Here is a 363212-nt window from a genome sequence, read left to right on the forward strand (position 1 = left end):
TACCCTCGCCCGACATGTCGGCGCCCTCGCCGATGGCGAGCAGGACGATATCGGCGGCACGCGCAGCGGCGACCGCCCGCTCGATGCCGCCGGGCAAGGGTTCGGTGATACCGCTGCCGGCCTCGACGATCAGCGATGCCGGATCGCCCATCGCCCCGCGCAGACCGGTCGCCAAGTCGATACCCCGCGCGGAATCTCCCGCAAAGCACCATGGTCCGTTCAGGTTCGCGCGATCCGCGCCGAACGGGCCGATCAGCGCCAGCTTCTTGCCCCGCCGCGCGATCGGCAACAGGTCGCCATCGTTGCGCAACAGGACGATGGATCGGGTCGCCACCGTGCGGGCCATGTCCCGGACCGCCTTGCTGCCCGTCTCCCGCCGCTCCGCCCGCGGGTCGAGCGACCGATAAGGATCGTCGAACAGGCCGAGCCGCTCCTTCAGGATCAGCACCCGTCGCACCGCCTGGTCGACGGCGGCGATCGGTACCTGCCCCGCCTCCACCAACGCCGACAAGTGGCGCTGATACAGACCGCTCTGCATCGACATGTCGATCCCGGCAAGGATGGCGAGCCGCGCCGCATCGGCTTCGTCGGCGGCGATGCCATGGGCGATCAACTCGCGGTCGGCATCGTAATCCGACACGCATACCCCGTCGAACCGCAGATCGCCGCGAAGCAGATTGGTCAGCAATGGCCGGTTCGCGCTGACGGGAACGCCGTTGAAATCGGTGAACGACGCCATCGTCGCGCCGGCCCCGGCGGCAAAGGCCGCGGCGAACGGCGGCACGAACGTCTCGCGCAGTGCGGCCATGCTCATGTCGACCGCCGCATATTCCATGCCGCCCCGCACCGCGCCATAGCCGACGAAATGCTTGGGGGTGGCCAGCAGCGCGTCGGGCTTCGTCAGGTCCGGCCCCTGAAATCCCTCGACCCGCGCGGACGCTAGCAGGCAGTTGAGCAGCACATCCTCGCCCGCCCCCTCCGCAACCCTGCCCCAGCGCTGATCGCGCGCCACATCGACCATCGGCGCGAAGGTCCAATGGATGCCATTCGCCGTCGTCTCCCGTGCGACCGCCCGTGCCGCGCGCCGCGACAGGTCCGGGTCGAACGCTGCAGCCTCCGCCAGCGGGATGGGAAAGATCGTCCGGCAGCCGTGCAGGACGTCAGCAGCAAAGACCAGCGGGATGCCCAACCGGCTCTCCAGCGCCGCTGCCTGCGCCCGCCGCGCCCCGGCCACGCCATAGCCGTTGAAGAGCATCCCGACCCGTCCGGCACGGATATCGGCGAGCATCGCCTCCGCCCCGCGCGGCGAAACGACCGGATTGAACACGGCCCCCACCGGGCGAATCTCGTCGTTGAAGCAGCTGAGCTGTCCGGCCTTCTCCGCCAGCGTCATCCGTGCGATCAGCGCCTCGATCCGCGGCGATGCCACACGACCCGCGCCACCGACCATTATCCCGGCAGTCGCCAACAACGACGTCTGCAACATTTTCCGTCGGTTAAAGCCGGCGGTCCGACACCATTGTTGCGCAATCGCCACAGCAGAACTTTCTCATCCGGTCGAAGGTATACCATGATTGCCGCCATGGACGCCGCCGTCTAGATGTAACCGGTCCCAGAAACGATGGGACCAACGAAGTTCGAGGGTGGGAGAGGATCATGTCGAGTTTCAACCGCAATGTCGCGCGTGCAGCGTTGCTGGCCGGTGCAGCATTGCTGCCGACGGTCGCATGGGCGCAGACCCCTCCGGCCGATTCCGCCACGACGACGACCGCCGACGCCGCCATGACCGATGACGAACAGGACGTGATCGTCGTCACCGGCACCACCTCGCGCGATCGCCCGCTCATCACCGCATCGGCCGACATCACGCTCGCCGACCGGGCCGATATCGACCGGCGCGCACCGCGCTCGACCGCCGACATGCTCGAACTGGTCCCTGGCATCTTCGTCGAGGCAACGGCGGGCCAGGTATCGAACAACTATTCGGTCCGCGGCCTTCAGGGCGGCGGGCAGCGCTTCGTGCAGTTGCAGGAGGACGGCATGCCGATCCTGTACGGCGGCGGCGGGGCCGACTTCTTCTTCGATCAGGACCTGACCATCGATCGTCTCGAAGCGGTCAAGGGCGGTTCATCGGGCGTGCTGACCGTCAACGGTGCCGGTGCGACGATCAACTTCATCTCGAAGCGCCCGAATTTCAACGAAGCCGAGGGCGCGGCACGCGTCAGCGCCTACAACTACGGCATGAAGCGCGGCGAATTCTATTATTCGCAGCCGCTGAGCGACAAGCTCGCTTTCAATGTCGGCGGCTATATCCAGTCCAGCCCCGGCGTGCGCGAAAATCCGTTCGACTATGCCGGCTGGCGGTTGAAGGGGATGCTCGAATATCGCTTCGACGATGGCGGCTATGCCCGTCTGTCGGCCAAGGGCGGCGATGTCGAAAATGCCTATTACGCGACGATGCCGTACCGCCTCGACGGTGGAAAGGTGCGCGGCATTCCGGGTCTCGACACGCAGGACGGCAATGTCGGCGGCGATTCCTTCGCCAATATCGCGGTGCCGGTGTCGACCTTCGCCCATCCCAGCGGCTTCCGCGAGTTCCGCTATCGCGACGGGATCAAGGCGAAGACCGCGCAGGTCCGCTTCGACATCGAAAAGCCGGTGGGCGAGACGGTCGACCTGTTCGCCCATGTCCGCTATCTGAAATACTCCTACGACTTCAACGGCCTATTCCCCGGTTCGGGTACCGGCAATGCCGGCCTGACCAGCGCGCAGAATTACCTGACGCCCGGTGCCACCTCGCCGATCAACGACCTGCTGACGCTTGGCCGTGCGGCCTATCCGGCGGCGACGCGCTTCGGGATCAAGAACCTGCGGACCGGGGTGGTGCTGGGGTCGAACCAGACCGCGCAGCTCGCCGCCCTTGCCGGCAACGGCTTCCTTCAGCGCACCACGCTGAATCACGACTATATCGACGGTCGCGACTTCGGCGCGAATGTCGGCGGTCGCTGGGAATATGAGAACGACCGGTTCAAGAACTCGCTGACCGCTGGCGTCATGTATTACAACGTGATCCGCAAGCAGGATCAGTCGGCCACCGCCAGCATGGTCAACGACGTGCGGACCAACAGCGACGTGTACGACATCGTCGCGCTGGACGGTAACAATCAGGTCATCGGCACGCTGTCGGACAACGGCCTCGTTTCCTATGGCGACTGGGGCGCCGGTATCCGCGAGCGTCGGGATTCGGCGGTATCGCTGTACGTGAACGACGAAGTCGCGTTCGGCGACCTCCGCGTCGACGGCGGCGTACGCTGGGAAAGCGACGACGCGACCGCGCTCGACGGCAACCAGCTGGCCGTGAACCAGCCGGTTCAGCCCGGTGTCGGCGGCGTCATCCGCAATGTCGGCTCCAGCTTCGACGGCACCTTCACCACGCGGCAGCGCACGCAGCGCAAGGCGTCGTGGACGGTCGGTGCGAACTATCTCATCACGCCGAACTTCTCGGTCTATGCCCGCTATGCCAACGGGTTCCAGACCAACAATGTCGACCCGATCACCACGATCGAACTGTATGAAGCCGGCGTCCGCTACCAATATGGCCGTCTCTTCTCCGGTTCGGCGACCGTGTTCCGCACCAATTTCGACAATCAGAACTACAACTTCGCCAACCCCACCAACCCCTCGCAGCAGCAGAACCTGAACGCCGACCTGCGGACCAAGGGCGTCGAGATCGACTTCGTCGTGCGCCCGACCAACTGGTTCTCGGTCGACTTCCAGGGCGTGTTCCAGGACCCGCAGCTGCTCAACCTGCAGCTCGACGGTGTCGATCAGGGGGCGGCGTTCGAGGGCAACCGGCCGGAACGGACCCCGGCCCAGCTGTTCACCATCCTGCCAACGCTCACGCTGCCCAACGGGGTCGGCGACATCTATGCCCGGTACAAGTTCGTTGGGAAGATTTTCGCCGACAACGGCAACGGCATCGCCCTGCCCAGCTATGGCGTGACCGGGATCGGCGTGAACCTGAACCTCAGCAAGCGGGTGCAGTTGAACCTGAACGCGGACAACGTGTTCGACGTGGTGGGCCTGACCGAAGGCAATCCTCGCCAGGGACAGACGCAGGCGATCACCGACGGCTATTTCTACGCTCGCGGTATCGTCGGCCCGACCTATGGCGGGACGCTGACGTTCCGGTTCTGAACGAAGGGGGTGTCGCGGCGTAGTGCGGCACCCCGCCCTTGCGGAAGAGGTGGTGGATGAAGACCGTGGCGCGGTGGATGCTGGCAGGGGCGATGCTGGCCGGGACGGGACTGGCAGTCGCGCAACGGCCCGTAACGGCACCCGAACTCGCCTATCAACTCACCGAAGGGCAGAATCTCAACGCTTTCGTTCGCGAGGGGCCGGTGGCGGCGCATCTGCTGCTGCGCAACGGCAGCGATCCGCGCATTCTCATTGCCTTTCCGGCCGGGAACAGCGGCGTCGGTCTGTGGTTCGACACGGTACCGCGCGGTGCGACGTGGCGGATGGAGCAGGCGCCCCGTCCGACCAGCGCACCGGGCATCGCCGGACCGCAGCCGGCGGTCGTCACGATCGCCACTATCGATGCGCCGCTGCTGCGGATCAAGCAGGCGGTGTTGTCTTCGATCCGCTTCCTGCGCGACTATCAATCGGTCGGCCGCTTCCCGAAGGAGGTAGCGGTCGATCCCGTCATCGCGGGCAATACGATCCGTTGGAGCCGCCCGCGCCTCGACGGAAAGCCGGGCTATCTGCTGCAAGTGCGGCTGTTGTCGGGCAGCATCCGGGGCGGCGCGCTGGTAGCCGATGCCGGCCGGCCGCTGCGCATGGAAATCACTGCGTCGAGCGGCGAAACCCCGCTGACCGGTCTTGCCGAAAACGAACTGCTGAACGCGCGCGCCGCCAAGGATCCGGCGGCACGCAACGCGCTGCGCTTCCTGAGCTATCGCGAGAAATTCCTCGCCGGCTCCTGGCGGTTCCAGACCTATTTCGGGCGGGACACGCTGATGTCGCTCCGGCTGCTGATGCCGGTCCTGCAACCCCAGGCGATCGAAGCCGGGCTCGGATCGGTCCTCGCCCGACTGGATGCGCGCGGCGATGTCGCGCATGAAGAGGGCATTGGCGAGTTCGCGGTGGTCGACCGTCGCCAGCATGGCGGCAGCGGCGATGCGGCGGTGCTCGACTATGCGATGGTCGACGACGACTATATGCTGGCACCGGTCGCTGCGACCTATCTGCTCGACCATGGCATGCCGACCCGCGCCCGCGCCTTTCTCGAGAAGAAGTTGGCGAGCGAAGGCGTACCCGGCACCACCGAACCCGCCGGCAAGGCGCTGGTCCGCAACCTGCGCTTCGTCATCGACACCGCGCGTCCCTTTGCCGACAATCCTCGTTATGCGCAGCTGGTGGCGATCGGCAAGGGCCGGCTGACCGGACAGTGGCGCGACAGCGAGGAAGGGCTGGGTCGCGGGCGCTATGCCTATGACGTCAACGCCGTGTTCGTACCGGCGGCGCTGGAGGCAACGGCGCGGTTGCTGCGCGCCGGGTTGCTCGACCGGTACCTGACGGCCGGGGACCGTGCGGCGCTGGGTCGAGCGGAGGCGATGGCGACCGTCTGGCGCACCCGTGCGCCGGCGCTGTTCCGTGTGTCGACACCGGCCGCGCAGGCACGGCCCCGGATCGAAGCCTATGCGCGCAGCCTTGGCATTCCCGCCGCACCGGCACTGGCGTCGCTCGGCGCCGCGCCGCTGACCTTCCACGCCATCGCCCTGGACGATGGCGGTCGGCCGATCCCCATCGCCAATTCCGACGAAGGCTTCGCTCTGATGTTCGCCGATCCGTCGCCGGCGGACCTGGAAACCTATGTCACCGCCGCGATGCGGCCGTTCCCGGCGGGGTTGATGACCGATATCGGTATGCTGGTCGCCAACGCGGCGCAGACCGATGCGACGGTGCAGGCGCGCTTCACGCCCGCGGCCTATCACGGCGCGGTCGTGTGGTCGTGGCAGCAGGCGCTGTTCGCCGCCGGCCTTGAACGCCAGCTCGCCCGTCGCGACCTGCCGTCCTCAACTCGTGCGGTATTGACGCGCGCACAGGCAACGTTGTGGCAAGCGATCAACGCCGCCCGCGCGACGCAGAGTTCGGAACTCTGGTCCTGGGACTATAGCGGCGGCCGCTATCGGGTCGTCGCCTTCGGTGCCGGCAAGCAGGACGTCGACGAATCCAACGCCGCACAGCTGTGGAGCACGGTCTATCTGGCGGTACAGCCGCCCCGCACGCTCAGCCCAGCGAGAGGAAAGCGGTAACCGTCAACCGGCCGCGCAGCGGATCGGCGCTGAGCGTCGCCGTGGCCGGTATCTTCCCGCTGTGGAGAAGCGCGCTGCGATAGATCACTGCCCGGTTCGGTCGTGCCTCCGCAGTCGATATCTGTTCGAAGAACGGCGTCGATCCGTCGATATAGGCGGACGGCGGCGGGGCCGAAGCGACCTCGGCACGGACGGCATCCAGATAGGCCGACGCGCGCGTCGCATCGATCGTTTCGAAGCCGGTCGCGCGGTGGCGATAAAAGGCCGTGCCGCCGGCCCCCTCCCCGCCCATATAATGGACCAGCGCGATCCGGTCCGGCTCGACCGCGTCATAATGCGGCACGCGTTGCTGGACCGAGAGGGCGTCGGGCGGCGTGGTGACGATCGAAAAGCTCGCATCGAGCAACGCGACCCCGGCACGATGGCCGAACACGCCCGCCAGCACCTGCGACAAGGCGGGCCGAACCGCTTGGAAATAATCGTCGGGCAAGGCTGCACGCACGCCCGGATAGTGCCGTCGCGCGGGTTCGAACCGCGCCGTCGCGGCGAACGCGCGCAGGCTCGACGGATCGGGGTGGAAGTGATCGACGATCGCGATCGGCTCCCGCTCCAGTCCGATCCGCCGGCCGACGATATCGGGTGCCGTCATGATGTGCCGAGCATCGCCGCCAGTGCCGCATCATGCAGGGGCAGTGTCGGTGCCGCCCGCGCCACCACCTCCGCGATCTGCCGGACCTGCGCCCGGTTGGTGGTGCTGTCGATCGCGTCGGCCAGCGGGTTATAGCCCTGCGCGACGATCCCCTGCCCGTTCAGCACCGCCAGCCAGCTCGCCTCGCGGAACAGTTCGTCGGGATCGAGGATGATCCGCCCGGACCGACGATACTGCTCCTCCCGCGCACGCAGGCTGTCGGGCAGCGGCATCGTCCGGCAATGCCGCCAGAGCGGGTCGTCGCGCCCGCTGGTGGCGTGATAGTGCAGGATCAGGAAATCCTTGATTCCGTCCATGTCGCGGGCGAACACCTCGTTGAACCGGTCGGCCAGCGCCGGATCGAAGTCGCGGTTGGGGAACAGCGTCAGCAGCTTGGTGATGCCGCTCTGGATCAGGTGGATGCTGGTCGATTCGAGCGGTTCGAGGAAGCCGGACGACAGTCCGATCGCGACGACGTTGCCCCGCCACGGTCGCCGCCGCGTGCCCGCCGTGAAGCGCAGGAACCGCGGTTCGGCCAGCGCTTCGCCATCCAGACTGCCGAGCAACGTCGCCGCAGCCTCGTCATCGGACAGATAGCGTCCGGCATAGACATAGCCGTTGCCGGTGCGATGCTGGAGCGGGATGCGCCACTGCCACCCCGCCGCCCGCGCGGTGGACCGAGTGAAGGGCGTGGTCGCCGCAACGCGGGCGCAGGGAACCGCGACCGCGCGGTCGCATGGCAGCCAGTGCGACCAATCCTCATACCCCTCCCCCATCGCACCCGCGATCAGCAAGGCGCGAAACCCGGAGCAGTCGATGAACAGGTCGCCTTCGATCCGCTCCCCCCGTTCGGTGGTCAGTGCGGTGACGAAGCCGGTTTCACCGTCACGCTCGACATGATGCAGCTTGCCCTCGATGCGCGTCACACCGGCGCTTTCGCTCAACCGTCGCAGATAGGCGGCGTACAGCCCGGCATCGAAATGATAGGCATAGCCGAGCGTCGACAGGATCGAACGGGCATCACCTGTCGGCTTGGCGAACCGCCCTTGTGCCGCCAGCTGCGCCGCCAGCGATAATGCAGACAGCGGCACGTCCAGCCCTTCGGCCTGCGCCTTCAGCCAGCGATGGTGGAACGCGACCCCGGGCAACGGGGCGCCGAACTGTCCGAAGGGATGGAAATAACGATGTCCCGGCGCGGTCCAGTCGACGAATTCGATGCCCAGCTTGAAGGTCGCCTGCGTCGCGCGCACGAACGCCGCCTCGTCGATCCCGACCAGTTCGTTGAACCAGTGGATGGTCGGGATCGTCGCCTCACCGACCCCGACCGTGCCGATCGCGTCGGATTCCAGCAGGGTGATGGCGACCGCATCGCCAAGGCTGCGCGACAATGCCGCCGCCGTCATCCATCCGGCGGTACCGCCCCCCAGGATGACGACGCGGCGAACTCGATCGGGTGCTTGCATGGCCTTTGGTAACCGGGCGCGGTCGCGTTGAGAACCGGATTACGACGCCTGCCGGCGAAAGACGCACGGCGTTCCGCACCGCCTGCCGCCACGCGTCAAACACTGCTCCCATCGAAACTCCGGGCAGCAGCGCCAAGCGACTCCCGGACCCGCGCCAGCGCCATTTCCACCGGTTCCGTCTCGCCCATCAACGCGAACGCCCCGGCAAGGTCGAACGCGCAATGGCCATGCACCGTCGCCACCAGCGACCGCGCCAGCGACGGCACCAGCGGTGCGGCGGCCGGGGGCAGAACCGCAGCTACTTCCTCGACCACGATCCGCGTCAATTCCCCACGCAACCGGTCCTGTTCCTCCGGCAGCGTAAGGTCCGCAGGCAAATGGTGGTCGTAGATCGCCAGCCACAGGTTTCGATGACTCCGGGCAAAGGCGAAATAGCTTTCGACGAGGCAACGGATACGATCCGCGCCGCCGACGTCGAGCGCGCTGCGCAACTGAGCGGTCCATAGTTGAAACGTGCGGGTGTTGATCGCGAGGAGAAAGCGGTCGTAGCTGCCGAACACATTGTACAGAGTGCCGATCGAATAGCCGATCCGCTTGGCCACTTCCCGGGCGGAGAAGCGCGCAAAGCCCACCTCCGCCATATGCTTGTGGCCCTCGACCACCAGCATCTGTTCGATCTGGGGTCTGGTGTGATCTGATCGGCGTCCCATCACCGCTTCTTAACGACCGTCGCGGCGTCGTCGAAGCGGTTAATGCAGCACGGTCGTGATTTCAGACGTGCAGCGCAACGACGAAAAAGGGGCCGTCCTCGCGGACAGCCCCCTCTCCCAACCCTCTCCCCTTCCAGGAGAGTGCCGTTCGGTAAATTACTTCACCGCCGCGTCATAACGCTGGCCGACCTTGTCCCAGTCGACCACGTCCCACCATGCCTTCAGATAGGCGGGGCGCGCATTGCGATAGGTGATGTAATAGGCGTGTTCCCACACATCGTTGCCCAGGATCGGCGTGCCCTTGACCGGGGCGACGTCCATCAGCGGATTGTCCTGGTTCGGCGTGGAGGTGATGGCGAGCTTGCCGTCCTGCCCGACGATCAGCCATGCCCAGCCCGATCCGAACTGGTTGGCGCCCGCCGTGTTGAACTGCTCCTTCAGCTGGTCGAGACCGCCGAACTGCTGATCGATCGCATCCTTCAGCGCACCCGACGGCTGCGACCCGCCACCCTTCATCGTTTCCCAGAAGAATGTGTGGTTCCAATAACCGCCGCCATTGTTGCGCAGCTTCGCCGGCGCGCTCGACATGTTGGACAGCAGTTCCTCGATCGACTTGCCTTCGAGGCTCGCATCCTCCGACACGGCTTCGTTCAGCTTGTCGGTATAGGCCTGATGATGCCTGTCGTGGTGCAGCGTCATCGTTTCCTTGTCGATGGTCGGCTCCAGCGCGTCATAGGCATAGGGCAGCGGCGGAAGTTCGAAAGCCATGGGGGTTCCTCCTTGGGCAGTAAGCTCTGGTCGACCGAACGAAGGTCGGCGCGCTTGGCTCCGGTCGTTACGTTCGGGCAACATCTAGGGTGCGGTAAACCGGGCGCAAGGGTCGGTCAGCCGCCCTGCCCCAATAATCCGTGACGTTTCAGCGCGTGGCGCAGCTGGTCATAGGTCAGGCCCAGCGCATCGGCACAGGTCCGCTGGTTATAGCGGGCGTCGGCCATCGCGCGGGTGAGCAGCTGGCGTTCGAACCGGTTTACCCGCGTCTTGAAATCGTCGCCGCTATCGTCGGGCGCATTCGGCTCCGGCACCTCGCCCGCCGACACTGCGGCGACCGCCGGCGCGGTGCCGGCGGTACGGGGGCGGAAGGGGGAGGCGAACGGATCGATCTCCACCAGGTCGATCGGTCCCGGCCGTTCCCAGCGATAGACCGATCGCTCGACCGCGTTGCGCAGTTCGCGGACATTGCCCGGCCAGCGATAGTCCATCAGCTGATCGACCGCATTGGGACCGAAACCCGGCCATTCGTCGCGCCCGATCTCCGCCGCCATGCGCCGCCCGAAGAAATCGGCCAGCACCATGATATCGCCCGGTCGTGCGCGCAGCGGCGGCAGCGTCACCACTTCGAAGCTCAGCCGGTCGAGCAGGTCGGCGCGAAACGTCCCGCGCTCCACTCGGTCGGGCAGATGTTCGTTGGTCGCCGCGACGATGCGGACGTCGACCCGGATCGGCCGCGACGATCCGATGCGCGTCACCTCGCCATATTCGACCGCGCGCAGCAGCCGTTCCTGCGCCCCCATCGACAGCGTACCCAGCTCGTCGAGGAACAGCGTGCCGCCATCGGCCTCTTCGAACCGCCCGGCCCGCGCCTTGGTCGCGCCGGTGAACGCGCCCGATTCATGGCCGAACAGCTCGGCCTCGATCAATGTCTCGGGCAAGGCGGCGCAGTTCATCACCACCAGCGGCTGGTCCCAGCGTCCCGACAGGCGGTGAAGGCGTTCGGCGACCAGCTCCTTGCCCGTACCCCGCTCGCCTATCACCAGCACGGGACGATCGAGCTGAGCGGCGCGGCTGGCGCGCTCCAAAGCATCGAGAAACGGGCCGGACTGGCCGACGACCTGGGTTGCACGTTCCATCGCCGATGTGTGGCGTATTTTCCCAAACATTCGCAAGGGCCAAAATCGCCACCTACGCCAACTCGGGAAAAGTGACGCAAAACCGTCATTTTCGGAATTGGCACGCCTCCTGCAAAGTATCGGACAAGCCCGACACAGGGCGCACGACACAGCTTCAGGGAGTTTTCCTCATGCGCAACTACTCGAACCTCACGCAATCGGTCGCCAGCATGGCCGCCGCGCTGCTGGTGAGCCTGTTCGTCCTTGGCGCGACGACCGCACCCGGTCCGTCCGCCGTCACCCTTGCCGCCGCGCAGATTGCGTAAGGCGGCGGGCCGGGGTGGTTCCGCCCCGTTCCATCCCGGCCACCCGAGTATCTGTCAGGAGTAACCGATGGGCATTTTCTCCCGCACCCGCGACATCATCGCCGCCAACGTCACCGACCTGCTCGACAAGGCCGAGGACCCCGCCAAGATGATCCGCATGATCATCCTCGAAATGGAGGAAACCCTGGTCGAGGTCCGCGCATCCGCTGCACGCACCATCGCCGACCAGAAGGAAATGCGCCGGCACATCACCAAGCTGGACAAGCTGCAGGACAGCTGGACCGAAAAGGCCGAGCTGGCGCTGAGCAAGGACCGCGAGGACCTGGCGAAGGCCGCACTGGTCGAACGGCAGAAGGCGATCGACATGATCGAGCAGCTGAACGCCGAGATCGTCGTGCTGGACGATGCGCTTCATGCATCGGAAGCGGACATCGCCAAGCTGCAGAACAAGCTGCGCGAGGCACGGACGCGGCAGAACGCCATCCAGACCCGGATGGAAACCGCCAACAACCGCACCAAGCTGCGCGAAATGTATGCCGGTTCCAAGACCGCCGATGCGTTCAGCCGCTTCGACGTGCTGGAACGCCGCGCCGACCTGGCGGAAGGCCGCGCCGAAGCCGCCGGCATGGGCCAGCAGGGCAAGAGCCTGGAAGACGAGATCGCCGAGCTGCGTTCGTCCGACAAGATCGATGCCGAGCTGGCCGCGCTGAAGGCCCGCCTCAACCGGGAGGGCTGATCGCATGGGCGATTTCCTGACGGCGGCGGTCGCGATCAGCGTCCTCTTCATCGGTCTGCCGTGGCTGATCCTCCACTATATCACCAAGTGGAAACAGTCGCCGACGCTGACCAACGAGGACGAGCGACTGCTCGACGACATGCATGTCACTGCCCGCCGGCTCGAAGAGCGGCTCCAGACGATCGAGCGGATCATCGCCGCCGACAATCCGGATTTCCGCCCTTCGATGCCGCGCCGGGAATTCCCGGAAAGCGATTTCCGCAACAACGATTACGCACGGAGGGACTAATGTCCGGCGCACGCACCAAATTCTATGTCGACAAGGCGAATGGCAAGATGTCGGGCGTGTGCGCCGGCATCGCCGACTATACCGGTGTCGAGGTCATGTGGATCCGCATCGGCACGGTGTTGCTGACGCTGGCCGGCGGCTTCCCCTGGACGGTGATCGCCTATTTCATGATCGCCTGGATGGCGCAGAAGAAGCCGTACGGCCTCTATGAAAGCCGCGAGGACGAGAAATTCTGGCAGGGCGTCCGGTCGAACCCGACCCGCTCGGCATCGGAAATGCGCTCGACCTTCCGCGACATCGATCGTCGCCTCGCCGACATCGAGATGTACTATACCAGCCGCAACACCCGCCTGGCGGACGAGATCGACAGCCTGCGCTGATCCGATCCCTGCCACGGGACGATACTAACGGGGAGAGAAACGATGAATTGGGGTGGACCGGGTTTCGTATTGGCCATCATCGCGATCGTTATGGTGGCGAGCATCGTCAAGACCGCGATCAAGGCCAAGCATGGCTATCCGCTGGATGACCATTATCACGACGACGACGACGACGATTTCGAGAGCGACAGCAAGCGCCGCCGCCAGCGCGACCGGATCGCGGTCGAACGGCAGGCGCAGTTGATGGCCGACCAGAACGAGCAGTTGCAGGCGAAGGTGCTGCGCCTCGAGGAACGCATTGCCGTCCTCGAACGGATCGCCACCGACCCCGCCACCCGCACCGCCCGCGAAATCGACGCGCTGCGCTGAGCCGGAGGACCATGACCATGCTGACCAACAATCCCGACCTGGCACCGATGCTCGTCATCCTCGGCCTGACCGCGATGGCCGCCTGGGTCATCACCACCTGGCTGCGCGTCAAGAACGGCTATCCGCTGCAGGGCGGCTGGGGACAGAGCGTCTATCCCCGCGCCAATGACGAGACGGTCGAGCGCGTGAAGCTGCTGAGCCAGGAAAATGCCCAGCTCAAGGCGGAACTCGGGTCGATCAAGGACCGGCTCGCCAATGTCGAGCGGATCGTCACCGACGGCGCGCACAGCCTTACCCATGAGATCGAGCAGCTGCGCGGCCGCGCGAACTGAAAGGAACGACGATGAGCCCCTTCATCATTCCCGCCCTTGCCCTGATGATCCCGATCGTCGCGATCCTCAGCAAGCTGGTGTTCCAGCCCTGGCTGGAACTGAAGGAACGCGAGCTTGCGGTTCGCGGCACCGAAACCGCCGAGAAGGCCGCCCAATATGCCGCCCAGACCGAACGGCTGGAACAGCGGGTCCGCGTCCTCGAACGCATCATCACCGACCGCGGCGTCGATCTCTCCGACGAGATCGAGCGCCTGCGCGACAAACCCCTCAACTAACCCCCAAGCAAGGGATAGTCCGATGAACCTCACGCTCACCCTCGCCCTTGCCATCACCACCCTGGCCGCCGTCACCATCGTATCGGTCACGACGCTGGCGGGCTGGCGCGGCTGGCTGACGCTCCAGCAACAGCGCCTGGGCGACCGTGCCGTTACGCAGCCCACGCCGAACGCCGGCACCCGGATCGAGATCGCCGACCTCAAGGAACGCATCCGCAAGCTCGAAGCGATCGCCGCCGGGGTGGAACTGTAAGGCCAAATGCCTATAGCGGCGTCATGCAGAGCATCGACGACATCCGCGAAGAATATGATTTCCTCGACGGCGACGACCGTTACCGGCTCCTGATCGACCTGGGTCGCCAGCTGGAGCCGATGCCCGATCCCCTCAAGACCGATGCGACGCTGGTCCGCGGCTGTTCGGCATCGGTCTGGGTCTATCCCCAGCCCGGGGATGACGGCACGCTCCACTTCCTTGCCGACAGCAATGCCGCCATCACCAAGGGGATCATCGCGCTGGTGCTGGCGACCGTGCAGGATCGCAGCGCGCAGGCGATCCTCGACACCGATATCGAAGGGGCACTGGCCCCGTTCGACCTGCGCAACCAGCTCAGTTCGAACCGGACGCAGGGTATTCCCAACATGATCGCACTGATCCGCGAAACGGCGGCGCGGCTGGCGGGTGGCCGCCCGGCCGCATAGGCGCGGTTCGTCTTCGGGCATCCGGCAGGGTGCCACGCAACGCCATCCCGCTAGCGTTTCCGCAACGTTAACCCTGTTTGGTATACGACCCTTGGCGGCAATCGAAGCCGGGGATCGACATGCAGCTGGACATCGGCCTTCTGGAACAGCAGCACGCAGCCATCGTCGCGGCAGTGGGCGAACTACGCTCGCTGACCGACCGGCCGCTCGATCAGGGCTTGCCGCACATCGCCAAAGCCCGGATCACGCTGGCCAAGGTGATCGCCGACAACGTCGCCACCGAAATCGCCGCGATCCATGCGCCGCTGAAGGCGCACGGCATGGCGTGTCGCATTCCCGACTATGCCGATATCGAAACCCGGTCGTGCACGTTGCGGATGAGCTTCTCCGCCCATATCGCGGAATGGTCGACGGCTACGATCCGGCAGGACTGGAGCGGCTATGGCCGGTCACTGCGGAAGATCACCGCGACGTTGCTCGACCTCCTCGATCGCGAGGAGCGCATCCTCTTTCCCGCCGCCCGAACGCTGCTGGCCGGGGTAAGACCGATCCGCTAGGTCCGATCGACATTCAGCGCCCGTCGCGAATTCTTGTCATTCCCGCGCGGGCGGGAATCCATAGCCGGTGACGTTCCAACTCGATCTGTAATGCTGGCGCTTATGGACTGCCGCCTGCGCGGGGGCGACGATGGGGAGGGAGCGGTTATCCGAGGGACTATATGTCGGTCGGCCTTGGGACCGGCACGCCGGCTGGCCCGCCCCTACCCGTCCAGCCCCAATCGTCCCGCTACCGCGTCCAGGTCATCGCCCGGCCGCACCAGCAGCCAGTCGTTCGGCCGGGCACTGTCGACCACCACCACCGCGCCCTTGGGACATATGTCGAGGCACTTCACCTCGACCACGCCCGCCCGCGACTTCGGCCCGTTCTTCAGCTTCAGATGCTTGCGCAGCGCCTTCGCCAGCGGCTTGCCGCTATCGCCGAACCCGCCGTCCAGCTTCCTCGAACATTTGGCGCAGACCAGCACCGCCTTGTCCCACCGCGACCGGACGCCGGTCCTCACGCCGGTTTCCAGCTCCGGCGTTCCTCCGCAACCCGCAGCACGTCATAGGCCGCCTGGATCGCATGGAATTTCTTGGCGGCATCGGCATCGCCGGGACGGACGTCGGGGTGATACACCTTGGCCAGTTTCCGCCACGCCAGCCGGATCGTGTCGAAATCGGCGTCGGGATCGCATTCCAGCACTTCCAGCGCACGCATCTCGTCGCGCGACCGGGTGCCGTCGCCCGACCCGGCCCACGCGTTCGACGCCGACGCGGCATAGCCATTGGCCGTGCGCCGTTCCTCGGCCTCGCGGGCCTTGGCCTCTTCCTCGTTCAACCCTTCGAAGTAGTTCCAGCCCTTGTTATACTCCGCGGCGTGCGCTTCGCAGAAATACCAGCGATCGGGATTGTTGGGCGATTTCGGCGCAGGGCATTTGCCGGGTTCGGTGCAGCCGTGGCGATCGCACAGTTTCACCGTCTGGGCCTCGCGGCCCTCGCTATAGCCGCGCCACCGCGGAAAGCCCCAGTCGTTCGATCGCGTATGTCGTGCCATTGTGTCCGAGATAAGCCGCCGTGCCGCACGCGCAACCCATTGTCGCGCCTGAATGTCAGAGGGTCTGTAAGCCGGGTTCTGTCCACCCGCCGAAACGGGATAGGCGACCATTCCTCTCGGACGACGCTTGCGCGCCGTCTCCAGCAACCAACCCGGGCGGCGGGCCGGAACATGCCCCGGAATGCTTGCGCATTCCATGCCGCCCCTATTCGGTCTTGCTCCCGGTGGGGTTTGCCATGCCGCCGCTGTTACCAGCCGCGCGGTGCGCTCTTACCGCACCCTTTCACCGTAACCCGGCCGAAGCCAAAGGCCGTCTGCTCTCTGTGGCACTGTCCCTGAACCCCGGAGCCGAAACCCCGAAGCCCGCCGGGCGTTACCCGGCACCGTCGTTTCCGTGGAGCCCGGACTTTCCTCGGCACGCATGACGCGTGACGCGGCCGCCCGACCCTCTGACCCCGCCGCCCCTAGCGGACCGCGCGCGCCGGTTCAATCGTCGCCTTGCGGCTTGGGCAACAGCAGCGCGAGCAGGAGCATCCGGCATTCGCCGTCGATCACCCCGTCGACCATCTCCGGGCGAAAGCGCCGCTGGAACGCGGCAGTGGCGGCGGTCGCGTCGGACACATCATAGCCGAAACGTTCGAGCGCCAGCAGGAACCCCGCGTCGCTCCAGCCCGGGTCCATCAGGTTGCGGGTCGGTCTAGGGAGCGCGAGCCGGAGGCGTGACAGGCGGTTCCATGGGAACAGCTCGCCCGGGTCCTGCTTGCGCACCGGCGCGATATCCGAATGGCCGACGACATTGCCCCGCGTGATCGCGTGCCGGTCCTTGATCGCATGGACCAGCGGGATCAGCGCATCGATCTGCGCCGCCGGAAACTCCCGATAACCCCATTCATGGCCCGGATTGACCAGTTCGATGCCGATCGACGCGCTGTTCACGTCGGTGATCCCGCGCCAGTGCGAACGGCCCGCATGCCATGCGCGCTTGTCCTCGGCGACCAAGCGATGGATCGTGCCGTCCTCGTCGATCAGGTAATGCGCCGACACCTGCGACGCCGGATCGGTCAGCCGCGCGATGGCCGACGCCGCATCGGCCATCCCGGTATAGTGCAGCACGATCATCGTCACGGGCAGCCCGCGTTCGCCGAAATTGGGCGACGGCGTATCGATCATCTCCATCCCGGCCCTCCCCTCACCCGCATCGCCACCCGATTGCGGCGGGACGCAGGGAAAGGCAAGCCCGCGCCCGAGATCCTAATGCGCCGCCGGCCGGTACATGCCGCGATAGCGTTCGGAGGGGACCAGCGCCTCGGTATGGCCGCTCACCGTCTCACCCGCCCCCAGCACCAGCAGTCCGCCCGGCCGCAACACTCCGGCGATCCGGTCCAGCACCACCCGTCGTGCCGCGGGCGACAGGTACAACAGCACGTTGCGGCACAATATGATGTCGAACTTACCCGCCGGCATCGGATCGGACAGCAAATTCTGCTGGCTGTACAACAGGCGGAAACGCAGTTCGGGCTTCGCCTCCCACCACTCCTCCTGCACGTCGAACCAGCGCATCATCCTGCGTATCGACAGCCCGCGCTGAATCTCGAACTGGGTATAGCGCCCGGTGCGGGCCCGCAGCAGCGCGCGGGTCGAAATGTCGGTCGCGCGCAGTTCGGGCAGGACCAGCCCGTCACGCTCCTGCGCCTCGGCGAACAACATCGCGAGCGACAGCGGTTCCTGCCCGGTCGAACAGGCCGCCGACCAGATGCGCAGCCGGCGCTGCGAACCCGCCGCCATGTCGGCCGCCGCCGCGACCACCTGGTCGAGGACCGACGAGTCGCGAAAGAACGACGTTTCCTGGTTCAGCAGGGCATCGACGACCAGCTCGGCCAGACCCTTTTCGCACCGCCCCCCCTCGGCGATGCGCGCGACCAGTTCGTCGAGCGACGCGAGGCCACGTTCGCGCAGCATCGGTTGCAGCGCACTGTCGATCCGCCATGCGCGCCCGGCATCGAGTTGTTGCCCGGTACGCTGTTCGAGCAGGGTGACGATCTTGCTCGCCGCGTGGCTCAACGGCGGTGCGCCCTGCGGCATGGTCATGCGGAGCGCTTTCTCTGGGCAATGAAGGCGCCCAGCTGGTCGGGAGTACCGATGGTGGAGGCAAGGCCGCTCTCGGCGATCGCGCCGGGCATACCCCACACGACCGAACTGTCACGGTCCTGCACCGCGACGACGCCGCCTGCCGCGCGAATACGCTCGGCACCACGGCATCCGTCCCGGCCCATGCCCGACAGGACGACCGCCAAGGCCCGTTCGCCGAACACCTCCGCCACCGATTCGAACATCGGATCGACCGAGGGCATGCAACCGCTGATTGCCGGTCGACGATCCAGCCGGGTGGCAGCGCCGTCCGTCGTCGGCACGATGCGGACATGCGCGTCGCCGGGCGCCAGGATCATCCGCCCCCGCTGTACCCGCAGGCTGTCGCGGGCGACATCGACCGGTCGGCGCGCCAGCGTTGTCAGCTGCTGCGCGAAATATTCGGTGAACGATCCGGGCAGGTGCTGCGTGACGAGGATCGGTACGTCCATATCGTCGGGCAACGTCCGCAGCAGCCGCGACAGCGCATGGATACCGCCCGTCGACGCACCGATGGCGATGACGTCGAACGGATCGCTCCGCACCCCCGCCATGCCCGGCGAACGCGGCTTGGCCATCACATCGCCGACCAGCGCGGTCAGCCGTTCGGCGAACCCCCCGGCCAATGGACTCGATTCGGGCTTGGCCAGCGTCGCGGCCGCGCCCAGCGACATCGCGTGCAGCGCGGTCGGCGAACCGGCGGCGCAGCTGCCCGACAGGATGATGACCCGCGCATCGGGTGCGAGCGCGAACAGCGCCGGCAGCCCGGACAGGCCGTCGATGCCCGGCAGGTTGATGTCCAGCAGGATCAGGTCGACGACGTGGTCGCGCAATACCGCCTGCGCCTGCGCGATGCCACCCACGGCGGCAAGGACTTCACAGTCCGGAATGGCGTCGACGATCCGGGTGATGACGCAGCGCGTGACCGCCGAATCATCGACGATCATCACCCGCAACGCACCGGGGTCGGGCACCGCTGGTCGTAGGCAGGCGGCGACCACCCCGATCGCCGTTATGCGACGCCGACGATCTGGAGCTTGCTTTCCAGCGTCTCGCGATCGAACGGTTTCATCACATATTCGTCGGCACCCGCCTCGATCGCGGCGCGGATATAGGCCATGCCGTTCTCGGTCGTGCAGAATACGACCTTGGGATGCAGGCCGCCGTCGCTCTGGCGCAGCGCCCGCAGGAAATCCATGCCGCTCATCACCGGCATGTTCCAGTCGAGCAGGATGACGTCGGGCTGCCGTTCGGCACAGCGGTCCAGCGCCTCGCGCCCGTCGCCGGCCTCGCGAACCTCGAACTGCAGGGTTTCCAGGATGTGCCGCGCGACCTTGCGGATCACCTTCGAATCATCGACGACCAGGCAACTCTTCATGACGACATCCTACTCTGCACCGGGCCAGCCTAACGCGACTTCGTAAGCAGGCCGTTAAATCCGTCAGGCGACGCTGCGCACGCTTCCCGCCGCCCGCGCGACCACCGCCGCGACGTCGAGGATCAGCACCGCGCGCCCGTCATGGTCGATCATCCCCGACACGACCGGCCCCCATGCCGGGCCGGGCATCAACCCCGAGGACAGGGCGCGAACCTCGGCGCGAAATGCGTCGTCGAGCATGTCGACCAGCAACGCATAATGATGTCCGTCGACCTGCGTCACCGCTGCGCGCCGGTGGCTGCACGGCGTGTTGGCCGGATCGATCGCCAGTGCGGTATCGATCACCGTGACCACGCGGCTGCGCAGCGCGGCAAGGCCGCGGACGGCGGGCGAGGTCCGGGGAACGGGGGAGATATCGGCGATATCGACCACCGATCCGACATGGTCGGACAGGATGGCGACATCCTGTCCGGCGACACGGGCGAGGAGGAACAGCTTCGGCATCCTTACTTCCCCATTGCCCGTCGCACGGCCTGCAGCACGCCCTCGCGGTCGTAGCGATAGATGCTGCCGTCCCCGGTATCGGCCGGCGACGCGCGCAGCCGGACGACCGGCGTGCCCGCACCGGGCACGACCGGCGCGACGGCATCATCCTGCGTCAGGACCAGCGCCGGTCGTTCGTCGTCCCGCAGCCGTTCGACCGCGCGATATCCAGCCTGTTCCAGCATCGGCCGCAGGAAGGTGCGCATCCACCCGCTGCCACCATCGGCCAGCAGGCATGTCGGGCGCGCAATGGCCTTCGGCCCGTCCGATGGCGCGGCCACCATCCGCGCGTGATGTTCGAACAGCCACAGCGGATCGACCTGCTCGACCTGTTCCCCGTCCAGCAGCACGATGCCGCAGCTCGGCCCGACCTCCATCGCCGGCGCCGCCAGTTCGGGCAGCGTCACGATATCGACCGCATCGTCGATGGTATAGGCCAGCTCGACCGATCCGTCGGTCAGGCGCAGGACGCTGGTGACCTGTTCCAACCCGTCGGCGATCCGGGCCACCACCGGCAACACCCGCCCGTCGATCGCCAGCCACACGCGCCCCGAACTGCGTTGCAGGCTGCCGGCCGCGATCCGTTCGATCCGGTCGATCACCGCCAGGGGAATGACGCGCCGATGGCCGTCGAGGTCGTCGAACAGCAGCGCCCTGACCCCCGGTTCCTCCGCCGCTTCCGCCTCGGCCGCCAGCTCGCGGTCCATCGCGTCGGAAAAGCTCAGCCCGGCGACATGCGCGACCCCCGCGCAGTCGAGCATCAGCATCGGCTCACCGGTATCGGGCAGCGTCTGCCCGGCGAACAGCCCGGTCGCCATCACCGCGGGCGCGGCGGGCTTGACGACCAGCTCCTCGGTATCCAGCACGTCGTCGACCAGCAGCGCATAGTCGCCGCCGCCGATCCCGACGACAACCAGCATCCGGCCGCACGTTCCCGGCGTCGATCCGCCCCCGATAACCTTGCACAGATCGACCATCGGGATGCGGCGGTCGCGGATCTGGACGATGTCGATATCGCCCAGCTGGTCGATGCGGATATTCGCGCCGCGCAGGCGCACGATCTCGCCGATCGTCTGGCGCGATATGGCGAAGCGATGCTCCCCTGCGCGCACGACGATGGTCGATACGATCGACAGCGTCAGCGGAACCTGCACCGCGATGCGCAGGCCCCGACCGGGCTTGTTGTCCAGCGTGACCCGCCCGCCGATCTGGTCGATCGCCGCACGGACCACGTCCATGCCGACACCCCGTCCCGAAATCTCGGTCGCGACATCGCGCGACGACAGCCCCGGCGCGAACACCAGCTCGCATTGCTGACGCGGCGTCAACTGACGCAGTTCCGCCTCGCTGCGCTGCCCCGTGCGGGACAATTTGGCGATCAGCCGTTCGGTATCGATGCCGCGTCCGTCGTCGATGATCTCGATGACGATCTGGTTGCCGGACTGTCGCGCCGATACGTGCAGCCGGCCACTCTCGCGCTTGCCGGCCATGCGGCGCTCGACCGGCGCTTCGATGCCATGGTCGATGGCGTTGCGGACCAGATGGACCAGCGGGTCGCGCATGACCTCAATCATCTCGCGGTCCAGCTCGACATCGCTGCCATCGACGGTCAGCGTCACCGCCTTGCCCACCGCCGCCGCCGTATCGCGCACGATTCGCGGCAGCGGCGAGAACAGCGTCTCGATCTTCTGCATCCGCGTGCGCGTCACCGCGTCGCGCATGTCGGCGACCGATGCCGACAGCCGCTCCAGCGCCCCCTCGACCGCCGGGTCGAGATCGAGGTCGCGCAGCCGCCGGAACAGTTCGTTGCGGACCAGCACCATGTCCGACATGCCGCTCATCATCCGATCGAGCAGGTCGACATTCAGCCGGACACTGCGCAGCGGCGCGCGGCCTTGCGCGATGGCGGCGGCCGCCACCGGCGAGTTGGCCTGCGCGTTGCCCGCCCCCGGCGCCAGCGCCGCGATCAGGTCGTCTTCGCCCTCGTCGGTCAGCGGCAGGCCGGCATCGATCGCCTCGACCAGTTCGCCGATGCGGTCGACGATCGCCAGCACTGCATCGACCAGCGCCCGGTCGGGCCGCCGTCGCCCGTCGCGGACCTCGCACAGCGTATCCTCGGCCGCATGGCTGAGCCGCAACAGACGCGGCAGGTCGAGGAAGCCGCAGCTGCCCTTTACCGTGTGGACGAAGCGGAAGATGGCATCCAGCCGGGCGCGATCGTCGGGCGCGGCTTCCCACGCGACGACCTCCGTCGACAACGCCTCCAGCGTCTCGCGGGTCTCGGCAATGAATTCCTGTAACAGATCGTCCATGCGGCCCCGCCCGGTTGTGGCGCGACCATGGGCGGGATCAGGTTAAGGCCGGGTTAGTGCGGATGAACCGGTGACGTCCCCGGCCACACCGTCACCCCAGCGAAGGCTGGGGTCTCAAGCGGCTCCTGCCCCGCGCTACGACCGGGAGATCCCAGCCTTCGCTGGGATGACGCATAAACGACGCAGCGTCGAACCCTCACCTCGTAATCAGCGACGCCCCGAACAGCAGTACGGGCGAATCGACCGGCGACACCTGCAACGTGCCCCCGCTCTGCTCGACCAGCTCGCGCGCGAGACAGGCTGCGGCGGCGCGCGGCGTCATCATCGCCGCATCGCCCAGCAGCGCACCGCGCAATTCGGCGTCCAGCACGATGCGCAGGCCATCGGCCCGCACCGCAATGTCGATCCCGTTGGCGGTAGGCTCCGCGCCGATATCCAGCTGCCCACCCCGCACCAGCGCGTCGCCGGCGATCAGCGCGAGGTTCAGCAGCACCTTGACCGCCGGCTTGGGCAGCGACGGTGCATCGACCATCCAGCCCAGCTGCACCCGGTGATTGTCGCCGAACAGCCCTTCGAGCGCGGCCCGCGCCTCCCGCGTATCGATCGAATCGCCCAGGCCACCCGACGCGCCGAAGGCGAGGCGGAAGAATTTCAGTTTGTTCGCCGACGCCCGCGCGCTGTCGGCCAGCAGTTCGAGGCACCGTGCCCGCATATCCGGGTCATGCTCGTCGGCCAGCAGTTCCAGCCCGTTGTTGAGCGCACCGACGGGGCTGAGCAGGTCATGGCACAATCGCGAACACAGCAGGCTGGCGAAATCGGCTGGGCTGATGTTCAATGCGACGACCCTTGTGCTTTGGCGAACGTCATCGTCCGCCCGGCCCCGTCCATGTGCACCGCTTCACAGTTTTTTTCAACGTGGCCGGCTTGCTTTACGGCGAAGGTCACGGGATCGAACCGGCCGTGCCGTGCCCCGCCCGCGACCGCCCGCCACAGCCGGACGGTGCCGCCGCCGACGATCAGCCACAGCTTGCCATCCGCCGCCGCCTGCGCCGCATCGGTCGCGGACGGATCGGCACTGCCCGAGGGGTGCGAATGATACCATCCCAGCACCGCCGGCCCGCCCCGACGTGCATCGCGCAGCGCGGCGAACAGCATTGCCGGGTCGATCTCGAAATGCCGTGCCGGGTCGGCGGCCACGTTCGGCGCTGGTTCCGCAACGGCAATGGCGTCACCCGTCCCGCGCAGGATGCCGCAAATCTCGGTCGCACTTTCGTTGGCCGCCCGTAACAGTTTACCCAGCAACTCGCTTGAAATTTCCGGTTCCATCGCCATCTCCTATCCAATGGACCGGGGGGTTTCCACGATCGAGGCGCGCATCACCGACGCGACGCACGGGCAGCGGATCGACAAGGCATTGGCCGAGGTCGTCGCCGACCTCTCGCGCGAACGGATCAAGGCGCTGCTCGCCGCCGGCCATATCCAGGGTAGCGACGGCCCGGTATCGGACGGCAAGCGCAAGGTGACCGCCGGGCAGGTCTTCACGATCACCGTCCCCGCCGCCGTCCCGCTGGACAATGTGGCGCAGGATATTCCGCTGGTCGTCGCCTATGAGGACGACCATCTGATCGTGGTGGACAAGCCCGCCGGGCTGGTCGTTCATCCCGCCGCCGGCAATCTCGACGGGACGCTGGTCAATGCCCTCCTGCACCACTGCGCGGGCAAGCTGTCGGGCATCGGCGGCGTCGCCCGGCCGGGCATCGTCCACCGTATCGACAAGGATACGTCGGGGCTGCTGGTCGTCGCCAAGGACGATGTTTCGCACGAAGGACTGGCGAAACAGTTCAAGGACCACAGCATCGATCGCCGCTATCTCGCGATCGCGGCGGGCCGGGTGTCAACTTCGGCGGGAACGGTGGATGCGCCACTGGCGCGTTCCCCCAATGATCGCAAGAAGATGGCCATCGTCCACAGCCCCACCGCAAAACATGCGGTGACCCACTTTCGCAAACTTCGGCAACTTGCTGGGGCATCGCTGATCGAATGCCGGCTGGAAACCGGGCGCACGCACCAGGTGCGCGTCCACATGGCGTCCATCGGCCATCCGCTGCTGGGCGATCCGGTCTATGCCGGGCGTCGACCGGCGCTGAAGGCCCAGCTGGAAACGCTCGATTTCCGCCGGCAGGCATTGCACGCCGCACATCTGGGGTTCATCCATCCGGTCACAAAAAACGCTTTGTCGTTCGATAGTGACCTTCCGGCAGACATGCAGGAACTGTTGGACCATCTTCACGTATAGGTTTCGGCGATTCCGCGATGCGGTACAGCCACCAAGGACAAAGGGAGTTTCACGCGATGGCAACTGGCAGCAACGTCCCGGCGACGATCCCGGCGCTTGGCGGCGAGGCGAGCCTCAACCGCTATCTCTCCGAAATCCGCAAGTTCCCGATCCTCGCGCCCGAGCAGGAATATATGCTCGCCAAGCGGTTTCAGGAACATGGCGATCCGGAGGCGGCGGCACAGCTGGTCACCTCGCACCTGCGCCTCGTCGCCAAGATCGCGATGGGCTATCGCGGCTATGGCCTGCCGGTCAGCGAACTAATTTCCGAAGGGAATATCGGTCTGATGCAGGGCGTGAAGAAGTTCGAGCCGGACCGGGGCTTCCGCCTCGCCACCTATGCCATGTGGTGGATTCGCGCCTCGATCCAAGAATTCATCCTGCGTTCGTGGAGCCTCGTGAAGATGGGCACGACCGCCGCGCAGAAGAAGCTGTTCTTCAACCTGCGCCGGATGAAGTCGAAGCTCGACGCGTTCGAGGACGGCGACCTGTCGCCCGAGCATCTTCAGAAGATCGCAACCGACCTCGGCGTGACCGAAGAGGAAGTGACCTCGATGAACCGCCGCATGGCGATGGGCGGCGACACGTCGCTGAACGTCCCCATGCGCGAGGATGGCGAGAGCCAGTGGCAGGACTGGCTGGCCGACGACGGTCCGCTGCAGGATTCGGTCGTTGCCGAAGCGCAGGAGGCCGACGTCCGCCACGGGATGTTGGTAGAGGCGATGGACGACCTCAACGACCGTGAAAAGCACATCCTGACCGAACGCCGCCTGACCGACGACCCGAAGACCTTGGAGGAACTCTCCCAGGTCTATGGCGTCAGCCGCGAACGCGTCCGCCAGATCGAGGTCCGTGCCTTCGAGAAGCTGCAGAAAGCCATGATGCGCCTCGCCGGCGACCGCCGGATGCTCGCAGCGGTGTAACAATCAGGGGGGGCGTCCCACACCCGCCCCCCCCAATCGTCATCCCGGCGAAGACCGGGATCCATAACCCATGTGGCCTGCGGCTCTAGGCCGGATCGACATTCATCGTAGCCAGATTACGGCAGCGGCGAGATGGACGAAGCCGGTGAAGTGGATGATGCGGCGGTCGTAGCGAGTAGCGAAGCGTCGGAAATGTTTGAGGCGACCGAAGCATCTCTCGATTTGGTTGCGATGCTTGTAGATGAGGGCATCGTGCGGGATGGCGACCTTGCGGTTGCGCTTGGACGGGATCACCGCCTCGGCGTCCATCGCAGCGATCTGACTACGCAAGTCATTGCCGTCATACGCCTTGTCGGCGAGCACAGCTTTGCCGCGCTGGCCTTCGAGCAGGGCGGGTGCCGAGGCGATGTCGCTGGCTTGGCCGGGCGTGATGCGAAACCGCAAAGGTCGGCCGAACGTGTCGGCGAGCATGTGAACCTTGGTCGTCAGTCCGCCTCGGGAACGCCCCAGCGCCTGATCCTTGCCCCCCTTTTCCGGTCGCCGCCTGCTGGTGAGCGCGAACGATGGTGCTGTCGATCATCAGATACTGATTGTCGCGATCCACCGTCAGCGCCTCGAACACCCGCTCCCAGACGCCAGCGTGGCACCAGCGGCTGAAACGCCGATGCACCGTCTTCCACTTGCCGTAGCGCTCCGGCAGATCGCACCAATGGGCGCCAGAGCGCAGCACCCACAAACATCCATTCACAAACAGCCGGTTATCCGAACCCGTTCGGCCAGGATCAGCCGTCTTGCCCGGAACCAGCGAGGCAATCCGGGACCATTGCGCCTCGCTCAACTCGTACCGCCCGATCCCCATTATCCGCTCCGCGCCACAACACAGATGCTTATGAATCACCGTTCAGCGCGTTTGGGAATCCTGAATGTCGATCCGACCTAGGACAAACGCCAGCTGCCGACCTGCCCCCCCTCCATACGTCGACGGGGGGTATGACCCACTCCGGAGACTGCGCCCGCCCTCCCGTGATCTCGGCGACGTCCGCGATCCATAACCCATGCCGCCAGCGGCTCCTGCGACAACGCCAGTTGCCACCTTGCCCTCGCCCGCTTGCTCCGGCTAGCGAGCCTTCATGGCCGCCCGCTCCGCATCCCGCCCAAAGACCACCGCCACGCGAGGCTGGGGTCGCCGCCTCACCGGCTGGGCGCTCAAGGCCATACTCGGCTTCGTGATACTCTCGGTCCTATGGGTCCTGATCCTGCGCTTCGTGCCGCCGCCGATCACCCTTACGATGCTGGGCGACGTGCCGACCGGCCACGGCGTCACCAAATCATGGCGTCCGCTGTCGAAAATCGACCCCGACATGCCCCGCGCGGTGATTGCAGCAGAGGACAGCCGCTTCTGCGCGCATAACGGCTTCGATTATATCGCCATCGCCAACGCTGCTCGCCGCAATGCCGAGGGCGGGCGCATTCGTGGCGGATCGACCATCAGCCAGCAGACCGCGAAGAACGTCTTCCTGTGGCAGGGCGGCGGTTATTTCCGCAAAGCGATGGAAGCCTATTTCACCGTCCTGATCGAGGCGATGTGGGGCAAGCGCCGGATCATGGAAGTCTATCTCAACGTCGCCGAAACCGGCATCGGCACCTATGGCGTGGAGGCCGGCGCACGCCGCTATTTCAAGCATGGCGCCGACAGGCTGGGCGCACGCGAGGCGGCACAGATCGCCGCCGTCCTGCCGCTGCCCAAGAAGCGCGCCGGCATCGCCCCGACCGGCTTCACCCGCCGCTACGCCCGCACGATCGAACGCCGCATCGGCATCGTGCAACGCGAGCGGCTGGACAGCTGCCTCAAATAAGCACCGTCATCCCGGCGAAGGCCGGGAGCCATGGTAACGGAACGTCGGCCGCATTAACGGAACAGCCCGTATCCATAGATTCCGGCCTACGCCGGAATGACGAAGACTGACTGAAACGAAAAGACCCCGGCTCGCACCGGGGTCTTCGCGATCGTCGTCCTCTCCGGACGGGACCGTTACTTCGTCGCCCGCTCCACCGCATCGCCCGCCTTGTCCGCCGCAGCGCCGACACTCTTCGCCGCCGACGTGACCGCGCCGGTCCGGGCATTGTCGTTGTTCGCGTTGTTCAGCAGGAAATACGCCCCGACGATCACCGCCAGCAGGATCGCGAGGCCGATCAGCAGCCCGCCGCCCGAACCGCGCCGTTCGATGATCGTGGTATGCGGCGCGCCGCTGGTGGTCGTTTCGATACGGTCGGGTTCCATGGCCTCTCTCCCTCAAGATTGATGCAGCCATGAACCGCCACGTCCGCCGCTTGTTCCAGCAGCGTTCCGAACCGGTTAGAACGGCAGCTTGAACCCGGGCGGCAAGGGCAGGCCGTTGGTCAGCTTCGACATTTCGGTCGAACTCGCGGCATCCGCCTTCGCCCGCGCATCGTTGAACGCGGCGACGATCAGGTCCTCCAGCATCTGCTTCTCCGACGGCTGCAACAGCGAATCATCGATATCGACGCCCAGGATGCGCCCCTTGGCCGAGGCGCGGACCTTCACCAGCCCGCCGCCCGATTGTCCGTCGACCTCAATCGTGTCGAGGTTTGCCTGCGCCTTGGTCAGTTCGTTCTGCACGTTCTGCGCCATGGCCATGATGTCGTCGAGATTCTTCATCGCGCGATACTCCCGTCGCTGCGTTGCCAATGATCGAGGGTGGCGTCCGGAAACGCCGCCAGTGCCGCCTGTACCAGCGGCGAATTGAGGACCTGTTCGCGCTCCGATTCCGCCTTCGCCGTTTCCTGTTCGCGCAAGGTCGGTTCGCCCGCCCCCTCGCCGATCAGAACGCGCCAATGGCTGCCAGTGATCCCCTTCAGCGCATTTTCCAGATCACGGGTGAAGTCGGCGGGCAAGGGCCGCGCCCCGCTCAGTTCGACCAGCTGCGGCTCCAGCCGGATCAGCCGCGCGCAATTGCGAAACTGCGCCTCCAGCGAATGCCGACCATGCTTCGACAATAGTTGCGCGACCTGCTCGGCCGTCTCGGGCACCGGGTCGGCGACCGCGACCGGTTCGGCGGCGGGAACGGGCGCGGATGCCGAAGGCGCACCGATCGCCGGCACCTGCCCGGCGGCAAGCTGCTTCGCCAGCGTCCCCGGATCGGGCAGCGACGACGCATGGACGATGCGCAGCAACGCCATCTCGCACGCCTCGATCGGCAACGCCGCGCGCGACACTTCCTCATGCCCCTTCAGCAACAGCTGCCACAGCCGGTGCAGCATCGGAAACGACAGCGCGCTCCACCCGTCGAACGCCGCGCGTTCCTCGGCCGACTGACCCGGCCCGCGATCCCCGCCGACCTTGACGATCGTCACCGCATGGACGGTTTCCAGCAAGGTCCGCAGCACCGACGCCGGATCGACGCCCAGATCATATTGCGCACGCAGCGCCCTGAGCGCCCCCGGCCCATCGGCCTTCAGCAACAGGTCGAACAACGTCCGGATCGCGCCGCGATCCGACAGGCCCAGCATCTGCCGCACCGCATCGGCCCGCACGCCTTCGCCGTCCAGCCCGCCATGGGCAATCGCCTGGTCGAGGATCGACAGCCCGTCCCGCGCAGACCCTTCGGCCGCGCGAGCGATCAGTTGCAGCGCCTCCGGCTCGGCCTCGACCCCCTCGGCCTCGACCACATGGGCGAAGTGCCCGGCCAACAGGTCGGCGGGGATACGCCGCAGGTCGAACCGCTGGCAACGCGACAGGACCGTGACCGGCACCTTGTGCACCTCGGTCGTCGCCAGCAGGAATTTGACGTGCGCGGGCGGCTCTTCCAGCGTCTTCAGCAGCGCGTTGAACGCCGGCGTCGACATCATGTGCACTTCGTCGATGATGTAGATCTTGAAGCGCGCCGACACCGCGGCATAGCGCACCGCCTCGGTCATCTCTCGCACGCTGTCGACGCCGTTGTTCGACGCGGCGTCGATCTCGACCACGTCGATGTGCCGCCCCTCGGCGATCGCGCGGCACGGCTCGCACATCCCGCACGGATCGATGGTCGGCCCGCCCTGCCCGTCCGGCCCGATACAGTTCAGCGCCTTTGCGATCAGCCGCGCGGTCGACGTCTTGCCGACCCCGCGCACGCCGGTCAGCAGGAACGCATGGGCCAGGCGCCCGCGTTTGATCGCGTTGCCCAGCGTCGTGACCATCGCGTCCTGCCCGATCAACTGGCTGAACGTCTGCGGCCGATATTTGCGCGCCAGCACGCGGTATGGCTGCGCGGCGGCAGGCTGTTCGGGGATGTCGAGGGCGAGGAAGGAGTCGGACATTGGGAGTGTCTTAGCGAGTCACAGCGGCGGTGTCGCCTGTCGTGCGCGATCGGGAACGCGGGGTCGTCAGGGGTTGGGCATTACCGGAACGCCCCGGTCACCCCGCTTCATGGCGTCGGGGTTGGATCGACTGGCGTTGAAACCGCGCGGGTAGCTGCGCCGCACGCAGTCGACGATCACCTCGTCCTTCGGTGAAGACTCGGTACTGACTTCTTCTCCTGCCAAGCCGAACGTCTCGATTTCGAAGCGAGCGGCTCCACAGCTACGCAGAGCAGACGCAAGGCCACTGGCCGATCCACCGGCCTTATCAGAATTGAGCTGATGGGGGACGAGGTCGTCCGGCCCGTGCACCCAAAGATACAGTCTGCGGCCGACTGCCTCGGTTGCCCTCCCGCCGTCTGCGCACGCGGTCGCCAGTATCGCAGCCATCAGGGTCGGGACAATTCCGGGATTCATCACCACAGCGTATCACGCTGCCAGTCCGTCGCAACCGCCGCGGTGCATCCCCTATGCCGCCAAAGCCTCCAACGCCTCGTTCGCCTCCATCCACTTCGTCTCCGCCACCTCGATCTCGGTATCAAGACTCGCGCGGCGCTTCATCAGCTGCGCCATGGTCAGCTTCGCCAGCGCCGGGATCGCCTGCCCCGCCATCGCCGCATCCAGCGCGTCACGCTGCTCGGTCAACCGCGCCAGATCGCGCTCGATCGCCTGCGCGCCCTTCTTGAGCACCTGCGCCTTTTCGCGCGCTTCGGCGGCAGCCTTGCGGTCGTTCTTCTTGTTGGCCTTGGCCGCCTTTTCCTTCGCCGAATTGCCCAGCACCAGCGCGATGTAATCGTCGATCGTCCCGTCGAATTCCTTCGCGGTGCCCTCGTCGACCAGCACCAGTCGGTCGGCGGTCGCCTCCAGCATATGCCGGTCGTGGCTGACCAGCAGCACGCAGCCGGTATAGGCATTCAGCGCCTGCACCAGCGCCTCACGCGCGTCGACGTCGAGGTGGTTGGTCGGTTCGTCGAGGATCAGCATGTGCGGCGCGTCGCGCGTAATCAGCGCCAGCGCCAGCCGCGCCCGCTCGCCACCCGAAAGCTTGCCGACCAGCGTCGTCGCCTTGTCCCCCGAAAAACCGAACCGCCCGAGCTGCGCCCGCACGGCGGCGGGCGACGCGCCCTTCATCTGCCGCGTCATATGTTCGAGCGGCGTGTCGTCGGTGCTGAGTTCCTCCACCTGATACTGGGTAAAGTACCCGACCTTCATCTTGCCGGCAGCGTTCATGTCGCCGTCCATCGGCGCCAGCTGCGCCGCCAGCAGCCGCGCCAGCGTCGTCTTGCCGTTGCCGTTGCGGCCCAGCAGCGCGATGCGATCCTCGGGATCGATGCGCAGGTTCAGCCGCTTGAGGATCGGCGTCTCACCATAGCCCACGCTTGCCATGTCGAGCGTGATGAGCGGCGGACGCAGTTCATCGGGATCAGGGAAGTCGAACGACAGGCTGGGGTCCTCGGCCATCGCCGCGATCGGCTTCATCTTGGCGAGGATCTTCAATCGCGACTGCGCCTGCTTCGCGGTCGAGGCGCGCGCCGAGTTCTTCGCGACATATTCCTGCAGCTTGGCCCGCTGCGCCGCCTGGTTGGCGCGCGCCGCCTCCAGCTGCGCCAGCCGCTCGGCGCGCTGCTTCTCGAACGCATCGTATCCGCCGGGATACAGCGTGATCTTACCCTGATGCAGGTGCAGGATATGGTCGACCACGTTGTTCAGGAAATCGCGTTCGTGGCTGACGACGACGATCGTCGCCTTATAGCCTTTCAGGAAGTCCTCGAGCCACATCACCGCTTCGAGGTCGAGGTGGTTCGACGGTTCGTCGAGCAGCAGCACGTCGGGCTGGCTGAACAGCAACGCCGCCAGTGCGACGCGCATCCGCCAGCCGCCCGAATAGCTCTCCAGCGGCCGGTTCTGCATCTCCTCGTCAAAGCCGAGGCCAACCAGAATCCGCGCCGCCCGCGCCGGTGCGCCATAGGCATCGATCGCCAGCAGCCGCTCGTGAATATCGCCGAGGCGGTCGGGATCGGTCACCGTCTCGGCATCGTGCATCAGCCGCGCACGCTCGACATCGGCTTCCAGCACGGTTTCGAACGGCGTCGCCTGCCCGGCGGGCGCTTCCTGCGCGACATAGCCGAGGCGCGACCCACGCGGCATTTCCGCCACGCCATTGTCCGGCTCCAGCTGCCCGGCGATCACCCGCACCAGTGTCGACTTGCCCGCACCGTTGCGGCCGATCAGCCCGACCCGGCTTCCGGGCGGTAGCGCCGCGCTGGCATTGTCGAGGATCGTCCGCCCGCCCAGGCGCACCGTGATACCGTTCAGATTGAGCATGGGGCGCGCGTAGCAGTTTTTGCGGCACTTGCGAAGAGTGGCGCGGAAGGCCTTTCCTACACGATACGTTCCCGGCAGGATCGCTGTCGATCCGCCCCCTCCGTAGGCGCCACCCGTCAGCCCGGGCTTGACCCGGGGTCCCGCTCCTTCTTCCGTCGTTGGCGAGAAGCGGGACCCCGGATCAAGTCCGGGGTGACGAACGGGGATGGACGACTGGCAGAGTCGTGACGCCCCGCTCTTTGACCTTGTGGATCGCCTTCCGCACGAACCACGCGGCGAGTGTGAACTTAGTGAACTTTGCCCCTCGCCACGGCATTTCCAGAGGCCCGCCGTTGGCAAAGCCCGCGTCGTCGGCCAGCGCTTCAGGCGCCGCCGGCCGGCCGTGCCTTGAGGCTCGGCCTAGCTTCGCTAGCCCTGGCCCGGCGCGGCAAACATCTGGCGTAGCTCGCTTTTCAAAATCTTCCCATTGGCGTTGCGGGGCAATACCGTGTCGGAGAAGCGGACCGCCACCGGCACCTTGAACGCTGCCAGCCGCGCGCGGACGAAGTCCTGCAATTCCACCTCGGTCGCTTCGCAACCGGGGCAGAGATGGACGACGGCGGCGGGCACCTCGCCCAGCACCCGGTCGGGCACACCGACCAGCGCTGCGTCAGTGACCGAGGGATGGGCGTATAGCACGTCCTCCACCTCGATCGAATAGATGTTCTCGCCGCCACGAATAATGATGTCCTTGGCCCGGTCGACGATGTAGCAGAAGCCATCCTCGTCCAGCCGCGCGACGTCGCCGGTCCGCACCCATCCGTCGACGAAGGTCCGGGCCGTATCCTCGGGCGCATTCCAATAGCCGCGCACGATCATCGGCCCGCGCGCCCATAGCTCGCCGACCTCACCGATGGGCGGTTCGGTCACGCCATCGGCGGCCATGATCTTCAGGTCGGCGACCGGCACCGGTGCGCCGCAGCTGGTCGGGCGGGCCAGATAATCCTCGCCCAGATGCTGGGTGACGGTCGCCATCGTCTCGGTCATGCCCCAGCCATTGCCGGGCAGCGCCCGGAACACCTCGAAGATGCGCTTGACCAGATCGGGCGCGGACGGTGCGCCGCCATATTGCACGACCTCCAGCGACGACAGGTCGTGGTTCGCCCGGTCGGGATGCTCCAGCAGCTGCCACGCGATGGTGGGTACGCCGCCAGTCACCTGCACCCGCTCCCGCTCGATCAGCGCCAGCGCCTCGCCCGCATCCCATTTGCGCATCAGCACCAGCGTCGTACCCCCGGCCAGCGCCCCCATCAGCGACGCGCTGCACGCCGTCACGTGGAAGAACGGGATGACCAGCAACCCGACCTTCGGCTCCGGCTCGGGCGGCATCTCGCCCCGCCGCAGATAGGAACGCGCCGCGACATAGGCCGCCGACAGGATATTGGTCGACAGGTTGCGATGCGTGCCCAGCGCCCCCTTGGGCCGCCCGGTCGTGCCGCTGGTATAGAAAATCGTCGCAGCATCGTCGGGCGCGATCGCGACCGCGGGCAGGGCAACCTCCGGCAGGGTTGCATAGTCGGCGCAGCTGCCGATCGCATCCTCCAGCCGCCGTTCGATGCCCGTCAGTGGCACCCGCGCCCGCGCGACCAGCACCGCCTCCAACGCCGGCATAGCGCCATAGTCGCCGCCCAGCCGATCATGCCGCTGCCGATCAACGATCAGCACGCGCGCGCCCGAATCGTTGACGCCATAGGCCAGTTCCTGCGGGCTCCACCACGCGTTGAGCGGCACGCAGATCGCCCCCGTCGCGACGACGGCGAAGAACGCGACCGGCCATTCGGGCATGTTGCGCATGGCCAGCGCGACCCGGTCGCCCTTGCCCACACCCATCGCCGTCAGTTCGGCCGCCAGCGTGGCGATGGCGCGATATTGCGCTTCATAAGTGACGCGCTGATCCTCATGGATCGTCGCCAGCCGATCGCCATGGGTCCGCGACAGCGCGACAAGCTGCGTCAGATTGGCTGGGGCATTCTTCCAGACCCGCGTGTCGATCCCGTCGATCGTCACGCTGTCCATCTCGAACGGCTGGCCGGGCGCGGTCAGCGCCGCCTGCACCTGTGCCATCGACATCCGCGGCCAGTCGGACGGTACCGCCATCGTCGCTTCGTTCCCTGCCACGCAACCGCTCCTGCACTATTGTCGAAGGTCGGGTTTGCCCCGATCCGTCGCTTTTCCTTCGCTGCCACTATTGATTGTCATTCCGTGAAAGGCAATAGAATGCGGCAACCCCGCCGGCGTTTAGAAGGACCGGTATGGCAGCTTATGGAGAAGATGCGACATGTCCGTGACAACCGAACGCCATGGCGACGTGCTGGTCGTCACCGCCGACAATCCGCCCGTCAACGCGCTGTCGGCGGCGGTCCGCACCGGGCTGAAGGCCGCGATCGAGGAAGCTGCGGCCGACGATGCGGTCCGCGCGGTGGTCATCGCCTGTGCCAGCCGCACCTTCTTCGCCGGGGCCGACATCACCGAATTCGGCAAGCCCCCGGTCGAACCGATGCTGCCTACACTGGTCGATCAGATCGAAGCATCGGACAAGCCCGTCGTGGCCGCGATCCACGGCACGGCGCTGGGTGGTGGGTGTGAGGTCGCGATCGCCAGCCATTATCGCATCGCCGTCCCCAGCGCGAAGCTCGGCACGCCCGAGGTAAAGCTCGGCCTGCTGCCCGGCGCCGGGGGCACGCAACGCCTGCCCCGCCTGGCGGGCGTCGCGGTCGCGCTGGAAATGGTGGCGAAGGGCGATCCGATCTCGGCGACCAAGGCGAAGGACGCCGGCATCGTCGACCGGCTGGCGGGCGAGGACAGCCTCCTGACCGACGCCATCGCCTTTGCCCGTGAAGTCGCCGACGTCCGCCCCATCCCCCGCGCATCGCAGCGCCCCGTATCGCCCGACCCGGAAGCGGTCGCCGCGTTCGAACAGGCCAACGCCCGCCGTTTCCGCGGCTTCGAAGCACCCGCCGCCAACATCTCCTGCGTCGTGAAGGCGACCGAAACCGACTATGCCACCGGCTCCGCGTTCGAACGCGAACAGTTCATGAAGCTGATGTTCGGCGTCCAGTCGGCCGCGCAGCGCCACATCTTCTTCGCCGAACGCAAGGCTTCGAAGATCGACGGCATCGCCAGCGACGTCGCCCTGCGCCCGATCGAACGGGTCGGCATCATCGGGGCGGGCACGATGGGCGGCGGCATCGCGATGAATTTCCTGTCGGCCGGCATCCCCGTCACCATCGTCGAGATGCAGCAGGACGCACTCGACCGTGGCACCGCCACCATCCGCAAGAATTACGACGCGACCGCCGCCAAGGGGCGGATGAAGCCCGAAGCGGTCGACCAGGCGATGGGCCTCCTCACCCCCACCCTCGACCTGAACGCGCTCGCCGATGTCGATCTGGTGATCGAGGCGGTGTATGAGGAAATGTCGGTCAAACAGGACATTTTCGGAAAGCTCGACGAGATCTGCAAACCCGGCGCGATCCTGGCGTCTAACACCAGCTATCTCGACGTCAACGTCATCGCACAGGCGACGAAGCGGCCGCAGGACGTGCTGGGCCTGCACTTCTTCTCCCCCGCCAACGTCATGAAGCTGCTGGAGATCGTGCGCGGCGATGCGACCGCCGACGATGTGCTGGCAACCGCGATGGCGCTGGCCAAGAAGATCCGCAAGGTCGCGGTGATCGCCGGTGTCTGCCACGGCTTCATCGGCAACCGGATGCTGGAGCCGCGTCAGGTCGAGGCAATGAAGCTGCTGCTGGAAGGGGCGACGCCGGAACAGGTCGACCGGGTCCATGTCGAATTCGGAATGCCGATGGGCCCGTTCCAGATGGCCGACTTGGCCGGCGTGGATATCGGCTGGCACCGCGATCCCAACCGGATCGAGAACCTGCGCGACGCGCTGGCCGCCGAGGGGCGCTGGGGCCAGAAGAAACAGGCCGGATTCTACGACTACGATGCCAAGCGCACCCCGTCGAACAGCCTGCGGGTCGCCGAGATCATCGAGGATTTCCGCAAGCGGACCGGCACGCCCCAGCACGACGTGACCGATCAGGAAATCGTCGAGCGCACGCTCTACACCATGGTCAACGAAGGCGCGAAGATTCTGGCCGAAGGCAAGGCACAGCGCGCGTCGGACATCGATGTCGTCTGGATCTATGGCTATGGCTGGCCGGTCTATCGCGGCGGGCCGATGTTCTGGGCCGATACCGAAGGGTTGAAGAAGATCGTCGAGGGCCTCGACCGGCACGGCTTCGAAGTATCGCCGCTGCTACGCGAGAAAGCCGAACAGGGCGGGAGGTTCTCGGCATGAGCGACCTCGCCCAATTCCGCGCCGATACCCGCGCCTGGCTGGAGAAAAACTGTCCGCCGTCGATGCGCCACCCGGTGCATTCGGACAAGGACGTCACCTGGGGCGGGCGCAACCCGACCTATGCCAACCCCGACCAGAAGCTCTGGCTCGACCGAATGGCCGCGCGGGGCTGGACCGTGCCGGACTGGCCGACGGCCTATGGCGGCGGGGGCCTGTCGCCGGCCGAGGCCAAAATATTGCGTGAGGAAATGGCGGCAATAAACGCCCGCAACCCCCTCTATTCCTTCGGCATTTCGATGCTTGGCCCCGCCCTGCTGAAATACGGCACCGAGGCGCAGAAGCAGGAACATCTGCCCAGGATCGCCCGCGGCGAAATCCGCTGGTGTCAGGGCTATAGCGAACCCGGTGCCGGCTCCGACCTCGCCGGCCTTCAGACCAGCGCGGTCGAGGACGGCGACGACTTCATCGTCAATGGCCAGAAGGTGTGGACCAGCTATGCGGACAAGGCCGACTGGATCTTTTGCCTCGTCCGCACCGACCGCACGACCAAGCAGGCCGGCATCAGCTTCCTGCTGTTCGACATGGCCTCACCCGGCGTCACCACCCGCCCGATCAAGCTGATCTCCGGCAACTCGCCCTTTTGCGAAACCTTCTTCGACGACGTGCGCGTGCCCAAGGCCAATCTGGTCGGTGAACTGAACAAGGGATGGGACGTCGCCAAATATCTGCTCGGCCATGAGCGGGAGATGATCTCCGGCATGGGGCTGACCGACGACCGTCCGCTGATCGAGCGCGCAGTGGAGGCGGTCGGCCTGGACGAACAGGGTCGCCTCGCCGATCCGATGCTTCGTGCCGCGATCGCGACCTTCGACGTCCGCGCCCGCGCCTTCGCCGCCATGTCCGAGCGCTTCCGCGACGAACTGAAGGCGCATCGCGCCCATCCCGCGCAGCCCAGCATGATGAAATATGTCGGAACCGAGCTGAACAAGACCCGCCACGAACTGATGATGGCAGCGGGCGGCAGCGATCTGCTCGAATGGGAAGGTGCCGACAGCCGCGACGGGGCGGAGGCACGGGCGTGGCTGCGCACCAAGGCCAATTCGATCGAGGGCGGCACGTCCGAAATCCAGCTCAACATCGTCGCACGTCGGATTCTCGACCTGCCGACCCAGTGACCTTCTGTCAGAAAGTCCGACCATGCCATTGTTTCTGAACGAAGATCAGACGATGCTCGCCGATACCGCGCGCGAATTTCTGGGCGAGGCCGCGCCGGTCGCGCACCTCCGCGCGCTGCGCGATGCCGACGATCCGACCGGTTTCGACCGCGACCTCTGGGCGAAGTTCGCCGAGATGGGCTTTACCGGCATGATGGTCCCCGAAAGCGCCGGCGGCCTGGGGCTGGGCCATGTCGAGGCCGGCATCGTGCTGGAGGAGATCGGCCGCAACTTGTCGCCGTCGCCTTTTCTCGTGACCTCGGTCGCCGCCGTCGCCGCGCTGACAGGCACCACCGCCGGCGAACGCTGGCTGCCGCAAATCGCCGCCGGCAAGGCAGTCGCCGCGCTCGCCATCGACGAACGGGCGAAGCATGGCGACGGCATCGCAATGACGGCGGAGCGTGCCGGCAACGGCTTCCGCCTGTCGGGAATCAAGCAGTTCGTGACCCATGGTCATGTCGCCGACCTGATCCTCGTCGTGGCACGCACCACCGGCAGCGCGGACGACAAGGACGGCCTGACCCTGTTCGCCCTTCCCGCCGACACCCCCGGCCTGACCGCCGATCCGCGTCGGCTGGTCGACAGCAGCATCGCCGCACGGCTGACCTTCGATAATGTGCAGGTCGATGGCGACGCGGTGGTCGGCGACGTCGATGACGGCGGCACCCCGCTCGCCCGCCTGCTCTCCGCCGCTCGCACCGGTGCCGCAGCGGAGGCGCTCGGCGTAGGCGACGGCGCGGCGACCCGTACGCTCGACTATTTGCGCCAGCGCACGCAGTTCGGCCAGACCATCGGCAGTTTCCAGGCGCTGCAGCACCGTGCCGCGCATCTCTATGCCGAACTGGAGGTCGCCCGCGCCGCCGTCCTGAAGGCGCAGCAACTGCTCGACGACGCCTCTCCCGACGCCGACCTTGCCGTGTCCGTCGCAAAGGCGATGGCCGGCATGGCCGCCACGCTGTCGGTACAGGAAGCGGTGCAGATGCATGGCGGCATTGGCATGACCGACGCGGCTGATATAGGCTTCTTCATGAAGCGCGCCCGCGTCCTGACCGAAATGTTCGGCGATATCGGCTATCACACCGACCGTGTGGCGCGCGCCGGGGGATATTGATGGAGCCAACACCCGACGATCTGATCGCCGGCCTCGTCCGCCTGCTCGATATCGAGGAGATCGACACCGACCTGTATCGCGGCGCGCGCAACCCCGGCGGGGTCGGTCGCGTGTTCGGCGGGCAGGTGATCGCGCAAGCGTTGCAGGCGGCCCAGCGATCGATCGGCGGAGAGAAGATCGCCCATTCGCTCCACGCCTATTTCATGCGGCCGGGCGACGAACAGCACCCGATCGTCTATCGTGTCGTGCGCGATTTCGCGGGGCGCAGCTTCGCCAATGCGCGGGTGATCGCGATGCAGCGCGGACAGGCGATCCTGAACATGGCAGCCTCGTTCCAGCTGCCCGAAGACGGACTGACCCATCAGGACGCGATGCCCGACGTTCCGCCCCCGGAAGCATTGCCGACCGACCGGGAAATGCGGGAGACGATGCAGGATCGCATCCCGGAGAAATATCGCCGCCTGTTCCTGCGCGCCCGCCCGATCGAAATCCGCCCGGTCGAACCCGCGCACTGGACCGATCCGACCAAACGCGCGCCGTTGCAGCATGGCTGGTTCCGCGCGGTTGCACCGATCGGCGACGACATGACGCTGCACCGTGCGATCCTGGCCTATGCCAGCGACATGATGCTGCTCGGCACCTGCATGTTGCCGCACGGCGTCCATTGGCTGACCGACACCATGCAAACGGCCAGCCTCGACCACGCGCTCTGGCTGCACGAACCGTTCCGCGCCGACGACTGGTTGCTGTACCAGACCGACAGCCCGTGGGCCGGCCACGCCCGCGGCATGAACCGCGGTCGCTTCTTCAGCCGCGACGGACGATTGGTGGCCAGCGTCGCACAGGAAGGGCTGGTGCGGGTGCGGGGATGATCGCGCGGATGGCCACGTGCCCCTTCCCGCCCCGAACGTCATCCCAGCGAAGGCTGGGATCTCATGGTTGCAGTCCGGGACAGGAGCCGCAAGAGGCCCCAGCCTGCGCTGGGGCGACGTGATGGGGCATATGGGTCACCGGGAAACCGCGGCCCCGCGCAAGCGGCACGGAACCACTAAGGCATAGCCTCACCCCGGCTCATGCAACGGACAGCCGTTGAACCGCCGCCGATACTGAACCGAATGGTCATAGATCGGCTTGCGCACCCGATTGACGCCGCCCAACGGCTGATGCGCGGCAAGGCCGGTCCAGACGCTGAAGCGCAGATTGTCATCGACCTCGGCCACCTTGTCCGCCGACCAGCTGTCCTGCGGCTCGGTGCGGATCGTCGCGACGGTGACGAACGGGCTGACATCCTCCGGCCACGGCGTTGCCGCATCTTCGATCGGCTGAGCATCGGTATCGCGGAGCAACTGCACGCGCACTTCCCATTCGCCCCGTACCCGGCGCGCGTCCGCCTGCACGTCCTCGCGAATGGCATCGGGGCGACCGCTGGTATCGACCACGGTATCGGTCAGGGCAGTCAGGTCCGGCGACACCGGCACCAGCTGATATTTCGCGACGAACGCACCATGGCGGAAGGGCGTGGCGGAGAAATAGGTTTCGCCCAGCGGATGGACATTCTTCGACCCGCCCATCGTCTTCAGCAGCGTGCTTTCGGTACCGACCGCTTCCAACGCCGCCTCGGCCCCGCGCAGGACATAGGACAGCGCCTTCTTGGCCCATTCCGCCTTGTCGGTGGTTTTGGCCAGCAGCTTCAGGTTGCCGGCGAACTTCTCCGGCGTCGGTGCGGCAAAGCCGGGGGCGTTGACCATCACGAAATCCTGCGTCCGCCCCGCCGCACCCGGCAGGCGTTCGCCCTCGACGTCCAGCACCTTCCACGCCAGCCCGCGCGGCAGACCGATCGCGTCGTCGAGAATATCACCCGGATTGGTCGAGAACCGCAGGATGACGGGGTGCGTACCCGGCGTCGCGAACAGCCCCTGCGCCAGTTCGGGCGGCAGGTCGTCATGAATCGTCAGTTCACCCTTCAGGATGCCATGCCCCTTGGCGTGAACCGCACGCACCGCCCTGCCGTAATCCTTGGACGTCGTTTCGAGGATCGTGTCGAACGACTCCTCCATCTGCTTGACCGTCTCGGCCTCGTCCGGCTGCGGCTGTTCGAGCCCGGCCGAATAACGGATCGGCGGTTTCAGCATGGCGGTCATCGGCAAACTCCTTTGTCTCAGAGCGAGAAAGGACGGCCGCTGCAATCGTTCCGCGCCGTCAGACGGCGGTACGCCCATAGTCCTGCCGGGTCACCGGATGGCTCGACGACAGCCCGCCATCGACCGCCCATGCCTGTCCGTTGACATAGCTCGCCTCCGCCGACGCGAGGAACAGCACGACCGCCGCCACCTCCTCGGGCTCGCCACCGCGACGCAAGGGGTTCAAGCGCCCGATCCGCGACTCTTTCCCATGCTGCCGGGCATGATCGTAGACCATCGCGGTCATGCCGGTTTCGATGAGGCCCGGGCACACCGCATTCACCCGCACGCCCGACCCCGACAGCTGCTGCGCGGCGGTCTGGACCAGGTTGATGACCCCCGCCTTCGACGCGGAATAGGGTGCGCCGCCCGCCCCGGATCGCAGACCCGCCACGCTGGCGGTACACACGATCGCCCCGCCACCCGCCGCCGCCATGACCGGCGCGGCGTGACGGATCGCCAGGAACGGACCGATCAGGTTGACGCGCAGGATCTCCGCCCAATCCTCCGCCGTCGTATCGAACAACCCGGCGATGCCGCCGGATATACCGGCATTGGCATGGACGACATCGATCCCGCCGAACGTCTCGACGCCGAGGGCAATCGCGCGCGCCACGTCCGCATCGTCGCCGGCATCCATGGCGCAGCCGACCGCGCGGCCGCCCATGTCCTCGATCATCGCCGCTGTCACGTCAGCCTGCACCACATCACCGCACACCACCCCCGCCCCTTCGCGGGCAAAGGCCAACGCAGTCGCCCGCCCGATGCCCGATCCCGCCCCGGTGACCAGCACCGACTTCCCCGCAAAGCGCATCACGCCCCCGCCTTCTTCGCAAAATCCCATGCCATCGCCGCCAGCATCGGCACCCGCTCCGCCATCGCCGCCGCCTGCGCGCTGGCCGCATTCCCGTCGCGCACACGCTGCTTGATGCCCTGCACGATGCCGGTCAGGCGAAAGAGGTTATAGGCGAAATACCAGTCGAGCCGCGGCACGTCGCTTCGCCCCGTCGCCGCGCAATAGCGCGCCACCACCTCGTCCACCGTCGGGATACCGCTATCGGCACCCGCCAACCCCTTGATCCCCGACCGGCCGTCCGGTTCGGTACCCCAGTTCATCAGCAGATAGGTGAAGTCGGCCAGCGGATCGCCCAGCGTCGACAATTCCCAGTCGAGCACCGCGACGACGCGGGGCGCGCCGTCCGCAAAGATCAGATTGTCGATCCGGTAATCGCCATGGACGATCGACACGCGCTCCTGCTCGGGCACGGTACGCGGCAGCCATTCGATCAGCCGTTCGACATCGGGCAGATCATCGGTCTGGCTCGCCCGGTACTGCCGGGTCCAGCGCGCCACTTGCCGCTCGAAATAATTGCCGGGCTTGCCGTAATCGCCCAGCCCCACCGCAACCGGATCGATCGCGTGCAGCGCCGCCAGCGCATCGATCATCGCGTCATAATGCGCGCGCCGCTCGGCGGGTGTCATCGCCGGCATCGATCCGTCCCAGATCGTCCGTCCCGCGACCCGTTCCATCAAATAGAAGGGCGCGCCGATCACCCCTGCATCCTCGCACAGGGCAACCGGCCGAGGCACCGGATAGCCGGTCGGATGCAGTGCCGAGATCAGGGCAAATTCGCGCTCGACCGCATGGGCGCTGGGCAGCAACGGCCCGAACGGCTTGCGCCGCAACACGAACGATCCGGCGGGCAGGTCGATGCGATAGGTCGGATTGCTCTGCCCGCCCGGATAGCGGGTGACCGCGACCGGCCCCTCGCCCACGGTCGCCGTCAGCCACGGCGTCAGCCGCGTCAGGTCGAGGTCATTATCCATCGGCCACCTTCGCGAATTCGGCGCGGGCGATGGCGCGGTTATGCACCTCGTCCGGCCCGTCGGCAAAGCGCAGCGTGCGTACCCCGGCCCATGCGGCGGCCAGCGGAAAATCCTCCGACACGCCGCCCCCGCCATGCGCCTGGATCGCATCGTCGAGGATCTGTAGCGCCATGGTCGGCGCCTGTACCTTGATCATGGCGATCTCGCCCTGCGCCGCCTTGTTGCCGGCACGGTCCATCATGTCGGCGGCCTTGAGACAGAGCAGCCGCGTCATCTCGATATCGATCCGCGCCCGCGCCACGCGCTGTTCCCAGATCGAATGCTCGGCGATGGTCTTGCCGAACGCCACCCGCGACTGCAGCCGCTTCGCCATCGCCGCCAGCGCCATTTCGGCCACACCGATGGTGCGCATACAATGGTGGATGCGCCCCGGCCCCAGCCGTCCCTGCGCGATCTCGAACCCGCGTCCTTCCCCCAGCAACAGGTTGGCGGCGGGTACGCGCACCTTCTCCAACACCACCTCGCCATGGCCGTGCGGCGCATGGTCATAGCCATAGACCGGCAGCATCCGCTCGATCCGGACGCCGGGCGTATCCATCGGCACCAGGATCATGCTCTGCTGCTGGTGCCGCCGGGCTTGCGTGTCGGTCTTGCCCATCACGATCGCCACCTCGCAGCGCGGATCGCCCGTCCCCGACGACCACCATTTGCGCCCGTCGATCACATAATCGTCATCGTCGCCGTCGCGCACGATCCGCGTCTCGATATTGGTCGCATCCGACGACGCCACCGCCGGTTCGGTCATCAGGAAGGCGGAGCGGATGCGCCCCTCCATCAGCGGCCGCAGCCACCGCTCCTTCTGCTCGCGCGTGCCATAGCGGTGCAGCACCTCCATATTGCCGGTGTCGGGCGCGGAACAGTTGAACACCTCGCTCGCCCAATGCCACTTGCCCATTTCCTCGGCGCACAGCGCATATTCGACGTTCGACAGCTGCGTCCCCTCGAACGCAAAACTCTCATCGACCAGCGGCGCTCCCGAATGCGGCGGCATGAACAGGTTCCACAGGCCGGCAGCCTTGGCCTTTTCCTTCAGCGGCTCCAGCATGGCGACCGGTGCCCAGCGATCGCCGCTCGCGACCTCGCGATGGTAGTCATGGTCGGCGGGGGCGACATGCTCGGCGATGAACGCCGCCACGCGGTCGCGATATTCGGTTTCGCGCGCACTGAACCGAAAGTCCAACATCCGTCTCCCGTTGCAACTGTTTTGCCCGGTCTATGCCATACCGCATATTCGGTAAAGCACGGATGACGTCGCGGCGCGGTGCGAAATTTTGGCTTGGGGTCCACACCCGATCTGCTAGGGTCACAGGATGACGACGACCGACGGGGCCACCAAGCGCTATCGCGCCAAACGCGACGCCATCCTTGCCGCAGCGGCGGAGGCGATCAACGAAGCGAGTGCCAAGGGCATGACCTTCGCCGATGTCGCGCGCCGCGTCGGCCTCAATACCACCAGCGTCACCTATTATTTCAAGCGCAAGGAAGACCTTGCCGCCGCCGCCTTCGACCACACGCTCGACTGGCTGCAGGCGACGTTGGACGAATCACTGGCCGAGCCGACACCGCAGGCCCGTGTCGCGAAGTTTCTCGCCATCCATTTCGACCGACAGCGCCGGATCGAGGCAGGCGAGGAACGCCCCGTCGCCATGCTGTCCGACCTGCGCGCGATGGAGGACCCGTTCAAGGCGCGCCTCCTGGCCGGCTGGCGCGAGGTGTTCCGCAAGACCCGCACGCTATGGGGCGAACCGCGCGACCGGATCGCGAAGGATGTGCAGGGCGCCCGCGCGCACATGTTGCTGGAGAACAGCTTCTGGCTGACTGTGTGGCTCGATCGCTACGAACCCGACCAGTATGACCGGGTACAGGCGCGGCTGATGGACGTGTTCACCCATGGCCTTGCCGGCCCCGGCCAGCGCTGGGACCCCCAGCCGCTGCTGCTCGAACAGGCGGATGCGGAGCCGGCGCGCGACGCCTTTCTGCGCGCCGCCACGCGCCTGATCAACGAACTGGGCTATCGCGGTGCCTCGGTCCAGCGGATCGCGTCCGAACTGAACGTGACAAAGGGTTCGTTCTACCATCATCTCGACGCCAAGGACGATCTGGTCGCCGCCTGCTATCAATGCAGCTTCGACACGATCTCCGCCGCACAGCGCGCCGCCGACCGCGACGGCGGCAGCCATTGGCAGCGCCTGTCCAGCACGCTCGCCACGCTGGTCGACGCCCAGTTCACCGAACAGGGACCGTTGCTCCGCACGACCGCGCTCGCCGGCCTGCCCGGCGGCGTGCGGCAGGCGATGGTCGATCGCTCGAACCGCATCGCGCGCCGCTTTGCCGGCACGATCAGCGACGGCATCGCCGAAGGATCGGTCCGCGCCGTCGACCCGCTGATCGCCGCCCAGGCGCTGATGGCGCTGCAGAACGCCGCCTTCGACATGCGCAGCTGGGCCTCGACCATGCCGCGCGATCGCGCGGTCGGCTTCTACGCCTCGACCGTGATGACCGGTCTGTTCACCGATCCGGCGCTATAGCGCAGCCGTTTGCGGCGCTCGGCGTCGCCTCCGATCCGGCAATGCGACGACGCACGGAAGCGATGGCCATTCGTAACCGGAGTGACCGTCTCGCGCAGGTGCCCCGTCATCGCGCGCCAAGGCCGATGCAACATTGAACGACCATTTCGCATTTTCGTCATTCCCGCGCAGGCGGGAATCCATAGCCGCTGACGTTTCAGCCGGATGCGCGACGCCGGCGTTTATGGACTCCCGCCTGCGCGGGAGTAACGATGGGCATGGAGCGGTCGTTAAGGGAGCTTGAGATCAGCCGGCCCTAACCGGCCAGCACGCCCCGATATTCCTCACGCAGCGCGGCCTTCTTCAACTTCCCCGTCGCGCTGTGCGGCAGGGCTTCGACGACGATCACCCGGTCCGGCAGCCACCATTTTGCGACCTTCCTCGCCAGATGCGCCAGGACCGCATCCGCATCGACTTCCATGCCGGGCCGCTGCACGACCAGCAGCACCGGCCGCTCGTCCCAGCGCGGATGCGGCACGCCGATCGCCGCCGCCTCGGCAACGCCCGGACAGCCCACCGCCGCATTTTCCAGATCGACCGAACTGATCCACTCGCCGCCCGACTTGATGACGTCCTTGGCCCGGTCGGTAATCTGCATCGTGCCATCGGGGTGCAGCATCGCCACGTCGCCGGTGTCGAACCACCCGTCCGCCGTCAGCGCATCACCGGCTTCGTCGCGGAAATAGCGTTTGATCACCCACGGCCCCCGCACCTGCAAGCTGCCCGAGGTCGCACCATCGCGCGGCAGCACCGCGCCCTCCTCATCGACCGTGCGCAGTTCGACGCCGAACGGCACCTTGCCCTGTCGACAGACCTGATCGACCCGCTGGTCGAAGGACAGTTCGTCCCAGTCCGCCCCCGGCGCCCCCATCGTGCCGATCGGCGAGGTTTCGGTCATGCCCCAGGCGTGGTTGACCCGCGCCCCCATCCGCATCAGCCGCTCGATCATCGCGCGTGGCGCGGCCGATCCGCCGATCGTTACGACCTTCAGATGCTCCGGCGCCTGTCCGGTCGCGTCCATATATTGGAACATGGCGAACCATACGGTCGGCACACCGGCCGAATGCGTCACCCGCTCGCGGTTCATCAGGTCGCATAGCACCGCCGGATCGTTGACCGCCGAGAACACGATCTTCGCCCCCACCGCCGGCGCGGCAAAGGGCAGGCCCCATCCGACCGCATGGAACATCGGCACCACCGGCAGGCAGACGGCACGCTGCGACAGGTCGAACTCGTCGGGCTGTAGTTCGGCGATGGCGTGCAGCACGTTCGATCGATGGGTATAGACGACGCCCTTCGGATCGCCGGTCGTCCCGCTGGTGTAGCAGATCATGCACCGGTCGCGCTCGTCGCCCTCGACCCAGGCATGATCGCCGCTTTCGGGCGCGATCAGCGCCGCGAAGCTGTCCGGCCCCTCTCCGTCCATGACGATGAAATGCTCGATGCCGGGCAGGCGCGGCTTCATCCGCTCGACGATGGGCGCGAACACCGCATCGTACAGCAGCACCCGGTCGCCGGCATGGTCGGCGATATAGGCAAGCTGGTCGTCGAACAGGCGCGGGTTGATCGTATGGATGATGCCCCCCATCCCGATCACACCGTACCACGCGATCAGGTGGTGGGCATGGTTCATCGCCATCGTCGCCACCCGGTCGCCGCGCTCAATGCCCAGCCGTTCGAGCGCCTGCGCCAGTCGGCGGGCGTCGCGCGCGATCCCCGCCCAGTCGGTCCGCGTCTCGCTGCCATCGGCCCAGCGGGTAACGATCTCGCGCCGCCCATGCTCGCGCTCGGCATGATCGAGCAGCCGCGGTACTCGAAGTTCGAAATCCTGCATTCCGCCCAGCACGCGCGCTCTCCTTCGCGAACGGGGCATAGTGCCCCTATCCTACGGCGGCGAGCGGTGCCTTCACCGTATCGAACGCCGAACTGGCAACACCTTGCAGCCTGGCGACGCGTTCGGCAAGCTCGCCATCGATCCGAAAATCACGGCCCAGGCATACCCGTGCTTCGATTCCGTTGGCGGCGGGCACCGAAACCCAGATTTCGCCCCGCGCGCCGCGCTCATGCTGGACCAGTCCGGCCAGTGCCGGATAGGCGGCGGGATCGTCGATGGTCAGGTCCAGCCGCAACCGCACGTCGCGCGCGATCACGTCGAACGGCTTCAACGCCTTGACCGTCGCCCGCGCGCTCTCGTCGCCCGCCCGCCGGTCCAGTTCCAGCGTGAACAGCCCGCATCCGCCGACCTTGCCCGCCGCTTCCAGGTCGTTAGCCGGCCCTTCGTCGAAACAGGTCACCGGCACCTGTCCGGTCGCGTCCGACAGCGTCGCCATCATGTACCTTTTGCCCCGCGCCGAGGTCCGCCACCGCGCATCCTCGACCAGTGCCGCCACCGTAGCGCCGACCCGGCCGCCTTCCGGCACCGGCGTATCGGCCAGATCGGCGATCTTGCGCGCGCCATGCGCACTGGCGAGATGGGCGTAGCGGTCGAGCGGATGGGCCGAGAAATAGAAGCCGAAGGCATCCTTCTCCGCCGCGATCGCCTCGGTCAGCGTCCAATGGACGTCGGGCAGGCGGATCGCCGTCTCGACCGCGCCGCTCGCCTCGCCGAACAGCCCGCCCTGTCCGCTCGACCGGTTCGCCTCGGTCCGCTGCGCCGTCGCCATCAGCGTATCGGCCAGCGCATGGACGCCAGCGCGGTCGCCGACGATATTGTCGAACGCACCTGCCGCCGCCAGCGTCTCGATCTGGCGCTTGTTCAGCAGCTTGGGGTCGACCCGCCCGGCGAAATCGTCGAGCGACTTGTACGGCCCCTTCGCCGCGCGCTCCTCGACCATCAACTCCATCGCGCGTTCGCCCACGCCCTTCAGCGCCGACAGCGCATAGCGTACCGCCAACCCACCCTCCGGCGTCTCCTCGACCCCGAACGTCGCGTCGCTGGCGTTGATGCACGGCGGCAGGCAGTCGATCCGGAGCCGCTTCATATCGTCGACGAAGATCGCCAGCTTGTCGGTCTGCGCATAATCGAACGCCATAGATGCCGCGAAGAACTCCTGCGGATGATGCGCCTTCAACCACGCCGTCTGGTAGGCCAGCAGCGCATAGGCCGCCGCGTGGCTCTTGTTGAACCCGTATCCGGCGAACTTGTCGATCAAGTCGAACAGTTCGTTGGCCTTCGCCTCCTTGATGCCGTTCACCTCGGCACAGCCCTTGACGAAGATCGAACGCTGCGCGTCCATCTCCGCCTTGACCTTCTTGCCCATCGCACGCCGCAGCATGTCCGCGCCGCCCAGCGAATAGCCGGCCAGGATCTGCGCGGCCTGCATCACCTGTTCCTGATAGACGAAAATCCCGTAGGTCTCGTTCAGGATCGGTTCGAGCAGGTCGTGCGGATAGATGATCTCCTCCCGCCCGGCCTTGCGCGCGCCGAAGGACGGAATGTTGTCCATCGGCCCCGGCCGGTACAACGACACCAGCGCGATGATGTCGCCGAAATTGGTCGGCCGCACGGCGGTCAGCGTCCGCCGCATCCCTTCCGATTCCAGCTGGAACACGCCGACCGTGTCGCCGCGCTTCAGCAGTTCATAGGTCTCGGCATCGTCCCAGAGCAGGCTGTCGAGATCGACCACGACACCCCGCCGCGCCAGCAGCTCGACCGCGAATTTCAGCACCGACAGGGTCTTGAGACCCAGAAAGTCGAACTTCACCAGCCCCGCGCCTTCGACATATTTCATGTCGAACTGCGTCACCGGCATGTCGGAACGCGGATCGCGGTACAGCGGCACCAGCTGCGCCAATGGCCGGTCGCCGATCACCACACCAGCCGCGTGGGTCGACGAGTGGCGAGGCAGGCCTTCCAGCTTCATGGCGAGATCGAGCAGCCGGCGCACGTCCTCCTCCCGCTCATATTGCTGGTTCAGCTCCGACACGCCGTTGATCGCCCGGTCCAGCGTCCATGGATCGGTCGGATGGTTCGGCACCAGCTTGGCGAGGCGGTCGACCTGGCCATAGCTCATCTGCAGCACGCGGCCGGTGTCCTTCAGCACCGCGCGCGCCTTCAGCTTCCCGAAGGTGATGATCTGCGCCACCTGATCGCGGCCATATTTCTGCTGGACGTAGCGGATGACCTCGCCACGCCGCGTTTCGCAGAAGTCGATGTCGAAGTCGGGCATCGACACGCGTTCCGGGTTCAGGAATCGTTCGAACAGCAGCCCCAGCTTGATCGGGTCGAGATCGGTGATGGTCAACGCCCATGCGACCGCCGAGCCTGCACCCGAACCACGCCCCGGCCCGACCGGAATGTCGTGGTCCTTCGCCCATTTGATGAAGTCGGCGACGATCAGGAAATATCCCGGGAACCCCATCTGGCAGATGACGTCCAGTTCGAAGTCCAGCCGACTGAAATAGTCAGGGAACCGCGCGACCAGTTCGTCCTCGGACAATTCCGGGGTGGTGCCGGTGGCCGCCGGGGCCGGCGCATCCTCCCACGGCGCGGGGGCTTCCACCGCCACTTCGGCCTGCACCATGCCCGCTTCCAGCGCGACGATCTTGCGCAGGCGATCGACCAGCCCGGCACGCGAATCGGCACGCAGCTTCAGCGCCTCGCCCTCACGATCGCCGGCAAGGCTGGGCAGGATCGGCTTGCGCTTGGGGGCCGCCACCGCACAACGCTGCGCGACGACCAGCGTGTTCGCCAACGCCTCCGGCAGGTCGGCGAACATCTCCTGCATGACGGTTGCCGGCTTCAGCCACGCCTCGGGCGACGAGCGCTGGCGATCCTCGCTCGCGACATAGCTCGACGATGCGATGCACAGCATCGCGTCATGCGCGTCGTGGAAATCCGCCTCGGCGAAACAGCACGGATTGGTCGCGACCAGCGGCAGGTCCCGGGCATATGCCAGGTCTAGCAGATGCGGCTCCGCGCGCTGCTCCACCGCCTCGCCCCGCCGCGCCAGCTCGATATAGAGCCGGTCGCCGAACAATGCCTGCAACCGGTCGGCATAGGCGAGCGCTTCGTCCTCACGACCGGCGGCGAACAATCGCGCCAGCGCGCCGTCGCCGGCACCGGTCAGCGCGACCAGCCCGTCGCTGCGCCCGATCAGCGCATCGATCGGCACATGCGCCGGAATTTCGACCGGCCGGTCGAGATGCGCCATCGACACCAGCGCACATAGATTGTCGTAGCCCCGTGCATCCTGCGCGAACAGCGGCAGCCAGTCGATCTCCGGCTCGTGCCCCTCGACCCCGCCCGGCCGTGCGACGGCCAGCAGCGTGCCGACCACCGGCTGCACGCCCTGATCCTTGCACGCGTCCGAAAACGCCATCGCGGCATAGAGGCCGTTGCGATCCGACAGACCGGCGGCGGGAAAGCCCAGCTTGCGTGCGACCTTGGCGATCGCCTTGGGGTCGATCGCGCCTTCCAGCATCGTGAAGGACGAGAAGATACGAAGCGGTACGAACCCGGAATGCGCCATGGAAGGAACGTAACCATCCGGGGATGATTCGACCAGTGCGCCCGTCCGGAACCGCGACGAACCACACCCGTTCCGAACGTATACAGGAGGTTCCCGATGACCGATTTCGCCCGCGATACCCGCAAAGCGGCCCCCGGATGGGGCTGGACGCTCGCCTATGGCATCGTGTCCGTGCTGATCGGCATCCTCGCCTTCGCCGCGCCGTTCCCGGCGACGCTGGCGGCGACGATCGTGGTCGGCTTCCTGTTCCTGACAGGCGGCATCGCCTCGTTGATCGCGGCCTTCCGCAATCGCAGCGGGCGGGGCTATGCGCTGTTCTTCGGACTGCTGTCGGTTCTCGCCGGCGGCTATATGATCGTCCTGCCGGTCGGCGGCGCGCTGTCGCTGACGCTGATGATGATTATCTGGCTCGGCGCGCGCGGCGTCATGGAACTGGTGATCGGCATCCGCTTCCAACGGCTACGCGTCCCGATGCTGCTGCTCGGTGCGCTCAACATCGTGCTGGCGATCCTGCTCTACACGACCGTGCCATGGTCGGCGCTGACCCTGCCCGGCTATATCCTCGGCGCCAGCTTCCTGTTCGGCGGCATCGTCGCGATCATGGGTGCGCTGCAAGACCGGCGGGAGGCATAGCGACGACCCCTCACCCACTCGTCACCCCGGGCCTCACCCGGGGTCCCGCTTCTTTCCCTGCAACTGTCGGGACAGGCGGCACCGGAATTCGAGGCGAAACCCCTGACGAAGCCCCAAGTCCGTACCCCGGCGAAGGCCGGGGCCCAGTTGGAACACGTTGGTAAAGTACGGCAAAGCCTTCCCAACTGTACCCCGGCCTCCGCCGGGGTACGCTGACTGTTTGGGGGATTCGGTACCGCAAGTCCTCTTCGAGCGCGGCGATTACAGCCTACCCCAACGCCGCGACGACCGCCCCTTCCAGCTCCTCCGGCTTCGTCGTCGGCGCGAACCGTGTCACGCCGGACCAGAAACTTGGTAAAGTTCCACTTCACCGCTTCGCTACCCAGCACCCCCGGCGCGGCCTTCTTCAGCGCCCGAAACAGCGGCGCAGCCTCCGCCCCGTTCACATCGACCTTCGCGAACACCGGAAAGCTGACATCATAGGTCAGCGAACAGAATTGCGCGATCTCCGCCGCATCGCCCGGCTCCTGCCCACCGAACTGGTTGCAGGGAAAGCCCAGCACGGCAAAGCCCTGCGCACCGAACTTCCGGTGCAGGGCTTCCAGCCCGGCATATTGCGGCGTGAAGCCGCATTTTGACGCGACGTTGACGATCAACAACACCTTGCCACGATAGTCCGCCAGCGTCGTCTCCGCCCCATCGGCGGTCCGCACCGGCAGGTCGTACAGGTCGCTCATTGCAGCACGCCGTCGTGCAGCCGAACCACGCGGTCCATCCGCGCGGCCAGCCGTTCGTTATGCGTCGCGACCAGCGCCGCCGACCCCTGCCCCCGCACCAGCCGCAGGAATTCGGCGAACACCACGTCCGCCGTCGCCTCGTCCAGATTGCCGGTCGGCTCGTCCGCCAGCACCAGCGCGGGCCGGTTCGACAGCGCACGCGCCACTGCGACCCGCTGCTGCTCACCGCCCGACAACTGGCTAGGCCGGTGATGCAGCCGCTTGGACAGGCCGAGCGCGCTCAACAATTCGGTCGCGCGCGCATCCGCCTCGCCCCGCTCGCTCCCCCGCACCAGCTGCGGCAGCACGACATTCTCGACCGCGTTGAAGTCGGGCAGCAGGTGGTGGAACTGATAGATGAACCCCATCCGGTCGCGCCGCACCTCGGTCCGGCGGTTCGCGCCGGCCTTGGCGACCTGTTCGCCGCATACCAGGATTTCGCCCTCGAACCCGCCTTCCAGCAGCCCGACCGCCTGCAACAGCGTCGACTTGCCCGACCCCGACGGTCCCAGCAGCGCGACGATCTCGCCCGGCGCGACGGTCAGTTCCACGCCGCGCAGCACGTCGATCGTCGCCTCGCCCTGCGTGAAGCTGCGCCGCAGGTTGCGGGTTTCCAGAACCGGCTCAGTCATAACGCAGCACCTGCACGGGGTCGGTATTGGCCGCCTTGAACGCCGGGTACAGCGTGGCGAGGAACGAAAAGAGCAGCGCGACCAGCGCGATAGTGACGATCTCGACCGGATCGACCTTCGACGGGAGTTCGGTCAGGTAGCGCATCGTCGGGTCCCAGATGTCGATGCCGGTCAGCGCGCCGATCCCGCCGACGATCTGCTGGCGAAAGGCGAGGAACACGAACCCCAGGATCAGCCCCGCCCCGACGCCCAGCGCACCGATGGTCGTGCCGACCGTCATGAAGATGCGCAGCAACCCGCCGCGCGTCGCGCCCATCGTGCGCAGGATTGCGATATCGCGCGTCTTGGCGCGGACCAGCATGATGAGCGACGACAGGATATTGAACACCGCGATCAGGATTAGGATCGACAGTACGGTAAAGGTCACGATCCGGTCGACCGCCAGTGCCTGAAACAGCTCGCCGTTCAGCTGTCGCCAGTCGACGATCTGCGCGCTGGCGACATATTTGCGCGCCAGCGGGGCGACGATCTGCTCCACCTTGTCGGGATCGGTCGTCTCCAGTTCGATCGACCCGACCGTATCCCCGCTCAGCAGCAGCGTCTGCGCATCCTCGATCGGCATGATGACATAGGCCTTGTCGAGGTCGTACACGCCGACCTCGATGATCGCGGCGATGCGATACGGCACCTGCCGGATCATCGTGCCGAACGGCGTCGTCGGCCCCTGCGGGCTGATGATCGTCAATTCGCTGCCGACCGTGACGCCCAGCGCCTGTGCCAGGCGACTGCCGATCACGACATTGCCGCTGCCCGGCGTGATGCTGCGCAGCGACCCCAGCTTCACATTGTCGCGGATCGTCGGGTTGTCGCGGATATCCTCGATCCGCATCCCGCGCATCAGGATGAACTCGGACCGACCGTTATAGGTCGCGAACAGCGGCTGTTCGATCAACGGCGTCGCGCTGGTGACCCCCGGCGTCCGCCTGGCCTCGGCAGCGATGTTGCGCCAGTCGGGCAGCTGGTTGTTATAGCCCTGGATAAGCGCGTGACCGTTCAGCCCGACGATCTTGTCGAACAGCTCGGCGCGGAACCCGTTCATCACGCTCATCACGATGACGAGCGCGGCGACGCCCAGCATGACGGCGACCAGGCTGATCGAGGCGACCAGCGCGATGAACGCCTCCCCCCGACCGGGGAGCAGATAGCGGCGGGCGATCATCCGCTCGTAACGCGATAACAGCATGGGGGCGGTCGATATCCTGACAGGCGAGCCGAAGTTGGCGCTGTAGGTAGGCGAAGCCGCGTCTGCAATCCATGCTGTTGCGGATTCGACACATGGTTAGCAAAACCGTAGCAAACGTGCCGCTACCCCGGTGACAGATCGGCACGGGCATCCTACGACGACCACACGAAGCGCAGGCAATACAGGCCACGGTTCGGGGAGGCCAACCGGCTCCGCCCTGGAAGGGGGGAAGGGGCGTAGAAGCGGTGGCAACCAAGGGGGCTGACGAGCGATCGTCACGCAGGCGGCCGGGCTGGAAACAGTCCGGCCGTTTGCCGTTTGGGGCTTCCACGCGCACATTGCGACATCCGCAACCTTCCGCCCCCCGCTCCTCCTCCGCGACTAATCGCCGATCGGCCCGTCAGTGCCAACTTCGGCATCTGGCGCCACCTTCCGCGACCCGCTTTCCCCTCCCCGACCGGTCGTCACCAAGCGCTGTATCGCGCAACCTTCGCCAACCTCTTGAACCCGTCGAGACACGAACCATATCGGTTCGCGAACGGTGCCTTCGGGGCCGTTCACGAACCGGCATCGCGACCATGGATGCTGCTCGATCAATTCGCTTCGAACTGGAGGATTTGACATGCGTGCTTTCGACTTCACCCCCTATCGCCGCTCGACCATCGGCTTCGACCGGCTGTTCGACCTGCTGGAAAACAACGCCCGCACCAATACGGGTGAGAATTATCCGCCCTTCAACCTCGAACGCGTCGCCGAGGATCGCTACCGCATCACGCTGGCGGTCGCAGGCTTCAAGCAGGACGAGGTGGAGATTACCGCCCAGCAGAACCTGCTCGTGGTTTCGGGCCGCAAGGCCGATCAGACCGATGCGCAGAAGAGCGCGGTGCTGCATCTCGGTATCGCCAATCGCAGCTTCGAACGCCGCTTCGAGCTGGCCGACTTCATCGTCGTGGAAAGCGCCGACCTTGCCGACGGCCTGCTGACCATCGAACTGCGTCGCGAAGTACCTGACGCGATGAAGCCGCGCCGCGTCGCGATCGGCGGATCGAGCGCACAGCCGGTCATCGCCAACGATGCAGCGAAGGGAGATGAAGCGGCCGACGCCGCCTGATGAAGACGGGCGCCCGGACCTATTTGGTTCGGGCGCCCGTTCTGCTTTGGGGTTGATCTTCGCCCTAATCGTCATTCCCGCGCAGGCGGGAATCCATATACGCTGACGTTCGCTTATCAATCGCAGCCGTTGCGGCTATGGATTCCCGCCTGCGCGGGAATGACCACTCAAGTGTTTCAAACCAGCCGCGACTGCTTCAACGCCGCGCCGATGAAGCTCGCGAACAGCGGATGCGGGTCGAACGGCTTGGACTTCAGTTCCGGGTGGAACTGCACGCCGACGAACCACGGATGGTCGGGCCGCTCGACGATTTCCGGCAGCATCCCGTCGGGCGACATGCCCGAAAAAACCAGCCCGCCCGATTCGAGCATGTCGCGATAGGCGGTGTTCACCTCATAGCGATGGCGATGCCGCTCGCTGATCGTCGTTCCGCCATAGACGGATGCGACGACCGAATTGCCCGCTAGCGTCGCTTCATAGGCGCCCAGCCGCATCGTGCCGCCAAGGTCGCCGTCCGATTCGCGCTTCTGAATGCCTTCCGGCGACATCCATTCGGTGATCATGCCGACCACCGGCTGCTCGGTCGGGCCGAACTCGGTCGACGAGGCATCGGCGATGCCGCCGGTCGAGCGGACCCCCTCGATACACGCCATCTGCATCCCGAAGCAGATGCCGAAATAGGGCACCTTGCGCTCGCGCGCGAAGCGGACGCTGGCGATCTTGCCCTCGGCACCGCGTTCACCGAACGCACCGGGGACGAGGATGGCGTGGCACGGCTCCAGCTCGGCCGCGACCATGTCGTGATCGCCCTCGAACAGCTCGGCGTCGATCCAGCGAATGTTGACCTTGACCCGGTTGGCGATGCCGCCATGGACCAGCGCCTCGTTCAGCGACTTGTACGCATCCTGCAGGCCGACATATTTGCCGACCACGCCGATCGTGACTTCGCCTTCCGGGTTCTGCAGCCGATCCATGATGTCGCTCCATCGCGACAGGTCGGGCGCATCGCCCGGTTCGATGCCGAACGCGCGGAGCACTTCTGCGTCGAGTCCCTCGGCATGATATTGCTCGGGCACCGCATAGATGCTCGGCGCGTCGAGCGCGGGAATGACCGCACCCGCCGGCACGTTGCAGAACAGCGCGATCTTCGCCCGCTCGCTCGCCGGCAGCGGCTTTTCGCAGCGACATACCAGCACGTCGGGCTGCACGCCCAGTGCCGCCAGTTCGCGCACCGAATGCTGGGTCGGCTTGGTCTTCAGCTCGCCCGCCGCCGCGATATACGGCACCAGCGTCACGTGGATGCTGATCGAGCGGCCGCGACCGAGTTCGTTCTTCAGCTGGCGAATCGCCTCGATGAACGGCAGCGATTCGATATCGCCGACCGTGCCGCCGATCTCGCACAGCACGAAGTCGAGGTCCTGCCCGTCGTCGTCGACGGTATCGGCCTGGGCGAACGCCTTGATCGCATCGGTGACGTGCGGGACGACCTGCACCGTCGCGCCCAGATAATCGCCGCGCCGTTCGCGCTGGATGATCGTCTGGTAGATACGGCCGGAGGTGACGTTATCCGACTGATGCGCCGCGACGCCGGTGAAGCGTTCATAGTGGCCGAGGTCGAGGTCGGTTTCGGCCCCGTCGTCGGTCACATAGACTTCGCCATGCTGATAGGGCGACATCGTGCCCGGATCGACGTTCAGATAGGGATCGAACTTGCGGATGCGGACCTTGTAGCCGCGCGCCTGCAAGAGTGCTGCGAGAGAGGCCGCCATGAGGCCCTTGCCGAGCGACGAGACCACGCCACCGGTGATGAAGATATACCGCGCCATGGGAGATATCGCCTAGCGTCGAACGCCATCGCCGCCAAGCGCAGGATTGCTCCTGCGCCCGCGAAATACGACGGACCGGTTGATGGAAAGGGTTTTTTTAGCGCGCCAGCGGGACGGCGCCGTTGTCGGCAACGGGCGCACCGGTCAGGTTGCCGACCGGATCGGCCGCCGGATTGGCCGGGCCGCTAACCGCCGGCGGCGGAGTCGTCGGCCGGGCGAGCGACGTATCGATCGACGACCCGCCCCGATTCGCGGCGATCACCGCCAGCGCGATGCTCATCGCGATGAACAGCCCGGCCAGAATCGCCGTCGCCCGCGTCAGGAAATCGGCCGCGCCACGCGCCGACATCAGGCCCGACGGGCTGCCGCCGGTGGTCAGTCCGCCGCCTTCCGACTTCTGCATGAGGATCACCGTCACGAGCAGCGCGGCGATGATCGCATGGACGACGAGCAGGAAGGTGAACATGGCCGGGGAACATTTCCGAAAGAAAGGAGTGCGGGTGTCGAAGGGCGCCACATAGGCGAGCCCGCGCCCGCGATCAATGGAGCGCCAACGGTCCGTCCGTAACATTATCGTATCGACCGGGAAACCAAGCGCGCGATTGCGACGTTCATCTTTCGATCCCGCCCTACGGCCTGTTCTGACGTTAGGTTCCAGCGATGTTCCACACGATCCCACTCAAGAAATGGATGGACGGTCTGGTCGATTATGTCCGCTCGGGCGAACCCGACCTGACCAATCGCCAGATGGCGCTGATGATGATCGTCTACCTGCAACCCGGCCCCCACACCGTCCGCGGCCTGGCCCGTGCGCTCAACGTATCGAAGCCGGTCGTAACGCGCGCCTTGAACAGACTGGGTACGCTCGGCTATCTCCGCCGCCAACGCGACGATGCCGACAAGCGGAACATCTTCGTTGCGCAGACCAGCGAAGGGGCAAATTTTCTTGCAGAGTTCGGGCAGTTCATGGGCGGCGACGACGTCGGCGACTATCACCGGCGACACGCCAGCGCGTAACCGCTTCGCGCTGCGGACACGGTCGGTCGCAATCGATTCCCGAACCGATGCGGTCCGTCGTGATCTGGCGGACATCCGGCTGGCCGATCGGGTGTTCGCGCCCCATTATGCCGTTCCGACCCGCCGCATGGTCGGCACGCCTACCGCCATTACAGACGCACCGGACGGTGTACCGCTGTCGCAGATTCTGCCTGGCGAACCGTTCGACGTGCTGGAGTTCACTTCGACCCATGGATGGGGCCGGTCGCCGATCGACGGCACTGTGGGCTTCGTCACGCGCGACCGGCTGATCGAACATTTCGACACGTCGCACGTCGTCGTTGCTCGGCAAGGTATCGTCCACGCCGATCCGTCGACCGCCCGCCCCCTGCCCCTGACGCTGCCGATGGGCAGTCGGGTCGCTGCGACGTCCGCCAATGACGACTGGTATGAGGTCGATGGCGGCTATGTCGCTGCCAGCGCACTGCAAGCATTGTCCGACGGTACCGGCGATGCCGTCGACCACGCGCTGCTGCTGCGCGGCGTGCCGTTTGCAGCAGGCGGGCGCTCGGGCGATGGCGTGGACCCCGCGGGGCTTGTTTTCCTGACCAGCGCACTGGCCGGGTCGGTGCCGCCGCGCTTTCTGGACCTGCAGGCCGAACAGTTCGGCACGCCCTTGGCGGACGGCGACACGCTGCGTCGTGGCGACCTCCTGTTCTTTTCCGATCACGTCGCCATGCTGGTCGATGGCGACACCGTAATTCATGTCGACGACGTCGTACGGTGCGAGCCCCTGGCCGCGCTCGACCGGTTCGGCCCCATCTGCGCACGGAGGCGCCCCGCATGACCGTCCGCGTCTTTATCGACGGTGCCGCCGGCACCACCGGCCTCGAAATCGCCGACCGGCTCGGCAACCGCTCCGAGGTCGAGTTCATCACCCTCGACGATGCTCGCCGCAAGGAGGCATCGGCACGGCGCGAAGCGCTGAACGACGCCGATTTCGTGATCCTGTGCCTGCCGGACGATGCGGCGCGCGAAGCGGTCGCGATGATCGACAACGACCGCACGCGCGTGATCGACGCCTCGACCGCGCACCGCGTCGCCGATGGCTGGACCTATGGGATGGCCGAGCTGGAGCCGTCGCAGCCGGGCGCGATCGCGACGGCGATGCGCGTGTCCAATCCGGGCTGCTACCCGACCGGCTTCCTCGCGCTCATCCGTCCGCTGGTGCGCGCCGGGCTGGTCCCGCATGAATGGCCGGTCAGCGTGAACGCCGTGTCGGGCTATTCGGGCGGCGGCAAATCGATGATCGCCGCGTTCGAGAATGGCGAAACCGACACCGCATGGCTCGGCTACGGACTGTCGCTTGCGCACAAGCATGTGCCGGAGATGCAGCGCCATGCCCGGCTGGCGCATCCGCCGCTGTTCCAGCCGTCGGTTGCGCGCGTATATCGGGGCATGGTCGTCGAAGTACCGCTGCCGCTCTTCGCGTTCCACCGTCGTCCCAGCCTGTCGGCGATCGAATCCGCGCTTCAGGAAGCGTATCGCGAATCGCCGGTGGTCCGCGTCCTGCCGGGCGACGACAGCGCCATCCCGATCGAAGCCGATGCCGGCACCGACCGGCTGACGCTGCGGGTGTTCGGCAACCAGGATACCGGGCAGGCGCGGCTCGTTGCGACGCTCGACAATCTGGGTAAGGGGGCATCGGGTGCTGCGGTGCAGAATTTCAACCTGATGGCCGGGTTCGACCAGACGGCCGGGTTGACCTTGTAACCCCAACGCAATTTCGTAACGATTCGAGCGTTTCACGCGCATCGCATAGCCATGCCGCCTTCGCGTTTGCGAAATTGGCTGCTAGGAGCGCGCACGACCACGGTTAAAGAGCAGGAGTTGGCATGACGAGGGACCCGGTAGCGAAGCTGCTGCTGTTCGGCGCGACGGGAGACCTGTCGCAGCGGATGCTACTCCCCTCGCTTTACGGCCTTCATGCGGATTGCCTGCTGCCCGATGGCCTGACCATCACCGGTACCGCCCGGCACGAACATGACGATGCCGGCTTCCGCGACTTTGCACGCCACGCGCTCGACCAGTTCCTGCCCGACGACCGCAAGGACGAAGCGGCGATCGATGGCTTCCTCGCGCGCCTGCACTATCAGCCGCTCGATGCATCCAACGTCGACGGCTTTGCCGCGCTGGCCGAGAAGCTGGGCGATATTTCCGGCGGCCTCGCCATCTTCCTGTCGACCGCACCGTGGCTGTTCGGCCCGACCATCACCGGCCTGAAGAGCGCGGGCCTTGCCGGCCCGAACGTCCGCATCAGCCTCGAAAAGCCGCTGGGCAAGGACCTGAAGTCCAGCCAGGAGATCAACGATCTCGTCGCTGCCGCCTTCCCGGAGGAGCGGACCTACCGGATCGATCATTATCTGGGCAAGGAAACCGTCCAGAACATCCTCGCGCTGCGGTTCGGCAATGCGATGTTCGAGCCGGTGTGGAACGCGCGCGGCATCGACAATGTCCAGATCACGATTTCGGAGACGGTCGGCCTCGAAGGGCGCGCGGGCTATTATGATGAGGTCGGCGCGCTCCGCGACATGGTGCAGAACCACGTACTGCAACTGGTCGCGCTGATCGCGATGGAGCCGCCCGCCCGGTTCGACGGCACCTCGATCCGCGACGAAAAGGTCAAGGTCCTGCGCTCGCTGCGCCTGATCGGCCCCGACGAGGTCAACAGCCACACCGTCACCGGCCAATATGACGCCGGTGCGGTGAAGGGCGAGATCGTCCGTGGCTATGATGAGGAGCTGGGCAAGGAATCGGACACCGAAACCTTCGTCGCGGTGAAGGCGCATGTCGACAACTGGCGCTGGCAGGGGGTCCCCTTCTACCTGCGCACCGGCAAGCGGATGACCGACCGCCACTCGGAAATCTCGATCCAGTTCAAGCCGGTGCCGCACTCGATCTTCGCCGATCGCGGCGGGCAGTTGCAGCCCAACACCCTCGTCATCCGCCTGCAGCCGGAGGAATATGTCCGCTTGCTGGTGATGGCCAAGGAACCCGGGCTCGATCGCGACGGCGTGCGCCTGCGCGAAGTGCCGCTCGACCTGTCGCTGACCACCGCCTTTGCCGGTACCCGCCGCCGCATCGCCTACGAACGGCTGCTGCTCGACCTGATCGAGGGGGACCCGACGCTGTTCGTCCGCCGCGACGAGGTGGAGGCGCAATGGACCTGGATCGACGCCATCCGCGATGGCTGGAAGGCGAACGGCACGAAGCCGAAGGGCTATTCTTCGGGCAGCTGGGGCCCCAATGCCAGCGTCGCTCTGACCGAACGCGACGGGGTGACGTGGAACGAGTGAGCGACTGACGCGCTCCTTTGCCAGTACCCCGTTTGCTTCGAGCAGCCTCGAGCCTGTCGAGATGCGCCCGTCGAGAAGCCGTTCTCGACAAGCTCGAACTAAACGGTTTTTTGCAGGATAAGAGATACATGACCGAGATCGAATGGTGGGAATATGACGAACCCGCCGAATTTGCCGAAGCGCTTGCCGGCGATATCCAGTTCATCATCGAATCGGCGATCGACGCGCGCGGCGCGGCGGTGATCGCGCTGGCGGGCGGCCGCACCCCCGCCCCGATCTATGACAAGCTGGTCAAGGCCAAGCTCGACTGGAAGCGGGTGACGATCGTCCCGACCGACGACCGCATCGTGCCGATGGGCGACGCGCTGTCGAACGTCACCGGCCTCGCCAAGATCTTCCTGCCCAAGGGCGCGCGGGTGATCCCGCTGACCGCGGAGAAGGCCGTCGATTACAAGGCCGCCGGCCGCGCCGCCGATGCCCGGTTGCAGGACCTGCACTGGCCGCTCGACCTCTGCCTGCTCGGCATGGGTGCCGACGGCCATACCGCATCGATCTTCCCCGGCCCCGACCTGACCGAGGCGCTGACGGGCCCCAAGGAACGCCGCGCATTGGGCGTGATGCCCGATCCGTTGCCGCCCGAGGCCCCCGTCGCCCGCGTGACGCTCAGCCACGCCGCGATCGCCTCGGCCCGCGCGCTGATGATCGCCATCACCGGTGACGAAAAGAAATCGGTGCTTGAACGCGCGATCGATCAGGGCGCATCCTCGTCCTATCCGATCGGCCGCGTGCTGGCCGAGGTCGAACTTCCCGTCGATATCCATTGGAGCCGCTAATGGCCCTCAACGCCACGATCGCCGCCGTCACCGACCGCATCATTGAAGCGTCGCGCGAAAAGCGTGCTGCCTATCTCGCGCTGATCGATCGCGAGCGCGAGAGCGGCGTCGACCGGCCGATGCTCGGCTGCGCCAACCTCGCACACGCCTATGCCGGGACCGACGAGGATCGCGACGCGATGCGTCCGGCCAACCGGATGAACATCGGCATTGTCACGGCGTACAACGACATGCTGTCGGCGCACGCGCCCTATTACCGCTATCCCGAACAGATGAAGGTCTGGGCGCGTGAAGCGGGCGTGACCGCGCAGGTCGCGGGCGGCGTACCCGCGATGTGCGACGGCGTGACGCAAGGCTTTCCGGGCATGGAACTGTCGCTGTTCAGCCGCGATACCATCGCCCTGTCGACGGCGGTAGCGCTCAGCCACGGCACGTTCGAAGGTGCGGCGCTGCTCGGCATCTGCGACAAGATCGTGCCGGGCCTGCTGATGGGTGCGCTGCGCTTCGGCCATCTGCCGATGGTGCTGATCCCCGGCGGCCCGATGCGCTCGGGCATCCCCAACAAGCAGAAGGCGGCGGTTCGCGAAGCCTATGCCGAGGGCAAGGTCGGCCGCGAGGAACTGCTCGACGCCGAAATCGCGGCCTATCACGGCAAGGGCACCTGCACCTTCTACGGCACCGCCAATTCGAACCAGATGATGGTCGAGGCGATGGGCCTGCACGTGCCCGACGCCGCCTTCGCCAATCCGGGGACGAAGCGTCGGCAGGAACTGACCCGCTACGCCGTACACCGCCTCGCCGAGATCGGTTGGGACGGCGACGATTATCGCCCGATCGGCCGGGTGGTCGATGAAAAGGCGATCGTGAACGCCGCCATCGTATTGCTCGCGACCGGCGGGTCTACCAACCACCTGATCCACCTGCCCGCCATTGCGCGCTCGGCCGGGATCATCATCGACTGGGACGATTTCAACCGCCTCTCGGAAGTCGTGCCGTTGCTCACCCGCGTCTATCCCAACGGATCGGCGGACGTGAACGGGTTCGAGGATGCCGGCGGTCCGTCGTTCGTCATCCGCGAGCTGCTGCGCGGCGGGCTGCTGCACGGCGACGTGCTGACCATCGCGAAGGACGGCATGGCCGCTTATGGCCGCCAGTCGACCATCGAGGACGATCAGCTGGTCTGGAAGGACCATGCGCCGGTTAGCGGCGACGACACCATCGTCCGCACCATCGACGCACCGTTCGCAGCCGAAGGCGGCTTCCGCATCCTCGAAGGCAATATCGGTCGCGCCTGCATCAAGGTGTCGGCGGTCGATCCCGATCGCTGGGTCATCGAAGCACCCTGCCGCGTGTTCAGCGATCAGGCGTCGGTGCAGACTGCGTTCAAAAATGGTGAACTCGACCGCGACGTCGTGGTCGTCGTCCGCCATCAGGGGCCGCGTGCCAACGGGATGCCGGAGTTGCACAAGCTGACCCCACCGCTGGGCGTGTTGCAAAATCGCGGGTTCCGCGTGGCGCTCGTCACCGATGGCCGCATGTCGGGCGCTTCGGGCAAGGTCCCCGCCGCCATCCACCTTTCGCCCGAAGCATTGGGCGGCGGTCCGATCGGCAAGCTGCGCGACGGTGACGTCATCCGGCTCGACGCCAACGCCAACACGCTGGAGGCTTTGGTCCCGGCCGACGAATGGGCCGCGCGCGAACATGCGCCCGTCCCGCCGGCGGCGGACGGCACCGGTCGCGAAATCTTCGCGATGATGCGCCAGGGCGCGAGCGAGGCGGAAGCCGGCGGGTCGGCAATGCTCGCGGCGGCAGGGCTGTAAACCAGAACCACCATCCTCGTACCCCCGCGCAGGCGGGGGTCCAGAGCAACGAGCGTCGACCCATGCGACTCTGGATCCCCGCCTTCGCGGGGATACGTAATCGGGCTATGAGAGGAATGTCATGGAAGTCGTTGCGGTAGATATCGGCGGAACGCACGCCCGTTTCGCGATCGCCGAGGTCGAAAACGGCCAGGTCGTTCATCTGGGCGAACCGATCACGCAGAAGGTCGCCGAACATGGCAGCCTCCAGCTGGCATGGCGCGCCTTCGAACGCGACCTGGGCCGCCCCCTGCCCACCGCCGCCAGCCTTGCCGTCGCCTCGCCGGTCAACGACACGCTCATCAAGTTCACCAATAATCCGTGGATCATCCGCCCGCCGCTGATGAAGGAGCGACTGGGCGTCGATACCTGGACGATCATCAACGATTTCGGTGCGGTCGGCCACGCCGTGGCGCAGGTCGCGGACGAAGATTTCATCCATCTGTGCGGCCCCGAAGGCCCGTTGCCCGAAAAGGGCGTGGTCACGATCTGTGGCCCCGGCACCGGCCTTGGCGTCGCCCAGCTGCTGCGGACGGCGGATCGCTATCACGTCCTCGAAACCGAAGGCGGACATCAGGATTTCGCTCCGCTCGACGGGATCGAGGATGCGCTGCTCAAGCGGCTGCGCAAGGCGCATGGCCGCGGGTCGAACGAGCGTGCCTGTGCCGGCCCGTCGATCGTCGCATGGTATGAAACGCTCGCGGAGATCGAGGGCGCGCCGATGCCGCACAGCGATGACAAGACGATCTGGGCCGCCGCGCTCGACGGTACCGACAGCATCGCCGTCGCCGCGCTCGACCGCTTCTGCCTCACGCTGGGTGCGGTCGCGGGCGATCTGGCGCTGGCGCAGGGTGCGAAGGCGGTGGTGATTGCCGGCGGCCTCGGCCTGCGCCTGAAGGATCATCTTCTCGAATCCGGCTTCGGCACGCGCTTTACGGCCAAGGGCCGCTTCCAGCAGCTGATGGCCGGCATTTCGGTCAAACTCATCACCCATCCCCAGCCCGGCCTGTTCGGGGCCGCCGCCGCATTCGCGCAGGAGCACGCTCGATGACCGTCACCATTTCCGACATCATGCAGACCAGCCCGGTCATCCCGGTCCTGGTCGTACATGACGCAGCGCAAGCCCGCCCGATGGCCGAGGCACTGGTCAAGGGCGGCCTGCGCGTCCTCGAAGTCACGCTGCGCACCCCCGCCGCACTCGAAGCCATCGCCGAGATGAAGAAGGTCGACGGCGCGATCGTCGGTGCCGGCACCGTGGTCAGCCCCGACCAGTTCCGTCAGGCGATGGACGCCGGTTCGGAGTTCATCGTCTCCCCCGGCCTCACGGAAACGATTGCGCGCCCGATCATCGACAGCAAGGTGCCCTTCCTGCCCGGTATCGCCAATGCCGGCGACATCATGCGCGGCCTTGATTTGGGTCTCACCCACTTCAAGTTCTTCCCGGCGGAGGCATCGGGCGGTCTGAAGGCACTGAAGGCACTGGCCGCGCCCTTCTACCAGGCGAAGTTCTGCCCGACCGGCGGCATCACCGAAGCGAGCGCGCCGGAATGGCTGGCGTTCGATCCGGTGCTGTGCGTCGGTGGCAGCTGGATAGTCGGTTCGACCCATGCGGAAACCGAAACCCGCGCCCATGCGGCGGCGGGCCTGCGAGGATAATCATTTCCTCCCCGGCACGGGGAGGGGGACCGTCGCCGGAGGCGATGGTGGAGGGGGCTAGCCTCAAACGCTACTGCAGCGGCTGAGGCTAGCCCCCTCCACCATGCTGCGCCTGGTCCTCCTCCCCGTGCCGGGGAGGATGTCAGAACGCCTTTGCTTCTGCCGGGGTAGCCCAACCGAGCGCCTCCGCGCCCCGCAGATATACCATCAGCCGCTCGCCCCTTGCCGGGTCGCGGCGTCCACCGCAGATCGCGCGCCAGTAAGAGATCGTACGGACCTTGCCGTCGGCAACGTTCCGCAGCCGCGCGATCGCCGGATAGCGGCTCAGGTCGAGCGCAAGCACATCCATCAACAGCATTTGTTCGGTTCCCGCCGGTCGCGCCGTCAGCGGGCGATAGGGATTGGAAATCGTACATCCCGCCGCGGGCTGCGCAACGACGCACAACGCCGCCAGCAGCACCGCCCCACGCATCACATCTCGCCCCGCGCCCGGCGGATCTCGTACCATTTCTTCACATTGGCATTATGTTCGGCCAGTGTCTCGGCGAACACATGGCCGCCGGTGCCGTCCGCCACGAAATACAGCGCCTTCGTGTCCGCCGGGTCGAGGACCGCGTCGATCGACGCCTTGCCCGGGTTGGCGATCGGCCCGACCGGCAACCCGGCCGAGGCATAGGTGTTGTAGCCATTCTTCGCCTGCAGCTCCGACTTGCGGATGCGCCGGCCAAGCGGCTTGCCCTTGGTGATCGGATAGATGACGGTCGGATCGGCCTGCAGCCGCATTCCGGTCCGCAGGCGGTTCGAATAGACGGCGGCGACCATGCGCCGTTCCGCCGCCTTGCCGGTTTCCTTCTCGACGATCGAGGCGAGAATGATCGCCTCGCGCGGCGTCTTTACGACGCTCGTCGGCTTGCGCGTCTTCCACGCGGCGGCGAGGTAGCGGTCCATCGCCGCCTGCATCCGCTTCACCAGCGCCGCACGGTCGCCATCGCGTTCATAGCTGTAGCTGTCGGGCAGGATGCTGCCCTCCGCTGGCAACGGCGCCGGACCTTCCATCTGCGGCGCCTTCGCAACCGCTTCCTGCACCAGCACCGAAGGCCAGCCTTCGGGCACCATGACGAAGCGTTGCAGCGTGCGACCGCCCTGCAACAGCTTCAGCACATCCGCCTGGCTCAGCCCCTTCGGGATGCGATACTCCCCGGCACGGATCGGATCGTCACTGCCCAGGAACCGCGCAAACAGGCGGAATCGACCGGCCGACCGGATCGCGCCCGCTTCTTCCAACTGTTCGGCGGCCGAGGCGAGGCTGGCCCCCTGCGGCACCGTCACCGTCAGCGTGCGCTGCGCCGGACCGGCTCCGCCCCAGCTTTGCATCACCATGAACAGCCCGCCGATGACGAGCAGCCCGAGGATGAGGCCGAGGCATCCGATCCGGCGCATCGCTTCAGATCGCCTTCATCACCAGCGACGCATTGGTGCCGCCGAACCCGAACGAATTGTTCAGCACCGCGCGCACCTGCCGCTTCTTGGCGACGAGCGGGACCAAGTCGACACCCTCGGTTCCCTCGTCGGGATTGTGCAGGTTCAGCGTCGGCGGCACGATCTGGTCGCGCAGCGCGAGGATGCAGAAAATGCTCTCCACCGCACCGGCCCCGCCCAGCAGGTGGCCGATCGCCGATTTGGTGCTGGACATCGACGCCCCCGACAGGTCGTCGCCGAACACGCGCTTGGCGGCGGCCAGTTCGATCGTGTCCGCCATGGTCGAGGTGCCGTGCGCATTGATATAGTCAATGTCGCTCGGCTCCATGCCCGCCTTGCGCAGCGCCATGCGCATCGCATTCTCGGCACCCTTGCCCTCGGGATGGGGCGCGGTGACGTGATAGGCGTCGCCCGACAAACCATAGCCCACGACCTCGGCATAGATCTTCGCGCCACGCGCCTTGGCGTGCTCATATTCCTCAAGCACGATGACGCCTGCGCCCTCGCCCATCACGAAGCCGTCGCGATCCTTGTCATAAGGGCGGCTCGCTTCGGTCGGGCGGTCGTTCATGCTCGTGTTGAGCGCCCGCGCCTGCGCGAAGCCGGCGACGCCCAGCGGGTTGACGGTGCTTTCCGCGCCGCCGGCCAGCATGATGTCGGCATCGTCGTCGCGGATCATCCGCGCCGCGTCGCCGATCGAGTGCGCGCCGGTCGAGCACGCCGTCACGACGGCATGGTTCGGCCCCATCAGCCCGTACTTGATCGACACCTGACCGCTGATGAGGTTGATGAGGCGACCATGGACGAAGTGCGGGCTGACCCGGCCGGGGCCGCGTTCGTGCAGGTTGACCGATTCGATCTCGATACCCGGCAGGCCGCCGATACCCGAACCGATCGACACGCCGGCACGCAGCTTCGTCGCCTCGTCCATCTCGGTCAGACCGGCGTCTTCCAGCGCCTGTCCGGCGGCGTCGATGCCATAGATGATGAACGGATCGACCTGCCGCTGAATCTTGTGGTCGACCCGCTTGTTCGGATCGAAGCCATATTCATGGTCCGCCGGCTTCACCTCGCACGCGATCTGGCACTTCTGGTTCGACGCATCGAAATGCGTGATCGGACCCGCGCCCGACTTGCCGGCGATAAGGTTCTTCCAGGCGGTTTCCACCTCGGCACCCAGCGGGGTCACGAGGCCGAGGCCGGTCACGACTACGCGGCGCATGGCATTACTCTCCGTTCCGATACTTAACGAACGACCCCCCGCCCATGGCTGTTCGCCGGGACGGGGGGCCGTGAAACCTGTAGCCTGAGCGGCGGGACGGCGGGGCCGTCCCCGCCGGATCAGCCCTTATGCTCGTCGATATAGGTGATCGCGTCCTTGACGGTCGTGATCTTCTCGGCGGCATCGTCGGGAATTTCGACGCCGAATTCTTCCTCGAACGCCATGACCAGCTCGACGATGTCGAGGCTGTCCGCGCCCAGATCGTCGATGAAGCTCGCGTCCTCGGTCACCTTTTCCGCTTCGACGCCGAGATGCTCGACGACGATCTTCTTCACGCGTTCGGCGGTCTCGCTCATATTCATTCCCTCTTCACATTCGGGGTGTTTATTACCTGAATGCCCCTAAAGCGCGTCCGGCCCGTGCGCAAGAGCGCCGGTGCGGACGCATCAGCCCTTGGCGGCGAACAATCGTGCCAGCGTCGCCGCGTTGAAGGCATATCCGCCCATCAGCCGCTGCAACCGCGTATCGGTCTTCTTGCCGCCAGCCAAGCTCATCATGCCGGTCATGAAGGCATCCACCTCGGCCGTCTGCTTGCGCGCCAGAAAGGCGTTCAGCACGGCAGGCGGCGTCTGGCTGAGCCGGCGATTGACGGCAACGGGGTCGACGCCCTTGGCCGACAGCCCGGACGCCAGCGCCTCGACCGCGACGCTGGTGACGACGATATCGCCCGCGCGCGCATCCACCTTGCCGGTGCCCGGCTGACACGTCGCGGCGTGACGACGCGCCGTCTTGACCAGCGCCTCGGTCGCCGGCGTCGGCTTCTTGCCCTCCAGCACGCCGACGATCATGCCCTGCTGCATCTTCGCCAGATCGCCCTTGGGCAGCTTCGCCACGGTGCATTTGACGACATTGGCATCGCCCGCGGCCAGCATCGCCGCCATCAGCATCACGCTCATACCATCGCCATCCCGCCGTTCACATGGATCGTCTGGCCGGTCACGTAACCGGCTTCGCGACTGGCGAGATAGGCGACCGCAGCCGCCACGTCACCGCCGGTGCCCAACGCCCCGGCCGGAATCTTGCCCAGCAGAGCGGTTTTCTGCGCCTCGGGCAGGACGTCGGTCATCGCCGAGGCCATGAAGCCCGGCGCGACGCAGTTGACGGTGATGCCACGGCTCGCCAGTTCCTGCGCCAACGCCTTAGACATGCCGACCAGCCCGGCCTTCGACGCGGCATAGTTTGCTTGCCCCGGATTGCCGGTCTGCCCGACGACCGAGGTGATCGACACGATCCGGCCGAAACGTGCCTTCATCATCGGCTTGGCGGCGGCACGGCACAGGCGGAACGCCGCCTCGAGGTTGACGCGGATCACCTGATCCCATTCGTCATCCTTCATCCGCATGGCGAGGTTGTCGCGCGTGACGCCGGCATTGTTGACGAGGATATCGATCTTGCCGAGCGCGCTCACCGCCTGCGGCACCAGTCCGTCGACCGCAGCACCGTCCGACAGATCGCAGACCAGCGGCACATGATCGCCACCCAGTTCGGCGGCGAACGCCTCCAGTTTGGCGGCATTGGAACCGGACAGCGCAAGGCGCGCCCCCTGCGCCGCCAGGCCCTTCGCAATGGCGGAACCAAGGCCACCGCTGGCACCGGTCACGAGGGCGGTCATTCCCATTAAGTCGAACATAGGTTAGTCTTCCTGAATTTGGTTCACGCGAAGGCGCGAAGACGCGGAGGGGCGGTAGTCGTTGACGATCCGGCGCAGCCCCTCCTTGAGCGTTTCGCCGCCGAAATTGAGAAGCAGCCCGATAGGCTGCTTGGTGAGACGAAGATAAGTCAGCAGTTGCTTGGCGTGAACGGCGTTCAGCCGTTCGACCGATTTAACCTCGACCAGTATCATTCCGTCGACGATCAAGTCGATGCGGAAGGCAGCTTCGAACCTGATACCATTGAACAGGATGTCAACCGGGTGCTGGCGAACAACGTCGTACCCCATCGCAGCCAGCCGCCCGGCCAACAGCATCTCGTACACACTCTCGAGCAGCCCCGGACCCAGTTCACGATGCAGGCGCAGCGCAACGTCGACAATGTCGCGGCAGATGTCCTCGCGATCCTTGATCTTCGTGCCTCCGCGCCTTCGCGTGAAACCGAATCCTTCTTACAACCGACCCACCAGCGCTTCGATGTCGGCCATCGTCACCACGCTGGTCGCCGTCGCATCCGGTGCGATGCGCTTGACCATCGCGCCCAGCACCTTGCCGCCCAGTTCGACGAAATCGCCGACGCCCGCTTCCTGCATCGCCAGCACCGATTCCCGCCAACGGACCATGCCGGTCACCTGCTCGACCAGCAGCGAGCGGATCGTTTCCGGGTCGGCCACGGGCGCGGCGGTGACATTGGCATAGACCGGGACGACCGGTGCCGACAGCGCGACATCGGCGAGCGCCGCGGCCATCGCGTCGGCGGCAGGCTGCATCATCGGACAGTGGAACGGGGCCGATACCGGCAGCACGACCGCGCGCTTGATCCCCATTTCCTTCGCCAGCGGCACCGCACGCTCGATCGCCGCCTTCGCGCCGGAAATGACGACCTGCGACGGGTCGTTATCGTTGGCGACGGTGCAGACCTCGCCCCCCGCCGCCGCCTCGGCCAGCGCCTGCGCCTTGGCGAGGTCCGCACCCAGCAGCGCGGCCATCGCCCCCTCGCCCACCGGCACCGCCGCCTGCATCGCCTGCCCGCGCAGCTTCAGCAGCCGCGCGGTGGTCGACAGGTCAAGTGCACCCGCGGCGCACAAAGCGGTATATTCGCCGAGCGAATGTCCCGCCACGAAATCGGCCTTGTCGGCCAGGCGAATGCCGCCCTCGCGCTCCAGCACGCGCAGCGTCGCAATGGCGTTCGCCATGATGGCGGGCTGGGCATTCTCCGTCAGCAGCAGGTCGGCATCGGGACCCTCGGTCATCAGGCGAAAGAGATGCTGGCCCAGCGCCTCGTCGACCTCCTGGAACACCTCACGGGCATGGGGGCTGGCGGCGGCGAGTGCGGCGCCCATGCCGACCGACTGGCTCCCCTGCCCCGGAAAGATGAATGCGCGCATCGCCGACGTCTCCTGCAAATCCAAGCCGCGCGGCGTAGTCGCTCGGCCAAGCTGAACGCAAGAGGGACCGTTGCGACAGGCTGCGACCATTTCGCACGATCGGTGACAAACCCCCGTTACAGCCCGTCCCCATCTTGGCCTCAACAGCAAATCGAAGGAGACCGAAGATGAAGAAGCTGATCCTCGCCGCAATGACCGCCTCGCTGCTCGCGACGCCGATGGCCGCATCCGCGCAGAGCCGCACCGTCATCAAGGAACGCCCCGGCCGGACCGTCGTGGTCGAAAAGAACCGCCATGGCCAGAATGTCCGCCGGACCGTGGTTCGCCAACAGCCGGTGCGCTTTACCAACTGGCAGCGCGGCCAGCGGTTCGACCGGAACCGTGCGCCGAACTATCGCCAGATCGACTATCGCACCTATCGCCAGCGTGGCGTCTACGCCCCGCCGCGTGGCTATCAGTGGGTGCAGTCGGGCAATGACGCGGTGCTGATCGCGATCGCCAGCGGGCTGATCGGCGCGGTGATCGGTGGCGCCATCGGCAACTGACCTTGCCTTTCCGCGTGATTCGGGTAAGGGAATACGCATCCGGGGTGACGGGACCAGTGCCTGTCGCCCCGGATTGCATTTGAAGACGACAGCCGGAGGGGCTCCGCGACAGGCGCGGCGTCAGCGATCGGCCAACAGACGAGAAAGAATATGGCTCTCTACGAGCACGTGTTCCTTGCGCGCCAGGATTTGGCACAGGCGCAGGTGGACGCGCTGGCGGAAACCGCCACCAAGATCGTTCAGGACATGAACGGCAAGGTCGTCAAGACCGAAACCTGGGGCCTGCGCAGCCTCGCCTATCGCATCGCGAAGAACCGCAAGGCGCATTACGTCATGCTCGAAATCGACGCGCCGGGCGACGTCGTTGCCGAACTGGAGCGCCAGACGCAGATCAACGAAGACGTGATCCGCTTCATGACCGTCAAGGTTGACGCGCATGAGGAAGGTCCGACCGTCATGATGCGCAAGAGCGAGCGTTCGGAGCGTGGCGACCGTCGTGGTGGCCGTGACCGTGACGACCGTGGTCCGCGCCGTGAGCGCGAGCCGTCGGCCGAAGTCGAAGCGTAAGGAGCAGCACCCATGGCACGTCCGTTTTTCCGCCGCCGCAAGAGCTGCCCCTTCTCCGCGAAGGACGCTCCCCGGATCGACTACAAGGATGTTCGTCTGCTGCAGGGCTTCGTGTCCGAACGCGGCAAGATCGTCCCGTCGCGCATCACTTCGGTGAGCGCCAAGAAGCAGCGCGAACTGGCCCAGGCCATCAAGCGCGCCCGCCATCTGGGCCTGCTGCCCTACATCGTTAAGTAAGGAGCGCCCGACATGGACGTCATTCTGCTGGAACGCGTCGAGAAGCTCGGCGCCATCGGCGACGTGGTGAAGGTAAAGGACGGCTTCGCCCGTAACTTCCTGCTGCCGCGCAAGAAGGCGCTGCGCGCCAACGAAGCAAACAAGAAGGTGTTCGAGGCGAACCGCGAGCGGATCGTCGCCGAAAACGCCGCCCGTCGCACCGACGCCGAAGCCGAAGCCAAGACGCTGGAAGGCGTTTCGGTCACGCTGATCCGTCAGTCGTCGAACACCGGTCAGCTCTACGGTTCGGTCGCGGTCCGCGATCTGGTCGACGCGCTGGTCGCCGATGGCCACAAGGTCGACAAGTCGCAGGTCGCCCTCGATCGTCCGATCAAGGCGATCGGCCTGCACGACGTGAAGATCGCGCTCCACCCGGAAGTGTCGGTCACCGTCAAGGTGAACGTCGCCCGTTCGCCGGAAGAAGCCGAAATGCAGGCGCAGGGCGTCGACGTCATGGCGTCGATGTTCGAGCGTGACGATGCCGGCTTCACCGAGGATTACGATCCCAACGCCGAGCCGGGCGAAATCGCCCGCGACGACGCGAACACGGAAGAAGCGCAGGGCTAAGCCCGACGGTTTCGACCAACGGAAAAGGCCGCCGGAGCGATCCGGCGGCCTTTTTTCTTGTAGCTATGCGGCACGATGCCCGTGGGTCAGGGACACGCCACGCAGGCACCGATCACGGCCGCGAGGGGGATGAGCGAGAGGATGACGGGAACGGCCTTGGCCATGATAGCTGCCCTGCAATGAATGGTTCACCGGGTTCAAAGCACGGGAAATGGAAAGGTTTCGTTTTCCTGAACAATATACGTATCAAATCGAAACTTTTCCCTGCCGTCGATTGCGTGTTTCGCGGCACCTTTGCCAACTTGACGGCATCCCGAATGCAGCGTAGGAGCGCTCCTCCCGCAAACGGCCCCTTCGTCTAGCGGTTAGGACGTCGCCCTCTCACGGCGAAAACACGAGTTCGATTCTCGTAGGGGTCACCATTCCGGCGCTGCGTCGCGGAATGATGCGCCCCCCCGACAGCACCGACCATCATCGCGTGAGAACCAGTGTCGCGACCGCGCGTGCTGGAACGACGGTCCCTCCCACCGGAACCGCGTCATGCGTCGCGTCGGTCAGGATCATCCGCGCACGCCAGCCCTGCAGGATCGTCAGCCGCCGCAGGACCGGTCCCGGATTGACATGGACCAGTACCAGCGTCCGCCCGTCCGGTGCCAGCGCACCGACCGTGTCGAGGTCATCGACCGGCACCAGCCTGTAGCCGGGACGAATGTAGCGGCTGAACTGCGCCATCGCCCAATATTTGCGCGTGACCGTAATACGGTGCGGCGCAGTCGCGGCGGCGGCAAGGTCTGCCTTCACCAGACCCCAGTTCGACCCCGGCTTGCCATCACGCGCGCTCCAGTCCTCGACCGCCTGCCAGAACACCCAGGCGGCGGGTTCCAGCCGCTTGAGGTCGAGCACGACATGTTCCGCAAAGGCCAGCGGGCTGGTCATCGCATCGACCGCCTCGGGATCACCGGCAAGCGGTGCGTCATTCTCGCTCATCCATAGCCGGATGCCGCTGGCCCGCGCGACGTCGCGCACGCCGGTCTGGTGGACCGTGCCATAGCTGTGGACGTTGAGCTGCCCGATCCGCGCTCGGGTCGCAGCCGGATAACCGGCCCAATCTTCGAGGAAGACGTGCGAGTTGGTTTCGTCCGGCGCGGCGATCACCGTCGACAGCCCCCGCGCCTTGAGCGCCGCATCGGTCGCATTGATGATCGCCGCCTGTCGCGCCGGACTCCAATGCGCGCCCTCCTGCTTGTTCGCCGCGAACCAGTAATCGGTGTTCGGTTCGTTGACCGGCGACAGCGTGCGGAAGGTGATGCGGTGGCGGCGCTGCAATTCGTCGACGCTGCGCGCCAGATAGGCGGCGAACGGCGCCTCGTATCCGGGCCGCAAATTGTCGTCGGTGCCCTTTTCCGCGCCCGACACCCGGCCCGACACCGTCATGAACCATGGTGGCGAATTGGAGAAGGCTTCGAAGATCGGTGCTTTCACCCGGTCACGAATGGCGTCCAGCCACCAACGCTGCCGCAGATCCTGCGACCAGTCCCACATCGCCGGATCGTCGGATCGCCACCAGTCGCGCCCGGTCGTACCCGGCGGCTGTCGCCAGAAACCGGGCACCGCGCCGCCGGGCCGCAGATAGGGAGGCGTACCGGCGGCATTACCCCCGCCGATATTGTAGCGCGCGATCGTCCAGCCGAGGCCATCCGGGCCATAGAACAAGTCTGCGAGCCTCGTCCGCTCCGCCTCGGGCCAGCCGCCGGTCACATCCGCGAACCAGGCAAGCGCGGTACCCCAGCCTTCGAACACCGTCGAAGGGCGATCGACCGCCGGGCGTAGCGTGATCGCGACCTCGCTCCGCTCGGGCGGCAGGGCGGCGGCAGGGGCCGATGCGACAATCGCCATCGCCGCCAGTGCGCGGGCGAGCCGGCTCACTTGTTCACCTGCACGGTCACCATCAGCGTCCGTCCGGTCGGCGGCAGGATCAGGCCGAACGCCGTCTCGTCGCCGTTCAGCAACCGGTCGCGGACGAACCGTCCGGCCTCGACATGCCCTTCCTCGACGCGCACCAACTGCACCGAACCGTCCTGTCCCAGTGGCAGGGCGAATTTCAGATTGGCGGCGGCGCCGGTCAACAGATAGCGGTCCGCCGCCACCTGTGCCGCGATCACCCGGCCGGACAGATCGGCATTCCCCTGCCCGCGCGGCCCGCCATAGCCGTCGCGGACAGCCCCGAACCGTGCGACCAGATCCATGCCGGAAAAGCCCATCGGCACGTTTGCCATGCCGTCCTGCTCGATCGCGACCCGTGCCCGACCGGCATCGCGGATCGGCAGCAGGATCGGCGCGACATCGCGCAGCAACCGGTAATCCAGTGCGATCGGCTCTTCGACGTCCTTGCCGTCCTTCATCCCGAAATCGGGACCGATGCCGAACTTGCCGATGCCGATCGCATGGGGTTGCGCGACGGTCCAGAAGGCGTGGCGGGCATGGGCCATGCTGCCGCCGGTTTCGGGCACGAACAACGGATTGCCCAACACGTCATAGGCGCGTGCAATCTCGGTATAGGGCGCGACGTTGGTGTCGTAATTGTCGACGCCCACCACGTCGATCGCCGGTGCCAGGGCGCGCCATTGCGGCAACAGCCACGACACGGCCCCGCCGGACGGCGAACTGTCGCCCGGCCGCAACAATCCCGGCTGCTCGCGCGGCCAGACATTGACGTAGAGCGGCAGGGCATAGGCCGCTTTCCCCGCCGCAGCGACCGCACCGACGTAGCGGGCGGTATGATAGGCCATGAACGCCTCAGGCGCGCGTTCGGCGTAGTTGGCGGTCCAGTCGCCGGGCCTGGCCCCGATCATGTCGGCGGGCACCTGTGCGCGGAACAATGCCTCGGCAGCCGGCGAATGGTCGCGATCGGCGCCCAGCGTCCCTGCCTCGTTCTGCACCTGCACCATGATGACGGTGCCCCGTGCGGCATCGACCGCCTTTAGATGCCCCATCAGCGCAGCGAAGGCGCGGGCATCGGCGTCGCGACTGGCCGCCGCGATCGGCGACAGGACTTCGATCGGCCTGCCCTCGGCGGTCATCACCCGCGGAAAGCGCTGCACGTCGCGTTTCACCCACGACGGCACATAGCTCATATTGCCGTTCTTCCAGGTGCCGAACCACAACAGCACCAGCCGGACATTCTGCGCCCGGGCCTCTGCGATCAGGCCGTCAACCACCGCCCAGTCGAACCGGCCCTCTTCCGGCTCGACCGTTTCCCAACCGATCGGGGCCATGACCGTATTGGCATGGCTGCGCGCGATGGCGGGACCGAGGCGGCGGAACTCGGCGGGGAATCCGCTCGAATTGTTCAGTTGCATCCCCAGCAGCAGATAGGGCGCGCCGTCGACGTGCAATACCGGCTTGGCCGCGGTCGGTGATGCGACCATCCGGCTCTGTTGCGCCATGGCAGGGATCGCCAGTGTCATCGCGACACCCGCAATGGCGACTGGCCAGCGCGGCCGATACGTGTATTGCTCGGCGCACGCGGCGGCGATCCGGCGCGTCACGGCACCGGTGTCGATGGCGAACATCAACCTCTCCTGTTATTCTTGTACGACAATTACCCCGGTTTAGCGCATCGTCAATTGCCTCAAATCGGCGATCGTTCGCGGGCTACTCTATTTGACAGACATGTTTTCGATGCCGGCCGACAGCGCCATGGCGCGTTCGGTATCCTGCCGCGCAAGCTCCACGAGCGTCTCGGTCGCGGCACGGGCACCCGGTCCGTCGCTCCGGGCGATCGCCTCGAACAGCGCCTGATGTTCCGCAACCGGATCGCGGGGCGCACCAGCGCGATATTTGAAGAAGGTGGTCCACCGCACGGCTGCGGCGATACTGGCGGACAGGCTGACCAGCAGTTCGTTGCCGGTCGCTTCGAGGATGGTGGCGTGGAAGCTCTGGTCCGCCGCCCGCCCCGCCTCGCTGTCCAGTCCGAGGCGCGCCATCTCCTCAAGCGCATGGCCCATCCGGGTCAATTGCCGGGGGGAACGCGATGCCGCCGCCAGTTCCGCCGCCGCCGGCTCCACGATCATGCGCAGCTGAAACAGGCTGCGGACGAAGGCGAGCGGCGGCGACTCGCCTTCGAACATCCAGCCGAGCAGTTCGGGGTCGAGCAGGTTCCACGCCTGCCGTTCGCGGACGCGGGTACCCGCCTTTGGCCGGCTTTCGACCAACCCCTTGGCCGCCAGCATACGTAGCGACTCGCGGATCACGCTGCGGGATACGCTGAAGCTTTCTGCCAGGTCGATCTCACCGGGCAGGCCGCTGCCCGGCTCATGCTGCCCGGTGACGATCGCCACGCCGATCCTGCGCGCCAATGCGACATTCGCTGGCTGCCCACCCTTACGCGCTGCCATGCCGGCCCTCCCCTATCGGTCGCCAGCATAGGCCCAAAAATCCTGCCGCGTCGACCCGAAGATTTCATATTGTCAGGCAAATAATATACGGTAATATGTCAGACAAGGCTCGGGTTCAGAGCCAGTGATGGGGAGAGGGGATTATGAAGACGATGAAACGCGTCCTGTTGGCCGGCGCCTCGGTGATGACGGTCGCCGGGTTTGCCGGTACCGCCGCGGCGCAGGCGACGGCGCAAGCCAGCACCGATGTCGCGACGGAGAATGGCGACGACATCGTCGTCACCGGCGTGCGCGCATCGCTGCGCACCGCACAGGCGATCAAGCAGAATTCCGACCAGATCGTCGATTCGGTCAGCGCACAGGACATCGGCAAGCTGCCCGACGTCAACACGACCGAAGCGCTGCAGCGCATCACCGGCGTCCAGATTCAGCGCCGCTATGGCGAAGGCGCGACCGATTTCGACCACCGCACCCAGCCCGCGATCACGGTCCGCGGCCTGACCCAGGTCCAGAACTTCCTCGACGGGCGCGCCGTCTATTCGGCATCGGGCGGCCGCGCCTTCGACCTCGAAGGGATTCCGCCCGAACTGCTCTCTGGCATCGACGTGTACAAGAACGCCCCGGCGAACATCATCGAAGGCGGCGTCGGCGGCGCGGTCAACCTGCGCACCCGCCGGCCGTTCGATTCACCGGGACAGGTCATCAGCATGACCGCACGCGGCAACTATTACGACCGTGTCGACAAGCCGGGCTATGCGTTTTCGGGCCTGTACAGCAACCGCTACGACACCGGCATCGGCGAGATCGGCATCCTGCTGAACGCGGTCTATTCGAAGAGCCAGTATCGTCAGGACGGCCTGCTCGCTGGGCCGTTCGGCGAAGCGCGCCCCGGGTCGATCGCCAATGCGCCGAACAATGCGCAGATCCCCTATGGCTTCGAAGTGTATGACGATACCGGCGACCGCAAGCGGCTGGGCATCGCCGCGGCGGTGCAGTGGCAGGCCAGCGACGCGGTGCTCGTGACCGCACAGTATCAGGGCACGAAATACTGGTTCAACCGCACCGGTGCCTATTATTACGATTTCAACAACCTGCCGGGCAACCAGTATGACTCGCAGGGGCGTGTGACGCAGTACAACACGCTGCCGACGCCCGGCAGCGCCTTCACGTTCAACAAGGACGGCTATGCGACCAGCGGCTCGTTGTCGCCGCAGACCTTCGAAACCGGCCGGTTCGACCAGGAGCTGTGGAGCGCCAGCCAGAACTTCACGTTCAATGTCGGCTGGCAGGCGACCGACCGCGCAAAGGTCAACTTCGACGTCCAGTATCTGACGTCCTATTACAACGCCGACCGCAACGGCCACGTCCTGTCGCTGTACAACCGCACCGGCCAGAACGCGACCGGGCAATATGGCGGCACCGTCGCGCCGCATCCGTCGACGGTCGTGTTCGACCTGCGCGGCAAGTATCCGCGCTGGGACGTCACCAATCCGGCGGTGCTGAACAATCCGGCAAACTATTCGCTGCCGTTCATCGCCGACGCGCTCCAGCGCAACGATGCCGACACGCTCGCGCTCGCCTATGACATCGAATATGATTTCGAAGGCGGCTTCCTGAAGAAGCTGCGGGGCGGTGCGCGCTATTCCGACAACAGCATCGACCTGCGCGGCACCTGGAACGGCGTCTGCCTGTATCAGGGGATCGCGCCGGGCTGCCGCGACGTGCCGGCCGGCACGCCGCTGATCCCGCTCAGCCGTTTCCCGCAGCTGTCGATGAAGGGACCGTCGAAGAACTGGTTCGACGGCAATACCGTCACCGGCGGCATCCTCTATCCGGCATTCCCGGCGGGCAAGGGCGTGTGGGAACAGACCAAGGCGCTCTATGCCCTGTTCGGTGCCCAGACCAAGGACGCCTTCACGCCGGGTGACCTCAACCGCCAGACGGAAAAGACCTACACCGCCTGGGGTATCGCCGATTACGCCTTCGAACTGGGCAGCATCCGGTTCGACGGCGGCGCGGGCGTGCGGATCGTCAAGACGCGCACGACCTCGGTCGGGACGCAGTTCAATGTGGACGGCAGCTTCACCGGCATCTCGCTAGGCAACGACTATACCAACGTCCTGCCCAGCATGAACATCCGCGCCCGGCTGACCGACCAGTTCCAGATGCGCTTCGCCTATTCGAAGGGCGTGGCGCGGCCGAACTTCGACGTGCTGTCGACCAACGTGACGCTGCAGAACCCGAACCAGGTCGATCCGAACAACGGCCTGCCCTTCGCCAGCTCGGGCAACCCGTTCCTGCGGCCGATCAAATCGGACAATTTCGACCTGACCGCCGAATGGTATTTCGCACCGACCGGATCGCTGACCGCCGGCCTGTTCTACAAGAAGGTCAACGGCTTCCTGTCGAGCGGTCGGTTCATCGGCACCTATGGCGGGCGTCGGTACAACGTGAACTCGACGCTCAATTCGGGCGACGGAACGGTCAAGGGGCTGGAAGCGGGCTATCAGCAGTTCTTCGACTTCCTGCCCGGCCTGCTCAGCGGCTTCGGCATCCAGGCGAACTACACCTATGTCGACTCGAACGTGGAGAACCCGTTCTCCTCGTCGAGCAACAACCTGCCCTCCACCCTGCCACTGGAAAAGCTGTCGAAGCACAGCTACAACCTGATCGGGCTGTACGAAAAGGGTCCGGTCACCGCCCGCCTCGCCTATAACGGCCGGTCGAGCTACCTCGAACAGACCACCGGCAGCGGTGCCAACGGGCAGGGCCAGTTCGCCAAGCCCTTCGCCTCGCTCGACGCCTCGATCAGCGTCAATCTGAACGAGCATGTCGCGGTGTCGGCGGACGTCGTGAACCTGAACAACCGGATGAACGTGCTGTACATCGGCACGCCGTCCGCTCCGCTGCAGTACCAGCTCAACGATCGCCGCTTCGGCCTGTCGCTCCGCGCGACCTATTGAGCAAGCGGCGGCGGGAGGCTGGTTGCGCCCCCGCCGCCGAAGAGGTCCCTCCCTGCCGGTGTGGTTCGCCACACCGGCCCTTTTTGGGCTATCGGAACTGTCATGTCGTCTGCCCCGATCGCCGTCGCCCCGCCCGTCGTCTCGCTCCGCCATGTCGGTCGTGAACGTGAACCGCTGGTCATCATCGACCGCGCGACCGGTCAGCGCGATGCGTTGGTCGAATTCGCCGCGACGCGGTCGCGCTTCGAACCCGCTACGAAGGTTGGCAGCTTCTATCCCGGCCTGCTCGGCCCCGCGCCGACCGCCTATGTCGAGGCGATGGTTCGCATGGTCCTGCCGCTGATCGCCACGCATTTCACCGGTGTACCGGTCCAGCCGGCCCGCGCCCGCGGCAATTTCTCGCTCGTGACGCTGCCGCCGGAGGCGCTGACCCCGGACCAGCGGGTGCCCCATGTCGATTCCGCCGACCGGCTGCAATTCGCGACCGTTCATTTCCTGTCGTCGGCCAATGGCGACGGCACCCGCTTCTTCCGCCACCGCGCCACGGGGTTCGAGACGATCGACGCCGATCGGTTACCGGCGTTTCGCGCCGCACTCGATGCCGAGATCGGCGACATACCCGCCGCCTATGCCGATGGGGCCGATGGCCCGTTCGAGGCGATCGGCGCGGTCGATGCAGCGCCCGACCGGCTGATCCTGTACCGCGCCGCCCTGCTCCATTCGGGGGCGATCGCCACGCTGCCCGCCGATGCCGCCGACCCGCGTCGCGGCCGGCTGACCGGCAACCTGTTCCTCCAGTGCCGGGTGGCGGCATGAGCGTTCGCACCGACGGCCCGCTGCGCCGGATCGCGATCGTCGGCGGCGGCACCGCCGGCTGGATGGCTGCCGCTGCGCTATCGCGTCTGCTGGGGCCGCACGGGCCGGAGATCACCCTGATCGAATCCGAGGAGATCGGCACGATCGGCGTCGGCGAGGCGACGATCCCGCCGCTGCAGACCTTCAACGCCATGCTCGGCATCGACGAGGACGAGTTCGTCCGCGCGACGCAGGGGACGTTCAAGCTCGGCATCGATTTCCACGACTGGGGCCGGCTCGGCCACCGTTATTTCCACCCCTTCGGCGTCTATGGCATCGATGCCGGCGTCGTCCCGTTCGAGGCGATGTGGCGACGGCTGCGTGCCGCCGGGCAGGCCGGGCCGCTGTCCGACTATTCGATTTGCACCGCGGCAGCGGGCATGGGGCGTTTCCAGCGGCCACAGCCGGGCAACACCCCGCTCGCGCAGATCGGCTATGCCTTTCATTTCGACGCCGGGCTCTATGCCCGCTTCCTGCGTGCCCGGGCCGAAGCCGCCGGTGTCGTGCGACGGGAGGGGCGGATCGTCGATGTCGCGCGCGATGGCGACGACGGCTTCATCGATGCGGTCGTTCTGGCCGATGGCGGGCGGATCGAGGCCGATTTCTTCATCGATTGCTCGGGCTTTCGCGCGCTCCTGATCGACGGCGCGATGGGCGCGGGCTTCGAGGACTGGAGCCACTGGCTGCCCAACGACCGCGCCGTCGCGGTTCCGTCCGCCAACGCCGGGCCACCCAGCCCGTTCACCCGTTCCACCGCGCGCGCCGCCGGATGGCAATGGCGCATCCCGCTCCAGCACCGCACCGGCAATGGGTACGTCTATTCCAGCGCGCATGTGTCGGATGATGAGGCGGCGGCCACGCTGCTCGCCCATCTCGACGGCGAAGCGTTGGCCGACCCCCGGCCCCTGCGCTTCCGTACCGGGCGACGCGATCGTTTCTGGATCGGCAATTGCGTGGCGCTCGGCCTGTCGGGCGGGTTCCTCGAACCCTTGGAATCCACCTCGATCCATCTGGTGCAGGCAGGCATCGCACGGCTGCTGGAAATGCTGCCGACCCGCGCCTGCGATCCCGCGGACTCCGCGCGCTACAACCGGTTGATGGCCGCCGAGTTCGATCAGGTCCGCGACTTCGTCATCCTGCATTTCCACGCCAGCGAGCGCCGCGACACCGCCTATTGGCGCGATCAGGCCGAACGGCCGATCCCGGACACACTGGCCGAACGTCTCGCCATCTATGCCCGCACCGGCCGCGTCTATCGCGAGGGCGACGAACTGTTCACCAAGACCAGCTGGCTGGCGGTGATGGACGGCCAGGGCCTGCGCGCCGCGACGCATGATCCGCTGGCCGATGCCATGCCGCTGGAGGTCGCTGCCCAGCGGTTGCAGCGGATCGGCGCGGTCGTTGCCGCCGCCGCCGCGCAGATGCCGGCGCACGACGCCTTCATCGCCCGCCATTGCGCCGCCGGCGGGCGGCGTGCGTGACGGCCATGTTCGACAAAAGAAGCGTAAAGGGGAGAAGCTGATGCGTACCATGTTGAGGATGGGTGCCGCCGTGCTGGCGATGGCCGTTGCCGGGTCCGCATCGGCGCAGAGCGACGCCCCCCGTGTCGATCCGGTGCAGGTCGATCCCAGCCGTCCCGACTGGGAAAATCCGGCGGTCAATTATGTCGGCCGGCTGCCGGCCCGTGCGACCGGTTTTCCCTTCGAAAGCCGGGCAAAGGCGCTGGAGGGAGATCTGGCCATGTCCGACCGTTTCCTGTCGCTGAACGGCGAATGGAAGTTTGCCTTCTCGCCCAACACGACCGACGTACCGGTCGGGTTCGAGCGCCCCGACTATGACGTATCGGCATGGAAGAGCATCAAGGTGCCGGCCGATTGGCAGACCGAGGGGTACGACCAGGCGCGCTACAACAACATCGCCTACCCCTTCCCTGCCAACCGCCCGCTCATCCCGCAAGCGACCAACCCGGTCGGCTCCTATCGCCGCGACGTGACGCTGCCGGCCGGCTGGAACGGTAACGACGTCGTGCTGCATATCGGCGCGGCGGGTGCGGCCTATTATGTCTGGGTCAACGGGCAGAAGGTCGGATACGCCGAGGATTCGAAATTGCCGAGCGAGTTCGACGTGACCCGCTTCGTAAAGCCGGGGCGCAACACGGTCGCGATCCAGGTCATTCGCTGGTCCGACGGCAGCTATCTGGAGGACCAGGATTTCTGGCGCGTGTCGGGGATCGAGCGCGACGTCTATCTCATGGCCGCCCCGAAGACGCGTGTGCGCGACGTCTTCGTCCATGCCGGGCTGGACGACACGTATCGCAACGGCAGGCTGGCGGTCGATCTGACGGTGACGCCGGGCGCGGCGACGACCGCGCGCTATGCCCTGCGCGATGGCGGACGGACCGTCGCCGAAGGCCGCGTCGCGGTACCGGCCGGATCGGCGGAGCGGACAGTGACGCTGACCGGAACGGTCCCCGCCGTCCGCCCGTGGACCGCCGAGACGCCCGACCTCTACACGCTGATCGTCGAGCTGACCGACGCGCGCGGGACCGTGCTGCAATCGACCGCCAGCCGTATCGGATTTCGCACCGTCGAGATGAAGAACGGTTTGGTCTCAATCAACGGAAAGCCGATCACCATCCGCGGCGTCAACCGCCACGAACACGATCCCGAAACCTTCCACGTCGTCAGCCGCGCGTCGATGGAACGCGACATCCAGCTGATGAAGCGTAACAACATCAACGCGATCCGCACCTCGCATTATCCCAACGATCCGTATCTCTACGAACTGGCCGACCGGTACGGGCTGTACGTGATGGACGAGGCGAACATCGAGAGCCACGCGTATATGGATTACGCGAACAAGCATCCCGACGACCGCGGGCGCTTACAGATCGGCTTCGACCCGGCATGGCGCGCCGCCCATGTCGATCGCGTGACCAACATGGTGGAGCGGGACAAGAACCATCCGTCGATCATCTTCTGGTCGCTGGGCAACGAGGCCGGCATCGGTCCCAATTTCGAAGCCGCCGCCGCCGCCGCGAAGGCGCGCGATCCCGGCCGGCTGGTCAGCTATCTCGGCTGGGGCACATGGGACGGCATCCACGATCACCGGCCCAATGCCTATGCCGATATCTATGCGCCGATGTACGACCCGGCGGTGAAGCTGGCGGACTATGCGAAGAACTGGAACTATCCGCAGCCGGTGATCCAGTGCGAATATGCGCATATGATGGGTCAGTCGGGCGGCAACCTGCAGGAATATTGGGATACCATCTACGCCTATCCGGGCAAGTTGCAGGGCGGCTTCGCATGGGACTGGGTCGACCAGTCGATGTACCGATACACCAAGGACGGTCGCCGCTATTGGGGCGATGGCGGCGAATATGGACCCAATCCGGGGGGCGAGATCGAATTCGGCGACGGGTTGCTGCAATCCGACCGGACGCCCAATCCGCAGCTGTACGAACTGCGCAAGGTCTATTCCCCCATCCAGTTCGATGGCTTCGACCCTGCGACGGGACGGGTCACGGTGCGTAACCGCCACGACTTCCGCGACCTGTCGGGCTTCGCGTTCGACTGGGAAGTGCTGGAGAATGGCGTACCGATCGCAGCGGGCGCCCTGCCGCCGCTGACGACCGGCGCGCGTCGCGCCGAAACCGTCACCCTGCCGCTCGGGACGATCCGGCGCCGGGCGGACGCCGAATATTTCGTGACGATCAACGTGCGCGCCAAGACCGATGCGGTGCCGCTGGTGCCCGGCGGTACGCTGATCGGGTTCGAACAGTTCGCGCTGGCCGGCACACCCGCCGCCACCGCCGCCACCGCCCCGCGCGGAGCCGCGACGTTGCGGGAGAGCCGCGATGCCTTCGTCCTCACCGCCGGCGCGACCACGCTGGAGATCGATCGCAACACCGGCCTGATCCGTCGCTATGCCAGCGCCGGCCGCGACCTCGCGACCGGCGGCGTGCCGCATTTCTGGCGGGCGGTGACCGACAACGACCTCGGCATCGGCACCGACAGGCAATTGGCGGTGTGGAAGGCGATGAGCGACGCGCGGACCGTCACCGCGATCCGTCCCGATCGCGCGGCCGGCACCGTCACGGTCAGCTATGCGCTGGGCGACGGCGCGGCACGGTTCGACACGCGCTATGCGATGGCTGGCGACGGATCGGTCGCAGTCGACGGTACGCTGACCCCGATCAAGGCCGATCTGCCACCGCCGTTCCGCGTCGGGTTGGCCTTTGCGCTGCCAACCGACCTGACCGATGTCGAATGGTATGGCCGCGGGCCGCACGAGAGCTATGTCGACCGTAAGGGATCGGCCCCGATCGGTTTGTGGCGCGGACGGATCGCCGAACAAAATCACGACTTCATCCGCCCGCAGGAAACCGGCAACAAGGTCGATGTGCGCTGGATGGAGCTGTCCGGTGGAGCGCGCGGGCTGCGGGTGCAGGGCGATCGACCGCTGATGATGAACGCGCTGGCCTTCCCCTATGCCGATCTCGACCGCCATGCGCCGGGGACGTGGAAGTCGACCGACATCGTGCCGCACGGACAGGTGACGCTGCTGGTCGACGCGGCGCAATGGGGTGTCGGCGGGGATACGCAGTGGAGCGAGTTCGGCAAGCCGCTGCCCCAATATCGCACCGGCACCGGACCGACCCAGGTCTCCTTCCGTCTGACGCCCTTCACCGGTAGCGGCACGACGCCCGACAAGGCTCGGCCGGCCAGCGCAACGGGAGCGGAGTGATGCGACGCCGCCTTATTGCGCTCGCTGCCGCCCTGCTGGGCGGGGCCGCGCCCGTCGCCGACGCGCCACGCTGGGACGCCCCCGGCGCGGGCAATCCGCTGTTGCCCGGCTATTTCGCCGATCCGTCGATCGTCCGTGAAGGAAGCCGCTGGTATATCTTTGCCACGATCGATCCATGGGGTGACGACCGGCTGGGGCTGTGGACGTCGGACAATGGCCGCGACTGGCGCTTCTCGATGCCCGAGTGGCCGACCAAGCAGGCCGCGACCAGCCCGACCTCGGGCGATGCCAAGGTCTGGGCACCATCGGTGGTGAAGGCAGCCAATAGCCGCTGGTACATGTATGTCTCGGTCGGGAGCGAGGTGTGGGTCGGCACCGCCCCGTCCCCCGCCGGCCCATGGCGCGACGCCAACGGGGGCAAGCCGCTGGTCAAGCGCGATTTCGCCCCCGCCTATCACATGATCGATGCCGAGGCGTTCGTCGACGACGACGGGCAGGCCTATCTCTATTGGGGATCGGGGCTGAACTGGGTCAACGGCCATTGCTTCGTTGTGCGGCTGAAACCCGACATGGTGACCTTCGACGGCACGCCGCGCGACGTGACGCCGCAGGGCTATTTCGAAGCGCCGTTCATGGTGAAGGCGGGTGGCCGCTATCTGCTAACCTATAGCGACGGCAACACGACCAAGGATACCTACAAGGTCCGATACGCGGTCGGCACCACGCCGTTCGGCCCGTTCACCGAAGGCGCGAACAGCCCGATCCTCGAAACGCAGCGCGATCGCGACATCGTCAGCCCCGGCCATCATGCGATCTTCCGATCCGGCGACCAAAGCTACATCCTCTATCACCGACAGGCGCTGCCGTGGCCGCAGACGGGCGAAGCCGTGCTGCGACAGGTCGCGGTGGACCCGATCGACCTGCGCGGCGACGGGACCATCGCGAGGGTTACACCGGGCCATGGTGGTCCGGTCGCCGGATTTGCGGCCCATCGGACGAGGGGCCTGACGTGGCGGGCGGGCCGCAATACGGCCGGCACGCCCAATTCGCCGGCAAAGGCGGCCGACGACAATTACGCGACGCTTTGGCGCGCCCCATCCACGGGCGGGGGTATGCTGGTCGCCGATCTCGGCCGTCGCCAGCGCGTCGCCCGCTCGCTGGTCCGACCGGAGTTCGCGACGCGGCCCTATCGCTTCGCGGTCGATGCGTCCGACGACGGGCGGCGCTGGAAGCCGGTTGCGACCGCCGCAACGCGCAGCGGATCACCGATCGCAATCGATCACGCCGTCACCGCCCGCTATCTGCGCCTGCGGACTGCGGAACCGGGCGCCGGTGTGTGGGAATGGACGATCCTGCCGTGACGACGCTCACCACCCTGATGCTGCTCGCCGCGCCAGTGGCGTAGGCGGCCGAGGATCGCTCGGTCGTCCCTTCGGTCGTGGCATCCGACACCCGCCTTGCCGCACCGACCGGCGCGCAGGTCCGCTGGACGGCCAAAGGCCTGACGATTGCCGGCTGTTACTGGGCACCCGAACTGCAAGAGATTGGGGGGCGCCGGTCGATCATGATCGGCTCCTGGTGAAATCGGGACGACGCCGGGTCGGCGGACAAAGGCGCTTAGGACACGGTGCGGGCGCTTGTCATGCAGCTTCGCGCCGACGGCGATCCTGCCCATTCCGGCGTCTGGTCGCGCCCGGCGAACATCAGCCTTGCGATGCCCTGTTTCACTGTCGCAGCGCAGTCCTACGACATCTGGTCGCAGCGCTATCTGCCGGCCGATGCCGCCGGGACCGGTCGCCTATCGCAACGTCGGACAAGGCCCCTCCAAGGCGCTTTCCCTACCGGAGAGCACGCCACGCCGCGCTATGTCTATCACAGCCGGGGCGACAGCCATCGGCGGACAGGCGCAGTCCTGGCAGCGACCGTCGCCGTCCTCAAAAGCGCAACACCGTTGGCTGCCCCGTATAGGTCACCGTCCGCGTGGTCGGCATATCTGCAATTCCCCCGCCCGATCGCGGCCGAACCATGACGATGTTCAGCTGTCGCTTCGCCACCATGCCGGGGAAACTGCCCTGCCGGGCACCGATCGCCAGCGTCCGCCGCGCTTCGTCCCAGGTCAGCGTGTAAGTCGCCCGCTGACCGCGTTCATAGGCATAGGTTTCGTTGTCGTCCTCATAGACCGTGAACTGTCCGTTCGCACCCGGATAGACGCGGATTTCATAGGGCGCGGCGAGCTTTTCCGTCGCATATTGCTGGAGCGAACCCAGCGGCAGGATCGCACCTGCGCGGACATAGAGCGGCACGATGTCGAGCGGGACGTCGCGCGTCACATCCCGCCCACCAGCCAGCCGTTCATTGGTCCAGAAGTCATACCAGCCACCAGCGGGCAGATAGGTGCGGACAGACAGGTCCGGCCCCGCCCCAACCTTGGCCGCGAGGGCGCGCATCTCGGACGGCCTGCGCCACGCGAAGCGCAGGTCACGTTCGGCACCGCCCTGAAAATACTCGATGCGAACGGCTACGCGCTGCCCCTTGCGCAGGGTCACCTTCGCATTGTTGTAGCGGGACCGACCGCCTGCCCAGTCGTCGATCAGCTTCGCCCCGTCGACGAACAGCCGGACCCCGTCATCCGCCTGCAGGCCCAGTTCATATTCGCCATCCTCGGGCGCTTCCAGCCTGCCTTCCCAGCGCGCGGAAAAGTCGTTCAGTTTGGTTAGCCCCGGTGGCATCGCCTCCAGCGGCGGTTCGGGCCACCGCTTGTCGATCGTCGCATCGACGACCTTGCCGACCGGTTTCTCGAAATTGGTGCCCGCGAAATAGGTGCCGGCCAGTCCCGGCTGGCCGTCGGGCGTGGTCAGTGCGCTGGCAGGCACGGTCGCGGCAGGCTCCGGCTCGGGCCGGTACATTGCGCGCGTGACGGGATGGACCAGCAGCGACGAGCCGAACATGAAAGCGTCGTCGATGCCGTGGACCCGCACATCGTCGGGAAAGTCCATCGCCAGCGGTCGCATCAGCGTATAGCCGCCCGACGTCACCTGCCACGCCGAGGCATAGATATAGGGCAGCATACGGTAGCGCAGGTTCACCGCCGTCAGCAGCGAGCCATAGACCTGCGGGTCCAGCGACTTGAAGATATAGGGTTCGCGTTCGATGTCGGTCCCATGGACGCGCATCAGCGGGTTGAACGCAGCATATTGAAACCAGCGCGCGAACAACTCGCGGTAGAAGGGGTTGCGATGGCCCCCGCCATAGCCGCCGACGAAGAAGCCGCCGGTATCCTGCGTCCAGTATGGATTGCCGGTCACGGTAACGTTGACCCCGCCCGCGACCTGATGACGCAGCGTCTCCCAACTCGCCAGCGTATCGCCCGACCAGGATGCGGCGGCGGTCCGCTGCGCCCCGGCCCAAGCCGAGCGGGTCAAGGTCAGCACCCGCTTGTCGCCGGTCGCGCGCTGTCCGTCATAGGTGCCCTGCGTCGTCATCAGCGAATAGGCGTTGAGATAGCGGGAGAAGTCGCCCAGCGCGTTGCGGCCCAGTGACTTTATGTCGTCGACCGCCGCCTTAGCATCGTGCATCGCGGTGCTGACCTCTACCTCGGTCCCGTCCATCCACAACGCGTCGACGCCCTTGTCGAGCAGGCCCGCCTTGGCATGGTCGAAATAGATCTTGCGGCCGAGCGGACTGAACGCGTCATAGATGCGCGCCTGCTTCGATATCCAGTGCAGCGGGGGGAAGCGCAGTCCGTACCGGTCGAGGTCGGCGGCCAAAGCGGTATCGTTGCCGACCGATGGCCAGATCGATACCATCAGCTTCAGGTGCAGGTCGTGAATATGTCGGATCGTACCGACCGGATCGGGAAAGCGGGTCTTGTCCCACGTCATCCCGCTCCAGCTGCCGTCATTGCCGCCCCAATATTGCCAGTCCTGCACGATGTAATCGAGCGGAAAGCGTTCGCGGCGAAACGTCTCCGCCACCTCTAGCAACCGGTCTTGGGTCGGATAGCGTTCCTTGCTCATGAACAGCCCGAACGCCTGCTTCGGCAGCATCGGCGCGGCCCCGGTCAAGGAGCGATAGGACCGGATCACGCCGTCCATCGTGTCCGCACCCATGAAATAGTAATCGACACCGCCCGGCGCACTTTCCGCCCATAGCCGCGCACCGCCTGCGTCGTCGGCAAAGCGCATATGCGAATAGGTGTCCCACAGCACGCCGTACCGGCGGTTCGATACCATCACCGGTATGATGATGCCGATATTGGTCTGGACCAGATCGAGCTTCGCCCCCCGGCGATTGATCGTCGCATCGTCGGTGAAGCCGAAGCCATAGATCGCCTCGTCGGGACGCAGGGTGAAGCGGTTCTCGACTTCATAGGTAGGTGCATCGGAGATCGCGACCGGCTTCACGCTTTGCGGACGCGTGGCGTCCTCGCTGGTGTACAGCTTGCCGGTTCCATCGAAGAAGCTGATCGCGCCGCTGCGCTTGTCGATCGACAATTTCAGCTTCGCCGTGGTCAGGATCAGCGCCCCGGCCGCATCGCTCAGGGTAAAGGGAGTTTCGGCGGGCGATCCGGTGACGACGATGCTCCTGGCGGTCCAGTAGTTGCGTCCGTCGTTACTGTTCACCCGCACCGTCGCTGGACCGTAGAACAGGATGGTCTTCACGACGCCGTTCACGCGCAGCTGAACGCCGTTGCGCAGCCGCACGAATCCAAACGGCGCGACAGGAAGACCGGCTACCGCCTGCGGATGGCCATGGTCGTTCAATCCAACCGGCAACGTCGCCGGTGCAACCGCCACCATGCTGCCAGATGCCGCGAGCGCGAGCGCCAACATTCCCATCACCAACCTCCCCGTTCGTTCGTCGTCGGCATGCGGAGCGAATGCACCGTCACCAAGGATCGTTCGCCGTAGGATATGTCAGACAAATTAATTGGACAAGCGGCGTTCTACATGCCGGGGAGATCGGCCGGGCGGCGTCGCCGCCAGTTCAGGTGGAAATCCGTACGTCCGACACATGCAGGCTCCCGCCCGCAATATCCAGATGCAGTGATTTAGCGGACATCGGCGCGTTGATAAGCTCGGACAAGACCGCTTCGCCGTCATTGACGAAGACCTCGATCGAGCCAGCATCGACGAACACGCTGACCTTTGCGACGCCCTTACCGAAATCGCATCCCGCGCTCCGGTTCTGCCGCCAGGCAGCGCTGTCGGGCGGGTTGGGACCGCTCGCGTCGCGCTTGACGAACAGGCGGTTGTCCCGAAGCTCCAGCCCGACCTGCGTGAAGAATCCGTCGCCTCCGCGCACCGACAGCCACGCCCCAGCGGGCCATCCGCCAGCAGTCCGGTTGAGGGTCAGGTCGATGCGCCCCGCGACGACGTCGGCACCGGTCGGCCAAGCATAATCGCTTCCCTCGGTAATCGTCTGATCGGAGCCGGTTACGACCTGCTGGAACACCCCGTTCTGCGCCGCGATCGGCGTCATTCGCAACCGGGGGACTCCGCCGATGCGTTGCAGGCGGAGTTGGCGCACGATGCTCAACTGTCCGCGATAGCCGTAAGGTGCCGGCAATTGGTTGGCATAGGCCCAATTGCTCATCCAGCCGATCGTATAGGCGGCGGCCAGCGGGTCGGGAGCAGCCGGATCGCGCCACACCACCGCCGCATAATAATCCGCCCCCTGATCGAGCCACCGACCGGTCGCGCCGTCGGCGGTGAAGCTCGTCCCGTCAAAGTCGCCGACCCAATAATAGGTCCCGCCGATAAAGCCGCTTGCCGACCCGTCGCCACCCACCAGCAACACCCATTTGTCGCCGGCGGTCGTTCCGTCCGCCTCGTAAAGATGCAGCGGAAACAGGTGCGAACACTCCATCACCCCGCCCACCAGGTTCGACAGGAAACCGCTGGCATAGCTCCACTGCTTCAGGTCCGGTGAGGTGTAGAAGCCGATCTTCCCCTCTTCCGACAGGGTCATTACCCAGCGGGCGGTGGGCGCGTGCCAGAACACGGTCGGGTCGCGAAACGGCTTGTTGCCCGGAAAATTGGGGTGGACGATCGCGTGGAAGGCAAAGCTCGCTCCACCGTCGCGTGAATACCACAAGGCAGTCGACTGGTTCTGCCCGGCGGCATTGTCCGCCGGCATCGTGGCGAGCGCGATCAGCGTGCCGGCACCGAAACCGGCAGTGTTATTCGTGTCGACGACCGCGCTGCCGCTCCATACATCGCCGAACGACGTGGTCCGCCGGGGGATCGCCACGCCACGATCGGTCCAATTGACCAGATCGGGCGAGGTCCAGCGCCGCCATTCGGTCCCGCCATTGGGCCAAGTCGGATTGTAGAGCGCCCACATCGTCCAGCTGTCGCCGATCCGCACCGGACGCTGTGGGTCGTTGATCCACCCGCCATCGGGTGCGGCGATGTGGTAGCGCGGCCGGCCGCTGACGGTCGTGGCGGTCGGGGTCGGGGTGGCGCTAGGTACCGGTGTCGGTGTCGGGCCGGGCGTCGACACCAACCCGCCACCTCCGTCGCCCGACGCGCCGCACGCCGGCAGGATGGGCAGGGTCGCGATCAGGCCGAGCGTGTGACGCCGGGAAATCATGGATATCATGGACGAATTCCTCTCCGCGCACGGCTGACTGCCGCGCGTCATGGTTCGCGGCGACGAAGCCGCGTCAGTTCGTGCGAGGGGCCCGGCGGCGCAGGCGAGCGCACCGCCGCTGGACGCTACATCTTGAAGCGGACGCCGAGGCTGAAATACCGCCCCTCGATCCGCAGGTCGCGACCGAACGACTGGGTTTCGTTGTAGAAGCGATAGTTGCGGAACGGCTGCGCGAGAATGTTGCTCACATTGGCCACGACCGAGACGTTCCTGAATGCATCGTAGCTGGCGGAGAAGTCGAGCCGCGAGACTGGCTGGACCAGTTCGCCCGCATATTGTTCTTCGTTGATGTTGCGGTTGTAGCTGCTGGTCGACCGCGACCGCCAGTTGTACGAAAGCCGGGCCGAGATGCCGGCTTTTTCATAGAAGCCGGTCAGGTTGTACGCCCATTTCGACAGGCCGGTGATCTCGACCTGCCGGTCGCCTTCGCCCAGCACCTGCGGCAGCTGGTTGGTGCCGTCGAGATAGGTGACGTTGCCCTGTACGCCGAAGCCGGACAGCGCGCCGGGCAGGAAGTCGAAGAAGGTCTGCAGCGACGCTTCGACCCCCTTGATCCGGCCATCGCCCGCATTTTCAGGCCGGTTGAGCTGCACCCGGCCATAGATGGGGTCGTTCACGACCTGCGTATAATAGCCGATGAAGCCGTTAAGATCGCGATAGAAGGCGGCAACCGACGCAGATCCGTTTTTCGAGAAATACCATTCGAGGCTGGCGTCGTAATTCTTGGAGGTCAGCGGGCGCAGATCGGGATTGCCGCCGGAACCGCTGGCGTCGAACACCGGCGGCGTGCCGTCCGGCCCCACGCTGTTTCGGGTGATGTTGATCGACGGGTTGAGCTGTCCGAAGCCCGGCCGGGTCCGCGTCTGGGTATAACCCAGCCGCATCTGCCATTCGTTCGAGAAGCGGACGCGGGCGATGGCGGAGGGTAGCACGTCGACATAATTCTGCCGCGTGGTGCTGGGGACGATGCCGACCGTGCCGTCGGCGGCCTGTACCCGGCTGAACCCGCGATAGGTGCCGTCGGTATTGACGATACGCGCGCCGACCGTGCCGTCGACCCGCACCCCACCCAGATCGACATCGAACTTGCCCTGGCCATAGGTAGCGTAGCTCGCCTCGCTCGCGGTAAAGCCGCCCAGCGGATCATAGGGGATGTCGGCGGTCGCAAACTTCGTCACCGCCTCGCGGATGCCATTGTCCCATGGGAACAGCACGGTCGCGCGCTGGACCGATTGCAGCGCGAGCAGGCGCAGCGCCTCGCCATTGTCGCGAATGCCCTCACGGCTCGGGGCGAGCCAGTTCTGGAACCGTTGCGGATCGCCACGAAAACCATCGGTGATGAGGCCGAGTGCGCCGCTCGGCAGGCTGTCGAGCGCGATGTTCAGGCCGGCGGTATAGGCATAGCGGTTGTTGTTCTGCGACGACGCATTGCGGTCACTGGCGCGGAAGCCGAATTGCAGGCGCGGCAGCCAGCTCCAGTCGGTTTCGAGGTCGAGGTCGATCCGCCCCTGCACGCCGTCCCCCTTCGTCACGAAATCGCGCTGGTAATAGCCGCGCCAGCGGGTGTTGGCGGGATTGTCGATGGCATAGCCGCCCAGGTCGAACACCGCCGATCCGCGCACATCCCAGTCGACATTGATCGTCGGCGCACTGGCAAGCTGCGCATCGAGACTGAATTCGGACGCCTGATATTTGCTGTTGGTATAGGCGAAGTCACCTGACAGGATCGCGCGGCCGGTCGTCCATTTGAAGCCGGTCGCCGCCTGCCACGTATCGGTGCGGTCGTTCTGCGTCGACCGGTAGAATTCCGGGACATAGCCGCCGGTCTTGGTGAAGCTTGCCGCCTTGTTCGGCTCACCCGGCACCAGCACGACGTTGCTGAGCGTCGGGGCGACGCCGTCCGCGTCGCGGCGTTCGAAATTGACGTTGAACGCGTCGCGCAGCACTTCCCCGCGATAGGCCTGCCAAAGCCCTTCGGCGAAGAGTTCGAGGTCCGGCGTCGGCCGCCACTGGATCGTGCCGTTCACCGCCGGACGATGCCGGACGCCCTTTTCGTAGAAATTGCCGGCATTGGCGGGAAAGCGAAAGTCGTTGCCGACGCCGGGGGTCGTCACCGTCAGGTCGTCGGCAGGATCGTTCGCACCGAACCCGCGCGGCGAGATGACGGCGGAGTCGGCATAGCGATCGGCATTGCGATAGGTGGTGCGGACATAGCTGACGTTAACGAGCGCGCCGATCTCGCCTACGGTCGTGTCCCAGCGCTTGGTCAGCAGCAGATTGCCCGCCGGGTCGAACGCCTTCGCCTGGTCGTTATAGGATGCGCGCAATTCGCCCGCGATCTCGGTATCCTTCACATCGAACGGCCGGCGCGAGCGCAGGTTGACGAGGCCGGCAAGGCCCGGTTCGATCAGGTCGGACGTACCCGACTTATAGACCTCGATCCCCGCCGCGACGCCAGCCGGGAAATCCTGCAGGTGCAGCACCCGGTCCTCGGCCGAAAAGAACTCACGGCCGTTGAAGGTGGTGGCAACGTCGGGCAGGCCGCGGACCAGGATGACGCCGGCCTCGTCATTATAGCGCTGCACGGTGACGCCGGTGACGCGCGCGATCGCTTCGGCGGCATTGTTGTCGGGCAGCTTGCCGATGTCGTTCGACACGATCGCGTCGACGATCGACGACGAATTGCGCTTGATCTCCTGCGCCGATCCCAGCGCCGCGCGGTATCCGGTCACGATGATGTCGGCCCCGCCGTCATTCTCCGGCGCGGCTTCCGCCTCCGCCTGCGCCGGCATATCCTGCGCGGCGGCGGGCATGGCGGCGAGCGGGATCAGCGCGGTGGATGTCAAAAGGGCGAGCAAGGTCTTCGGCATAGATCCTCCCAGATTTCCGTTATTTTTTGTCGGTAATGTTATGTTCGGTCGCGGCCGGTTCAGCCCGGCGGGGCAGCCCCAGTCATCGGCCACGCCTGCATCGTCAGCTTCGCCGATCCGCCGCGTGCGCTGGCGCTCCAACGGAGTTGCCCGCCGCCGCGAAAGAAGCGGTCGGTGATGGTGCGCGTGCCGTCGCCGATGAACAGTTCGAGGATCGACTGGTCGGCCAGCAATCGCAGCCGCACGCGCTTCCCCTTCAGGTCGACCGGCGCGACATGGCGGTTGGCGAACCCGTCATGGAAATGCGGGCCCGACCGGGTGCGGTCGACGAACACCTCGTCGACGGCCGGATTGACGCCGATCAGCGTCTTATACCCCTGCTCGTCGGTCAGGGCGATCGTCACCTGTTCGGCGGTCCCGGTGTCGAGGTCCAGGGTCAGGTCGGCCGAACCGCCCGCCACCGGCAGGTCGACCGGCGTTGCGCCGATCGTGCCGCTGAAGCTCTGCGATGTACCGCGCAGCGTCGCCACCTCGCGCACCGGCGCCTGGGCAATGCGATAGCCCGCCGGTGTCTTCTTCAGCGTCACTTCGCGGGGTACCGTCATCAGCCCGCGTGCCGGCCAGGTCGGAATCGCTTCGGCATAGCGCCAGTCGTTGGCCCAGCCGATCCAGATGCGGCGCGGATCGCTCTTCGGCAGGTCGTTCCACGATACGGCGGCATAGAAGTCCGCGCCATAGTCCATCCACTGCGCCTCGCCCGGCCAGCCGGGGACGGTGGTGAACCGCTTGCCGTCGAAATCACCGACGAAATACTGTCCGCCGGAGCCTCCGCCGACCGCATTGTCGCCTAGGTTGATGCCCAGCACCCAGCGCGTCTCACCCGGCACACCGCCTTCAACCGGCAATTCGAACAGGTCGGGGCATTCCCAGTTCTTGCCCCGCCCGCCCGCCGGACCGAAGCTGCTGGCGAACGTCCATTGCTTCAGGTCTGGCGAGGTGAACAGGACCGCGCGGTTCTCCAGCGCCATCACCGCGACCATGACCCAGCGCTTCGTGGCTGCGTGCCAGAACACTTTCGGATCGCGGAACTCGGGCGATCCGACGCTCAGCACCTCGCCGTGCACCGTCCACGTCCGGCCACGATCGTTGCTATAGGCGACATATTGCGATTGCAGCTTCGCCTTCGGGTTGTGGCCGGTATAGATCGCCACCAGCGGGGGCTTGCCGCCCTTGCCGAACCCGGTGGTGTTGTTCCAGTCGACCACCGCGCTGCCCGAAAACGCCATGACGTCGGCCGTTTCGGGAATGGCGATCGGCAGTTCTTGCCAATGGACCAGATCGCGGCTGACGGCATGGCCCCAGTTCATATGGCCCCAGCGGTCGCCATGCGGATTGTACTGATAGAACAGGTGATACTCGCCGTCATAATAGACGAGGCCGTTGGGGTCGTTCATCCAGTTGCGCGCGGGCGCGAAGTGATAGGCCGGGCGCGCATCGGGCCGTTGCGCCGACGCGGCGGTGGCAAGCGCGAGGCCGGTCATGGCGACGATCGCAAGCCGCTTCATGCCGCCTTCCCCTGCAGGTTCATGTCCTCCAGCGCGACGCCGTTCGTCTCCGGCATGACCCGCACCGTCCATACCAGCTGCAGCAGCATCATCGCACCAAAGAAGGCGAAGACCCAGCCACCCACCGCGCTCGCCACGATCGGGAACAGCCAGGTGATCGCCGCCGCCGCGACCCAGTGGGTCGTGGAGCCGAGCGCCTGCCCCTTGCCGCGCACCGCGCTTGGGAACACTTCGGAGATGAAGACCCAGATTACCGCGCCTTGGCTGATCGCGAAGGCGGCGATGAAGGCAAGCAGGCCGCCTAGGATCAGCGTCCCGTTCGGGACCGCGCGCTCCAGCTGCCAACCGACCAGCAGCAGCGCGGCGGCGCAGACGATCGATCCCACGAACAGCAGCGGGCGGCGACCGAACCGGTCGATGAAGAACAGGGCGGCGACCGTGAACAGCAGGTTGGTGCCGCCGACCGCGATCGACTGGAGCAATGCACTATCCGCTCCCGCCCCGGCCAGTTCGAAGATGCGCGGCGCGTAATAGAGCAGCGCGTTGATCCCCGACAGCTGGTTGAACAGCGCGATCGCGATAGCGCAGGCCACGGGAAAGCTGTGCGCGCTCTGGAACAGGCGGGTATCGGCCTGCCCCGCGTCCCGGCGCTCGGCCGCCTCGATCTTCACCAGTTCGCTCTCGGGATCGAGGAAGCCAAGGCGGCTCATCACGGCCGCTGCCTTTGCCCGGTCGTTATGGATCGCCAGCCAACGCGGGCTTTCGGGCAGGACGAACGTCACGGCAAGGAACAGCGCCGACGGCACCGCGACGATGCCGAACATCCACCGCCACGCCGTCTCGGACGGCAGCGCCTGCGCGATCAGGTAGTTGCTGAGGAACGCGATCAAGATGCCCAGCACGATGTTCAGCTGGTTCATCGCGACCAGCCGCCCCCGAAACTTTGCCGGCGACACCTCGGCGATATAGATCGGCGTCACCACCGACGCCGCACCGATGGCGAGGCCGCCCAGGAACCGGAACGCGATCAGCATCGGCCAGCTTTGCGCGAGGCCGGTGCCGAGCGAGGAGATGACATAGGCGATGGCGACCGACAGCATGATCGCCTTGCGCCCATAGCGGTCGGCCGGCGCGCCGGTGACCAGCGATCCGATTACCGTCCCGATCAGCGCCGAGGCGACGGTGAAGCCTAGCGACGCATCGGTCAGCGCGAAGCGCTCCTGCAACGCCTGCGTCGCGCCGGAAATGACGGCGGTGTCGAACCCGAACAACAGCCCGCCCAGCGCCGCGCCGGCCGCGCTCAGGACGATCGCGGTCGTCGCGCGTGCATCGTCCACTTCCTGCCGGCCACCCGGCGCAGCGATGCTATGCATCGACCGTCTCCTTGTTCGTATGAAGGGGTTCGGCCGTGCGCCAGTGCATCGGCCATTGTCGGGTCGCAGTACGATAGGCCAGCGCCAGCGCGCCGGTCAGTCCGGCCGAGGCGCCCGCAGTCGGCGCGGCGACGTAATCGTCCATGTCGATCGACCGCATGCTCGCGTCGTAACCGGCCAGCTTCGCCACCAGCGCGGCACGTACCCGGCGGTACATCTGCGGCTGCATCACTCCGCCGCCGACGATGATCCGATCCGGGCGGATGACATAGGTGAGCGTGGCGCACAGCGCCGCGATATAGTCCGCCTCGATATCCCATGCCGGGTGATCGGCGGGCAGTTGCTCGGCCGGCACGCCCCAGCGCGCGCGCATCGCCGGACCACAGGCCAGCCCCTCCAGGCAATCGCCATGGAACGGGCAGATGCCGGCGAACGCATCGTCGCCGACCGCGCGCGGCACGGCGATATGCCCGGCCTCGGGATGGTTCGCTCCGCCATGCGGTGCACCGCCGATCAGCAGGCCGACGCCGATCCCAGTCCCGATAGTGACGTAGCAGAAGCTGTCCAGCCCCTGCCCGCTGCCGAACAACCGTTCGCCCACCGCCGCGCAGTTGACGTCGGTGTCGAGCGTCATCGGTGCGTCGATCGACTGGCGCAGCGCGCCCAGTAGGTCGACATTCTCCCAACCCGGCTTGGGCGTCGAGGTGATGTAGCCGTAATCGGCGGCCAACGGATTGAGCGATAACGGGCCGAAGCTGCCAACCGAGAAGGCAGACAGGCTGCCATGGCCCCGTTGCGCGTCGCGGAAAAAGGCGCTGGTCGCCTCAAGTGTCTCAGCCGGGGTCGTGGTGGCGATCCGGGTTTCCGTCAGGACATTCCCATCGCGATCCGAGACGGCACAGAGGAACTTGGTGCCCCCAGCCTCGATCCCGCCGAGCAGCAGCGGTTCGCTCACGACCCCCGCTCCGTTCGATCTGTCCGTTGCGAAACCAACGCCATCGCCACTCTCCCGTACCACGCCGCTTAACACGGTCGATATGACTAAATCTACAAATGTGATTTAGTTGGTCAAGGAAGATTTTCGCCGTTTTTTCAGCGACTTGTTAGGCAATCGTTTGCCGTTATCGATAACAGGCGATCAGATATTGCGGCTCCTAGCGGTTCCCGAGCGACCTGTGGCGATCAGCTACGCTTGAACAAACTACTGAGATCGGGCGAGTATTGCGCGTGCAGCGGCAACAGCCCGGCCCCGATCGCTGCCGCCTCTCTGCCCAGGTTTCCAACCCGCAATTCGGGAGCGAAAAAATCAGGCGGGGCGTGGTCGGCGAGCTGGCGCCCCACCTCCGACACGATCCCGGTGAGTTCATCGACATCGAGCGATCCGTCGAGGATGACAGCCTCCAGATCCAAAAGGCTGTTGGCACCGGAAATGGCGAAGGCGAGCGCGTCGACGCATCGCTGCCGCCAGCGATCCAGTGCCATAGGCGTCGTCGCCCGATCGCGATCGTAGAGCGAGGCATGATGGATCAGGGAATCGCGTCTGCCCTCGACCATGACCGGCATCGACGCCAGCGCACCGGCGTTGCCATGGCGCCCCTGCACGACCTGCCCGCCAATCACCAGACCGCCGCCGACAAAGGTGCCGAGATTGATGCAAAGATAATTCTGCAGATCGACACCGGCCCCGCACAACAGATGCGCCAGCGTTGCGGCATTGCCGTCATTGTCGAAGAAGGTCGGCCCGTTCAGCCCGGCACACAGCCGGTCGGCAACGTCGCCCCGCCGCCATTCCTCTGCCTGATCCTCGGAAATGCCCAGTTCATCGCGCCATTCGCCGAGAAACCACGGCATCGCGATTCCGAACCCCATGAACAGGCCCGGATCGCCATCGGACGCGGCCAGCTGCTCGCGCACGAACCGGTCGATCCGCTCCAATGCCAGCGCGATCGTCGGAAACGCACCGGCGTCGCATTGCACCGCCTGCTGCTGCCCGTCGAAATCGAGCAGGACCAATGTCATCGCGTTGCGGCCGATCTCGACTCCGACCGTGTACCCCCGCGCGCCGTTGATGCGATAGATGGTTGCGGGCTGGCCCATGCCGCCGGTGCGTTTCTCGGCTTGGAACAACAGGCCGTCGTTTTCGAGTTCGTCGATGATCCGTACCACCGCCTGCGGCGACAGTCCGGTCACGCGCGCCAGTTCGGCCTTGGACGCACCGTTCAACCGGCGGATCGCCGACAGGATGAGCCGTTCGTTATACCGCCGCATCCCGCTCGCATTGGTGCCTTTGCGCGCCATGTGCATAGGGCTTTCCGCTCCCGCTCGATCATTGTCTTTCCGTCCGCCTTACACCGGATCGGACGGAAATCACCCTCGCTTCGACGGTTGCGCCTCGCCATGCAGCCTTACTGCGTCTGCACCTCCGCATCGGTCATCAGGTCGTGGCCGTCGAGCCACCGCACCACCTCTCGCGCGGCGGGATGGTCGATCGGCGCATAGCGGACGCGAAGCGTCGCGATACGGTCGCCCAGTCGATCGTGGCCGACGTCCTGCAACGCGATCAGATCCCCCTGCAGCATCCCGGCCAATTCCCGACCCAGCAACGCGGTGGCGACTTCGGCAAAGGCCGCGCCATAGGCATAGCCCTCGCCAAGCCTGTACAATAGCGGCAGCGTGAGCGCCGGAACGCAGCCCAGATGCGCCTGGATCGTCGGGTTGATCGCATGGCCGCTCAGCCATGGTGCGATCGCCGCCGACCGGCCGGTGAAGGCGCGCAGATGCAGATATCGCGACATGCGCGCCCCGTCGTTGACGGGGTAATTGTCCCAAAGGCACACCCGCCGGCCCAGCGCCTCGGCAACGCTCTGCAGATGCCCCACGCCAATCTCGCGCGCGCAAACCTCTTCGCCGGTCCAATAGACCTGCACCGCCGGATCGAGCATCCGTCCGAGATCGCCCAGATAGTCCGCCGGTCGCGCGCCGAACACGCGGTCGAGGACGGGATCGTCGGAGTAATAGGTGGGGCACATATAGACGCGCGTTGCGCGGGTGATCCCCGCACAGAAGTTGACGACCGCCGCCTGCCGCGCCGCCAGTTCGGGCAGGTCGCCGCGGAGGTCGTCGAACAGGATGGCGAGGTCGTCGATCCCAATCGCGTCGAGGTCGGCGATACGCCGCGTCAGGTCGGCGCGCACGGTGTCGTCGAAGGGATGGGTCGAGCCGACCGGGGTTAGCGCCATGCCGAACCGCATCCCCGCCGCGCGGACCTGTGCCGAGAGTTGTGCGAGCGCTTCGGTTTGCGCGGGGTCGTGGGCGATGCGCCAGCTACGGCGGAGCGCGGCGTCGGCCTTGGGGCCGTAATGATAGAAGCGGTAGCCGGCTGCGGCGAACGTTGCGACGACATGACCGCGTTCGTCCGGAGTCCAAAGGCGGCCGAAGCGGCCCTCGATCATGCCGATGTCGGGGAGAGGCAATGCTGGTTCGGTCATTCGACAACTAGATACCACTAGAGATAATGTGGCAAGTGGCCTTTCACTGGTTTTAACGGTAGGCTGATCGATGCAGCCTGTCTGCGCGCCCTATGGGACGCAACGAAATATCGACGTTCGACCGGCCATTCCGTTGGTTCAATTGCAGTGCCAGCACCGAATGATACGCTTGGCGAGCGTCTGCAATTGGTGAATCGTGGACTGTATCGTTGTGGATCGTGCTCGGTACGTTGCATTCGGGCAAACAAGCGAGACCCCGGATCAAGTCCGGGGTGACGATGAATCCTGATAATGGCCATCCGACTTTAGCCGCTAACAGTTCATCCAACAGATACCATATTGATACCACCCCTTTACAGAAACGCGACAGGTATACATACTCCCGTTTGGCCGCGACGCGCGGAGGGACATCGCCCGGAAGAGTCGGCGGTGCGAAACTGGGAGCAGAACATGGCATCATCGTTCCGGCATTCGACCGCGCTGGCGGCGCTGGCCATGGCACTGGTGCCGTTGCCCGGGGTGGCGATGGCGCAGACGGCCCCTGCCCCGACCGACAGCGCGACCGCCGCCGACGACGCGCAGGGTGACGGCGAGATCGTCGTGACCGGCACGCGCATCTCGACGCCGGGGCTGGTGTCGAGCAGCCCGGTCGCTTCGACCAGTGAACAGCAGATTCGCTTGCAGTCGGCGCTGACGATCGAGGATTTCTCGACCAAGCTGCCGCAGCTGTCGGGCGGTGTGCGACAGGGGTCGCAAGGCAGTGATGCGTTCGGCGCGCAGGTGCTGGAACTGCGCAATTTCGGGCAGAGCCGGTCGCTGGTACTGATCGATGGGACACGCGCCGCGCCGTTCAGCTTTCGCAACTCGGTCGACGTCAACGCCATCCCGGCCTCACTCATCAAGCGGGTCGACGTGCTGACCGGCGGTGCCGCCGCCGTGTACGGCGCGGATGCGGTCGCGGGCGTCGTGAACTTCATCCTGAACGACGAATTCGAAGGGGTGCGCGGGACCGCCGCCAGCCGCCTGTCGGTGCGGAGTGGCGCGCAATATGGTGGGTCGGTGATGCTGGGCCTCGGCGTCGGTGACCGTGGCAATCTGGTCTTTGCGGCCGACTACACCCAGCGTGACGGCATCCTCGCCCGCCAGCGCGACTGGGCGGCGACGCCGAACCAGACCATTCCCAGCGTCGGCGGCGTGTTCACAGATGTCGCGAGCGGCCGGCGGTTCGGCTTCACCGATGCCGGCGCGTTCACCACCGCACCATCGGCAACGTCGAACATTTCGGGCAGCTATCCGCTGGTATCGCCGCTGAAGCGCATCAACCTGGCCGCGCTGTACAAATATGAAATTACCCCGGCGGTCGAGATTTACGGCCGCGCGATGTTCACCAATGCCCGCACCGAAGAGACCGGCACCCCCGGTGCGCAGCCGGCCAGCGTCAGCCGCACGGTCGGCATCAACGCGGCCAACCCGTTCCTGACCGATGCGATCCGCAGCCAGCTGACCTTCGTGAACGGCGTGGCGCAGGTGAATGTCAGCCGCTCGCTGGCCGAGCTGGGGCTTATCACCTATCGCACCGAACGCGATACGTTGCAGCTGCAGTCGGGGCTGCGCGGGCCGCTGACGGGCGCGCTCCAGTGGAATATCTATGCCCAGTATGGCCGGTCGGTCGAAAATTCGCTGATCGGCGGCGACGGGCTGGTCGCGAATGCCAGCGGCGCCAACAACTTCGCGTCGATCGTCAACACGGTCGACATCTTCGGTCCCAACCGGCCGGGCATTGCCGCCGCATTGGGCAGCCCGATCAACGGGTTCAACCGCAAGCGCGACCAGTTCGTGACCGCCGCGACGGTCAGCGGGACGCTGGACGATATGTTCACCCTGCCCGCCGGCGCGATCGGCTTTGCGGCTGGTGTCGAATATCGGCGCGAGACGGCGAGCATCCAGCAGGATAGCGCGCTGCTGTCAGGCAACACCTATCGGCAGGGCGTGCAGGCGGCCTATACCGGCGCGTTCGACGTGAAGGAGCTGTACGGCGAGCTGCGCGTACCGCTGATCCACAACACGCCGTTCATCCGCCAGTTCGACATAGGCGGCGCCTATCGCCTGTCCGATTACGACCTGTTCGGCACGCACGGGACGTGGAAGGTCGAGGCGAACTGGGCAGTCGACCGCAATCTGCGGCTGCGTGGCACCTATCAGCGCGTACTGCGTACCCCAAATTTCGGGGAGTTCGCCGCCAGCACCTCGTCGCTGCCGTTCAGCAGCCTCGTGACGGTCGATCGATTGAAGCCGCGCTATGGCGGCGATCCGTGCGTCATCGGCACCGGCAACCGGGCGCAATGCGACCGGCTGGGCGCACCGGCGCAAGGATCGGCCAATTCGACCGCCGCCAATTACCTGACCGGCAACTATTTCTATGGCGGCAACCCGGATATCCAGCCCGAAACCGGCTTTACCAAGACGATCGGCGGCGTGCTGACCCCGACCTTCCTGCCGGGCCTCAACGCGACGGTCGACTGGTATGAACTGGACCTGCGCGGCGCGGTGGGCGTGATCCAGCCGATTGCGGCGATCACCAGCTGCTACATCACCAATCCGACGGCGGGCAATCCGCTGTGCAATCTGGTGACGCGCAACGCCAACGGAACGTTCAAGGATGCATTCGTCAACAACCAGAATCTCGGCCGGTTGCTCCAGCGCGGTCTGGACGTCGCGGCCAGCTATACGCTGCGCCCGGAATGGATGAACGGCGTCGGACTGCGGGCCAGCTATCAGGGCAATATCGTCACCTCCTACCTGATCCAGGCCAACCCGACGGTGACCGCGGTCCAGTGCAAGGGCACGTTCGGTGCAACCTGTTCGAGCGACGGCACGACATTGGTCCAGCCCGATTATCGTCACACTGCCGGCATGGGCATCCTGTTCGACCATGGCGTGATCCAGTTCGACTGGCAGCGGATCGGCGCGGTGAAGTCGAGCGCGGCCGGATCGACCGAGACGATCGGTGCGCAGGACACGTTCGACCTGTCGGCGTCGCGCGACTTCACGCCGGCGATCACGATGAGCGCGGGCGTCTACAACCTGCTCGACCGGCGTCCGCCGCGCGTGTCGGCGGGCGGGGTCTTCAACACCTTCCCCGACACCTATGACATTCTCGGCCGCACCATCGGGTTCACGCTGACGGCCAAGATGTAAGCGCGATGCATCTGCCCTTTTCGCTGGCCGACTGGCTGGTCATCGCCGCCTATCTGTTGCTGCTGATTGCCGGGGGGTGGATCTTCACCCCCCGCAACACCGCGTCGGCGCATGACTATTTCCTCGCCGGTGGCAATGTGCCGGCATGGCTGGCGGCGGTGTCGGTGCTGTCGGCGACGCAGTCCGCGGCGACGTTCCTCGGCGGGCCGGATTATGGCTATGGGGCGGACCTGACCTATCTGACCGGCAACCTTGGCGGGTTGCTGGGCGCGATGTTCGTCGCACATGTGATGATCCCGCGTTTCTACGCCATCCGCGCGACGACGGCGTATGAGCTGCTGACGATGCGCTTCGGCATCCGCGCGACCCGCTGGGCGGGCGGCATGTTCCTTGTCGGGCGTGTCTTTGCCGGAGGGGCGCGGGTGTATCTGGCGGCGATCGCGCTCGCCATGGTCATCACCGGATCGGTCGATGCGACAGGCATATTGATCGCCGCCGCGCTGCTGGTGGTGGCGAGCGTCTTGTTCACCTTTGTCGGTGGGCTGAAGTCGGTCCTGTGGAACGACCTGATCCAGTTCATCGTGTATCTGGGATCGGCAATCGCGGTGCTGGTGTTCCTGCGTCTGTCGATCCCGGCATCAAACGATGCGATCATCGACGCGCTGCGCAACGCACCGGGCGGAGTCGACAAGCTGAGGTTGTTCGACTTCTCGATCGACCTGTCGCGGCCTTTCTCGCTACTGGCGATCGTGACCGGTCTCACGCTCCTCTACATCGCCAATGCCGGGATGGACCAGGATACGACCCAGCGGCTGCTGGCGTGCAAGGATGCGAGGACCGGCGCCAAAGGTCTGTACCTCTCGGTATTCGCGACGATCCCGACGGTGGGGCTATTCATCGTCATCGGATTGTTACTCCATATCTTCTATAACCGGCCCGACCTGATGGGCGGTGCCGCTGCAACCGCCGGGCAGGCATTCGGGGGCGAGAAGATCAGCATCTTCATGCACTATATCCTGACCCAGCTACCGGGCGGTTTGCGCGGACTAGTGACGATCGGCATCTGCGCCGCCGCCGTCGCGACGACCAATTCGGCATTGAACGCCATGTCGTCGGTGCTGGTGCAGGATTTCTACCGCCCGTGGCGCGAGCGGCGGGGCGCGGTGGCGGAGCATCATTATGTAACCGCCGGCCGCGCGGGCATGGGGGTAATCGGCTTCGCCATGCTCGTGATGGCGATCGCCTCCTATTACTGGCAGCGGCATAGCAGCATGGGCCTGTTGGAGTTCGCGTTGCAGGTGATGGTGTTCACCTATGCCGGACTACTCGGCGTGTACTTCACCGCATTGTTCACTAAGCGCGGCACCACGAACTCGGTGGTCGCAGCGCTGCTGGTCGGCTTTGCGGTGATCGTGGTGCTGCAACCCGGCATCGCCCACGCGCTAAACCTGCCGGACGCGCTCACCGGCCTCGCCTTTCCCTTTCAGCTGTGCATCGGCACTTTCGTCGCGTTCCTCGTCTGCGCCGCTCCGGCGGGGGTGGCGGGGCGCGGCCAACCGGACGGACGTCACGCATGAACACCGAAACGCTGGACCCCCGCTATCAGGGCGTCGAACATTGGCCGACGCATTACGCGGTCGAAGCGATGCTAGAGGGACAGATGGCTGCCATCGCCGCGCTCCAGACGCAGACCGCCGCCCTTGCCGCCGCTGCCGACGCCGCCGCCAGGCGGCTGGAAACCGGCGGACGACTGGTCTTCGTCGGCGCGGGCACGTCGGGCCGGCTGGCGGTGCAGGACGGGACCGAACTACACCCGACCTTCGGCTGGCCGGCGGAGCGGATGCTGTTCCTGATGGCCGGCGGAGCCGATGCCCTCACCCGTGCACGGGAAGGCGCGGAGGACGATGCCGATGCCGCCCGTGCCGAGGTCGCCGCCGCCGCGATCGGTTCGCAGGACGTGATGATCGGCGTGGCGGCAAGCGGGCGTACCCCCTTCACCGTCGCCGCGATCAAGGCGGCACGGGCGGCAGGCGCGCTGACCATCGGCATTGCCAACAACCCCGCGACCCCGCTGACGCAAACTGCCGAGCATGTCGTCGTGGCCGCGACCGGCAGCGAGATCATCGCAGGATCGACTCGAATGAAGGCCGGCACCGCGCAAAAGGCGGCGCTGAACCTGCTGTCGACCTCGATCATGATCCGCCTCGGCCTGATCTATGACGGACGCATGGTCGCGATGCGGGTGTCGAACGCCAAGCTGCTGCGCCGAGCACGCGCGATGGTGCAGGACCTGACAGGGGTCGAACCGGATGCCGCCGCCGATGCGCTGGAACGCGGCGGCAACGACATTCGTCGGGCGGTGCTGATCGCGCGCGGACTGGAACCCGCTGCTGCGGCGGCGTTGCTCGACACGCATCACGGCCGGCTGGATGCCGCCATCGCGGCGGCCGAGTGATGCGCCAGATCGCGTGGCCCAGCGGCGACGAGGACACGCCGCTCTACCTCCAGCTCGCCCGGAGCCTGCGCGACCATATCAGCGACGGCGGCATCGGCCCGGGCGGTGCCCTCCCGTCCGAACGCGACCTGAGCGAGATGGCCGGCCTGTCGCGCGTGACGGTGCGCAAGGGCATTCAGCAGCTGATCGACGAAGGCATCGTCGTCCGCAAACAGGGGTCGGGCACCTTCGTCGCCCCCCGGATCGAAGCGCGGGGCAGCCGGCTGACCAGCTTCAGCGACGACGCCCGCCTGCGTGGCGAAGCGCCGGGCGTGGTGTGGATCTACAAGAGCTATGCCCTTCCGACCGAGGAGGAGGCCGCCGCGCTGGAGGTCGCGCCCGATACCCGCGTCGCGCGACTGGGGCGGGTGCGGCTGTCCGGAGGCGATCCGCTGGCGATCGAACATGCCGTCGTGCCGGCCGAGTTCATGCCCGACCTCGCCCGGCTGGAGGACTCCCTCTACGAAGCGCTGGAGGCACACGGCTTTCGCCCGGTGGGCGGGACGCAGCGGGTGCGCGCCTCGCTCGCCACTGCGACGGAAGCCGGCATATTGTCGATCGAGCAACAGTCGGAGGTACTGCGCATCGAACGTTGCACCCGCCTGTCCGACGGGCGGGTCGTCGAGTTCACCCGCTCGGTCTATCGCGGCGATCGCTATGAGTTCGTGACCGAGCTGAACGAGGTCTAGAGCCGACCTGCATTTCGCTCTCCGGACAACCGCTCCACGCCCACCGTCGCTCCCGCGTAGGCAGAGATGACGATGGGTGCTGAATGTCGATCGTTGCCAGGCTCCAGGCTCCCCAATCGGTCGATGGCGCGCTAGGCTGACGCGATGCAGCGTCTGACCATCGCGATTGCCGGATGCGGTCCGGCCGGCCTTGCCACCGCGCTGCTGCTCCATCGTGACGGCCACCATGTCACCCTGTTCGACCGGTTCGATGCGCCGCGCCCGGTGGGATCGGGGCTGATGATCCAGCCCACCGGCTTTGCGGTCCTGCGCGAGCTGGGGCTGGGCGATCCGCTGCTCGCCCATGGCGCGCGGATCGATCGGCTGCATGGCGAGGCCGGCAGTACCGGGCGGGTGGTGCTGGACGTGCGCTACTCTGCGCTCGGCAAGCGTGCCGGGTTCGGGGTCGGGGTCCATCGCGCCGCGCTGTTCGCGCTGTTGCACGATGCGGTCGCGGCCGAAGCCATTGCCGTCGAAACCGGCTGTGCCGTGATCGGCAGCGAGCCGTCCACTGCCGACCGTCGCACGCTGTTGCTCGACGGCGGACGCCGCATCGGGCCGTTCGACCTGATCATCGACGCACTCGGTACCCGCGCCCCGCTCGCGCCGCCCTGCGGCCGTGCGCTTGCCTATGGCGCGCTTTGGGGCACGCTCGACTGGCCCGACGAGTCCGGATTCGACCCCGCCGCGCTGGAGCAACGCTATCGCCGGGCGAGCGTGATGGTTGGCGTGCTGCCGGTGGGGCGCTTCCCCGGCGGGCAGCGGCGACAGGCGGCCCTGTTCTGGTCGTTGCGCGCCGACCGGCTGGACGCGTGGAAAGCGGCCGGCGTCGACGCATAGAAGGCGGAGGTGGCTGCGCTATGGCCAGCGACGCAGCCGCTGCTCGACCAGATCCACTCGGCTGAGCAACTGACCTTCGCCCGCTATGCCCATCGCACGCTGCGCACCCCGGCAGAGACAGGCATGATCCATATCGGCGACGCTTGGCATTCGGCCAGCCCGCAATTGGGCCAGGGGGCCAATATGGCGCTGCTTGACGCGTGGGCACTGGCGCAGGCGCTGCGGCAGGCACCGGACGTTGCGACCGCGCTGGCTCGCGCGGTCGCGATGCGGCGGCGACATGTCCGTCTCTATCAAAGCCTGACCGCGCTGTTCACGCCGGTCTATCAATCCGACAGCCGTCTCCTGCCGTTCTTCCGCGACCGGATCGTCGGACCGCTGTCGATGCTGTGGCCGGCGACCCGCATCCAAGCGGCGATGGTCAGCGGCCTGATCGGCAATCCGTTGCGGCCGCTGTCCCTTGCCGGGACCTAGCGCCCGCGCCCGTCCCCGCCTATCGTCGCGGGCATGACGACACCAAAGATGCGTTTCGAGGGAACCGAGGAATATGTCGCGACCGACGACCTGAAGGTCGCGGTCAACGCGGCGGTCACCCTGCGCCGGCCGCTGCTGGTGAAGGGCGAACCCGGCACCGGCAAGACGGTTCTAGCGCAGGAGATCGCGCGCGCGGTCGGCGCGCCGCTGATCGAATGGAATGTGAAATCGACGACCCGCGCCCAGCAGGGACTGTACGAATATGACGCAGTGGCGCGGCTGCGCGACGGGCAGCTCGGCGACCCGCGCGTCCACGACATCGCCAACTATATCCGCCGGGGCAAATTATGGGAGGCGTTCGTCAGCCCGACCCTGCCGGTCCTGCTGATCGACGAGATCGACAAGGCGGATATCGAATTCCCCAACGACCTGCTCCACGAACTCGATCGCATGGCGTTCGACGTGTACGAAACCGGCGAACGGGTGACCGCGCGCGAACGGCCGATCGTGGTCATCACGTCGAACAACGAAAAGGAACTGCCCGACGCGTTCCTGCGCCGCTGCTTCTTCCACTATATCCGCTTCCCCGACCGCGAGACGATGCAGGCGATCCTCGACGTGCATTTTCCGGGGATACAGCGACTGCTGGTCAACCGCGCACTCGACCTGTTCTTTGCCGTCCGCGACACGCCGGGCCTCAAGAAGAAGCCGTCGACCAGCGAACTGATCGACTGGCTGAAACTGCTGCTGCACGATGACATGCCGCTGGACGTGCTGGCTTCGCACGATCCGAGCAAGGCGATCCCCCCGCTTCATGGCGCGCTGCTGAAGAACGAGGCCGATGTGATGCTGTTCGAACGTCTCGCCTTTCTCCACCGGCGCACGGGCGGCTGATCGCGACAGGACGTTGCGAAGAGTCGACGGATCGTGGCGCCAACCCTTTGTTAACCATGACCGCCAACCGAACGGTGACCAAATCGACCGCACTATCGCGGCCATGTTCGGTTCGCTTGTCCGGGGCCTGTTGCTCCTCGTCTTCGCCGGTGCCGCCAGCTTCCCGCTCGGGGCGCGTTCGTTGCTCGATTATGTCGGGCAATGCGTACCCTTCGCGCGCGAGGCGTCGGGGGTCGAGATATACGGCGATGCCTGGACCTGGTGGGACCAGGCCGAGGGCCGCTACCCGCGCGGCCATACCCCGCGCGTCGGTGCGGTGCTGACCTTCGCCAAGACGTCCCGCCTGCCCTTCGGCCACGTCCTCGTCATCAGCCGGGTGGTCGAACCGCGTGTGGCGATGGTGACCCATGCCAACTGGTCGCGGATCAACGGCGTGCGCGGCGGGGTCGAACAGGACGTGACCGTGTTCGACGTGTCGGCCAAGGGCGACTGGACGCAGGTGAAGGTCTGGTACCGTGATTCGCAGGGACTGGGCAGCTCGGTCTATCCGACTCATGGCTTCATCTACGGCCCTCGCCCCGCAACCGAACTCAGCAGCGCGACTCCCGACTATGTCGGATCGCTGATCGACGCCTACGCCCGTTGAGGGGCGTGACGGTCGCCCGTTTTCCGGGCTAGACCCGCGGCCCATGGGGTGGGCATGACGCGGGGACATTGGGGCTGGATCGCCGGCATGACGCTGGCCGGGCTGCTGCTGCGCTGCCTCGCGGCACGTGGCGGGCTATGGCTGGACGAGGCATGGTCTGCGGTCTTCGCGCAGGAGGTCGCAACGCCGGCGGGCGTGTTGTTCGCGATCAACCACGACAATAACCACCATCTCAATACGCTCTGGCTGCAACTGGTGGGGCCGGACGCACCGCCCATGATCCAGCGCGCGCTGTCGATCGTCAGCGGGACGGCGACCATCCCGGTCGCCGCAGTTGTCGCCGCGCGACGCGGACCGGCCCCGGCGATCCTCGCCGCTATCGCCTTCTCCCTTGCCCCGTTCCTGCTGACCTATGGTGCGGAGGCGCGGGGCTATGCCCCGATGCTGTTCGCCCTGGTGTGCGCCATCGCCATCGCCGACCACTGGCTGGGCGATCCCGCAACGCGCAAGCCGGCGACCGCGCTGGCGATTGCCGCCTTGGTCGGTTGCCTTGCGCAGGCGACGATGCTGTTCGGCCTGTCGATCCTCGCCCTCTGGGTTGCGGCCGAACGGGTTCGCCGATCGGGATGGCGACGCGGCCTGACCGATACCGTCGCGCTGTTGGCGCCGGCTGCAATGGTGGCCGTACTGCTGGTCGCGCTCGGATGGTGGGCAGCGACCGCCGGCGGGGGATTCCACATCGGCAATCGGGAGCCGCACGACTGGGCCAAATGGCTGACCGCGATGGCGCAGCTGGTCGACGGCATGGCCGGCCCGGTAATCGTCCTGTTCCTGCTCGTCCCGGCCCTTTGGAACATACGCGAACGATTGACGCTGCTGGCGGCGATCGCCTGCGCACTGCCCCTCCTGTTTGCAGCGCTGGCGATGCCGAACAGCGGCGCGGCGCGCTACTATGCCGTCGTCGTACCCCCGGTGCTACTGTTCGTGGCGACAACCCTGCCGCTGGCCTGGCAACGGCCGCGCGCCCGTTTCGTGGCGAGCGCTGTTGCGGTCGTCTTCGTGGTAAACGCCGCAATCCATGACAGCGCCCTGATCCGCAACCGGCGCGGCGATCCCGGCCGGGCAGTCGCGACGCTCGCCCGCATCAGCCCCCGCGGGGCGGTCGTATCGCTCGACTATGCCCGGTCCAGCGCGATCCTGACCGCCGCCGCCCAGTCGCAGCATTATCCGCTCACCCTTGCCGAAACCCCCTGCCTGCCTGCACGCTTCCATTTCGTCGAACGCGACGGCGACGCCGCCTTTCCGGCAGAACCCCGCTGGTGCGGCAGGGCGTATCGGGAAGTCGCACGCGGCGACCCTGCCGGGCTGTCGGGAACGCACTGGCGCCTGTACGCAGCCCTGCGCTAACCTCCCGCTCATGTTTCATTCGTTCGTCGAAGCGCTGCGTCGCACCGGCCTGTCGGTCGGCATCCGCGAACATCTCGTCCTGATCGACGCGATCGACCGGGGCGTCATCGACCCGACGCTCGACGCCTTCTACCACCTCGCTCGCGCGACCTTCGTCAAGGACGAGGCGATGGTCGACCGGTTCGACCGCGCTTTTGGCGAGGTGTTCGGCGGCATCACGGCCCCGGCCGGCGTCGATCCGGTCGCAATTCCCACCGACTGGCTGCGCGCCGTTGCCGAACGCTATCTGACGCCCGAACAAATGGCGGCGATCGACCCGACCGGCGACTGGGACGCGTTGATGGAGAAACTGCGTCAGCGGCTGGCCGAGCAGGACTCGGCACATCATGGCGGATCGAAATGGATCGGGACCGGTGGGACCAGCCCGTTCGGCCACGGCGGCTACAACCCCGAAGGCATCCGCATCGGCGGCGAAAGCCGCCATCGCCGCGCGGTAAAGGTCTGGGAGAAGCGCGAGTTTCGCAATCTCGACCAGGACCGCGAACTCGGTACTCGCAATCTCAAGGTCGCGTTGCGCCGCCTGCGCCGCTTCGCCCGCGAAGGGCTGGCCGACGAACTAGACCTCGACGCGACCATCGCCGACACCGCGCGACGCGGCTGGCTCGACGTCGCGATGCGGCCGGCGCGGCGCAATGCGGTGAAGCTGTTGCTGTTCCTCGATGTCGGCGGTTCGATGGACCCGTTCGTCGAACAGGTGGAGGAACTGTTCTCGGCCGCTACCGCCGAATTCCGTCACCTCGAATTCTTCTATTTCCACAACTGCATCTACGAAGGGGTTTGGCGCGACAATCGCCGCCGCTTCGCCGAGCAGATCCAGACGACCGATCTGCTGCGGACCTATGGCCCCGACTATCGCGTGGTGGTCGTCGGCGATGCGGCGATGAGCCCCTATGAGATCGTCCAGCCCGGCGGATCGGTCGAGCATCATAACGAAGAGGCGGGCGCGGTCTGGCTGCAACGGCTGACTGCGCAATGGCGGTCGGCCGTCTGGATCAATCCGGCACCGCAGGCGCGTTGGGAATGGACCCATTCGACCCGCCTCATCCGCGACCTGCTGGCCGACCGCATGTATCCGCTGACGCTCGAAGGACTCGAATCGGCGATCCGCGAGTTATCGCGCCGCCGTTGATCAGAGGCGATCGATCGCCCGGTGCAGGCGCCTGAGCGTCGCCGGGTCGCCGACCGGGGCCAGCGCCGCCTCCGACGCCAGCGTCATCAACCGGACTGCCCCGAAACTGGCGGCAAGTCCTTTCAGGCGGAATGCCGCCCCGGCCCATTGCTCGCCGGTCGCGCTTTCCATCACGGTCAGCACGCGGCGCGCGCTGTCGATGAACGCCCCGCGCAGCTCGGCGATCAGCTGCGGCTCGTCGCCAACTGCCGCCGCCAATGCCGCATCGATCGCACCGGGATCATAAGCCATGCCACCCGAATAGCGTGAACGGGGTTAACCGTTCGTTACGCGACTGTCGCTCCCGTTCCGATCGTGTTAGACCCCGGCCATGAACGGGGGTTCGATCACCGGGCTGCATCAGCATCGCCACGACGCCGACGACGGGTTCACGGCGCGCGACGCCGTATTCGACGACACGCAACACTGGTTGGCGGAGGCCTTCCCCGAAGCCGAACCCATACGCCGCAACTGGATCGGCCCTACCCTTGCCGGCATGGCCGTCCTCGTGTGGATCGGCGGGATGATCGCATGGAGCGCCCCCTCCCTGCCGGCACTCGGCCCGGTCGGCATCACGTCGTTCATCGCCGCGCTGTGCGTGCCGCCGATACTGCTAGGCATCGGATGGCTGTTGCTGCGCCGGACGAGCCGCGGCGAGGCGCGCCGCTTCGCCGCCACCGCGCAATCGATGCGGGCGGAGGCGTTCGCGCTGGAACAGGTACTGGAATCGGTCCGGCGGACACTCGCCGAATCGCGCGCCGAAGTAGTGGAACAGAGCGCGTCGTTGATGCTGCTGGGCGATGCCGCGACCGACCGGCTGCGCGGGATCAGCGCCGACATGCGACAACAGATCGCCGCGATCGGCGAAACCACCGCCGCGCTCGACCGGATGAGCCAGACCACCGAACAGCGTCTGTCGACGGTCCTCGCCACCCTGCCCCGGGCCCATGCCGAAACGGCTGAGCTGGCGGCGCTGCTCGACGCGACCGGCCTGACCGCCAGCGAACGGGTCGCAGCACTCGACGCGCAATTGGCCGGCGTCGCGCAGCGCTCGCACGAGGCCGACGACCTGGCCGGTGGCGCCGCCCAGCGGCTGGCGGCGCACATGAACCGCATGGAAGCGACCAGCGAAAGTGCGGGCGCCCGGCTGGAAAGCGTCATCGCCAGCATGTCCGGTGCGATCGACGCCGTGCTGGAGCGCGCCGCCGCCGCGATCGACGAATCGCGCAAGGCGATCACCGCGCAGGGTGACGCAACCATCGCCATGATCGAAGCGAACGGTTCTGCAATCGAGCGTGCCGGCCGCGAGGGCGCGGAGTTGCTCGCCACCCGCGTCGCCGAGATCGACGGATCGATCCGCAGCCTCGCCGCGCAGCTCGACGAACGCCGCCGCGATAGCGAAGCGCTGCTTGCCCTGCTCAACGACGGATTGTCCGGGGTCGACGACCGTTTCGACCGGTTGCGGGTTACAGGCGTCGAACGCGCGCAGGCGGTGGCCGGGTCGGTCGGCGCACTGACGCAGGTCGCCGACGCGCTGGCCGAGGCGCTCGCCAATGGCGATGATACCGCGCGCCGGGTGATCGCGACCGCCGAAGAGGTGCTGACCGCGCTGGATTCCGCCGCACGCGAAATGGATGAGACACTGCCAGGCGCGCTCGACCGGCTCGACGCCCGGATCGCCGACAGCCGCGCCGTGGTTGCGGGATCGAAGCCCGAATTGCTGGCGCTGGTCACCGCCGCAGAAAGCACCCATGACGCGATCGAGGCGATTGCCGGGGTGGTCGCGATGCAGCGCGATACGCTGTCGACGGTGCAGCAGTCGCTGCTCGATACGCTCGACCGAGGGGCCGAACGGATCGAGGGCGTGCGCACCATCGTCGACGATACCATCGCCACCACCGTCCGCTTCGCCGAAGATGCCGCACCGCGCCTGTCGGAGGCGATGCTGCGTATCCGCGACACGGCGGAAGCCGCCAGTCAGCAGGCGCGCGACACGCTGGCCAAGGTTCTTCCCGACGCCGCCCGCGACCTCGAGACGCAGGGCGCCCGCGCGCTGGCCAACGCGGTAGACAATGCCGTGACGTCGCAGGTCGCCGAACTGTCGGCCATCGCCAATCATGCGGTCGCCTCCGCGATCGAGGCATCGGAACGGCTGTCGCGCCAGATGCTCGACATCGCCGACACCAGCAAGCAACTGGACGACCGCATCGCCGCAGCGCGGGCGGAACGTGAGGCAGCGGACAGCGATCAGTTCTCACGCCGCGTTTCGCTACTGATAGAGGCAATGAACTCCGCCGCGATCGACATCGCCCGGTCGCTGTCGACCGACGTATCGGACACGGCCTGGGCAGCCTATCTCAAGGGCGATCGGGGCGTTTTCACCCGCCGTGCCGTCCGGCTGATCGACGGCGCGCAGGCCCGCGACATCGCGCTGCTATACGATCAGGATGACGGCTTCCGCGACCAGGTCAACCGCTACATCCATGATTTCGAAGCGATGCTGCGCCACATCCTGACGCTCCGCGACGGATCGCCGATGGGCGTGACGTTGCTGTCGTCGGATATGGGCAAGCTGTACGTGGTGCTCGCGCAGGCGATCGAGCGGTTGCGCAGCTAAGCCAATCCCAAAGCCCTAGCGTTCGGTTCAAGCAGCTTCGAGCCTGTCGAGAAGCGTCCTTCGAGAAGCTTATCGCGGGGACAATGCCTTCTCGACTACGATTCTCGACAAGCTCGAAGCAAACGGACCGAGAGATGAAAGCGCACGGCGCAAGACAAGCAATGCCCCGCAACCAACGTTACCGATAGAAATCCAGCATGTCGGCCGTCACCCACCCGAACACGAAGTTCAGGTAGAACAGTGCGAACAGAGCGGTCGCGACGATCGTCGTCCGCCACGCCATCCGGCCGAAGCTGAATCCGGCCGGTGCGCTGTCGGCCTGTCCTGGCACCGGGGGTTCGCCCGCTTCATGCGTCGTGCGAACCCCGAACGGCAGGACCAGGAACATGGCGAACACCCAGAAGAGCAGGTAGATCGCCAGCGCCGACTGCCACGCCATGCGCGTCAGGCCGGAATGATGAGGACGTCGACGACCGGCTTCTTGCCGGTCCAGCGCGTGGCGACGCGACGCACCGCGAGGCGGATCGCCTCGGGCAGCTTGGAACGCTCACGCCCCTTCAACGCCACCGCTTCCGCCGCCGCATCGACCGCTTCGTCGAGGAAGGGTTCGCGGTCTTCCTCGACCGGAACGCCCTGCACCCGGATCTGGGGATCGCCGATCAGTTGCCCACGCCGATCGATCGCCACCGCAACCGACATATGACCATAGGCGGCCAGCTTGCGCCGTTCGTTGATCGTCGTTCCATCGGCCGGCAGGATCACGTCACCGTCGAGAGCGAGACGTCCCACGGCGGCGTTGCCGACCTTTACCGGATTGCCCGGTGCCAGGCGGACGATGTCGCCATTGGTCTGCACCAGCGTCTGCTTGATCCCCTGCGACAGGCCGAAACGGGCATGTTCCATCAGGTGGCGCATCTCGCCATGCACCGGCATCAGCACCTTCGGCCGCAGCCAGCCATAGAGCTTGGCCAATTCCGGTCGACCCGGATGGCCCGACACATGGACGTGCGCCTGCCGGTCGGTGATCATCTCGATGCCGGCTGCCGCCAGCTGGTTCTGGATGCGGCCGATCGCGACTTCGTTGCCCGGGATCTGCTTCGACGAGAAGATGACCCGATCGCCAGCCTCGAGGCTCAGCTGATGTTCGCGGTTGGCGATACGGGCCAGTGCCGCACGCTGCTCGCCCTGTCCGCCGGTTGCGATGATGAGCACCTGCTCGCGCGGCAGGCGCATTGCGGTGTCGAAATCGACGGTCTGCGGGAAATCCTTCAGATACCCCGTCGCCTTGGCGACCTTCAGGATGCGGTCGAGCGAGCGGCCCGCAACGCACACCTTGCGGTTGGTGTCGCGCGCGACTTCGCCCAGCGTGTGGAGCCGCGCCGCGTTGGACGCAAAGCTGGTGACCATCACCCGCCGCCCCTTGGCGGACGCGATCTGTTCGAACAGCCCCTTGCGCACATCCGCCTCGGATCCGGACGCTTCGGTGTTGAAGACGTTGGTCGAATCGCACACCAGCGCGAGGATGCCGTCGTCGCCGATCGCGGTAAGCTCCGCCGGCGTAGCCGGGGTCGCCACCATCGGCTGCGGATCGAGCTTCCAGTCGCCCGAGTGGAACACATTGCCGTGCGGCGTCGAAATCACGAGCGAGGTGGATTCGGGGATCGAATGCGCCATCGGCACGAACTTGACCCCGAACGGGCCGACATTCACGTCGCCACCGAGCTGCACGATTTTCAGCTTCACGCGGTCGGCAATGCCTTCCTCGTCCAGCTTGCCGCGGATCAGGCCTGCCGTGAACGGCGTGGCATAGATCGGCACGCCCAGGTCGGCCGCCAGATAGGGCAGCGCCCCGATATGATCTTCATGGCCGTGCGTGATGACGATGCCGAGCAGCTGGTCGCCGCGTTCCTCGATGAACTGGAGGTCGGGCAGCATCACGTCGATGCCCGGATAGGCCGGATCGGCGAAGGTCACGCCGCAATCGATCATCAACCACTTGCCGGCGGTGCCGTACAGGTTGACGTTCATTCCGATTTCGCCCGATCCGCCGAGCGCGACAAAGAGCAGTTCTTTCTTAGGTGTCACTCAATTTCTTTCAATGCCCGCGCCCATTCGCGGGTTCGGTTTGCTTCGTTACGTTGCTGTAGTGATATGGGTGCGGCGCCACAGCATCGCCAGTCCCGTGATGGTCAGGTCCTGTTCGACATGGTCGAACACCTGCGTATGTTTCTCGAAGAGAATCGCCAGACCGCCAGTGGCGATCACGCGGACGGGGCGGCCGATCTCCGCCTTCATCCGCGCGACCAGCCCCTCGATCATCGCGATATAGCCCCAATAGATGCCGATATGCATCTGGTCGGCGGTATTGCGCCCGATAACGCTGGTCGACAGCGGAGCCTCGATCGCGATGCGCGGAAGCTTCGCCGCCGCCGTCACCAGCGCGTCGAGCGACAGGTTGATGCCCGGCGCGATGATCCCGCCCTTATAGGCCCCGGAATAGTCCACGACATCGAACGTCGCAGCCGTGCCGAAGTCGACGACGATCAGGTCGCCGGGATGCGCCGCATGCGCGGCAATCGCGTTCAGTGCGCGGTCGGCACCGACGGCGTGCGGCTCCTCTACGTCCAGCGCGATGCCGAACGCGGCGGCCCCGCGCCCCGCGACCAGCGCCTCGACCGCGAAATACTTGATCGCCAGCACTTCGAGATTGTGGAGCGCGCGCGGCACCACCGTCCCGATGATGACGCCGGTAACGATGGAACGATCCCGTCCGTCGAGCGCCAGCAATTGGCTGAGCCATACCGCATATTCGTCGGCAGTGCGGCGCGGATCGGTCGCAATGCGCCAACGCGCAACGATGGCGTCACCATCGACCAGCGCGAACACGATATTGGTATTGCCGGCGTCGATCGCTAGCAGCATCGAATTTCCTCGCCATGCCGCCACGGCACGCTTTGTCCTGCGGTAGAGCCTGTGCAGCCGAACCACAAGCGCCGGCCGCGACCGACGGCACGACGACTGCGATCAAGCAAAGACGTCACCGGCATGGATCAGCGTCACTCGGCCATCCCGGTCGAGCAGCCGGAGCGCCCCTCCGGCGTCCAATCCGTCGAACGCGCCTTCCATCTCGCCGCCATCCGGCAACCGAACCCGGAGCATCGTCCCGCGCGGGTGGGCTGATGCCTCCCACGCGTCCCGGATCCCGGGCAGATCGCCGTCGCGCCAACGCGACAACCAGAGTGCAAACTTTTCCCGCAGCACATCGAGCAAGGCGGCCGGGGTCACTACCACACCGTGCTCGGCAAGACTGGTCGTCGGACGATCCGCCAGGTCGGGGTGCGTGGCGAGGTTGACGCCAAAGCCGATGACCAGCGCGTCCGCACTACCCCGCTCGAGCAGAATACCCGACAATTTCGCCCGCCCGATCAACAGGTCGTTAGGCCATTTTATCGTTGCCAGTCCCGGCGCGAAGGTCTCGACTGCCTCCGACAGTGCAACGGCGGCGACGAGGGTCAAGGTCGGCGCGGCGGGATCGGCGGGCCGGAGACGGACGACGGTGCTGGCAAAGAGATTGCCAGCGCCATCGGCCCAGGGTCGCCCTACCCGCCCGCGTCCCGCGCTTTGGCGTTCCGCACGTAGCCAGACGCCTTCCTTCGCACCCGCATCAGCGGCGGCGAGCAGGTCGGCATTGGTCGACCCGGTCTCGCCGACGACCCGGATCGTCAGAACAGCGCCCGCGCGGCCGTCAGCGACCAGGCCGACAACGGCGCGATCAGGAAAAGGCTGACCGGCGAGATCACGATGGCGGCCGCAAGCGTCAACCCGCCCTCGACCAGCGCCGGTTCACGACCGAAGGCCGGGGCCGGTTCGTCGAAGTACATCGTCTTGACGACGCGCAGATAATAAAACGCACCGATCGTCGAAGCTGCGATACCGATCACCGCCAGCGACAACAGGCCCGCCTGCACCGCTGCTTCGAACACGGCGTACTTGGCCCAGAAACCGAACAGCGGCGGGATGCCGGCGAGCGAGAACATGAAGATCATGAGCGCGAAGGCCAGTGCCGGACGCGTCCGCGACAGCCCCGCAAGGCTTGCGACGGTCTCGACCGGTTGGCCATTCTCGTCGCGCATCTGCAGGACGATCAGGAACGACCCCAGCGTCATCACGATGTAGACGGCGAGGTAGAACAGCACGCCCGCCACCCCCTGCGCCGAACCGGCGACAAGACCGATCAGCGCGAAGCCGACATTGTTGATCGACGAATAGGCCAGCAGGCGCTTGATGTTCTTCTGCCCGATCGCGCCGACCGCCCCGAGGATGATCGAAGCGAGCGCGGCGAAGATCACGATCTGACGCCATTCGAGGACGGCAGGCCCCATCGCCTCTACCGCCACGCGCAGCGCCATGGCCATCGCCGCGACCTTCGGTGCCGAAGCGAAGAAGGCAGTGACCGGGGTCGGCGCGCCTTCATAGACGTCGGGGGTCCACATGTGGAACGGCACTGCCGCCAGCTTGAAGGCGAATCCTGCGAACACGAACACCAGCCCGAACAGCAGGCCCATATTGCGCGGGCCGGCATAAGCGACTGCGATGTCGCTGAACAACGTGGTACCGGCAAAGCCGTACACCAGGCTGACACCGTAGAGCAGGATGCCCGACGCCAGCGCGCCCAGCACGAAATACTTCAGACCGGCCTCTGCCGAACGCGTATCGCGACGCATGAAGCTGGCGAGAACGTAAGCGGCAAGGCTCTGCAGTTCGAGACCGACATACAGCAGCAGCAGGTCGGAGGCCGACACCATCATGCCCATGCCGCATGCCGACAGCAGGATCAGCACCGGATATTCGGGCTTCAGATCGTCGCCGCTGGTGCGCTCGAAGAAGCGCGGCGCAATGATGATCGCGACTGCCGATGCGATATAGATCAACACCTTGGCGAACGCCGCAAAGGCATCGGCACGGTACATGCCATCGAACGCGGTACCGCCCGACGATCCGTTACCGATCAGCGCCACACCCGCCCCGGCTAGCACGAAGACTGCTGCGATGCTGACGCCGCGCGCAGCCGCCTGCTTCCCCCAGGCCGATACCAGCATCAGGACGATCGCCCCGACCGCCAGCACCAGCTCGGGCAGCGTCATCGAAAGTTGTTCGGCGTAGCTCATCAGTGCGATTCCCCGTGCGCCGCAGCCGCACCCGTTTCATGTTCCGCGGCCTTTGCCGCTGCCGCCGCCGGATTGCCCGGGGTCGGCCGTGAATCCGATACCGGCGTAGCCCGCTCGATCCGCGCGACCAGCAAGCCGACGTCCTTGCGCATCGGCGCCATGAAGCTCTCAGGGTAGACACCCATCCACAACACGACCGCGGCAATCGGAGCCAGCAGCGCCAGTTCGCGCATCGACACGTCAGGCATCGCCTTCACATCGTCATGCACCAGATCGCCCAGCGCAATGCGGCGATAGAGATACAGCGAATAGGCCGCACCCAGAATGATGCCCGTGGTGCAGATCAGCGCCGCCCAGGTCGACACACGATAGGTGCCGGCAAGGCTGAGGAATTCGCCGACGAACCCCGAGGTACCCGGCAGGCCGATCGACGCCATGGTGAACAGCAGGAAGAATACGGCATAGCGGGGCATGTTGATCGCGAGACCACCATAGCGCGCGATCTCACGCGTATGCAGCCGGTCGTAGATGATGCCAACGCACAGGAACAATGCGCCCGACACCAGCCCGTGGCTAAGCATCACGATCATCGCGCCTTCGATGCCCTGCTGGTTGAAAGCAAACAGGCCGATGGTCACGATCGCCATGTGCGCGACCGACGAATAGGCGATCAGCTTCTTCATGTCCGACTGCACCAGCGCGACCAGCGAGGTGTAGACGACCGCGATCGCCGATAGGGTAAGGATCAGCCAGGTAAGCTGCCCCGACGCCTCCGGGAACATCGGGATCGAGAAGCGCAGGAAGCCGTATCCGCCGAGCTTCAGCAACACGCCGGCCAGGATGACAGAACCCGCCGTCGGTGCCTGCACGTGGGCGTCGGGCAGCCAGGTGTGGACCGGCCACATCGGCATCTTCACCGCAAACGACGCGAAGAATGCGAGCCACAGCCACGTCTGGACATGTGCCGGGAAGTCATAGGCCATCAGCGTCGGGATGTCGGACGTACCCGCCGTCTGGATCATGTAGATCATCGCGATCAGCATGAGCAGCGAGCCGAGCAGCGTGTACAGGAAGAACTTGTACGACGCGTAGATACGGTTCGCCCCGCCCCAGATGCCGATGATGAGGTACATCGGAATCAGGCCGGCTTCGAAGAACACATAGAACAGCAGCAGGTCCTGCGCGGCGAAGGTGCCGATCATCAGCACTTCGACGGTCAGGAACAGCGCCATATATTCGGGAACGCGATTGGTAACCGACTTCCACGACGCACCGATGCAGATCGGCATCAGAAATACGCTGAGCATGATCAGCATCAGGGCAAAGCCGTCGATGCCGAGCGCGTAGCGGAACACGCCGAAGTTGCCCAGCGCCGGCGCCTCGACGAACTGCCACTGCGCGCCGCCGATATCGTAGTTCGCCCAGAGCAATACGCCCAGCGCGAGATTGACCAGCGTAGCGATCAGCGCCGTCCAGCGCGCTCCATTCGCCGATACGAACAGGCACAGCATCGCTGCGACTGCCGGCACCAGCAGCATCACCGACAGGATCGGGAAGCCGTTCACGAGTTATTCCCCCGAACCAATTGCTTGAAACCGCGCATCACGACGCGATCGCCCAGGTAACCGCCGCCGTCAGGCCGATCAGCATGACGAAGGCATAGGTGTAGAGATAGCCGGTCTGCATCCGTACCGCGACGCGGCTCGACAGGCCGACCACCGCCGCCGACCCGTCGGGGCCGAAGCGGTTGATGGTCTGTTCGTCGCCACGCTTCCAGAAGAAGCGGCCGAACGCGAACGCAGGGCGGACGAACAGCAGGTGATACAGCTCGTCGAAATACCATTTGTTGAGCAGGAAGCGGTGCAGCACGCGGAACGTGTCCGCGATCGCCGCCGCCGTGCCCGGACGGATGATATAGACGTAGAGCGCACTTACGAGACCGATCAGCATGACGATCGTCGCGGCCAGCTTCACCAGCATGGGCACTTCGTGCATCGCGTGCATCAGATGCTCGTTGTAGAACAGGCTACCCTTCCAGAAGGCTTCGCCCGCATCGCCGCCGATGAACCAGTGGTTGAACACATAGCCGGCGGCCACTGCGCCGACCGTCAGCACAATCAGCGGGATCAGCATGACGACCGGGCTTTCATGCGGGTGATAGCCTGCGGTCCCCTCGACGACATCGCTCGCGTGCGGGTCATGGGTCGACGGGGCATGGCCCGCATCTTCCGCTGCCGGATGCGCGTCAGGATGGGCATGATCGTCATGGCCATGGTGGCCGTGCACATCATGCACCGCGTGCTGGATATGCTCCGACCCCGCCCAGCGCGGTGCGCCGAAGAAGGTGAGGAACATCAGCCGCCACGAATAGAAGCTGGTCAACAGCGCGGCGAAGGTACCGACATAGAAGGCACCATAGCCATGCGGACCCGCCGCCCATGCCGCTTCGAGGATCGCATCCTTCGAGTGATAGCCTGCAAAACCGCCGACTTCGTAGATGCCGACACCGGTGATCGCGAGCGTGCCCGCCATCATCGCCCAGAAGGTCAACGGGATGTGCTTCCGCAGGCCACCATAGAAGCGCATGTCCTGTTCGTGGTGCATCGCATGGATGACCGAACCGGCACCGAGGAACAGCAGCGCCTTGAAGAAGGCGTGGGTGAACAGGTGGAACATCGCCGCGCCATAGGCGCCGACCCCTGCCGCAAAGAACATGTAGCCTAGCTGCGAACAAGTCGAATAGGCGATGACACGCTTGATGTCGGTCTGAACGAGGCCGATCGTCGCCGCGAACAGGCAGGTGGCGGCACCGACCGCCGTCACCACCGCCAGCGCGGTCGGCGAGGTTTCGAACATCGGCGACAGACGGCACACCATGAACACACCGGCCGTGACCATCGTCGCGGCGTGGATCAGCGCCGACACCGGCGTAGGGCCTTCCATCGCGTCCGGCAACCAGGTGTGGAGACCCAACTGCGCCGACTTGCCCATCGCCCCTACGAACAGCAGTAGGCACAGCACGGTCATCGTATCGGCACGGAACCACAGGAAGCCGATGGTCGAACCCGCCATCGACGGCGCGGCCTCCAGGATCGCTGGGATCGAGATCGTCCCGAACACCAGATAGGTGCCGAAAATACCGAGCATGAAGCCGAGATCACCGACGCGGTTGACGACGAACGCCTTGATCGCCGCAGCATTGGCCGACGGCTTGCGGAACCAGAAACCGATCAGCAGGTACGACGCCAGACCGACGCCTTCCCAGCCGAAGAACATCTGCACCAGGTTGTTGGCGGTCACGAGCATCAGCATCGCGAAGGTAAACAGCGAGAGATAGGCGAAGAACCGCGGTTGATCGGGGTCCTCGCTCATATAGCCCCAGCTATACAGATGGACGAGCGCCGACACGCTGGTGATAACGACGAGCATGACCGCCGTCAGCGCATCGACCCGCAATTCCCACGCGATGTCCATGCCGCCCGACAGGATCCAGGTCGACACTGGGGCGACATTCGCCTGGGCCGCGCCGGTGAGGAACGGAACGAAGATCGACCACGAGAGCGCCGCCGCGACGAACAGGCCGGCGGTCGTGATGATCTTCGGCACCGCGATGCCGAAGGCGCGGTTCGACAGCCCCGCGACGATCGACGCCAGCAGCGGCAGGAACACGACGATATGGATGGCGCTCACGAAAGCACCCCCGAAACCCGAAAAGCCACCGGCATCACCCCTTCATCCGGTTGACGTCGTCGACCGCGATGGAACCGCGACCACGGAAATAGATGACCATGATGGCCAGACCGATCGCGCTCTCGCCCGCGGCAACCGCCAGCACGAACATCGCGAAAATCTGACCGACCAGATCGCCCAGCTGCGCCGAGAAGGCTACGAAATTGATGTTCACCGCCAGCAGGATCAGTTCGATCGACATCAGGATGACGATCAGGTTCTTCCGGTTGAGGAAGATTCCCAGCACGCCAAGCGTGAACAGGATCGCCGCAACGACCAGATAATGGGTAAGACCGATCACAGCTCGACCCCCTGCCCGATGGGCTGATTGACGTTACGGATCGCATCCTTGGCGCGACGGTTGATCTGGCGGTTGATGTTCTGCGCCTTCGCATCCGCGCGCTTGCGCTGCGTCAGCACGATCGCACCGATCATCGCGACCAAAAGGACCAGCCCGACGCCTTCGAAGACGTAGAGGTAGCGCGTGTAGAGCAGCCGCCCGATCGCCTCGATGTTCGGCACCGCCGCATCGGTTGGCGCGATGCGCTTGGCGAGATCGATGCGGGCCGCCGTCCAAGCATAGGCACCAACGACCAGTTCGACCGCCAGCAGCACAGCCAGCGCAAGACCGGCCGGCAGATAGCGGACGAACCCGGCGCGCAGTTCGGTGAAGTCGATGTCGAGCATCATCACGACGAACAGGAATAGCACCGCGACTGCACCGACATAGACAATGACCAGCAGCATCGCGATGAATTCGGCGCCGCACAGCACCATCAGGCCGGCGGCGTTGAAGAAGGCGAGGATCAGCCACAGCACCGAATGGACCGGGTTGCGCGACGTGATCGTCAACGCAGCCGATGCCACCACGATCGTGGCGAACAGATAGAAGGCGAGTGTCTGGATCACGAGCGCTGCTCTTCCCCCTGCCCGCCCCGCGCGGATGTGCGGGACGAAACGCTAATCGAATTGCCGGCGATACGGACCATTCGGCCCGCGCCGGTACGGAACATGCGCGCCATTACCGGTAGGGCGCGTCGCTCGCAAGGTTCGCGGCAATCGCGCGTTCCCAGCGGTCACCGTTCGCGAGCAGCTTGTCCTTATGATAGATCAGCTCTTCGCGGGTTTCGGTGGCGAATTCGAAATTCGGCCCCTCGACGATCGCATCGACCGGACATGCTTCCTGGCACAGCCCGCAATAGATGCACTTGGTCATGTCGATGTCGTAGCGCGTGGTGCGGCGGCTGCCGTCCTCGCGCGGTTCGGCCTCGATCGTGATCGCCAGTGCCGGGCACACCGCCTCGCACAGCTTGCACGCGATGCAGCGCTCTTCCCCATTGGGATAGCGGCGCAGCGCATGTTCGCCGCGGAAGCGCGGGCTCAGCGGGTTCTTCTCATACGGGTAGTTGATCGTCGCCTTGGGCTTGAAGAAGTACCGCAGCGTCAGCGCATGGGCCTTCACGAACTCCCACAGGGTGAACGATCGGATGGTCTGGGCGATACTCATGACGGCAATCCTACGCGGTCGATCATCAGATAACCGGAGATGAGGAAGACGAAGATCAGCGACAGCGGCAGGAAGATCTTCCAGCCCAGCCGCATCAGCTGATCATAACGATACCGCGGCACCGTCGCCTTGATCCAGCTGAACACGAAGAAGAAGAAGAAGGTCTTCAGCAGGAACCAGATGATCCCCGGCACGAAGTAGAGCGGTGCCCAATCGACCGGCGGCAGCCAGCCGCCCCAGAACAGCAGCGCATTGAGCGCACACATCAGGATGACGTTGGCATATTCACCGAGCCAGAACAGCGCGAACGCCATCGACGAATATTCGGTCTGGTAGCCCGCAACCAGTTCCGACTCCGCCTCGGTCAGGTCGAACGGCGCGCGCGCGGTTTCGGCAAGCGACGAGATCAGGAACACGACCGCCATCGGAAACAGCAGCGGATTGAAACCGAAGCCGTTGACGAAGCCGAAGATGTGCGCGCGCTGTTCCAGCACGATCGTCGTCAGGTTGAACGATCCCGCCCACAGCACAACCGAGATCAGCACGAACCCGATCGCAACTTCGTAGGAGACCATCTGCGCGGCGGCACGCAGCGCCGAATAGAAGGGATATTTCGAGTTCGACGCCCAGCCCGAGATGATGACGCCGTACACGCCCAGTGACGATGCCGCGAGAATGTAGAGCAGGCCGACATTGATGTCCGCGACCACCACGCCGACATCGAACGGGATCACCGCCCAGACGATCAGCGCGACGGTAAAGGTGATGATCGGCGCGAGCAGGAACAGGCCACGATTGGCCGACGACGGCACGATCGTTTCCTGCAGGAACACCTTCAGGCCGTCGGCGAACGACTGCAGCAGGCCCAGCGGACCGACGACGTTCGGCCCCCGGCGCAGCGCCATCGCTGCCCAAATCTTGCGATCGGCGTAGATGATCATCGCGACCGCCAGCATCAGCGGCAGCGCGATGACCAGGATGCCGATCAGCGTCGCGACGGTCCACGCCCAGCCATAGGGCAGACCGACGGTAGTTTCGAAGAACGAGGTCACTCGGCGGCCTCCGCGAAATCCTGGCCATGGACAAGTTCGGCCGAACAACGCTGCATCGTCGGGCTGGCCCGGCAGATGGCGTTGGTCAGGTAGAAGTCGGCGACCGGATAGGTCACCTTGCCCTCGCCCTTAGCGTCGAGCGCCGGCGGGTTCCAGTCGTAACGTACCAGCCCTTCCTGGCCGAGCGCCGGCACCGCCGCCGTCATCGCACGGCGCACGCCGGCGAAATCGTCGAACGGCAGCGTCACGCCCAGCACTTCGCCCAGCGCGCGGAAGATCGTCCAATCCTCACGCGCGTCGCCCGGCGGGAACACCGCGCGGTCGCCGCGCTGCACGCGCCCTTCGAGGTTCACGTACGTCCCGGCCTTTTCGGCATAGCTCGCAGCCGGCAGGACGATGTCCGCCGCCGCCGCGCCCTTGTCGCCATGATGGCCGACATAGACCTTGGTCGCACCGGCAAACTGGCCGAAATCGACCTCGTCCGCACCCAGGAAGAACACCAGCTTCGGGTTCGCTGCGACGATGTCGGCGATGCCGCCCGCCTGCGCATAGCCCAGCATCAGGGCGCCCATGCGCGCAGCGGCGGTGTGAACCACGTTGAAGCCGTTCCAGCTCGAACCGTCTTCCAGCGTCCGCACCAGATTACCGTCACGCGCCAGCTTGAGTGCGGCACCATGGCCAGCCTTGAGCGCGCCCGGCCCGACGATCACTGCCGGACGCTTCGCCGCGTCCAGTGCTTCCGCCGCACGATCGCTGAGTCCGTTAAGCAGGCCCAGATCGTCGCCCAGCCACTCGACCTTGTAGGTCAGGTCAATTTCCGGCCCGATGGCGAAGACGCGTGCGCCCTTCTTGATCGCCTTGCGGACGCGGGTGTTGATGAGCGGCGCTTCGTGGCGCAGGTCGGTGCCGACAAGCAGGATCGCATCGGCGTCCTCGATCCCCGCAATCGTCGTGTTGAACGCGACCGCGCCGAGATTGGTGACGTCATAGGCCATGCCCGTCTGCCGCCCTTCGAGCAGCGACGATCCAAGCGCGTTCACCAGCGCCTTGGCCGCGAACATCGTCTCGCAATCGAGCAGATCGCCGGCGATGGCCGCGACCGACGAACCGGCATTGACCGCCGCGATCGCCGCGAACGCTTCGTCCCACTCCGCCGCGACCAGCTTGCCATCTTTGCGGACGAACGGCTTGTCGAGGCGACGGCGGACCAACCCATCGACGGCGTGGCGCGTCTTGTCGTGCGCCCATTCCTCGTTCACGTCTTCGTTGATGCGCGGCACGCAGCGCAGCACCTGCCGACCCCGGCTGTCGAGACGTATGTTGGTGCCGACCGCATCCATCACGTCGATGGCGAGCGTCTTCTTCAGCTCCCACGGACGCGCTTCGAACGCATAGGGCTTGGACGTCAGCGCACCGACCGGGCACAGGTCGACGACGTTGCCCGACAGTTCGCTCGTCACCGCCTGTTCGAGATACGACGTGATCTGCATGTTCTCGCCGCGATAGATCGCGCCGATTTCCTCCACGCCCGCGACCTCTTCCGCAAAACGGATGCAGCGCGTGCATTGGATGCAGCGGGTCATGACCGTCTTGACGATCGGACCCATATATTTCTCGGTGACCGCGCGCTTGTTCTCGTCATAGCGCGACTGGCCGCGACCATAGGCGACCGACTGGTCCTGCAGGTCGCACTCGCCGCCCTGATCGCAGATCGGGCAGTCGAGCGGGTGGTTGATGAGCAGGAATTCCATCACGCCTTCGCGCGCGGCCTTCACCATCGCGCTGTCGGTGCGGATTTCCTGATTGTCGGCGGCGGGCAGCGCGCACGAAGCCTGCGGCTTGGGCGGTCCCGGCTTCACCTCGACCAGACACATTCGGCAATTGCCGGCGATCGACAGCCGCTCGTGATAGCAGAAGCGCGGGATTTCCTTGCCCGCCGCTTCGCATGCCTGGAGGACGGTGGCACCCTGCGGCACCTCGACCTCGATCCCATCGACTTTGACCTTGGGCATTATTCGGCCGCTTCCATCATGGGCGACGTGCCACCGCCGCGCTTTTCATTGATCCGCCGCTCGAGTTCGGGGCGGAAGTTCTTGATGAGGCCCTGGATCGGCCAAGCCGCCGCGTCGCCCAGCGCGCAGATGGTGTGGCCTTCGACCTGCTTGGTCACCTGCTGCAACGTGTCGATTTCCGACAGGTCGGCATCGCCGGTGCGCAGCCGCTCCATCACTCGCCACATCCAACCGGTGCCCTCGCGGCACGGCGTGCATTGGCCGCAGCTCTCATGCTTGTAGAAGTACGACAACCGGCTGATCGCGCGGACGACGTCGGTCGACTTGTCCATGACGATCACGGCGGCGGTACCGAGGCCCGACCCGACCGCCTTGAGGCCATCGAAGTCCATCGGAGCGTCGATAATATGCTCGGCCTTCACCAGAGGCACCGACGAACCGCCGGGGATGACGCACAGCAGGTTGTCCCAGCCACCGCGAATGCCGCCGCAATGCTTTTCGATCAGCTCGCGGAACGGGATGCTCATCGCTTCCTCGACCACGCAGGGACGGTTTACGTGCCCGCTGATCTGGAAGAGCTTGGTGCCCTTGTTGTTCTCGTTGCCGAAGCTCGCGAACCATTCGGGGCTCCGGCGCAGGATCGTCGGCACGACCGCGATCGATTCGACGTTGTTGACCGTAGTCGGGCAGCCATAGAGGCCGGCCCCGGCCGGGAAGGGCGGCTTCAGGCGCGGCTGCCCCTTTTTGCCCTCGAGGCTTTCGAGCATCGCGGTTTCTTCGCCGCAGATGTACGCGCCCGCGCCGCGATGGGCGAAGACGTCGAAGTCATAGCCCGACCCGCAGGCATTCTTGCCCAGCAGCCCTTTGGCATAAGCCTCCGCGATCGCCGCGAACAGCGTCTCTGCCTCGCGGATATATTCGCCGCGAATGTAGATGTACGCGGCACGCGCGCGCATCGCGAAGCCGGCGACCAGCGCGCCTTCGATCAGCTTGTGCGGATCGTGGCGGATGATCTCGCGGTCCTTGCACGAACCCGGTTCGGATTCGTCGGCGTTGATGACCAGGAAGTTCGGCCGGTCGGGCTTCGGCGCCTTGGGCATGAACGACCATTTGGTGCCGGTCGGGAACCCTGCCCCGCCGCGCCCGCGCAGGCCCGACGCCTTGATCCGATCGATGATCGTATCCGGGCCAAGCTGCAACAGCGCCTTGGTATTGTCCCAGTCGCCGCGCATCACAGCGGCGTCGAGGTTCCATGGCTGGAACCCGTACACGTTGGTGAAGATGCGATCCTTGTCGGCCAGCATCCTTATCGTCCCTTCCCGATCGCCTTTTCGGCGATGAAATAAACGGCAACCATGGCCGCGATCCCGATGGCGATGCCGAGCAGCTTCAACGCGCCGACGAACAGTTGCAGCGCGATCCACAACACGACGATCCCGACGAGGATCGCGATCAACAGGCTGCCCAGCGCCCTCACGCGACCGAACCTTGGGCGTTGCCCCATTCGGGCCGGTAATCGTGATTTTCGGTCATCATCGCGACGAGGTTCGTCGGTTCGCCGACCGGCTCGACGGTGTGGCGACCGGGTTCCTGCGTACCGGGCTTCGGCGTCTCGCCCTTGCCCAACGCTTCGAGGATCGCGGTCATGCGATCATAGTCCAAATCTTCGTAATTATCGTCGTTGATCTGGACCATCGGTGCCGAGGCACAATTGCCCATGCACTCGACCTCGGTCAGCGTGAACAGCCCGTCGGGCGTGGTCTTGCCCTTCATCAGGCCACGATTCTTGCACGCGGCGAACACATCGTCCGATCCGCGCAACATGCACGGCGTCGTGCCGCACACCTGCACATGATAGCGACCGACCGGCGCCAGGTTGAACATCGTGTAGAAGGTCGCGACCTCGTACACCCGCATATAGGCCATGCCCAGTTCGCGAGCGATGAACTCGATCACCGGCACCGGCAACCAGCCCTGGGTGTGCGTTTCCGCGCCGACCTGACGCTGCGCGAGGTCGAGGAACGGGATGGTGCACGACTGCTGCCGACCTTCGGGATAGCGCGCGACGATCTCACGCGCCTTTTCGGCATTGGCCGGCGTCCAGGCAAAATTGCCCCAGCGCGCGCGGACCTCGGCTTCGTCGGGGATGTTGGGGGCGTCGGCCATCAGCGAATGAACTCCACGCGGCTGACCTTGTCGCCGCTGAACGAATAGACGGTCATCACGTCGAACGGTGCGGCATCGGGCGAGCGACGCACGCGCTCGTGCAGTACTACGCGCTCGCCCAGTTCGAACGATTGCAGCACTTCGGCCTGGTTCTGCGGAAACTCGGCGAAGACCGCCGCCATGCCGCTTTCAACACCCGCACGCCCGTCGCGCACCACGTCGCCGCGATACTGCGCCTCGCAGCCATCGTCGGCGAAGAAGGCCGCATAGCCGCCCGCGTCACGCGCATTGTAGCGTTCCATCATCGCCATCACGGTTTCGAGACGGCTCAACGGTCGCACTCCCCGAACACGATATCCATCGCGCCCAGGATCGCGGTGATGTCGGCGAGCATGTGGCCCTTCGACATGAAGTCCATTGCCTGCAAATGGCTGAACGCCGTCGGCCGGATCTTCACGCGGTACGGCTTGTTGCTGCCGTCGGACACCATGTAGATGCCGAATTCGCCTTTGGGACTTTCGGTCGCGACATAGACTTCGCCGGCGGGCACGTGAAAGCCCTCGGTGTACAGCTTGAAGTGATGGATCAGCGCTTCCATCGACTGCTTCATTTCGCCGCGCTTGGGCGGCACGACCTTGCGGTCCGACGACGCGATCGGCCCTTCCGGCATCTGCGCCAGACACTGCTTCATGATGCGCGCCGACTGCCATACCTCCTCGACCCGGACCATGAACCGGTCGTAGCAGTCGCCACGGGTGCCGACCGGCACGTCGAACTCGACCCGGTCATAGGCGTCGTAGGGCTGTGCCTTGCGGATGTCCCACGGAATGCCCGCGCCACGGATCATCGGGCCGGAGAAGCCCCAGCGCACCGCGTCTTCACGGCTGACGATCGCGATGTCGACGTTGCGCTGCTTGAAGATGCGGTTTTCCGCGACCAGGCTGATCGCGTCGCCGAACAGGCGCGGCAGGCGCGTATCGAGCCATTCCGCGATGTCGGTCAGCAGCTTGAGCGGCACGTCCTGATGGACGCCGCCGGGACGCAGATAGTTGTGATGCATCCGCGCGCCCGACATACGCTCGAAAAAGCCCATGCAGTCTTCGCGGATTTCGAACATCCACAGGTTCGGCGTCATCGCGCCGACGTCCATCACGTGCGAGCCGAGGTTCAGCATGTGATTGCAGATGCGGGTCAGCTCCGCAAAGAACACGCGCAGATACTGCGCCCGCAGCGGGACCTCGATGTCGAGCAGCTTTTCGACCGCCAGAACATAGCTATGCTCCATACACAGCGGCGAGCAATAGTCGAGGCGATCCATGTACGGGAGCGCCTGCTGGTATGTCTTGTACTCGATCAGCTTTTCGGTGCCGCGGTGGAGCAGACCGACATGGGGGTCGATCCGCTCGATGATCTCGCCGTCCAGTTCGGTGACGAGACGCAACACGCCGTGCGCCGCAGGATGCTGCGGACCGAAGTTGATCGTGTAGTTCTGGATCTCGACGTCACCCGGGGTCGGGTTGGCGGCGTCGATCTGATGGTCGTAATCGGCCATTACTTATCCTCCACCGGCGGCTTGCCCGCGTCGGGCGACGGCACGTCCGGATCGACCGGCTTCGATTCAGGCTGGATGCCCGGATGCGGCTTGCCGGCACCGGTATCCGCCGTGCTGTCGGTCGTCTTCGGCTTATCGACCTGCGGTTCGGCCGCCTTGACGTTGTCGACGGCGCGCTTGACCTGATCGGCGGTCGCGGGCGTCGGCGCACCGGGCGCCTGCCCGACCGCCGGCTTCGGCTCGGCAGCCTTCTCGTCGCCTGGGAGAACGTATTCGGCACCTTCCCACGGGCTCATGAAATCGAAGGTGCGGAAATCCTGCGCCAGCTTCACCGGCTCATAGATTACGCGCTTGGCTTCTTCCGAATAGCGCATCTCGACATAGCCGGTCAGCGGGAAGTCCTTGCGCAGCGGATGACCGCGGAAGCCATAGTCGGTCAGGATGCGACGCAGATCGGCATTGCCGGTGAACAGCACGCCGTACATGTCGTACACTTCGCGCTCGAGCCAACCGGCATTGTACCAGATGCCCGTCACCGACGGCACCGGCTTGTCTTCATCGGTGGTCACACGCACACGAATGCGGTGGTTCCGGGTCATCGACAGCAGGTGATAGACGACGTCGAAGCGCTCGGGCCGCTCCGGGTAGTCGACGCCGGCGATCTCGGCCAGCATCTCATACTTCAGGCCGGGCGTGTCGCGCAGCGTCTCCATCGCGATCACCAGACGGTCGCGATCGACGGTCAGCGAGACTTCGCCGACCTTGTCCTGCGCATCGAGCAGCATGTCACCGAGCGCGGCGGTCGCCGCGTCGATGATGCCGTCGTTCGTAGCGTAGCGGGGTGCGGGTGCCTTCACCGTTCGATGCTCCCCGAACGGCGGATCTTCCGCTGCAACTGCATCACGCCATACAGCAATGCCTCAGCGGTCGGCGGGCAGCCGGGGACATAGATGTCGACCGGCACCACGCGGTCACAACCGCGCACGACGCTGTAGCTGTAATGATAATAGCCGCCGCCATTGGCGCAGCTGCCCATCGAGATGACGTATTTCGGTTCCGACATCTGGTCGTACACGCGACGCAGCGCCGGCGCCATCTTGTTGCACAGCGTGCCGGCGACGATCATCACGTCCGACTGGCGCGGGGAAGCGCGCGGCGCGGCACCGAAACGCTCCATGTCGTAGCGCGGCATGTTGACGTGAATCATCTCCACCGCGCAGCAGGCGAGGCCGAACGTCATCCACCACAGCGAACCGGTGCGCGCCCACTGGAACAGGTCCTCGGTCGACGTGACCAGAAAGCCCTTGTCGTTCAGTTCGCCGTTCAGGTCGTTGAAGAAACCCTGATCGGGCGCCTGCACCGGCACGCCGGCGGCGTTACCCGCGCCGAAGCCGTGCGGAGGCGTCGTGAGTTCTACTCCCATTCGAGAGCTCCCATCTTCCAAGCATATACGAGGCCGAGCGCCAGTTCGCCGATGAACACCATCATCGAGATCCACGCCGTCCAGCCGAGGTCGAACACCGTGACTGCCCAGGGATATAGGAACGCGGCTTCGAGATCGAAGAGGATGAAGAGGATGGCGACCAGATAGAAGCGGACGTCATACTGGCTGCGCGAGTCCTCGAACGCGGGGAAGCCGCATTCATATTCGGTCAGCTTTTCCGGCGTGGGCTTGTGCGCGCCGGTGAAACGCGATGCCACCATGGGCAACACGACGAAGGCCGTCGACAGCACCAGGGCAACGCCCAGGAACATCAGGATCGGCAGATATTGCGACAGGTCGACCAAGGTGGGGTCTCTCGCGGTTGCGGTATGAATGGAGCCGGCTTTAGGACGATGGCGTCGGCCCATCAAGGGCGGAACAGGGTGAGAATCACTCGCAATTCATGGTCGCCCTACGGTATGCCGAGCCATTGTGGGGACTCCGCCTGATCGGCGGGTATGAAAGAGGAGGAAACCGGGATGAACGCATGGGGGAAACTCGCCATCGGAGTGGCGGCTATGGTCGCGAGCGTACCGGCTGCGGCACAGACGGTGCAGGGCACGGAGCCCGAGACGATCATGACGGCGCTGCGCGAGGCGGGCTACCGCGCAGCCCTGTCGAAGGACAATGTCGGCGATCCGGTTATCAAGAGCGGCGCGGCCGGCGTCGACTTCTCCGTGCTGTTCTACAACTGCACCGAGCACAAGGACTGCAAGACGATCCAATTCTATGCGGGGTTCGTCAAGAAGGGCCGGAGCCTCGACACGATGAACAAGTGGAACGCCGAACACCGGTTCGGCCGCGCCTATCTCGACGACGAGAAGGACCCGCGAATCGAAATGGACCTCGATCTCGACAAGGGCGGAATGTCGAGCGCGCTGTTCAAGGCGAACATCGCGACGTGGGAATCGCTGCTCGGCGATTTCCAGAAGGCGATCGATTTCTGACTTGTGCGGGTGGCGGCACCGCGCCGCCACCCGACCCGATCAGCGCAGCGCGCCGGCAACCAACTTGTGCAGGCGGGTCTGAATCTGTTCGTTGCTGGCCAGCACTTCGCCCTTCTCATAGGCGCGGTCGGCACCGCGATAATCGGTGACGAAGCCACCGGCTTCCTTCACGAGCAGCAGACCGGCGGCGATGTCCCACTTCTTCAGGCCCGATTCCCAGAAGCCGTCGAAGCGACCGGCAGCGACATAGGCCAGATCGAGCGCTGCCGAACCGAAGCGGCGGATACCGGCCACTTCGGGTGCGACCGCGCCGAAGATGCGGGTCCATTCGGCGAAGTTGCCGTGCCCGAGGAACGGGATACCGGTCGCGATCAGCGCCTCCGACAGGTCGCGGCGCGACGATACGCGCAGCCGTTGTCCCTGCAGCCACGCCCCCCGGCCCTTTTCCGCCCAGAAGCCCTCGTCGGTAATCGGGTTATAGACCATCGCCGTGGTGATCTCGGGACGGCCACCGGCGCCGTTCGGCTCCTCGACCGCGACCGAGATCGAGAAATGCGGGATGCCGTGCAGGAAGTTGGTGGTGCCATCCAGCGGATCGACGATCCAGCGCGGCTTAGTCGGATCGCCGGCAATCTCGCCGCCTTCCTCCAGCAACATGCCCCAGTCGGGACGCGCCTTGCGCAGTTCCTCGACCAGCGTTTCCTCGGCGCGCTTGTCGGCCATCGACACGAAGTCCGCCGGCCCCTTGCGGCTGACCTGGAGGTGCTGGACCTCGCCGAAGTCGCGGCGCAGGCGCGGGCCGGTCTTGCGCACGGCGCGTTCGAGGACGGTGATGAGGCCGGACTGGGCGGACATTTCTTCTATTCCTATGACTTCGTTGCAGCGACACGGGCAAAGCCCGCGTCGTCGGTCGCAGCTACGCGCGCCGGCCGGGCTTGCGGCTGAGCGGAATAGCTTCCGCTATTCCGTCCTGCCGCTACGCCTCAATCCGCCCGCCGCACATATGTCTGCTCGTACACGTCCACGACGATGCGCGTCCCGGCAGCGATATGCGGCGGGACCATCACGCGGACGCCGTTGTCGAGCACGGCGGGCTTGTACGACGACGATGCCGTCTGGCCCTTCACCACCGCGTCGGCCTCGACGATCGTCGCTTCGATCGTGTCCGGCAGCTGGACGCTGATCGCTTCCTCGTCATACATTTCCATGACGACGTCCATGCCGTCCTGCAGGAACGCGGCGGCGTCGCCGAGCAGGTCCCGGGCGAGCGTCACCTGGTCGTAGGTGATCTTGTCCATGAAGACGAGCGTGTCGCCCTCGGGATACAGGAACTGGAAGTCCTTGGTATCGAGGCGGATGCGCTCGACCGTTTCGGCCGAACGGAAGCGGACGTTGTTCTTGCGGCCGTCGCGCAGGTTCTTCATTTCGACCTGCATATAGGCGCCGCCCTTGCCCGGCTGCGTATGCTGGATCTTCACCGCGCGCCAGATGCCGCCTTCATATTCGATGATGTTGCCGGGGCGAATGTCGACGCCGCTGATCTTCATGACGAACCATACCTGTTGGAAAGAGCGAAGCTGCGCCCTTACCGCTCCGCCCGTCCGCGGGCAAGCAGCGGATAGGGATTGATCGCGCGGCCCCGATACCATGGCTCGTCGGGATCGACGCGCTCGATGCCGAAATGGAGGTGGAAGTTCCCTGCACCGGCATTGCCGCTGTCGCCGACCGCGCCGATCGGGTCGCCCGCACGGACCTTCTCGCCTTCGCGCAGGGTCGGGGCATAGGCCGCGAGATGGGCGTAGTAATAGCTCAACCGCCGGTCGGGCGACCGGACATAGGCGGTGATCCCGCCGCCGCCATTGGAGTAATAGAGCTTCTCGACCGTTCCGGCCGCCGCGGCGACCACCGGGGCACCGGCCGGGGCCATGATGTCCACGCCGGTATGCCGACGCTCGCCCCCGGCACGTTCCTGACCGAAACTGTCGTGAATCGATGACCAGCCGACGCCGTGCACCGGCAGTACGAGTTGGCCGGAGCGCGGCGGCGCGGCGAGGCGGGTCGGAGCATCGGCCAGCGCGCGCAGCGGCGGTACGGACGCTCCCCCAAAATCGACCAGCAGCGCAACGAGGCCGCCGGCCAGCACGAAGATCGCAAGGAACGTCCAGCCGATCCGGTTCACCGCCCTGCCCCTATGGCTGGAAGATCGCAGGGGTGCCGGGCTTCACCATCAACGACAGCCGGGCGGCATCCCAGTTGGTCAGACGGATACAGCCATTGCTCTCTGTCTTGCCGATATTCTCCGGCTCGGGAGTGCCGTGTATGCCGTAATGTTCCTTGGACAGATCGATCCAGACGACGCCGACCGGATTGTTGGGACCGGGCGGCACGATCTCCTTGCTGTCCGACTTGTCGGCGTGGCGCAGGATCGCAGGATTATACTGCCAGTCGGGATTGGGGGCGACGCCCTGGATCTTCCATTCGCCGATGGGGAGCGGGTCGTGCGACGATCCCATCGTCGCCGGAAACTGGGCGAGGATTTTGTCGCCCTTGTACGCCCGCAGCCACCCCTCCGACTTGTCGACGACCACCCGGTCGGCCTGCGGCTGGTTGGCGTCGACGTTCAGATTGGCGAGCGTCTGGCGATAGTCGCCGGCCCAGGTATCGGCGAAGCTGCGCGACGAGGGCAGGACATTGGGGAACACGACCCGGGTGCCGGGGCGCAGCATCGTCTCACGGCTGTTGAGCGCGACCAGCGTGGCGGGCGTGGTGTGGAACATCTCCGCCAGTTTTTCGAGCGGGGAGCGATAGCCGATCGTGGTCAGCTTCGCCTGCTCGGCATAGTCCTTGGGGATCGGATTGGTATAGGGTCCGGCCAGCGCGCGTTCGGACAGGGTCAGCGTGACCGTCGCCGGACGCATGTTGGGATTCAGCGCGCGGGTGGTGGCGGCATCGAGCTTGCCCGTTACGGGCAGGCCGCGCGCGGTCTGGAACCCACGCAGCGCCTTTTTGAACAGCGCGCTGTCCTTGCCGTCGATGACCCCGGTCGTGAAGCCGTGACGGTCGAGCAGCACCTGCGCATGGAGGATCGTCCGATCGATCGCAGGCGCCTGGGGCGTCGGCGCGGGTGCCTGTGCCACTGCCACGCCGCTCACCATGAGTGCTGCCCAAGCCAACCGCTTCATACACCGTCCCCAACATCGTTGAGGGAGGATAACGACCGGAATTGGCAGACGATCCTTACTCGGCGAGGATGTCCGCGAAGGCGCGGACCGCCGCCGCTTCGTCGCCGTTCCACACCGCACCCGACACGGCGAGGAAATCGGCCCCGGCCGCGACCAGCGGCGCGGCATTGCCGGGTGTGATCCCGCCGATGGCGACGCAGGGCAGTTCGAAGACGGTCGACCACCACGACAGCAGCACCGGGTCGGCGACATGCGCGACCTGCTTGGTCGTCGTCGGGTAGAAAGCACCGAAGGCGACATAGTCCGCCCCCGCCTCTCCCGCTTCCATCGCAAGGTGGCGGCTGTCGTGGACGGTCACGCCGATCTGGACATTGGGGCCAAGCACGTCGCGGGCTTCGCGCGCGTCGCCGTCGTCCTGCCCGAGATGGACGCCATCGGCACCCAGCCGCTTGGTCAGGCTGATGCTGTCATTGACGATGAACGCGACGTCATGGTCGGCGCAGATCGTCTGGAGCGGTTCGGCGAGCCGTGCGGCGGCGTGCTGGTCCATGTCCTTTACCCGGAACTGGAATGCCGCGACCGGTCCGGCGTCGAGCGCGCGGGCGAGGCGGTCGGGGAAGGTGCCGGTCACGTCGAGCGGCGAGATCAGGTAGAGCTGGCACGGCGGGCGGCGCACATCACGGACGAACTGCGTCGCGAAATCGGGGGACAGCGGGCCGAGCGGGTCTTCGATGAGGGTCATGCGCCCTTCCCTGCCCCAGTGTGGCGGCGGGTGGAAGGGTTTCGCGCGGGCAAAGTTCACTAAGTTCACACTCGCCGCGTTTTTGCACGCGCAGTTGCGAGTGCCTATTAATATTAGGATCGATCGACATTCAGCGCATTGGCCGATGACGCACTCACCGTCGTCACTCCCGCGCAGGCGGGAGGCGATATGCGCCGACGTCGCGAATCCAGCCGAAGCGGCAGCGTCTATGGATTCCCGCCTGCGCGGGAATGACGGAAATCCACGATTGGCGCTGAATGTCGATCAGGCCTAGGTCAGCCACTCGGCCTTGGCGAACAGAAGAAGCGGGACCCCGGATCAAGTCCGGGGTGACGCAGGATGGTCGGTTCGAGGAACAATGACAAAGAGCGCCGGGCGCCGGAGCGCCCGATGCCCTTTTGCCATGGCTGGGAACCTGTAGGAAAGCGTTACGCCGCGAGCAGCGCCTTCTGTGTCGAGGCGCAGTGGATTTCGTCGATCGCTTGCGCCAGCGTCGCATCGAATTCGGCGTCGGTCATCTGCTGGCGCAGGTCGGAGAGTAGCGCGCGGCTGAAGCTGGCGATGATGCTCGGGTTCTTCGCCAGTTCGGCGCAGGCCTCGGTTCGGCTGAAGCCACCCGACAGCGCAACGACGCGCAGGACGCGCGGATGGTCGACCAGCGGCTGGAACAGGCCGGGCTTGGCCGGCAGCGACAGCTTCAGCATCACGCGGTCGTCGTCGGTCATGGCGTCGAGCGCCTTGAGGCTTTCGTCGAGCAGAATCTGGTCGGCCTCGGCGCGTTCGGCGCTCTTGATGTTCACTTCGGGTTCGATGATCGGCATCAGCCCGGCGGCGATCACCTGCTGCGCTACCTCGAACTGCTGCTGTACGACGGCGGCGATACCTTCGCGGTTGGCGAGGTTGATGACCGAGCGTTCCTTGGTGCCGAAGATGCCGAGCTTCGCCGCGCGGGCGAGCAGATCGTTCAGGCCTGGCATCGGCTTCATCAGCTGCACACCGTTGGCTTCGTCTTCGAGGCCCTTGTCGATTTTCAGGAAGGGCACGACGCCCTTGTCGGCCAGCGCCTGCGGCACGGGCTTGCCGCCCGCCTTTCCGTCCATCGTGCGTTCGAACAGGATCGCGCCGATCACCTTGTAACCGGTGAAGGCAGGCGAGAGGATGATGCGCGCGCGCATGTCGTGGATCAGGCCGAACATCTCCTCGTCCGAACCCCATGCATCGTCGGCGACGCCATAGCCCTTCAGCGCCTTCGGCGTCGAACCGCCGCTCTGGTCGAGCGCGGCGATGAACCCTTGTCCGTCGGCAATCTTCGCAGTCATGTCAGCGGTGTTCATGATCGACCCCTTGGGTGTTGGAATAGCGTCAGAGCGCGAGCCAGCGCCGGAGCGCCTGGTCCACCTGCTCCATCGAGGTGGCATCTGCCTGCCCCAGCACGCGCACCACGCGGCTGCGGCGCAGCGTCTTGATCTTGTCGACCTGCGCCTCGCTCTCGACCGAGATGCCGGTGGTGTCGGACGCGGGGAACGGCACGCGGAACAGCGTTTCGCCGCCGGTCAGACTCGTCATCGGCACGAGCGTGACCGAGGCGTGCGCTTCGTTGAACAGGTCGGATTGCACGACCAGGAAGGGGCGGCGCTTCACCGCCAGGTCGCCCGGCCCCTCGACCAGGACGATCATGCCGCGCCTTATCTCCACCGGCCGTCCTCCGCTTCGACCCGGTCGAAAAAGGCCCAGTCGGCCCCGTCGTCGCGCGCGGCGGCGCGCTCGGATTGGCGGCGGGCTTCGGCGCGAAAGGCTTCGTCGTGCAGCTCGACATAGCGGCGCACGGCATCGCGGGCGATGTCGCTCTTCGATCGCCCCTGCGACCGGGCGACATTGGCGAGCCGCTCCTCCAGTTCGGTGTCGAGTCGTACCCCTAGCAACGCCCTACCCTTCGTTTAACGTGTTGAACGGGTAGCGGGGGTTGGGGGTGGGATCAAGCGGGTTGTTGGGGTTGTCAGCAGTATTCCGCCTCAAAACGCCGTACCCCGGCGAAGGCCGGGGTCCAGTTGGGCAACCTTCGTTTCACAAACGCGGTCGTTCCGTAACTGGACCCCGGCCTTCGCCGGGGTACGAGTTTGAGGAGAAGCTTGGGGCCTACCGGATCAACGCGGCGACGCCGGGCAGTTCCTTGCCCTCCATCCATTCGAGGAAGGCACCGCCGGCGGTCGAGATGAAGCTGAACTGGTCGCTCACCCCGGCCTGGTTGAGCGCGGCGACGGTGTCGCCACCGCCGGCGACCGAGACCAGCGAACCGTCGGCGGTCAGCGCCGCCGCCGTCTTTGCGAGCGACACCGTCGCCACGTCGAACGGCGGGGTTTCGAACGCGCCCATCGGCCCGTTCCACACCAGGGTCCGGCAGTTCTTCAGCACGTCGCCCAGCGCCTCGGTCGCGGCGGGGCCGACGTCGAGGATCATTTCGTCGGCGGCGACTTCATGGACGTTGACGGTGCGCGTCGCGGGGTTCGGCTTGAACTCCCTTGCCACCACCACGTCGTACGGCAGGTGGATGGTGCAGCCGGCCTTGTCCGCCGCGTCGAAGATTTCGTCGGCGGTGCCGGTCAGGTCGTGTTCGCACAGCGACTTGCCGACATCGACCCCGCGCGCGGCGAGGAAGGTGTTGGCCATGCCGCCACCGATGATGAGATGGTCGACCCGGGTGACGAGGTGCTTCAGCACGTCGAGCTTCGACGACACCTTCGCTCCTCCGACGACCGCCGCGACCGGGTGCTGCGGATTGCCCAGCGCCTTGTCCAGCGCGTCGAGTTCGGCCTCCATCTGCCGCCCGGCAAAGGCGGGAAGCCTGTGCGCCAGCCCTTCGGTCGAGGCGTGGGCACGGTGGGCGGCGGAGAAGGCGTCGTTGACGTACATGTCGCCAAGCGATGCGAACCGGTCGATGACTGCGGGATCGTTCTTTTCCTCGCCGCCGAAGAAGCGGGTGTTTTCGAGGACGGCGATGTCGCCGGGATTGAGCGTCGCGACATTCGCCTCGGCCCCTTCCCAGTCGACATAGCGGACTTCGCGGCCCAGCACGGCACCCAGCGGGCGGACGACTTGCGACAGCGAGAATTCAGGGCTCGGGTTACCCTTCGGCCGGCCGAAATGGGCGAGGATCAGGACGATCGCGCCGCGATCGGCCAGTTCGGTGACGGTACCGATGGTCGCCCGCAGGCGGGTGTCGTCGGTAACGGCGCCATCGGCCATCGGCACGTTCAGATCCTCGCGGACCAGCACGCGCTTGCCGGTGAGGTCGCCCATATCGTCGAGCGTCTTGAAATTACGGCTCATGTCTTCGCTCCCAAATGCCGTCCGGTTCGAGCAGCATCGAGAACGCCTCCCGAAGCCGCGACCCTAACGGGCTTGTTCAATATCGATCGTGTCGCCGACGCGGATCATGCCGCCTTCGATCACCTGCGCCAGCGCGCCGCCGCGCCAGTCGGGGGTGAGTGCGGCGCGCAGGCCCTCGGCGATCGTCTCCATGCGGCTGCACGGATCGCATTCCTTGGTGATCTGCAGCAATACCTCGCCTACGCGAATGTGCACGCCAGTCGTCTGCGGCAGGTCGAAATCCTCGACCAGCAGGTTCGCGCGGCGTTCCCACCACGGCAGTTCGTGGCCGATCAGTGTCATCGCCTGCGCCCAGTCGCCGACTTCCATCAGCGACACCTGCCGCTTGTTGCGACCCGGCTTCAGCGCGCCGCGAAAGTCGCCGTCGATGCCGGTTTCGACGGTGACGCGCACCGTCTGCACCAGTTCGATCGGCCCGCGCGAAAAGGCGTGGCGGGCGATACCCCGGAGAACACCGCCCGCCACCGGGTCAGCCCAGCTTCGCCATCGCGGTCGCGGTGTCGACCATGCGGTTCGAGAAGCCCCATTCATTGTCGTACCACGACACGACGCGGACCAGCTTGCCGTCGAGCACGGCCGTTTCCAGGCTGTCGACGGTCGACGAAGCGGGCGTATGGACGATGTCGATCGAGACGAGCGGTTCGTCCGAGAAGACCAGCACGCCCTTCAGCGGACCCGATTCCGACGCCGCCTTGAGGATCGCGTTCACTTCGTCCTTGGTCGTGTCGCGCTTCGGCGTGAAGGTCAGGTCGACGAGGCTGCCGTCCGGCACCGGCACGCGAACCGCCGAACCGTCGAGACGCCCCTTCAGTTCGGGCAGCACTTCACCGACGGCGCGGGCGGCACCGGTGGTGGTCGGGATCATCGACATCGCGGCAGCACGGGCGCGGCGCAGATCCGGGTGGATCTGGTCGAGGATCTTCTGATCGTTGGTATAGGCGTGGATCGTGGTCATTAGGCCGCGTTCAATGCCGATCGAATCGTTCAGCACCTTGGCGACCGGCGCGAGGCAGTTGGTGGTGCACGACGCGTTCGACACGATGGTGTGGCCGGCTTCGAGCTTGTCGTGGTTGACGCCGTAGACGACGGTCAGGTCGACATTCTTGCCCGGTGCCGAGATCAGCACGCGCTTGGCACCGGCGTCGATATGCTTCTGGCACGACGTGCGGTCGGTGAAGAAGCCGGTGCATTCGAGGACCAGCTCGACGCCCAGTTCCTTGTGCGGCAGGTTGGCGGGATCACGCTCGGCGGTCACGCGGATGCGCTTGCCGTCGATGACCAGATCGTCGCCTTCGGCAGCGACGTCGCCCGGATACTTGCCGTGGACCGAATCGCGGCTGAACAGCCACGCGTTCGACTTGGCATCCGCCAGGTCGTTGATCGTCACCAGTTCCAGCCCGCTGTCGGGCCGTTCGAGGATCGCGCGCGCCACCAGACGGCCGATGCGTCCGAACCCGTTGATCGCTACTTTCGTCATATCCGCGTCTCCTCAGTTACCAAGCCGCGCCAGCACCTTTGCGGTGATGGCATCGGCGGTCAGTCCGAAATAGTCATAGAGCTTGTCGGCCGGGGCCGATGCGCCGAACCGGTCGATGCCGAAGCGCAGACCATCGACCATGGTATAGCGTTCCCAGCCGATGGTCGTGCCCGCCTCGATCGAGACGCGCAGAATGTCGTCCGGGCGAGCGTGCGGCAGGACGTCCTCGCGATAGGCGGCGTCCTGCGCATCGAAGCGCGACCAGCACGGCATCGACACGACATCGGCGCCGATGCCCTTCGCCTCCAGCTGCTGCGCGACGCCGATGGCGATCTCGACCTCCGAACCGGTCGCGATCAGGATGACGCGGCGGTCGGCCTCGGCGGCCTTCAGGCGGTACGCACCCTTGGCGCTGCGATTCTCGCCCGACTCCGTACGCAGCTGCGGCAGGTTCTGGCGCGACAAAGCTAGCAGCGACGGGCCGTCGCGGCGCTGTACCGCCAGTTCCCAGCATTCCGCCGTCTCGACCGCATCGGCGGGACGATAGACGTCGAGGCCGGGGATGATGCGCAGGCTCATCACATGTTCGATCGGCTGGTGGGTCGGGCCGTCCTCACCCAGACCGATCGAATCATGGGTCATGACATAGACGACGCCGGCATTCTGCAATGCCGACAGGCGGATCGCCGGACGGGCATAGTCGGCGAACACCAGGAAGGTGCCGCCATAGGCCAGCACGCCGCCGTGCAGCGCCATGCCGTTCATCGCCGCCGACATACCAAATTCGCGGATGCCGTAATGGATGTAGCGACCCGAATAATCCTCCGCCGTCAGCGCGACCTGCGCCTTGGTCTGGGTATTGTTCGAGGGCGTCAGATCGGCCGAGCCGCCGATGGTTTCGGGCAGCGAGGCGTTGATCGCTTCCAGTGCCAGCGAGGATGCGACGCGGGTCGCGATCTTCTTCGGCTCGGCGATCAGGCCGTCGATATGGCCTTTCAGAGACCAGCCTTCGGGCAGCTTGTTGGCCATGCGGCGTTCGAATTCCGCACGGTCGGCATGAGCCGACAGGCGGCTGTTCCAGTCGGCATGGACAGACGCCCCGCGCGAACCGATTTCCTTCCACGCGTCGGTGAGTGCCTCGGGCAGGTGGAAGGCTTCGTGCTCCCACAACAGGGCGGCGCGGGTGGCGAGGATTTCCTCGGCGCCCAGCGGCGCGCCATGGACCTTGTGGCTGCCGCCCTTGTTCGGCGCGCCCTTGCCGATGATCGTGCGGCAGCGGACGAGCGATGGGCGCGGATCGGCGGCGGCTTCGGCGAGCGCGCGCTCGATGTCGGCGAAGTCGTGGCCGTCGCAGGCAACGACATGCCAGCCGGTCGCGGCGTAGCGGGCCGATACGTCTTCGCTGGTCGACAGGTCGGTCGAGCCGTCGATGGTGATGCGGTTATCGTCCCACAGGACGTTGAGGCGACCGAGCTTCAGGTGGCCGGCAAGGCCGATCGCTTCGTGGTTGATCCCTTCCATCAGGCAGCCGTCGCCGGCGATCACCCAGGTGCGGTGATCGACCAGATCGTCGCCGAACACGGTGTTCAGGTGACGCTCGGCGGTCGCCATGCCGACCGCCATCGCCAGCCCCTGCCCCAACGGGCCGGTGGTGCATTCGATGCCGGGCAGTTCGAAATTCTCCGGGTGGCCGGCGCAGGGGCTGCCGAGCTTGCGGAAGTTCGCAATGTCCTGAATGGTCGGCTTGGCATAGCCGGTCAGGTGGAGGAGCGAATAGATCAGCATCGATCCATGGCCCGCCGACAGGACGAAGCGGTCGCGGTCGGCCCAGTGCGGATCGGCCGGATCGAATTTCAGGAATTTGGACCAGAGGACGGTGGCGACATCGGCCATGCCCATCGGCATACCGGGATGCCCCGAATTGGCGGCCTCCACCGCGTCCATCGACAAAACGCGGATGGCGTTGGCGAGTTCGAGCTGGGATATGGTCACGCGCACTCCTGTTGGGCGCTACTGGGGTTGCGCGAGCCTTTGGAACCGTCACGCCGATCAGTCAACCGCCAAACCCAAGGCTTGTTTAACATGTATAGCAAGGATAGTTTCATCCGATGACCGACGACCCCCATGGAGCAGCCGTCGCACGGATCGAACAGGCCCTGTCGCGGATCGAGCGGGCGACCGAGGGCAGGATGCAGGCGACTCGCGCGCTGGCATCGCGCCACGCGGCATTGCGCACGCGCATCGGCGATGCCATCGGCGCGCTGGACGCGGTGATTGCGCGCGAAGCGGACGCCGACTGATGGGACAGATCACGCTGACCATCGCCGGCCGCAACCATCAGGTCGGTTGCCGCGACGGCGAGGAACCGAAGCTGCGCGCGCTGGGCGCGATGCTGGATCGCCATGCGCCGGCCGTGCAGCACGCCGCCGGCGGGTCGTCGGAGCGTACCTTGCTGTATATCGCGTTGATTCTCGCCGATCAGCTGACCGATCGGCACCCACCCGAATCGGCCGGCGGCAACGCCGAACTGCTGGAACACGTCGCCGAGCGGCTGGAAGCCGTCGCATCCGCCCTTGAGGAGCCGGTGCCGGACGCCTAAATAGGGGTCGGCGGGACTGCCCGGTGCGAGCCATGCATAATCCCTGAGGCTATTTCTTCATCCATGGGGGTTGTCCCTGCGCAGATCCTGGTCTGACGTACATGATCCCCACCTGACGTACCGTGCGTCAGTGGATAACGCGGCAAACGGCCCATGGTGGTTCCGCCACACCCCCATTCCATGACCGACAAGCGCGCCCTTCGCGCCGATTTGCGCGCGCGGCGCAAGGCGTTCGTCGCTGGCGGGCCGACGCCCCCCGCCCCGCCGCCGCTGTTCCTGCACGCGCTCAGACCCGGTGCGATCGTCGCCAGCTATGTCCCGATCGGAAGCGAAGCCGATCCAGCGCGGTTCGACGCGGCCGTCCGAGCCGCGGGCGCGTCGCTGGCGTGGCCGGTGGTCCTCGACCGCGAATCACCGATCAGCTTTCATGTCGACGATGCGATGCGCGACGGCCCGTTCGGCCTGCGCCAGCCCAGCGACGCATCGCCGGCGGTCGCGCCCGACATCATCCTGACCCCGCTGGTCGGGTTCGATGCGGCCGGCAACCGGCTGGGCCAGGGGGCGGGTCATTACGACCGGGCGTTCGCGTGCTGGCCGGACGCGCTGCGAATCGGTATTGCCTGGTCGGTGCAGCGGGTCGATGCCCTGCCCTGCGATCCGTGGGACGTACCGCTGCACGTGATCGTCACCGAAACCGACCTGTTCCTGACCGGAGTACACCCATGAACGAGCCGACTTGGCGCAAACCCGCAGGCGTGCTCGCGATCCTCGCCATGCTGTCCTTGTGGGCGATCGCCGTCGCCATGCTGTCGCCGGTGGTGGGCGGCTGGCACTGGATCGTGCAGCTCGTCTTCTACGTCGCGGCGGGCATCGCCTGGCTATGGGTGCTGCCGATGCGACGAATGCTGTTATGGATGGAAACCGGCCGCTGGCGGTAGCGCCAATCCGTAAAGGATGGCGCGAGTGACGGGGCTCGAACCCGCGACCTCCGGCGTGACAGGCCGGCGCTCTAACCAACTGAGCTACACCCGCTCTCTAGCGAGGAGGCGGCGTTTAGGGTAGCGAATCGCGGCTGTAAAGTGGGTTATTCACCGAAATCGCGAAAAGCCATTGCCGACCCCTCATTCGCCGATGGTGGCGGTGAGGCGGAGGCCGAGGACCAGCGCGTTGCGAACCGTCGGGTTCAGCCCCGGCGCCACGACATATTGAACATGCGGCTGCACCCCCAACCAGTCGCGCAGCTGGATGCGGTGGTTCAGTTCGATGACCGCCTCCCCGCGAGCAGGCGTTACGCCTTCGTTGCGGACGATGGCGCGGCCGGCGCTGCTGCCCCCGGCATAGGCGACGGCGATGCCGCTATCGTCCTGCGGCCGGCCGGGGATTAGGCCACGCCAGACGAAGCCGAGCGACGAGAAGCCGCCATAGATATTGGCGCGGTCGCTGGCGACGCCCAGCCGGAAAAAGCCGCGAAGCCCGCGTTCGCGGTCACCGGCCAGCTGTGCCTCACCGCGCAGATAGACGCCTTCGCTGCGAACCCGCCGAATGACGGCGGCCCCGGTCGCCGCATCGAACCGGTCGTCGCTGCGCGCGGTATAGGTCCAGCCGCCGGCGAGCAGTCGGACGACGCCCAGTTCGGCATCCGCCTCTCCGATCAGCAGCGCGCCGTCGCCGCCGCCGATCCCGATCCAGGTGCGGCGCGGGCGGGACGGGTCGTTGGGAACGCCATCGGCGGCGGCGGCGCGGAGCGTCAGCCGCTCGCCCAGCTTCACCTGCCCCCGCACCGACAGGCTGGTACTGGGAAAGGTCGACGGACCGGCCCGGCCCGATGCGCCCAGATCGGTGCCCATGCCGAACGCGCTGTTGACGAACAGCAGCGACGTCTGCAGCGCGTCGAATTCGCTGTTGACGTCGTACAGCCCGGCCTTGACCGACCAGCGTTCGTCCGTGCCGTGATGCTCGACCCATGCCTCCAGCACGCGCAGCAGCGGCGTGTCGGTCTCGATGCTCGACACGACCTGTCCATCACCGACCAGATCGCCGCTGAAGCGTGCGCCGTTATTGTAGAAGGCGTGGACCAGCGCGGTCGTACGGGGCACGCCGGCCAGCGTGTCGAGATCGGCGGTGGCGATGGCGCTGACATTGTTGATCCAGCGGGTGCCGCGTCGCTGACCGCCCGACACCGACGACAGGAGGTCGCCGGTATAGGCGAGTTGCAGGACCAGCGGATCGCGCGCCTCGACCTCTGGCAGTTCGACATTGCCGGGCGTTCGTTCGGCGCTGGGCGCGGCGACCTGTGCCAGCGCGGGTTCGGCACCGCCCGCCGCCGTCATGACCGCGAGGGCCGCCCCGTACCATGCCACTCGCATCCTGCCGCCCACCCCGTGCCTTCACCGATCCGATAATGCCGGTCGCCTTACGACGATGTTACCGTTTGCCGGTGGCGGCGCGGCAAATACTGTCGCGTCGAGCGGCATCTACGGTGCAAGCGGCCGTTTCCCGCCCGCCGGGCAGGGTTGACCGCCCGGCGGGGCGCGGGACATGCTGTCCCTCTGCCAAGAGGACAAGCCATGTATCAGCGTTTCGCCGACATTATCGACGCCGTGACCGCGATCCGGCACGACATTCACGCCCATCCCGAACTGGCATATGCCGAGCATCGCACCGCTGCTTTGGTCGCGGCACAGTTGGCCGCAGCCGGGTTGCAGGTCACGACCGGCATCGGCGGGACCGGCGTGGTCGGGACGCTCAGCCATGGGCGGCCCGGTCCGGCGCTCGGACTGCGCGCGGACATGGACGCATTGCCGTTCCACGAAGAGGGATCGCCGGCCTATGCCAGCACCGCACCGGGCGTGTTCCACGGATGCGGGCATGATGGGCATACCGCGATCCTGATCGGCGCGGCGCGGCACCTGGCGTCGCTGCCGCCGTTCGACGGCACGATCCATTTCATCTTCCAGCCCGCCGAAGAGGGACAGGCCGGTGCGCGGGCGATGATCGAGGACGGGCTGTTCGACCGTTTCCCGTGCGATTACGTCTTTGCACTGCATAACTGGCCCGACCTGCCGGCGGGCGAATTGCAGACGCGACCCGGCCCGATCATGGCGGCGGCCGACAAGTTCGAGATCGTGATCCACGGCAAGGGCGGCCATGCCGCGCAGCCGCACACCACGCCCGATGCGGTGCTGGCCGCAGCACAGCTGGTCACGCAGCTCAATACCATCGTCGCGCGGCGCGTGCCCCCTACCCGCTCCGCCGTGCTGTCGGTGACGCAGATCGCGGGCGGGCTGACCCACAATGTCATCCCGGCCGAGGTGCGGCTGGTCGGCACGGTCCGCACCTTCGATCCGCAGGCGCAGGATATCGTCGAAGCGGCGATCCGGGCGATGGCGCAGGGGATCGGCATCGCCACCGATACGCGGGTCGAGGTGACCTATACCCGCTATTATCCCGCGACGATCAACGATCCGCAGGCGGCCGCGATCGCGCTGGCGGCGGCGGCCGATGCCGGGCTGGCCCATGCCGAGGCCCCCGAACCGGCGTTCACCTCCGAAGACTTCTCGTTCATGTTGCAGGCGTGTCCGGGGGCCTATGCCTGGCTGGGACAGGCGCGGACAGAGGGGGAGAACCCCGCGCTCCATCATCCGCGCTACGACTTCAACGATGCAATCATCGGGCCCGGCATCGCGTGGATCACCGCGCTGGCGGCACGCGTCGTCGGCGCGACGGTCGCCTGAACCGTCCTGCTCGTTAGCGAAAGGCCGACCTGATGCCGAGATCCCGTTCGTGCGCCTGCCGGGGCGCGTGCTGATGGCGCTTTACTATACTGCCGCGCCCGAGCGCGGGCGCATCTGGAAATCGATGATCGCCGACGCGCTGCCCGACCTGGAGGTTCGGCTGGCACCGGAGATCGGTGATACCGCAGATATCCGGTTCCTTGCCGCGTGGACCCTGCCGCCCGGGCTGATCGAGACATTGCCGAACCTCGAGATACTGTTCTCGCTGGGGGCCGGTGTCGATCAACTCGACCTGTCGCAGGTGCCGGAGCATGTCACGATCGTGCGGCTGATCGAACCGAACCTTGCCGATGGCATGGCGGAATATGTCGCGATGATGGTGCTGGCGCTCCACCGCGACCTCTATGCCTATGCCGATCGGCAGGCGGAGCGGCTGTGGCAGCCGCTGCCGCAGATGCCGGCCCGCGACCGTCGCGTCGGCGTTGCGGGTCTGGGGGAAATGGGCAGGGCGGCGTTGGCGGCGCTGAAACCGTTCGGCTTTCCGCTATCGGGGTGGAGCCGTTCGCCGCGCGACCTGCCCGGCGTCACCTGTTTCCATGGACCGGACGAATTGCGGGATTTCGCGGCGCAGACCGATATCCTCGTGAACCTGCTGCCGTTGACGCCCGAGACGCGAGGCATCCTGGGCGCGGAATTGTTCGGGCGGATGCCGCAAGGCGCGGCGATCGTCTGTGCGGGACGTGGCGGGCATCTGGATGCGCCGGCGCTGATCGCGGCACTGGACAGCAGACAGCTGTCGCGGGCGATCCTCGACGTGACGCCGGTCGAGCCGTTGCCGACGGACAATCCGCTCTGGACGCATCCCCGAATCGTGGTGACGCCGCATGTCGCGGCGGCGACGGATATCGACGGATCCGGCAAGGCGGTGATCGCCAATCTGCGCCGGCATCTGGCAGGCGAACCGATGGTCGGCATCGTCGAGCGCGATCGGGGATATTGATCGGGAACCACGCTGTGGCGGCATCGAATGATGCGCCATGGCGCGAGTGACGGGGCTCGAACCCGCGACCTCCGGCGTGACAGGCCGGCGCTCTAACCAACTGAGCTACACCCGCTCTCTAGCGAGGAGGCGGGCTTTACGGAGCCGCGCCGGGGCTGTCAACGCCACTATTGCCATTTCCTGCATTTCGTTGCGGCGGCGGCACGTCCTGCACCAGCGTGCCGTGTTCGAACAGGAAGCCGGCGATGTCGGGCTTGCCCGCACCCTTCAGCACGGTCTGGATGATGATGAGCAGCGGCACGGCGAGCAGCGCCCCCGGCGTGCCCCATACCCAGCCCCAGAAGCTGAGCGTAATCAGGATCATCAGCGGATTGATGGTCAGGCGGTGACCGACGACCAGCGGCGTGATGACGTTCGCTTCCACCAGATGCGCACCGACCATGATCGCGGCCGGGAGCAGCGCCCACCAGATATCGGTGAAGGTCATCAACCCGCCCACCGCCAGCAGCAGCGCGGCAAAGATCGGCCCGAGATAGGGCACATAATTCAGCAGCGCGACGATCCCGCCCCACATCAAAGGCGTCGGCATCCCGATATACCATAGCGCCGCCGCGACGATCAGGCCGAGCATCAGGTTGATGAGCGTGATCGTGCCGAGATAGGCCGAGGTGTCGTCGACGACGTTCTGAATCACGCGCGCCGTCGCCATCGCCCCGCCGAAGCTGCTGCGCCCGGTGATCGCCGCGCGCCGCAAATTGGTCCAGCCGGCGAGGAAGAAATAGATGACCAGGATCGCGAAGAACATCTCCAGCAAGGCCGAAGGCGCGGAGGTCGTCACGAGATCGAGCAGCGATTGCGGCGGGGCGACGCTGCTCGCGGTCTGCTTGGCCGGCGCGGTCGCGACATTGGCGATCAGGCCGTTCACGAACTTTTCGAGGCTGGCGTAGAAGTCGATCAGCGGCGCGACATTCTGCTGCACGCGGTCGATCCGGTCGGGCAATATCTGCGCCCAGCCCCAGGCCGGCACGACGATCGATGCCAGCGCGCCATTGGCGACGATCAGGAACAGCATGACGCAGAAGAATGCCGCCAGCGGTGCGGGCACACGGTTGCGCTCCTGCCATTCGAGCAGTGGGACCAGCGCGATGGCGATGACGATCGCGGCGGTCAGCGGCAGGAAGAAACGCGCCCCCGCCTGCAATGCGAAGGGCAGCGCCAGCACCAGCCCGACCCCGGCGATCAGCGTCAGCGCGGCCAGCAACCGGTCGCGGCGCAGTTCCTCGGTCGGGGCATCGACCACCGCATCGACCGGATCGGACGGTGGCGTGGCCGCCGTGCCGGTTGCGCCTGCACGGTCGACCGGCGGCGGCGGTGCAGTCGCTTCGGATGCGGAATCTACCATGAATTCAGTCTAGCCCCCCTTGGCGAACCACGCCATCGGCGGTGTAACGCACGGCGGCCAGATTAGCGCCAAGCCCTAGCGGCCAAGGTCGATCGATACTCCAAGCGGCTCTACGTCGCGACTGAAGCGGTCGCCTGACCGATGGCAGCCTGCATCATTGCCAGTGCCTGACCCAAGGCGGCGATACGCACCGCACCACGACCGATATCGCCGTAATGGCATTCGCTGGTCGCAAGCGGACCATCCCGCCGCGCGCAGGCGAAATGGACCAGTCCGGGTTCGTCGCCCGGCGCCCCCTCCCCCGCGAAGCCGGTGACGGCGAGCACGACATCGGCGTCGGAACCGCGCAGGGTACCCCTTGCCATTGCCTCCGCAACGTCGCGGCTGACGGCCCCGCAATTATCGAGCATCGCGCGATCGACGCCGAGCAGTTCGCATTTGGCGGCTTCGCTATATACGACGAAGCCGCGGTCGAAGGCGTGCGACGCACCTTCCACATCGGTAAGCAATGCCGCGAGCATTCCGCCGGTGCAGCTCTCGGCGGTGGCGAGGGTCAGGTCGGCAGCACATGCGGCCTCCAGCAGGTCGGCAGCGGCCTGTTCCACCGCGTCGGGCAAGGCGGGAGCCAGTGTTTCCGTCACGCGCTGCCGTTCCTGCGCCGCGTCTCCCACCCCTTGCGCGCGGCGGCCGAGCGATCGGCGGCGGGACGGTTCGCCGCCGCCTTGCCGCCGCGCCGGGCAGAAGCGTGACTGTCGGGCTTGCCGCGACCGGACCCGGACTCGTTGCCGCCGCCCGAATCCTTGTTGACGGTCGCCCAGGCGCGGGCCTCTGCCTCCTTGTCCGGCACGCCGCGCGCTTCATAGCTTTCGGCGATATGATCGGCCTTGCGCTTCTGCTTGTCGGTATAGCTGCTCTTGTCGCCGCGCGGCATCGGAACCTCCTAGGAAGGGACAGAGGCTCGAACGAGCAGGTGCTTAGCACGGTTTCATGCCGACAGGATCGAAGTATATAACGCATGATAACGCTCGGCCATCGCCTCGACCGAAAAGCGTTCGGCGACGATCCGGCGGCAATCCGCGCGATCGATCTCTGCCACGAGGTCGATCGCGGCGATCGCTTCGTCGAGCGTATCGACGAGGAAGCCGTTGACGCCATGGTCGATCAGTTCGGGCATCGATCCGCGGTTATAGGCGATGACCGGGGTGCCGCACGCCATCGCCTCGACCACCGACAGACCGAAGGGTTCGTCGAAGCCGATCAGGTGGAGCAATGCCCGCGATCCGCCCAGCAGGTCGGTGCGTGCCTTGCCACCAACCGCGCCGTGATAGACGACCCGTTCGCCATCGATATGCGGCTCCACCTGCTCGCGCCAATAGCGGTCGTCCTGGACGATGCCGGCCATGTGCAGGCGGCGGCCGCTGGCCTTCGCCGCAGCGATGGCGTCCGCCGCGCCCTTGTCGGGGTGCATCCGGCCGAAGAACAACAGATCGTCGCTGCCGGTCGCGTCGAACGGGAAATCATCCAGCGGGATGCCGTGATGGATCGTCGCAGCATAGTTGAGCGCGGGATGCCGGTCGGCATCGCTGATGGCGACATAGTTCACCCGGTCCTGATAGGGCGCATACATCGGCAGGATGCGGTCGGACGAAAAACCGTGGATCGTCGTCACCATCGGCGTGTCGACCAGCCCGGAAAAGGCATGAGCCGGGAAATCGGCCTGATTGTGGATCAGGTCGAATTCGCCCGCGCGCTCGAACACATGCGCCAGATGTGCGAACTCCCACACCTTCGCATCGATCGAGGGGTCCTCGCTATAGGGCGCGGGCACGACGCCGGCGAGGGTCGCGGCAGTGATACTGTCCTGCGTCGCGAACAGCGTCACGTCGACGCCGCGTGCGACCAAAGCCTCGGTCAGCAGGCTGGTGACCAGTTCCCACGGGCCATAGTGGCGCGGCGGCGTGCGCCACGCGATCGGGGCAATCATCGCAATGCGCATCAATCGACTTTCAGGATCAGCCCCTCGGCGGGGCGCAGATGGTGGGGGTCGCCGGCGTCCTCATGGGTCGACAGGACGACCTGCCCCGGCTCGACGGTGATGCCGGCGGGGCGATCGCTCAGATTCAGGACGATGCGATAGTCGCCCCGGCGATAGGTCAGGATGTCTCCCTCGTCACGAACTTCGCCGATGGGGCCGGTGGCCAGTGCGGGCGTCGCACGGCGGAGCGCCAGCAGGCGGCGGTAGAAGTTCAGCATCGACGCCGGGTCGCGCGCCTGCGCCGCGACGTTCAGCGGCAGGTGCGCCGAATCGATCGGCAGCCACGGATCGCCGGTGGTGAACCCGCCGGTCGCATCCCATGGCAGCGGCGTGCGCACCGGATCGCGGCCCAGCCCCAGCCCCGGTTCGCGCAGTTCGCGCGGGTCCTGCACCTTGTCCTGCGGGACTTGCGCATCGGTCAGGCCCAGTTCGTCGCCCTGGTACAGCGTTGGCGTGCCGCGCAGCGTCAGCAGCAGCATCGCCGCCACCCGAGCCTGCGCGCTGCCGACACGGGTGGCGATGCGCGGGCGGTCGTGATTGCCTAGCACCCAGTTGGGCCAACCCTCGTCGGGCAAGGCCGCCTCATACTCCACGATCCGAGCGGCCAGTTCGGCGGCGTCCCACTTCGCCTCGATCAGCTGGAAATTGAACGGCAGGTGGACGCCGGGTGCTTGCGGAGTGCCGTAATAGGTCATCAGCTTCGGGATCGGCAGATAGATTTCGCCGACCAGAACCGCGCCATATTCGTCGGCCTGTCTCCGCATCGCCGTGCTGATCGCATGGACCTCGGGCTGGTCGGTCGAATGGAGCTGCAGCACCCGGTGCATGTCGCCCATGCCCTCGCGGAAATCCGGGTTGGGCGGATTGTCGGGAAAGTCGGCATGCTTGACCATGTGCCACTGCACGTCGATGCGGAACCCGTCGACGCCCCGGTCGAACCAGAAGCGCATCGCATCCAGCATCGCGGCCTGCACGTCGGGGTTGCGCCAGTTCAGGTCCGGCTGTTCGGGCAGGAAGGCGCGCGAATAATATTGGCCGGTGGCGGGATCAAGGGTCCAGGCCGGCCCGCCGAAATCGCTGATCCAGTTGTTGGGCGGCCCGCCATCGGGTGCCGGATCGCGCCAGATATACCAGTCGCGCTTCGGGTTGTCGCGCGACGACCGGCTCTCCACGAACCACGGATGCTGGTCGGAGCTGTGGTTCGGCACGAAATCGAGCAGCACGCGGATGCCCGCCGCATGCGCCTTGGCCAGCAGCGCGTCGAAATCGGCCAGCGTTCCGAAGCGCGGGTCGATGCCGGTATAATCCGCCACGTCATAGCCGAAATCGGCCATGGGCGACGGGTAGATCGGCGAAATCCAGATGGCGTCGATGCCGAGATCGACCAGATAGTCGAGCCGGTCGGCAATCCCGTTCAGGTCGCCGACCCCGTCCCCGTCGCTGTCGGCGAAGGAACGCGGATAGATTTGATAGATGGTGGCGGCCCGCCACCATGGTTGCGCGGATGAAACGATCGTCACGCACCGACAAGCCGCCAGAGGGCAAAGGGTTCCGCCTATTCGAACTCCATGATGACTGCATCAACCGCCAGGCTGTCGCCTGCCGCGTGTGCGATGCGGGCGACGGTGCCGGAGCGTTCGGCGCGCAGGATGTTCTCCATCTTCATCGCCTCCACCACCGCCAATGGCTGGCCGGCCTCGACCTTCTGCCCTTCCGTCACCTCGACGCGGGTCAGCAGGCCAGGCATCGGGCAGAGCAGGAAGCGCGAGAGGTCGGGCGGGACCTTTTCGATCATGTGCCGGGTCAGCGCCGCGACATGCGGCGGCAGGACGCGAACGGTGTGCGTGGCACCACGCACGGTCAATTTCCAACCGCCGATAGCCCGTGCGACGCGGACGGCGAGTTCGCTGTCGTCGATCCGCGCCACCACGACCCGTTGCGACGGCCGCCAGTGCATAACCACGTCCAGCGGCACCTCGCCATCGATTTTGACCAGCAACCCGCCGTCATAGCCATCGACGCAAATTTCGAAGCGATGCTCGCCAATGGTGACGATGCGTTCGGTCGAGGGGGCGGGACGCGTGCCCAGTTGTCCGTCGATAGCGCGGACGCGCAGCGACTGTTCGAGGTCGATCAGCACCGCGACCGCCGCCAGCTGCTTCAAGAGCACGGTGTCGGCCGGTGCGCCGTGGAAGCCGTCGGGATATTCTTCTGCAATGAAGCCGGTGGTCAGCGCGCCCTCGCGGAAGCGCGGATGCTGCATGATCGCGGAGAGGAAATCGATGTTGTTGCCGACGCCCGCCAGTTCGAAGCGGTCGAGTGCCGCGACCTGCGCATCGATCGCGGCCTCGCGCGTCGGTGCCCAGGTGATGAGCTTGGCGATCATCGGATCGTAGAACATGCTGACCTCGCCGCCTTCGACGACGCCGTCGTCGACGCGGGTGCGTGCCTCGGCCGTCACCCCAGCGAAGGCTGGGGTATCTCCGTTGGAGAGCGCACCAGTCTCACCAGGAGACCCCAGCCTGCGCTGGGGTGACGGATCGGGCTGCCGGGGAGGATTGTAGCGGGTCAGGCGGCCGGTGCTGGGCAGGAAGCCGCGATAGGGGTCTTCGGCATAGACGCGATTTTCGATCGCCCAGCCCGTCAGCTTCACCTCGTCCTGCGTAAAGGCCAGCTTCTCGCCGGCGGCTACGCGCAGCATCTGTTCGACCAGGTCGAGGCCGGTGATTTCCTCCGTCACCGGATGTTCGACCTGCAGCCGGGTGTTCATTTCGAGGAAGTAGAAGCTTTCCCCGGTAACATCCGCGCCCGACACGATAAGTTCGACGGTGCCCGCGCTGTAATAGCCGACCGCACGGGCCAGCGCGACCGCTTGCTCCCCCATCGCCTTGCGCATCGCAGGGGTGACGAAGGGCGACGGCGCTTCCTCGACCACCTTCTGGTGGCGGCGCTGGATCAAGCATTCGCGCTCGCCGAGATAGACGATGTTGCCATGCTGGTCGCCCAGCACCTGGATCTCGATGTGGCGCGGGCTTTCGATGAACTTCTCGATGAAGACGCGGTCGTCGCCGAAGCTGGCCAGCCCCTCGCGCTTGGTCGCCTCGAAGCCTTCGCGGACGTCCTGTTCGGACCAGGCGAGACGCATCCCCTTGCCGCCGCCACCGGCGGACGCCTTCATCATCACCGGATAGCCAATGTCGGTCGCGATCCGCACCGCTTCCTCGGTATCGGCGATCTCGCCCAGATAGCCGGGCACAACGTTGACCCCGGCGGCCTGCGCCAGTTTCTTCGATTCGATCTTGTCGCCCATCGCGGCGATGGCGTTCGGCGGCGGTCCGACGAACGCGATGCCGGCATCGGCACAGGCGCGGGCGAAGCTTTCGCGTTCCGACAGGAAGCCATAGCCGGGATGGATGCAGTCCGCCCCGGTCGCCTTCGCGGCGGCGAGGATCAGTTCGGGAACCAGATAGCTCTGCGCGGCGGGTGCCGGCCCCAGCCGGACGCTCTCGTCCGCCATCATCACATGCGGTGCGCGCGCGTCGGCGTCGGAATAGACCGCGACCGTCGCGATCCCCATCCGCTTGGCGGTGCGCATCACCCGGCAGGCAATCTCACCGCGATTGGCGACCAGAATCTTTTTGAACACGTCACTCTCCCGTCCGCCCTGCTGTGGCAGGGTCAGCATCAATTCCGGCGCAGTTCGCGTAAAGCCTGCGCCCGTTCGTTCGTCATCCGCTCCATGCAGGAAAATCGGGCCAATGGCTGTGCGACACCGCCGCCATAGACCCCGCCTTCCCAACTGCATTGGTCGTCGCGCAGTTTCAGCCATGCGCGCTGGCTCTGCAACGCCGCGATGGCGAAACCGAAGCCTCCGCCGCGCGACTTGTCGTTCGTGTCGCGCAGCTTCATCGCCGCATAGGTCGCGCGCCATTCGCGCGCCATCGCCGCGTCCGCCTCCTGCCAGCTGCGTTCGGCGCAAGCGTTGGCGAGCGCCTGGGTCGGCGCTTTCCCGCAATTGCCGCTGACGGCGTCGGCGAGGAGCAGGAGGCTCAGCAGCATCCGCCCTTCCGCATCGGTTCCTCGGCAACCATCGGCGTCATCCCCAGCTTCGCCAGCAGCGCGGCATCGGCATCGTCGCCGGCATTGCCAGCGGTCAGCAGCCGGTCGCCGGTGAAGATCGAGTTCGCCCCGGCCATGAAGCACAAGGCCTGCGTGGCGTCCGACATGCTTTCGCGACCGGCCGACAGGCGGACCATGCTCATCGGCATCGTGATGCGGGCGACGGCGACGGTGCGGACGAATTCGATATCGTCGATCTTGGCGAGCGGCGTGTCGGCCAGCATGTTGCCGAGCACCGTGCCCTTGACCGGGACCAGCGCGTTGACCGGCACGCTTTCGGGATGGCGCGGCAGCGTGGCGAGCGCATGGACGAAGCCGACCCGGTCGGCGCGCGTCTCACCCAGCCCGACAATGCCGCCGCTGCACACGTTGATACCCGCAGCGCGGACATGCGCCAGCGTGTCGATCCGGTCCTCGAACGAGCGGGTCGAAATGACGTTGGCGTAGTTTTCGGGCGAGGTGTCGATGTTGTGGTTGTAGTAGTCCAGCCCTGCCGCCGCCAGCCGCTGTGCCTGATCGGGGGTCAGCATCCCCAGCGTCATGCAGGTTTCCATGCCCATCGCCCGGACACCCTCGACCATGGCGATGACAGCGTCCATGTCGCGGTCCTTGGGGTTGCGCCATGCCGCGCCCATGCAGAAACGCTGCGACCCGGCCGCCTTTGCCTCGGCGGCAGACGCGAGCACCGCCTGCACCTCCATCAGCTTTTCAGCCTTCAGCTGCGTGTCCGCGCTGGCCGACTGCGAGCAATAGCCGCAGTCCTCCGGGCAGCCGCCGGTCTTGATCGACAGCAAGGTGCAGAGCTGAACCTGCCCGACCGCGTGGTGTGCGCGGTGGACGGTCTGGGCACGGTACATCAGTTCGTCGAAGGGCAGGTCGAAAAGGTCGGCGATCTCGGCGCGAGTCCAGTCCGTCCTCACTACACCCCTGTCATACCCCGGCGCAGGCCGGGGTCCGGTTGTGACTGGATTCGAAGGTGCCGCAACGTCCCCCAACTGGACCCCGGCCTGTGCCGGGGTACGGGTAGTTTCCGGGTGGGCGGCAGTCATCACATTCATTCGACAGTCTCTCCAACCGGCGGGAGGTTGTGGCCGAGCAGTTTCAGCACCTCCGCCGCCGCATGGACCAGGTTGGTACCCGGTCCGAAAATCGCCGCCACCCCGGCATCGCGGAGCAGCGCATAATCCTGTGGCGGAATCACGCCACCGGCAATGACGCGGATATCGCTGCGCCCGGCATCGGCCAAGCGGGCGATCAGTTCGGGGATCAGCGTATTGTGCCCGGCGGCAAGGCTGGAGGCGCCGACGACATCGACCCCTTCGGCGATGGCGAGGTCGGCGGTCTCCTGCGGAGTCTGGAACAGCGGTCCGGACACGATGTCGAAGCCGAGATCGGCAAAGGCGCTGGCGACGACGTTCGCGCCGCGATCGTGACCGTCCTGCCCCATCTTGGCGACCAGCATCCGCGGCTTGCGCCCCATGCGCCGCTCGACCGCCGCGACGCCTTCGCCGGCGCGCCGCCAGCCGTCGTCATCGGCATGGGCGGGGCCATAGATTCCCTTCACCGGCGTGACCGACACCGCATGGCGACCGAAGGCGACCTCCATCGCCGCCGACATTTCGCCCAGCGTCGCGCGGGCACGGGCGGCATCGACGCAAAGCGCCAGCAGGTTGCCGTCGCCCCGCGCGCCATCCTGCAACGCGGTCAATGCCGCCTGGGTGGCAGCTTCGTCACGCTCGGCCTTGACCCGCTCGATGCGGCGAATCTGGTCGGCGCGGACCTTGGCATTGTCGATCGAGAGGATGTCGATCGGGTCTTCTTCCGCCAGCCGGTATTTGTTGACGCCGACGATCACGTCCTCGGCGCGGTCGACGCGCGCCTGCCGGGCGGCGGCGGCGCGTTCGATATGCTCCTTGGGGAGGCCGGAGTTGACGGCGTCGATCATGCCGCCCGCCGCCTCGACTTCCTCGATCAAGGCCCAGGCCTTGTCGGCCAGTTCCTTCGTCAGCGCCTCGACATAATAGCTGCCGCCCAGCGGATCCACGACATGGGTCATGCCGGTTTCTTCCTGCAGGATCAGCTGCGTGTTGCGCGCGATCCGGGCAGAGAAGTCGGTCGGCAGTGCGACCGCTTCGTCGAGCGAGTTGGTGTGGAGCGACTGGGTCCCGCCGAAGGTCGCCGCCATCGCCTCGACGGTGGTGCGGATGACGTTGTTGTACGGGTCCTGTTCGGTCAGCGACACGCCGCTGGTCTGGCAGTGCGTCCGCAGCGTCTGGCTGCGCGGCGAACCGCCGAAATCGGCGATGATCCGGCTCCACAAGGTGCGCGCGGCGCGTAGCTTCGCGATCTCCATGAAGAAGTTCATGCCGATGCCGAAGAAGAAGGACAGCCGCCCGGCAAAGGCGTCGATGTCCAGCCCGCGCGCCATGGCTGCGCGGACATAGGCCATGCCATCGGCCAGCGTGAAGGCCAGCTCCTGCACCGCCGTCGCCCCGGCCTCGTGCATGTGATAGCCGCTGATCGAGATGCTGTTGAAGCGCGGCATATGCTGGGCCGTATAGGCGATGATGTCCGACACGATCCGCATCGATGGCTCGGGCGGATAGATGTAGGTGTTGCGGACCATGAACTCCTTGAGGATGTCGTTCTGGATCGTGCCCGACAGCTTGTCCGGGCCGACGCCCTGTTCCTCCGCCGCGACGATGTAGAAGGCGAGGCATGGCAGCACCGCGCCGTTCATCGTCATGCTGACCGACATGGTGTCCAATGGGATGCCGTCGAACAGGATCTTCATGTCGTCGATCGTGTCGATCGCGACCCCGGCCTTGCCCACATCGCCCGCCACGCGCGGATGGTCGCTGTCATAGCCCCGGTGCGTCGCCAGGTCGAAGGCGACCGACAGCCCCTTCTGCCCCGCCGCAAGGTTGCGGCGGTAGAAGGCGTTCGATTCCTCGGCGGTCGAAAAGCCGGCATATTGGCGGATCGTCCATGGCCGGCCCGCATACATCGACGCCTTCACCCCACGCGTGAACGGCGCGAAGCCCGGCAGGCCGGGATCGGGCGCGTCGGCGGCGGTGTAGAGCGGCTTGACCACGATCCCTTCCGGGGTGGTCCATTTCAGATCAGCGTCCTTCACCTCGCGTGCGGCGAGCTTCTGCCAGTCTTCGAGCGTCGGGCCGGTCATGCCATGGTCCCTATCGCCGGACGGGGGGTGAAGTCGAGGCAGGTCATGTCAGGCTCCGGTAAAACGGGGAGTACGCTTGGTGAGGAAGGCGGTGCCGCCCTCCACCGCATCGCTGGTCGCGCGGGCGTTACGCTGAGCGTCCGCTTCGCGCGCCATTGCCGCAGGATAGTCATGGTCGAGGGCATAGGCGAGGTTGCGGCGCATCAGGCCGAGCGCGATGGTCGGTCCTGCCGCTAGCCGGCGGGCAAGCGCCAGTGCTTCATCGTCGAGCGTGGGACCGTCGACGACGGCGTGGATCATGCCCCAGTCGAGCGCGGTGGCGGCGGGCACCCGTTCGCCCAGCAGCATCATCCGCGCGGCACGGGCGCGGCCGATCAGGCGGGGGAGCATCCAGCTGGCTCCGCCATCGGGCACGAGGCCGATATTGACGAACGCCTGCAGGAAATAGGCATCGTCGGCGGCGACGCAGAAATCGGCGGCAAGCGCGAGGCTGCACCCGATTCCCGCCGCCGCCCCGCGCACCGCGCTGACGACCGGCACGGGCAGATCGGCAATCGCCTGTAGCGTCGGGTTATAGTGATTGGTCAGCGCGGCGTGGGTCATGGCCGGGGCGTCGTCGCCGCACAGCGCCGCCATCACGTCCGCGCCCGAACAGAAGGCACGCCCTGCCCCGGTCAGCAAGACCGCGCGAGCACCGTCGAGGTCGGCCAGCGCCGCGCGGATCGCATCGAACATCGCGGGCGGCGCGGCATTCAGCCGGTCGGGCCGGTCGAGCGTGATGCGCAGCACGTCGCCGTCGCGCGTCACCTGAATTTCTCCTGCCATCGAATCGCTCTCCCGTATCTTTTGATACGGTTTGCGGAAAGGACGCCGCGATTGCCAGCCCAAACGCCAACCGACAAAAGGCGAGGCGGAGTTGCCCCCGCCGCGCGCGCCCTTGCCGTAGCGACAGGCCTACCAGAAAATATCGTACTCGACGTCGACCACCTGGCCAGAACGGACGTCCACCAGCAGCGCGTCATTATAATAGCGCACCCAGCGATACGGCCCCCACACTTCGGGCAGGCGATAATAGAAGGGGTCGTTGATCCAGTAGTTCGACCCGAACAGGAACGAGTTCAGCCGCACCCCGACGCCGAACCGGCGATAGCCATAGCTCCAGCCCGATGGGGCATAATAGCGCGGCAGGCGGTAGAGGCCCCGATTCTGCTGGCGATAGCGGCCCCAGTCATAGCGGTCGTCCCGCCGCCAGCCGCGATCCCATTGGCCGCCGCGTTCCCAGCGATTGCCACGATCCCAGTCGCGGTCGCCGCGGTTCCAGTCGTCCCGGCCCCAGCCGCGGTCGCGGGTGTCGCGATCCCAGCCGCCATTCTGCTGTTCGCGGCGCCATTGTTCGCGGCGCCACTGGTCCCGCCGTTCGCGCTCCAGCTGACCCCGGCCGTCGGTACGCGGCCAGTCGCGGCGCAGCGCTTCGCGGTCGATCTGCCCCTGCGCATCGCGCGGCGGGGTGCGGAAATCGCGGTCCGGGCGTGGTGCCGGCGAAGGTTCAGGCCGCCAGTCGCGTCCGCCACGATCACCCCGCTGCCAATCGCGGCGCAACGCTTCGCGATCGACCTGCCCGTCGCCATCGCGCGGCGGGCGGGGCCGGTCGAAGCCGCCACGATCGCCCCGTTCGCCACGATCCTGCCAACGGGGGCCGTCGCCGCCACGTTGCGGTTCGTTGCGCCGTTCTTCCATGCGCGGACGTTCCGGGCGCGGCTGTGGTGCTTCGACGCGGATGTCGTTGCGGAATTCGGCACGCGCACCGGGGGTTTCGCCACCGGGTCCGCGTTCGATGCGCTCGCCACGGGGTCCGCGAAATTCCGGTTCGGCCTGGGCCATGGCCGCCGTCGGGACCAGCGCCGACACGCTCAACAAGGCCAGCAGGAAACGGCTCTTCATTGTCTGCCTCCACCGCCGGAAGTCGCCGGCTACGATGGATGCGGTTTATTACGCCTGCGATCAACCGTTGCTGAATGGCGGTGACAGCCAATTGAAAGAATAGGCGCTACTTGGTTGGCGGGGTCAGCGCCGGCGTTTCGCGGGCTGCCTCCGCCCGGTCGATGCCGGGGCGCGGCGGGGGTGCCAGCGTCGCATCGCCGCGCGCGGCGGCGGCGGCCTGTCGCACCGCGTCGATCAGGCGCGGATAGATGCCGCAACGGCACAGATGGTTGAGCGCGGCGGCAATATCCGCGTCGCTCGGGTCGCGGTTCTGGCGCAGCAACGCGACCGTCGCCATGACGAAGCCCGGGATGCAGAAACCGCATTGCACGACCTGCGCCGCAAGGAACGCGGCCTGCACCGGATGGCTGCGGTCGCGGGCCAGCCCCTCAATCGTGGTGACGAAGGTTCCCTCCAGGCTGCCGATGGTGACCTGGCAGGACTTTACCGCGCGCCCGTCGACATCGACGGTACACGCCCCGCAATGTCCGGTGCCACAGCCATATTTGGTGCCGGTCAGGTTCGACACGTCGCGCAACGCCCAGAGCAAAGGCGTGTCCGGGTCGAGCCGATATTCCTGCGGCAGGTTGTTGACGGTGAAACGGCTCATGCGGGCGACCTTGTAGGGGCTTGGCCCCCGCGACGCCAAGTCGAAACGCGTCGTTTCCCGGCGTGGTCTTGAGTCCGGGGGGTCGGCGCGCGAGGTTTGGCCGATGACCCTCCCTACCCTGTTCGTGCCGCATGGCGGCGGCCCCTGCTTCTTCCTGAACCCCGGTCAGGCACCCGACCCGATGTGGCGGCCGATGCAGGCCTATCTGGCCGGGCTGATCGATTCGCTGCCCGAGCGGCCACGTGCGATCGTGATGATCTCCGGCCATTGGGAGGCGGATCGCCCGACCGTCCATGTCGGCGAACGCCCGGATCTGCTGTTCGACTATTACGGCTTTCCCGAACATACCTATCAACTCCGCTGGGATGCGTCGGGCGCACCGGACGTGGCGCGACGGGCAGCGGCGCTGCTGGAAGATGCGGGCTTCGCCACCGCCGAGGAAGCGACGCGTGGCTGGGACCATGGCGTGTTCATCCCGATGATGGTCGCGGTGCCGGATGCCGACATACCGCTGGTGCAGCTGTCGCTCGACCGCGCGCTCGATCCCGCAACGCATATCGCGATGGGTCGGGCGCTGGCCCCGCTGCGCGACGAGGGGGTGCTGATTATCGGATCGGGCATGAGCTTCCACAATCTGCGGGCACGCGGGCCGGCCGTCACACCGATCGCGGACGAATGGGATGCCGCGCTGACCGCCGCCGTGACCGACCCCGATCCCGTCCGCCGTGCCGACCGGGTCGCAGCGTGGGAAAGCCTGCACCACGCCCGTTTCGCGCATCCCGAGGCGGAGCATCTGCTGCCGCTCATGGTCGCGCTCGGGGCCGGCGGCAACGGCCCGGCGGTTCGCGACTATCGCGATGTCGTGATGGGCTGGATCGTGTCGGGCTATCGCTTCGGGTGACGCAAGAATGTTGCGCTAGTGCCCTTCCTGCTGGCACAAGGGCGGAAACGCCCGACCAACGGGCCAAGGAGAGACGATGCTCGAAGCACTCGAAGCGCTGGAAAAACGCCGCGCGGCGGCGCGGGCCGGCGGCGGGGAAAAGCGGGTCGCGGCGCAACATGCCAAGGGCAAGCTGACCGCGCGCGAACGGCTGGACGTGTTCCTCGACGAAGGGTCGTTCGAGGAACTCGACATGTATGTCGAACATAACTGCGTCGATTTCGGAATGCCCGATCAGGTGATCCCGGGCGATGGCGTGGTCACCGGATCGGGCACGGTCAACGGCCGGCTCGTCTATGTCTTCAGCCAGGATTTCACGGTTTTCGGCGGGTCGCTTTCGGAACGGCACGCGCAGAAAATCTGCAAGATCATGGACATGGCGATGAAGGTCGGCGCACCGGTCATCGGCCTGAACGACTCGGGCGGCGCCCGCATCCAGGAGGGCGTCGCGTCGCTGGGCGGCTATGCCGAGGTGTTCCAGCGCAACGTGCTTGCCAGCGGCGTGGTGCCGCAGCTCAGCCTCATCATGGGACCGTGCGCGGGCGGCGCGGTTTACTCGCCCGCCATGACCGACTTCATCTTCATGGTGAAGGATTCGAGCTACATGTTCGTGACCGGCCCGGACGTGGTGAAGACGGTGACGAACGAAGTCGTGACCCAGGAGGAACTGGGCGGCGCGATCACCCATACGACCAAGTCGTCGGTCGCCGACTGCGCGTTCGAGAATGACATCGAGGCGTTGCTGGCGGCGCGGGACTTTGTCGATTTCCTGCCGGCCAACAATCGTACCGGCGTGCCAGAACGGCCGAGCGACGATCCGTGGGACCGCACGGAACCCAGCCTCGACACGCTGATTCCGCCCAGCGCCAACCAGCCATATGACATGCACGAACTGATCGTGCGAACGCTGGACGATGGCGATTTCTTCGAGCTGCAGCCGGCGCATGCGGGCAACATCATTATCGGCTTCGGCCGGATCGAGGGGCGGACGGTCGGCGTGGTCGCCAACCAGCCGATGGTGCTGGCCGGATGCCTGGACATCAATTCGTCGAAGAAGGCGGCGCGGTTCGTGCGCTTCTGCGACGCGTTCGAGATCCCGATCGTGACCTTCGTCGACGTGCCGGGCTTCCTACCGGGCGTGGGCCAAGAGCATTCGGGCATCATCAAGCATGGCGCGAAGCTGCTGTTCGCCTATGCCGAGGCGACGGTGCCGAAGATCACGGTCATCACCCGCAAGGCCTATGGCGGTGCATATGACGTGATGGCGTCGAAGCATCTGCGCGGCGACCTGAACTATGCCTGGCCCACCGCCGAGATCGCGGTGATGGGGGCCAAGGGCGCGGTCGAGATCATCTTCCGGTCGAAGGACCCCGCCGAGGTCGCGGCGCGGACGGCGGAATATGAGGCGCGCTTCGCCAACCCGTTCGTCGCGGCGAGCAAGGGGTTCATCGACGAGGTGATCCTGCCGCATTCCACCCGCCGCCGGGTGGCGCTGGGCTTGCGCAAGCTTCGGAACAAGAAGCTGGAGAACCCGTGGAAGAAGCATGACAACATCCCCCTATGACGACGACCGGCTGACGCGATTGACCGCGTTGCGCAACGTCGCCGCCAAGAGTGCGGGTTGGATGATCGAGGTCGGCGTCGATACGCCCGAGCGGCTGGCGGAACTTGGCGCGGTCGAGACCTATTGCCGGATGAAGGCCGCGCATCCGCGCGAGGTGAGCCTGTGCGCGGTCTGGGCATTGCAGGGCGCGATCGACGATGTGCCGACCTCCCGCCTGTCCGCTAAGACGAAGCAGGCGCTGAAGGATACGGTCGCCGAGCGCCGGTGCGAGGCGCATGATGCGTAAGCTGCTGGTCGCGCTGGCCTTCGCCGTACTGGCGGTCGTTGCCGTGCTGGGCTGGATGCGACCCCGCGAGGCAGTCTCTCCTGCGCCGCCTACTGCGACGCCGACCCCTGCCCCGACGGCCACTCTATCGGGAAAGGACCGGTTGGCGGCTGCGGTGGCGGTGGCGTTCAAGGACGGCCGCGCGCGGACCGACGAGGGCGGGCAACGCTATACGTTCGACGACGACAAGCTGGTCGATACGCCGTTCGGCCCGGTGCTCATCAGCGAGGGATCGGTGGTCGATCCCGGCCATGCCAGCGCCGGGCGGATCGATATCGCCTATCTGCGGCCCGAGGGGAACGGATTCACGCTGGTCCGTAACTATCCGGCGGCGGCGATCGCCGGCAGCTTCGGGCGGTTGAGCGGCTGGCAGGTCGATGACCGTTTCGCCGACATGCCGACGCTCAGGACCGAGGGCGGCTTTACCGGACAGGGCATCACCTGTTCGGCGGTGGTGTTGACCGAACTGCGCCCGACCGGCCCGGTCGAGATGGCGCAGGTGCCGATCGGCGTCGACAATACCGGGTCGGCCCTGCCGGGGGCCGACGATTCGGTCGAAGGCAGCTTCACCGACATTCGCCGCAACCAGGGCTTTGCCGTCCGCTATTCGGGCAGCAAGGCGTTCACCGATCGCTGGGAACGCAAGGGCGACCGCTACGTCCCGATCGGCCCCAGCCAAGTACCGGAGTGTTGATCCGATGGCCCTCGGCCGATTGAACCATGTCGGCGTCGCGACGCCCTCCATCGAAGCATCGATCGCGATGTATCGGGACCTGTTGGGGGCCGATGCCATCGGCGAACCGTTCGACTTGCCCGCGCAGGGGGTGAAGGTCTGCTTCATCGATGCACCCAATACGCAGATCGAACTGATCGAACCCTATGATGCCGCCTCTCCCATCGCCGGGTTCCTGGCAAAGAACCCGGCGGGCGGGCAGCATCATCTGTGTTTCGAGGTGGCGGACATCGATGCCGCCGTGGCGCACCTGACCGCCAAGGGCGCGCGGGTGCTGGGGAAGCCGCGGATCGGGGCGCATGGCACGCCGATCGTGTTCGTCCATCCGCGCGACATGGGCGGGGTGCTGATCGAGCTTATGGAGACGCCGGAGCATTGATCCTGCAATCCGTCATCCCGGCGGAGGCCGGGATCCATGGACGCGAGCGGGTTCGATATAGCCGATAGCCCCCGACACAATGGATTCCGGCCTTCGCCGGAATGACGACGGGAGTATCCATCCCCCTCGACACTCCCGCCCCTATCTGGTTGAACGCGGGCCATGAATACGCCTGTCCGTAAAGCGCCCGGTGGCCCCTCCCACGTCCGGGCGGAATGGGGTCGCTCGGTCGAGGCGACGCTGAGCGCCGTTCCCGGCATCCGCCGCGCCAAGACCGATGGGGCAGTCATCTTCGCGCTGACCGACTTCCTGTCGGAGGAAGAATGCGACATGCTGATGGCGACGATCGACGCCGGTCGCCGCAAATCGACGTTGCTCACATCCACCAACGACCCCAATTTCCGTACCAGCGACAGTTGCGACCTCGATCGTTGGCACCCGTTGCTCCAGCCGATCGATGAGAAGATCGCGCACCTTCTGGGCATTCCGCCCGAGCATGGCGAGACGATACAGGGGCAGCGTTATGCTCCGGGGCAGCAGTTCCGGGCGCATAACGACTATTTCAACGAGAATGAGGGCTATTGGGCGTCGATGGCGGTGCAGGGCGGGCAGCGGACCTGGACGGCGATGATCTATCTGAACGAGGTCGAACAGGGTGGTGCGACCTGGTTCCCGCAGGCCGGGGTCCGCTTCAATCCGCGACCGGGGATGCTGGTCGCGTGGAACAACATGAACGCCGATGGCAGCCCCAACCAGACGACGCTGCACGAGGGCATGGCCGTGGTCGAAGGGACCAAATATATCATCACGAAATGGTTTCGCGAACGGCCCTGGACCCCGACGATCGAGCCGTAAAATCGGTCAAAGTTCACTAAGTTCACACTCGCCACACTTTGGTGGCGGTTCGTCATCTCCCCCTTTTACCACGTCGCTCTGGACTTGAGCCGGGGTCCCGCTTGCTCGCGATCGGTGGAGAAGAAGCGGGACCCCGGGTCGAGCCCGGGGTGACGATGGTGGCTGATGACGCGGCTGTAGGAAAGCCGAAAGCAGGCGGCGGGCTGCGCCCCGCCCCAGCCCCTTACGCCTTTTTGCGTGCCCGCTTGGGGGCGGCGGCGGCTTCAGCGTCTTCTTCCTCGTCGGGCGCTTCCTCGCCGGCTTCGGTCAGCGCCTCGCCCAGTGCGCGCAGCTTTTCCTGCTGCTTGTCCGACTTCTCGGCGATTTTGGTCGTAGCTGCCCCCAGGCGGTGGAGCAGATCGTGGACGCGGTCGCTGTCCGGCGCGTCCTTTTCCAGTTGCTTGCGCAGCGAGGCGAGGTCGCGCAGAATGCCCTTGGCGCCCGGCACATCGGTATCGGCGAGCGCGGCTTCCCAATCCTCGATCATCGTCGCGCCCTTGGCGGGCTTGGTCTCGTCCAGTCCGCGATTGATCGCGTTCATCGTTCCGGCGAATTTAACGGCCATGGTCAGGCTCCTCGAACGGCAGCTGCACGCGCAGCCGCCGGACAACGAGCGAGCGCAGACCGGGGGCCGGCGGAATCCAACTATTTGTTTTTGCTGAGGTTCGGAACCTTGGCCGAACGGTGCCGTACTGTGCGTTCGATGGGGAGGCACCCGCGCCCACGACGTTCCCAAAGCCCTTAAGGTCGTACCCCGGCGGAGGCCGGGGTCCAGTTGGGAAGGCCTTTCCACTAGCTAGGAGCGTCCCCCAACTAGACCCCGGCCTCCGCCGGGGTACGGGAAAATGACCCGACCACGGTCGCGCCATCACCCGGCGACCGGTTCAAGGCACCATCAATCGACGCGGATGCGGGTGCCGCTATCGAAGCCATCGGTCATCAGCTTCACGATCGCGTCGGCAACGCGTTCGGGCGGCTTCACCGATTGCGGGTCCTCGCCGGGATAGGCGCGCTCGCGCATCTTCGTCCGGGTCGCACCGGGATCGACGATCGCGGTGCGGACCGGAGAGATATTCGCCATTTCGAGGCCGTAGCTGGCGATGATATTGTCGAACGCGGCTTTCGACGCGCCGTACATGCCCCAATAGGCACGCGGGGCGGCACCGACCGACGAGGTGACGCCGACCACCTTGCCCGCCCGTGCAAGGCGCAGCATCGGCGAGAAGGCGGCGATCAGCGCGGCATTGGCGGTGACGTTCAACGCCATCACCTTGTCGAATTCCTTCAGGTCGAACGACGGCACCGGCCCCAGCGTGCCGAGTGCACCGGCGTTCAGGACCAACATGTCGAGCGCGCGCCAGCGGTCGGCGATGGCCGACACGAGCTGTGGAATGGCGGTCAGGTCGTACAGATCGATCGGCGCGATGGTGGCGGAACCGCCCGCCGCATAGATCGCGTCCTCGACCTCCTCCAGCCCGCCGGTCGTGCGCGCGGTGAGGATGATATGCGCGCCCTCCGCCGCCAGTGCGATGGCGGTGGCGGCACCGATCCCCCGGCTGGCACCCGTGACGAGCGCCAGCTGCCCCTTCAACCGATCGCTCATCCGACGCGTTCGGCCAGCACCGCGAGCTGATCGACCGAGGTCGTCTCGTCCTGATCGGTCAGCGGCGTGGGATAGTCGCCGGTGAAGCACGCGTCGCAATATTTCGGACGCACCGAGGTCCGGTTCACTTCGCCAAGCGCCCGATACAGGCCGTCGATCGAGATGAAGGCGAGGCTGTCGGCCTGGATATAATCGGTCATGCCGTCCAGATCATATTTCGCCGCCAGCAGCTTCGCGCGTTCGGGCGTGTCGACGCCGTAGAAGCAGGAATGGCGCGTCGGCGGCGACGCGATGCGCATATGGACCTCCGCCGCGCCGGCATCGCGCATCATCTGCACGATCTTCAGCGAGGTGGTACCGCGCACGATCGAATCGTCGACCAGCACGATGCGCTTGCCCTCGATCAGCTTGCGGTTGGCATTGTGCTTCAGCTTCACGCCCAGATGGCGGACCTTGTCGCCCGGCTGGATGAAGGTGCGGCCGACATAGTGCGAGCGGATGATGCCCAGTTCGAACGGAATGCCCGAGGCCTGCGCATAGCCGATCGCGGCCGGTACGCCCGAATCGGGCACCGGGATGACCAGATCGGCCTCGACCGGGTCCTCCTGCGCCAGTTCGGCACCGATCGCCTTGCGCACCGAATAGATCGAGCGGTCTTCGCTGATCGAATCGGGACGCGAGAAATAGACCCATTCGAAGATGCAGGGACGTGGGGACAGCGGCGCGAACGGCCGGATCGAGCGGAGTTCGCCGTTCGATACGATCACCAGCTCGCCCGGTTCGACCTCGCGGACGAATTCCGCGCCGACCACGTCGAGCGCGACGGTTTCCGACGCGAAGATATAGGCGTCGTCGCCGAGCTTGCCCATCACCAGCGGACGGATGCCGAGCGGATCGCGGCAGGCGATCATCCCCTCCGGCGTCATGCAGATCAGCGAATAGGCTCCCTCGACCTGCTTCAGCGCATCGATGAACCGGTCGAGCAGCGTCCGGTAGTTGGACGTCGCCACCAGATGGATGATGACTTCGGTGTCACTGGTCGACTGAAAGATCGAGCCGGTACGGACCAGATCCTTGCGCAGCCGCATGGCGTTGGAAAGATTGCCGTTATGCGCCACCGCAAAGCCGCCCGACGCCAGTTCGGCATAGAGCGGCTGGATGTTGCGGTTCGACGTCTCGCCGGTGGTCGAATAGCGGACATGGCCGCAGGCGGTGGCGCCGGGCAGCGATTCGATCACGTCGGGACGGTCGAAATTGCCCGCGACATGGCCCTGCGCGCGCTGGGTATGGAACATCGCCCCGTCCCAGCTGCAGATGCCGGCCGCTTCCTGGCCACGGTGCTGGAGTGCGTGGAGGCCGAGCGCCACGAGCGCCGCAGCGCCGTCCGCGCCGGAAACACCGAAGATGCCGCATTCTTCACGCAGCTTGTCGTCGTCGAATGGATGGGTGGTGAACATAGGCCCTTCCGGGGATAAGCGTGTCACGCGGCTGCCATATAGGTAGGCTGAATCGATTTGTCGCCCTTTGATCGTCGATTGCGGCGGAACCATGTTCGGCGATAGGGGTTGCGCATGGCTTCGCGCGATACCGGACTGACCCTGAACCCCAAATATGATGCCGACGGTCTGCTGACCGCAGTGTGCGTCGATGCCGACAGCGGCGCGCCGTTGATGGTGGCGCACATGAACGCCGATGCGCTGCGGCTGACGATCGATACCGGCGAGGCGACCTTCTGGTCACGGAGTCGCGCGGCGATCTGGAAGAAGGGCGAGACGTCGGGCAACGTGCTGCGCGTCGTGGAGCTGCGGATCGATTGCGATCAGGATGCTTTGTGGGTCCGCTGTGTCCCCGCCGGACCCGCGTGCCATACCGGGGCGGACAGCTGCTTCTTTCGCCGGATCGAGGGCGATCGGCTGGTGCCGGTGGCATGAGGAGGTGGGCGGCGGCCCTGCTGTTGCTGGCAGGCTGTTCGCAAGGGGCCGCCCCCGTACCCGAGCCGGAAGGGGCCGCACTGGAGGAAGCAGCGGTCGCGCGCGGCGTGGTGCGCGATGCCGCGACCGCCGAACCGGAGGGACTGTATGCGCGCGAAGGCGACCGGCTGTGCGTCACGGGACAGCGGATCGGCGCGTTCGTCGATTATGGCGAGGCGAACGGATGCAGCGCGCGCGGGCGGTTCGTCCGCGATGGCGAACGGCTGCGGGTCGATTTCGGCAAGGGCTGTACGTTCGAGGCCGGGTTCGACGGCGATGCGGTGCGCTTTCCGGGGGCGTTGCCCGATGGGTGCGAGTCGGCGTGTCGCGGGCGGGCGTCGCTGTCGGGGCTGCGGTTCGACCGGTTGAGCGAGAGCGGGTCGGAGGCGGCGGCGCTGCGCGATCCGGCGGGCCGGGGGTTGTGCGGGTAGGTACCGGCTCCCCTCCCCGCGCACGTCATCCCAGCGAAGGCTGGGATCTCCCGGTTGGTTGGCGTGACGTGCTGCCACGGGGAGGTCCCAGCCTGCGCTGGGGCGACGTTTTGCGGCGGGCGGGGTTAGGATAGCGGCTGGTCAAATCCCCCGTGCTGCCGCCAGCGCGCGCTCCCGCGCCTCGCGATGCTCGATGATCTTTTCGGGATAGTCTTTCGGCCGGCACCCCGCCGCCTCCGGGTCGTGGATCGCCGCGTCCGACAGCTTTGCCAGTTCGGGCACCCAGCGCCGGATATAGTCGGCGGCGTCGAATTTCTCGGACTGGGTCAGCGGCGCCATGATCCGCCCGAACATGTTCGAATCGACACCGGTGCCGGCGACCCATTGCCAGTTGACCGCATTGTTTCCGAAATCGGCATCGACCAGACAGTCCCAATACCAGCGCTCGCCCTCACGCCAGTCGATCAACAGATGCTTGATGAGGAAGGAGGCGGCGATCATCCGCACGCGATTGTGCATCCAGCCGACCTGCCATAGCTGGCGCATTCCGGCATCGACGATCGGATAGCCGGTGCGGCCCTGCTGCCATGCCTTCAGATCGCGCTTCGCCGCTGCGTCGCTGCGCCATTTGAGCTTGTCGTACCGCGGACGACCATTGGCATCGGCATAGTCGGGCATCGAGAGGATGACGCCGCTGGCGAAATCGCGCCACGCCAGTTCCTTGCGATAGGTCGTCAGGCTGTCTCCCTGCCCGTCCAGCGCCGCCCAGACCTGTCGCGGCGAAATCTCGCCATGGTGGAGATGGGGCGACAGGTTGGAGCTACCGTCGACCGAAGGCAGGTTGCGAGCGGTGTCATAGTCGTCGAGCCGATCCGCGAAGGATTTCAGCGCCTCGTGCGCGCCGTTCTCGCCCGGCTGCCATGCCTTGCCGAACGCGGCCGACCAGTCGGGCTTGGTCGGCAGCAGGTCCCAGTCGGCGAGCTTGTCGGACTTGGGCCATTTGGACGGTGCCGGTATCGCGCGCGGCATGGCCACGGGGTCCTCGGGCGGCAGCATCTGGTTCAGCGCCTTCCAGAAGGACGAATAGATTTTGAACATCCCGCCCGAACCGGTGCGGACGCTTTCTGGCGGGCGGAGGTGGTTACCGTCGTGGAGGACCAGCGTATCCTCCAGTGCCTCTTGCGCCTTTACCCACCAGGGTTCGTAATGACGCATCGCGTGGATGCGGGTCGCCCCGGTTTCTTTCATCAGCCTGCGCAATTCGGCCACGGCCTCGCCCCGCCGCAGGATCAGGCGCGAGTCCTTGGCCCGCAGCGATTCGTCGAACGACGCAAGGCTGTAATGCAGCCACCAGCGCTGCGCCCCGCCGATCGCCCAGTCGCCCGGACTCTTCTCGTCGAGGATATAGACCGGGATCACGACCCCCTCCTCGATCGCGGCACGGAGCGCGGGTTGATCGCGCAGACGGAGGTCCTGGCGGAGCCAGAGCAGGACGGGATCGGTCATCGAATGACGTTACGCGCGCGCGACGATCCCGGTTCCCTCCGCCACCGCGACGATCGATGCGACGTGCCGGCGCGATACCTCCAGCAGGTCGCCATAGCCGCCGCCCAGCGCACTCGCGATCGGCAGGCCGCGAGTCCGAGCAAGCCGCCCGATCCAGCGGTCGCGTTCGTTCAGGCCCTGCTGCGTCAGCGACAGGCGGCCCAGACGATCGTCTGCGAAGGGATCGACCCCGGCCTGATACAAGAGCAACGTCGGCGCGAAGCTGTCGATCAGCGGGACCAATGTTGCTTCCAGGGTCGTCAGATATTGATCATCGCCCACGCCGTCCGGCAGGGGCACGTCGAGCGTCGACACTGCCTTTCGCGCCGGAAAGTTCTTTTCGGCATGGATCGAATAGGTGGCGAGATTGGTCCGGCCGGCGAGCAGCGAGGCGGTGCCGTCACCCTGATGCACATCGACATCGACCACCAGCACCCGCTCGCACACCCCCTCCTCGACCAGCCGGTTGGCGGCGATGGCGAGGTCGTTGAACACGCAATAGCCCGCCCCGGTATCGGCCAGCGCATGGTGGCTGCCCCCGGCGGTATTGGCGGCATAGCCGCGCTGCATCGCGACCAGCGCGGCGGCATAGGTGCCGCCTGGCACCGCTTGCGCGCGGAGTGCCATCGGCGGCGTGACGGCGAAGCCGATGCGGCGTTCCTTGTGCGGCGGCACGCGCGCCTCGATCACCTCGGCGACATAGAGGTCGTCATGCACCGCCTCGATCCACGCGCGCGGCATCGGATCGCAGCCGTGCCAGTCGACCGCCTCGCCCATGTCGAGCAGCAGGTCGCGGACAAGGCCGTTCTTGCCCCAGCGATAGCGGCTGCCGGGCGGGCTTTCGGCGACATAGTGGGGATGGTGGACGACGGGGATCACTTGCAGACAGATAAGAAGCCGTTGCGCCTCGCAAAAGCCATGGGCTCGCGATAGGAAGCGGCGATGGACAAGACCGCCCTCCCCTATCGCCCCTGTGCAGGTGTCATGCTGCTGAACCGTGACGGACAGGTGTTCGTCGGCCAACGGCTCGATTCGATGTTGGAGGCATGGCAGATGCCGCAGGGCGGGATCGACGAGGGCGAAGCGCCGCTCGATGCCGCAATCCGCGAGTTGCGCGAGGAGACGGGCGTGGCCGCCGACAAGGTGCGGCTGATCGCCGAAAGCCCGGACGAACTTTTCTACGACCTGCCCGACGACATGATCGGCAAGATCTGGAAAGGGAAATGGCGGGGACAGCGGCAGCGCTGGTTCCTGTTCGCGTTCGACGGTACCGACGCCGATATCGACATCCAGACGCCCGAGCCGGAGTTCCGCGCATGGCGCTGGGCGCAGCCCGCCGACCTGCCGTCGATGATCGTGCCGTTCAAGAAGGCGCTGTACGAACAGGTGCTGGCCGGGTTCGCCCAGCATCTGCGTCGGTGAACCGCCTTGATGCCGCGATGAACCGTTCAGCCTCCATCCACGCCATCGGCTATAGCGGGCGGTGATGCCGAACCCCGCGATCCTCCTGCCGCTTGGCCTGTATTTCGCGGAGCCGCCGCCCGAGCCGGACCTGCCGATCGAAATCCGCACGATGCTGGAAGAGGCGATGGCGTCGGGCAACGACAACGACGTGGCGACGATCGTCCGCTATGCCCGCAAGGCCGCGCCGAAACATTCGCAGAAGATCGCCGAACTGGCGTCGCACTACACGTCCGAACGGACCGAAAAGACCGAAAAGCGCCTGCGGACCGCATCGTTCGGCGCGCTCATCAAGGGCCGGGCCGAGATCGGCGGCTGGGTCAATGGCGGCAATTCGGACAGTTTGGGTGTCACCGCCATCCTCGATCTGTCGCGCGAGGGATATCGCTGGCGCCACAAGCTGAAGCTGCAGGCGGATTATCAGGAAAACAACAATATCCCGACGCGCGAACATTATCTCGCCGCGTTCGAACCGAACTACAAGGTCGATGACCGGCTCTATGTCTACGGGGCCGCGCAGTATGAATCGGACAAGTTCTTCGGTTATTACGACCGTTATTCGGCGTCGAGCGGTGCGGGCTATACCGTCGTCGCCAAGGGGCCAGTGACGCTCGACCTCGAACTGGGTCCGGCGTTTCGCTATACCTCGTTTACGACCGGCAGCGTGGAGCGCAACCTTGCCGCGCGCGGATCGGTTGATTTCGACTGGCGGATGACGCCCGCGCTGACGCTGCGACAGGATACCTCGGCCTATCTGCAGGATGCGAACAGCACGGTCACCAGCCTGACGGCGGTCGACGCCAAGCTGCTGGGGCCATTGTCGGCGCGGCTGTCGTACAATGTGCAGTTCGAAAGCCGCCCGCCGGTCGGGCGGGTCAATGCCGATACGACCGGGCGGGCGTCGCTGGTCTACGCTTTCTGAGGCGCATTTCCGAAGAGTCCCCCCTGTCGACCACAAGAGGTTCCGTTTGATACCGCATCGCTCTACAACCGCGCGATGGACAGGATGACGATGGACGAGCGCCGTTCGATCGATGCGATCGATCAGGCGGCAATGCTGGCGGAGGTGGAACAATGGGTCGCGGTGAACAGCGGCACGCGCAATGTCGCGGGGCTGAACACGGTGGCAGACATGCTGGCGGACAGTTTCGCCGCGTTGCCGGGGGAGGTGTCACTGATAGATCCCGATCCGGTCGAGACGGTCGAGCCTGATGGCACTATCCGCGCGATCGAGCATGGGCGGCACCTGCTGGTTCAGGTCCGACGGCAAGCTCCGGTGCGGATGCTGTTCACTGGTCATATGGACACGGTGTACGGCGAAACCCACGCGTTTCAGGCGATGCGCTATACCGATCCGAATACGCTGAACGGCCCCGGCGCGGCGGATATGAAGGGGGGCCTGTCGGTCATGCTGGCGGCGTTGCAGGCGGTCGAGGCGGGCGGGATCGGCGATCGCTTCGGCTATGACGTAATGATCAATTCGGACGAGGAAACCGGCAGCTTTTCCTCCGCACGACTGATCGACCGCGTGGCGCGGGGCAAGGTCGCGGCCTTTACCTATGAGCCTGCCCTGCCCGACGGCACGCTGGCGGGGGCACGCGGCGGCACGGGCAATTTCTCGATCATCGTGACCGGGCGCAGTGCCCATGCCGGCCGCAACCCGGAAGAGGGACGCAACGCCATCGTCGCCGCCGCCGACATCGCGCTTCGGCTGAACGCGGTGCGCGGGCCGCGACTGGCGGTGAATCCGGCGCGGATCGATGGCGGCGGGCCGAACAATGTCGTGCCCGACCATGCCGTGCTGCGCGTCAACTTCCGGCCGCACGGGCTGGACGAAATCGAGCGTGCCCGGTCGCAGATCGACGCGACGGTGGCGATGGTCGCCGCGCAGCATGACGTGACGGTCGCGGTCCATGGCAGCTTCAACCGCCCGCCCAAGCCGATCGATGCGGGCGCGGCGAAGCTGTTCGCGCTGGTGCAGCAGGCCGGGGCCGACCTGTCGATCCCGATCGCGTGGCGCGACACCGGCGGGGTGTGCGACGGCAACAACATCGCCGCAGCCGGCGTGCCGGTGATCGACACGATGGGCGTGCGCGGCGGCGCGATCCATTCGCCGCAAGAATATATGATCGTCGACAGCCTGGCCGAACGTGCCCGGCTGTCGGCGCTGAGCATTGCCCGCATCGTGGCACAGGGGGGATTGTGACGTTTCGAATCCGTGCGGCGCGCGAAAGCGACCTTAAATATCTCTATGAAATGGCGAAGCTGACCGGCGGCGGCTTCACCAACCTGCCCCCCGACCGCAACGCGCTGATGTCCCGGCTGGAGCGCAGCGCCGTCGCCTTCAGCCATGAAGAGGACGCGCCCCGCGACGAAGTGTTCGTGCTGGTGCTGGAGAATATCGACACCGGCGAGGTGCGTGGCACCTGCCAGATCTTCACCAAGGTCGGGCAGCGCTGGCCCTTCTATTCGTACCGCGTGGCGACGCTGACCAAGCATAGCGAGGCGCTGGGCCGTACCTTCCGCGCCGACATCCTCAATCTGGTCAACGATCTGGAGGGGTCGAGCGAGGTCGGCGGGCTGTTCCTGCATCCGGGCGAACGCGCCGGGGGACTGGGACTATTGCTCGCCCGGTCGCGCTATCTGTTCATCGCGCGGCATCGTGGGCGCTTTGCCGACCGGGTGCTGGCGGAACTGCGCGGGATCATCGACGAAGCGGGCGGATCGCCCTTCTGGGACGGGGTCGCCGGGCGCTTCTTCGGCATGACGTTCCAGGATGCCGACCAGTTCAATGCGATCCATGGCAACCAGTTCATCGCCGACCTGATGCCGCGCCATCCGGTCTATATCGCGATGCTGCCCGAGGCGGCGCGCGGCGTCATCGGCCTGCCGCACCCGACCGGACGCGCGGCGATGCGGATGCTGGAGAATGAAGGCTTTGCCTATGAGAATTACGTCGACATCTTCGACGGCGGCCCAACCATGACCGCGCGCACCGACCAGATCGCGACGATCCGCGACCGGCGCGAACGGCAGGTGGTGGCGATCGGCGAAGGCGGCACCCCGTCGTTGCTGGCGACCGGACGGTTGGGCGATTTCCGCGCGTGCCTGGGCGATGCGACGGTGCGGGACGACGGGATCGTAATCGATGCCGAAGCCGCCCGGGCGCTGGACGTCGCCGTCGGCGACACGGTGTCGCAGGTGGCGCGATGAGCGTGCGCGAGATCAATTTCGACGGGATCATCGGTCCCAGCCATAATTATGCCGGGCTGAGCCACGGCAACCTTGCGGCGACCCGCAATGCGGGTGAGACGTCGCGTCCGCGCGCGGCGGCGTTGCAGGGGATCGCCAAGATGCGGGCGAACCTTGCGCTGGGGTTGACCCAGGGCATCCTGCTGCCGCATCCGCGCCCGGACCGGGAATGGCTGGCCAAGCTTGCCACCGACTATGCCGCTGCCGCGCCCCATTTGAAGGCACAGGCGCTGTCGGCATCGGCGATGTGGGCGGCGAACGCCGCTACCGTCTCCCCGGCCAGCGATTGCAGCGACGGCCGGTGCCACCTGACCGTCGCGAACCTGGTGACGATGCCGCATCGCAGCCATGAATGGCCCGCGACGCTGGCCCAGTTGCGCACCGCCTTTGCCGGCGACGCTTTCGTCGTCCATGGTCCGGTACCGGCACCGTTCGGTGACGAGGGCGCGGCGAACCATATGCGCCTCTGCGAGACGCATGACGTGTCGGGGATCGAAGTGTTCGTCTATGGGGTCGGCGGCGGCCCCTTCCCGGCGCGACAGCATGTCGAGGCGAGCGCAGCGATCGCGCGAGCGCATCGGTTGGACCCGGCACGGACATTGATGGTGCGGCAATCGGACGCGGCGATCGCGGCGGGTGCATTCCATAACGACGTGGTGGCGGTCGCCAACGAGCGTGTGCTGTTCGCGCATGAACAGGCGTTCGAGGATCGCGACGGCTTCTTCGCAGATTTGCGTCGGGCGATGCCCTCGGTGGAGATCGTCGAGGTGCCGGCCGAGCGGGTGAGCCTGGCCGATGCGATCACATCCTATCTGTTCAACGCGCAACTGGTGACGCTGCCCGATGGCGGCGGCATGGCGTTGATCCTGCCGGGCGAGGCGCGCGAGAATGATCGCGTCTGGGGCTGGTTACAGGAGATGGTGGCCGGCAACGGCCCGATCCGCCGGCTGGAGGTGGTCGATGTGCGCGAATCGATGGCCAATGGCGGCGGCCCCGCCTGCCTGCGCCTGCGCGTCGTCGCCGATCCGGCCACGATCGATCCGCGGTTCCTGGTCGGTGCTGCGAAGCTCGACCGGATCGCGGCGGTGGTCGAGGCACATTGGCCCGAACGGATCGCGCCTGCCGATATCGGCGATCCGGCGCTGATCGAACGGATCGAAGCGGCGCGACGCGCGCTGCTGGAATCGCTCGACCTTGTCGGGTTAATTGACAGTTAACCATGTGCCGGGCAGCAGAATCGGCAGAAAACCGCCAATGGTACGCATTTTGCGTATTTTGCGTACATGCTGACCCGGCTGAAAAACCTGTTCACGATCAAGTCGAAGTTCGAGGCGTTCCTCGTCATCTATGGCCTGGGCGTCGGCGCGGTCGAGCGCGGCTTTCATTACATGGCGCAATATCCGGGGATCGGCGGCAAGCTGCTGTTCGCGGTGTGCCCGATCGCGGTGTTCATGGCCGGCACCCGCATCCTCGACTCCATCGACGCGGAGCGCGAGGAGCGCTAGGCGGGCGTCATGCCACGCGAAATTACCGCCTATTCGAACCCGATGGTAAAGTCCGCCCGCAACCTGCGGGAGAAGCGCCATCGCCGTGACCAGCGCCGCTTCCTCGCCGAAGGGTTGCGCATCCTGACCGAGGCGCGCGAGGCAGGGTGGCTGCCCGCCGAACTATATTTCGCGAGCGGCGAGCAGCATCCTTTGCTGGAAACCTTGATCGAGGAAACCGAGGCATCGGGCGGCATCGCCATTTCGACTACGGTCGACATCCTGTCGAAGCTGTCGGGCAAGGACAATCCGGGGTCGGTCGTCGGCGTCTATGACGAATTCTCGACCGAACTGTCGGGTATCGACCGGCGCAATGCGTCGCTGTGGCTGGTGGCCGAACGGCTGCGCGATCCGGGCAATCTCGGCACCATCCTGCGCACGGCGGATGCGACCGGTGCCGGCGGGCTGATCCTGATCGACGAGTGCGTCGACCCGTTTTCCGTGGAAGCGGTGCGGGCGAGCATGGGGGCGATCTTTACCGTCGCCGTCGCGCGAGCGGATTGGGCGACGTTTAAGGACTGGCTGCGCAGCGGGCCCGGGGCGCTGGTGGGGCTCAGCCTCGATACCGAGCAGGATTATCGTGCGGCGAGCTATCCCGACCCGACATTCCTGCTCACCGGGAACGAGGCGCAGGGGATGCCCGACCATATGGCCGCCGAATGCGACCTGCTGGTCAAGATTCCGATGCTGGGCAAGGCCGACAGCCTGAACGCGGCGGTGGCGACGGCGGTGATGGCGTACACGGTACTGGGACAACACCGCCCCTGAACCTTTGGCGCAGCGAAGGATTGAGCGGGGATGACCCGACCGACCTTCGCCGCCCTCCCCGCCGCCGACCTCGGTGCGCTGAAACGTCCCAATATCGTCCTGTTCGGCGCGAGCGAGGCGACGCCCTATGACGATGGCGAACCGAGCCATTCGGCAGATGCGCCCGCGGCAATCCGCGCCGCGTCGCGAGGGTTCGCGCGGCAATTGTCGCAGATCGATTTCGACCTGGGCTTCACCCCCTTTCCCGATCCGCAGGACGCGCGCGGGGTGGTCGATATTGGCGATGTCGATACGCGGCCGGAGGATGCAGCAGGCAATCGCGAACGGATCGAGGCGACGACGCGGGCGGTGCTGGCGGCGGGTGCGGTGCCGATATTGCTGGGCGGCGACGATTCGGTGCCGATCCCGTTCGCGTCCGGCTTTGCCGGTCGCGGGCCGCTGACCGTCGTACAGATCGACGCCCATGTCGATTGGGGTGACGATATCCGAGGCGAGAAGCTGGGCTATGGGTCGCCGATGCGGCGGCTGGCGGAGATGCCGCACGTGACGGCGATGGTACAGGTCGGTGTCCGGGGCCTTGGCAGCGGGGGCGCGTGGCAGATCGACGACGCGCGCGACTGGGGCAGTCGGATCGTCACCGCCTACGACCTGATCCGGGGCGGGATCGATGCCGCGATCGATCAGGTGCCGGCGGGCGGGCGCTATCTGGTGTCGATCGATTGCGACGGGATCGACCCGGCGGTGTTCCCGGCAGTCGCCATGCCGACGCCCGGCGGCCTGCGGTACGAGGAGGTCGTGCTGCTGCTGACCGCGCTGGCGGAGAAGGGGAAGATCGCCGGGCTGGTGCTGGCGGAATATGTCCCGGAACGTGACGATCCGCATCGGCTATGCGCGACGATCGCGGCGCGAATCGTCGCGATGACGATGGGGCTGGTTTTGGGGGATAACGGCAAGACGCCGCCACGGCCAGCCTGAGCCGTAGTATCGCCACTCCGTACCCCGGCAAAGGCCGGGGTCCAGTTGCGGCGTCCGCTGCAATTACGGCGCGAGCGTTTCCCAACTGGGCCCCGGCCTTCGCCGGGGTACGTCCAGCGTTCGTGGCAATGGTTGGCAGTCGATCGATGAGCTGAGCCGGCAAGCGCCGCTACTCCGCCGCCGCGCCTTCCGTGTCTGCCCGCTCCTCCACCGCGTCCTCCGCCTGCGCGATAGCGACGGCCAGCTTGGTCAGCGGGCGCGGGGATTGTTCAACGACCGGTAGCGGATCGATACTCTTGCCGGCGGTATCGATGTTGAGCGTTTCGAAGCGCTTGGCCGACGTCATCACCTGCGATTCGAGGCTGCCGACGAACGCGTTGTAGGCGGTGTTGGCGCCCTCGAGGTTCTTGCCGAGCTTCGCGACATGGTCACCCATCTTGGCAAGGCGGGCATGGAGTTCGCGACCCAGCTGGCCGATCTGGCGCGCTTCGCCGGCCAGCTTTTCCTGCCGCCATACCGCCGCGACGGTGCGGGCAATGGCAATCAGGTTGGTCGGCGTCGCGATAAGCACGCGGCGGTCGAACGCATAGTCCCACAGCGCCGGGTCATGCTCCAGTGCGGCGGCGAGGAAATGTTCGCCCGGCACGAACATCACGACATAGTCGGGCGTGTCCTCGAACTGCGACTGGTAGCTCTTGGCACCGAGCGCGTTCACATGGTTCTTCATCGACGCGACGTGCGCGGTCATGAAGCCGGCGCGCTCCACTTCATCCACCGCGCCATGTGCGTCCTGATAGGCGTTGAGCGACACCTTGGCATCGATGACCAGGCTCTTTCCGCCGGGTACCTTCACGATGGCATCGGGACGTAGACGCCCGTCGCCATGGTCGACCGACACCTCCATCTGGAAATCGGTATGTTCGGCAAGGCCGCAGGTTTCCAGCACGTTGCGCAGCTGCTGTTCGCCCCAGCGGCCCCGCGCCTTGGGCGCGGAACGCAGCGCGTTGACAAGCTTCGCCGCCTCGCTCTTCACCGATTCCTGGCCGATGCGCATCGCGTCCATCAGGCCCTTTAGCGTGCCATAGCCTTCCTGCCGTTCGCCCTCGACCTTGGTAATGCTGGCTTCGTAGCGCTTCAGCGTCGCCTCGACCGGGGCCAGCAGCGCCTTGAGCTTCATCTCGTTGGTGTCGCCGGCCTGGGCGAAACGTTCCTGCGCGCGTTGCAGGAACTGCTTCTGCGCCCCTTCCAGCATGACATGCGCGGTTTCGCGGAACTGCGCAGCCATCGCTTCGCGCGCGTCCTTGAACTCTGCCAGCCGCTCCTCGAACGCCGCCGCATTGGCCTTGAGTGCCGCATGATCGAGCAGCAGCGCATCGCGGTCGCCGCGTATTTCGGCGAGTTCCTCGCGCAGCGCCGGGACTTCCCTGGCACGTTCGGTCGCGAGTGCGAGGTCGGCGATCGCCTGCTTGAAATCATCCTCGCGCTTGTCGCGTTCCTCGCGCAGCGACTGGACCTGCCGGGTGCCCATCAGCCAGCCGATCGCAAGCCCCGCGAGCAGGACGGCGGCGACGATAACGATGACAAGCGGGTCCATGCGATACTCCGGGAGGAACGGAGAGGGAACCTACCCCCGCCCCGCCCACCGGACAAGGCGAACGCGGTTCGGTTCGTCGCGTTGGAGTGGCACATATCCTTCTTCGCCACCCCAGTCTGCGCTGGCGTGGCGGTTGTGGTGAAGGATGGCCTGTACGACCGACCTTACGCCGCCTTGCGCGCCTTGTTCAGCTTCTTGATGACCATGTCGCGCTTCAACCGGGAGAGATGGTCGATGAACAGCACGCCGTTCAGATGGTCCATCTCGTGCTGGAGGCAGGTCGCCATCAGCCCGTCGAGCCATTCGTCATGGCTGTCGCCATTTTCATCGAGCCACGTCACGCGGCAGCGCGCCGGGCGGACGACATCGGCATATTGTTCGGGGATCGACAGGCAGCCTTCCTGATAGGTCGACAGCTCTTCCGACACTTCCTCGATCACCGGATTGACGAAGGCGTGCGGTGCCTTGACCGGCTTGCCTTCCTCATCCTCCTCGTCCTGCAGATCGATGACCAGCACGCGCTTCGGCACGGCGACCTGGATCGCCGCCAGGCCGATGCCCGGTGCGTCGTACATCGTCTCGAACATGTCGGCGATGAGGGTCTTTACCTCGTCCGTCACGCCCTCGACGGGTTCGGACACGAGGCGGAGGCGGGGATCGGGGATCTCGATGATCGGAAGAATGGCCATAGCGGCTAGCTAGGTAGCATATTTTCGCCGGTCAAGCGACGGGGCGTCGCGCGCGCAGTGCCTGTGCCAGCGTGCCTTCGTCGAGATAGTCGAGTTCACCGCCGACCGGCAGGCCGTGGGCCAACTGGGTCAGGCGGACGGGATATTTCTCGATCCGCTCGGCGATGTAGTGCGCGGTCGTCTGCCCCTCCAGCGTGGCGTTCATCGCGAGGACCACTTCGTCGATCCCGCCCGCCGCGACGCGGCCGATCAACGAATCGATGGCGAGGTCGTCCGGGCGGACACCTTCCAGCGCCGACAGCCGCCCGCCCAGCACATGAAAGCGGCCGGGGAACAGCCGGGCGCGGTCGAGCGCCCACAAATCCGCCACCTCCTCCACCACGCAGAGCGAGCGGTCGTCGCGACGCGGATCGGTGCAGATGCCGCACGGATCGGTCGTGTCGACATTGCCGCAGGTCGAGCAGGTCGCCAGATTCCGCGCCACCCGGTCGAGCGCGATCAGCAACGGGTCGAGCGCCGTCTCCCGCTTCTTGACGAGATGCAGCACCGCCCTCCGCGCCGAACGGGGGCCGAGACCGGGAAGGCGGGAAAGCGCCTGGGTCAGCGCGTCGATTTCGGGAGATGCCATCACTGCCCAAGATAGGGGGTTGCGCGGGTCGACGCCACGGTGTCGAGAGGGATCATGCGGATCATCTTCATGGGCACGCCCGAATTTGCGGTGCCAATCCTTCAGGCGCTGGTCGATGCGGGGCATCAGGTCATCGCGTGCTACAGCCAGCCGCCGCGTCGCGCCGGGCGTGGCAAGGCGCTGACCCCCTCCCCGGTCCACAAGCTGGCCGAATCGCTGGGGATCGAGGTGCGCGTTCCTGAAACGTTGCGCGATCCTTCGGTGCAGGCGGACTTTGCCGCGCTGAACGCGGATGTAGCCGTCGTTGCCGCCTATGGCCTCTTGCTGCCGCGTGCGGTGCTCGATGCCCCGCGACTGGGGTGCCTGAACGTCCATGGATCACTGCTGCCGCGCTGGCGGGGGGCCGCGCCGATCCAGCGGGCGATCCTCGCCGGGGACACGGAAACCGGCGTCGGCATCATGCAGATGGCGGCGGGAATGGATACCGGACCGGTGCGGCTCGAGGCGCGAACGCCGATCGCGGAGAAGACCGCGGGCGAGTTGGCGACCGAACTGAGCGCGATGGGCGCGCGGCTGATGCTGGAGGTGCTGGCCGATTCCGACGCCTATCCCCCTGTCGAACAGGTGAGCGCGGGCGTGACCCATGCCGCCAAGATCGACAAGGCGGAGGCACGGTTGCGCTTCGACGGGAGCGCGGTCGATGCCGAGCGGCAGGTGCGCGCGTTCAACCCGGCTCCGGGGGCTTTTTTCGAGGTGAATGGCGAGCGGATCAAGGTGCTGGCAGCGCAAGTGGACGTCGGTCCGGCCGGTGCGGAACCGGGAACGGTAGTCGGCGACGCGCTGGAGATCGCCTGTGCGGACGGGGTGATCGTGCCGGTTCAGGTCCAGCGGGCGGGGCGTGGAGCGACCTCCGCCGCGGAGATGCTGCGCGGCTTCCCGATCCCGAAGGGCACGCACATCGCATGACCCGCTTCGCCCTGACCGTCGAATATGACGGTCGCCCGTTCGTCGGCTGGCAACGCCAGTCGGAGGGCACCAGCGTCCAGGGAGCGATCGAACGCGCGCTGTTCGAGGTGACGGGGGAGCAGGCCGCGGTCCATGCCGCCGGACGCACCGACGCCGGTGTCCATGCGACGGGAATGCGGGCGCATGTCGATGTGGCGAAGGCGATCGCGCCGTTCCGGCTGATGGAGGCGCTCAATGCGCGGCTCCGGCCCGATCCGGTCGCGATCCTCGATTGCGACGTCGTGCCGGACGACTGGCACGCGCGCTTTTCGTGTCTCGGCCGCGCCTATGTCTATCGCATCGTATGCCGACGCGCGCCGCTGACCCACGAACTGGGGCTGGCATGGCGCGTGCCGCAGCCGCTCGACGTCGACGCCATGGCGGATGCGGCGGAACGGCTGGTCGGGCGGCATGACTTCACTACCTTTCGCTCGGCGCATTGTCAGGCCGACAGCCCGATGCGGACGCTCGACCGGCTGGCGGTCGAGCGCGACGGCGACCGGATCAACATTCACGCCGCCGCGCGGTCGTTCCTGCATCATCAGGTTCGCTCGATGGTCGGCTGCCTCGCAATCGTCGGACAGGGGAAACGCACGCCCGACGATCTGGCCGCTATCTTGGCGGAGCGCGACCGGGCGGCGCTGTGGCTGAATGCGCCGCCGGACGGGCTGTATTTCGTCGAGGCGACCTATCCGTCGGGATGACGTCGCGCAGCGCTAATCCCGTACCAGCCGGGCAACCAGTTCGACATGCGTCGACCAGCGGAATTGTCCGACCGGCTGGACCCAGTCGATACGGTATCCTGCCTGTACCAGCGTCTTGGCATCGCGCGCGAAGCTACTGGGATTACACGAGACATAGGCGATTACCGGCGCCTGGCTCTCGGCCAGTGCCGCCGCCTGTTCGCGGGCTCCTGCACGGGGCGGGTCGAGGATCACCGCATCGAACCGGTCGAGTTCGGTCGCCGTCAACGGGCGACGGAACAGGTCGCGATGGTCGGCGACGACGGAGCGGCCAGCGCGCGCGGCGGCAAGCTTCAGCGCCATGATCGCTTCACGGCCCGCTTCCCCGGCATAGGTCCGCGTCGTGGCGTCGCGCGACAGGGTGAAGGTGCCGAGACCCGCGAACAGGTCGGCGACGATCGCCGCCCCTGCGACCGCTTCGTCGACCGCCGCGATCAATGCCGCCTCGCCATCGCCGGTCGCCTGCAGGAAGCTGCCCGGCGGGAACGGGACCGGCACGCCGCCCAGCGTTACCGTCACCGGCTCCGGTTCCCAGCGTGCCTCCGCCCCCATGCCGTCGTCGATCGACAGCCGGGCGAGGCGCTGGTCCTGCGCGAAGGTCGTGAGCGCTTCGGCCGCGGCCAGTCCGTCCGCGATCTTGCCGATGATGAGGACGTCGACGCCCTGATCGACCCGCGCCAGATGCACGTCGGCGCGCGAACGGTCCTTGAGCGCGGTCGCCAGCAGCCAGCGCAACGGTGCGACGGCGGCGAAGAGTTCGGGCAACAGGACGTGGCATTCGCGCACATCAACGATGCGGTGGGTACCGCTTTCGGTGAAGCCCAGCGTCACCTGCTTGCCGCGCCGGTCAGCGTGGAGCGTCGCACGACGGCGGGTGTAGGGCGCCGACAGGATCGCCGGGCGGACAACCGCGTCGAGCGACTGCGACGCGAGTGCGCCACGCACCCGGTCGGCGACGAAATCGGACTCACTGGTCAGGTCGAGATGCTGGAGCTGGCACCCCCCACAGGTCGGAAAATGTCGACACGGCGGCTCGGCGTGATGGGGGCCATGCGCCAGCGTGCCGTCGGGCAACAGCCGGTCGCCGGGCGCGGCGAACGGAACGTGGCAGCCATCGACCGTCACGCCTTCCCCCCGCGCCGCGACGCGCACGATCAGGTCGTCGTCGGTCAGCGACATTCGGCGACCGCCTGACCAAGGTGACCGATCAGCGCGTCGGCGACAAAGGCCGGGCCAGCGAGCCGCGCGGCGCGGCCGTGCAGCCACACCGCCTGCGCTGCCGCCGCTTCCCCCGCAGGTCGCAGCCGCGCGGCAAGGATACCGGCCAGCACGTCCCCCGTGCCGGCGGTCGACAGCCACGAAGGCGCATCGGGGGAGACGGCGACGGTGCCGTCGGGAGTAGCAATCACGGTATCGGGGCCTTTATGGACGATGGTGGCGCGCACCTGTAGCGCAGCTTGGGCGGTCCGGTCGATCTTGTTCCCGGTGCCCTGCCCGAACATGCGGTCGAACTCGCCGCTATGCGGCGTGAGGAAGGTAGGCGCATCACGGGCGACGATGCGATCGACGCCGGCAGGCCCCAACAGCGAAATCGCATCGCCATCGATTACCAGCGGCGCGTCGGAGGCAAGCGCGGCGTCGATCCATTGCGCAGCCCTGTCGTCGCGACCCAGCCCCGGCCCGACCAGGACCGCCGCCAAACGTTCATCGGCCAGCAGCGTGTCGAGATCGCCGGCCGGACGGCGCACCAGCGCATCGGGAGCACCGCAATCGGTATCGTCGCCGGCCAGCACGACATAGCCTGCGCCGGCCGATAGCGCGGCACGGGCCGCCAGCCGAGCGGCACCGGGCATCGCGCCGGACAGGACGGCAACTAGGCCCCGACGATATTTATGCGCGTCGCGATCCGGAGCAGTAATCACCGGTCGGGCGATGGTCCGTGGCGCAACGGGCAGCGCGATACCGAGATTGGCGAGCAGGACATGCCCCATGCGCGTCACCTGCGGCCCGGTGACGTGCGCCGGCTTCAACGCGCCTAGTGCGACCGTCACGTCCGCCCGTCCGGCACCGGCAAACGCCTGCCCGGCATCGGCGTCGACCCCGCTGGGCACATCGATGGCGATGACATAGGCGTCGCGTGTCAGCCGCTCCAGTTCTGTCGCAAGGTCGGTCGCGAGTGGCCGGGACAGGCCGATGCCGAACAGGCCGTCGACGACGACTGGGCGTACCGCCGCATCAGCCAGCGACGAGACCTCCCCGGACCACGTGGCCCGTACCCGCTCGGCCGCGCCGGAAGTACGTCCGGGCATCGCAGCGACGCCGACATCGACGCCCCGGCTTCGAAGAAGTCTAGCGCAAACAAAGGCATCGCCACCATTATTGCCAGGTCCCGCGAGCAGCAGCACCGGTCGGCCGAGCGCCAATCGACGTACCTCGCGTGCCACCGCCAGGCCCGCATGTTCCATCAGTGCGTCCTGCGTCACGCCGGACGCAAAGGCGGCTTCCTCTGCCGCTCGCATCTGTGCGGTATTCAGGATCGGCGCGTTCGCCGGGAACAGGGTCATCGAGCAACGGGTCCGACGGTCGCGGGCAGGCGATAGCGGGCGCCACCGATCGCGACCTCGATACGATTGTCGCTGACCACCGTGACCTTCGCCACCTCCGCGCCATCGGCCGCGATCACGCCGCGACCGTCGTTGGCGATGCGCAACCGGTGGAAACCGCCATCGGGCTGACGGACCGTCAGCAGCGCGCCTTCTGTGTCGGCGGTCCGCTCTATCGTGCAGTTCGCGGCAAGCGGTGCAATCGCGTCGGCGGCACATTCGATCCGACCGGCGTCATCGGCAGCGGCGCGTTGCTCCGCTTCGATATTCGCCAGAACGGCTGGGTCGGGTCGCCGCTCGCAGGCCGCCAGCAACAGGATGGCAGCAAGGGCGAGGCGGGAACCGGATATCGTCATGGCGACGGGATAACACACCGCGCTACAAACCGTATCCCTGCACGGGCGGGGGTCCAGAGCTGCACGCCTTACGCGGCGCAACTCTGGCCCCCCGTTTGCACACGAGTATGCCTACCCTAACGGTCGACAGGATCAGATATCGGCGTAGACGTGCCGTTCCGCCTTCGCACCCGGATGTGTTACCGCCCCCTGATAGGCCGGGCCGACCGTCGTCGAATAGCGCCACAGCGCACCCGACTGATAATCGTTGACGCGGGGCTGCCACTTCGAACGGCGTTCGGCCAGCACGTCGGGCGCCACGTCGAGGTCGATCGTACCCGCTTCGGCGTCAATGGTGATGATGTCGCCATCCTCGACCAGCGCGATCGGGCCACCTTCGGCTGCTTCCGGGCCGACATGGCCGATGCAGAAACCGCGCGTCCCGCCCGAGAAGCGGCCATCGGTAATGAGCGCAACGGTCTCACCCATGCCAAGACCATAGAGCGCAGCGGTGGTCGACAGCATTTCGCGCATCCCCGGACCGCCCTTCGGCCCTTCGTAGCGGATCACGATGACGGTGCCGTCGGTGATGCTGCGCTGCTCGACGGCAGCGAAGGCATCTTCCTCGCAATCGAACACGCGCGCGGTGCCGGTGAACTGCAACCGCTTCATGCCGGCCACCTTCACGATCGCCCCATCTGGGGCCAGCGTGCCGCGCAGACCGACGACGCCACCGGTCGGGGTAATCGGCGTCTTGACGTCGTAGATGACCTTCTGGTCCGGGTTCCACGTCACTTCGTCGATATTCTCACCGAGCGTCTTGCCGGTGACCGTCATGCAGCTGCCGTCGAGCAGGTCGTTGGCGAGCATCGTCTTCATCAGCATGTAGACGCCGCCGGCCTCGTACATGTCCTTCGCGACATATTTGCCACCAGGCTTGAGGTCTGCGACGTAAGGCGTTGATTTGAAAGCCTCCGCCACGTCGAACAGATCGAATTCGATCCCCGCTTCGTTGGCCATGGACGGCAGGTGCAGGGCGGCATTGGTCGAGCCGCCAGTCGCCGCGACGACGCGCGCGGCGTTGATGAAGGCAGCACGGGTGGCGATGTCGCGCGGGCGCAGGTTCAGGCGAACCAGCTCCATCACCTGCTTGCCGGCGGCGATCGCAATTTCCTCGCGGCTGCGATAGGGTGCCGGCACCATGTTCGAATTGGGCAGCGACAGGCCGATCGCCTCGCCGACGCACGCCATGGTGTTCGCGGTGAACTGTCCGCCGCACGCGCCGTGCCCCGGGCAGGCGACCTTTTCCAGCGCGGTGAGGTCGTGCAGCGGGCAGTTGCCGGCGGCATATCGACCGACCGCTTCGAACACGTCGACCACGGTGACGTCGCGATCCTCGAACCGGCCGGGCAGGATCGATCCGCCATAGACGAAGATCGACGGCACGTTGAGGCGCAACATCGCCATCATCATGCCGGGCAGCGACTTGTCGCACCCGGCAAAGCCGACCAGCGCATCATAGCAATGGCCGCGCACCGACAGCTCGACCGAATCGGCGATGACTTCGCGGCTGACCAGCGAGGATTTCATCCCTTGATGGCCCATGGCGATGCCGTCGGTGACGGTGATGGTGTTGAACCGGCGCGGCATCCCGCCGCCGGCCACCACGCCCTCGCGCGCGGCATCGGCCTGGAAATCGAGCGTCGTGTTGCACGGCGCACTGTCGTTGCCGGCTGAGGCGAGTGCCACGAACGGCTTGGCGATATCCTCTTCGGCGATCCCCATCGCGTAATAATAGCTGCGATGCGGCGCGCGTTCGGGGCCGACGGAAACGTGGCGGCTGGGCAGCCGCGATTTGTCGAAATTCTGGGTCATGGCGACAGCCTATTGCGCAGCAGCGCCCTCCAGCGCAAGTCCGTTGCGCACTGCGGCGATCATATCGGCAAGAATCCCGCACCAGACCGTCACGCCTTCGACGTCGGCGATCAGGTCGTTGCGAACCTCGACTGACAGCGACGGGACACCTTGCCCGTCGGCGTGACGGTCCAGCGTCGCGTTGAGGACGCGGCCCGAGTAGGGTTGCTGGTCGCCGGTTGGGATGCCTTGTGCGCGGAGGTGATCGATCGCGATGCGCGCGGCGCGGTCGTCGCGACCATAGAGAATGCCGGCATCCCACGGACGCGGTTCACCGCCGGTTTCAAGCCGGGGCGTAAAGCTGTGGATCGCGACGATTAGCTTCGGGCGGTCGCGCCGGACCTGATCGCGGATCGCGCGATGATAGGGCGCGTGGAAGCGGGCGATGCGGTCGGCGCGATCGGCACCGGCATTGGCGGCGATGGCGTGGCCATCGGACAGTTCAGGGATCAGGCCGGGATGATCGCTCTGCCGGTGCAAGTCGATGACGAGGCGCGACACCGTGCCCAGGATTGCGGGGGCATCGAGCCGGACGGACAATGCTCGGGTCAGCGGCCCTGCCCCGATATCGACCCCCACATGCAGCGCCAGCAGATGGGGCGGAATGGCAATGTCGTCCGGCACCCGGGCGGACGCATGATCGCACAGCAGAAGCAGGCCAGTGTCGGTTCCGGGCAGGTGGTCGGCAGCAGACATTCAGAACTCCGGCGGTCGACGGTCGTGAAACGCGGCCAGGCCTTCGATCAGTTCGGGACCGCCAAAGGCGGCGTCGAACCGTTCCTCCCCACCCGGTACAGCGTCGATGGCGAGCTTCAGGGCGCGCACGACGTCGGGGGCGTTGGCGGCGATGCGGTTGGCGATCGCCAGCGCATCGTCGCAACGGTGATGGGCGAGGCCGATGGCGTACGCTTCGTCGGCGTCGATGGTGTCACCGGTAAACAGCAACCGCGCCGCTCGCCCCCGCCCGACCGCCGCGACCAGACGCGCGATGTCGGCGGGCGGGTACAATATGCCCAGCCGTGCCGGCGGCACCGCGTAACGTGCTCCATCGCCGGCGACGATCAGGTCGCACGCCAGTGCCAGCGCGACCGCCGCACCGAAGCAGCCGCCATCGACCGCCGCAATGACGGGCATCGGCAGGCGGGCCACGCCCTCGATCGCAGCGGAGAGGCTTTCCCGAAAGATCGCGCGACGAACGGGATCGCGCTGCAGGTCGGCGAATTCGGCGATGTCTGCCCCGGCGGAAAAGATACCCGGCTCACGCGAGGCGATCAGCACGACGCGCGCGTCGGACACCGCCAGATCCGCCGTCCACTTTGCCAGCGCCTGCCAACCCGCGATCGGCAACGCATTGCGCGCCCTGCGCCGGGCCAGCCACAGCGTCACGACCGCCCCATCGCGGGTACAGTCGATCATGGAGGAGAAGTGGGCGGCGTCCGAAGAGACCGCCCACGGACGACCCGCTCCTGGCGTTTGATCCGCTGAGGGGCTGTCGCAAGCTTCGCGCCAATGCGCTCCCCCTCCGTCAGCGGCCCGCGGCTGTTCTGTTTCGGGACGGTCGACTGTCACGCGAGTGCCGTTTCGAGACACCACCACTCGGGTCGCGCCGCGCGGATCGCTGTCGCAGCGGCGGCGCAATCCTCTGCACGATCGAACAGTGCGAAACACGTCGCCCCCGATCCGGACATGCGCGCCAGCCGGACCCCTGTTGCCTGCACCAGCAGCGCAAGGACCGCATCGATGGCAGGCGCAAGTGCCCGCGCCGGGGGTTCGAGGTCGTTGCGGCCGTTCATGGCGATGGCGAGCGCGTCACCGTCGGGAAGCGCGCCGCGATCGATCCGGTCCCACCCGGCAAAGACCGCGGCCGTCGACACACCGACGCCCGGATTGACCAGCAGCACCGGCAGCGGCGGCACGTCGATCGGGCTCAGTCGCTCGCCCCGGCCGCGGCCGATCATCGTCCGCCCCGCCAGACAGGCGGGAACGTCGGAGCCGAGCGCGGCGGCGATCTTCATGAGCCTGGCATCGTCAAGCGCAACATCGGCAAGCCTGGCCATAGCGCGCAAGGTCGCGGCGGCATCGGCCGATCCGCCGCCGATGCCTGATGCGACCGGCAGATGCTTGTCGAGGACGATCGACAGCGGATCGCCGATACCGAATTCGGCGCGGAACGCATCGCGGGCACGGGTAACCAGATTGTCGCCCTCCCCGCCCAATCCGCCGGCGAAGGGGCCGATGATCGCGAAGCCGTCGCGTGTCCCCGCGGTCAGGCGCACCGTGTCGCCATCGCGGACGAACACGAATAGCGTTTCGAGTTCATGATAGCCATCGTCGCGCCGGGCGCGGACGTGGAGGGCGAGGTTCAACTTGGCGGGCGCGGGTTCGACGATCATCGCGGTCAGCGATGCGACGAAGCCGGCCCGTTCGCAAGCTTCGTCGCCAGTCGCGCCGCGTCCGGACCGGCAGCGGACACGGCAGCGGCGCTCCACGCATAGCGCGCCTCGACCCGCCGACCGGCGGCCCAGTAGAGGTCGCCGAGATGCTCGTTAATCTCGACATCGTCGGGCGCCTGCCGCACCGCGCCCTCGATCAGCGGTAGCGCGGCAGCGAGGTTACCGGCGCGAAACCGGGCCCAGCCGAGCGAATCGGCGATTGCCGGATCCTTCGGCGCAAGGGCGTGCGCCCGCTCCAGCATTCGCGTCGCGTCCGCGACATTCTCTCCGCGATCGACCTGCGCATAGCCGAGATAGTTGAGCGCCGCCGGCTCCTGCGGCGCAAGTTCCACTGCGCGACGCAGCATCGGCAGCGCCTCCGCCCAGTCGCCCGCGCGGTCGAGCGCGGCACCGCGTTGCAGGTAGAGCGTCCAGTCCGCCGCGCCGCCGGCCTGCGCCAGCGCACGTGCATAGATCGGCGCAGCCTCGGCCGGCCGGTTCGCTTCAAGCAGGAGATCGGCATAGCGGCGCAGGCTGGCGGTCGTGGCATCGCGGTTACCCGCCTCGTCGCGCGCCAGCGCGAGCGCGCCGGACAGGTCGCCTGCCCGTTGCAGGATGACGATGCCGAGCGCATCGGCATTGCTTGCGAACGGATCGCCGGCCGGGATCGACGCCAGCGTTGCCTGCGCCTCCGCCACCGCATCGTCGCGTGCGAGAGCATCGGCCAGCGCGATGCGAGCACGGGAATAATCGGGATCGAGCAGCAGGGCGCAGCGGCTGAGCATGATCGCCAGCGCTTCGGTCCCCTCCGCCGACAGGTCGCCGGCCATGCGCGCGAACAGGCGCGACACGCCGAACCGCGCATCGCCCTTGCTGCCACGCCCCAGCGTCCGGGCGGCGCGGACCATGACCGGATCGTCACCGGCCAGCAGCGCACGGGCGCTATCGCGTTCCCCCGCTCGGGCAAGGAGTTGCGCGGCATTGAGGCGGAAATCTCCGTCGCCACCGGTCGTGGACAGCAGCGCCCGCGTCGCAGCGACGCCCTCGGTTATCTTGCCGGTGGCGAGCAGGCGCAGCGCGGCATTCTCGGCGGCATAGCGGCGTGGAATCGCCCCGCCATCGGCCAAGCCGTCGGGCGCGGGCAGATCGACCCAGCCGGCCAGCAGCGGCGTCAGGAAACCGAGCGGTGATCCCGCCAGCCGGTCGAGTGCGGCACGCTGTCCCGGCACGTCGCGGGCAAGGACCGCGTCGCTGAACATAAGCAGGTCGAGGTCGGGCGGCGCCACATCGGCGGCACGCAACACCGCCCCGGCGCGGCGGGCCAGCGGCAGGTCGCCTGCCGCCAGCGCCTGTCGCAGCGCCCGGACGGCGATGACCGGGTCCGAGGGCTGCGCGGCGAGCGCCAGCGCATAGCCCCGGGCGGCAATGGTAACCTGTCCTTCCGCATCGGCGGCACGGGCATGGACATAGGCGGTCAGTGGGGCGGCCGGCACGGTGGAGGCCGCCGACGCCGGTGCCGCCACCAGCGTCGCCAAGACTAATCCCAGGCTACATGTTCGGATAATTCGGTCCTCCGCCGCCTTCCGGCACGACCCAGTTGATGTTCTGGGTCGGGTCCTTGATGTCGCATGTCTTGCAGTGGACGCAGTTCTGCGCGTTGATCACAAATTTCGGATTGTCGGTTTCTGCCCCCACAATCTCATATACGCCCGCCGGACAGTATCGTTGCGCGGGTTCGTCATAGAGCGGCAGGTCGTAGGTGACCGGCACGTCGGGATCCTTCAGCGTCAGGTGGACCGGCTGGTCCTCCTCGTGGTTGGTGTTCGACAGGAACACCGACGACAGCCGGTCGAAGCTCAACACGCCATCGGGCTTTGGATAGGCGATCGGCTTCACCTGATCCTTGCGCCACAGGCTTTCGTGATCGGGATGGTGGGCCATGGTGAAGGGCATACGGATGCCCCAATGTTCCGCCCACATCGTCGCATTGGCGATGCCCGATCCGACGAAATCGCCATATTTCTTGACCAGCGGCACGACGTTGCGGACCGTGCGCAGTTCTTCGTAGACCCAGCTCGCCTCGTACGCGGCGGTGTAGGCCGTCAGTTCATCGCCCGAGCGGCCATCGCGCACTGCGGCGAAGGCGGCTTCGGCGGCCATCATGCCCGACTTCATCGCGGTATGGATGCCCTTGATCCGCGGCACATTGAGGAAGCCCGCCGAACAGCCGACCAGCACCCCGCCGGGGAAGGTCAGCTTCGGCACCGACTGCCACCCGCCATCGTTGATTGCGCGCGCGCCATAGGAGACGCGCTTGCCCCCCTTCAGGATCGCGGCGATCGCCGGATGGGTCTTCCAGCGCTGCATTTCCTGGAACGGGGAGAGATAGGGGTTGGAATAGTTGAGCCAGGTGACGAAGCCCAGCGCCACCTGCCCGTTCGCCTGATGGTACAGGAACCCGCCGCCATTCGAACCGCGCGTCTCGCTGAGCGGCCAGCCTTGCGTGTGGATCACGCGGCCGGGCACATGGTTTTCGGCCGGAATGTCCCACAATTCCTTGATGCCGAGGCCATAGACCTGCGGCTGGCTGTCGCGTGCTAGGTCGAAGGTGCGGATAATCTGCTTCGACAGATGTCCGCGCACGCCCTCTGCGAAGAAGGTATATTTCGCGTGGAGTTCGAGGCCCGGCTGCCAGTCGGGCTTGCGCGTGCCGTCGCGGGCGATGCCCATGTCGCCGGTCGCGACGCCCTTCACCGACCCGTCGTCATGGTAGAGAATTTCGGCGGCAGCAAAGCCGGGGAAGATTTCGACGCCCAGCCCCTCGGCCTGCTCGGCCAGCCAGCGGCACATATTGCCGAGCGACCCGGTATAGGTGCCCTTGTTCTGCATGAACGGCGGCAGGATGCGGTGCGACACCTCGCTGCTGCCGGTTTCCGACAACAGCCAGTGATGGTTTTCCGTCACCGGCACTTCGGCCATCGGGCAGCCCATGGTGCGCCATTCGGGTAGCAGTTCGTCCATCGCGCGCGGATCGAACACCGCGCCGGACAGGATATGGGCGCCGACCTCCGACCCCTTTTCCAGCACGCAGACGCCCAGCTCCTCGCCCGCATCCGCCGCCATCTGCTTCAGCCGGATCGCGGCGCACAGGCCGGCAGGCCCCGCGCCGACGATCACGACGTCATAGGGCATCGATTCCCGTTCGCTCATTGCATCATCCTCTTGGGGCCATTCGCCCCCCATGTCGTCGCGTGAGGGCAACGCCCTGTCCTTGCCAACGATTTGGGCAGATTGACGGGGAGGTCAACCCAGTGCCTTAAGGGCGGCATGGGGGCGGACCAACATATTTCGTGGCACGAAGCGGCAGCCAGCGCACTGGAATGGTGGAGCGACGCAGGGGTCGACACGCTGGTCGAGGACGAACTGCGCGACTGGTTCGCGGTCCCCGCCGCCCCGGTCCGGCCGCTTGCCGTAACGTCTGCGCCCGCCGCCGACCTGCCGCCCGACACGCTCGATGCGTTCCTGACATGGCGGATGGGCGATGCGGTGCCGGAGGCATCGTGGAATGCCGGACGGGTGCCGGTCGTCGCACAAAAAAATCCGTCGCTGATGATCCTGACCGACCTGCCCGAGCCGGATGATTCGGCCGAGGCAGGGTGGATGACCGGCCCGGTCGGCGTGCTGCTCGACCGGATGCTGGCGGCGATCGGCGAGGTTCGCGATACCGTCGTGGTCGCCGGCATCGCCCATGCCCGGCCGCTGACCGGCAGGATGCCCGCCGATGCGCAGGGCGCACTGGAGGAACTGGCCCGCCGCCTCGTCACCCTGGTCGCGCCGCGGAAACTGCTGCTGTTCGGCGCGGAACCGTGCCGCGCGCTACTCGGCCCCGACGGGTCGCGTGGTGGTTTACGCACCCTTAACCATGACGGCATAGCCTGTCCCACGATCGCCACGTTCCACCCGCGCTTCCTGTTGGAGCGGCCCCTGGCCAAGGCGGAAACATGGCGGCACCTGCAGTTGCTTATCAGGGAACCGACCGCGTGAAGCTCAACCCACTCGTGTTCGCGGCGCTGCTCTTGCCCGCACTTCCCACCGCTGCCCAGGCCGATGATTCGCCGACGCGTGGCGCGGCCATTTCCGTCGCCGAGGCGCGCATCCCCCCGCAATTGTCGCCCGAGGATCGCGACGCCTATACGCAAGTCTTCGCCGCTATCCGTGGCGGGCGCTGGGCCGATGCGCAACTGCGGCTGGACGCGATGAAGCCCGGCCCGCTCCACGCCATTGCCCGCGCCGAACTCTATACCGCAAAGGGGTCGCCCAAGGTCGAACTGCCGCAATTGCTGGCGCTGCTGAACGAAGCCCCCGACCTGCCCCATGCCCCCGATCTCGCCCGCCTCGCAAAGCTGCGCGGGGCGAGTGCGCTCCCCGAACTGCCGACGCCGCAGCGGCTGGTGTGGTTCGATGCCGCGCCGGTCCGCGTCCGCGCCAAGGCGGCGCGCAGCGATGCCGCCGCCGCGCAACTGCTCGACGCGATGAAGCCCTATGTGAAGGCCGATGACGGTGCCGCCGCCGAGGCGCTGATTGCGACGCGCGCCGCCGAGCTGACTCCGGAAGCGCTGACCGAGATGCGCGGGCGGGTCGCATGGATCTATTTCGTGGCCGGCGACGACGCCAATGCCCGCCGCCTCGCCGCCGTGGCGCAGCAGGGCGAAGGCGAATGGACCGCGCAGGCGGACTGGACGCAGGGGCTGGCGGCATGGCGGCAACAGGATTGCGCCGCAGCGCAGGCCGCCTTCGCCAGCGTCGCGCAGCGCGCGGGTGACACCGAACTCCGCTCGGCCGGCCTCTATTGGGCGACGCGCGCCGACATCGCCTGTGGCCGCCCTGACCTGGTGCAGGCCCGCCTGCAGACCGCCGCGCAATATGGCGAAACCTATTACGGCCTGCTTGCTCGACAGGCGCTGGGCCTGATCGACGGGGCCGACGCCGCCGCCCGTGCTCCGGCAACCGAAGACTGGCGCGCGCTGGAGCGGCGGTCGAATGTGAAGGTCGCCGCTGCCCTCACCGAAATCGGCGAAGGCGCGCTGGCCGACAAGCTGCTGCGCCATCAGGCGCGGATCGGCGGCGCGGGCGACTATGCCGCGCTGACCCGGCTGTGTGGTTCGCTGAACCTGCCCGCGACCCAGCTATGGCTGTCGCACAATGGACCGCAAGGTGCGCGTCCGCTCGTGGAGGCACGCTACCCCGCGCCGGACTGGACGCCGGAGGGCGGCTGGCGCGTCGACAAGGCGCTGGTTTTCGCGCACACGTTGCAGGAATCGCGCTTCGATGCCGGCGTCGTCAGCCCGGCGGGCGCGACCGGTTTGATGCAGATCCGGCCCGGCGCGCTGACCGATTATGCGCGAGCCCACGGGCTGAACCTCGAAAAGTCCGCCTTGTCCAACCCCAAGGTCAACATGGCGGTCGGGCAAAGCTATCTGGAGCAGTTGCGCGACCGGCCGTTCACCGGCGGCCTGCTGCCCAAGGTCATCGCCGCGTACAATGCCGGGCCGACCCCGGTTGAGGCGTGGAACGTGCAGCTGAAGGATGGCGGCGATCCGCTGCTCTACATCGAATCGATCCCGTACTGGGAAACGCGCGGCTATGTCATGACCGTGCTGCGCAACTACTGGATGTATGAAAAGCAGGCCGGCAAGCCGTCGGCCAGCCGCGCCGCGCTGGCGCAGGGCATGTGGCCGAAATTTCCCGGCTTGCCCGGTGCCGCTGCCGTCCGCGTGAAGACGGACCGCCAGACGCGGGTGGCCGATGCCAATTGACGAAAGCCGGGCATTCGTCCCGGTGCGGATCGCGGTACTGACCGTATCGGACACGCGCGGGCTGGCGGAGGATCGCTCCGGGGACACGCTGGTCGCCCGGATCGAGGGTGCCGGCCACATCGTCGCCGACCGGGCGATCATACGCGACGATATCGACACGATCGTCGCCCGACTGCATGGCTGGATCGACGACGATACGATCGATTGCGTCATCACGACGGGCGGCACCGGCGTTACCGGCCGCGACGTGACCCCCGAAGCGGTCGAGCGGGTCGCGACCAAGCTGATCCCGGGCTTCGGCGAACTGTTCCGCTGGCAGAGCTATGCCAAGATCGGCACCTCCACCATCCAGTCGCGCGCCACCGCCTGTGTTACGCGCGGCACCTATATCTTTGCGCTGCCCGGATCGACCGGCGCGGTGAAGGACGGGTGGGACGGTATCCTCAGGGAACAGCTCGATATCCGCCATCGCCCCTGCAACTTCGTCGAACTGATGCCGCGTCTGCTGGAGCGGTAGCGGCAGGGCGAGGCGCGGGACGGGCGCGGCCGTCGCCCACGCATTTCTGCACGGACAAAAAAAGGCGGCGGCCCGACCGGGGCCACCGCCTTTTTCGTTCCACCGGATCGGCCGGCGCGCCTGAACGCGCCGGCCGGGTCGGATCAGAAGCGCACCTTCACCGTGCCGCGATACGACTGGTTGCGGATGTCGCGCTCGATCGTGGTGTCGGCCGCGACCGAGAATTCGACCTTGTCGCTGCCGAACGCGAAGCCGCCGCCGATTTCGCCCCATTCGTCGTCGCGCGTCGGCAGCGCGAAGGCAACGCTCGGCCCGATGCCGTTGGCGAAATTAGCGGTGAAGAACGCCGCGCGATCCTCGAACTCCCGGACATAATAGGCCGAGGCGAATGGACGGAAGCCGCCGAACGCGCCGTCCAGCACCGCACCGGCACGGCCCTGCAGGCTGGTATATTTGTCGGCGTCATAGCGCAGCGCCGGACCGCCCCCGGTTTCGACCGTCGGCGTGAAGCCCAGCTGGCTGGCACGTACAGCGATGCGCGGGCCGATATGCAGCTGGTCGGTACCGAACAGATAGCCCGCGCCGACCTCTGCCTGGAGCGCCAGTGCATTGTCGCGGGCGCGCAGGGTGAACGGCGTGGCACCGAGCGACACGTTGCGGCTGGTCCGCGCCTGATACACGCCCGCACCGAACTGCGCGTCGACGGTGACGCCCATCGGGGCCTGCACCTTGCCGTACAGCGTCCCCTGGATCAGCTCGCCGCGCGCCTGCTGGCCGAAGCGCTGCTGCCCGTCGACATCGCTGTACGACAGGCCGAAACCCAGCACGGCGGTATCCGACAGCGCCTTTTCGACGCCGCCCGCGATGTAGAAGCCGTCGAACTCGTCACGCCCGCTCGCAGGATTGACGCCCGGCATCCCCGGCGAACTGCCACGGATATAGCCGCCGGCGAGGAACGCGCTGGCATCGTCGGGCAGCACGCCTTCGCGGATCGACGTGACCGCCGAGTCGGTCTGTGCCGCGACGCCCATGGTCGGGGCCATCACCGCGCCGACGACCACGTCGTTCGGCCGCCCCATCACCGCCAGCGTACCGCCCAGCGGCTGCGCCGGATCGATCACCGCCAGCCGTTCGCGATAGAAACGGGCGACATTGTCCATCGCCGCCGTGCCGATCGCGCGCTTGGTCGTTTCCGACCGCGGGGCCAGCCCTTCCAGCGATGCCTGGATCCCGGCCTGCGACTGGAGATCGAGGATGCCATAGGCTTCGGACAAGGCCGAATAATTGCCGCGATCCTGGTCGAGCAGCTGCGCATAAGCGGTCTGGATCGGCGTCTGCGCGACGACATTGGCATAGCTGCCCGCATCGATCCGTGCGGTGACGCTGTTCGCCGTATAGCTCAGCACCGGCCGCAGGATGGCGCTCAGCGCACCCGGCTGGGCGAAGCGGCCGCGGATTTCGCCGGCGGCGGTCAGGATCGTGTAGCTGTCGTTGTAGCGGATGGTGCTGCCCGCGACCGGATTGAACAGGACGGAGCCGCCGATGCTGGCCAGGCCGTCCGTCGTGCCGTTGCGCACCAGCGCAATCTTGTCCGACACGCCGCCGGTACCGATGTCGATCGCCAGCTGCGTGCCCGAGGCGAGGATCAGGTTACCGCCGATGGTCAGCGTGCCGATCGTCCCGATCGTGCCCGGCGCGATCGTGCCGCTGACGCTGGTCAGGAAGCGCGAATCGACCCGGCCCGAGCCGCTGAGCAAGCCGCCGAGCAGGAAATAATCGCCGCCGGTGCGCACGCGCCCGTCGACGATCGTCTGGCCGTTCAGCTGGTTGATCTCAATCAGGCTGGTCAGCGATCCGGTGCTGGTGACGTTGAGCCGCGCCGCGCTGTTGGCGATCGACAGGCGGTCGATGGTGACCGACGTGTCGAGCGTCGTGGTGCCGGCGGCTCCCAGCGTCACGTCGAAATAGCGCGCGACGATGCCCGATGCCTTCACGGGATCGCTGTTGTTCGGCACGAAGTTCGTCGCGCCGGGCAGCCCGTTGGCCAGCGTCGCGGCACCGACGGCCTTTGCCGCCGGACCGGCGTCGACCGGATCGCGCGCCACCGCCACGCCGTTCTGGTAATAGATGCCGGTTGCCAGGTCCTTGCAGATCGAACTGGACCCGCTTTCGAAGCACAGCTGCCCGAAATCGCCACCCGATCCGGCCTCGCCCTGTCCGGCGGTGGTCGGCACGCCGTTTACCAGCTTGCCGTTCTGGATCACCTGATAGCTGGGATCGAGTTCGGTCTGCCAATGGGTCGCGTCGGTCCACTTCGCGTCGCCCGCCTTCGCGCTAACATAGCGATAGGGGTTCGATGCGACGATATAGTCCCAGTAGAGATAGAGCGGCTGATAGAAGGACGACGTGCCGTAGGACGAGGACGGCTGCGCCGCATAATAGCGCGTACCGCCCGACAACACGCCCAGCACGACCGGCTTGCTGAACGTCTTGTCGAGGATCAGCGGACCGCCCGAATCGCCGCCGGCGGTGATGCCTTCGTTCGGGAGCGCATCGTCCTTGAACAGGTTGAAGTCGAACCGGCTGGCCGACGACGTGCCGCGACGCGGATCGTCGAGGTCGGTCATGTACAGGTTCTGGTTCAGCGTGCGGCCGCTGCTGCCATAGAGGAACAGGTCGACGTCACTGAGCGAGGCGAGCGCACCCAGGTAATTCTCCGCCACGCGGCGCCGGTAATCGATGCCGCCGGTATCGCCGTTCAGCCCGGTGCCGTTACGGCCATAGCCGGTGATGACGACGTGATAGCCGGTGCCGGTCGCATTGTTGATCGACGACGGCGCAGGCAGCGCGGAAAACAGCAGCGCCCAGGCCGGAATGCCGACCGCCGGCGTATCCAGCGTCGCGATGGCGACGTCGGATTGCAGGAAGCCGCGATTTTCGGTCTTCAGCGAATCGGTCAGGTAGGACACCTGATTGACGTTGAACATGGCATTGGACGGCGTGGAGCGGAACGCGGTCACGCCGGTCGTCGCATTGCCGAACAGCCAGTCGCGCACGCCCTGGAGATTATCCGCCTTGAACCCGAACGCCATCTGCTTGTTGCCGGCTTCGGTGCCATAGGCGCTGGCCGGGCTGGTGTTCATGCAGTGCGCGGCCAGGATCACCATGCGCGGATTGACCAGCGTGCCGGTGCAAAGGCTCAGGCTGCCGCCGCCCTGATTGATGAACATCTGGCCGACGCCGGTGATGTCGTTCGGATCGCGCGCAGTCGTCGGCGTACCCGGCGGGTTGATGACGACCTGAGGCTCATCGACCGACGATCCGCCCGGCATCACGCCGCCGGGAACCCCGCCGAACGGCGCGACGCTGACCGGAGCGGACCCAATCGGGCCGGCAGAGATCGTTCCGACATGCGGCGCGTCGAACGATTCGACCGGGCGATCCTGCGCCTGCGCCTGCGCCTGCATGGCGAACGGCATCACCGACGTGAGCAGCGCGCACCGAGCCACACGGCGGAAAGCCGCCGATCGACGTTGTACCATTTGACATCCCCTGTACTTCGGACGGCCTGAATTTCGCCGTGAAGCCCGCATCCTATGCTTTGTCCGAAAGCTGTCAATTCATGCGGCGGCGTATCGATCATCAATAATTCGTATTGGCCACGCTGTTGCAAACCGGCACCACCGCGCCATCGCGCCATCGCGCCGCGTGACCAAAAGTTCATGTCGCGCTCACCCCGCCGCCCGGAACGATCGCCTAACGCGGCACTACCGGGGGCGCATCGTGCGACCACCGCAGACGTTCGAGGTCGCCGCAGAGTGAGCAAGCCCATTTTCTTCGATCCCACCGGCCGACGCGGTGTCTGGGCACGGCGCGGGGTCGCGCTGCTGATCCTCGCGGTCGTGCTGGCGGCGATCGCCTTTGCGTCGACGCTGGTGCTGACGCCGCGCACGCTGGGAATGCCGCTGCCGTTCGCAAGGCGCCATGGCGAGGCGTTCGCCCCGCGCGGCGACGGTCTGGCGAAGCACGGCCGCTGGCTGCCGCGGGCGAGTGCACCGACACAGGGATCGCCGCTGACCATCGGCTTCTACGTGCCCGATACGGCGGGCGGGCTGTCGTCGTTGCAGCGGCATATGGCGGGGCTGGACTGGATCGTACCGGCCTATATCACCGTGGTCGGACAGCAGGTTCATGCGATCGACGATCCCCGTCTCGCCCAACTGCTGGCCGGCACGCGCCACGCGCCGAAGATGCTGCCGATGGTGCAGAACCTGACCGACGACAACTGGGATGGTGCCGGAGCCGCCCGAATGCTTGCCGATCCGCAGGCCCGCGCGACGCTGGTGGCGCAGCTCGCCGGCTATGTGCAGGCGCATCACGCCGCCGGGCTGGTGATGGATTATGAAAGCCTGCCCGCTGCCGCCGTCGCGCGCTATCCCGCCTTCCTCGCGCAGTTGCACGCGGCGCTGCCCAAGGGCGCGACGCTGGCGGTCACCGCGCCGGCGGGCGATCCCGACTGGCGGTTGGCCGATGTGGCGCGGGCGACCGACCACGTCATCCTGATGGCCTATGACGAGCATTGGGAAAGCGGCACGCCCGGCCCGATCGCGTCGCAGCCCTGGTTCGTCGCGCAGGTCGAACAGGCGATCCGGCAGGTCGGTCGCGACAAGCTGGTCGTGGCGCTGGGCAGCTATGCCTATGACTGGCACGATGGCGGTGCGGATGCGCTGTCGATCGAGGAAGCGTGGCTGGCCGCGCATGATTCCTCGGCCCAGATCGGTTTCGACCGGTCGAGCGGGAATGCCGGCTTCACCTATGCCGACGAACGCGGCAGCCGGCACCAGGTGTGGATGCTGGACGCGGCGACCAGCTGGAACGAACTGGCCGCGCTGCGGCGCATGGGGCTGGACGATGTGGCGCTGTGGCGACTGGGCAGCGAGGATGCCGGGATCTGGAACGATCTCGCCGCCTTCCGCACCACCGACCGCGTCCATCGCATCGGCCGCCTGCAAAGCGCGCTGAACGTCGATGTCGAGGGGTCGGGCGAGGTGCTGCGCATCACCAACCGGCCGACCGACGGGCAGCGGGCGTTGCAGTTCGACCGCGACGGCATGATCGCCGACGAACAATATGCCGCGCTCCCCACCCCCTATGTCGTGCAGCGCACCGGCGCGGCCGATCCGAAGGCGATCGCGCTGACGTTCGACGACGGCCCCGACGCGACCTGGACGCCGCCGATCCTCGATGCGCTGGAAAAGGCCGGCGTGCCCGCCACCTTCTTCGTCGTCGGCGAAAATGCGCTGGAGCATCCGGGCCTGTTGCAGCGGATCGTGCGCGACGGGGACGAGATCGGCAACCACAGCTACACCCACCCGAACCTCGCCACCACCGGCGAACGCACGACCAAGCTGGAGCTGAACGCCACGCAGCGCCTGATCCAGGCCTATACCGGGCGGTCGACGACGCTGTTCCGCGCACCCTATTTCGGGGATGCCGAACCGACGACGATGGACGAAATCGCCCCGGCGCTGCTGGCGCAGGATCTGGGCTATACCGTCGTCGGGCTGCACGTCGATCCGAACGACTGGCAGCGGCCGGGCACCGATTCCATCGTCCGGCAGGTCGTCGAGCAGGTCGAGGACGCCAGCGCCGACAGTTCGCGCAACGTCGTCCTGCTGCATGACGGTGGCGGCGACCGGCAGCAGACGGTCGATGCCCTGCCGCGCATCATCGCCATCCTGAAGGCGAAGGGGTACCACTTCGTCACCGCATCGCAGCTGGTCGGCGTCCCCCGCGCGGTCGCGATGCCGGCGGTGACCGGGCGCGACCTGATGGCGGTGCGTACCGACGTCGCGATCTTCATCGTGCTGGCGGCGATCTCGGTCACCCTCGCCTGGCTGTTCTACCTCGCCATCGGCCTCGGCATGGCGCGCGCAGTGCTGATGGCGGCGCTCGCCTGGTTCCAGTCGCGGCGGCAGCGTCCGACCCCGCCCGACTATCACCCCAGCGTTTCGGTCATCATTCCGGCGTATAACGAAGAGCGTGTGATCGCCGATTCGGTCGCCCGGGTGCTGGCGAGCGACTATCCGGGATTGCAGGTTATCGTCGCCGACGACGGGTCGAAGGACGCGACCAGCCAGGTCGTCCGCGACCGCTTCGCCGCCGATCCGCGCGTCACGCTCCTTACGCTCGCCAATGGCGGCAAGGCGGCGGCGCTCAACCGCGCGCTGTTGCAGGCGGAGTGCGAGGTCATCATCGCGCTCGACGCCGATACCCAGTTCGAACCGACGACCATCGCCCGGTTGGCGCGCTGGTTCGCCGATCCGAAGCTAGGCGCGGTCGCGGGCGATGCGCGCGTCGGCAACCGGGTGAACCTCGTCACCCGCTGGCAGGCGGTCGAATATATCACCGCGCAGAACCTCGAACGTCGCGCGCTTGCCGGGTTCGATGCGATGACCGTGGTGCCGGGCGCCGTTGGCGCATGGCGGCGGGCCGCGCTGGACGCGGTCGGCGGCTATCCCGAAGACACGCTGGCCGAGGACCAGGACCTGACCATCGCCATCCAGCGGGCCGGCTGGCGCGTGACCTACGACCCGCGCGCCGTTGCGTGGACCGAAGCGCCCGAAAGCTTCAAGGCACTTGCCAAACAGCGCTATCGCTGGGCGTTCGGCACGCTGCAATGCCTGTGGAAGCATCGCCGCGTCCTGATGACCGGCAAGCCCGCCGGCCTCGCCCGGATCGGCCTGCCACAGGCGTGGCTGTTCCAGATCTTCTTCGCCGCCATCTCTCCGCTGATCGACCTCGCCCTGATCCTGTCGATCGTCGGCACCGCCGTCCGCGTGGCCCAGCACGGCTGGGCGCAGACGAGCGGCGATGTCGGGCAGATGGGGCTGTACTGGCTCTGCTTCACCGCGATCGACGTGGCGTGTGGCTGGGTCGCGTATCGGCTGGACGGGAACAAGGCGCGCTACCCCGCGCACCTGCTCGTCGCCCAACGGCTGGTCTATCGCCAGATCATGTACTGGGTCGTGCTGCGCGCCATCGCATCGGCGATCGGCGGATTCGTGGTCGGCTGGGGCAAGCTGGAGCGCAGCGGCCGGGTCGAGGCGGCGGCTTGACGACGGGCGGGGCGGCCTATCCCGCCGCCCCGTCCTCCGCCGCCAGCCGGTCGAGCCACGCCTGCGCCTGTCGCGGCTCGCCCATCGCCTGCGGTCCGACCGGCCCGCGCGATTTCAGGAATTCCTGCCGCAGCGCGAACGGCGGCAGGCCAAGCTGGTCCCGCGCGGCATCGATCGCGTCGGCCAGTTCCTCCAGATGATCGATCACCGGCGCGATGGCGGCACGGGTCCGGCGATCCGGCCGGTGGTCGAACAGCCCCGACTTGCCCGCAGCGGTACGGCGCAGTGCCTCGATCAACGCGGTACGATACTCGGTTTCCTGTTCCAGCCGGAGGTCGTCCAGCCGGGCGAGACGATCTGCCTTTGCCATGACCGGTCTTTAGGACACCGGGTTTCCCCGCGCCACCATCAGAAGCCGATGCGCAACCGCGCCATCAACCGAGGGACGGTAACGCCGCCGGCGAGGCCGGCACTCTCTCCCTCGGCCGAAAGCGTCGCCTTGTCCGACAGACGGAGCTGCGCCCGGCCCGATCCTTCGAAGCGCCGCTCGGGCAGCGCGGTCAGGCGATAGCGGCCATCGTCGCGGTCGCCGCAGACGACGATCTCCCCCTCGCCCGTGTTTCGGTCGCAGGACGGTTCCGGCAATAGCGGTTTGAGGTCGATCCGCAGCGGCGGTTCCGCGGCCGTCTGCACCAGCATCAGCAACGGCCACATCGCGCGCCTCCCGTATCGGTCACACTGTTCCGCGCAATTATGGCAGTGTCGGGGCGGCCGTCAGCGCGTCACCGTCATACGCACCGCAAGTCCCGGCGCATTGTCGCTCAAGGTCAGCGTACCGCCATGAAGATGTGCGACGGCCGCCACCAGCGACAGCCCGAGCCCCGCCCCGCTCTCGGTCCGCGCCGCGTCCAACCGACCGAAACGACGCAGCGCATCGCCGCGTCTTTCGGGGGCTATGCCGGGTCCGTCATCGGCAACCGTGATCGCCGCGCCGCCATCGGCCTCTGCAACCGTCAGGCGAATGACGCCGGCACCATATTTCAATGCGTTATCGATCAGATTTGCCACGGCCTGTCCGATCATTTCGCGATTGGCAGGCACCGTGACCGCTTCGCTATCGGCGACGTGGATGGTCAGCCCGCGATCCTCGGCCAGCGGTTCGAACATGTCGGCGACATCGGCGACCAGTGCCGACAGGTCGACCGGCTGGAACGCCTCGCGCCCGATCCCCGCTTCCGCACGGGTGATGCGCAGTGCGGTGTCGAGCATCCCGAGCAGCCGGTCGCCTTCCTCCATCGCTCGCAGCACCGCGACCCGGCCCTCTTCGCTCTCCGCCGCCGCCAGCGCGCGTTCCAGCGTGGCGCGCAACCGGGTGAGTGGCGAGCGCAGGTCGTGCGCCAGCCCATCGGTCGCCAGCTTCAGTTCGCCGACCAGCGTCGCGATCCGGTCGAGCATCGCATTGACCGACCGGCCCAGCGCCTCGAACGCATCGGCACCGCCGTCCAGCGCCACTCGCTGGTCGAGGTCGCCCGCCGTCACCGCCGCCACCGTCTGCGCCGTCCGGCCAAGCCGTGCCGCGATCAGTCGGGCTGCGACCCAGCCGGCCAGCCCGGCCAGCAACAGCGCGACGATCATCGCCGCGACCATCGCCGCCTCCATCGCGCCGACGAACGCCAGCTCGCCCTCGATCACATGGCCGGTCAGCAGCCGCGTACCATCGGGCAGGATGGTGCCGATCACCCGCATCGCTTCGGGCTTTTCGCGCGCCACGCGAAAAATCTCGATGGTGGCAGGCGGGCCGATCACGACATTGGGCGGCCAGGCAGCGACATTGCCGGCCAATACCCGGCCGTCGCGCTGCATCACCAGCACGACCGATTGCGGACGGTCGCTGCGATCGAGCCGGTCTTCGGCCAACCGGACCATCCGCGCGACGCCACCCGACGCCCAACCTTCCAACAACGTCGCGCGCAGCCGCGCCGCCTGATCGGTCGCACTCGCGGTCAGACGGTTCTCGGTGATCGTCCGGACGCTCAGCAGTACGACTGCCGCACCGGCGATCTGCAGCGCGAACACCAGCAGGGCGAAGCGCACCGTCGCCGACCGGCTGAACCGCTTCAGGAGTCGGCCCCCAGCTTGTAGCCCGAGCCGCGCACCGTGTGCAGCAGGCGGCGTTCCTCGCCCTCGTCGATCTTGCGCCGCAGCCGGCTGATATGCACATCGGTCACGTTGCTGCCGGGATCGAAATGATAATCCCATACGCCCTCGAGCAGCATGGTGCGCGTCACGACCTGTCCGGCATGGCGCAACAGATATTCGAGCAGGCGGAATTCGCGCGGTTGCAGGTCTATCACCCGCTGGCCGCGCCGCACCCGCCGCGCGAGCAGGTCCATTTCCAGATCGTCGCAACTGAGCTTCGTCTCGACCGCCGGGCCGCCCGCCTGTTGTCGCCGCGTGAGCAGCCGGACGCGGGCGAGCAGTTCGGCGAACACGAACGGCTTGGTCAGATAGTCGTCCGCGCCCTGGGTCAGGCCCGCCACGCGGTCGTCGGGCGATCCCATGGCCGACAGGATCAGCACCGGCGTCGCTATACCGGCGGCGCGCATCGCGGCTACCGCCGCCATGCCGTCCATCTGCGGCAGCATCCGGTCCATGACGATACAGTCATAGCCACCGTCGATCGCGTGGAACAGGCCGTCACGGCCATTGGCGGCGCGATCGACGTTGAACCCGGCCTCGGTCAGCCCCTTGGCGATGTAGCTCGCGGTTTGTTCATCGTCCTCGACGATCAGGATCTTCACCTTGGCCCTCCTCCGCGCGTCGCAATAACAGCGTCCGGGGGCCGGCGTCACCCCTTGCCGCGACGTGCAGCACCGCGACGTCCTGCGCCTCGGCATCGGCCAGCATGGCGGGCGTCGGCGCGTCCAGCCCGTCGACGCGGTCGATCACGTCGCCGACGCGCAGCCCGGCCGCGGCGGACGGGCCACCGGTCTCCAGGCTGGTAACGACCAGTCCGTCGGCGGTATCGGTCGCGGCAAGGGTCGCGCCACCGGCGGTGATCGCGTCCGTGCCGGTGTCGAGCGCGCTCCACCCGGCGGCGACAAGCGCGCACGCGGCCAGCACGCCCAGAACGAACGTCCGCTGTGGCATCCATGACAGGCGTCCGGACTCGTCCATCGCTGCTCCTTCGTCCGCGACCATGGCCGATCGGGCACGACGCCGGCATGGGCGGCAGATGACAATCGCGTCATCTTCGCCATCTGGCCCAGTTGACATGCGCGCGGCGGCGTGGAGGAGATGCCGGGATGAAGTCCCCCCGATCGCGGCCGTCCCGGCGCATCACCATCGTCGATGTCGCGCGCCATGCGGCCGTGTCCACGAAAACCGTCTCGCGCGTACTGAACGGCGAACCGCATGTGACCGAGCCGGTGCGCGAACGGGTGCGCGAGGCGGTGCGCGTCCTCGATTATCACCCCAATATCATGGCGCAGGGGCTGGCGCGGCAACGATCCTACCTGATCGGCCTCGTCTATGAAAATCCGTCGCCTAGTTACGGCGTCGATCTGCAGATGGGCGTTCTCGACCGGTTGCGGGGCGAGCGATACCGGCTGGTCGTGCTGCCGGTACGATCGGTCAACGACCATGCCGACGAGGTAGTCGGGCTGTTGCGGTCGGCGGCGATCGACGGCGTGGTGCTGGCCCCGCCGGCATCCGACAGCCGCCGCATCCTCGACGAACTGGTCGGGATCGGCATGCCCTTCGCGCGCATTTCGCCCACCCGGTTCGACGATATCGTGCCGGGCGTGGTGGTCGACGACGTCTCCGCCGCCGCAGAGGTCGCCGCCGCCGTGCTGGCGCAGGGCCATTGCCGGATCGGCATCATCAAGGGCGACCCGACCCATGCCGCCAGCAGCGCGCGAATGACCGGCTATACGCAGGCCTTCGCCGCCGCCGGTGTGGAGATCGATCACGGCCGGGTGATCGACGGCCTGTTCACCTTCGATTCGGGCTTTGCCGCCGCGCGGACTTTGCTCGATCGGCCCGACCGGCCGACCGCGATCCTGGCGCAGAATGACGACATGGCGGTCGGCGCGCTGATGGCCGCGCGGGAAGCCGGGATCGACGTGCCGCGCGAGCTGTCGATCGTCGGCTTCGACGATTCGGAGATTGCGCGCATCACCTGGCCGCGCATCACGACCATGCGCCAGCCGGTGTTCGACATGGCGGTCAGCGCGACCTCGCTGCTGCTCGACCAGTTGGCGGGCGTGCCCGTTCCGGCGACCATCGCGCACGAACATCGCCTGATCCTGCGCGAATCGATCGCACCCGCACCGGGTGCTGGGGGGTAGCTTCCCGCCGCGACAGACAATACAGCACGCATAATCGATATGTCGGCCGGCAACGGCGGCATGTCACGGAGAGGTCCGGGTCGTTCCGTCATTCGCGGGGCGGGGCCGCCAGGGTTTAAGGGAACCGGTAGATGACCGACGAGACACAGATGGTTGCAGCCCTCGACGCGCGGGCGCGCCGACGCGAGGAACGCCGGGACTTTTTTCGCGCCTTCGGGGCGGTGGCGGCGGTCGGGACCGGCCTTGCGCTGACGTCGTGCGGCGGGAACAGCAACAATTCGCCGACCCCGACGCCCAGTGGTTCGGCGACCGCGACGCCGACCCCGACCCCCAGCGCAACCGGCTCCAGCGGGTTCACCGATAACGACGTGCTGAACTTCGCGCTGAACCTCGAATATCTCGAAGCGCAATTCTACGCCTTCGCCGCCAACGGCACCGGCCTCGCCAGCACGCTGCTGACCGGATCCGGTACGGCGGGCACCGTGACCGGCGGGCGCAAGGCCACGCTGAACGACCCTATCGTCGCCAACTATGCCCGCGAAATCGCGCAGGACGAACTGGCCCATGTGGAATTCCTGCGCAACGCGCTGGGATCGTCGGCCATCGCCATGCCGACGCTGGACATCAGCGCGACGCCGACCAGCGCCTTTTCGAACGCCGCGCGTGCCGCCGGCCTGATCGGCCAGGGCGCGACGTTCGATCCGTATGAGAATGACGACAATTTCCTGCTCGCCGCCTATCTGTTCGAGGATGTCGGCGTTACCGCCTATCGCGGTGCGATCGGCGGGTTGGCGAACGCGCTGATCCGGCAGGTCGCCTCCGGCATCCTCGCCGCCGAAGCCTATCATGCGGCGATGATCCGCTCGGCGGTGTTCAGGCGCGGGCTGACCACGCCCACGCTGATCGATGCGTCGGAGGGGATCTCCAACGCGCGCGACGGCCTCGACGGGCGGAGCGACATCGATCAGGGCGTGCGCCCGATCGACGACCGGTCGAACATCATGCCGTTCGACGCCACCACCGGCCTTCCCTATGGCCGCACCACCGGACAGGTGCTCAACATCGCCTATCTGAACCGCAACGCCGTCACCACGGGCGGGTTCTTCCCCGCCGGCGTCAACGGCGCCATCAAGTCCAGCGCGGCGAACTGAGCCTTTCGGGAGCGACCCAGATGACCAACGAATCGATCCTGTCGGTGCTCGACACCAACGATAGCCGTCGCGCCGATCGCCGCGACTTCCTGCGCAGTGCCGGCAGCGTGTCGGCCGTGGTGGCCGGCGCGTCGCTGCTCGCCGCATGTGGCGGCAACAACGGCAACCCTGCGCCGACGCCGACGCCCACCCCGACCGCTTCGGGATCGGCCACGCCGACGCCGACCGCCAGTCCGCTGACCGATGCCGATATTCTGAACTTCGCGTTGAACCTTGCCTATATCGAGGCCCAATATTTCAGCGTCGTCACGACCGGTGCTGGCCTGTCGGCGGACCTTTTGACCGGAACCGGTACTGCCGGAACCGCCAGCGGCGGGCGTCAGCGGACTTTCGCCGATCCGGTGTTCGGGCAGTTCGCCCGCGAACTCGCCGCCGACACCCGTGCTCATGTGTCGCTGCTGCGCGGCGTCATCGGCGCGACGGTCGTCGCCCAGCCGGCGATCGACCTCGGCGTCACCGCGACCAGCGCCTTCTCGAACCTCGCCCGCGCGGCGCAGCTCATCACCGGCACGTCGGCCAGCTACGACGTCTATGCCAGCGACGAACAGGTGATGCTCGGCGCGTTCGTCTTCGCCGATGTCGCGGTCACCGCCTATCGCGGGATCGCCGGCGCGGTGACCGGCGCGGCGTTCGTCGACGCCGTCGCCGGGATGGTCGCGGCGAAATCCTATCATGCCGGCCTGATCCGTGCCGCGCTGTACCGCAAGGGCATTGCCACCGCCTCGATCATCGACGCGACCGAGGCATTGTCGAACGCGCGCGACAGCCTCGACGGGGTCACCGACATCGATCAGGGCGTGAAGCCGGTCAACAACGCGTCGAACATCGTGCCCACCGACGGCAGCGGCCTGCCCTTCGCCCGGTCGCCGGCACAGGTTCTCAACATCCATTATCTGAACCGTGCGTCGGTCAGCGCCGGCGGGTTCTTCCCGGCGGGCGTCAACGGCGCACTGAAGACCAGCAACCCCGGCTAAATCCGGCATCGGGAGCGTATCGCATGGCCCCTCCGACCGGCGCCGACGCTCCCGACCGGCGTCCCAGCCTGCCGGGATCGTTCCGTACGATCCCGGTACCCGCGGGTGCGGGGCAGTTCTGGCGCAAGCTCGGGGCCTTTGCCGGGCCGGGCTATCTGGTCGCGGTCGGCTATATGGACCCGGGCAACTGGGCCACCGACATCGCCGGCGGGTCGGCATTCGGCTATACGCTGTTGTCGGTCATCCTGCTGTCCAACATCATGGCGATGGTGTTGCAGTCGCTGTCGGCCAAGCTCGGCATCGTCACCGGCCTCGACCTCGCCCAGGCGTGCCGCGAATATTACCCCGCTCCGATCCGCTGGGTGCTGTGGCTGTTGTGCGAACTGGCGATCATCGCCTGTGACCTGGCGGAGGTGATCGGTACGGCCATCGCCCTGCAACTTCTGTTCGGCATTCCGCTGGTATGGGGCGTGTGCATCACCGCGGTCGACGTGATGCTGATCCTGCTGCTCCAGCAATATGGGTTCAGGAAGCTGGAGGCGTTCATCGTCGCGCTGCTGCTGGTCATCGCCGGCTGTTTCGCCGTCGAGCTGTTCCTCGCGCAGCCCTCGTTGGCCGCCATTGCCGGCGGCCTGATACCGACGACCGAAATCGTCACCAATCCCGCGATGCTGTACCTCGCCATCGGCATCCTCGGCGCGACGGTGATGCCGCACAACCTCTATCTCCATTCCTCCATCGTCCAGACCCGCAGCTTCGAGCGCACGCCGGAGGGCCGTCGCGAGGCGGTGAAGCTGGCGACGATCGACAGTTCGGTCGCGCTGATGCTGGCGCTGTTCATCAACGGGTCGATCCTGATCCTCGCCGCCGCGACCTTCCACACTGCCGGGCGGACCGATGTCGCGGAGATCCAGGATGCCTATCAGCTGCTGACCCCGATGCTGGGCGCGGGCGCGGCAAGCATCCTGTTCGCCGTCGCGCTGCTCGCCTCGGGACAGAATTCGACGATCACCGGAACGCTCGCCGGGCAGATCGTGATGGAGGGGTTCCTGAACATCCGCCTGCCCGCATGGTTGCGACGGATCGTCACCCGCCTGCTCGCCATCATCCCCGCCGTCGTCGTCGCCAGCCTGTATGGCGAGAGCGGTACCGCGCAGCTGCTGATCGGCAGTCAGGTGGTGTTGAGCCTGCAATTGCCCTTCGCCGTCTATCCGCTGGTCCGCTTCACCGGGGACCGGAGCAAGATGGGCGACTTCGCGAACCGTCCGGTCCTCGCCATCGCGGCATGGGCGATCTGCGCCGCGGTGAGCGTCTTGAACGCGGTTCTGCTATATCAGGTGGTAACCGGATAAAGCCGCTCGATCAATCGGACCGAATTGATCGTATTTTCCGGCTTGCCACCCATCGGACCACAACATATTGCGGCCCCGTTCTTGGGGAGTAGCTACCCGCTGTGATGCGGGGTCATCGTCAACAGGATCGCACCGTCCGGTGCGTGGCGATGACAGCAGGATCTTTCCTGCCAGGCGAGACCAACGACCTGCATGTCACGCTTCGTGGCCACGGACATGCGCGTCGTTCGGTATCTGGCCCAAAGGTTCCTATCATGCCCGGCATCCTGACCCTTGGCGCGCTCGGCGCCAGCCTGTCCGTCGACGCCTTTGCCGCCGCGCTCGGCAAGGGCGCGACCGAGCGGCGCAGCGGACTGTCCGACGCGCTGAAGGTCGGCATCGTCTTCGGCTTCTTCGAAGCAGTGACGCCCGCGATCGGCTGGCTGCTCGGCTTCCTGCTCAACGACTGGATCGCCAGCTACGATCACTGGGTCGCCTTCGGCCTGTTGCTGGCGGTCGGCGGCTATATGCTGCGTGAGGCGATCCGGGGCGACGCCGCCGAAGGCTCTCCAGAGGAAGCCGATGCGAAGCCCAGCTATCTCCGCCTCGCCGCGACCGCGATCGCCACCAGCATCGATGCGGCGGCGGTCGGCATCTCGCTGGCGCTGATGGACGTCAACATCTGGGTCGCGTGCCTCGTCATCGGCGGCACCACCACCTTGATGGCCACGATCGGGGTGATGGTCGGCAAGCATATCGGCCCGTATCTCGGCCGCTATGCCGGCATTCTCGGCGGGCTGGTGCTGATCGCGATCGGCGGATCGATCCTGGCGCAGCACCTGTCGGCCTGACCACTGGACAGCGAACATGGTTGCGCTATGAAACTCATATGGCGCTACCATCCTTGTTCGACAGGCTGACGATCCCGGTCATCGGGTCGCCGCTGTTCATCATCTCCGGTCCCGATCTGGTGATCGCGCAGTGCAAGGCGGGTATCGTCGGCTCCTTCCCCGCACTGAACGCGCGGCCGCAGGCGCAGCTCGACGAATGGCTCCACCGCATCACCGAGGAGCTGGCCGCGCACGACCGCGCCCATCCCGACCGACCGTCGGCCCCGTTCGCGGTCAACCAGATCGTGCATCGCTCGAACGACCGGCTGGAGGCTGACCTCGCGACCTGCGCCAAGTGGAAGGTGCCGATCGTCATCACTTCGCTCGGCGCGCGCGAGGATTTGAACACCGCCGTCCATGGCTGGGGCGGGATCACGCTGCACGACGTGATCGACGACCGGTTCGCGCACAAGGCGGTCGAGAAGGGCGCGGACGGCCTGATCCTCGTCTGCACCGGTGCCGGCGGCCATGCCGGGCGCCTCAATCCCTTCGCCTTCACCCAGGAAGTGCGCCAGTGGTTCGACGGCCCGCTCGCCCTGTCGGGCGCGATCGCCAATGGCGGCGCGGTGCTGGCAGCGCAGGCGGCGGGCGCGGACCTTGCCTATGTCGGCTCGCCGTTCATCGCCACGACGGAGGCCAATGCCGTCGCCGCCTACAAACAGGCGGTGGTCGACGGTCGCGCAGGCGACATCGTCTACAGCAACCTGTTCACCGGGGTGCATGGCAATTACCTGCGCGCGTCGATCGTCGCCGCCGGGCTAGACCCCGATGCACTGCCAGATAGCGACGCCTCGGCGATGAACTTCGGATCGGGCGCGAAGGCGTGGAAGGACATTTGGGGCGCGGGACAGGGGATCGGCGCGGTCGAGGCCGTCGTTCCCGCGGCCGACCGGATCGCGCGGATGGCCGCGGAATATCACGCCACCCGCGATCGGCTGTTAAAGTAACGGCCGGCCGGACGGCCGATGGCGGCGTCCGGTTACAGCTGCATCGTCAGGCGTTCGAACATCGCCCGGGCGGGGCTGGCCGGCGGCGGGCTGGTCTTTGCCCGTTCGATCCGCTCGGCACGGCGGTACAGGTCGATGCTGGAGCGGACCAGCGCCTGCGTGCCCGCCGGCATCGTATCCAACACCTCATCCTCCGTCACCGGTGCCGGGGCCAGCGCCCGCAACGGATCGTCGTCGAGCGCGGCTGGCATCTCGCCCGCATCGATCGCACGCTGGGTCAGCAACCACGCGATGACATGCATCAGTCGGGTCGTGATCTTGAGCGATTCGCACGACAGCACCACGCGCGCCATCGGGTCGAGCAGTGCGCGCTCCGCCTGCCCCGAATCGTTGAAATAGGCGCGCGCCTCGTCGGCCAGCACCATCGCCTCGACATGAAGCGAGTCGATCAGTCGGCGACGAACATCCGCCCGATGCCCGGAAGATTCCATGGCTTAAGGATGCCATGCCGGCCGGGAGACCGACAAGAGGCCGAATATGCGGGCAGCGTCCCTGTTCGCGACGCTTTGCCCGACCGCAGGCGGTTTCAGGCGATGATGTCGGGGATCAACTGGTCCTCGATCACGGCGATTTCATCGCGCAGACGCAGTTTGCGGCGCTTCAGTCGCGCCAGCTGCAACTGATCGACCTGCGTTGCCGTCGCCAGAGCGGTGATCGCATCGTCGAGGTCGCGATGCTCGATCCGCAGCAGCCCCAGACGCTGTTCAAGGTCCGATTCGTCCATCGCCGGCCATTCTCGCTAGGTCGCTTGCCGCTGGCAACGGCCCGTCGCCTATTTTCGCACGTCGTGTCGAAAATGACCGAACGGGCATGGCGACAATCGGCGACGCGTGTGTTCTATTCACTCCCCCAACAGCCAAGCAGGAGGATGCAACGATGCAGTCTGCCCACCTCAACGCACTCGAAGCGAAACATGCGACGCTCGATCGTCAGATCGCCGCAGAGACCCAGCGCCCCTCCCCCGACCAGGCGCTGCTGTCCTCGCTCAAGAAGCGCAAGCTGATGGTGAAACAGGAAATTACCGCGCTGTGACGTGACCTTCCGCGCGGGGCCGGTCCGGCTCCGCGCTTCGTCGCGCGATCAATCTTCGCGCGACACCTTTTCCTGCCGTTCGTGGCGGCTTTGCGCCTCGACCGTCATCGTGGCGATCGGCCGCGCTTCCAGCCGACCGAGCGCGATCGGCTCGCCGGTGACTTCGCAATAGCCATATTCGCCATCGTCGATCCGGCGCAGCGCCGCCTCGATCTTGGCGATCAGCTTGCGCTGGCGGTCGCGGGTACGAAGTTCGATCGAAAAGTCGGTTTCGCTCGACGCGCGGTCGGTAAGATCCGCTTCCCGCAGCGATTCGTTCTGCAGGTGCGCCAGCGTATCCTGCGCCTCGCGGTGGATCGCATCCTTCCATGCCAGCAGCTTCGCCCGGAAATAGGCCTGCTGGCGGGGGTTCATGAACGGCTCGTCCGCATGGGGACGATATCCGGTGCCGTCGTCCATCGCCGGCGGCGGTGGCATGTCGAGAGATTGTTTCGTGTCGCTCAAAACCGTGGCCATCCCCATGTCTCCGGCTGGGGGCGTCCCGCTACGAATACCCGCAGGGTCGCCCTCTCTAGTCCCGCGCGCCTATATCGACCGGGGGACCGCTCCACAAGCGCCGCGGCACGCCGCCCGGCACGCCCGACCGGCAGAAGAGTTCCAAGGCGATGCCTTATGGACACACGTCCCTTTACGGCACGTTAACCGTACGCGAAGTGCTGGCGTAAATTGCGTTTCACAAATATGACCCCCGCTATTGGGATCATCACGGCGTGAGATTTACGCTTTCTTTCGCGTTGGTGATGCAAGACGATCCGGCAGGGCATCCGAGGATGCATCGGCCGGATCTTTTGGGAAGAGTGGTGCGGAATGTCGGTGAAGATGGCATTGGCAAAGCTGTGCGCATGTGCCTGCGGCGGTGCCGTAATCGGCGGTGGCGCGGTCCATGTCGCTGAATCGTCGCAGAACCGCGTCATTACCAAGCGCGCGATCACCAAGCGCACCATCACCAAGCGGGTGGCCGCCCGCCCGGCCCCGAAACGCATCGTCAAGCGGGTCGTGACCCGGAGCAAGACGGTCTGCGCGCCGACGGTCGTGACCGTCGCCAGCCAGGCCGATCCCGTACCCCTGCCCCCCGCCTTCGCCAGCGCGGACATGCCGCAGATGGCCGGCGGCGGATTCGGCCCCGGTCCGGTGATCGTCGGCGGGACCGGCGGTGGCGGCATCGGCGGCGGGTTCTTTGCTGGCGGCTTCTTCGGTGGTGGCGGGTCGGGCGGCGGGTCTAGCGGGATCGTCGTCTCTTCGACCTCCAGCACCAGCGGCTCGACCTCGACATCGGCGGGCGGCTCGTCGACCAGCACCGGCGGCGTGTCGAGCACCAGCAGCACGTCGTCCGCATCGGGCGGCAGCAGCGGCAACGTCTCCAGCTCGTCCAGCGGCAACGTGTCGACGTCCACCTCGTCCAGCGGCAACGTCTCCACCTCGACCTCGTCGAGCGGCAACGTGTCTACGTCGACATCGACCTCTTCGAGCGGCAACGTATCGACCAGCACGTCGTCGGCGTCTTCGGCCTCGACCAGTGCTTCGACGTCCTCGGCGAGCAGCTCGTCCACCTCGTCGTCGTCCAATGGCGACAACCCTCCGGGTCCTCCGGGACCGCCGACGCCGGTTCCCGCGCCGCCGATGCTGCTGTTGTTCGGCGGTGCTGCGGCAGCACTGGTCCTCCGCAAGCGATTTGCGCGCAAGGCGAGCAGCGAAACCGCCTGATCGTATTTCCCGGACAGCAAAACGGGCCGCGTGGAAACCTCCACGCGGCCCGTTTTTCGTTCAGGCGTTGGCGAGCAGCTTCTCGATCTGATCAACCGGATGACCGGTCAGGTCCTTGTCGAGTTCACCGGCCAGCTTGTCGCTGACCGCCTTGTGATAATGCTTGCGCATCTCGCCCAGCGTCTTGGGCGGCGCGACGATGATGAGCGATTCGAACTCGTTGGCCAGCGCGCGCTTGCGCAGCAGGTCGGCCGCTTCGGCCGCGAAACGGTCCTCCGCCTGCTGGTGGAAATCCACCTCACCCATCGTGCCGCCGGTGGTCGACGATGCCTGCCCGGCCGCATCGGTCTTCTGGTGGCGATCCGCCGGGTTGGCCTGCAGCTTCTGATCCTCGACGATCAGGTTCGGGTTTTCCGCATCGCCTTCGTTGCGGAAGAACAGCATCTTGCGGCCATCCGCGACCAAAATGCAGGCGTCATGAGGAATCCGCATCGTCCATCTCCTTGGCTGTGTGGGTCGATGAACGCGCCATCGGGCGCGCCGGTTGCGGCTTGCATGGCTTCGCGTGCCTCGCCATAGCCCGGCCATGCACGATATCCGCCTGATCCGCGACGATCCCGCCGCCTTCGACGCCGCCCTCGCCCGCCGTAGCCTCGACCCGCGCTCGGCGGAGATCGTAGCACTCGACGAACGCCGGCGCGCGCTGCTGACCGAGGTGCAGGTGGCACAGGCCCGTCGCAACGAAGCATCGAAAGCGATCGGCGCGGCCAAGGCCAAGCGGGACGAGGAAACCGCCACCGCGCTGATGGCCGAAGTCGCCGCGATCAAGGAGCGGATGCCCGCGATCGAGGTCGAGGAAGCGCAGCTGGGCGAGGAACTGAACGGCGTTCTGGCATCGATCCCCAACCTGCCCCTGGCCGATGTGCCACAGGGCGCGGGCGAGGACGAGAATGTCGTCGAAAAGACGGTAGGCGACCCGACCGCCTTCGGCTTCGACGCGCAAGAACATGACGCGATCGGTCCGGCGATCGGCCTCGATTTCGAAACCGGGGTCAAATTGTCGGGCGCGCGCTTCACACTGGTGCGCGGGGCGGCAGCGAAGCTGCACCGGGCGCTCGGCCAGTTCATGCTCGACACGCTGACCGGCATCCATGGCTATGAAGAGGTCGTGCCGCCGTTGCTGGTGCGCGGCGATGCGCTCTATGGCACGGGGCAGTTGCCCAAGTTCGCCGAGGACCTGTTCAAAACGACCGGCGATCACTGGCTGATCCCGACTGCCGAGGTTTCGCTGACCAACATCGTCGCGGGCGAGATTCTCGCCGAACGCGAACTGCCGCTGCGATTCACCGCACTCACCATGTGCTTCCGGTCCGAAGCCGGTGCCGCCGGACGCGACACGCGCGGCTTCATCCGGCAGCACCAGTTCGAAAAGGCGGAGATGGTGTCCATCACCACCCCGGACCAGTCGGACGCGGAGCATGAACGCATGACTCAGGCGGCAGAGGATATCCTGAACCGCCTCGTCCTGCCGTTCCGCCGGATGAAGCTGTGCACCGGCGACATGGGCTTTTCAGCGGCACGCACCTACGACCTCGAAGTATGGCTGCCGGGGCAGCAGCGCTATCGCGAGATTTCTAGCTGCTCGACCTGCACCGATTTCCAGGCTCGCCGGATGAACGCGCGCTACCGGCCGGAGGGGGAGAAGGCGACGCGCTTCGTCCATACCCTGAACGGATCGGGGCTGGCGGTCGGGCGTACACTGGTCGCGGTGCTGGAAAATTACCAGCAGGCCGATGGATCGGTCGTCGTGCCCGATGTGCTGCGCCGCTATGTCGGGCAGGACGTGCTGACGCCCGCCGGCTGACGGCTTTGCCATCACGCGCGCGATGGTTAAGATCGCGGTCGGGATGGGACGCAAGGGGGCGGCAATGGGGTTGAGACTGCGGGGCGCGCTGGCGATGTTCGTCCTGGGCGGGGCCGGCGGGTGCATCCCCGCCTCGCCCGGCTATGATCCGCTTCCCCCCGCGCCGCCGGTCGCCGCGCCGGATACGCCAGCTGCGACCAAGCCGCAGGGCGATGGCGTCACCGCACTCCCCTCCCCGCCGCCGGCATGGGAGGCACGGCGCGTCGTCGCCAACGCCCGCACCATCCCGGAGGGCAGCTACGTCGTCCGCCCCGGCGACACGTTGCGTGGCATCGCCAATACGACCGGCGCGGGATCGGAAGCGATCGCGCGCGCCAATTTGCTGCCCGCACCCTTCACCATCCGCACCGGACAGCGGCTGACCATTCCCGGCGGGCGCTATCATACGGTGCATGAAGGCGAGACCGGGATCGCCATCGCCCGTGCCTATGGCGTCGACTGGTCGCGGATCGTGACCGCCAACGGCTTGAACGAACCCTATATTCTGCGCACCGGACAGCGAATCCTGATCCCCGGCGACGCGATGCCGCGTTCGGCGGCCGAGCGAGCCGCCGCCTTCCGCCTCGATATCGACGACATTCTGACCGGCGGTGAACCCGCCATCAAGCCCAACGAAAAGCCGGCCGTCGCGGTCACGTCACCGCGCCGCGTGCTGCCCTCCACCGCCGCCGTCACGGCCCCCACGACGACGCCCGGCACCTTCGCATGGCCGGTCGACGGCCGTCTCTACAAACGCTTCGGCGCGGGCGCGAGCGGAGAGCGCAACGACGGCATCAAGATCGCGGTGCCGATGGACACCCCGATCGGCGCAGCGGCGGACGGCACCGTGGCCTATGTCGGCAGCGGCGTGCCGGGCCTGGGCGGCGTGGTCATCGTCCGCCATGGTGGCGGCCTCACCACCGTCTACGGCCATGCCAGCCAGCTGCTGGTCCAGCGGGGGCAGGCGGTGAAGAAGGGGCAGAAGATCGCGCTATCGGGCGATTCGGGCTTCGCCGACCGGCCGATGGTGCATTTTGAAATGCGTTCGGGCCGCACGCCGGTCGATCCGCTGACCCGGTTGCCGCGCCGGTGACGGCGCCCGGCCGGCGCGCGATCCTGCGCCAGTCCTCGGCGCTGCCGGTCTGGGCCTCGATCCTGTGGCGGGTCGTCGCGGTGCTGGGGCTGGTCGGAATCGCCATCGGCGTCCACTGGTTCGATCGCGAAGGGCTGCGCGACAATTATGACGGGTCGGTCAGCTTCATCGACGTCATCTATTTCACGATGATCTCGATCACGACCACCGGCTATGGCGATATCGCGCCGGTGACCGAACGCGCGCGACTTTTCGACGCGTTGATCGTTTCGCCGATCCGGGTGTTCGTCGTGTTGCTGTTCATCGGCACGACCTATCAATTTGTGCTGCGACGCAGCTGGGAGCGTTGGCGCATGGCGCTGTTGCAGGAAAAGCTGACCGGCCATATCGTCGTCGCCGGCTTCGGCAAGACGGGGTCGGAGGCGGTCGACGAACTGATCGCGCGGGGCGAGGATGCCCGCCGCATCGTCGTGATCGATCCGGTCGCCGCCAATATCGACGCCGCGCAGAAGCTCGGCTGCATCGTGCTGCAGGCCGATGCGACCCGCGACGCGACGCTGAACGACGTCTGCGTGCCACGCGCCCGGGCGCTGATCGTCGCCACGGGACGCGACGATACCTCGATCCTGGTGACGCTGACCGCCCGCCACCTCGCGCCGAACCTGACGATCAGCGTGATCGTGAAGGCGGAGGACAATGAATTCCCCGCCCGCGCCGCCGGGGCGACGACGGTCATCAATCCGGTCAGCTTTGCCGGACTGCTGCTCGCCGGGTCGTGCAAGGGACCGCATATCGCCGATTACCTGCTCGATCTCGCCTCGATCGGCGGCCCGGTGGCGCTGGCCGAACGCCCCGTCGCCCCCGAAGAGGTCGGCCGCCCGCTGTCGTCGATCACGACCGGCCTCGGCCTGCGGGTCTATCGCGGCGACGGCAAGCTGCGGTTCGACAGTCCCGAAGTCCAAGCCCTCCAGAGCGGCGACATGATCGTCGAAGTGGTGACCCGATAATGCCCGATGCAGCACGCCTGTGGCCGATCCTGATGTTGGTCGCGTCCAACATCTTCATGACCTTCGCCTGGTACGGCCATCTGAAGCACAAGGGCGCGCCCCTGTTTTTCGTGATCGTCATCAGCTGGGGCATCGCCTTCTTCGAATATTGCCTTGCCGTTCCCGCCAACCGGATCGGGTCGCAGGTCTATTCGGCGGCGCAGTTGAAGGGGATGCAGGAGGTCATCACCCTGACCGTCTTCGCCATCTTCTCGGTCGCGTATCTGGGGCAGAAGATCACGGTCAACCACATGATCGGCTTCACGCTGATCGCCGGGGGGGCGTTCTTCCTGTTCCGGCAATAGGTTCCGCTGCCCCTATCATTTTTCGCCCAAATCGCTATGTGGCGGGCGATCATGGCAACTCGTCTTCCCTCGCCCCCCCGTGTCGGGATGGTTTCGCTCGGCTGTCCCAAGAACCTGGTCGACAGCGAACGCATCCTGACCAAGCTGCGCAGCGACGGCTATCAGATGTCGCCCGACTACGCCGGAGCGGACGTCGTGCTGGTCAACACCTGCGGCTTCCTCGATTCGGCCAAGGAAGAGTCGCTGGAGGCGATCGGCGAGGCGATTGCCGAGAATGGCCGCGTCATCGTCACCGGCTGCATGGGGCAGGAGGCGGAGACGATCCGCGCCCGCTTCCCGCAGGTCCTCGCCGTCACCGGCGCGCATCAATATGAGCAGGTCGTGGAAGCGGTGCACGAGGCCGCGCCGCCGATCCCCTCGCCCTTTGTCGACCTGGTGCCCGAAAGCGGGCTGAAGTTGACGCCGCGCCATTACAGCTATCTCAAGATTTCGGAGGGCTGCAACCACCGCTGTTCCTTCTGCATCATCCCGTCGATCCGCGGCGACCTGGTCAGCCGCCGGCCCGACGCGATCCTACGCGAGGCGGAAAAGCTGGTCGCGGCGGGTACGAAGGAACTGCTGGTCATCAGCCAGGACACCTCCGCCTACGGCATCGACATCCGCCGCGAGCCGCGCGCGTGGAAGGGGCGCGAGGTCGTGCCGCACATGACCGACCTAGCGCGTGAACTCGGGACAATCGCGCCCTGGGTCCGGCTGCACTATGTCTATCCCTACCCCCATGTCGACAGCGTCATCCCGCTGATGGCCGAGGGGCTGGTACTGCCCTATCTCGACATTCCGTTCCAGCACGCCTCCCCCAATGTCCTGAAGGCGATGAAGCGCCCGGCCAACGATGCGAAGGTGCTCGAGCGCCTGCGCGGCTGGCGCGAAATCTGCCCGGACATCGCGATCCGCTCGTCCTTCGTCGTCGGTTTTCCCGGGGAAACCGAGGCGGACTTCCAGTATCTGCTCGACTGGCTGGACGAGGCGCAGCTCGACCGTGTCGGCGCCTTCCGCTTCGAACCCGTCGAGGGTGCCGCCGCCAATGCCCTGCCCGATCCGGTGCCGGAAGCGGTCAAGGAAGAACGCTACGCGCGGATCATGGAAAAGACCGCCGCGATTTCCGCCGCGAAGCTTGCCGCGAAGATCGGCCGTACCATCGACGTCATCATCGACGAAGTCGGCGACGAGGGCGGCGCGACCGGCCGCAGCACCGCCGACGCGCCCGGCATCGATGGCGAGGTGTTCCTGCGCGACGCGGGCCATCTGGCACAGGGCGATATCGTCAAGGTCGAGGTCGAGGACGCTGACGAACACGACCTGTACGGTGTTCCGGTAGCGTAAAAGCTCCTCCCCGCTCGCGGGGAGGGGGACCGCCGCGAAGCGGTGGTGGAGGGGGGTGTCCTCCTCCACCACGGTTACGTTGCGCGGAAAACCCCCACCACCAGCCTGCGGCTGGTCCCCCTCCCCATAAATGGGGAGGATCGGCTTGCGCTTTTCAAACACGCAGCCCTACATCACGCGGATGACACCGACGATCACCGCCGACCGGGGGCAGGACGCCCGCACCCTCCACCTGATCGATCCCGCCGGCTTCGACGCCTGGCTGAGCGCGCAGCCGCCGCGCATCCGCGCCGCCGTCACCGCCCAGCGCCTGACCGCCAAGCCCGGCAAGAACGCCACTTTGCCCGGCGAGCAGCCCGACGACTGGTCGGTCGTCACCATCGTCGCCAATTCCGCGAACCTCTCGCCCTGGTGCCTCGCCCACCTGCCCACCCAGCTTCCGCCCGGCAACTACCGGCTAGCGGAGGGCACGCCCGGGGCAGCGAAGCTCGGCTGGGCCACCGCGCAATATCGCTTCACCCGCTACAAGACGGGCGAGGACGACGCCCCCCGCATGCTGCTGTCACGCGACCCGGCGCAGATCGACGAAGCATTGCGGCAGGCCGCCGCCACCGCCCGCGTCCGTGACCTCGTCAACACCGCCGCCGCCGATCTCGGCCCCGCCGAACTGGCCGTCGAAGCAAAGGCGCTGGGCGAAACGCATGGCGCGACGGTCACTGTCACCACCGGCCGCGACCTCGAAACCGGCTATCCGATGATCCATGCGGTCGGAAAGGCCGCTGCGAAGGGCCGCGAACCGCGCCTGATAGAACTCACTTGGGGCAATCCCGCGCATCCGAAGGTCGCGCTGGTCGGCAAGGGCGTGTGCTTCGACAGCGGCGGCCTTGACATCAAGCCGTCGGCAGGAATGCGGCTGATGAAGAAGGACATGGGCGGGGCGGCCCATGCGCTGGCGCTCGCCGGACTGGTGATGGAAACCCACCTGCCCGTTCGGCTCCACCTCCTGATCCCGGCGGTCGAGAACAGCGTGTCGGGCGACGCCTTCCGCCCCGGCGACGTGCTGAACAGCCGCAAAGGACTGACGGTCGAGAATACCAATACCGATGCCGAAGGTCGCCTGATCTTCGGTGACGCGCTCACCCGCGCGTGCGAAGAAGCACCCGAACTGCTGATCGACTTCGCCACATTGACCGGGGCGGCGCGGGTCGCGCTGGGGCCCGACCTGCCCGCGACCTTCGTGAACGACGAAGCGCTGGCCGCCGACCTGCTCGCCGCCGGCACCGCGGAGGGCGACCCGTTGTGGCGGATGCCGCTATGGGACGGCTATGACGATATGCTGAAATCGGACATCGCCGACATGGTCAACGCGCCGGAGGGCGGCATGGCCGGCGCGGTCACCGCCGCGCTGTTCCTGCGCCGGTTCGTGACGCCCGGCACGGTCTGGGCGCATCTCGACACCTTCGCGTGGCGCGCGGTGGCCAAGCCCGGCCGGGCGAAGGGCGGCGAAGCATACGGCCTGCGCGCGGCGTGGCGATTGCTGAAGGACCGGTACGCTCGCGTCTGAGCCGCGAACGTCACCCCAGCGCAGGCTGGGGTTTCAAGCGGCTTTTGTCCCGCGCTACCACCGAGAAACCCCAGCCTTCGCTGGGGTGACGTTCGCATTTAGCTGCTCGGACTACGCCGCCTCCGCCGCCTCGGTCGTCCACCCCAGATGCGGCAAGGCGATCGACCGCTTGCCCGCCAAATCGGTACGGCACACCAACAGGTCGCGCCCCTCGATATAGGCGAGCATCCGCTTCACCCGCCCCAGCGAACTGGTGCCATAGGTCCGCGCGATTGCCGCATCGCTAGGGCATGGCCGCCCCTCGCGCGCCGCCCGTGCGATCAGCATGAACGCGCCCAGCATGTCGTCGGGCAGCACGTCGGCGATCGCCAGCGCCTGCGCCCATTCGGCGTCCGGCGCGTCGTAGATTCCGGCCCGCGCACAGGCCAGCCGCCGGGTAAAGGCCGGCAGGTCGAGCGGCGGGCGCGCCAGACCGACCATGCGACACCGCACGTCGAAATCCTGATACAGCACCGCCGCCGCGCGTTGCTGCTCGCCTTCATCCTCGACCAGCGCGCGCAGCACGTCGGCAACGATGGTATCGGTCTCGTCCGCCGACCGTTCGGGCAGGTCGGGCGCGACGCTCGGCCTGGGCGGCGCGGCAATCGCCGCCTCCACCGCCTCGGGCGGGGCGACGTGGCGGATCGGCGGGCCGAGCGGCAGCATCGCCTCGACCGGGGCCAGCAGCAAATCCTTGATATCGGCGACCGGCGCGGTGGGCAGCGGGGTCAGCTTGGGGCTGCCGCTGCGGGCCGAGGTCTGCACCGGCCCGATCTTGATTGACAGCGGCCGCCGCGACACCGCCGGCCCCAGCGCGAGGAAATGCCCGCGCTGCAGATCGCGGATCGCCTCCGCCTGTCGCCGTTCCATGCCCAGCAGGTCGGCGGCACGCGCCATGTCGATATCGAGGAAGGTGCGCCCCATCAGGAAGTTGGATGCTTCCGCCGCGACGTTCTTGGCCAGCTTCGCCAGACGCTGCGTCGCGATCACCCCGGCAAGCCCGCGCTTGCGCCCGCGACACATCAAATTGGTCATCGCCGACAGCGACGCGCGGCGAACCTCCTCGACGACCTCGCCGCCGCCCGCCGGCGCGAACAGCTGCGCTTCGTCGACGACGACCAGCGCCGGATACCAATGCTCGCGCGGCGCATCGAACAGCGCGTTCAGGAACGCCGCGGCGCACTTCATCTGCCCCTCAGCCTCCAGCCCTTCGAGGCTCAGCACCACCGATGCGCGATGTTCACGGGCGCGCGTCGCGAACTTGGCGACCTCGCGCTCGCTATGGTCGGCCGCCTCGATCACGACATGGCCGTACGCCCCGGCCAGCGTCACGAAATCGCCTTCGGGATCGATCACCACCTGCTGCACATGGCCGGCGCTGCGCTCCAGCAACCGCCGCAGCAGATGCGACTTTCCCGACCCCGAATTGCCCTGCACCAGCAGGCGGGTGGCCAATAATTCTTCGAGATCAAGGGGAACGGTCTTGCCCACCGGGTCCGTCCCCATATCGACGTTCACGGTCATCGCGGGTCTTTAGGCGTTGGGGCCATGCCGGGGCAAGCGGTTGCATCGCGACCCGTCGCACGGCATGGCGCGGACGGGTACGGGAGGGATGCGATGCGGTTCGACAAGGGCTATGCCGCGCTGACAGGCGCGCTGCTGGTGACCGAAATCCTGATCGCGCTGTTCGTACGCGATGCCATCGTCCGGCCCTATGTCGGCGACGCGCTGGCGGTGGTGCTGGTCTATGCCGGGTTGCGCACCGTCACCCGGCTGGGCGTGCTTCCTGCCGTCGCCCTGGCATTGCTCACTGCCATCGTCATCGAATTCGGCCAGTATTTCCACCTGCTCGACCATATCGGCCTGTCGGACAATCGCTGGGCGCGGATCATCCTCGGCAGCGGGTTCGATCCTCAGGACTTCGTCGCCTATGCCGCCGGTGCACTGAGTGTCGTCCTCGCCGAACGCTATCGCCGCGCGTCCCGTGCCGCCGCCGGCACGCGCACCGTCAGGTCGCCGAGCGACTCGTCCAGCACGATCTGACACGCCAGCCGACTGGTCGCGACCGCACCCTCGGCAAAGTCCAGCATGTCCTCCTCTTCCTCACTTGCCGGCGGCAGGCGGGGAAAGTCGGCGGCATCGACGATGACATGGCAGGTCGAACAGGCCATCTGTCCGCCGCACGTGCCCTCCAGCGGCAGGTCATAGGCCTGCGCCAGATCGAGCAGCCGGTCGCCCGTCGCCCCCCGCGCCTCCTCCACCCGGCCATCGGCACGCGCGAACCGGACGATCATCGCTGCCCCCGCGCCGCGCGGTCGATCGCCTGCAATGCCGTCACCAGTTCCTCCTCCTGCGTATAGCGCCCGAACCCGATCCGCACCGAAGACCGCGCCTCGCGCTCGCTCAACCCCAGCGCGCGCAACACATGGCTGCTACGGCCCGACCCGCTCGAACAGGCGGAGCCGGCGGAGAAGGCGATGGTACGGCACTCGCTCATCAACCGCGCGACATCCAGGCCGTCCATCCGCACGTTCAGATTGCCGTGCCAGCGCGCGTCCTCGGCCCCGTTCAGCACCCAGCCCGGCGCGCCCATGATCGCACGCGCGACTTCCCACAACCGCTCGGCCTGCCCCCGGTCTTCGGGAGACAGCAAAGTCGCCGCCACCCCGAACCCGACGCACAGCGCGGGGCTGAGCGTGCCCGATCGCAAGCCGCCCTCCTGCCCGCCGCCATGCAGGATCGCCGCCGGCTCCACGCCGTCACGCACCCACAGCGCGCCGATCCCCTTCGGGCCATAGACCTTGTGCGCCGACACGGCGATCAGGTCGCAGGCGTCATGGGGCACATCGACCCGTCCAAACCCCTGCACCGCATCGCAGAACATCACCGCGCCCGCCGCCCGGGCCAGCTCGCCCAGCCACGCGACCGGCTGCACCACGCCGATCTCATTATTGACGAGCATCGCCGCGACGATCGCCGTGCGGTCGTCGATAGCCGCCGCCGCCGCTTCGCGATCCACCAGCCCGTCCGCCCCGACCGGCAGCACGATCACCTCCGCCCCCCGCGCCGCCAGCGCCTGCACCGTGTCGAGGACACAGGCATGTTCGGTAGCGATCGTCACAACCTTCGGCCGCCCTGCGCGCAACCGGTCGAACGTCCCGGCGATCGCCCAGTTCGCTGCCTCCGTCGCGCCACTGGTGAAGAACAGCCGCCCGCCGGTCGTACCCATTGCCGCCTCGACTTGCCCACGCGCGACCTCGACCGCAGCCTTGGCCCGGCGGCCCTCACGGTGCGGCGAATGCGGATTGGCATGGCTGTCGCGCAGCCATGGAAGCATCGCCTCGAACGCTTCCGGGGCGAGCGGCGTGGTCGCCTGATAGTCGAGATAGGTCACGCCATCGCGCTCCACGCGGCGGCGAAGGCGTCGACTTCCGCGGCCGTCGTATTCCAACCGAAACTGACGCGGATCACCTCGCTTGCCGCCTTCGCGTCCATCCCCATCGCCGACAACACATGGCTGGTCTTGAGCGTACCCGACGAACAGGCGCTTCCCGCCGATACCGCGAAGCCAGCGCTGTCGAGCCGCATCAACTGTGCCGCTGCCGACCGTCCGGGCAGGCGATAGGCGCCAACGGTCGCGATCCGGGGGGAAGCATCGCCGACGACCTCTCCACCGCCCGCCCGAATCTTCGTATCCAAGTCAGCCCGCAGCACCGCCGCGCGGGCAACCCAGTCGCGCGGAGCCTCCAGCGCAGCGGCAAAGCCCAACGCCCCCGGCAAATTCTCCGTCCCGCCGCGATACCCCTGTTCCTGCCCCCCGGTCGGCGTCAGCAGCGCGAAATCGCGCACCAGCAACGCCCCGATCCCCGGCGGTCCCCCCAGCTTGTGCGCCGATACGACAATCAGGTCGGCGCTCGGCAGGTCCAGCTTGCCTGCGCTCTGCGAACAATCGGCGACCAGCACGCCGGCGCGCGCCGCAATCTCGGCCAGCGGCTGCAACACCCCGGTCTCGCTATTGGCCGACTGCACCGCCACCCGCCGCCCCGCCGGCACCTGCGCAACATCGACCAACCCATCCGAACCGACCGGCAACCGTCCATCCCCGGCAATACGCAGCACCGCGTCATGCTCGACGCCCGACGCGACCGCATCATAGCCACGCAGCGCAATCGCCAACGCCTCGCTCGCCCCGCTGGTCAGGATCACCTCGCCGTTCCAGCCCAGCGCCCTGGCGATCCGCGCCCGCGCATCCTCCAGCGCCCGCCGGGCCGCGCGCCCTTCGGCATGGGGGCTTGACGGGTTGGCCCAGCGCGCCATGCCCTCGGCCACGGCGGCGATCGCTTCGCGCCGCATCGGGGTGGTCGCGGCATGGTCGAGATAGATGCGGGTCGTCAAAACACTTCCGTTCCGATTGCGTGCGCCTATATAGCCGCGAAAGCCATTTGCGCCATCGGCGCGCCCAGATCATTACAGGACGTCCCATGCCCGAAGTCATCTTCCCCGGTCCCGAAGGTCGACTGGAGGGCCGTTTCGCCCCCGCCCCGCGCCCGCGCGCGCCCGTCGCGATGATCCTGCACCCGCACCCGTCGTCGGGCGGCACGATGAACAACCGCATCGTGCAGGAACTCTACAAGACGTTCCAGCGCCGCGGCTTCGCGACCCTGCGCTTCAACTTTCGTGGCGTCGGCAAGAGCCAGGGCACGTTCGACAACGGCGTGGGCGAACTGTCGGATGCGGCCTCCGCGCTCGACTGGGTGCAGAGCTTCCACCCCGAAGCGCAGACGACGTGGATCGCCGGCGTCAGCTTCGGCGCGTGGATCGGGATGCAACTGCTGATGCGCCGCCCGGAAATCCGCGGCTTCATCTCGATCGCGCCGCCGGCGAACATGTACGACTTCACCTTCCTCGCCCCCTGCCCGTCGTCGGGCATCATCATCCAGGGCGACGCGGACGAGGTCGTAACGCCGGCCGCCACGCAGAAGCTAGTCGACAAGCTGCGCACCCAGCGCCACATCACGATCCACCACGACGTGATCCCCGGCGCCAACCATTTCTTCCAGAACGAGATGCCCGAACTGATGGGCAGCGTGGACAAGTATCTGGACATGCGCCTCGACCCGAACTCCCCGATCAAGTGAGGCTGGCGCGAGCGGATTAGCGCCGCTAATCCGCGCCTCACGCGCCAGCCCGGCCGGCGCCACCCCCGTGCCGACCGACGACGCGGCTTCGCCGCGTCGCAACCGGATACCATAACGCGCTTGCCCAATTCCCAACCGGGCATAGACTGTCAGCATCTTCTTCATATGGATGCCGCCCATGCTGACCCTGTTCATCCTCGCCACCGCGCTTCAGGTACCGGCCGCGCCCCAGCCTGCCGCCGAAAAGCCCAAGCCCGAAAAGAAGATCTGCCGCCGCGATGCCGCGACCGGTTCGATCATGACGATGCGCACCTGCCGGACGGCAGCCGAATGGGCGCAAGTCGATGCGGCGGCAGCGGATGTCACCGCCGAAGCGCTGCGCCAGCGCGCGAATGCCGGCACCTCGATGACGTCCAGTCGCGACGGTTCCTGACCGGCGCGTCCCGGCTGCTCGACAGATCATCACCCGGCGCAGACCGGTGCCTTGGGCGGGTCCTATGGCGTACTGTCGCCGGGATCGCGTCTGATTGGACCAGCCCAGATCAGTCGTCAGGGGCGTGGCATGAAGGGCGGGCCATCCCCGATCACGATCCCGACCTTGCTGCTCAAATGCACCGGCATCGCCATGACGAGCGCCGCCATCTGCGCATCGGGAAGCGACGGAAATATCAGCACTGCCTCGCCATCGTGATGCTCTATCCGGCACGGTGCAAAGCCACGCTCGGCCACCCACGCCATCGCTGCTTCCATATCCACCGCTGCCACGCTGAACCGCATCACACGCTCCCTACACCGTCCAGATCGCGACGTTCCCGACCATCACCACGGCACAAACCAGCATCAGCCATCCATTGCGCCGTTCGCCGCGGGCGATCATCCTGATCCCGAACACCACGAGCAGCACGGCTACCAGCATCAGGATCGCGAGCAGCGTACCCGCCGGCCCCTGCCTCATTCCGCCAACACCTTCGCATAGGCCGCCGCATCGACATTGCCACCGGACACCATCACCAGCGTGCCCGGCACCACGTCGACCCGTTTCGACAGGATCGCCGCCAGCGCGACCGCCCCGCCCGGCTCCGCCACCGTGCGCAGATGCCGCATCGCCCAGCGCTGCGCCTCGGCGATCTCCGCCTCGCTGACCGCCACCCCGGTCGCCCCGCGCCGCGACAGGACATCGAAGGTCCGCTCCGCCACCCGCATAGTCTGCAGCGCGTCGCAGGCGGTCGGCGGCGGCGCGTCGCCTACGGCCTCGATCCATCCCGCCTCCAGGCTGCGGCGCATATCGTCCCAGCCCTCCGGCTCGACGGTCACGACCTCCGCCTCCGGCAGGGCCAGCGCGAGACCCGCAGCCAGTCCGCCACCGCCGCACGGCACCACCACACGCGCCGGCGCGGGCAGGCCGGCCGCGGCCATCTGCGCCGCCGCCTCGATCCCCGCCGATCCCTGCCCCTCGATCACCCACGCATCGTCGAAACTCGGCACCAGGGCCGCCCCGCGCGCATGGGCCAGATGCGCCGCGATCTTTTCCCGGCTCTCGGTCGCGCGGTCATAGCGGACGACCTCCGCGCCCAGCGCCATCGTCGCCGCCAGCTTGGCGTGCGGCGCGTCGGCGGGCATCACGATCGTCGCCGCGATTCCCAGCCGTTTCGCCGCCCAGGCGACGCCTTGCGCATGATTGCCGGACGAGAAGGCGACGACGCCCCGCGCACGCGATTCGTCGTCCAATGCGGTCAGCCGATGCCATGCCCCGCGCAATTTGAACGCGCCGATCGGCTGCAACGCCTCCATCTTAAAGGAGACCGGCAATCCATTGATTTCCCTGACCATTAATGGTGAAGGCGCCAGGATTTCCGCGATCTTCGCGGCAGCATCGCGGACGCCGGCACGGGTAGGTTGTCGCATAATCGTCATAAATTGCACTTTCTGCCGCACAGACACTTTACATCAAGGTTTGTGGGTCATAGATCGCGCCTCCGCTGCCCCATGGGACTTCCAACCGCAAGGCAGCTTTTGTCACCGTATGCCGAAAGGCAATTGGAGGTCCCTTGAATTGGCCAAGCACCATAGCGCGCTGGGGCTAGCTGCCCCCTTTATCGCCCGTGACTCCTCGTTCGAGCGCGGGATCGACATTGCAGAGCGCCGACCCGTCGAACCGGTCACGCTCGTTCGCCCGCACGCCGCCGCGCGCGCAGCCCGATTCTTCGTAGAGAAGTTTCCGGGCCGCTCGATGTATGCGGTAAAGGCGAATCCGTCGCCCGATCTGCTCCGTGTCCTGTGGGACAACGGCATCGCCCATTATGACACCGCGTCGATCGGCGAAGTGCGTCTGGTGAAGGCGACGCTGCCGGAAGCGACCTGCCACTTCATGCACCCGATCAAGGCGCCGGAAGCGATTGCCGAAGCCTATTTCGAGCATGGCGTGCGCACCTTCTCGCTCGACAGCATGGACGAACTGCACAAGATCGTCGCCGCCACCGATGGTGCGACCGACCTTACGCTGTGCGTGCGGATGCGCGTGTCGTCCGAATATGCGAAGCTGTCGCTTGGCTCGAAGTTCGGCGTTGCGCAAGGCGAGGCCAAGGAACTGCTGATGGCGACCCGCCAGGTCGCCGATGCACTGGGCATCTGCTTCCATGTCGGCAGCCAGACCATGTCGCCCGACGCCTATGCCAATGCGATGGAGCGCGTCCGCGCCGCCATCGTCGAAGCAGGCGTCACCGTCGACGTGATCGATGTCGGCGGCGGCTTCCCGTCGCGCTATCCCGGCATGACCCCGCCGCCGCTGGAGCGTTTCTTCGAAACCATCCACCGCGCGTTCGAAAGCCTGCCGATCAGCTATTCGGCGGAGCTGTGGGCCGAACCGGGCCGTGCGCTGTGCGCCGAATATGCCTCGGTCGTCGTCCGCGTCGAACATCGCCGCGGGGCGGAGCTGTTCATCAACGACGGTGCCTATGGCTCGCTGTTCGATGCAGCGCATATCGGCTGGAAATACCCGGTACAGCTGCTGCGGCAGCCGGAATCGGACGCACGCGACATGGACTTCAGCTTCTGGGGTCCGACCTGCGACGATATCGACCAGATGCAGGGCCCGTTCCCGCTTCCGGCCGATACCCGCAGCGGCGATTATTTCGAAATCGGGATGCTCGGCGCCTATGGCTCGGCCATGCGCACCGCGTTCAACGGCTTCGGCAATGGCGAAACCGTGCTGACCGACGACGAACCGATGGAGTCGATGTATATCGAACTCGATCCCGTTCCGGCATTCGTGTCGAACAACGTCGTCAAGCTGTAACCAGCCGCTACTAACCAACCACCTCCCCCCTACCCGCACCTTGCGGGAGGGGCCGGGGGTGGGCTTTGCATGGCTTTGCCGCTATGCGACCGCCATCGGCTCCTCCCGCATCTTGTGGGCAGGAGGCCAAACCGGGTTTCCGCGTCCCCATAACGACGACGGCTTATCGATGATGATGGGACCATCATGACCGACACGACGATCAACGACACCCGCAAGGCCGAACTGCTTTCGACCACCGTCGAGCATGTCGACATCACCAAGTTCGACGCCCGCCCGATCATCGACGCCATGGGCAAGATGAGCTTCACCAGCCGCGACCTCGCGCGCGCCACCCGCATCTACAACCAGATGCTGGAGGACAAGGACTGCTCGATCTTCCTCGTGATCGCTGGCTCGACCTCGGCCGGCGGCTGCATGGACCTGTACGCCGAACTGCTGCGCTCGAACATGATCGATGGCGTCGTCGCCACCGGCGCGTCGATCGTCGACATGGATTTCTTCGAAGGGCTGGGCCACAAGCACTATCAGGCGCTGGAAATCCCCGACGACAATACGCTGCGTTCGCTCTACATCGACCGCATCTACGACACGTACATCGACGAAGAGCAGCTGCAGGACTGCGACCACACGATCGGCAAGATCGCCGACTCGCTGGAGCCGAAGGCCTATTCGTCGCGCGCCTTCATCCGCGAGATGGGCAAGTATCTGTCGGAGCATGGCAAGAAGGAAAACAGCCTCGTCAAGCTCGCCTATGAGCATGACGTGCCGATCTTCTGCCCGGCCTTCGTTGACAGCTCGGCCGGCTTCGGTCTGGTCAAGCATCAGGTCGACCGCGCCAAGGAAGGCAAGCCGTACATGGTGCTCGACGCCATCGCCGACTTCCGCGAACTGACCGACATCAAGATCAAGGCGGGCACCACCGGCCTGCTGATGATCGGCGGCGGCGTGCCGAAGAACTTCATCCAGGACACTGTCGTCTGCGCCGAAATCCTCGGCCATGACGATGTCGAAATGCACAAATACGCGGTGCAGATCACCGTCGCCGACGTGCGCGACGGCGCCTGCTCGTCCTCGACGCTGAAGGAAGCGGCCAGCTGGGGCAAGGTCGACACCGCGCTCGAACAGATGGTGTTCGCCGAAGCCGGATCGGTCATGCCGCTCCTCGCCTCGGACGCGTACCATCGCGGCGCGTGGAAGGACCGCGCCAAGCGCGCGTTCGGCAAGATGTTCGACTGATCGTCCTGCGGTTGCTGGAATCAGAAACGGCGGGGGAGCGATCCCCCGCCGTTTTTGCGTTGCCATCAGAAGGGCACCGGCACTCGCAACAGCGCCCCCGAACCAAGCGTCGTCCCAGCGAAGGCTGGGATCTCCCGCTGATAGCACATGGCAGGAGCCGCTAGAGGCCCCAGCCTTCGCTGGGGCGACCTCTTCGGGCAAGGCGCGACTCAGCCCCCTACATCTTGAACCCGTAGCGCGCATATTGCCGGTCGATCACGGGGTTCATCCGCCGCGCCAGCGCCAGTTCGCCGGCCGCTTCGCCATCGCGTCCCATCGCCTTCAACACGGCGGCGCGGACATAGCGGCTGGCCGCCATGTCGGGATTGGCCGCCAGCACGGTGTCCAGATCGGCCAGCGCCTCCGGGTAGCGGCCCATCCGGTACCAGACCAGCGCCCGGCTATCGAGCGCGGCGAGCGTGTCGTCGCTCAACTCGATCGCCTTGGTGCAATCCTTCAGCGCGGTATCGAGCATGACGTTGCGCGTCCCCTTGGTCCAGCACCGCCCGTTCAGCAGCGTCGGCGACCCCGGCTTCTCCGCGATCAGCGTGTCGTACAGCGCAACCGCCTCCTTCGGGTCGCCGAAGTCGCCCATCACGCTCGCCTTCATCTGGCGCAGGAACGGCCGCGATTCACCGCCCAGCGCGATGCGTTCGTCGAGCAGCGCCACCGCCCCTTTCAGGTCGCCGGTCTCGGCACGGGTCTGCGCTACCTGCGCGATCGCGCCATTGGCCGCCGGGTCCAGCGCCCGTGCCCGTTCGGCATCGGCCAGCGCCTTGGCCGGGTCGCCCAGGTTGAACTGGGCATAGGAACGCTGGAGATACAGGTCGACCGACGGCTCCTTCGCGACCACCTTGTCCAGATCGGCCAGCGCGGCCCGGTAGTTGCCGATACCGGATTCGAACGCCGCCCGGCTCTGATAGCCGCTCATCTCGTCGGGATCGGCGGCGATCGCCTTGCCAAAGGTCGCGCGGATCGCCTGCACCTGGCTGGATTTCGCCAGGGTCGCGGCGTCGAGCGTCCAGCGGCGCGGCGTATCGACCGGCGCCACTACCCGCGGGACATTGGCCTTGGCGGTCGTGACCGCGTCGCGTTCAACCGCGATGCGTGCCGCCGGCACCTCGACACCGGTCCCGTCGAACCGCTCGTCCATGCTGATCGTCCCGCCCGACAGCCGCGTCGTCCGCTTGACGACGAAGCCCGCCAGCCGCTGGTCGGCATCCGCCGTTCCCTCCAGCGTGAAGCCGCGCCCGCCATCGGGCAGCTTCACCCGGACATGCCGCTCCACGCCGAACGGCGGCGGGCCGGCCACCGGGATGTTGGTCCAGTCCGGGCGGCTGCGGTCGGGCGCGAAGTTCAGCTCGCCCAGCGCCCCGCCCAGCGCGCGCTTGCGCCGCCGGTCCTCGACGCTCCAGCTGGTGTTGACCACCCCCTTCGCCCGCACGACGACATCGCCGGTCGCGGCGTCCGGGGTGATCGTGCCGTCTGCGAACTGCCCCTCGCCGACCGCCTGTTGCAGGATCGTCGAGATCAGCTCGCGCTGTTCCTTGGGCCCGATCTGGCTCTTGGCCGCGCGCAGCTGCGCCGCCATCTGCCCGTGCGCGACCATCGTCACCTCGACCGGGCTGGGCAGGTCGACCGCACCGCTTTCATCCGCGTCGATCGTCACGCTGGCGATCGGCCGCGCATTGGGATGCGTCTCGATCAGGATCGGCGTCGCACCCGCCGCACGGATTGGCAGGACATAGCCGACGCCGGGCGTGTCATGAATGTCGGGCAGCCGCGCATTGCTGCCGGTCCCGTCCAGCCACAGCACGTCGCCGCCGACCGTCGCGCGCACGAACACATGGTTGAACGCCGCCGCGCTCGGCAACCGGTCCGGCACCGCATCGCCCAGCCCGATGCTGGCGACGACCGGTTCCGCCTCGATCCCCATCGCGTGAAGCATGGCGAGCAGCATCAGCGTCTTCGCCTTGCAATCGCCATAGCGAACTTCCCACGTCTTCGCAGGGGTTTGCGGGACATAGTTGCCACCGTCCATCCCGACCGCCAGATACCGAATCTTGTCCTGCACCAGCTCCAGCGCCCGCTGCGCCCGGCCGATGGGCGTGGCGTCTGCCTTCTGGATCGCCGCGACCTCGGCGGCCAGCGGACTGCCCGGCGCGATCAGTCCGTCGGTCTTGTACAGCGGCACGAAGGTCCGCGACACATCGGCCCAATCGGCAAAGCTCGCCACCTCGATCAGCGGCGGGCGGCGGTAGCGCGCCGGCGCGTCCTCCGGCATGTCCTTCGGCTTGGCGAGCGGCAGCGCGACGCTGAGTTCGGTCATGTCGCCCTTGCGCGCCGGTGTCGCCGCGACGCCATCGGCCAGCAGCTTGTACTTGGGCGCGCTGTCGTTCGACCACAGATAGCGCACCCGCCCTGCCCCGATGCGCAGCGGCAGTGCGGGCAGCGCCACCACGTCCTGCACCCGCCCGCCCAGCGCCGGATCGCGCCCGGTGACCGAGAAGCGCAGGTCGAGCTGGTCGCCCACCTCCAGCCCCTCGACCGCCAGCGTCGCGGTCAGGATGCCGGTCAGCTCGCGTTGCTCCAGCGACTGTTCGCGGCGCAGGACCGTGAATTTCTGCCCCTTGGCCAGCAGATCGATCCGCTGATCCCCACGCAATATGGTCAGGCCGTGGACGATCAGGTCACCCTTGTCCGGCGCCCACGGCAGGGTCAGCGTCGCCGCCTGCGACAGCATCTCCGCACTCGCGATCCGGGTGCGCTGATGGACGTAGGAGGTCAGCCGGTCGCCCTCGATCCGCTTCTGGAAATCGAGCAGCACCAGCGGCGGCAGTTCGTCGACCGGCGTCGCGGGAACGGCAGGCGGCGCGGCGACCCAGGCGGGCGCAGGCTGATAGAGCGGCGTTTCGCTCGCCCAGGCAAGCGCCGGCAACCCCGCCGCCGCCAATGCGACAGCCTTCACCACGACGAAACGCTTCACTCGAAATCCCCCTGTTCGCGGTCGGCCCCCGCCGACCCGTCCCCAAGGTCTATCGACCCGCCGGACATTGTCGAGCGCTTTAGGCAGTGCGCCGCTTTTCGCCCGCACGTCGAGCGGTTAGGCTGGTGAAAACGAACAGGGAGTGGAGCGAATGATCGACCGGCGAACCATCTTGGGGGCGGGCATTGCGCTGCCGGTGGCGGCGAAGGCGGCAGCGGTCCAGCCGGTTTCGACCGGCGAACGCCTCACCCCCTGGCCGCCGCGCGAACATTTCCGCCTGTGGCCCGGCAAGGCACCCGGCGCGCGGGCGACCTTGCCGACCTATGCCCCGTCGATGAACGGGCGGCCCGAGATGCGCGAGCTGTGGTTGCGCGGCGTGTCCGATCCGGTCGTCGGGGTGTTCCGGCCGGCCCGGCCCAACGGCACCGCCGTCCTGTCGATCCCCGGTGGCGGATACGGCTTCGTCTCGATCGAGAATGAGGGGATCGACGTTGCGAAGGCGCTGAACCCCGCCGGCATCACCGTCTTCGCGCTCGCCTATCGCCTGCCCGGCGAAGGGTGGGACAATCAGCAGGACGTCCCGCTACAGGATGCCCAGCGCGCGATGCGCCTGATCCGCGCCAATGCCGCGCGCTACGGCATCGACCCGGCAAAGCTCGGCATCTGCGGCTTTTCGGCAGGCGGGCACCTCGCGGGATCGCTGACGGTTGCGCATGACGATCCGGTCTACGCCCCCATCGACGCCGCCGACCGCCAATCCGCACGACCGGCGTTCAGCGGCCTCGTCTATCCCGTCACCAACATCGCCGCGATGGACCGTGGTGGCCCCGGCCGGCCCGATGGCCCGATGACCGTCTATCGCCGCTACAATATCCCCGCACGCGTAACCGCACAGACCCCGCCGGTCTTCCTCGCCCATTCGGTCGACGACCCCGTCGTTCCCCTCGACCAGTCGCTGGAAATGCTAGCCGCCTGCCGCCGGGCAAAGGTGCCGGTGGAAGCGCATCTGTTCGAACGCGGCGGCCATGGCTGGGGCGCACAGCACTCGCCGATCGACAGCCCGCAGCGGCTGTGGACCGACCTGTTCCGCCGCTGGATCGGGGAGCGGGGATAGGACGTTCCCAAATCCCTACCCGCTGACGTCACCCCAGCAAGCGGCCCGACCGTAACCCCAGCGAAGGCTGGGGTCTCCCCGTGATAGCGCGGTACAGGAGCCGCGAGAGACCCCAGCCTGTGCTGGGGCGACGTTCGTTGAGAGGGTCGATAACGCCACCCGAAAATAGCGCCCAAGCGTGAACCTCAGACCTAAGCAAACAGCCGCCGGGCACTGCGCTCCAGCATCACCAGCTGCCACAGCGTCCGGCCATGCTCGGCCCGGCCCGAGCGATGCTCCGCCGCCAGCCGCTCGACGGCATGGGGATCGAACCAGGTCGCCAGTACCGGCGACCGCGCCAGCCCCGCCGCTTCATCCGCCAGCGCGCCCCGGAACCACGCACTGACCGGCGTGACGAACCCCATTTTCGGCCGGTACAATATCTCACGCGGCAACCACGGCTCCAGCGCCTTCTTCATCAGCCACTTGCCCTCGCCCCCGCGCAGCCGCAGCTTCGCCGGCAAGGTCGCGCAAAACTCGATCAGCCGGTGGTCGAGCAACGGCTCGCGCGCCTCCAGCGCCACCGCCATGCTGGTCCGGTCGACCTTGGTCAGGATATCGCCCGGCAGCCAATGCCGGAAATCGGCATATTGCGCCCGGTCCAGCGCATCGCGCGCCGGCGCCTGCCGCATCGCCGCGACATAGCGTTCCTCACCGCGATAGCCGCCCAGCTGCCGCGCCATCGCCGCCCCGTACAGCCCCTGCCGCACCGCCGGCGTCGTCACGCCGACCGCCTGCGCATAAGCCTCGTCACCATCCTGTGCGAGCGCCAGCAACGTCGTCTTGGCGCGGAACGGGCGGGGTGCCCAGTCGGCCTTGGGATAGACATCGCCCAGCGCGCCGAACACCGGCTCGCGCAACCCCGCCGGCAACAGCGCGCGGACCCGCTCCTCCGCTGCATGGAATTTGTAGCGGCGATATCCCGCCAGCGCCTCGTCCGCGCCATCGCCCGACAGTGCGACGGTCACCCGCTCGCGCGCCAGTGCGCAGACCTGATAGGTCGCCAGCGCCGACGCATCGGCAAAGGGTTCGTCGAACGCCCCGACCAGCGTATCGATCAGGCCGAAATCGTCCGACCGGACCGTCCGCACCGCATGGTCGGTCGCAAAGCGCCCCGCCACCAGCCCCGCCGGCCCGCGCTCGTCATGGCCCGCTTCCTCGAACCCGATGGTGCAGGTCTGCACCGGCGACTTGCTCGTCTCCGCCATCAGCGCGACGACCGCCGACGAATCGACCCCGCCCGACAGGAACGCCCCCAGCGGCACGTCGGCGACCATCCGCGACCGCACGCCCTCGCGCATCCGCTCGACCAGTTCGGCCTGCAGGTCGCGCGTGCTGCCCTTGGCCCGCTTCGAAAAGTCGACGTCCCACCACCGGACCGGCTGCGGCACGCCGCGTCCGCGTTCGATCAACAGGAAATGACCGGCCGGCAGCTTCTGCACCCCCGCGACGATACAGGCGTCATCGGGCACATAGCCGAGCGCCATATAATCCTCGATCGCCGCCACGTCGGGCGTGCGCCGCACCAGCGGATGGGCGAGCAGCCCTTTCAGCTCCGACGCGAATGCCACCGCCCCGTCGCCCAGCTCGACATAATGGAGCGGCTTCACCCCCATCCGGTCGCGGGCGAGGAACAGCGCCTGCCGCCCCGCATCATGGATGGCGAACGCGAACATGCCGTTCAGCCGCGCCAGCATGTCCGGCCCCCATGCGACCCAGGCATGGAGCAGCACCTCGGTATCGCCCTGCGTGCGGAACACCGCGCCCTCGTCCTGCAACTCACGACGCAGTTCGGCGAAGTTGTAGATTTCGCCGTTGAAGCTGATGACGACCTGCTCGCCCGGCAGCGCCATCGGCTGCGGGCTACCCGCGACATCGATGATCGACAGCCGCCGATGGCCCAGCCCCACGCCGGGCGCCATCCACACGCCGGAGCCATCGGGGCCGCGATGCGCCTGCACATCGGTCATCGCCGCGATCCGCGCCGGATCGACCGGCTTGGGTTGGGCACTGTGATAGAGGCCGGCGATCCCGCACATTCTACTACATCCCCGCCGCGCGGTCGGCGATCACATCGACCGGCCCCGCCGCCTTCAGGAAATCGGCAATCGCCGCCCGTGGATCATTCCCGTCCTTGCGTGCCGACAGCAGCACCGCGACGCCCCGCTGCGGTCCGCCGAGCAGCTTCGTCTTCAGCGTCTCCCACTTCACCCGGTCCGCGCTGCCGGTCGTGACCGATCCGATGCGATACCAGGTTGCGACCTCGCGCTCGACCGGGCCGGGTGCCGCCATGCGCAGCGACGCGCCGCCCGCGATCGGCGCGGTATCGGCGATCCGTACCCAGCGGTCGTTCTCACGGATCGCGCCTGTTCCGAACCCTACCAATTCATGTCCCTCGCCCTGCGAACCATAGACCGCGACGATCATGTCGACGCTGCGGCCCCGCCCATCCCCATAGCGTCCGATCAGGAAATGGTCAGCGCCCGGAAAATTGGGAACCCATGGCTCGCCATCGACGGCCACCCGGTGCCATCCCGGCACGACCGGCAATTCGATCCGTGCCGGCAGTGCCTGTGCCCGCCGGTCGACGATCCAGCCCCATCCGGCAAAGCCGACCGCCACCGCCAGCACCGCCGCCGCCGCCAGCGACCGGTCGGCGACGCGCATCGGCATAGCCTGTACGCTTGCTACATCGAACCACGCCGCATCGGGATCGCGGTCGAACCAGCGCCACCCGATCGCCAGCACGCCCGCCATGGTCAGAGCGAAGAAGACCCAGCCATAGACGATATGGTCGAACCCCGTCGCCGCCTCGACCGAGGTCAGGTGCGCGGCATAGATGGTGCCCGCCGCCCGGATGCCGTTGGCGATGACCGGCACGACCAGCGCCACGGCCATGAACGCCACCCGCCGCCCCCACGCGACGTAGCAGACATTGGCGACCAGCGTGCCGTACGCGACCATCGCGATCACGAACTTCGACCCCGAACACGCCTCCGCCACTTCGAAATAGCCGTTGGGAATGGTGATCAGGACCCCGTCCACCGCCGCCGGCACGCCGAGCAGATGGAGCAAAGGCATCGTCAGCGACACCGTCGCCGATTGCAGCCACGGCTCTAGGAAATCGCCGAACGGCACCAGAAAGACCATATAGGCCAGCGGAAACGCGATGCCGCGCGCCACCCGCGCGCCGAGCAGCGTGACCAACGCCCCCTGCAACATCGCGACCAGCCCGACATGGCGGAACAGCGCGACCGCCGCCGCCTCCCCGATCAGCCATGTCGCTCCCCCACCCGCGACGATGGCGAGGCCGGGCCACCACGCCTGCGGCGTCAGCTGCGCCAGCTCCCGCCGCCGTTGCCACACCAGCCAGCCGATGATCGGCGGCACGAACAGGCAATGGCCGTAGGTGGTCGAATTCCACCAGATATCGACCATGTCGGCCGCGTCACGGTGAAAGATCGCCAGCAACGCCGCCCAGATACCACCGAGCGCCGACAGCGCCCGCCGCCATGCAGGATCCGTCGTCAAGCCAGGCTGTTCGAGCGCCACGCTGGTCATGCCAGCCCAAGCAATCCGGCGAGCGGCGCGAGCCGGGCGTCCCAGCCATAGCGCTCCACCGTCCGCGCCCGCGCCGCCTGCCCCAGCGTGTTCGCCGCGACCGGATCGTCCAGCAGCGCCTGCACCTCATGCGCGAACCCCGCCGCATCACCCGCCACGCGGATCGTGCCGCGATGGTCGATCCCCTCCGCCGCCGCGACCGATGCGACCACCGGCCGCGCCATCGCCATCGCCTCCAGCACCTTGTTCTGGATACCGCGCGCCAGCAGCAGCGGCGCGACCACCACCGAAGCCGCCGCGATCCAGCCGCGCACATCGGCGACTTCCCCGGTCACGACCACCCGCTCGCCCGCCAGTGCCCGGACGGCGGCGGTCGGACTCCGCCCTACGATCGCGAAGCGCGCCGCCGGGATCGATGGCAGCACCTCGGCGGCGAACCAGCGCACCGCCTCGACATTCGGTCGGTAATCCATCTGCCCGGTAAAGACGATCAGCGGTCCGTCGGCTGCGACCGGCACCGCCTGCGCCGGGTCGAAAAAGGCGGTGTCGATCCCGTTCTCGATCGCGACCACCCGGTCCGCCCCGGACGTCCGCCGGAACAACGCCGCCTCGGCCTCGCTCACCAGCAACGACGCCCGCGCCCGCCCCGCCACCGCCGCCTCGAACGCCGCGAGCCTGCGCGCCTCGCGCCGCATCATCCAGCGCATCGGCCCCGTCGCATCCTCGGCATAGGCCGCGAACTTCGCCGAATCCATATCGACGAAATCCATCACGAACGGCAGGTCGGCCGGCAGATACTGTGCCATCTGCCCCGAATAGACATAGACCGCGTCATACCGCCACGCCGCCAGCAGTTCGGCGACCTTCACGCGCATCGGCGCAGCATCGAACGCCGCCTCCGACACCGTGCGTCCGCCCGCCAGCGCCTCGAGCGCCGCCCGCGCATTGCCCTTGGTCCGGGGCAGCACCGCGACGCTCGCGCACCATTGCGACAGCGCATCCTCATGCCCCATGTCGCGCGGATCGTCGGCGAACGTCGCCAGATGCACCCGCCCCAATCGGCTCAGATGGCGCATCACATGATGGCTGCGGACCTTGTCGCCACGGTCGGGGGGATAGGGGACGCGGTGGGCGAGGAACAGGATGTCGCTCACCCCAGCCCCTTTGCGATGAACGGCCCGATACGATTGGCGACGGCGACCGGCAGCTTCTGCCACGCCGCGATCTTCATCCGGTATTTGGGGTTGAGCGGGCTGGCGTCGCGCGGTGCGGCGCCATCGGCGGTCCAGGTCGGATAGCCGAGCGGCTCGCCGACGAACCCCCAATTCTTCTTGTACGCCGCAGGTCCCGTGCCGACCTTGGACCGCCCGAAATCGAACGCGGTACAGCCTTTGCCACGGGCATGGCGCATCAGTTCGAAATACATCCGCTCGTTCGCGCGCAAGCCCCGCGCCGCCGTCGTACCGCCACCCCAATAGGGATAGACCGTGCCCCGCCAATAGACCGACAGCACGCTCGCCACCGCCTGCCCGCCGTGGCGCACGGTCAGCACATCGGCATCCTCGCCGAAGCGCGCGATCACCTGTTCGAACAACGCTTTCGGAAAGACCGGCGTGCCGAGATTGCGCACTGATGTGCCATAGACCCGGAAATGCTCGGCCAGCGCCGCGCGGTCGCGGCCGATCGCGATCTCGAACGGCTCGGCCAGCGCCTTGCGCACATCCGCCCGCTGCTTGCGCGGGATCGCCAGTAATTCGGCGTCATCATCCGCCGCCAGCGGCCGCACGAACCCGACATAGCGCGTATCGTCCCACGTCCAGCCGGCCCCCTCGATCGGCACGCCGCCGCGCATCTCGATCGTGGGGCATTGCAGCGCGCGCGCCACCTCGACCGCCTCCGCCGCCAGCGCTTCGCCTGCAGCCAGATCGGACGCCAGCACTCCACCGCCGACCCCGAACCCGGTCGACACCAGCGCCGCACCGAACAGCGGCGAGCGGACATGGGTCAACGGCACGATGCCCAGCAATTCCCCGCCGGCCTCCGCCACCAGCATCCGAAATGCCTGTCCGCATCCGGCGGCCGTCGCCTCACCCCACACCGGCAAGTGAAACGGCGTGCCCTGGGGATGCGCCGCGACGAACGCCTCGATCGCCGCCCGCTCCGCCGGATCGGCCAGATCGGCCCGCCGGACCCCGGTCACAACGAGCCCGCGCGCTCGGCGACGATGCGGTCGGCCCGGTCCCAGTCATGGTTCGCCATCAGCCGTTCGAGCTTCCCCGCCATCGCGCCCAGCCGCGAATAATGCCGGACCTTCGACTTCAGCGGCGCATTCCTTACCCGCGGCTGACCGGGATCGATCTCCCACGGATGGAAATAGAACATCGCCGGATGCGCTTCCGCGCCGTTGCTGCGCACCACCGCATCCTCGACCACGCGGTTCGGCAGGAGACGGAAAAAGCCCCCGCCCGCCGACACTTCGCGCCCCAGCACCTTCGCCAGCGTGATCGGCCATTCGATCAGGTCGCTGCCGACAACCGGCCGATGCAGCACCCGTGGCGCATCCACCCAGCCATAATGGTCGTGGGCGATCGGCGCTACGGACGAAGAATAGGCATAGCCCTCCTCCGCCAGCACCGCGTGCGCCCACGGCGTTCGCCGGTCGATCGAAAAGCTCGGCGCGCGATAGCCGGTCACCGCCTGCCCCCCGGCATCCTCCAGCGCGGCCCGCGCCTGCTTCAGGTCGGCGCGAAACTGCTCGGCGGTAAAGGTGAAGACCCGCTTATGGTCCCAGCCATGGCTCGCCAGTTCATGCCCGCCGGCAACGATCCGCCGCATCAGCGCGGGAAAGCGATGCGCGACCCAGCCGAGCGTGAAGAAGGTCGCCTTGACCCCGCTTTTCGCGAACAGGTCCAGCACCGCGTCGGTATTCGCCTCAACCCTGCATTCGAGCGCGTCCCACTCGCCCCGGTCGATCACCGTCTCGAACGCACCGACCTGGAACCAGTCCTCGACATCGACCGACATCGCGTTGCGCATGGGGGCAGGCACCGTCCTTTCAGCCGGCGGCGCGGATCGATGACAGGTCGGGGCGGCGCTGTTCGCCCTCCACCCAATCGACCAGCAGCGTCAGCACCCGGCGCAACGCCGCATCCTGTTCCTCCAGCCGATCCTCCAGCGCCGCGATCCGCGCGACCAGCGCGTCGCGATCGGCCGTATCGACCGGTGCATCGGCGGCAGGGGCGCCCCGGCGCGCCGCATCGACCACCGACAGGTGGATCGGGCGCGGCGGCATCGGCGGCGGGGGCGGAGTCATCGGCAACGGATCAGCATCGACCACCGGCGTCGCCTCGGCGACCGGCGCGGCTTCGACCCGGTCGGCGGCCGGGGCCGTCGCGCCCATGCCGTCCCCGTCGAGGTCCTCGATCACCTGTTCGACGTCCAGCGACCCGAACCGTTCGATCTGCTCGATCGCCCCATAGAGCAGCACGCGGCTGGCCAGCTGGTTCAACCGGCGCGGCACGCCGCCCGACCAGCGGTGCAGCGCGGCCAGCGCATCCATGCTGAAGCTGGGGCTACCGGTCCATCCGACCACGCCCAGGCGATGTTCGAGATACGGCCCGACCTCCTCGACGCCCATCGGGTCGAGGTGGTGCATCGCGATCACCCGCTGGCGCAGCTGTTCCAGCCGGTCCGACCCGTGCAGCCGCTGGCGGAACTCCGGCTGGCCCAGCAGGAAAATCTGCAGCAGCGCATAGCCCCCTGCCTGGAAATTCGACAGCATCCGCAATTCTTCGATCGACCCGACCGGCAGCGACTGCGCCTCGTCGATCACCAGCAGCGTGCGCCGCCCCGAGCGCGCGACATTGTGCAGGCCCCGCTCGATCCCTTCGAGCAGCTGCGCCTTGGTCAGCCCGTGATGGTCGACGTCGAGGCCCGCCGCGACCAGTCGCAACAGGTCGTCCGCGTCGATCTGCGTCGTCACGATGCGGATGACGTTCAGCCGTTCGGGATCGATCGTCTGCATCAGATGGCCGAGCAGCGTCGTCTTGCCCGTGCCGGGATCGCCGGTGATGACGATGAAGCCTTCGCCCTGGCTCAACCCATAGCCCAGATACGCCATCGCCTTGCGATGGGTGGCGGTGTCGAACCAGAAGGCCGGATCGGGCGTCAGCTGGAACGGGCGACCGGTCAGGCCATAATGATTGTCGTACATCATCGTCTCCAATGGAGGGCTTGTACCCGCCAATCGGTTGAATGTTCGTTTATTTCAGGGCGAATTTACCCTGATCCGCCCCCGGCCGGTAGGGGTGCGTGATGGAACGGCTGGCCCTTCCTTCTCGTCACCCCGGGCTTGACCCGGGGTCCCGCTTCTCCGGTGCGTCCCGAGCGTGACGGACGCCCTAAAGCCGATCGAAACTGAACGCCCATCGTAAATCCTCGTCATTCCCGCGCAGGCGGGAATCCATAGCCGCTGACGTTTCAGCTGGATTCGTGAAGCCGGCGTTTATGGACTCCCGCCTGCGCGGGAGTGACGATGGGGAGGGAGCGGTTAATCAAGAAGCTGAACGTCGATAGTCCCTAGAACCGGAACCCCACCGCCAGCAACGCCTGCGCGATCAAATCCGACTGGCTGCGCTCGACATCGAAGCCGTACACCCCGGCCGTCAGACTGCCATAGGCGCGGCCGAAGCTGCGATAATAGCCGCCCTGCGCGCCGCCGCCCCATGCGTCCAGCCCGCCTTCGATCCCGCTGGCGAAGTAATTCGCATACAGGTCGGCGCTGACCGACGACCGGCTGTCGAGCGCCCATTGGCCGAAGCCCTGGACGTAATAGCTTTCGTCCTGCGAGCGATAGATGACCGCCCCCGGCACCGGCGGGATATAGAATCGCCGGCTGGCATAGCCCGCGCCCAGCCCCAGGCGGGTAGGACCACGCGTGATCGAATAGACCGCATCGATCCCGCGCGCGCGGAACGTCGCGGCGCTGACCGACTGGAACACCGGCGTCAGGCAGCCGCCGGCATTCGACGCGCCTTCAGGCGTCACGCCGCCACCGAACACGCACCCGCCATAGCGCGCGCCGAACGGGTCCTCGCCACCGATATAGTTGATCGGCAGCTGCGCCAGCGATCCGGTCAACTGCCGGCCAAAGGTCGTCACGCTGTCATACACGCCGACCTGCACCGCCGATGCCGGGCTGACCTGCCATTGCAGCGACCCGGTATAGCTCATCGATCCGTAGCGCCGCCCCAGCCGCGCCTCCAGCGCGGTGCGGGGGCTGGGCCGCCACAATACGCCCGCGTCCCAGATGATGCCGTCGATGTCATAGGCGATGCGCGGTGCCGACGCCGGATCGGTCACGAACCGCCCCGCCCCGTCCAGTACCGGATTGTTCTGCGCATCGAGCAGCGGATCGCGCTGCGTCACCTCGATCTTTTCATAACCGACGCCGCCGACCGCGGCGATGGTCGGCGTGATCGGCAATACCGCGTCGACCCGGCCATAGGCACCTTCGAACTTCTGGTCGAGCTGCCCCGCATCCTCGCGCAGCCACGCGCCCGATACGGTAAAGCCGATCGGCAACAGCGTGCCCGCGCGCGTACCCGCGCTGCCCATCACCAGATGGCTGGTCGCCTCGTCATAATAATCCAGCCGCCGCTGTCCCGGTGCCAGGTCGATGACGCCGGGCGTCTCCGCGTTCACATAGCCGAATTGATAGGTGCCGTTGACCGCGAACGGCCCGACGCGGGTGTTGATGCTCGGCCCCGCATACAGGCCATAGACCTGCGCGGTATTGATGTTGCTGGCATTCACCAGCGGCCCGAACCCGCCGCCGCGCGTATCGCCCTGCGCCCGCGTCGCGATCGCGCCGCCTTCCAGGTTCAGCCAGCGGGTGATCTGCACATTGGCGCGCGCCAGCCCCGAATGGACCTCGCCGCTGCCGAAATTATCGCCCCAGTCGATCAGCCGCTGATATTGGTAATTCGCCTGGACCTGCACCCGCTGCGTCGTGACCGTCGCATCGACCCCGGCGGTCAGCTGGGTATAGGTCACGACATCGCCATCGTTCAGGTCGGCGAGCAGCACCTGCCCCGCCTCGACATATGGCGAGATTTCGATGCGCTGCGCCAGCGCCGGACTTGCCGTCGCCACGACGACGACCGGGACAGCCAGCCAGCGCATCAGTCCTGTTCCTGCCCATAATAGCCGAAGCGCGCACCGTCCGCGCGATAGGTCGTCGCGTTCAGCAGCAGCTGGATATCGTCGCATCCATCCAGCAACGCGACCGCCTCGCGCAGGTCCGATTCGCTGCTGCGGTCGGCGCGGACGACCAGCACCGTCTGCCCGACCAGCGACGCCAGCACGGCGGCGGGCGATGCGGCGAGCGCGGGCGGCGAATCGAAGATGACGATCCGGTCGGGATCGGCGGTCAGCAACCGTTGCAGCACGTCCTGCGCATGGTCGCTGCGCAACAATTCGGTGTCGGCATGGGTCCGCTTGCCGGCCGGCAGCACCGACAGTTGCGGCACGTCGGTCGGGATCACCAGCGACTCGACATCGATCGCCGGATCGCCCAGCGCGTCGAGCAGCCCCTTGCCCGCCGGCAGGCCCAGCCGGTCGAGAATATCGGGCTTGGGGAAATCGGCATCGACCAGCAAAATCTGCAGGTCGCGTTCGGCCGCCAGTGACAAAGCGAGGTTGATCGCGCAGAACGTCTTGCCGTCGCCCGGCTGCGCCGAACATACCAGGATCATGCGGGCGGCCTGCGGGTCGCGCTTCTCGACATCGGCGGCGGTGGTCAGCAGCTGGCGCTTCACCAGCCGGAACTCCTCGGCCAGCGCGGTCACCGGACCACCGGGCACCAGCATCCCCGCCTCGGCCAGCATATCGCGATCGATCCGTGCCGGCTCGACCGGGCGGATGCGGGCGGGAGGCATCTTGCGCGGCTGTGCCTTCGCGGCCGGGGCGGCGACGGCCGGCGGCGGTGGCGCGGGCGGCAGGTCGGGCATGGCGACCGGCGGCAGTTCGGGCTTCGGCCCCAGCTGCCAGCGATCCGCCGCGCGCTCCAGCAACGAAGCGCGCATGGCCCGGTGCGATTGGTCGTTCACCTTGTCATCCCCGTTCACGCCACCAGCCCGCGCTGGGCGAATTCCAGCCCCAGCAGCAGCACGAATGCCGCCACCAGCGCGCCTGCGCCACCCGCGAACAACTTCAACCGCCGCTTGCGTTCGTCGCGAACCGCCTCGGTCACCACCTCGCCGATCGATCCCAGCACCGGCATGCCGCTGATCTTCTCCAGCTTCTGTGCGGTTGCGAAGCTCGTCTTCAACTTGCTCAGCGCGAACGCCAGCGCGACACCCGCGCCGATGCCGACGACCAGCACGCCCAGCAACAGCAACGGCCGGTTCGGCGCGGTGGGCTTGCTGGGTTGGGTGGGGGGATCGATCACGTTGAACTGTACCGCATCGGTATCGGTCTGCACACTGCTGCGCAGCCGCACCTGTTCGCGGTCCTGGAACAGCGCATCATATTGCTGCTTGAGCGACGCGATGTCGCGGTCGAGCTGCGACTGCTGCGCCGCTGCCTGCGGGTCGGCCGAAATCTTCGCCTGCAACCCGTTCAGCTGGCCTTCGATCTGGTTCTTGCGCTGCTGCAATTCCGCGACCCGCGCCTGCCGGTCGGCCTGCGTGGCGCGCAGTTGCAGGTAGAAGGGGTTGGGCGATGCCGCCGTGCCGCCGCTCACGCCACCGCCCTCGCCGCGTGCCGCCGCCCGCGCGGACGCCAGCTGGCGATTGAGCGCGACCATATCGGGATGCTGGTCGGTCCAGCCGCGGCTGCGCCCCTCGGCGATCTGCCCCTCGATCGCGTTCAGCCGCGCCCGTGCCGGCCCGACCAACGCCGTCCCCGCCGTCCCCGGCAGCGTCGCGGCGGTCCCCGCCATCTGCGCATTGGCCGCATTCAGGCTGGTCTGCGCCGCCGCCAGATCGCCATCGATCTGCGCCAGTTCGCTGCGCGCGTTCGACATGCGATCGTCGAGCGATCCCGTCCCCGGCAGCATCGCCATATATTGCGCCTGGAACGCCTGCCGCCGTGCCTCGGCATCTGCCAGCTGCTTCTGCCGCTGCAACAGCTGCTGGTCGAGGAAACGCAGCGACTGCACCGTCGCATCGCGGTCGCTGGCAAGGTTGTCCTGCACGAAGATGTCGATCATCTTCTGCACGACCTCGCGCGCCACCTTCGGATTGCCCGACGTCGCCGAAATCTCGAACAGATTGTCCTGCTGCTGCGTCAGCTTGATCGCATTCTGCAACGATGCGATCCGGTCCGCGACGTCGCGGTCGTTGGCGACCGTATCGTTGAGCGAGGTACCGCGCACGACCTTTTCGAGGTTCACCGCCGACGTCAGCGTCTGGCGGATACGGTCGATATTCTTCGCCTGGTCGTTCTGGGCGACCGCCGCCTCGGCGCCGGGCAGCACCTGCCGCATCTGCACCATGACCCGTGCGGTCGACTGATAGCTGTTGGGAATCTGGCTCACCGCCAGCCAACCGGCGAGGCACACGACCCATGCGACCGCCAGCGCGATCCAGCGCCGCTGCCAGATCGCGTGGAGGATCAGCTTCAGCTCGTCATACAGCCCGTCCATCTTAGAACATGCTCTCTGGAATGATGATGACGTCGCCCGGCTGCAGCTTCACGTTCGCGCTGGCATCGCCGTTCTTGAGCAGGCTGGAGATGCGCAGCCCGAATTCCGACTGCTTGCCCGTTGCCCGGTCGTACCGCACCAGCCGCGCGCGGTTGCCCGACGCGTACTGGTTCAGCCCCCCGACCGCGATCATCGCGTCGAGCAGCGTCATGTTGGCGCGGTACGGCAGCGACGCAGGCTTCTCCGTCGCCCCCACCACGCGGACCTGCTGGCTGAACGTGCCGGAGAAATTCTCGACGATGACCGATACCAGCGGGTCCTTCACATATTCGCCCAGCGCCAGCTTCAGGTCGTCGGCCAGCATCGCCGGCGTCTTGCCGGTGGCGGGCATGTCGTTGATGAGCGGCGTGGTGATCCGCCCGTCGGGGCGCACCTGCACCTTGGTCGACAGTTCGGGATTGCGCCATACGAAGATGCTCAGCTGGTCGAGCGGCCCGATGACATAGGCCTCGCCCGGTGCCTCCTTCGCCTGCACGAACGGCGCGGGCGGCAATTCGGGGCGCGTCGCCCCTCCGGCGCACCCGCCGAGCAGGGCCGTCAGCGCAACACCCGTTCCCAAACCATGCCAGCGACGCATTACCATACCTCGTTCCGAACGAGCGCAGCCGTGAGCGGACTACGCAGGACTTCCCCTGCTATGCGGACAAAGGGGTAAAGATAGGGTTGAGTATAGCGGCAATTCCCCCGCCCCGCACCCCGCAAGCCGTACGGATCATTCAGTCCCGCGATGGGACAAACAGCTCGCGCGCTGGCGGATGGCCGAGGAACGCCGCCGGGCTGGCCGTCGCGCCATAGGCGCCCGCCTGGAACAGCACGATCACATCCCCGACCGCGACGGGGGGCAGCGCCACCCGGTCCGCCAGCCGGTCGAGCGGGGTGCAGAGGCACCCGACGACCGAAGCGGTCATCACCGGCGCGGCGTCCATCCGCCCGGCCACCGCCACCGGATAGTTGCGGCGGACCACCGTCCCGAAATTGCCGCTGGCCGCCAGTTGATGGTGCAACCCGCCATCGACCACGACGAAGGTCTCGCCGCCGCTCTCCTTCACATCGACGACGCGGGTGCAATAGACGCCCGCCTCGCCGACCAGCCAGCGGCCCAGTTCGACCGCGAAACCGGTCTGGGCCAGCACCGCCGCCCGCCGGTCGAGCGCCTCGCCCAGCGCCCGTCCGACGCCCTCGACATCCACGGCCAAGTCCCCCGCGAAATAGGGGATACCGAACCCGCCGCCCAGGTTGACGAACGCCGGCACCGCGCCCGCCTTCTCCGCCAATCGCTCGGCCAGCGCCAGCGTCGCCGCCTGCGCCTCGATAATCGCCGCGCTGTCGAGCGTCTGCGATCCGGCAAAGATATGGAAGCCATGCCAGTCCGCGCCGCTCGCGACCAGCCGCCGCACCAGCGCCGGCACCCGCACCGCATCCACGCCGAACGGCGACGCGCGCCCGCCCATCCGCATCCCCGACCCGCGCAGTTCGAAATCCGGGTTCACCCGCACGGCGATGCGCGGGGTCAGTCCCAACCGGTCGCCGATCGCCACCGCCCGGTCGGCCTCGCCCTCCGATTCGACATGCAGTGTCGCGCCCGCGGTAATTGCCGCCGCCAGTTCGTCGTCGCGCTTGCCCGGCCCGGCAAAGCTGATCGCCGCCGCCGGCTTGACCGTCAGCGCCTTGGCCAGCTCGCCGCCAGATGCCACGTCCAGCCCGTCGACCAGGCCGGCCATCGCGGTCAGGACGTCGGGATGCGGATTGGCCTTGATTGCATAATGCACGCGGACCTGCGCCGGCAGCGCCGCCCGCAGCCGCGCGACCCGCGCCGCCATCGCCGCGCCGTCATACAGGAATGCCGGCGTATCGCCTGCCCGTTCCAGCGACTCGGCGAAATCGACGCCGCCGACCGTCAGCCGCGACTGTCCGGCAAAATCCGCCGGGATCGGCCCGACCGGCTTCATGCCTGCACCGCCCGTTGCGCCAGCGCCCGCACCGCGACCCGGTCGAGCTTGCCGTTCGCATTGCGCGGCAGGGCATCGATCCAGACATAGTGCGACGGCTGCTGGAAACTGGGCAGGTCGCGCCGCAACCGCGCCCGTACGGCTGCCTCGGCATCCTCGACCAGCGCGCGTGCGACCACGGTGATCGCCTGCCCCTGCCGTTCGTCGGGCAGGCCGACTGCGATCGCCTCCGCCACTTCGCCGCCCGCCAGCACCGCTTCCTCCACTTCGGTCGGGCTGATCCGGTTGCCCGCCACCTTCATCATCTCGTCATCGCGCCCGACGAAGCGCAGCAGCCCGTCGCTGCCCAGCGCCACCGTATCGCCGGACCACACCGCCATGCCGCCGCTCTCCATCCAGCCGGGCGCGGGCCGGAACCGCACGGCGGTCCGTTCGGCATCCCGCCAATATCCCTGCGCCACCAGCGGCCCGGCATGGACCAGTTCGCCCGGCTCGTCCTTCTCCGCGCGGCTGCCATCGGCGCGCACCACCGCCACCTCGGCAAAGGGGATCGCCGCCCCGATCGCATCGGGGTTCGCGTCGATCCGTTCGGGCAGGAGATAGGTCGACCGGAACGCCTCGGTCAGGCCGTACATCGCATAGAGGTCCGCGCCCGCGAACCGTTCGCGCAACGCCCGCACCATGCGCGGGGTCAGCGCCCCGCCCGAATTGGTCAGCCGCTGCAACCGCGCCGCCGTTTCCGCCGGCCATGCCGCCTCCAGCAACTGCGTCCAGAGCGGCGGCACGCCGGCCAGCGTCGTCACCTCGAACCGCTCGACCGCCTTCACCACGTCTCGCGCGGTGAGGTAATCGAGCGGCACCACCGCCCCGCCCGCAACCCAGGTCGAAAACAGCTGGTTCTGTCCGTAATCGAAGCTGAGCGGCAGCACCGCCAGCACCCGGTCGTCGCGGGTCAGTTTCAGATATTGCGTGACCGACACCGCCCCCAGCCACAGATTGGCATGGGACAGCATCACCCCCTTGGGCCGCCCGGTCGACCCGGAGGTATAGAGGATCGCGGCCAATGCGGTCGGATTGCGTTCCGCCGCCGCCACGGGATCGCCCTGCGGCGCTTCGGTCAGCACGCGGCATCCCTCCGGCACATCCCCCGGCTCCAGCGCCGCGACCCGCGCCGCCTGCGTCACCAGCACCACTGCCCCGCTGTCCGACAGGATATGCGCCACCTGCGCCCGTTTCAGCGACGGGTTGACCGGCACATGCACCAGCCCCGCCCGCGCCGCCGCCAGCGGCATCAGGCACGCGGTCCGCGTCTTCGGCAACCACGTCGCCACTCGCGCGCCCGGTTCGAGGCCCAGCGCCCGCAACCCGCCCGCCATCAGCGCGACAGCGGACTCCAATTCGGCAAAGGTCAGCGCCCCGTCCCGGTCGATCAGCGCCGCATCCTGCGCCCTGCCCAGCGAAGGAAGATGATCGATCGTCCGGGCGGGCGGAATGTCCATCGTCACCCCCTAGCGCCGATCCCTCGGCAGATACAGGGGGCGACGCGATCCCCCCACCGCCCACGCCATCCCTCGTTCAACTTACTGTCCCAGGTCGGCCGAGAGGGTGCAGACCTCACCCCCACGTCACTCCAGGCTTGACGCGTAACGGGTACGCTTCAGCACCATGTCGGCGCTGTCCTTCCCGTCACCCCGGGCTTGACCCGGGGTCCCGCTTTTTCCGCCGCCAGAGCCAGAGCCGACCGACATTCACCGACAATCGTGCATCTCCGTCATTCCCGCGCAGGCGGGAATCCATAAACGCTGACGCCTCGACTGGATTCGCAGGCGCTGGCGCATATGGACTCCCGCCTCCGCGGGAGTGACGATGGGAATGAAGCAATCGTCCGGTGACCGCAAAGACGACCAGCCGCGTGTGAAAGCACCGCAAGCACACCTCACGACAGCTCCGCATCTGCGCGCAAAAAAGAGACCGTACCCCCGCGCAGGCGGGGGTCCAGAACGGCCGCACCGCAGCGCAAATCGCACTTTACACGTACCCCCGCGCAGGCGGGGGTCCAGGGCCAAACGAACCAACGCCCGCGATTACCAACCCTGGATCCCCGCCTGCGCGGGGATACCCCGTGGTGCCCCGCGAGCGACGGCGATCAGGTGCCTAGATTCCGGCCTGCGCGGGAATACGGCAATAACGGCCCCCGCCCACCACCCGGCGACCGAAACACCCCGCTTGGCAGCACCCCCGACAACCCCTAAACCCCCACCCAAACAGGGGAGTAGCTGCGTGATCCAGACAGGTTCGGGTTCGATCGAGGAAACGGTGCGCGCGGTGCTGCGCGACGTACTCGGCCTGTCCGACGAACGGGCGGCGGCGTTCGACGACGATACGCCGTTGTTCGGCGCCTTGCCCGAACTCGATTCGATGGCGGTGGCCGGCGTCCTGACCGAGATCGAGGACCGGCTCGGCATCCTGATCGAGGATGACGATATCGACGGCGACACGCTCGAAAGCTTCGGCTCGTTGGTCGCCTTCGCCCGCGCCAAGGTTCCCGCTTGATCGATCGCTACGACTGGCCCGGCGGGCATGAGGCGTTGTGGCGCTTCGGTCCCGATGCCGGTCCGGTCGTATTGCTGCTGCTGCCTCCCTTCGAGGAAGCGAACCGCACGCGGACCTTCGCGGTGGGCCTGTTGCGGGCGCTGGCGGTGCGCAACATCGCCTCGATGCTGCCCGACCTGCCCGGTCAGTGCGAAAGCCTGCTCGCCACCGAAGCCGCGACGCTGGCCGACTGGCGCGCTGCCGTCACTGCGCTGGTGGCCGCGACCGACCGCCCGGTGATCGGCGCATCGATCCGCGCCGGGGCCTTGCTCGATTGCGACGCCGACCTCGCGGGTCGCTGGCACCTGTCGCCGCAACCCGGCACCGCGCTCGTCCGCGAACTCGGCCGCATCGCCGGCCGGATCGACCGCAGCACCGCAACCGTCGATGTTGCCGGCAACCGCATCGCCACGACGCTACTGGACGAACTCGACGCGGCGACCCCGTGCGACATCCATCCCCGCCGCATCGTCCGCCTCGGCACCGATCCCGCCGACGCGGACCTTCGCATCGACGCCGCGCCGCTGTGGCGACGGGCCGAGCCGGGCGACGACCCGGTTCTGGCCGACCGGCTGGCCGACGACCTCGCCGCATGGAGCCGCGCGTGCGTCGGCTGGTAACCTTTCCCTGCGCGGGCGAAACGCTGGCGGGCACGCTCGATGTAGCCAGCGGGACGACCGGCTTGCTGATCGTGTCGGGCGGCAACGAACTGCGCATCGGCGCGCATCGCGGGCAGGCGCTGCTTGCCGCCGCGATCGCCGCCGCGGGCTATCCGGTGCTGCGCTTCGACCGACGTGGGATCGGCGATTCGACCGGCCGCAACGACGGCTTCCGCTCCAGCGCACCCGATATCGCCGCCGCCGCCGCCGCCTTGCGCGAACAAACCGGTATCACGCGGATGGTTGCGTTCGGCAATTGCGACGCCGCGACCGCACTGGCGCTGTTCCATGCACAGGCACGCATCGACCGCCTCGTCCTCGCAAACCCTTGGATCGTCGAGCCTTCGGGCGATCTGCCGCCCCCCGCAGCGATCCGCGCAACCTATGCCGCGCACCTGTCCTCGCCGGCGGAATGGAAGCGCCTGCTGACCGGCGGCGTCAACTTCCGCCGCCTCGCGCGAGGTTTGGCTACTTTGGCACGCCGCCGCCCCCGCCAAACCGACCTGACCCGCGCCTTCACCGCCGGCCTGTCCTCAGGCACCCCCACCGACATCCTGCTCGCCACCCGCGATCACACCGCCGTGGCATTCCTCGATGCGTGGCACCTTCGCCACCTTACCGCCCTGCACCACCGCGACAGCGACAGCCACAGCTTCGCCCGTCCCGGCGATGCCGACTGGCTCCGCGACCGCCTGCTGGATGCCCTTAGTCGAGATTGGGCCGCAGCCACCGCTCCGCCTGCTCTACGCTGACACCCCGGCGGGTGGCATAGTCCTCCAGCTGGTCCCGCCCGACCCGCGCCACCCCGAAATAGGCGCTGTCGGGGTGCCCGAAATAGAAGCCCGACACGGCGGCGGTCGGCAGCATGGCGAAGCTGTCGGTCAGCGTGATTCCAGTGGCTTGGCCGGCGCCCAGCATGTCGAACAGGATCGGCTTCTGGCTATGGTCGGGACATGCCGGATAGCCGGGCGCGGGCCGGATTCCGCGATATTGCTCGCGGATAATCGCCTCGTTGGTCAGTTGCTCACCCGCCGCATAGCCCCATAGTTCGGTCCGCACATGATGGTGCAGTCGCTCGGCGAACGCCTCGGCAAGGCGGTCGGCCAGCGCCTTCAGCAGGATGTCCTGATAGTCATCGTTCTCGGCCTTGAACCGGGCGATATGCGGGTCGATCCCATGGATGCCGACCGCGAAGCCACCCATCCAGTCCCCCGCCGGATCGATGAAGTCGGCGAGGCACATATTCGCCCGCCCCTCGCGCTTCTTCACCTGCTGGCGCAGGAACGGCATCCGGATCGCATGGGTGGCATGGGTCGTCTGCATCGGCGTGGCAAAGTCGTGCGGTACGCCCGACAGCGGCGACACCCGGCCCGCTTCCATCGCCGGTTCCAACTGTTCGGCAGGCACGTCGACGATCACGTCGTCGCCATCACGCCGGCAATGCCACAATGCCGCGACACCGCGCGCGGTCAGCCAGTTCTCGCCGATGATCCGGTCGAGCATCACCTGCGCATCGGCATAGAGCGACGTCGCGCTCTCGCCGACCACCTCATCCGTCAGAATGGCGGGGAAATTCCCGGCCAGCTCCCACGCACGGAAGAACGGCGTCCAGTCGATATAGTCGCGCAGGTCGGCCAGGTCCCAATCGTCGAACACATGCCGCCCCGGCCGGTTCGGCGCGGCCGGCTTCTGCGCGAAATCGACGACCGCCGCATTGGCCCGCGCCTCGGCAATCGGGGCGAGATCGCTCTGCCCCTTGCCCGCGCGCGCCACGCGCACCGCCTCATATTCCGCCGCAACCTGATCGACATAGGCATCGCGTCCGGTATCGCTGACCAATGTCGTCGCAACACCCACCGCGCGCGACGCGTCGAGGACATGGACGATCGGCCCGTCATAGGCCGGCGAAATGCGCAGCGCGGTATGGACCTTCGAGGTGGTGGCGCCGCCGATCAGCAGCGGCATGGTCATGCCAGCCCGCTTCATCTCCTCGGCGACCGTCACCATCTCGTCCAGCGACGGCGTGATAAGACCCGACAGGCCGATCATGTCGGCGTCATTCTCGTTCGCGGCTTCCAGGATCTTCGTCCACGGCACCATCACGCCCAGGTCGACCACGTCGAAGCCGTTGCACTGCAGGACGACACCGACGATGTTCTTGCCGATATCATGCACGTCGCCCTTGACGGTCGCCATGATGATCTTGCCCTTCCCCTTGGCCCCCGGCTCCTTCGCCGCCTCGATGAAAGGCAGCAGGTGCGCCACCGCCTTCTTCATCACCCGCGCGGACTTCACGACCTGCGGCAGGAACATCTTGCCCGACCCGAACAGGTCGCCGACGACGTTCATCCCGTCCATCAGCGGCCCCTCGATCACCTCGATCGGTCGGGCGAACTGCTGGCGGCATTCCTCGGTATCGTCGACGACGTGCGCATCGATGCCCTTGACCAGCGCATATTCCAGCCGCTTGACGACCGGCAGCGAGCGCCACTCGGCCGCCGCCTTCTCCGCGACCGCGTCGGTGCCCTTGTACTTCTCCGCCAGCGCGATCAGCCGCTCGGTCGCATCCGGGTCACGGTTGAGGATGACGTCCTCGCACGCGGTGCGCAGGTCCGGGTCGATCGTGTCGTACACGTCGAGCTGCCCCGCATTGACGATCCCCATGTCCATCCCCGCCGGAATGGCGTGATAGAGGAAGATCGAGTGCATCGCCCGGCGCACCGGCTCGTTGCCGCGAAAACTGAACGACAGGTTCGATAGCCCGCCCGAAATATGGCAGTGCGGGCAGCGCGCCTTGATCTCGCGGCACGCCTCAATGAAGTCGACGCCGTAATTGTTATGCTCCTCGATCCCGGTCGCCACCGCGAAAATGTTGGGATCGAAGATGATGTCCTCGGGCGGAAAGCCGATGCCGGTCAGCAGCTTGTAGGCGCGCTCGCAAATCTCGACCTTGCGTTCCTTCGTATCGGCCTGCCCGACCTCGTCGAACGCCATCACGACCACCGCCGCGCCATAGTTCATGCAGATGCGGGCGTGGTGCAGGAACTGCTCCTCGCCTTCCTTCATGCTGATCGAGTTCACGATCGGCTTGCCGGACACGCATTTCAGGCCCGCCTCGATCACGTCCCATTTCGAACTGTCGACCATCACCGGAATGCGGGCGATATCCGGTTCGGCCTGGATCAGCTTCAGGAACGTCGTCATCGCGTGATGCGCGTCGAGCAACCCTTCGTCCATGTTGACGTCGAGGACCTGTGCCCCGCTCTCGACCTGCTGCACCGCGACCTCGACCGCGGCGGCATAGTCGCCCGCCATCACCAGCTTCTTGAAGCGGGCCGATCCGGTCACGTTGGTGCGTTCGCCGATATTGACGAAATTGGTCGAGGCGTTGGTCATGTCAGCTTTCTCTCCCTCTCCCCTTGAGGGGAGAGGGTCGGGGAGAGGGGAAGTTGCGGAGAGGGCGGTGGACTTCCCCTCTCCCAACCCTCTCCCCTCGAGGGGAGAGGGCTTTTAGCGGTCAAGCCGCCATCGTGAACGGCTCCAGCCCGGCGAGACGTGTCTGCACCGGCACGCCCGGCACCTTGCGCGGGGCGACGCCCTTCACCCGCTCGGCCATCGCCTTGATATGGGCCGGCGTCGATCCGCAGCAGCCGCCCAGCACATTCACCTGCCCATGATCGGCCCAGTCGCCGACGAGCGCGGCCGTCGTCGCGGGTGCCTCGTCATAGGCGCCCAGTTCGTTGGGCAGGCCGGCATTGGGGTAAACCATGATGAGCGTATCGCAAATTTCGCTCAGCGTCTTCACATGCGGGCGCAGCTGTTCCGCGCCGAACGAACAGTTCAGCCCGATCGTCACCGGTTTCGCATGGCGGATCGCGTGCCAGAACGCCTCGACCGTGTGACCCGACAGGTTACGGCCCGACAGGTCGGTCAACGTCATCGACAACATGATCGGCAGATCGCGGCCCAGTGCCTGCCCCGCCTCAATCGCAGCCAGTACGCCGGCCTTGGCGTTCAGCGTATCGAATACCGTCTCGATCAGCACGAAATCGATGCCGCCGGTGACCAGCGCGTCGATCTGTTCGCGATACACACCCTTCAGATAGTCGAAATCAATCTCGCGATAGCCCGGATCGTTGACGTCGGGGCTAAGCGACAGCGTCTTGTTGGTCGGCCCGATCGCCCCCGCCACAAAGCGCGGGCGGCCATCGCGGGAGGCATAGTCGTCGGCCAGCCGGCGGGCGATGCGTGCGCTTTCGATATTGATGTCGGCGACCAGCGCCTCGGCACCATAATCCGCCTGGCTGATGAGGTTCGCGCTGAAGGTATTGGTCGACACGATGTCCGACCCGGCGTCCAGATAGGCGCGGGTAATCGTCTCCGGCACCTCCGGCTTGGTGATCGCCAATATGTCGTTATTGCCCTTCTGGTCGTGGCCGAGCGTCAGCGTGCCGGCATAATCGGCCTCGGACAGTTTCCAGTTCTGGATTTCGGTACCGAACGCGCCATCGGTGATGAGGACGCGCTGGGCGGCTTCGGCATTCAGCCGTTGACGGGCATCGGACATATTCGTTCCCCTCAGGCCGCAACCGCGACCGGCTTCGCCTTCGGCCGCAACCCCAGCAGGTGGCAGATGGCATAGGACAATTCGGCGCGGTTGAGCGTGTAGAAATGGAAGTCGCGCACACCGCCGGCGTACAGCTTGCGGCACATCTCCGCCGCGACGGTCGCGGCGACCAGTGCGCGCGCACCGGGATGATCGTCCAGCCCTTCGAACAGGCGGTCCATCCATGCCGGGATCGACGCGCCGCACATGCCGGCGAATTTGCGGACCTGCGCGACGTTCGACACCGGCAGGATGCCGGGCACCAGATCGGCGTTGATGCCGGCCGCCGCGGCCGCGTCGCGGAAGCGGAAGAACGCCTCGGGTGTGAAGAAGAACTGCGTGATCGCGCGGGTCGCACCCGCATCGATCTTGCGCTTCAGATTATCGAGGTCGGCGGCCTGATGCTCCGAATCCGGGTGGCATTCGGGATAGGCCGCGACCGAAATCTCGAACGGGTGCAGCTTCTGCAGGCCCGCGACAAGCGCGGCGGCGTTCTCATAACCATCGGGATGGGCGACGAACTTCTGCCCCATGGTCGGCGGATCGCCGCGCAGCGCGACGATGTGGCGCACGCCGGCCGCCCAATATTCCTGCGCGACCTGATCGATTTCCGCCCGGCTCGCTTCGACACAGGTCAGGTGCGCAGCGGCAGGCATCGACGTTTCGCGCGCGATCCGGGCCACCGTCGCATGGGTCCGCTCCCGCGTCGAACCGCCCGCGCCATAGGTGACGCTGACGAACTTCGGCGCCAGCGGCTCCAGCGCGCGCACGGTTTCCCATAGTGCCGCTTCCATCTTCTCGGTCTTGGGCGGGAAGAATTCAAAGCTGACCGCACAATCGCCGGCCAGATCGGCGAACAACGGCGCATCAAGCGCGCGGCGCGCCTCTTCGAGATCGGAAATCGTAGGAGTCATGCCGCCTTCACCTCTTGTACGTCACCGGCGCGCCGCGCCATCCACAGCTTCACGGTCAATTCGCCGCCGCCCAGCGTCTCGATCGACACCGGCGACAATCCGGTCCTCGCGAACCAGCCCAGCATCTGTTCGTCGGAAAAGCCCAGTCGCGCATGGGCATCGCGGACGCGCAACTCTTCGCGCTCATGCGGTGCGAAATCGCAGATCAACAGCCGACCACCGGGCCGCAAGATCCGCGCCGCCTCGGCGATCGCAGCGCCCGGATGCTGCACGAAATGCAGGACATGGTGCAGCACCGCCGCATCCGCCGCGCCGGTGTCGAGCGGCAGCGCCTGAATATCCGCCTGCCGCAGTTCGGCATGCTCCAGCCCGCGCTCGGTCAGCTTCGCCCGCGCCAGCCGCAGCATTTCCGACGATCGGTCAATACCGATCGCCTGTTCCGCCTGCGGCGCGAACAGCTCCAGCATCCGCCCGGTGCCGGTCCCGATATCGACCAGCAGGCCGATGCGCGTGTCTCCCAGCGCCCCCAGCATCGCTCGTTCGACCTGTTCCTCGGCGACGTGCAGCGACCGGATCGCGTCCCATTCGCCGGCATGCGCCTCGAACCACGCAGCCGCAGCAGCGGCACGGTCCGCGCGGACCTCTGCCAGTCGCACGCTGTCAGCCTCGACCGACGGATCGGGCGCGGCTGCCCATGCATCGAGTGCGGCGAGCAGAGGACGGACCACCGCTCCCTCGCCGAGTGCGACAAAGACCCAGCTTCCTTCCTTGCGGCGGACGGTCAGCCCGGCATCGCACAGGATCTTGATATGGCGGCTGACGCGTGGCTGGCTCTGTTCCAGCACCTGCGCCAGTTCGCCGACCGACAATTCCATCGACCGCAACAGGCCCAGCACCCGCAAGCGGGTCGCGTCGCTCGCCGCGCGCAATATGTCGAGGGCCGTTGCCATGGCACGTGATATAAAGAAATCTTTATATCAGGTCAATCGATGATAAGCTGCGCTCGATCCGCCGCGCACGATGCAACCGCCCTCGCAGTCGCGCGTTGTGCGCCCGATCATAACGGAAGGGAAACCGCCATGAAGAAGTTCATTCTGCTGCCGCTCGCCGCCGCCGCATTCTCGGTCGGCGCGTGCAGCCAGAAGGCACAGAACGAAACCGGCGAGGCGGCCGACGCCGTTGCCGCCGACGTGAACGCAACGATGGGTGAAGCCGTAGACGACGTGAAGACTGCCGGCGACCGCGCCTTCGGTGCGGCGGAAAATGCCGCCGACCGTGCCGGCGACCATATCGAAAACGCCACCGATCGCGCTGGCGCAGCGATCGAGCGTGGTGCGGCCAAGGCCGATGCCGCTGCCGACAACGCCCAGCGTGAAGCCGGCCAGGAACTGGAAAAGGCCGGTCGCGACATGCAGCGCTAATCGCGTTCGGTTAGGAAACAAGGCCGCGTCCCGAAGCAACGGGACGCGGCCTTTTTCGTTTGGAGACTATCGATGCGTCCAGTTCTCGCCCTTGCCGCTCTACTCCTTGCCGGATGCGGCGCATCCGACGACCGGTCCGCGCCGGGCGGCGTCACGCAGGACGAGGCGGCGGCGCTGAACGACGCCGCCGCCATGCTCGACAATGCGGCGCTCGATGCCAACGCCATCGCCCCCGATCCGAAGGAACAGCCATGACCGACCTCCCCCGCCGCACGCTGGGCGCGACCGACTTGACCACGCCGCCGATGATCCTCGGCGGCAACGTGTTCGGCTGGACCGTCGACCGCGCTGCCAGTTTCCGCATTCTCGACGCGTTCGTCGACATAGGCGGAACGATGATCGACACCGCCGACATTTATTCCGCTTGGGTCGACGGGCACCGGGGCGGCGAATCGGAAACGATCATCGGCGAATGGCTGCGCCAGTCCGGAAAGCGCGACCGGGTGCTGATCGCGACCAAGGTCGGCATGCTTCCCGGCGACGGTGGCGAAAAGCTCGCCCCGTCCCGGATCGCGGCGGCGGCCGAAGCCTCGCTCGGGCGGCTGGGCACCGATCATATCGATCTCTATTATGCGCATCAGGACGATGAGGACACGCCGCAGGCGGACTATCTGGCGGCGTTCGGGCGACTGATCGACGCGGGGAAAGTCCGGGTGCTGGGCGCGTCGAACATCCGGGCCATGCGGCTGAAATCGGCGCTGGATCTGGCCACGTCAGAGGGCCTGCCCCGCTTCCACGCGCTACAGCCGGAATACAACCTCGTCAGCCGCCGCAAATATGAGGGTGAGCTGCAGAATCTGTGCGTTGAGCATAATATCGGCGTCGCCCCCTATTACGGCTTGGCCTCGGGCTTCCTGACCGGAAAATATCGTTCCGAAGCCGACCTGTCGAAAAGCGTGCGCGGCGGCGGCATGGCCAAGCTGCTGGCCGGCAAGGGAGCGGCGGTTCTGGCCGCGATGGACGCGGTCGCCGCCGAAACCGGCGCGACCCTGCCCCAGATCGCGCTGGCATGGCTGGCGGCGCAAGAGGGCGTTACCGCTCCGATCGCCAGCGCCACAAGCGTCGAGCAATTACAGGAACTGGTCGGCGCGTGGCAGCTTGAACTGACGACCGAACAGCTTGCGCGCCTGACCGACGCCGGCGTGTAAACCGGATGGCCGGGCCGAACGCCCGGCCGCCCTTTACTCCGCGGCCTGTGCCACTTCTTCGAATTCCGCCGCCTGCAGGAAACGCTCGGCATCCAGCGCTGCCATGCAGCCCGTGCCGGCGGCGGTCACCGCCTGGCGATAGACCTTGTCCATCACGTCGCCGCACGCGAACACGCCGGGCACGCTGGTGCGGGTCGATCCAGTTTCCACCGCGATATAGCCATCGTCGTCGAGCGCGAGATGCCCCCGGAACAGCTCGGTCGCCGGGTGATGGCCGATCGCCACGAAGCCGCCATCGACCTCCAGCATCGACAATTCGCCGGTAACCGTGTCCTTCAGTTCGATCCCAACCAGCCCGTGTGGATCGCCACCGCCCACAAAGCGCTCGACCTGCTTGTTCCACAGCACGCTGATCTTGTCGCTGGCGAACAGCCGCTGCTGCAGGATGCGTTCGGCGCGGAAGCTGTCGCGGCGATGGATGATCGTCACGTCGTCGCTATGGTTGGTCAGGTACAGCGCTTCCTCGACCGCCGTATTGCCACCGCCGATCACCGCAACCTTCTTCCCGCGATAGAAGAAGCCGTCGCAGGTCGCACAGGCCGAAACGCCCTTGCCCTTCAGCAGTTCCTCACTCTCGAGGCCGAGCCAGCGCGCCTGCGCCCCGGTGGCGATGACCAGCACCTCACCCTCATACACGTCGCCACTGTCGCCCGTCAGGCGGAACGGGCGTCTCGACACGTCGACATCGACGATCGTGTCCCACATCATCCTCGTGCCGACATGCTCGGCCTGCGCCTGCATCTCCCCCATCAGCCACGGGCCCTGCACCACGTCGCGAAAGCCGGGATAGTTCTCCACATCGGTGGTCGTCATCAACTGGCCGCCGGGCTGGATTCCCTGCACCACGATCGGCTCCATGCCCGCCCGCGCGCCATAGATCGCGGCGGACAGGCCCGCCGGTCCCGAACCGAGGACGAGCATACGGGTGTGGTGCGTAACAGCCATGAGATCAAATTCCGTTCGAAGCGAGCCGCCCGTCTATGCCGGGGGCGGGGTCGAACGCAACATGGGGAACACTATCGCCCGCGCAAGCCGTACGCGGCGTCCGGCATTGCTAGACGACGAAGGCGAGGATGACCGCCCAGAGCGGAATGGCAATCAGGCTGCCGAAAAGCAGTCCGGCAAGATTAGGCGGGCGGTCCCGTTCTCCGCGAATGGGCATGGGCCGGACGGGGGCAACGATCGGCATGGCGGCTATCCTCTCTCGCTGATGTCGTTAACCATCAACGAACGAACGCCCTGCCAGTTCGACGAAGCTGAACCGCAGATGAAGTATATGTGGAGACGGCATCGTCGGCAACCGACGCTCAGGCCATGGCGGGTGGTAGCGAAGGAGGGATTTGAACCCCCGACCCCAGGATTATGATACCGCCATAACTCATTGAGAAAGTTAGCACGTTTCCCGATCCGGGATGAATTAAGCGTGCCAAAATCAAAGACTTACGGGTCGTTTGCAAACCAAAACCGAACGGCTTTCGGCGGCCTGGCGGCGGACATTTTGCACCGCACTTCTGGTTTCCGGAAGGAGCGCGGGGCGACGGACCCTGTACGCCGCGATAGCTATCACGAGGCTTCGCCGAAGGCGCAGCCGTGGCGTCAGCATCGTCATGGTGGCGGTAGCCGCAAGCACTGGGCGGCCATCAAGGGCGCAGCACTCGGCGCATTCGATCGGCTGTACCGCGCGCATAGCATCGACTTGCGCCAAGCGCGCGCCGACCGCCGCGCTGGCACGCGCGAGGACGTCACACCGACCGGCGAGCGGCTGCATGGCGATGACCGCGCGATCCTTTGGTATCTGCTCGATCGGTACAATCACGTGACGGGCCAGCTCTTCCCCAGCTACGCCACGATCGCGGCCGAAACAGGCAAGAGCCTCGGCTTCGTAAAAGCGTCTCTCGGCCGGCTGAAGTTGTTCGGGTTCGTCTGCTGGGTCCGTCGGACGAAGACTAAGGAAGGGGCTGAGGGCAATGCAGGCCCCCAGCTGGAGCAGACCTCCAACGCCTACTTCTTCGATTGGGCGGCGCAGCTCGTCACCGAGGCGAAGTCGACGTTTCAGAACCTGCTGACGATCGCGATGAAGAAGCTACGCGGCGGTGCCAAACCGACACGGCCGACGACACCGTCAGATCCAGAGCTGGCCGCGATCCTTTCGCGGATGAGCGCCTCGATCGATCAGCGCGACGGCCTTGTGCCTAGTGCGAGTTCATAGTTTGCCGACTACCCGCTGGTAGAATGAAGATTGAAGAGGAATCGCTACGCGATAGGCCGATTTGATTGTCCCCTCCCCTTCGCACGGCACACCCGCCCCTATCCGACACGCCCTCGGCGACCGTCGGCCGGAGCGGCTTGCGCCGCCCCGATGGCTTAGCGACGGGGACGAGCACGACCCGTGCCATTCGAATTTCAGCCGTCGCGCGCGCGGGCACGCTGGCTGCGTCGATCTGCGTCGCACGCGCGCGCCCAAATCGCGGCGATCAGCCGCTGTTTTACCCTAGGGGATCGGCTGCGCGTGGCATGCGTCAAAAACGCCACGAAAAGATCGCGGGCGAGGCGGGGGGAATAGCGCGCAATTCGGGTCGGCAATCGCTGAGGTTACCGCAGTTCACGCAATTTGTGCGGCGACCGACCAACCGATCGGTCCAGCTGCGGGACGTTGGTTTGGTCCGATATGGCGGTATGAACGCCTGTGCCCGAATCAAATGCCTTATCCCGTCTTACACCGCGCGAGCGCCGGTGCCTTGAACTCGTCGCCCTGCATTTCGATACGGGTCAAATCGCTGCTGAGCTTGGCATCTCTACCGCAACCGTGAACGGCTACCTCGCGGATGCCCGTCAGAAACTGGGCGCACGGAATAGAAAGGAAGCCGCTCGGATGCTCCGCTCGGCCGATGCCGATAGTAGGGAATCTACCCCCACCGAACATACCAGTGAAATTGATCGGGTTGAGGGCGAAGTCACTGCCGGGGCAACCGTGGTTTCGCAGCTAGAGCCGGCAGCGTCAGGGGGATGGGTCTCCAGGATGCTGTATCTAGAGCGGATGATCGCGCCTCACGAGTTAGGGCTCGGACGTCGCCTGCTCATGATTGTTGGTATGGTCGTGGCGCTTTGCGTCGCGCTCGCCATGTCGGTTGTTGCTGCCGTAGGCCTCGTGGCCATCTTCACGAACCTGCGCCCATAATCTGAACAGGGGGTTTCGCGATGGTTAAGCCGCTCCATCCGGTAATTGCAGATATCACGCATGGCCTGCTCACCGCCGAGCAGTCCGCAGATGACGCCATCGTTTCCGCCGCGACCATGGTACAGTCCCTGGTAGCCGATCGTCGGCAACTGCAACTGAAATTCGGGATCATACAAGCGCCGCTGACTGACGCCGTGAAGGCAATGATGCTGACGGTTGAGGCCCGCGCTCATTTGGGGCGGTGCCACAAGCGGATGCACGAGATCGGCGTCGAACATGAATTCTTCGAGCCCACATCTCACGGCGATATCTTTCCGACGACTGGCGACCCCGAACCGATCAAGCAATCGCTGTCGCTGGTTGCCTGACGTCGATCGCCCAGCGTGAATGCCTACCTCTATCTAGCGACCCTGCTGGCGGTTTCCGCGTGGAGCTTTAGTCGGGGCGGCGCGCCAGAGCGGGCGGCGATGGCGGCAATCGTGGTTGCTGTTTTCGCCACCGCTGCGGTTGCGTCGCACCGCATCTTCGGCGGCCGAGAGGTAGGCGTTTTCGCCGTCGATACAATTCTCACTTTCGTTATTGTGACGCTGGCATTGCTGGCGGAGAGGTTTTGGCTCCTATGGCTGGCTGCGATCCTGATCGTCAGCTTACTGCTGCAATTGGCAATCTGGTACGCGCCGCTCTACTATCGGGACGTCTATCTGATCCTGCATGCGATGAGCGCGTATCCTACGCTTATTCTCATTTTGGTCGGAACGCTAAGACATCGCCATCGGATGAAGACGAACGGGTTCGACCCGTCCTGGTCCAGAGGCAACCGAGCGTGATGGCGTACCGGGCGCGTGCGATCATTTCGTTTCGGGCAAAGGTCGCAACCATTGCGCCTGTTCCGATGACCGACCCGATACAGGACGCGCTTCTTCAACTATATGTGGCTGAAGAAGAAAAAACGGAAATAGCGGTATCCGCCATCGGCCCGTTAATTCGCGTAGCTCAAACGACTTGGCTTCGGTATATGCTGACGATGGAGCAGGCAGGCCTGATTGTTCGGACGAACGATCCGAACGACAAACGCCGTTGCTGGTTGACGCTATCGCGCGACTGCAAGGCAAAGCTCGACGAATTCATATCCGATTTTTGGTGAGCCTTTCTGCCTTCGTAAGGTCGCCCAACTGCTTTCAATACGCATAATAGTCGATCTCGGCATGATCGAGCGCGGCCAGTGCCTCGCCGTCGGCCTGCGCCTTCTCAAAATGGGCGCGGACATCGTCGGCGGTACCGCACCGGGGAAAGGCGCGGTCGCGACGCGCCTGGTCGGCAATCGCGTCGACCCAATCGCCGCGATCCCGCTGCATCAACAGCCACCCGGCGAAGTCGGGGCGGCGTTCGCCGTATCGATCAATCTCCATGCCACTGCTCCATTGCGAGTCGGTGAAATAGATATAGTTGTTCCCCTATTGTTCCACAATCGGCGACGCGGCGGCAGAATGTCCCGCCGCCGCACACACCGCTCAGCGATCGTTCGCCGGTGCTGCCCCGCCGATGCCGCCGGTGTCGAAATTGGCGATCACCAGCTCACTCACCTTCTTCGGCGCGCTGCCCCCGATCGAATAGGTCACTGGCAGCACGACCTGGGCGAAAGCGCCGAAGACTTCCCGCGCGCCAGACGTGTCGTTGATCGACAGCACGAAGCGGCCCTTGATGCGGGCGAGCTGATCGGCCAGCGCCGTGAAGTCGTCGCGGCCGAACACGTCGCTGCCATAGTCGGTCTCGCACCCCCAATATGGCGGGTCGAGATAGAACAGCATCCCCGGCCGATCGTAGCGCCGGATAAAGTCGGCATAGCTCAGCTGCTCGATCACGACGCCGGCAAGGCGCTCATGGATATCGGCGAGCATGGGCTCCAGCTTCGTGACATTGAACCGTGCGCCCTGCGTGCGGTCGACCCCGAAGTTGCGGCTCTCGACCTTCCCGCCGAACGCCAGACGCTGAAGGTAGAGGAATCGCACCGCCCGCTCCAGATCGGTCAGCGTCTCGGGCGGCTGCGCGCGCAGCCGCTCGAACTCGGCGCGGCTCGCCACCCGGAATCGCAGCATGTCGAGGAAATAGGCATAGTGCCGCTGCAGCACGCGGAAGAACGTGGCGACGTCGCCCGACACGTCATTGATGAATTCGGCCTTCGGCCGCGACCGCCGGCGCAGGAAGATGCCACCCATCCCGACGAAGGGCTCGGCATAGCCATCATGCTCGACGCGATCGAGCAGCGGCACAAGCCGCGACGCCAGATTGCGCTTGCCGCCGATATAGCCGGCCGCAGGCGCGACCGGACGAACGATTGTTGGATACATGGGAAATCAGATCGCCTCTTAGGAACCCGCCCGGCGCTGCCGGGTGCGGGGCGGCCAGATGGCCTGTGGTCGTGGCGAGCTGGGTCTCGTCGGTTGGCCGGACTGCCATCCGGTCACCCCCGCCGGCCGATCGGCCACGCGGGAATTTCAATATTTCGTCTCAAACTGAAGCATTGCCTCGAATAGGCGTTGCTTAACATTAAATTAATGGCATGTTGCTTTTGCGGTTGTTCTACGCCGTGGCCGGCGGGCGTTTGGCACTCCCTTGCTCACTACCGCCGGCCTACTTTGGCTGCTCCTCCTCGAACACGACCGCCGGCATGCCGAGGCGATCGTTGATGTCGAGAAATACCTTCATAAGCGGCCGAATTTCGTTGCGTTCGAACATCGCGACAGCGTCGACCGGATTACCGAACGCGGATCCTTGCGCCGGCACGATGCCGAGCAGCTGCGGCGGCACGCGATGTGCTGCCATGACGTCGGCGGCCGAGGCGGACTTGATGCCGAGGAATTCGTCCTTAGCCGCGGCTTCCGCGATCGGGATGATCCGGATCGACTGTTCCTTGCCGTTGGGCGCGTGGACGAACATCGACCGGAAGTTGCCCGGTCCCTTGGCGGCCTTCATCGCCGCTTTCAGCTTGTCGGTGTCGGCGACATCGATGTCGCCGGTGGCGTACATGATGTAGCCGGCGTGCGCGCCGTTGAGATAGTAGCGCCGGCGGAACAGGGTCGCTGCCTCATTCAGCAGCGCGGCCTGCAGCGCCGACATATATTCGGGCACGCCGTACAGCTCCTGATTGACGTCCGGCTGCATCAACTGGATCACCGATCCGCGCTCGAATTCCTGTTCCTGCGTCGATCCGGGGACATAGAACCACCGCCCCGCCTCGACCCCGCGCCGGGTGTATTTCGCCGGCGTATAGTCGAGCCGCATCGTGGCACCGGCGATGTTGCGGACCTTCACCGCGAAACAGTCGCCGAACACCAGATAGTCCTGCACCAGCTTGGTGAAGGTATCGCGCGACAGCCACTGGCTCGGCCGGAACGCGCCGAGCAGCTGGTTGCGCTTGAAGATAATCGCCGACGAATGATGCGGCGACACCCGGAACGCCCGAGCGAGGCCCTGCCGCGACACCGGCGGTTCGTACCAGCGGTTGTTGTGCGGACATTCCAGCATGTCGAGCAGCAACGACCGGTCGAGGACCGGCTCGGGATCGCCGAAGCTGAACGCCTCGATGGCCGTCCCGCGATCGTTCGCCGGCACGATCGCGCCGGCCGGCGCGGCCCGCGCCTGACGCGCGCTCATCCGCTGGGTACGCCTGCTCATTCGATGATCTCCATGGAGCCCTTCGGCCTTTCCTTGCCGTCGAGCGGCTCGTTGATGAGGATGTGCATCGCCGCCCAGGCGATATCGGCATGGCCGTCCTGCCCACCGCGCCCGGCCTTGAAGGTAACGTTGCGACCGCTGGTGGTGATCGTCTTCTTGATCGAAATGAACGAAGAGACGACGTCCATGTACAGGCTGTCGAACGCCAAGCGCCCACGGCGCACGATGTTCTGCGCCTTCATGACCATCGCCGCCTTCACTTCGAGCGAATATTCGATCTTTGTGACGCCGCCGATACCGCTGTCTGGTTTGGCCAGAAGCTGATGGACGCCAGCACCGACACCGGTCGCGTCGATGCCGAGGTACGTCACGGTGTAGCGCGACAGCACCGCCTTGATGAACTCGGCCTGCTGCTCGAAATCCAGCCCGCGCAGTTGATGGCGTTCGAGAATGCGGAACTTGCCGCCCGGCGTGACCGGCGGTGCCATGATGACCAGCGCGGCATTGTCGCCGTCCTCGCTGTTCTGCGGGTCATAGCCCGCCCACACCGCACGGTTGCCATAGGGCCGCGCCGCCTCGGGATCGAAGTCGGTCCATTCGACCAGGCTGTCGCAGCCGAGCGCTACCAGGTCGTTGAACCGGAAGGCGCTCAGGCTGTCGTCGACGAACACGCACCCGAACAGGTTGGCGAACTCGTCCTCGGCATATTCGTCCTGCAGCTCGTCGAGGTCGACCAGGTCGAACCCCTTCTCGATCGCGTCGTGGACGGTGACGATCTGGCGCCAGACCGCATCCTCGCACAGCCGACCTTCCTTCAGCGCGGCATGGCTGACATCGATCTCGATCCGGTCGGCCTTCGCCTTGCGCCGGTTGCGCCGCTCGCCGGTCCAGTAGGGATAGGCAAGATGCGCGACGGTCGACGGTGTTGAGAAATAGGTCTTTCGCCAGTGCTTGTGCGTCGCCATGCCCGAGGCGACTTTGTTCAGCTCCTCGAACCCGTGGACCCAGAAGAACTCGTCGAAATAGAAGTTGCCCGACCGGCCCTGTGCCGTGCGAAAATTGGTGCCGAGGAAGTGCAGCTCCGCCGCCGCCTCGCCCTCTGGGCGTAACGCGCTGGTAATCAGCATCGGGTCGCCCTTCAGGTCGACCCCGACCAGCTTGGCAAAACCTACGATGTAGTTGCGGAATTGATGCGCCTGCGCCTTAGAAGCGGACAGGAAAATTTGGTTGCGACCGCTCTCGATCGCATCAATCAGCGCTTCGAACGCAAAATAATAGGTCGCCCCGATCTGGCGCGACTTCAGGATCATGCGGGTGCGGCGCGACAGGTTCGCCCACCACGTTTCCTGATAGCCGAACAGCTGATCGAGGAAGATCGCCTTGAGCTCGGCCGCCTGTTCGGCGGTGAAGTGGTTCGACTTCGCCTTTTCCTTGCGCGGACCGGAATTGCGGTTCGCCACCCGCTCGTTCAGGTCGCCTCCGTGTCCGCCCGGCTCCTCGTAGCGCCGGACCTTCGCCAGCGCCGCGACCTGTCGACCCAGCAGATCGATTTCCTTGAAATCGACCGGCGTCTTCTTGTCCTTGGCGATGAGCATCATCCACCGCGCTTCGAGGCAGTCCTCCAGGCGCCGGATGCTGGGCACATCGTCCCACTTGCCGCGATCCTTCCACGACTGGACGGTGGTGCGTGCCACCTCCAGTTCCTCGGCGATCTGGCTGACCTCCCACCCGCGCCAATACAGGCTGCGCGCGGCGCGCCGCCGGTCCTCGATCGGCAGCGTCAGCGGATTGCGCAGAAAGGGGGCGGTGGCGGGTTCCATCGGCGGCGACCCTAGCCACGTCCGCCCCCCGCCCCGGAGCCACCGGCAATGGTAGAGACGCACTCTACCATTGCGCTCGCTTGAGATGCGGCCCGCCTTCCGCCCCTGTGGCGGTCATCGCCCGCCCGGCATTTGACCCCCGAGGACCGCACCCCATGGCCAAGACCCGCTTTTTCCGCATCGCCGTCGAGGGCGGCACCACCGACGGCCGCGTGATCGAGCGCGCATGGATCGAACAGATGGCGGCCGGCTATAACCGCGCCAGCTACACCGCCTCGATCAACTGCGAGCATATCCGCGGCTACAGCCCCGAGCCGCCGTTCAATTCGTACGGCGTGGTCGACGCGCTGAAGACCGAAGAGATCGAGATCGACGTCGCCGGCAAGAAGGAAAAGCGGCTCGCCCTGCTCGCATCGCTGGAGCCGAACGACCAGCTGCTCGCCGTTAACCGCGCCAAGCAGAAGCTGTTCACCTCCTGCGAAATTACGCCGAACATGGGCGGCAGCGGCAAGGCCGGTCTGGTCGGCTTGGCCGTCACCGACAATCCCGCGTCGCTCGGTACCGAGATGCTGGAATTCGCCGCCGGCAAGGGCGACGCGAACCCGTTTCATTCGCGCAAGCAGGACAAGGCGAACGTCTTTTCCGCCGCGCTCGAAGCCGACATCGCGCTCGATGACGTAAGCGACCCGACCGGGGTTTTCAGTTCGATGAAGGCGATGTTCGACGGGTTCGCCGCCAAGTTCGCCAAGGGTGAAGACAAGCCGGCCGAAACGCCTTCCACGCCGCCCGCACCGACCGGCGGCGCCGGTGGGAAGGAACCGGCGAATGACAACTTCGCCCAGTTCGCGAGCCAGTTCGGCGAGACGATGACGCAGGCGATCGCCGTCGCGTTCACGCCGCTGAACAACACGGTCGCCTCGATCCAGACCGACCTGTCGGCGCTCAAGCAGCAGGTCGAAACCACCGAAGCCCCGAACAGCTTCCAGCGCAAGGCCGCCACGGGTCACAACGGCGCGGTGCTGACCGACTGCTGATCGACCCCCGCCCCGCCCCCGACACGCCGCACAGGAAAACCCCATGCACAACGACACCCGCCCCCTCTTCAACGCGCTGACCGCCCAGGTAGCGTTGCTCAACGGCGTTGCCGACGCCACCGTCTCGTTCTCGGTCGCGCCCGTGGTCGAACAGAAGCTGGAAGAAAACGTCCAGCAGTCGAGCGAATTTCTGCAGCGGATCAACTTCATCACTGTCGATGCCCAGGAAGGGCAGAAGGTCGGCGTGGGCGTTACCCGCCCGATCGCGAGCCGCACCCAGACCGACAGCAAGACCGGCAAGCGCCGCACGCCGACGGACCCGACGGACACCGGCGACAAGGGCAAATATCGCTGCGAGATCACGCATAGCGACGTCGCCATCAAATACGCCCGCCTCGACCAGTGGCGCCATCGTCCCGAATTCCAGACGCTGGTGCGCGACGTCATCACGAAGCAGCAGGGCCGCGACATCATCATGATCGGGTGGAACGGCGTCGCCTGCGCCGCGAACACCGACGTCGTCACGTACTCGCTCCTGCAGGACGTCAATTACGGTTGGCTCTACAAAATCCGCACGTTCGCGCCGACCCAGCATATGGCCGGTGGCGATCTGGCACCCGAAACCCGCAACGGGACCGGCCTCGTCACGGCGCCGGGCAAGGTGTACGTTGCCGCCGGTACGCCCGGTGTCGACGTCGACTATGTCAACCTCGACGCACTGGTGTTCGATGCTACCGAGCTGCTCGCCGAATGGCATCGTGACGATACCGACCTCGTCGTGATCTGCGGTCGCAACCTGGTGCACGCGCACTTCGCGAATTTCATCAATTCGGCGGGCAACACCCCGACCGAGGTGGAGGCGCGCAACCGCATCCTGACCCTGCCCAAGCAGGTCGGCGGCAAGACGGCGGTGATGGTGCCGTTCTTTCCGGCGAACGCCCTGCTCATCACCCGGCTCGATAACCTGTCGCGCTACGCGCAGGCGGGCACGCGCCGCCGGCAGATCGTCGATGAGCCGGAATACGAGCAGATCGCCGACTATCAGTCGCTGAACGAAAGCTACGTGGTCGAGGATTACGACCAGGTCGCGTTCGTCGAGAACATCGTGCTGGGCAAGAAGCCCTAACCGGCTCCGCCCCGCACGTCCTCCCCTTCGTCGTCATCGGAACATCGCAATGAGCCTCGCTCTTCGCATTCAGGCACGCGTCCTGGCCGCACAATCCGCGATTGTTGCGCATGACGGCGACGTCGCCACCGCCGGTTCGCCGGCGGTGGCCCCCCAATCGTCTGACCGCGCAGCCGCGACCGCCGCCGCGCAGATCGGCGCGCGCCTCACCCACGACCTGCGCCGGCTGAAGGAGATCAAATCGATCGCGCACAAGATCGCGGCGAAGCGCGAGATGCTGCCCGAATATGCCGACTGGGTCGCCGGGCTGCTGTCGGGCGCGCAGGCCGCTGGCGCGGGCGTGTCTGGCGACGTGCTGCCGACCGTCATGGTCTGGTCGATCGACGTCGGCGACTTCGCCGGCGCGATGCCGCTGATCGAGCATGTGCTAGCGCACAAGGTCGCGATGCCGCAGCGCTACGCCCGCGACGCCGCGACATTGATCGTCGAGGAAATCGCCGAGGCCGCGATCAAGGCGCAGGCCGCCGACGGGCCCTTCGACCTCGCCATTCTCGAACAGGTGGAGGCGCTGACCGCCGACGACGACATGCACGATGAGGTCCGCGCCAAGCTGCTGAAGGCGATTGGCTTCGAGCTGGACCGCACCGCCCAGACCGCATCGGGTGCCGGCGCCGACGCCACTCCGCTCTTCGTCCGCTCGCTGACCGCGATGAAGGCCGCCCAAGCCCTGCACGACCGCGTCGGCGTGAAGACCACCATCAAGGCCGTCGAGAAGCGTCTCGCCGCCGCCAAGCCCGATCTCGCCGGTTCCAGCGGCTGACACCAGCTCGCCCCCCGGCGTCTCGGGGGCAGGTCGCAAGACGTGGGAGGGCCTTCGGGCTGTGGGCCACGCTCCTCCGGTCTCCACCCCCGAATTTTTCGAAAGCCCGCCCCGTGACCCACGCCGCCCTTCTCTTCGCCCTGTCCGCCGCGCTGCTGGTCGGCGCACTGCTGACCTTGGGCGGCGCGATCGTCGCGGCGGACCATCCCCGCTGGTCGACCGACCTCGGCATCGCACCCGCCGACCTCGAGCCCCTCGCGATCGGCACCGCCGCCTTCGGTCTGCTGACCTTCATCGCCGCCGCCAGCGCGATCGGCGGCGCATGAGCGGCTTCGGAACCATCGGCGGCGGCGCTTGCCTCGGCTCGGTCATTCCCGAACCGTCGACATCGGTTGACGGTGAGATCGCGGCCGACTGGTATCCCGCCGTCAATCTCGACCGCCTTCGGCTCGATCAACGCATCGGCACGCGACAGGTCGTCACACCCGAACGGCTGCGCGATGCGGTGCGCGCAGCGCTGCTCTCGATCGACAACCAGCTCGGCGCGCAGGCGGCGGCATGGGAAGCGGCCGGGCATGCCAGCCTTGCCGACGTACCGGCCAAGAAGATCGACGGCGTCAGCCGCCTGGTCATCGCCTTTCACCGCGCCGTTGGCGCGCTGACCAAGGTCGAGCTGATCGAGCGGCACCGCGACCTCGACACCACCGCCGGCGGTGACCGCGACGCCGGCGCGCTCGATCCGACGATCGGCGAGCTGCACCGCGACGCGGTCCACGCCATCCGCGACATCCTCGGTCGCACGCGCACCGATGTCGAGCTGCTGTGATGGCTGACACCGTCACCGCGCGCCAGGGCGATACCATCGATCTGATCCTGCACCGCGACCGGGGCTTGGGACCGGAGGCGATCGGCACCGTCCTCGCCGCCAATCCTGGCCTCGCCGCGCTCGGCGCGGTCCTGCCCGTCGGCACCGCCATCATCATCCCCGATGCCGCCGCGGCGGCACCGGCCACCCGCCCGCTCCTCCAGATTTGGGACTGACATGAGCAAGCTGCTCGACATCCTCGACATTCTGCTCGCCTTGCTGGCAGGCCTCGCCCCCGGCGCGATGGGCGCGGCGGTCAGCCTCGCCTATGAAAAGGGACTGACCTGGACCGAGAAATTCACCCAGTTCACGGTCGGCACGGTCGTCTCTTATTTCGCGCGCGGCGCGATCGTCGGCCTGTTCGACCTGCATACCTTCGTGGTCGACGGCATCGTCTTCACCGCCGGCATGATCGCCTTCCGCGCTACCCCGCGCTTCGCCAGTGCCGTCATTGACGCGCTGGTGTCGGTACCCGGCCTGATCCGCGACCGCATCGTCGGAGGCGGCAAGTGACCTATTCGATGCACAAGCTCGTAGCCGAGCTGACCCGCGACGAAGGGCTGCGGCTGACGACGTATCGCTGCGCGGCGGCCAAGCTCACCATCGGCATCGGCCGCAATCTGGACGATGTCGGTATCAGTGGCAGCGAGGCGCGGCTCTTCGGCTGCGACACTCCCACCCAGGCGCTGGCCCATGTGAAGCGCCATGGCGTCACGAAGCGGCAGGCGGAATCGCTCTTCGCCAATGACATCGTCGGGTGCGAGCGCGATCTCGACCGCCGCCTGCCCTGGTGGCGGTCGCTCGATGACGTCCGGCAGCGCGTCCTGCTCAATATGTGCTTCAATCTGGGCATCAATGGCCTGGTCGGCTTCCGCAATACGCTGCGCATGGTCGAGCGTCGGGAATATGAGGACGCCGCCGCAAATATGCTGAAGTCGCTATGGGCGCGACAGGTCGGAGCGCGCGCGCAGCGCCTGTCGGCGATGATGCGCACCGGAAAGGACGCGCGATGATCCGCCGCATCCTCGACGCCCTCGGCCTGGACCGCCAATGGCTGACCCTGATCGCAGTCGGTGCCGCCGCCGCCTTCCTCTACGTCCAGTGGTCACGGGTGACCGGCGAGCGCGACCGCGCGCTGCATTGGGCGGAGGTCGCCTGCGCTGCGGCCGGCAGCACCTATGCCGCCTCGATCGAAACGGTCGATGGCAAGCGGGTGAAATTCGCCACCGGCCAGCGCTGCAAGGCGACGATCGCCGATCTCGCCGCCTTCCGTACCGACACCGACCGCATGACCGCCGACAAGCTGGCGGCGGCGATGCGCGACCGCGACGCCCGTACCCAGTCCGATGCCGCCCATGCCCGCGCCGCCGCTGAGGCCGCGCGTGCAGCCACCCAGAGAATGGAAGCCGCCGATGCGAAAGCTACCCCCACCGATCGCGTCGATGGCGATTGGTTCGCTGCTCTTAATGACCTTGCCGGGCTGCGCGCTCCGGCCGCCCGTCGCTAGGTCGGTGCCGGTCGCCGTCGAGATCCGCGACACGCCCCCGGCCGAGCTGCTGCGCTGCCCGGTCGCGCCGGTCGGCTATCCCGCCGATGCCGAGGCGACGATGCCCGCCGCCGTCCGCGCCGCGACGATCCGCATGGCGACCGCCCTGCGCGACGCCCGCGACCAGCTGCTGCGCCTGATCCGCTGGCACGACGCCAGCGCCTGCAAGGAAATCTGACATGGGAAAGACCAGCCAGGGCGTCGAAATCGCTGAGGTGAAGGAAGGCACGCTTGCAGCGGTCGGCGCATCGCCCGGCACCTTCATGCGTGGGCGCTTCGCCTTTGCCGTCACCGGCGATTTCGTCGGCACCGGCCGACTGGAGCAGACCTTCGATAATGGCACGACGTGGATTCCCGTCTGCCTCGCCGATGGATCGCCGCGAGAATTCACCGCCCCCGACCGGATCGTGATCGACGAACCGGAGGCCGGCATCTTCTACCGCTTCCGGGTGACCGCCCGCACCAGCGGCACCTTCAAATGGCGCTTCGCACAATGACCATCCGCAGCCTGATCCAGGGCGGCGGCTCGCCCCTGACCGCCACCGCGATGGCCCGCGCGCTGATGTCGCGCGGCATGACCGATGCCGAGGTGCGCGCCGCGATCGGCGGGGCCGTCAGTCTGGCCGATGGCATCGCCTCGGCGCTATCCTATGTGCGGTCCTTCCGCCCCAAAACGGGCGATATCGTCTTCGGTGCGTCGCCCTATCGCACGGTGGGCAATGGCAGCACGACGGTCGCGTATGCGCCCGCGTCCGGGTATGTGAATGACGTGGCGGACAATTTCCTGACCGCCCAGCCCGAGGGCTGGCGGACACTGTTCCTGAACTTCGGGTTCAACAGCGTCGTCAGTGCGGGGCCGACCGCGCGCGAAGTGCTGCCGGGCAACGCCAATGTCATCGACTATGCCGTGACCTTCACCGCCGCGTCGGGCGGCGGGACGCGCGCCCAGGCGACCTTCGGCGGACAGACGTCGGTGGCGATGCCCGATGGCGGTTTCGCCCTGACCGATCCGCGCCCGGCCTTCCCCGGTGGCTTCGAGCGTGTCTCGATCACCACCCCGGCCGGCGGCAAGCGCGCGACCGGGTGGACTGCCAGCGCGGCCGTCGGCGAATATCGTCGCCGCAATAGCGCGGCGGGCGTGCCGGCGGCGGCCAATGGCGGCGTGATCGGGGGCAGCGCTCCCGACGCGGCGCGCGGGTGGAAGCCGCACGCGACGATGCGCCCCCATGCCGGCACGCCGTCGATCCTGCTGCTGGGCGACAGCATCACCCAGCAGAACGATTACATCCCGACCGCCGCCCAGATCGTCGGCGGCATCGCCAAGGGACTGGCCGACCCGAGCAACGGCGGGGCCTTCGGTATCGGCCATCTAGGCCACCACGGTGCATCCATGGAGGACTTCATGGACGTGACGCCGGGGAGCCTGCGCTTCTCGCAGCGCTATGCCGTCCTCGCCGCGATCCGGGACATGAATGGCGGGCGCTGGCCGATGACCCACATCTGGTCGCAGGGCCTGCGCAATGACTTCTCGGGGATCAGCAGCCCGACCACGCCGGAGGAAGCCTTCGCGCTGTTGAAGGCGCGGGCCGATGCATGGTGGGCCTTTCTGGCGACCACCTTCCCGACGATTCCGATCATCCAGTCGACAGTGACGGCGCGCGTGACCCACGGCGCGTCGACGAATTATGCGACGCTGGAGGGGCAGGAGCCGCGCCCGTACACCGCCGGCATCGCCCTGCAATGGCTCAACGATTACATCATGAGCCGTCCCGCGCCGCTCGCTCTGGCGGTCGACCTGCGCCCGGCCCAGCAGGAGCTTCGCCCTGTGACGGGATCGTCCTTCGACGGTGCCCCGGTATGGAAGCGCACCGCCTTCACGCGGGCGGGCGGCGGGACGCTGGTCAACGCGCTGGCCGCCGGGACCGGCGTGACACAGGTGACAATCTCTGCCGCGACCGCGCCGATCCCCGGCACGATCCTGATCTTCGAGCCGGGCACCGCCAGCATGGAAATGCGGGGTGCGATCCAGTCGGTGTCGTCCAATGGCAGCACCCATACCGTCACGCTCACCGCCAGCATGTCGCCGACCTATGCCCACGCCGCCGGCAGTGCCGTCGCCAGCAGCCCGACCAGCGACGGCACCCATCCCGAAGCGTCGGTACATGATGAGATGGCGGCGATCGTCGCGGCGGTGAAGCCGCAGATCGCGGCGGTGAAGAGCTGATGCAAAAGCCAGAGACCCTCCGCCAGCTGCTTTACGCCACCGCGCTGGTCGGCCAGACCGAAAAGCTCGCTACCTTCATCGATCGCGGGCGGATCGAATGCCGGCGCGGCGCGAACCTCACCTTCAAATATCACTATACCCTGTCGCTGGTCGTGCAGGGCTATACCGGATCGGTCGACGCGCTCATGATCCCGATCCTCGCATGGATCGCGGAACAGCAGCCCGACCTGCTCGACCGCGCGCCCAATGAGCCCTTCACCTTCGAAAGCGAGCTGCTCGACGCCGATACCGCCGACGTGTCGATCGATCTGGACCTGTCCGAACTGGTCCTGGTCGAACGCACCGGGAAGTCGGCGTTCAAGGCGACCCACGTCCCCGAGCCGGTCCTCGCCGACGCCTTCCCCGGCGTCTGCGGCGTGTCGCTCGTACAGGGCCTGCTCGATGACGGCATGATAATCGTGCCCGCATGAGCGAGGGCGACGACCTGCTGCAGATCGAATCGCTGGCGGCGGCGCTGCTGCGCAATCTCGACGCCCCGGCCCGCGGCCAGCTCCTGCGCAGCGTCGCGAAGAAGGTCCGCGCCGGCCAGCGCGCGCGGATCGAGCGCCAGCAGAATCCTGACGGCAGCGGCTTCGCCCCCCGCCGGAAGCGGCCGGAGCCGGTGCGCGGCAATCGCGCGGTCCATTTCCTGTACCCCAAGGGCGATCCCAATCCCCGCGAAGTCTACATGAAAAGCTGGACGCTCGACGGCCCGCTGATGACCGGCTTCGATATCAAGGTCGGCGCGATCCGCTCCTTCCACCGCGACCAGGTCGACCGCTGGCTCCCGCTCGACGAAGGTCAGGACAATGCAGGTGCCGGCCGCCTGCGCCGGAAAGGGCATATCCGGCGGAAGGCGATGTTCCGCAAGCTGCTGTCGCCCCGCCACCTGAAGGAAGGCGCGACCGATCGCGAGGCATGGATCGGCTTCACCGGACAGGCCGCGCGCGTGGCGCGCATTCACCAGGACGGCCTGGTCGACAAGCCGGCGCTCAAGGCCAAGCCGGTACGCTATGCCCGCCGCCGCCTGCTGGACCTGACCGAGGCCGACCGGGCGATGGTCGCAGAAGCCTTCATGTCGTCGCTGGTCGACGGCGTTTCCTGATCCGGCAATGGTAGAGTGCGTCTCTACCATTGCGCCACCCTAGCCGCTCCCACACCGCGCGGCCGACATGGCCGGCGATGGACCTTGCCACCGCCTCCACCCCCGTCGACCTGTCGCGCCTGCCGCCGCCGCCGCTGGTCGCCCAGCCCGGATTCGACGCGATCGTCGCCGACCTGGTCACCGACGTGCAGGCCCAATTCCCCGACTTCGACGCGACGCTCGACAGCGAACCGATCGTCATGCTGCTGCAGGCCGCCGCCTATCGCATCATGCTGATGCGCGCCGAATTCAACGACGCGGCGCGCCAGCTGCTGCTGGCCTTCGCCACCGGCGCGCATCTCGACCATCTGGGCGCGCTCGTCGGCCTGCCCCGCCTGATCCTGACCCCCGCCGATCCGGTCACGGGCACCGCCGCCGTGATGGAGGGCGACGAAGCCTTTCGGCAGCGCATCGTCCTTGCCCCCGAAAGCTTCTCGGTCGCAGGGCCAGTGCTGGCCTATGTCGCCTTCGCCCGCCGCGCCGATGGCGACGTCGCCGACGCCAGCGTCGTCACCCCCGCCCCCGGTGAAGTCGTCGTGACGATCCTGTCGGCGCAGGGTGACGGCACCGCGCCGGCCGCGCTGCTCGACAAGGTCCGCGCGCAGGTCGACGACAAATCGGTGCGGCCCTTGACCGACGCGGTCACCGTCCAGTCGGCCACCATCCTGCCCTTCGCGATCGATGCGCGGGTGTGGACCTTCTCCGGCCCCGACGCCGCCCTCGTCCTCTCCGCCGGTCGCGCCACGCTCAACGCCTATATTGCCGAAAGCCGCAAGCTCGGCCGCGCGATCCGGCGCAGCGGCGTCGCCGGCGCGTTGCAGGTCGCCGGTGTCGAGCGGGTCGAGCTACCGGGCTGGGTCGATATCGTACCCGATAGCACGAAGGCGGCGCACTGCACCGCGATCACGGTGATCCATGCCGGATACGCCTAGCCTCCTTCCGCCCAATGCGACCCGCTTCGAACGCGCGGTGGAGCGCGCGCTTGCCCGCATGGCGGCGATCGAGACGCCCGTCGCGACGCTGATGGACCCGACGGCGATCGACGCCACCGTGCTGCCCTTCCTCGCGTGGCACCTGTCGATCGACCGGTGGGACGCCGACTGGAGCGAGGCGACCAAGCGCGCCGCCGTCGCCAGCGCCATCGCCGATCAGCGGCGCAAGGGCACGCCGGCCTCGGTCGAGGCGGTCCTCGCCGATTTCGACGATCTGCTGACGCTGGTCGAATGGCACCAGACGACACCGCGCGGTACGCCGCACACCTTCGACATGATCCTGCCCATCGGCAGCGCCGGCGGCACCCGCGCGACCGCCGCATTTGCCGAGCGGATCGTAGAAGAGGTCGCGCGCGTGAAGCCGGCGCGCAGCCACGGCACGCTGGTCCAGCGCGCGGCGTCCCTCGGCATCGCCGAGCTGCTGGGCGCTGGTAGCACCGCCGGCTTCGCCCGCCTCGATGCCGCTAGCGTCCACGATACCGGCGATATCTGGGCCCGCCTGCTGCAGACCGAACAGGGCGAGCCATTCGAAACGCAAACCGGTCAGTTGCTGGAGCATTGATGCCGCCGCTTGTCCTCACCCTCACCGATGCCGGCATCGCCGCGCTGCGCGCTGCCTCGGGTACCAATGCCATCGTCATCGCCCAGCTCGGCCTGTCCGCACGCGCGATCGTCGCCGCGCCGACGCTGACCGTGCTGCCCGACGAACACCGGCGGCTGTCGACTCTCTCTGGGGCAGCGGTTGATGACCGCACCATCCACCTGACCGCGCTCGACGACAGCGACGCGACCTACACCGTGCGCGCGATCGGCCTTTATCTCGCGACCGGTGTGCTGTTCGCGGTCTATGCCCAGCCCGACCCGATCTTCGAAAAGGCGCGCGTCGCGACCTATCTGCAGGCGATCGACCTGCGGCTGCAGGCGGGCGAAGCCGGCGTGATCCGCTTCGGCGACAGCAATTTCCTCTATCCGCCGGCGACCCAGTCGTCGCGCGGCGTCGCCGAGATCGCGACCGAAACGGAAGTCGACGCGGCAACCGACGATACGCGCATCGTCACCCCGCTCGGCCTTGCCCGCCGCATCGCCAGGCTGCTGATCGGCGCGACCCAGCTGGAGGCCGACGGCGGCGCCCGCACCGACCGCTACCTGACGCCCTTCTCGATCCGGCCGCTGCTCGACCGGGTGACCGCGATCTTCGCCCGGCGTATCAATACCGATGGTCTGGCGCTGGGCGGGCAATCGCTCGCCACCGACGTCACCATCTCGGTCCCGCCCGCCACGGCAGAGCAGCTGCGCAACGCCAGCGCCGGCAATGTCGCGGTCACCCCGGCCAGCTTCGGCGGCCTCGGCAATGTCATAGCGCCGACCGGCTCCTACGTCCTGCCCGGCGGTTTGGTTGGGAAGTGGGGCGGGCAACGCGGACGCGCCAATAGCGAGATCACCGTGCGGATCGACTTCGCCCAGCGCTTTCCCAACGGGTGCTTCCGCGTGCTGCTGACCCCGCGCATCGCCAGCGCCAACGCCAGCGACGACTATTTCTGCCAGCTCGTCGGCGATCCCGACGCGACCGGCTTCACCGTCCAGTATCAATCCGACGACGCCAATGGCGGCCTCGATGGATTCGACTGGCTTGCGATCGGATTCTGACCCTTGGCCAAGATCACCGACCTCAACGTCGCCACTGCCCTGACCGGCGACGAACATCTGCCGATCGTGCAGGGCGGCGCGACCAAGCGCGTCACCATGGCGGCGTTCCGCGCGCTGATCGTGCCTTTCTTGCAAAATTGGTACAGGGGCGATCCCGGCCCGACCGGCCCGTCGAATAACACCAGGACCACGATCGCCGCGCTGAAAGCCGCGTCGCCCAGCGACCTGACCAGCCTGTACGACGGCTCGCTCTGGGCATGGGTGCCCGGCGACCATAGCGCGCGCGCCGCCGACCCGGACGTCATCGCCGGGGACGGCATCGCGCTGACCACCGGCGCATGGCGACGCCGCTCGGCCGACCTGTTGAACGACAGCACCCGCACCTATGCCCCACGCGGCGATGAACATGCCGTCGCGATCAACGCCCTGCTGGCGCTGCCCGACGTCCGCACCGTGATCCTGCCCGCCGGCGTCCTGCCGATCGGGCAATCGATCATCGTGCCGGCCGGCAAGACGCTGAAGCTGCAGCCCGACACCATCCTGCGCGCGCTGCCCGACTTCGCCATGGTCAATAAGCTCAACGGCGGGGTGGTGCTCGCCGGATCGCGCGCCGCGATCGAGGGCGGCACGATCGACATGAACAAGCGCGGCTTGGGGATGGGCAGCGCCAATCGTTATAACGGCTGCATGGTGCTGAACGGGGCCCGCGACTGCCTGCGCACTGACCTGGTCGTGATGAACTGCACCGGCTACGCGGTCTATGACAGCGGCAACGACGACATGCAGTCGATGCCGTCGAGCAGCAATACCCGCGTCCGCACCTTCAATTCGCAGATTCATTTCGAACCGCAGGGCGCGGACGGCACCGTCTATACCGACTGCCACGCCGCCGATGGCGACGGCGATATCCCGTGCCTGTCGTGGTATCACCCGCTGGTCGGGTCGCGGAATATCCGCTTCGTGCGCTGCACCGCCTATGGCATCGCCGCCGCCGGCGTCGACATGACCGGCAATATCGCCCGCCTGCGCAATATCGAGCTGATCGACTGCGATATCGAGATGGCACCACAGGCCGCCACCGTCGCGTTGGCGGCGGCACCGGGCTGGCTCGGCGTCGACGGCCTCGTCGTGCGCGGCGGTCGGTACAAAACGACGTACATCGCCGCCGCGCTGTCCGGCTGCATCGGCACCATGACCGGCGTCCGCCTCGAAGGGGGGAACGCGCTGGAAGCGACCGACAGCGTCATCGACTGCGAAGGATGCCACGCCGTCGCCGGCAGCGATCCGCAGGGCACCATCATCGGTCGCGGCGTCCTGACCTATGGCAGCGGCCGGGTCCGCTGGAATGGTGGCTCCATCGTCGTCACCGGTCCGCCGGAGACGACGGCGACGATCGGCGACGTCCGCGTCGGCGCGGACACCCGCCTCATACCCGCGCTGCCGGCCGGCTTCGTTGCCCGCAATGAGCAGCTCGGCACCGCGACCTTCGAGGTCGACGGCGCGCACAGCTACGTTAATCTCTTCCCGGTCTACACGAACCTCGCCAAGGTCCACCTGTCGCTGTCGATCCGCCGCCTGACCGACGGCTATGGTCCCGGCCGCGCCGCGCCCGAGATTACATGGGTCGAGATCGAGAACGGCTTTATCCGCGTCCGCGTGACCGGCGTCGCCTATGGCAGCGACTATCGCCTGCACTGGCACCTGATCGAGGCTGCATGAGGCATGCATCCGCAATGGTAGAGTGCGTCTCTACCATTGCCGCCCCCGTGACGTGTCCCGGCGCGCGCGCATGGTCGCAGTGTGACCCAGCCTGTCGATATGCCCCGCCTGATTGGCGACCTGATCCGCGAAGGCGTCGTGATCGCGCGCACCGGCGCGCTGTGCCGCGTCCGCATCGGCGATATCGAAAGCGGCGACATTCCATGGCTCGCCGGCCGAGCGGGAAAGGCGACGATCTGGTCGCCGCCCTCGATCGGCGAGCAGGTGTTGGTCCTGTGCGGCGAAGGCGACCTCGCCCGTGCGATCGTGCTGCCCGGCCTTTTCTCCAACGCCCACCCCGCCCCGGCCGATAACGACAGCTTCCACGTCACCTTCGATGACGGCTGCTGGATCGGCTACGACCCGGCCAAGGGCGAAGCGATGGTCGCACTGGACGACGGCACCCGCCTGCAGGTCATCCCCGGCAAGGTCCGTATCGACGCGGATCTCGAAGTCACCGGCAAGGTCACCGCCGACGTCGACGTCATCGGCGGCGGCAAGAGTCTGAAGGGTCACGTCCACCTGCAGGTCCAGCCCGGCCAAGGGCTGTCGGGGGCACCCAAATGATCGGCATGGACCGCCACACCGGCCGCGCCTGCGCCGGCGCCGACCATCTGCGCCAGTCGATCGACACCATCATCGGCACGCCGATCGGTTCACGCGTCGGCCGCCGCGACTTCGGCAGCTACGTCCCTGAGCTGATCGACCAGCCACTTAACGTCGCCACCCGCTTGGCAGTGATCGCCGCCGGCGCGCTGGCGCTGCTGCGACAGGAGCCGCGCATCCGCGCGCAGCGGATCCTGTTCGACGTCACCGGCGCCGGTGCGGCCGAGTTGCGGATCATCGGCACCCGCCTCGACGGTCCGCGCCCCGCGCCGATCGACGTCACCACCACTCTCCGCCCTGCCCGCGCCTGAAAGGATCCTCATGGCCACCGCCTTCCACCACGGTATCACTGTCGCCGAATCCAAGACCACGTCGCGCCTGATCGCGACCATCGCCACCGCCTGCATTGGCTTGGTCGTGACCGCGCCGGCCGCCGACGCCACCGTCTTCCCGCTCGACAAGCCGGTGCTGATCGATGAGACGCCCGGCCATATCGACATGACCACCGCGCTGGCGAAGATCGGCGCGACCGGAACCGGCGCGAAGGTGCTGGCCGCCATCGCTTCCAAGGTCCGCGCCCCGGTCATCGTCGTGCGCGTTGCCCCCGGTGCCGACGCCACCGCGACCGCCGCCGCCGTCATCGGTACCAACGTCGCCGGCGTTCGCACCGGCCTGCAGGCGCTGCTGGCGGCCGAGGCACAGACCGGCATCCGCCCGCGCATCCTCGCCGCACCGGGGCTGGAAACGCAAGCCGTGACCGAGGCGATCGCCGCCGTCGGGGCGAAGCTGCGCGCGATGGCCTATGCCCGCGCGATCGGAGCTGACATCGCCGCCCTCGCCGCTTACCGGGCCGGCTTCACTCAGCGCGAGCTGATGCTGCTCTATCCGGACCTGAAGGTCACCGACGCGACCGGCGCGGTCGTGCCGAGCTTCGCCGCCGCCCATGCTGTCGGTATGCGCGCGCTGATCGACCAGACGCAGGGCTGGCACAAGACGCTGTCGAACGTCGCTATCCCCGGCGTGGTCGGCACCACCGCCGACGTCCCCTTCGACCTTCAGGATCCCGACGCCGACGCCAATCGGCTGAATGCCGATGAGGTTACCACGATCGTGCGCCTGAATGGCGAGCTGCGGTTCTGGGGTTCGCGCACCTGCTCGACCGACGCCGACTTCTATTTCGAAAGCGCGACCCGCACCGCGCACATCGTTGCCGACACGATCGCCAACGGCCTGATCTGGGCGATCGACAAGCCGCTGACGCCCGCGCTGGCGAAGGACATCGTGGAACTGTGCAACCAGAAGTTCCGGGCGATGACGCAGGCGGGCGAGATCCTCGGCGCGACCGCCTGGTTCGATCCGACCCGGAACCCGGTCACCGACCTGAAGGCGGGGAAGCTCGGCATTCGCTACCGCTACACGCCGGTCCCGCCACTCGAACACCTGCACCTGTCGCAGGAAGTCACCGACGAATTTCTCGCGGACTTCGCCACGCTGGTCGCGGCCTGATCCGCCTCGCGTCCTGACCTAACCCCCGGAGTATCCCCATGGCCCTTGGCGAAAAGTTCAAACAGTCCGACCTCTACATCGACAGCCGCTGGTGCGCCGAGCATGTCTCGGTGACCTTGCCCAAGGTCACCCGCAAGTTCGAGGACTACCGTCCCGGCGGCCTCAACCGTCCGGTCAAGGTCGATATGGGCGGCGAGGCGCTGGAGGCGGAGTACGCCTGCGGCGGTTGGGTCCGCGACATCATCAACGGGTTCGGCTCGATATCGATCGAGGCCCAGCGCATGCGGTTCGTGGCGTCCATGCAGGACGATGCGACCGGCAAGGTTCATAGCTGGGAAGCCGTCATCGGCGGCCGGCATGAAGAGATCGACATGGGCGAGTCGAAGCCCGGCGACGATACCGAGATGAAGGGCAAGATCGCGGTCGCATTCTACGCGCTGTACCGCGACGGCGAGGAGCTCATCTACATCGACGTCCTCGGCATGATCGAACGCTACGGCGGTCGCGACATCATGGCCGAGCATCGCGCCGCCCTCGGCCGCTTCTGATCCCCGCGTACCGGCCACTCGCCGGGGCCGCTCCCCTTACGAAAGCTTGACCCATGACCGAACCCAAAGCCCGCGTGCTGGTCCTCGAAAACGACATCGTCGTCGGCACCGACAAGCCCCACAAGGCGGGTGACCGCATCACCATTCGCAAGCCCGGTGCCGGCGAGCTGCGCGGCCTCTCGATCAATCCGCTGATCCAGGGCGACTATAATTCGCTCGAAACGCTCGCCCCGCGGATTACCACCCCGATCCTGCAAAAGGCGCATGTCGCGGCGATGGACCCGGCCGACTTCACGTCGTTCGGCGGGGAGGTGCTCGATTTTTTGCTGCCGACGGCCGCGAAGCAGGCGGTCTACCAGGACGAGTAGAACCCATCATGGCGGACATCTGGCTGATCCTTCGCGGCCAGCCCGACCTGCAGGCGATGTCCGCCATGTCGTTGCCTGAGCTGATGGACTGGCACCACCTCGCGATCGAGCGCGCGCCCAAGAAGGAAAAATAGAATGGCCGATCGCGAACTGAAGCTGCGCGTTCTGTTCGACGCGGCCGACCGGCTCAACAAGCCGCTGCGCGCCATGGCCGGCGGATCGCGCGCGGCGGCACTGGCGCTGAAGGGCACGCGCGAGGAACTGAACCGGGTCAACGATGCGCAAGGGCAGCTGAACAGCTTCACCACCCTTCGCGCCGGAATGCGCCAATCCGCTACCGCCGTCCGCGAGGCCGAACAGCGCGTCGCCGCACTCGGTCGCGAGATTGCCCAGACGGCCAAGCCGAGCCGCGCCCTGCAGCGCGACTTCGCCCAGGCGACCCGCACCGCCGAGCAACTCGCCGAGAGCCACCGCCACGACGTCGCCCAACTGCGCGAACTGCGCACCGTCCTGCAGGCCGCCGGCGCGAACACCCGTGACCTGGCCCGCTACGAAAACGATCTTGCCCGTCGCGCGGCCGAAACGACGCGGGTCATGGAGGACCAGTCCCGCACGCTGGAGCGGGCGAGCAACCGCGAACGCCGTATCGGCGACGCGCGGACCCGCTTCAACCGCACGTCCGCGACCGCCACCAACATCGCCGGCGCGGGCATGGCGGCGGGCGCTACCGCTGTCTCCGCGGCGGCGCCGCTGGTCGCTTCGGCAAAGGTCGCCATGGATCTCGAAGAGGGCATGGCCGGGGTCGCCAAGGTCACCGGCCTCGCGTCCGACCAGATCGGGCTGATGCGAGCCAGCATCGTGGACCTGTCTACCCAAATCCCGATGACCGCGACCGACCTTTCGCAGATCGCTGCCGCCGCCGGCGCTGCGGGCGTCGGCGCCGCCAAGGCGGGTGTATCTCTCGCCCAGCGCCGCAAGGAGCTGGTTGAGTTCACCGGCGACGCCGCCCGCATGGGTATCGCCTTCGACATGTCGGCAGAGGATGCCGGCAGCACCATGGCGAAGTGGCGACAGGCGTTCACCATGACGCAACCGCAGGTCGTGGAACTGGGCGACCGCATCAACGCGCTGACCAACCGCTTCGGCGGTCAGGCGGGCGCGGTTTCGGGTGTCATCACCCGCGTCGGTGCGCTCGGCGACGTCGCGGGTGTCGCCGCTCCTCAGATCGCGGCCATGGCATCGTCGCTCAACTCCATCGGTATCGAGGAGGATGTCGCCGCTACGGGCATCAAGGCAATCCTGCTGACGCTGAACAAGGGTACGTCAGCGACCAAGAGCCAACAGACCGCGATGAAGGAGCTGGGGTTGGACGCCGTGAAGCTTTCGAAGGCGATGCAGGTCGACGGCAGCGGCACGATAGTCGACGTCCTGGAGCGCATCCGCAAGCTGCCAAAGGATCAGCAGGCGGCCAACCTCAGCGAGCTTTTCGGCACCGAATCCGTCGGCGCCATCGCACCGCTGCTGACCAATCTTGATGCTCTGAAGGAACGACTTCAGCTGGTCGGCGACCGGAGCAAATATTCCGGTTCGATGATGGGCGAGTTCCTGTCGCGCATCAATACGACCAAGGGCGCAACGGACCTTGCCGCCAACGGCCTGCAGGCGGTCAATCTGGAGCTGGGTCAACAGCTGCTACCGCATGTCAAGGCCGCCGCCCAATATACCGCCGGGCTTGCCGGGAGGATGCGGGCGTGGGCCAAGGAAAACCCCGGTCTTGCCAAGGGTATCATCTACGTCGCCGGCGGTGCTGCGGGACTTTTCGCGCTGTTCGCTGCCGGCGCGATTGTCATCGCCGCGCTCATGGCACCCTTCGCCGCGCTGTCATTCGCCTCCACGGCGCTCGGCATCAAGTTCGGCGCGTCGATGATGACGATCGGCAAGGGGCTGCTCTATCCGATCCGCTTCATCCCCATGCTGGGAAAGGCGTTCATCTCGCTCGCCTTCACGATCGCCCGCGCCGGCCTGGTCCTACTCGCCAATCCCATGACGTGGATCATCCTCGGCATCGTCGCGGCGGTCGCCCTGCTCGCCTATGGCGCGTACAAGCTGTACCAGAATTGGGACGGCGTGGTTGCATGGTTCGGCAACCTCTGGAGCGGCATCAAGGGCTTCTTCAGCAGCGGTATCGCCAACATCACCGCAACCCTTCTGGGATGGACGCCGCTCGGCATCTTCTACCGCGTGCTGCAGCCGGTGCTGGGCTATTTCGGCATCCAGCTCCCCGCCAAATTCTCCGACTTCGGCCGCATGCTGATTACCGGCCTCATCAACGGCATCACCGCCCGCTTCGCTGCGCTGAAAGCCACGGTGTCGGGGGTGGCAACGTCGGTGATGGGCTGGTTCCGAAAGCCGGTGCAGATTAACTCACCTTCCCGCGTCTTCGCGCGCTACGGCGGGTATTTGATGGAGGGCCTCGGCAACGGCATCGATCGCGGTGCCGGCGGCCCCCTCGATCGCATCGCGCGCGTATCGCGCGAGCTGACGGGCGCGATGGCGCTCGGCGCGGCCACGCCAGCGCCGGCGAGTGGCGCAGCTCCGAACGGTCCTGTCGTCGGCGCTGACGGAGGCTTCTCCACCATGACCGTCACCATCCACATCAACGGCGCGGACCGCGCGCCGGGTGAGGTCGGGCGCGAGGTAGAGGAAGCGCTTGAGCGCATTGAGGCGCGCCGCCGCGCCGCCGCCTATTCGTCCTTCGCCGACCGCCCCGACTGGAACGTCTGATGCTCATGTCGCTGGGGCTGTTCCCCTTCTCGCTGCCGACCCTCGCCCATGATGACCTGTCGCGCCGCACCGCATGGCGGCACGCCACCGCGTCGCGGATCGGGGCGCGCGACGCGGTCCAGTATGTGGGACCGGGCGAAGAGTCGGTCAGCATCGGCGGCACCGCCCATGCCGAGCTGACCGATGGCCGCGCCTGCCTCGATCAGCTGCGCGACATGGCCGCGACCGGACAGGCATGGCCGCTGGTCGACGGCGCGGGCACCGTCTTCGGGGCTTTCGTCATCCAGACGCTGGACGAAAAGCATAAGGCGCTTTTCCCCGACGGCACTCCGCGCGCGATCGAATTCTCGCTAGAACTGCTGCGGGTCGACGAATGAGCAATATCCCCGACTTCCGCGTCGAGGTGAACGGCCTCGACATCACGCCGGTCCTGCGCGAGGCCCGCCCGGGCCCACGCACCGTCGACCGCCCCCGCACCCGGCTGATCTCGCTCGGCCTGACCGACAAGCGGGGCAGCGACGCCGACCAGCTCGACCTGGTCATCGACGACAGCGACGGCGGTGTCGAGCTTCCCCCGACCGGCGCGACCATCCGCGTCTCACTGGGCTGGCGGTCCGGTCCCGACGTAACCCCCGGCCTGGTCGACATGGGCACCTACATCGTCGACGACGTCGGCCACAGCGGCCCGCCCGATCAGATCACTATCCGCGCCCGCGCCGCCGACTTTACCGGCGCGATGCGCGTCCGGCGGGAGCGCAGCTGGCACGGCACGACGCTGGGCACGATTGTCGCCGATGTCGCCAGGGCGCATGGCCTCAAGCCCCGCTGCGCATCGGCTCTGGCGTCGATCGCGGTCACGGCAAAGGCACAGAGCCGGGAAAGCGACTTGGCCTTCCTGCGCCGCCTCGGGGCCGACCACGACGCCGTCGCGACGATCAAGGATGGCAATCTGATCCTCAAGCCCGTCGCCGACCGCGCCACCGTGTCGGGCAAGGCGCTGCCGGCGGTCGCCATCCGTCGGCGCGACGGCGATCGGCACGACTACCAGGTGCAAAAGCAGGAGGAGGCGACCGGCGTCTCGGCCGACTGGCACGACCGCGCCAGCGCGAAGAAACGGACCGTCACCGCCGGCAAGGCCGAGGGCGCGCGCAAGCTGTCCCGCACCTATGCCAGCGAGGCCGACGCCCGCGCTGCGGCGAAGGCGGAGGCCGGCCGAGCCTCCCGCCAGCCCCGTACCCTGTCGCTCTCGCTGGCGCTCGGCCGCCCCGATCTGAAGCCGGAGACGCCGATCACGGTCTCAGGTTTCAAGGCGGCTATCGATGCGCAGCGCTGGGTACTGGCGGAGGTCACCCACACGCTGGGCGACCGGGGCTTCGCGACCGGGTTGAAGCTGGAAAGCCCGTTGATTTAGTGGCTCTACGCGGGAAGAACCTCGACGTCGCCGGCATGGTGTATCAGCCTGCCGATGCCGGCGATCGCGCCGGAACCACGCTGCATGCGCTTGGCCCGGTACAACGCCTCGTCAGCTTCCTTCAGCAGCGACGAACGATCGACGTGCCGGGCGTCGTGGGAGCAGGCACCAATCGTGGCTGTCACCTCGATCGAGCGCTCCCCCGCCGGGACGGAATAACGCAGTTCGGCAAGCAATCGCCCGATCGCCTGTTCGATTTCGTCCGGGCTACGACGACCGCGCAGCACCACGACGAATTCGTCCCCGCCTAACCGGCCGACGAAGTGATCGCCCAGATACTGCGCGGCCTTCAGCTTCGCTGCCATCACCAGCAGGACTTCGTCGCCCTTGGCGTGACCCAGCTGATCGTTGACCTCCTTGAAATGATCGAGGTCGATGATCGCAAGGGTGAGCGACGATCCATCCGACATACGCTGCAGCGTCGCTTCGATCTCTTCGTTGAAGGCCCGGCGACTGGGGATGCCCGTCAGTTCGTCGGTTCGGGCGACCGCGACCAACCGACGCTCGAAATGATAGCGATCGGTGATGTCCTGGATGACGCCTATCAACGCCACCGGCATTCCGTCGCGAAGGTCTACCTCGCCCAACGTTCGTACCCGGCGCGATTGGCCTTGAACGTCCGTGAAGTTCAGTTCGAGATCCCACGCAATGCCGTCCCGGATGCATCGGTCCAGCGCCTCCTGCAGTTTTGCCCGATCTTCGTCCGGATAGAACAGCATGGCGTTCGCCAGATGCTCTGCCGTACCGGGTTCGATCCCGTGAATGGCATAGGTTTCGTCCGACCAGCGAACGGCGCCACTCTCCAGATCAAGCCGCCACGAACCGATCCGCGCCATCCGTTCGGCGTGTTGCAACACCTTATGCGTTCGCGCCATCTCTTCCAGCGCGTCCTGCCGCTCGAACGCCAGCTGTAGATTCTGGCGACTGGTACGCCGCGCCTCCAGCAACGCATCGACGACGGTCGCCATGCCGGCCAATGCGGTCAGCGATTGTGCCGACGGCGCGCGCGGCCGGTCGTCGATGACGCAGAGCGTGCCGATGGGTAGCGGCGGACCACCCTTCGACGCAGCGGCGCGAAGGGGCACGCCGGCGTAGAACCGCACGAACGGCTCGCCGACGACCAGCGGATTGGTGACAAACCGGGGATCCTGATGCGTGTCGCGGATTACCAACAGCTCGTTGGCCGCGATCGCATGCGTACAAAAGGAGATATCGCGCGGCGTTTCGTTCGCCTGCAAACCGCACGTCGATAGGAACCATTGACGATTGATGTCGACCAGCGACACGTACGCGCTCTTGCATCGGAACAGCAACTGGGCGCCCGCGACGATCGCGTCGATGGCCGCTTCGGAGGGCTGGTCCAGAATGTCCAAAGCACGCAGCGCCTCGATCCGCGCCGTCTCGTCCATCGTTTCGCTATTGTCGAACATGCGCGACCGTACCGTTGCCGATATTGGCGTATCGTTAACGGTACTACACTGAAATGGCGAGAAAAACGCTGCCGCGCCCTGTCCTTCTCAACCCGCTGCCCGAATGCTCCAGCGCCGCTCGGCGTATAAAATCCTATCGCTTTGACTTCGGCCAGGCGTCGAACATCGGACGTTGGATCGGACAGTGCTTGCCGCGCATGTCGTGCGCCTTCGCCTTCCGTCGTTCCTCCGTTTGTCGCTTCAACGCCTCGGTAACAAACCGGCGACTTGCATCTGCATCGTCGGTCATTCGACGATAAGCTCGGCCGGGATCGACGCCTTCAGGTCGCCCGCACTCACACACCACGCCCGGGCCAGCGCGTCGATCTCCGCCAGTGATACACGATCCCGATGGCATAGCGTCAGCAACCGCTGCTGCGGAATGCCGGTTGTCCGCGACAATCGATCGACCGGCGTCGCCTTCTGCGTCAGCCAAGCCTGAAACCACCACGTCCCCGTCGCGATGCTCCGCGCCACCGGATGGCTATCGGACCAGCTGTCCAGATACACCGGCAGCGGCCGCTCTCCCTTCCGTCGCATTACAACAGCGCGTCCAGCGCCAGCTGTTCGCCGGGCGATGCCAGGACGGACCGGACCTGGCGCGCTGCGTCTACCGATTGCCGGTACTGCACCGTCCCGTGCCGTTCGGCGTCGTCAAAGCCCAGGCGGGCCCAGTCGTCCGATGGATAGCAGGCGTCGTACACCGCGCGCGCGGCGGCGCGCATTTGGGGATCGTGATGCATCCCTTCGCTCCCTTTGATCTCGAATCGCCGTCCATGCGGCCGGCACTAAAAATAGAACAATACAGGAACATACCGCAAGGGTTTGCGACGGACAGCCGCGCCACGCACACATTACGAAGCGTGAAGTTCCCCACATTCGCCGGATCGCCCGCCTCCGTCCGATACAGTACGCACTTCCAAATAACCGACGCCCGGGACGTGGGCGTTAAGATTTCGTTGTCGAATTGCGCCCACTTGCCCTGCTCGATTTATACGATTTGGCAGGAACAACCGCTCATGGTCCGCTGGTTCAAGGCAGATGCCCCGATCCGGGTAAAGTTCGTCGCCCTAACGCTGCTGGCCGGTGCGCTGGCCTCGATACCGCTCGTGGCCGCGCTGCTATGGGGCGGCGCTCCGAACGGCGCTGTGATGATGGTGTCGGCAGCACTTGCCGCGCAAGTTTCGATCTGTGCACTCCTTCTGATCGCGCGCAAGCTCATCTGCGATCCCTACGTTACCACCGTTGTCCGGATGGAGGCGCTGGCGGCCGGCGAGTTCACTGAGCAAATCCCTTTTTCCAACTATCGCGACTGTGTTGGTCGCATGTCGCGCGCGATGGTGACGTTCCGCGACAATGGCGTGCGGCTCGCGTCCGCCTCCGACGCGCAGCAGCTCGTCGTCACGTCGCTGGGCGAAGGGCTCGACCGGTTGGCCGGCAACGACCTCAGCCACCGCATCGACACCGATTTCCCCGGAGAGACCGATCGCCTTCGCCAGGACTATAACCGCGCGATGGCGGCGGTGGCCGAAGCACTGAACGCGGTCGCCGCGGTCAGCGAAAATATCCATGCGGGCGCGTTCGACATCAGCCGTGCGTCCGACGACCTGTCGCAACGCACAGAGCAACAGGCCGCCAGCCTCGAAGAAACCGCCGCCGCCATGGATCAAATCACCGGCATGGTCCGCCAGTCGGCGACCGGCGCGGCACAGGCGAAGACGATCGTCGCACTGGCCCGCGACGAAGCGGAGCAGTCCGGCACCGTCGTCAGCCGCGCGATCGACGCAATGGACGCCATCGAACGCGCGTCGAACGAAATCGGTGAGATCATCAGCGTGATTGACGGTATCGCGTTTCAGACCAACCTGCTCGCACTGAACGCCGGCGTGGAGGCCGCGCGCGCGGGCGACGCGGGCAAGGGCTTTGCCGTCGTCGCCAGCGAGGTCCGCGCCCTCGCCCAGCGATCGGCCGACGCCGCCCGCGACGTGAAGATGCGCATTACCGCGTCGGGGGAGCAGGTCAGCACCGGCGTCGCGCTGGTCAACGAAACCGGCGACGCACTCACGCGGATCGTCGGCCGCATCGGCGAAGTCAGCACGCTGGTCCACGGCATCGCCGAAACATCGGGGCAACAGGCCAGCGGCTTGCAGCAGGTCAACGCCGCCGTGTCGGAAATGGACGGCGTGACCCAACGCAACGCGGCGATGGTCGAACAGGTCACCGCCGCCGCGCGGACGCTGGCTGGCCACGCCGATCAGCTTGCGGCGCAGGTCGGGCGCTTCAACCTCCCTCGCGATCCGGTCCACGCCGCCGGTGCCGCTAACGCCCCGATCTATGTCGATTTTCAGCGTGGTCGGGTTGCCTGATCGGCCATCGCGCTCGACCCGACTGGTTGGCGGGCGCCGCCTCGCCTATCTTCTTCGGCATGTGCAATCGAGCGCGCTTTGACGGCGAACCCACCACCCTGTTCGGATCGGCGAAGAAGCTGTTTTCCGAACGCCCGCGCGACAACCGGTTCAACCCGAAGGAGCTGCGGCCGAAGGGGCGCGCCTATGTCATCCGCGAACAGGATGGCGAGCGCGCGTGGGACGTGATGGCGTGGGACGTGCTCGGCGGTCAGGCGGCGTGGCCGATGACCAATGTCCGCAACCTGAAGCTGCCCCAGTGGCGCAAGCTGGCGGCGGACCCGGCGAACCGCTGCCTGATCCCGCTGACCGAGTTTTGCGAATGGACGCCGGACAAGCACGACCTGGGCGACGGCAAGCCGCCGCTGAAGGGCGAGATGTGGTTCGGCGTGACCGATCAGCCGACCTTTGCCGTCGCCGGCTTCTGGCAGGCGACGGCCGAGGGCAACGGCTTCACCATGGTCACCTGCGATCCGAACGCGCTGGTCGCGCCGATCCATCCGAAGGCGATGATTACCATCCTGCGACCGGAGGATTGCGACACTTGGTTGCGGGCGTCGTACGACGAAATCGTCCAGCTGCAGCGGCCCTATTCGGCTGATCGCATGACGGTCAAAGGGCCTGTCTTCCCGACCCGCGGCTGACGCTCGGCCGGCCCGATCGTTCAGTTCGATCGTCCTTTGCCGTGCTGCAATTCGCTCATGATGCCCATCAGCGACGTCCGGCCTAGTTCCAATGCCACCGCCCGGCCGAACTGCCGTTCCCACGCCACGAGCGCCGCCCGGACAAGGCCGATGCCGGCGTCCTCGTGCAACAACTCCCTCGCGACATCCGCCAAGGTGATACTCCGGCTAGCAATCAGCGCATCTCGTTCGAACTCTTCCTGCTCGCCGGTCACTTGTGCCCCAAAAACTAATCTGAATTAGCAATATAACCATCATCCTAGGCGGGCGTTCTGTGCCGTTTTGTACTGTCCTACAAATAAGTGAGCCGATTCCGTGTCGTGTTGCCACCTAGAACCCGTTCTCACGGGTGAAGATGCGCGCGCGAAGGCTGGGACAAGCACGACCTTGGCGACGGCAAGGCGCCGCTGAAGAGGAGTATGTGGTTCAGCGTGACCGATCCGCCGACCTTTGAAGTTGCCGGCTTCTGGCAGTCGACGGCCGAGGGCAACGGCTTCACCATGGTCACCTGCGATCCGAACAAGCGGGTCGCGCCGATCCATCCGATGGCGATGATTACCATCTTGCGGCCCGAGGATTGCGACGCGTGGTTGCAGGGAAGTTATGACGATGTGATGGCGTTGCAGCAGCCCTATGATGCGTCGACAATGACCATGCGCGGCCCAGTGTTTCCGACGCGCAGACACTCGAACTAGCGATCGCTGCTGGGCTGGTCCGCCGCCTTCGCCAGCGCCTCGGTGAGTTGGACCCGCAAGTCGTCGATCGACTTCGTCTCGCACTCCCAGACAGTTACCACCATCCAACCGGCGGAAGAAAGATCGGCGACGTTGCGTTCGTCTCGTGCGACGTTCGCGTCGAATTTTGCTTGCCAGAAGTCGGCACGCGTCTTTGGCGTGCTCGCCTTCCTGCACCCCGGGTGACGATGCCAGAAGCACCCATGGACGAAGATCGCAGTCCGAAACTTCGGCAGGACGATATCCGGTCGTCCGGGGAGGTCCTTACGGTGCAACCGAAATCTATATCCCAGCTTATGCAGAAGCCTCCGGACGACCAGTTCCGGTTTCGTGTCCTTGCCCTTCACCCGCCGCATCAGTTCGGAGCGAGCGGGATCGACTAGGACTTCGCTTCCTTTCATCCGTTTGAATGTGAGGCCAAATGATTGCGAACTGATCTAGCGATCACACGGCCCAACGTAACAGGCACCGCATTTCCGATGAGCCGACCTACCGTCCGCATGGAAATTGGCTCATCGGGCGCTAGGAACTCGTAGTCGCGAGGGAACGATTGAAGCATAGCTCCTTCGCGCAACGAGATCGCTCGATCCTGCTCCGGATGACCGAACCGGCCGTTTCCGAAGCCGTAAAACAGTGTCGTGATTGTGGGAGATGGCTCGTCCCATTTCATACGACCATAAACCGAGCGATAGGTCTTTCCGCTCTCCGATTGATGGCATTTCGCAATCAGCTCAGGCGCCCAGTCACTCCAGCTCCCGCCCGGTCGAGATGAGCGAATACGTTTCATATTTATGGGATCAAGCCTGCTCGCACGGTGCAGACGGTCGTTCGGATCGACGGTCCCGGCGAGCAGCGGCGGCAGGTCGCCGATCTCTTCTTTCACTGTCCGCTTGGGCAGATCGGCAACGGGGGGGGCGAGTTCGATCGGTCCTAGCTTGGATGCCAGCAGAACCAATCGCTTTCGCATCTGAGGAAGGCCATAATCGGCTACTGCAACGATGGCACGATGATGATGATACCCTTTTCGGGCAAGTGCCTCCTCGAACTCCCCGATCAGCCGCCCCCCGTTGAAGTCGGCCAGTTTGGGCACGTTCTCCATCGAAACTACGTCTGGCTCACATTCGGCAATCAACTCCGCGAACTTACCGACAAGTCCGTACTTCGCCTTCCCGCGGCCCTTCTGATTATAGGTGGAGAAGGGCTGGCAGGGTGCGCAACCGACCAAGACCCTACGCCCCGTGTCAGGAAATAATCCGCGCAAATCTGTACCGGAAAGCTGGTCAACGTCTCGCTTTAAGAAACGCGAAGCGTTGTTGCGCTCGAAGGGATACTTACACGCTGGATCTAGATCGATCCCGGCCGCAATTGCGAACCCCTCGTTTCGAAACCCGTGTGCCAGACCGCCGGCGCCGCAAAAAAGGTCAACGACCGACGCTACGGCAGGTCCGAACATCGCTGGCGGCTGGTAAAATGGAGATGGTTCGGAAGTCATCCCGCCTAATCGTTCGAACGTCAGCGCTTTGCAAGCCGGTGAACCCTCTCCAGCCCTGATCGAAGCAACCCATTTCGCTGCGCGGCTGGATCGGCAAGAAGGTCGGCCCGGATCCGTCGGAAATCATCGAGACCGTAGAGCGCCAGCACTAGGCATAACAGTAACTCTGTCGCATTGTCGGCGGCTAATGGCCAAGTAGGGTCCGTATCCACGACATCCATAGCAAACGGGTCAGGGACGCCCTTCTCTCCCATAGATTGGCATGGTTGAGAGTGATAATAGCCGTGCTTGGTCCCCTGTGTTTCAGGTGGCTCGAAACGGTAGCCCAAGAATTGGGGAACTTTATCACAGGGTAGGAGCGGCCGCGGATGAGGCCAGGACATGCGCCAAGCTCCGTAGTAGAACTTGCACATTGGAATAGCGCCCTCCGGGCGGAAATCCCATTTGTACCAGAGCGCTGCGGCATCCCCACCTCGTTTAGGTGGAGCGAGCCAAATTACATGGCGAGGTTCGAAATGTGAGTGTGGGTCGGCATTGTGCAAATTAGCCATCACGACGTCACCGACATCGGTATAGCGATCCATAACGGGCCGTAGCTTGTTGTGAATGGTGCGGTGCCTCCGCGCTGCCACCAAGCCACGGGTACGTAGGCTGCGTAAGACTACGGCAATTGCGTCCTGCTCCGATGCCATGCCGAATTAAGCCTCGGCGAACGCAAGACGTCGACGAGGCGCATACTCCACACCTTCGACGATTTTTACGTAACGGCGGTCGAAAAAGTTGTGGAAACCAGCCCGAAAATCCGTTGCATCTTCGCGAGGCACGAAACGCGACACGTCTTCGCAAAATACCATATCAGGCAAACTTTCGTAGTCGAACTCCTCTCGAAGAGTATCAACTAAATCCAAACCTTCAATGCAAGACCACCAGAACGTTGCCTTACCAATCCATTCTACCGATCGCCTAAACTCACCTTTCTCACGGATTTCTGGGCAAATCGCTCCAGCACCAAGATCTAGAAGAGCGTTCCAGTCTTCTATCGTCGATGGTACGCCGTGCTCTTTATTCGCAACATACGGAAGGCGAACCAAAAGATGGGGTACGTCAATTAAAACGTCTTGCGGCCCAACAATCGTTCGAGATACCCATTTCGCTAATCGAGAAACGGCGGTTCGTGCAGCATTCGCAGGCTTGCCGTCAGCAAGCTTTTCAAGATCTTTCTTTTCCGTGAGATGTTGCAAAAATTCCGCCACGGTTGTCTGCGCTAGTTCGTCCGGTTTTTGGGTAGCAGGGCTGATAAAGGCGAACGCCGAATCGGCAAGTCGATCGATCGCAGCATTCGGCATTTGCAAGAAATCGACGATCGAAGTTCCCATTCCTCGCTTAGTCAATTCTTCCGCCAAAGCCCGGCGAGATTCCGTTATTTTCTCGATACAATCCCAATGCCACGGATGAAACTCTCCGCTTACAGCAGTGGACCAGAGGGCAGGACAACCAGCAAGCGATGAATCAATATTTACGTCCGCATAACTCTCCAAATGACCTTTCATAGTCAAATCAAAACCTATGCCTGGATACTGATTCATTACAATGATGTATCCGCAATCAGAATACATTCTTGCAAGTCGCGCAACCTCCTCGCCTGTATGCCTTGCATCCTTATCGATCAATGTTAGATCGTAATCCACTATAAGGACATCCGCCTCGTCGACCTGGCTTGGCGCCCAGTCAGTCTCGCCCGTCTCACGGAACGAGTGACGACGGTTTAAGAGGGACTTCAACTGAGCTTTGTCATCGTTCAGTTGCGATACGTTCTCGGCGCCCACAACGTTTCCGATGGCCTCCACCCAATCTTGACGAGGCGCATACTCGTCATCGCAAACTACGATCTTCACAGGAATTCCCCTTATCCTCGCCAACGCATCTCAAACGTCGTACTCCAGCCTGGCTCTGGCTGGACGAAGCCGACCGTGCAGCCACGTTGGTCCGCAATCATGCGCACAATGGTTAGACCAAGCCCCATCCCACCTAAAGCCAGCGCTCGCCGCTCGGTGGACACCCCCTGTTCGCGTTCGAACGGAGCAAAGAAACGATCCGCTCGCGAAAGATCGATTCCGTTTCCTAAATCGCTTATTCGGAGGACAGACCATCGCCCTTCTCGATGACCCGCTATCAACTGCCGAGCTACTCGCGTATCAATCATAGCGTTTGCAGCGTTCAATACAACGTTCTGAACCAATGCATACCATTCGGCGAAGGTAGCAGAAGGTAGTGTAAGATCTTTTGCAACGTCGACATCGAACGAAATATGTTCGACGAGTGGAGCAATGCCTCGCAAAGTTTCCCGAACCACATTCGCTGCATTCAACGGCTCAACGGCGTCACGGTCTTCGGCATCCAACAAAGGCGCGAATAGTTTTCGGCTATCGTCAAAACGTTGAAGCCAGCCTTCCAAGTTGCCCGCAATACCCTCGAGTTCTTTGTTTTCTGTACGGGTCGCAACTCTTCGCAACGCGCGAATGTGTGAACGGGCGATCCTGACCTCTTTTATATTCTCATGTTCCATCGCCAACGCCGCCATACCTGCTGACGCTAGCGGACCGAGAAGGCTCCGCGCGGCCTCGTCGGCAGCCGACTGCTGCTCGACGGTAGTGTCCAACCGTTGGATTTCGGCGCTTAATTCTAGAATGGTATCGTCTTGAGGAAACCGCTCCACCGCCTCATGGATGAGTTGATCGATTTTCCGCAGTCGTACCGCAGCGCTCTCCAAGGGGCGCGCAATATCAGTTGTCCTTGCTGCTTTAATGCGTTGACGTGTGGCATAATAGTCGAGCGACCTACGGACGACCGTTCGCAGTTGTTGCGAGGCGCTATTATCGACTAGCCTATCACGCGTAACCAGTATCTTTAGGTAATCACCGGTTTCTGCTTGGTCTTCAGTTGCGGCTCTAGCCTCTTGGCCGGTATCGATGGCGACCACACCTAGCAACCGTCCTTGCGAGGGTAGATCGTTTAGAGCACGCTGAACGTGCATCGAATCCGGCAGCAATGCCGATTTTACCTTACGGTGCGAATGGTCATATTCAATGCCAAGCCAATCGCTCTGGATGCCGTAATATGGCAATCGGAAGCCTGCATCAAACATCATCACGCCGAACTGCTGGAAATATTCTCGAGCTAATTGCACGGGAATATTCCCCGCTTGCCTACCAGAGAGATTGTAAACTCGAATTTGCCACTTGGCTGACGATAAGAAAGCAGGAGTATCAACGAAACTCTGGGAGTATTCTTCGTCATCCCCGAACCGCACGGTAACGTGAGATTCCAAATTTGACCCCACGCGCAAGGCCTCGCCAGTTATTACGGCATGAGCATTGGCCATCGCAGCCTGCATCTGAGTCGCGAAACTTTCATCCAAGCCTTCCAAATCAGTTGAGAAACCGATTTGGAAGTCCTGAGAAGGACGGTCTCCGGAACGAGTACGTCCAAAATTTGGTATCGGGGATTGGAGCATCCACAACTGCTGCCCTAGTTGTTCGACCGCCTCCTTACCCCAATCGTGCTTTAGATTCTCCATTACGACGGTAGTCCCCGTCGCACTCTCTTCAGGAAAAATCGTTCTTGCTTGGCTTTCGATCTTTACCATTGCAGTCGCTTCGGTAAGCTCGCGCATCTGTACGGCGGCATCCCAGTCGACCAGCGCATGAAGCGGCTGATCGCTTGAGTTCTCCGCCGACGTAATCAACTGCATTTTATGCGCTAGAAATTGCGCAGACAGACGCCCAACACCCTTGGATCCTGAGACATTTCGTCCGAATAGACGACTGCGTCCGTGCCGCTGCTTATTTTGCGTGCCTATGCGCATCCAGTGATCTCGAAACTCGGACGGTTCCATTCCGTGACCGTTATCGGAAACCGTAATCCGATTTTTCTCGAGCCTAATTGTGCAACGCGTCGCATCCGCGTCGTACGCGTTCTTTACCAATTCCGCCAAGGCGACATGCGGAGCACCGACGAGGCGTTCTCCAAGTTCTCGAATCAAAGCCGAGTCTGCTTGGAATGCAACCGGTTCGTAGCCGCTTGCCGCTTTCTCTTCCTCGTACGTGCCAAGCGTTTGCACACTTTCGTCGCTCAACCGACGTTCCTTTCGTAGACGGCTGTCGTCACATCCGTCGCCCTACGAACACGACCTTCCCGATCACGTGCACCTCGTCCGCCGTTGCGACGTCATTACCGACGTCGGGATTGGGCGAAAGCAAGCGTACCTCGTTCCCACGGACTCGGACGCGCTTGATGGTATGCATGCCGCTGATCGCCAGCGCCCAGATCTGATCGTCGCGGCCGATTGTTCGCTGCGATCGGTCGATAATTACCAGATCACCATGGTTGATGACCGGCTGCATCGAGTCGCCGACCCCGCGTGTGACGAAGAGGTTGGTCGACGGGCTTTCGCTCATAGCCTCCATAAGGAGGCGCGGCATCTTGTGGACCTGAACCGATACTGGCGTGTCGCCATACGCAGCGCCGAGGCCGTAATCGAGATCGACCTCTTCGAGCGGGACTAGATCGAGCTGTTCGGCAAGAGCCTCTGCACTCGGAAACGGCACCGCGCCTTCGGTCGGATCGTCTGTCTCCCCGGACAAGTAGGAAGGCGATGTCCCTAGCTCTCGCGCGATTTTGTGGAGGTGTGCGGACCCATACGCACCGCCCGACGCCAGCTTATGGATCGCAGATTGGGATACACCAACGCGCCGAGCCAATTCAGACTGGCTCAAACCCCTCTCAGCGAGGAGTTTTCGGAATCGGTCAGCGTTAAACACGCTACCTAGCTACACCTCTGGTTGTAGAGCGCACGTCCACATTAGTAATTGCCTCCCCTTCAACCAAGGTTGTAGTTCTACATCCATGGTGCATCCCGCTAGTCCGTTCGAAGCCTTGTCCGCTGCTGTCCTGCGAAGCGGGTCTCAATCCGCGTTTGCGCGCATTTGCGGGGTGTCGCAGACGGCCGTCTGGAAATGGTTGCAATCGGGCAAGCGACTTCCCGCCGAACATGTGCTGACCGTCGAACGTGAAACGGGCATCTCCAAGCATCTCCTTCGTCCTGACCTATACCCTTCGTCGGGTGCCGACTGCCCCAGCGACGTAGACCTTGGCGCGGCGCCGGTCGTCTGCAATCGCCGCGCCCTTTCCATCCACGGGCGGCCGGCGTGAGGGCGTTGATCGTCCTGCTCGCGCTTGCCGCCTGCGCGCCGCCCTCGCCCGCCGATGGGTGTGCGCGGCGCTCGCCCCCTTGGTCCACTGCCGATTGCCGGAGCGCTGCCCGATGACCCGTCCCCGTACGCCCAACACCAGCGGCCATGCCGTGCTGCGCATCGCGGCGCGACTTGGCGGATTCGCCGCCGCCGCCGCCGTCGCGCGCCGGTCCGAACGTTGCGTGCGCGACTGGAGCGACGAGGCGACGCCGAGCTGCCCGAGCTGGGCGCAGGCGGTGGCGCTCGACGCGGCCTATCGCGCCGCCGGGGGTGAAGGCGCGCCGCTGTACGAGGCGTATGGGGCGCAGCTCGACCTGCGCTTCAACGACCTGACCGCATGTCATGCCGCGCTCGCCACGAACCTTGCCGATGCTTCGCGCGAATGGGGCGAGGCGATCGGCGCTGCCACGCTGCTGGCGGTGCCGGGCTTCTCGCCCAATCAGGCGCTGACCGCCGATATCGAACTGGATCAGGCAGAGACGCGGCTGAAGGGCCTGCGCCGCTTGGTCAAACGCTTTCTCCCCGGCGCCGTGCCGGGGAAACCGGGGGGTGCCCAGTGAAGAAGCAACGTCCGCCGCTCGTCCCGTGTCCGCATTGCGGCACGCGGGCGATCATCCGTTCGTCCGAACAGATCAGCCCGCTGGTGCGCGAGGCGGATTATCGCTGCGACAACATCGCCTGCGGCCATACCTTCGTGGTCGAGCTGGCGATCGTGCGCACCATCGTGCCCAGCGCCTGTCCGCGCGCCGGCATCCACCTGCCGCGCGGCAACCCGAACCTTGGGCCGCGCCGCGCGCCGGTGCCCGCCAACGACGATACCCGGTCGCCCGCGAATGATCCCGGCCCGCTGACCCCGGCGGCCACCGACATGAGCGGCTGACCTTACGCGGCCCGCGCGCCGCCTTCCCCTTTCCCTGATCGCGTGCCCCGACGGCTTCACCCCCGCCGCCGGGACCGCCCCCGCCTTGCCTGAACCGGAGACGCCCGATGTACCTCAATCACGACTTCGCCCCAGCGACCCGCCGCGCCCCGCTGCCGCGCATCCGCGATGATAGGCCGATGACGCCGGGTGGTTACATCCGACTGCGCCGTATCTCGACCGGCCTGTCTCAGCATGATGTCGCCCAGCGAATGGCCGCGCTCTGCATCCACTTGAACGAACGTAAAGCGGGCCAGCGTATGCCCGATCTCGTCGCGGACATGCTGGCCGAGCTGCGGCGAATCGAGCAGCCCGAAACTGTCGCCGAGCGACCCGAAACGATCGCCCGTCTCGCTGCCGTTCTCCCGATCGACGCCGACGTCTATTGGCAGCTGGCGGACTACGCGCCCGATCTCCACCCGCGCGTTTGTCGCGGCTGCGGCACCTCGGCCCACGATCACGATGCGCCGCGCTGGGCAACGCGCACCAGCTGCGAGCGCTGCGATCCCGCCGGGGACGGTCTGTGAGCGCGCCGACCTCCCGCAAGGCCCGCGCGCTGCGCATCGCGGGCCTCGTCGTCTCCGTTGCGATCGCCCTGCTGTTCGTGCCGATCCTGATCGCCAAGACGCTCGCCGACGCGAAGGGGGCGCGTTGATGCCCGCCGCGCCCGCAATGGTAGAGACGCTCTCTACGACCCCGCTCGCTTGCCCGGTTGCCGTACCCGGCAGCACCGATGCCGTCCGATGACCGCGACCCGCACCATCCGCCTGACCTGTGACCGCTGCGGCGCGGAAGTGACGCATGACGATGCGGAAGGACATCGGCCGCGCGATTGGGAACGCTTCGCGCTGTCGAACAACGCACGCGGCCTGCGACTCGATGGCGATTTGTGCCCGTCTTGCGCGGTGCAGGTCGCCGACGCGCTACGTCATCCCGACGCCGCGCCGCCCCCGCCCCCCGCACCGGTGCGGTTGGACCTGACGCTGGAGGATCAACGCCTGCTCATCGCCGACGCCGACGCCGCGATCCGTCGCGCGATCTCGGAGGCGGTCGCCGAGTTTCGCGCGACGCCCACCCGTATGCTCGATCCCGATGCCTTTGCCGACGTCCTGGTCAACGCTGGCGTCCATGCCGAGGCATTGGTCGACCGGATGCGCGCCCGACTGAAGGAGCTTCCCCGTGGCTGACGCGACCGGACCGGAGCCTAGGCTCGCCATGGGCGTGCGCGCACGACGCATCCGCCTGCTATGGACCGCCGTCGATCTTTTCGGACATCAGCGCGCGGCCGACGCACTCGGTATTGAGCGGCGCTCGCTCCGTGCGAAGCTGGAGGCGACGCGCGGCGTCTACGACGACAACCTGCTCCTGGTCGCGACCGCGCTGGATCGGCACGCCACTGTGATGATCGATCATGCCAACACGATCCGCGCGGCGCTTACCGCCGGGGGCGGCGCTGCATGAGCGGCACGAAACGACCCGCGGTCTTTCACCAGATCGACGTCACCCGCGCGATTCGCGGCGCACTCGCCAGCGGCCTGCCCGTCTCGCGGACCGAGATCCTGCCCGACGGCCGTATCGTCGTGTTCCACGAACAGCCTTCGGCGGTGCCGAACAACCCCTTCGACCAATGGCGGCAAAGCCATGCGCGTTAAGCTGAAAGGGCTGACGCGAGCCCGAAAGCGGCTCGCGAACGGGACGACCGTGACCTATTACTACGCGTGGCGCGGCGGGCCCCGGATCAATGAGAAGTACGGCACTCCCGAATTTGTCGAGGCGTTCAACCGCGCGGTCAGCGCGCCGGTGGTGGTGCCAAAGGACACGATCCGGTCACTGTGCGATGCCTTCCTCGATTCGTCCGGCTTCGCCGCCCTGGCTGATCTGACGAAGACCGATTACCGCCGCCACATCCGCATCATCGACGCCGCCTTCGGCGACTTCCCGATCGCGGCGCTGACCGATCCGCGCACGCGCGGTGAGTTCCTCGCTTGGCGCGACCGCCGGGCTCTCCAGTCGCGGCGACAGGCGGATTACAGCTTCGCCGTGCTGGCCCGGGTGCTGTCCTGGTCCGTCGATCGCGGCCTTGCGTTGGTTAACCCCTGCAAGGCCGGCGGCATCACCTACCGGGCTCAGCGGACCACGGCGGTATGGACCGACCAGGACGAAGCCGCCTTTTACGCCAAGGCCCCGGAGCATCTGCACCTCGCCCTACGCCTCGCCCTCTGGACGGGCCAGCGACAGGGCGACCTGCTTAAGCTGACCTGGGCGCAGTACGACGGTGCCTTCATCCGGCTGACCCAGGGCAAGTCGATCCGCCGCGGCGACACCAGCGCAGCGACCCGGATGGTGATCCCCGTCGGACAACCCCTCAGGGCCGCACTGGACGCCGCCAGGGCGGCGATAGACGCCCTACCGGCCGACGAACGCCCGACGGCCTCGACGATCCTCGTGACAAGCCGTGGGACCGCCTGGACCCGCGACGGGTTCAAGACGTCATGGCGCAAGGCATGCGCGGCGGCCGGCGTCGCCGACGTCACCTTCCACGATCTGCGCGGAACGGTCGTCACCCGACTGGCCATCGCCGGCGCCAGCCCGCCCGAGATCGCGACGCTGACCGGCCACTCCCTGCGCGACGTAAACGCGATCCTCGATCGCCACTATCTGAACCGCGACATCCGCATGGCGCAGGCCGCGATCGGCAAGCTCGAATCAGGCACGCAAGCCACGACAAAAATCCCCGCGAAACGCGAGGACAGCAGCTGATTTTGCAAACCAAACTGCAAACCAAGGCCAACCGGCCAACTAATCAAGAAAATCGAAATCAGGGGAAACGCTGACTTCTCAGAGGCTTAACAGCCATGGCGGGTGGTAGCGAAGGAGGGATTTGAACCCCCGACCCCAGGATTATGATTCCCGTGCTCTAACCAACTGAGCTACTTCGCCCCGCCGTATCCCCATCGGGGAGGGCGGCCCTATACGAACGCGAATCGCTGCGGTCAAGCGAACATATGACGGGAAAATGATTCCCATGGTCCGCCGCGGTACCACCAGCTCGCCAAACCCGCGATTTTCAACGGGCGCGGCGCGAATCCGGCCGACAATTCGGCAAGCAACGCCTTGGCCGCCGCCGGCTCCACCTTGTTCTGGATCGTGACGTGCGGCCGCCATCCGGCGCGGTCCTGCGGCGTCAGCATCGATGCGAAGGCGTCCGCTAGATCAGCGCGCAACGATTCGAGGTCGGGTGATTCGATACGATAGGCGACGCCCCGGCCAAGGTTCATCAACCCGCCGACCCGTGCGACCGGCGCCGACACGGCGCGCGTCAGGCCGCTCAGCCGCTGCTTCAGCTCCGGCCCCAGTTCGGGGGCCAGATGGTGGAACATCGTGCAGTGCGCCGCCAGCACGTTGCGCTCGGGCGGGAAATAGGCTCGGCGCTGCCGATCGAACCACGCCTGATCCTCATGCCCGAACAAGGCGGTCACGATGATTGGCGCGGGTTCGGGCGGCGTCAAATCTCCACCTGGCTGCCGAGTTCGACGACGCGGTTGGTCGGCAGGCGGAAAAACTCCATCGCGCTTTCCGAATTCTGCAGCATCCATGCGAACAGCTTTTCGCGCCAGATGCGCATCCCGGGTCGCGACGACGGTAGCAGCGTCTGTCGCGCTAGGAAGAAGCTGGTGTCCATCATCCGGAAATCGCCCCCGCAACAGCCCACCGCCTTCAGCGCACCCGGCACGTCCGGGTCCTGCATGAACCCGAACCGCAGGATCATGCGGTGGAAACCCTGCCCCAGGTCCTCCGCCTTGGTCCTGAGTTCGGGGTCGACATAGGGCGTGTCAGCAATCTTGACCGTCAGCAGGATGACGCGCTCGTGCAGCACCTTATTATGCTTGAGGTTGTGGAGCAGTGCGTGCGGCACGCCATCGGGCGTCGACGTCATGAAGACGGCGGTGCCGGGCACGCGGGTCGCGCTGCTGGCGGCCGACTGGATGAAGACCTTGATCGGCATCGCGGCTTCCCGCATCCGCTCGATCATCAGCTTGCGCCCCTTGGCCCAGGTGGTGAGCAGGACGAAGACGACGATCCCGACGAGCAGCGGGAACCAGCCGCCATCGGGCACCTTGGTCAGGTTCGACGCGAAATAGGCACCGTCGATGCACAGGAAGATCGCCATGAAGGCGAGAACCGCCGCGACCGGCCAGTTCCAAACCCGCTTGATAAGCACCGCGATCATGCAGGTGCTGATGAACATGGTGCCGGTGACCGCGATGCCATAGGCGGCCGCCAGGTTCGACGATTCCTGGAACCCGAAGATCAGCAGCAGGACCATCACCAGCAGCGCCCAGTTGACCGCCGGGATATAGATCTGCCCGGCGGCATCGGCGCTGGTATGTTCGATGCGAAGGCGCGGCATGAGGCCGAGCTGCACCGCCTGCTGCACGACCGAGAAGGCACCGGTAATCACCGCCTGGCTGGCGATGATCGTCGCCAGCGTGGCGAGGATGACGAGCGGAAGACGGAAGTCCTCCGACGCCATGAAGAAGAACGGATTGGACGCTGCATCCGGGTTTTCGAGCAGCAGCGCCCCCTGCCCCAGATAGTTCAACATCAGCGCGGGGAACACGACGTAGAGCCACGCGACCGAGATCGGACGCCGTCCGAAATGGCCCATATCGGCGTAGAGTGCCTCCGCCCCGGTCACCGCCAGCACGACCGATCCGAGCGCCAGGAACGCCATGATCCCGTCCTGTGCGAAGAATCGCACGGCCCAGATCGGGTTCAGCGCCTGAAAGATATCGGGGCGTTCGAGGATGTTGAGAACGCCAAGAAAGGTCAGGGTCGCGAAATAAGCGATCATGATCGGCCCGAACAGCCGCCCTACGCTGGCCGTGCCGACCGCCTGCAACCAGAACAGCCCGATCATGATGACCACCGCGATCGGGATGACGAACGGATCGAATCCGGCATTGACCGTCGCCAGACCCTCGACCGCCGACAACACCGACACCGCCGGTGTGATCATGCAATCGCCGAAGAACAGTGCGGTCGCCAGCACGCCCAGGATGACGAGGCTGGACGTCCAGCGCCCGCCGCCGCTCTTGCGTTGGATGAGGGCAAGCAGCGCGAGGCTGCCGCCTTCGCCGTTATTGTCGGCACGCATGATGATGAAGACGTATTTCAGCGTCACGATCAGCATCAGCGACCAGAAGACGAGGCTGACGACGCCGAAGATGTTCAGCTGGTCGACCGGCAGCCGGTGATGGCCGACGAACGTCTCCTTCATCGCATAGAGCGGCGAGGTGCCGATATCGCCATAGACGATGCCGAGCGCACCGAGCGACAGCTTGGCGAGCGACTGACGCGGTCCGTGATGGCCCGCACCCGTATCGGGCAGGTCGGCGGCTTCGGCGGAAGCCTCTCGGGAGAATATCACCGGCGCGAGAACCGCGCCGAAGTGGCAACGAGTTTGGCCATGTCGACCGCGTCCCAGTGGTTCAAGGCCGGGCCGTTAGCACGCGCAATATGGGCGCGCAATCGTCCACTATATCCGGCAGTCGCTGCATCGGGGATGAACGGGCAGGACGTACCAGTGCCGGCCAATGTTACGTTTGGTCGCAAGATGTTGCCGGGCGTAGGTGCGTCCGGGCCACGATGGTTACGACGGAACCGGACGCCACTCCGGATTCCGGGGTCCCGCTGCTACTGCCGATCGTGGGACGAGCGGGACCCCGGCTCCACGGCCGGGGTGAGAAGATGGTCAGTTTGCCAGCAGCGCGCGAATCGCGGCGAGGGCGTCGTCGCCCTTGCTGCCATCGGGGCCGCCGCCCTGCGCCATGTCCGGGCGACCGCCGCCGCCCTGCCCGCCAAGCGCCGCCACGGCGGCCTTGACCAGATCGACCGCGCTGATGCGGCCGGTCAGATCGCTCGACACACCGACGCCGACCGAGGCACGGCCGTCATTGACCGCCACGAGCGCAACGACGCCCGACGGCACCCGCGCACGCGCTTCGTCGATGGTGCCGCGCAGTGCCTTGGCGTCGAGGCCGTCGATGACCTGGCCCAGGAACGCGATATCGCCGACCTGTTCGGGACCGGCCGGTGCTGCACCGGTACCGCCGCCCATCGCCAGCGCCTTCTTGGCCTCGGCCAGTTCGCGTTCAAGCCGGCGACGATCCTCGACGAGTTGCGCGACGCGCGCCGGCACTTCGTCGGGCGTCGCCTTCAGTGCTGCGGCGGCTTCGCGCAGCTTGGCGTCGCGATTGCCGAGCCATTGCCGCGCGGCCTCGCCGGTCAGGGCCTCCACCCGGCGGACGCCCGACGACACCGCGCCTTCGGACACGATCTTGAACAGGCCGATCTCACCCAGCGCGTTGACGTGCGTGCCGCCGCACAGTTCGATCGAATAGGTGCCTTCGGCATCCTGTCCCATCGACACGACCCGGACCTCGTCGCCATACTTCTCGCCGAACAGCGCCATCGCGCCCATCGCGATCGCATCGTCGGGGGTCATCAGCCGGGTGGTGACGCTGCCATTGCCGCGCACCTGCGCGTTGACGTCGGCCTCGACCAGGGCGAGCGCATCGGCGGCGATCGGCGACGGCTGCGAGAAGTCGAAGCGGAGGCGTTCGGGCGCGACCATCGATCCCTTTTGCGCGACATGGGTGCCGAGCCGTTCGCGCAGCGCCTCGTGCAGCAGGTGCGTCGCCGAATGGTTGGCACGGATCTGCGCGCGGCGCACGGTGTCGATCGTCAGCGCAACGCTGTCGCCGACCTTCAGCGTGCCCGCGTCGATCGTTGCGACATGGGCATGGAGCTTGCCGAGCTGCTTGGCGGTGTCGCTGACGGTGGCCTTCAGCCCCGCCTCGGTTGCCATGGTGCCGGCATCGCCGACCTGGCCACCGCTTTCGGCATAGAAAGGCGTCTGGTTGGTGAGCACCAGCACCTCGTCGCCGACCTGCGCAGAATCGACCCGCGCGCCGTCCTTGACGATGGCGACGACCTGCCCCTCGCCCGCCTCGACCGAATAGCCGATGAATTCGGTCGGTCCGGCGGTTTCGAGGACGTCGAACCAGATATCGTCCGATGCCTTGGCCCCCGAGCCCTTCCACGCGGCACGGGCAGCACGCTTCTGTTCGGCCATCGCCGCGTCGAAACCGGCACGGTCGACGCCGTATCCCTGCGCACGCAACGCGTCCTCGGTCAGGTCATAGGGGAAGCCATAGGTGTCGTAGAGCTTGAACGCGGTCTCACCGGCCAGCGTCGCGCCCTCGGCCAGGTCGGCGGTCGCTTCGTCGAGTAGCTTCAGCCCCTTGTCGAGCGTGCGGCGGAACTGGGTTTCCTCCTGTTGCAACGTCGCTTCGATCAACGGCTGCGCGCGAACCAGTTCGGGATAGGCCGCGCCCATTTCGGACACCAGCGAGCCGACCAGCCGGTGCATCAACGGCTCCTTGGCACCCAGCAGATGCGCATGGCGCATCGCGCGGCGCATGATGCGGCGAAGGACATAGCCCCGGCCTTCGTTGGCCGGCAGCACGCCATCGGCGACCAGGAAGCCGGACGCGCGCAGGTGATCGGCGATCACGCGGTGGCTGGCCCGGGTCGGCCCTTCGGCGCGGGTCGAGGTAAGTTCGCACGACGCGGCGATCAGCGCCTTGAAGGTATCGGTGTCGTAATTGTCCGACACGCCCTGCATTACCGCTGCGATGCGTTCGAGGCCCATGCCGGTGTCGATCGACTTCTTGGGCAGTTCGCCGACGATCTCGTTGGCGTCCTGCTCGAACTGCATGAACACCAGGTTCCAAATCTCGACGAAGCGGTCACCATCCTCATCCGGCGAACCGGGAGGGCCACCGGGGATGTGCTCGCCGTGATCGTAGAAGATTTCCGAGCAGGGACCGCACGGCCCGCTGTCGCCCATCGCCCAGAAATTGTCCTTGGTCGGGATGCGGATGATCTTGTGATCGGGCAGCCCGGCGATCTTCTTCCACAGGGCGAACGCTTCATCGTCGGTGTGGTAGACGGTCGCGGTCAATTTCTCCGCCGGCAGGCCCCAGTCGCGCGTCAGCAGCGTCCAGGCGTTCAGGATCGCCTGTTCCTTGAAATAATCGCCGAACGAGAAATTGCCGAGCATCTCGAAGAAGGTGTGGTGCCGCGCGGTATAGCCGACATTGTCGAGGTCGTTATGCTTGCCCCCGGCGCGCACGCATTTCTGCGACGACGTGGCCGTCACATAGGGCCGCGTTTCGAGACCGGTGAACACGTTCTTGAACGGCACCATGCCCGCATTGACGAACATCAGCGTCGGGTCGTTCTGCGGAACGAGCGGTGCCGACGGCACGCGGGCATGGCCGGCCTTCTCGAAAAAATCGAGGAACGAGCGGCGAACATCGTTGGTCGAGGTCATTCCGGCTCGATACGCAGCGGCGCGCCACTTGCCAAGATGCCCGAATGCACCGGGGGTTGACCCGGACGAAACATTCCCCTCCCTTTGCGCGCAAACGAACAGGGACGACCGATGGCCAAGCGGCTTACGACTTTCATTCTTATCGCGCTGGCGGCGGGGCTGGTCCTCGGCTGGGCGCTGAACGCGGGGCTGGACGATGGCGGCGGCAGCGGCACGGCGGCGCTGAAGAGCATTGCCTATTATCTCTCCGCCGTGACCACCGTGTTCCTGCGGTTGATCAAGATGATCATCGCGCCGTTAGTCTTCTCGACGCTGGTCGTCGGCATCGCGCATATGGGCGACAGCTCGTCGCTCGGCCGCGTGGGGCTGCGCTCGTTCGGCTGGTTCGTGATGGCGAGCTTCATCTCGCTGATGCTCGGCCTGTTGCTGGTCAACCTGCTGCAGCCGGGCGTCGGCCTCGGCCTGCCCGTCCCGCCGGTCACCGCCGATACCGGCGTCGCCAAGCCGGCGTTCGATTTCGTCAAGTTCGTCGGCCATATCTTCCCGGCGTCGGGCATCGAGGCGATGGCGACGAACGAAATCCTGCAGATCGTCATCTTCTCGCTCTTCATCGGCGTCGCGCTGACCGCCGTGGGCGACAAGGGCAAGCCGCTGGTCCGTGCACTGGAGGGCCTCGTCGCGGTGATGTTGCAGGTCACCGATTACGTCATGCGCTTTGCCCCCTTCGCCGTGTTCGCGGCGGTGACCGCGACGCTGGCCGAGCGGGGTCCGGGGATCATCGGCGACCTCGCCTATTTCATGGGCAGCTTCTATCTCGGCCTCGCCACGCTGTGGACGGTGCTGATCGGCATCGCGTTCCTCATCATCGGGCCGCGCGTGAAGATGCTGCTGCGCTATCTGCGCGATCCGATCCTGCTGGGCTTTTCGACCGCATCGTCCGAAGCCGCCTATCCGCGCACCCTCGAAGCGCTCGACCGGTTCGGCGTGCCGCCGCGCATCGCCAGCTTCGTGCTGCCGCTCGGCTATTCGTTCAATCTCGACGGGTCGATGATGTACATGACGTTCGCGTCGATCTTCATCGCGCAGGCATACGGCATCGACCTCAGCTGGGGTCAGATGATCCTGATGCTGCTGGTACTGATGGTCACGTCGAAGGGGATTGCCGGGGTACCCCGCGCCAGCCTGGTGGTAATCGCCGCGACGCTCGGCATGTTCAATATTCCCGAAGCCGGGCTGCTGCTGATCCTCGCCATCGATCACTTCCTCGACATGGGCCGCACCGCGACCAATGTCGTCGGCAACGCCATCGCCGCCAGCGTGATCGCGAAATGGGAGGGCGGGTTCGACACTCCCGAATCGCCGGTGATCGAACCGCTACCAACGCCCTCGGGCCACCCGCGCACCGATGTGCCCGACAGCTTCCGTGACATGGGCGGATCGCAATAATGGAGAGCCGCGAGGCGGATCGGCCGGCCCCGCCCGAACGGGGTCCGACCTATACCAGCTATCTGCGGCTCGACACGCTGCTGACCTGCCAGACGCCGCTGTCGGACACGCACGACGAACTATTGTTCATCATCATCCATCAGGCGTCCGAGCTATGGATCAAGCTGTGCCTGCACGAGCTGGAGGCGGCGCGGCAGGCGATCATCGCCGACCGGCTGGGCAGCGCGTTCAAGATGATGGCCCGCGTCGCCCGCGTGCAGCAGCAGCTGATCCAGAGCTGGGAGGTGCTGGCGACGATCACCCCGGCCGATTATTCGGCAATGCGGGGGAAGCTTGGCGGCAGTTCGGGGTTCCAGTCGGTCCAGTATCGCCTGCTCGAATATATGCTCGGTGCCAAGAAGGCGGCGATGCTGGCGGCACATGACGGCGATGCGCCGGCACAGGCCGTCCTGACAGACGCGCTTGCCCGCCCCAGCCTGTATGACGAAGCGCTGCGGCTACTCGCGCGGCGCGGGTTCGCCATTCCCGCCGACCGGCTGGAGCGCGACTTCACCCAGCCCTATGTCGCATCGCCCGTCGTCGAGACGGCATGGCAGGCGGTGTATCAGGACCCCGATCGCTGGTGGGACCTGTACGAACTGGCCGAGAAACTGGTCGACCTCGAATATCGCGTGCAGCTGTGGCGGTTCGGCCATCTGAAGACGATCGAACGGATCATCGGCTTCAAGCGCGGCACCGGCGGGACGGCGGGCGTTCCCTATCTGGCAAAGGTGATCGACGACGTGTTCTTCCCGGAATTGCTCGCGGTGCGGGTGGCGCTATGAGCGCGATGACGCTGGCCGAAGCGGAGGCGCTCGACGCCGCCGATCCGCTGCGCGGGTTTCGCGACCGGTTCGCGCTGCCCGAAGGGGTGATCTATCTCGACGGTAACTCGCTGGGCGCCCTGCCCCAGGGCACGCCTGCCCGGTTGCAGGCGGTGACGACCGGTGAATGGGGCGAAGGGCTGATCCGCAGCTGGAACGCACATGACTGGATCGGCGCGGCACGGCGGATAGGTGCGAAGATCGCGCCGGTCATCGGCGCACGCCCGCACGAAGTGGTCGTTGCCGATTCAACCTCGGCCAATCTCTACAAGCTCCTTGTCGCCGCGCTTAAGGCACGACCGGAGCGAAAGACGATCCTGTCCGAACCCGGCAATTTCCCGACCGACCTCTATATGGCGGACGGCGCGGCATGGAGCGTAGGTGACGCACGGGTGCGTACGGTGCCGGCTGCCGACATTGTCGAGCCGATCGACGACGACGTTGCGGTCGTGCTGCTGACCCATGTCCATTACAAGAGCGGCGCGATGCTCGACATGAGCCGCATCACCGCCGCTGCACAGGCGAAGGGCGCGCTGATCCTTTGGGACCTTAGCCATAGCGTCGGCGCGGTGCCGGTCGACCTGAACGGCTGCAATGCGGATCTGGCGGTCGGATGCGGCTATAAATATCTGAACGGCGGCCCCGGCGCGCCAGCCTTCCTGTATGTTGCGGAACGGCATCAGGCGACGTTGCGGTCGCCACTGTCGGGCTGGATGGGCCATGCCGCGCCGTTCGATTTTGGCGACGATTATGCGCCGGCGGCGGACATCTCCCGCTTCCAGTGCGGCACCCCCTCGATCCTCGCCATGGCGGCGCTGGAGGAGGGAATTGCGCAGTTCGATGGCGTGGACCGCGCTGCGCTGTTTGCCAAGTCCCGCGCGCTGGGTGATGCGTGCATCGCCTTGGTCGAGGCCCACTGCCCCGACCTTACGCTCATCAGCCCGCGTGATGCGACACGGCGCGGCAGCCATGTGTCGTTCCGCCACCCTGACGCTTATGCGATCTGCCAGGCGCTGATCGATCGCGGCGTGATCGGCGATTTTCGCGCGCCGGACGCGCTGCGCCTCGGCTTCGCGCCACTCTATATCGGGTTTGCGGACCTGTGGCGCGCGGTCGATATCCTGCGTCAGGTGCTGGCCGACGGCAGCTGGGACGATCCGAAATATCATGCCCGCAACGCGGTGACTTGACGGAACGAATTGAGAACGGACCGGTTGATCGCGGTGAAAGGAACGATGATGACCGACCATCCGAACCCCAAGAGCGAACCCTTTTCCAACGCGGAAAAGGACCCGGACGACTGGACGACCGGCGACGAAGCGATGACCGGCGCCCAGGCATCCTATCTGAAGACGTTGAGCGAGGAAGCCGGCGAACCGTTCGACGATTCGCTGACCAAGGCCGATGCATCGAAGGCCATCGACGCCTTGCAGGAGAAGACCGGCCGCGGCGCATAAATTGGGGCGCGGTCGGGTGGCAGTCGCCGCCCTACCGCGCCGATGCCACCGGCCGCATCGCCATCAGCCGGTCGAGCAGGACGAGCCGCATCGCCAGATCCTCGCGATAGGAAGCGGTGCGCGGCGTGCGGGCCAGTGCGGCGAGCCACGCTTGTTTGGCACCGGGCAGATCACCCGTCTGGATCAACGCCATGCCGTAGTAGAAATATGGCCCAGGATGATCGGGCGCAGCCCTCATCCCGCGCGTGAAGGCGGTGCGGGCGGCAGGCGACAACACCTGCCCGCCGTCATGCGCCAGGATCGCCGACCCCAGCCGCGTCCACAACCGCCCACTGTTCGGCGCACGCTGCAACCCGCCCAGTATCGCATTCGCCGCTGCCTGCGTCGCGCCGGCACGCGCCAGGCCATCGGCGGCGACGGCATAGGCGTAATCATAGGTGAACCGGCCCCAGATCGCGTCGCGCAGGTCGTCGGCGGCCATATCCGGTGGCTGCATCGTCCGTTGGGCGGTGCGCGGCTCGCCGGCGATTGTCGGCCGCCCCTGCCACGCATAGCCCGCCGCACCGAGCATCAGCGCCGCGCCGACGAAGCCCCAAAGCGGCTTGGTAACGCGCATCGCGACCAGCAAACCGAACACCGCCAGCAGCAGCAGCGCGAGGATCAGCCACCCGTTCATCGCCGCCGCCCCTTCAGACTACGCCGCGCCAGCAGGCCGCCGATGACGAGCAGCGCGATGGGGGCCAGCCACAGCGGCCCGGTCGCTCCCGACAGCGGCGGGTCGTAGCTGACATAATCGCCATAGCGCTCGATCAGCCAGTCCCGTACCGCGACCGGCTGTTCCCCGGCGGCGATCCGCTGCCGGACCAGCGCGCGCATGTCGGCGGCCATGTCGGCATCGCTGTCGGCGATCGACTGGCCCTGGCAGACCAGGCAGCGCAGCGTTTCCATCAGCGCCTTGGCGGAGCGTTCCTGCGCCGCGTCGGGCAATTGCGTGTCGGCGAGCGCGGGGGGCGGCACGCGCGACTGTCCGAAGGCGGGCGCGGCGATGAGCAGGGTCAGAGCAAAGAACGGCTTCATTGCGCAGCCTGCAGTTTTTCGAGCAGCACCGGCACATCGCTATCGTTGATCGCACCGATATGCTGATGCGCGATCCGCCCCTGCCCGTCGATGACGAAGGTTTCGGGCACGCCCGACGACCCGAGTGCCAGCTGGACCGAACTGTTGCGGTCATCGCCGATCGCGGCGAAGGGATCGCCATTGGCCGACAGGAAGCGCGCAACGTCGGCGGGCGTGTCGCGGATCGCGATGGCGTCGATCGTCGCGCCGGCGCGCGCGAGCTTGGCCAGTTGCGGCGCTTCGGCGGCACAGGGCACGCACCAGCTGCCGAAAACGTTGAGGAGCCGGGGTTTACCCGTCCGGAACGCAGCCGTCGCCAGGCCCGGCTTGCCGGGTGCGGCGGGTGGCAGCGTGAACGCCGGCAGCGGCTTACCGATCAGGCGCGACCGGACCTGCCGGTCGCTCTGCTGCGGCAGCATCCACGCGAACAGACCGGCGATCGCGACGAACGCGAGCAGCGGCACCCACAGCAGTCGACGGTTCATCGCGCCCTCCGCCGTCGCACGCGCCCGACCAGCGCGATGGCCCCGCCCAGCGCGATCAGCCCGCCGCCGGCCCAGATCAGCGTGACGAACGGCTTCCACCACAGTCGCAGCTGCCGCCGCCCGCCCGTGTCGTCGCGGCCCAGCACGGCATAGAGCTGCCCGTCCCAATAGGTTGCGAGCGCAGCTTCGCTGGTTTCGGTCGGCGGGTTGGCGAAGAACCGCTGTTCGGGCCGCATGACGAAGGGGCTGGCGGAACCACGCGTCACCGTCAGATGCCCTTGCACCGCCGACCAATTATCGCCGACCACCGGCTTGATCCCGTCGAAGCGGATATCGAACGGTCCGACCCGGTGATGTTCGCCCGGTGCCGCCGCGACCAGTCGTTCCTGCGTGAACGCGCTGTCGCTGGCCATGCCGGCCAGGCTGACCGCGATGCCCAGATGCGCGACGACCATGCCCCAAATCGGCAGCGGCGTGCGCCACGGGCTGCGCCCGACCAGCGGCAGCACGCTGGCAACCGCCAGCCCGGCCGCCAGCGCCAGGCCGAACTTCGGCAACCAGCCGCTGTCCACCCACAGCATTGCCGCAAGAAACGCAACGATCGTCACGGCGCCCGGCACCGCAACGCGTCGCAGCACCGCCATCCCCTGATCGCGCCGCCAGCGCAGCAACGGCCCGACCGCCATGCCCGCGACCAGCAACAGTGCGATCGGCCCGGCAGCGCGATTGAAGAACGGCGGCCCGACCGACAGTTGGACTCCGAACGCCTCGGCGACGAGCGGATAGAGTGTCCCGATCAGCACGATGCCAAGGATCACCGACAGCAACAGATTGTTGAAAACCAGCCCGCCTTCCCGGCTGACGGGTTCGAACAGCGCCCCCTGCCGGACGGTGCCGACCCGAAAGGCGAACAGCGCCAGCGCTCCGCCGATGTAGAGGATCAGCAGCGCAAGGATGAACCCGCCCCGCGTCGGATCGACGGCAAAGGCGTGGACGCTGGTCAGGATGCCCGACCGGACGAGGAAGGTGCCGACCATCGACATTGAGAAGGCGACGACCGACAACATGATTGTCCACGCGCGAAGCCCGTCACGCGTCGCCAGCACCGTCACCGAATGGAGCAATGCGGTCGCCGCGAGCCATGGCATCAGCGACGCGTTTTCGACCGGGTCCCAGAACCACCAGCCGCCCCAGCCCAGCTCGTAATAGGCCCAATAGCTGCCGGCCGTGATACCGATGGTCAGGAAAATCCACGCACCCAGCACCCAGGGCCGCATCGCGCGGGCGAAATCGCGCCCGACATCGCGGGTGACCAAAGCCCCAACCGCGAACGAAAAGGCGACCGAAAGACCAACATAACCGAGGTAGAGCGTCGGCGGATGGAAGGCGAGCCCGGGATCCTGCAACAACGGGTTGAGGCCCAACCCGTCGCGCGGCACTGGCGACAGCCGCGCAAAGGGGTTCGAGGCGAACAGCAGGAAGGCGTAGAAGCCGGCGGCGATCGCCGCCTGCGCCGCCAGCGTCGCGGCATGGGTCCGCGTCGCCAGCAACCGTTCGAACAGCGCGATCCCCGCCCCTGCGAGCGCCAGCACCGTTACCCAGAGCAGCATCGACCCTTCGTGATTGCCCCAGGTCGCGGCGACCTTGTACAGCATCGGCTTGGCCGAATGGCTGTTTTCGGCGACCAGCAGCACCGACAGGTCGGTCCGCGCGAAGACGGCGATCAGCGCGGCAAAGGCTCCGGCGGCCAGCACCCCCTGCGCCACCGCGACCGGCCGCACCGCTGCCAGCAGGTCGCGGACGATCGCGGGCGGCTCGGCGGCACGCGACGACAGCGCGATCGACGCCATCGCCAGTTGCAGCAGCGCCATCGCCGCCGCCAGCCACAAAGCCGCCAGACCTGCCTCGGCGATCACTGCACGATACTCTCGCTCTTGTGCATCTTGCCCGCGACCTGCGGCGGCATATAGCGCTCGTCATGCTTGGCAAGCAGGTTGTCGGCGACGAACCCCCCACCCCGCACGAAGCGTCCTTCCGCCACCACGCCGGAGCCTTCGCGGAACAGGTCGGGGACGATCCCGGCAAAGCGCACCGGGACGGTAGCCTTGCCATCGGTCACGGTGAAGTCGATCGTGACACCATCGGCCGCGCGGCGCACCGATCCGGCCGTGACCATGCCGCCCAGTCGCACCGGCTTGTCGAGCGGGGCGGCGGCGGCATCGGCAGGCGCATAGAAGAACGCCGCCTCTTCGCCCAAGGCCGACATGGCGAGCAGCACCGCGCCGACGATCGCGACCACCGCCAGCAGCGCCAGCGTCATGCGTTGCCGTTTCGGTGTCATTTCCGCTCCGCCCGGCGCATCGCGACCCATGACGCGACAGTGATCGCGGCGATCCCGCCCAGCGTCACGCCGTAGGCGGCCACGATGAAAGCCCAATGGTTCATGCCGCCGCCCGCCGACGCATCCGCGCCTCCGCCTTGATCCGCGCCAGATCGGTACGCATCCGCATCAGGACGATCCCACCGAACAACAGGCTCGCCCCGCCGGTGGTGAAGAAGAGCGGCCACAGGATCGACGGGTCGATGGTCGACTTGGTCAGCGTGATGCTCGGCCCCTGATGCAATGTCCGCCACCACAGCACCGAATAGCGGATAACCGGCAGCAACGCGGTGCCGGCAATGCCGAACAACGCCGGAATACGTCCATCGCCGTCGCGGTCGGCATCGGCACGGGCCAGCGCCAGATAGGCAAGATAGACGAAGAACAGCAGCAGCATCGACGTCAGTCGCCCGTCCCATTGCCACCACGTCCCCCAGGTCGGCCGTCCCCAGATCGATCCGGTCATCAGGCAAAGCGCGGTGAACAGCGCACCGGGCAGCGCGATCGCCCGCGCGGCCACGGCAGCCAACGGGTGGCGCCACACCAGATAGACGATGCTGGCGATGGCAAGGCTGGACCAGCCCCCCATCCCCAGCCAGGCGGCAGGCACATGAACATAGAGGATACGGACGCTGTCGCCCTGCAGATAGTCCGCCGGCGTCTGCGTCAGCCCCGCCCAGCAGCCGAAGCCGAACAGCACAAGGCCGGCCCACACCAGTATCGGCGTCAGCGGACGGGCGATCGCAAGGAATCGGCGTGGATTGGCAAGGGCGTGTATGCTGGGCACGGTCGCGCCCTGTCTATGCAAGGTGCAGGCAAACGGCAATGCGGATCGCGCGCGCTTAATTGCCGGGAAAGAGTCGACGCGTATCGGTTGGTATTTGCCTTGTCGCAATTGCCGTGGAAAATGCCTGTCATGACAACCGTATCAAGCGACATCGCGAACCGCACGGCCCCTGTTCCCGCGACGAACCCCGAAAACCGGCTCTTGGCGGCGCTCAGCCCGTCGGACCGTGCCCTGCTGGAACCTGCGCTGGAGCGCGTCACGCTGGCGGTCGGCGACACGCTGCTGCACGTCGGGCAGCCGATCGAGCATGTCTATTTTCTCGAAGGCGGCATTGCCGCCGTGCTGGAGGTTATCGACGGCGAACGGCAACATGCGGTCGGGTTGCTCGGGGCGGACGGCTATGTCGGCTGGCCGGTCCTGCTGGGCGACGACCGGTCGCCGCACGACGTGGTACTGCGCGCCGAACCCGGCACCGCGCTCAGGATATCGACGGCGCAGCTGCTGGAAGCGACCGAGCGGAGCGAAACGCTGCGCGCCGCGCTGCTGCGGTTCATCCAGGTATTCCTGATCCAGATGGGGCGGACCGTCGTGTCCGCGCTGTCGCATCCGGTCGAGCGACGGCTGGCGCGCTGGATCCTGTTGTATCACGACCGGGTCAGCGGCGACGAGATCGTCATGACGCACGAGGAATTTCGCCTGATGCTGGCGGTACGGCGCAGCAGCATCACCGATGCGTTGCACCGGTTGGAGGAAACCCTCGCCATCAAATCGGTGCGCGGCCGAGTCATCGTCCGCGACCGGGACAAGCTGCTGGAGATGGCCGCGATGACCTATGGCGCGCCCGAGGAAGCCTATCGGCGGCTGGTCACCCCGCCGCCAGCCTGAGGTGGGGCGGCGTTCCGCACACCGGAACGCCGCCCTCCCATCAGTTTGCCGCGCTTGAGCGGATCGTGCCGTTGACGCCGTTCGGGAAGAACCCGCCCGCCGTCTTCGCCGTCCGGTCGAGATAGACGATGTTGAGCACTTGGCCCGGCGTCCGGCTGAACGCGATGCCGCTGCCATCGGTCGGCACGATGTTCGACGCGGTGGCATTTCCCGAACCGGTCGCACGAATGCCTTGGTCGAGATCGCTGCTGCCGTCGAGGCTGTCGCGCGCGGTCGAGATCGCTTCGGTCGCGTCGATCAGCGACGGTGTCGCCACGCCCTTGCGATACAGCACCGTACGCACCAGGCCGGCGTGATAGGCTTCCGCCGCGTGGATGCCGGCCGCAGCTTCGAGGAAGGTCTTGTTGCTGACGAAGCCGACCGCCCCCTTGTACGCGGTCACGCCGACATCCTCGAAGATGAACGCACCGAGCAGGAAATTCTCGTCGGTGGCATAGACGTCGAACGCCGCACCCGCACCGATCAACCCGGCGGCACGCGCCGCGTTGGAGAAGGCGCTGGTCGAGGTCACGCCGATATCGATCGCGGGTTGCGCGACCGCCGATCCGCCCAGCGCGCTGCGCAGGAAGTTGACGTGTGCGATCTCGTCCGCCGCGATTTCGCGGGCATAGCGCGCGACCAGGGGATCGGTGAAGTTGACCTGCCGCCCGCCGGTGACCGCGCCCTGCGTGCCGGTACCGGTCAGGCTGCTGTTGGGCAGGCCCGCGCCGGTTGCGGCGAAGGAATAGAACTGCGCCTCGAGATATTCGAGGTTCAGCGCGAAGTTCAGTACGTCCGCGTCGGTCAGCGCGGTGGTCGCGGTCGGCGTCGGGGTCGGCGTCGGTCCGGGGGTGATGAAACCGCCGCCGCTGTCGCTGCACGCCGCCAGTACCGATGCGCCCGCCGTGGCGACCGCGGCACCGCCGGCGAAGCGCATGAATTCGCGACGCGCGTTGCGCCGCTGGTCGCAGGCTTCGAGGACCTGCAGGATGGGATCGTTATGCATCTTGTCTCTCCTCAGGTTCAGTTGGCGGCGCTGGCGCGGATGTTGCCGTTCACCCCGTTCGGGAAGAAGCCGCCGCCATTCACCTGGGCGTTGTTGAGATAGACGATGTTGAGCGTCTGTCCGGCCGAGCGGCTGTACGCGATGCCGTTCGTGTCGAGCGGCGCGATGTTGCTGGCGTTCGGATTGCTCGACAGCGGGGTCAGCCCCTGATCGAGATCGGTGCTGCCGTCGAGGCTGTCGCGTGCGTTCGAAATCGCGTCGGTCGCCTGGATCAGCTGCGCCGAGGGGGTCGCGATCCCCTTTGCATAGAGCGTCGTGCGCACGATCGCGGCGTGATAGGCCTCGACCGCGAGGATGCCCGCAGCGGCTTCGAGGAACGTCTTGCTGCTCAGCAACGGTGCCGCACCCTTATAGGCGGTGACGCCGACATCCTCGAAGATGAACGCGCCGAGCAGGAAATTCTCGTCGCTGGCATAGGGATCGAACGATGCGCCTGCACCGATCAGGCCCGCCGCGCGTGCCGCCGCCGAGAATGCGCCGTTCGCCGATGCGCTGATATCGATCGCCGGCTGCGCGACCGCCGCACTGCCCAGCGCCGTGCGCAGGAACTCGACATGGGCGCGTTCGTCGGCTGCGATCTCGCGGGCATATTGCGCTACCAGCGGATCGGAAAAGCTGACCTGGCGCCCGCCGGTGACCGCCCCTTGCGTGCCGGTGCCGGTCAGGATCGAGTTGGGCAGCCCACTGCCGAACGCCGCAAAATAATAGAATTGCGCTTCGAGATATTCGAGGTTCAGCGCGAAGTTCAGAATGTCCGCATCGGTCGGACCGCTTTGTGCATTGGCCTGGTCGGAATGCGCCATAACAAAAGCGGCGCCGCCAACCGCAGCGGCACCGCCCAGCATCTTGAAGAAATCGCGCCGCTCCCCGCGCCGCTTCGCCCGCGCATCAAACGCGTGCGTCACCAACATTTGCTCGTCCATGACACCGTCTCCCTGGATCGTTGTCACGACCTAACGAAACGACGATGCCGAACGATGCGCGAAATCGTACCGATGTACGGTTCCGTACAAGATGCCTGGGACGGCTGGATTGCGCCAAATCTTGCAGGCACAAGACGGGAAATGGCTTTCGCAATGCATATCGATCGCTCGGGCGAAACATCTACTATCATCCCGACGACGGAGAATCGGTTGTTGGGCGCAATGCGTCCCGACACGCGGCGGAAATTGGCGCTCGTCGCCACCCGGGTCATTCTGCAACCCGGGGATATTCTTACCCGCAGCGGTGAGGCGATCGAACGACTGGTCTTTCCCGAAGGCGCTCCGGCGATGCTGTCGCTGTCGACGGGCGGATCGTCGCAGGATGTCGGCATGATCGGCCGCGACGGCGTGGTCGGATGGTCGCGCTTGTTCAGCGACCAGCCGACGCCGTTCACTGCGCGTGCGCATATTCAGTCGGGCAGCGCGATCGTCATCCCGGCGCAGGCGGTCGTCGAGGCGGCGAACGAGGACAATGCGCTGCTGAAGGCGATATTGAGCTTCGGCCAGCGTTTCTCGATGCAGACGGCGCGGACGCTGGCATCGGCACTGCGCGACATTCCCGAACGGCGCATCGCCCGGCTGCTGCTGATGATCGACGACCGGATCGACGGCGATACCATGTCGGTCACCCATGCCTCAATCGCCGCGACGCTGAACCTGCGCCGTGCGACCGTTACCGACTGCCTCCACATCCTGGAGGGCGAGCATATGGTGCGGTGTTCGCGCGGACGGATCATGATGCGCGACCGTGCCGCGCTGGAGGCGCGTGCCGGCCTTGCCTATGTCGCCGAGGACGGGCTGGAATAAGGCGAAGCTCCTTACTGCCCGCGCAGGCTCCTGAGATCGATGCCCAGCCGCTGCACCTTGTAGTAGAAGGTCTTGCGCGGAATGCCGAGGCGTTCGATCGCCGCTCCGATCTCCCCGCCGGTCGCGGCGATGGCGGACAGGATCGCCTCCCGCTCGAACGCCGCGATCCGTTCGGGCAGCGGGCGGGTGGCGTCGCTGCCGCCGTCGCTCCCGCCGCTACCCTCCAGCCCCAGTACGAACCGGTCGGCGAAATGCGCCAGTTCGCGGACATTGCCCGGCCAGTCGTGTCGCGCCAGCAGGTCGCGCGCGGCGTGGGTCAGCGGCGGCACGTCGCGCCGCAGCCGCTTGGCCGACAGGTCGACCAGATGCGCGAACAGCAGCGGCACATCGTCGCGTCGTTCGCGCAGCGGCGGAATGCGTAGCCGGACGGCAGCCAGCCGATAGAGCAACGCAGGCGCGATGGCATCCGGCCCGCGCTGCGCCTCTTCGGCGGCGGTGGCAATGACCCGGATATCGACCGGCACCACATCGCGTGGCCCGCGGATAGCTCGGTCCTCGATCACCTGCGTCAATCGCCCCTGCAGCCCGCGCGACGCCTGGTCGATATCGTCGAGGAACAGCGTCCCGCGCTGCGCGCCGACGATGCCGCGATCGCCGATGGTCGCGAACAATTCGTCCTCGATCGCCTGTCCCGGCAACGCGGCGCAGGCGATGGCGACGAACCGATGCCGCGCGCGGCGCCCCGCGCGGTGGATCGCGCGGGCGAGCAATTCCTTACCCGTCCCCGTCTCCCCCTCGATCAGCAGGTCGATATCCGCATCGGCGAGGACCGGTATCATTTCCCGCAGCCGCGCAATCGCGGGCGAGCGCCCGACCAGCGCCATCTCCTCGCCGCTGGCGGCCTCGGCTCGCAACCGGCGATTGTCGAGCGCCAGCGACCGCGCCGCCATCGCCCGGGTCGCCGCGGCGATCAGCGCATCGGGATCGAACGGCTTGGACAGGAAATCCCATGCCCCGTTCTTGATCGCATCGACCGCCGTCTCGACATCGGCGTGACCGGTAACCAGCACGACGGGCAGGGTCGGATCGCGTTCGCGCAGGGTGCGGAACAGTTCGATGCCCGACATGTGCGGCATCCGCACATCGGTAACGACGATCCCGTCGAAATCGGCATCGATCGCCAGCAACGCCGGCGGGGCGGCCGGAAAGGTGACGACGTCGAAGCCGGCGAGCGTCAGCAGCTGCGCCGTCGACAGGCGCAGATCCTCGTCATCCTCGACCAGTGCGACCCGGCCCGCACGGGGCATCGGAAACCCGCTCATGGCACCCGCCGCAGCGTCACTTCGAACCGCGCCCCCCGTTCCGACGGCAATAGCCGCAAGGTTCCACCCATATCGGTCATGATATCCTGTGCGATCACCAGGCCCAGTCCCAGCCCGTTGGCGCGACTGGTGACGAACGGGGTAAACATGCGTTCGGCGACACTCGGATCGATGCCGGGACCATTGTCGGCGACGATCAGCGATATGGTTTGCGGATCGGCGTGCAGTTCGATGGCGATGCGCGGGTCGGGGGTCCCGGCCAATGCCTCGACCGCATTCCGCAACAGGTTCACCAGCACCTGCTCCAGTCGCACCCGACCCGCGATCACCATCAGGTCGTTGGGAATCGGTGGCACATCGAAGCCGACGGTCGACAGCCGTTCCTTCAGGATCAGGCGCGCGCCGTCGATGACCTCCGCGAGCCGGATCGGCCCGATCGTGCCGCTCCCCTTGCGCGCAAAGCCACGCAGCTCGGCGGTAACCAGCCCGATGCGATCGGTCAGGCGGGCGATAGCACCCAGATTGTCGTCCACCGCGCCCGTATCGCCGCGTGTCAGCAGCTGACGGGCGGCGGCGACATAATTGCGAATCGCGGCCACCGGCTGCGCCGTCTCATGCGCCACGCTGGCAGTGATCTGCCCCAGCGCCGCCAGCCGGTTGGCCTGTCGCAAGCCGTCGCGCAGTTCGGCCGCACGCGCTTCGGCGGCGATCCGTTCCTCGATCTCCGCGCGCAGTTCCTGCGTCCGCTCAGCGACCGCCGCTTCCAGTTCGACGGTGCGCATCGCGCGACGGCGCGACCGTTGCCACAGGCCCCACACGGCCCCGACCAGCGCCAGCGTCAGCGCCGCCGCCGCCAGTGCGCTGGTCCTGACCGTGTCGCCGATCGTCGGCGGCAACGGCATCGCCAGATGGACCTGCCACCCTTCCTCCCCCGGCGGGTTCACGGCATGTTGCAGCGTCCGCCGCTGTCCGTTCAGCCGCAGCGAGTCGCCGAGCATGGCGAAGGGCGGCATCTTCAGCGTGGCGGCACCGCTGTCGGCACGCACGGCGGCCGCCACCGCCGGCGCGATGCTGCGCGTGGTGGCGAAGCGCCAGCGCGGTTCGCTCGAAATCAGGATGACCCCGGCCGCATCGGTGACGAAGGTGATGCCGCCCGCCGCGCGCCATTCGCGCTCGATCCGGTCGAACTCCAGCTTCACCACGACCACGCCCCCCTCGGGCGTACGGCGGCTGAGATAGAGGCCTGGGCGATGGCTGACCGTGCCGAGCGCGAATTGGGTGCCGGCCCCGGTCCGCACCGCATCCCGGTAATAGCGCCGAAAGGCATAGCTGCTCCCGACAAAGCTGCCCGGTTCCCCGGCGTTGCTGGCCGCGATCGCGACCCCGTCGCGACCGACGACATAGATGACGCTGGCCGAGGTGGAGCGGGCCAGCGCGGCCAGCTTCGCATTCAGCGTCAGCCGCGCCGCCGCATCACCGCGTACCGCCGCGATGACGTCGCGGTCGTCGGCCAGCGCAAGCGGCAGCAGCCGGAAGCGTGCGATCTCGCTGGTCAGCAACCCCTGCCGCAACCGGGCATCGCTATCGATCTTGGCGAACGCTTCGGCCTGGGCGCGGCGCTCGACGGCTCGGCCGACCAGCGTCGCCACGCCGATACTGAGCAGCAGCCCGCCCAATATCCAACCGATCCACCATGTCCCCGCCCGCCTGCGCATGGACGGGTTGTACGTGGCCATCCTGCCATGTGCAACAATCTGCACTCTGCGCGGCAAAGCTGGCGAAAATCAAGGCAAAATCCGGCTGTCTGTTAATGATATTCGTTATTTTCCAATGGCTTGCCAAATACGATTGCAATCACGACAAGCCTGGTTGCGTGCGGTTTAATCGTTCCAGAAGCGCCAACCGCCGCAAAGAGTCGGGACCGGCGCAAACAGAGGATGAAAGGTCGCCGCATGAAATTTGCCACCGACACCGCTCACCCGCCGGTACCCCCGGCCGCGAAGCCATGGTACAAGCATCTGTACGCGCAGGTCCTGGTCGCCATCGTTGCAGGCGTCCTGCTCGGACATTTCTACCCTTCGACCGGCGAAGCGCTCAAGCCGATCGGCGATGCCTTCATCAAGCTGGTGAAGATGATCATCGCCCCGGTCATCTTCCTGACGATCGTCACCGGCATCGCCGGGATGCGCGACCTGTCCAGCGTCGGCCGCGTTGCGGGCAAGGCGTTCGCCTATTTCCTGACCTTCTCGACGCTTGCGCTCATCATCGGCATGATCGTCGGCAACGTCGTACAGCCGGGCGCGGGGCTCAACATCGATCCCTCGACGCTCGATACGTCGAAGATCACCGAATATGCCGAAAAGGCGCATGATTCGACGATCACCGGATTCCTGACCGGGATCATCCCCGACACGTTCATCTCGGCCCTGACCGAGGGCAACATCCTGCAGACGCTGTTCGTCGCGATCCTGTTCGGCATCGGCCTCGCCATGATCGGCGACAAGGGCGAACGCGTGCTCGACGCGCTGAACGACATCTCGATCGCCTTCTTCAAGGTCGTCGCGATCGTCATGAAGGCGGCCCCGATCGGTGCGTTCGGCGCGATGGCCTTCACCATCGGCAAATACGGCATCGGCACGCTGTTCAGCCTCGCCGCGCTGGTCGGCACCTTCTACCTGACCGCCTTCCTGTTCGTGACGGTCATCCTGGGAGCGGTCGCGCATTTCTGCGGCTTCTCGATCTTCAAGCTGATCTCGTACCTGAAGGCCGAACTGCTGCTGGTGCTGGGGACCTCGTCGTCGGAAAGCGCCCTGCCCTCGCTGATCGAAAAGATGGAGCGCGCCGGCATTCCGAAGTCGATCGTCGGCCTGGTCGTGCCGACCGGCTATTCGTTCAATCTCGACGGCACCAACATCTACATGACGATGGCGGCGCTGTTCATCGCCCAGGCATGCAACGTCGAACTGACGCTCAGCCAGCAGATCCTGCTCCTCGCCGTGGCGATGCTGTCGTCGAAGGGCGCGGCTGGCGTCACCGGTGCGGGCTTCATCACCCTCGCCGCCACGCTGTCGATCGTCCCCAGCGTGCCGGTTGCTGGCATGGCGCTGATCCTCGGCGTCGACCGCTTCATGAGCGAATGCCGCAGCCTCACCAACTTCATCGGTAACGCGGTAGCAACCGTCGTGGTCGCAAAGTGGGAAGGCAAGCTCGACAAGCACCAGTTCGACGAGGCCCTGGCCGGTCGCAGCGTGCGGGTCGATCAGATGCCCGAAGGCGCAGTTCCCGCCGAGTAACGGTGGAATCGGGGGGAGCCGGTGCAAGGAGGAAGACTCCGCACCGGCTTCCGGTTTTCTGCCCTACGAGGCACCGGAGAGAGATTGAAATGACCATGTTCCTGCGGCTCTGCTGCACCACCGCCGCCCTGACGATCCCGGCGATCGGTCACGCCGCGGCCCCCGCGCCCGAGACGCCCGCCGTTGCGACCACTGCGCCCGCCGCGCCGGTCGGCACCGCAGCGCCGGCGGCCCAGAGCGGATCGAGCAACGCCAACTCGCCCTCCATCTTTCCGGGACCGGTACCCGACAAGGGCACCGCCCGTCCGGTCGCGCAGGAATATCCGAGCGCGGGCGTCGGCGACGGTGTGACCGCAGGTGGCTATAACCAGTCGCGCTGGGCAGAGGACTGGAGCAAGTATCGCGATCCAAAGAAGCGCGACGACGTGCTGGACCGGCTGAAATACATCCCGATCGCCGGCGACGACGTGTACCTGACCCTGTCGGGCGAGTTCCGCTACCGCGTCAACCTGACCACCAATCCCAATCTGCGCGACCGCGAGGCACAGCGACAGGACATCAATCGCATCGTCGGCGGTGCCGACCTGCATCTGGGCGATCATGTCCGGCTGTACGGCGAACTGGCCCATGCCGGCATGTCGGGCCGCAATCTGGGCGTGAAGGCCGGCCAGCTGCACAACGACCTCGTGGTGCAGCAGAGCTTCGTCGACGTGACCGGCACGCTCGGCGGCGTCGATGTTGGCGTGCGCTATGGACGACAGACCTTTGCCGACGGCCCGAACCTGATGGTCGTGCCGCGCGACAACAACACCATCTTCTTCGTCTATAACGGCGTGCGCGCCTGGGCGAAGGGCGACACGGTTCGCGGCGACGTGTTCGATTTCAAGACGACCCGGCTGGGCGTCGGCGGCACCGGTGACGATATAGTCGACGATAATCGCCGATTCTCGGGCGGCACCGCCGGCTTCGTCCTGCCCAAGACGCTGCTCGGCGGATCGAACCTCTATTTCGATCCCTTCTTCTGGCGGTTGCGCAACAGCAATGCGACCTGGGGCACGCGCACGACCGAGGAAGTGCGTAAATTCTACGGCTTGCACCTCTACGGCGATACCGGGCCGGTCAACCTCGACTGGACGGTGAATTATCAGGGTGGCGAGTTCAACAACCGCCCGATCTCGGCATGGCTGATCCTGCTGCAGCAGATGTACAAGGTCGGCAAGTCGAAGACCGCGCCGCGCGTCGGTTTCCACTTCGACTATGCCAGCGGCGGCGGGGCCTATGGCACAGGCACGCTCAAGACCTCGCTCGCGCCGTTCGGCAACAACATCTATTACAGCTATCAGCTATACGCGACGCCGACGAACCTGATCGCCGTCGCGCCGAGCGTCCAGTTCCAGCCGATGGCCAAGCTGCGCATCGCGACCGAATATCAGCTGTCATGGCGCGACAGCCTGAACGACGCGGTGTACCGTGCCAATGGGCAGGCATTCGCCGGCACGCAGCTGGGCAATTCGCGCAAGATTGCCGACACGATCCGGTTGCAGGCGATCTATACCGTCAGCCCGCGCGTCAGCCTGACCGCGCGCTACGAGCATCTGATCGCCGGCCCGGCGCTAACCGACGCGAATTACAAAAGCTCGGATTTCCTTGCCGGCTGGATCAGCTTCCGCTTCTGAGTTCCTAGAGCGAACCTTGCGCCCCGGCGGACCCGCCGGGGCGTTTTTGTCTTCATAATCGAAGGGTCCGTCCATGTCCCCCGCCGCCCATGCCGCCGCCCGCGCGCTGCTCGCCGATCCGCTGACCAACAAGGGCACGGCCTTTACCGAAGCGGAACGCGACCAATGGGGGCTGCACGGCCTGTTGCCACCGCATGTCGGCACGCTCGACAGCCAGATCGAGCGGCGGCAGCGCGCGCTCGCCGGGATGCCCGACGATTTCCACCGTTACAGTTTCCTGCGCGAGCTGCAGGATTCGAACGAGATCCTGTTCCACGCGATGGTCCAGCGCGACCTGCCCGCGATGCTGCCCCTGGTCTACACCCCGACCGTGGGTGAAGGGTGCGAGCGGTTCAGCGAAATCTGGCGGCGGCCGCGCGGGCTGTTCCTGTCGTGGCCCAATCGCCAACGCATCGGGGAAATCCTTGCCGATCCGGCGCTCGACCGGGTGAAGGTGATCGTCGTCAGCGATGGCGAACGCATCCTGGGACTGGGCGACCAGGGGGCCGGCGGCATGGGCATCCCGATCGGCAAGCTCGCGCTCTACACCGCCTGCGCCGGCATCCATCCGTCCGAAGTGTTGCCGATCCTGCTCGACGTCGGCACCGACAATGCCGCGCGACGCGACGACCCGCTCTATGTCGGCTGGCGGCATCCGCGCATCCGCGGACCCGAATATGACGCGTTCGTGGAGGATTTCGTGTCCGCCGTCGCCGAACGCTTCCCCGGCGTGCTGCTGCAATGGGAGGATTTTGCAGGCCACAACGCATACCGGCTGCTGGAGCGCTATCGCGACCGGCTGCTGAGCTTCAACGACGATATTCAGGGCACCGCCGCGACGGCGGTCGGCACGCTATTGTCGGCGATCGGCCGGACCGGTGCGCCACTGGCCGAACAGCGCATCCTCCTGTTCGGCGCCGGCGCCGCCGGATGCGGTATCGCCGACATGCTGGTGCAGGCACTGCAGGCGGGTGGCCTGTCCGCGGAACAGGCGCGCACGCGCATCTGGGCGGTCGATCGCGACGGACTGATCCTGTCGGACATGGACGGCCTCTCCGCCGGACAGCGCGCCTATGCCCGCGATCCTGCCGAGGTGGAGGCGTGGACCCGCACGTCGCATGGCGGGATCGACCTGTTCGACACGGTTGCCAATGTCCGTCCGACCGTCCTGATCGGTGCATCGGGACAGCATGGTGCGTTCGGCGAGGCGGTGGTGCGCACCATGGCCGGGGCCGTCGACCGCCCGGTCATCTTTCCGCTATCCAACCCGGTATCGCGGGCCGAAGCGCATCCGACGGACCTTGCGCGCTGGAGCGCCGGGCGCGCGCTGATCGGCACCGGCAGCCCGTTCGGGATCGCCGGCGTTACCCAGGTCAACAACGTCTATATCTTCCCCGGTGTCGGGCTGGGGGCCTTGGCGGCGCAGGCGCGGACGATCACCGACTCGATGTTCATGGCCGCTGCCCGCGCGCTGGGCGCGATGGGCGGCGAAGACACGCTGCTGCCGCCGATCGAACGGTTGCGCGACGTTGCACTCGATATCGCGGTGGTGGTCGCCGAACAGGCGGTTGCCGATGGGGTCGCCGCCCCCGGCATCGCGATCGACCGCGATACGATCGCGGCGCAGATGTGGCAGCCGGCCTATTGACCTGCCAGGCGAATCGGGAACCATCGACACGCGCCAAGTCTTTCTGACTGCTGTCAATCCTGTCCAGCCGGGGTTCAGGCGGATCCGGGCAGGACCGGGGCAGAGAGGAAGCGATCATGAAGCAGTTGATGAACATTTTCGCCGGCATCGGCCTGACCATCGCCGGCCTGACCGCCGTTCCCGCCGTCGCGGACGCACAGCCCGGCCGCCACGCGCATCGGGACCACGGGCCGCGTGCGCATCATGACAACCGCCGCTGGGACGACCGGCGACACTATGACAACCGTCGCGGCTGGAACGACCGGCGCGGCTGGGACAATCGTCGCGCATGGAACGACCGTCGTCGCGGGGACGACCGCCGCCGTTGGGACGCGCGTCGTGACGGTCGCTACGGCTATCGCGGCGAGCGGGTCGTTCCCGGCTGGTCGCGCGAAGCCGCGGCGATGGGCGTCGATTATCGCGGCCCGTGCCGTTACGTGATCCGCAACGGCCGCCGCGTCTGCGGTTAACCGAACCGCCCCCTTCCGGCCCGGTGCCGGGAGGGGGTTATTTCTTGGGCGTTACCCACACCGATACCGGCACCACCACCTTGCCCGGCGCCGGCTTGCCCACATCGACCCGGTCGGCGGTGACCAGTTCGCCGGTTTCGAGATTGAACGAGGCCCAGGGCTTCGGCATCCGCCCGAAGGTCATCTTCTGGATCGGCTGGCCGGTGGTCGAATTCATGATGGTTGCAATGACAGGCATGGCCGGGCGACTAGCCGCCGCCCCGCCCCGCTGTCCAGCCCCTCAGAACCGCATGTCCCAACCCAGGGTGAACGTCCGCCCCCGCCCGGCGAAGAACGCGAAATTGTCGTTCGGCAAACGGGTGTCGCTATTATAGTCGATATAGAAACGGTCGAAGATGTTCTGCGCGCTGAGCGACAGCCCGCCGACCTTCGTCTGGTAGCGGATCGACGCATCCGTTACGTCATATCCGCCGAAATTATTGTCCGGGCTGGGGTTCGCCTTCCCCCGGAAATTGCGCGACAGATAGAATTGCGTCTGCACCCGCGCCGTGACCGGCCCGGTCGCCAGATCGGCGGCGAGGTTCAGCCGGTCGGGCGAAATGTTGGTGCCGTCGAGATCGGTATCGACCACCCCGTCGGCCGGGCTGCGATCGCTGTCGTAGCGGCCGAGGATATGGGCATAGCCGGTCGAGACCCGCAGCCCCGGCAGCGGCGTCTGCACTGCCAGATTGACCTCCAGACCCTCTAGTTCGACCCGCTGGCGCTGCACTTCGAAGATGCCGTTGCCCTGCGCCACCAGCAACTGCCCCCGGTCGCTCGACGACCAGAAATAGGTGGCACCGGCGTCCAGCGGACCGCGCTTCACCTCGACGCCGACCTCCCGGTTGTTGGACACGACCGGCTGGATATCGAGGAAATCGTCGAGCCGGACGCCCGGCGTCGAAATCGCGCGGGTGATGCGTCCGACATCGGCCATGGTGAAGCCCTGGGCATAGCTGGCATAGGCGCGAACGCCCGCCAGCGGCTCGACGATCAGCCCGCCATTATACAGGACATCGCTGAACTTCGGCTTGCCTCCGGCCACGGCCACGCCGCCGAAGGTCGCAGGATTCCGCCCGTCATAGGTCGTGGATGCGAGCGTGCGGAAATCGTCGATCCGGACCTGCACATTCTCCCACCGCGCACCGCCCGCCACGCGGATCAGCCCGTCGAACAGCTTCAGATTGCCTTGTACGAACGGCGCAAGGCTGCGGAAGTCGGCGGGCGGCACCCAGATGCGGTCGGTGGCGATAAGTCGCTGCTCGGTCTTGTCGAACAGCGCATCGAACCCGACCGTCGCGACCAGCGCCTCGAGCCCCGGAATGGCGCGCTCATAGCTCGCCTTGGCACCCAGCTTGCGCGACCGGTTCTCCGACTGGTCGAACAACGTGCCGACAGGCGCGATGCGGGGGTCCTGGAACGTCGCCTGAATCGCGACCTCGCCACCGAATGTGTCGTGCGTCCGGTTGAAGAAAAGCTGCGTGACGAGGTTGCCGCCCAGCACGTCGCTATCGGTATAGGACAGCGACAGCGCCTCCGCGCGGTTGGCGGCGGGCTTTCCCGGCGGCGTGCCGCGCACCGCACTGGTCGGCAGGCCGGTACGACGGTTGCCGGCGATCGCGAAATAATCGCCATCGCCCTTCAATTCGAACCGATTGGCGATCAGGTCGAGCCGCCCGGTCGCACCGACCTCCATCCCCAGCCGCGCGAAAAAATCGGTCGCGCGCGAATCCTGTGTCTCACCCTGCGTCAGATTGATGCCGATGCGCCGGTCCTGCGCGTCGTAGAACGCCCCACGCCGCTCGTAGCTGGCACCGATCGTCGCATCGAAGCGGCCCGATTTCGACTGGACCAGCCCGGCAACCTTCCCGCCGAAACCGTCGCCCTCGAACCCGTCGGTGGCCGTCCCCTGTACCAGCGCCCGGCCGCTGACACCCTCCGCCCGCGGGGCGCCAACCGTCACCTGGTTGACGATCCCGCCGGTGCCGCCGACACCCTGCAACGCGTTCGATCCATAGATCAGCTCGACCCGATCGATGAAGAACCCGTCAATGGTGAAGCCGTCGCGGCTGCCGTCGCGAAGGGGCGTCGTCTGCGGGATGCCGTTGATCGCATAGAGCGGCGACCGTCCGCGCAATGTCTCCCCCGCCCCCGATAATTTGCCGCGGGTGGGCGAGAAGCTGGGCGTGAGCGTCGCGACCGCGTCGGTGATGCTGCCGGAAATCGCAATCTGCTGGTCGATCGCCTGTTTGTCGATGATGTCGATCGTCAGCGGCAGCGCGTTGGGCGGCAGGATGGTGCGCGCCGCAGTCACGACGATCTCATCCTCTGGCGGCGTGTCCGACCGCTCCGGGTAGGCCGTCTGCGCCAAGGCCGGCATCGCCAGCAGCGCGAAACCCGCGACACCCGCCATGAACGGCAGGCGCTTGTTTCGACCCATCATCATTTCCCTTGCGTAATATTGACCCTGATCAGGCGGCCCGCTAACGCGATCCATTCTCAATATCAAGTTTCTTCGAGCGTCGCGCATGACCCGGAACATCCTGTTTCAAATCCATTGGTTCCTGGGCATCACCGCCGGGCTTGTGCTGGCTGTGATGGGCGTGACCGGTGCGACGCTGAGTTTCGAGCATGAGATACTCGCGGCTCTGAACCCCGACCGCCCGGTCGCAGCGACGACCGCGCGTCTGTCGGGACCGAAACTGATCGCGCAGGTCATGCGCCAGCGGCCCGGTGCGCGGATCGGCCGCCTGATCGTGCCGAGCGATGCGGGCGAGATGACCACGGTTACCTATGTGCAGGGAACGGCGAAGGAACGACATCTCGAACGGCTCGATCCGTATAGCGGCGCGTTGCTGGGCGAGCCGCGCGGGGCGGCGACGATCGACCTGCTGGAGGAAGTGCACCGCTGGCTCGCGCTACCCGGTGACGGCAACGGGATCGGGCGGCAGATTACCGGATTTTCCGCGGTCGCATTGATCTACTTCGCGCTGTCCGGCCTGTACCTGCGCTGGCCGAAACGCCCGCTCGACTGGCGCAACTGGTTCGTGCTGGACCGGCGCAAGACCGGCCGCAACCTCTACCGGATGCTCCACGCCGTGATCGGCGGCTGGGTGCTGCTCTTCTATCTCGTCAGCGGCTTTACCGGACTGTGGTGGTCCTATGATTGGTATCGGCAGGGCGTGCGCGCGCTGCTGGTCGCCGAGGCGCCCGCGGAACGCTCCAAGGGGCCGAAGGACGTGGCCGTCGACCTGCCCCTCGCGTGGAACGGCTTCGTCCGGGCGACCGGCGGCCAGTTCTATGAACGCGTCACCATGAGCGTCCGCGATCATGGCGAGGTGCAGTTCCGCGCCAAGCTGCACGGCGGCAGGCACGACCGGGTCAGCGACGAACTCAGCATCGATGGAACCACCGGCGCGGTCATCAAGGATCAGCGCTACGATGCCCGGCCGCTGGGCGAGGATATCGTGACCAGCGTGTTCGAACTGCACCGGGGCGCGTATTTCGGGATGGGCGGCCGGATCGCGATGCTGCTGGCCAGCCTGACGATGCCGCTGTTCACCATCACCGGCTTCCTCCTCTATTTCGCACGGCGTCGGCGCAAGGCAGCACTGGCGGAGGTCGTCGCCGACGCCAACACGCTACCAGTCGACAAGGCCACGACGCTGGTCGCCTATGCCAGCCAGACCGGATCGGCCGAGCGACTGGCCCGGCTGACCGCCGCCGCCCTGCCCGATGCCGCCGCATTGCCGATCGCCTCGCTCGACCGCGACACGCTGTCGCGCGCCACCCGGCTGTTCGTGGTCGCCAGCACCTATGGCGAGGGGGAGCCGCCGGACAATGCGCGTGGTTTCGCCCGCACGATGGAGCGCGACGCTCCCGACCTGTCGCACCTCGACTATGCCGTACTGGCGCTGGGCGACCGGGAATATGCCGAGTTCTGCGCCTTCGGCCACCGGGTCGATCGCTGGTTGCACGACCATGGTGCCACCCGGCTGTTCGATGCGATCGAGGCAGACGGCAACGACGCCGATGCCCAGCGTCAGTGGCAGCACCAGCTGGCCGGCCTTGGCGGCAGGACCGATCAGCCCGACTGGGCGCCCGCCGCGATGGGTGCGTGGCGCCTGATCGACCGCCACCTGCTCAACCCCGGCAGCGTCGGCGGCGAAGCGTGGCAGGTGGTGCTGGAGCCGGTCGGGGACAGCATCGCGTGGCTGCCCGGCGACATCATCGAAATCCTGCCGCAACAGGATGTCCGCCGGGTACAGGCGTATCTGCGGGCTTCCGGCATGGCCGACACATCCGAGAACCGTGCAGCGCTGATGACCCGTATCCTGCCGACCGGCGCGACCGACATGGCTGCGCTGAAGCCGATCGGCCACCGCGAATATTCGATCGCGTCGATCGCGGAATCGGGTCGGGTCGAACTGATCGTACGGCGCTGCAATGCGGCGGACGGCTTTGACGGACTGGGATCCGGCTGGCTGTGCCATGGCGCACCGGTCGGCGATATCGTGCAGGCGCGGGTGCGGTCGAACCCTGCCTTCCATCCGTCGGCCGACGAAGCCGTACCGCTGATCCTGATCGGCAATGGCACGGGCCTGGCCGGCCTGCTCGCCCATCTGCGCCATCGCGCGGCGCAGGGCGGCGCCGCCGCGACCCTCTACTGGGGCGAACGCCACCCTGCGCAGGATGATTTTCTGGCCGAAGAGCGGCAGGCGCTGACCAATGCCGGTGTCCTGGCCGGTCAGAAGATCGCATGGTCACGGCAGCCCGGAGGGCATCGCTACGTTCAGGACACCCTCGCCGCCGATGGGCTTGCCATTGCCGAGGCGGTCGGCAGGGGTGCGGCGATCTATGTCTGCGGCAGCGTTCAGGGCATGGCACCGGGTGTCCATGCCGCGCTTGCGGCGATCCTCGGCGAAACGCTGCTGGAGGATATGCTTGGCAACGGGCGCTATCGCCGGGACATTTATTGAGCGGCGACTGCCTTAGTGGCGATGTTCGCGGCGCAGGCGGTAGCGGCCATCGGCATAGTCATCGAACAGCCCCCGGATCGCGGGGTGGTCGACAGGCTCCTCGCTGTCGTCCACGATCAGGTTCTGCTGGCTGACATAGGCGACGTAGCTCGCCTCGGCATTTTCCGCGAGCAGATGGTAGAAGGGCTGGTCCTTGCGCGGCCGGGCATCGGCGGGAATCGATTCATACCATTCATCGCTGTTCGCGAAGACCGGGTCGATATCGAACACCACCCCGCGGAAATCGAACAGCCGATGGCGCACGACTTCCCCGATCGAGAACCGGGCATGGGCAATCGGCGGCAACGGCGTGCCAAGGTCGAGCGACGAGGTGGAAAGTGCCTTCATGCAAAATAATCTAGGGTCGATGTGCGATTGCAGCAAGGATGCGCTTGCAAGTCTCGAATCCTTGGGCTAACGGACCGCCCTCGCTGACCAACGTGCCGCGTCAAACACGGCATATGAGCGAGAAACCTCTGCGGAGAGGTGGCAGAGTGGTCGATTGTACCGCACTCGAAATGCGGCGTGCCTTTACGGGTACCGAGGGTTCGAATCCCTCCCTCTCCGCCACTTACGCCATGATAGATACCTCCCCGTAGGGGACCCGATGCGGGCACCGCCGTAGACCAGCGGAAACGCCACCCCTGTCTGACATTCGGCATCGAACCAGACGATTCCCCCGGATGCCTCCCCGAACGCTATCGCCGGGGCGGCACGGACGGACAGACTTATTCTTGGACCATCGCTGCCAGCACATGGCCGTCGGGATCGCGGAAATGGAACCGCCGACCGCCGGGGAACGCGAAGATCGGCTGGACGACAACACCCCCCGCTGCCTCGACCGCCGCCAGTACCGCGTCGAGATCGTCGACCTCGATCACCGGCAGCAGCGTGGTGAGCGGCGCGTCGGCATCCAGCCCGAGATCGGTGTCGCCGCTGGTCGTAGCGGCATAGTCCGGGCCGTAATCGGTGAACTGCCATCCCATGACGGCGGTATAGAATGCCTTGGCCGGCTCCGTCGCGGTGACCGGAAGTTCCAGGTAATTCAGTCGCGCCATTTCACCCTCCTCGTTCTTGCTTCGTTCTATGCAGGTCATTAGGCTGGTGCAATGTCCAATCGTCCGGCCCGCGGTGCAACGTCCAATGACATGAGCCAGCGGTTCGCGCTGCCCGCGCAGGAAGCGGATGGCGACTGGCTCGACTGGCGGCAGATGGTCGATGGCGCGGCACCGGCGCTGCGCACGACCGTCGCGATAGAACGATCCCGCACGATCCTGTCGCGCAACGCATCGCCCGACATTCCGTTCGACCGAAGCATCAACCCTTATCGGGGCTGCGAGCATGGCTGCATCTACTGCTTTGCCCGGCCGACCCACGCCTATCACGACCTGTCGCCGGGACTGGATTTCGAGACGAAACTGTTCGCGAAGCCCGATGCCGCTGCACTGCTACGCACGGAACTCGCGAAACCGGGTTATGTCGCCAAGCCGATCGCGATGGGGACGAACACCGATCCCTATCAACCGATCGAGCGGGACTGGCGGATCACCCGTGACTGTATCGCGGTGCTGGCGGAGACGAACCATCCGCTCACCATCACCACGAAATCCGACCGGGTGGTGCGGGATATCGACCTGTTGGCGCCGATGGCTGCGCGGGGACTGGTCAGCGTCACCCTGTCGGTCACATCGCTCGACCCGCACATCGCCCGCACGCTGGAACCGCGCGCGCCGTATCCCGAAAAGCGGCTGGCGGCCGTCGCTACGCTGGCGGCGGCCGGGGTGCCGGTGTTCGTATCGATCTCCCCGGTCATTCCGGCGGTAACCGACCACGAGGTCGAGCGGCTGATCGAACGCGCCGCGCAGGCCGGAGCGCGAGGTGCCTATTTCCTGCCGGTGCGCCTGCCGCATGAGGTCGCGCCACTGTTCCGCGCGTGGCTGGAAACCCATTTCCCCGACCGGGCGGACAAGGTGATGGCGATCATCCGGTCGCTGCGCGGCGGGCGGGACAACGACCCCGCCTTCCATTCGCGGATGCGCGGGCAAGGCGTCTGGGGACAGTTGCTCGCGACGCGCTTCGCCATCGCCTGTCGTCGGCATGGCCTGACCGGTGGGCATCCCCGGCTGCGCTGCGACCTGTTTCGCCCGCCCGCCGGTGCGCAAGGCGAGTTGTTCATGTAGCGGACGGAACCGTTGTCCTATCGCAACGTATTCCGAACGAGGAAAACGGGGACGAGATACGATGACGACACGCCTTTGGACCGCCGCGATGCTGACCGCCGCGACGATCGCCGTACCGGTTCATGCCCAGACGCGGGCAATCTCGCAAAGCGACCGGGCACAGGGCGCACAGGCCAACCCGCAGCTGCTGGCGCAATATGGCGGCAAATATTCCGGGCCGCAGTCCGCCTATGTCGAGCGCGTGGGCAAGAAGGTCGCGGTCCAGTCCGGCCTGTCGAACGCCAGCGGCGATTTCACCGTCACGCTGCTCAATTCGCCGGTCGAGAACGCCTTCGCCATCCCCGGCGGCTATGTCTACATCACGCGCCAGCTGCTGGCACTGATGAACAGCGAAGCGGAACTGGCTGCGGTGATGGGGCATGAGGTCGGCCATGTCGCCGCGCGGCACAGCAATTCGCGCAACACGCGCTCGACCATTGGATCGATCGGTGCGGCCCTGCTGGGCGCGGTGACCGGCAGCGATCTGGTCGGGCGGATCGCCGGCGCGGGGTCGCAGCTCTACACCCTGTCCTACAGCCGAAACCAGGAATATCAGGCGGACCAGTTCGGCGTTCGCTATGCGACCGCCGCCGGCTATGCGCCATCGGGCATGGCCGATGCGCTGGTGCAGCTGAACGAGGCGCAGGCGCTGGCCGCGCAGACCAGCGGGCGCGGCGGCAATGCCGTGCCGACCTGGATGAGCACCCACCCCAACGGAGCCGACCGGGTAAGGCGTGCCCGCGCGCTGGCGCAACAGACCGGTCGCGCCACCACCCAGCCGGTACAGGACACCGCCTATCTGCGGATGCTCGACGGGCTGCGCTATGACGACGATCCGGCGCAGGGGGTGATCGAGGGCACGACCTTCAAGCATCCCGGCCTGCGTGTCCGCTTCACTGCGCCCAGCGGCTATGCGCTGCAGAACGGTACCGACGCGGTGACCATCGCCGGTCAGGGCGGACAGGCCGAATTCCGCATGGGCCCGGCGGGCGATCCGGCGAGCGTCGTGCGGCAACGACTGGCGGCGCTCGGCGCAAAAAATGCGCCCGAGCCGCAGACCACGCGGATCAACGGCACGGACGCGGCCATCGCGACGGTGCGCGCCAACGCCAACAACCAGGCGGTCGATGTGACCATCGTCGCCTATCGCTATCCGTCCGCCACCTATTATTTCCAGATCGTCACGCCGGCCGGGCGCGGCGTGGGACCGTTCAAACCGATGCTCGACAGTCTCGGCACGCTGACCCAGGCGGAAGCGAATGCGATCACCGGCAAGCGCATCCGAATCGTCACGGTCAAGGCAAGCGACACGATCGATTCGCTTGCCCGCCAGATGGCCTATTCCGATTTCCAACGGGACCGGTTCCTGACGCTCAACGGCCTGGAGGACGGGGCGCGGCTGGTGCCGGGTCAGCTGGTGAAGCTGGTGGTGCACGGCTGACCCCTTCCCGCCGCCCCTCTCCCATGCGAAGGGCGGCGGATGGCACAACATGACGTCATCATCCTCGGCGCGGGCGGCGCCGGGCTGTTCTGCGCCGGGATCGCCGCCCGGCGGGGCAAGCGCGTGGTCGTGGTCGATCATGCGCCGGAGCCGGGGCGCAAGATCGTCATTTCCGGCGGCGGGCGCTGCAACTTCACCAATGTCGGGGCCAGCTGGGACCGCTATGTTTCGGCCAACCCGCAATTCGCCCGTTCGGCGCTGGGCCGCTACACCGCGCAGGACTTCCTCGCGCTGGTCGATGCACATGGCATCGCGTGGCATGAGAAGACGCTCGGCCAGCTGTTCTGCGACGGATCGGCGCGCCAGATCGTGGCGATGCTGCTGGCCGAGGCCGAGGGCGCGGAAATCGCATTGGGCCAGCCCGTCCGCGACGTTACCCATGCCGATGGCCGGTTCACCGTCGTCCATGGCGACCGGACCCTCACCGCGCCGTCGCTGGTGATCGCGACCGGCGGGCCGTCGATCCCGAAACTCGGCGCGACCGGCTTCGCCTACGACCTCGCCAAGCGGTTCGGGCTGAAGCTGGTCGAGCCGCGTCCGGCGCTAGTGCCGCTGACGCTGCCGCCCGACGACGCCCTGTTTCGCGAGCTGTCGGGCGTCGCGACCGAGGTCGTGGCCGGTGCGGGCAAGGCGAAGTTTCGCGAAGCGGCCCTGTTCACCCATCGCGGCCTGTCCGGACCGGCGATCCTTCAGGCTTCCTCCTATTGGCGGCACCGCGAGCCGGTAACGATCGATTTCGTACCCGACCGGGCGGCCGGCTGGCTGACCGAAATGAAGCGTAGTCGGCCACGCATCGGGCTGCGCTCGGCACTCGGCTCGGCGCTGCCCGACCGGCTGGCAGAAGCGCTGGCAATGAAGTTCGATTGCCCCGGCGAACTCGGTAACCAGCGCGACGCGACGTTGGCGGCAATCGAACAACGGCTGAGCGGCTGGCAGTTCCACCCGAACGGCACCGAAGGCTTTGCCAAGGCCGAAGTCACCGTCGGCGGAGTCGCCACCGATGGCCTCAATCAGAAGACGATGGCCGCCAGGCACCTGCCCGGCCTGCATGTGATCGGTGAGGCGGTCGACGTCACCGGCTGGCTAGGCGGCTATAATTTCCAATGGGCCTGGTCGAGCGGCTGGGCGGCGGGACAGGCGGTGTGAGCCGCAAGGCGTCTTTCCCGCCGGTCGTCGACATGTCGACACGGGTGCTGATCCTCGGCAGCCTGCCGGGCGATGCATCGCTTGCCGCCGGGCGCTATTATGCGCATCCACAGAACCAGTTCTGGCGGCTGTTGTCGCCGGTGGTCGGGGTCGACCTGCCCGCACTGGAGTATCCTGAACGGCTGGTGGCGCTACAGGCGGCAGGGATCGGCCTATGGGACGTCGTGCAGAGCGCGATCCGGCCCGGCAGCAGCGACGCGGCGATCCGCAACGCGACCGCCAATGACGTGGCAGCGCTGATCGCGACGTTGCCCGCGCTTCGGCTGGTTGCGTTCAATGGCGGGACGGCGGCAAAAGCAGGGCGGGGGCTGGTTCGTGGGGTCGAAACGATGGTGCTTCCATCGAGCAGCCCGCTGCATACGGTCGGCATAGCGGAGAAGAAGCCGGCATGGGACGCGATCGGCGCCCACCTCTAGCCAATGACAAACTGACCGACAGCGGCCAATGGCCACTGTTCGAGCCTTACTATACCGTAAGTGCTATGGTTCCCGCAGGCTATCTTCTGAAACGTATCGTTCCGCCGCCGGGATGGCTGGATACTGCATCAGGTCATATCAAGGACATTTGCAGCGTATCGGACTGCGTCAACGACAACGTGGTCGATGTACAAGATGCATGGCTGCACAACGGCTTTGGCTTGGCGAACAGTCCCGATGTGCTGACTGGCCTTGCCTCAGCTTCCGGGATGGCGACAGCAGGAGCGACCCTGATGTACTTCACGGCCTATGAGTATGAACTGAAGTCAGACGGCTGGAGGTTCGACGCGGCCGGGTGGCGCCCCCGCTCCAGGATCCCGTCCGCTGTCGTGGCCGACGACGTTCGCTCGCCTGACGCCGATTCCGTCGCACTGCTGGGATATGACGTGGTGGTCTGCAATGACTATCTCGAACACTCGCCCTTGTCCTGCAATGTGCTGACGAAAATTCTGCCCGTGAACGAACATTGCCTGTTGCCGGGCATCGGAGACGCCATCGCAGCTGTTGAAACCGGCAAATTCGGGGGTGGTTGCGAAGAAGGTAAGTACACGATCTATGCTGTGCATTTGATCTTGTAACAGCCGCTGGCTGTCGTCCCGCCCGCTTCTTCGCGGCCGTGATTTTTCGGGGTCCAACATACCCCGGTTGCCAACCCGACCTCCCCTGCCCCATAGCATCGCGCATGTCCGACGAACGCGATGTTTCCACCCTGTCCTTCGAAGACGCGCTGCGCGAACTCGAAACCATCGTCAGCCGGCTGGAAACGGGTCAGGAAGACCTGCAGACCGCGATCGACCTCTACGCCCGCGGCGACCTGCTGCGCGCGCAATGTGCCGCGCGGCTCGATGCGGCGCAGGCACGGATCGAAGCGATCCGGGTCGATGCCGAAGGGCGTGCCTCCACCCAGCCGTTCGACGCGCAATAATGGCGACCGTCGCGCCGCCGGTGTCGCTGAACGCCGCCCTTCGCGAAATCTCGGCAGAGATGGATCGCCAGTTCGACGCGCTGTTGCCGGTGCCGGGCGATCCCCGCGCGAACCTGTACCGCGCGATGCGCCATGCCGCGATCGGCGGCGGCAAGCGTTTGCGTCCGCTGCTGGTCTTCGCCACTGCGCGATTGTTCAACGTCGAGCGTGTCCGCGCCGCCCGCGCCTCGCTCGCGATCGAATGCATCCATGTCTACAGCCTGATCCATGACGATCTGCCCGCCATGGACGATGACGACATGCGTCGCGGCAAGCCGACGGTGCACAAGGCGTTCGATGAAGCCACCGCGATCCTTGCGGGCGACTGCCTCCATGCGCTGGCGTTCGAGATTCTGGCGCACGAAGCGACGCATCCCGATCCGCATATCCGCATCGAACTGATCGCAGACCTTGCCCACGCGTCCGGCCCCTCGGGCATGGCGGGCGGACAGGCGATGGATCTGGAGGCGGAGGAAACCAGCTTCGACCTCAACACCGTCACCCGGTTGCAGGCGATGAAGACCGGCGCGCTGATCGCCTGCTCGGTCGAAGCGGGCGCGATCCTCGGCCGCGTGTCAGCCGAGCAGCGGACCTCGCTGCGTGGCTATGCCCGCGATATCGGCCTCGCCTTTCAGATCGCCGACGATATCCTCGACGTCGAAGGGGACGAGGCGGCGGTCGGCAAGGCGCTGCGCAAGGATGGCGAGGCGGGCAAGGAAACCTTCCTCTCGCTGCTCGGCCTCGACCGTGCGCGCGAACAGGCGCGGCGGCTGGTCGACCAGTCGGTCGAGCATCTGCGCGACTTCGGCCACGAAGCCGACCTGCTGCGCGCCATCGCCCGCTATGTGCTGGAGCGCGACCGGTGAGGATCGGCGTTTACCCCGGCACGTTCGACCCGATCACGCGCGGGCATATGGATATCATCCGGCGGGGCGCGAAGCTGGTCGACCGGCTGGTGATCGGCGTGACGACCAATCCATCCAAGTCGCCGATGTTCTCGCTCGACGAGCGGCTGGCGATGGTCGAGCGCGAAGTGGCGGGGGTCGATGGCGACATCCGGGTCGTGGCGTTCGATGCGCTGCTGATGACCTTTGCCGAGCGGCAGGGGGCGAGCGTCATCGTGCGGGGCCTGCGCGCGGTCGCCGACTTCGAATATGAATATCAGATGGCGGGCATGAACCAGCAGCTGAACGACCGGATCGAAACGGTCTTCCTGATGGCGGACGTCTCCCTGCAGCCGATCGCGTCGCGACTGGTCAAGGAAATCGCGATGTATGGCGGGTCGATCGCCAAGTTCGTGTCGCCTGCCGTCTGCGAGGAAGTGATCGCGCGGGTCGAGAAGCTGGGCCGCAAGGGCGACTGACCTTTCCGCTGCGCACGGCGAACTCAGTCGCGTCTGCGCCACCACCAGGTCAGACCGCCCAACAGCAGGATCGCCACCCCGCCCCCGACCAGCACCTGCCACGACGGCAGCCAGCGGCCGATCACTTCGCTCAGACCGTGGCCGAACCAATAGCCGATCGACACGAAGGTCGTCGCCCATAGCAACGCCGCCGCCCCGTTCAGCAGCATGAAGCGTGACAAAGGCAGCCGCGTAGTCCCGATCGCGACCGGGCTGACCGTGCGCAGGCCGTAGAGGAAGCGGAAGGCGAAGACGAATAGCGTCGGGTGCCGCTCGAATGCCGTCAGTGCGCGGGCGAAGGCGGGTTTCGCGCTCCAGCGCCGGACGCGCGGATGATCGCGGAACCGACGGCCGGCGGCGAAGAACAGCTGATCGGCGATGAACGAACCCAGCGCAGCGGCCAAGATCGCGCCGGCATAGGGCAGCGTACCCCGCTGGACCATGATCCCGCCAAGGATCACGACCGTCTCCCCCTCCATGCCGGCACCAAGCAACAATGCGCCCAGGCCATAACGGGCGATCAGCGCCTCGATCGTCATGGAGCGGCATTCTGCATTGCACCATCGTACAGGCAAGCGCCCAACGGTAAAGCCGCACGCGCCCCTTTCTTGGCCGTTGCCAGCGCGCTAGACACCGGAGATGCTCGCTCCTCCCCTTCCCTCGCGCGCCCGTCCCGGCGCTGTCGCCCGCTGGCTGTGGTGGGTTGCCGCGCTGGTCGTCGCAATGGTCGTGGTCGGTGGGATCACCCGGCTGACCGAATCCGGCCTGTCGATCACCGAATGGAAGCCGCTGTCGGGTACGCTGCCGCCGCTGAATGCCGCGCAATGGGAAGCGGAGTTCGCGAACTATCGCAAGATTCCAGAATATCAGCTGCTGAACCAGGGCATGACGCTGGCGCAGTTCAAGGGCATCTTCTTCTGGGAATATTTTCATCGCCTTCTGGCACGCTTGGTCGGCGTCGCCTTTGCCGCGCCGCTTGCGTGGTTCTGGGTTCGGGGCGCGATCCCGACAGGGTATAAGGGACGCTTGCTCGCGGTGCTGGCGCTGGGCGGGTTGCAGGGGGCGATTGGCTGGTGGATGGTCGCGTCGGGCCTGTCGGTCAGGACTGACGTATCGCATATCCGCCTGTCGGTGCATCTGCTCAACGCGCTGCTGATCCTTGCCGGCACGGTGTGGACTGCGCTGGACCTGCGCGAACTGGCGGCGAATGGCTATGCCCGGCCGGCGCGGATGACGCCGATCGGCTTCGCTGCGCTGCTGGCACTCTTCGTCCAGTTGCTGTTCGGCGCATGGGTCGCCGGGCTGAACGCCGGACTCGTCACCGATCAGTGGCCGCTGATGAACGGCCGTTTCTTCCCGGCGGACGAATGGGCGTTGCGCGCGCCGCTCGATGCGATCGTCAACGACCCCTATGTCGTCCACTTCATCCACCGCTGGTGGGCGTGGGTTGCCGTCGCCGCACTGATCCTGCTCGCCCGCGCGGCCAAGCGTGCCGGTCATCCCAAGGTCGCCCGCGCGATTCACATCACCTTCGGCATCCAGATCCTGCTGGGTATTAGCACGGTGATGAGCGGCGTGCGGATCGAGGTGGCCGCGCTGCACCAGCTGGTCGGCGCGCTGTTGGTGATCGCGGCAACATGGGGCGCACACGCCACCGGCCGTCGATGATCGCGCTGCCCCCGCCCGCCATCTCGGAGGCAGTGACAACGGGCTTCGCGCCGGTGCTCGACACTGCCTATCGCTATCATATCGAACAGGAACGCGACGAAGCGGGCGTCGTTCGCCGCTATGCGACCGACCGAACCGTCCGCTTTCGTCGGACACCGACGGGCCTGACCGCGGAGATGACGATCGATTCGGTCGCGGGTGGACTGTCCGACGGTCCCGGCGCGATGTTCGAACGCGCCTTCGCCACGCTGCTCGGCCAACCGATCGTCTATCGGCTGTCGGCTCGGGGAGACGTGATCGACGTAATGGACCGCGCAGTCCTCTGGGCGAAGTTGATCGATGCCGTCTCGGCGCAAAGCAAGGGCGACCCGGCGCGCACGGCGATGCTGCAAAAGCTGACCGCGCCGCTGCGCACCCTGCCGGAACAGCAGCAGGTGGCGATGCTCGGTTCGATGCTCTCTACCCTCCTCGCCCCCGACGTTGTACGCCGCGGCGTCATCCCGCAACGAGACATCCGCCAGCAGGGAAAGCCGCCCTTCGACGGCGGATCGGACGTGACCGGAACCGAGCGCATTCATGCCGAAGGAACCGCGCTCGTCGAAGAACAGCGCCTGTCGGGCGCGGTCGTGGCGCGCGGGGGCGCGGTGAGTGGTCGACGCATCAGCTTGGTCACGCGGCGCGTCGACGGACGAAGCGGTATGATCCTCGCCCAGCAGACCGTCGTCCGCATCGAAAGCGGGTTGGCAATGTCCACCGCCACCACACGGATCAGCCAGCGCGAGCCATAGGGTATCCCAATACCCGTCAGCAAAGCCGCACTTTGCTTGACTTTCTACGGCCGCGCGGGCAATTGCCCGGCGTTCGCACCGCTCCGGTTCGGGGCGGGCGCGTGTTAACTCCGAAAGGTCCAACGCCCATGAAGGCGCTCATGAAGACCACCAAGTCGGCCAAGCCGCACGAGGTGGAAAAGAAGTGGCATATCGTCGATGCCGACGGCCTGGTGGTCGGTCGCGCGGCGACGATCATCGCCAACGTGCTGCGCGGCAAGCACAAGACGTCGTTCACCCCGCACGTCGATTGCGGTGACAACGTCGTCGTCATCAATGCCGACAAGATCCGCTTCACCTCGAACAAGGCGAAGACGAAGACCTATTACAAGCACACCGGCTATGCCGGCGGCATCAAGGCGATCACCGCCGAGAAGGTCCTTGAAGGCCGTTTCCCCGAGCGCGTCCTCGAAAAGGCCGTCGAGCGGATGATCCCGCGTGGTCCGCTGGGCCGTCAGCAGATGCGCAACCTGCGCATCTTCAAGGGTGCCGAGCATCCGCATGAAGCGCAGAACCCCGAGGTTCTCGACATCGCGGGTATGAACCGCAAGAACAAGGTGGGCGCATAATGTCCGACAACCGCCAGTCCCTTTCCGACCTCGCGAACCTGACCGGTCAGCAGGCACCGGCCGCCGCCGCACCGCAGGCGTCGGCGCCGCAGGCCGATGGCGCGGAAGCGCCCGCCGCTCCGGTCGAAGCACCGCGTCCGACCACCCCGCTGCGTGCGCAGGAAATCGACCAGTATGGTCGCGCCTATGCCACCGGCCGCCGCAAGGACGCCGTTGCGCGCGTCTGGCTGAAGCCGGGTTCGGGCAAGATCACGATCAATGGTCGTGACCAGGAAGTGTATTTCGCACGTCCGACGCTGCGTCTCGTCATCAACCAGCCGTTCGGCGTCGCCGACCGCAATGGTCAGTATGACGTGATCTGCACCGTCAAGGGCGGTGGCCTGTCGGGTCAGGCCGGCGCGGTCAAGCATGGCATCAGCCAGGCACTGACCCGCTACGAGCCGATCCTGCGCGCGCCGGTCAAGGCCGCCGGGTTCCTGACCCGCGACAGCCGCGCCGTCGAGCGTAAGAAGTACGGCAAGGCGAAGGCCCGCCGCAGCTTCCAGTTCTCGAAGCGCTAAGTCGCACGGGCACGCGCGGGAGCCGAAAAAGTTCCCGTTTGCGGCCAGTCGCGGTCGATTTGGGGCGGTCCGGTATCGGGCCGCCCTTTTCGTTCGTACCGTAAGGGTATAGCGAGAGCCGGTCCGCGCGCTGGCGGAGCTATTCAAGAGACGCCATGACCTCGCGTGCCAAGACTTCGCTGCTGCCGCTCGCCGATTCGGACCTGTGGCCCGACGAACTGCGCCGCAGCCTGTCGGACAAGCTGTTCACCATCGCGTTCGGCGCGATCCAGTGGCCCTGGCTGCTGCGCAGCCTGTCGGGCGGCAAGAAGGCGGATAAGGCGCGGTTGATGGCCGATCTGGGCCTAGCTCCCGACGCCCTGCCGAACCTCGGCAGCTGGAAGGCCGATACCGGCTATCTGTCGCTGATCGTCGAGCGCATCGCGGCCAGCCGCCCGCAAACGGTGGTCGAACTGGGCACCGGCGCATCGAGCCTCGTCACCGGCGCGGCGCTGGCCAAGCATGGCGGCGGACAGCTCATCAGCTTCGACCAGCATGCAGGGTTCGTCGATGCGACGCGCGAATGGCTGGCCGAACATGGCATCGCCGCCGACCTGCGCGCCGCGCCGCTGGTGGCCGCACCGGGCGACTGGCCGGGCGTATGGTATGATATCGATGCGCTGCCCGATCAGGTCGACCTGCTGCTGATCGACGGGCCGCCCTGGACGATCCACCCCTATGTCCGCGGCGCTGCCGAGACGCTGTTCGATCGCCTGCCGGTCGGTGGGGTCGTGATGCTCGACGATGGCGCTCGCCCAGGCGAACGGGTCGTCGCGCAGCGCTGGCGGCGGCGCTGGCCGAACTTCCGCTTCGAACTGGTCAATCGCGGAACCAAGGGCACGTTGATCGGGCAGCGGCTGTCCTAGGCGCCGGCCGGTTTCGGCTGCCCACGGCGTCGTGCAGGGGGCAGGCAAAGAGCCGGGTGCGATCGTAGCAACCTCACCGGTCGCTTCCATCTGATCGGAACCGTCGCCCCAGCGTAGCTGGGATGACGCTCGCTTCGAAGTGGCCGGATCGAACTTGGCCAGCACGGCCGCAGGTTGTGCGGCTGCGCTTTCAAGCCACGACGCTGACCGGTTCGTCCTCAGCGCCCATCTTGCGCGCGATCGTTTCGAACTGGCCGCCGTCTATCCGTATCTCGTTGAACGACGGCGGGTCGGCGCGGGTACGGGTCGACAGCGTCCCGGCGCCGATCATCCGCAACCGTCCGGCGGCGGTGCGATAGGGAATGTCGAACGGGTCATGAACATGGCCCGACAGCACGGCATGGGCACCGGCCGACACGACGGCATCCAGCGCGACCATCCCGCCATGCGTTTCCCCGCTCGACTTCGTGCCGACATCGATCAGCGGGTGATGCGCGGCGATGAAGATCAGCCGGTCCTGGGGCACCTGCCGGATCAGGTCGAGCGTCCGCGCCAGCGCCTTGTCGCCGACATAGCCCTTCGACCAGTCCCAGCGGAACTGGAAACGGGCGGTGGTCTTGAGCGGCACGATCGCGACGCCGTCGATCTCCAGCGGACGTTCGATCATCCGCTCCAGACGCTTGTAGCGCTTGTACGGCCGCACGAACCGCGCGAAGAGATTGTAGAGCGGCAGGTCGTGGTTGCCGACCTCGACGGTCACCGGGCGGCCAAGGCTTTCGAGCCATTCCGCCGCCGCCTCGAACTCCGCCGTACGAGCGCGCATGGTCAGGTCGCCGGTCATGATGATCGCGTCGGGCTGCTCGCGGCGCACCGCTTCGCCGAACCACGCGATCGCCGCCTTGTCCTCCGCCCCGAAATGAACGTCGCTGACATGGAACAGGCGGATCATCAGGCACTCCCGGCTATGGACTAACCGGCCAACGCACGAAGCGGATCAGCGCTCCGACCGGATCGCCAATGCCGTGCCGCCGCCAAGCGCCGCGACCAGTGCCAGCGCGACGAACACTGCGCCCAGCCCCGCCCCTGCGGGCACCAGCGCGGCCAGCAGCGGCGGCACGCACGCCGGTAGGGTGTTGGTCAGGTTCAGCACCGCAAGGTCGCGCCCACGCGTCTCGGGCGAGGGCAGCATCTGCATCGCCAGCGCCGAATGCAGCGCCAGGAACACCGACAGCCCGGTCTGCGCCACGCCATAGCCGATGACCGCGCCGACAAAGCCCGGCGATACCGCCATGCCGATCAGCCCGGCGATCACCAGCAACGTCGCACCGCCGAGAAACGGCTTGCGTCCGCCCAGCCGGTCGGACCAGCGCCCGGCGACGATCGTCGCGACCACGACGACGGCGGTGACGACCGCCATCGCCTGAGCGACCGGCCCCGCCGGGTCACCCGTTCCCCGCCAGCGGTCGGCGAAATGAAAAAAGGCATAGGCGGTCAGCCCGTTGCCCGCGACCTGCATGGCCAGTCGCGCGACCCACGCCCGGACCAGATCGCCACGCACGACTGCCATCGGCGCGGCTTGGGCGGGGCGGGTCTGGTTCCCCGCCCCCCGTTCGCGGGCGAACAGCAGGAACGGTCCGATCATCACCGCCGCCAGCGCGACATTCGCCGCAAAGCGCGCGCCCTCCGTCGGGAACATCGGCGCAGTGACGGCAGCAGCGGACAACATGCCGATCGGGTGCGAGATGCCGAGCAGGCCCGACACCCGCCCCTTGGCCGCGTCGGGCACCTCGTCGGCCATCACGGCGACCATCGGCGCAAACATCAGGTTCAGCGCGACCTGCCACAGCGCAATCGCGATCAGCAGCGCGTTGCGATCCCCGGCGCGATGGATCGCCACGAACGCCAGCGCCAGCAGGACCAGCCCGACCGCGATCGGCAGGCGCCGGCTCTGGCTGCGCCGCCAGTGCAGGTCGCTAAGCCAGCCAGCGGCGATGTTGGCGACGCTGGCGACCACTGCCCCGCCCAGCACCGCCCATCCGAGCAGGGTGACGCGGTTCGCCGGATCGATCGCGGATACCTTCACCTGCAACAGGATCGACACGAACGGCATGAACGCGACGAACAGCCCGCAATAGGCCAGGGTGTAGAGGGGTACGAAACCGCGCGCAGGCGCGGCGGACGGCGAGGTCAACGTCCCGCCACGCGACGCAGCGCGGCGATCAACTTACCGATGGTATAGGGTTTGTGCAACAGGTCGAAGCCCATCGTGCCGTGCCGGACGATAACGTCGCTATACCCGCTGGTCAGCAGCACCGGCAGGCCGGGATGCTTCTTCCGCAGCCGCGCCGCCAGTTCGACCCCGTCGATCCCCGGCATCATCACATCGGAAAAGACGATGTCGAACCCCTCGGGCTGCTCCGCGAGCAGCTTGAGCGCCGCCTGTCCGTCCGCGACATGGGCCGGCACGAACCCCTGCGCCTCCAGCGCATGGGTCGTGGTGGTGCCGACTGCGACATTATCCTCGACGACCAGTACCCGCAGCCCGTCACCGGCGAGCGGGCCGGATGGCTGCCGGACCGGTGCGCTTGGCCGGTCCGGGGTCGTGACCCGCGGCAGGTACAGCGCGAATTCGGTATCGCCCGCCACGCTGCGCGCGCGGACCTCCCCGCCCGATTGCTTGGCGAAACCGAAGACCTGGCTAAGGCCCAGACCGGTCCCCTTGCCCAGTTCCTTGGTCGTGAAAAAGGGTTCGAAGATACGGCTCAGCGTTTCGTCATCGATGCCGCTGCCCGTATCGCCGACGGTGATGACCACGAACTGCCCCGGTTGCGCCGCGACGCCGGGGCCGGCGGGAATGCCGTCGACCCGGTCGACCGACAGGGTCAGCCGCCCCTCGCCCTGCATCGCGTCGCGGGCGTTGGCGGCGAAGTTGACGATCGCGGTATCGAACTGGTTGGGGTCGGCATCGACGAACGCAGGCGCTTCGCACGGGCGGATCGCAACCTCGATCCGCGATCCGGCCAGCGTACGCACGATATCGCCGAGCGCGCCGACCGCCTCGTTCACGTCGAACACCGCCGGCTGCAGGGCGGAGCGGCGGGCGAAGGCCAGCAGCTGCCCGGTCAGCTTCGCGGCGCGATCGACGGTATCGCTGATCGCGGACAGGTAGCGTTCGCGCCGATCCTCGCTCAGCGTCGGCTGACGCAGAAGGTCGACCGAGGAACGGACGATGGTCAGGAGGTTGTTGAAGTCGTGGGCGACACCACCGGTCAGCTGGCCGATGGCCTCCATCTTCTGGCTCTGGCGGAGCGCATCCTGCGCGGTCACCAGCGCCTTGGTCCGGTCGACGACCTGTTCCTCCAGCGATTCGGCCAGCGCCGCCAGTTCGCGTTCGGCCCGGCGGCGTTCGGTCGCGGCACGGGTACGCTCGGCGACTTCGCGCACGAACGCGATTTCATCATCGCGCCATGCGCGCGGCTCACCCTGGTTGGTGTAGATCAGCGCGACCAGTCCGCCCAGTTCGGTCAGCGGCATGTTAATGAACGACCGGGCGTTGATCGCCTCCAGTTGCGCAGCGCTATCGGCCGTGCGCGGATCGGTCCGCGCATCCTCGACGATTGCTGTCTCTCCGCGCTTCAGGTCGTCGATATAGCTGCCATAGTCGCGAAAGTTCAGTACGCCGGCAAGGCTGTCGACGCCCGGCGCGTTCCAGTCGCGTTCGATGATGATGGTTTCGGCCGCGCGATCGACGACGCCATAGCCCACGCGGTCGACGCCCAGCGCCTCACCGATGATCCGCGCCGCCGCCACGCTCATATCGACCGGATCGTCGAGCAGGCGAAGCGCGTCGTTCAGCTCGGCCATGGCAGAGCGCATCCGCTCCAGCCGCTTGTAGACCGTGACGTCGATCGACACCCCGGTCAGGCGCACGACCGCGCCATCGGCATCGAGCGTCGGCTGGCCGCGACTGGCGATCCAGCGGATCTCGCCATCGGCGGGACGGATGCGAACCTCGATCTCCAGCGGTTCGCCGGCGAAGCACGCCTCGATCGCCGCTACCGCCTCCGCGCGGTCGTCGGGGTGGAGGATCGCCGAAATCTCGGCGGGGGACGGCGGATAATCGGCATCGAAGCCGAAATTGGTGCGGCAGATGGCTGACATGGTCAGCTGCCGCGTCGCCCGATCGAACGACCAGGTGCCGAACCGCCCGGCCTCCAGCGCGAACAGCATTTCGCGTTCGCGCTCTTCCTGTTCGCGGAACCGGCCGGCCAGCTCGGCGAGCAGCGCGGCATTGCTCGACTCCAGCCCCTCCAACCGGGCGCGCTCGTGGGTCACGTCGAGCTGGCTGGCGAAGAAATAGGCGAGTTGGCCATCGGCGTCATGCACCGGGGCGAGGAGCAGGCGGTTCCAGAACCAGCTGCCATCGGCGCGATAGTTGCGGATGTCGATCTCGATCGACTGCACCGCCGCCACCGCGTCGCGAATCTGCGCGACCGTGGCCGGATCGGTATCCTCCCCCTGCAGGAACCGACAGTTGCGCCCGACGATGAAGTCGCGATCGTAACCGGTCATGCGACAGAAGGCGTCGTTGACGAACACCACCGGGTTGTCGGGCAGCCGGGGATTGGTGATGAGCATCGGCATCCGCGTCGCGCGAACCGCGGCGACGAACGGGTCGGTCCCGCCATCTGCCCCGGCGATCTCCAGCGCAATGCGGCGGTCGTCGCTGGCCGCCTGTCCGCTCGTGTCGCCGCCCTGTTCCACGTCGCCTCGCATCCATGACGGAACGTGGTGCCTGCGTGGCCGTTCCCCCGGCCCCGCTATGCTAGGATCAGCGCCGAACGTCCAGCCCGCCGGCGAGGAATGCGTCGATATCCGCTTGACGAAACAGGCTGAAATCGCCGGGCAGCGAATGTTTGAGCGCCGCAACCGCGAGCCCCCAGTTCGCCGCCGTCGCTTCGTCGCGATCCGACATCAGCGCGTGCAGCACGCCGCTGGCAAAGGCATCGCCCC

At 66.4% G+C, this 363212-nt stretch carries 358 protein-coding genes, 5 tRNA genes, 1 other RNA gene and 5 pseudogenes (1 of these 369 cut by a window edge); 175 read left to right on the forward strand and 194 right to left on the reverse strand.

Annotated elements, in window-relative coordinates:
• A protein-coding gene (locus tag MF609_RS05285; RefSeq protein ID WP_242415270.1) for a glycoside hydrolase family 3 N-terminal domain-containing protein crosses the window boundary here: on the reverse strand, positions 1–1450 show its 5' portion. Its footprint begins 740 nt before the window's first position; 1450 of the gene's 2190 nt are visible here — the first part of the coding sequence; the start codon lies at positions 1448–1450; its stop codon lies off the left edge, out of view.
• Positions 1451–1656: 206 nt separating this feature from the next.
• Here MF609_RS05285 and MF609_RS05290 point away from each other — a divergent pair, with 206 nt between their 5' ends.
• Together MF609_RS05290 and MF609_RS05295 are read left to right on the forward strand one after the other, a co-directional pair.
• Positions 1657–4197: a TonB-dependent receptor domain-containing protein gene (locus MF609_RS05290; protein WP_242415271.1), complete on the forward strand. Its 2541-nt coding sequence runs from the start codon at positions 1657–1659 to the stop codon at positions 4195–4197.
• Between the two features lie 56 nt (positions 4198–4253).
• Entirely contained in the window at positions 4254–6317 is a 2064-nt protein-coding gene (locus MF609_RS05295) for a hypothetical protein (protein ID WP_242415272.1), read from the forward strand.
• Here the strand turns inward: MF609_RS05295 and MF609_RS05300 are convergent.
• The 5 genes from MF609_RS05300 to pspF all read right to left on the reverse strand — a co-directional run bounded on the left by MF609_RS05300 (position 6292) and on the right by pspF (position 11085).
• On the reverse strand, positions 6292–6966 hold the full coding sequence (locus tag MF609_RS05300) for a DUF6445 family protein (RefSeq protein WP_242415273.1): 675 nt from the start codon (positions 6964–6966) through the stop codon (positions 6292–6294). The two genes, MF609_RS05295 and MF609_RS05300, sit on opposite strands and share 26 nt — an antisense overlap.
• Positions 6963–8468 carry a tryptophan halogenase family protein gene (locus MF609_RS05305; protein WP_242415274.1) on the reverse strand — a complete coding sequence of 502 codons (1506 nt, stop codon included), beginning with the start codon at positions 8466–8468 and terminating at the stop codon, positions 6963–6965. The genes MF609_RS05300 and MF609_RS05305 overlap by 4 nt, the downstream gene beginning before the upstream one ends.
• A 95-nt stretch (positions 8469–8563) precedes the next feature.
• Entirely contained in the window at positions 8564–9178 is a 615-nt protein-coding gene (locus tag MF609_RS05310; protein WP_242415275.1) for a TetR/AcrR family transcriptional regulator, read from the reverse strand.
• 156 nt (positions 9179–9334) lie between these two features.
• On the reverse strand, positions 9335–9946 hold the full coding sequence (locus tag MF609_RS05315; protein WP_242415276.1) for a superoxide dismutase: 612 nt from the start codon (positions 9944–9946) through the stop codon (positions 9335–9337).
• 116 nt (positions 9947–10062) lie between these two features.
• Positions 10063–11085 (reverse strand): phage shock protein operon transcriptional activator, encoded by a 1023-nt coding sequence (pspF, locus tag MF609_RS05320; RefSeq protein ID WP_242415277.1) that lies wholly within the window; start codon positions 11083–11085, stop codon positions 10063–10065.
• A 170-nt stretch (positions 11086–11255) separates the two neighbouring features.
• On the opposite strand from pspF, the gene MF609_RS19875 reads away from it, so the two are divergent.
• From MF609_RS19875 to MF609_RS05365, 10 genes are all read left to right on the forward strand, one after another.
• Positions 11256–11390 (forward strand): hypothetical protein, encoded by a 135-nt coding sequence (locus tag MF609_RS19875; RefSeq protein WP_277991079.1) that lies wholly within the window; start codon positions 11256–11258, stop codon positions 11388–11390.
• Positions 11391–11457: 67 nt separating this feature from the next.
• Positions 11458–12126, forward strand: a complete 669-nt coding sequence (pspA, locus tag MF609_RS05325) for a phage shock protein PspA (RefSeq protein ID WP_242415278.1) — start codon at positions 11458–11460, stop codon at positions 12124–12126.
• Positions 12127–12130: 4 nt separating this feature from the next.
• The gene (gene pspB, locus MF609_RS05330; protein WP_242415279.1) at positions 12131–12415 is read left to right on the forward strand and encodes an envelope stress response membrane protein PspB; all 285 of its coding nucleotides are present in this window, start codon (positions 12131–12133) and stop codon (positions 12413–12415) included.
• Positions 12415–12795: an envelope stress response membrane protein PspC gene (pspC, locus tag MF609_RS05335; RefSeq protein WP_055792823.1), complete on the forward strand. Its 381-nt coding sequence runs from the start codon at positions 12415–12417 to the stop codon at positions 12793–12795. The genes pspB and pspC overlap by 1 nt, the downstream gene beginning before the upstream one ends.
• Positions 12796–12837: 42 nt before the next feature.
• Positions 12838–13164, forward strand: a complete 327-nt coding sequence (locus tag MF609_RS05340; RefSeq protein ID WP_242415280.1) for a hypothetical protein — start codon at positions 12838–12840, stop codon at positions 13162–13164.
• Between the two features lie 17 nt (positions 13165–13181).
• The gene (locus MF609_RS05345) at positions 13182–13496 is read left to right on the forward strand and encodes a hypothetical protein (protein WP_288410396.1); all 315 of its coding nucleotides are present in this window, start codon (positions 13182–13184) and stop codon (positions 13494–13496) included.
• An 11-nt stretch (positions 13497–13507) separates the two neighbouring features.
• Positions 13508–13771 (forward strand): hypothetical protein, encoded by a 264-nt coding sequence (locus tag MF609_RS05350; RefSeq protein ID WP_110154012.1) that lies wholly within the window; start codon positions 13508–13510, stop codon positions 13769–13771.
• A gap of 22 nt (positions 13772–13793) precedes the next feature.
• Entirely contained in the window at positions 13794–14024 is a 231-nt protein-coding gene (locus MF609_RS05355) for a hypothetical protein (RefSeq protein WP_242415282.1), read from the forward strand.
• 23 nt (positions 14025–14047) lie between these two features.
• Entirely contained in the window at positions 14048–14470 is a 423-nt protein-coding gene (locus MF609_RS05360) for a SufE family protein (protein WP_242415283.1), read from the forward strand.
• Positions 14471–14589: 119 nt separating this feature from the next.
• Positions 14590–15027 (forward strand): hypothetical protein, encoded by a 438-nt coding sequence (locus MF609_RS05365; RefSeq protein ID WP_242415284.1) that lies wholly within the window; start codon positions 14590–14592, stop codon positions 15025–15027.
• Positions 15028–15230: 203 nt separating this feature from the next.
• On the opposite strand, the gene MF609_RS05370 is transcribed toward MF609_RS05365, so the two are convergent.
• The 11 genes from MF609_RS05370 to MF609_RS05420 all read right to left on the reverse strand — a co-directional run bounded on the left by MF609_RS05370 (position 15231) and on the right by MF609_RS05420 (position 23749).
• Complete coding sequence (locus tag MF609_RS05370) at positions 15231–15530, reverse strand: (2Fe-2S) ferredoxin domain-containing protein (RefSeq protein ID WP_242415285.1); 300 nt, start codon at positions 15528–15530, stop codon at positions 15231–15233.
• On the reverse strand, positions 15527–16063 hold the full coding sequence (locus tag MF609_RS05375) for a J domain-containing protein (protein ID WP_242415286.1): 537 nt from the start codon (positions 16061–16063) through the stop codon (positions 15527–15529). The genes MF609_RS05370 and MF609_RS05375 overlap by 4 nt, the downstream gene beginning before the upstream one ends.
• A 51-nt stretch (positions 16064–16114) precedes the next feature.
• An RNA gene (rnpB, locus tag MF609_RS05380) (RNase P RNA component class A) lies at positions 16115–16516 on the reverse strand.
• Between the two features lie 33 nt (positions 16517–16549).
• Entirely contained in the window at positions 16550–17239 is a 690-nt protein-coding gene (locus tag MF609_RS05385; protein WP_242415287.1) for an N-acetylmuramoyl-L-alanine amidase, read from the reverse strand.
• A gap of 75 nt (positions 17240–17314) precedes the next feature.
• The gene (locus tag MF609_RS05390) at positions 17315–18151 is read right to left on the reverse strand and encodes a CheR family methyltransferase (RefSeq protein ID WP_242415288.1); all 837 of its coding nucleotides are present in this window, start codon (positions 18149–18151) and stop codon (positions 17315–17317) included.
• Positions 18148–19164 (reverse strand): chemotaxis protein CheB, encoded by a 1017-nt coding sequence (locus MF609_RS05395; protein WP_242415289.1) that lies wholly within the window; start codon positions 19162–19164, stop codon positions 18148–18150. Before MF609_RS05395 ends, MF609_RS05390 begins: the two co-directional genes overlap by 4 nt.
• Positions 19165–19202: 38 nt before the next feature.
• Positions 19203–19568 carry a response regulator gene (locus MF609_RS05400; RefSeq protein ID WP_242415290.1) on the reverse strand — a complete coding sequence of 122 codons (366 nt, stop codon included), beginning with the start codon at positions 19566–19568 and terminating at the stop codon, positions 19203–19205.
• Between the two features lie 63 nt (positions 19569–19631).
• Positions 19632–20072: a chemotaxis protein CheW gene (locus tag MF609_RS05405; protein WP_242415291.1), complete on the reverse strand. Its 441-nt coding sequence runs from the start codon at positions 20070–20072 to the stop codon at positions 19632–19634.
• Between the two features lie 2 nt (positions 20073–20074).
• On the reverse strand, positions 20075–22423 hold the full coding sequence (locus MF609_RS05410) for a chemotaxis protein CheA (RefSeq protein WP_242415292.1): 2349 nt from the start codon (positions 22421–22423) through the stop codon (positions 20075–20077).
• 196 nt (positions 22424–22619) lie between these two features.
• Complete coding sequence (locus MF609_RS05415) at positions 22620–23258, reverse strand: histidine phosphotransferase family protein (RefSeq protein WP_242415293.1); 639 nt, start codon at positions 23256–23258, stop codon at positions 22620–22622.
• Positions 23255–23749 carry a M67 family metallopeptidase gene (locus MF609_RS05420; RefSeq protein ID WP_419723061.1) on the reverse strand — a complete coding sequence of 165 codons (495 nt, stop codon included), beginning with the start codon at positions 23747–23749 and terminating at the stop codon, positions 23255–23257. Before MF609_RS05420 ends, MF609_RS05415 begins: the two co-directional genes overlap by 4 nt.
• A gap of 16 nt (positions 23750–23765) precedes the next feature.
• Between MF609_RS05420 and MF609_RS05425 the strand changes: the two genes are divergently transcribed.
• Together MF609_RS05425 and rpoH are read left to right on the forward strand one after the other, a co-directional pair.
• Positions 23766–24719, forward strand: a complete 954-nt coding sequence (locus MF609_RS05425) for an RluA family pseudouridine synthase (protein WP_242415294.1) — start codon at positions 23766–23768, stop codon at positions 24717–24719.
• 56 nt (positions 24720–24775) lie between these two features.
• On the forward strand, positions 24776–25681 hold the full coding sequence (gene rpoH, locus MF609_RS05430; RefSeq protein ID WP_242415295.1) for an RNA polymerase sigma factor RpoH: 906 nt from the start codon (positions 24776–24778) through the stop codon (positions 25679–25681).
• 102 nt (positions 25682–25783) lie between these two features.
• Here rpoH and MF609_RS05435 read toward each other — a convergent pair.
• A pseudogene (locus MF609_RS05435) lies at positions 25784–26540 on the reverse strand (IS5 family transposase).
• Between the two features lie 271 nt (positions 26541–26811).
• Here MF609_RS05435 and mtgA point away from each other — a divergent pair.
• Complete coding sequence (gene mtgA, locus MF609_RS05440; protein WP_242415296.1) at positions 26812–27537, forward strand: monofunctional biosynthetic peptidoglycan transglycosylase; 726 nt, start codon at positions 26812–26814, stop codon at positions 27535–27537.
• A gap of 176 nt (positions 27538–27713) precedes the next feature.
• Here mtgA and MF609_RS05445 read toward each other — a convergent pair whose 3' ends face one another.
• From MF609_RS05445 to MF609_RS05470, 6 genes are all read right to left on the reverse strand, one after another.
• Positions 27714–27962 (reverse strand): hypothetical protein, encoded by a 249-nt coding sequence (locus tag MF609_RS05445; RefSeq protein WP_242415297.1) that lies wholly within the window; start codon positions 27960–27962, stop codon positions 27714–27716.
• A gap of 75 nt (positions 27963–28037) precedes the next feature.
• Entirely contained in the window at positions 28038–28361 is a 324-nt protein-coding gene (locus MF609_RS05450) for a YbaB/EbfC family nucleoid-associated protein (protein ID WP_066689100.1), read from the reverse strand.
• A complete protein-coding gene (locus MF609_RS05455; protein WP_242415298.1) occupies positions 28358–30004 on the reverse strand; it encodes a DNA polymerase III subunit gamma/tau in 1647 nt (548 codons plus the stop codon). The genes MF609_RS05450 and MF609_RS05455 overlap by 4 nt, the downstream gene beginning before the upstream one ends.
• 66 nt (positions 30005–30070) lie before the next feature.
• The gene (locus MF609_RS05460; protein ID WP_242415299.1) at positions 30071–30433 is read right to left on the reverse strand and encodes a hypothetical protein; all 363 of its coding nucleotides are present in this window, start codon (positions 30431–30433) and stop codon (positions 30071–30073) included.
• Between the two features lie 78 nt (positions 30434–30511).
• Positions 30512–32368, reverse strand: a complete 1857-nt coding sequence (locus MF609_RS05465) for an ABC-F family ATP-binding cassette domain-containing protein (protein WP_242415300.1) — start codon at positions 32366–32368, stop codon at positions 30512–30514.
• Positions 32369–32776: 408 nt separating this feature from the next.
• Positions 32777–34504 (reverse strand): class I adenylate-forming enzyme family protein, encoded by a 1728-nt coding sequence (locus MF609_RS05470; protein ID WP_242415603.1) that lies wholly within the window; start codon positions 34502–34504, stop codon positions 32777–32779.
• Positions 34505–34685: 181 nt separating this feature from the next.
• Here MF609_RS05470 and MF609_RS05475 point away from each other — a divergent pair, with 181 nt between their 5' ends.
• From MF609_RS05475 to MF609_RS05490, 4 genes are read left to right on the forward strand one after another with little or no spacing between them, the layout of a single operon-like run.
• On the forward strand, positions 34686–36710 hold the full coding sequence (locus tag MF609_RS05475) for a 3-hydroxyacyl-CoA dehydrogenase NAD-binding domain-containing protein (RefSeq protein WP_242415301.1): 2025 nt from the start codon (positions 34686–34688) through the stop codon (positions 36708–36710).
• Positions 36707–37885, forward strand: a complete 1179-nt coding sequence (locus MF609_RS05480) for an acyl-CoA dehydrogenase family protein (RefSeq protein ID WP_242415302.1) — start codon at positions 36707–36709, stop codon at positions 37883–37885. The genes MF609_RS05475 and MF609_RS05480 overlap by 4 nt, the downstream gene beginning before the upstream one ends.
• 22 nt (positions 37886–37907) lie before the next feature.
• Positions 37908–39035, forward strand: a complete 1128-nt coding sequence (locus tag MF609_RS05485; RefSeq protein ID WP_242415303.1) for an acyl-CoA dehydrogenase family protein — start codon at positions 37908–37910, stop codon at positions 39033–39035.
• Positions 39035–39907 (forward strand): acyl-CoA thioesterase, encoded by an 873-nt coding sequence (locus MF609_RS05490; RefSeq protein WP_242415304.1) that lies wholly within the window; start codon positions 39035–39037, stop codon positions 39905–39907. The genes MF609_RS05485 and MF609_RS05490 overlap by 1 nt, the downstream gene beginning before the upstream one ends.
• Positions 39908–40096: 189 nt before the next feature.
• On the opposite strand, the gene MF609_RS05495 is transcribed toward MF609_RS05490, so the two are convergent.
• The 4 genes from MF609_RS05495 to MF609_RS05510 are packed head-to-tail and all read right to left on the reverse strand — an operon-like array spanning position 40097 to position 44282.
• Positions 40097–41176, reverse strand: coding sequence for a catalase family protein (locus tag MF609_RS05495; protein ID WP_419723060.1), 1080 nt, complete (start codon positions 41174–41176; stop codon positions 40097–40099).
• 58 nt (positions 41177–41234) lie between these two features.
• Positions 41235–42029: an SDR family NAD(P)-dependent oxidoreductase gene (locus MF609_RS05500; RefSeq protein ID WP_242415605.1), complete on the reverse strand. Its 795-nt coding sequence runs from the start codon at positions 42027–42029 to the stop codon at positions 41235–41237.
• Positions 42029–43042, reverse strand: coding sequence for a phosphotransferase family protein (locus MF609_RS05505; protein ID WP_242415305.1), 1014 nt, complete (start codon positions 43040–43042; stop codon positions 42029–42031). Before MF609_RS05505 ends, MF609_RS05500 begins: the two co-directional genes overlap by 1 nt.
• Positions 43035–44282 (reverse strand): acyl-CoA dehydrogenase family protein, encoded by a 1248-nt coding sequence (locus MF609_RS05510; RefSeq protein WP_242415606.1) that lies wholly within the window; start codon positions 44280–44282, stop codon positions 43035–43037. The genes MF609_RS05505 and MF609_RS05510 overlap by 8 nt, the downstream gene beginning before the upstream one ends.
• A gap of 130 nt (positions 44283–44412) precedes the next feature.
• On the opposite strand from MF609_RS05510, the gene MF609_RS05515 reads away from it, so the two are divergent.
• Positions 44413–45630 (forward strand): TetR/AcrR family transcriptional regulator, encoded by a 1218-nt coding sequence (locus tag MF609_RS05515; RefSeq protein ID WP_242415306.1) that lies wholly within the window; start codon positions 44413–44415, stop codon positions 45628–45630.
• Between the two features lie 295 nt (positions 45631–45925).
• On the opposite strand, the gene MF609_RS05520 is transcribed toward MF609_RS05515, so the two are convergent.
• The gene (locus MF609_RS05520) at positions 45926–47503 is read right to left on the reverse strand and encodes a long-chain fatty acid--CoA ligase (RefSeq protein WP_242415607.1); all 1578 of its coding nucleotides are present in this window, start codon (positions 47501–47503) and stop codon (positions 45926–45928) included.
• Between the two features lie 46 nt (positions 47504–47549).
• Positions 47550–51140, reverse strand: a complete 3591-nt coding sequence (gene dnaE, locus MF609_RS05525; protein WP_242415307.1) for a DNA polymerase III subunit alpha — start codon at positions 51138–51140, stop codon at positions 47550–47552.
• A 96-nt stretch (positions 51141–51236) separates the two neighbouring features.
• On the opposite strand from dnaE, the gene MF609_RS05530 reads away from it, so the two are divergent.
• The gene (locus MF609_RS05530; protein ID WP_242415308.1) at positions 51237–51773 is read left to right on the forward strand and encodes an HdeD family acid-resistance protein; all 537 of its coding nucleotides are present in this window, start codon (positions 51237–51239) and stop codon (positions 51771–51773) included.
• A gap of 268 nt (positions 51774–52041) precedes the next feature.
• On the opposite strand, the pseudogene MF609_RS05535 reads toward MF609_RS05530, so the two are convergent.
• From MF609_RS05535 to MF609_RS05545, 3 genes and pseudogenes are all read right to left on the reverse strand, one after another.
• A pseudogene (locus MF609_RS05535) lies at positions 52042–52510 on the reverse strand (glutathione peroxidase).
• Positions 52507–53181, reverse strand: coding sequence for an ABC transporter ATP-binding protein (locus tag MF609_RS05540; protein WP_242415309.1), 675 nt, complete (start codon positions 53179–53181; stop codon positions 52507–52509). Before MF609_RS05540 ends, MF609_RS05535 begins: the two are co-directional and overlap by 4 nt.
• Positions 53174–54424 carry a lipoprotein-releasing ABC transporter permease subunit gene (locus MF609_RS05545; protein WP_242415310.1) on the reverse strand — a complete coding sequence of 417 codons (1251 nt, stop codon included), beginning with the start codon at positions 54422–54424 and terminating at the stop codon, positions 53174–53176. Before MF609_RS05545 ends, MF609_RS05540 begins: the two co-directional genes overlap by 8 nt.
• A gap of 622 nt (positions 54425–55046) precedes the next feature.
• On the opposite strand from MF609_RS05545, the gene MF609_RS05550 reads away from it, so the two are divergent.
• Complete coding sequence (locus MF609_RS05550) at positions 55047–55535, forward strand: Hsp20 family protein (RefSeq protein WP_242415311.1); 489 nt, start codon at positions 55047–55049, stop codon at positions 55533–55535.
• A gap of 176 nt (positions 55536–55711) precedes the next feature.
• Here the strand turns inward: MF609_RS05550 and MF609_RS05555 are convergent, their stop codons facing one another.
• Together MF609_RS05555 and secG are read right to left on the reverse strand one after the other, a co-directional pair.
• Complete coding sequence (locus tag MF609_RS05555; protein ID WP_242415312.1) at positions 55712–57361, reverse strand: CTP synthase; 1650 nt, start codon at positions 57359–57361, stop codon at positions 55712–55714.
• Positions 57362–57458: 97 nt separating this feature from the next.
• Positions 57459–57827: a preprotein translocase subunit SecG gene (gene secG, locus MF609_RS05560; protein WP_242415313.1), complete on the reverse strand. Its 369-nt coding sequence runs from the start codon at positions 57825–57827 to the stop codon at positions 57459–57461.
• 224 nt (positions 57828–58051) lie between these two features.
• On the opposite strand from secG, the gene MF609_RS05565 reads away from it, so the two are divergent.
• The 8 genes from MF609_RS05565 to eda all read left to right on the forward strand — a co-directional run bounded on the left by MF609_RS05565 (position 58052) and on the right by eda (position 66061).
• The gene (locus MF609_RS05565) at positions 58052–58378 is read left to right on the forward strand and encodes a MarR family transcriptional regulator (protein WP_242415608.1); all 327 of its coding nucleotides are present in this window, start codon (positions 58052–58054) and stop codon (positions 58376–58378) included.
• Complete coding sequence (locus MF609_RS05570) at positions 58308–59204, forward strand: C40 family peptidase (RefSeq protein WP_242415314.1); 897 nt, start codon at positions 58308–58310, stop codon at positions 59202–59204. The genes MF609_RS05565 and MF609_RS05570 overlap by 71 nt, the downstream gene beginning before the upstream one ends.
• Positions 59201–60130 (forward strand): N-acetyl-gamma-glutamyl-phosphate reductase, encoded by a 930-nt coding sequence (gene argC / locus MF609_RS05575; RefSeq protein WP_242415315.1) that lies wholly within the window; start codon positions 59201–59203, stop codon positions 60128–60130. The genes MF609_RS05570 and argC overlap by 4 nt, the downstream gene beginning before the upstream one ends.
• Positions 60131–60252: 122 nt before the next feature.
• The gene (zwf, locus tag MF609_RS05580; protein WP_242415316.1) at positions 60253–61713 is read left to right on the forward strand and encodes a glucose-6-phosphate dehydrogenase; all 1461 of its coding nucleotides are present in this window, start codon (positions 60253–60255) and stop codon (positions 61711–61713) included.
• A gap of 128 nt (positions 61714–61841) precedes the next feature.
• A complete protein-coding gene (pgl, locus tag MF609_RS05585; RefSeq protein WP_242415317.1) occupies positions 61842–62546 on the forward strand; it encodes a 6-phosphogluconolactonase in 705 nt (234 codons plus the stop codon).
• Entirely contained in the window at positions 62546–64366 is a 1821-nt protein-coding gene (edd, locus tag MF609_RS05590) for a phosphogluconate dehydratase (RefSeq protein ID WP_242415318.1), read from the forward strand. Before pgl ends, edd begins: the two co-directional genes overlap by 1 nt.
• Positions 64367–64487: 121 nt before the next feature.
• Positions 64488–65456: a glucokinase gene (locus tag MF609_RS05595; protein WP_242415319.1), complete on the forward strand. Its 969-nt coding sequence runs from the start codon at positions 64488–64490 to the stop codon at positions 65454–65456.
• Positions 65453–66061, forward strand: a complete 609-nt coding sequence (gene eda / locus MF609_RS05600) for a bifunctional 4-hydroxy-2-oxoglutarate aldolase/2-dehydro-3-deoxy-phosphogluconate aldolase (protein ID WP_242415320.1) — start codon at positions 65453–65455, stop codon at positions 66059–66061. The genes MF609_RS05595 and eda overlap by 4 nt, the downstream gene beginning before the upstream one ends.
• Before the next feature lie 142 nt (positions 66062–66203).
• On the opposite strand, the gene MF609_RS05605 is transcribed toward eda, so the two are convergent.
• The 8 genes from MF609_RS05605 to fabD form a co-directional block, all read right to left on the reverse strand.
• On the reverse strand, positions 66204–66533 hold the full coding sequence (locus MF609_RS05605) for a hypothetical protein (protein WP_242415321.1): 330 nt from the start codon (positions 66531–66533) through the stop codon (positions 66204–66206).
• A complete protein-coding gene (gene mltG / locus MF609_RS05610; RefSeq protein ID WP_242415322.1) occupies positions 66533–67501 on the reverse strand; it encodes an endolytic transglycosylase MltG in 969 nt (322 codons plus the stop codon). Before mltG ends, MF609_RS05605 begins: the two co-directional genes overlap by 1 nt.
• 4 nt (positions 67502–67505) lie before the next feature.
• Complete coding sequence (fabF, locus tag MF609_RS05615) at positions 67506–68762, reverse strand: beta-ketoacyl-ACP synthase II (protein WP_242415323.1); 1257 nt, start codon at positions 68760–68762, stop codon at positions 67506–67508.
• 119 nt (positions 68763–68881) lie between these two features.
• Positions 68882–69118, reverse strand: coding sequence for an acyl carrier protein (locus tag MF609_RS05620; protein WP_055760552.1), 237 nt, complete (start codon positions 69116–69118; stop codon positions 68882–68884).
• A gap of 90 nt (positions 69119–69208) precedes the next feature.
• Positions 69209–69718 (reverse strand): hypothetical protein, encoded by a 510-nt coding sequence (locus MF609_RS05625; RefSeq protein WP_242415324.1) that lies wholly within the window; start codon positions 69716–69718, stop codon positions 69209–69211.
• Positions 69715–70452: a 3-oxoacyl-[acyl-carrier-protein] reductase gene (gene fabG, locus MF609_RS05630; protein WP_242415325.1), complete on the reverse strand. Its 738-nt coding sequence runs from the start codon at positions 70450–70452 to the stop codon at positions 69715–69717. Before fabG ends, MF609_RS05625 begins: the two co-directional genes overlap by 4 nt.
• Positions 70453–70455: 3 nt before the next feature.
• Positions 70456–70884, reverse strand: coding sequence for a GxxExxY protein (locus MF609_RS05635; RefSeq protein WP_242415609.1), 429 nt, complete (start codon positions 70882–70884; stop codon positions 70456–70458).
• A 39-nt stretch (positions 70885–70923) separates the two neighbouring features.
• Entirely contained in the window at positions 70924–71859 is a 936-nt protein-coding gene (gene fabD, locus MF609_RS05640; protein ID WP_242415326.1) for an ACP S-malonyltransferase, read from the reverse strand.
• A gap of 167 nt (positions 71860–72026) precedes the next feature.
• Here fabD and MF609_RS05645 point away from each other — a divergent pair, with 167 nt between their 5' ends.
• From MF609_RS05645 to MF609_RS05665, 5 genes are all read left to right on the forward strand, one after another.
• A complete protein-coding gene (locus MF609_RS05645; protein ID WP_242415327.1) occupies positions 72027–72404 on the forward strand; it encodes an RcnB family protein in 378 nt (125 codons plus the stop codon).
• Between the two features lie 150 nt (positions 72405–72554).
• Positions 72555–72971, forward strand: a complete 417-nt coding sequence (rpsF, locus tag MF609_RS05650; protein WP_066689152.1) for a 30S ribosomal protein S6 — start codon at positions 72555–72557, stop codon at positions 72969–72971.
• A gap of 12 nt (positions 72972–72983) precedes the next feature.
• Positions 72984–73208 (forward strand): 30S ribosomal protein S18, encoded by a 225-nt coding sequence (gene rpsR, locus MF609_RS05655; RefSeq protein ID WP_010543816.1) that lies wholly within the window; start codon positions 72984–72986, stop codon positions 73206–73208.
• 12 nt (positions 73209–73220) lie between these two features.
• Positions 73221–73814, forward strand: a complete 594-nt coding sequence (gene rplI / locus MF609_RS05660; RefSeq protein WP_066689154.1) for a 50S ribosomal protein L9 — start codon at positions 73221–73223, stop codon at positions 73812–73814.
• A 347-nt stretch (positions 73815–74161) separates the two neighbouring features.
• Positions 74162–74236 (forward strand) — tRNA-Glu (locus MF609_RS05665).
• A gap of 49 nt (positions 74237–74285) precedes the next feature.
• Here the strand turns inward: MF609_RS05665 and MF609_RS05670 are convergent.
• From MF609_RS05670 to MF609_RS05680, 3 genes are all read right to left on the reverse strand, one after another.
• Positions 74286–75740: a glycoside hydrolase gene (locus MF609_RS05670; RefSeq protein ID WP_242415328.1), complete on the reverse strand. Its 1455-nt coding sequence runs from the start codon at positions 75738–75740 to the stop codon at positions 74286–74288.
• Positions 75737–77386 carry a DUF5597 domain-containing protein gene (locus tag MF609_RS05675; protein WP_242415329.1) on the reverse strand — a complete coding sequence of 550 codons (1650 nt, stop codon included), beginning with the start codon at positions 77384–77386 and terminating at the stop codon, positions 75737–75739. Before MF609_RS05675 ends, MF609_RS05670 begins: the two co-directional genes overlap by 4 nt.
• Before the next feature lie 87 nt (positions 77387–77473).
• A complete protein-coding gene (locus tag MF609_RS05680) occupies positions 77474–78211 on the reverse strand; it encodes a FadR/GntR family transcriptional regulator (RefSeq protein ID WP_242415330.1) in 738 nt (245 codons plus the stop codon).
• Positions 78212–78354: 143 nt separating this feature from the next.
• On the opposite strand from MF609_RS05680, the gene MF609_RS05685 reads away from it, so the two are divergent.
• The 6 genes from MF609_RS05685 to MF609_RS05710 all read left to right on the forward strand — a co-directional run bounded on the left by MF609_RS05685 (position 78355) and on the right by MF609_RS05710 (position 88360).
• Complete coding sequence (locus tag MF609_RS05685) at positions 78355–81174, forward strand: TonB-dependent receptor (protein ID WP_242415331.1); 2820 nt, start codon at positions 78355–78357, stop codon at positions 81172–81174.
• A 102-nt stretch (positions 81175–81276) separates the two neighbouring features.
• The gene (locus MF609_RS05690; protein ID WP_242415332.1) at positions 81277–81990 is read left to right on the forward strand and encodes a DUF6445 family protein; all 714 of its coding nucleotides are present in this window, start codon (positions 81277–81279) and stop codon (positions 81988–81990) included.
• On the forward strand, positions 81987–83510 hold the full coding sequence (locus tag MF609_RS05695) for a tryptophan halogenase family protein (protein ID WP_242415333.1): 1524 nt from the start codon (positions 81987–81989) through the stop codon (positions 83508–83510). The genes MF609_RS05690 and MF609_RS05695 overlap by 4 nt, the downstream gene beginning before the upstream one ends.
• Before the next feature lie 40 nt (positions 83511–83550).
• Positions 83551–86778 carry a glycoside hydrolase family 2 TIM barrel-domain containing protein gene (locus MF609_RS05700; RefSeq protein WP_419723059.1) on the forward strand — a complete coding sequence of 1076 codons (3228 nt, stop codon included), beginning with the start codon at positions 83551–83553 and terminating at the stop codon, positions 86776–86778.
• Positions 86778–88139: a family 43 glycosylhydrolase gene (locus tag MF609_RS05705; protein WP_242415334.1), complete on the forward strand. Its 1362-nt coding sequence runs from the start codon at positions 86778–86780 to the stop codon at positions 88137–88139. Before MF609_RS05700 ends, MF609_RS05705 begins: the two co-directional genes overlap by 1 nt.
• 77 nt (positions 88140–88216) lie before the next feature.
• Positions 88217–88360 (forward strand): hypothetical protein, encoded by a 144-nt coding sequence (locus tag MF609_RS05710; RefSeq protein WP_242415335.1) that lies wholly within the window; start codon positions 88217–88219, stop codon positions 88358–88360.
• A gap of 352 nt (positions 88361–88712) precedes the next feature.
• Here MF609_RS05710 and MF609_RS05715 read toward each other — a convergent pair whose 3' ends face one another.
• The 8 genes from MF609_RS05715 to MF609_RS05750 all read right to left on the reverse strand — a co-directional run bounded on the left by MF609_RS05715 (position 88713) and on the right by MF609_RS05750 (position 102728).
• Complete coding sequence (locus tag MF609_RS05715) at positions 88713–91616, reverse strand: glycoside hydrolase family 31 protein (RefSeq protein ID WP_242415336.1); 2904 nt, start codon at positions 91614–91616, stop codon at positions 88713–88715.
• 148 nt (positions 91617–91764) lie between these two features.
• Positions 91765–93381 carry a glycoside hydrolase family 32 protein gene (locus tag MF609_RS05720; RefSeq protein ID WP_242415337.1) on the reverse strand — a complete coding sequence of 539 codons (1617 nt, stop codon included), beginning with the start codon at positions 93379–93381 and terminating at the stop codon, positions 91765–91767.
• Positions 93382–93497: 116 nt separating this feature from the next.
• Positions 93498–96302: a TonB-dependent receptor gene (locus tag MF609_RS05725; protein ID WP_242415338.1), complete on the reverse strand. Its 2805-nt coding sequence runs from the start codon at positions 96300–96302 to the stop codon at positions 93498–93500.
• A gap of 59 nt (positions 96303–96361) precedes the next feature.
• Positions 96362–97867, reverse strand: coding sequence for a glycoside hydrolase family 32 protein (locus tag MF609_RS05730; RefSeq protein ID WP_242415339.1), 1506 nt, complete (start codon positions 97865–97867; stop codon positions 96362–96364).
• Positions 97864–99240 (reverse strand): sugar porter family MFS transporter, encoded by a 1377-nt coding sequence (locus MF609_RS05735; RefSeq protein ID WP_242415340.1) that lies wholly within the window; start codon positions 99238–99240, stop codon positions 97864–97866. The genes MF609_RS05730 and MF609_RS05735 overlap by 4 nt, the downstream gene beginning before the upstream one ends.
• On the reverse strand, positions 99233–100195 hold the full coding sequence (locus MF609_RS05740; RefSeq protein ID WP_242415341.1) for an ROK family protein: 963 nt from the start codon (positions 100193–100195) through the stop codon (positions 99233–99235). The genes MF609_RS05735 and MF609_RS05740 overlap by 8 nt, the downstream gene beginning before the upstream one ends.
• A 227-nt stretch (positions 100196–100422) precedes the next feature.
• Positions 100423–101538: an ROK family transcriptional regulator gene (locus MF609_RS05745; RefSeq protein ID WP_242415342.1), complete on the reverse strand. Its 1116-nt coding sequence runs from the start codon at positions 101536–101538 to the stop codon at positions 100423–100425.
• Positions 101539–101645: 107 nt separating this feature from the next.
• On the reverse strand, positions 101646–102728 hold the full coding sequence (locus tag MF609_RS05750; RefSeq protein ID WP_242415343.1) for a beta-N-acetylglucosaminidase domain-containing protein: 1083 nt from the start codon (positions 102726–102728) through the stop codon (positions 101646–101648).
• 450 nt (positions 102729–103178) lie between these two features.
• Here MF609_RS05750 and MF609_RS05755 point away from each other — a divergent pair, with 450 nt between their 5' ends.
• The 10 genes from MF609_RS05755 to MF609_RS05800 all read left to right on the forward strand — a co-directional run bounded on the left by MF609_RS05755 (position 103179) and on the right by MF609_RS05800 (position 114598).
• Entirely contained in the window at positions 103179–105926 is a 2748-nt protein-coding gene (locus MF609_RS05755) for a TonB-dependent receptor plug domain-containing protein (RefSeq protein ID WP_242415344.1), read from the forward strand.
• 5 nt (positions 105927–105931) lie between these two features.
• Positions 105932–107503 (forward strand): sodium:solute symporter family transporter, encoded by a 1572-nt coding sequence (locus MF609_RS05760; protein ID WP_242415345.1) that lies wholly within the window; start codon positions 105932–105934, stop codon positions 107501–107503.
• Positions 107500–108381: an N-acetylmuramic acid 6-phosphate etherase gene (locus tag MF609_RS05765; protein WP_242415346.1), complete on the forward strand. Its 882-nt coding sequence runs from the start codon at positions 107500–107502 to the stop codon at positions 108379–108381. The genes MF609_RS05760 and MF609_RS05765 overlap by 4 nt, the downstream gene beginning before the upstream one ends.
• A complete protein-coding gene (locus MF609_RS05770) occupies positions 108381–109109 on the forward strand; it encodes a GntR family transcriptional regulator (protein WP_242415347.1) in 729 nt (242 codons plus the stop codon). Before MF609_RS05765 ends, MF609_RS05770 begins: the two co-directional genes overlap by 1 nt.
• A 144-nt stretch (positions 109110–109253) precedes the next feature.
• Complete coding sequence (locus tag MF609_RS05775; RefSeq protein WP_242415348.1) at positions 109254–109988, forward strand: FAD-dependent oxidoreductase; 735 nt, start codon at positions 109254–109256, stop codon at positions 109986–109988.
• A 9-nt stretch (positions 109989–109997) separates the two neighbouring features.
• The gene (locus tag MF609_RS05780) at positions 109998–110462 is read left to right on the forward strand and encodes an FAD-dependent oxidoreductase (RefSeq protein ID WP_242415349.1); all 465 of its coding nucleotides are present in this window, start codon (positions 109998–110000) and stop codon (positions 110460–110462) included.
• A gap of 48 nt (positions 110463–110510) precedes the next feature.
• A complete protein-coding gene (locus MF609_RS05785) occupies positions 110511–111356 on the forward strand; it encodes an AAA family ATPase (protein ID WP_242415611.1) in 846 nt (281 codons plus the stop codon).
• 103 nt (positions 111357–111459) lie between these two features.
• Positions 111460–112002 carry a CHAP domain-containing protein gene (locus tag MF609_RS05790; protein WP_242415350.1) on the forward strand — a complete coding sequence of 181 codons (543 nt, stop codon included), beginning with the start codon at positions 111460–111462 and terminating at the stop codon, positions 112000–112002.
• 54 nt (positions 112003–112056) lie between these two features.
• The gene (locus tag MF609_RS05795) at positions 112057–113409 is read left to right on the forward strand and encodes a hypothetical protein (RefSeq protein ID WP_242415351.1); all 1353 of its coding nucleotides are present in this window, start codon (positions 112057–112059) and stop codon (positions 113407–113409) included.
• Between the two features lie 10 nt (positions 113410–113419).
• Complete coding sequence (locus tag MF609_RS05800) at positions 113420–114598, forward strand: vWA domain-containing protein (RefSeq protein ID WP_242415352.1); 1179 nt, start codon at positions 113420–113422, stop codon at positions 114596–114598.
• Here MF609_RS05800 and MF609_RS05805 read toward each other — a convergent pair whose 3' ends face one another.
• On the reverse strand, positions 114599–114889 hold the full coding sequence (locus tag MF609_RS05805) for an Hpt domain-containing protein (RefSeq protein ID WP_242415353.1): 291 nt from the start codon (positions 114887–114889) through the stop codon (positions 114599–114601).
• A gap of 79 nt (positions 114890–114968) precedes the next feature.
• Here MF609_RS05805 and MF609_RS05810 point away from each other — a divergent pair, with 79 nt between their 5' ends.
• Positions 114969–117254 carry a coiled-coil domain-containing protein gene (locus MF609_RS05810; RefSeq protein WP_242415354.1) on the forward strand — a complete coding sequence of 762 codons (2286 nt, stop codon included), beginning with the start codon at positions 114969–114971 and terminating at the stop codon, positions 117252–117254.
• Positions 117255–117432: 178 nt separating this feature from the next.
• On the opposite strand, the gene MF609_RS05815 is transcribed toward MF609_RS05810, so the two are convergent.
• From MF609_RS05815 to ndhC, 20 genes are all read right to left on the reverse strand, one after another.
• A complete protein-coding gene (locus tag MF609_RS05815) occupies positions 117433–117693 on the reverse strand; it encodes a DUF1467 family protein (RefSeq protein WP_242415355.1) in 261 nt (86 codons plus the stop codon).
• 5 nt (positions 117694–117698) lie between these two features.
• A complete protein-coding gene (locus MF609_RS05820) occupies positions 117699–119339 on the reverse strand; it encodes a ribonuclease J (protein WP_242415356.1) in 1641 nt (546 codons plus the stop codon).
• Between the two features lie 48 nt (positions 119340–119387).
• On the reverse strand, positions 119388–120176 hold the full coding sequence (locus MF609_RS05825) for a type III pantothenate kinase (protein ID WP_242415357.1): 789 nt from the start codon (positions 120174–120176) through the stop codon (positions 119388–119390).
• Between the two features lie 102 nt (positions 120177–120278).
• The gene (locus MF609_RS05830; protein ID WP_340689025.1) at positions 120279–121010 is read right to left on the reverse strand and encodes a biotin--[acetyl-CoA-carboxylase] ligase; all 732 of its coding nucleotides are present in this window, start codon (positions 121008–121010) and stop codon (positions 120279–120281) included.
• Positions 120977–122422, reverse strand: a complete 1446-nt coding sequence (gene nuoN, locus MF609_RS05835) for an NADH-quinone oxidoreductase subunit NuoN (protein WP_242415358.1) — start codon at positions 122420–122422, stop codon at positions 120977–120979. Before nuoN ends, MF609_RS05830 begins: the two co-directional genes overlap by 34 nt.
• Positions 122422–123987 carry an NADH-quinone oxidoreductase subunit M gene (locus MF609_RS05840; protein ID WP_242415359.1) on the reverse strand — a complete coding sequence of 522 codons (1566 nt, stop codon included), beginning with the start codon at positions 123985–123987 and terminating at the stop codon, positions 122422–122424. The genes nuoN and MF609_RS05840 overlap by 1 nt, the downstream gene beginning before the upstream one ends.
• Positions 123988–124024: 37 nt before the next feature.
• A complete protein-coding gene (gene nuoL / locus MF609_RS05845) occupies positions 124025–126112 on the reverse strand; it encodes an NADH-quinone oxidoreductase subunit L (protein WP_242415360.1) in 2088 nt (695 codons plus the stop codon).
• A gap of 34 nt (positions 126113–126146) precedes the next feature.
• Positions 126147–126452, reverse strand: a complete 306-nt coding sequence (nuoK, locus tag MF609_RS05850; RefSeq protein ID WP_055755914.1) for an NADH-quinone oxidoreductase subunit NuoK — start codon at positions 126450–126452, stop codon at positions 126147–126149.
• Positions 126449–127060, reverse strand: coding sequence for an NADH-quinone oxidoreductase subunit J (locus MF609_RS05855; RefSeq protein ID WP_055820101.1), 612 nt, complete (start codon positions 127058–127060; stop codon positions 126449–126451). The genes nuoK and MF609_RS05855 overlap by 4 nt, the downstream gene beginning before the upstream one ends.
• Positions 127061–127172: 112 nt before the next feature.
• Positions 127173–127658 (reverse strand): NADH-quinone oxidoreductase subunit NuoI, encoded by a 486-nt coding sequence (gene nuoI / locus MF609_RS05860; protein ID WP_055755909.1) that lies wholly within the window; start codon positions 127656–127658, stop codon positions 127173–127175.
• The gene (gene nuoH, locus MF609_RS05865; RefSeq protein ID WP_242415361.1) at positions 127655–128710 is read right to left on the reverse strand and encodes an NADH-quinone oxidoreductase subunit NuoH; all 1056 of its coding nucleotides are present in this window, start codon (positions 128708–128710) and stop codon (positions 127655–127657) included. The genes nuoI and nuoH overlap by 4 nt, the downstream gene beginning before the upstream one ends.
• Positions 128707–130722 carry an NADH-quinone oxidoreductase subunit NuoG gene (gene nuoG, locus MF609_RS05870; protein ID WP_242415362.1) on the reverse strand — a complete coding sequence of 672 codons (2016 nt, stop codon included), beginning with the start codon at positions 130720–130722 and terminating at the stop codon, positions 128707–128709. Before nuoG ends, nuoH begins: the two co-directional genes overlap by 4 nt.
• Entirely contained in the window at positions 130722–132026 is a 1305-nt protein-coding gene (gene nuoF, locus MF609_RS05875) for an NADH-quinone oxidoreductase subunit NuoF (RefSeq protein ID WP_242415363.1), read from the reverse strand. Before nuoF ends, nuoG begins: the two co-directional genes overlap by 1 nt.
• 2 nt (positions 132027–132028) lie before the next feature.
• Positions 132029–132199 (reverse strand): hypothetical protein, encoded by a 171-nt coding sequence (locus MF609_RS05880; RefSeq protein WP_242415364.1) that lies wholly within the window; start codon positions 132197–132199, stop codon positions 132029–132031.
• A complete protein-coding gene (locus MF609_RS05885; RefSeq protein ID WP_242415365.1) occupies positions 132196–132888 on the reverse strand; it encodes a complex I 24 kDa subunit family protein in 693 nt (230 codons plus the stop codon). Before MF609_RS05885 ends, MF609_RS05880 begins: the two co-directional genes overlap by 4 nt.
• On the reverse strand, positions 132888–133229 hold the full coding sequence (locus MF609_RS05890; protein WP_419723058.1) for a nuclear transport factor 2 family protein: 342 nt from the start codon (positions 133227–133229) through the stop codon (positions 132888–132890). The genes MF609_RS05885 and MF609_RS05890 overlap by 1 nt, the downstream gene beginning before the upstream one ends.
• A complete protein-coding gene (locus MF609_RS05895) occupies positions 133217–134440 on the reverse strand; it encodes an NADH-quinone oxidoreductase subunit D (RefSeq protein ID WP_242415366.1) in 1224 nt (407 codons plus the stop codon). Before MF609_RS05895 ends, MF609_RS05890 begins: the two co-directional genes overlap by 13 nt.
• Complete coding sequence (locus tag MF609_RS05900; protein WP_242415367.1) at positions 134440–135297, reverse strand: NADH-quinone oxidoreductase subunit C; 858 nt, start codon at positions 135295–135297, stop codon at positions 134440–134442. The genes MF609_RS05895 and MF609_RS05900 overlap by 1 nt, the downstream gene beginning before the upstream one ends.
• Positions 135294–135863: a NuoB/complex I 20 kDa subunit family protein gene (locus MF609_RS05905; RefSeq protein ID WP_242415368.1), complete on the reverse strand. Its 570-nt coding sequence runs from the start codon at positions 135861–135863 to the stop codon at positions 135294–135296. The genes MF609_RS05900 and MF609_RS05905 overlap by 4 nt, the downstream gene beginning before the upstream one ends.
• Entirely contained in the window at positions 135854–136228 is a 375-nt protein-coding gene (ndhC, locus tag MF609_RS05910) for an NADH-quinone oxidoreductase subunit A (RefSeq protein ID WP_242415369.1), read from the reverse strand. Before ndhC ends, MF609_RS05905 begins: the two co-directional genes overlap by 10 nt.
• A gap of 174 nt (positions 136229–136402) precedes the next feature.
• Here ndhC and MF609_RS05915 point away from each other — a divergent pair, with 174 nt between their 5' ends.
• On the forward strand, positions 136403–136870 hold the full coding sequence (locus tag MF609_RS05915) for a YbjN domain-containing protein (protein ID WP_242415370.1): 468 nt from the start codon (positions 136403–136405) through the stop codon (positions 136868–136870).
• Positions 136871–136909: 39 nt separating this feature from the next.
• On the opposite strand, the gene MF609_RS05920 is transcribed toward MF609_RS05915, so the two are convergent.
• The 12 genes from MF609_RS05920 to tkt form a co-directional block, all read right to left on the reverse strand.
• A complete protein-coding gene (locus MF609_RS05920) occupies positions 136910–137725 on the reverse strand; it encodes an inositol monophosphatase family protein (protein ID WP_242415371.1) in 816 nt (271 codons plus the stop codon).
• Between the two features lie 128 nt (positions 137726–137853).
• Complete coding sequence (gene efp / locus MF609_RS05925) at positions 137854–138417, reverse strand: elongation factor P (protein WP_055783931.1); 564 nt, start codon at positions 138415–138417, stop codon at positions 137854–137856.
• Between the two features lie 38 nt (positions 138418–138455).
• Positions 138456–139049 carry a peptidoglycan DD-metalloendopeptidase family protein gene (locus MF609_RS05930; RefSeq protein WP_242415372.1) on the reverse strand — a complete coding sequence of 198 codons (594 nt, stop codon included), beginning with the start codon at positions 139047–139049 and terminating at the stop codon, positions 138456–138458.
• 10 nt (positions 139050–139059) lie between these two features.
• Complete coding sequence (locus MF609_RS05935; RefSeq protein WP_242415373.1) at positions 139060–140052, reverse strand: L,D-transpeptidase family protein; 993 nt, start codon at positions 140050–140052, stop codon at positions 139060–139062.
• 55 nt (positions 140053–140107) lie between these two features.
• Positions 140108–140794 carry a thiamine phosphate synthase gene (gene thiE / locus MF609_RS05940; protein WP_242415374.1) on the reverse strand — a complete coding sequence of 229 codons (687 nt, stop codon included), beginning with the start codon at positions 140792–140794 and terminating at the stop codon, positions 140108–140110.
• Between the two features lie 449 nt (positions 140795–141243).
• Positions 141244–142149 (reverse strand): fructose bisphosphate aldolase, encoded by a 906-nt coding sequence (locus MF609_RS05945; protein WP_242415375.1) that lies wholly within the window; start codon positions 142147–142149, stop codon positions 141244–141246.
• 28 nt (positions 142150–142177) lie between these two features.
• Positions 142178–142492 (reverse strand): type II toxin-antitoxin system PemK/MazF family toxin, encoded by a 315-nt coding sequence (locus MF609_RS05950; protein ID WP_055783924.1) that lies wholly within the window; start codon positions 142490–142492, stop codon positions 142178–142180.
• Between the two features lie 8 nt (positions 142493–142500).
• Entirely contained in the window at positions 142501–142737 is a 237-nt protein-coding gene (locus MF609_RS05955) for a ribbon-helix-helix protein, CopG family (RefSeq protein WP_055755878.1), read from the reverse strand.
• 214 nt (positions 142738–142951) lie between these two features.
• Positions 142952–144142 (reverse strand): phosphoglycerate kinase, encoded by a 1191-nt coding sequence (locus tag MF609_RS05960; protein ID WP_242415376.1) that lies wholly within the window; start codon positions 144140–144142, stop codon positions 142952–142954.
• Positions 144143–144205: 63 nt separating this feature from the next.
• The gene (locus tag MF609_RS05965; RefSeq protein ID WP_242415377.1) at positions 144206–144667 is read right to left on the reverse strand and encodes an MOSC domain-containing protein; all 462 of its coding nucleotides are present in this window, start codon (positions 144665–144667) and stop codon (positions 144206–144208) included.
• 4 nt (positions 144668–144671) lie between these two features.
• Complete coding sequence (gene gap / locus MF609_RS05970; protein ID WP_242415378.1) at positions 144672–145679, reverse strand: type I glyceraldehyde-3-phosphate dehydrogenase; 1008 nt, start codon at positions 145677–145679, stop codon at positions 144672–144674.
• Positions 145680–145691: 12 nt separating this feature from the next.
• Complete coding sequence (gene tkt / locus MF609_RS05975) at positions 145692–147671, reverse strand: transketolase (protein ID WP_242415379.1); 1980 nt, start codon at positions 147669–147671, stop codon at positions 145692–145694.
• Positions 147672–147787: 116 nt separating this feature from the next.
• Between tkt and MF609_RS05980 the strand changes: the two genes are divergently transcribed.
• From MF609_RS05980 to MF609_RS05995, 4 genes are all read left to right on the forward strand, one after another.
• Positions 147788–147979, forward strand: a complete 192-nt coding sequence (locus tag MF609_RS05980) for a hypothetical protein (protein ID WP_242415380.1) — start codon at positions 147788–147790, stop codon at positions 147977–147979.
• Entirely contained in the window at positions 147979–148278 is a 300-nt protein-coding gene (locus tag MF609_RS05985; protein ID WP_242415381.1) for a cell division protein ZapA, read from the forward strand. The genes MF609_RS05980 and MF609_RS05985 overlap by 1 nt, the downstream gene beginning before the upstream one ends.
• A gap of 180 nt (positions 148279–148458) precedes the next feature.
• Positions 148459–149004 carry a 5-formyltetrahydrofolate cyclo-ligase gene (locus tag MF609_RS05990; RefSeq protein WP_242415382.1) on the forward strand — a complete coding sequence of 182 codons (546 nt, stop codon included), beginning with the start codon at positions 148459–148461 and terminating at the stop codon, positions 149002–149004.
• Entirely contained in the window at positions 149001–149216 is a 216-nt protein-coding gene (locus tag MF609_RS05995) for a DUF2842 domain-containing protein (protein ID WP_242415383.1), read from the forward strand. Before MF609_RS05990 ends, MF609_RS05995 begins: the two co-directional genes overlap by 4 nt.
• A 17-nt stretch (positions 149217–149233) precedes the next feature.
• On the opposite strand, the gene MF609_RS06000 is transcribed toward MF609_RS05995, so the two are convergent.
• Both MF609_RS06000 and MF609_RS06005 read right to left on the reverse strand, forming a co-directional pair.
• Positions 149234–149310, reverse strand: a tRNA-Asp gene (locus MF609_RS06000).
• A gap of 89 nt (positions 149311–149399) precedes the next feature.
• Entirely contained in the window at positions 149400–150608 is a 1209-nt protein-coding gene (locus MF609_RS06005; RefSeq protein WP_242415384.1) for a carbohydrate porin, read from the reverse strand.
• Between the two features lie 237 nt (positions 150609–150845).
• On the opposite strand from MF609_RS06005, the gene MF609_RS06010 reads away from it, so the two are divergent.
• Positions 150846–152012 carry an amidohydrolase gene (locus MF609_RS06010; RefSeq protein WP_242415385.1) on the forward strand — a complete coding sequence of 389 codons (1167 nt, stop codon included), beginning with the start codon at positions 150846–150848 and terminating at the stop codon, positions 152010–152012.
• A 73-nt stretch (positions 152013–152085) separates the two neighbouring features.
• Positions 152086–153012 (forward strand): 2-hydroxyacid dehydrogenase, encoded by a 927-nt coding sequence (locus tag MF609_RS06015; RefSeq protein ID WP_242415614.1) that lies wholly within the window; start codon positions 152086–152088, stop codon positions 153010–153012.
• 38 nt (positions 153013–153050) lie between these two features.
• Here the strand turns inward: MF609_RS06015 and MF609_RS06020 are convergent.
• From MF609_RS06020 to MF609_RS06080, 13 genes are all read right to left on the reverse strand, one after another.
• A tRNA-Asp gene (locus tag MF609_RS06020) sits at positions 153051–153127 on the reverse strand.
• Positions 153128–153148: 21 nt separating this feature from the next.
• Positions 153149–154414 (reverse strand): AI-2E family transporter, encoded by a 1266-nt coding sequence (locus MF609_RS06025; RefSeq protein WP_242415386.1) that lies wholly within the window; start codon positions 154412–154414, stop codon positions 153149–153151.
• A 110-nt stretch (positions 154415–154524) separates the two neighbouring features.
• Positions 154525–155055 carry a CinA family protein gene (locus MF609_RS06030; RefSeq protein WP_242415387.1) on the reverse strand — a complete coding sequence of 177 codons (531 nt, stop codon included), beginning with the start codon at positions 155053–155055 and terminating at the stop codon, positions 154525–154527.
• On the reverse strand, positions 155052–155345 hold the full coding sequence (locus MF609_RS06035; protein WP_242415388.1) for a plasmid stabilization protein: 294 nt from the start codon (positions 155343–155345) through the stop codon (positions 155052–155054). Before MF609_RS06035 ends, MF609_RS06030 begins: the two co-directional genes overlap by 4 nt.
• 54 nt (positions 155346–155399) lie before the next feature.
• The gene (locus MF609_RS06040) at positions 155400–156410 is read right to left on the reverse strand and encodes a glycosyltransferase family 4 protein (RefSeq protein WP_242415389.1); all 1011 of its coding nucleotides are present in this window, start codon (positions 156408–156410) and stop codon (positions 155400–155402) included.
• Positions 156410–157969, reverse strand: coding sequence for an alpha-amylase family glycosyl hydrolase (locus tag MF609_RS06045; RefSeq protein WP_242415390.1), 1560 nt, complete (start codon positions 157967–157969; stop codon positions 156410–156412). The genes MF609_RS06040 and MF609_RS06045 overlap by 1 nt, the downstream gene beginning before the upstream one ends.
• A 35-nt stretch (positions 157970–158004) precedes the next feature.
• Positions 158005–160095 carry an ATP-binding protein gene (locus tag MF609_RS06050; RefSeq protein ID WP_242415391.1) on the reverse strand — a complete coding sequence of 697 codons (2091 nt, stop codon included), beginning with the start codon at positions 160093–160095 and terminating at the stop codon, positions 158005–158007.
• 38 nt (positions 160096–160133) lie between these two features.
• Positions 160134–160508 carry a lysozyme inhibitor LprI family protein gene (locus tag MF609_RS06055; protein ID WP_242415392.1) on the reverse strand — a complete coding sequence of 125 codons (375 nt, stop codon included), beginning with the start codon at positions 160506–160508 and terminating at the stop codon, positions 160134–160136.
• On the reverse strand, positions 160499–161488 hold the full coding sequence (gene bioB / locus MF609_RS06060; protein ID WP_242415393.1) for a biotin synthase BioB: 990 nt from the start codon (positions 161486–161488) through the stop codon (positions 160499–160501). The genes MF609_RS06055 and bioB overlap by 10 nt, the downstream gene beginning before the upstream one ends.
• Positions 161489–161622: 134 nt before the next feature.
• Positions 161623–163752 (reverse strand): methylmalonyl-CoA mutase, encoded by a 2130-nt coding sequence (gene scpA, locus MF609_RS06065; RefSeq protein ID WP_242415394.1) that lies wholly within the window; start codon positions 163750–163752, stop codon positions 161623–161625.
• A 48-nt stretch (positions 163753–163800) separates the two neighbouring features.
• Complete coding sequence (locus tag MF609_RS06070; RefSeq protein ID WP_242415395.1) at positions 163801–164577, reverse strand: enoyl-CoA hydratase-related protein; 777 nt, start codon at positions 164575–164577, stop codon at positions 163801–163803.
• Positions 164578–164706: 129 nt separating this feature from the next.
• Entirely contained in the window at positions 164707–165693 is a 987-nt protein-coding gene (locus MF609_RS06075; protein ID WP_242415396.1) for an RcnB family protein, read from the reverse strand.
• A 106-nt stretch (positions 165694–165799) separates the two neighbouring features.
• The gene (locus MF609_RS06080) at positions 165800–166342 is read right to left on the reverse strand and encodes a (2Fe-2S)-binding protein (RefSeq protein ID WP_242415397.1); all 543 of its coding nucleotides are present in this window, start codon (positions 166340–166342) and stop codon (positions 165800–165802) included.
• A 103-nt stretch (positions 166343–166445) separates the two neighbouring features.
• Between MF609_RS06080 and MF609_RS06085 the strand changes: the two genes are divergently transcribed.
• The 6 genes from MF609_RS06085 (at position 166446) to MF609_RS06110 (ending at position 171138) form a co-directional block, all read left to right on the forward strand.
• A complete protein-coding gene (locus tag MF609_RS06085) occupies positions 166446–167243 on the forward strand; it encodes a DODA-type extradiol aromatic ring-opening family dioxygenase (protein ID WP_242415398.1) in 798 nt (265 codons plus the stop codon).
• 76 nt (positions 167244–167319) lie between these two features.
• Positions 167320–168846, forward strand: a complete 1527-nt coding sequence (locus MF609_RS06090) for an acyl-CoA carboxylase subunit beta (RefSeq protein WP_242415399.1) — start codon at positions 167320–167322, stop codon at positions 168844–168846.
• Complete coding sequence (locus MF609_RS06095; protein WP_242415400.1) at positions 168827–169132, forward strand: TfoX/Sxy family DNA transformation protein; 306 nt, start codon at positions 168827–168829, stop codon at positions 169130–169132. Before MF609_RS06090 ends, MF609_RS06095 begins: the two co-directional genes overlap by 20 nt.
• Positions 169122–169865 (forward strand): hypothetical protein, encoded by a 744-nt coding sequence (locus MF609_RS06100; RefSeq protein WP_242415401.1) that lies wholly within the window; start codon positions 169122–169124, stop codon positions 169863–169865. Before MF609_RS06095 ends, MF609_RS06100 begins: the two co-directional genes overlap by 11 nt.
• 4 nt (positions 169866–169869) lie before the next feature.
• Positions 169870–170283: a methylmalonyl-CoA epimerase gene (gene mce / locus MF609_RS06105; protein WP_242415402.1), complete on the forward strand. Its 414-nt coding sequence runs from the start codon at positions 169870–169872 to the stop codon at positions 170281–170283.
• Between the two features lie 162 nt (positions 170284–170445).
• Complete coding sequence (locus tag MF609_RS06110; protein ID WP_242415403.1) at positions 170446–171138, forward strand: prolyl hydroxylase family protein; 693 nt, start codon at positions 170446–170448, stop codon at positions 171136–171138.
• A 223-nt stretch (positions 171139–171361) separates the two neighbouring features.
• On the opposite strand, the gene MF609_RS06115 is transcribed toward MF609_RS06110, so the two are convergent.
• From MF609_RS06115 to purF, 3 genes are all read right to left on the reverse strand, one after another.
• Positions 171362–171742: a hypothetical protein gene (locus MF609_RS06115; RefSeq protein ID WP_242415404.1), complete on the reverse strand. Its 381-nt coding sequence runs from the start codon at positions 171740–171742 to the stop codon at positions 171362–171364.
• Positions 171743–172072: 330 nt separating this feature from the next.
• A complete protein-coding gene (locus MF609_RS06120) occupies positions 172073–172780 on the reverse strand; it encodes an SDR family NAD(P)-dependent oxidoreductase (RefSeq protein ID WP_242415405.1) in 708 nt (235 codons plus the stop codon).
• Entirely contained in the window at positions 172777–174237 is a 1461-nt protein-coding gene (purF, locus tag MF609_RS06125; RefSeq protein ID WP_242415406.1) for an amidophosphoribosyltransferase, read from the reverse strand. The genes MF609_RS06120 and purF overlap by 4 nt, the downstream gene beginning before the upstream one ends.
• Positions 174238–174351: 114 nt before the next feature.
• On the opposite strand from purF, the gene hisI reads away from it, so the two are divergent.
• The gene (hisI, locus tag MF609_RS06130; RefSeq protein WP_242415407.1) at positions 174352–174711 is read left to right on the forward strand and encodes a phosphoribosyl-AMP cyclohydrolase; all 360 of its coding nucleotides are present in this window, start codon (positions 174352–174354) and stop codon (positions 174709–174711) included.
• Positions 174708–175181, forward strand: a complete 474-nt coding sequence (locus MF609_RS06135) for a hypothetical protein (RefSeq protein ID WP_242415408.1) — start codon at positions 174708–174710, stop codon at positions 175179–175181. Before hisI ends, MF609_RS06135 begins: the two co-directional genes overlap by 4 nt.
• A gap of 141 nt (positions 175182–175322) precedes the next feature.
• On the opposite strand, the gene MF609_RS06140 is transcribed toward MF609_RS06135, so the two are convergent.
• Together MF609_RS06140 and MF609_RS06145 are read right to left on the reverse strand one after the other, a co-directional pair.
• Positions 175323–176687 (reverse strand): cryptochrome/photolyase family protein, encoded by a 1365-nt coding sequence (locus MF609_RS06140; protein WP_242415409.1) that lies wholly within the window; start codon positions 176685–176687, stop codon positions 175323–175325.
• Between the two features lie 9 nt (positions 176688–176696).
• Complete coding sequence (locus MF609_RS06145) at positions 176697–177605, reverse strand: histone deacetylase family protein (RefSeq protein ID WP_242415410.1); 909 nt, start codon at positions 177603–177605, stop codon at positions 176697–176699.
• A gap of 63 nt (positions 177606–177668) precedes the next feature.
• Between MF609_RS06145 and MF609_RS06150 the strand changes: the two genes are divergently transcribed.
• The 8 genes from MF609_RS06150 (at position 177669) to MF609_RS06185 (ending at position 184726) form a co-directional block, all read left to right on the forward strand.
• Entirely contained in the window at positions 177669–178148 is a 480-nt protein-coding gene (locus MF609_RS06150; RefSeq protein ID WP_242415411.1) for an RNA pyrophosphohydrolase, read from the forward strand.
• A gap of 64 nt (positions 178149–178212) precedes the next feature.
• Positions 178213–179109 (forward strand): DUF481 domain-containing protein, encoded by an 897-nt coding sequence (locus tag MF609_RS06155; protein ID WP_242415615.1) that lies wholly within the window; start codon positions 178213–178215, stop codon positions 179107–179109.
• A gap of 84 nt (positions 179110–179193) precedes the next feature.
• A complete protein-coding gene (locus MF609_RS06160) occupies positions 179194–180393 on the forward strand; it encodes a hydrolase (protein WP_422920494.1) in 1200 nt (399 codons plus the stop codon).
• Positions 180390–181400: an arginine N-succinyltransferase gene (locus MF609_RS06165; protein ID WP_242415413.1), complete on the forward strand. Its 1011-nt coding sequence runs from the start codon at positions 180390–180392 to the stop codon at positions 181398–181400. The genes MF609_RS06160 and MF609_RS06165 overlap by 4 nt, the downstream gene beginning before the upstream one ends.
• Entirely contained in the window at positions 181397–182656 is a 1260-nt protein-coding gene (locus tag MF609_RS06170) for an N-succinylarginine dihydrolase (protein WP_242415414.1), read from the forward strand. Before MF609_RS06165 ends, MF609_RS06170 begins: the two co-directional genes overlap by 4 nt.
• A 66-nt stretch (positions 182657–182722) precedes the next feature.
• Positions 182723–182944, forward strand: coding sequence for a hypothetical protein (locus MF609_RS06175; RefSeq protein ID WP_066687157.1), 222 nt, complete (start codon positions 182723–182725; stop codon positions 182942–182944).
• Positions 182945–182953: 9 nt separating this feature from the next.
• Complete coding sequence (locus MF609_RS06180; RefSeq protein WP_242415415.1) at positions 182954–183751, forward strand: TrmH family RNA methyltransferase; 798 nt, start codon at positions 182954–182956, stop codon at positions 183749–183751.
• 30 nt (positions 183752–183781) lie between these two features.
• Positions 183782–184726, forward strand: a complete 945-nt coding sequence (locus MF609_RS06185) for an arginase family protein (protein WP_242415416.1) — start codon at positions 183782–183784, stop codon at positions 184724–184726.
• A gap of 169 nt (positions 184727–184895) precedes the next feature.
• On the opposite strand, the gene MF609_RS06190 is transcribed toward MF609_RS06185, so the two are convergent.
• The 3 genes from MF609_RS06190 to recR all read right to left on the reverse strand — a co-directional run bounded on the left by MF609_RS06190 (position 184896) and on the right by recR (position 187637).
• Positions 184896–186320: a DNA recombination protein RmuC gene (locus MF609_RS06190; RefSeq protein WP_242415417.1), complete on the reverse strand. Its 1425-nt coding sequence runs from the start codon at positions 186318–186320 to the stop codon at positions 184896–184898.
• Between the two features lie 164 nt (positions 186321–186484).
• The gene (gene def / locus MF609_RS06195; RefSeq protein WP_242415418.1) at positions 186485–187009 is read right to left on the reverse strand and encodes a peptide deformylase; all 525 of its coding nucleotides are present in this window, start codon (positions 187007–187009) and stop codon (positions 186485–186487) included.
• Positions 187010–187040: 31 nt separating this feature from the next.
• Entirely contained in the window at positions 187041–187637 is a 597-nt protein-coding gene (gene recR / locus MF609_RS06200) for a recombination mediator RecR (protein WP_242415419.1), read from the reverse strand.
• Positions 187638–187691: 54 nt separating this feature from the next.
• On the opposite strand from recR, the gene fmt reads away from it, so the two are divergent.
• Together fmt and truA are read left to right on the forward strand one after the other, a co-directional pair.
• Positions 187692–188603, forward strand: a complete 912-nt coding sequence (fmt, locus tag MF609_RS06205; protein WP_242415420.1) for a methionyl-tRNA formyltransferase — start codon at positions 187692–187694, stop codon at positions 188601–188603.
• Positions 188600–189346, forward strand: a complete 747-nt coding sequence (gene truA, locus MF609_RS06210) for a tRNA pseudouridine(38-40) synthase TruA (protein WP_242415421.1) — start codon at positions 188600–188602, stop codon at positions 189344–189346. The genes fmt and truA overlap by 4 nt, the downstream gene beginning before the upstream one ends.
• A gap of 12 nt (positions 189347–189358) precedes the next feature.
• Here truA and MF609_RS06215 read toward each other — a convergent pair whose 3' ends face one another.
• The 9 genes from MF609_RS06215 to MF609_RS06255 form a co-directional block, all read right to left on the reverse strand.
• Positions 189359–190564 carry a class I SAM-dependent RNA methyltransferase gene (locus tag MF609_RS06215; protein ID WP_242415422.1) on the reverse strand — a complete coding sequence of 402 codons (1206 nt, stop codon included), beginning with the start codon at positions 190562–190564 and terminating at the stop codon, positions 189359–189361.
• Positions 190555–191949 (reverse strand): NAD(P)H-hydrate dehydratase, encoded by a 1395-nt coding sequence (locus MF609_RS06220; RefSeq protein WP_242415423.1) that lies wholly within the window; start codon positions 191947–191949, stop codon positions 190555–190557. Before MF609_RS06220 ends, MF609_RS06215 begins: the two co-directional genes overlap by 10 nt.
• Positions 191946–192344 carry a hypothetical protein gene (locus MF609_RS06225; RefSeq protein ID WP_242415424.1) on the reverse strand — a complete coding sequence of 133 codons (399 nt, stop codon included), beginning with the start codon at positions 192342–192344 and terminating at the stop codon, positions 191946–191948. The genes MF609_RS06220 and MF609_RS06225 overlap by 4 nt, the downstream gene beginning before the upstream one ends.
• 132 nt (positions 192345–192476) lie before the next feature.
• Complete coding sequence (gene ilvD / locus MF609_RS06230; protein WP_242415425.1) at positions 192477–194198, reverse strand: dihydroxy-acid dehydratase; 1722 nt, start codon at positions 194196–194198, stop codon at positions 192477–192479.
• A 9-nt stretch (positions 194199–194207) separates the two neighbouring features.
• Positions 194208–194933: an N-formylglutamate amidohydrolase gene (locus tag MF609_RS06235; RefSeq protein WP_242415426.1), complete on the reverse strand. Its 726-nt coding sequence runs from the start codon at positions 194931–194933 to the stop codon at positions 194208–194210.
• Positions 194934–195653 carry an enoyl-CoA hydratase/isomerase family protein gene (locus MF609_RS06240; protein WP_242415427.1) on the reverse strand — a complete coding sequence of 240 codons (720 nt, stop codon included), beginning with the start codon at positions 195651–195653 and terminating at the stop codon, positions 194934–194936.
• 149 nt (positions 195654–195802) lie between these two features.
• Entirely contained in the window at positions 195803–196630 is an 828-nt protein-coding gene (locus MF609_RS06245; protein WP_242415428.1) for a 4-(cytidine 5'-diphospho)-2-C-methyl-D-erythritol kinase, read from the reverse strand.
• Between the two features lie 5 nt (positions 196631–196635).
• Positions 196636–198204, reverse strand: a complete 1569-nt coding sequence (locus MF609_RS06250) for a tetratricopeptide repeat protein (RefSeq protein ID WP_242415429.1) — start codon at positions 198202–198204, stop codon at positions 196636–196638.
• A 13-nt stretch (positions 198205–198217) separates the two neighbouring features.
• Complete coding sequence (locus MF609_RS06255; protein WP_242415430.1) at positions 198218–199879, reverse strand: electron transfer flavoprotein-ubiquinone oxidoreductase; 1662 nt, start codon at positions 199877–199879, stop codon at positions 198218–198220.
• A 117-nt stretch (positions 199880–199996) separates the two neighbouring features.
• On the opposite strand from MF609_RS06255, the gene MF609_RS06260 reads away from it, so the two are divergent.
• Genes MF609_RS06260 through moaB form a run of 3 tightly spaced genes read left to right on the forward strand, consistent with a single transcriptional unit; the run spans position 199997 to position 203002 of the window.
• Positions 199997–200713: a uracil-DNA glycosylase family protein gene (locus MF609_RS06260; protein ID WP_242415431.1), complete on the forward strand. Its 717-nt coding sequence runs from the start codon at positions 199997–199999 to the stop codon at positions 200711–200713.
• A complete protein-coding gene (locus tag MF609_RS06265) occupies positions 200710–202485 on the forward strand; it encodes a lytic transglycosylase domain-containing protein (protein WP_242415432.1) in 1776 nt (591 codons plus the stop codon). The genes MF609_RS06260 and MF609_RS06265 overlap by 4 nt, the downstream gene beginning before the upstream one ends.
• A complete protein-coding gene (gene moaB, locus MF609_RS06270; RefSeq protein WP_242415433.1) occupies positions 202475–203002 on the forward strand; it encodes a molybdenum cofactor biosynthesis protein B in 528 nt (175 codons plus the stop codon). The genes MF609_RS06265 and moaB overlap by 11 nt, the downstream gene beginning before the upstream one ends.
• 143 nt (positions 203003–203145) lie before the next feature.
• On the opposite strand, the gene MF609_RS06275 is transcribed toward moaB, so the two are convergent.
• Complete coding sequence (locus MF609_RS06275) at positions 203146–206481, reverse strand: autotransporter domain-containing protein (protein ID WP_242415616.1); 3336 nt, start codon at positions 206479–206481, stop codon at positions 203146–203148.
• A gap of 339 nt (positions 206482–206820) precedes the next feature.
• Here MF609_RS06275 and MF609_RS06280 point away from each other — a divergent pair, with 339 nt between their 5' ends.
• Positions 206821–210120, forward strand: coding sequence for a trifunctional glycoside hydrolase family 18/polysaccharide deacetylase/glycosyltransferase family 2 protein (locus tag MF609_RS06280; protein WP_242415434.1), 3300 nt, complete (start codon positions 206821–206823; stop codon positions 210118–210120).
• 16 nt (positions 210121–210136) lie between these two features.
• Here MF609_RS06280 and MF609_RS06285 read toward each other — a convergent pair whose 3' ends face one another.
• Genes MF609_RS06285 through MF609_RS06305 form a run of 5 tightly spaced genes read right to left on the reverse strand, consistent with a single transcriptional unit; the run spans position 210137 to position 213297 of the window.
• On the reverse strand, positions 210137–210490 hold the full coding sequence (locus tag MF609_RS06285; protein WP_242415435.1) for a hypothetical protein: 354 nt from the start codon (positions 210488–210490) through the stop codon (positions 210137–210139).
• Positions 210491–210528: 38 nt separating this feature from the next.
• Complete coding sequence (locus MF609_RS06290; RefSeq protein WP_242415436.1) at positions 210529–210834, reverse strand: hypothetical protein; 306 nt, start codon at positions 210832–210834, stop codon at positions 210529–210531.
• Positions 210835–210894: 60 nt separating this feature from the next.
• Positions 210895–212214, reverse strand: coding sequence for a sensor histidine kinase (locus tag MF609_RS06295; protein ID WP_242415437.1), 1320 nt, complete (start codon positions 212212–212214; stop codon positions 210895–210897).
• A gap of 23 nt (positions 212215–212237) precedes the next feature.
• Entirely contained in the window at positions 212238–212921 is a 684-nt protein-coding gene (locus MF609_RS06300) for a winged helix-turn-helix domain-containing protein (RefSeq protein ID WP_242415438.1), read from the reverse strand.
• Positions 212893–213297 carry a PDZ domain-containing protein gene (locus MF609_RS06305; protein WP_242415439.1) on the reverse strand — a complete coding sequence of 135 codons (405 nt, stop codon included), beginning with the start codon at positions 213295–213297 and terminating at the stop codon, positions 212893–212895. The genes MF609_RS06300 and MF609_RS06305 overlap by 29 nt, the downstream gene beginning before the upstream one ends.
• A gap of 128 nt (positions 213298–213425) precedes the next feature.
• Here MF609_RS06305 and MF609_RS06310 point away from each other — a divergent pair, with 128 nt between their 5' ends.
• From MF609_RS06310 to MF609_RS06335, 6 genes are all read left to right on the forward strand, one after another.
• On the forward strand, positions 213426–214469 hold the full coding sequence (locus MF609_RS06310) for a LacI family DNA-binding transcriptional regulator (protein ID WP_242415440.1): 1044 nt from the start codon (positions 213426–213428) through the stop codon (positions 214467–214469).
• 131 nt (positions 214470–214600) lie between these two features.
• Positions 214601–215620 carry a ferritin-like domain-containing protein gene (locus MF609_RS06315; RefSeq protein WP_242415441.1) on the forward strand — a complete coding sequence of 340 codons (1020 nt, stop codon included), beginning with the start codon at positions 214601–214603 and terminating at the stop codon, positions 215618–215620.
• 20 nt (positions 215621–215640) lie between these two features.
• Positions 215641–216654: a ferritin-like domain-containing protein gene (locus MF609_RS06320; protein WP_242415442.1), complete on the forward strand. Its 1014-nt coding sequence runs from the start codon at positions 215641–215643 to the stop codon at positions 216652–216654.
• Positions 216655–216677: 23 nt separating this feature from the next.
• Entirely contained in the window at positions 216678–218006 is a 1329-nt protein-coding gene (locus MF609_RS06325; protein WP_242415443.1) for an Nramp family divalent metal transporter, read from the forward strand.
• A gap of 254 nt (positions 218007–218260) precedes the next feature.
• The gene (locus MF609_RS06330; protein ID WP_242415444.1) at positions 218261–218836 is read left to right on the forward strand and encodes a manganese efflux pump MntP; all 576 of its coding nucleotides are present in this window, start codon (positions 218261–218263) and stop codon (positions 218834–218836) included.
• A gap of 38 nt (positions 218837–218874) precedes the next feature.
• Entirely contained in the window at positions 218875–219822 is a 948-nt protein-coding gene (locus MF609_RS06335; RefSeq protein WP_242415445.1) for an NAD(P)H-dependent flavin oxidoreductase, read from the forward strand.
• 32 nt (positions 219823–219854) lie between these two features.
• On the opposite strand, the gene MF609_RS06340 is transcribed toward MF609_RS06335, so the two are convergent.
• Both MF609_RS06340 and MF609_RS06345 read right to left on the reverse strand, forming a co-directional pair.
• Positions 219855–220313, reverse strand: coding sequence for a DUF1465 family protein (locus MF609_RS06340; RefSeq protein WP_242415446.1), 459 nt, complete (start codon positions 220311–220313; stop codon positions 219855–219857).
• A 95-nt stretch (positions 220314–220408) separates the two neighbouring features.
• Positions 220409–220606, reverse strand: coding sequence for a YdcH family protein (locus tag MF609_RS06345; RefSeq protein ID WP_242415447.1), 198 nt, complete (start codon positions 220604–220606; stop codon positions 220409–220411).
• 152 nt (positions 220607–220758) lie between these two features.
• On the opposite strand from MF609_RS06345, the gene MF609_RS06350 reads away from it, so the two are divergent.
• Complete coding sequence (locus tag MF609_RS06350; RefSeq protein ID WP_242415448.1) at positions 220759–220914, forward strand: YdcH family protein; 156 nt, start codon at positions 220759–220761, stop codon at positions 220912–220914.
• 48 nt (positions 220915–220962) lie between these two features.
• Here the strand turns inward: MF609_RS06350 and dksA are convergent, their stop codons facing one another.
• From dksA to MF609_RS06365, 3 genes are all read right to left on the reverse strand, one after another.
• Positions 220963–221430, reverse strand: coding sequence for an RNA polymerase-binding protein DksA (dksA, locus tag MF609_RS06355; protein ID WP_242415449.1), 468 nt, complete (start codon positions 221428–221430; stop codon positions 220963–220965).
• Positions 221431–221612: 182 nt separating this feature from the next.
• Complete coding sequence (locus tag MF609_RS06360; RefSeq protein WP_242415450.1) at positions 221613–222722, reverse strand: hypothetical protein; 1110 nt, start codon at positions 222720–222722, stop codon at positions 221613–221615.
• Positions 222723–222738: 16 nt separating this feature from the next.
• The gene (locus tag MF609_RS06365; protein ID WP_242415451.1) at positions 222739–223170 is read right to left on the reverse strand and encodes a host attachment family protein; all 432 of its coding nucleotides are present in this window, start codon (positions 223168–223170) and stop codon (positions 222739–222741) included.
• Positions 223171–223264: 94 nt separating this feature from the next.
• Between MF609_RS06365 and serS the strand changes: the two genes are divergently transcribed.
• The 6 genes from serS to MF609_RS06395 all read left to right on the forward strand — a co-directional run bounded on the left by serS (position 223265) and on the right by MF609_RS06395 (position 229972).
• A complete protein-coding gene (gene serS / locus MF609_RS06370; RefSeq protein WP_242415452.1) occupies positions 223265–224542 on the forward strand; it encodes a serine--tRNA ligase in 1278 nt (425 codons plus the stop codon).
• 22 nt (positions 224543–224564) lie between these two features.
• Complete coding sequence (locus MF609_RS06375; protein WP_242415453.1) at positions 224565–225674, forward strand: M23 family metallopeptidase; 1110 nt, start codon at positions 224565–224567, stop codon at positions 225672–225674.
• Positions 225671–226681, forward strand: a complete 1011-nt coding sequence (locus MF609_RS06380; RefSeq protein ID WP_242415454.1) for a potassium channel family protein — start codon at positions 225671–225673, stop codon at positions 226679–226681. The genes MF609_RS06375 and MF609_RS06380 overlap by 4 nt, the downstream gene beginning before the upstream one ends.
• Positions 226681–227025 (forward strand): DMT family protein, encoded by a 345-nt coding sequence (locus tag MF609_RS06385; protein WP_242415455.1) that lies wholly within the window; start codon positions 226681–226683, stop codon positions 227023–227025. Before MF609_RS06380 ends, MF609_RS06385 begins: the two co-directional genes overlap by 1 nt.
• A 51-nt stretch (positions 227026–227076) precedes the next feature.
• Positions 227077–228408, forward strand: a complete 1332-nt coding sequence (gene rimO / locus MF609_RS06390; protein WP_242415456.1) for a 30S ribosomal protein S12 methylthiotransferase RimO — start codon at positions 227077–227079, stop codon at positions 228406–228408.
• Positions 228409–228589: 181 nt separating this feature from the next.
• Positions 228590–229972, forward strand: coding sequence for a leucyl aminopeptidase family protein (locus MF609_RS06395; protein WP_242415457.1), 1383 nt, complete (start codon positions 228590–228592; stop codon positions 229970–229972).
• 111 nt (positions 229973–230083) lie between these two features.
• On the opposite strand, the gene MF609_RS06400 is transcribed toward MF609_RS06395, so the two are convergent.
• Positions 230084–231535 (reverse strand): helicase HerA domain-containing protein, encoded by a 1452-nt coding sequence (locus MF609_RS06400; protein WP_242415458.1) that lies wholly within the window; start codon positions 231533–231535, stop codon positions 230084–230086.
• Between the two features lie 93 nt (positions 231536–231628).
• On the opposite strand from MF609_RS06400, the gene MF609_RS06405 reads away from it, so the two are divergent.
• Positions 231629–232054, forward strand: a complete 426-nt coding sequence (locus MF609_RS06405) for a ribosomal maturation YjgA family protein (protein WP_242415459.1) — start codon at positions 231629–231631, stop codon at positions 232052–232054.
• Here the strand turns inward: MF609_RS06405 and MF609_RS06410 are convergent.
• From MF609_RS06410 to MF609_RS06420, 3 genes are read right to left on the reverse strand one after another with little or no spacing between them, the layout of a single operon-like run.
• Positions 231979–232305, reverse strand: coding sequence for a 2Fe-2S iron-sulfur cluster-binding protein (locus MF609_RS06410; protein ID WP_242415460.1), 327 nt, complete (start codon positions 232303–232305; stop codon positions 231979–231981). The two genes, MF609_RS06405 and MF609_RS06410, sit on opposite strands and share 76 nt — an antisense overlap.
• Positions 232302–233405 (reverse strand): cysteine desulfurase family protein, encoded by a 1104-nt coding sequence (locus MF609_RS06415; protein WP_242415617.1) that lies wholly within the window; start codon positions 233403–233405, stop codon positions 232302–232304. Before MF609_RS06415 ends, MF609_RS06410 begins: the two co-directional genes overlap by 4 nt.
• Positions 233402–234406: a cysteine desulfurase family protein gene (locus MF609_RS06420; protein ID WP_277991083.1), complete on the reverse strand. Its 1005-nt coding sequence runs from the start codon at positions 234404–234406 to the stop codon at positions 233402–233404. The genes MF609_RS06415 and MF609_RS06420 overlap by 4 nt, the downstream gene beginning before the upstream one ends.
• A gap of 86 nt (positions 234407–234492) precedes the next feature.
• Between MF609_RS06420 and MF609_RS06425 the strand changes: the two genes are divergently transcribed.
• Positions 234493–235149, forward strand: coding sequence for an alpha/beta hydrolase (locus MF609_RS06425; protein WP_066687669.1), 657 nt, complete (start codon positions 234493–234495; stop codon positions 235147–235149).
• 178 nt (positions 235150–235327) lie between these two features.
• Positions 235328–235582, forward strand: a complete 255-nt coding sequence (locus MF609_RS06430; RefSeq protein WP_242415461.1) for a hypothetical protein — start codon at positions 235328–235330, stop codon at positions 235580–235582.
• Between the two features lie 116 nt (positions 235583–235698).
• Here MF609_RS06430 and MF609_RS06435 read toward each other — a convergent pair whose 3' ends face one another.
• From MF609_RS06435 to MF609_RS06445, 3 genes are read right to left on the reverse strand one after another with little or no spacing between them, the layout of a single operon-like run.
• Entirely contained in the window at positions 235699–235926 is a 228-nt protein-coding gene (locus MF609_RS06435; protein WP_242415462.1) for a hypothetical protein, read from the reverse strand.
• Positions 235927–235936: 10 nt separating this feature from the next.
• Positions 235937–236104, reverse strand: coding sequence for a hypothetical protein (locus tag MF609_RS06440; RefSeq protein ID WP_242415463.1), 168 nt, complete (start codon positions 236102–236104; stop codon positions 235937–235939).
• A complete protein-coding gene (locus MF609_RS06445) occupies positions 236101–237063 on the reverse strand; it encodes a threonine ammonia-lyase (RefSeq protein WP_242415464.1) in 963 nt (320 codons plus the stop codon). The genes MF609_RS06440 and MF609_RS06445 overlap by 4 nt, the downstream gene beginning before the upstream one ends.
• Positions 237064–237202: 139 nt before the next feature.
• Between MF609_RS06445 and MF609_RS06450 the strand changes: the two genes are divergently transcribed.
• Together MF609_RS06450 and MF609_RS06455 are read left to right on the forward strand one after the other, a co-directional pair.
• On the forward strand, positions 237203–238444 hold the full coding sequence (locus MF609_RS06450; RefSeq protein ID WP_242415465.1) for a type III PLP-dependent enzyme: 1242 nt from the start codon (positions 237203–237205) through the stop codon (positions 238442–238444).
• A 186-nt stretch (positions 238445–238630) separates the two neighbouring features.
• Positions 238631–239683: a 1,9-bis(guanidino)-5-aza-nonane synthase gene (locus MF609_RS06455; RefSeq protein ID WP_242115386.1), complete on the forward strand. Its 1053-nt coding sequence runs from the start codon at positions 238631–238633 to the stop codon at positions 239681–239683.
• 217 nt (positions 239684–239900) lie between these two features.
• On the opposite strand, the gene MF609_RS06460 is transcribed toward MF609_RS06455, so the two are convergent.
• Positions 239901–242708: a DUF3857 domain-containing protein gene (locus tag MF609_RS06460; RefSeq protein ID WP_242415466.1), complete on the reverse strand. Its 2808-nt coding sequence runs from the start codon at positions 242706–242708 to the stop codon at positions 239901–239903.
• Positions 242709–242859: 151 nt separating this feature from the next.
• Between MF609_RS06460 and MF609_RS06465 the strand changes: the two genes are divergently transcribed.
• Positions 242860–243822, forward strand: a complete 963-nt coding sequence (locus tag MF609_RS06465) for an alpha/beta hydrolase (RefSeq protein ID WP_242415467.1) — start codon at positions 242860–242862, stop codon at positions 243820–243822.
• A 191-nt stretch (positions 243823–244013) separates the two neighbouring features.
• On the opposite strand, the gene MF609_RS06470 is transcribed toward MF609_RS06465, so the two are convergent.
• The 12 genes from MF609_RS06470 to MF609_RS06525 all read right to left on the reverse strand — a co-directional run bounded on the left by MF609_RS06470 (position 244014) and on the right by MF609_RS06525 (position 259577).
• Positions 244014–245900 carry an XrtA/PEP-CTERM system amidotransferase gene (locus MF609_RS06470; protein ID WP_242415468.1) on the reverse strand — a complete coding sequence of 629 codons (1887 nt, stop codon included), beginning with the start codon at positions 245898–245900 and terminating at the stop codon, positions 244014–244016.
• A 4-nt stretch (positions 245901–245904) separates the two neighbouring features.
• Positions 245905–247392 carry an exosortase A gene (gene xrtA / locus MF609_RS06475; protein WP_336944214.1) on the reverse strand — a complete coding sequence of 496 codons (1488 nt, stop codon included), beginning with the start codon at positions 247390–247392 and terminating at the stop codon, positions 245905–245907.
• A 26-nt stretch (positions 247393–247418) separates the two neighbouring features.
• Positions 247419–248576 carry a TIGR03087 family PEP-CTERM/XrtA system glycosyltransferase gene (locus MF609_RS06480; RefSeq protein WP_242415470.1) on the reverse strand — a complete coding sequence of 386 codons (1158 nt, stop codon included), beginning with the start codon at positions 248574–248576 and terminating at the stop codon, positions 247419–247421.
• Complete coding sequence (locus MF609_RS06485; RefSeq protein WP_242415471.1) at positions 248573–249622, reverse strand: FemAB family XrtA/PEP-CTERM system-associated protein; 1050 nt, start codon at positions 249620–249622, stop codon at positions 248573–248575. Before MF609_RS06485 ends, MF609_RS06480 begins: the two co-directional genes overlap by 4 nt.
• Positions 249619–250458 carry an XrtA system polysaccharide deacetylase gene (locus tag MF609_RS06490; protein ID WP_242415472.1) on the reverse strand — a complete coding sequence of 280 codons (840 nt, stop codon included), beginning with the start codon at positions 250456–250458 and terminating at the stop codon, positions 249619–249621. The genes MF609_RS06485 and MF609_RS06490 overlap by 4 nt, the downstream gene beginning before the upstream one ends.
• 19 nt (positions 250459–250477) lie before the next feature.
• Positions 250478–251635: an ExeA family protein gene (locus MF609_RS06495; protein ID WP_242415473.1), complete on the reverse strand. Its 1158-nt coding sequence runs from the start codon at positions 251633–251635 to the stop codon at positions 250478–250480.
• Positions 251636–252000: 365 nt separating this feature from the next.
• Positions 252001–253605, reverse strand: a complete 1605-nt coding sequence (locus MF609_RS06500; RefSeq protein ID WP_242415474.1) for a hypothetical protein — start codon at positions 253603–253605, stop codon at positions 252001–252003.
• The gene (locus MF609_RS06505) at positions 253605–254507 is read right to left on the reverse strand and encodes an AAA family ATPase (RefSeq protein WP_242415475.1); all 903 of its coding nucleotides are present in this window, start codon (positions 254505–254507) and stop codon (positions 253605–253607) included. The genes MF609_RS06500 and MF609_RS06505 overlap by 1 nt, the downstream gene beginning before the upstream one ends.
• Positions 254508–254545: 38 nt before the next feature.
• The gene (locus tag MF609_RS06510) at positions 254546–256069 is read right to left on the reverse strand and encodes an XrtA system polysaccharide chain length determinant (protein ID WP_242415476.1); all 1524 of its coding nucleotides are present in this window, start codon (positions 256067–256069) and stop codon (positions 254546–254548) included.
• Between the two features lies 1 nt (position 256070).
• A complete protein-coding gene (locus MF609_RS06515) occupies positions 256071–256706 on the reverse strand; it encodes an XrtA/PEP-CTERM system exopolysaccharide export protein (RefSeq protein WP_242415477.1) in 636 nt (211 codons plus the stop codon).
• Positions 256707–256845: 139 nt separating this feature from the next.
• Complete coding sequence (locus MF609_RS06520; RefSeq protein ID WP_242415478.1) at positions 256846–258078, reverse strand: pyridoxal-dependent decarboxylase, exosortase A system-associated; 1233 nt, start codon at positions 258076–258078, stop codon at positions 256846–256848.
• Complete coding sequence (locus MF609_RS06525) at positions 258075–259577, reverse strand: AMP-binding protein (protein ID WP_242415479.1); 1503 nt, start codon at positions 259575–259577, stop codon at positions 258075–258077. The genes MF609_RS06520 and MF609_RS06525 overlap by 4 nt, the downstream gene beginning before the upstream one ends.
• A 781-nt stretch (positions 259578–260358) precedes the next feature.
• On the opposite strand from MF609_RS06525, the gene MF609_RS06530 reads away from it, so the two are divergent.
• The 3 genes from MF609_RS06530 to MF609_RS06540 are packed head-to-tail and all read left to right on the forward strand — an operon-like array spanning position 260359 to position 262081.
• The gene (locus MF609_RS06530; RefSeq protein WP_242415480.1) at positions 260359–260631 is read left to right on the forward strand and encodes an acyl carrier protein; all 273 of its coding nucleotides are present in this window, start codon (positions 260359–260361) and stop codon (positions 260629–260631) included.
• Positions 260628–261290: a hypothetical protein gene (locus MF609_RS06535; RefSeq protein WP_242415481.1), complete on the forward strand. Its 663-nt coding sequence runs from the start codon at positions 260628–260630 to the stop codon at positions 261288–261290. Before MF609_RS06530 ends, MF609_RS06535 begins: the two co-directional genes overlap by 4 nt.
• Positions 261275–262081: a hydrolase 1, exosortase A system-associated gene (locus MF609_RS06540; protein ID WP_242415482.1), complete on the forward strand. Its 807-nt coding sequence runs from the start codon at positions 261275–261277 to the stop codon at positions 262079–262081. The genes MF609_RS06535 and MF609_RS06540 overlap by 16 nt, the downstream gene beginning before the upstream one ends.
• On the opposite strand, the gene metH is transcribed toward MF609_RS06540, so the two are convergent.
• The 4 genes from metH to MF609_RS06560 form a co-directional block, all read right to left on the reverse strand.
• Positions 262035–264725 carry a methionine synthase gene (metH, locus tag MF609_RS06545; RefSeq protein ID WP_242415483.1) on the reverse strand — a complete coding sequence of 897 codons (2691 nt, stop codon included), beginning with the start codon at positions 264723–264725 and terminating at the stop codon, positions 262035–262037. The genes MF609_RS06540 and metH overlap by 47 nt on opposite strands.
• Before the next feature lie 121 nt (positions 264726–264846).
• On the reverse strand, positions 264847–265896 hold the full coding sequence (locus MF609_RS06550; protein ID WP_242415484.1) for a homocysteine S-methyltransferase family protein: 1050 nt from the start codon (positions 265894–265896) through the stop codon (positions 264847–264849).
• An 11-nt stretch (positions 265897–265907) separates the two neighbouring features.
• Entirely contained in the window at positions 265908–266849 is a 942-nt protein-coding gene (metF, locus tag MF609_RS06555) for a methylenetetrahydrofolate reductase [NAD(P)H] (protein ID WP_242415485.1), read from the reverse strand.
• Positions 266846–267799: an ArsR/SmtB family transcription factor gene (locus tag MF609_RS06560; RefSeq protein ID WP_242415486.1), complete on the reverse strand. Its 954-nt coding sequence runs from the start codon at positions 267797–267799 to the stop codon at positions 266846–266848. The genes metF and MF609_RS06560 overlap by 4 nt, the downstream gene beginning before the upstream one ends.
• Positions 267800–267928: 129 nt before the next feature.
• On the opposite strand from MF609_RS06560, the gene MF609_RS06565 reads away from it, so the two are divergent.
• From MF609_RS06565 to MF609_RS06575, 3 genes are all read left to right on the forward strand, one after another.
• On the forward strand, positions 267929–268270 hold the full coding sequence (locus MF609_RS06565; RefSeq protein WP_242415487.1) for a hypothetical protein: 342 nt from the start codon (positions 267929–267931) through the stop codon (positions 268268–268270).
• 72 nt (positions 268271–268342) lie between these two features.
• On the forward strand, positions 268343–268525 hold the full coding sequence (locus tag MF609_RS06570; protein WP_242415488.1) for a hypothetical protein: 183 nt from the start codon (positions 268343–268345) through the stop codon (positions 268523–268525).
• Complete coding sequence (locus tag MF609_RS06575) at positions 268522–269478, forward strand: aldo/keto reductase (protein WP_242415489.1); 957 nt, start codon at positions 268522–268524, stop codon at positions 269476–269478. The genes MF609_RS06570 and MF609_RS06575 overlap by 4 nt, the downstream gene beginning before the upstream one ends.
• A 33-nt stretch (positions 269479–269511) precedes the next feature.
• On the opposite strand, the gene trxB is transcribed toward MF609_RS06575, so the two are convergent.
• Complete coding sequence (gene trxB, locus MF609_RS06580) at positions 269512–270483, reverse strand: thioredoxin-disulfide reductase (RefSeq protein ID WP_242415490.1); 972 nt, start codon at positions 270481–270483, stop codon at positions 269512–269514.
• Between the two features lie 109 nt (positions 270484–270592).
• Positions 270593–270727, reverse strand: coding sequence for a hypothetical protein (locus MF609_RS19880; protein WP_277991084.1), 135 nt, complete (start codon positions 270725–270727; stop codon positions 270593–270595).
• A gap of 234 nt (positions 270728–270961) precedes the next feature.
• Here MF609_RS19880 and MF609_RS06585 point away from each other — a divergent pair, with 234 nt between their 5' ends.
• The 5 genes from MF609_RS06585 (at position 270962) to MF609_RS06605 (ending at position 273860) form a co-directional block, all read left to right on the forward strand.
• On the forward strand, positions 270962–271747 hold the full coding sequence (locus MF609_RS06585; protein ID WP_242415491.1) for a helix-turn-helix domain-containing protein: 786 nt from the start codon (positions 270962–270964) through the stop codon (positions 271745–271747).
• A gap of 477 nt (positions 271748–272224) precedes the next feature.
• The gene (locus MF609_RS06590; RefSeq protein ID WP_242415492.1) at positions 272225–272716 is read left to right on the forward strand and encodes a helix-turn-helix domain-containing protein; all 492 of its coding nucleotides are present in this window, start codon (positions 272225–272227) and stop codon (positions 272714–272716) included.
• A 20-nt stretch (positions 272717–272736) separates the two neighbouring features.
• Positions 272737–273084, forward strand: a complete 348-nt coding sequence (locus tag MF609_RS06595; protein WP_242415493.1) for a hypothetical protein — start codon at positions 272737–272739, stop codon at positions 273082–273084.
• A gap of 15 nt (positions 273085–273099) precedes the next feature.
• A complete protein-coding gene (locus MF609_RS06600) occupies positions 273100–273543 on the forward strand; it encodes a hypothetical protein (RefSeq protein ID WP_242415494.1) in 444 nt (147 codons plus the stop codon).
• A gap of 65 nt (positions 273544–273608) precedes the next feature.
• Positions 273609–273860 carry a helix-turn-helix domain-containing protein gene (locus MF609_RS06605; protein ID WP_242415495.1) on the forward strand — a complete coding sequence of 84 codons (252 nt, stop codon included), beginning with the start codon at positions 273609–273611 and terminating at the stop codon, positions 273858–273860.
• 34 nt (positions 273861–273894) lie between these two features.
• Here MF609_RS06605 and MF609_RS06610 read toward each other — a convergent pair whose 3' ends face one another.
• The 4 genes from MF609_RS06610 to MF609_RS06625 form a co-directional block, all read right to left on the reverse strand.
• Positions 273895–274125, reverse strand: a complete 231-nt coding sequence (locus MF609_RS06610; RefSeq protein ID WP_242415496.1) for a hypothetical protein — start codon at positions 274123–274125, stop codon at positions 273895–273897.
• 102 nt (positions 274126–274227) lie between these two features.
• Positions 274228–275064, reverse strand: a complete 837-nt coding sequence (locus tag MF609_RS06615; protein WP_242415497.1) for a DNA adenine methylase — start codon at positions 275062–275064, stop codon at positions 274228–274230.
• Positions 275065–275347: 283 nt separating this feature from the next.
• Positions 275348–276391 carry a phage portal protein gene (locus tag MF609_RS06620; RefSeq protein ID WP_242415498.1) on the reverse strand — a complete coding sequence of 348 codons (1044 nt, stop codon included), beginning with the start codon at positions 276389–276391 and terminating at the stop codon, positions 275348–275350.
• Positions 276388–278211, reverse strand: coding sequence for a terminase large subunit domain-containing protein (locus tag MF609_RS06625; RefSeq protein WP_242415499.1), 1824 nt, complete (start codon positions 278209–278211; stop codon positions 276388–276390). The genes MF609_RS06620 and MF609_RS06625 overlap by 4 nt, the downstream gene beginning before the upstream one ends.
• Before the next feature lie 155 nt (positions 278212–278366).
• Here MF609_RS06625 and MF609_RS06630 point away from each other — a divergent pair, with 155 nt between their 5' ends.
• The 27 genes from MF609_RS06630 (at position 278367) to MF609_RS06760 (ending at position 298629) form a co-directional block, all read left to right on the forward strand.
• The gene (locus MF609_RS06630; protein WP_242415500.1) at positions 278367–279245 is read left to right on the forward strand and encodes a GPO family capsid scaffolding protein; all 879 of its coding nucleotides are present in this window, start codon (positions 278367–278369) and stop codon (positions 279243–279245) included.
• Between the two features lie 43 nt (positions 279246–279288).
• On the forward strand, positions 279289–280371 hold the full coding sequence (locus MF609_RS06635) for a phage major capsid protein, P2 family (RefSeq protein WP_242415501.1): 1083 nt from the start codon (positions 279289–279291) through the stop codon (positions 280369–280371).
• Between the two features lie 49 nt (positions 280372–280420).
• Positions 280421–281191, forward strand: a complete 771-nt coding sequence (gpM, locus tag MF609_RS06640) for a phage terminase small subunit (protein ID WP_242415502.1) — start codon at positions 280421–280423, stop codon at positions 281189–281191.
• 113 nt (positions 281192–281304) lie between these two features.
• A complete protein-coding gene (locus MF609_RS06645) occupies positions 281305–281517 on the forward strand; it encodes a hypothetical protein (protein WP_242415503.1) in 213 nt (70 codons plus the stop codon).
• Positions 281514–282017, forward strand: a complete 504-nt coding sequence (locus tag MF609_RS06650) for a head completion/stabilization protein (protein WP_242415505.1) — start codon at positions 281514–281516, stop codon at positions 282015–282017. Before MF609_RS06645 ends, MF609_RS06650 begins: the two co-directional genes overlap by 4 nt.
• Complete coding sequence (locus MF609_RS06655; protein ID WP_242415506.1) at positions 282017–282232, forward strand: tail protein X; 216 nt, start codon at positions 282017–282019, stop codon at positions 282230–282232. The genes MF609_RS06650 and MF609_RS06655 overlap by 1 nt, the downstream gene beginning before the upstream one ends.
• Position 282233: 1 nt before the next feature.
• Positions 282234–282569: a hypothetical protein gene (locus tag MF609_RS06660; RefSeq protein ID WP_242415508.1), complete on the forward strand. Its 336-nt coding sequence runs from the start codon at positions 282234–282236 to the stop codon at positions 282567–282569.
• On the forward strand, positions 282566–283069 hold the full coding sequence (locus tag MF609_RS06665) for a glycoside hydrolase family protein (RefSeq protein ID WP_242415509.1): 504 nt from the start codon (positions 282566–282568) through the stop codon (positions 283067–283069). The genes MF609_RS06660 and MF609_RS06665 overlap by 4 nt, the downstream gene beginning before the upstream one ends.
• Positions 283066–283563: a hypothetical protein gene (locus MF609_RS06670; protein ID WP_242415511.1), complete on the forward strand. Its 498-nt coding sequence runs from the start codon at positions 283066–283068 to the stop codon at positions 283561–283563. Before MF609_RS06665 ends, MF609_RS06670 begins: the two co-directional genes overlap by 4 nt.
• Before the next feature lie 4 nt (positions 283564–283567).
• Positions 283568–283780 carry a hypothetical protein gene (locus tag MF609_RS06675; protein ID WP_242415513.1) on the forward strand — a complete coding sequence of 71 codons (213 nt, stop codon included), beginning with the start codon at positions 283568–283570 and terminating at the stop codon, positions 283778–283780.
• Between the two features lies 1 nt (position 283781).
• Positions 283782–284099 (forward strand): hypothetical protein, encoded by a 318-nt coding sequence (locus tag MF609_RS06680; RefSeq protein ID WP_242415515.1) that lies wholly within the window; start codon positions 283782–283784, stop codon positions 284097–284099.
• Complete coding sequence (locus MF609_RS06685) at positions 284096–285826, forward strand: hypothetical protein (RefSeq protein ID WP_242415517.1); 1731 nt, start codon at positions 284096–284098, stop codon at positions 285824–285826. Before MF609_RS06680 ends, MF609_RS06685 begins: the two co-directional genes overlap by 4 nt.
• Entirely contained in the window at positions 285826–286296 is a 471-nt protein-coding gene (locus tag MF609_RS06690) for a phage tail protein (protein ID WP_242415519.1), read from the forward strand. Before MF609_RS06685 ends, MF609_RS06690 begins: the two co-directional genes overlap by 1 nt.
• Positions 286293–286970 (forward strand): phage virion morphogenesis protein, encoded by a 678-nt coding sequence (locus MF609_RS06695; RefSeq protein ID WP_242415520.1) that lies wholly within the window; start codon positions 286293–286295, stop codon positions 286968–286970. Before MF609_RS06690 ends, MF609_RS06695 begins: the two co-directional genes overlap by 4 nt.
• A gap of 77 nt (positions 286971–287047) precedes the next feature.
• Positions 287048–287941 (forward strand): baseplate assembly protein, encoded by an 894-nt coding sequence (locus tag MF609_RS06700; RefSeq protein ID WP_242415521.1) that lies wholly within the window; start codon positions 287048–287050, stop codon positions 287939–287941.
• The gene (locus MF609_RS06705) at positions 287925–288563 is read left to right on the forward strand and encodes a phage tail protein I (RefSeq protein WP_242415522.1); all 639 of its coding nucleotides are present in this window, start codon (positions 287925–287927) and stop codon (positions 288561–288563) included. The genes MF609_RS06700 and MF609_RS06705 overlap by 17 nt, the downstream gene beginning before the upstream one ends.
• Positions 288563–289648, forward strand: a complete 1086-nt coding sequence (locus MF609_RS06710; RefSeq protein ID WP_242415523.1) for a gp53-like domain-containing protein — start codon at positions 288563–288565, stop codon at positions 289646–289648. Before MF609_RS06705 ends, MF609_RS06710 begins: the two co-directional genes overlap by 1 nt.
• Positions 289649–289651: 3 nt before the next feature.
• On the forward strand, positions 289652–291367 hold the full coding sequence (locus MF609_RS06715) for a hypothetical protein (protein ID WP_242415525.1): 1716 nt from the start codon (positions 289652–289654) through the stop codon (positions 291365–291367).
• A gap of 99 nt (positions 291368–291466) precedes the next feature.
• Positions 291467–291973, forward strand: coding sequence for a phage baseplate assembly protein V (locus MF609_RS06720; RefSeq protein ID WP_242415526.1), 507 nt, complete (start codon positions 291467–291469; stop codon positions 291971–291973).
• A complete protein-coding gene (locus tag MF609_RS06725) occupies positions 291970–292323 on the forward strand; it encodes a GPW/gp25 family protein (RefSeq protein ID WP_242415528.1) in 354 nt (117 codons plus the stop codon). Before MF609_RS06720 ends, MF609_RS06725 begins: the two co-directional genes overlap by 4 nt.
• 10 nt (positions 292324–292333) lie before the next feature.
• The gene (locus tag MF609_RS06730) at positions 292334–293518 is read left to right on the forward strand and encodes a phage tail sheath subtilisin-like domain-containing protein (RefSeq protein ID WP_242415529.1); all 1185 of its coding nucleotides are present in this window, start codon (positions 292334–292336) and stop codon (positions 293516–293518) included.
• Between the two features lie 38 nt (positions 293519–293556).
• Complete coding sequence (locus MF609_RS06735) at positions 293557–294066, forward strand: phage major tail tube protein (protein ID WP_242415531.1); 510 nt, start codon at positions 293557–293559, stop codon at positions 294064–294066.
• Positions 294067–294119: 53 nt separating this feature from the next.
• Positions 294120–294434, forward strand: a complete 315-nt coding sequence (locus MF609_RS06740) for a phage tail assembly protein (protein ID WP_242415533.1) — start codon at positions 294120–294122, stop codon at positions 294432–294434.
• Between the two features lie 8 nt (positions 294435–294442).
• On the forward strand, positions 294443–294568 hold the full coding sequence (locus MF609_RS06745; RefSeq protein WP_242415534.1) for a GpE family phage tail protein: 126 nt from the start codon (positions 294443–294445) through the stop codon (positions 294566–294568).
• A gap of 1 nt (position 294569) precedes the next feature.
• Positions 294570–297218, forward strand: a complete 2649-nt coding sequence (locus MF609_RS06750; RefSeq protein ID WP_242415535.1) for a phage tail tape measure protein — start codon at positions 294570–294572, stop codon at positions 297216–297218.
• The gene (locus tag MF609_RS06755; RefSeq protein ID WP_242415536.1) at positions 297218–297595 is read left to right on the forward strand and encodes a phage tail protein; all 378 of its coding nucleotides are present in this window, start codon (positions 297218–297220) and stop codon (positions 297593–297595) included. Before MF609_RS06750 ends, MF609_RS06755 begins: the two co-directional genes overlap by 1 nt.
• The gene (locus MF609_RS06760; RefSeq protein WP_242415537.1) at positions 297592–298629 is read left to right on the forward strand and encodes a contractile injection system protein, VgrG/Pvc8 family; all 1038 of its coding nucleotides are present in this window, start codon (positions 297592–297594) and stop codon (positions 298627–298629) included. The genes MF609_RS06755 and MF609_RS06760 overlap by 4 nt, the downstream gene beginning before the upstream one ends.
• A gap of 5 nt (positions 298630–298634) precedes the next feature.
• Here the strand turns inward: MF609_RS06760 and MF609_RS06765 are convergent, their stop codons facing one another.
• From MF609_RS06765 to MF609_RS06775, 3 genes are all read right to left on the reverse strand, one after another.
• Positions 298635–300119, reverse strand: a complete 1485-nt coding sequence (locus MF609_RS06765) for a sensor domain-containing diguanylate cyclase (RefSeq protein ID WP_242415538.1) — start codon at positions 300117–300119, stop codon at positions 298635–298637.
• A gap of 285 nt (positions 300120–300404) precedes the next feature.
• Positions 300405–300698 carry a helix-turn-helix domain-containing protein gene (locus MF609_RS06770; protein WP_242415539.1) on the reverse strand — a complete coding sequence of 98 codons (294 nt, stop codon included), beginning with the start codon at positions 300696–300698 and terminating at the stop codon, positions 300405–300407.
• On the reverse strand, positions 300698–300901 hold the full coding sequence (locus MF609_RS06775; RefSeq protein WP_242415540.1) for a hypothetical protein: 204 nt from the start codon (positions 300899–300901) through the stop codon (positions 300698–300700). The genes MF609_RS06770 and MF609_RS06775 overlap by 1 nt, the downstream gene beginning before the upstream one ends.
• Here MF609_RS06775 and MF609_RS06780 point away from each other — a divergent pair.
• Positions 300893–302524 (forward strand): methyl-accepting chemotaxis protein, encoded by a 1632-nt coding sequence (locus MF609_RS06780; RefSeq protein ID WP_242415619.1) that lies wholly within the window; start codon positions 300893–300895, stop codon positions 302522–302524. The genes MF609_RS06775 and MF609_RS06780 overlap by 9 nt on opposite strands.
• Before the next feature lie 59 nt (positions 302525–302583).
• Entirely contained in the window at positions 302584–303207 is a 624-nt protein-coding gene (locus tag MF609_RS06785) for an SOS response-associated peptidase family protein (RefSeq protein WP_242415620.1), read from the forward strand.
• Between the two features lie 20 nt (positions 303208–303227).
• On the opposite strand, the gene MF609_RS06790 is transcribed toward MF609_RS06785, so the two are convergent.
• Positions 303228–303461: a hypothetical protein gene (locus MF609_RS06790; RefSeq protein WP_242415541.1), complete on the reverse strand. Its 234-nt coding sequence runs from the start codon at positions 303459–303461 to the stop codon at positions 303228–303230.
• 159 nt (positions 303462–303620) lie between these two features.
• Here MF609_RS06790 and MF609_RS06795 point away from each other — a divergent pair.
• Positions 303621–303941, forward strand: a pseudogene (locus MF609_RS06795) (SOS response-associated peptidase family protein); the annotation flags it as partial.
• Here the strand turns inward: MF609_RS06795 and MF609_RS06800 are convergent.
• From MF609_RS06800 to MF609_RS20045, 6 genes and pseudogenes are all read right to left on the reverse strand, one after another.
• A complete protein-coding gene (locus tag MF609_RS06800; protein ID WP_242415542.1) occupies positions 303938–304381 on the reverse strand; it encodes a very short patch repair endonuclease in 444 nt (147 codons plus the stop codon). The pseudogene MF609_RS06795 and the gene MF609_RS06800 overlap by 4 nt on opposite strands.
• Positions 304378–305472, reverse strand: a complete 1095-nt coding sequence (locus MF609_RS06805; protein WP_242415543.1) for a DNA cytosine methyltransferase — start codon at positions 305470–305472, stop codon at positions 304378–304380. The genes MF609_RS06800 and MF609_RS06805 overlap by 4 nt, the downstream gene beginning before the upstream one ends.
• Before the next feature lie 698 nt (positions 305473–306170).
• Positions 306171–307367: a hypothetical protein gene (locus tag MF609_RS06810; RefSeq protein ID WP_242415544.1), complete on the reverse strand. Its 1197-nt coding sequence runs from the start codon at positions 307365–307367 to the stop codon at positions 306171–306173.
• 11 nt (positions 307368–307378) lie between these two features.
• Positions 307379–309607: an ATP-binding protein gene (locus MF609_RS06815; protein WP_242415545.1), complete on the reverse strand. Its 2229-nt coding sequence runs from the start codon at positions 309605–309607 to the stop codon at positions 307379–307381.
• A gap of 28 nt (positions 309608–309635) precedes the next feature.
• The gene (locus MF609_RS06820; RefSeq protein ID WP_242415546.1) at positions 309636–310115 is read right to left on the reverse strand and encodes a S24 family peptidase; all 480 of its coding nucleotides are present in this window, start codon (positions 310113–310115) and stop codon (positions 309636–309638) included.
• A 9-nt stretch (positions 310116–310124) separates the two neighbouring features.
• Positions 310125–310292, reverse strand: a pseudogene (locus tag MF609_RS20045) (helix-turn-helix domain-containing protein); the annotation flags it as partial.
• Positions 310293–310377: 85 nt separating this feature from the next.
• Here MF609_RS20045 and MF609_RS06825 point away from each other — a divergent pair.
• The 9 genes from MF609_RS06825 (at position 310378) to MF609_RS06860 (ending at position 314403) form a co-directional block, all read left to right on the forward strand.
• Positions 310378–310683 carry a transcriptional regulator gene (locus MF609_RS06825; protein WP_242415547.1) on the forward strand — a complete coding sequence of 102 codons (306 nt, stop codon included), beginning with the start codon at positions 310378–310380 and terminating at the stop codon, positions 310681–310683.
• A 112-nt stretch (positions 310684–310795) separates the two neighbouring features.
• On the forward strand, positions 310796–311284 hold the full coding sequence (locus MF609_RS06830) for a hypothetical protein (RefSeq protein WP_242415548.1): 489 nt from the start codon (positions 310796–310798) through the stop codon (positions 311282–311284).
• Entirely contained in the window at positions 311281–311604 is a 324-nt protein-coding gene (locus tag MF609_RS06835; RefSeq protein ID WP_242415549.1) for an Ogr/Delta-like zinc finger protein, read from the forward strand. Before MF609_RS06830 ends, MF609_RS06835 begins: the two co-directional genes overlap by 4 nt.
• Before the next feature lie 107 nt (positions 311605–311711).
• Positions 311712–312170 carry a hypothetical protein gene (locus tag MF609_RS06840; RefSeq protein ID WP_242415550.1) on the forward strand — a complete coding sequence of 153 codons (459 nt, stop codon included), beginning with the start codon at positions 311712–311714 and terminating at the stop codon, positions 312168–312170.
• On the forward strand, positions 312167–312298 hold the full coding sequence (locus MF609_RS19885; protein WP_277991086.1) for a hypothetical protein: 132 nt from the start codon (positions 312167–312169) through the stop codon (positions 312296–312298). Before MF609_RS06840 ends, MF609_RS19885 begins: the two co-directional genes overlap by 4 nt.
• A gap of 88 nt (positions 312299–312386) precedes the next feature.
• On the forward strand, positions 312387–312830 hold the full coding sequence (locus tag MF609_RS06845; RefSeq protein WP_242415551.1) for a hypothetical protein: 444 nt from the start codon (positions 312387–312389) through the stop codon (positions 312828–312830).
• Positions 312823–313104: a hypothetical protein gene (locus tag MF609_RS06850; protein WP_242415552.1), complete on the forward strand. Its 282-nt coding sequence runs from the start codon at positions 312823–312825 to the stop codon at positions 313102–313104. The genes MF609_RS06845 and MF609_RS06850 overlap by 8 nt, the downstream gene beginning before the upstream one ends.
• On the forward strand, positions 313101–313295 hold the full coding sequence (locus MF609_RS06855; protein ID WP_242415553.1) for a hypothetical protein: 195 nt from the start codon (positions 313101–313103) through the stop codon (positions 313293–313295). The genes MF609_RS06850 and MF609_RS06855 overlap by 4 nt, the downstream gene beginning before the upstream one ends.
• Positions 313285–314403, forward strand: a complete 1119-nt coding sequence (locus tag MF609_RS06860) for a tyrosine-type recombinase/integrase (RefSeq protein ID WP_242415554.1) — start codon at positions 313285–313287, stop codon at positions 314401–314403. The genes MF609_RS06855 and MF609_RS06860 overlap by 11 nt, the downstream gene beginning before the upstream one ends.
• 103 nt (positions 314404–314506) lie before the next feature.
• On the opposite strand, the gene MF609_RS06865 is transcribed toward MF609_RS06860, so the two are convergent.
• The 4 genes from MF609_RS06865 to alaS form a co-directional block, all read right to left on the reverse strand.
• Positions 314507–314583, reverse strand: a tRNA-Met gene (locus tag MF609_RS06865).
• Positions 314584–314636: 53 nt separating this feature from the next.
• On the reverse strand, positions 314637–315122 hold the full coding sequence (locus MF609_RS06870; RefSeq protein WP_242415555.1) for a 2'-5' RNA ligase family protein: 486 nt from the start codon (positions 315120–315122) through the stop codon (positions 314637–314639).
• A gap of 26 nt (positions 315123–315148) precedes the next feature.
• On the reverse strand, positions 315149–317074 hold the full coding sequence (locus tag MF609_RS06875; RefSeq protein WP_419723057.1) for a potassium transporter Kup: 1926 nt from the start codon (positions 317072–317074) through the stop codon (positions 315149–315151).
• A 324-nt stretch (positions 317075–317398) separates the two neighbouring features.
• A complete protein-coding gene (gene alaS / locus MF609_RS06880) occupies positions 317399–320044 on the reverse strand; it encodes an alanine--tRNA ligase (protein WP_242415556.1) in 2646 nt (881 codons plus the stop codon).
• A 111-nt stretch (positions 320045–320155) separates the two neighbouring features.
• Between alaS and MF609_RS06885 the strand changes: the two genes are divergently transcribed.
• Genes MF609_RS06885 through MF609_RS06900 form a run of 4 tightly spaced genes read left to right on the forward strand, consistent with a single transcriptional unit; the run spans position 320156 to position 323810 of the window.
• Positions 320156–321490, forward strand: coding sequence for a dicarboxylate/amino acid:cation symporter (locus tag MF609_RS06885; RefSeq protein WP_242415557.1), 1335 nt, complete (start codon positions 320156–320158; stop codon positions 321488–321490).
• On the forward strand, positions 321490–322314 hold the full coding sequence (locus MF609_RS06890) for a tryptophan 2,3-dioxygenase (RefSeq protein ID WP_242415558.1): 825 nt from the start codon (positions 321490–321492) through the stop codon (positions 322312–322314). Before MF609_RS06885 ends, MF609_RS06890 begins: the two co-directional genes overlap by 1 nt.
• 5 nt (positions 322315–322319) lie before the next feature.
• Positions 322320–323543 (forward strand): kynureninase, encoded by a 1224-nt coding sequence (gene kynU, locus MF609_RS06895; RefSeq protein ID WP_242415622.1) that lies wholly within the window; start codon positions 322320–322322, stop codon positions 323541–323543.
• Between the two features lie 48 nt (positions 323544–323591).
• Positions 323592–323810 (forward strand): DUF3072 domain-containing protein, encoded by a 219-nt coding sequence (locus MF609_RS06900; RefSeq protein WP_242415559.1) that lies wholly within the window; start codon positions 323592–323594, stop codon positions 323808–323810.
• Positions 323811–323841: 31 nt separating this feature from the next.
• Here the strand turns inward: MF609_RS06900 and MF609_RS06905 are convergent, their stop codons facing one another.
• Genes MF609_RS06905 through ccmC form a run of 7 tightly spaced genes read right to left on the reverse strand, consistent with a single transcriptional unit; the run spans position 323842 to position 328578 of the window.
• Positions 323842–324486 carry a tetratricopeptide repeat protein gene (locus MF609_RS06905; RefSeq protein WP_242415561.1) on the reverse strand — a complete coding sequence of 215 codons (645 nt, stop codon included), beginning with the start codon at positions 324484–324486 and terminating at the stop codon, positions 323842–323844.
• Positions 324483–324887 (reverse strand): cytochrome c-type biogenesis protein, encoded by a 405-nt coding sequence (locus MF609_RS06910; protein WP_242415563.1) that lies wholly within the window; start codon positions 324885–324887, stop codon positions 324483–324485. Before MF609_RS06910 ends, MF609_RS06905 begins: the two co-directional genes overlap by 4 nt.
• Complete coding sequence (locus tag MF609_RS06915) at positions 324884–325411, reverse strand: DsbE family thiol:disulfide interchange protein (protein ID WP_242415564.1); 528 nt, start codon at positions 325409–325411, stop codon at positions 324884–324886. Before MF609_RS06915 ends, MF609_RS06910 begins: the two co-directional genes overlap by 4 nt.
• The gene (locus tag MF609_RS06920; protein ID WP_242415565.1) at positions 325408–327327 is read right to left on the reverse strand and encodes a heme lyase CcmF/NrfE family subunit; all 1920 of its coding nucleotides are present in this window, start codon (positions 327325–327327) and stop codon (positions 325408–325410) included. The genes MF609_RS06915 and MF609_RS06920 overlap by 4 nt, the downstream gene beginning before the upstream one ends.
• A complete protein-coding gene (gene ccmE / locus MF609_RS06925; RefSeq protein WP_242415566.1) occupies positions 327324–327752 on the reverse strand; it encodes a cytochrome c maturation protein CcmE in 429 nt (142 codons plus the stop codon). The genes MF609_RS06920 and ccmE overlap by 4 nt, the downstream gene beginning before the upstream one ends.
• Positions 327749–327856: a heme exporter protein CcmD gene (ccmD, locus tag MF609_RS06930; RefSeq protein WP_242415567.1), complete on the reverse strand. Its 108-nt coding sequence runs from the start codon at positions 327854–327856 to the stop codon at positions 327749–327751. Before ccmD ends, ccmE begins: the two co-directional genes overlap by 4 nt.
• Positions 327853–328578 carry a heme ABC transporter permease CcmC gene (ccmC, locus tag MF609_RS06935; protein WP_242415568.1) on the reverse strand — a complete coding sequence of 242 codons (726 nt, stop codon included), beginning with the start codon at positions 328576–328578 and terminating at the stop codon, positions 327853–327855. Before ccmC ends, ccmD begins: the two co-directional genes overlap by 4 nt.
• Before the next feature lie 129 nt (positions 328579–328707).
• Here ccmC and MF609_RS06940 point away from each other — a divergent pair, with 129 nt between their 5' ends.
• The gene (locus MF609_RS06940; protein WP_242415569.1) at positions 328708–329463 is read left to right on the forward strand and encodes a Crp/Fnr family transcriptional regulator; all 756 of its coding nucleotides are present in this window, start codon (positions 328708–328710) and stop codon (positions 329461–329463) included.
• Between the two features lie 40 nt (positions 329464–329503).
• Here the strand turns inward: MF609_RS06940 and MF609_RS06945 are convergent, their stop codons facing one another.
• A complete protein-coding gene (locus tag MF609_RS06945; RefSeq protein ID WP_242415570.1) occupies positions 329504–330508 on the reverse strand; it encodes a ferritin-like domain-containing protein in 1005 nt (334 codons plus the stop codon).
• Positions 330509–330525: 17 nt separating this feature from the next.
• On the reverse strand, positions 330526–331491 hold the full coding sequence (locus MF609_RS06950; protein ID WP_242415571.1) for a ferritin-like domain-containing protein: 966 nt from the start codon (positions 331489–331491) through the stop codon (positions 330526–330528).
• A 141-nt stretch (positions 331492–331632) separates the two neighbouring features.
• Between MF609_RS06950 and MF609_RS06955 the strand changes: the two genes are divergently transcribed.
• The gene (locus MF609_RS06955) at positions 331633–332358 is read left to right on the forward strand and encodes a Crp/Fnr family transcriptional regulator (RefSeq protein ID WP_242415572.1); all 726 of its coding nucleotides are present in this window, start codon (positions 331633–331635) and stop codon (positions 332356–332358) included.
• An 11-nt stretch (positions 332359–332369) separates the two neighbouring features.
• Here MF609_RS06955 and MF609_RS06960 read toward each other — a convergent pair whose 3' ends face one another.
• Both MF609_RS06960 and MF609_RS06965 read right to left on the reverse strand, forming a co-directional pair.
• Positions 332370–333680, reverse strand: a complete 1311-nt coding sequence (locus MF609_RS06960) for a sigma-54-dependent transcriptional regulator (protein WP_242415573.1) — start codon at positions 333678–333680, stop codon at positions 332370–332372.
• Entirely contained in the window at positions 333677–335395 is a 1719-nt protein-coding gene (locus tag MF609_RS06965) for a sensor histidine kinase (RefSeq protein ID WP_242415574.1), read from the reverse strand. Before MF609_RS06965 ends, MF609_RS06960 begins: the two co-directional genes overlap by 4 nt.
• 237 nt (positions 335396–335632) lie before the next feature.
• Between MF609_RS06965 and MF609_RS06970 the strand changes: the two genes are divergently transcribed.
• The 4 genes from MF609_RS06970 (at position 335633) to MF609_RS06985 (ending at position 340845) form a co-directional block, all read left to right on the forward strand.
• Positions 335633–336973, forward strand: a complete 1341-nt coding sequence (locus tag MF609_RS06970) for a dicarboxylate/amino acid:cation symporter (RefSeq protein ID WP_242415575.1) — start codon at positions 335633–335635, stop codon at positions 336971–336973.
• Positions 336974–337068: 95 nt separating this feature from the next.
• On the forward strand, positions 337069–338649 hold the full coding sequence (locus tag MF609_RS06975; RefSeq protein WP_242415576.1) for an alginate export family protein: 1581 nt from the start codon (positions 337069–337071) through the stop codon (positions 338647–338649).
• A gap of 73 nt (positions 338650–338722) precedes the next feature.
• Positions 338723–340336, forward strand: coding sequence for an NAD-dependent malic enzyme (locus MF609_RS06980; protein ID WP_242415577.1), 1614 nt, complete (start codon positions 338723–338725; stop codon positions 340334–340336).
• A gap of 116 nt (positions 340337–340452) precedes the next feature.
• A complete protein-coding gene (locus MF609_RS06985) occupies positions 340453–340845 on the forward strand; it encodes a hypothetical protein (protein ID WP_242415578.1) in 393 nt (130 codons plus the stop codon).
• A 37-nt stretch (positions 340846–340882) separates the two neighbouring features.
• Here MF609_RS06985 and MF609_RS06990 read toward each other — a convergent pair whose 3' ends face one another.
• Both MF609_RS06990 and MF609_RS06995 read right to left on the reverse strand, forming a co-directional pair.
• A complete protein-coding gene (locus MF609_RS06990) occupies positions 340883–341083 on the reverse strand; it encodes a hypothetical protein (protein ID WP_082456876.1) in 201 nt (66 codons plus the stop codon).
• A 42-nt stretch (positions 341084–341125) separates the two neighbouring features.
• Positions 341126–343324: a TonB-dependent receptor gene (locus MF609_RS06995; RefSeq protein ID WP_242415579.1), complete on the reverse strand. Its 2199-nt coding sequence runs from the start codon at positions 343322–343324 to the stop codon at positions 341126–341128.
• Positions 343325–343412: 88 nt separating this feature from the next.
• On the opposite strand from MF609_RS06995, the gene MF609_RS07000 reads away from it, so the two are divergent.
• Positions 343413–345863, forward strand: coding sequence for a PepSY domain-containing protein (locus MF609_RS07000; protein ID WP_242415580.1), 2451 nt, complete (start codon positions 343413–343415; stop codon positions 345861–345863).
• Between the two features lie 12 nt (positions 345864–345875).
• On the opposite strand, the gene hspQ is transcribed toward MF609_RS07000, so the two are convergent.
• Positions 345876–346250 carry a heat shock protein HspQ gene (gene hspQ, locus MF609_RS07005; protein ID WP_242415581.1) on the reverse strand — a complete coding sequence of 125 codons (375 nt, stop codon included), beginning with the start codon at positions 346248–346250 and terminating at the stop codon, positions 345876–345878.
• A 132-nt stretch (positions 346251–346382) separates the two neighbouring features.
• On the opposite strand from hspQ, the gene MF609_RS07010 reads away from it, so the two are divergent.
• A tRNA-Ser gene (locus MF609_RS07010) sits at positions 346383–346472 on the forward strand.
• 158 nt (positions 346473–346630) lie between these two features.
• Here MF609_RS07010 and MF609_RS07015 read toward each other — a convergent pair.
• Positions 346631–346960: a VOC family protein gene (locus MF609_RS07015; RefSeq protein WP_242415582.1), complete on the reverse strand. Its 330-nt coding sequence runs from the start codon at positions 346958–346960 to the stop codon at positions 346631–346633.
• Between the two features lie 51 nt (positions 346961–347011).
• Between MF609_RS07015 and MF609_RS07020 the strand changes: the two genes are divergently transcribed.
• The 8 genes from MF609_RS07020 (at position 347012) to coaD (ending at position 353631) form a co-directional block, all read left to right on the forward strand.
• Positions 347012–348082: a PA0069 family radical SAM protein gene (locus MF609_RS07020; RefSeq protein ID WP_242415583.1), complete on the forward strand. Its 1071-nt coding sequence runs from the start codon at positions 347012–347014 to the stop codon at positions 348080–348082.
• A 61-nt stretch (positions 348083–348143) separates the two neighbouring features.
• On the forward strand, positions 348144–349562 hold the full coding sequence (locus tag MF609_RS07025; protein WP_242415584.1) for a M48 family metalloprotease: 1419 nt from the start codon (positions 348144–348146) through the stop codon (positions 349560–349562).
• Between the two features lie 39 nt (positions 349563–349601).
• Positions 349602–350768: a BaiN/RdsA family NAD(P)/FAD-dependent oxidoreductase gene (locus tag MF609_RS07030; RefSeq protein WP_242415585.1), complete on the forward strand. Its 1167-nt coding sequence runs from the start codon at positions 349602–349604 to the stop codon at positions 350766–350768.
• Complete coding sequence (locus tag MF609_RS07035; RefSeq protein ID WP_242415586.1) at positions 350726–351244, forward strand: DNA-deoxyinosine glycosylase; 519 nt, start codon at positions 350726–350728, stop codon at positions 351242–351244. The genes MF609_RS07030 and MF609_RS07035 overlap by 43 nt, the downstream gene beginning before the upstream one ends.
• Positions 351217–351882: a hypothetical protein gene (locus MF609_RS07040; RefSeq protein WP_242415587.1), complete on the forward strand. Its 666-nt coding sequence runs from the start codon at positions 351217–351219 to the stop codon at positions 351880–351882. The genes MF609_RS07035 and MF609_RS07040 overlap by 28 nt, the downstream gene beginning before the upstream one ends.
• 104 nt (positions 351883–351986) lie before the next feature.
• Positions 351987–352229 carry an exodeoxyribonuclease VII small subunit gene (locus MF609_RS07045; protein ID WP_055819867.1) on the forward strand — a complete coding sequence of 81 codons (243 nt, stop codon included), beginning with the start codon at positions 351987–351989 and terminating at the stop codon, positions 352227–352229.
• Positions 352229–353134, forward strand: coding sequence for a polyprenyl synthetase family protein (locus MF609_RS07050; protein WP_242415588.1), 906 nt, complete (start codon positions 352229–352231; stop codon positions 353132–353134). The genes MF609_RS07045 and MF609_RS07050 overlap by 1 nt, the downstream gene beginning before the upstream one ends.
• Positions 353131–353631 (forward strand): pantetheine-phosphate adenylyltransferase, encoded by a 501-nt coding sequence (gene coaD, locus MF609_RS07055; protein ID WP_336944105.1) that lies wholly within the window; start codon positions 353131–353133, stop codon positions 353629–353631. Before MF609_RS07050 ends, coaD begins: the two co-directional genes overlap by 4 nt.
• Positions 353632–353654: 23 nt before the next feature.
• Here coaD and MF609_RS07060 read toward each other — a convergent pair whose 3' ends face one another.
• A complete protein-coding gene (locus MF609_RS07060; RefSeq protein ID WP_242415589.1) occupies positions 353655–354209 on the reverse strand; it encodes a DedA family protein in 555 nt (184 codons plus the stop codon).
• A 100-nt stretch (positions 354210–354309) separates the two neighbouring features.
• Here MF609_RS07060 and MF609_RS07065 point away from each other — a divergent pair, with 100 nt between their 5' ends.
• The 5 genes from MF609_RS07065 to MF609_RS07085 all read left to right on the forward strand — a co-directional run bounded on the left by MF609_RS07065 (position 354310) and on the right by MF609_RS07085 (position 358199).
• Positions 354310–355338 carry a COX15/CtaA family protein gene (locus MF609_RS07065; RefSeq protein ID WP_242415590.1) on the forward strand — a complete coding sequence of 343 codons (1029 nt, stop codon included), beginning with the start codon at positions 354310–354312 and terminating at the stop codon, positions 355336–355338.
• Complete coding sequence (locus MF609_RS07070) at positions 355335–356126, forward strand: hypothetical protein (RefSeq protein WP_242415591.1); 792 nt, start codon at positions 355335–355337, stop codon at positions 356124–356126. Before MF609_RS07065 ends, MF609_RS07070 begins: the two co-directional genes overlap by 4 nt.
• Positions 356127–356254: 128 nt before the next feature.
• Positions 356255–356734 (forward strand): 50S ribosomal protein L13, encoded by a 480-nt coding sequence (gene rplM, locus MF609_RS07075; protein ID WP_242415592.1) that lies wholly within the window; start codon positions 356255–356257, stop codon positions 356732–356734.
• Positions 356734–357294: a 30S ribosomal protein S9 gene (rpsI, locus tag MF609_RS07080; RefSeq protein ID WP_242415593.1), complete on the forward strand. Its 561-nt coding sequence runs from the start codon at positions 356734–356736 to the stop codon at positions 357292–357294. Before rplM ends, rpsI begins: the two co-directional genes overlap by 1 nt.
• 155 nt (positions 357295–357449) lie before the next feature.
• Positions 357450–358199, forward strand: coding sequence for a class I SAM-dependent methyltransferase (locus MF609_RS07085; protein WP_242415594.1), 750 nt, complete (start codon positions 357450–357452; stop codon positions 358197–358199).
• Positions 358200–358389: 190 nt separating this feature from the next.
• On the opposite strand, the gene MF609_RS07090 is transcribed toward MF609_RS07085, so the two are convergent.
• The 4 genes and pseudogenes from MF609_RS07090 to MF609_RS07105 all read right to left on the reverse strand — a co-directional run.
• Complete coding sequence (locus MF609_RS07090) at positions 358390–359148, reverse strand: metallophosphoesterase family protein (protein ID WP_242415595.1); 759 nt, start codon at positions 359146–359148, stop codon at positions 358390–358392.
• Between the two features lie 45 nt (positions 359149–359193).
• Positions 359194–360390, reverse strand: coding sequence for an MFS transporter (locus MF609_RS07095; protein ID WP_242415596.1), 1197 nt, complete (start codon positions 360388–360390; stop codon positions 359194–359196).
• On the reverse strand, positions 360387–362975 hold the full coding sequence (locus MF609_RS07100; protein ID WP_242415597.1) for a PAS domain-containing protein: 2589 nt from the start codon (positions 362973–362975) through the stop codon (positions 360387–360389). The genes MF609_RS07095 and MF609_RS07100 overlap by 4 nt, the downstream gene beginning before the upstream one ends.
• Positions 362976–363030: 55 nt before the next feature.
• A pseudogene (locus MF609_RS07105) lies at positions 363031–363212 on the reverse strand (sugar kinase); the annotation flags it as partial.

Source organism: Sphingomonas panni (assembly GCF_022664435.1).
GTDB classification, from domain to species: domain Bacteria; phylum Pseudomonadota; class Alphaproteobacteria; order Sphingomonadales; family Sphingomonadaceae; genus Sphingomonas; species Sphingomonas panni.

Excerpts from the sequence above, each read along its gene's own strand:
- MF609_RS05765 (WP_242415346.1), top strand. The coding sequence starts at position 107,500 with ATGAACACCGAAACGCTGGACCCCCGCTATCAGGGCGTCGAACATTGG.
- rpsI (WP_242415593.1), top strand. The coding sequence starts at position 356,734 with ATGTCCGACAACCGCCAGTCCCTTTCCGACCTCGCGAACCTGACCGGT.
- rplI (WP_066689154.1), top strand. The coding sequence starts at position 73,221 with ATGGACGTCATTCTGCTGGAACGCGTCGAGAAGCTCGGCGCCATCGGC.
- MF609_RS05685 (WP_242415331.1), top strand. The coding sequence starts at position 78,355 with ATGAAGACGATGAAACGCGTCCTGTTGGCCGGCGCCTCGGTGATGACG.
- thiE (WP_242415374.1), bottom strand. The coding sequence starts at position 140,794 with ATGACCCTCATCGAAGACCCGCTCGGCCCGCTGTCCCCCGATTTCGCG.
- MF609_RS05735 (WP_242415340.1), bottom strand. The coding sequence starts at position 99,240 with ATGCATAGCATCGCTGCGCCGGGTGGCCGGCAGGAAGTGGACGATGCA.
- MF609_RS06845 (WP_242415551.1), top strand. The coding sequence starts at position 312,387 with ATGACCGCGACCCGCACCATCCGCCTGACCTGTGACCGCTGCGGCGCG.
- MF609_RS06170 (WP_242415414.1), top strand. The coding sequence starts at position 181,397 with ATGAGCGTGCGCGAGATCAATTTCGACGGGATCATCGGTCCCAGCCAT.
- MF609_RS06495 (WP_242415473.1), bottom strand. The coding sequence starts at position 251,635 with ATGTACGACAATCATTATGGCCTGACCGGTCGCCCGTTCCAGCTGACG.
- MF609_RS05720 (WP_242415337.1), bottom strand. The coding sequence starts at position 93,381 with ATGATATCCATGATTTCCCGGCGTCACACGCTCGGCCTGATCGCGACC.
- MF609_RS06565 (WP_242415487.1), top strand. The coding sequence starts at position 267,929 with ATGAAGAAGTTCATTCTGCTGCCGCTCGCCGCCGCCGCATTCTCGGTC.
- MF609_RS06320 (WP_242415442.1), top strand. The coding sequence starts at position 215,641 with ATGACCAACGAATCGATCCTGTCGGTGCTCGACACCAACGATAGCCGT.
- MF609_RS06080 (WP_242415397.1), bottom strand. The coding sequence starts at position 166,342 with ATGAGCCGTTTCACCGTCAACAACCTGCCGCAGGAATATCGGCTCGAC.
- MF609_RS05715 (WP_242415336.1), bottom strand. The coding sequence starts at position 91,616 with ATGGGAATGTTGGCGCTCGCGCTCGCGGCATCTGGCAGCATGGTGGCG.
- MF609_RS06730 (WP_242415529.1), top strand. The coding sequence starts at position 292,334 with ATGGCCACCGCCTTCCACCACGGTATCACTGTCGCCGAATCCAAGACC.
- MF609_RS05885 (WP_242415365.1), bottom strand. The coding sequence starts at position 132,888 with ATGGCCGACGCCCCCAACATCCCCGACGAAGCCGAGGTCCGCGCGCGC.
- MF609_RS05475 (WP_242415301.1), top strand. The coding sequence starts at position 34,686 with ATGTCCGTGACAACCGAACGCCATGGCGACGTGCTGGTCGTCACCGCC.
- MF609_RS06055 (WP_242415392.1), bottom strand. The coding sequence starts at position 160,508 with ATGCTGCTGAGCCTCCTGCTCCTCGCCGACGCCGTCAGCGGCAATTGC.
- MF609_RS05755 (WP_242415344.1), top strand. The coding sequence starts at position 103,179 with ATGGCATCATCGTTCCGGCATTCGACCGCGCTGGCGGCGCTGGCCATG.
- MF609_RS06840 (WP_242415550.1), top strand. The coding sequence starts at position 311,712 with ATGTACCTCAATCACGACTTCGCCCCAGCGACCCGCCGCGCCCCGCTG.
- MF609_RS06190 (WP_242415417.1), bottom strand. The coding sequence starts at position 186,320 with ATGGACCCGCTTGTCATCGTTATCGTCGCCGCCGTCCTGCTCGCGGGG.
- MF609_RS06430 (WP_242415461.1), top strand. The coding sequence starts at position 235,328 with ATGCTGACCCTGTTCATCCTCGCCACCGCGCTTCAGGTACCGGCCGCG.
- MF609_RS06945 (WP_242415570.1), bottom strand. The coding sequence starts at position 330,508 with ATGCATAACGATCCCATCCTGCAGGTCCTCGAAGCCTGCGACCAGCGG.
- MF609_RS06150 (WP_242415411.1), top strand. The coding sequence starts at position 177,669 with ATGGACAAGACCGCCCTCCCCTATCGCCCCTGTGCAGGTGTCATGCTG.
- MF609_RS06340 (WP_242415446.1), bottom strand. The coding sequence starts at position 220,313 with ATGGAATCTTCCGGGCATCGGGCGGATGTTCGTCGCCGACTGATCGAC.
- MF609_RS05530 (WP_242415308.1), top strand. The coding sequence starts at position 51,237 with ATGACCGATTTCGCCCGCGATACCCGCAAAGCGGCCCCCGGATGGGGC.
- MF609_RS05815 (WP_242415355.1), bottom strand. The coding sequence starts at position 117,693 with ATGGCGTGGCAGTCGGCGCTGGCGATCTACCTGCTCTTCTGGGTGTTC.
- MF609_RS06310 (WP_242415440.1), top strand. The coding sequence starts at position 213,426 with ATGAAGTCCCCCCGATCGCGGCCGTCCCGGCGCATCACCATCGTCGAT.
- MF609_RS06115 (WP_242415404.1), bottom strand. The coding sequence starts at position 171,742 with ATGGCCGTTAAATTCGCCGGAACGATGAACGCGATCAATCGCGGACTG.
- MF609_RS06830 (WP_242415548.1), top strand. The coding sequence starts at position 310,796 with ATGACCCGTCCCCGTACGCCCAACACCAGCGGCCATGCCGTGCTGCGC.
- MF609_RS05495 (WP_419723060.1), bottom strand. The coding sequence starts at position 41,176 with ATGACCGCCATGCTGAAACCGCCGATCCGTTATTCGGCCGGGCTCGAA.
- MF609_RS05355 (WP_242415282.1), top strand. The coding sequence starts at position 13,794 with ATGAACCTCACGCTCACCCTCGCCCTTGCCATCACCACCCTGGCCGCC.
- MF609_RS05305 (WP_242415274.1), bottom strand. The coding sequence starts at position 8,468 with ATGCAAGCACCCGATCGAGTTCGCCGCGTCGTCATCCTGGGGGGCGGT.
- argC (WP_242415315.1), top strand. The coding sequence starts at position 59,201 with ATGACCGTCCGCGTCTTTATCGACGGTGCCGCCGGCACCACCGGCCTC.
- MF609_RS06660 (WP_242415508.1), top strand. The coding sequence starts at position 282,234 with ATGAGCAAGCTGCTCGACATCCTCGACATTCTGCTCGCCTTGCTGGCA.
- MF609_RS06255 (WP_242415430.1), bottom strand. The coding sequence starts at position 199,879 with ATGAGCGAACGGGAATCGATGCCCTATGACGTCGTGATCGTCGGCGCG.
- MF609_RS06575 (WP_242415489.1), top strand. The coding sequence starts at position 268,522 with ATGACCGACCTCCCCCGCCGCACGCTGGGCGCGACCGACTTGACCACG.
- MF609_RS07020 (WP_242415583.1), top strand. The coding sequence starts at position 347,012 with ATGTCCAATCGTCCGGCCCGCGGTGCAACGTCCAATGACATGAGCCAG.
- MF609_RS06375 (WP_242415453.1), top strand. The coding sequence starts at position 224,565 with ATGGTTAAGATCGCGGTCGGGATGGGACGCAAGGGGGCGGCAATGGGG.
- MF609_RS06220 (WP_242415423.1), bottom strand. The coding sequence starts at position 191,949 with ATGACCCTGTTCCCGGCGAACGCGCCGATCCTGAATACCGCACAGATG.
- MF609_RS06365 (WP_242415451.1), bottom strand. The coding sequence starts at position 223,170 with ATGCGGATTCCTCATGACGCCTGCATTTTGGTCGCGGATGGCCGCAAG.
- MF609_RS07060 (WP_242415589.1), bottom strand. The coding sequence starts at position 354,209 with ATGACGATCGAGGCGCTGATCGCCCGTTATGGCCTGGGCGCATTGTTG.
- eda (WP_242415320.1), top strand. The coding sequence starts at position 65,453 with ATGACCGTCACCATTTCCGACATCATGCAGACCAGCCCGGTCATCCCG.
- nuoN (WP_242415358.1), bottom strand. The coding sequence starts at position 122,422 with ATGAGCTACGCCGAACAACTTTCGATGACGCTGCCCGAGCTGGTGCTG.
- MF609_RS05920 (WP_242415371.1), bottom strand. The coding sequence starts at position 137,725 with ATGTCCGCCCAGTCCGGCCTCATCACCGTCCTCGAACGCGCCGTGCGC.
- MF609_RS05645 (WP_242415327.1), top strand. The coding sequence starts at position 72,027 with ATGAAGAAGCTGATCCTCGCCGCAATGACCGCCTCGCTGCTCGCGACG.
- MF609_RS06035 (WP_242415388.1), bottom strand. The coding sequence starts at position 155,345 with ATGCCGCGCGGCGACAAGAGCAGCTATACCGACAAGCAGAAGCGCAAG.
- MF609_RS05295 (WP_242415272.1), top strand. The coding sequence starts at position 4,254 with ATGAAGACCGTGGCGCGGTGGATGCTGGCAGGGGCGATGCTGGCCGGG.
- MF609_RS06960 (WP_242415573.1), bottom strand. The coding sequence starts at position 333,680 with ATGAGCGGGTTTCCGATGCCCCGTGCGGGCCGGGTCGCACTGGTCGAG.
- MF609_RS06465 (WP_242415467.1), top strand. The coding sequence starts at position 242,860 with ATGATCGACCGGCGAACCATCTTGGGGGCGGGCATTGCGCTGCCGGTG.
- MF609_RS06275 (WP_242415616.1), bottom strand. The coding sequence starts at position 206,481 with ATGCCGTTCGCCATGCAGGCGCAGGCGCAGGCGCAGGATCGCCCGGTC.
- ilvD (WP_242415425.1), bottom strand. The coding sequence starts at position 194,198 with ATGACCCAGAATTTCGACAAATCGCGGCTGCCCAGCCGCCACGTTTCC.
- MF609_RS06215 (WP_242415422.1), bottom strand. The coding sequence starts at position 190,564 with ATGTCGCTGACCGACGACGACCTGATCGTGCGCGTCGCGGCGCGGGGG.
- rpsR (WP_010543816.1), top strand. The coding sequence starts at position 72,984 with ATGGCACGTCCGTTTTTCCGCCGCCGCAAGAGCTGCCCCTTCTCCGCG.
- MF609_RS06650 (WP_242415505.1), top strand. The coding sequence starts at position 281,514 with ATGAGCGGCTTCGGAACCATCGGCGGCGGCGCTTGCCTCGGCTCGGTC.
- MF609_RS06455 (WP_242115386.1), top strand. The coding sequence starts at position 238,631 with ATGACCGACACGACGATCAACGACACCCGCAAGGCCGAACTGCTTTCG.
- MF609_RS05915 (WP_242415370.1), top strand. The coding sequence starts at position 136,403 with ATGAACGCATGGGGGAAACTCGCCATCGGAGTGGCGGCTATGGTCGCG.
- MF609_RS06240 (WP_242415427.1), bottom strand. The coding sequence starts at position 195,653 with ATGATCGACTGTACCCGCGATGGGGCGGTCGTGACGCTGTGGCTGGCC.
- MF609_RS05565 (WP_242415608.1), top strand. The coding sequence starts at position 58,052 with ATGGACGGTCTGGTCGATTATGTCCGCTCGGGCGAACCCGACCTGACC.
- MF609_RS05760 (WP_242415345.1), top strand. The coding sequence starts at position 105,932 with ATGCATCTGCCCTTTTCGCTGGCCGACTGGCTGGTCATCGCCGCCTAT.
- MF609_RS05515 (WP_242415306.1), top strand. The coding sequence starts at position 44,413 with ATGACGACGACCGACGGGGCCACCAAGCGCTATCGCGCCAAACGCGAC.
- MF609_RS05360 (WP_242415283.1), top strand. The coding sequence starts at position 14,048 with ATGCAGAGCATCGACGACATCCGCGAAGAATATGATTTCCTCGACGGC.
- MF609_RS06395 (WP_242415457.1), top strand. The coding sequence starts at position 228,590 with ATGACACCGACGATCACCGCCGACCGGGGGCAGGACGCCCGCACCCTC.
- MF609_RS06685 (WP_242415517.1), top strand. The coding sequence starts at position 284,096 with ATGACCATCCGCAGCCTGATCCAGGGCGGCGGCTCGCCCCTGACCGCC.
- alaS (WP_242415556.1), bottom strand. The coding sequence starts at position 320,044 with ATGACCTCGACCAACGATGTTCGCCGCTCGTTCCTCGATTTTTTCGAG.
- mce (WP_242415402.1), top strand. The coding sequence starts at position 169,870 with ATGGCCCTCGGCCGATTGAACCATGTCGGCGTCGCGACGCCCTCCATC.
- nuoF (WP_242415363.1), bottom strand. The coding sequence starts at position 132,026 with ATGCTGGCCGACAAGGATCGCATCTTCACCAACGTGTACGGGTTCCAG.
- MF609_RS05595 (WP_242415319.1), top strand. The coding sequence starts at position 64,488 with ATGGAAGTCGTTGCGGTAGATATCGGCGGAACGCACGCCCGTTTCGCG.
- pspC (WP_055792823.1), top strand. The coding sequence starts at position 12,415 with ATGTCCGGCGCACGCACCAAATTCTATGTCGACAAGGCGAATGGCAAG.
- MF609_RS05385 (WP_242415287.1), bottom strand. The coding sequence starts at position 17,239 with ATGGAGATGATCGATACGCCGTCGCCCAATTTCGGCGAACGCGGGCTG.
- MF609_RS06805 (WP_242415543.1), bottom strand. The coding sequence starts at position 305,472 with ATGACTTCCGAACCATCTCCATTTTACCAGCCGCCAGCGATGTTCGGA.
- MF609_RS07070 (WP_242415591.1), top strand. The coding sequence starts at position 355,335 with ATGATCGCGCTGCCCCCGCCCGCCATCTCGGAGGCAGTGACAACGGGC.
- MF609_RS05960 (WP_242415376.1), bottom strand. The coding sequence starts at position 144,142 with ATGAGCCGTAATTTCAAGACGCTCGACGATATGGGCGACCTCACCGGC.
- MF609_RS06775 (WP_242415540.1), bottom strand. The coding sequence starts at position 300,901 with ATGCATCACGATCCCCAAATGCGCGCCGCCGCGCGCGCGGTGTACGAC.
- secG (WP_242415313.1), bottom strand. The coding sequence starts at position 57,827 with ATGTTCACCTTCCTGCTCGTCGTCCATGCGATCATCGCCGCGCTGCTC.
- MF609_RS06095 (WP_242415400.1), top strand. The coding sequence starts at position 168,827 with ATGACAACATCCCCCTATGACGACGACCGGCTGACGCGATTGACCGCG.
- MF609_RS06490 (WP_242415472.1), bottom strand. The coding sequence starts at position 250,458 with ATGCGCAACGCGATGTCGGTCGATGTCGAGGACTGGTTCCAGGTCGGT.
- MF609_RS06720 (WP_242415526.1), top strand. The coding sequence starts at position 291,467 with ATGCCCCGCCTGATTGGCGACCTGATCCGCGAAGGCGTCGTGATCGCG.
- MF609_RS06825 (WP_242415547.1), top strand. The coding sequence starts at position 310,378 with ATGGTGCATCCCGCTAGTCCGTTCGAAGCCTTGTCCGCTGCTGTCCTG.
- MF609_RS06785 (WP_242415620.1), top strand. The coding sequence starts at position 302,584 with ATGTGCAATCGAGCGCGCTTTGACGGCGAACCCACCACCCTGTTCGGA.
- MF609_RS05490 (WP_242415304.1), top strand. The coding sequence starts at position 39,035 with ATGGAGCCAACACCCGACGATCTGATCGCCGGCCTCGTCCGCCTGCTC.
- MF609_RS05310 (WP_242415275.1), bottom strand. The coding sequence starts at position 9,178 with ATGGGACGCCGATCAGATCACACCAGACCCCAGATCGAACAGATGCTG.
- MF609_RS06090 (WP_242415399.1), top strand. The coding sequence starts at position 167,320 with ATGCTCGAAGCACTCGAAGCGCTGGAAAAACGCCGCGCGGCGGCGCGG.
- MF609_RS06285 (WP_242415435.1), bottom strand. The coding sequence starts at position 210,490 with ATGGCAAAGGCAGATCGTCTCGCCCGGCTGGACGACCTCCGGCTGGAA.
- pspA (WP_242415278.1), top strand. The coding sequence starts at position 11,458 with ATGGGCATTTTCTCCCGCACCCGCGACATCATCGCCGCCAACGTCACC.
- nuoI (WP_055755909.1), bottom strand. The coding sequence starts at position 127,658 with ATGAGTATCGCCCAGACCATCCGATCGTTCACCCTGTGGGAGTTCGTG.
- MF609_RS06385 (WP_242415455.1), top strand. The coding sequence starts at position 226,681 with ATGCCCGATGCAGCACGCCTGTGGCCGATCCTGATGTTGGTCGCGTCC.
- MF609_RS06160 (WP_422920494.1), top strand. The coding sequence starts at position 179,194 with ATGACGATGGACGAGCGCCGTTCGATCGATGCGATCGATCAGGCGGCA.
- MF609_RS05990 (WP_242415382.1), top strand. The coding sequence starts at position 148,459 with ATGACCGACAAGCGCGCCCTTCGCGCCGATTTGCGCGCGCGGCGCAAG.
- MF609_RS06135 (WP_242415408.1), top strand. The coding sequence starts at position 174,708 with ATGAGGAGGTGGGCGGCGGCCCTGCTGTTGCTGGCAGGCTGTTCGCAA.
- MF609_RS06695 (WP_242415520.1), top strand. The coding sequence starts at position 286,293 with ATGAGCGAGGGCGACGACCTGCTGCAGATCGAATCGCTGGCGGCGGCG.
- MF609_RS06625 (WP_242415499.1), bottom strand. The coding sequence starts at position 278,211 with ATGGAACCCGCCACCGCCCCCTTTCTGCGCAATCCGCTGACGCTGCCG.
- MF609_RS07065 (WP_242415590.1), top strand. The coding sequence starts at position 354,310 with ATGCTCGCTCCTCCCCTTCCCTCGCGCGCCCGTCCCGGCGCTGTCGCC.
- MF609_RS05465 (WP_242415300.1), bottom strand. The coding sequence starts at position 32,368 with ATGCTCAATCTGAACGGTATCACGGTGCGCCTGGGCGGGCGGACGATC.
- edd (WP_242415318.1), top strand. The coding sequence starts at position 62,546 with ATGGCCCTCAACGCCACGATCGCCGCCGTCACCGACCGCATCATTGAA.
- MF609_RS05365 (WP_242415284.1), top strand. The coding sequence starts at position 14,590 with ATGCAGCTGGACATCGGCCTTCTGGAACAGCAGCACGCAGCCATCGTC.
- MF609_RS07000 (WP_242415580.1), top strand. The coding sequence starts at position 343,413 with ATGACCCGGAACATCCTGTTTCAAATCCATTGGTTCCTGGGCATCACC.
- MF609_RS06345 (WP_242415447.1), bottom strand. The coding sequence starts at position 220,606 with ATGGACGAATCGGACCTTGAACAGCGTCTGGGGCTGCTGCGGATCGAG.
- MF609_RS06745 (WP_242415534.1), top strand. The coding sequence starts at position 294,443 with ATGGCGGACATCTGGCTGATCCTTCGCGGCCAGCCCGACCTGCAGGCG.
- MF609_RS07015 (WP_242415582.1), bottom strand. The coding sequence starts at position 346,960 with ATGGCGCGACTGAATTACCTGGAACTTCCGGTCACCGCGACGGAGCCG.
- MF609_RS06950 (WP_242415571.1), bottom strand. The coding sequence starts at position 331,491 with ATGGACGAGCAAATGTTGGTGACGCACGCGTTTGATGCGCGGGCGAAG.
- MF609_RS05400 (WP_242415290.1), bottom strand. The coding sequence starts at position 19,568 with ATGAAGAGTTGCCTGGTCGTCGATGATTCGAAGGTGATCCGCAAGGTC.
- MF609_RS05345 (WP_288410396.1), top strand. The coding sequence starts at position 13,182 with ATGCTGACCAACAATCCCGACCTGGCACCGATGCTCGTCATCCTCGGC.
- MF609_RS06560 (WP_242415486.1), bottom strand. The coding sequence starts at position 267,799 with ATGGCAACGGCCCTCGACATATTGCGCGCGGCGAGCGACGCGACCCGC.
- recR (WP_242415419.1), bottom strand. The coding sequence starts at position 187,637 with ATGGCATCTCCCGAAATCGACGCGCTGACCCAGGCGCTTTCCCGCCTT.
- MF609_RS06990 (WP_082456876.1), bottom strand. The coding sequence starts at position 341,083 with ATGCCTGTCATTGCAACCATCATGAATTCGACCACCGGCCAGCCGATC.
- MF609_RS05750 (WP_242415343.1), bottom strand. The coding sequence starts at position 102,728 with ATGACCGAACCAGCATTGCCTCTCCCCGACATCGGCATGATCGAGGGC.
- MF609_RS06425 (WP_066687669.1), top strand. The coding sequence starts at position 234,493 with ATGCCCGAAGTCATCTTCCCCGGTCCCGAAGGTCGACTGGAGGGCCGT.
- def (WP_242415418.1), bottom strand. The coding sequence starts at position 187,009 with ATGGCCATTCTTCCGATCATCGAGATCCCCGATCCCCGCCTCCGCCTC.
- MF609_RS05485 (WP_242415303.1), top strand. The coding sequence starts at position 37,908 with ATGCCATTGTTTCTGAACGAAGATCAGACGATGCTCGCCGATACCGCG.
- MF609_RS05705 (WP_242415334.1), top strand. The coding sequence starts at position 86,778 with ATGCGACGCCGCCTTATTGCGCTCGCTGCCGCCCTGCTGGGCGGGGCC.
- MF609_RS19875 (WP_277991079.1), top strand. The coding sequence starts at position 11,256 with ATGCGCAACTACTCGAACCTCACGCAATCGGTCGCCAGCATGGCCGCC.
- MF609_RS06905 (WP_242415561.1), bottom strand. The coding sequence starts at position 324,486 with ATGAACGGGTGGCTGATCCTCGCGCTGCTGCTGCTGGCGGTGTTCGGT.
- MF609_RS06015 (WP_242415614.1), top strand. The coding sequence starts at position 152,086 with ATGGCGCTTTACTATACTGCCGCGCCCGAGCGCGGGCGCATCTGGAAA.
- MF609_RS06680 (WP_242415515.1), top strand. The coding sequence starts at position 283,782 with ATGGGAAAGACCAGCCAGGGCGTCGAAATCGCTGAGGTGAAGGAAGGC.
- MF609_RS05805 (WP_242415353.1), bottom strand. The coding sequence starts at position 114,889 with ATGGCTTATGATCCCGGTGCGATCGATGCGGCATTGGCGGCGGCAGTT.
- MF609_RS06110 (WP_242415403.1), top strand. The coding sequence starts at position 170,446 with ATGAATACGCCTGTCCGTAAAGCGCCCGGTGGCCCCTCCCACGTCCGG.
- MF609_RS06615 (WP_242415497.1), bottom strand. The coding sequence starts at position 275,064 with ATGTATCCAACAATCGTTCGTCCGGTCGCGCCTGCGGCCGGCTATATC.
- MF609_RS06860 (WP_242415554.1), top strand. The coding sequence starts at position 313,285 with ATGCGCGTTAAGCTGAAAGGGCTGACGCGAGCCCGAAAGCGGCTCGCG.
- MF609_RS06635 (WP_242415501.1), top strand. The coding sequence starts at position 279,289 with ATGCACAACGACACCCGCCCCCTCTTCAACGCGCTGACCGCCCAGGTA.
- MF609_RS05745 (WP_242415342.1), bottom strand. The coding sequence starts at position 101,538 with ATGGCGCGCAAAGGCACCAATGCGAGCGGGATGCGGCGGTATAACGAA.
- fmt (WP_242415420.1), top strand. The coding sequence starts at position 187,692 with ATGCGGATCATCTTCATGGGCACGCCCGAATTTGCGGTGCCAATCCTT.
- MF609_RS06630 (WP_242415500.1), top strand. The coding sequence starts at position 278,367 with ATGGCCAAGACCCGCTTTTTCCGCATCGCCGTCGAGGGCGGCACCACC.
- MF609_RS06700 (WP_242415521.1), top strand. The coding sequence starts at position 287,048 with ATGGACCTTGCCACCGCCTCCACCCCCGTCGACCTGTCGCGCCTGCCG.
- MF609_RS07030 (WP_242415585.1), top strand. The coding sequence starts at position 349,602 with ATGGCACAACATGACGTCATCATCCTCGGCGCGGGCGGCGCCGGGCTG.
- MF609_RS06760 (WP_242415537.1), top strand. The coding sequence starts at position 297,592 with ATGAGCAATATCCCCGACTTCCGCGTCGAGGTGAACGGCCTCGACATC.
- MF609_RS05905 (WP_242415368.1), bottom strand. The coding sequence starts at position 135,863 with ATGGGAGTAGAACTCACGACGCCTCCGCACGGCTTCGGCGCGGGTAAC.
- MF609_RS06330 (WP_242415444.1), top strand. The coding sequence starts at position 218,261 with ATGCCCGGCATCCTGACCCTTGGCGCGCTCGGCGCCAGCCTGTCCGTC.
- MF609_RS05455 (WP_242415298.1), bottom strand. The coding sequence starts at position 30,004 with ATGTCCGACTCCTTCCTCGCCCTCGACATCCCCGAACAGCCTGCCGCC.
- MF609_RS19880 (WP_277991084.1), bottom strand. The coding sequence starts at position 270,727 with ATGCCGATCGTTGCCCCCGTCCGGCCCATGCCCATTCGCGGAGAACGG.
- MF609_RS05405 (WP_242415291.1), bottom strand. The coding sequence starts at position 20,072 with ATGCCGAAGCTGTTCCTCCTCGCCCGTGTCGCCGGACAGGATGTCGCC.
- MF609_RS06325 (WP_242415443.1), top strand. The coding sequence starts at position 216,678 with ATGGCCCCTCCGACCGGCGCCGACGCTCCCGACCGGCGTCCCAGCCTG.
- ccmD (WP_242415567.1), bottom strand. The coding sequence starts at position 327,856 with ATGAACCATTGGGCTTTCATCGTGGCCGCCTACGGCGTGACGCTGGGC.
- MF609_RS05695 (WP_242415333.1), top strand. The coding sequence starts at position 81,987 with ATGAGCGTTCGCACCGACGGCCCGCTGCGCCGGATCGCGATCGTCGGC.
- MF609_RS06410 (WP_242415460.1), bottom strand. The coding sequence starts at position 232,305 with ATGATCGTCCGGTTCGCGCGTGCCGATGGCCGGGTGGAGGAGGCGCGG.
- MF609_RS05895 (WP_242415366.1), bottom strand. The coding sequence starts at position 134,440 with ATGGCCGATTACGACCATCAGATCGACGCCGCCAACCCGACCCCGGGT.
- MF609_RS05795 (WP_242415351.1), top strand. The coding sequence starts at position 112,057 with ATGACGCGGGGACATTGGGGCTGGATCGCCGGCATGACGCTGGCCGGG.
- MF609_RS06520 (WP_242415478.1), bottom strand. The coding sequence starts at position 258,078 with ATGAAGCCGGTCGGGCCGATCCCGGCGGATTTTGCCGGACAGTCGCGG.
- serS (WP_242415452.1), top strand. The coding sequence starts at position 223,265 with ATGCACGATATCCGCCTGATCCGCGACGATCCCGCCGCCTTCGACGCC.
- MF609_RS05690 (WP_242415332.1), top strand. The coding sequence starts at position 81,277 with ATGTCGTCTGCCCCGATCGCCGTCGCCCCGCCCGTCGTCTCGCTCCGC.
- MF609_RS05315 (WP_242415276.1), bottom strand. The coding sequence starts at position 9,946 with ATGGCTTTCGAACTTCCGCCGCTGCCCTATGCCTATGACGCGCTGGAG.
- MF609_RS06890 (WP_242415558.1), top strand. The coding sequence starts at position 321,490 with ATGGAGAGCCGCGAGGCGGATCGGCCGGCCCCGCCCGAACGGGGTCCG.
- dksA (WP_242415449.1), bottom strand. The coding sequence starts at position 221,430 with ATGGCCACGGTTTTGAGCGACACGAAACAATCTCTCGACATGCCACCG.
- MF609_RS06305 (WP_242415439.1), bottom strand. The coding sequence starts at position 213,297 with ATGGACGAGTCCGGACGCCTGTCATGGATGCCACAGCGGACGTTCGTT.
- MF609_RS06470 (WP_242415468.1), bottom strand. The coding sequence starts at position 245,900 with ATGTGCGGGATCGCCGGCCTCTATCACAGTGCCCAACCCAAGCCGGTC.
- MF609_RS06690 (WP_242415519.1), top strand. The coding sequence starts at position 285,826 with ATGCAAAAGCCAGAGACCCTCCGCCAGCTGCTTTACGCCACCGCGCTG.
- MF609_RS06915 (WP_242415564.1), bottom strand. The coding sequence starts at position 325,411 with ATGAACCGTCGACTGCTGTGGGTGCCGCTGCTCGCGTTCGTCGCGATC.
- MF609_RS05800 (WP_242415352.1), top strand. The coding sequence starts at position 113,420 with ATGTTTCATTCGTTCGTCGAAGCGCTGCGTCGCACCGGCCTGTCGGTC.
- MF609_RS05810 (WP_242415354.1), top strand. The coding sequence starts at position 114,969 with ATGAACGGGGGTTCGATCACCGGGCTGCATCAGCATCGCCACGACGCC.
- MF609_RS05675 (WP_242415329.1), bottom strand. The coding sequence starts at position 77,386 with ATGTTCGCCATCGACACCGGTGCCGTGACGCGCCGGATCGCCGCCGCG.
- MF609_RS05985 (WP_242415381.1), top strand. The coding sequence starts at position 147,979 with ATGGGACAGATCACGCTGACCATCGCCGGCCGCAACCATCAGGTCGGT.
- MF609_RS05775 (WP_242415348.1), top strand. The coding sequence starts at position 109,254 with ATGCAGCGTCTGACCATCGCGATTGCCGGATGCGGTCCGGCCGGCCTT.
- MF609_RS05950 (WP_055783924.1), bottom strand. The coding sequence starts at position 142,492 with ATGATCGTCCTGGTCGAGGGGCCGGGCGACCTGGCGGTGAAGCGCCGC.
- MF609_RS05625 (WP_242415324.1), bottom strand. The coding sequence starts at position 69,718 with ATGAGCGTGATGCTGATGGCGGCGATGCTGGCCGCGGGCGATGCCAAT.
- MF609_RS06770 (WP_242415539.1), bottom strand. The coding sequence starts at position 300,698 with ATGCGACGGAAGGGAGAGCGGCCGCTGCCGGTGTATCTGGACAGCTGG.
- rimO (WP_242415456.1), top strand. The coding sequence starts at position 227,077 with ATGGCAACTCGTCTTCCCTCGCCCCCCCGTGTCGGGATGGTTTCGCTC.
- rplM (WP_242415592.1), top strand. The coding sequence starts at position 356,255 with ATGAAGGCGCTCATGAAGACCACCAAGTCGGCCAAGCCGCACGAGGTG.
- hisI (WP_242415407.1), top strand. The coding sequence starts at position 174,352 with ATGGCTTCGCGCGATACCGGACTGACCCTGAACCCCAAATATGATGCC.
- metF (WP_242415485.1), bottom strand. The coding sequence starts at position 266,849 with ATGACTCCTACGATTTCCGATCTCGAAGAGGCGCGCCGCGCGCTTGAT.
- MF609_RS05680 (WP_242415330.1), bottom strand. The coding sequence starts at position 78,211 with ATGGCAGCGCGTAAGGGTGGGCAGCCAGCGAATGTCGCATTGGCGCGC.
- MF609_RS05480 (WP_242415302.1), top strand. The coding sequence starts at position 36,707 with ATGAGCGACCTCGCCCAATTCCGCGCCGATACCCGCGCCTGGCTGGAG.
- MF609_RS06855 (WP_242415553.1), top strand. The coding sequence starts at position 313,101 with ATGAGCGGCACGAAACGACCCGCGGTCTTTCACCAGATCGACGTCACC.
- gpM (WP_242415502.1), top strand. The coding sequence starts at position 280,421 with ATGAGCCTCGCTCTTCGCATTCAGGCACGCGTCCTGGCCGCACAATCC.
- MF609_RS06670 (WP_242415511.1), top strand. The coding sequence starts at position 283,066 with ATGATCCGCCGCATCCTCGACGCCCTCGGCCTGGACCGCCAATGGCTG.
- MF609_RS05350 (WP_110154012.1), top strand. The coding sequence starts at position 13,508 with ATGAGCCCCTTCATCATTCCCGCCCTTGCCCTGATGATCCCGATCGTC.
- MF609_RS06995 (WP_242415579.1), bottom strand. The coding sequence starts at position 343,324 with ATGGGTCGAAACAAGCGCCTGCCGTTCATGGCGGGTGTCGCGGGTTTC.
- MF609_RS06525 (WP_242415479.1), bottom strand. The coding sequence starts at position 259,577 with ATGGACATTCCGCCCGCCCGGACGATCGATCATCTTCCTTCGCTGGGC.
- MF609_RS06070 (WP_242415395.1), bottom strand. The coding sequence starts at position 164,577 with ATGGCAGGAGAAATTCAGGTGACGCGCGACGGCGACGTGCTGCGCATC.
- MF609_RS06610 (WP_242415496.1), bottom strand. The coding sequence starts at position 274,125 with ATGGAGATTGATCGATACGGCGAACGCCGCCCCGACTTCGCCGGGTGG.
- MF609_RS05425 (WP_242415294.1), top strand. The coding sequence starts at position 23,766 with ATGGACCGGGGGGTTTCCACGATCGAGGCGCGCATCACCGACGCGACG.
- MF609_RS05450 (WP_066689100.1), bottom strand. The coding sequence starts at position 28,361 with ATGAAGAATCTCGACGACATCATGGCCATGGCGCAGAACGTGCAGAAC.
- MF609_RS06735 (WP_242415531.1), top strand. The coding sequence starts at position 293,557 with ATGGCCCTTGGCGAAAAGTTCAAACAGTCCGACCTCTACATCGACAGC.
- MF609_RS05550 (WP_242415311.1), top strand. The coding sequence starts at position 55,047 with ATGCGTGCTTTCGACTTCACCCCCTATCGCCGCTCGACCATCGGCTTC.
- MF609_RS06740 (WP_242415533.1), top strand. The coding sequence starts at position 294,120 with ATGACCGAACCCAAAGCCCGCGTGCTGGTCCTCGAAAACGACATCGTC.
- MF609_RS05790 (WP_242415350.1), top strand. The coding sequence starts at position 111,460 with ATGTTCGGTTCGCTTGTCCGGGGCCTGTTGCTCCTCGTCTTCGCCGGT.
- MF609_RS06570 (WP_242415488.1), top strand. The coding sequence starts at position 268,343 with ATGCGTCCAGTTCTCGCCCTTGCCGCTCTACTCCTTGCCGGATGCGGC.
- MF609_RS05730 (WP_242415339.1), bottom strand. The coding sequence starts at position 97,867 with ATGAAGCGGCTTGCGATCGTCGCCATGACCGGCCTCGCGCTTGCCACC.
- MF609_RS05995 (WP_242415383.1), top strand. The coding sequence starts at position 149,001 with ATGAACGAGCCGACTTGGCGCAAACCCGCAGGCGTGCTCGCGATCCTC.
- MF609_RS05390 (WP_242415288.1), bottom strand. The coding sequence starts at position 18,151 with ATGACCATGCCGCAGGGCGCACCGCCGTTGAGCCACGCGGCGAGCAAG.
- MF609_RS06100 (WP_242415401.1), top strand. The coding sequence starts at position 169,122 with ATGATGCGTAAGCTGCTGGTCGCGCTGGCCTTCGCCGTACTGGCGGTC.
- MF609_RS06175 (WP_066687157.1), top strand. The coding sequence starts at position 182,723 with ATGCTGACCCGGCTGAAAAACCTGTTCACGATCAAGTCGAAGTTCGAG.
- kynU (WP_242415622.1), top strand. The coding sequence starts at position 322,320 with ATGACGCTGGCCGAAGCGGAGGCGCTCGACGCCGCCGATCCGCTGCGC.
- fabD (WP_242415326.1), bottom strand. The coding sequence starts at position 71,859 with ATGCGCGCATTCATCTTTCCGGGGCAGGGGAGCCAGTCGGTCGGCATG.
- MF609_RS05290 (WP_242415271.1), top strand. The coding sequence starts at position 1,657 with ATGTCGAGTTTCAACCGCAATGTCGCGCGTGCAGCGTTGCTGGCCGGT.
- MF609_RS07040 (WP_242415587.1), top strand. The coding sequence starts at position 351,217 with ATGGGACGCGATCGGCGCCCACCTCTAGCCAATGACAAACTGACCGAC.
- MF609_RS07045 (WP_055819867.1), top strand. The coding sequence starts at position 351,987 with ATGTCCGACGAACGCGATGTTTCCACCCTGTCCTTCGAAGACGCGCTG.
- MF609_RS06400 (WP_242415458.1), bottom strand. The coding sequence starts at position 231,535 with ATGACCGTGAACGTCGATATGGGGACGGACCCGGTGGGCAAGACCGTT.
- moaB (WP_242415433.1), top strand. The coding sequence starts at position 202,475 with ATGCCAATTGACGAAAGCCGGGCATTCGTCCCGGTGCGGATCGCGGTA.
- MF609_RS06550 (WP_242415484.1), bottom strand. The coding sequence starts at position 265,896 with ATGTCCGATGCCCGTCAACGGCTGAATGCCGAAGCCGCCCAGCGCGTC.
- MF609_RS06940 (WP_242415569.1), top strand. The coding sequence starts at position 328,708 with ATGACAACCGTATCAAGCGACATCGCGAACCGCACGGCCCCTGTTCCC.
- MF609_RS06500 (WP_242415474.1), bottom strand. The coding sequence starts at position 253,605 with ATGCGCTGGCTGGCTGTCCCGGTCGTCGTCGTGGCGACGGCAAGTCCG.
- MF609_RS05620 (WP_055760552.1), bottom strand. The coding sequence starts at position 69,118 with ATGAGCGAGACCGCCGAACGCGTGAAGAAGATCGTCGTCGAGCATCTC.
- MF609_RS07090 (WP_242415595.1), bottom strand. The coding sequence starts at position 359,148 with ATGATCCGCCTGTTCCATGTCAGCGACGTTCATTTCGGGGCGGAGGAC.
- MF609_RS05540 (WP_242415309.1), bottom strand. The coding sequence starts at position 53,181 with ATGACTGAGCCGGTTCTGGAAACCCGCAACCTGCGGCGCAGCTTCACG.
- MF609_RS06085 (WP_242415398.1), top strand. The coding sequence starts at position 166,446 with ATGACCCTCCCTACCCTGTTCGTGCCGCATGGCGGCGGCCCCTGCTTC.
- MF609_RS06440 (WP_242415463.1), bottom strand. The coding sequence starts at position 236,104 with ATGAGGCAGGGGCCGGCGGGTACGCTGCTCGCGATCCTGATGCTGGTA.
- gap (WP_242415378.1), bottom strand. The coding sequence starts at position 145,679 with ATGACGAAAGTAGCGATCAACGGGTTCGGACGCATCGGCCGTCTGGTG.
- MF609_RS07100 (WP_242415597.1), bottom strand. The coding sequence starts at position 362,975 with ATGCGAGGCGACGTGGAACAGGGCGGCGACACGAGCGGACAGGCGGCC.
- MF609_RS06260 (WP_242415431.1), top strand. The coding sequence starts at position 199,997 with ATGGGGGCGGACCAACATATTTCGTGGCACGAAGCGGCAGCCAGCGCA.
- MF609_RS07085 (WP_242415594.1), top strand. The coding sequence starts at position 357,450 with ATGACCTCGCGTGCCAAGACTTCGCTGCTGCCGCTCGCCGATTCGGAC.
- MF609_RS06140 (WP_242415409.1), bottom strand. The coding sequence starts at position 176,687 with ATGACCGATCCCGTCCTGCTCTGGCTCCGCCAGGACCTCCGTCTGCGC.
- MF609_RS06710 (WP_242415523.1), top strand. The coding sequence starts at position 288,563 with ATGCCGCCGCTTGTCCTCACCCTCACCGATGCCGGCATCGCCGCGCTG.
- MF609_RS05980 (WP_242415380.1), top strand. The coding sequence starts at position 147,788 with ATGACCGACGACCCCCATGGAGCAGCCGTCGCACGGATCGAACAGGCC.
- metH (WP_242415483.1), bottom strand. The coding sequence starts at position 264,725 with ATGACCAACGCCTCGACCAATTTCGTCAATATCGGCGAACGCACCAAC.
- MF609_RS06515 (WP_242415477.1), bottom strand. The coding sequence starts at position 256,706 with ATGCGTCGCTGGCATGGTTTGGGAACGGGTGTTGCGCTGACGGCCCTG.
- MF609_RS06980 (WP_242415577.1), top strand. The coding sequence starts at position 338,723 with ATGTCCCCCGCCGCCCATGCCGCCGCCCGCGCGCTGCTCGCCGATCCG.
- MF609_RS06290 (WP_242415436.1), bottom strand. The coding sequence starts at position 210,834 with ATGTGGCCGTTGCTGATGCTGGTGCAGACGGCCGCGGAACCGCCGCTG.
- zwf (WP_242415316.1), top strand. The coding sequence starts at position 60,253 with ATGACGAGGGACCCGGTAGCGAAGCTGCTGCTGTTCGGCGCGACGGGA.
- MF609_RS06975 (WP_242415576.1), top strand. The coding sequence starts at position 337,069 with ATGTTCCTGCGGCTCTGCTGCACCACCGCCGCCCTGACGATCCCGGCG.
- MF609_RS06075 (WP_242415396.1), bottom strand. The coding sequence starts at position 165,693 with ATGAAGAGCCGTTTCCTGCTGGCCTTGTTGAGCGTGTCGGCGCTGGTC.
- fabF (WP_242415323.1), bottom strand. The coding sequence starts at position 68,762 with ATGCGCCGCGTAGTCGTGACCGGCCTCGGCCTCGTGACCCCGCTGGGT.
- MF609_RS06885 (WP_242415557.1), top strand. The coding sequence starts at position 320,156 with ATGGCCAAGCGGCTTACGACTTTCATTCTTATCGCGCTGGCGGCGGGG.
- MF609_RS06350 (WP_242415448.1), top strand. The coding sequence starts at position 220,759 with ATGCAGTCTGCCCACCTCAACGCACTCGAAGCGAAACATGCGACGCTC.
- MF609_RS06965 (WP_242415574.1), bottom strand. The coding sequence starts at position 335,395 with ATGCGCAGGCGGGCGGGGACATGGTGGATCGGTTGGATATTGGGCGGG.
- MF609_RS06750 (WP_242415535.1), top strand. The coding sequence starts at position 294,570 with ATGGCCGATCGCGAACTGAAGCTGCGCGTTCTGTTCGACGCGGCCGAC.
- MF609_RS05725 (WP_242415338.1), bottom strand. The coding sequence starts at position 96,302 with ATGCCGAAGACCTTGCTCGCCCTTTTGACATCCACCGCGCTGATCCCG.
- MF609_RS06755 (WP_242415536.1), top strand. The coding sequence starts at position 297,218 with ATGCTCATGTCGCTGGGGCTGTTCCCCTTCTCGCTGCCGACCCTCGCC.
- MF609_RS05825 (WP_242415357.1), bottom strand. The coding sequence starts at position 120,176 with ATGCTGCTAGCGATCGACGCCGGCAATACCAATATCGTGTTCGCGCTG.
- MF609_RS06955 (WP_242415572.1), top strand. The coding sequence starts at position 331,633 with ATGGCTTTCGCAATGCATATCGATCGCTCGGGCGAAACATCTACTATC.
- MF609_RS06705 (WP_242415522.1), top strand. The coding sequence starts at position 287,925 with ATGCCGGATACGCCTAGCCTCCTTCCGCCCAATGCGACCCGCTTCGAA.
- MF609_RS06235 (WP_242415426.1), bottom strand. The coding sequence starts at position 194,933 with ATGTCTGCTGCCGACCACCTGCCCGGAACCGACACTGGCCTGCTTCTG.
- scpA (WP_242415394.1), bottom strand. The coding sequence starts at position 163,752 with ATGACCGGCCCGACGCTCGAAGACTGGCAGAAGCTCGCCGCACGCGAG.
- hspQ (WP_242415581.1), bottom strand. The coding sequence starts at position 346,250 with ATGAAGGCACTTTCCACCTCGTCGCTCGACCTTGGCACGCCGTTGCCG.
- MF609_RS06900 (WP_242415559.1), top strand. The coding sequence starts at position 323,592 with ATGACCGACCATCCGAACCCCAAGAGCGAACCCTTTTCCAACGCGGAA.
- MF609_RS06725 (WP_242415528.1), top strand. The coding sequence starts at position 291,970 with ATGATCGGCATGGACCGCCACACCGGCCGCGCCTGCGCCGGCGCCGAC.
- MF609_RS05375 (WP_242415286.1), bottom strand. The coding sequence starts at position 16,063 with ATGGCACGACATACGCGATCGAACGACTGGGGCTTTCCGCGGTGGCGC.
- MF609_RS05785 (WP_242415611.1), top strand. The coding sequence starts at position 110,511 with ATGCGTTTCGAGGGAACCGAGGAATATGTCGCGACCGACGACCTGAAG.
- MF609_RS05520 (WP_242415607.1), bottom strand. The coding sequence starts at position 47,503 with ATGCAGGATTTCGAACTTCGAGTACCGCGGCTGCTCGATCATGCCGAG.
- MF609_RS07050 (WP_242415588.1), top strand. The coding sequence starts at position 352,229 with ATGGCGACCGTCGCGCCGCCGGTGTCGCTGAACGCCGCCCTTCGCGAA.
- MF609_RS05555 (WP_242415312.1), bottom strand. The coding sequence starts at position 57,361 with ATGGCGCGGTATATCTTCATCACCGGTGGCGTGGTCTCGTCGCTCGGC.
- MF609_RS06985 (WP_242415578.1), top strand. The coding sequence starts at position 340,453 with ATGAAGCAGTTGATGAACATTTTCGCCGGCATCGGCCTGACCATCGCC.
- MF609_RS05470 (WP_242415603.1), bottom strand. The coding sequence starts at position 34,504 with ATGGCGGTACCGTCCGACTGGCCGCGGATGTCGATGGCACAGGTGCAG.
- MF609_RS06335 (WP_242415445.1), top strand. The coding sequence starts at position 218,875 with ATGGCGCTACCATCCTTGTTCGACAGGCTGACGATCCCGGTCATCGGG.
- ccmE (WP_242415566.1), bottom strand. The coding sequence starts at position 327,752 with ATGACACCGAAACGGCAACGCATGACGCTGGCGCTGCTGGCGGTGGTC.
- rpoH (WP_242415295.1), top strand. The coding sequence starts at position 24,776 with ATGGCAACTGGCAGCAACGTCCCGGCGACGATCCCGGCGCTTGGCGGC.
- MF609_RS06245 (WP_242415428.1), bottom strand. The coding sequence starts at position 196,630 with ATGATCGTCGAACCCGCGCCCGCCAAGTTGAACCTCGCCCTCCACGTC.
- MF609_RS06010 (WP_242415385.1), top strand. The coding sequence starts at position 150,846 with ATGTATCAGCGTTTCGCCGACATTATCGACGCCGTGACCGCGATCCGG.
- MF609_RS07035 (WP_242415586.1), top strand. The coding sequence starts at position 350,726 with ATGGGCCTGGTCGAGCGGCTGGGCGGCGGGACAGGCGGTGTGAGCCGC.
- trxB (WP_242415490.1), bottom strand. The coding sequence starts at position 270,483 with ATGGCTGTTACGCACCACACCCGTATGCTCGTCCTCGGTTCGGGACCG.
- MF609_RS06800 (WP_242415542.1), bottom strand. The coding sequence starts at position 304,381 with ATGAAAGGAAGCGAAGTCCTAGTCGATCCCGCTCGCTCCGAACTGATG.
- MF609_RS06910 (WP_242415563.1), bottom strand. The coding sequence starts at position 324,887 with ATGAAGCCGTTCTTTGCTCTGACCCTGCTCATCGCCGCGCCCGCCTTC.
- pgl (WP_242415317.1), top strand. The coding sequence starts at position 61,842 with ATGACCGAGATCGAATGGTGGGAATATGACGAACCCGCCGAATTTGCC.
- MF609_RS06445 (WP_242415464.1), bottom strand. The coding sequence starts at position 237,063 with ATGACGATTATGCGACAACCTACCCGTGCCGGCGTCCGCGATGCTGCC.
- MF609_RS06620 (WP_242415498.1), bottom strand. The coding sequence starts at position 276,391 with ATGAGCAGGCGTACCCAGCGGATGAGCGCGCGTCAGGCGCGGGCCGCG.
- truA (WP_242415421.1), top strand. The coding sequence starts at position 188,600 with ATGACCCGCTTCGCCCTGACCGTCGAATATGACGGTCGCCCGTTCGTC.
- mltG (WP_242415322.1), bottom strand. The coding sequence starts at position 67,501 with ATGCGCCGGATCGGATGCCTCGGCCTCATCCTCGGGCTGCTCGTCATC.
- MF609_RS06655 (WP_242415506.1), top strand. The coding sequence starts at position 282,017 with ATGGCTGACACCGTCACCGCGCGCCAGGGCGATACCATCGATCTGATC.
- MF609_RS05605 (WP_242415321.1), bottom strand. The coding sequence starts at position 66,533 with ATGCGTGGGGCGGTGCTGCTGGCGGCGTTGTGCGTCGTTGCGCAGCCC.
- MF609_RS06505 (WP_242415475.1), bottom strand. The coding sequence starts at position 254,507 with ATGCGCGCTTCGTTGCTGGAGCGCGCGGCGGATCGCTGGCAGCTGGGG.
- MF609_RS06595 (WP_242415493.1), top strand. The coding sequence starts at position 272,737 with ATGGTTAAGCCGCTCCATCCGGTAATTGCAGATATCACGCATGGCCTG.
- dnaE (WP_242415307.1), bottom strand. The coding sequence starts at position 51,140 with ATGGCGCATTCCGGGTTCGTACCGCTTCGTATCTTCTCGTCCTTCACG.
- MF609_RS06435 (WP_242415462.1), bottom strand. The coding sequence starts at position 235,926 with ATGCGGTTCAGCGTGGCAGCGGTGGATATGGAAGCAGCGATGGCGTGG.
- MF609_RS06405 (WP_242415459.1), top strand. The coding sequence starts at position 231,629 with ATGCGGTTCGACAAGGGCTATGCCGCGCTGACAGGCGCGCTGCTGGTG.
- MF609_RS06315 (WP_242415441.1), top strand. The coding sequence starts at position 214,601 with ATGACCGACGAGACACAGATGGTTGCAGCCCTCGACGCGCGGGCGCGC.
- MF609_RS06605 (WP_242415495.1), top strand. The coding sequence starts at position 273,609 with ATGACCGACCCGATACAGGACGCGCTTCTTCAACTATATGTGGCTGAA.
- MF609_RS06040 (WP_242415389.1), bottom strand. The coding sequence starts at position 156,410 with ATGCGCATTGCGATGATTGCCCCGATCGCGTGGCGCACGCCGCCGCGC.
- MF609_RS06185 (WP_242415416.1), top strand. The coding sequence starts at position 183,782 with ATGACCCGACCGACCTTCGCCGCCCTCCCCGCCGCCGACCTCGGTGCG.
- MF609_RS06120 (WP_242415405.1), bottom strand. The coding sequence starts at position 172,780 with ATGAGCGATCGGTTGAAGGGGCAGCTGGCGCTCGTCACGGGTGCCAGC.
- purF (WP_242415406.1), bottom strand. The coding sequence starts at position 174,237 with ATGTTCACCACCCATCCATTCGACGACGACAAGCTGCGTGAAGAATGC.
- MF609_RS06155 (WP_242415615.1), top strand. The coding sequence starts at position 178,213 with ATGCCGAACCCCGCGATCCTCCTGCCGCTTGGCCTGTATTTCGCGGAG.
- MF609_RS06025 (WP_242415386.1), bottom strand. The coding sequence starts at position 154,414 with ATGGTAGATTCCGCATCCGAAGCGACTGCACCGCCGCCGCCGGTCGAC.
- MF609_RS06005 (WP_242415384.1), bottom strand. The coding sequence starts at position 150,608 with ATGACGGCGGCGGGCGGTGCCGAACCCGCGCTGGCACAGGTCGCCGCG.
- MF609_RS06180 (WP_242415415.1), top strand. The coding sequence starts at position 182,954 with ATGCCACGCGAAATTACCGCCTATTCGAACCCGATGGTAAAGTCCGCC.
- efp (WP_055783931.1), bottom strand. The coding sequence starts at position 138,417 with ATGAAGATCAGCGGCGTCGACATTCGCCCCGGCAACATCATCGAATAT.
- nuoG (WP_242415362.1), bottom strand. The coding sequence starts at position 130,722 with ATGCCCAAGGTCAAAGTCGATGGGATCGAGGTCGAGGTGCCGCAGGGT.
- MF609_RS05945 (WP_242415375.1), bottom strand. The coding sequence starts at position 142,149 with ATGAACACCGCTGACATGACTGCGAAGATTGCCGACGGACAAGGGTTC.
- MF609_RS05340 (WP_242415280.1), top strand. The coding sequence starts at position 12,838 with ATGAATTGGGGTGGACCGGGTTTCGTATTGGCCATCATCGCGATCGTT.
- MF609_RS06225 (WP_242415424.1), bottom strand. The coding sequence starts at position 192,344 with ATGACGATATCCGGTTCCCGCCTCGCCCTTGCTGCCATCCTGTTGCTG.
- MF609_RS05460 (WP_242415299.1), bottom strand. The coding sequence starts at position 30,433 with ATGGCTGCGATACTGGCGACCGCGTGCGCAGACGGCGGGAGGGCAACC.
- MF609_RS05935 (WP_242415373.1), bottom strand. The coding sequence starts at position 140,052 with ATGAAGCGGTTGGCTTGGGCAGCACTCATGGTGAGCGGCGTGGCAGTG.
- MF609_RS05420 (WP_419723061.1), bottom strand. The coding sequence starts at position 23,749 with ATGGAACCGGAAATTTCAAGCGAGTTGCTGGGTAAACTGTTACGGGCG.
- MF609_RS05505 (WP_242415305.1), bottom strand. The coding sequence starts at position 43,042 with ATGGATAATGACCTCGACCTGACGCGGCTGACGCCGTGGCTGACGGCG.
- fabG (WP_242415325.1), bottom strand. The coding sequence starts at position 70,452 with ATGTTCGACTTAATGGGAATGACCGCCCTCGTGACCGGTGCCAGCGGT.
- MF609_RS06970 (WP_242415575.1), top strand. The coding sequence starts at position 335,633 with ATGAAATTTGCCACCGACACCGCTCACCCGCCGGTACCCCCGGCCGCG.
- rpsF (WP_066689152.1), top strand. The coding sequence starts at position 72,555 with ATGGCTCTCTACGAGCACGTGTTCCTTGCGCGCCAGGATTTGGCACAG.
- MF609_RS07025 (WP_242415584.1), top strand. The coding sequence starts at position 348,144 with ATGACGACACGCCTTTGGACCGCCGCGATGCTGACCGCCGCGACGATC.
- MF609_RS05445 (WP_242415297.1), bottom strand. The coding sequence starts at position 27,962 with ATGGAACCCGACCGTATCGAAACGACCACCAGCGGCGCGCCGCATACC.
- MF609_RS06765 (WP_242415538.1), bottom strand. The coding sequence starts at position 300,119 with ATGTTCGACAATAGCGAAACGATGGACGAGACGGCGCGGATCGAGGCG.
- MF609_RS05500 (WP_242415605.1), bottom strand. The coding sequence starts at position 42,029 with ATGCGCTTTGCGGGGAAGTCGGTGCTGGTCACCGGGGCGGGATCGGGC.
- MF609_RS05545 (WP_242415310.1), bottom strand. The coding sequence starts at position 54,424 with ATGCTGTTATCGCGTTACGAGCGGATGATCGCCCGCCGCTATCTGCTC.
- MF609_RS06510 (WP_242415476.1), bottom strand. The coding sequence starts at position 256,069 with ATGGACGGGCTGTATGACGAGCTGAAGCTGATCCTCCACGCGATCTGG.
- pspF (WP_242415277.1), bottom strand. The coding sequence starts at position 11,085 with ATGGAACGTGCAACCCAGGTCGTCGGCCAGTCCGGCCCGTTTCTCGAT.
- MF609_RS05300 (WP_242415273.1), bottom strand. The coding sequence starts at position 6,966 with ATGACGGCACCCGATATCGTCGGCCGGCGGATCGGACTGGAGCGGGAG.
- pspB (WP_242415279.1), top strand. The coding sequence starts at position 12,131 with ATGGGCGATTTCCTGACGGCGGCGGTCGCGATCAGCGTCCTCTTCATC.
- MF609_RS05410 (WP_242415292.1), bottom strand. The coding sequence starts at position 22,423 with ATGGACGATCTGTTACAGGAATTCATTGCCGAGACCCGCGAGACGCTG.
- MF609_RS05770 (WP_242415347.1), top strand. The coding sequence starts at position 108,381 with ATGCGCCAGATCGCGTGGCCCAGCGGCGACGAGGACACGCCGCTCTAC.
- mtgA (WP_242415296.1), top strand. The coding sequence starts at position 26,812 with ATGGCCGCCCGCTCCGCATCCCGCCCAAAGACCACCGCCACGCGAGGC.
- MF609_RS05700 (WP_419723059.1), top strand. The coding sequence starts at position 83,551 with ATGCGTACCATGTTGAGGATGGGTGCCGCCGTGCTGGCGATGGCCGTT.